This window comes from Desulfopila sp. IMCC35008 (genome assembly GCF_010646885.2).
In the GTDB taxonomy this organism is placed as follows: domain Bacteria; phylum Desulfobacterota; class Desulfobulbia; order Desulfobulbales; family Desulfocapsaceae; genus Desulfopila.
In genome coordinates this window covers 2,569,899-3,031,271 of record NZ_CP050700.1, presented here as the reverse complement: position 1 = coordinate 3,031,271, position 461,373 = coordinate 2,569,899, and the positions used below count along the sequence as shown (strand labels likewise).

At 46.5% G+C, this 461,373-nt stretch carries 405 protein-coding genes, 7 pseudogenes and 1 riboswitch (2 of these 413 running past the window's edge); of the genes and pseudogenes, 194 read left to right on the top strand and 218 right to left on the bottom strand.

What is annotated here, in order from left to right; all coding sequences use genetic code 11:
- From GA520_RS13340 to GA520_RS13305, 8 genes are all read left to right on the top strand, one after another.
- Positions 1-196: the 3' portion of a dihydropteroate synthase gene (locus tag GA520_RS13340; RefSeq protein ID WP_163338415.1), read on the top strand. It extends 695 nt beyond the left edge of the window; only the last 196 of its 891 coding nucleotides appear in the window; its start codon lies off the left edge, out of view; the stop codon is at positions 194-196.
- A gap of 176 nt (positions 197-372) precedes the next feature.
- Complete coding sequence (locus GA520_RS13335) at positions 373-657, top strand: hypothetical protein (protein WP_163338416.1); 285 nt, start codon at positions 373-375, stop codon at positions 655-657.
- A gap of 53 nt (positions 658-710) precedes the next feature.
- Positions 711-1,490: an AAA family ATPase gene (locus GA520_RS13330; RefSeq protein ID WP_167528817.1), complete on the top strand. Its 780-nt coding sequence runs from the start codon at positions 711-713 to the stop codon at positions 1,488-1,490.
- A gap of 922 nt (positions 1,491-2,412) precedes the next feature.
- The gene (gene cooS / locus GA520_RS13325) at positions 2,413-4,362 is read left to right on the top strand and encodes an anaerobic carbon-monoxide dehydrogenase catalytic subunit (RefSeq protein ID WP_163338418.1); all 1,950 of its coding nucleotides are present in this window, start codon (positions 2,413-2,415) and stop codon (positions 4,360-4,362) included.
- An 86-nt stretch (positions 4,363-4,448) separates the two neighbouring features.
- Positions 4,449-4,877 (top strand): hypothetical protein, encoded by a 429-nt coding sequence (locus tag GA520_RS13320; protein WP_163338419.1) that lies wholly within the window; start codon positions 4,449-4,451, stop codon positions 4,875-4,877.
- A gap of 23 nt (positions 4,878-4,900) precedes the next feature.
- Positions 4,901-5,071, top strand: a complete 171-nt coding sequence (locus GA520_RS13315) for a histidine kinase (protein WP_163338420.1) — start codon at positions 4,901-4,903, stop codon at positions 5,069-5,071.
- Positions 5,072-5,269: 198 nt separating this feature from the next.
- Entirely contained in the window at positions 5,270-5,440 is a 171-nt protein-coding gene (locus GA520_RS13310; RefSeq protein WP_163338421.1) for a hydrogenase maturation nickel metallochaperone HypA, read from the top strand.
- Between the two features lie 122 nt (positions 5,441-5,562).
- On the top strand, positions 5,563-6,549 hold the full coding sequence (locus GA520_RS13305) for an MDR family oxidoreductase (protein WP_163338474.1): 987 nt from the start codon (positions 5,563-5,565) through the stop codon (positions 6,547-6,549).
- Between the two features lie 22 nt (positions 6,550-6,571).
- Here the strand turns inward: GA520_RS13305 and GA520_RS13300 are convergent, their stop codons facing one another.
- Positions 6,572-8,110: a sensor domain-containing diguanylate cyclase gene (locus GA520_RS13300; protein WP_163338422.1), complete on the bottom strand. Its 1,539-nt coding sequence runs from the start codon at positions 8,108-8,110 to the stop codon at positions 6,572-6,574.
- Between the two features lie 359 nt (positions 8,111-8,469).
- Between GA520_RS13300 and GA520_RS13295 the strand changes: the two genes are divergently transcribed.
- Both GA520_RS13295 and GA520_RS13290 read left to right on the top strand, forming a co-directional pair.
- Complete coding sequence (locus tag GA520_RS13295; RefSeq protein WP_163338423.1) at positions 8,470-9,570, top strand: cache and HAMP domain-containing protein; 1,101 nt, start codon at positions 8,470-8,472, stop codon at positions 9,568-9,570.
- A complete protein-coding gene (locus GA520_RS13290; RefSeq protein WP_163338424.1) occupies positions 9,567-10,154 on the top strand; it encodes a DUF4388 domain-containing protein in 588 nt (195 codons plus the stop codon). Before GA520_RS13295 ends, GA520_RS13290 begins: the two co-directional genes overlap by 4 nt.
- 22 nt (positions 10,155-10,176) lie before the next feature.
- Here GA520_RS13290 and GA520_RS13285 read toward each other — a convergent pair whose 3' ends face one another.
- The 15 genes from GA520_RS13285 to GA520_RS13215 form a co-directional block, all read right to left on the bottom strand.
- Positions 10,177-10,905 (bottom strand): phosphohydrolase, encoded by a 729-nt coding sequence (locus GA520_RS13285; RefSeq protein ID WP_163338425.1) that lies wholly within the window; start codon positions 10,903-10,905, stop codon positions 10,177-10,179.
- 175 nt (positions 10,906-11,080) lie between these two features.
- Positions 11,081-11,839, bottom strand: a complete 759-nt coding sequence (locus GA520_RS13280; RefSeq protein ID WP_163338426.1) for an AAA family ATPase — start codon at positions 11,837-11,839, stop codon at positions 11,081-11,083.
- Positions 11,840-12,014: 175 nt separating this feature from the next.
- Positions 12,015-12,950, bottom strand: a complete 936-nt coding sequence (locus GA520_RS13275) for a CoB--CoM heterodisulfide reductase iron-sulfur subunit B family protein (protein WP_163338427.1) — start codon at positions 12,948-12,950, stop codon at positions 12,015-12,017.
- Positions 12,947-14,668: a 4Fe-4S dicluster domain-containing protein gene (locus tag GA520_RS13270; protein ID WP_163338428.1), complete on the bottom strand. Its 1,722-nt coding sequence runs from the start codon at positions 14,666-14,668 to the stop codon at positions 12,947-12,949. The genes GA520_RS13275 and GA520_RS13270 overlap by 4 nt, the downstream gene beginning before the upstream one ends.
- 277 nt (positions 14,669-14,945) lie before the next feature.
- A complete protein-coding gene (locus GA520_RS13265; protein WP_163338429.1) occupies positions 14,946-16,472 on the bottom strand; it encodes a PAS domain S-box protein in 1,527 nt (508 codons plus the stop codon).
- A gap of 64 nt (positions 16,473-16,536) precedes the next feature.
- Positions 16,537-17,034, bottom strand: a complete 498-nt coding sequence (locus tag GA520_RS13260) for a hypothetical protein (protein WP_163338430.1) — start codon at positions 17,032-17,034, stop codon at positions 16,537-16,539.
- Positions 17,035-17,071: 37 nt separating this feature from the next.
- Complete coding sequence (locus GA520_RS13255; RefSeq protein ID WP_163338431.1) at positions 17,072-17,599, bottom strand: hypothetical protein; 528 nt, start codon at positions 17,597-17,599, stop codon at positions 17,072-17,074.
- A 220-nt stretch (positions 17,600-17,819) separates the two neighbouring features.
- Complete coding sequence (locus GA520_RS13250) at positions 17,820-18,203, bottom strand: PleD family two-component system response regulator (protein ID WP_163338432.1); 384 nt, start codon at positions 18,201-18,203, stop codon at positions 17,820-17,822.
- A 168-nt stretch (positions 18,204-18,371) separates the two neighbouring features.
- Positions 18,372-19,298, bottom strand: coding sequence for a methylenetetrahydrofolate reductase (locus GA520_RS13245; protein ID WP_163338433.1), 927 nt, complete (start codon positions 19,296-19,298; stop codon positions 18,372-18,374).
- Complete coding sequence (locus GA520_RS13240; RefSeq protein ID WP_163338434.1) at positions 19,295-19,963, bottom strand: methylenetetrahydrofolate reductase C-terminal domain-containing protein; 669 nt, start codon at positions 19,961-19,963, stop codon at positions 19,295-19,297. Before GA520_RS13240 ends, GA520_RS13245 begins: the two co-directional genes overlap by 4 nt.
- A 34-nt stretch (positions 19,964-19,997) precedes the next feature.
- Positions 19,998-20,438 carry a hydrogenase iron-sulfur subunit gene (locus tag GA520_RS13235; RefSeq protein ID WP_163338435.1) on the bottom strand — a complete coding sequence of 147 codons (441 nt, stop codon included), beginning with the start codon at positions 20,436-20,438 and terminating at the stop codon, positions 19,998-20,000.
- On the bottom strand, positions 20,438-23,497 hold the full coding sequence (locus GA520_RS13230; protein WP_163338436.1) for an FAD-dependent oxidoreductase: 3,060 nt from the start codon (positions 23,495-23,497) through the stop codon (positions 20,438-20,440). Before GA520_RS13230 ends, GA520_RS13235 begins: the two co-directional genes overlap by 1 nt.
- A gap of 84 nt (positions 23,498-23,581) precedes the next feature.
- Positions 23,582-24,454, bottom strand: a complete 873-nt coding sequence (locus GA520_RS13225) for a methylenetetrahydrofolate reductase (protein WP_163338437.1) — start codon at positions 24,452-24,454, stop codon at positions 23,582-23,584.
- Positions 24,455-24,523: 69 nt separating this feature from the next.
- Entirely contained in the window at positions 24,524-25,843 is a 1,320-nt protein-coding gene (locus tag GA520_RS13220; RefSeq protein WP_163338438.1) for a (Fe-S)-binding protein, read from the bottom strand.
- A gap of 904 nt (positions 25,844-26,747) precedes the next feature.
- Positions 26,748-26,930, bottom strand: coding sequence for a hypothetical protein (locus GA520_RS13215; protein ID WP_163338439.1), 183 nt, complete (start codon positions 26,928-26,930; stop codon positions 26,748-26,750).
- A 321-nt stretch (positions 26,931-27,251) separates the two neighbouring features.
- On the opposite strand from GA520_RS13215, the gene GA520_RS13210 reads away from it, so the two are divergent.
- Positions 27,252-28,319, top strand: coding sequence for a hypothetical protein (locus tag GA520_RS13210; protein WP_163338440.1), 1,068 nt, complete (start codon positions 27,252-27,254; stop codon positions 28,317-28,319).
- Positions 28,320-28,331: 12 nt separating this feature from the next.
- Here the strand turns inward: GA520_RS13210 and GA520_RS13205 are convergent, their stop codons facing one another.
- Together GA520_RS13205 and GA520_RS13200 are read right to left on the bottom strand one after the other, a co-directional pair.
- Entirely contained in the window at positions 28,332-28,793 is a 462-nt protein-coding gene (locus GA520_RS13205; protein WP_163338441.1) for a MarR family winged helix-turn-helix transcriptional regulator, read from the bottom strand.
- Positions 28,793-29,236 (bottom strand): hotdog fold domain-containing protein, encoded by a 444-nt coding sequence (locus GA520_RS13200; protein WP_163338442.1) that lies wholly within the window; start codon positions 29,234-29,236, stop codon positions 28,793-28,795. Before GA520_RS13200 ends, GA520_RS13205 begins: the two co-directional genes overlap by 1 nt.
- Before the next feature lie 513 nt (positions 29,237-29,749).
- Here GA520_RS13200 and GA520_RS13195 point away from each other — a divergent pair.
- From GA520_RS13195 to GA520_RS13170, 6 genes are all read left to right on the top strand, one after another.
- Positions 29,750-30,586 carry a sulfide/dihydroorotate dehydrogenase-like FAD/NAD-binding protein gene (locus GA520_RS13195; protein WP_163338443.1) on the top strand — a complete coding sequence of 279 codons (837 nt, stop codon included), beginning with the start codon at positions 29,750-29,752 and terminating at the stop codon, positions 30,584-30,586.
- Positions 30,587-30,719: 133 nt separating this feature from the next.
- Entirely contained in the window at positions 30,720-32,129 is a 1,410-nt protein-coding gene (gene gltA / locus GA520_RS13190) for an NADPH-dependent glutamate synthase (RefSeq protein ID WP_163338444.1), read from the top strand.
- A gap of 607 nt (positions 32,130-32,736) precedes the next feature.
- Complete coding sequence (locus GA520_RS13185) at positions 32,737-33,246, top strand: DsrE family protein (protein ID WP_163338445.1); 510 nt, start codon at positions 32,737-32,739, stop codon at positions 33,244-33,246.
- A 17-nt stretch (positions 33,247-33,263) separates the two neighbouring features.
- Positions 33,264-33,734: a DUF1566 domain-containing protein gene (locus GA520_RS13180; RefSeq protein ID WP_163338446.1), complete on the top strand. Its 471-nt coding sequence runs from the start codon at positions 33,264-33,266 to the stop codon at positions 33,732-33,734.
- Between the two features lie 165 nt (positions 33,735-33,899).
- The gene (locus tag GA520_RS13175) at positions 33,900-34,148 is read left to right on the top strand and encodes a zinc ribbon domain-containing protein (protein ID WP_163338447.1); all 249 of its coding nucleotides are present in this window, start codon (positions 33,900-33,902) and stop codon (positions 34,146-34,148) included.
- A gap of 95 nt (positions 34,149-34,243) precedes the next feature.
- Complete coding sequence (locus GA520_RS13170; protein WP_163338448.1) at positions 34,244-34,444, top strand: YwbE family protein; 201 nt, start codon at positions 34,244-34,246, stop codon at positions 34,442-34,444.
- 76 nt (positions 34,445-34,520) lie between these two features.
- Here GA520_RS13170 and GA520_RS13165 read toward each other — a convergent pair whose 3' ends face one another.
- The 12 genes from GA520_RS13165 to GA520_RS13110 all read right to left on the bottom strand — a co-directional run bounded on the left by GA520_RS13165 (position 34,521) and on the right by GA520_RS13110 (position 42,881).
- Positions 34,521-35,054, bottom strand: coding sequence for a hypothetical protein (locus GA520_RS13165; protein ID WP_163338449.1), 534 nt, complete (start codon positions 35,052-35,054; stop codon positions 34,521-34,523).
- A 158-nt stretch (positions 35,055-35,212) separates the two neighbouring features.
- The gene (locus tag GA520_RS13160; protein WP_163338450.1) at positions 35,213-35,632 is read right to left on the bottom strand and encodes a hypothetical protein; all 420 of its coding nucleotides are present in this window, start codon (positions 35,630-35,632) and stop codon (positions 35,213-35,215) included.
- A gap of 44 nt (positions 35,633-35,676) precedes the next feature.
- Complete coding sequence (locus GA520_RS13155) at positions 35,677-36,198, bottom strand: (Fe-S)-binding protein (RefSeq protein ID WP_163338451.1); 522 nt, start codon at positions 36,196-36,198, stop codon at positions 35,677-35,679.
- A 50-nt stretch (positions 36,199-36,248) separates the two neighbouring features.
- On the bottom strand, positions 36,249-36,479 hold the full coding sequence (locus tag GA520_RS13150; RefSeq protein ID WP_163338452.1) for a thioredoxin family protein: 231 nt from the start codon (positions 36,477-36,479) through the stop codon (positions 36,249-36,251).
- A 24-nt stretch (positions 36,480-36,503) separates the two neighbouring features.
- The gene (locus GA520_RS13145; protein ID WP_163338453.1) at positions 36,504-37,802 is read right to left on the bottom strand and encodes a permease; all 1,299 of its coding nucleotides are present in this window, start codon (positions 37,800-37,802) and stop codon (positions 36,504-36,506) included.
- A 57-nt stretch (positions 37,803-37,859) separates the two neighbouring features.
- On the bottom strand, positions 37,860-38,180 hold the full coding sequence (locus tag GA520_RS13140; RefSeq protein ID WP_163338454.1) for a metalloregulator ArsR/SmtB family transcription factor: 321 nt from the start codon (positions 38,178-38,180) through the stop codon (positions 37,860-37,862).
- Between the two features lie 336 nt (positions 38,181-38,516).
- A complete protein-coding gene (istB, locus tag GA520_RS13135) occupies positions 38,517-39,263 on the bottom strand; it encodes an IS21-like element helper ATPase IstB (protein ID WP_163341158.1) in 747 nt (248 codons plus the stop codon).
- Positions 39,256-40,719, bottom strand: a complete 1,464-nt coding sequence (gene istA, locus GA520_RS13130; RefSeq protein ID WP_163341155.1) for an IS21 family transposase — start codon at positions 40,717-40,719, stop codon at positions 39,256-39,258. The genes istB and istA overlap by 8 nt, the downstream gene beginning before the upstream one ends.
- A complete protein-coding gene (locus GA520_RS13125) occupies positions 40,716-41,102 on the bottom strand; it encodes a hypothetical protein (protein WP_163341153.1) in 387 nt (128 codons plus the stop codon). The genes istA and GA520_RS13125 overlap by 4 nt, the downstream gene beginning before the upstream one ends.
- The gene (locus tag GA520_RS13120) at positions 41,014-41,586 is read right to left on the bottom strand and encodes a hypothetical protein (RefSeq protein ID WP_205749431.1); all 573 of its coding nucleotides are present in this window, start codon (positions 41,584-41,586) and stop codon (positions 41,014-41,016) included. The genes GA520_RS13125 and GA520_RS13120 overlap by 89 nt, the downstream gene beginning before the upstream one ends.
- A 424-nt stretch (positions 41,587-42,010) precedes the next feature.
- Positions 42,011-42,394 carry an Hsp20/alpha crystallin family protein gene (locus GA520_RS13115; RefSeq protein ID WP_163340798.1) on the bottom strand — a complete coding sequence of 128 codons (384 nt, stop codon included), beginning with the start codon at positions 42,392-42,394 and terminating at the stop codon, positions 42,011-42,013.
- Between the two features lie 40 nt (positions 42,395-42,434).
- Positions 42,435-42,881, bottom strand: a complete 447-nt coding sequence (locus GA520_RS13110; RefSeq protein ID WP_163340796.1) for an Hsp20/alpha crystallin family protein — start codon at positions 42,879-42,881, stop codon at positions 42,435-42,437.
- A gap of 277 nt (positions 42,882-43,158) precedes the next feature.
- On the opposite strand from GA520_RS13110, the gene GA520_RS13105 reads away from it, so the two are divergent.
- The 3 genes from GA520_RS13105 (at position 43,159) to GA520_RS13095 (ending at position 45,575) form a co-directional block, all read left to right on the top strand.
- Complete coding sequence (locus tag GA520_RS13105; RefSeq protein WP_163340794.1) at positions 43,159-43,740, top strand: hypothetical protein; 582 nt, start codon at positions 43,159-43,161, stop codon at positions 43,738-43,740.
- A gap of 98 nt (positions 43,741-43,838) precedes the next feature.
- Positions 43,839-44,720, top strand: a complete 882-nt coding sequence (locus GA520_RS13100; protein WP_163340792.1) for a zinc metalloprotease HtpX — start codon at positions 43,839-43,841, stop codon at positions 44,718-44,720.
- Positions 44,721-44,873: 153 nt separating this feature from the next.
- A complete protein-coding gene (locus GA520_RS13095; RefSeq protein ID WP_163340790.1) occupies positions 44,874-45,575 on the top strand; it encodes a DnaJ domain-containing protein in 702 nt (233 codons plus the stop codon).
- 265 nt (positions 45,576-45,840) lie between these two features.
- Here GA520_RS13095 and GA520_RS13090 read toward each other — a convergent pair whose 3' ends face one another.
- Positions 45,841-47,256 carry a dihydrolipoyl dehydrogenase gene (locus GA520_RS13090; protein WP_163340788.1) on the bottom strand — a complete coding sequence of 472 codons (1,416 nt, stop codon included), beginning with the start codon at positions 47,254-47,256 and terminating at the stop codon, positions 45,841-45,843.
- A gap of 71 nt (positions 47,257-47,327) precedes the next feature.
- On the opposite strand from GA520_RS13090, the gene GA520_RS13085 reads away from it, so the two are divergent.
- Complete coding sequence (locus tag GA520_RS13085) at positions 47,328-47,504, top strand: hypothetical protein (RefSeq protein ID WP_163340786.1); 177 nt, start codon at positions 47,328-47,330, stop codon at positions 47,502-47,504.
- 94 nt (positions 47,505-47,598) lie between these two features.
- Here the strand turns inward: GA520_RS13085 and GA520_RS13080 are convergent, their stop codons facing one another.
- Positions 47,599-48,723 carry an NADH:flavin oxidoreductase gene (locus tag GA520_RS13080; RefSeq protein ID WP_163340784.1) on the bottom strand — a complete coding sequence of 375 codons (1,125 nt, stop codon included), beginning with the start codon at positions 48,721-48,723 and terminating at the stop codon, positions 47,599-47,601.
- Between the two features lie 474 nt (positions 48,724-49,197).
- Between GA520_RS13080 and GA520_RS13075 the strand changes: the two genes are divergently transcribed.
- The 5 genes from GA520_RS13075 (at position 49,198) to GA520_RS13055 (ending at position 57,990) form a co-directional block, all read left to right on the top strand.
- The gene (locus GA520_RS13075) at positions 49,198-51,162 is read left to right on the top strand and encodes an ABC transporter substrate-binding protein (protein ID WP_163340782.1); all 1,965 of its coding nucleotides are present in this window, start codon (positions 49,198-49,200) and stop codon (positions 51,160-51,162) included.
- Between the two features lie 37 nt (positions 51,163-51,199).
- Entirely contained in the window at positions 51,200-53,506 is a 2,307-nt protein-coding gene (locus GA520_RS13070; RefSeq protein ID WP_163340780.1) for an ATP-binding protein, read from the top strand.
- A gap of 1,090 nt (positions 53,507-54,596) precedes the next feature.
- Positions 54,597-56,714, top strand: a complete 2,118-nt coding sequence (locus tag GA520_RS13065; protein ID WP_163340778.1) for a PAS domain-containing sensor histidine kinase — start codon at positions 54,597-54,599, stop codon at positions 56,712-56,714.
- A gap of 3 nt (positions 56,715-56,717) precedes the next feature.
- Positions 56,718-57,134 (top strand): hypothetical protein, encoded by a 417-nt coding sequence (locus GA520_RS13060; RefSeq protein WP_163340776.1) that lies wholly within the window; start codon positions 56,718-56,720, stop codon positions 57,132-57,134.
- A 244-nt stretch (positions 57,135-57,378) separates the two neighbouring features.
- Positions 57,379-57,990, top strand: a complete 612-nt coding sequence (locus tag GA520_RS13055) for a hypothetical protein (RefSeq protein ID WP_163340774.1) — start codon at positions 57,379-57,381, stop codon at positions 57,988-57,990.
- Between the two features lie 457 nt (positions 57,991-58,447).
- Here GA520_RS13055 and GA520_RS13050 read toward each other — a convergent pair whose 3' ends face one another.
- A complete protein-coding gene (locus GA520_RS13050) occupies positions 58,448-59,824 on the bottom strand; it encodes a sigma-54 dependent transcriptional regulator (RefSeq protein ID WP_163340772.1) in 1,377 nt (458 codons plus the stop codon).
- Positions 59,825-60,459: 635 nt separating this feature from the next.
- On the opposite strand from GA520_RS13050, the gene GA520_RS13045 reads away from it, so the two are divergent.
- The 13 genes from GA520_RS13045 to feoB all read left to right on the top strand — a co-directional run bounded on the left by GA520_RS13045 (position 60,460) and on the right by feoB (position 75,599).
- The gene (locus tag GA520_RS13045; protein WP_163340770.1) at positions 60,460-61,452 is read left to right on the top strand and encodes an adenosine kinase; all 993 of its coding nucleotides are present in this window, start codon (positions 60,460-60,462) and stop codon (positions 61,450-61,452) included.
- A gap of 205 nt (positions 61,453-61,657) precedes the next feature.
- Positions 61,658-63,085 carry an adenosylhomocysteinase gene (ahcY, locus tag GA520_RS13040; protein WP_163340802.1) on the top strand — a complete coding sequence of 476 codons (1,428 nt, stop codon included), beginning with the start codon at positions 61,658-61,660 and terminating at the stop codon, positions 63,083-63,085.
- Between the two features lie 151 nt (positions 63,086-63,236).
- Complete coding sequence (locus tag GA520_RS13035) at positions 63,237-63,878, top strand: class I SAM-dependent methyltransferase (protein ID WP_163340768.1); 642 nt, start codon at positions 63,237-63,239, stop codon at positions 63,876-63,878.
- Positions 63,879-64,014: 136 nt separating this feature from the next.
- Positions 64,015-65,220: a methionine adenosyltransferase gene (gene metK, locus GA520_RS13030; RefSeq protein WP_163340766.1), complete on the top strand. Its 1,206-nt coding sequence runs from the start codon at positions 64,015-64,017 to the stop codon at positions 65,218-65,220.
- A gap of 152 nt (positions 65,221-65,372) precedes the next feature.
- A complete protein-coding gene (locus GA520_RS13025; protein ID WP_163340764.1) occupies positions 65,373-66,596 on the top strand; it encodes a diaminopimelate decarboxylase in 1,224 nt (407 codons plus the stop codon).
- A 56-nt stretch (positions 66,597-66,652) separates the two neighbouring features.
- Positions 66,653-67,168, top strand: coding sequence for an SET domain-containing protein (locus GA520_RS13020; RefSeq protein ID WP_163340762.1), 516 nt, complete (start codon positions 66,653-66,655; stop codon positions 67,166-67,168).
- Positions 67,169-67,182: 14 nt separating this feature from the next.
- A complete protein-coding gene (locus GA520_RS13015; RefSeq protein ID WP_163340760.1) occupies positions 67,183-68,580 on the top strand; it encodes an aminotransferase in 1,398 nt (465 codons plus the stop codon).
- 38 nt (positions 68,581-68,618) lie between these two features.
- On the top strand, positions 68,619-70,046 hold the full coding sequence (locus tag GA520_RS13010) for a gamma-aminobutyraldehyde dehydrogenase (protein WP_163340759.1): 1,428 nt from the start codon (positions 68,619-68,621) through the stop codon (positions 70,044-70,046).
- 331 nt (positions 70,047-70,377) lie between these two features.
- Positions 70,378-71,568 carry a homocysteine biosynthesis protein gene (locus GA520_RS13005; protein WP_163340757.1) on the top strand — a complete coding sequence of 397 codons (1,191 nt, stop codon included), beginning with the start codon at positions 70,378-70,380 and terminating at the stop codon, positions 71,566-71,568.
- Entirely contained in the window at positions 71,568-71,978 is a 411-nt protein-coding gene (locus GA520_RS13000; RefSeq protein WP_163340755.1) for an NIL domain-containing protein, read from the top strand. The genes GA520_RS13005 and GA520_RS13000 overlap by 1 nt, the downstream gene beginning before the upstream one ends.
- Positions 71,979-72,075: 97 nt before the next feature.
- Positions 72,076-72,816 carry a UPF0280 family protein gene (locus tag GA520_RS12995; protein WP_163340753.1) on the top strand — a complete coding sequence of 247 codons (741 nt, stop codon included), beginning with the start codon at positions 72,076-72,078 and terminating at the stop codon, positions 72,814-72,816.
- 415 nt (positions 72,817-73,231) lie between these two features.
- On the top strand, positions 73,232-73,474 hold the full coding sequence (locus tag GA520_RS12990; RefSeq protein ID WP_240910266.1) for a FeoA family protein: 243 nt from the start codon (positions 73,232-73,234) through the stop codon (positions 73,472-73,474).
- Positions 73,467-75,599 (top strand): ferrous iron transport protein B, encoded by a 2,133-nt coding sequence (gene feoB, locus GA520_RS12985; protein ID WP_163340749.1) that lies wholly within the window; start codon positions 73,467-73,469, stop codon positions 75,597-75,599. The genes GA520_RS12990 and feoB overlap by 8 nt, the downstream gene beginning before the upstream one ends.
- 281 nt (positions 75,600-75,880) lie before the next feature.
- Here feoB and GA520_RS12980 read toward each other — a convergent pair whose 3' ends face one another.
- From GA520_RS12980 to GA520_RS27185, 5 genes are all read right to left on the bottom strand, one after another.
- Positions 75,881-76,261: a hypothetical protein gene (locus GA520_RS12980; protein ID WP_163340747.1), complete on the bottom strand. Its 381-nt coding sequence runs from the start codon at positions 76,259-76,261 to the stop codon at positions 75,881-75,883.
- Positions 76,262-76,641: 380 nt separating this feature from the next.
- Complete coding sequence (locus GA520_RS12975) at positions 76,642-78,000, bottom strand: IS1182 family transposase (protein ID WP_163340745.1); 1,359 nt, start codon at positions 77,998-78,000, stop codon at positions 76,642-76,644.
- A 266-nt stretch (positions 78,001-78,266) separates the two neighbouring features.
- Positions 78,267-79,952, bottom strand: a complete 1,686-nt coding sequence (locus tag GA520_RS12970) for an amidohydrolase family protein (RefSeq protein WP_163340744.1) — start codon at positions 79,950-79,952, stop codon at positions 78,267-78,269.
- A gap of 338 nt (positions 79,953-80,290) precedes the next feature.
- Positions 80,291-81,553, bottom strand: coding sequence for a carbohydrate porin (locus tag GA520_RS12965; RefSeq protein ID WP_163340742.1), 1,263 nt, complete (start codon positions 81,551-81,553; stop codon positions 80,291-80,293).
- 151 nt (positions 81,554-81,704) lie between these two features.
- On the bottom strand, positions 81,705-81,914 hold the full coding sequence (locus tag GA520_RS27185; RefSeq protein WP_163340740.1) for a CoA transferase: 210 nt from the start codon (positions 81,912-81,914) through the stop codon (positions 81,705-81,707).
- An 821-nt stretch (positions 81,915-82,735) separates the two neighbouring features.
- On the opposite strand from GA520_RS27185, the gene GA520_RS12960 reads away from it, so the two are divergent.
- The 7 genes from GA520_RS12960 to GA520_RS12930 all read left to right on the top strand — a co-directional run bounded on the left by GA520_RS12960 (position 82,736) and on the right by GA520_RS12930 (position 94,862).
- Positions 82,736-84,898: a cation:dicarboxylate symporter family transporter gene (locus tag GA520_RS12960; RefSeq protein WP_163340738.1), complete on the top strand. Its 2,163-nt coding sequence runs from the start codon at positions 82,736-82,738 to the stop codon at positions 84,896-84,898.
- Between the two features lie 696 nt (positions 84,899-85,594).
- A complete protein-coding gene (locus GA520_RS12955; protein WP_163340737.1) occupies positions 85,595-88,636 on the top strand; it encodes a PEP/pyruvate-binding domain-containing protein in 3,042 nt (1,013 codons plus the stop codon).
- 23 nt (positions 88,637-88,659) lie between these two features.
- A complete protein-coding gene (locus tag GA520_RS12950) occupies positions 88,660-89,631 on the top strand; it encodes a serine hydrolase (RefSeq protein ID WP_163340735.1) in 972 nt (323 codons plus the stop codon).
- A 93-nt stretch (positions 89,632-89,724) separates the two neighbouring features.
- Positions 89,725-91,350 (top strand): hypothetical protein, encoded by a 1,626-nt coding sequence (locus GA520_RS12945; RefSeq protein WP_163340733.1) that lies wholly within the window; start codon positions 89,725-89,727, stop codon positions 91,348-91,350.
- A gap of 439 nt (positions 91,351-91,789) precedes the next feature.
- Complete coding sequence (locus GA520_RS12940; RefSeq protein ID WP_163340731.1) at positions 91,790-92,728, top strand: EipA family protein; 939 nt, start codon at positions 91,790-91,792, stop codon at positions 92,726-92,728.
- Positions 92,729-93,575: 847 nt separating this feature from the next.
- Positions 93,576-94,160: an AI-2E family transporter gene (locus GA520_RS12935; RefSeq protein ID WP_163340800.1), complete on the top strand. Its 585-nt coding sequence runs from the start codon at positions 93,576-93,578 to the stop codon at positions 94,158-94,160.
- Positions 94,161-94,319: 159 nt separating this feature from the next.
- Positions 94,320-94,862, top strand: a complete 543-nt coding sequence (locus GA520_RS12930) for a phage holin family protein (RefSeq protein WP_163340729.1) — start codon at positions 94,320-94,322, stop codon at positions 94,860-94,862.
- Positions 94,863-94,942: 80 nt separating this feature from the next.
- Here the strand turns inward: GA520_RS12930 and GA520_RS12925 are convergent, their stop codons facing one another.
- The 14 genes from GA520_RS12925 to GA520_RS12860 all read right to left on the bottom strand — a co-directional run bounded on the left by GA520_RS12925 (position 94,943) and on the right by GA520_RS12860 (position 108,242).
- Entirely contained in the window at positions 94,943-95,470 is a 528-nt protein-coding gene (locus GA520_RS12925; RefSeq protein WP_163340727.1) for an acyloxyacyl hydrolase, read from the bottom strand.
- Between the two features lie 150 nt (positions 95,471-95,620).
- Positions 95,621-96,703 carry a UDP-3-O-(3-hydroxymyristoyl)glucosamine N-acyltransferase gene (gene lpxD / locus GA520_RS12920; protein WP_163341251.1) on the bottom strand — a complete coding sequence of 361 codons (1,083 nt, stop codon included), beginning with the start codon at positions 96,701-96,703 and terminating at the stop codon, positions 95,621-95,623.
- A 106-nt stretch (positions 96,704-96,809) separates the two neighbouring features.
- Complete coding sequence (locus tag GA520_RS12915; protein ID WP_163341044.1) at positions 96,810-96,998, bottom strand: hypothetical protein; 189 nt, start codon at positions 96,996-96,998, stop codon at positions 96,810-96,812.
- Positions 96,999-97,082: 84 nt separating this feature from the next.
- Positions 97,083-97,706: a membrane integrity-associated transporter subunit PqiC gene (locus GA520_RS12910; protein WP_163341042.1), complete on the bottom strand. Its 624-nt coding sequence runs from the start codon at positions 97,704-97,706 to the stop codon at positions 97,083-97,085.
- A gap of 9 nt (positions 97,707-97,715) precedes the next feature.
- Positions 97,716-98,744 (bottom strand): MlaD family protein, encoded by a 1,029-nt coding sequence (locus GA520_RS12905; protein ID WP_163341040.1) that lies wholly within the window; start codon positions 98,742-98,744, stop codon positions 97,716-97,718.
- Between the two features lie 12 nt (positions 98,745-98,756).
- Positions 98,757-99,521, bottom strand: a complete 765-nt coding sequence (locus GA520_RS12900) for an ABC transporter ATP-binding protein (protein ID WP_163341038.1) — start codon at positions 99,519-99,521, stop codon at positions 98,757-98,759.
- A gap of 3 nt (positions 99,522-99,524) precedes the next feature.
- The gene (locus GA520_RS12895) at positions 99,525-100,664 is read right to left on the bottom strand and encodes an ABC transporter permease (protein WP_163341036.1); all 1,140 of its coding nucleotides are present in this window, start codon (positions 100,662-100,664) and stop codon (positions 99,525-99,527) included.
- A gap of 38 nt (positions 100,665-100,702) precedes the next feature.
- Entirely contained in the window at positions 100,703-101,404 is a 702-nt protein-coding gene (locus tag GA520_RS12890) for a PDZ domain-containing protein (protein ID WP_163341035.1), read from the bottom strand.
- On the bottom strand, positions 101,370-101,867 hold the full coding sequence (locus GA520_RS12885; RefSeq protein WP_163341033.1) for a hypothetical protein: 498 nt from the start codon (positions 101,865-101,867) through the stop codon (positions 101,370-101,372). The genes GA520_RS12890 and GA520_RS12885 overlap by 35 nt, the downstream gene beginning before the upstream one ends.
- Positions 101,868-102,001: 134 nt before the next feature.
- On the bottom strand, positions 102,002-104,422 hold the full coding sequence (locus tag GA520_RS12880) for a mechanosensitive ion channel family protein (RefSeq protein ID WP_205749425.1): 2,421 nt from the start codon (positions 104,420-104,422) through the stop codon (positions 102,002-102,004).
- A gap of 59 nt (positions 104,423-104,481) precedes the next feature.
- Positions 104,482-105,483, bottom strand: coding sequence for a phospholipase A (locus GA520_RS12875; protein ID WP_163341031.1), 1,002 nt, complete (start codon positions 105,481-105,483; stop codon positions 104,482-104,484).
- Positions 105,484-105,983: 500 nt separating this feature from the next.
- A complete protein-coding gene (locus tag GA520_RS12870; RefSeq protein ID WP_163341029.1) occupies positions 105,984-106,331 on the bottom strand; it encodes a hypothetical protein in 348 nt (115 codons plus the stop codon).
- Positions 106,332-106,349: 18 nt separating this feature from the next.
- Entirely contained in the window at positions 106,350-106,664 is a 315-nt protein-coding gene (locus GA520_RS12865; protein WP_163341022.1) for an HdeA/HdeB family chaperone, read from the bottom strand.
- Positions 106,665-107,678: 1,014 nt separating this feature from the next.
- Entirely contained in the window at positions 107,679-108,242 is a 564-nt protein-coding gene (locus tag GA520_RS12860; protein ID WP_240910281.1) for an alpha/beta hydrolase, read from the bottom strand.
- A gap of 71 nt (positions 108,243-108,313) precedes the next feature.
- Between GA520_RS12860 and GA520_RS12855 the strand changes: the two genes are divergently transcribed.
- A complete protein-coding gene (locus GA520_RS12855) occupies positions 108,314-109,369 on the top strand; it encodes an IS630 family transposase (RefSeq protein WP_304511286.1) in 1,056 nt (351 codons plus the stop codon).
- Here the strand turns inward: GA520_RS12855 and GA520_RS12850 are convergent.
- The 21 genes from GA520_RS12850 to GA520_RS12750 all read right to left on the bottom strand — a co-directional run bounded on the left by GA520_RS12850 (position 109,359) and on the right by GA520_RS12750 (position 137,475).
- Positions 109,359-110,138 carry an alpha/beta hydrolase gene (locus GA520_RS12850; RefSeq protein WP_163340571.1) on the bottom strand — a complete coding sequence of 260 codons (780 nt, stop codon included), beginning with the start codon at positions 110,136-110,138 and terminating at the stop codon, positions 109,359-109,361. The genes GA520_RS12855 and GA520_RS12850 overlap by 11 nt on opposite strands.
- A gap of 201 nt (positions 110,139-110,339) precedes the next feature.
- The gene (locus tag GA520_RS12845; RefSeq protein WP_163340569.1) at positions 110,340-112,703 is read right to left on the bottom strand and encodes a fatty acid cis/trans isomerase; all 2,364 of its coding nucleotides are present in this window, start codon (positions 112,701-112,703) and stop codon (positions 110,340-110,342) included.
- Between the two features lie 169 nt (positions 112,704-112,872).
- Complete coding sequence (locus GA520_RS12840; RefSeq protein ID WP_163340568.1) at positions 112,873-113,769, bottom strand: hypothetical protein; 897 nt, start codon at positions 113,767-113,769, stop codon at positions 112,873-112,875.
- A gap of 64 nt (positions 113,770-113,833) precedes the next feature.
- The gene (locus GA520_RS12835; protein ID WP_163340566.1) at positions 113,834-114,082 is read right to left on the bottom strand and encodes a hypothetical protein; all 249 of its coding nucleotides are present in this window, start codon (positions 114,080-114,082) and stop codon (positions 113,834-113,836) included.
- A gap of 288 nt (positions 114,083-114,370) precedes the next feature.
- Complete coding sequence (locus GA520_RS12830) at positions 114,371-115,327, bottom strand: hypothetical protein (protein ID WP_163340564.1); 957 nt, start codon at positions 115,325-115,327, stop codon at positions 114,371-114,373.
- A 197-nt stretch (positions 115,328-115,524) separates the two neighbouring features.
- Entirely contained in the window at positions 115,525-116,997 is a 1,473-nt protein-coding gene (locus GA520_RS12825) for an amidohydrolase family protein (protein WP_163340563.1), read from the bottom strand.
- Between the two features lie 182 nt (positions 116,998-117,179).
- Entirely contained in the window at positions 117,180-118,472 is a 1,293-nt protein-coding gene (locus GA520_RS12820) for a carbohydrate porin (protein ID WP_304511332.1), read from the bottom strand.
- A gap of 189 nt (positions 118,473-118,661) precedes the next feature.
- Positions 118,662-119,177, bottom strand: a complete 516-nt coding sequence (locus GA520_RS12815) for an acyl-CoA thioesterase (protein ID WP_163340559.1) — start codon at positions 119,175-119,177, stop codon at positions 118,662-118,664.
- 35 nt (positions 119,178-119,212) lie between these two features.
- Positions 119,213-119,968 (bottom strand): enoyl-CoA hydratase/isomerase family protein, encoded by a 756-nt coding sequence (locus GA520_RS12810; protein WP_163340557.1) that lies wholly within the window; start codon positions 119,966-119,968, stop codon positions 119,213-119,215.
- A 38-nt stretch (positions 119,969-120,006) separates the two neighbouring features.
- Complete coding sequence (locus tag GA520_RS12805) at positions 120,007-121,338, bottom strand: serine hydrolase (protein WP_163340555.1); 1,332 nt, start codon at positions 121,336-121,338, stop codon at positions 120,007-120,009.
- A 114-nt stretch (positions 121,339-121,452) separates the two neighbouring features.
- Complete coding sequence (locus GA520_RS12800) at positions 121,453-122,229, bottom strand: enoyl-CoA hydratase-related protein (RefSeq protein ID WP_163340553.1); 777 nt, start codon at positions 122,227-122,229, stop codon at positions 121,453-121,455.
- 67 nt (positions 122,230-122,296) lie between these two features.
- Positions 122,297-122,929, bottom strand: a complete 633-nt coding sequence (locus tag GA520_RS12795) for a MarC family protein (RefSeq protein WP_163340551.1) — start codon at positions 122,927-122,929, stop codon at positions 122,297-122,299.
- A gap of 62 nt (positions 122,930-122,991) precedes the next feature.
- On the bottom strand, positions 122,992-124,584 hold the full coding sequence (locus GA520_RS12790) for an AMP-binding protein (protein WP_163340550.1): 1,593 nt from the start codon (positions 124,582-124,584) through the stop codon (positions 122,992-122,994).
- A 40-nt stretch (positions 124,585-124,624) separates the two neighbouring features.
- A complete protein-coding gene (locus tag GA520_RS12785; protein ID WP_163340549.1) occupies positions 124,625-125,098 on the bottom strand; it encodes a MaoC/PaaZ C-terminal domain-containing protein in 474 nt (157 codons plus the stop codon).
- A 113-nt stretch (positions 125,099-125,211) separates the two neighbouring features.
- Positions 125,212-125,673 carry a MaoC/PaaZ C-terminal domain-containing protein gene (locus GA520_RS12780; protein WP_163340548.1) on the bottom strand — a complete coding sequence of 154 codons (462 nt, stop codon included), beginning with the start codon at positions 125,671-125,673 and terminating at the stop codon, positions 125,212-125,214.
- Positions 125,674-125,789: 116 nt separating this feature from the next.
- Positions 125,790-127,004: a CaiB/BaiF CoA-transferase family protein gene (locus tag GA520_RS12775; RefSeq protein WP_163340547.1), complete on the bottom strand. Its 1,215-nt coding sequence runs from the start codon at positions 127,002-127,004 to the stop codon at positions 125,790-125,792.
- A 263-nt stretch (positions 127,005-127,267) separates the two neighbouring features.
- On the bottom strand, positions 127,268-128,737 hold the full coding sequence (locus tag GA520_RS12770) for an amidohydrolase family protein (RefSeq protein ID WP_163340546.1): 1,470 nt from the start codon (positions 128,735-128,737) through the stop codon (positions 127,268-127,270).
- A gap of 141 nt (positions 128,738-128,878) precedes the next feature.
- Positions 128,879-129,250 carry a response regulator transcription factor gene (locus GA520_RS12765; RefSeq protein ID WP_163340545.1) on the bottom strand — a complete coding sequence of 124 codons (372 nt, stop codon included), beginning with the start codon at positions 129,248-129,250 and terminating at the stop codon, positions 128,879-128,881.
- Between the two features lie 251 nt (positions 129,251-129,501).
- Positions 129,502-130,125, bottom strand: a complete 624-nt coding sequence (locus GA520_RS12760) for a response regulator transcription factor (RefSeq protein WP_163340544.1) — start codon at positions 130,123-130,125, stop codon at positions 129,502-129,504.
- Complete coding sequence (locus GA520_RS12755) at positions 130,122-134,552, bottom strand: transporter substrate-binding domain-containing protein (RefSeq protein WP_163340543.1); 4,431 nt, start codon at positions 134,550-134,552, stop codon at positions 130,122-130,124. Before GA520_RS12755 ends, GA520_RS12760 begins: the two co-directional genes overlap by 4 nt.
- A 679-nt stretch (positions 134,553-135,231) precedes the next feature.
- Entirely contained in the window at positions 135,232-137,475 is a 2,244-nt protein-coding gene (locus tag GA520_RS12750) for a LuxR C-terminal-related transcriptional regulator (RefSeq protein ID WP_304511331.1), read from the bottom strand.
- A gap of 950 nt (positions 137,476-138,425) precedes the next feature.
- Between GA520_RS12750 and GA520_RS12745 the strand changes: the two are divergent.
- Positions 138,426-138,598: pseudogene (locus GA520_RS12745) on the top strand (recombinase family protein); the annotation flags it as partial.
- Between the two features lie 25 nt (positions 138,599-138,623).
- On the opposite strand, the gene GA520_RS12740 reads toward GA520_RS12745, so the two are convergent.
- From GA520_RS12740 to GA520_RS12730, 3 genes are all read right to left on the bottom strand, one after another.
- A complete protein-coding gene (locus GA520_RS12740) occupies positions 138,624-138,872 on the bottom strand; it encodes a DUF3820 family protein (RefSeq protein ID WP_163340541.1) in 249 nt (82 codons plus the stop codon).
- Complete coding sequence (locus GA520_RS12735; protein ID WP_163340540.1) at positions 138,869-139,762, bottom strand: DMT family transporter; 894 nt, start codon at positions 139,760-139,762, stop codon at positions 138,869-138,871. The genes GA520_RS12740 and GA520_RS12735 overlap by 4 nt, the downstream gene beginning before the upstream one ends.
- A gap of 89 nt (positions 139,763-139,851) precedes the next feature.
- Entirely contained in the window at positions 139,852-141,909 is a 2,058-nt protein-coding gene (locus GA520_RS12730) for a methyl-accepting chemotaxis protein (RefSeq protein ID WP_163340539.1), read from the bottom strand.
- 335 nt (positions 141,910-142,244) lie between these two features.
- Between GA520_RS12730 and GA520_RS12725 the strand changes: the two genes are divergently transcribed.
- Both GA520_RS12725 and GA520_RS12720 read left to right on the top strand, forming a co-directional pair.
- Positions 142,245-143,390 carry a potassium channel family protein gene (locus tag GA520_RS12725; protein ID WP_304511330.1) on the top strand — a complete coding sequence of 382 codons (1,146 nt, stop codon included), beginning with the start codon at positions 142,245-142,247 and terminating at the stop codon, positions 143,388-143,390.
- Entirely contained in the window at positions 143,380-143,814 is a 435-nt protein-coding gene (locus GA520_RS12720) for a DUF2007 domain-containing protein (protein ID WP_163340537.1), read from the top strand. Before GA520_RS12725 ends, GA520_RS12720 begins: the two co-directional genes overlap by 11 nt.
- 46 nt (positions 143,815-143,860) lie before the next feature.
- On the opposite strand, the gene GA520_RS12715 is transcribed toward GA520_RS12720, so the two are convergent.
- The 4 genes from GA520_RS12715 to GA520_RS12700 form a co-directional block, all read right to left on the bottom strand.
- Positions 143,861-144,694 carry an META domain-containing protein gene (locus GA520_RS12715; RefSeq protein WP_163340536.1) on the bottom strand — a complete coding sequence of 278 codons (834 nt, stop codon included), beginning with the start codon at positions 144,692-144,694 and terminating at the stop codon, positions 143,861-143,863.
- Positions 144,695-144,806: 112 nt separating this feature from the next.
- A complete protein-coding gene (locus GA520_RS12710; protein WP_163340535.1) occupies positions 144,807-145,742 on the bottom strand; it encodes a DMT family transporter in 936 nt (311 codons plus the stop codon).
- 119 nt (positions 145,743-145,861) lie between these two features.
- Positions 145,862-146,431 carry an RNA methyltransferase gene (locus tag GA520_RS12705; protein ID WP_163340534.1) on the bottom strand — a complete coding sequence of 190 codons (570 nt, stop codon included), beginning with the start codon at positions 146,429-146,431 and terminating at the stop codon, positions 145,862-145,864.
- A 64-nt stretch (positions 146,432-146,495) separates the two neighbouring features.
- Positions 146,496-147,371 carry a radical SAM protein gene (locus tag GA520_RS12700; RefSeq protein WP_163340533.1) on the bottom strand — a complete coding sequence of 292 codons (876 nt, stop codon included), beginning with the start codon at positions 147,369-147,371 and terminating at the stop codon, positions 146,496-146,498.
- Positions 147,372-147,718: 347 nt separating this feature from the next.
- Between GA520_RS12700 and sthA the strand changes: the two genes are divergently transcribed.
- From sthA to GA520_RS12665, 7 genes are all read left to right on the top strand, one after another.
- Positions 147,719-149,131, top strand: a complete 1,413-nt coding sequence (gene sthA / locus GA520_RS12695) for a Si-specific NAD(P)(+) transhydrogenase (RefSeq protein ID WP_163340532.1) — start codon at positions 147,719-147,721, stop codon at positions 149,129-149,131.
- 744 nt (positions 149,132-149,875) lie between these two features.
- Complete coding sequence (locus tag GA520_RS12690; protein ID WP_163340531.1) at positions 149,876-150,931, top strand: cytochrome c3 family protein; 1,056 nt, start codon at positions 149,876-149,878, stop codon at positions 150,929-150,931.
- A 453-nt stretch (positions 150,932-151,384) separates the two neighbouring features.
- Entirely contained in the window at positions 151,385-152,716 is a 1,332-nt protein-coding gene (locus tag GA520_RS12685; protein WP_163340530.1) for an ABC transporter substrate-binding protein, read from the top strand.
- 24 nt (positions 152,717-152,740) lie between these two features.
- Positions 152,741-155,395: a PAS domain S-box protein gene (locus GA520_RS12680; RefSeq protein ID WP_163340529.1), complete on the top strand. Its 2,655-nt coding sequence runs from the start codon at positions 152,741-152,743 to the stop codon at positions 155,393-155,395.
- 457 nt (positions 155,396-155,852) lie between these two features.
- Positions 155,853-156,776 (top strand): DMT family transporter, encoded by a 924-nt coding sequence (locus GA520_RS12675; RefSeq protein ID WP_163340528.1) that lies wholly within the window; start codon positions 155,853-155,855, stop codon positions 156,774-156,776.
- Complete coding sequence (locus GA520_RS12670) at positions 156,754-157,434, top strand: LysE family translocator (RefSeq protein WP_205749410.1); 681 nt, start codon at positions 156,754-156,756, stop codon at positions 157,432-157,434. Before GA520_RS12675 ends, GA520_RS12670 begins: the two co-directional genes overlap by 23 nt.
- Positions 157,435-157,454: 20 nt before the next feature.
- Positions 157,455-158,030: a MerR family transcriptional regulator gene (locus GA520_RS12665; protein WP_163340527.1), complete on the top strand. Its 576-nt coding sequence runs from the start codon at positions 157,455-157,457 to the stop codon at positions 158,028-158,030.
- Between the two features lie 40 nt (positions 158,031-158,070).
- Here GA520_RS12665 and GA520_RS12660 read toward each other — a convergent pair whose 3' ends face one another.
- Positions 158,071-158,343 carry a hypothetical protein gene (locus GA520_RS12660; RefSeq protein ID WP_163340526.1) on the bottom strand — a complete coding sequence of 91 codons (273 nt, stop codon included), beginning with the start codon at positions 158,341-158,343 and terminating at the stop codon, positions 158,071-158,073.
- Between the two features lie 338 nt (positions 158,344-158,681).
- Between GA520_RS12660 and GA520_RS12655 the strand changes: the two genes are divergently transcribed.
- Positions 158,682-158,924 carry a hypothetical protein gene (locus GA520_RS12655; protein ID WP_163340525.1) on the top strand — a complete coding sequence of 81 codons (243 nt, stop codon included), beginning with the start codon at positions 158,682-158,684 and terminating at the stop codon, positions 158,922-158,924.
- 65 nt (positions 158,925-158,989) lie between these two features.
- Here the strand turns inward: GA520_RS12655 and GA520_RS12650 are convergent, their stop codons facing one another.
- Together GA520_RS12650 and GA520_RS12645 are read right to left on the bottom strand one after the other, a co-directional pair.
- Complete coding sequence (locus tag GA520_RS12650; RefSeq protein WP_163340524.1) at positions 158,990-159,349, bottom strand: translation initiation factor Sui1; 360 nt, start codon at positions 159,347-159,349, stop codon at positions 158,990-158,992.
- Between the two features lie 55 nt (positions 159,350-159,404).
- Positions 159,405-159,887 carry a GNAT family N-acetyltransferase gene (locus tag GA520_RS12645; protein WP_163340523.1) on the bottom strand — a complete coding sequence of 161 codons (483 nt, stop codon included), beginning with the start codon at positions 159,885-159,887 and terminating at the stop codon, positions 159,405-159,407.
- A 630-nt stretch (positions 159,888-160,517) separates the two neighbouring features.
- Here GA520_RS12645 and GA520_RS12640 point away from each other — a divergent pair.
- The 4 genes from GA520_RS12640 (at position 160,518) to hcp (ending at position 164,566) form a co-directional block, all read left to right on the top strand.
- Complete coding sequence (locus tag GA520_RS12640) at positions 160,518-160,889, top strand: response regulator (protein WP_163340522.1); 372 nt, start codon at positions 160,518-160,520, stop codon at positions 160,887-160,889.
- On the top strand, positions 160,886-161,476 hold the full coding sequence (locus tag GA520_RS12635) for a chemotaxis protein CheX (RefSeq protein WP_163340521.1): 591 nt from the start codon (positions 160,886-160,888) through the stop codon (positions 161,474-161,476). Before GA520_RS12640 ends, GA520_RS12635 begins: the two co-directional genes overlap by 4 nt.
- Complete coding sequence (locus tag GA520_RS12630; protein ID WP_163340520.1) at positions 161,476-162,402, top strand: GGDEF domain-containing protein; 927 nt, start codon at positions 161,476-161,478, stop codon at positions 162,400-162,402. Before GA520_RS12635 ends, GA520_RS12630 begins: the two co-directional genes overlap by 1 nt.
- Before the next feature lie 448 nt (positions 162,403-162,850).
- Positions 162,851-164,566, top strand: coding sequence for a hydroxylamine reductase (gene hcp, locus GA520_RS12625; protein ID WP_163340519.1), 1,716 nt, complete (start codon positions 162,851-162,853; stop codon positions 164,564-164,566).
- An 81-nt stretch (positions 164,567-164,647) separates the two neighbouring features.
- Here the strand turns inward: hcp and GA520_RS12620 are convergent, their stop codons facing one another.
- Positions 164,648-164,935 (bottom strand): hypothetical protein, encoded by a 288-nt coding sequence (locus GA520_RS12620; RefSeq protein ID WP_163340518.1) that lies wholly within the window; start codon positions 164,933-164,935, stop codon positions 164,648-164,650.
- A gap of 195 nt (positions 164,936-165,130) precedes the next feature.
- Between GA520_RS12620 and GA520_RS12615 the strand changes: the two genes are divergently transcribed.
- Together GA520_RS12615 and GA520_RS12610 are read left to right on the top strand one after the other, a co-directional pair.
- On the top strand, positions 165,131-167,587 hold the full coding sequence (locus GA520_RS12615; RefSeq protein ID WP_163340517.1) for a Lon protease family protein: 2,457 nt from the start codon (positions 165,131-165,133) through the stop codon (positions 167,585-167,587).
- A gap of 147 nt (positions 167,588-167,734) precedes the next feature.
- Entirely contained in the window at positions 167,735-168,697 is a 963-nt protein-coding gene (locus GA520_RS12610; protein ID WP_163340516.1) for a putative transporter, read from the top strand.
- Between the two features lie 14 nt (positions 168,698-168,711).
- On the opposite strand, the gene GA520_RS12605 is transcribed toward GA520_RS12610, so the two are convergent.
- Positions 168,712-169,374, bottom strand: a complete 663-nt coding sequence (locus tag GA520_RS12605; RefSeq protein WP_163340515.1) for an HAD family hydrolase — start codon at positions 169,372-169,374, stop codon at positions 168,712-168,714.
- Positions 169,375-169,527: 153 nt separating this feature from the next.
- Between GA520_RS12605 and GA520_RS12600 the strand changes: the two genes are divergently transcribed.
- The 8 genes from GA520_RS12600 to GA520_RS12570 all read left to right on the top strand — a co-directional run bounded on the left by GA520_RS12600 (position 169,528) and on the right by GA520_RS12570 (position 176,005).
- Positions 169,528-170,781 (top strand): EAL and HDOD domain-containing protein, encoded by a 1,254-nt coding sequence (locus GA520_RS12600; RefSeq protein WP_163340514.1) that lies wholly within the window; start codon positions 169,528-169,530, stop codon positions 170,779-170,781.
- 63 nt (positions 170,782-170,844) lie between these two features.
- Entirely contained in the window at positions 170,845-171,225 is a 381-nt protein-coding gene (locus tag GA520_RS12595) for a hypothetical protein (protein ID WP_163340513.1), read from the top strand.
- A gap of 132 nt (positions 171,226-171,357) precedes the next feature.
- Positions 171,358-172,551 carry a hypothetical protein gene (locus tag GA520_RS12590; RefSeq protein WP_163340512.1) on the top strand — a complete coding sequence of 398 codons (1,194 nt, stop codon included), beginning with the start codon at positions 171,358-171,360 and terminating at the stop codon, positions 172,549-172,551.
- The gene (locus GA520_RS27180; protein WP_370362776.1) at positions 172,526-172,714 is read left to right on the top strand and encodes a GGDEF domain-containing protein; all 189 of its coding nucleotides are present in this window, start codon (positions 172,526-172,528) and stop codon (positions 172,712-172,714) included. Before GA520_RS12590 ends, GA520_RS27180 begins: the two co-directional genes overlap by 26 nt.
- Before the next feature lie 185 nt (positions 172,715-172,899).
- Positions 172,900-173,430: a glycine cleavage system protein R gene (locus GA520_RS12585; protein ID WP_163340511.1), complete on the top strand. Its 531-nt coding sequence runs from the start codon at positions 172,900-172,902 to the stop codon at positions 173,428-173,430.
- Between the two features lie 140 nt (positions 173,431-173,570).
- Positions 173,571-174,812 carry an aminotransferase class I/II-fold pyridoxal phosphate-dependent enzyme gene (locus GA520_RS12580; protein ID WP_163340510.1) on the top strand — a complete coding sequence of 414 codons (1,242 nt, stop codon included), beginning with the start codon at positions 173,571-173,573 and terminating at the stop codon, positions 174,810-174,812.
- A 241-nt stretch (positions 174,813-175,053) separates the two neighbouring features.
- Entirely contained in the window at positions 175,054-175,242 is a 189-nt protein-coding gene (locus GA520_RS12575) for a hypothetical protein (RefSeq protein WP_163340509.1), read from the top strand.
- 268 nt (positions 175,243-175,510) lie between these two features.
- The gene (locus tag GA520_RS12570; RefSeq protein WP_163340508.1) at positions 175,511-176,005 is read left to right on the top strand and encodes a hypothetical protein; all 495 of its coding nucleotides are present in this window, start codon (positions 175,511-175,513) and stop codon (positions 176,003-176,005) included.
- Between the two features lie 34 nt (positions 176,006-176,039).
- Here GA520_RS12570 and GA520_RS12565 read toward each other — a convergent pair whose 3' ends face one another.
- Genes GA520_RS12565 through GA520_RS12550 form a run of 4 tightly spaced genes read right to left on the bottom strand, consistent with a single transcriptional unit; the run spans position 176,040 to position 179,383 of the window.
- Entirely contained in the window at positions 176,040-176,894 is an 855-nt protein-coding gene (locus GA520_RS12565) for a HesA/MoeB/ThiF family protein (RefSeq protein WP_163340507.1), read from the bottom strand.
- A gap of 22 nt (positions 176,895-176,916) precedes the next feature.
- Positions 176,917-177,543 (bottom strand): YajG family lipoprotein, encoded by a 627-nt coding sequence (locus GA520_RS12560; RefSeq protein ID WP_163340506.1) that lies wholly within the window; start codon positions 177,541-177,543, stop codon positions 176,917-176,919.
- Positions 177,544-177,573: 30 nt separating this feature from the next.
- A complete protein-coding gene (locus GA520_RS12555; protein WP_163340505.1) occupies positions 177,574-178,158 on the bottom strand; it encodes a 5-formyltetrahydrofolate cyclo-ligase in 585 nt (194 codons plus the stop codon).
- A gap of 28 nt (positions 178,159-178,186) precedes the next feature.
- Positions 178,187-179,383: a radical SAM protein gene (locus GA520_RS12550; protein ID WP_240910261.1), complete on the bottom strand. Its 1,197-nt coding sequence runs from the start codon at positions 179,381-179,383 to the stop codon at positions 178,187-178,189.
- A gap of 278 nt (positions 179,384-179,661) precedes the next feature.
- Between GA520_RS12550 and GA520_RS12545 the strand changes: the two genes are divergently transcribed.
- The 3 genes from GA520_RS12545 (at position 179,662) to GA520_RS12535 (ending at position 181,764) form a co-directional block, all read left to right on the top strand.
- Positions 179,662-179,868, top strand: coding sequence for a hypothetical protein (locus tag GA520_RS12545; RefSeq protein ID WP_163340504.1), 207 nt, complete (start codon positions 179,662-179,664; stop codon positions 179,866-179,868).
- Complete coding sequence (nfi, locus tag GA520_RS12540) at positions 179,861-180,556, top strand: deoxyribonuclease V (RefSeq protein WP_163340503.1); 696 nt, start codon at positions 179,861-179,863, stop codon at positions 180,554-180,556. Before GA520_RS12545 ends, nfi begins: the two co-directional genes overlap by 8 nt.
- A 302-nt stretch (positions 180,557-180,858) precedes the next feature.
- The gene (locus tag GA520_RS12535) at positions 180,859-181,764 is read left to right on the top strand and encodes a hypothetical protein (RefSeq protein WP_304511329.1); all 906 of its coding nucleotides are present in this window, start codon (positions 180,859-180,861) and stop codon (positions 181,762-181,764) included.
- Between the two features lie 290 nt (positions 181,765-182,054).
- Here GA520_RS12535 and GA520_RS12530 read toward each other — a convergent pair whose 3' ends face one another.
- Positions 182,055-182,924, bottom strand: a complete 870-nt coding sequence (locus tag GA520_RS12530) for a LuxR C-terminal-related transcriptional regulator (protein ID WP_163340501.1) — start codon at positions 182,922-182,924, stop codon at positions 182,055-182,057.
- A gap of 153 nt (positions 182,925-183,077) precedes the next feature.
- Here GA520_RS12530 and GA520_RS12525 point away from each other — a divergent pair, with 153 nt between their 5' ends.
- A complete protein-coding gene (locus GA520_RS12525; protein ID WP_167528834.1) occupies positions 183,078-183,245 on the top strand; it encodes a hypothetical protein in 168 nt (55 codons plus the stop codon).
- Positions 183,246-183,294: 49 nt separating this feature from the next.
- On the opposite strand, the gene GA520_RS12520 is transcribed toward GA520_RS12525, so the two are convergent.
- Together GA520_RS12520 and GA520_RS12515 are read right to left on the bottom strand one after the other, a co-directional pair.
- A complete protein-coding gene (locus GA520_RS12520; RefSeq protein ID WP_163340500.1) occupies positions 183,295-184,746 on the bottom strand; it encodes an SDR family oxidoreductase in 1,452 nt (483 codons plus the stop codon).
- On the bottom strand, positions 184,739-185,698 hold the full coding sequence (locus GA520_RS12515) for a DUF523 and DUF1722 domain-containing protein (RefSeq protein WP_163340499.1): 960 nt from the start codon (positions 185,696-185,698) through the stop codon (positions 184,739-184,741). Before GA520_RS12515 ends, GA520_RS12520 begins: the two co-directional genes overlap by 8 nt.
- A gap of 185 nt (positions 185,699-185,883) precedes the next feature.
- Here GA520_RS12515 and GA520_RS12510 point away from each other — a divergent pair, with 185 nt between their 5' ends.
- From GA520_RS12510 to GA520_RS12460, 11 genes are all read left to right on the top strand, one after another.
- Positions 185,884-187,194, top strand: coding sequence for a deoxyribodipyrimidine photo-lyase (locus GA520_RS12510; protein ID WP_240910260.1), 1,311 nt, complete (start codon positions 185,884-185,886; stop codon positions 187,192-187,194).
- Positions 187,195-187,380: 186 nt separating this feature from the next.
- Positions 187,381-187,902: a DUF3833 domain-containing protein gene (locus GA520_RS12505; protein ID WP_163340497.1), complete on the top strand. Its 522-nt coding sequence runs from the start codon at positions 187,381-187,383 to the stop codon at positions 187,900-187,902.
- A 20-nt stretch (positions 187,903-187,922) separates the two neighbouring features.
- Entirely contained in the window at positions 187,923-188,468 is a 546-nt protein-coding gene (locus tag GA520_RS12500) for a chalcone isomerase family protein (protein ID WP_163340496.1), read from the top strand.
- A gap of 14 nt (positions 188,469-188,482) precedes the next feature.
- Positions 188,483-188,899, top strand: coding sequence for a nuclear transport factor 2 family protein (locus GA520_RS12495; RefSeq protein ID WP_163340495.1), 417 nt, complete (start codon positions 188,483-188,485; stop codon positions 188,897-188,899).
- Complete coding sequence (locus tag GA520_RS12490; RefSeq protein ID WP_163340494.1) at positions 188,896-189,612, top strand: SDR family NAD(P)-dependent oxidoreductase; 717 nt, start codon at positions 188,896-188,898, stop codon at positions 189,610-189,612. The genes GA520_RS12495 and GA520_RS12490 overlap by 4 nt, the downstream gene beginning before the upstream one ends.
- A complete protein-coding gene (locus GA520_RS12485) occupies positions 189,579-190,850 on the top strand; it encodes an NAD(P)/FAD-dependent oxidoreductase (protein WP_240910259.1) in 1,272 nt (423 codons plus the stop codon). The genes GA520_RS12490 and GA520_RS12485 overlap by 34 nt, the downstream gene beginning before the upstream one ends.
- Positions 190,847-191,584, top strand: a complete 738-nt coding sequence (locus GA520_RS12480) for a DUF1365 domain-containing protein (protein WP_163340493.1) — start codon at positions 190,847-190,849, stop codon at positions 191,582-191,584. The genes GA520_RS12485 and GA520_RS12480 overlap by 4 nt, the downstream gene beginning before the upstream one ends.
- Entirely contained in the window at positions 191,581-192,822 is a 1,242-nt protein-coding gene (locus GA520_RS12475; protein ID WP_163340492.1) for a cyclopropane-fatty-acyl-phospholipid synthase family protein, read from the top strand. Before GA520_RS12480 ends, GA520_RS12475 begins: the two co-directional genes overlap by 4 nt.
- Positions 192,823-192,832: 10 nt before the next feature.
- Complete coding sequence (locus GA520_RS12470) at positions 192,833-193,354, top strand: DUF2878 domain-containing protein (RefSeq protein WP_163340491.1); 522 nt, start codon at positions 192,833-192,835, stop codon at positions 193,352-193,354.
- 20 nt (positions 193,355-193,374) lie between these two features.
- Positions 193,375-193,761, top strand: a complete 387-nt coding sequence (locus GA520_RS12465) for a pyridoxamine 5'-phosphate oxidase family protein (RefSeq protein ID WP_163340490.1) — start codon at positions 193,375-193,377, stop codon at positions 193,759-193,761.
- A gap of 386 nt (positions 193,762-194,147) precedes the next feature.
- Positions 194,148-195,629 (top strand): IS5 family transposase, encoded by a 1,482-nt coding sequence (locus tag GA520_RS12460; protein ID WP_370362722.1) that lies wholly within the window; start codon positions 194,148-194,150, stop codon positions 195,627-195,629.
- Positions 195,630-195,874: 245 nt separating this feature from the next.
- On the opposite strand, the gene GA520_RS12455 is transcribed toward GA520_RS12460, so the two are convergent.
- Together GA520_RS12455 and GA520_RS12450 are read right to left on the bottom strand one after the other, a co-directional pair.
- Positions 195,875-196,795, bottom strand: a complete 921-nt coding sequence (locus tag GA520_RS12455; RefSeq protein WP_163339778.1) for an HDOD domain-containing protein — start codon at positions 196,793-196,795, stop codon at positions 195,875-195,877.
- Positions 196,796-196,860: 65 nt separating this feature from the next.
- The gene (locus GA520_RS12450) at positions 196,861-197,187 is read right to left on the bottom strand and encodes a hypothetical protein (protein ID WP_163339779.1); all 327 of its coding nucleotides are present in this window, start codon (positions 197,185-197,187) and stop codon (positions 196,861-196,863) included.
- Between the two features lie 106 nt (positions 197,188-197,293).
- Positions 197,294-197,370, bottom strand: a riboswitch (cyclic di-GMP riboswitch).
- A gap of 207 nt (positions 197,371-197,577) precedes the next feature.
- On the opposite strand from GA520_RS12450, the gene GA520_RS12445 reads away from it, so the two are divergent.
- Complete coding sequence (locus tag GA520_RS12445) at positions 197,578-197,793, top strand: hypothetical protein (RefSeq protein ID WP_163339780.1); 216 nt, start codon at positions 197,578-197,580, stop codon at positions 197,791-197,793.
- A 66-nt stretch (positions 197,794-197,859) separates the two neighbouring features.
- Here GA520_RS12445 and GA520_RS12440 read toward each other — a convergent pair whose 3' ends face one another.
- The 3 genes from GA520_RS12440 to GA520_RS12430 all read right to left on the bottom strand — a co-directional run bounded on the left by GA520_RS12440 (position 197,860) and on the right by GA520_RS12430 (position 199,651).
- A complete protein-coding gene (locus GA520_RS12440; RefSeq protein ID WP_163339781.1) occupies positions 197,860-198,444 on the bottom strand; it encodes a hypothetical protein in 585 nt (194 codons plus the stop codon).
- A 13-nt stretch (positions 198,445-198,457) separates the two neighbouring features.
- Complete coding sequence (locus GA520_RS12435) at positions 198,458-198,724, bottom strand: DUF211 domain-containing protein (protein ID WP_163339782.1); 267 nt, start codon at positions 198,722-198,724, stop codon at positions 198,458-198,460.
- Positions 198,725-199,060: 336 nt separating this feature from the next.
- A complete protein-coding gene (locus GA520_RS12430) occupies positions 199,061-199,651 on the bottom strand; it encodes a ferredoxin-thioredoxin reductase catalytic domain-containing protein (RefSeq protein ID WP_163339783.1) in 591 nt (196 codons plus the stop codon).
- Positions 199,652-200,606: 955 nt separating this feature from the next.
- Here GA520_RS12430 and GA520_RS12425 point away from each other — a divergent pair.
- The 3 genes from GA520_RS12425 (at position 200,607) to GA520_RS12415 (ending at position 205,712) form a co-directional block, all read left to right on the top strand.
- On the top strand, positions 200,607-203,420 hold the full coding sequence (locus GA520_RS12425; protein WP_163339784.1) for a PAS domain S-box protein: 2,814 nt from the start codon (positions 200,607-200,609) through the stop codon (positions 203,418-203,420).
- Between the two features lie 215 nt (positions 203,421-203,635).
- On the top strand, positions 203,636-204,961 hold the full coding sequence (locus GA520_RS12420) for a PAS domain S-box protein (protein WP_163339785.1): 1,326 nt from the start codon (positions 203,636-203,638) through the stop codon (positions 204,959-204,961).
- 520 nt (positions 204,962-205,481) lie between these two features.
- Positions 205,482-205,712: a hypothetical protein gene (locus GA520_RS12415; protein WP_163339786.1), complete on the top strand. Its 231-nt coding sequence runs from the start codon at positions 205,482-205,484 to the stop codon at positions 205,710-205,712.
- A gap of 522 nt (positions 205,713-206,234) precedes the next feature.
- Here GA520_RS12415 and GA520_RS12410 read toward each other — a convergent pair.
- Positions 206,235-206,945, bottom strand: coding sequence for a bifunctional 2-polyprenyl-6-hydroxyphenol methylase/3-demethylubiquinol 3-O-methyltransferase UbiG (locus tag GA520_RS12410; protein WP_163339787.1), 711 nt, complete (start codon positions 206,943-206,945; stop codon positions 206,235-206,237).
- Positions 206,946-208,125: 1,180 nt separating this feature from the next.
- On the opposite strand from GA520_RS12410, the gene GA520_RS12405 reads away from it, so the two are divergent.
- Positions 208,126-210,048 carry a TIGR03768 family metallophosphoesterase gene (locus GA520_RS12405; protein WP_163339788.1) on the top strand — a complete coding sequence of 641 codons (1,923 nt, stop codon included), beginning with the start codon at positions 208,126-208,128 and terminating at the stop codon, positions 210,046-210,048.
- Between the two features lie 94 nt (positions 210,049-210,142).
- On the opposite strand, the pseudogene GA520_RS12400 reads toward GA520_RS12405, so the two are convergent.
- A pseudogene (locus GA520_RS12400) lies at positions 210,143-210,280 on the bottom strand (IS1595 family transposase); the annotation flags it as partial.
- Positions 210,281-211,090: 810 nt separating this feature from the next.
- Between GA520_RS12400 and GA520_RS12395 the strand changes: the two are divergent.
- The 3 genes from GA520_RS12395 (at position 211,091) to GA520_RS12385 (ending at position 214,938) form a co-directional block, all read left to right on the top strand.
- A complete protein-coding gene (locus GA520_RS12395) occupies positions 211,091-211,702 on the top strand; it encodes a PAS domain S-box protein (protein WP_163339789.1) in 612 nt (203 codons plus the stop codon).
- A gap of 62 nt (positions 211,703-211,764) precedes the next feature.
- A complete protein-coding gene (locus GA520_RS12390; RefSeq protein ID WP_163339790.1) occupies positions 211,765-212,358 on the top strand; it encodes a hypothetical protein in 594 nt (197 codons plus the stop codon).
- Positions 212,359-212,706: 348 nt separating this feature from the next.
- On the top strand, positions 212,707-214,938 hold the full coding sequence (locus tag GA520_RS12385; RefSeq protein ID WP_163339791.1) for a PocR ligand-binding domain-containing protein: 2,232 nt from the start codon (positions 212,707-212,709) through the stop codon (positions 214,936-214,938).
- A 536-nt stretch (positions 214,939-215,474) separates the two neighbouring features.
- On the opposite strand, the gene GA520_RS27175 is transcribed toward GA520_RS12385, so the two are convergent.
- The 3 genes from GA520_RS27175 to GA520_RS12375 form a co-directional block, all read right to left on the bottom strand.
- The gene (locus GA520_RS27175) at positions 215,475-215,582 is read right to left on the bottom strand and encodes a hypothetical protein (RefSeq protein ID WP_370362797.1); all 108 of its coding nucleotides are present in this window, start codon (positions 215,580-215,582) and stop codon (positions 215,475-215,477) included.
- 66 nt (positions 215,583-215,648) lie between these two features.
- Positions 215,649-217,403: a PAS domain-containing sensor histidine kinase gene (locus GA520_RS12380; RefSeq protein WP_163339792.1), complete on the bottom strand. Its 1,755-nt coding sequence runs from the start codon at positions 217,401-217,403 to the stop codon at positions 215,649-215,651.
- 26 nt (positions 217,404-217,429) lie between these two features.
- Positions 217,430-220,492 (bottom strand): chemotaxis protein CheB, encoded by a 3,063-nt coding sequence (locus tag GA520_RS12375; protein ID WP_163339793.1) that lies wholly within the window; start codon positions 220,490-220,492, stop codon positions 217,430-217,432.
- A 284-nt stretch (positions 220,493-220,776) separates the two neighbouring features.
- On the opposite strand from GA520_RS12375, the gene GA520_RS12370 reads away from it, so the two are divergent.
- Both GA520_RS12370 and GA520_RS12365 read left to right on the top strand, forming a co-directional pair.
- Positions 220,777-220,944, top strand: coding sequence for a hypothetical protein (locus GA520_RS12370; protein WP_163339794.1), 168 nt, complete (start codon positions 220,777-220,779; stop codon positions 220,942-220,944).
- Positions 220,945-222,161: 1,217 nt separating this feature from the next.
- Complete coding sequence (locus GA520_RS12365; protein ID WP_163339795.1) at positions 222,162-227,363, top strand: AAA family ATPase; 5,202 nt, start codon at positions 222,162-222,164, stop codon at positions 227,361-227,363.
- A 623-nt stretch (positions 227,364-227,986) separates the two neighbouring features.
- Here GA520_RS12365 and GA520_RS12360 read toward each other — a convergent pair.
- On the bottom strand, positions 227,987-228,202 hold the full coding sequence (locus GA520_RS12360; protein WP_163339796.1) for a hypothetical protein: 216 nt from the start codon (positions 228,200-228,202) through the stop codon (positions 227,987-227,989).
- On the opposite strand from GA520_RS12360, the gene GA520_RS12355 reads away from it, so the two are divergent.
- Positions 228,203-229,066, top strand: coding sequence for a GGDEF domain-containing protein (locus GA520_RS12355; RefSeq protein WP_163339797.1), 864 nt, complete (start codon positions 228,203-228,205; stop codon positions 229,064-229,066). It begins immediately after the preceding gene.
- Positions 229,067-229,306: 240 nt separating this feature from the next.
- Positions 229,307-230,788 carry a sigma-54-dependent Fis family transcriptional regulator gene (locus GA520_RS12350; RefSeq protein WP_163339798.1) on the top strand — a complete coding sequence of 494 codons (1,482 nt, stop codon included), beginning with the start codon at positions 229,307-229,309 and terminating at the stop codon, positions 230,786-230,788.
- 115 nt (positions 230,789-230,903) lie between these two features.
- Here the strand turns inward: GA520_RS12350 and GA520_RS12345 are convergent, their stop codons facing one another.
- The 6 genes from GA520_RS12345 to GA520_RS12320 form a co-directional block, all read right to left on the bottom strand.
- Positions 230,904-233,591 (bottom strand): GNAT family N-acetyltransferase, encoded by a 2,688-nt coding sequence (locus tag GA520_RS12345; protein WP_163339799.1) that lies wholly within the window; start codon positions 233,589-233,591, stop codon positions 230,904-230,906.
- A gap of 32 nt (positions 233,592-233,623) precedes the next feature.
- Positions 233,624-233,914, bottom strand: coding sequence for an aminoacyltransferase (locus GA520_RS12340; protein ID WP_163339800.1), 291 nt, complete (start codon positions 233,912-233,914; stop codon positions 233,624-233,626).
- 85 nt (positions 233,915-233,999) lie between these two features.
- Positions 234,000-234,656: a hemolysin III family protein gene (locus tag GA520_RS12335; RefSeq protein ID WP_163339920.1), complete on the bottom strand. Its 657-nt coding sequence runs from the start codon at positions 234,654-234,656 to the stop codon at positions 234,000-234,002.
- 30 nt (positions 234,657-234,686) lie between these two features.
- Positions 234,687-234,908, bottom strand: a complete 222-nt coding sequence (locus tag GA520_RS12330; protein WP_163339801.1) for a DUF3185 domain-containing protein — start codon at positions 234,906-234,908, stop codon at positions 234,687-234,689.
- A gap of 82 nt (positions 234,909-234,990) precedes the next feature.
- Complete coding sequence (locus GA520_RS12325) at positions 234,991-235,140, bottom strand: lmo0937 family membrane protein (RefSeq protein ID WP_163339802.1); 150 nt, start codon at positions 235,138-235,140, stop codon at positions 234,991-234,993.
- A 345-nt stretch (positions 235,141-235,485) separates the two neighbouring features.
- Positions 235,486-235,815: a BON domain-containing protein gene (locus GA520_RS12320; RefSeq protein WP_163339803.1), complete on the bottom strand. Its 330-nt coding sequence runs from the start codon at positions 235,813-235,815 to the stop codon at positions 235,486-235,488.
- A 52-nt stretch (positions 235,816-235,867) separates the two neighbouring features.
- On the opposite strand from GA520_RS12320, the gene GA520_RS12315 reads away from it, so the two are divergent.
- Positions 235,868-236,116, top strand: a complete 249-nt coding sequence (locus GA520_RS12315) for a hypothetical protein (RefSeq protein ID WP_163339804.1) — start codon at positions 235,868-235,870, stop codon at positions 236,114-236,116.
- 153 nt (positions 236,117-236,269) lie between these two features.
- On the opposite strand, the gene GA520_RS12310 is transcribed toward GA520_RS12315, so the two are convergent.
- From GA520_RS12310 to GA520_RS12255, 12 genes are all read right to left on the bottom strand, one after another.
- Complete coding sequence (locus tag GA520_RS12310; protein ID WP_163339805.1) at positions 236,270-237,532, bottom strand: AI-2E family transporter; 1,263 nt, start codon at positions 237,530-237,532, stop codon at positions 236,270-236,272.
- Positions 237,533-237,648: 116 nt separating this feature from the next.
- Positions 237,649-237,855, bottom strand: coding sequence for a hypothetical protein (locus tag GA520_RS12305; RefSeq protein WP_163339806.1), 207 nt, complete (start codon positions 237,853-237,855; stop codon positions 237,649-237,651).
- A complete protein-coding gene (locus GA520_RS12300) occupies positions 237,834-238,223 on the bottom strand; it encodes a phage holin family protein (RefSeq protein ID WP_163339807.1) in 390 nt (129 codons plus the stop codon). The genes GA520_RS12305 and GA520_RS12300 overlap by 22 nt, the downstream gene beginning before the upstream one ends.
- A 1-nt stretch (position 238,224) precedes the next feature.
- Entirely contained in the window at positions 238,225-238,521 is a 297-nt protein-coding gene (locus GA520_RS12295; protein WP_163339808.1) for a YqjD family protein, read from the bottom strand.
- A gap of 149 nt (positions 238,522-238,670) precedes the next feature.
- Positions 238,671-238,805, bottom strand: a complete 135-nt coding sequence (locus tag GA520_RS12290; protein WP_255494418.1) for a hypothetical protein — start codon at positions 238,803-238,805, stop codon at positions 238,671-238,673.
- Positions 238,806-238,820: 15 nt separating this feature from the next.
- The gene (locus tag GA520_RS12285; RefSeq protein WP_163339809.1) at positions 238,821-239,201 is read right to left on the bottom strand and encodes a hypothetical protein; all 381 of its coding nucleotides are present in this window, start codon (positions 239,199-239,201) and stop codon (positions 238,821-238,823) included.
- A gap of 431 nt (positions 239,202-239,632) precedes the next feature.
- Positions 239,633-239,911 carry a hypothetical protein gene (locus GA520_RS12280; protein ID WP_163339810.1) on the bottom strand — a complete coding sequence of 93 codons (279 nt, stop codon included), beginning with the start codon at positions 239,909-239,911 and terminating at the stop codon, positions 239,633-239,635.
- 197 nt (positions 239,912-240,108) lie between these two features.
- Positions 240,109-240,240, bottom strand: coding sequence for a hypothetical protein (locus GA520_RS12275; protein WP_255494419.1), 132 nt, complete (start codon positions 240,238-240,240; stop codon positions 240,109-240,111).
- A 354-nt stretch (positions 240,241-240,594) separates the two neighbouring features.
- Positions 240,595-240,750, bottom strand: coding sequence for a DUF3096 domain-containing protein (locus GA520_RS12270; protein ID WP_163339811.1), 156 nt, complete (start codon positions 240,748-240,750; stop codon positions 240,595-240,597).
- A 65-nt stretch (positions 240,751-240,815) separates the two neighbouring features.
- Positions 240,816-241,058 carry a dissimilatory sulfite reductase D family protein gene (locus GA520_RS12265; RefSeq protein WP_163339921.1) on the bottom strand — a complete coding sequence of 81 codons (243 nt, stop codon included), beginning with the start codon at positions 241,056-241,058 and terminating at the stop codon, positions 240,816-240,818.
- Between the two features lie 331 nt (positions 241,059-241,389).
- Complete coding sequence (locus tag GA520_RS12260; RefSeq protein WP_163339812.1) at positions 241,390-244,107, bottom strand: chemotaxis protein CheB; 2,718 nt, start codon at positions 244,105-244,107, stop codon at positions 241,390-241,392.
- Positions 244,108-244,361: 254 nt separating this feature from the next.
- Positions 244,362-246,476, bottom strand: a complete 2,115-nt coding sequence (locus GA520_RS12255; RefSeq protein WP_163339813.1) for a sigma 54-interacting transcriptional regulator — start codon at positions 246,474-246,476, stop codon at positions 244,362-244,364.
- Positions 246,477-247,057: 581 nt separating this feature from the next.
- Between GA520_RS12255 and GA520_RS12250 the strand changes: the two genes are divergently transcribed.
- From GA520_RS12250 to GA520_RS12240, 3 genes are all read left to right on the top strand, one after another.
- Positions 247,058-247,204: a lmo0937 family membrane protein gene (locus GA520_RS12250; RefSeq protein ID WP_163339814.1), complete on the top strand. Its 147-nt coding sequence runs from the start codon at positions 247,058-247,060 to the stop codon at positions 247,202-247,204.
- 273 nt (positions 247,205-247,477) lie between these two features.
- The gene (locus tag GA520_RS12245) at positions 247,478-247,864 is read left to right on the top strand and encodes a DUF302 domain-containing protein (protein WP_163339815.1); all 387 of its coding nucleotides are present in this window, start codon (positions 247,478-247,480) and stop codon (positions 247,862-247,864) included.
- A gap of 11 nt (positions 247,865-247,875) precedes the next feature.
- Complete coding sequence (locus tag GA520_RS12240) at positions 247,876-248,022, top strand: hypothetical protein (protein WP_163339816.1); 147 nt, start codon at positions 247,876-247,878, stop codon at positions 248,020-248,022.
- A 106-nt stretch (positions 248,023-248,128) separates the two neighbouring features.
- Here GA520_RS12240 and GA520_RS12235 read toward each other — a convergent pair whose 3' ends face one another.
- Positions 248,129-248,728 (bottom strand): PEP-CTERM sorting domain-containing protein, encoded by a 600-nt coding sequence (locus GA520_RS12235; protein ID WP_240910232.1) that lies wholly within the window; start codon positions 248,726-248,728, stop codon positions 248,129-248,131.
- A gap of 765 nt (positions 248,729-249,493) precedes the next feature.
- Here GA520_RS12235 and GA520_RS12230 point away from each other — a divergent pair.
- Together GA520_RS12230 and GA520_RS12225 are read left to right on the top strand one after the other, a co-directional pair.
- A complete protein-coding gene (locus tag GA520_RS12230) occupies positions 249,494-250,360 on the top strand; it encodes a sodium:proton antiporter (protein WP_205749365.1) in 867 nt (288 codons plus the stop codon).
- Positions 250,255-250,812, top strand: a complete 558-nt coding sequence (locus GA520_RS12225; RefSeq protein ID WP_304511343.1) for a cation:proton antiporter — start codon at positions 250,255-250,257, stop codon at positions 250,810-250,812. Before GA520_RS12230 ends, GA520_RS12225 begins: the two co-directional genes overlap by 106 nt.
- A 369-nt stretch (positions 250,813-251,181) precedes the next feature.
- Here the strand turns inward: GA520_RS12225 and GA520_RS12220 are convergent, their stop codons facing one another.
- Positions 251,182-253,014, bottom strand: coding sequence for an SLC13 family permease (locus tag GA520_RS12220; RefSeq protein ID WP_163339817.1), 1,833 nt, complete (start codon positions 253,012-253,014; stop codon positions 251,182-251,184).
- Positions 253,015-254,007: 993 nt separating this feature from the next.
- Between GA520_RS12220 and GA520_RS12215 the strand changes: the two genes are divergently transcribed.
- A complete protein-coding gene (locus tag GA520_RS12215) occupies positions 254,008-254,262 on the top strand; it encodes a hypothetical protein (RefSeq protein ID WP_163339818.1) in 255 nt (84 codons plus the stop codon).
- Positions 254,263-254,314: 52 nt separating this feature from the next.
- Entirely contained in the window at positions 254,315-254,602 is a 288-nt protein-coding gene (locus GA520_RS12210) for a hypothetical protein (protein ID WP_163339819.1), read from the top strand.
- Between the two features lie 47 nt (positions 254,603-254,649).
- Here the strand turns inward: GA520_RS12210 and GA520_RS12205 are convergent, their stop codons facing one another.
- Entirely contained in the window at positions 254,650-254,964 is a 315-nt protein-coding gene (locus GA520_RS12205; protein ID WP_163339820.1) for a hypothetical protein, read from the bottom strand.
- Between the two features lie 15 nt (positions 254,965-254,979).
- Between GA520_RS12205 and GA520_RS12200 the strand changes: the two genes are divergently transcribed.
- The 5 genes and pseudogenes from GA520_RS12200 to GA520_RS27170 all read left to right on the top strand — a co-directional run bounded on the left by GA520_RS12200 (position 254,980) and on the right by GA520_RS27170 (position 258,703).
- Positions 254,980-255,468, top strand: a complete 489-nt coding sequence (locus tag GA520_RS12200) for a hypothetical protein (RefSeq protein ID WP_163339776.1) — start codon at positions 254,980-254,982, stop codon at positions 255,466-255,468.
- A 137-nt stretch (positions 255,469-255,605) separates the two neighbouring features.
- Positions 255,606-256,916 carry an HAD-IC family P-type ATPase gene (locus GA520_RS12195; RefSeq protein ID WP_205749366.1) on the top strand — a complete coding sequence of 437 codons (1,311 nt, stop codon included), beginning with the start codon at positions 255,606-255,608 and terminating at the stop codon, positions 256,914-256,916.
- A 64-nt stretch (positions 256,917-256,980) separates the two neighbouring features.
- A complete protein-coding gene (locus GA520_RS12190; protein WP_205749367.1) occupies positions 256,981-257,550 on the top strand; it encodes an HAD-IC family P-type ATPase in 570 nt (189 codons plus the stop codon).
- Positions 257,477-258,223 (top strand): annotated as a pseudogene (locus tag GA520_RS12185) (FAD-dependent oxidoreductase); the annotation flags it as partial. The gene GA520_RS12190 and the pseudogene GA520_RS12185, both read left to right, overlap by 74 nt.
- Positions 258,200-258,703 carry an NAD(P)/FAD-dependent oxidoreductase gene (locus GA520_RS27170; protein ID WP_163339822.1) on the top strand — a complete coding sequence of 168 codons (504 nt, stop codon included), beginning with the start codon at positions 258,200-258,202 and terminating at the stop codon, positions 258,701-258,703. The pseudogene GA520_RS12185 and the gene GA520_RS27170, both read left to right, overlap by 24 nt.
- A 339-nt stretch (positions 258,704-259,042) precedes the next feature.
- Here the strand turns inward: GA520_RS27170 and GA520_RS12175 are convergent, their stop codons facing one another.
- The 4 genes from GA520_RS12175 to GA520_RS12160 all read right to left on the bottom strand — a co-directional run bounded on the left by GA520_RS12175 (position 259,043) and on the right by GA520_RS12160 (position 263,635).
- Positions 259,043-261,217, bottom strand: coding sequence for a PAS domain-containing sensor histidine kinase (locus tag GA520_RS12175; protein WP_163339823.1), 2,175 nt, complete (start codon positions 261,215-261,217; stop codon positions 259,043-259,045).
- 349 nt (positions 261,218-261,566) lie between these two features.
- Positions 261,567-261,998 carry a hypothetical protein gene (locus tag GA520_RS12170; RefSeq protein ID WP_163339824.1) on the bottom strand — a complete coding sequence of 144 codons (432 nt, stop codon included), beginning with the start codon at positions 261,996-261,998 and terminating at the stop codon, positions 261,567-261,569.
- A gap of 35 nt (positions 261,999-262,033) precedes the next feature.
- Positions 262,034-263,353, bottom strand: coding sequence for a DUF2254 domain-containing protein (locus GA520_RS12165; RefSeq protein WP_163339825.1), 1,320 nt, complete (start codon positions 263,351-263,353; stop codon positions 262,034-262,036).
- A 6-nt stretch (positions 263,354-263,359) separates the two neighbouring features.
- Positions 263,360-263,635 carry a GlsB/YeaQ/YmgE family stress response membrane protein gene (locus tag GA520_RS12160; RefSeq protein ID WP_163339826.1) on the bottom strand — a complete coding sequence of 92 codons (276 nt, stop codon included), beginning with the start codon at positions 263,633-263,635 and terminating at the stop codon, positions 263,360-263,362.
- A 450-nt stretch (positions 263,636-264,085) separates the two neighbouring features.
- Between GA520_RS12160 and GA520_RS12155 the strand changes: the two genes are divergently transcribed.
- The 9 genes from GA520_RS12155 (at position 264,086) to GA520_RS12115 (ending at position 278,718) form a co-directional block, all read left to right on the top strand.
- Complete coding sequence (locus GA520_RS12155; protein ID WP_163339827.1) at positions 264,086-264,382, top strand: hypothetical protein; 297 nt, start codon at positions 264,086-264,088, stop codon at positions 264,380-264,382.
- A 51-nt stretch (positions 264,383-264,433) separates the two neighbouring features.
- Positions 264,434-264,763: a putative quinol monooxygenase gene (locus GA520_RS12150; RefSeq protein WP_163339828.1), complete on the top strand. Its 330-nt coding sequence runs from the start codon at positions 264,434-264,436 to the stop codon at positions 264,761-264,763.
- 37 nt (positions 264,764-264,800) lie between these two features.
- Positions 264,801-266,312: a B12-binding domain-containing radical SAM protein gene (locus GA520_RS12145; protein ID WP_163339829.1), complete on the top strand. Its 1,512-nt coding sequence runs from the start codon at positions 264,801-264,803 to the stop codon at positions 266,310-266,312.
- A 128-nt stretch (positions 266,313-266,440) separates the two neighbouring features.
- Positions 266,441-267,487, top strand: coding sequence for an FtsH protease activity modulator HflK (gene hflK, locus GA520_RS12140; protein WP_205749368.1), 1,047 nt, complete (start codon positions 266,441-266,443; stop codon positions 267,485-267,487).
- The gene (gene hflC, locus GA520_RS12135; protein WP_163339830.1) at positions 267,484-268,446 is read left to right on the top strand and encodes a protease modulator HflC; all 963 of its coding nucleotides are present in this window, start codon (positions 267,484-267,486) and stop codon (positions 268,444-268,446) included. Before hflK ends, hflC begins: the two co-directional genes overlap by 4 nt.
- Positions 268,447-268,521: 75 nt before the next feature.
- Positions 268,522-277,743 (top strand): GH36-type glycosyl hydrolase domain-containing protein, encoded by a 9,222-nt coding sequence (locus GA520_RS12130; RefSeq protein WP_163339831.1) that lies wholly within the window; start codon positions 268,522-268,524, stop codon positions 277,741-277,743.
- A gap of 42 nt (positions 277,744-277,785) precedes the next feature.
- Positions 277,786-278,226 (top strand): hypothetical protein, encoded by a 441-nt coding sequence (locus GA520_RS12125; protein WP_163339832.1) that lies wholly within the window; start codon positions 277,786-277,788, stop codon positions 278,224-278,226.
- On the top strand, positions 278,165-278,539 hold the full coding sequence (locus tag GA520_RS12120; RefSeq protein ID WP_370362772.1) for a DUF3417 domain-containing protein: 375 nt from the start codon (positions 278,165-278,167) through the stop codon (positions 278,537-278,539). The genes GA520_RS12125 and GA520_RS12120 overlap by 62 nt, the downstream gene beginning before the upstream one ends.
- Positions 278,540-278,541: 2 nt before the next feature.
- Positions 278,542-278,718: a site-specific integrase gene (locus GA520_RS12115; RefSeq protein ID WP_163339833.1), complete on the top strand. Its 177-nt coding sequence runs from the start codon at positions 278,542-278,544 to the stop codon at positions 278,716-278,718.
- A gap of 180 nt (positions 278,719-278,898) precedes the next feature.
- On the opposite strand, the gene GA520_RS12110 is transcribed toward GA520_RS12115, so the two are convergent.
- The 5 genes from GA520_RS12110 to GA520_RS27165 form a co-directional block, all read right to left on the bottom strand.
- Complete coding sequence (locus GA520_RS12110) at positions 278,899-280,305, bottom strand: GGDEF domain-containing protein (protein WP_163339834.1); 1,407 nt, start codon at positions 280,303-280,305, stop codon at positions 278,899-278,901.
- Positions 280,306-280,308: 3 nt separating this feature from the next.
- Positions 280,309-280,815 carry a hypothetical protein gene (locus GA520_RS12105; RefSeq protein ID WP_163339835.1) on the bottom strand — a complete coding sequence of 169 codons (507 nt, stop codon included), beginning with the start codon at positions 280,813-280,815 and terminating at the stop codon, positions 280,309-280,311.
- A 411-nt stretch (positions 280,816-281,226) separates the two neighbouring features.
- Complete coding sequence (locus GA520_RS12100; protein ID WP_255494420.1) at positions 281,227-281,358, bottom strand: hypothetical protein; 132 nt, start codon at positions 281,356-281,358, stop codon at positions 281,227-281,229.
- Entirely contained in the window at positions 281,348-281,635 is a 288-nt protein-coding gene (locus GA520_RS12095; protein WP_163339836.1) for an integration host factor subunit alpha, read from the bottom strand. The genes GA520_RS12100 and GA520_RS12095 overlap by 11 nt, the downstream gene beginning before the upstream one ends.
- 42 nt (positions 281,636-281,677) lie before the next feature.
- Entirely contained in the window at positions 281,678-282,151 is a 474-nt protein-coding gene (locus tag GA520_RS27165) for a PilZ domain-containing protein (protein WP_163339837.1), read from the bottom strand.
- Between the two features lie 969 nt (positions 282,152-283,120).
- On the opposite strand from GA520_RS27165, the gene GA520_RS12090 reads away from it, so the two are divergent.
- Positions 283,121-283,360, top strand: coding sequence for a hypothetical protein (locus GA520_RS12090; protein ID WP_163339838.1), 240 nt, complete (start codon positions 283,121-283,123; stop codon positions 283,358-283,360).
- A 291-nt stretch (positions 283,361-283,651) separates the two neighbouring features.
- Here GA520_RS12090 and GA520_RS12085 read toward each other — a convergent pair whose 3' ends face one another.
- The 4 genes from GA520_RS12085 to GA520_RS12070 form a co-directional block, all read right to left on the bottom strand.
- Positions 283,652-286,828, bottom strand: coding sequence for an efflux RND transporter permease subunit (locus GA520_RS12085; RefSeq protein ID WP_163339839.1), 3,177 nt, complete (start codon positions 286,826-286,828; stop codon positions 283,652-283,654).
- Entirely contained in the window at positions 286,829-287,743 is a 915-nt protein-coding gene (locus tag GA520_RS12080; RefSeq protein WP_163339840.1) for an efflux RND transporter periplasmic adaptor subunit, read from the bottom strand.
- A 482-nt stretch (positions 287,744-288,225) separates the two neighbouring features.
- A complete protein-coding gene (locus GA520_RS12075; RefSeq protein WP_263657637.1) occupies positions 288,226-288,774 on the bottom strand; it encodes a peroxiredoxin-like family protein in 549 nt (182 codons plus the stop codon).
- 166 nt (positions 288,775-288,940) lie between these two features.
- Positions 288,941-289,492 (bottom strand): class I SAM-dependent methyltransferase, encoded by a 552-nt coding sequence (locus tag GA520_RS12070; RefSeq protein WP_163339842.1) that lies wholly within the window; start codon positions 289,490-289,492, stop codon positions 288,941-288,943.
- A gap of 279 nt (positions 289,493-289,771) precedes the next feature.
- On the opposite strand from GA520_RS12070, the gene GA520_RS12065 reads away from it, so the two are divergent.
- Positions 289,772-290,164: a c-type cytochrome gene (locus GA520_RS12065; protein ID WP_163339843.1), complete on the top strand. Its 393-nt coding sequence runs from the start codon at positions 289,772-289,774 to the stop codon at positions 290,162-290,164.
- 202 nt (positions 290,165-290,366) lie between these two features.
- Here GA520_RS12065 and GA520_RS12060 read toward each other — a convergent pair whose 3' ends face one another.
- Complete coding sequence (locus GA520_RS12060; protein ID WP_163339844.1) at positions 290,367-291,407, bottom strand: ATP-binding protein; 1,041 nt, start codon at positions 291,405-291,407, stop codon at positions 290,367-290,369.
- A 247-nt stretch (positions 291,408-291,654) separates the two neighbouring features.
- Positions 291,655-291,909 carry a hypothetical protein gene (locus tag GA520_RS12055; RefSeq protein ID WP_163339845.1) on the bottom strand — a complete coding sequence of 85 codons (255 nt, stop codon included), beginning with the start codon at positions 291,907-291,909 and terminating at the stop codon, positions 291,655-291,657.
- A 590-nt stretch (positions 291,910-292,499) separates the two neighbouring features.
- Between GA520_RS12055 and GA520_RS12050 the strand changes: the two genes are divergently transcribed.
- Together GA520_RS12050 and GA520_RS12045 are read left to right on the top strand one after the other, a co-directional pair.
- Positions 292,500-293,477 carry a tetratricopeptide repeat protein gene (locus tag GA520_RS12050; RefSeq protein ID WP_163339846.1) on the top strand — a complete coding sequence of 326 codons (978 nt, stop codon included), beginning with the start codon at positions 292,500-292,502 and terminating at the stop codon, positions 293,475-293,477.
- Between the two features lie 55 nt (positions 293,478-293,532).
- Positions 293,533-294,399: a hypothetical protein gene (locus tag GA520_RS12045; protein WP_205749369.1), complete on the top strand. Its 867-nt coding sequence runs from the start codon at positions 293,533-293,535 to the stop codon at positions 294,397-294,399.
- 496 nt (positions 294,400-294,895) lie between these two features.
- Here GA520_RS12045 and GA520_RS27160 read toward each other — a convergent pair.
- From GA520_RS27160 to GA520_RS12020, 5 genes and pseudogenes are all read right to left on the bottom strand, one after another.
- Positions 294,896-295,506, bottom strand: a pseudogene (locus tag GA520_RS27160) (cation:proton antiporter).
- Between the two features lie 31 nt (positions 295,507-295,537).
- Positions 295,538-296,074: pseudogene (locus GA520_RS12035) on the bottom strand (cation:proton antiporter).
- Between the two features lie 41 nt (positions 296,075-296,115).
- Positions 296,116-297,483, bottom strand: coding sequence for a sigma-54 dependent transcriptional regulator (locus GA520_RS12030; RefSeq protein WP_163339850.1), 1,368 nt, complete (start codon positions 297,481-297,483; stop codon positions 296,116-296,118).
- A gap of 2 nt (positions 297,484-297,485) precedes the next feature.
- Positions 297,486-299,225: a nitrogen regulation protein NR(II) gene (locus GA520_RS12025; RefSeq protein ID WP_163339851.1), complete on the bottom strand. Its 1,740-nt coding sequence runs from the start codon at positions 299,223-299,225 to the stop codon at positions 297,486-297,488.
- A 32-nt stretch (positions 299,226-299,257) separates the two neighbouring features.
- Positions 299,258-301,078: a SpoIIE family protein phosphatase gene (locus tag GA520_RS12020; protein WP_163339852.1), complete on the bottom strand. Its 1,821-nt coding sequence runs from the start codon at positions 301,076-301,078 to the stop codon at positions 299,258-299,260.
- 509 nt (positions 301,079-301,587) lie between these two features.
- Between GA520_RS12020 and GA520_RS12015 the strand changes: the two genes are divergently transcribed.
- From GA520_RS12015 to GA520_RS11975, 9 genes are all read left to right on the top strand, one after another.
- The gene (locus GA520_RS12015) at positions 301,588-302,025 is read left to right on the top strand and encodes a hypothetical protein (RefSeq protein WP_163339853.1); all 438 of its coding nucleotides are present in this window, start codon (positions 301,588-301,590) and stop codon (positions 302,023-302,025) included.
- A 143-nt stretch (positions 302,026-302,168) separates the two neighbouring features.
- A complete protein-coding gene (locus GA520_RS12010) occupies positions 302,169-302,435 on the top strand; it encodes a hypothetical protein (RefSeq protein ID WP_163339854.1) in 267 nt (88 codons plus the stop codon).
- A gap of 121 nt (positions 302,436-302,556) precedes the next feature.
- Positions 302,557-302,721 (top strand): hypothetical protein, encoded by a 165-nt coding sequence (locus GA520_RS12005; RefSeq protein WP_163339855.1) that lies wholly within the window; start codon positions 302,557-302,559, stop codon positions 302,719-302,721.
- Positions 302,722-303,060: 339 nt separating this feature from the next.
- Positions 303,061-304,497 (top strand): TolC family protein, encoded by a 1,437-nt coding sequence (locus GA520_RS12000; RefSeq protein ID WP_163339856.1) that lies wholly within the window; start codon positions 303,061-303,063, stop codon positions 304,495-304,497.
- Entirely contained in the window at positions 304,494-306,059 is a 1,566-nt protein-coding gene (locus GA520_RS11995) for an efflux RND transporter periplasmic adaptor subunit (RefSeq protein WP_163339857.1), read from the top strand. The genes GA520_RS12000 and GA520_RS11995 overlap by 4 nt, the downstream gene beginning before the upstream one ends.
- Positions 306,060-306,087: 28 nt before the next feature.
- The gene (locus GA520_RS11990) at positions 306,088-309,204 is read left to right on the top strand and encodes an efflux RND transporter permease subunit (RefSeq protein ID WP_163339858.1); all 3,117 of its coding nucleotides are present in this window, start codon (positions 306,088-306,090) and stop codon (positions 309,202-309,204) included.
- A 271-nt stretch (positions 309,205-309,475) separates the two neighbouring features.
- The gene (locus GA520_RS11985; RefSeq protein ID WP_163339859.1) at positions 309,476-310,015 is read left to right on the top strand and encodes a DUF1573 domain-containing protein; all 540 of its coding nucleotides are present in this window, start codon (positions 309,476-309,478) and stop codon (positions 310,013-310,015) included.
- Entirely contained in the window at positions 310,008-310,790 is a 783-nt protein-coding gene (locus GA520_RS11980; protein ID WP_163339860.1) for a DUF1573 domain-containing protein, read from the top strand. Before GA520_RS11985 ends, GA520_RS11980 begins: the two co-directional genes overlap by 8 nt.
- 351 nt (positions 310,791-311,141) lie before the next feature.
- Entirely contained in the window at positions 311,142-311,528 is a 387-nt protein-coding gene (locus GA520_RS11975) for a hypothetical protein (protein ID WP_163339861.1), read from the top strand.
- 202 nt (positions 311,529-311,730) lie between these two features.
- On the opposite strand, the gene GA520_RS11970 is transcribed toward GA520_RS11975, so the two are convergent.
- The 4 genes from GA520_RS11970 to GA520_RS11955 all read right to left on the bottom strand — a co-directional run bounded on the left by GA520_RS11970 (position 311,731) and on the right by GA520_RS11955 (position 315,002).
- A complete protein-coding gene (locus GA520_RS11970) occupies positions 311,731-311,979 on the bottom strand; it encodes a hypothetical protein (RefSeq protein ID WP_163339862.1) in 249 nt (82 codons plus the stop codon).
- 592 nt (positions 311,980-312,571) lie between these two features.
- A complete protein-coding gene (locus GA520_RS11965; protein WP_163339863.1) occupies positions 312,572-313,021 on the bottom strand; it encodes a phosphate-starvation-inducible PsiE family protein in 450 nt (149 codons plus the stop codon).
- Between the two features lie 47 nt (positions 313,022-313,068).
- Complete coding sequence (locus tag GA520_RS11960) at positions 313,069-314,007, bottom strand: universal stress protein (RefSeq protein ID WP_163339864.1); 939 nt, start codon at positions 314,005-314,007, stop codon at positions 313,069-313,071.
- Positions 314,008-314,198: 191 nt separating this feature from the next.
- A complete protein-coding gene (locus GA520_RS11955; RefSeq protein ID WP_163339865.1) occupies positions 314,199-315,002 on the bottom strand; it encodes a class III extradiol ring-cleavage dioxygenase in 804 nt (267 codons plus the stop codon).
- 408 nt (positions 315,003-315,410) lie between these two features.
- Between GA520_RS11955 and GA520_RS11950 the strand changes: the two genes are divergently transcribed.
- The 9 genes from GA520_RS11950 to GA520_RS11910 all read left to right on the top strand — a co-directional run bounded on the left by GA520_RS11950 (position 315,411) and on the right by GA520_RS11910 (position 320,975).
- Positions 315,411-315,590: a hypothetical protein gene (locus GA520_RS11950; RefSeq protein WP_163339866.1), complete on the top strand. Its 180-nt coding sequence runs from the start codon at positions 315,411-315,413 to the stop codon at positions 315,588-315,590.
- A gap of 104 nt (positions 315,591-315,694) precedes the next feature.
- Positions 315,695-315,874, top strand: coding sequence for a hypothetical protein (locus GA520_RS11945; protein WP_163339867.1), 180 nt, complete (start codon positions 315,695-315,697; stop codon positions 315,872-315,874).
- Positions 315,875-315,985: 111 nt separating this feature from the next.
- A complete protein-coding gene (locus GA520_RS11940; RefSeq protein WP_163339868.1) occupies positions 315,986-316,522 on the top strand; it encodes an NUDIX hydrolase in 537 nt (178 codons plus the stop codon).
- A gap of 142 nt (positions 316,523-316,664) precedes the next feature.
- Positions 316,665-317,606: a DUF6268 family outer membrane beta-barrel protein gene (locus tag GA520_RS11935; protein WP_163339869.1), complete on the top strand. Its 942-nt coding sequence runs from the start codon at positions 316,665-316,667 to the stop codon at positions 317,604-317,606.
- 79 nt (positions 317,607-317,685) lie between these two features.
- A complete protein-coding gene (locus GA520_RS11930) occupies positions 317,686-318,198 on the top strand; it encodes a lipocalin family protein (RefSeq protein WP_163339870.1) in 513 nt (170 codons plus the stop codon).
- A 179-nt stretch (positions 318,199-318,377) separates the two neighbouring features.
- Positions 318,378-318,812, top strand: coding sequence for a MarR family winged helix-turn-helix transcriptional regulator (locus tag GA520_RS11925; RefSeq protein ID WP_163339871.1), 435 nt, complete (start codon positions 318,378-318,380; stop codon positions 318,810-318,812).
- A gap of 93 nt (positions 318,813-318,905) precedes the next feature.
- Complete coding sequence (locus GA520_RS11920; RefSeq protein ID WP_163339872.1) at positions 318,906-319,616, top strand: pirin family protein; 711 nt, start codon at positions 318,906-318,908, stop codon at positions 319,614-319,616.
- A gap of 33 nt (positions 319,617-319,649) precedes the next feature.
- A complete protein-coding gene (locus GA520_RS11915) occupies positions 319,650-320,198 on the top strand; it encodes an NADPH-dependent FMN reductase (protein WP_163339873.1) in 549 nt (182 codons plus the stop codon).
- Between the two features lie 93 nt (positions 320,199-320,291).
- A complete protein-coding gene (locus tag GA520_RS11910; protein ID WP_163339874.1) occupies positions 320,292-320,975 on the top strand; it encodes a potassium transporter in 684 nt (227 codons plus the stop codon).
- A gap of 75 nt (positions 320,976-321,050) precedes the next feature.
- Here the strand turns inward: GA520_RS11910 and pheT are convergent, their stop codons facing one another.
- Together pheT and pheS are read right to left on the bottom strand one after the other, a co-directional pair.
- The gene (gene pheT, locus GA520_RS11905; protein ID WP_163339875.1) at positions 321,051-323,474 is read right to left on the bottom strand and encodes a phenylalanine--tRNA ligase subunit beta; all 2,424 of its coding nucleotides are present in this window, start codon (positions 323,472-323,474) and stop codon (positions 321,051-321,053) included.
- A gap of 13 nt (positions 323,475-323,487) precedes the next feature.
- Positions 323,488-324,531: a phenylalanine--tRNA ligase subunit alpha gene (gene pheS, locus GA520_RS11900; RefSeq protein WP_163339876.1), complete on the bottom strand. Its 1,044-nt coding sequence runs from the start codon at positions 324,529-324,531 to the stop codon at positions 323,488-323,490.
- Between the two features lie 671 nt (positions 324,532-325,202).
- Here pheS and map point away from each other — a divergent pair.
- Entirely contained in the window at positions 325,203-325,967 is a 765-nt protein-coding gene (gene map, locus GA520_RS11895) for a type I methionyl aminopeptidase (protein WP_163339877.1), read from the top strand.
- A gap of 74 nt (positions 325,968-326,041) precedes the next feature.
- Here the strand turns inward: map and GA520_RS11890 are convergent, their stop codons facing one another.
- Complete coding sequence (locus GA520_RS11890; protein ID WP_163339777.1) at positions 326,042-326,395, bottom strand: hypothetical protein; 354 nt, start codon at positions 326,393-326,395, stop codon at positions 326,042-326,044.
- 149 nt (positions 326,396-326,544) lie between these two features.
- Here GA520_RS11890 and GA520_RS11885 point away from each other — a divergent pair, with 149 nt between their 5' ends.
- Positions 326,545-326,736, top strand: coding sequence for a hypothetical protein (locus GA520_RS11885; protein WP_163339878.1), 192 nt, complete (start codon positions 326,545-326,547; stop codon positions 326,734-326,736).
- Positions 326,737-326,745: 9 nt separating this feature from the next.
- On the opposite strand, the gene GA520_RS11880 is transcribed toward GA520_RS11885, so the two are convergent.
- The 3 genes from GA520_RS11880 to GA520_RS11870 all read right to left on the bottom strand — a co-directional run bounded on the left by GA520_RS11880 (position 326,746) and on the right by GA520_RS11870 (position 330,710).
- Complete coding sequence (locus GA520_RS11880; RefSeq protein WP_163339879.1) at positions 326,746-328,035, bottom strand: alginate export family protein; 1,290 nt, start codon at positions 328,033-328,035, stop codon at positions 326,746-326,748.
- Between the two features lie 822 nt (positions 328,036-328,857).
- A complete protein-coding gene (locus GA520_RS11875; protein ID WP_163339880.1) occupies positions 328,858-329,010 on the bottom strand; it encodes a hypothetical protein in 153 nt (50 codons plus the stop codon).
- Positions 329,011-329,663: 653 nt separating this feature from the next.
- Positions 329,664-330,710 (bottom strand): sulfurtransferase, encoded by a 1,047-nt coding sequence (locus GA520_RS11870; protein ID WP_163339881.1) that lies wholly within the window; start codon positions 330,708-330,710, stop codon positions 329,664-329,666.
- Positions 330,711-331,416: 706 nt separating this feature from the next.
- Here GA520_RS11870 and amt point away from each other — a divergent pair.
- Positions 331,417-335,175, top strand: coding sequence for an ammonium transporter (amt, locus tag GA520_RS11865; RefSeq protein WP_205749370.1), 3,759 nt, complete (start codon positions 331,417-331,419; stop codon positions 335,173-335,175).
- A gap of 113 nt (positions 335,176-335,288) precedes the next feature.
- Here the strand turns inward: amt and GA520_RS11860 are convergent, their stop codons facing one another.
- The 7 genes from GA520_RS11860 to GA520_RS11830 form a co-directional block, all read right to left on the bottom strand.
- Positions 335,289-335,561, bottom strand: coding sequence for a hypothetical protein (locus GA520_RS11860; protein ID WP_163339882.1), 273 nt, complete (start codon positions 335,559-335,561; stop codon positions 335,289-335,291).
- A gap of 443 nt (positions 335,562-336,004) precedes the next feature.
- Positions 336,005-338,284, bottom strand: a complete 2,280-nt coding sequence (locus tag GA520_RS11855; RefSeq protein WP_163339883.1) for a PAS domain-containing sensor histidine kinase — start codon at positions 338,282-338,284, stop codon at positions 336,005-336,007.
- A 189-nt stretch (positions 338,285-338,473) separates the two neighbouring features.
- Positions 338,474-339,802, bottom strand: a complete 1,329-nt coding sequence (locus GA520_RS11850; protein ID WP_163339884.1) for an MFS transporter — start codon at positions 339,800-339,802, stop codon at positions 338,474-338,476.
- An 88-nt stretch (positions 339,803-339,890) separates the two neighbouring features.
- Positions 339,891-342,041: an ATP-grasp domain-containing protein gene (locus tag GA520_RS11845; protein ID WP_163339885.1), complete on the bottom strand. Its 2,151-nt coding sequence runs from the start codon at positions 342,039-342,041 to the stop codon at positions 339,891-339,893.
- A gap of 22 nt (positions 342,042-342,063) precedes the next feature.
- Complete coding sequence (locus GA520_RS11840; RefSeq protein WP_163339886.1) at positions 342,064-342,639, bottom strand: gamma-glutamyl-gamma-aminobutyrate hydrolase family protein; 576 nt, start codon at positions 342,637-342,639, stop codon at positions 342,064-342,066.
- 198 nt (positions 342,640-342,837) lie between these two features.
- Positions 342,838-343,068 (bottom strand): hypothetical protein, encoded by a 231-nt coding sequence (locus GA520_RS11835; protein ID WP_163339887.1) that lies wholly within the window; start codon positions 343,066-343,068, stop codon positions 342,838-342,840.
- Between the two features lie 242 nt (positions 343,069-343,310).
- Positions 343,311-344,708, bottom strand: coding sequence for a sigma-54-dependent Fis family transcriptional regulator (locus GA520_RS11830; RefSeq protein WP_163339888.1), 1,398 nt, complete (start codon positions 344,706-344,708; stop codon positions 343,311-343,313).
- 220 nt (positions 344,709-344,928) lie between these two features.
- Here GA520_RS11830 and GA520_RS11825 point away from each other — a divergent pair, with 220 nt between their 5' ends.
- The 4 genes and pseudogenes from GA520_RS11825 (at position 344,929) to GA520_RS11805 (ending at position 349,589) form a co-directional block, all read left to right on the top strand.
- Positions 344,929-345,090 (top strand): hypothetical protein, encoded by a 162-nt coding sequence (locus GA520_RS11825; protein ID WP_163339889.1) that lies wholly within the window; start codon positions 344,929-344,931, stop codon positions 345,088-345,090.
- Positions 345,091-345,127: 37 nt separating this feature from the next.
- Positions 345,128-346,405 (top strand): annotated as a pseudogene (locus tag GA520_RS27155) (TRAP transporter large permease subunit).
- A gap of 75 nt (positions 346,406-346,480) precedes the next feature.
- Positions 346,481-347,791, top strand: a complete 1,311-nt coding sequence (gene gabT, locus GA520_RS11810; protein WP_163339890.1) for a 4-aminobutyrate--2-oxoglutarate transaminase — start codon at positions 346,481-346,483, stop codon at positions 347,789-347,791.
- 31 nt (positions 347,792-347,822) lie between these two features.
- Positions 347,823-349,589: an aldehyde ferredoxin oxidoreductase family protein gene (locus tag GA520_RS11805; RefSeq protein ID WP_163339891.1), complete on the top strand. Its 1,767-nt coding sequence runs from the start codon at positions 347,823-347,825 to the stop codon at positions 349,587-349,589.
- Between the two features lie 110 nt (positions 349,590-349,699).
- Here the strand turns inward: GA520_RS11805 and GA520_RS11800 are convergent, their stop codons facing one another.
- The 10 genes from GA520_RS11800 to GA520_RS11755 form a co-directional block, all read right to left on the bottom strand.
- On the bottom strand, positions 349,700-351,214 hold the full coding sequence (locus GA520_RS11800; protein WP_163339892.1) for an ATP-binding protein: 1,515 nt from the start codon (positions 351,212-351,214) through the stop codon (positions 349,700-349,702).
- Positions 351,215-351,306: 92 nt separating this feature from the next.
- Entirely contained in the window at positions 351,307-351,693 is a 387-nt protein-coding gene (locus GA520_RS11795) for a PleD family two-component system response regulator (protein WP_163339893.1), read from the bottom strand.
- A 117-nt stretch (positions 351,694-351,810) separates the two neighbouring features.
- Positions 351,811-352,737 (bottom strand): methylenetetrahydrofolate reductase, encoded by a 927-nt coding sequence (locus GA520_RS11790; RefSeq protein ID WP_163339894.1) that lies wholly within the window; start codon positions 352,735-352,737, stop codon positions 351,811-351,813.
- On the bottom strand, positions 352,737-353,402 hold the full coding sequence (locus GA520_RS11785; RefSeq protein ID WP_163339895.1) for a methylenetetrahydrofolate reductase C-terminal domain-containing protein: 666 nt from the start codon (positions 353,400-353,402) through the stop codon (positions 352,737-352,739). Before GA520_RS11785 ends, GA520_RS11790 begins: the two co-directional genes overlap by 1 nt.
- Positions 353,403-353,406: 4 nt before the next feature.
- Positions 353,407-353,859, bottom strand: coding sequence for a hydrogenase iron-sulfur subunit (locus tag GA520_RS11780; protein ID WP_163339896.1), 453 nt, complete (start codon positions 353,857-353,859; stop codon positions 353,407-353,409).
- Positions 353,856-357,515 carry a 4Fe-4S binding protein gene (locus GA520_RS11775; protein WP_163339897.1) on the bottom strand — a complete coding sequence of 1,220 codons (3,660 nt, stop codon included), beginning with the start codon at positions 357,513-357,515 and terminating at the stop codon, positions 353,856-353,858. The genes GA520_RS11780 and GA520_RS11775 overlap by 4 nt, the downstream gene beginning before the upstream one ends.
- Positions 357,512-358,372: a CoB--CoM heterodisulfide reductase iron-sulfur subunit B family protein gene (locus GA520_RS11770; RefSeq protein WP_163339898.1), complete on the bottom strand. Its 861-nt coding sequence runs from the start codon at positions 358,370-358,372 to the stop codon at positions 357,512-357,514. Before GA520_RS11770 ends, GA520_RS11775 begins: the two co-directional genes overlap by 4 nt.
- Positions 358,369-358,932 carry a 4Fe-4S dicluster domain-containing protein gene (locus GA520_RS11765; RefSeq protein WP_163339899.1) on the bottom strand — a complete coding sequence of 188 codons (564 nt, stop codon included), beginning with the start codon at positions 358,930-358,932 and terminating at the stop codon, positions 358,369-358,371. Before GA520_RS11765 ends, GA520_RS11770 begins: the two co-directional genes overlap by 4 nt.
- Positions 358,925-360,466, bottom strand: coding sequence for a PAS domain S-box protein (locus tag GA520_RS11760; RefSeq protein ID WP_163339900.1), 1,542 nt, complete (start codon positions 360,464-360,466; stop codon positions 358,925-358,927). The genes GA520_RS11765 and GA520_RS11760 overlap by 8 nt, the downstream gene beginning before the upstream one ends.
- A gap of 9 nt (positions 360,467-360,475) precedes the next feature.
- Entirely contained in the window at positions 360,476-361,363 is an 888-nt protein-coding gene (locus tag GA520_RS11755) for a methylenetetrahydrofolate reductase (protein WP_163339901.1), read from the bottom strand.
- Between the two features lie 786 nt (positions 361,364-362,149).
- Between GA520_RS11755 and GA520_RS11750 the strand changes: the two genes are divergently transcribed.
- A complete protein-coding gene (locus GA520_RS11750) occupies positions 362,150-362,632 on the top strand; it encodes a ferritin family protein (RefSeq protein WP_163339902.1) in 483 nt (160 codons plus the stop codon).
- 126 nt (positions 362,633-362,758) lie between these two features.
- Here GA520_RS11750 and GA520_RS11745 read toward each other — a convergent pair whose 3' ends face one another.
- Genes GA520_RS11745 through GA520_RS11715 form a run of 7 tightly spaced genes read right to left on the bottom strand, consistent with a single transcriptional unit; the run spans position 362,759 to position 370,974 of the window.
- Positions 362,759-363,910: an ABC transporter substrate-binding protein gene (locus GA520_RS11745; RefSeq protein WP_163339903.1), complete on the bottom strand. Its 1,152-nt coding sequence runs from the start codon at positions 363,908-363,910 to the stop codon at positions 362,759-362,761.
- A gap of 22 nt (positions 363,911-363,932) precedes the next feature.
- Positions 363,933-366,020 carry an ATP-binding cassette domain-containing protein gene (locus GA520_RS11740; RefSeq protein ID WP_163339904.1) on the bottom strand — a complete coding sequence of 696 codons (2,088 nt, stop codon included), beginning with the start codon at positions 366,018-366,020 and terminating at the stop codon, positions 363,933-363,935.
- Complete coding sequence (locus GA520_RS11735; protein ID WP_163339905.1) at positions 366,020-366,784, bottom strand: ABC transporter ATP-binding protein; 765 nt, start codon at positions 366,782-366,784, stop codon at positions 366,020-366,022. Before GA520_RS11735 ends, GA520_RS11740 begins: the two co-directional genes overlap by 1 nt.
- Positions 366,771-367,772, bottom strand: a complete 1,002-nt coding sequence (locus GA520_RS11730) for a branched-chain amino acid ABC transporter permease (protein WP_205749374.1) — start codon at positions 367,770-367,772, stop codon at positions 366,771-366,773. The genes GA520_RS11735 and GA520_RS11730 overlap by 14 nt, the downstream gene beginning before the upstream one ends.
- Position 367,773: 1 nt before the next feature.
- On the bottom strand, positions 367,774-368,271 hold the full coding sequence (locus tag GA520_RS11725; protein ID WP_163339906.1) for a 2-oxoacid:acceptor oxidoreductase family protein: 498 nt from the start codon (positions 368,269-368,271) through the stop codon (positions 367,774-367,776).
- A complete protein-coding gene (locus tag GA520_RS11720; protein WP_163339907.1) occupies positions 368,271-370,088 on the bottom strand; it encodes a thiamine pyrophosphate-dependent enzyme in 1,818 nt (605 codons plus the stop codon). The genes GA520_RS11725 and GA520_RS11720 overlap by 1 nt, the downstream gene beginning before the upstream one ends.
- A gap of 25 nt (positions 370,089-370,113) precedes the next feature.
- Positions 370,114-370,974: a branched-chain amino acid ABC transporter permease gene (locus tag GA520_RS11715; RefSeq protein WP_163339908.1), complete on the bottom strand. Its 861-nt coding sequence runs from the start codon at positions 370,972-370,974 to the stop codon at positions 370,114-370,116.
- 183 nt (positions 370,975-371,157) lie between these two features.
- Between GA520_RS11715 and GA520_RS11710 the strand changes: the two genes are divergently transcribed.
- Positions 371,158-371,343 (top strand): Trp family transcriptional regulator, encoded by a 186-nt coding sequence (locus GA520_RS11710; RefSeq protein ID WP_240910236.1) that lies wholly within the window; start codon positions 371,158-371,160, stop codon positions 371,341-371,343.
- 6 nt (positions 371,344-371,349) lie between these two features.
- Here the strand turns inward: GA520_RS11710 and GA520_RS11705 are convergent, their stop codons facing one another.
- Positions 371,350-372,024, bottom strand: coding sequence for a VOC family protein (locus GA520_RS11705; RefSeq protein ID WP_163339910.1), 675 nt, complete (start codon positions 372,022-372,024; stop codon positions 371,350-371,352).
- Between the two features lie 838 nt (positions 372,025-372,862).
- Here GA520_RS11705 and GA520_RS11700 point away from each other — a divergent pair.
- From GA520_RS11700 to GA520_RS11680, 5 genes are all read left to right on the top strand, one after another.
- Positions 372,863-373,198, top strand: a complete 336-nt coding sequence (locus GA520_RS11700) for a hypothetical protein (protein WP_163339911.1) — start codon at positions 372,863-372,865, stop codon at positions 373,196-373,198.
- Between the two features lie 231 nt (positions 373,199-373,429).
- The gene (locus GA520_RS11695) at positions 373,430-373,693 is read left to right on the top strand and encodes a DUF3781 domain-containing protein (protein ID WP_163339912.1); all 264 of its coding nucleotides are present in this window, start codon (positions 373,430-373,432) and stop codon (positions 373,691-373,693) included.
- Positions 373,690-374,970: a glycosyltransferase gene (locus GA520_RS11690; protein ID WP_163339913.1), complete on the top strand. Its 1,281-nt coding sequence runs from the start codon at positions 373,690-373,692 to the stop codon at positions 374,968-374,970. The genes GA520_RS11695 and GA520_RS11690 overlap by 4 nt, the downstream gene beginning before the upstream one ends.
- 225 nt (positions 374,971-375,195) lie before the next feature.
- Positions 375,196-375,681: a GNAT family N-acetyltransferase gene (locus GA520_RS11685; protein WP_163339914.1), complete on the top strand. Its 486-nt coding sequence runs from the start codon at positions 375,196-375,198 to the stop codon at positions 375,679-375,681.
- A 166-nt stretch (positions 375,682-375,847) separates the two neighbouring features.
- Complete coding sequence (locus GA520_RS11680; protein WP_163339915.1) at positions 375,848-376,438, top strand: hypothetical protein; 591 nt, start codon at positions 375,848-375,850, stop codon at positions 376,436-376,438.
- Positions 376,439-376,521: 83 nt separating this feature from the next.
- On the opposite strand, the gene GA520_RS11675 is transcribed toward GA520_RS11680, so the two are convergent.
- Positions 376,522-376,986 (bottom strand): C-GCAxxG-C-C family protein, encoded by a 465-nt coding sequence (locus GA520_RS11675; protein ID WP_163339916.1) that lies wholly within the window; start codon positions 376,984-376,986, stop codon positions 376,522-376,524.
- A gap of 99 nt (positions 376,987-377,085) precedes the next feature.
- Between GA520_RS11675 and GA520_RS11670 the strand changes: the two are divergent.
- A pseudogene (locus tag GA520_RS11670) lies at positions 377,086-377,970 on the top strand (LysR family transcriptional regulator).
- A gap of 184 nt (positions 377,971-378,154) precedes the next feature.
- Here the strand turns inward: GA520_RS11670 and GA520_RS11665 are convergent.
- Positions 378,155-378,934, bottom strand: coding sequence for an SAM-dependent methyltransferase (locus GA520_RS11665; RefSeq protein ID WP_163339919.1), 780 nt, complete (start codon positions 378,932-378,934; stop codon positions 378,155-378,157).
- 515 nt (positions 378,935-379,449) lie between these two features.
- On the opposite strand from GA520_RS11665, the gene GA520_RS11660 reads away from it, so the two are divergent.
- The 7 genes from GA520_RS11660 to GA520_RS11630 all read left to right on the top strand — a co-directional run bounded on the left by GA520_RS11660 (position 379,450) and on the right by GA520_RS11630 (position 385,509).
- Positions 379,450-379,758: a transposase gene (locus GA520_RS11660; RefSeq protein WP_163341234.1), complete on the top strand. Its 309-nt coding sequence runs from the start codon at positions 379,450-379,452 to the stop codon at positions 379,756-379,758.
- A gap of 11 nt (positions 379,759-379,769) precedes the next feature.
- Positions 379,770-380,825 (top strand): IS3 family transposase, encoded by a 1,056-nt coding sequence (locus tag GA520_RS11655; RefSeq protein ID WP_240910286.1) that lies wholly within the window; start codon positions 379,770-379,772, stop codon positions 380,823-380,825.
- 170 nt (positions 380,826-380,995) lie between these two features.
- Positions 380,996-381,811: an arylamine N-acetyltransferase gene (locus GA520_RS11650; RefSeq protein ID WP_304511327.1), complete on the top strand. Its 816-nt coding sequence runs from the start codon at positions 380,996-380,998 to the stop codon at positions 381,809-381,811.
- A gap of 248 nt (positions 381,812-382,059) precedes the next feature.
- Positions 382,060-383,208 carry a pyridoxal phosphate-dependent aminotransferase gene (locus GA520_RS11645; protein WP_163340136.1) on the top strand — a complete coding sequence of 383 codons (1,149 nt, stop codon included), beginning with the start codon at positions 382,060-382,062 and terminating at the stop codon, positions 383,206-383,208.
- 90 nt (positions 383,209-383,298) lie between these two features.
- Positions 383,299-383,613, top strand: a complete 315-nt coding sequence (locus tag GA520_RS11640) for a hypothetical protein (protein ID WP_163340135.1) — start codon at positions 383,299-383,301, stop codon at positions 383,611-383,613.
- Between the two features lie 238 nt (positions 383,614-383,851).
- Positions 383,852-384,244, top strand: a complete 393-nt coding sequence (locus GA520_RS11635) for a PaaI family thioesterase (protein WP_163340134.1) — start codon at positions 383,852-383,854, stop codon at positions 384,242-384,244.
- Positions 384,245-384,555: 311 nt separating this feature from the next.
- The gene (locus GA520_RS11630) at positions 384,556-385,509 is read left to right on the top strand and encodes a D-2-hydroxyacid dehydrogenase (RefSeq protein ID WP_163340133.1); all 954 of its coding nucleotides are present in this window, start codon (positions 384,556-384,558) and stop codon (positions 385,507-385,509) included.
- A gap of 12 nt (positions 385,510-385,521) precedes the next feature.
- Here GA520_RS11630 and GA520_RS11625 read toward each other — a convergent pair whose 3' ends face one another.
- The gene (locus GA520_RS11625; RefSeq protein ID WP_163340132.1) at positions 385,522-385,971 is read right to left on the bottom strand and encodes a hypothetical protein; all 450 of its coding nucleotides are present in this window, start codon (positions 385,969-385,971) and stop codon (positions 385,522-385,524) included.
- 323 nt (positions 385,972-386,294) lie between these two features.
- Between GA520_RS11625 and GA520_RS11620 the strand changes: the two genes are divergently transcribed.
- Positions 386,295-387,281, top strand: coding sequence for a DUF3616 domain-containing protein (locus tag GA520_RS11620; protein WP_163340131.1), 987 nt, complete (start codon positions 386,295-386,297; stop codon positions 387,279-387,281).
- Between the two features lie 176 nt (positions 387,282-387,457).
- On the opposite strand, the gene GA520_RS11615 is transcribed toward GA520_RS11620, so the two are convergent.
- On the bottom strand, positions 387,458-388,099 hold the full coding sequence (locus GA520_RS11615) for a DNA-3-methyladenine glycosylase I (protein WP_163340130.1): 642 nt from the start codon (positions 388,097-388,099) through the stop codon (positions 387,458-387,460).
- Between the two features lie 387 nt (positions 388,100-388,486).
- On the opposite strand from GA520_RS11615, the gene GA520_RS11610 reads away from it, so the two are divergent.
- A complete protein-coding gene (locus GA520_RS11610; RefSeq protein ID WP_163340129.1) occupies positions 388,487-389,170 on the top strand; it encodes a DUF6639 family protein in 684 nt (227 codons plus the stop codon).
- A gap of 63 nt (positions 389,171-389,233) precedes the next feature.
- On the opposite strand, the gene GA520_RS11605 is transcribed toward GA520_RS11610, so the two are convergent.
- On the bottom strand, positions 389,234-390,169 hold the full coding sequence (locus GA520_RS11605) for a multidrug resistance efflux transporter family protein (protein WP_163340128.1): 936 nt from the start codon (positions 390,167-390,169) through the stop codon (positions 389,234-389,236).
- 371 nt (positions 390,170-390,540) lie between these two features.
- On the opposite strand from GA520_RS11605, the gene larA reads away from it, so the two are divergent.
- Positions 390,541-391,779 carry a nickel-dependent lactate racemase gene (larA, locus tag GA520_RS11600; protein WP_163340127.1) on the top strand — a complete coding sequence of 413 codons (1,239 nt, stop codon included), beginning with the start codon at positions 390,541-390,543 and terminating at the stop codon, positions 391,777-391,779.
- Positions 391,780-391,788: 9 nt separating this feature from the next.
- Here larA and GA520_RS11595 read toward each other — a convergent pair whose 3' ends face one another.
- A complete protein-coding gene (locus tag GA520_RS11595; RefSeq protein ID WP_163340126.1) occupies positions 391,789-392,316 on the bottom strand; it encodes a hypothetical protein in 528 nt (175 codons plus the stop codon).
- 296 nt (positions 392,317-392,612) lie between these two features.
- Positions 392,613-392,747, bottom strand: a complete 135-nt coding sequence (locus tag GA520_RS11590; protein ID WP_255494432.1) for a hypothetical protein — start codon at positions 392,745-392,747, stop codon at positions 392,613-392,615.
- Positions 392,748-393,348: 601 nt separating this feature from the next.
- Here GA520_RS11590 and GA520_RS11585 point away from each other — a divergent pair.
- The 7 genes from GA520_RS11585 to GA520_RS11555 all read left to right on the top strand — a co-directional run bounded on the left by GA520_RS11585 (position 393,349) and on the right by GA520_RS11555 (position 400,104).
- Entirely contained in the window at positions 393,349-394,977 is a 1,629-nt protein-coding gene (locus GA520_RS11585) for a YeiH family protein (RefSeq protein WP_163340125.1), read from the top strand.
- 13 nt (positions 394,978-394,990) lie between these two features.
- Positions 394,991-395,149, top strand: a complete 159-nt coding sequence (locus GA520_RS11580; protein WP_167528832.1) for a hypothetical protein — start codon at positions 394,991-394,993, stop codon at positions 395,147-395,149.
- 132 nt (positions 395,150-395,281) lie between these two features.
- The gene (locus GA520_RS11575) at positions 395,282-395,761 is read left to right on the top strand and encodes a universal stress protein (protein WP_163340124.1); all 480 of its coding nucleotides are present in this window, start codon (positions 395,282-395,284) and stop codon (positions 395,759-395,761) included.
- A 3-nt stretch (positions 395,762-395,764) separates the two neighbouring features.
- Positions 395,765-396,334, top strand: coding sequence for a hypothetical protein (locus GA520_RS11570; RefSeq protein ID WP_163340123.1), 570 nt, complete (start codon positions 395,765-395,767; stop codon positions 396,332-396,334).
- A gap of 108 nt (positions 396,335-396,442) precedes the next feature.
- Positions 396,443-398,401: a DUF3365 domain-containing protein gene (locus tag GA520_RS11565; protein WP_163340122.1), complete on the top strand. Its 1,959-nt coding sequence runs from the start codon at positions 396,443-396,445 to the stop codon at positions 398,399-398,401.
- A complete protein-coding gene (locus GA520_RS11560) occupies positions 398,394-399,809 on the top strand; it encodes a sigma-54 dependent transcriptional regulator (protein ID WP_163340121.1) in 1,416 nt (471 codons plus the stop codon). Before GA520_RS11565 ends, GA520_RS11560 begins: the two co-directional genes overlap by 8 nt.
- 25 nt (positions 399,810-399,834) lie before the next feature.
- The gene (locus GA520_RS11555; protein ID WP_163340120.1) at positions 399,835-400,104 is read left to right on the top strand and encodes a hypothetical protein; all 270 of its coding nucleotides are present in this window, start codon (positions 399,835-399,837) and stop codon (positions 400,102-400,104) included.
- A gap of 58 nt (positions 400,105-400,162) precedes the next feature.
- Here the strand turns inward: GA520_RS11555 and GA520_RS11550 are convergent, their stop codons facing one another.
- The 11 genes from GA520_RS11550 to GA520_RS11495 all read right to left on the bottom strand — a co-directional run bounded on the left by GA520_RS11550 (position 400,163) and on the right by GA520_RS11495 (position 413,523).
- Positions 400,163-400,576, bottom strand: coding sequence for a flavodoxin family protein (locus tag GA520_RS11550; protein ID WP_205749389.1), 414 nt, complete (start codon positions 400,574-400,576; stop codon positions 400,163-400,165).
- A 161-nt stretch (positions 400,577-400,737) separates the two neighbouring features.
- A complete protein-coding gene (gene fdhF, locus GA520_RS11545) occupies positions 400,738-402,777 on the bottom strand; it encodes a formate dehydrogenase subunit alpha (protein WP_163340118.1) in 2,040 nt (679 codons plus the stop codon).
- A 55-nt stretch (positions 402,778-402,832) separates the two neighbouring features.
- Entirely contained in the window at positions 402,833-403,624 is a 792-nt protein-coding gene (locus GA520_RS11540) for a 4Fe-4S binding protein (protein ID WP_163340117.1), read from the bottom strand.
- 4 nt (positions 403,625-403,628) lie between these two features.
- Positions 403,629-404,084: a hydrogenase iron-sulfur subunit gene (locus tag GA520_RS11535; protein WP_205749388.1), complete on the bottom strand. Its 456-nt coding sequence runs from the start codon at positions 404,082-404,084 to the stop codon at positions 403,629-403,631.
- Positions 404,085-404,152: 68 nt separating this feature from the next.
- The gene (locus tag GA520_RS11530) at positions 404,153-405,826 is read right to left on the bottom strand and encodes a CoB--CoM heterodisulfide reductase iron-sulfur subunit A family protein (RefSeq protein WP_205749387.1); all 1,674 of its coding nucleotides are present in this window, start codon (positions 405,824-405,826) and stop codon (positions 404,153-404,155) included.
- A 17-nt stretch (positions 405,827-405,843) separates the two neighbouring features.
- Positions 405,844-407,157 (bottom strand): 4Fe-4S binding protein, encoded by a 1,314-nt coding sequence (locus GA520_RS11525; protein WP_304511326.1) that lies wholly within the window; start codon positions 407,155-407,157, stop codon positions 405,844-405,846.
- Between the two features lie 51 nt (positions 407,158-407,208).
- Positions 407,209-407,376 (bottom strand): FAD-dependent oxidoreductase, encoded by a 168-nt coding sequence (locus GA520_RS11520; RefSeq protein ID WP_045707864.1) that lies wholly within the window; start codon positions 407,374-407,376, stop codon positions 407,209-407,211.
- Between the two features lie 77 nt (positions 407,377-407,453).
- Positions 407,454-407,873, bottom strand: a complete 420-nt coding sequence (locus GA520_RS11515) for a hydrogenase iron-sulfur subunit (RefSeq protein WP_205749386.1) — start codon at positions 407,871-407,873, stop codon at positions 407,454-407,456.
- 22 nt (positions 407,874-407,895) lie between these two features.
- Positions 407,896-410,949 carry a CoB--CoM heterodisulfide reductase iron-sulfur subunit A family protein gene (locus GA520_RS11510; protein ID WP_163340113.1) on the bottom strand — a complete coding sequence of 1,018 codons (3,054 nt, stop codon included), beginning with the start codon at positions 410,947-410,949 and terminating at the stop codon, positions 407,896-407,898.
- 15 nt (positions 410,950-410,964) lie between these two features.
- Positions 410,965-412,074, bottom strand: coding sequence for a (Fe-S)-binding protein (locus tag GA520_RS11500; protein WP_163340112.1), 1,110 nt, complete (start codon positions 412,072-412,074; stop codon positions 410,965-410,967).
- A 129-nt stretch (positions 412,075-412,203) separates the two neighbouring features.
- Entirely contained in the window at positions 412,204-413,523 is a 1,320-nt protein-coding gene (locus tag GA520_RS11495) for a (Fe-S)-binding protein (RefSeq protein ID WP_163340111.1), read from the bottom strand.
- Between the two features lie 418 nt (positions 413,524-413,941).
- On the opposite strand from GA520_RS11495, the gene GA520_RS11490 reads away from it, so the two are divergent.
- The 7 genes from GA520_RS11490 (at position 413,942) to GA520_RS11460 (ending at position 422,541) form a co-directional block, all read left to right on the top strand.
- Positions 413,942-414,415: an NAD(P)H-dependent oxidoreductase subunit E gene (locus GA520_RS11490; protein ID WP_163340110.1), complete on the top strand. Its 474-nt coding sequence runs from the start codon at positions 413,942-413,944 to the stop codon at positions 414,413-414,415.
- Positions 414,416-414,425: 10 nt separating this feature from the next.
- The gene (locus GA520_RS11485; protein ID WP_240910248.1) at positions 414,426-416,207 is read left to right on the top strand and encodes an NADH-quinone oxidoreductase subunit NuoF; all 1,782 of its coding nucleotides are present in this window, start codon (positions 414,426-414,428) and stop codon (positions 416,205-416,207) included.
- An 8-nt stretch (positions 416,208-416,215) separates the two neighbouring features.
- On the top strand, positions 416,216-418,894 hold the full coding sequence (fdhF, locus tag GA520_RS11480) for a formate dehydrogenase subunit alpha (RefSeq protein ID WP_163340109.1): 2,679 nt from the start codon (positions 416,216-416,218) through the stop codon (positions 418,892-418,894).
- A 104-nt stretch (positions 418,895-418,998) separates the two neighbouring features.
- On the top strand, positions 418,999-419,436 hold the full coding sequence (locus GA520_RS11475) for a hypothetical protein (protein ID WP_163340108.1): 438 nt from the start codon (positions 418,999-419,001) through the stop codon (positions 419,434-419,436).
- A gap of 12 nt (positions 419,437-419,448) precedes the next feature.
- Entirely contained in the window at positions 419,449-420,111 is a 663-nt protein-coding gene (dfsP, locus tag GA520_RS11470; RefSeq protein ID WP_304511323.1) for a DUF166 family (seleno)protein DfsP, read from the top strand.
- 227 nt (positions 420,112-420,338) lie between these two features.
- Positions 420,339-421,625, top strand: a complete 1,287-nt coding sequence (locus tag GA520_RS11465; RefSeq protein ID WP_163340107.1) for a citrate synthase — start codon at positions 420,339-420,341, stop codon at positions 421,623-421,625.
- A gap of 103 nt (positions 421,626-421,728) precedes the next feature.
- Positions 421,729-422,541, top strand: a complete 813-nt coding sequence (locus GA520_RS11460; RefSeq protein WP_240910247.1) for a DUF3786 domain-containing protein — start codon at positions 421,729-421,731, stop codon at positions 422,539-422,541.
- Positions 422,542-422,570: 29 nt separating this feature from the next.
- Here GA520_RS11460 and GA520_RS11455 read toward each other — a convergent pair whose 3' ends face one another.
- Together GA520_RS11455 and GA520_RS11450 are read right to left on the bottom strand one after the other, a co-directional pair.
- Positions 422,571-424,280 carry a DUF389 domain-containing protein gene (locus GA520_RS11455; RefSeq protein ID WP_163340106.1) on the bottom strand — a complete coding sequence of 570 codons (1,710 nt, stop codon included), beginning with the start codon at positions 424,278-424,280 and terminating at the stop codon, positions 422,571-422,573.
- 19 nt (positions 424,281-424,299) lie between these two features.
- Positions 424,300-425,778, bottom strand: a complete 1,479-nt coding sequence (locus GA520_RS11450) for an ATP-binding protein (RefSeq protein WP_163340105.1) — start codon at positions 425,776-425,778, stop codon at positions 424,300-424,302.
- Between the two features lie 400 nt (positions 425,779-426,178).
- Here GA520_RS11450 and GA520_RS11445 point away from each other — a divergent pair, with 400 nt between their 5' ends.
- The 4 genes from GA520_RS11445 to GA520_RS11430 all read left to right on the top strand — a co-directional run bounded on the left by GA520_RS11445 (position 426,179) and on the right by GA520_RS11430 (position 431,440).
- Entirely contained in the window at positions 426,179-429,211 is a 3,033-nt protein-coding gene (locus GA520_RS11445; protein ID WP_240910246.1) for an FAD-dependent oxidoreductase, read from the top strand.
- A gap of 115 nt (positions 429,212-429,326) precedes the next feature.
- Complete coding sequence (locus GA520_RS11440; RefSeq protein ID WP_255494433.1) at positions 429,327-429,791, top strand: hydrogenase iron-sulfur subunit; 465 nt, start codon at positions 429,327-429,329, stop codon at positions 429,789-429,791.
- Between the two features lie 51 nt (positions 429,792-429,842).
- Positions 429,843-430,505 carry a methylenetetrahydrofolate reductase C-terminal domain-containing protein gene (locus tag GA520_RS11435; protein WP_163340103.1) on the top strand — a complete coding sequence of 221 codons (663 nt, stop codon included), beginning with the start codon at positions 429,843-429,845 and terminating at the stop codon, positions 430,503-430,505.
- 2 nt (positions 430,506-430,507) lie between these two features.
- Complete coding sequence (locus GA520_RS11430; protein WP_163340102.1) at positions 430,508-431,440, top strand: methylenetetrahydrofolate reductase; 933 nt, start codon at positions 430,508-430,510, stop codon at positions 431,438-431,440.
- A 73-nt stretch (positions 431,441-431,513) separates the two neighbouring features.
- Here GA520_RS11430 and GA520_RS11425 read toward each other — a convergent pair whose 3' ends face one another.
- Entirely contained in the window at positions 431,514-431,768 is a 255-nt protein-coding gene (locus GA520_RS11425) for a hypothetical protein (RefSeq protein ID WP_163340101.1), read from the bottom strand.
- Positions 431,769-431,825: 57 nt separating this feature from the next.
- A complete protein-coding gene (locus GA520_RS11420) occupies positions 431,826-432,020 on the bottom strand; it encodes a CooT family nickel-binding protein (protein ID WP_163340100.1) in 195 nt (64 codons plus the stop codon).
- Positions 432,021-432,584: 564 nt separating this feature from the next.
- Here GA520_RS11420 and GA520_RS11415 point away from each other — a divergent pair.
- Together GA520_RS11415 and folD are read left to right on the top strand one after the other, a co-directional pair.
- Positions 432,585-434,360 (top strand): formate--tetrahydrofolate ligase, encoded by a 1,776-nt coding sequence (locus GA520_RS11415; protein WP_163340099.1) that lies wholly within the window; start codon positions 432,585-432,587, stop codon positions 434,358-434,360.
- Positions 434,361-434,453: 93 nt separating this feature from the next.
- Positions 434,454-435,347: a bifunctional methylenetetrahydrofolate dehydrogenase/methenyltetrahydrofolate cyclohydrolase FolD gene (folD, locus tag GA520_RS11410; RefSeq protein ID WP_163340098.1), complete on the top strand. Its 894-nt coding sequence runs from the start codon at positions 434,454-434,456 to the stop codon at positions 435,345-435,347.
- Between the two features lie 57 nt (positions 435,348-435,404).
- On the opposite strand, the gene GA520_RS11405 is transcribed toward folD, so the two are convergent.
- The 8 genes from GA520_RS11405 to GA520_RS11370 all read right to left on the bottom strand — a co-directional run bounded on the left by GA520_RS11405 (position 435,405) and on the right by GA520_RS11370 (position 442,334).
- The gene (locus tag GA520_RS11405; RefSeq protein WP_163340097.1) at positions 435,405-436,346 is read right to left on the bottom strand and encodes a cation diffusion facilitator family transporter; all 942 of its coding nucleotides are present in this window, start codon (positions 436,344-436,346) and stop codon (positions 435,405-435,407) included.
- A gap of 144 nt (positions 436,347-436,490) precedes the next feature.
- Entirely contained in the window at positions 436,491-437,192 is a 702-nt protein-coding gene (locus GA520_RS11400; RefSeq protein WP_163340096.1) for an ABC transporter ATP-binding protein, read from the bottom strand.
- Position 437,193: 1 nt separating this feature from the next.
- Entirely contained in the window at positions 437,194-437,934 is a 741-nt protein-coding gene (locus GA520_RS11395) for an ABC transporter ATP-binding protein (RefSeq protein ID WP_163340095.1), read from the bottom strand.
- Positions 437,931-438,914, bottom strand: a complete 984-nt coding sequence (locus tag GA520_RS11390) for a branched-chain amino acid ABC transporter permease (protein ID WP_163340094.1) — start codon at positions 438,912-438,914, stop codon at positions 437,931-437,933. The genes GA520_RS11395 and GA520_RS11390 overlap by 4 nt, the downstream gene beginning before the upstream one ends.
- Positions 438,911-439,828, bottom strand: a complete 918-nt coding sequence (locus tag GA520_RS11385; RefSeq protein ID WP_163340093.1) for a branched-chain amino acid ABC transporter permease — start codon at positions 439,826-439,828, stop codon at positions 438,911-438,913. The genes GA520_RS11390 and GA520_RS11385 overlap by 4 nt, the downstream gene beginning before the upstream one ends.
- Positions 439,829-439,888: 60 nt before the next feature.
- Positions 439,889-441,052, bottom strand: coding sequence for an ABC transporter substrate-binding protein (locus tag GA520_RS11380; RefSeq protein WP_163340092.1), 1,164 nt, complete (start codon positions 441,050-441,052; stop codon positions 439,889-439,891).
- A 630-nt stretch (positions 441,053-441,682) separates the two neighbouring features.
- The gene (locus tag GA520_RS11375; protein WP_163340091.1) at positions 441,683-442,159 is read right to left on the bottom strand and encodes a signal peptidase II; all 477 of its coding nucleotides are present in this window, start codon (positions 442,157-442,159) and stop codon (positions 441,683-441,685) included.
- A 4-nt stretch (positions 442,160-442,163) separates the two neighbouring features.
- Positions 442,164-442,334, bottom strand: a complete 171-nt coding sequence (locus GA520_RS11370; protein ID WP_163340090.1) for a hypothetical protein — start codon at positions 442,332-442,334, stop codon at positions 442,164-442,166.
- Positions 442,335-442,661: 327 nt separating this feature from the next.
- On the opposite strand from GA520_RS11370, the gene GA520_RS11365 reads away from it, so the two are divergent.
- From GA520_RS11365 to ftsH, 5 genes are all read left to right on the top strand, one after another.
- Positions 442,662-444,098 (top strand): TolC family protein, encoded by a 1,437-nt coding sequence (locus GA520_RS11365; protein ID WP_163340089.1) that lies wholly within the window; start codon positions 442,662-442,664, stop codon positions 444,096-444,098.
- A complete protein-coding gene (locus GA520_RS11360) occupies positions 444,095-445,078 on the top strand; it encodes an HlyD family secretion protein (protein WP_163340088.1) in 984 nt (327 codons plus the stop codon). The genes GA520_RS11365 and GA520_RS11360 overlap by 4 nt, the downstream gene beginning before the upstream one ends.
- Entirely contained in the window at positions 445,075-446,250 is a 1,176-nt protein-coding gene (locus GA520_RS11355; RefSeq protein ID WP_163340087.1) for an ABC transporter permease, read from the top strand. Before GA520_RS11360 ends, GA520_RS11355 begins: the two co-directional genes overlap by 4 nt.
- Entirely contained in the window at positions 446,247-447,395 is a 1,149-nt protein-coding gene (locus tag GA520_RS11350; protein WP_163340086.1) for an ABC transporter permease, read from the top strand. The genes GA520_RS11355 and GA520_RS11350 overlap by 4 nt, the downstream gene beginning before the upstream one ends.
- A gap of 127 nt (positions 447,396-447,522) precedes the next feature.
- A complete protein-coding gene (ftsH, locus tag GA520_RS11345) occupies positions 447,523-449,340 on the top strand; it encodes an ATP-dependent zinc metalloprotease FtsH (protein WP_163340085.1) in 1,818 nt (605 codons plus the stop codon).
- A gap of 152 nt (positions 449,341-449,492) precedes the next feature.
- Here ftsH and GA520_RS11340 read toward each other — a convergent pair whose 3' ends face one another.
- Entirely contained in the window at positions 449,493-450,806 is a 1,314-nt protein-coding gene (locus GA520_RS11340; protein ID WP_163340084.1) for a hypothetical protein, read from the bottom strand.
- A 241-nt stretch (positions 450,807-451,047) separates the two neighbouring features.
- Between GA520_RS11340 and GA520_RS11335 the strand changes: the two genes are divergently transcribed.
- Entirely contained in the window at positions 451,048-452,115 is a 1,068-nt protein-coding gene (locus tag GA520_RS11335; RefSeq protein WP_163340083.1) for an iron-containing alcohol dehydrogenase family protein, read from the top strand.
- Positions 452,116-452,218: 103 nt separating this feature from the next.
- Here GA520_RS11335 and GA520_RS11330 read toward each other — a convergent pair whose 3' ends face one another.
- From GA520_RS11330 to GA520_RS11295, 8 genes are all read right to left on the bottom strand, one after another.
- Entirely contained in the window at positions 452,219-452,584 is a 366-nt protein-coding gene (locus GA520_RS11330; protein ID WP_163340082.1) for a PleD family two-component system response regulator, read from the bottom strand.
- A gap of 13 nt (positions 452,585-452,597) precedes the next feature.
- A complete protein-coding gene (locus GA520_RS11325; RefSeq protein WP_167528830.1) occupies positions 452,598-452,753 on the bottom strand; it encodes a hypothetical protein in 156 nt (51 codons plus the stop codon).
- A gap of 94 nt (positions 452,754-452,847) precedes the next feature.
- On the bottom strand, positions 452,848-453,312 hold the full coding sequence (locus GA520_RS11320) for a hypothetical protein (protein WP_163340081.1): 465 nt from the start codon (positions 453,310-453,312) through the stop codon (positions 452,848-452,850).
- 25 nt (positions 453,313-453,337) lie between these two features.
- On the bottom strand, positions 453,338-456,784 hold the full coding sequence (locus tag GA520_RS11315) for an Hpt domain-containing protein (RefSeq protein WP_163340080.1): 3,447 nt from the start codon (positions 456,782-456,784) through the stop codon (positions 453,338-453,340).
- Positions 456,785-456,880: 96 nt separating this feature from the next.
- Positions 456,881-457,438 (bottom strand): chemotaxis protein CheW, encoded by a 558-nt coding sequence (locus GA520_RS11310; RefSeq protein WP_163340079.1) that lies wholly within the window; start codon positions 457,436-457,438, stop codon positions 456,881-456,883.
- A gap of 38 nt (positions 457,439-457,476) precedes the next feature.
- Positions 457,477-459,321 carry a response regulator gene (locus tag GA520_RS11305; protein WP_163340078.1) on the bottom strand — a complete coding sequence of 615 codons (1,845 nt, stop codon included), beginning with the start codon at positions 459,319-459,321 and terminating at the stop codon, positions 457,477-457,479.
- A gap of 176 nt (positions 459,322-459,497) precedes the next feature.
- Positions 459,498-460,667 carry an ABC transporter substrate-binding protein gene (locus GA520_RS11300; protein WP_163340077.1) on the bottom strand — a complete coding sequence of 390 codons (1,170 nt, stop codon included), beginning with the start codon at positions 460,665-460,667 and terminating at the stop codon, positions 459,498-459,500.
- Between the two features lie 67 nt (positions 460,668-460,734).
- Positions 460,735-461,373, bottom strand: partial view of a methyl-accepting chemotaxis protein gene (locus tag GA520_RS11295; protein WP_163340076.1) — the 3' end only. 1,527 nt of this gene lie beyond the right edge of the window; 639 of the gene's 2,166 nt are visible here — the last part of the coding sequence; its start codon lies off the right edge, out of view; it ends in the stop codon at positions 460,735-460,737.

The window sequence follows — 461,373 nt, the reverse complement described above, 5'->3', positions numbered from 1 at the left end:
TTCCGATCCGTTGGATAAGGGACTTACAGCTGTAGCCAAAGGAGAGCGACAGGATATCGTTGATGTTATTTATAAAACCATGGATGGTGAAGCACCCGATATCTCCACCCTCGATAAGGAGCTTGGTGATTACGTGAAAACCGTAAAGGTCATTACCGGTGAGAATCTCTTCTCAGATTCATATCTCGATATCTGATCTTTTTGTTTTTCAGATAAAAAGCTCCATCCATTTATGGATGGAGCTTTTTTTATTGGTTGTGATGGTTGAGCAGTTATAGTTCAATGATTATTAACTAGTAACTGTACTTCACGTTCGGTAGAAGTGAGTAAGTGGCACTACCGGATTGCAGATAAAATTCGAGTGGACTGATTATGGAAGACAAAAAAGCGTCGGAGAGTTGGGTGTATGTTTTCGTGAACGGATCGGCAGGACAGGAAAATTTCCTTGGCTTGTATAACAAGGAGAAGGATGTAAATTTTATTCCTGCTTTTAGAACCAAGGAGGAAGCCAACGATTGTTATCTTGATATCCCCAGGGAAAAAGGCGTAAAGCATGAATTGCAAGCTGTTCATATTGAGGAACTGTATGAGATTGCAGTGAAGAATAACTTCGAGGTGGCTATCGTCGATCAGGACGGAAAGATAGTAGCTGATTGATACCTTTGTAACTGTTTTAATAAATATTCTACAGGAGCACGTAAAGAGTGAGTTTGAAAATTGCCATTGGCGGAAAAGGCGGTGTTGGCAAGACAACTGTAACGGCTTTGCTGGCCCGTTGCCTTGCGGCAGGAGAGAAGAACAGAGTTATTGCAATAGATGCTGATCCCGTTGCTAATCTTGCAGCAGGACTTGGAATACCTGAAGACCAACCCATAACCCCTATTGCTGAATTACGTGACCTGATAGCAGAAAGGACCGGAGCGGAACCCGGGAAAATGGGAGGCTTTTTTACCCTTAATCCTAAAGTGGATGATATCCCCGAACGCTTTTCAAAGGAAAAAGACGGTGTCAAGCTGTTGGTTATGGGAACTGTGCAGAGCGGTGGGTCTGGTTGTATTTGTCCCGAAAGTACTATCCTCAAGGCCTTGATGACCCATCTCGTACTGTACCGTGAAGAAGTGGTCCTGATGGATATGGAAGCGGGAGTTGAACATTTGGGCCGTGCGACCTCGGGTTCAGTTGATGCCTTGGTCGTAGTTGTAAACCCAGGTGCCCGGTCACGACATGCAGCTCATAAAATACGTCAACTTGGACAGGATATAGGCATTAAAAAGATTCTGATTCTCGGAAACCGTGTTCGCGGGCCGGAAGATGAACAGCTGATACGGGAGTCCCTACCTGGTTTTGAAATTCTGGGATTTATTCCGGAGCACGATGAAATAGTAGCTTCGGACAGAAATGGTCAACGGCCTTTTGACGATACTATCGACAAGGCTCCGAAAGAACTGTTTTCTATTGCTGAATCACTTACGAACCTGTCATCACAATAAAACCAATGCCGGGGTGTTCACCTCTTATGAATCGAGAACGCTCCGGACAGTTGTTGCCAACTGGTCAGCCTTCACCGGCTTCATCAGATAGCCCCTGATCCCGTTTTCTTTCGATTTCGTTTCATTTATAAGGCCACTGTATCCTGTACAGAGGAGTATGGACAGGTTCGGTCGAATTTTCAGGATTATTTCAGATAATCAGGCATCTGTCATTACCGGGATGGTCATGTCGGTGGTCATGAGGTCGAACTGCAAGGGCTTCCTGTGGAAATGTCCAACGCTTCGGTGCTATCATGAAAGCATGTGGTGTGCTCTCTACCCCTATATGCCCGTTGTGCCCCTCTGAGTATCTCATCCAGGTCCATCTGCAACGCGCTCTGTTCACGATGAATGGTGTTCCTCTGCCAACTTTGGGTACCTGTGAATGGCGGAAATTATGTTATTAATGTCATGGACAACTCCGCCGACAAGGGCCCTGATTGCCCTTACCTCTTTCATCTTATCGATCGTAACAAAATCAAATTTTGCGATAAGGGAAATTTCATAACTACCTATTATAGATGCTGCACGAAATGAGTTTTGAATTTTAAAAGTCTTCTAGGCGGCTGTATGACTCTAGCATTCTATGACACTATCAGGTGTTATCTTCAGTTATAATTATTCCTGTTTCCAAGCTGTTGATAATGATGAGCTGAAGAATGCATCATTACTCTTAATTTTTAATTCAGACCAACTTTCCAACATTTATAAATATTTTTGGTAGTACCATGTATTGACATTCCCACTTTGTGGTAGTAAGAAATAGTATTAGATGGGATATATTCCCAGATAATGTAATTGATAGGACGAATACCGATGATAAAGGGTGATCATCGGTTTCATTCCAGGCATTCTGTAAACCCAATCGATAGGTGGAGGTTGTATGGCTAAGCTTAAGGAACTTATTCGACCGGAGGATATTACGACCTGTGATTCAACGCGGCAGATGATTCATAAGGCTCGAAAGGATGGTGTTGAACTCTTTTTTGACAGGGCTGAAAATATGCGCCCCTGCCCCATAGGCAATGATTCTGCCTGTTGTAAGCATTGCTCAATGGGGCCGTGCAGGATGAACACAAAAGATCCCTATGCCAGGGTGGGTGTTTGCGGAGCAACCATAGATACTATTGTGGCCAGGAATTTTGGTCGTATGGTTGCAGCCGGAACCGCAGCTCATACTGATCATGGCATGGCAATGCTGGACTTGTTCCGGGGGGTTATCGACGGAACAGTCAAAGATTTCGCAATAAAGGATACCGTCAAACTCGTTGAGGTCGCATCTTCCCTGGATATTGAAACTGAAGGGCGGAGCGTTCAGGATATTGCCACCGATCTTTATAAGGAACTCGAATTAACCTATACACAGGTTGATGGCGAAATACCCCTGGTTAAAAGGGTACCTGAAAAAACTCTTGAATCCTGGAGGCAGGAAGGCATCGTCCCTCGCGGGGCCATGAGGGAAATTATGGAGATGATGCACCGTTCGGCGATGGGTGTCGATCAGGATTATGAAAATATCACCAAGCAGATTTCTCGTACGGCACTGGCAGACGGATGGGGCGGCTCCATGGTTTCCACCGATATTTCTGATATTCTTTTTGGCACCCCTTCACCTGTGGAGGTGGAAGTGGATATGGGTGTTTTAAAGGAGGATCAAGTCAATATCATCGTTCACGGACATGAACCGATCCTTCTCGAAGCAATGTTGGTTTCAGCTGCCTCGCCGTCTATCCTCAAGATGGCTACGGATGCTGGGGCGAAGGGTATCAACCTTGTTGGTATGTGCTGCTCAGGTCTTGATGTATTGTCACGTCATGGGTTGCCGCACGCAGGGAACTTTTCATCAACGGAGGCTGTGCTTGTGAGTGGTGCGGTCGATGCCATGACGGTTGATATCCAGTGCATTAAGCAGGACTTAGTCAAGGTGTCTGAGTGCTACGATACAGCTTTTATAACCACGAACTACCGCGCCAAGATCGAAGGTGCTACCCATATTGAACTTGATGAACACGATCCTCTGGAATGCACCGACAACGTCATTATAAAGGCCATAGGACGTTTTAAAAACAGAAGTAAATCAATTGTTATCCCGTCACATACTGCCAAAGGCATACATGGGTTCTCTCATGAATATATCAAGTATATGCTGGGGGGCTCATTCAGGAGTGGTTATGAGCCTCTAAATGATAATATTGTCAACGGGCGGATACGTGGGGCTGCAGGTGTTGTCGGTTGCACCAATCCTCGATCAAAGCAGGATTTTTCCCATGTGGAGTTGGTGAAAGAGCTTATTAAAAACGATGTCCTCGTCGTTCAGACCGGTTGCTCCCAAATGGCACTTGCCAAGGCTGGTTTGACAACACCAGGGGCAGCGGCATTGGCGGGTTCAGGTCTTGCGGAAGTGTGCGAAACCGTCGGTATCCCACCAGTTCTCGGACTTGGATCCTGCGTCGATAACAGCCGTATACTTATGATCCTTTCTGAAATGGTGAAAACGGGTGGGCTAGGAGATTCTATTGCTGATTTGCCTGTGGCCGGTTGTGCACCTGAGTGGATGAGTGAAAAGGCAATCGCTATTGGTCAGTATTTTGTCGCTTCAGGTGTTTTTACAGTGTTTGGTCATACCTTTCCCATTACCGAGGGAACCAAATTCGAAAAGCACCTGTTTGAAGAGCTTGAAGGGAAAGGATTCGGAAAGTGGGGTTTTGCTGCAGATCCGATCGAAATGGCTCACCTGATGATCGCTCATATTGATAAGAAACGTCGTGATCTTGGTATCGATCAGGCTCGAGAGCGTGTTCTTGTAGATATGGCTGACAGGCGTGCATTATAGGATCTGTATATGATACACTGGAAAAGAGCTAACAGTATTGCACACTCTTTTCCAGTGTCGCCAGGGACAGTTGAGGTCACGCCAATATGATAATTTATGCGGACATCTATAGTTGGGATGGGAAGAAAACAGACGATCAGGAACCAGTTGCCTGGTTTCCAGGTTCGTATCATCTGAAAATATTTGATGTCCGTGATAATGTATCGGGGGTGGAGCCTCTCAAGCCATATATCTGCATTTATGCTGAAACAGGTCTGGGAATGTCTATTTCAGCTAAACCTGAAAAGTTTGTAAAAAGAATCTGTAGCGACTTCAATCTTGAGATGGAGAAAGTGCTTTGGGTGGAGGAACTTGGAGCCTCTTCAGGTGAATTTGAGATTGTTGTGTTTACCCGCAGCGGCAAACTTGGGGAAGTCGTTCTCTACTCAATATCAAGACGGGCTCCCATGCCTGGTGAACTGAAAAGTATTGAAAAAGAACTGGCGGCGCTCGAAAAAACTGAGCACATGAGTTGAGTACATCTCGATATTTGATTTTCATGACCCGACAGGAAATAAAAGAAAGAATTGAAAAACTCGAAGAAGAGATCCTGGACGTGAAAGGCCGTATGCCTGCTCATTCAGTTAAACCGCACATCATGAGAGAACTATTTGAACGAGAAGATGAAAAAGCGGAACTTGAAGTCGAGTTGAAACGCTTATCCGGATAAAATCGTTCTATCCCCCAACTCTGGCTATTTAGCCCTGTTTTTACTCCAAACCCTCGGAATTATATCCAACATCTGGCATTTTTTTAACTGATCCTTATAATAGAAGATGATGTTGAGTCATTGATAGGGAAGATGAAGGTGTTCCAGATGGATCCGATTGCTCTATACGAAGTATTAACTCAAGTGGAGGAGTGAGTCATGACAAACGAACATTGTCCCGGTTTTGAAAGTAACAAGTCTCTTGCTGAAGTGAAATTGAAGTGCCCGGCCTGCGGTACCGAGTTTGGAATTTTTTCCGATGAAACGGAGAAAACCGCTAAATGCCCTGATTGCGGAGTCGCTGTTGATCCCAAAACAGCAAAGGCGTAATACGTGAACCTGATTATTCAGGTAGTTACTGATTGATACCCTGTACAGCCGTAATAATTTCTGGCTGGCAGGGTATTTTTTTGGGTGATTTTTTTTATTTCTATAGCAAATGGAGAGAAATGATGTCCGAGACGTTTCGTGGTTTCCAGGTTAATAAAACGGAAGATGGACAAAAGGTTGAACTGAAGGATTTGACCGATGACGATCTCATGGAAGGAGATGTAACAGTCCGTGTTGAGTATTCCGCTTTGAATTATAAGGATGGCCTGGCCATGACCGGTAAGGTTCCTGTGGTTCGGCGTTTTCCTCTCACACCGGGAATTGATTTTGCCGGTACGGTGACTGAGTCGACTCATGCATCGTTTTCCTCCGGAGATAAGGTTGTACTGAACGGGTTTGGTGTTGGCGAGGTGCATAGCGGCGGGTTTGCAGAAAAAGCGAGAGTTAGAGGTGACTGGTTGGTGGGTTTGCCTGAGGGGTTATCGACCTGGCATGCAATGGCAGTCGGTACTGCCGGCTACACTTCTATGCTCTGTGTTATGGCCCTGGAAAAACAAGGTATTACGCCGGATAGCGGTGATATCCTGGTCACAGGAGCTGCTGGTGGAGTGGGTTCGGTTGCAGTTCTCATTTTATCAAAGCTCGGCTACCGCGTGGTTGCACTCACAGGCAGGATGGCTGAAGCAGACTATCTGAAAGATCTTGGGGCGGCTGATGTTATAGAGAGGCAACCATACAGTGAGAAAGCGCGTCCTTTAGGTAAGGAGTTATGGGCGGGTGCTATCGATGTGGCTGGGGGGAATACTCTTGCAAACGTCATCAGCCAGATGAAATACGGAGCGGCCGTTGCAGCTTGCGGACTTGCTGAGTCGATGTCGTTGCCTACCTCGGTTGCGCCATTTATTTTAAGAGGCGTCACGTTATGTGGGGTCGACTCGGTTATGGCGTCACTCGCCAAGCGTGAAGAGGCATACAAACGGATCGTATCAGACCTGGATTTTGAAAGACTAGCTGGCCTTACCCGTGAGATAGGTTTGGAGGATGTGCCAGCAGAAGCTGCAGCTATCCTGGAAGGAAGGGTGCGTGGCCGCACCGTTGTAAAGGTTTAACAGCGCCGAAGGGGATACCGGATTACAAAATAAACTGTTCGCTGATCTCTACCCGGTTTCTGCCATTCTGTTTTGCTTGATACAGTGCTTTATCAGCCATGGCGATGAGATCGTCCGGTATGCCTTGTTTAAATGGAACAGTAGAGCTGACTCCAAAACTCATGGTCACGTAGGGTCCGACGATTGAGCCATTATGGGGGATGCGTAGTTCAACAATTCTCTTTCGCATCTCCTCGGCTTTTCCTACACCTCCCTCGATAGTTGTATTGGGAAGAAGGATAACAAATTCCTCTCCCCCGAATCGGGCAGCGAGATCGGCTGGTCTTTGGAGCGTTGAATCAAGAATGCTGGCAATGGTGATCAGGCAGGTGTCACCTTCCTGGTGACCATATAAGTCATTGTACTGCTTAAAATAGTCTATGTCTGAGATGATAAGTGTGAGGGGTTGATCTTCCCGCAACAGACGTTTCCATTCGCGTTGTAACCGAAGATCAAAACGTCGCCGGTTTGCTATCTGGGTGAGACCATCGATATTGGCAATTCGTTCCAACTCAAGGTTTGCTTTCTCAAGCGCAATTTCGGCCGTCTTTCGTTTTGAAATATCACGGCAGACAAGAAGAATTGTATTCTCCCCAATTTTGTTACCGCTTATTTCAAAAAACCTATAACTTCCTTCGGCTGTTCTCAGTTGTCGTTCAATGACAATGATGTGGCCTGCGATCATAAAAGGAATTTGTGATGGTTGATTCTTAAGATCGTCGGGATGGATAAGGTTGAGGATGTTCTGGCCTGGAAGAGCTGAGGGGGGCATACCCAATGAGTTTTCCATCTGCTGGTTTGATTCAAGTATGTGGCCGTCTGGGTCTATCACCATGATGCCCTCTGCGGCCTGGCTGAATACAGTTTTGTACTGCTCTTCACTTTTTTTCAGTGCCTTTTCATATTCTTTTCGTCCCCTTATTTCCCGTTCGAGCATCCTGTTTTTCTTTTCTATTTCCAATCGATAAGTGTGTCTGAAATATTCGAATGAATAGGTGATGACGGAGATAGAGATATAGGCGAGGTTGAACCTGATGGCAAAAGAGTTCGAGTAGGGATGAGGCAGGGGAAGACCAAAAGGGTTCCAGAATATCAATTGGCATAACAGTATGGTTATGGTGCACCAGATTGCTCCCTCTATTGTGCCGAGAAGAAAAAAAGCAGCCAGGGGGGCCGTAAAGACCCAGAGACTTTTAGAGCCCTCTTCGCCTCCGATATATACCAGAAAAATGACGAGTGCGAAAAACAGAAGAGAATTGAAGCGGAAAACTCCATTGCCGCTGATGCACTTATATAGCAAGAACCAACCGGTAAAAAGCCCTATGAAGCAAGTTACTATAACCGCCGCCAGGAAAAAGTTTTCTTTCATCAGGCTGCTAAAACCGAAAATGAGCATGATCGGCATACCGGCCATACAAAAAGCGGTATAATGGCGAAACCTGTTTTCTATCTCTTTATCCAGGAAGTTCTGATCTCGGTTGATGATCAGTCTGGTGAATATCCGGCCCGGGAGGTTCAGCATAGACTCTAAATTATGATATATCGATTGGGATTTATGGATGGCTATTCTAGTATTTGAGGTCCTTAGAAGGGGAAAGTCAATAAAAACTTGAAGAGAAGACCACTTGTTAAAAGCTGCCTTGTGAGATGAAATCGAGTCAAGTGATGAATCAAGGTATTTAAAGTAAAGTTTATGTTGAAAATCGTTGATGTTGTAGAGTTTTTTGGCTAATCTTTGAAGGAAATGGTGTGATATCCTGCACTCCAGGTAATGGCGGGAAGCTAGACCGGGTACTATTTGGAAACAAGGTTTCAACATTGGCTTGAAGGAAGACCTTGGCCACCCTTATAACTAACAGGAAACAGAGGGAGTAATAAAAAATGGCAGATAAGGCAGGTAAGGACGACGGAACAAAAGGTTTTACTATCCTTTACCAGATATTGTTCGGTATGTTGATAATATCCATTATCCCGCTTGGTGGTCTCTGGTATATCAGTATTGAGAAGGCCAGGGTGGATTGGGAAGAATCCATTTACAATTCCATGGTCAGGGATACCCAAAGTCTTGCAGGGAAAGTCGATGACTGGACTTCGATGAACCTGAGATTGTTAAAACAAAATGCGCAACTTCCCGGCATGCAATCCATGTCTTCCGATTCCCAGAACCCGATCCTTAAAGCAGTAGCGAACACCTATGAATGGGTCTACCTTGCCTTTACTGTAAGACCAGACGGTGAGAATGTTGGCCGCAGTGATGGAAAACCTTTAACATATTACGGAGACAGGCAATATTTCAAACAGGTCATGGGGGGGCGGGATATCGGCCAGCAACTCCTTATGGGTAAGACCTCCGGCAAACCCGCCTATATCCTCTCACATCCGGTTCATTCGTCGAGTAACAAACTGGGCGGAGTTCTGGCTATTGCAATGACTCTTGAGGAATTATCGGCAACCATAACAAAAACTAAAATTGGTTCTACAGGGTTTGCTATTCTGGTGGACGACCAGAACCGATTGGTAGCGCATGGGGAGGGTAAAGTTGCCAATGAACTCCAGGATATGTCGGAGCATCCTGTGCTCAAGTTCAGAGATAAAATTGTTCCGAGCAATTTTATTTTTGAAAATGAAGGCAGGCCGATAATTGGCTATAAATATAAGACCTTACTTGGCTGGACTATGATCGTTCAGCAGGATGTGTCTGAAGCCTTCAAAGCGGCAGATAGGGCCCGTCAATATGCGTTGACCTTACTTGGGCTGACCTTGGTTGTGGTTTTGGTTGTTGGCTATATTCTTGCGAACCGGCTTTCCAAACCTATTCGGAACCTTACGGCTATTGCAGATAGTATCAGTAAGGGTGAGCTTGGTGCCGAGATCAATGAAACCAGTCGAGGAGATGAGATCGGCGCCCTTGCACGGGCTATTGAACGAATGGGCGTGAGTTTACAAATGGCGTTTGACAGACTTCGGAAGAGAAGAGCATGAGCGAAGAAACCTATATACCGTTCAGGGACCTTGTCAATGAGTTGGAGCAGTTGTGTAGTGCACAAAAGACAGGTGTTTTTTTCATAGCTACCAAGGCGAACCGTTCCGCCCAGTTGATGATGGAAGACGGTAAGATTGTTTTCATCTACTTTTTTAATAAGAGGGGACGGGATGGTCTGAAATTGATGACGCAGATCAAGGCAGGGCGTTTTCGATTTCAGGAGGGCCCTATAAATGCCAAGCCAATGGATCTTCCCCCCACACCTGAGATTATTGATTTTCTCCGCTCGGCGGCTTCGGGCACGGAGGCGGAGGGAATAGCAGATACTGTCGAGGCACCATCTCTTAAGAAAACTGATGAACCGACAGCTTCAAGCGCCGGTGCTGGATTAACACCGGATCAAAAAGACAAACTTGAGGATCTGCTGGCCGTTTATATTGGTCCGATGGCAGCTATTATCTGTGAAGATCATCTCGACACGGCCCCGGATCTTAACACCGCCATTGAGGCATTGGCATCAGAAGTTCCTTCAGCGGATCAGGCTGCCAGTTTTAGAAATGAGGCCCAAAAAAAGCTAGGCTGATAGCCAATTCAGATGGGGGTGCCTATTGAGGCACTCCCATCTTTTTCAAAAGATCTTTCATCAACTCCTTTCCACTCTTTGTTAACAGCACATCAGGAGTCTCAACACATGCCAGTTCTTTTTCATTGGAGTCGCCTTTCAGTGATTCCTCCAGCCTGGCAAGAGTCCGTGAGTCGTGCAGGATAGCCTGCTCTGTATTTGCAGAAGGGATTGTATCTTTGCCCGCCTGTTCAAGCATGGCACAAACAGCATCTATCATCGGTTCACTGGCTTTGAGTCGTGTAAGTACCTCGTTGGCAAGTTCGATGGATGCTTGATAATCCTGCTTTGTTACGTCCTGTACGGAATCAGCCATTTCATGGATATAGGCGCTGCAGAGAAGAACCGCAGTGTTGCCGTCTTCGTCTTTGGAAAGTTGTTCTACATATCGTGCGACACGCACTACCTGAGCGATTCGCCTGAAATCTGTCTTGAAAAAGCGTTTTGCTTCGACTGCCACTTTATCTTTTAACAGACTTTCCTGGCCGGCCACGAACTCTTCCGGCAAGTCCCCAATGCACTGCTCCGCAAACTGGCAATATGCTGCGCAGCCGAAATCCATTTTGGGATTCACAAAACGATGTTGACAATGATTGCATTTGCGGGTGGTGTCGTCTTTATAAAACTCAACTGACTTTCCACATTTGGGGCAATCTACCTCATAGATTGCGTCATCTTTCCAATATTGTGAATCCTGTCCTGGGCATTGCATTCTATTCTCCTCCTGCAAATATTAGGTAGTATGAATAAAGAGTAATACCTCTTTAACGGATGTGCTTTGACTTGGGTCAATTCTGGACAGGTTATATTCAGAAAAAGGAAAAAGGCGACACCATATTAGCGGTATCGCCTTATTTTTCACGCAGAGGTTTTTCAGGGAAGTACTCTCAGGCCGGTACTTTCTCTGTCAAAATTTTCTCTACGGCGGTAACTGCGAGAGAATCGTCCGGCAGGTCAATAAGGGATTTTGCTTCCATATCGAACTCGAGCAGGGCGGGATCGTGGGGGATGGTACCAAGAATTGGCAGTCCAATCTCCTGCACTTCCTTCATAAATGCGTCTCCCAGTGTTTCCGGAGCGCGGGTCACAATAATTCCAATTTCTTTGACATCAAGCTTGAGGGAGCTGAGCATATCATTGATTCTGCGAACAGCTCGTAGTCCCCTGAGGGCGTAGTCGGTAACGAGGTAGAGCGTGTCAACCTTGCCTGAGGTTCGGCGACTGAGATGCTCCATCCCTGCTTCGTTGTCAACAACCAGATATTTATAGTTGGCTGATAACCGATCTGTAAAATTATTCAGGATATTGTTGACCATACAGTAACATCCCTGACCTTCCTGGCGTCCCATCACCAGCAGGTCGAAATCTTTTTGTTCGATCAGTGTCTGCTCAACAAGGGTCTCCAGGTAGTTAATCTTGTCCATTCCAGATGGTACACCTTGCGGATCCCGCATATAATTCTCACGAATATCACCAATAGTCGTGGGAACCTCGATACCCATGGTTTCGCCCAGATTACTGTTAGGGTCAGCATCAACTGCAAGTATTGGTGTCTTGCCACTCTTGGCAAGTTGACGAATGACAAGTGTTGCTACCGTGGTTTTACCAACACCACCCTTTCCTGCAAACGCAATAACTTTGCCCATATCTTCTCCATGTTCGTAATTAGCCGCAACCGGATATGCATTGCGGAAGGATATTAAAGGTATCCTGGTTTTTTATCACGTTAACATATAACCACTCTAGAATATTTTGAAAGAAAAAAGCCGCTTCAGCAGAACTGTAAGCGGCTTTGATGTGATGTTGGTGTGAGTACAGCTATCAGGCGGCTGCTTTGGTCTTTGCTTTTCTTCGTTTTTTCTTCTCTTCTACCGGAGGGCCAAGCAGGGATTGCAGGGACGATATATTCTCTTCGGCTATAGTCTGGTTGCTGGCTAAGCCGAGTTGATCGGGTGATATTCCGAGGCACAATCCTAAGAGCTGGGGCAACAGTAGCACGGGGAGACTGTTCATGTCAGGATTTTCACTCTTAATGTTGAGTTGCGCCGTATCAAACTGCAGATGGCAATATGAACAGATTGGAGTGATATAATCGGCGTTTGCCCCCACGGCACCATCTATTTTTTCCATGAGCAGCCTGTTGGAAAGCTCATCGTTGATACCGGCCAGTGCTGCTCCGCAACATTCCATCTTGCCTGGCCAGTCAAGGCTGTTGGCTCCGACAACCTGCATAAGGTTTTCGGTAATTTTAGGAACAAATGAGTCGTCGAAGCCCGTTACCTCACGGGGCCGCAGAAGATGACAGCCATGCAGTACAGAAATATTAAGTTCGGTGTATCTGTTGGTCAGCTTCTCTTTGATGGTATCGGTGCCTATATCATCATGCAGGACTGTGAGATAGTGTTTTACTGTACATTTCCCACTATAGTTAAGTCCCTCCTTGGCAAGGACTACATTCAATTCAGCGGCGAGTTCCGGGTTTTTGGTAAGGACGTTTTTTGCCTTCTGCAGACTCTGGAAACAGCAGTTGCAGATAACCATGATATCAAGGCCGGCTTGTTCTGCCACGGCAAGATTCCTGACTGAGGGGAGGATATACGCCTTCTCGTCTACATTGCGTACCGGGTATCCGCAACAGTTGAAGTCCCTCATCTCTTTTAGTTCGACTCCAAAGAGTGCCATTACGGCCTCAGTGGACTGTGCATATTGCTCAATTCTGGCTGGGATATTACAACCTTGGAAAAATGCGTATCTCATGAACGGTCTCCTGAATCGATCTTTTTCAGTGCTTCATTTTTCAGGCCATAAAAAATGTCGGTCAGTTCCACCTGGTTCGGACAATGTTCCTGGCAAAGATAGCAGGTCGAACAGCTCCAGATCATCTGGGAGCCCATAGCCAATTTTGAGTTGCCGATGCCAAGCATAAAAATGAGCTGATGGGGGAGTAAATCGAGTTTTGCAACTGGATCGTCGTAACTCCTGACAACAGGGCATATGTTGGTGCAGCGTTGACAGGAGTAGCAACTCTGGTAACTGACATTGGCAAGTTTTTTCTCCGTAGCCAGACTTATAGGCTGGACAATGTCGGTGAGTTTCTGGAAGGTCTTTTTAAAAAGATCTTCGACGGCTTTCAGTGCAGCGAGGTGGTTGTTGCCATTATATCTTGCCAGGGCCAACGGAAAGGAGAAGTGGCTGAGCAACGCTTTTTCAGGTGAACCACCTTCGAGAAGGGCATACCTGGATTGAATGAATATTTCACGTAAGTTTATGCCGGATGGGCAGATGTCGGTACACCTGTCGCAACTGGTACATACGTAAAGTCCTTCCTGAAGTTTCTTTCTGGTTGCCGGGCCGATCTGCTCACCGGCGGCGATATTTTTCAGAAACTGGATCTTCTCAGAAGGCAGAATGAAATCGTTGTTGAAAGACTCATAAAACATGGAGGATGAGCATTCTACTGAGCATGAACCACAATGGGTACATGCCGAAAGTCCTACCATCTGCCGGTTGAGTGCATTAAGGGTCTCATCGCTCTCTTTCCCCATGATTGATCGAATAAAGAGGTTGATCGGGGCAGCGATGATATGAAACATCTTGGAGAACGGCAGCCAGGCGAGAAGAGTCAGGCAAAAGCCTATGTGCAGCAGCCAGAAGAAGCCTAGTGCGCCTCTGTCGCCAATCACCCCGGAAACGATCCTGGTTACAGGGCGTAACGTAAAGCTGGCAAAGGCAGAACCGTTTGCGGTATGACATTCTATACAGCTCATGGAGTTGGCTTCCCGTCCAAGTTCAACCATCTCAGCAGCAACAGGGGTCTTAACATTTGGAGATACAAGACCGTTCGCCGCGACCCAGTATGATTCGAGTTGGACGAGTTCTTCATCCTCGAATGCACCGTATTCGTCTACCATTTCCATAAATACGGAGTATGAGGTGATCCGGGTACCTTCATAGAGCATACCAGAGAGAGCGACGCCTCCAACGAGGATCAGGGCGATCCAGTCGCTGGGGTAACTCTTAAGTCTTTTGGAAGAGAACAGGATACGGCGATAAACAGCCAGCCCAACTCCTACCAGAACCATCAGCCCGAAGAGGTTACGGAGAAAGAGATATGGGTTCAAGGTCGGCATGTAATCAGAGAAAATTTTCTCACTGAAAATTGATTCCATGCCGTGCATAAGGAGAAGGGAGATAAATCCGAAAAAGATCAAGGTGTGTGCGGTCCAGCGAAGCGAGGATTTATCGAACACCCGTTGCTGGAATAACAAATCTTTAAAAAAGGAGCTGATGATGGTCAGGAGCTTATTGCTTAAAAGGGTAGAGATCACACCTTTAAAAGCAGCGGATGCTCTTTCTCCAGGCGGTGCCGGTTGCGCAGATGGGAATATTGTCTGGGTAAACCATCCCTTACAGCGGATAAACACACCTGCCAGACAGATAAGTACAGACAAGACCAGAAGTACATTGAAAGTCATAATGATTCTCTCTACTCTCTAATTAATGGATTTGCCAGACTGCTGTTTCTTTGATTGTGGACGAACGATCGAAATGCGATCGACTGTAGAACTTACCTCCTTCCTGCTTTACTGGTGATGGAATATATTTTTCTCAATATCCCCTCAATTCAACCTACATTTATAACTGGTATTGTCTATTTAATCCACAACTCTCATAAATTTTTTTTATTATTTGTTTATGCAAAAATTGCGTTTTAAGGAGAGGAAAACCTTATCGTCCTGATTTTATTTTGAATCAACCTATTGATACGAAATGGAATTCGTCAGTTACAGGTTCTTCCGGTAATTCAAGGAGGATGGTTGTACCTTCTGGTCCGGTCTTTTTTATGGAAATATTGCCGTCATTTTCCTGCATTATGCCATAGGCCATGCTCAAACCAAGACCTGTCCCCTTACCAAGAGGCTTGGTGGTAAAAAACGGTTCGAATACTTTCAACTGGTCTTCGGCGGAAATCCCGGTGCCGGTGTCGCTGATTTCTATAAATGCACGATTTGTTTTCGTATTCCTGTACGTTGTCAGTGTTAGAGTGCCGGTTCCGTCCATGGCGTCAAAGGCGTTCATCAACAGGTTGATAATGACCTGGCAGAGCTGATTCTTATCCGCAAAGACCAGGATCTGGTGTTCATCAAAATTTTTGATGACTTCCACGTTCATGAATAGTTTCTGGTCACGGATCAGACCGAGACTCTCGTTGACCAGGTTATTAAGGTAGAAAACGGCGCGTGAAGGGCTTTGCTGGCGACTATAGGCGAGCAGGTTTTTCACTATTTCGGTACATCGTCCTGTGTCTTCCAAAATATATTTGAGGTTTTCAGCCAGGGGGTGTTCGGGATCAAGTTGTTCGCTGAGCATGGAGCCGTACATCAGGATGGAGGTGAGGGGATTATTGATCTCATGGGCAACACCTGCAGCCAGCCGACCGATTGAGGCCAGTTTTTCCGATTGAACAAGCTGAACCTCAGCGTCTTCCAGTTTTTTTGCAAAGGCTTGTTTTTCGCGCAGATCATTGAAGATAGCTGCGGTAGCTGCCTCTTTATTGCCTTCATAGATAATGGCAGCCGTCATTTCAACAGGCACCTGTTCACCGGCAGAGGTAACGATAGTGAATTTGCTGTTTGGCAACTTACCTCTTTCGCCAATATTTTCGTCGCGAAGCAGCCGCATGATCTCCCTGGCCACTCCAGGTGGGTAAAAGTCCTCTATATTTATGTGGTTGGCATCGAAAATGGTGTAACCAAACAGTTTTTCGGCTGCTTCATTCATCAGTATGATATTGCCCTTTCTGTCAGCAGCTATGATGCCACTCACTGAACTTTGCACGACCTTATCAATCAGTTCGCGCATCTCACTGTACTTCTTCTCCAGCTTTTTTACCTTGGTGATATCACGGATACTCTCGATTACGTACTCAACACTGTTGTCTTTGCCTATAATCGGAGAAAAAACTCGTTCTTCCCAGACAGTCTTACCTTCCTCGTTTGTTCGCTGGACCTGTATGGAATGCGGTTTACCGGTGGAAAGGGCTGTATGGTGAGGGCACCGTTCAGAGTCACATTCCTTGATATGAAAATTTATAAAGCCGAGTTCCTCATCCTGGCAGGAGCGACCAATAATCATCTCCTTGCTGGTCCCGAAACGTTTAAGAAAAACAGTGTTTGCAGCGATGACTTTTCTTTCGCGGCTGAGAACGAGTGTCGGGAATGAAAGTGAATCGAATACCCGGATTCGCCAGTCTATCTGGTCAATTAAGGACTGTTCCATATCATCTGTTGTAGAGTGAGTAAATCACTGGTTGCATAATCAAGCAATTGTGTTCTGATTCGTTTTACAATGGTACAGCAAAAGCCTCTGTGAGCATTCCGCGTGCTTTTTCCGCCTGACCGCCTGCAGTGACGATGTAAATCGAGGTGCCGGTACAGCCAATTGTATGCACCGTAATATCAAGGGGATCCAGGGTCTTGAAAACGTTATTGGCAATCCCGAAGCGGTCCTGAAAATGGGGACCGTGGAAGAACAGCAGGTCGACTGGTGAGTAGGCTGTGAGCATAAGGTCATTTCTCATGCCTTTAGCTTCGAGTCCTTTTCGGTAGTCGGAGATATGATCATGATAAGCGGCGAGGTATAGATGGGCCATATCCGGTGCGTGAAGCTGGAGCTGACAAAATAGAAATGTGGGAGACGTTTCTGCCTGTTGCTCAATATCGCTGAGAAAGGTATCGATACTGTATGTCGGGCATTTCAGGTGCAGGAGGGATATGTCGGCCTTGATGTCAAAACCGTAGACACGGACAATGGGTTCCCAATAGACGGCAATTGTTTCCAAATCTATCTCCTGAGTCTGTCATCCTTTTACGGATGCGCTAAAAACACACTTGCCGGATGGTGAATTCCTGGCGCAAAGGAGCATGATTCTCCGGTAAATGGACTATGTCTTCAAGCACGGCAACACTCCTGTCCAGATCTATGTAATTCATAACCAGCGTAAGGGCAGAAATAGAAGTACATAAGCCGTACACCGTTAGATCGTTATGCTTAAAAAGTTTCAAAACATTGAGCATCAATCGAATACTGCTACGGTGAGGGAACAAGGTAAGTGTTCCCGTTTGCTGGATGTGTTGTATCCTGTTCTGGCCAAATGAACGTAAGAGGTATTTCACTTCCTGACTGTTTTCGGTGGCGACACAGAGAGTTGAAACATCTGTGTCAGAGTTTGACGAGTGACAAAGATAGTGAATATTGATCTGCTGGGAAGCAATCGTGTCCAGCAGCCGTGAAAAAAGATCTTGCTGTGCATGATCATAGCGGCATGTAAAAAGTGCCAACTCTTCGCTCAGCTTTATGCCGCCCAGTCGAAAACGGCTGAAATTTTCTGTTGTCTCTTGTCCCATAAATTTTGTAGAAAATGATAAACCGATTATCCCGAAATCAGGATAATCGGTTTATTACGATTACAGCTGGATTATAATTAGTCTTCTTTCATGTCTCGTCCGCAGCATTATAGGTGTCTCTAATAACTCCTTTAGTTTCATTGTGCTACAAGGCTTCATTATGTTGCCGAGGCAGAAAGGGAAACTCACTGTCTGGCAACATTTGAGACATGATTCAGCCCTAAATACTGTCTTTTACAATTTCAACCAGCTTATCGAGATCAATGGGTTTGGGGATAAAGTCGTCAGCAAGAGTCGTTTTACCACCCATATGGGTATAATTTGTAGTTCCGATGGCCTCGGTGATGGCAGTCAAAAGAATGATGACGATGTCTTTGTATTCATCTGAAGCCTTCAGTTCATCACAAAGGGTGTAGCCATCTTTTCTTGGCATCATGACATCGAGGACGATCAGGGCCGGACGTTCTTCCTTAATCCTGTCCATTGCCTCGAGTCCGTCATATGCCTTGGCAATTCTGAAATTTTCGCTTTCCAGCTTCATGGAGACCATTTCCACGAGATCCGTATCGTCATCTACGACCAGTATCAGTTGCTTATCGCTCACGTGTACTTCCTCCTAGCACAAGGGTTAATTAACTTCTATGCACCTTATCATAAAAAATTGATTTTTCGTCCAATAAATTTGATGCTTGCTTGATTTTTATCGGAACCTTGCAACCGGTTCCGATAAAAAAAACACATATTCGGGTTAATGACACAAACGGTTCTTACCCTAAACCTGAGGACGTGGCAGCAGGCCTGCACGTTCGCAGATTTCTTCGACCTTTTCCTCCCAGTCGATGGCCATGATATGGAAGCCTGCAACACCCTCAACCTGTTTAAGCCTTTCAATCGCCTCAATACAGATTTTAACACCTTCTTCCGGTTGTTCTTCCTTAGGTACAGAGCCCATACGGTCAACCAGTTCCTGAGGTACATCCATACCGGGAACCTTGGTGGCCATATAGCGGGCAGCACCAACAGATTTCATAGGGGTGATACCTGCCATGATGTAGGTCTTCTTGTGCAGGCCCATCTCACGAACGCCTTCCATCCATTTTTCGAATTTGGGGATATTGAAAATACACTGGGTTTGGATAAAATCGGCCCCGGCGTTAATTTTCTTAGCAAGTCGCATGACACGGAGTTCAAAAGGGTCGGCAAACGGGTTGGCCGCTGCACCAATGAACATCTTAGGTACACCGCCTTTTATTTCGGCGCCGCCCTGAAATGTTCCTTCATCTCGCATTTTCTTGACCATCTGAATTAGCTGGATTGAGTCAATGTCATGCACGTTTGCTGCCATCGGGTGGTCGCCAAACTTGGTATGGTCACCGGAGAGGCAGAGCATGGTGTCAATGCCCATGGAGTAGGCACCGAGTATATCCGCCTGCATGGCAAGACGATTCCGGTCGCGGGTAACCATTTGCAGCAGCGGATTAAGTCCCATATCCTTGACAATTACGGAGGCCCCGAAACTGGACATACGCACCATGGCGGTCTGGTTGTCGGTGATATTAACAGCATCGACGATGCCTTCTAAATATTTTGCCTTCTCGCGCACTTTGTCGCCATTGGCTCCCCTTGGAGGGCCACACTCACCGGTTACTGCGAGATGGCCTGCGGCTAGTATCTTTTCTAACTTGCTGTCGGTTTTCATTCTGCCAAATCCTCTCTGATAATCTTACGGGGTCCACCACCGGTTCCTGTACGCCAGTCTTTCGCCTCATTTATCTGCAGGTACTTATCCGTCTGGCCGAGATCTTTTAACCTGTCCCAGATGAGTTGCCATGCGCAATCGACATTTTCATCAATCTCGCATTTACCCGTTGTGGAGCCGCCGCAGGGACCGTTCATGATACGCTTGGCACAGCGGGCGATAGGGCAGATTCCTCCGGTCTCGCCGAGTACGCAGTTACCGCAACCGTGGCATCTTTCACCCCAGACACCCTGTTTTTCAGAGGCGCCCATGAACTTGGTGTTAACAGCAGGGAAGACAGGCATATCCCTGTATCTGGATGCGAGTGTCTGGACGCCACAGCCACAGGCCATGGACAGGACCGCATCTGCACCGCCGATCATGGAGACGATTTCTTCGACATATTCCGGGTCACATTGACGCTCAAGGGTATGTTCCTTGATCTCAATTGATTTACCCTGTTTTAACATCGCCATTTGCAGTCCGGAAGCGAGCAGGCCGACTTCCTTTCGGCCACCGGCTGCACAGACGGTGACGCACTCGTTACAGCCGAGAAGAAGAATCCGGTTGTATGGTGCGATATATTCCATTATTTCTTCTAGGGGTTTTCGTTCAGCAGTGATCATTGTAATTCACTCTCCTTCTTGGTTTTTACCCATATCACGCTGCCTTTCCCTTGGCTTGGGAAATGGCAATATTTATCGGACTCGGGCCGAGTTCGCGAATCTTCTCGGTCATGTCCTTAGCGGTTTGGGCAAACTGGAAGCCCATTCCTGCGGACATTCTGAACATCTCAAGCCTCTCGCTTTCAATGCCTATTTCTTCAAGGTACTTTTTAACAAACTTGACCCGTTTAGCGGCCTTGTCGTTTCCTTCCTTGAAGTGACAGTCACCTTTTAAGCAACCGGCGACATAGGCACCGTCGGCTCCCTTTTCAAAGGCTTTAACTAGATGCAGGGCGTCGACCTTGCAGGAGCAGGGGACACGAATGATCTTCACGTTAGATGGATAGGCAATTCTCTGGGAGCCTGCCATATCCGCTGCGGTATATGCGCAGTAGTGGCAGCAAAAGGCCACGATTACCGGTTCAAAATTTTCCATTATGCCTCCACCTTGTCAAAAAGTTCCTCGAGTTTGGCGAGTATCCTGTCATCTTCAAATTCCATGAGCTGGATTGCCTTTGCAGGACATTCGGAGACACAGGCGCCGCATCCGTGGCACTTGGCCGGGTCGATTTCTGAGTATCTGTCTGCGTTGATAAAAGGGATATCGAAAGGACATGCCCTGACACATATGAGACAGGTAGCACATTTGTTCTTATCGACTCGTGCCACGCGTGCACCGAGGTTTATTTCGTCACGTGCCAGCATAGTGGCTGCTCTGGAGGCAACGGCCCTTGCCTGTGACAAACTCTCACGGATAAGCTTGGGTGAATGAGCAGCACCGGCCACATAAACACCAGGAACCGGCATGTCGACCGGTCTCAGCTTAATGTGATCTTCCATGAAGTAGCCGTCGTGGGTGAGAGGCAGTTTGAAGATTTTTGCAAGTTCCTCGGTTCCGTCATGATCGGCAATGAGGCCGGTGGAAAGTGCGAGATAATCAGAGCTTATTGTGACCCGCGCGCCAATGATAGGATCATCATAGCTGACATCGATCAAACCGTTGACCTCTTCGACAGTGGGTGGATTATCCGTCGTATACCTGACGAAGATAACACCTTTACTTCGTGCTTCCTGATAGTACTCTTCCTGGCGTCCGTATGTTCGCATGTCACGATACAGAATAAAGACGCGTGCTTCCGGGGTCACCTTAAGCAGGGCCAGGGCATTCTTGACTGCAGCCTGGCAGCAGATACGTGAACAGTTGGGATTATCCTCAACCCTGGAACCGACACACTGGATCATGACGACGTTGTCCCACTTCTTTACGTCATCACTTTTCTCGGCAATGGCTCGGGCAAGATCAAGCTGGTTGCCGACTTTATCACTTTGGCCAAGCAGATAGGAATCAGGGCGGTTCGCCTTGGCGCCTGTCGCCAGGATGGTGACACCATGCTCTATCTGACGATACATGAGTTGTTTACCAACCTGCATGCCAGTCTTGAACATGCCCGGCATACCGGAGTGATCAACGATAATGCCGCCGGTGATGACCTCGATGTTCTCACTCTCTTTTACTTGTTCAACCAGAGAGGCAAGAAAGGTCGGGACGTCATCTCCTTCAATGGTTTTGAGCAGGTTTCGGGCATTACCGCCAAGTTCGGCAGTTTGTTCGACCAGATACACTTTAGATCCCTGGCGGGCGAGCTCAAGGGCGGATGTCATACCAGTAACGCCACCACCAATAACCAGGACGTCCTTGTTCATCGGCAGGCTGTGATCGATAAGCGGTTGGGCCTGTAAGACAGCACCGACGCTCATTTTGATCAATTCCTTGGCCTTGGTGGTCGCCTTTTCCGGCTCGTTAGGGTGGACCCAGGTAGCCTGTTCACGAATGTTGGCAATCTCCAGCAGATACTTGTTCAGGCCTGCTTCTTTCAGCATATCCTGAAATTTTTCCTGGTGGGTACGAGGTGAGCAGCCACCAATAACTATCCGGTTCAACTGCTCTTCTACGATCGCTTCTTTCATGAATTTCATCGATTCACGGGCACAACCGTGACCAAGCGCCTTGGCAACAGCAACATTGCCAAGTGTCAAGGTATATTCGGCGAGAGCTTCAACATCGACAGCGTTACCGATATTTTCGCCACAGTCACAGATAAAGACACCCACCTTGGGTTCTTCACCGGAGACATCGCGCTCCCTGACAGGTTCCTCCAAAATGGCTTCTTCATCATCATCGCTGTGCTCTATCTCGATGGGCACAATGTCCGCTCCTGCAAGACAGGCGGCCGCGCTGGCCTGGACCATGGTTTCGGGAATATCTTTCGGACTCTCGAAGAGGCCGCTGACATAAACACCTGGAACCGAGGTCGCCTGGGCATTAAAACCATCCGTGACAGGGAAGCTGTCTGCGTGCATCTCAAGGCCAAGTTCGGCAGCAAGCTTTTTGGTGTCTTCCGCCACCTTGAAGCCGGTGGAGAGCACGACCATGTCAAATTTTTCAATAATCTGCTTGACGGTGCCGTCGTTGGTATAGGTCAGCTCAAGCTGGGTTTCACCTTCGGGCTGAGTGATACTATGAGGACGTGCATGGATCAGGTTGACACCGAATTCCTTTTGGGCGCGCTGCAGATACATTTCGTAATCTTTCCCGAATGTCCGCATGTCCATATAAAAGATGGTTGTCTCGATATCATCACCGAAACGTTCACGGGTGACCATGGCCTCTTTCAAGGCGAACATACAGCAGGCGCTTGAACAGTATGGTCCGGCACCTTTTTGCAACCCTCTGGAGCCAATACATTGCAGCCAGGCAACCTTTTTGGGCTGTTCGCCGTTTGAGGGACGAACCAACTTTCCCATGGTTGGTCCGGAAGCGGAAAGGATCCGTTCATATTCCAGTGATGTCACCACGTCGGGCATGGTGTCGTAGCCCAGATAGTCCAGACCGCTCGGGTCAAAGACCTGGGCTCCTGGGGACAGTACGATGGAGCTGCACTTGACCTCTCTGTCAAAGCCCATATCGTCAGGGTTGATAGCACCTGCCGGACAGATCTTCATAAGCGCTTCCACGTCCTTACATTTGTCAAGGTCGATGGAAAATGCCTGAGGGGTTGCCTGAGGATAACGCATACAGGTAGGCGCCCGATGATCAAGTCCGGGGTTAAACCGGACACATTCGGGAAACGCCTTGTGGCATTCACCGCAGGCCGTACATTTATCGAGGTTTATATAACGGGGGACTGTTTTGAGACGGGCTGTAAAATTACCCTTGTCCCCATTTACGCCTAGTACTTCAGTCATAGCCAGTAACTGGATATGCTGCTGGCGTCCACTCTCTGAGAGATTGGGCGCGAGCGTACACAGATCGCAGTTATTGGTTGGGAAGGTACGGTCGAGCTGTGTCATCAAGCCGCCAATCGCGGGTGCCTTGTCGACCAGGATGACGTCTTTTTCTGCTTCTGCCAGATCTAGAGCCGTCCTTATACCCCCGAGACCTCCGCCTATAACAAGTACCTTGTCGTTGGTTTGGAGTCTTTTTGTATTCTGCATTTCTACCCTTTATTTACGCAGGTTCAGCAGGGTCAAACGATACAATCGGTTGTTCCTTACTGATTATTGCTATCATTAAATCGTCTAACATCCCGCCGCATCGAGGATTTCCGGCAATTTATATTCCCAGCCGAGTGTCTGGACCAGAACACCTTGTGCGATGTCCTTTAAAGACGCGATGGTTTCGCCGGCAATTTTGATACCTTCCAGCTCGCGGTTTGAGGATTTACGGATCCTGCTGATCATTTCATCAGAAATCTTTGCACTGGAATCCGTGTTGGCGATATACTGGGCAATGGCCAGTGATTTAATGAGGAATACCGTGGGTATAACCGGCACACCTAGTTCCTTGATCTTCGCATATACTTCATTAAAGTAGGCGACATCAAAGACAGGTGGGGTGATGATATATTTAGCACCGGCCTCGATTTTGGCTTTTGCCAGTTCGAGTTGCTCCTGCAGTTCTTTATCATCACTAAATGGGGCGATGGTGCAACCGGTGTTGAAGGTCGGGATTCCATCAAGTTCAAATCCCTCCATATCCTTTCCATTCTGGAGCGTGGTGATGGCTTTGACAAGAGTAGTTTCATCGATATCATTCACTGGAGAAGCTTCCCTGTGGTCGCCCTCGGTAATATCAATAGAATGCGCTACAACGATATTCTGAATGCCGAGTACATGGGCGGCAAGAAGATCTCCCTGCAGGGCCATGCGGTTGCGGTCGCGGCAATATACATGGATTATGGATTCGATTCCCTGCTGCTGCATCAAAACGCCGCCGGCAATTGAACTCATCCGCATAATACCATTGTCCATACCGGGGATCACAATGGCATCTACCCTGCCCTTGATTCGGCGTGCGTCATTGACCAGCCTGGAAATATTGACACCCTTGGGCGTGTGCATCTCGGCCAGGACTACAAACTCGTTTGCTGTTAATCGCTTTTGAAAACTCATACGTTTTTTGATTCCTCCATATCAGTTCCTGTCGGATTGATTTTATTCCTCACGTTTTCCCTGAACTTATTAGAACAAGGAGCTTTCAGGATGGAATACATCAACTTCCTTCAGGTCGTCTCCTAAATAGGCTCTTTCGTTTGGTCCGAGAATCCCTAAAGAGAGACAGATGAGTGTCCACAGATGCACAGTGTTGTATGTGCCGCCATAATGGTGGCCGATATCATGAACCTGGGCGTGACAGTTGTGACAGCCTGTTATACAGTAATCTGCTCCGGTGGCTTGGATCTGGTCGAATTTGACCTTGCCGTATTCCCGGCGTTCATCGGTAAAACCGGATTGTAGAAAGCCTCCACCTCCGCCGCAACAGAAGTTGTTAGATTTGTTGGGTGTCATTTCAACGACATTTTCTTCTCCGACAACAGATTTGACTACATATCGGAGATCGTCGGCTGCAGCATCGCCAAAACCTTTGCGAATAATTTGACATGGATCCTGGACGGTGAACTTGATCTTCCTGTCCTTATTCCAGTCAGAGTTTACCTTCAGACGTCCCTCACGTATCCACTTGGCGTAGTAGGTGTATATGGATGCAACTTCAAAGTTGTGGTCAATACCGAATTTTTTCAGTCCGGCCCGGACTGAGAATGTGATGTGTCCTCATTCCGTATTGAGAAAGACCTTACACCCTAAATCATCAGCCTGTTTGGCCGAGACCCTTGTTACGTGTTCCCAGCACTTGTTGTCGGCAAGGAACAGACAGTAGTTCTCTGCAGCCCATCCCTTGGAACCGTACGTCCAATCCACACCTGCTAGATGCAGGATTTTCCAGAGAGGAACCATCTCGTCGGGTTCAGTTACCGGTTCCCGGGAGTTCTGGTTAAGGAAGAAGTGGGTACCCTCTTTGTCAATAGGGGCGACCATGTCCTTGAACTCGGGTTGTGACTCCTTGTACTCTTCAAGGACGTCCTCAACCACAAAGATGAAGTCGTCAGGAGCTGTTCCCATGGCGCTGTTGGAAGGGTTTCTGAGAGCCATGTCACAGGAATCCCGGATTCCTTTGGGGCGCTCATCCCTCGGCCAGGTGGCTCGGGCATTGAAAACCAACTGGGGAATGTCAATTTTCATGGGACACACGTAGATACATCTCTGGCACATGGTACACATCCAGACCCACGGTGACTTTGTAACATCCTCAATACCCATGGCACACATGCGCAGGAATTTCCTGGGATCCATATCTGCCAGGCCGGTGGCCGGGCAGCCGGACGCGCAAGCGCCGCAGGTGAGACAGAGGTTCAGGTTTCCCCCTTCCGGGAGAAGTTCCTTCACCTGGTCTATGAAGAAGTTTTCTTTCTTTCCTTTGATTTTGATACTGCTTTCTGCCATAAACTCAATCCTCGTTCTACCCCGTCATCAGTAATGTGACAGGAAAATTCGATTGTCAGTCAGAACAAACAACATCTCTGGCCGGACAGTTCTGTAACTGCCACTTACCTTTGGAATGCACCTCCGTTTGTTGGAAATTTGGTGTTGTTGCCATGTTCTTAGTTACAAGGCGTACAATGTTTGTGAAAAAGACAGCAAGAAATCCCTGAGTTTCAGCATGAAAGAACGGTCCCGATACACAAATTACTTTATGTTTTCGGTTCGTTCGGGTGCATGCGAATCTTTTTGGGGAAAAGGGAACAATACGACCTTGCTGCCGAGGGTGGCAACCGGGGTGAGGCAGGGTTTGTAATGGCGATTTTTGTACCATACCACTGCTGTGTTTCAGGTCGTCCGTTTCAGGAACAATGAAACCGAATTTTCCGGTGTGCAGATTGGAAAAGGGAAACGTTTCAGAGCTCCTCTTCTTACCATTCAGTCTGTATCTTTCTACAGACCGGGTTGGTAAAAGTCAAATGATTAGTCGTTGCTTAGAAACGGCGTCAACGTCTTGAATATGTTGCGAGAACGATGGGATGTAACGTGCACGTAAGCTTAATCCTTGGAGTTCAGAGGGTTTGCGGATGTAAGGGGGGGCTAATAATTGTCAAGAGAGGCTTTGGGATGTGGGTATATCAAAAAAAATGAAACAATAACTAAGTGTTAGTGAATACCTCGATGCAGGTAGAGCGCATCTTTTGGAACTACTTGTTATCGTGTGGGAAACGATAGGTGGAAATACGAAAACCAAAGAGAGTGTTACATTGTAGTCATCTGCCTTTTGGGAGGCAGTTCTTAATTATTTGAGCGGATATAAAAGCGGCCGTAAAACAGAGACGGCCGCTTGGTGTTGGGGCCTATGATGTTACTCTTCGATTGCAAAGCGAGCAAGTTCAGTTTTGCCCGGTACAAATTCGCCAATCGGTACCAGTTTTTTGTTGGATGCCATGCAGTCAACGACAACTTTCCAAAGACTATCAAGCTGTTCCGTTTCCTGACTGCTTTCAGGTGTGATTTCAACAACGTTCTTATCAATTGCAATTTTCATCGGTGTCTCCTCTTTGTGGGTGCTTTCTTTATGGCTAGATAAATCCATACCATCTTGGAGCAATATCTTACATTCATGCAAATTCGATGGAATACCCGTGTATTAAAGCAATATCTGTAAAATAAGCACCAGGATCCGTTTAGCCAGCAAAAAATGCCACATTCCGGTAGAAGACGTTAAAAACATCTGAAATCGCCAATCGTCAGGATCGAAAAGTAATTAAATACGTGACAAACACCAGAGCTGTACTATTCTTTATTTCTTTTAACATTGTACCCGGTCGTAACCGTAAAGAATCATTTTAACATTAAGGTTTTTCATATGTCTGATTTTACACCTAACTCGCTCCCGCTCCTTATTGGCAGTGTTCCTCTTAAAGATCATGGCCAGGCCGCTCGGATGATTTTCGATCATACCCCGGAAATTCCCATATGGCCGCAACTCCCTCACTACAGGGAGGAGGGGATGATTCCTCAGTTTATCCCGGGTTTTCCAGGTGTAACAGTGGAGGATGAAAAATTGTTTATTGATTCGGAGGGTGATAATTTCGATATGGAATTCCTCGCCTTTTTCGAAGAGTACCTACTGGTTACCGAAGGTGGCGGTGATATCGAAGAATCACGGTTTGCCCTGAAGGAAGATGTAGCTCGTGGATTTTTTGAGTTTTTGTCTGTTGCCCATGAGAGACGCGACGGACTGAAGGCCCTTAAAGGCCAGCTGACCGGGCCGATAACTTTCTGCACCGGGGTAGTTGACCGTGCTGGACGTGCCATTTTTTATAACGATCAGTTGCGAGATGCGGCCGTCAAGATGATAAACCTGAAGGGGCAATACCAGGCCCGAAAAATGGCTGAAATCTGCCCACGCCCGATAGTCTTTTTTGATGAACCCGGTCTTGCCGGTTTTGGGTCTTCTGCCTTTATTACTATTACTGCAGACGATATAGTTTCCTGCCTGACGGAATCTTTTGCCGGGGTCAAGGCTGAAGGCGGATTAACAGGGGTACATGTCTGTGCCAATACAGAATGGTCGCTTTTGTTTGAAGCGGGTGTGGATATTGTGAGCTATGATGCGTATTCCTTTTTTGATAAATTTGTCCTGTATCCAGAACAGTTAAAGGCATTTATTGATCGTGGCGGAATTTTGGCCACAGGTATTGTCCCCACCGATGGTGAGCTTATCGATACGGTGACAACCAAGGAACTTGTCACAAAATGGTTTGATCAGTGTGAGGCGCTGCAACAGATCGGAATCAAAAAAGAAACCATCTTCAGACAAAGCTTTGTAACTCCAAGCTGCGGCACGGGTACCGTGACCCCGGACCAGGCCAGAAAAGTGATGGAGCTGACCCGGGACGTGTCTGCTGAAGTGCGGCGGACATTCGTATAGGGTGACTGGGCGCTATAACTTTTTCTTGAAATAGTTGTCTATCGGTATGCCAAACCTGTTCATGACCTTATCGAAGAAACTATGCAGGGTTTCGAGCTCGTCAGGAGAAAATCCTTCTGCCAGCTGTCTGTTGTAATCAGCCACATGGGGGAGGGCAGCCTCACCTGTTGTTTTTCCTTTTGCCGTGAGGTACAGCCGATAAGCCCTGCCGTCCCTGGTGCAGGGCTTTTTGCTGAGTAGACCGTTTTTTATCATCCTTTCAACAAGGGTGGTAATGGCTGATTTGTTTTGCAGCAACTCCCTGCTGAGATCAACCAGCTGACAACCATCATTTTCAAGCAGATAAAATATAGCTGCTATCTGAGTAGAAGTAGCGCCGACCTGGTTGGCCATTTCCCTGTCCACGTTTTTTATAAGAATCCGGTGCACCAGGTTCAGTTTAAAAAAGAGCTGGTAATCGGATAAGCCTTCCATTATTTAATCTCGCTAATCTTGACGGTAATAGTGGCACTACAGACATCCGTTCCTGCCTGATCTCTTATGGAGACTGGAATATCCTTATCTCCGGCTTCTCCCCAATTAATATTTGACCCATCCGCAATGACGGTGATATCGGTGGTTGCCTTGGCCAGGTATTTGACGGACATTCCAATGGGTATCCACCTGAAACCTGCTGGTATTGATGCTTCGGTCATAAGCCCTGCGGCAGCTTCAGCGCCATTGCACATGGCAATGGCGTGAACGGTCCCGAGGTGATTATGAATCTCTTTCCGGTTTTTGACCGTGACCTCTGCATGTCCCGGACGTAATTCCTTAAAGAAAGGCTCGATTGTTGAAAAGTAAGGTGCTATCTTCGAAACCTCTTGACTGAAGACCTCGTTCCCTGCGGTCTGGAAGAGTTTATAAAGTTTACTCATGGTAGTTTTCCTCTGATAAGCGAATTACGGTTTATTCACATGCTTCTATCTGTTAGTATATGTTGTGCGTAAATCAGGTGCACATGTGAACTATATGATACACATATGTACTATGGGTCAAGCATTATCTACACGAATTTCGATGTGGCACCAAGAAGAGGCTAGGCAAAAAGAGAGGACGGTGCCCAAGATGATTAACTTGCACAAGGGCGAGCGGCGAGGTTCCGAGCAGGTTAAAAATCTTTAAGTAATTTATGTAAAAGAACTTTTCTGGCTTGACGAGATGCCGGGAAATAAGCTAAGCGTTGGCTCAGGCTTTTTATAAAAGAAATTTGGTGAGAATAACTCATTGGGTTCCGGAGTTCCGGTTCCCAATGTTTGTTGTTAGGCAATTGAGGGTGTAGTTGGTGTCACAATTGTGGTTCGAAATATCGAATATGTGCAGCGAAGAATACTCGTTACGCTGGCACGATTCGTCTGTTCGATCCTGCATATCTTAACCCGGAGGACAGTATGTTCAAGATTGTAAGACGCGAGGAAATGGCGGAAGGAACGGTGATACTCAATGAGATTGAGGCGCCAAACATCGCCAGTAAGGCAAAACCCGGTCAGTTTGTTATTCTGAAAGCTAATGAAGAAGGGGAACGTATTCCGCTTACCATGGCCGAGACGAATCCTGAAGCAGGGACTGTCACCATCATTTATATGGTTGTCGGTAAATCTACTGCTTTATTCAGGGACCTCAAGGTTGGCGACAGCTACCAGGATGTTATCGGGCCTCTGGGTAAGGCCACTCATCTGGAGAAGGTGGGCAAGGTTATCTGCGTAGGTGGTGGTACCGGTGTGGCTGTTCTTCATCCAATCACTCGTGCTTTAAAGGATGTCGGTAATGAGGTTACCTGTATTATTGGCGCCCGGACAAAAGATCTCCTCATCCTTGAAGATCAAATGAGGTCGGCTTCCCACGATCTCAGGTTGTGTACGGATGATGGTTCCTACGGACACCATGGGTTTGTTACTGATGTCATGAAAGAAGTGCTCGACCAGGGTGACGTGAAGCAGGTCGTTGCCATTGGTCCCGTGCCCATGATGCGTGCTGTCAGTAATATCACCAAAGAGTATGGTGTTGATCTGCTGGTCAGCCTGAACCCTATTATGGTTGATGGCACCGGCATGTGCGGTGGTTGCAGGGTTACCGTTGGTGGCGAAACCAAATTTGCATGTGTAGACGGACCTGAGTTCGACGGCCACGAGGTGGATTATGACGAGTTGATGCTGCGCCTGAGAGCATACGAAGCCGACGAAAAGAAATGTCATAGTGATTACTGCACGATTCGTGATGCCAAGTAATTAAGAGAAGAGATGTGTCCGGATCGGAAGTGCCATCCTGAAATAGTATTTCAACTATGGATACATCATAGACACTATATGTAGTAAGCGTTAGTCATACTTATTCAATCGTTTTACGTATATGGAGGAAGTAATGGCGGAAAGTGCAGCGAAGAAAAAGAATCCAAGAGTCCCCATGCCCGAACAGGAAGCTCAGGTCCGGGCCCGAAATTTCCTTGAAGTTCCCACTGGCTATACCGTGAAAATGGCCCAGGAAGAGGCCGCTAGATGTCTTCAGTGTAAAAAGCCGGCATGTGTTCAGGGATGTCCTGTCGGGGTTGATATTCCGGGTTTTATCGATCTCCTCAGCCAGGGCGACATGACGGGAGCCATCCGGCATCTTTGGACGAAGAACGCATTGCCTGCAGTGTGTGGACGCGTCTGTCCACAGGAGAGTCAGTGTGAAGGACTCTGTATTGTCGGCCGAAAAGGTGAGCCTGTTGCTATTGGCAACCTTGAGCGGTTCTGTGCAGATTATGAAAGAGAGAATGGTACTGGTGAATTGCCTCCCACCGCAGAATCAACCGGTAAGAAAGTTGCTGTCGTCGGCTCCGGCCCTTCCGGCCTGACCGTTGCGGGAGATCTGATTGTAAAAGGGCATGACGTCACTATCTTTGAGGCATTTCATAAGCCGGGTGGTGTTCTAGTATATGGAATTCCTGAATTTCGTCTGCCTAAGGCCATTGTTGCCCAGGAAGTGAATTTTCTTGAAAGACTTGGTGTAAAGGTAGAGTGTAATGTTGTTGTCGGCAAGTCTGTCACTGTTGATGAGTTGTTCGAGCAGGGTTTTGATGCGGTCTATGTCGGCGTTGGTGCCGGTTTGCCACGCTTCATGAACATTCCTGGTGAAAATCTTGTTGGTATTCTCTCCGCAAATGAATACCTGACCCGAGCCAACCTGATGAAAGCGTACGAGTATCCCAAGGTCGATACGCCGATTCCGATCGGAAAAAACGTCGTGGTACTTGGTGCCGGTAACGTGGCTATGGATGCTGCCCGTACCGCGATGCGTCTTGGTGCTGAAAATGTACGTGTTGTTTACCGCCGTTCACGTGATGAGATGCCCGCCAGAGGTGCTGAGATCCATCATGCTGTTGAAGAGGGAATTGAGCTGTATCTCCTGACAAACCCGACGAAATATATTGGCGACGAAAACGGCCGTCTTACCTCCATGGAGTGTTTGAAAATGGAACTGGGTGAACCGGATGATTCCGGTCGTCGGCGTCCTGTGGCTATTGAAGGTTCTGAATTCATTCTTGATTGTGATCTCTGTATCGTAGCAGTCGGATCCGGGGCCAACCCGCTGTTGACTGCAGAAACGCCCGATATGGAACTGAACCGATGGGGTAATGTAGTCGCCGATCCGAAAACAGGCAAAACAACCAAGAGAGGTGTCTGGGCCGGAGGTGATATCGTTACCGGTGCTGCCACCGTTATTCTTGCCATGGGAGCAGGTCGTGAGGCTGCAGATTCCATCCATGACTTTTTAACATATGGTTGGTAGGACAATAGTCTGAGGCTGATGTGTCCCCAAGGGCCTGCCGATATATCGGCAGGCCCTTTCTGTATCCAGCCCGCAAATTGCCAACTTCGTTACTTCCTCCCCGGGTGTGCCTCACAACGTAGAAATATATCTCAAATAAGTACCTGAATATGGGTGGATACCACGTACAGCTACCCCTTCATAGACTCTTCACATAACTGTTTTGAACTGTGTAATTGGAAAGAAATTCCAAGCGAATCAAGAGTGAGTGATTATCATTCTCAAATGACTTTTTGCAAATCATGTTGAGAAAGAGAATTGTTCAGCTCCTAACCCTTTGATCTCACGAGTCGAGATGGCCTGTGATGCAAGGTGCATCAAAAAGCAGCTTTCCTCGGATAGGTCGTTCCCTGTTGCAACGAAGGGGAACCTGCCATGTCCGCAGGCCCGAAGGGTGAAAAGTTAAAGTGAAAGACCTCAAAATCCTTGGTTGCAACGTGTACCCGGAAGGGGAACCGCAGAACGCTCAAAAACAGACTGATATGCTCTACTATTCAAGGAATAGCGGGAGCCTTTCATGAAGTTTCTGGGCTAATATTTCCTGAAATATCAAAAGAGGAGGGTTGTAATGTTTCGATATGTTGATCGTAAATCCCTTGTGCTCATTAGTTTGATTACTCTGTTACTTGCATATCTGCCGTCTCTTGCCCGTAGCGAAGTAAATGATCAGTATGCGCTTACCGGAGTCAGTGATGCTAAGGCCGTTTTTGATATACAGTTGAGTAAACCTGAAAAATTTGCGTTTTACCTGGAGGTAATAAGCAAAACGCATAAGGGGATTGTCGACCAAGGTGGGCACCCGGAGTTTGTGGTAGCTGTTAGGGGGCCTTCTATTCGATATATTTCAAAAGAGACATGGTCTTTTTCTGAAGAGGATCTGCAGTATCTCGAAACCTCTGCAAGATTGATTAAGGACCTAAAAAGCCGGGGAGTCAGATTTGAGGCATGCTCAATTGCTGCCGGTCTGTTCAAGGTCGATCATCAAACGTACCTTGCGGCAGTTGATCCTGTCGGTAATACCCTTATTTCATTGATTGGCTACCAGGCTCAAGGGTACGGACTCGTACCGATATACTAAAAGATGGGTATCTGAGGATGAAAAGCACACCTGGATTGAAAACAACTGTCCATCTTGTACTGCTGTTGATGGTAGCAACACATTTTCTCTACAATTTACCGACCACGGCGAGAGCGGACAGTCGAAAGTCTCTGCTGTCACTTGCCGGTGATTCCTACTTTGTTGACCACCTGAAAGGGACCATGTGGACGAAGATGAGAAGTAAGGAGTTCAGTTCTCCCGGAGATGTTCAACAGCATCTTTCGAGGCTTAACGAAGGGGAATTCAGTGACTGGAGGCTGCCAACCAAGCAGGAACTTTATGACCTTTTCGGGATTTTTGATATGAAGAATAATGGGAATGTAAAGATTAGAATTGAGGGTCGGTATTGGCTGGTGAATGATAAAGGGGATGTTGTTACAGGGGCCTGGGAGGTTGGAAACGGATGTGGACCTGAGCGAATTTTTTATACTGGCAAGAAGGGACACATAATGGCTATACGGCCCTGATAAAAAATGATTTGGGATGTGTGCTGCACAAAGTCTTCTTTGCCGCTGCTGGTCAGCATTGATGATTGAACAAAATATTGATGTCAACTGCAGGACATAGTATATCCCAGGATGTTTGTGTGTATGCAGGGGGATAATCCACCATACATTTCTAGAAGTTAACAAATGGCCGAAAAGCAAGTGGAGCCAGTAAGGGAATTTATGCCGGTATACCGATTTTATTGCAGCGCGTGTGGGAAGGAATTTGATAAAATTCTCAAGACCAAAGACACCACCTCAGTTACCTGCACCTTCTGTGGGAGTATGGAGATAGAGAGGACAACATCAGCGGTCAGTTTTCTGCAAAAAAGTGGAACGGGTATTGTGCCGGCGGGAGCACTTTCCGGCGGGAGTTGCAGGTCGGGTTTCTCTTGAAACTAGTCAGGCACTCCGTGTGAGTTGCCCAGGAGGTTACACCGTCTCCAGCTCAAGCAAGTAAAAAATGTAACAAATGCAATGCAGGTATCAATATGAGTGGAACACAACGGTCAAATATACAGAAAGGTCAGCAGGTAAAAATCGTACTGAAAAAGGATCAGAGAACTGGCCTGTTAACGGAAGGAGTTGTGCAGGATATTCTGACAAAATCGCCAACCCATCCCCACGGTATTAAGGTGAGGCTCACCAGCGGTGATGTTGGCAGGGTCAAGGAGGTTTGCAAGAGTCAGTAAGTCTCTGTGTAACATCTTTATTGTACCTGTATTTCCGTGTCTTTGAATTGAGTCATACCGGGCAGTGTCATTCGGGCTAGTCTGCAACGCTGAGCACATCACGACTGATTGCTTCAAATCCTGCAACCTGCAGACGGGCCGCAAGGCTTTTCAGGATTGCCCGTATAACGTTTGTGGATGGTCTGGCAGAGAGGGTTTGAACCTCAACAGTCTTGATGTCGAGGATAATCTCTTCCAGCAGGTCATATGATATGCCAGGTGAAGAGAGGGCTTCCTTTACCTTGGTGAGCAGCAAGTGGAGTGTTTTGAGCCCGCCATCGTTCAGGAATGGCGCATCGTTTAATCTTCCCAGCCCATTGCCGCCTCCTGCAACGCCGGCAAGTTGGAGTGCTTCAAGCCCTTTTGGGGTGATGCCGATGCCACCCGAGAGGGTTTTAAGTTCGATAAACTCATCAATGATGAGGTCTTCCGCAATGGCCGAGGAGTTATCCCGGTCCAACCCCAATGATTCTCCTACGTCGTGCATGGACACCTGTGTATCAGTATTTCCCTCAGTCATTGAATACAGCTCGAGCATGAAACTCCTGGATTCTGCGTCGGTTATGTCCATTAACGGGTCCTCTCCGGAATTGAAGGTCGTGTTCCTGTTGTCTTATGACTGGTTTATCTTATAGCTTTTCCCTGAAAAACACCCACTTTTTATGGGCAGGATTCGACCGTGCAGACTGTCAGTTACAGTTGTAGTCGTGCTATTCGTTTGGTTCTTGTCTATTGGCAACAGCATCCGGGTAATCGGGGAACTCTTTCCGATAATCTTGTGCTGAAGGCGATAATTGCATCTTTGACCAGGTCGAGATCTTCATTGGTGCAGGGAGAATCGCCCAAATCTTCAATCCCAAGATCTGTAAGGGCCAACTTGAATTCTGGCTGAAGTTGTAATTCGGCAAGCTGTAAGCTGAGCGATCCTGTTTCTGAATCATCAACGGCGATGCATCTGTCGGCATGTTCCATCAGCTGTTTGAGTTTGTTTACGGTGTCAGTATTCTTGAGATCAAATAAGTCCGTCGATATCGCTTTGCCCTCATCTTCGAGTTCTTGTGTACACTCCCTGATCAATCGTCCAAAATAGGTGTTGTCCGCACTGGGAATGATTAAAAGCATATTCATAAGGGGAGGCGTGGGGTTCACATTTGACTCCAGTAGATTGAAATGGTATCTGTCGTATCGGGCTCTCACTCAAAGGTAAATCCCGAGAGGTATTCCCTCAGTTTCTTTTTGTTCTCTGGATCTATCGGCGGACAATCATCCTGGTCTTTCACTCCCTCCACAACGAGCGATGCGAAAACGAGGCATGTCGGCTGATCGCATTCCTTACAGTTGGTGTGCGGGAGGAGTTTGAAAATCTCCATGAGTACAGGTTGCTTTCTGCTTTTGGTGCTCGGCTCTATTTCATCCCGTCGCTCCCAGGTTTCGTTAATTTCACGTTGTAACCAGTTCGCAATCTTGTCCGCCTCCTGGTCATCCATCAGAGCATTGATGGCAATTTTACGAGAGTGAATGGTGATGAGTTTGCCATAGACTTTCAGGGTCAAGGTCGGAGGGTCTTCGGTATAGATAAAGCCTCCGAGTTCAGTGTTGAGGTACGGTAAAACCTTGCTAATATCATTATCCAGATGGGCGTAACAGTGTACGCCCCTCGCACCCGGATCACAATGGGACTTGAAAATTTCAAGAGTGTAGTTTTCCAGTAACATGATCGCGTCCTCAGTGAATTTGATCTGTTGTTTTCCGTACCTCTAGGCGATCAGGCCAACATAGCCTTAATTTCGTCGACAGTTGGTACCTTGCCAACACATTTGACCTCGCCGTCAATAGCCAGTCCGGGAGTCATCATAACGCCGAACTTGATGATATCATTAAAATCGGTAACTTTTTCTATTTCGTAATCAAGACCTACTGCCTGTGCGGCCTCTATTGCATTTTTTGCAACTTCGTTACATTTCGGACAACCTGGTCCAAGAACCTGAATCTTCATGTTATACCTCTTACGGTGAAGGTGTTAAAAGAATGTTCCAAAGATCACGCCACTTACCGTGGCCATAACAATAACCAGACAAACAAAGACAATTGTTTTTTTGGTGCCAAGTACGGATCGAATAACCAGCATGTTGGGTAAACTCAGCGCCGGGCCAGCCAGGAGCAGGGCCAGAGCAGGTCCCTGGCCCATGCCACTGCCGATCAGCCCTTGCAGGATCGGTACCTCCGTCAGTGTGGCAAAGTACATAAAGGCACCGGCAAAAGAGGCAAAGAAATTTGCTCGTAACGAGTTGCCGCCGACCGCCATGGCTACCCATTCTGAAGGTATAAGTCCTTCGTGCCCGACACGACCCAGTAGAGCTCCTGCGATAAATACACCTATAAGCAGGAGAGGTAATATCTGCTTGGCAAAATCCCAGGATGAGGAGAACCATCTTCCTCCCTCACCCTTATCGAGACTGGTGATAACAGCGAGGCCAATAAAACCAAGGGTAAAGGCGATGATCGGCTGTGCCGGAAATGCCCATGCTGAAATGGCAACAACGAAACCGGTTGTGATGACTTTCCAGGCTTTCAGGTTGAACCAAAGAACCAGGATGAGAGCAAAGGCGATGGCGAAACCGGAGGTAAGCAGCCATTTCGAGGCATGGATCACAGCCCAGGTCCCATTGGGGTCCTGGGGTTTCCCCCAGTTCGCAAAAACCAGGATACCTACCATGGAAAAAAAGTAGAGTCCGTTCTGCCACAAAGGTCTGATGACTTCATCCTCTGGCATGACCATGGGAATAGCGGCTTTCGCCTGGTCATCTTTCCTGAAGATAAATGCCATTAAGATACCGATTACAATACTGAAAATAACTGCACCAACACCTCGGGCGATACCCATCTTGGGGCCAAGCACACTTGCTGTGAGCACAATAGCCAGGACATTTATCGCAGGACCTGAATAGAGAAAAGCGGTAGCAGGTCCCAACCCTGCTCCCATCCTGTATATTCCTGCAAAAAGAGGAAGAATGGTACAGGAGCATACAGCCAGGATGGTGCCAGAGACCGACGCAACTCCATAGGCAAGGAACTTATTGGCACCTGCACCAAGATATTTCATGACTGATGCCTGACTGACAAAAACCCCAATTGCTCCGGCAATAAAGAAGGCGGGGACAAGGCAAAGCAGGACGTGTTCCTGCGCATACCATTTTACCAGGTGAAAGGCTTCCAGCATTGCATTGTCAAAACGCTGATACCCAACCGGCAGGTAAAAGCAGCCTATAAAAATTAAGACAATCCAAAGGAGGTTTTTCCATTCAGTTTTCCAGTTCATAACCTTAAATCCATGTTGTTACATTTGGCGAATTAACCAACCAAGGTTTAAAAAAAGCTAGCGTATCAGTTGCAGCTGGTCATCAATTTTAGCTCGAATCACTTTTTCAATACAGGGCATATAGTCGAGGATGCACGGCACCCGTAGCCGGTAATAAACCATCTTCCCGCGTTTTTCATCTTCAACCACTCCGGCCTGCTTGAGGACCGAAAGATGTTTTGAAATGGTAGAAAAGTCGGCGTCGATAAACTCGGCAAGTTCACAGACACACTTTTCACCATCAGCAAGCTGTTCAGCCATCCACAGCCGGGTTGGGTGGCCAAGGGCTTTCAGGACGTTTGCCTTTGCTTCTATAAGTGCTTTTTGTTTTTCATTCATATCATCACCTCTAGTGAACGTATGGTAAAACGACCAAATGACCATGTCAAGTGCTAAATTTCTGCGAGAATGATGGAGTAAAAGGTTTGATTGGCAAATGACTAACATTAATGACATAACTGAATAGATCAAAGGTCGATACTTTACAGATAGATCAAATCATCACACAAGTTCTTTCTTCTGAGAGTATTATCAATATTATTAATCTTTCTTATGTTGAATATTGTTAGCGGCGGCGTCGAAGTACCAAGAAACGGCGGTTTGAAAGTGCAGCCGTTAAACACGACTTAACCGCCGCCGTAAGTCGACCACCGGCGACGGTTGGTTCTTTCCTTTTTACATTTCTACCTGCGCCTTCATTCTGTAACTTTTCCCCTCAATAACAACCGTATCCGCATGATGCAGGAGTCTGTCCAGCATTGCCGATGTCAGTGTCGCATCATCATTGAAGATAGCCGGCCAGTCCTTGTAAGCCCGATTTGATGTAATGAGTATCGCTCCATTCTCATACCGTTTACTGATCACCTGGAAGAGCAGATCGGCTCCTCGTTTATCTATTGGCAGGTACCCAAGTTCGTCGAGTATCAGCAAGGAAGGTTTGAGATATTTTTTTAGACATGTTTTCAGTTGTCCGCCTGTTTGAGCAGCGGACAAAGTGTTGATCACATCAACCGCCGTAGTAAACAGTACGGAGTAACCACGCAGGCAAGCTTCATAGCCGATAGCGGTTGCAAGATGGGTTTTACCCAGGCCGACGCCGCCAAGGAGGATGGCATTGGCTTTATCGGCAATAAAGTTGTGCCGGAAGAGGTGCTTCACTTGCATTTCGTTGATTTGCTCCGGCCAGTTCCACTCGAACTGATCGAGGGTTTTAATGACGGGGAAGCGAGCCATTCTGATCCGGCGCTGAATGGCATTGTCCCAGCGCAGATCTGTCTCCCCGCGGATAAGTTGCTCAAAGTATTCCTGGTGGCTCCAACCGTTTCCGGCCGCCGTCGCTGCAAGTTCTTCGTGATTGTTTTCCATAAATCTCAGCTTGAGATAGTCGAGTTGCTCTGTGAGGTGTTGCGGTTTGCTATTCATCCTTTTTCCCCTTTGCGTACACGTCCATATTTGGCTCTTTGAGTTCAAGATCCAGGAGGTCGGAAGATCTGGTCAGGTGCAGGGCACCCTGTGGTTCTGTGAAGTATTTTCTCTGCTCAAGGAGATTGGCGATATAGTCACAGGAGAAAGCCCGGAACTCCAAGGCATCCGCCATGGCTCGTGCCACCCGCTCTTTCGAGTAGATTTCCGATAACCCGACGATTTTCCTGATATGATGCATTGTGTTGAGGTTTTTCTCGACAAGCCCCTGGTGGTACTGTTCCGAGAGTGAAGACAGGGCCAGAAAGCGCATAAGGACCTTCTGATCCTTAGCCTTACGGCGCTGTTGCAGCAGTGCTTTCGGGTGATCAGGATCCTCTATGTCCTGATGCCTGTCGTAACTTCTGGTGTGCCTGGCGATAAGTTTGTTGTCATGATAGATGCAGAGTCGGTCCGGGTAGGTCTTCATCGTCAGCCGGATTCCGGCATATTCCGCCGGGACGGAATAACGGTTGGTGTCGAGGGTTATGCGGAACTGGCTGGTTGCTCGTATCTGGGAGACCGTACCGATATCGTAGGGTTCGGACGGCAACCCGGACAGCTGCTCCTCTGCGAACATATCCTTCGGTCTTTTCCGTGTTTCCCCATGGTTTCTGACGTTGGCAATGTTGGCGAGCCAGTGGGCAGCGGCCGGATTTACGGTCTTGAAGTCACCGGGATCGAGTCCCGCCAGGAAGTTCTTCTTGATGTAACCGACAGCATTCTCTACGATGCCTTTCTCGTTACCTTTACCGACACCACAGGGAACAATGGTGAAGCCGTAGTAGTTTGCAAAATCCAGATACTTTGGGTTGAATACCGGGGCTTGTCCGGTGACCCTTCTCAGCACCGCCGACTTGAGGTTATCGACCATGATTTTGTCGGGTACGCCGCCGAAGTACTGCAGGGCACGCTGATGGCAACCGAGAAAGTGCTCCATGGTCTGGGAGACGGTAAACTCCGCATACATCATGCGGCTGTGACAGAGCACCATGACAAAAAAGCTTAACCGCCTCCGGGTGCTTCCAACGCGAATGGAGCCATAAGAGCCCCAGTCCACCTGTGCACACTCACCTGGGCCAAAGCTCAGCTTCAGATAAGGCTTATGCCGTTTCGGCCGGACTTTCCGGACATACTCTTTGACGATGGTATAGCCTCCGTCAAAACCTTGATCCTTGATCTTTTGGAAAACCTGGGCGGCGGTAAAAGGGTGTCGCTCCAGCATGGACAGGATGTCGCATTTATAGGGGTCGAGTTTACTTGTCCGATGGCCCGGTAACCTTGGCTGGTAGCCATTTCGTTCCATCCACTTGGAGACGGTACGGGGGTTAAGCGCAAGCTTTTCTGCGATCTGACCCGCTTTCAACCCTTCTTCCCTGTAGGATTTTATCCGGCAGTACTGCTCGTACGTTATCATCGTACCCCTCCCGCCAGTTGCTGCAGGATCTGTCCGAGTGAAGTTGCCTCGGAATCCGTCTGCGCCAGTTCTCTGGGCTGTTCCAGGGCCAGCACTTGGTATAACGGCTTCCGGTACGCGACCAGGCGGTGCTGCACCAGAATACTCCTGGCTTCCGCCAGGCTGAGAGTGTCCATGTTGAGCCGCTTGCTCAGGGTTTTCTCACTGTAATAACTCAGTCCCTGATTGTCTGAGACCGTAACCAGGAACAAGTACAGCGCCGATGCCTGGTGGCTGAGCTGATCGATGTACTTCTCACGGACCAGGCGGTGATCCAGCCAGCTGAACTGTTCCGGCACCCTGCGGATCATGTGCGGAAGTATGGGTTGTTTTTCTACTGTCATGACGACCTCCTTTATCTATTGATGGTTCGGTAAGAATATCCCGCCCCAATTGTTGCAGACGAAGGCCGGTATGGACAATGTCATCTTGTAACAGTGAACCGCTAAAATGTGCCAATAGGCCCACAAGTACGATGGGATAGCTCGTCAAGAGATCTTGTAACGGCTCTTTCGTTAACTTTGGCTTATCCTCTTGTTTTCTTTTGTTATTTCCAGACGAGTGATCTTGTAACGCATTTCGTCTTAATCGCTGCTTTTGCCGGTACCCTGGATTGTGCTCTCTCCATGCCTGTACACGACGGACATTATCCGGTCCCCGAAAGTAGTTTTTGTTTTCCTCTTTTTGCAGCCACTTCTCCTGGGCGGCAGCTTTGCTTGCCACCCTGCATTCCGGTTTGGAGCAGTAGCGCTGCTTATTTCTGTTACGATGATCCGGGATGAATAACTCCCGGCAATGCTTACATTTCCGTCGTCGTGACCGTGCCATATCCCTGTGTCCTCCTGAGGGATATGTTTACTGATTTTGAACTGTAACAGGTAAGAAAAAAGGAAGAAAAAGAAGCAGGAAGAAGAGAGTGTTACACACTTGGTGAGAAGTAAAACGAAGAAGACGGATTACGTATTTTCAAGCCGCCCGGTTAGGGGTAGTTCCAGAACGCCGCTGACAAATATTGCCGTATCTGGATTTGCTCAACCTGTTGAGCATAAAAAAGTGCTCGTTTTGCATCCATGCCACGAGGGGTTAACGTAGACTGATTCTATTCAGGAAGGGATAATGGAAGAATTGGAATAGACAAAAAAAGGGTGAACCATGAAAGGTCACCCTCTTTTTGTAGAGGTCTATTGTTGGTTGTAGCCCCACTTTTTCAAGGGAGCCTTAAATCAAAGGTTGTTCTGCTTATACCCGGTTACTATGATCGAATCTCTATCCTGCGGGGTTTAGCGGCTTCCGCTTTAGGTAAAGACAGCTTCAGAACACCATCTGTGAGATCCGCATTAACTTTGTCGACATCAATGGACTGCGGGACTGAAAATATCCTTTGGTATTCTACCTCGCCAAACTCCTCCCATCCTGTCGCGCCGGATGATTGCAAAGATCGCATCCCGGTTATCTCGAGCTTGCCATTATCAATGTTTATAGTAATGTCGTCTTTTTTGACACCTGGCATATCTGCGTGCAGTAGGATTTCGTCATCATTTTCATAGATATCAACCAGTGGTGCGATGGTCGGGATTTCACTGCTGCGTTCAGGCATTGACTCTTGCCGGGTGGTAATGTCTCTTTTATCGCTCATGACAGTTCCTCCATTTTGGATCACGCGTTCATGAAAATTATTAACCGACAGTGATTTGCTTGGGTTTTGCCGCCTCGGATTTAGGCAGGTTCATGGTGAGTATGCCGTTTTTCAGCACAGCTTCAACACGTTCTGCATTCACATCCGCAGGGAGGGTGAAGCTGCGGGTGAAAGAGCTTGAACCGCGCTCAATCCGGTGTGCCTTGTATCCTTCAGGCGCATCCGACTTGCGTGAACCGCTGAGTTCAAGGTAATTTCCCTGGATACGTATATCCAGGTCTTCCTTCGCAACACCTGGGATCTCAGCAATAATCTGTAATCTGTCACCAAGATCATACATGTTGGTTTTAGGAGCTCCCTCCGCTATTTTCCAACCTGGATCTGTACTGAATGATCTGTCGAAATCCGGAAACAACCTGTTTATCCTGGAGTGCAACAGATTCATGGTACTAAACATACGATCAATATCATTTGCTCTTGTCCACATAATCTTTTCCTCCTGTTTTAGAGTTCTCACTCCGAATCCCCAATGGATTCAAGCTGCACGAATCAACTTTGAAAGCTTTGTAAATACGTGCTTATTACGCAGTGTGTTTGCTTGTCAGTAGTTGATTATCACCTTGTGTCGCAGAAAATAATACTGACACGACATCTGTCAATATCGATGGGTTACTTTTTTAACAAAAAACTACATCATTACTTTATCAACAACTGTTGACATAGTAATGCAAAGTTCATAAAGTCAGATCATGGAGGAATAATCAGTGAATGAGAATACTAAAAATTATGCAGCTGGCGACCTGACTATAAACGATCTACTGTATAAACAGTCGGTCAGGGCCACTTTTAGGCTACCTAAAGAACTTATTGAATTACTTGGCGTAATTTCCGGACAGCTCGGAATCCAACAGAAATCTCTGCTTGATCAGCTGACAGAAGACACGGGGGAGCTGAAGCGGCTGGCAGGGAGTGCCCGGAGAAACAACACCAGCCGGGGCAAGGTTAAACAAAAAACTTTTGTACTGAGCAGGTACTCTCTAAATGCCATAAACAGCATCGCCAAACAATTAAGTATACCAAGAGATATCATAGTCGAGGTATCCATCAGGCGACTTCTGCCGCTTATCGAGACAGAACTCGAGAAACATCACAAACGAAAACTCATCCGTAATGAGATGAGAGAGTATCTACGGGCCGGAGAGAGACTGAAAAAAAGAACCCGAGATCTTCTCGGAGCCAATGACCAGCTTCTCGATATGATAGAAGAGCAGCTCCTGCTAACTGAAAAGAATATTGAAGAGATTGATCAAATAATAGAAAAAGGCATGGCCATGGAAGAGTGGTAGCATTTGTATAAAGAGGACGAGGTAAGAACATGAAAAGAGACCTTGTGTTTCATAATAGGATCAAAAACTTGTTTCACACTGTGGGCTTGCTGGTGATAATGGCGTCTGTGACAGGGCTTGTCGCGTATATGGTCATGGGGCCTGACGGCATCTGGATAGCCTTGTTAAGTAGTGCAGCATCTCTACTTCTCTCAAGGAATATTGGCCTGGAGCGACTGCTCCGCACAAGAGGGGCGCAACCGCTCTCTCCTGAGACACATCAGGGTTTGTATAGAATCGCAGCAACAATTGCAGCACGCGCCGGGCTATCGCGTGTTCCGATGCTTTATTACGAAAAGTCCGGAGTCATGAATGCTTATGCCAGCGGCAACAAAGCGAAGCCTGTTATTGTCCTTACTGACACCTTGCTTCGGACTCTGAACCTACGTGAAATTGCAGGAATACTGGGGCATGAAACAGCGCATATCAAAAACAACGATCTGAGGGTTATGGCCATTGCTCATCATGTTCAGAGAATAACCGGTTTCATGTCCCTGTTTGGTCAGGTCATTTTGATTCTTGCCTTACCCTTGATAATTTTGGGAAATGTCAGGTTTTCCTTGGCTCCCCTGCTCTTTATTATTTTTGCACCGACCCTTGTCATGATGCTCCAGATGGCACTTTCCAGAACGCGTGAGTTTGAAGCGGACGTGGTTGCCAGTGAACTGACGGGGGACCCTGCCGGATTGGCTCAGGCACTATACAGACTTGAAAAGTATCATCGTTACTATTGGCGAAATTTCTTTATTATGCCCTGGAGCTACAAGGCACCAGCCTGGTTGCAGACCCACCCGCCAACAGCTCAGCGGATTAACCGTATTATGGAACTCACTGGCACCGAAGCCTCCCGGATGAACTCCATGCGGTACAGTCAATCATGTGTACAGCGGCCTTTGCACTCCTCAATAGCCTTAAGGCATATACATTGTATCAATTACTGAGACGGAACCTGAGGAGAGCTAAAATGGCGGCAAGGCAAGGGTCTCATTCAAAAAGTAAATAGATCTTTGCTCATATAGTTTATGGAAGGGCTTATTGCTCTGGATATTTCTGAACAATTTCAGAAGGTATGTTCTTTTTCAGGAGGATCTGCAATGCCAAAAAACTATTACATTATTTTAGGTATTCCATTCAGTTCAACACAGGATGATATAAAGGCCGCCTATCGCAGACTTGCCAAAGAGTATCATCCGGATCATTACGGGAAAAATCATATGCCGTTCCAGGCAATTCATGAGGCCTACTCGGTCTTAGGTGATCCGGCGCAGCGGAAAAGCTATGACAGCCACCTCCAGGACAGAATTACTGTACAACATCATGAACCGGATGCGGTCGATTTGCCATCGCATGGCCGGGTTGAACCTCTTATTCCAAGAGAGGAAACAAAACCTACCCGAATAAGGTCTCTGGATCGTTCAATTCACAGCTATAACGATCTCTTTGACGGCTTTTTTGACAGACTGTTATCGACTTTTGAAGAAGACCGGCACCCAAGGTATACTCACAACAGTACCATAGAGGTCCAGCTTACCAGTGCGCAGGCGCTGAAGGGTGGCAATGTCAGGCTCAAAATACCGGTGCAGATTCGCTGTCCCAACTGCAATAGTTCAGGGAGCCGTGGTGTTCAGGGATGCTGGCGCTGCAACGGTTCGGGGTATCTTGCGGGGGAGCAGCAACTGCTGTTGAGCTACCCGCCTGGTGTTAAATCCGGTCATACGATTCAGCTTCCGATTAAACGGGTTGATGACCGGGATATCCAGCTTACAGCTATTATCCACATATATGAGAAGAGATAATGTCAGACCTGGTTATAAGGATCAGTATGCGACATATTGAAAGGACATGAGAAGTTCGGAATAAAAAAGAATGCTCCAATAGCGCACGGCAGCTCCAGAAAGGTATCTCTCTGTATCGCAGATAGCTTTGAGAGTTATAAGTGCCGTTTCTTATCGCAAAAAAAACGTCTGCATATAAAACTGCAACTTTCTACTGCTGTTACTCGTGAACAAGAAACGGTCCTTATTTATAGCAGTATACCGGGATCTGACCATAAGGAGTCTGTTATCGTATTGGACTGTCTTCACAGCGGAAGACTTCCAGCAGGCTGGGCGGCTCTTCTACCTGTCTGGCTGCGTCGCGAATGGCGGTGCGCAACCCTTCCTCAATAACGGGATGATAGAAGGGCAATGCCAGCGTCTCATGGACCGTGAGATTGCAGCTGATTGCCCAGGATATAAGATGGGCAAGGTGTTCGCCGTCGGGAGCAAATATTTCAGCGCCGAGCAGCTTGCCTGACGATCGCTCGGCATATATGTGCAGAACTCCGATCTCCTCAAGTTTTATAATTGACCTGCCCTGGCCTTCAAAACTAACCTTGCCGGTTACAAAGTCGATACCTTTATGGATTAACTCCTCGTATCGTCTGCCGACGAAAGCAATGTTCGGTTCACAGAAAGCTATAGAGAGAGGAACTCGCTCCTTGAAACATTGAGGATCATTAACGGCGTTAAACCCGGCAATACGTCCCTGGTCTGCGGCTTCATGCAAGAGGGGACGCCTTAGATTTGTATCACCAACCAGGTAAAGATTGGTACCGGGTATATTAAAATTTTCTTCCTGATAATAGGGGATGCCGTGTTTATCTAATGGTAGATCAAGGATATCCAGATTTAGCCGGTCAAGATTTGGACGTCGGCCCAGGGCTGTCAAAAGAAGGTCTGCCTCAATTTCTCGCTTACCAGTTATGAGCTTGAGGCTGCCATTGTCTGAAATACCTTTTATCAGATAATCATTAAGTGATACATCGAACTGTTCTGCAAATTTTCGGGCGATATAGTCGTTGATCTCAGGATCACTGAGCCCACCAAACCTCGCTCGTCTGCCAATTATTGTGGTCTTTATGTCAAGCCGGGACAACGCCTGACCCAGCTCGAGACCAATAACGCCAATACCCAGCACTGCAATCTTTGCCGGTAGCCTTTCGAGTTCGAAAAAACCGTTGGTGTCAATGATGAAAGAGGCATATTTTTTCAAGGGTTCAGGGACAATCGGTCTTGTTCCCACCGCTATAATAATAGTATCTGCATGAATTTGTTCATCTCCCAGGTCAAGGGTATACCGGTCGATAAAGCGGGCAGTTTTACGGATCAGTTTTGTATCCCTCCAATGAGCCATACCGGAGAGTACTCCGCCGACAAAACGGTCTCTTAGCTTGCGAACATGCCGCATCACTTCAGTTGTATCCACTGCCAGTTGTAACCCGTTATGAATACCCTGCTCCTGCAAATGGTGACGTCGGGCGAAATCGTTCGCCACCTGGATAAGTACTTTTGAGGGCATACAGCCGACACGGGCACAGGTGGTCCCCAATGGCCCATCATCGATGACAACATAATTTTGTGTTCTTTTCTCAACTTCACGGCGAGCAGTAAGGCCCGCTGTTCCTGCTCCGATGATGGCCACATCAACACGTCTCATAGCTCGGCACCTGTTATTTTTTCAATTCTCAAAACTGTATTTCGAAGTAGTAGCCTGGAAATATCCGTCATATGGCTGAGGTTAAATTCCAGATATGGTTCGGTCTTGATAAAAACCTCTGGTTTGAAGATGGCAACGACTTCATAAAGCCAGGTGACAGAAGCAGTTGGGAACCAACAAGTTTCTCAGGAACATTGCTTCAATTTGGTTGGAATCCGCCTATGGCGATGTTGGGGCAGCAAACATAGCCTGACTATGATTTGCTACCCAACACTTTGAATAAGGCAACGTTTGGCCTAATCAGAAATCCGGGTTGATGCTACTCTGTCAATTGATTCTTTTTTACATGGAAACATGGCTGCCCATAATCGGCTCACGGATCAGGATGCAGATGTTCCCATTTTTATCCCAGCATTTATTGCATGACAGACAGCGTGGTTTAGCCGTTTTGTCTTTTTGCCAGCGGTTGATAATATCAGGTTCGGAATGGAGCACCCTGGAGAGGGAAAAGCATTCTATCTTTGTGCTGTTAAGTATTCCCTCCAGTTTATCTGGAGTCCTGTGGCCGCCTACGGATATGACAGGAACCTTGAGTTGTTCTGCGATCCGTGCTGTTGCTTCAGCGAAGTACGATTGTTTTTCTACCTTGAGAATACCCTTTCGCCCTGGCCCCATATTTGGATATTCTTCATCATCAAGGTTCCCACCGCTGAATTCAATAGCGGCTATACCTCTCTTTTCGAGCTCTTGCGCGACATACAGACTCTCGTCTTCCGTCAACCCTTTGTCGGCCCAGTCATCTGTGCAATGCATCTTTATAAAAACGGGATAATCGGCTCCAACTTCCTTACGAACTGCATCCAGGACTTCAATAACAATACGAGCCCTGTTCTCGATGGGGCCGCCGTATTGATCGGTACGCTGGTTGTAATAAGGTGAAAGGAACTGGCTTAACAGGTAGGAGTGGGCTGCATGAAGTTCCACTCCGTCAAACCCGGATGCTTTCACGCGAGCAGAAGCAAGAGCGAATGCTGAAATGAGCGTGTTGATGTTGTCCTGGCTCATTTCGGTGGGAATAACCTTGGTTAAGGGGTGGGGGACAGGCGATGGTCCCCATATCTCACGGGAGTCCGGCTGAAAGGCTGTGAAGGAACCGCCATAGGCGATCTGCATGACGATGTTCGCGCCTTCTGCTTTTATTTTTTTTGTGAAATCGAGATATTCAGCGATAAAAGAATCATTGTAGATTCCTAGCATTCGTGGATTAGGTTGCTCTTCTTCCAACACATTTGCGTACCCCGTAATGATGGTACCGACACCTCCTTTTGCAAGATCGAGATAAACCTTTTCAAGCCGTGCGGTCAGGTGACCTTTATCATCGGCCATATTGAGCCAGGTGGCAGCTCGCCACAACCTGTTTCTGGCGACTAAGGAACCAATCCGAATTTCATCAAACAGTGTTTTCATGCCATCCTATCATGTTGAATAACCAGCCTAGCCATTGAGGATATTATATCCTCTAATAGCGCCTCCACCAATAAAATGTTTCATCGTAGAAAATGGGCAATTGTGGCCTGTTTTCTGTTTCCGATTGAATAATCGGTTAGGTATGCCTGGATTGTAATCGAATATAGAAACCCTTGGTCTTCTATCAAGGTCAGGGTTCACTCATGGGTTAAGCCGTGTGTATGAGTCATTGCTGCAACTTTATCAATAATGTTGCCTCTACCATAAGGAAGAAGCGTGAGACAATGAGTCACTTTAAAAAACTATCACAAACATTTTGGAACTACCATTACTAAGTCGAATTTTTTGCACATATTAAACAAAAACTACAGGTCTGTGGGGGACTTGATGAAATTATTGGGGTATGGTTGAATTTCATTACCTGGTAATTCAATAATATGCCAGTCGCATCAATACTATGAAAGTGAAGTGATTATGACAACGGAGCACACCATATTTCGAAAGTTTATTGTCTTTTTGAACGTACTATTACTTTTGGGATTATCTGTGGTGCACGCATCTTCTTCCAAAAAAGATGTGAATATAACGGGTAAAAAGATCCTCTGGGTCGATTCATATCACAAAGGGTATCCCTGGAGTGATGGTATTGAGACAGGGATAAAGAAGGCACTCCATCATGCCGGAGCACAATTGTACATCTTTCGGATGAATACGAAGCTCAATGATTCTGAAGATTTTGGTGTCGATGCAGGTTTGAAGGCATTGAAGGAGGTTCAACGAATACAGCCTGACCTTGTCATCGCGACAGATGATAATGCCCAAAAGTATCTCGTTGTTCCTTATTTAAAAGATACCGCTCTTCCGGTTGTTTTCAGCGGTGTCAACGGGGATGTTTCTACGTACGGATATCCGACCGGGAATGTGACCGGCATGATTGAAATCGACAGGGTTGATTTGCTTGTCTCACATATGCAGAAAGATGCCAAAGGTACAAAGGTCGGTTTCCTGAGTGTCGATGTCGAAACCGCCCGAAAAATGAGTGAAATTATCAATGAGAGGTTTTTTAATGGTGACATGGTTAGCTACCTGGTGAAGACCTTTCAGGAGTTCAAAGATCAGTTTCTTCGTGCTCAGGATGATGTCGACATGTTGATTGTTTATAACTATGTGGGGTTGCAGGGATGGGACGATATCGAGGCGGAAAACTTTATCGCCAATAACACCAGGATTCCGACGGGTGCTTTGCTGCAATTTCTTAAACACCTCACTGTTTATACTCTTGGGAAACTCTCGGAGGAACATGGGGAATATGCCGCGAATACTGTTTTGCAGATCCTGGCTGGGAAGGAAATTGTTGATATACCTCTGGCCACAAGCAAGAAGATCCAGTTAACAGTTAACCTGAGAATGGCCAAGAGCGCTGACATCACCTTCCCCCTGTCTCTACTCAAAACAGCTGAGGTCATTGGACGCGATGCGTATACAGAGTTCGCAGCAAGTGGGATAAAAAAGGAACAGGTCTATAACGACAAAAAGATCATGTGGATAGATTCCTACCATCAGGGATACGAATGGAGTGATGGAGTTGAAAAGGGGGTCCGTGAGGTTCTCGTTGACAAAGGGGTCGAGTTGCAGGTTCTTCGTCTGGACACGAAGCGTAATCAGGCCCCTGTCTTTGGAGAAAATGCAGCCAGGGAGGCTTTCCGGCAGATCAGCACCTTTCAGCCGGATGTCATTATTGCTTCAGATGATAATGCCCAAAAATATCTCGTTGTGCCCTATCTTTTGGCTGAGGAAATACCGGTGGTATTCTGCGGTGTCAACTGGGACGCGTCCATGTATGGTTACCCTGCAACCAATGTTACCGGAATGATAGAAGTTGAGCCCATTGAAGAACTTGTCCGGCTAATGAAAAAATATGCCAAAGGCGAGAAAATTGGGTATCTTGGCGGTGATGTTGAGACAGAACACAAAATTGTCTCTATTTACAACCAGAGAATTTTTAATAACAGTCTTGTGCCTTATTATGTTGATTCAATGAAGGAGTTCAAACGTCAATTCCTCAAAGCTCAGGATGAGGTTCATATCCTTATTATTCCAAATCATGCCGGTATATCAGACTGGGACGCTGATGTTGCAGAACAATTCATAGCAAATAACATTCGTATTCCCACTGGCGGCGTGTTTGATTTTATGAGCAGGTTTGTCATTTTTACCCTTGCCAAATCACCTGGTGAACAGGGAAATTACGCGGCGAAAACTGCACTTGATATTCTTAGCGGCAAAAATCCAGCGGAACTACCATTACAAAAAAACCGGCTCAACCGCTCAACTATCAATCTGAAAATGGCAAAAGCAGCTGATATAGTTATCCCGATCTCGATTTTGAGAGACAGCGATGTGGTAATTGGCCAGGAAACGCTTCTTCAGGAACAATAACCAGTAACCTGGTTCTCTCCTGTTTGCACCATATGCAATGAAATTACATTATAAAATTAATCTCACTTCACTGGGGATCCTGCTTCTTGTCTCACTTGCTATTGTCATTGCTGGCGGTACCGCAATTACAAAAATAAGTTATGAGTTGAACCGCAAGTTGATGATGAAGGAAATCAATACACTGCAGGCGGATATGCGGACTGCGGTAAATGTATTGAAACAGAGTGGCGTTTTTGGTGTCGAGAGTTATCGCCTGGCGGCCCAGAGAGACCTGCTGAATGAACTTAGAGAAAAATACAACTCCGAAGAGGATAGCGGTACACTGATTATTGTACAAAAGGATAATGGTGCTCCGCTTTTGAATGGCCCTGTAGGTATTGATGACCTGACTTTCTTAAAACGATTAACGGCAAATACTTCAGGTACACTCAGCCGCATTTACCAGGGTAAGTCACGCTTTTTCTGTTATGGAAGTTATGATGAGTGGGGCTGGTTGCTCATCCTTTATGAGGATAATGAGAAGCTGTTGGAAATGAGGAGGACTTTTCTCAAAAGCGTTCTGGTAATTATGGGCATCAGTCTCGCGGCTGGCACATCTTATCTGATTTGGTCTACTAACAGGATCATCCGGCCAATTCGTCAGTTGGCAATGACTGCCGATGAAATCAGTCATGGTAACTGGGATGCTGCCCTGCCATCCTTGAAAAGCAGTGATGAAATATCGCATCTTACAGAGTCTTTTCGGGAGATGTCGGTAAATCTCTCTTCAACATATACGAATCTCAATGAGAACCTGATTAAAATCAAGAAATCCCAGGAGGAGCTCTTCACTGAAAAGGAAAGGTTGGCTGTTACTCTTCGCTCTATTGGTGATGGCGTTATATGTACTGATACTGAAGGACGTATCACACTTCTTAACAAGGTGGCAGAGGAGTTGACCGGCTGGAGCCAGGAAGATGCTCTCGGGCAGCCGTTTTACAAAATTTTTTCAATCGTTGGCGAAGTGATTGGTGAACACCGCTATGATTACAATGATATTCTTGTGCGACTTCAAACGGGGAGTACTAATGGCTTTGCCGATCAGACTCGACTCCTGTCACGGCATCAGAATATTGAGCGTGTCATCTCAACCAGTGGTGCTCCGATTTTTGATGTCAAAGGTATTGCCCTGGGAGCCATTCTGGTTTTTCGCGATATCAGTGAGAGTGTGAAGTTGCAGGAAGAATTGATAAAAGCCCACAAGCTTGAGTCCGTGGGTATTCTTGCCGGAGGTATCGCCCATGATTTTAACAACCTTCTCACTGGGATACTCGGCAATATCTCTCTGGCGAAGCTTGTAACTAATGAAAATGAAGAGGTATTGACGAAGCTTGATACGGCAGAAAAAGCCTCTCTGAGAGCAAAAGATTTAACCGCGCAACTCCTGACCTTTTCCAAAGGAGGCGAGCCTGTCAGAAAGCTTACCTCACTCATCAAGATCATTGAGGAATCGGCCATGTTCGCCATGGCCGGTTCGAATTGCCGGTGTGAGCAATTTACTGAGGAAAATCTCTGGTCGGTGGAGGCCGATGAGGGGCAGATTAGTCAGGTCCTGCACAATCTGGTCATCAATGCCAGTCAGGCCATGCCGGGCGGGGGAACAATTGAGGTGGTCTCTGAAAATGTCATCGTGAGAGAGAGTGATGGCCTGCTCCTTGAACCCGGCAAATATATTTGTATTTCTGTTAAGGACAGTGGGTCAGGCATAGACAGGACTTCTCTCGCCAAAATTTTTGACCCCTATTTTACAACCAAAACAGGTGGGAGTGGTCTGGGGCTGGCCTCTGCCTATTCCATCGTCAAAAAGCATAACGGGCAGATTCAGGTCAACTCCGAACAAGGAAAAGGCTCGACCTTCAGTGTCTATCTTCCTGCCTCGAATCGCGAAGCTGAAACAGCCGGACACTACAATCAATGCATCACAAAGGGATCTGGTACGGTTCTTGTTGTCGATGATGAGGATCTTGTCAAAGATGTTACCGGGAAAATGCTCATATCACTTGGATACAATGTGGAATTCGCGAGTGAAGGTGAAACAGCGGTAAAAATGTACGAAGAACGCCTAACTGAAGAAAGCAGGTATGACTTGGTTATTATGGACCTGACCATACCCGGTGGGATAGGAGGTAAAGATGCCATTCAGCAGCTTAAACAGTTGGATCCCGAAATATTGGTTGTCGTATCTAGCGGTTATGCAAATGATCCTATAATGGCGAACTACCGTGACTATGGCTTTTCAGCGGTACTCTCAAAACCATTCAATATTGAGGACCTCTCAAGAACACTGTCTGAACTAAGATGTTAGTTCATGGGAACCCGTATCTTTCATTAGTCCCTGGTAAGGTTTACCGAGTACCGGTCGATATGCGGTAGTGACAGAATTCTGAATTTCCAAATCCTGTATGATGTAAACCATTTACTCTGGAAACATTACTATTATAAACACAGACATTTACGCTGCTTTTATTTGTCAGCAGGTCTGAGATTTTGGGCTCCCCTCTTGCTCGATAAGGGGGAGCATAATCGTGCTCTATCTTGTTCTCGATCTGTTTGACGGCATATGGGATCCGCTGGCGAACGCCCGCTTCCACTCACTTATCCTCTCTTCAATTTCATCACTCCAACTGTAGCCGGTGTGATACGGGTTGATTAGCAGTATGTGAGGTGTCTCGGCTGTTTCATCAGTAAAGTTTTGATTGCTCATGGCAGAGGTGAGGATGAGGCTCAACAGGATCGGCAGAACTATGAGTAATCGCACTTTGAGGTGCTTGTAAGGATACTGCGACAGTAATTCACTATTTATTGCACAGGCATGATTGCGTTAATTGGTGAAAAAAAAGTAGTATCAGTGAGTTGCATGGTGTTGATCGGGCTCAGTAGCAACCATTTGTCGCTCTCGCATGGGTTCTCCAATATGGAGACATATATAGTGGCAGCGCTGGTGCGTGAAAGTTTACAACAGATTTACCTTTTTCTTGAGAGGAGCAGGTGGTAGTATTCTGCAAAAAGATGCTCTATTTCATGGTCAGTCAACAGGTCTGCATAGTTTAATTGGCTGCGAGGATTCAACATGATAAGTGATTCTCGCATAAAATTGGCCAGAATTCAGTAAGGGAAGATTATACAGACAAATGATATCAAAACATCATTTGCTCTCGCAGGTTGATAAGATGGCTGCATCGAACATGAGCTCGATTTTCTCTCTGACATGTCAATGAAGGAACCGTACTCATGACGGGTATTCGTGCCGTGGGGGCTTGCCGATATTATATATAAATTTATCCTACGAATAAGACTTCTCTTTCTGTATCCAACTGACATGTAGTAGTGAAAATCGCCTTGAATAATTAAGATAGTGGGTTTGTCGAAATTTAGATAATCTGGAGTAGTTGGCAATGACCTCAAGTAATCACCTGGAAATATTTAAAATAGTTTTCCTGTATGCAATTTTTGGCTGCATCTGGATTTATTTCTCTGATTCAATTGTGCATTGGTTTGTCCAGGATCCTGATGTCATAACCTGGATAGCAATTTTTAAGGGGATCTTGTTTATTTGCTGCACATCGCTTCTGCTCTATGTCTTAATAATCCGGTTCAACCGCAAGATTCATCAATCTACAGTTGCCCTGCATAAAAGTGAAAATCAGCTCAATACATTGGTACAAACCATTCCTGACCTGGTGTGGTTAAAAGATGAACATGGCGTGTACTTGTCATGTAACCTCAAGTTTGAGAGATTTTTTGGGGCTAAACAGACTGAGATCATAGGCAAAACTGATTATGATTTTGTAGACACGGAACTAGCGGATTTCTTTCGTGAGCATGATCATAAGGCGATGGAGGCAGGCGGACCGAGTACAAACGAAGAGTGGATCACCTATGCGGATGATGGGCGGCACGCCCTGTTGGAGACGATTAAGACCCCTATGTATGATAGTGACGGGAAGCTGATTGGAGTCCTTGGCATCGGTCGAGACATCACTGATCGTAAGCGAATGGAAGATCAGCAGCGGGAAAGTGAGGATAAATTTCGTCTGACTTTCAGCTCCAGCCCGGATGCAATCAATATAAACCGTCTCAAGGATGGGCTCTATGTAGATATTAATGACGGGTTTACGCGAATCATGGGATATACGAGTGAAGACGTCATAGGTAAGACATCTTTAGAACTCAATATTTGGGATGATATAACTGACCGTGACAGGCTGGTGGAGATTCTGCGTACAGATGGCTACTGCGAAAACCTGGAAGCGGTTTTTCGACGAAAGGATGGTAAGTCCATTACCGGCCTGATGTCCGCACGGATTATCCCCATCAATAGTGAACCTCACATTATATCCATCTCACGTGACGTTTCACAGCGCAAACAATACGAAAAAGAAATGTTGAAAATTGAGAAACTGGAATCCCTTGGTGTTCTTGCGGGGGGAATAGCGCATGATTTCAACAATATTCTCACTGGCATCATAGGCAACACTTCCATGGCAAAAGTACATCTTGAAGACGGACACGCATCTCTTCAATCGATTACCGCTGCAGAAAAAGCAGCAGTTCGTGCCGGAGAACTTGCTCACCAACTGCTGACATTTGCCAAGGGGGGCGAGCCGATAAAAAGGATTGTTTCGCCCCACGCTCTCATTGAGGATTCCCTATCCATCGTCCTCAGCGGCTCAAGTGTTAAAGCTGTAGTCAACATACCGGATACGGTCCATGCCTTTGAAGCGGATGAAGGGCAAATGAGTCAGGTATTTAGAAATGTGCTTCTCAATGCTGTACAAGCCATGCCAGGAGGCGGTACATTAACCGTAGCCGCCAGGAACACCACGCTCTCAGAAGGTAATAGGCTATCCCTGCCGGTCGGGGAATATGTGCGCTTTACATTTGAAGATGAAGGTTTTGGAATTCCGCAAAGTATCATCTCGAAGGTTTTTGATCCGTATTTCACTACGAAACCGTCAGGGAATGGTTTGGGTCTTGCTTCTGCCTTTTCCATCGTAACCAAGCATGGAGGGCATATCGACATCTCTTCTGCGGAAGCCGAAGGCACGCTTATTACCGTTTTTCTGCCATCAACTGCCCATGTCTATTCAAATGAAAAGGATCAAGACTTCCCCGTGGAGTACGGAGGTCAAAACGATGGCGCGGTTCTCGTAATGGATGACGAAGCTGTAGTTTTGGAAATTGCTGAGTCGATCCTCAAGCATTTGGGCTACTCGGTAACAACATGCGATGAAGGGGAAAAAGCTGTTGAACTCTACAGGCAGGCATTTAAGTCGAAGAATCCATTCTTCATTGTAATCCTTGATCTCACTATTCCTGGTGGTATGGGTGGTAAGGAGACAGCTAAAAAAATTCTCACTGAGTTTCCGGAGGCTCGCCTGATTGTATCAAGTGGATACTCCAACGATCCTATTCTATCGCAGTATGGAGATCACGGTTTTATCGGTGCGATCAAAAAGCCATACAGCCTCAATGAATTTGCAGCATCCTTACGTCAAATCGAAATCAACTGATTTGTGAATCGAAGAATCCACTTATTCTTCGATATACTGTTGGCTCAACTCGTCTGTAATATTACCCTGATTTACGGCAATATAGCCTCTAGTCTAAAGCGGCGACCCCAAGACTTCTTTTTTAAGTGGGCAACTTCGGACAACCAGATCGGCGAGCTGAGTCCTTTTAACCATCTTGCTGATATTCTAAAGCAAACATTGTTACAGGCAGGAAGTCATCAGAAACGTAAATTGTCTGTGGTAGTCCTGGCCCTCCAATATTGTTATTTCAAAAAAATCTACGATAAAGTTACTGTATTTCAGGCGATCCGGATGGTCGATACTCTATTCATTCCGATCAAGCGCTGTTGCTGTTATAATACTACAATCATGGAAGAAGGTGTTGATTACAAATTCTTCATTTTGATAGTTACCATCTAAAAACGGCTCTTTTGGCAATATCTTCGTTATGTTCAAAATTTTGTCCTCCGGTAAGTGAGGTACGAGACTCCGAGATATCATTTATATGCCTGCGGAAAAAAATTTCACATGCCTCGATCTGGATCAGATAAGCGTAGACTTTGAAAAACCTGGTTTTGGTCTGGAAACTGGATAGTTAACTCAATCATGAAACCTGAGTGGTTAAGCTTTTTCTAATTTTTCATAAGAAAAGGGGAGTTTTAAAATGGTGCAACTAGGAAAGATTCAAAAACCTGATGCAGCGGAGTTTGCCGGAAAAAGAAAACTATATTGTATTGCGAATATTTATTCTTTTGAAGATGCGTCGGATGATTTTAACAACCTTATTGAACACTACTGGTATGAGGTGATTCAGCATATAGAAAAGATTGAAGTAGCAGGGAAGATAGAGAAGATTTTTTGCGAAATGATTTATCAGCATGGAGATGAGGCCCTGAGTGTATTGTCGAAAATAGATAGACACCTTTCAATAATTATTGAGAAGAAGATGAAAGAAGGTGCCGCACTGTTACCTTTGGAAAGTAAGGAAATACTGGGACCATATACTGACTGGGGGAGCTGCTTAAGTGTTGTTTTTACAAACGAGGTCTTCAATAAAGTCTTAGAATTCTACAAAGAGTATTCAGAAAAGAGACTTCAACATTTTCTGGATATTATTGAGAAAAACCTCTCTGAAGCAGAATCAGGGCTGCTAATAATGAAAGATGAAGAAAGGGTTGAACTTGAATTTCCGAAAGATATTGAAGTGTTTCTAATCACTCCGCCATCATATGATGATATCATGACATGGTTGAGAAAAACTCACGCAGAAACCTGATGTATCAATGAAGAAGAAAGAAGGTGATAAGTAATCGCTTTACAGGAAGGTGAACGATAGGAGCGATGTCCTTTTCTTTGCGAAGTTAATTGATTGTAAGCAGTTACACAATTTTATTTACAGACTTCATCCCCCGGCATCTCATTCCTGATGGCCGGCTCTCCGCAGAAGTAATTCAGTAGCATCCCAAACCAGGTTGACCTTATAGTTCCTCCATCACTCCAATGGGGGAGCTGGAATAATGTAAAGTAACCTTCCCTGATGATAGGTTTGCATTGCCATTTCCCTTCTTGCTCATATTCAGATGTAATTCAAACAACGAAATCGTTTCTGTCCGCGGGCTGTGTATGCCCTGATAATCAAAGATTTCCTCTGACAGGCATTACTCAGTGTGATGCCAATCACCTTTACACTTCTGCTATGAGGATGTTCGTAAGTAGAGTAAAATTTTAACAACTCAGAAATTGCCTGCGTTGAGTTTCTGGATTTTATTATACAGGGCGCGGCGGGAGATACCCAGGATTTCTGCTGCACTGGTACGGTTATACCTAGTGTATTCCAGAGTTCTGGTAATGACTTCTTTTTCCACTTCAGAAAGGCGCATTCCGACGCGAATGGGTATGGTGATATCATCATACTGACTGTTCATTAAACGTTTAGGGAGATGGATAATATCTAAAATTTCCTCCTGACAGTTGATGACAGCCCGCTGGATGACATTTTTAAGCTCACGCACGTTGCCTGGCCAGTTATAGGACTCTATACAGCTGAAAAAGTTGGAGCTGATACCGCGAATAACCTTTTGAAACTCTTCACATGACTGCTTGATAAAATGGTCCACTAGCAGGTGGAGATCCCCGTGACGTTCACTCAGCGGCGGCATGATAATGTGTAGTACATCGAGCCGATAATAGAGGTCTTCACGAAACCTGCCCCTGCGAATTTCACTCATGAGATCTGCATTGGAAGCGGCAATAACCCGCACATCGACATCGATATCGGTCTGACTGCCGAGGCGGTGGAACGATTTTGTTTCGAGAAGCCTCAATAGACTTACCTGCATTTTCTGGTCAATTGTAGCAATCTCATCAAGAAATATGGTGCCTCCAACAGCCAGTTCAAAACAGCCTTTGCGTATTTCGTTTGCGCCGGTAAACGCTCCCGCCTCATGGCCAAAGAGTTCGCTGGCAACAAGGTCGGAGGGTAGGCTGCCGATGTGTACAGGAATACACGGTTCATTTGCACGATCGCTTAATTCATGGATTGCCTGTGCTGCCAGTTCTTTCCCCGTTCCTGTCTCGCCAGAAATGAGGACAGGGATGTCCGTTGCCGCCGCCTGTCGGATCTGGCGGTATACCTGGTGCATGGAAGTCGAACGGCCAACCATTTGTTCAAAGGTCGTTTTTTCAACCTCGGATCGGAGTAGCAGGTTCAGGCCAAGCTGAGGCTTCTTTTCCATCGCTGTTTCAATGAGAAGCTTCAGCTCTTCTTCACTGACAGGCAGCAGGGAGTAGTGAAATGCACCAGCTCGAAGGGCCTGATTAGCAATTTTGAGGCGCCCGGGATGGGCGAAAAACAGGATTTGTGTCTCCGGGCATTTGGCTGTGATTATCTCAAGTATCTCAAGCGCCGATGACGGTTGCTGGTGGGTTACAGAACTTGAGAAAAGCATAATGTCAAAAGATTCATGCTCAAAACGATCAACCACTTCCTCAATGGATCGTTCATACGCCAGATGTAATTGGGATTCCAGATAAATTCTTCTAACCTGCTGTGCAAGTCCCCTCCCTTCATCAACACAGATAATTTTTATTTTTTGGGGGTCATTTTCCATATGAAGTGTGATGTTGTATGAAGTTTAGGAGTTTTAGTTGAGGTTATGAATTGATGTGTTTTGTGTTAGTTTGAGCAAAAAGTTTACATAACATATTCCCAGTACATTACAAGGGGGAATGCCTGATAAGTGAACTGTAAAAATCTATAATATGCAATAAAAACAATATTATTAGGTGTTTTTATGGGGGCATTTATTAATGTGGAAAATTACTGTTAATTGTTTCGGTCAGTTTTGAGAAAATGTACTGAATGGGAACTATGTGCTCATATTATTCTGTATACTGTTAAAAGGTGGCATTTATTGCCCACTGCTTCTCTTTCCTTGTTTTGGAAGATTTGTAATTTCAATATTTTAAGAATAATCTATTAGGGCGTATTCCCATGTTATGAGAGGCTATCCTGCCTTTCTTGCCTTCAAAAGTAGTTGTTGATACTGATACTGGCCTGTCTATTGCAAATGAGCCGTCGTGCATCGCTGAGCAGTTGTTGCTTCAATAGGACCGATATAGCGGACCTTTCATAACAACACAAAGCGCATAACAATACAATCGCAAGCATATAGCTCAAGTTAACTTTAGCTGCAAACTGCACTATAACGGCGTTAACATAGGTAATGTTTGAAATGGAGAAAGCATGAAAGAGAGTAATACCAAGAAACCTGTCATATGTGTCGGATCACCTGTTGTAGACCAGGTTATACAGGTGCAGGAAGGGTTTCTAGAAAAAGTAGGTGGCGAAAAAGGCGGCATGGAGCTTGTCGATTCAGCCACGTTAATTAATATCACAGAAAAACTTCCCACCCAGCCAGACTACACTCCGGGTGGTAGCGCAGGTAATACCAGTTTTGCCCTGGCCCGTTTGGGAATGCCCAGCCGTTTCTTAGGCACTCTTGGTGATGATTCTGCCGGTAATTTCTTCCGAGACCAATTGCTGAAAGCTGGAGGCGACGACACGGCTATCCGGGTTATACCCGATCTGCCAACGGCACAGTGTCTGAGTCTGGTTACGCCGGATGCCGAACGGACCATGCGAACCCATCTTGGTGCTGCCATGACCTTTGCACCGGAACATGTGGGCAAGGAAGACTTTGTTGGTTGCGGCCATGCGCATATTGAGGGCTATGTTCTCTTCAATCCCGATCTCATGCTGGCAACACTCAAAGCCGCTAAGGCCGCAGGCTGCACCATCAGTGTTGATCTGGCTTCTTTTGAGGTCGTCCATGCCAGTCGGACCATTCTCAACGAGCTTTTGGCGGAATATGTCGACATTGTTTTTGCCAATGAGGAAGAGGCGGAAGCGTTTGCTGGCAGCAGTAATCCGCAAACAGGGCTCGAGTCCCTGGCTGAACTCTGCGAGACGGTTGCCGTGAAGGTTGGAGATAAAGGAGCCTTGCTCTGCCACGCAGGAGAGTGTTGTCATGTACCTGCAACGATTGTCGAACAGGTTATTGATACGACCGGTGCCGGAGACTTCTGGGCCGCAGGATTCCTCTATGGTCTGCTTTCCGGTAAGTCCATGCAGGAGAGCGGCACCATCGGAGCATTGCTTGGTGGCGCCGTTGTAGCCTGTGAAGGTACAACCCTTCCCGAGAATCAGTGGCAGGAGTTACGCATCTCTGCCAGTTAAAAACAGATATAAACAAAGAATCGTTAATAGGTGGAACCCGCTCTTTGGGCCTGCAGCTATAGTATATAGCTGCAAAGGTTTGCTCACTGCAAGGCTCATCCGTGAGGGGGATACTGTAAACTTACAAAGAGGAAGAAGAATGTCTTTTGATGCTGATGGACCAGCTGCACCAGGAACTAAAAGTACCAACGACTTTAAGACCATTATGACTGAAGCTATTGGCGACGATGCTTCTGATTACAAAGTTGCTGACCTCGATCTTGCCGAATGGGGACGACGGGAAATTGAAATAGCAGAGCAGGAGATGCCCGGTCTGATGGCAACAAGGGAAAAATATGGACCGCAGAAGCCGCTTCAGGGTGTAAGGATTATGGGTAGTCTGCATATGACTATTCAGACCGCAGTCCTTATCGAGACACTGGTTGCCCTGGGTGCCGATGTACGTTGGGCAAGCTGTAATATCTTTTCAACACAGGATCATGCCGCGGCAGCGATTGCGGCGGAAGGAATTCCTGTTTTTGCCTGGAAAGGTGAAACCCTTGAAGAGTACTGGTGGTGTACGTTTAGAGCCATGACCTGGCCTGATGGAAAAACCCCGCAACTGATCGTGGACGACGGCGGGGATGCAACCCTGTTGATTCACAAGGGTGTAGATGTTGAAAAGAACCCTGAGTTACTGAAAGAAGACACCGGCAACCATGAACTCAATATTGTTATGGCCCTTCTGGGCGGTGTCCATGCAGGAGATCCTGAATTCTGGCACCGTGCTGCCAAGAGCTGGAAGGGTGTTTCAGAGGAGACCACCACTGGAGTACATCGGTTGTACCAGATGCAGAAAGAAGGTGCTCTGCTCGTTCCGGCAATTAATGTGAATGATTCTGTTACCAAATCCAAGTTTGATAATGTATTTGGCTGCCGTCACTCCCTCGTTGACGGTCTGTGTCGTGCTATGGACGTGATGCTTGCCGGTAAAACTGCAATGATTTGCGGTTTTGGCGATGTTGGTAAGGGGTCTGCCGAGTCACTTGCCGGGCAGAAATGTAGAATCCTTGTCTCAGAGGTGGATCCCATCTGTGCCCTGCAGGGATGTATGGCGGGCTACACCGTATGCACTGTTGAGCAGGCCTTGCCGACTGTTGACATTTATGTGACCACCACCGGTAACAAAGACATTATTACCGCTGAGCATATGAGCAAGATGAAGGATCAGGCAATCGTCTGTAACATTGGCCACTTCGATAACGAAATTCAGGTGGATGCACTCAATAACTGGCCGGGTGTACAACGCACAACCATCAAACCGCAGGTTGATAAGTATACCTTCGAAGATGGGCACTCCATCTATCTGTTGGCAGAAGGTCGGCTGGTGAACCTCGGATGTGCAACCGGTCATCCAAGCTTTGTTATGTCAAACAGCTTCACCAACCAGGTGCTTGCCCAGATTGATCTCTGGCTCAACAGGGAGAGTAAAGCGGCTGGTGTCTACATTCTCGACAAAAAGCTCGATGAGGAAGTAGCACAGCTGCACCTGGATAAACTTGGTGCAACCCTTACCCGAATGACCGCAGACCAGGCCGATTATATCGGTGTCTCCGTCGATGGACCGTACAAGCCGGACCATTATCGGTATTAAGCGGTTCGTTTTTTCAGAACTGTTTCCGCCTGGCAATATATGCCGGCGGAAACAGCAGGTGTATATGAAAAAATAGATTACACAGGCGTTAATAAGTTATTCAAGCGGAAGAGTTCAAATTAGCGCTGGGAAGTAAAGCTAGGGAAATGAGATGGGCAAGGAAAAAATCAGCGATAATGAGACACTGGACAGGGTTTACACAGCCACAAACCATCAGGAACTCATGAGTGCGTACGGCGACTGGGCCAAGCAGTATGAAAACGATACTGTCGGTGCCTTCGGTTACGTCGCTCATATTGCCACGGCAAAAGCTCTTGCCGATGTGGTTGACGATAGAAACAGCCTGATTCTTGATGCCGGATGCGGTACCGGACTCGTTGGTGAGCAGCTTGTTGAGCATGGTTATACTCAAATCGAGGCTCTCGACTATTCAGCAGAAATGTTGAAAGAAGCTGAGGCCAAAAATATATATGCGCGCCATATGCAGGCCGATTTAAGTAAGCCTCTTGATATCCAGGATAATACATACGATGCCATAGTCTGCACCGGAACGTTCACCTATGGACATGTGACACCCGACGGTTTTGATGAACTCGTTCGAATCACAAAACCAGGCGGAACAATTTGCTTTACCGTACGGGAAGGCGCATATGAAGACCACGGCTATGCCGAGCGGCTGCAAAAACTTGAGTCAGAAGGTAGGTGGAAGTTGTTGAACAGGTTCGATACAGACTATCTGAAAGAGGAAAATGTCCAATGTAAATTGTGCGTGTATCGTGTTTACGCAGAATAGTCCGCGTTACATAAAGGCTACCTTGAAAAATTGTCAATTTGCCAACTGTATGATGTGAGGACATTACAAACGTCAAAAGCTGTATCCCGGTTAATCTCTATCGAGAGAACACAAACGTACTATAGAAAGGAACATTATGAGTAAACTGCAGAGTAATCATGTTTTTACGTCAGAATCAGTTAGTGAAGGACATCCCGATAAAGTTTGCGATCAGATCTCAGACGCTATTCTTGATGCCTGTCTTGAACAAGACAGCAAAAGCAAGGTGGCTTGTGAGACTGCAGTCACCACTGACTTTGTCGTTAACCTAGGAGAAATAACCTGCAATGGCTGGTCAAATATCGATCCTGAAAAAATCGCCAGAGACGTTGTAAAGGACATCGGCTATGACCGTGCTGAACTTCTTTTCTCCTGCGACACATTTAAGTATCTTTGCCATATCCATCCGCAGTCAGCAGACATTGCCCAGGGTGTGCTGGAAGGTGCAGGGCTCTTTTCTGAACAGGGTGCCGGTGATCAGGGGATGATGTTCGGTTATGCCACAAGCTCAACCCCGTCTCTGATGCCAGCTCCAATTCACTACAGCCATCTGCTGCTGGAAGCCCTGCAGAATATTCGAAAGAATGGGCATATTGGATATCTTCGTCCGGATGCAAAAACCCAGGTGTCCGTTGAACATGTTGACGGTACGCCAACCAGAATCACCTCCATTGTTATCTCACACCAGACTGCTGATATAGACCTTGAGATAATCCGCAAGGACTTGATCGAAGTCGCCAAAACTGTACTCACGCCAACGGGACTCATTACCAAGGATACCCAGTTCTTTATTAATCCCACCGGGAAATTTGTCATTGGCGGTCCCCACGGGGATGCTGGTTTGACAGGAAGAAAAATAATCGTCGACACCTATGGTGGTGTCGGTTGCCACGGTGGTGGAGCATTCTCCGGAAAAGATCCATCCAAAGTGGATCGCTCCGCTGCTTACTATGCGCGATATGCAGCAAAAAATGTTGTTGCGGCAGGGCTTGCAGAGAAATGCGAAATCCAGGTCGCCTATGCGATTGGCGTTGCCAGGCCTCTCAGTATTAATATCGATACCTTTGGTACGGCCAAGGTTGAGGAAGAGAAGATACAAGAGGTTCTTGAAGCTGGAGAAATCTTCGATTTCCGTCCTGCATCCATCGCCCGTGACCTGGAATTGACAACTCCTCGCGGCTGGAGCTACAGGCAGACCGCTGTGGCTGGTCATTTCGGCAGAGATATCTTTCCTTGGGAACAGACCAACAGGGTCAGCCAGCTGCAGGAAGCTCTCGACATTTCTGCAATGGCCGTTGCCTAATAAAAAGTTCCAATAGCATAGAGTAATACCGTCAGGAAAATTCTGGCGGTTCTCTACTGTGGTAAGAGGGCAAGCATGCGGTGAATGACCTCGCTCTGTTCGCCTCTATAAGGTTCAGATAAAACTACAAAAAATTTTGGAGTGATGTGTCCATGGAATTATGGTGGGAGAGAAAAGGGTTAGCCTATAACGAGAATAATCAGGTAACCTTTGCGGGCAAAAATGTACAAAAACTCGGTGAGCAGCTCGGAACACCGCTTTTTTTGTATAGTGCTGACAGAATTCTCGAAAACATAGAGCGGGTGCACCGGGCTCTTGAAAATACTGGGTTGCCGAGCCGAATTTACTATGCGCTGAAGGCCAACCGATTTGGACCGTTGCTCACACTTATTAAGTCATCCACAGCATGCGGGGTGGATGTCTGCTCGCCGGCAGAAGTGCGGCATGCAATGAGCTGTGGATTTTATCCTTCAGACATATCCTACACCGCAACGTCTGTATCCAATACAGATCTTGATTTCCTCACAAAATTTCCCGATTTGAAACTCAATGCCGACGGCTGCAGCATGATTAGACGTATTGGCGAGCGTACTCCCGGCAGGTCAATTGGCATCCGTATCAACCCTGCCATGGGCACAGGATACGCTTCGAACGAGCTGCTCCGATACAGTGGGGAGAAACCAACCAAATTCGGGATATACATTTCTGAACTGGAACAGGCTATCCAGCTCGCAGAGAAATATGATCTGCGTATTGACAGGGTGCATTTTCATACTGGTTGCGGGTACCTGAATGATCAGCTCCCGGCTTGGGAGAAAATCCTCCGGGAATGTCTGGCAATGATTGAAACGATCCCAACCGTAGAGGCGATTAATCTCGGAGGAGGCCTCGGTGTACCGCTTACAGCAGAGGATGAATACCTGGATCTCTCAGAATGGGCTTCTGTAATAAAGCGGGTTTTCGGAGATACATCGTATGAAATCAACGTCGAGCCGGGAACCTACATTGTGAAAGATGCAGGAGTGCTGGTGCTGGAGGTCAATACTGTAGAAACAAAGGCTGGAAAACGTTTTGTCGGCGTAAACGGCGGCTTTAATCTAACGATGGAGCCGGTGCACTACAAACTACCGTGTGAACCGGTTTTATGTAGGCTGCCCAATCCAAAAGAGGAGTGTTTTGCGCCTGCTGCTCTAGCCCCGGTAACCTTTGCCGGTAATATAAACGAAGCCCTCGATGTACTCATTGAAGATCTTATGGCACCACCAATAGAAGAAGGGGATCTGCTGGCGTTCCTTAACGCCGGCGCATATACCTCTTCCATGAGTTCGAATCATTGTATGCGAGGAGAATTTTCAGAATATCTTTTGCTCAGTTAGATGAGGGTAAAAGAGTAAATGTTTGAATAAATAAATCAACAAAAAGGAGGATCACAGTGCTGATATACCCTCATGAATTTGGTCTGGACACGAATCACGGTTACCCGAAAAAAGAAGATTTTACGGTCTGTCGACGTGAAGACGGTAAAGGTGCCGGCGTCTACACCAGAAAAGATTTAAAGCGCGGAGAAATGGTTGCCAGGATTACGGGAAACATCGTTCCCACTGTAATGCAGCACACCTTGCAGGTAACTCCTACAACCCATATGTTCGATCCCTACTTCACCGGTTACCTTCTTCATTCCTGTGCACCGAATATCTATCTTGATATGACCGAGTTTGAGCTGTGGGCATTACGTGATATTGATACCGGACAAGCGTTGACCATGGACTATGCACAGACTGAAGATATACTTTTTAGACAGTTCCCATGTTTGTGTGGAACCCCAAATTGCCGTTTCTGGATCACTGGTCGTAAAGAAGAGGTGAGTCCAGAAGGGCTCGCCTACATTGAACAGCAACTGCAGCAGCATGACCGTGAATCAAGTGAAATTGTGACGCTGGCATGCTGATTGAGAAAGGGTATATGAATACCTCACGTGTGAACACCGAAGAGTTAAGTACCAAAGATAAACGCCATACGATTCACCCATGGGCCGACCTCGCTACAGCTTCCACCAAGGGAGATCACATAATCACGAGAGGTGAGGGATGCCATGTGTATGACAGTGACGGCAAAAGGTATCTTGACGGTATTGCCGGCATGTGGTGTGTCAATATCGGATACGGTAACCAGGAGATGGCGGAAGTTATAGCCAAACAGGCTGAAGAGCTTGTCTACTATACGCCATTTGGCGCGATGACAAATAATCTTTCTGCCGAACTGGGAGAAGTGCTGGCAGGGCTTGCTCCTGGAGATTTGAACCGCGTCCATTTTACCACCAGCGGTTCCGGTGCGGTTGATTCTGCGGTCCGTTTTAGCCACTATTATTTCAGTGCTCTCGGCAGGCCCGAGAAAAAACATATCATCTCAAGAACTGAAAGCTACCACGGCAGTTCGTACCTGACGGCGTCTCTGTCCGGCAAAGCTGTGGACAGGACATATTTTCATTATATGTCTGATATAGTTCATCACGTAACCGGGCCGAACCCATACCGCCGTGACGAGGGGCTGTCCCTTACTGAGTACTGTGATCAGCTTGTCGATGAATTTGAGAAAAAGATTCTTGAAATCGGACCTGAAAAGGTTGCCTGCTTCATCGCTGAGCCGATTATGGGCTCAGGTGGTGTACTGGTGCCGCCCCCCGGCTATCATAAGGCGATGAAAAAAGTCTGTGAGAAATATGAAATTCTTTATATCCTCGATGAGGTTGTCACGGGTTTCGGCAGGCTTGGGCATTTTTTCTCGGCAGAACCTGTGTGGGGGATCGTTCCCGATATCATCACAACGGCCAAGGGGATAACCAGCGGCTATCAACCCATGGGCGCGGTGATTATCTCCGATCGTTTGTATGATCGCATATCGGGCAGCAATGCACCTGAAACAGCCTATTTTACCAACGGATACACCTACTCCGGCCATCCGGTTGCCTGCGCTGCAGCGCTCAAGAATGTTGAGATGATGCAAAGGGACAACATCTGTGAACATGTGCAGGATGTCGGCCCGTATTTTATCCGGCAACTCAAAACTCTCGAACGCCACGAAATTGTCGGGGAGATTCGGGGGAATCACCTGATGGCCTGTGTTGAATGCAATATCAGTGGTAATAAGACAGCAGCCGAGAAAAAGGATATGACAGCGGCGCAAGCTGTAGACCAGTTCTGTGATCAGCAGGGTCTTATAGTTCGTCCTTATGAGGCGCTTTTAATTTTGTCCCCCCCTCTTATCATCGATAAGGCCGGGATTGATGAGATGGTATCGATACTCGATTCCAGTATTGAAAAAGCAACCGAGGCGTTACGGTCCGATGGGCTGATTCGGTAAACTTTTCTTACAAATTGCATCACATTATGGAGAAACCCATGCAGCAAAAAATTTTGATTAACGGCGCCCTTGTTGAAGGAGAAGGACGTGTCGAAAATATACTAAATCCACAAAACGGTGAAAAGATAGCGGAGATAAAGGGAGCAAGCGCTGCCCAGGTCAATGAGGCCGTGATGGCTGCGGAAAATGCTTTTGGAGCGTGGTCTTCCGTAGTTCCTGCAGAACGCAGTGCTCTTCTTATGAAGATAGCGGATGAAATTGAAAACCGATCTGAAGAACTGGTGCGTCTGGAGTCCCTCGATACCGGTAAGCCTTACGCACGAATGCTAGAAGATGAGATTCCCGCTATCATCGATTGTTTTCGTTTTTATGCCTCTGCCTGCCGTCTGCTTACGGGATCAGCTGCCGGAGAATATTTTGAGGGCATGACAAGTATGATCCGTCGCGATCCGGTTGGCGTTGTTGCCCAGATCGCACCCTGGAACTATCCATTGCTGATGGCAGCATGGAAAATTGCACCTTCTCTTGCGGCGGGAAACTGTGTTGTTTTTAAACCTTCCGAAAACACGCCCCTTACGATGCTTGAGTTGGCACCGCTTTTCCAGGAAATATTACCTTCAGGAGTTCTGAATATTCTAGCTGGTAACGGCCCTGAGGTTGGTGCTGAGTTGGCAAAACATCCGCGGGTTCGCATGATTTCCGTCACCGGTTCTGTGGGTACCGGTAAAGAAGTGCTTCGTCTTGCTGCGGGCAACCTCAAGCGGACACATTTTGAGCTTGGCGGTAAGGCCCCTGTGATTATTTTTGATGACGCTGATATTGCCAATGCGGTCGACACAATCCGCACTTATGGATATTACAATGCCGGTCAGGACTGTGTCGCTGCGTGCAGGGTCTATGCCGCTGATAAGATCTATGATGAGTTCGCGGAAAAACTTGCAGGAGCTGTCCGGACCATTAAGTATGGTGATATCAGCGATCCAGATGCTGAGATTCCGCCGCTTATTACAGCAAAACATCGGGAGAGGGTGGATGGCTTTGTACGGCGTGCTGTGGCCACGGGGCATATTGAAGTTTTGTGTGGGGGGAAGAAGGTGGACGGCCCTGGTTTCTTTTATGAGCCGACAGTGCTCAAGGGCGCCCTTCAGGATGACGAGATAGTCCAGCAGGAGGCGTTTGGACCAGTGGTCTCAATTACCCGTTTTGATAATTCGGTTGAGCAGGCCATAGCTCTTGGCAATGATTCGGAATATGGCCTGGCATCATCGGTGTGGACCAACGATGTTGGCAAGGCCCATGCCGTTGCAGCAAAACTGCAGTACGGTGCCACCTGGGTAAACACCCACTTTATGCTGCCCAATGAAATGCCCCACGGTGGTATGAAGCAGACAGGCTATGGAAAGGACCTTTCCATGTACGGCCTCGAAGACTATACCGTGGTACGGCATGTGCTTGTTGCACACTAACAGTCAGTATTGGACAAACTGGAATGCCTGTCTCCTTATTATGCAGAAAGAGACAGGCTGCCATGGGGTACAGATCTGTCAACTGTCTTCTGATTTTTTTGAGTCGCCTTTTGCTGTCGGCCCTTTCGTCTCTATACTTTCATATTCATAAAAAATGAACTCCGCCATTGAGGTGCACAATTTTTCACACGAATCTGCCGTTTGAGGCAATGTCAAAAAAACACAGCCCCCACAATATCTGTTTTTCAATACCCCCTTGGTGCTATTTAGAGTTGTACACAAAAACAGATGCACGAAAGAAACCGGAGATGAAAGTTTGAGGAAAGATACGATGTCAAAAAGTTATGCTGAAATAAACGAAAAAATAGCTTCTGGTAAAGCGGTTGTTCTTACCGCCGAGGAGGTTATTGGATATGTAGACAAGAAAGGGCTGGAGACAGCCGCAAAAGAAGTAGATGTTGTAACGACTGCAACATTCGGCCCCATGTGCTCCTCCGGTTGCGTTCTCAACTTTGGCCACTCCAAACCCAAAATACGTATTTCCGAGGCGTGGATTGAGGATGTCCAGGTGTATTGCGGCATTGCAGCGGTAGATGTATATCTTGGTGCGACCCAGCTTCGTCATAACGATCCGGCCAACATGTATTTTCCCGGAGAATTTCTCTATGGTGGCGGCCACGTTATCGAGGATCTTGTTGCCGGTAAGAAACTGCAGCTTTTTGGCCTCTCTTACGGCACTAACGACTATCCGAGAAGAGAAATTCGAACCATGTTCGATATCAATGATCTCAACCAGGCGATCATGACAAACCCAAGAAATTGCTACCAGAATTATAATATCGCCACCAATACTTCAGATAAGACGATTTATACCTATTTAGGCATCCTAAAACCCAACATGCGCAACATGACCTATTCGTCGGCCGGGCAGCTTTCTCCCCTGCTTAATGACCCGTTCTATGAGACCATAGGTGTGGGCACAAAGGTGTGGCTGGCCGGAGCCCATGGCATAGTCTATTCCCAGGGGACTCAGCATTGCGGCGATGTTGAGCGGGGAGAAAACGGCGTCCCCGTTGAAGGTGCTGGGACTCTTGCACTTTCAGGTAATATGAAAGATATGGATTCGGAATTTGTGAGAGGTGTCAGCTTTAAAGGCTACGGTGCTTCCCTTGCGCTCGGAGTTGGCATCCCCATTCCAATTCTCAACGCGGAGATCCTGAAAAGAACAACCGTAAGGGACAGCGAACTCTTTGGTTGCGTCATCGACTACTCGGAGGACTACCCACAGAAAACTGGTAAGATCCTTAACCGCTATTCTTACGAAGAGCTTCGCTCGGGCCAGGTCGAATTCGACGGAAAAAAAGTCAAAGTAGCTTCAATTTCCTCATATAACAAAGCCCAAAAAATTGCCGGTATTCTCAAAGCAGAAGTTGAAGATGGGAAATTCTTGTTAGCCGAGCCAAGTCAGAAGCTACCACTGAACCAGGGAATGCAGGGGCTCGAAGTAAAGGGGGTAAAATAATGATTACCCAAAAAGTTTTTCTCTACTTTCCCAAAAGTGAAACCGAAAAACCCATCGTTTACCAGTTGGTCAAGGAGTACAACCTTGTTGTGAACATTTATCGGGCGAAGGTTACTCCGGAAGAAGAAGGGTATCTCTCCCTTGAAATTACTGGTACAGAAGAAGATATGGAGCGCGCGTATTCCTATCTTAATAAGTTTGAAGTAAATATCCAAGCCGGAAATGTCGGCTTACACTGGGATCCAGAGAAGTGCGCCCACTGCGGTAATTGTATCGTCCATTGCCCCACCGGAGCTCTGCATTATGTTGACAAAGACAGTAGAACTGTCGATTTTAATGAAGATAAATGTGTGGAGTGCCTGGCTTGCCTACCCAACTGTCCCTTCGCTGCATGCAGTTCTGCCTTTTAAGGGTTTTACTTAATCTTGGCCACAAAGGAAGTTACTTTCATGCTGTACATCTAACTTTTACATAACCCAGAACTACCTTTCACATTCCGATACCAGTATGCGCAGTTTTCGAACATTTTCCTGGAAAGATACCCACCTGAAGGTGTATAGCAACGAGTTTCAGCTGATTACGGCAAGTATTGTCCATGAGCGCAAAAAAATTGAAAAGTACATTAAGCAGCATCCTGCATTCGCAAGTGCCCTCAAACCGATCAATCTTTTACCAGAAGCGCCACCGGTAGTGCAGAAAATGGCCGAAGCTTCTGGCAAAACCGGCCTAGGCCCTATGGCGTCTGTTGCCGGCACGCTTGCTCAATATGGCGTGGAGGCAGCACTTGAGGCCGGCTGTACTGATGCCCTCGTTGAAAATGGAGGTGATATGTATATAGCCTCCTCCGCGCCTGTTACCATTGGAATCTATGCGGGCAAAAATGCTATTGGGACGCAACTTGCCTTTCATATCTTTTCCGAAGACCTGCCACTTTCAATATGTTCTTCTTCAAGTAAAATGGGGCATTCGCTCAGCTTTGGCAATTGTGAACTGGCGACGGTCATAGCAAAAGATGCGGCACTCGCAGACTCAGCGGCAACCCTTGTCTGCAACAGCATTTCCAAACAAGAGGATGTGGAGCAGGTGCTTGATAATGTCGGCAGCATCGAAGGAATCCAGGGAATCCTGGTCATCAAGGATAACAATGTTGGTCTCTGGGGAAAGCTGCCGCAAATCGTTCGCAATCAGGATGATGAAACAGTTGCGAAGATAACCAGGGATCCACAGTCAGAGCTGGAATCTGATTGATTATCTATGAGCGTTCAGACATTCTTTTCACTATTGAGCCTTTGCTGCATTAGTCAGGATAACTTTTGTTATAACGTATAACTCCAGCCAGTGGTAGAAGAATGGGAGACACTTCCCAACCGGAACTCCATAATTAAGCTCCTTCTGTTCACTTTGAAGCGCCTAAGGAATGGCAAACAGAACCTTTGGTATTTTGCCAATCACTTCGACATTACATTGTCCTGAGTAAGGTGATTATCAATCGTGGATATTTTCAAAGATCACACAATTTCAGTGTGATAGAGTCTCATTGAATATCTAGAGTTAGGGTTGTCTAAGAAAAGTATTGACTCTTATATGTGAGCTATGTATGTTGCCGTGCGAATCAAGTTAGGCGAACCTTACATAGTTATTAATTGCAAAAGGAGTGATGGGAATGAAAAGAATGAGCCTTGCTGACTTACAAAGAGGCAAAAAGTACTTGATAACAGGATACAGAGAGACTGTCTCTGGGTATGGTGACAAGCTGTTTAAGATGGGTTTTGTAGAGGGAACACCAGTACAGCTTGCACCTGTAGCCTTGAAGGACCCGGTAGTTGTAGAAGTCAGGGGGAGCCGGATTGCCCTGAGGAAGAATGAAGCGCAGCTGGTATACGTAAAGGAGGTGAGTGATGCATAAGATTGAGAAAATAGCAATAGCCGGTGTTCCTAACTGTGGGAAAACCACACTGTTCAATAGCTTGACAGGTGCACGGCAGAAAGTTGGAAACTGGCCGGGAGTTACTGTAGAAAAGATTGAGGGATCCTTCACACTCACCGGAACCCGTGTTGAGCTGGTCGATCTTCCTGGAACATATAATCTCAGCCCAGACACTGAGGATCAAAGAGTAGCAGAACGAGTAATTGCTGATGCCGAATATGACCTTATCCTTAACGTCGTCGATGCGACGAATCTCTCCCGGAATCTCTTTCTTACCATGGAGCTCAAAGAAAGAACCAACCAGATTATCGTCCTGCTCAATATGCTTGATGTTGCAGAGCAGGAGGGTGTCGAGATTGATATCGATGCCCTGAGCGAGAATCTCGGACTGCCGGTTATTCCTGTGGTAGCCGTCGACAAAGTAACGGTGAAAAAGGCGATCCGGGAAGTGGAGGAAGCTGTTAAGCATCTTCCTTCACATGATTCCCATGTAACCGCTAAGGAAGTTATGGGCACGGTAAAGAAGTATGCATATATCGATTCAATCTGTGCCCGCGCTCAAGCTGAAAGGAAAGATCGGAGCGAGAGTTTCACAAATAGGGTGGACAGTATAGTCATGAATCGGTTTGTGGCGATTCCCATCTTCCTGGCCTCTATGTTCGTCACTTTTTGGTTTGCCATCGGGCTTGGCTCAGTGTTTATAGATTTTTTCGATATCATAGGTGGGTTGCTGTTTGTCGACATACCGTCTGAGGTATTGGCATCTATATCTGCACCTTCATGGCTTCTGGCACTGGTCGGGGGGATTGGCGCGGGGTGCCAGACTGTTGCAACCTTTGTCCCTGTGGTCTTCTTTATGTTCCTTGCCCTCGCGATTCTGGAAGATCTCGGATATATGGCTCGTGTCGGAGTTGTGGCCGATCGGTTTATGCGTAAAATAGGCTTGCCGGGCTCTGCTTTTATTCCCATGATTGTTGGTTTTGGTTGTACGGTTCCCGCAGTTATGGCTGCTCGGACTCTCAGCAGCAGGCGGGATCGGTTTATGACCATCTTTATGGCACCGTTTATGTCCTGTGGAGCACGTCTGCCGGTTTATGCTCTTTTTTGTGCTGCACTGTTCGGAGCGTATTCCGGTCTCGCTGTTTTTCTGATTTATCTTGTTGGCTTATTCATGGCGATTTTTACCGGTTACCTTCTCAAAAATACCTTGTTTAAGGGGACCCCTTCTCATTTTGTCATGGATCTCCCCCTCTACCATGTTCCCAGGGGCGGTGCAGTCTTCAAGAGTGCCTGGCTGCGGATGAAAAATTTTGTCAAGAGGGCTGGAACTATCGTGGTAGCAGCGGTGTTCGTCCTCAGTGTCCTTAACTCCATCGGTATTGAGAATGGAGAGGTTTCTTTTGGTAATGAGGATTCCCAATCTTCTGTGCTGGCGTATGCCGGAAAAAAAATCAGTCCCATTTTCGAGCCCATGGGGATTGCACCTGATAACTGGCCCGCCTCCGTTGCTCTGTTCACCGGTCTCTTTGCCAAGGAAGCAATTGTCGGTACTGTAAATTCCCTTTATTCAGCCATGGAAGTGAATGAGCCTAATGCGGAAATTGAGACTGAAAGGGGAGGCCTGGATGTGGCCGGTTCTATCGTCGAAGCATTTACGACTGTTGGTGAAGGACTCGTGGCTATTGTCAGTTCTGTCGATCTTTTGGGAATTGGCCTGGTCACCGAGGATTCCACAGTCATCAGTGAAGAGATAGGAGCGGATGCTTCAGTTTACAGGCATATCGCTGCACACTTTACTGTTTTCTCGGCATTTGCCTATCTTCTTTTTGTCTTGATGTATTTCCCTTGCCTGGCTGTTATCGGTGCCGCACGTCAGGAGATGGGTGGTTATTATGCCGGTGTAATGGCTGTTTATTCGACCGTTCTTGCCTGGGCAGTGGCAACACTGTTTTACCAAGTGACAGAGGGTCACAACTTCCTCTACATCATCCTCTCTATCGCCATTCTGTTCATTCTATATGGGTGGCTCTACCTGCTTGGGAAGAGAGAAAAAGATGAAGCCATACCTGTTTTTGCACCTCCAATCCGCAGGGATTGTTGCTAAGTATTCACGTGTCTATAACCCATAAATAAAAGAATGGTTATGAGAGCATCAGGCTTCACAGGCACAAGGCTGTGAAGCCTGATGTCTTTCGCTAAATAGACAGGGGAGCGTCGAGGGATGTCCCATTCCAAAGTTTGTCATGATGAACCTTGGGTGAACATTTTTATTTAGCCGAAATATAATTGACACTATAGAGAAAAATTGGTGCAATCTTGTACCCGAAAAAAAGGGTGGCTGGCCGAGTAGGTTATGCCATGCAGATTGTTCAATCCGACAGCTTCCTAGTCGTGAATATACAGCTCATCAATCTCATCCCATTCTTCGGCATCTCCAGCCCGTAATCGCGATAGCTTTTTATAGTGGAATATCAATGTCGCGATAAATTGCAGCCGCAGCTCACGACATTTTCCAGGGCTATCTGGTGCTAGTGCACAGGCTTTTTCATCTGGCATTGCCAGCAGCTTGTCTATTTCTGCCAAGAGGGTTTTCTTATCAGATCTCAAGAATTCTGATATAGGGAGTACAACAGGAGGAGCAAAATTGACACCCTCCAGACGTTTCGCCGTTTCTTCAATAGTCTTTCTATCCACTACCTCATCTAACTCTTTAACAGTAGTTTTAAGAGCTTCAACTTTACTGTTAAAATCGTATTCATCATCCATGGCTATCCCTTTCAATAATCTTGTTGCATATCTGCTTCATTTAATACACTACTACACTTTAACCTCCCCCCCCATGTTCAGCAAGTTTTCCATTCTCCAGGAAAACCTGGATTGATCGAGCACGTATATTGAGGTTCGGTCATTCCTCAAACGATCATGCAGATCGACACTGAATCGGACTGCTGGATCATATTCATTAAGGATACTATACTAGGAGTCTGTCGGATTGATGAAATACCTATCTTAGTTTCAACCCGGGATTTTCCCTCATTAACTTATCGAATTTCTAGCAACCGAGGAGCCTGGGTTGCACATGCAGCCAAAATCCTACCTATGTGGACAGATATAAGTAAAACGGACGCATATTCCTTATTTTGAGATTACTTTGTAAGTACATGCATACGTTTTAAATTCCAGGCCAGGGAAACAAGATCCCACTCACCTGTAACATGTTCAAGTCCCCTTAAACTGAATTGCCGAAAACCGAGTACATGCTTGATGATCCCAAATACCGGCTCAACCGTACTCTTTCGAGCTGCGTATAAAACCTTGCCGACTTTTGTGTGAAGTCGATGTCGCATCGTAGCCTTACGGTCTGGATTTTTTACAAGAGATGGACTATCTGAACAACGATTCGCCAATGTCTGGTTGTGTTGTTCCTGGCCCACTGCAATATATGCTGTGATACCAGCTTTTTCTGCTAAGGCACAGTTGGCGTTACTGAAATACCCGTTATCTGCCAGGATACCCGTGAGTTCACCAAAGTCAGAACTATAACCTTGCAACTCTGCAAGCGCAGGTTCCATTTCCTGCTTATCGTTGGGCTTCTGACTCAAATGGCTGCACACTATCAATTGACTGGCTGTGTCTACACCCGCCTGGGCATTGCAACACTGGTCGAAGCCACCACCCGAGATGGGCATGATACGTGATTCATCATCTGTCAGGTTCACCTGTTCCTTGCTTGAAGGGCCTACTTTTGGCGGCTTGGGTGGCCTGCCCGGCGGTTTCTTACCAGTCTTCTTTTGTTTTGCTTTACGCTTTGCTATTTTTTCTTTGTAAGCCTTGTTTTCTTCGGTGTATCGTTCAGCTGCACGGGATTCGATTTCTGCCTTTGCATTTCTGATTGCTTCGAGTCGTTCTTCACGTCTTGATATCTCCTCAGGAACACTCATTCCATCAGGAAGATCTGCACAATCAGTCTGTTCAGCCTTTCTTAACAGGGTGACTATTTCTTCTTTGAGCTGTTGTTCCAGCTTACATGCGTGCCCATGACTCAACGCTCTATGTTTCGAAGCAGAAGCTTTTACTTTGGTACTATCAAGGCTTACTGCACCAAGCCTGAGGATGCTCATCTCATGAGCAATTCGAAGAATCTGAACGAAAATCTCTTTCAGGTGCGGGAGAAATCGTCGACGGAAAGTAGCGATTGTATCATGGTCTGGGTGCGTATTTCCTGCAATATAGCGAAAAGCGACTGAATCATGGGTACTTCTTTCTATTTTCCTACTGGAAAAAACACCTGTTGCATATCCATAGAATAACAAGGCAATCATCATTGCAGGATCATAAGCGGTACTGCCACGCCCGCCATATTCATTTCGGCTTGATGATATGTCGAGTTGATCGACTATCTCCACAACAAATCTGGCAAGGTGATCTTCAGGGAGCCAATCGTCTACACTCGGCGGAAATAAGAATAGCTGCTTTCTATTCCCACCTTTGAAATTTACACTCATATGTCTCTTAATAGGTTGATGTTATATGGTTTCTTGACAATATAACATATAGTGACCAAAAGTCCGACAGACTCCTAGTTCCAAATTGTCTTCAGAGTTGCTATTTGATGTGCGATCCAATTCTGGTTTTACATCCAGACTCTGATGCCTCGATAACGGCAGGATCCCACTAAGGTGCTACAACCATGGGTTCTGTGATGCGACCGTCCTGATTGCTATGCAAGAGCACGGGACGATCGCAAGGTCTGGCCCTATGTGAGACCTGACTACTCGGGACTATTGGCTTGCGTCGCGTCCGAATTGGCGCCTGAGTCAGGCTGGCCAAGCGCACCGGCGTCGATGGTGAAGCCGGCAATCGTATGTTGCCGGTCCCAATCCTCAATCTTAATGGGCTTGAATCGACTCTTGGGCTCCACCGGGAAACGGATCGATTTACCCGGCCGGACATCGAGCTGGAACTTATTTTCGCTCACGACAGGCACGCCGCTCACTATGACATAGGGAATGCCGGTGGTGGGCAGGCCCTGCTCGCTTGCCTTGTAGGTTGCGTGGTCCGTCACGGTCTCGGGATCGAAGATCGTGATGTCAGCGACCATGCCCTCCTGGAGGCGGCCTCGCTTCTGCATCCCTTCGATCCCGGTCAGGCCCAGGTGATACGCCGGCCAATAAGCCATCTGTGCGATCGTGAACATCAGCGGCACGCCGTTTTCACGAGCCGCGCGCAGTGTCTTGCCGCGGGACCCTGCCGTGCGCGGATGGCCAACGTAATCTTCCGGCGGCAGATCCCAGGAATCGATCCCTTTACCGGACCACATCGCATCGGAGGCGACGATCATGTGCGGCGTGCGCAGCCAGTAGGGCAGCCATTCATCCCGTTTGGGGTTGAAGGCAAAGATCGTGCGCCCGGGATCTGCCTTGGAGGTTTTTTCCCACTCTTCCTGGGTCAGGAACTTGTCCTGGATTGGATCATAGATGGTCTCTTCATACGCTCTGCCACCGGCGAGGATTTTGAATTTTTCAGGCGAAAAGAAATCAGCCGAAATCGCCGTCGAAGCTGCGGAATAGGGATAGTATTCCGACCAGACATTGTACCCCTCGGCACGTGCTTTCTGCAGTTTTTCCTCGTTCTCCCACCAGCCGTATTCGTTGTTATGGTTGACCGAAAATGGCGCGTCGAGCACCATAGCGTTGGCGAGGAGTTCGCTGGTGCCAAGCGTTCCCTCAGGGTTGCTGGGATTGCCGTGAAAGCGAACATGCGCACCCAGCGCGCGGCCATAATTTGCAGCGACCTCCTGTGTCTTGTACATCTCGAAAGTTGTCACGCCCTCACTCATGTAGCCAATGGTCGAAGCAAGGCTGAGAGCGCCCTGACGCAATTCCTCATCCATGTAGGAGAGTATCTGATTGAGCTGATCGAGATCGCTGCGTGTGACCGACCAGCCGGGCACGCCGTCCTCCTTAACAGCTTGAGCGCGCAGTTCGAAAACGGAGGTGGCGTCATGCCATCCGCTGGTGTCGACTTCCGGATCGTGAACCCGAGTCCGTGTCATTTCCTGGCTCACACCGGTGCCGTAGTTCAGCGGCCAGCCGGAGTTGTCCTTTTCGGCATACCATTCGGCAACGTGGATTGCGCCGGCCTCGAGGTCCATTCCTGTGGTTACACCATCGCGCGCCGCGAGCTTAAGTGACAGTCCGTCAAGTGCATGGAAGTGCAGGTCGATGAAGCCCGGCGCCACTACATGGCCAGCGGCGTCAATGGTCTCAGTACCGGCGATTTCGCCGGGGGTGATGATCTCGATCCGACCGTCCGTGATGCCCACATTTAGTTGGCCATCCAGCATTGTCTCTGGGTCCATGACCCGACCGTTCAGGATTACGAGGTCGTAGTCCTTCGCATGGGCCACCGACCAGGTCAGTGAGGCTATGATCGCCATTGCAAATAGTTTTCTCATTTCAAGCTCCCGGTTTCGAGTTTGGTCTTGTTTATCGGTTTTTGGTTGCTGTTATGATTATGTTTCATCCCAGTCATTTAGCTACTTGAGTCGGTCTTTCCCAAACGACTATCTATGTTGTGAACGATGTCGTATTGAGCACTCCGCTTGAGACTAATTTTGGCCCGGGGCTACCTCCTCGATCCCTCAGATCGCGTGATAGCAGCGGGCGGGGTCGAGTCTGAAGTAGTTAGCGTTTTTAAACCCTGCTCAAATGCGTCTTGGCCTTGTGCGTGAGCGTCGTGAATCCCAGTATCACCAGCAATCCGGGTGCGTCGAACTTGAGACCGGATATAGCATCAAAATGCGACCCTTGCCCTGAGACCGAACACCGCGATGACATTTTCATCCGGGTTGAGCGCAGGATCGACAAGGAGCTGGATGCTTGGAGTCAGGGCGAACTTGTCGATTACCTGTAATCTATAGAAAACCTCTCCTGTGAATTGGTCTTCCAGATTGGTCCCAAGGGTGCTCTCGTTGGGGCGTGACCAATGGAGTCCCACGCCCAGCAAGTCGTTGCTGTCTTTTGGCTGGTATCCGAACCCCAAAGCGAGAGCGGCTTCGTAAAAACTGCCTCCGTCTTCAGCCCAACCACCTCGGATAAAGGGCATCCATTGGTCTCCAACAACACCAGAGGCTGAGAAGACAACACCCCACCCGTCCAGCGTTTCAGCCGATTCGTGTTCATCGATTTGCCACAAGCTGACGTGGACATTATTCACCAGATAAAGTGCGGGCTGCGAGGAGGTCCAGCCGATTTCCAACGATTTGAAAGTTTCGAAATCATTAAAAAAGGTATCGAACCCGCCTCCGATATCATTCGACTCGGCGTTGGCATCGGCAATGCTGGCAGCGGCATATATTTTGTCTGAAACGAAGCCGCCGACCATAATGCCAAGGGCACCGTCCGGTAATCCACCGATCGTACCGGAGCCGGTCTCAAAAGCAAGGTTGCTGAACCCTGTCCATGGGCTAGCCAATACATACGCGTCAACATAGTCGGTTGTATCCAGAAACCCGGCATAGGCAAAACCACGCCCGTTATTAAAAACTTGCCGCCAATGAAGATGCGTTGTGCGCCATCCCTGGTCACTGAAAACGACGTTGAGAAGACCGGCGTACCCTAGTTGCGTCCCAAATTCGTTAGGCGCAAAATCAGTATAAGCATGCCGGTTCTCGAATTTGAAAACAATACCGCCGGTATTGTTCGTTCCACGTCCAATTAAATTCCACGTACCGAAGACGCGGAAAACCCCGCTGGCCGAAGTGTCTTCACCTAGACTTTCCGTCGCCGCAAAACCGAGTGCGTTGTAGTCGATACCAAAAGACAGGCCTGTGCGATCTGCAATCTTACCCTTCCATTCATCCCAGACTTTCAAAAGATTTGCATCGAAAAAACCTGGTTTGACTTCTTGATCAGAGTTAAGTTGATTATCAACAGCGTCAGGCCCAGTGATTGCTGTCACGGCCGACTGAGTCTCTGCTGCTTGTGCCTTAATAGACGGCGAAAAAAGGACTAGTATCGCCATGATCGCTGAGATTTTGCCAGTTATTTTGTTCATTTCGAATGTCCCTTTTAGTCGAGAGTAACCTGGCCAACAGCAACCTGCCACGAAAACGGAAAGCCGATGAATAACAGCAGACCAAGAACAACGGTCACGGTGTCATCGTAGGTATGATTGAAAGCTTCCTCCACCTTACCCGGCGAGTTCGTTAGGAAAATATCGGCGGTTGCACCAGCTTGTTCAGTGCTACCGACTTTTGAGTTCGGTTCCGAATGTATGTTGAGCAGGGGATTTTAGTGCACGGCAAACCCGAGGTCATTTGTCCGTATCTCCACATATTCCCGCTTGGCTTCTCGATCTTGATGACTTCAGCACCAAGATCAGGGAGAATAACGGTCGCGGAAGGGACTACTGCCATGGATGCAACTTCAATGACGTTGTTTCCTTCGAGAACATAAGTTATTTTTACGGCCTTCCTCTCTTAGATCTCTAAAACACTCACAGTTACCAGTATCAAAGCTCTTATTAATTCGGTAGTATCTTTTTCGCAGTACGCCCAGAACCGGACGATCCATTCAGACCAGCTTCCATACAAGCCTAATTTCGCAAAAAAAACAATCCTCCTAAATGGATGAAAAAAGGAGGAGGCTCTATATGGCTCAACATTGGTGGTAAAACGATTATAAGGATAAATTGTGAACTACTCCCCCCACAATACTTAACTGTTTCTTTGCACTAAAGTATAAGTGCAGTTGACAAACAAAGGGAAAGAACTGTTTTCGCCAATACCATCCGGGTTGGAGTTGTCACCGTCTAGTCTGAAGCGAAATTTTTTATAACGCCCCCCCCGATACTGAAATTCCACTGTCTGTTGAAAGAGGCAGAATCGGGGCATGTTTAAGGTGGAGTCTGCTATGTTTGTCATGCCGCTTTTTTAAAGAATTGATCTGCAACTTTGGAAGAGTGATGATCATCATACACTTCCATAGGCCGTTTCCCATCAAAAAAGGAATGGGGTCTCTGTAAATATCCTTAAAAAATAGACAATGCCTATTAGACTTATGTCCAATGTGCACCATGTCAGATGAGTGCTATGATTGTTGATTATCAGGAGATGATGAGAGAGGTATGTTTGATTGGCCTCCTTCCCCCTATGTGCTGAGTTTGATAAGGCTTTTGTAGATAATCCTTGATCGCCTATTTACATACAGACATTACACAGATTCCGTTTCCCCAACTATGAAATTGAAAAAACATACCAAATTAAGCCTTTCCACTAAAATATTCATAGCCTTAGTTTGTGGTATTATTACTGGTTTGTTTTTTGGTGAAATGACTGCTTTTCTTGAAATAATCGGTGAGATTTATATCAAGTTGTTGCAGATGACAGTACTTCCATATGTAATCCTGTCACTGATTGTTGGCCTTGGCAGCCTTGAGTACAAACAAGCTATTCTGCTTGCCAAGAAGGGGGGATTGCTACTCCTGGTGATATGGGCTATTACCATTGGAGTTGTTTTCTTATTTCCTCTGGCATTCCCTGACTGGCAATTTTCTTCTTTTTTTTCAGGCGTCCTCATCGAGCCCAAAGAGCCCGTCGATTTTGTCAAACTTTATATTCCTGCAAACCCATTTAATTCGATTGCTAATAACCTCGTCCCTGCGGTTGTCATTTTCTGTATTTCCATTGGTGTCGCTCTCATAGGCATTAAAGAAAAAGCCAGTCTGATTGAAGATATGAACGTGCTTATGGATGCGCTGACCAAAGTGACGAATTTCATTGTCAGGCTAACACCTATTGGTGTATTCGCTATAACGGCCAGTGCTTCGGGTACCATGGGGATCGGCGAGCTGCGGCGGATGGAAGTGTACCTGTTTACCTATGTGTTTTTCTCCCTTGCCATGTCATTATGGATTCTTCCAGCCCTTGTGACAACACTCACGCCGCTGAAATACAGGCAGGTCGTCTGGTTAACAAAAGATGCCTTGGTCACCGCTTTTGCCACTTCCAGCCTCTTTGTCGTATTGCCAATTCTCGCTGAAAAATCTAAGGAAATGGTCAGCCAAAGTGATATTGATCAGAATAGTGCCGAATCTGCAATTGCTGTCATCATTCCAACCTCTTTCAACTTTCCTCATGCCGGCAAGCTATTCACCATCAGTTTTATTCTCTTTGCTGGATGGTTTTCAGGATTTGATGTCGAACCAGCTGATTATCCGCTGTTACTTGGCAGCGGCCTCATGAGTTTGTTTGCCAACGTGAACATTGCCGTACCCTTTCTACTTGACACTCTGCAGATCCCCAGCGATACCTTCCACTTTTTTGTTGCTACTTCGGTAATCAATGCACGTTTCGCCACTCTTCTTGCAGCCGTGCACGTATTAAGTCTGACTTTGCTGACTGCTTTTTCAATGAATGACCAGCTAAAGATTCACTGGTTTAAGCTGTTCAGGTACATCGTTGTTTCCTGCTGTCTGCTGTTTACTGTCGTAACAGGGACACGGCTCATTTTGACGGCAACAATTGAATACAGTTATGATAAGGACACCCTGCTCGCTTCAATGCCTTTATCCCGTCAAAGAGTAGTGGGAAAGGTGCATACCGAGCCACCGGAGCCATTGGATATTAATCACAGTGAAAACAGACTGAAGACAATTATCGAGCGAGGTGTTTTACGAGTGTGTTATCCGGAAGACAACAACATGCCGTTTACCTATTTTAACAGTAAAAACCAGCTTGTAGGTTTTGAAATAGAGCTTTTTCAGGTGCTCAGTGCAGATCTCAATGTCAAGCTTGAATTCGTTCCAGCATCAGGGGACGACTTAAGCTCCTACTTTAATGAAGGGTATTGTGATATGGGAACAGGCCAGAGCTTGACACCGCTGCTCTCAACAAGACAGGGTTATACAACTCCTCATATTGATTACACTGTCGCTTTTCTCGTCAAGGACCACAGACGCCACCAATTCAATAATTACGACACGCTTCGGCAACAGGATCTTGAGATTGCAACAGTCGGCACATTATACTATCGAAGAATGCTTCATGATATGTTACCCAAGGCCGAATTACTCTTTGTTGATTCTCTATCCAGCTATATAGAGCATTACAGTGACAAAGCCGACGCTTTTGCCACATTTGCTGAAAAAGCATCTGCCTGGAGTATTCTTCATCCAGAGTATGCTGTTGCTACACCGCTTGGCAACAGCATAAAAATTCCAGTAGCTTATCCCATCCCACTTGGCGAAGAATCCATGGCTGACCTACTTAACAATTGGCTCAATCTTAAACAAAAAGACGGTACCATATCCAGTCTCTATAACTACTGGATATTAGGAGAAACAGAGAAAAAACATTCACCGCGGTGGTCTATCATTCGTGACGTTTTGCACTGGATATAGGTATCCGACCATTTATCGGTGCAAGCAGAAGTCGTCCCGGAGGGCGGTTGATACTGGGAAAACGATCTTTGAGGGGCGCTCAATTCCTTCGAGTCATTGTCTCTCATGTGCATTTTTTTGATACATAACAGATTGATCAAGAAGCATTTTATAGAATGCCAGCCAATATTTCATGATCTCCCGGTTATTATGCCTGTCAGCTTGTTTAATCGATATTTTGTGTTTCCTTCGTTCTCCACGATCATCGACAAGGTATATTTCCAGTTACAGCAGTAGCACATTCCCCTATTTCTCCCTCAATTTATCAATGTACCTTGATAGAGGTTAGAGCTGTTGATACAGGCACAAGAGTGCTGCGCTTCTCATAGTACTGGCTTTGATCTCTACACAGCCGGTTGCTCCAGAATTAAATCCGCGAAAACTCCCAGCATGATTACTGATTATGCAGGACAGCCATGAGTTGCAGCTATGTGATGTTGGCCTAATGTCCAATAGACAATAAACAATCCTCTATTATATATAAAAATCATAAGCAGTTTTCTTCTTTATTATTCTGTAGCTTGAACTAACGAAGGTACGCTCAAAGAGTGAAAATCAGACTTATCTACGATCATTGTCACATTTGTCTAATATAAATTTTTCGGGATAAAGGAATTCCTCATCAGATCATAATTTACGCAGACGAGAACGTACTCCATGAAAAAAACAATTTTATCTGTCGTGGCAGGAGCCTTTCTTTTCCTGACAGTTGCCCATCCACACACAACACTGGCGGCTGCAAGTCAGCAACTGAACGTTGCTCAGGAAGAGATGCTTAAAAAGAATTGGCAAGCCATCCAGGAATTGCCCAAAGGCCCTTACAGCGTAAACTACTGCGTTTGTACGGACGGCAAGAAGCTACCTGTACAAGCTGAAGACGGCACCATTTCCAACCGCTGCGAGAGTACCAACTTCTGCGGTGCGTTCCGTGCCCCAGTAGGTGAGGCTCTGGCAAGCACCGGTATGTATGTGGGTAATATATTCTCCAGTGATCTGTTTGAATGGGACAAGATATCTGACCACCATAATCTTGTTCGCGGTTATATCCTTGAAAACTATTATATTACAACGCATCCGAAATCAAAATTGGCTGAGATGCAGACTTACGGCGGACTTAAGGGGGCTGAATACGAAGCCAGGGATATGCCAATATTTCAGGAAAAATACCTGCTCGAACCAACGTTTAACGACTATCGACATTTTATTCTGTCTTTTGAGCTTGAGCGACGTTTTTTCACCCGTAATGATCAAAGCAATATTCAGGAAATTCGTGACCTGTCTATCAATATTCAGCAGGATGATAGTAAATTTAAGCCGTTGCGAGATGCTGTTCACGGCAGAATCTCTGCTTCCCTGATTCCTCTTCTATCAGATTATCGGGAGAAATTGCCTGCATCCAGAGAAAAAGAAAGGAATGATATTGCCAAACTCGTTGCCGACATAAAAGAACTCACCTCTCTTGATGAGTCTATTCTCATTCCTCAGATCAACAGCCTTTCGAGTAGCGAGACAAAAAAGCTGTTAAAGGATCTTATAAGCCGAGAAGGCGATGTTCCTGTTCAAAAGATAAACAATATGGCGGAACTCATGGTCCAGGCGCGACTTACGGTTGCAGGTAAAGAGGTTCCCGATTCCGATCGTCGCAAACTCGTTGGGATCAACGTTACTGGAGCTGCTGTAATCCACAGTCTTGGAAGTGAATTGATGGACAACGGTGGGCCCGAAACCGTTAGAGAATATCTGCAACTCCTCCGTGCCCTGGCTAATGCAACATATGGTACCGGCCTGATCTCCGATCGCGAGAGAAGGGCCATAGCCCAAGATTTTGACAGCTTATTGGCTCAAAACAGCTGGAACCGAGAGGATTTTGCCGCTCTTCTCGTGCAGGTACAACGGGTTATTGAATGGGCTCATGCTGGTGCAGTGTTGGCTTTTGGTGAGGTTTGGCCGTCATGGACGTACCTCATCCCTGATATCACAAGGATTACCGATGACATTGTCCGCAGCTCGCCCATGCTCCTTTTTGGCATGGCCTACAGTAATCTCGAAAATTATGTCTCCGGTCAGGAAAAAATAAGCCATCTCTTTTTCGATCGTGAATTTACGGAAGGTATACGGGCGCTGAACTCAGGCCTTGCTTACGGGAAACTGGCTGTAATCAAGCTTGATCAGTCCTATAACCGCGACCGGATTATTGCCTTGCCCGATACACCGTCCGATCTTGAACCTGCTGCCGGAATAATCACCCGCGGTGAGGGAAATGTCGTTTCACATGTGCAGCTGCTTGCCCGCGCTCTTGGTATTCCTAATATTGTTATTGCAAATCATCCTTACGACATTCTGAAACAACACAATGCAGAAGAGATACTATTTGTCGTTACCCCTGGCGGGCGTGTTTATCTCAAGACCGCCACCAATATGACTGCTGAAGATAAAGCCATACTGAAAGAATACACCCGCAGCGAGAAACGCACCGGGGATGGCAAAGTTTCCGGGAACAAGGCCAGGCTTCATATTGATCCTAATATGCTCGATCTCAAGCACTGGCAACCAATCCCCCTCGATAAATTGCGCCGGGCAGACTCGGGCGTTAAAACAGGCCCCAAGGCAGCATACCTTGGGGAGCTCAAACACATATTTCCTGAGCATGTTGCCAGGGGACTAGCGGTTCCTTTTGGTGCGTACTATCAATTCTATAAAAACGCCAAAGTGCTGGTTCCTAAAAGACTTGCCGGAAAAACTATTGCTAAACCGGGACAATCCCTTGATGACTTTGCCAAGCAAACCTATGCAACCTTTTTTAACAAGATGGTTCCTGCCGGAACATCCGATAGCGATCTGGCCGCCTGGATCAAACCACGGCTGGAGATAATTCGCTATTCCATCGAGAACAACAGATTATCTCCTGCGTTAAAAAAAGCCATTCGAGATGATCTGGGCAAACTCGGGCTGCTGAAAAAGGAAGATCCGGAACAGACCGTTGGGCTTTTTGTACGTAGTGATACCAATGTGGAAGATCAACCCAGCTTCAACGGAGCTGGTCTTAATCTGACCATTTTCAATCTTGGTTCACTGGAAGATCTATATAATGGGTTGAAAAAAGTGTGGGCATCACCATTTACTTTCCGCTCCTTTTCCTGGCGGCAGACCCTGATAGATGAACCGCTGTGGGTGCTGCCTTCGGTTGTGCTGCTGGAGACTATCCCAAATGAAGCTTCCGGTGTTTTGATCACTGCTGATATCAATACTGGTGACCAGACAAAAATGCTTCTTGGGACCTCGGAAGGTGTTGGCGGTGCAGTGGATGGTACTCCCGCGGAAACGCTGCTTTGGTCGCCGAATAATGTGAGGCTGATCACCGCTTTTAAATCTCCGTGGCGCCGCTTGATCATTCCAGGACAGGGGATAAAAACAGTACCCTCCACCGGCCGCGAATATGTCCTCAGCCCTGAGGAAGTGCAGGCGGTTGCCAAAGTAGGGAAGAAAATCAGAAAAACCTTGAAACCTTCTTTGGATACAAATGGTCAGCCAATGGCCTGGGATATAGAATATGGTTTTGCAGATGGCAAGTTGTGGCTCTTCCAGGTTCGTCCCTTTATCGGTAATGAGGACTTCAGTAATGTTCCGGCTCTTGCCAGCCTGGACAAAGAAATAACGAAAAACACCAAGAAGATTTCTCTGAAAGAAAAGATTCGATGATCGATCGTAAAGGAGCTCGGCAAATGGGAAAAACCAGTTTTTGCGTAATTATGAGTGTGATCCTTGTGACCGCAGTTTCCCTGCAATCTCTGTGGGCTGCAGACGATAATATACTAACTGATGAGGAATTTTTTACGTTGTCAGACGGAACCAATCTCTGGGAATTAGGCGGCCAGGAAGTTCGGGGACTTTTAGTGCGTAGACGTGGGGGAGGAGCTACGTTTACTGAAACCCAGGAAAAGCAGTATTGCCTGCTTAAGAAAAGCAGTCAGGTGCAATGGATGCTGACAGACCTGGACTCAGGAGATACCATCTCCCGCAGCTCTAATGCGGAGCAGGTTTTCTTCGGGGCATCAGCATCAAAAATATTTGTTGCTGCGGCCCTGCTCGACAAGCACGAGGGAATGATAACTAAAAACCAGCTAATTCTGATAAGCAGGATGATTGTCCGGTCCAGCAATGAGGCTTGGAAAGAGGTGCAGAGACAGGTCGGTCAAGACGGTAGTGATGATTCCGGTAGATTGAGCGTACAGGCCTTTAGCGAAAAAATGGGATATAAAAATCTGCGACCCTTTCAAGGGTGGATGACACACCCGGACGGTAAAAGAGTACATGGAAACGAACTAAACTCCCAGGCTGTGGCCAGATTTCTTTACGATACCTACCATAACAAATACCCAGGTGCTGAGATACTCTGGAAAATCATGCATGCCACTCGCACCGGTTCGAAGAAGATTGACAAGTATACTCCCAAATCAATCTACATCGCCGGAAAGACAGGTACATATCATGGAGCCAATGAGAGTAAAGAGACCGTTGATCTTGCAGTTATAATGGCACGTAATCATGCAGTTGTCTTCAGTGTTAACGGCAAACAATACAGTCTTACCATTCTCTGCAATACCGGAAAAGACGAGGATGTTGCGGTGCTGGGCGGTGGCTTGATGAGAGAGTACCTGGGAGTTGAAAAAGCAGTGCGATGTCCAGATAATTAAGAGACTTCACGTGAGCATACCCAATAGGACGGGAAGCAGATAATTCATTAATTGTCGTGGCGTTCGTGCGAATTCAAGATGAGGAGGATGGGAATGAAGAAAATAAAATATCTCGGTTTCATGGTTGTCCTGATATTGGTAACCACCGCAGACCTCTATGGCGCACCTTTCAGTGAGCGCTGGGCCAACCCTAAGCTTTATGGGGTGTTGTTCAACAATTATGATCCAAATTTTTATACAGGCTTTGTTCCCAGGGTTCAAAACAAAAATAATGTTACCATTCATCTCGGACGCGGTAATCAGGTACGTATACGGATGGTGCTCACCGATGAGGGCATAAATTCCTATATTGAGGATCAGGTAGCCCGTCACGCTCTTTACAAAGAGGTTATTGACAAAAAGTTAATTACCCTGACAACAAACAGATCTTGGGAGAGTTATGATGCAAAGGTTCAAAAAGAGCAGCTTGCTGAACTTGCAGACCGTAAACCGGGTCTCGCTCCTGACAAGTGGCGGCAGCTCAATCTCGATGCTATTGATCGGCTCAATCCCGGACGCCTCCATCATATAACGCGCGACTTCAACCGCATGGCTGCTGATTTTGCCTCATCACTCAGAACGGCCGAACCAACAGCAGACCTTAGGGAAAAGCTGGTACTCATTAATAGTTTCTTTCCTCATCGCATTTACCTCACAGACCTGACAACAGAACAGGATAGCGCATTCGGAGAACTACTTTCGCTTGCAAAGGCTGATGATACGGAAGCTTTTACCACAAAAGCTCAAGTGTTTTTCACTGATATTACCTCAAATTTGTATGCTATCAATGGCGGCAAATTAGATTTTTACGAGTTCACCACCATTTATCCTGCCGGGACCTACGATAAAATCACCACATACAAGGGGCATACAATGCCGCTTTTTACCACCACCGGAGTGTGGAATCTTATTCCGCGCGAACATGGATCCGGTGACACCGGCATGGTCGACTATATTTCCGATAAAGGATATTACGGTCTTATGCCGATGCTGCCTTACCAGTACGCAGGTGGCACTGCCTATAACGCTTTTCATAATCCCGGGATCAGCAACTGGATGGCCGGGCATCCCCTTATCCCCGAAGCGTGGAAAAAATCTACAGAAAACAGTAGGAATGGTAAACCATATCTCCGCGCTTCAGTTACCAGCAGGGGGCCCGTGTCTCATGGTTGTACCCGGATGAATCCTGGTCATCTGACGGAATTCCGTGAAATGCTCCCCTCGACTTCCGATGCAATGCAAGGTATTCGTGCGTTCATGAATAAGTCCCAATGTTATGACATCATCGATGTAGATGGAGATGGTACCGAAGAAGCCATGGGTGTTCAGTATTATATCGCTTTCCAGGGGAAATCCCGCGTCGCCAGCCTGATTTGGGCGCAGAATAATCGTCGGGATTTCTATGACTGGCTTTACGGTGATGAGATTGTTTATGGTGAACCAGGTGAAGTGACGGTTAAAGAGGCGGTATCGTGTGATTTTGTTGGCAAAAAGGCGGTTGAAGGACGGGTTTATGACAACATTGGTTTATATGAGGCGCCTTATGAACCTGAATTTCTGCAGTTTTACACCATAAATGGGATTAAAAACACGTCTTCCGAAGGCTATGAAATCAACAGGGAATTGCGGCGAGTCGGTTACGGGTATGAAATTGATCGAAAATTGTTAAAACTCGACTGAACGCATCACATAAACACTATAAGGCTGCCACCGGCAGCCTCATAAAAAATAAATCCTAACTATACCAACCAAAGCCGACGTGCCGTCAGTTCCCTCGGGCCCAAAAGAGTGCAGTGGCATAGTCAGTCAACATCAAGAGAAAGGTTGGGACACAAGAGTAATGAGGGACTCACCTATACAGGATTCATTCTCGGCGAGTATCCCGGAAATCAAATACCTCTATAACGTTGTTTGACAGTCAGCGGTGTTCTAACAGCAGATCCTTTCACAAGGATGTCGCAGACTGCATAATGATCGTCATTGTCGTCGGCAGTGAAGAAAGGTACGCGGCAGGGCTTGCCATGAAGCGCTGTTCGGAGTGCAGCGACGTCATAGAAGTTTCTAGAAATACATGTTTTTTTCAGCAGCATTCCACTTGACAAAAATAAGGAGATTCAAAATGATGGGAAAAAGAAAGTTAAAGCAAATTCTGTTAAAGACTTTAATTGTTTTCACTCTTGCGGTGCCGTTCGCCAGTCTTTCGTTTGCTGCAAAACAAGCTGAAGGAGAAATCGCCGATACGGCAGTAGCTGTTGATGTTGTTGTCGGTATCGATAAGGATACCAGAGTCATTACTTTGAAAAATGAGGCGGGCGAGAGCTATGAGTTCATTGCCGGGCATGAGGTAATGAATTTTGACCAGATCAAGCGTGGAGACATGGTGATCATGGAGTATTACTCGGGGTTTGCCTTCGCCTTGGAGCCTAAGGGAAGCGGACTGAAAGAGAAGGCTTCTGTTCTCACTATTCAAGTTGCGAAATCCGGGGAAAAGCCAGGAATGAAGATAACTGGAGCCAGGTATGTGGCTGCCGAGATTGTCAGTATCGACAAGGAGCACGGTGTTGTGATTCTTGAAGGAACAGATCATGTCCTCGCCTTGAAGGTAAGCGACAGTATAAATCTTGCCGACCTTCAGGAAGGACAGAAAATCGAAGCACTTTACACCGAGTCCTATGCGGTTTCCGTAATAGCTGCTCCCAAAGTGTCAGGAACCGTTAAGATAAATACCAAGGCTGTAGCAGTGGGTATTGGTATGTCATGGGGAAAAGGTACCCTTACTATGTATGATGGCTCTCTACATGATTTTTCCATACAAGGTTTGTCCCTGGTTGATGTGGGAGTTACAAGTGTTGAAGCTATCGGGGAAGTATACAATCTAGTCGAGGCAAAAGATATGGAAGGTATATTCGTCGCCGGAGAGGCTGGGGCTGCCCTTGTTGGCGGAGGTTCGGTTCTGGCCTTGAAAAATGGCAACCATGTGGTGATGAAATTGAAAACCACGCAAAAAGGTCTCAGGCTCTCTCTTGCAGGCCAGGGGTTGAAGGTGAAGCTCAAGTAACAAGCAAAGGCAGCCGATGAGCGCCCGGAGATGTTACTGACAGATCCCGGACATGATGTATTGTACAGCGCCAAATGCAACCTGTCACACCGTGTTATTAAGGCGGCAGGCAGCAGGGGAGGCGCTTTGTTCGGCGCGCTTATTTAGGGAGGTGAAGGTGCTGGGTGAGATTCCGTGATCGCAGGCGGGGAAGGGGTAGAAAAATGACGGTGGAATTAACTGGGTTACTTCCCATATACTGATAAAGATTCACCCCACTGAGTATTCCTATAGGATCAGTGTCCTCTTCGGGGATGGTTGAAACCCCTCGCCTTTAGGCGAAGTTAACTTAAACAAAATGGTCGAAGACCATGAAGTTCATCAAAACCTACTTTGCGAAGCAAACTAACTTGGCTTAAGTCGGCTTTAGCCGAATAACGAACCCATCTACTTCGAAGTGGATGAGTCATGAGTTCCTTGGAAAACCGTCTTCTGAGAAGGAGGACAAGGATGAACCTGCGGCTTTATGCCATTGAGAATGCCGATGACAATACAATATTAAGTTAGAATTCTGGCGGCAGCATAACAGGTTGCAACGATTTTCCAACCGCAATCCTTGCATTTTATACTGGACCTGTTAGTTTTAAACAACTACTCGATATTATGGTCTTTGTTGTGTTATCTTAAAATGAGAAAGCACATCAGGAAAAGAAGACCACGATTCGTGAAGTATGTTGTCGTCGGTGGAAATCGAACGGTGAAAGCAATCGTTGATGCTTTGGTAGGCACCGATCGGAACATCCGTCATGATTGACTATAATGTCTCCTGGAACCGCGAATGATCGTTTAAGGCCATACGTATCTTTTTCTGCTGGCTGCATGTCAGGCAGCATCGGCTATTGTTGTTCCTTTCCTGCTTTCCCTGTTTTTCGCCATCATCGCTATTACTCCTGTAAAATGGATGATCGACAGGAATGTTCCCTCTTTGGTTGCTATTGGGCTGGTATTGCTGGCTGCAGTTACTCTGGTTGTCCTGACCTCGATGATGATCGGTGCCAGTATCAGTCAATTCAATGAGTCGCTACCGGAGTACCAGCAGCGATTGTCTGACATGAAAGACAGTCTTATCCAATTCCTGTTGGTAAAAGGCATCGACATCAGGGATGCAGGAGTGTTGCATGCCATCAATCCCGGCGTTGTTCTCAAATATGCCAACAATACCTTTCTCCAGATAACAGACATCCTGAAAAATACTTTACTGATCATGTTGACGGTAATGTTCATTCTTTTTGATGCTGTTGAAATGCCGAAAAAAACAGCCGCCTTGCCAAACGGTGCCCATGAAAAAACGGTTAATCTTATCATAGAGATAATCCAAAGTACTAATAATTATATGGTGCTGAAGGCATTTGTCAGCCTGTTGACAGGAGTGCAGGCCTGTACTCCTCTATAACGGATGGAGGTGGAAGTGAACATGATGTCGTTTCCAGGCTTGAAGAGCTGGTTGAGGCGATGGAGCAGGAACTGGATGCAATGAGTCCTCTGACGGTGCTGATCGTTTTCACCCTTGGTGTGCTGATCGGCCGCCTGCTCTCCAAATGAGGAGAACGCCATGAACGATACGGTTTTGAAACTCAAGCTGTTAGCGAAAACCGAGGTGACGCTGGCCCGTATCCAGGCTCGGCGTACCGCTGGGCAAGCCATTTACATAGCAGTAGCCTTGTTTTTTGTACTTCTCGGCTTAGGGATGTTGAATTATGCCAGCTACCAGATACTGGTAACACTCTGGAGCCCGGCACTTGCAGCCCTGACTGTTGCGGTTATAGATATGGCCTTGGGTGCGCTTATCCTGCGGATTGCTTTCATATCAGGGCAGACAGGCGAGGAAGAGAAAATGGCGCAAGAAATTCGAGATATGATTCTTGTAGAGATAAGTGCCGATGTCGACACGGTCAAAAAGGAGTTTTCTAAAATAACCGACGATGTATCGCGAATACGATCTAGATTCAGCTCATTTGGCGGGAACAATAGAGGCACTATAGCGGAACTCATTCCACTGCTGGAGTTGCTCATAAAGGCCATACGGAGACAGAAGAAAACGCGAGAGCTGCCAAGAGGAAAGGAGATGTCAGATTCTTCCGGAAAGGAGGAATGAAGACTCGGCATCATCAACAAGTCACTTCCAAGCATAAAAGATCGCTTCAGATAATAATTTCACTCTATAAAAAAGCTCTTTCAAAATTCCCAAACAAGTTCGATCTGGTTCATATTGAGGCTATCGTTGTTATCATAAATTCCGGCATTAGATTGATGCAAGTATCTAAAACCTAATAAAATATGTTCTTTTAGATTGATCCTGAAACCAAGCGTCCCAAGAAAGAAGAAAGAACCTCCCAAATCGTATTCACCAAAAGTGTCCTCACTCATCAGGCCAGCACCTAAGCCAGCCAGTAGATGAATTTTCTTGTCAGGCGAGATAGATTCTGCATATCCTAAAACTGAAGGCTTGAATGCAGTTTCCCCTTCGCCATCAAGAGCACTTAACGTAACCTCACAGCCTGATTCCAATTTCCACCCTGATGCAAAATCATACGACCAAGGCAAATCGAACGATACATATGCATCGTATTGAGCTAGATCCGCCCCCGTGAAAGTGTGTCCATAGCGAATACCGATATCTCTCACATCGGCAAAACAAATATCGCTGGAAACTAACATCAGGCATATGGCAACACAAACAGATATTAGTCTATTACAAATCATTGTCCTAACCCTCTTTTCCTGAACGTAATACATGGTCATAATTAATAGTTACTGATTTATGCGCCCTATCTCCTCCACCCGAAGGAAGAGGCGTTACGGCGCCTGATAATATTATATAATTGGCCTATTACAATAATTCTTATTTAAAGGTTACAGGTTATCAAGTTTCTGAGATTCATACTTTCCAGGCTCCGGGGCATTTAAATTGGCGAGCAGTTTCTTGACTTCCGTGACCTCTTTCTCCAGCTTACGCAATTTTTTCATCGCTTCCGGCAGCTTTTGCAACGCAGCTTTTTCCTTGAGATCCCGTTTCAGTGGTTTGGCAGGTACTCCCCAGTACTGCCCGGGTTTGGTAATATTTTTGGAAACACCGCCCTTTGCACCTACGACAACATTGTCACCAATTTTTATATGCCCGACAACACCAACCTTTCCTGCAAGGATAACATTTTTGCCAATTTCAGTACTGCCAGAAATTCCCACCTGGGCAACGATAATGCTGTTCTCACCTATTATTACGTTATGCGCAATTTGGACAAGATTGTCGATAATTGTACCTTTTTTTATAATAGTTTTATCAAAACGAGCTCTATCGATCGAGACATTGGAGCCAATCTCAACATCTTCTTCGATAAGCACAGTACCTAATTGTGGAATCTTTCGGTGTTTGCCATCTACAGTTACAAAGCCGAATCCGTCAGCCCCGATGACCGTGCCGGAATGAATGATCACCCGATCACCAATCTCACAACGATCACGTATGGTAACATTAGGATAAATAAGCACATCGTCACCAATAATGGTGTCGTGCCCGATATATGCCCCGCCATAGATAATTGCGTTATCACCGATAACGACGTTTTCTTCAATTATTGCACAGGCACCTATTGCAACATTTTTCCCAAGCCTGGCACTATCAGCTATCACAGCCCTGTTATGAATTCCGTTTGGATGTCTAAACAGGCCTGGATTCAGATTTTCCATAATCACCGAAAAAGCATAGGAGGGATCCTTTGTCTTGATGAGAGTTTTTTCTGAATCGATATCAAAATCATTGGGCACCAGCACAATTGGTGCTTGGGTTCGTTGAAACAAAGGCAGATATTTTATGCTTGTACAGAAAGTAATCTGGTCGGAAGTGGCATTTTTGATATCAGCACCTCCCGATATTGTCGTCGCTGGGTCGCCGACAATAACGCCTTCAACAAACTCCGCTATTTCTTTTGCATTCATGTCGTTAGTCAATTGGGTGTAATTTGATAAAAAACAATTAATTCAGTGCAATAATGTGAATTACACAATAAAAACGCACCGTGGAGGGTGAAAGAAGTATTATGAGTTATCCAGTCCTAAGCCTGTCTGGATTGGTCTCTTGTTCAACATCCTGGATACTGTCAGCTGTCTCTGAACCTTCCTTATAATTTTTCCCTCCACACCCAGCAATGAACATTACCGCCACGATCAGTATTGCTCTCAGTACCAGCATGCCGGTCTTCATATTTTCGCTCCTTTCATTTTCTTGTTGCATCTGACAATCATGTTTCTGGCTGGCAACAAACATTTTGGCATACCTGGTTACGCTCGACAAAGTGTTAATGAACGAGAGACATTACTATTCCATAGAGTGTTGAGTGATTGATTGAGATATTTCTGCACTTAGCCGACCTAAGGCCTTACTCTGGGCACTGACGATTCCAGCAACGCCAGCAGGTACGTTGATATTCTCCTGAATTGAGATCCGGTTCATATCAACAATTGATTTATCCCTATCTCTTAAGATTACCCAGCTTGCCACGAGTGTAACATTATCATCCGATTTTCCATCAAAACGAACAATCTCCAGCGTCACCTTGTAGTCAATTGGAATAAACGATCGCCAGGGATGAAGTACAATTTTTTTTGTGCCAAGTAGAGCACTCACGTTCTCCGACAAGACATTGGCTATATTATCTTGGAGAGACCCTGACCACTGATCAAACTCAGCTCGCTTGATAACATTGTCATCAATCCTTGTTACGATCCTTGACTGGGTCAGGTAATCAGCAACTTTCACAGGTCCTATGCCAATTACGAGATTATTTGTGCTGCTGTTTTTTAGTTGAATAGATTCAGAAGAATCAACTGCAGGTGTTAATGTGTAAAATCGTGTTGGTTTAGTTTGCATCGTACAACCGCTAAACAAGACAACAGACACGAGAGTTGCCAATACCAGTGCAAAGTATTTTTTAGTCAACATAATATCTCCTCAATAGCTTCCTTTACCTCTAATGAGAGCTTCAGGATGTTGTTCCAGATAATCCGCCAATTGCCTGATCGAATCCGCCATATCAGAAATATTAACGAGTGTTTCTTCCAACTGGATGACAACAGGGGCATCTTCAGATACAACACCATGAATCCCTGTTAAACTTTCGTTCAGGTTGTCAGCTAAACTACCAACTCGTTTATTTACATCCTGAACCAACAGGTCAAAATGTTCCAGTATTAACCTTGTGTCATTGGAGAGTGGTTGGACCTGCTGATTTACGTTGGCAACTAACATCCTGGTATCAAGTATTGTACCTTCAAATCCATCAATAACTGTATCAATTCGCTGATCAAGTTTAGTGACAAGCTGCTGAGATGCATCAGCCGTTTCCCTCATAGATTTCAAACCATCAGATATGTCTGGATTATTGACCAGTTCATCTATTCCGGCCATAGTGCTTTTAAGGTGTTCAGCTAAACCGATGAAATCAATTTTCTGCAGTGTTTTGTACAACTTCTCAGTTGTTGAAGGTATCGTCGGAATTTCAGGGTGCGGAGATTTGATTCTTTTCATGTCAACTGGAGAATCCGGGTAATACTCAAGCTCAATCATGAGTTGACCTGTTATAAGGCTCTGCGTGCCCAGCACAGCCCGTAATCCTTGTTCGACGAGTTTTCCTATTGTTTCTTCAGAGGTTCTCTGGGAATATGAATTCTCGTCAACATGTAGACTGTCTACAACATGAAACTTGTCAGCATCAACCTCAATAATGACTGGAATATTCACGGTTAAATCCTGAGGATTTGCGTTAATTACAATGCTGGAGACCGAACCGATTCGTACTCCCTTGAACAGTACGGGTGCACCGACGCTAAGTCCGTTTATTGAATTGTCGAAATAGAGGACAAAATTAGTCGTTCTTTGAAAGAGCTTACCTGAGCCCAAAACAACAATGCTCGCAGCGAGTAAAAAAAACGCGATAACCACAAATCCACCGATCATCATCGTATTAGCTTGCTTTGCCATCCTACCTCCTTGTTAGCTCTTCAACGTTTCGCCACGGGTTAAAAACATATGTAGCGTCGGGTCTTGAGTTTCTTTCAATAGCTCGTTTGGGTTACCTGTCGCGGTCATGGTGCGCTTTGATACATCGAGAAAAACCGAATTGCTGCCTATCGCAAAAATGCTGGCAAGCTCATGTGTGACAACGATCATGGTTGTACCCAGGCTGTCCCGCAACTCGATTATCATATCATCAAGCCGACGGGCACTGACCGGATCAAGTCCTGCTGACGGTTCATCGAAGAACAAAATTTCCGGATCAAGAGCCATAGCACGAGCTATACCGGCTCGTTTCTGCATCCCTCCACTAATTTCAGATGGGTAAAAATCCTTAAAACCAGCCAGACCGACTAACTCAAGTTTAAACTCAACAACATCTGAAATCTCAGCCTCACCTAATTGCGTGTAGATTTGCAATGGTAACGCAATGTTTTCACCCAGTGTCATTGAACTCCACAAGGCACCGCTTTGGTACATGACTCCAGCTCTGCGAATAATAGTCTCTCGAGTTCGGCTATCCGCTCCCCAGAAATCAGTTTGATCATAGTACACATAACCTTTGCCAGGACGTTTAAGACCAATGAGGATCGTCATCATTGTACTCTTCCCACAGCCACTGCCACCCATGATAATGAAAATATCTCCATGATATATTTCAAAATTCAGATCACGCATCAGGATAAAATCATCGTATGCCATAGTAAGATCTTTGACAGTTATGTGCGCTTTTCGTCTGACCATGTCTTAAATACCTAATATATCACATATAATTGTAATAATTGCCGTCGTGATGATTATCCCGACTATAGCGGTTACAACAGCAGATGTCGCAGCCTCACCTACTGCTGATGCACTCCGCCCGCACTCCATCCCCCTCATGCAACCTGACAGTGCAACAATCACCCCAAAGAGCAACCCGCTGAAAAGGCCAATACCCAGATCCCAAAATCTTACTGCTGTAATAGTTTCACTGACATATTGTGTAAGCCCTATATCAAGCATAAAAACACCAACAACCATTCCTCCAAAGATCCCCATGATATTTGCATAAAGACACAGAAGTGGCATCATGATCGCGAGTGCCAGCATCCTAGGCAAAACGAGAAATTCCATAGGTGAGATCCCCATAGTACGTAAAGCGTCAATCTCTTGGTTCACCTGCATGGTGCCCAACTGGGCAGCGAAGGCCCCACCGGTCCTGCCAGCCATGACAATGCCGGTCATAATAGCCGCCATTAATCGTACCATCGCTATCCCGACCAAATCTGCAACGTATATCTGGGCGCCAAACAACTCGAGTTGAATTGCCCCGACAAAAGCCAGAATAAGACCCACTAGAAAACTTATCAGTGAGACAATGGGAAGAGCTTGACCACCGCACGTTTCCAGCATCAGAAAGAAATCCGTACGCCGAAAGGTCGCCTTTCCCTTCATGAATTTCATTAGTGCTAACGATACGGAACCAATAAAAGCAAAAAGTCTCCCGGTGGACTGATAAAGTTCAAGAGTCTCTTCCCCAACAATACGTATGAAAGAACGTGAGTTCTCTGCTGTTCGAGCATCTTTTTTCTCAGGAACAGCTGCAGCGAGAGCCAAGAGCTTTTGAGCTCCTTTGGGCAAACCGCTTATATCAATTGTTATTGAGTTATCTTCTGTAAATTTCTGGAGTCGTTTGATGAATGTTAGTAAGCCAGTATCCCATGCTGTTATATTTTTTGATTCAAATATAATTTTATTGGCATCAGTAGACATGAGTTTTTCATATACTTCTGCTGTGGAAGGTAGGTCATGACCTAGATTCCAGTCACCGCAAAGAACTATCAACAGGACAGTATCATTACATGGTGTATAAATTATTTTTGCCGGATTTTTCACATCTCGCATATCATATTTTTTTACTTGGCTTCGTATAATTTAAATTATCAGGTTTTATTGCGGTTAAAATCCTCTTCCAGATAGAAATAAAAATGAAGTTCATTATTATTTCTTAATAAAGTTAAATCAATTTTTTCACCGATTTTACCTTCTAGCATACTTCTAACTTGCCATAGATCTTTTCCTGTAACCGAATTCCCATTAATTGAAATGATAACATCATTACGCAGTATGCCTACACGGGCGGCTGGACCTCGATCATCTAAGCAGGCTATGAGCAAATTCTCATTATTTTTTATTAGATAAACCCCACTTTTATCGATATTGTCAGGAGAATTATATTTCTTTCCTTTTTTCAAGAAAACCTTTCGACCAGGAAAATCAATGGCAACTTCGTTCCGTTTTAGGAATCCAAGTCCTATTGAATTCTCATCCGATTCTCCCATCAGCAAATCTCGATATATTAATCCACCTATTTTTAGTTCTTTTACCCGAACTAATCTTTGTCCGGAAAATTTATTATTATTGACATTTACACCAAAATAAACATCGCTGATGTCACCAGTATCAATCAAGTTATCAATTGTTGCTTTTGTAAGTCTGCCCGAGAGAACGTCTAATGTATTAATAAGAAATGGGATCTTTTTTTTCCCAATGCTCATTTCCACAACAGGTAGTTCATTTTCATTCTCAACTATTTCAACCGCTGAAAATTCATTTTGATTTATAAGATTGCTGATATCTCTCATTGAGAGCAAATTCACTTTTATCAAAATTTATATAAAATGAATAATCGCTTAAAGCAGAAACGCCTAATGTTCCTTGCATATTTTTACCAAGGTATTTTGCGTAAAAGAATAAATGTGCCGCTATAATAGGTTGTTTAGAACGTAACTCATATGGCCCAAGTTTATAAATAAGAGGTTCAACGTGTTTTTTTTCAGAAGAGATAATTGGAAGATCCTTGTTGCGCGAATCAGTTATTGAATTTAGTTTGAAATTCAACGATACATCCATGAAATTTGATTTTTGACTGGAGTCCAATAATATATTATACTTTTCCTCTTGAATGATAAGTGGCAATACCAAGCCATGTTGGGGGTCATCAATATTTAACAATAATTGTGGTTGAGCACTCAAATTATTACAATCGAACACTATTAAAAATAACGAAAAGCCAACTATGATTTTTATTATATTAACACGATACATGTTTTTTCATTTTATTATATCTATAATTTAGATTAGTAAATATTTTTTCAGTAAAAATTACTACATATATGTAAAACCATATACTCTGAGTTTTTTTAATAAGTTTTTGTTCACGATATTCAACATTATATAATTCAAGTCGTTACAATTTTGATATTATCAGCACTACGAATATGGATGTCTCTTTGAGGGAAAGATATTTCAATATTTGCTTCATTAAATCTCTCATTTATTTCTTTGCGTATATCACTTGCCAACCTCAAACGATCTATGGCATCATTCGTCCAAACTCGAAGTTCAAAATCCAATGAACTTTCCCCGAAATCTGCAAATATAACTTCAGGGACCGGTTTACTTGATACAAGTTCATGTGTCTGCCCACTCTGTATTAATGTATCAATTACCATCGAAACATCCGATCCATAAGCTACTCCTACTCGAATGGAAACACGAACCAGGTGCTTTCCTAAAGTCCAGTTAGTCACCGCTTGCGATATCAGATCAGCATTGGGAATGATCACATCTGCTTTGTCATAGGTCTGGACATTAGTGGCACGGAGCCCTATATTTTTAATTTCAACCCACTTTTCCCCTAATTCAATACAGTCGCCGACCCGGACAGGTCGTTCAAAAAGCAGTACCAGGCCGCTAATAAAATTATTTACGAGTCCCTGCAGGCCAAAACCAATACCTACTCCAAGGGCGCTCAAAATGATGGTAATCTTTGTAAAATCAAGGCCAAACATTGTAAGTGCCAGAATAAGACCAACCAAGACGATGAAATACTGGATAAGGTGGGCAATCGATATGCGCACACCGCGTTCCAAATTGGCCCCGGCAATCTTTTCATCGAGGATCACTTTTGGCATTATCCAGGAGAGAATAAACGCACCGTAAAGGATCCCAATCACAGTCAGCAATAGTCCGACACTGATCTTTTCAGAACCGATATTGAAACCAAGTCCCAGCACCTCTCTTGTTGCTTCTGCCGGACTTCCATAAACTCCCCAAGCAGTGAGTAGAATTGGGAACAGCGCAAACCAGAAGATAAGAGCCTCAACCAAGTATCCAGAGCGGCGGGTAAGAAGTTCAGCTTCACTTCGCAGTTGTTTTATATTCCATACTATGGAAGAAAAAAATATCCACCGCAGACCTCCACGAATCATGTACATGAAGAGATAAAAGGCAAGAATTATGGCCAGGGTCACCAAAGTGGAGTTAAACAGGTAAGCAGCCAGACCTTCTTTACCCAGCAATTGTGCCAATACGATTACTCCGAGCAGAAGGTATCCAAGACGCAGGCCCCAGGTATACAATACCGAATTCGGCTGATTGTCGGCACCAACTGCCCAGCAAACCAAAAAAGAAATCGCCAGGAGAGAAGCCAGGAATATGTACAACCGAGATAAAGGCAGGGGCAGACTGATTGCATTTACAAGTTGTGATACAACGTAGAGGGTAATCACTCCAAGTATCCCTCGCCTTTGCCATGAGTCCTCAACCAGTAACATCAAGATACGAACAAAGGCAATGCCACCAATAGCCCCTGAAAGCAGACGCACCATCATCGGAACGTATTGATTTTCCGGAATCAGCAACTGTGTGAGGATAACAACGAAAATACCGGTTGCAAAAGGTCGTCTCGCAAGAAACCACCAACGTTCGGAAACACTCAAATTCTCTCGATTCCTATAAATAGAAAAAAGAATACCAAAGAAAAGAAGAAACTGAGCAATAAAGGCCCCCCTATGCTGGACAACATAAAGCCGGTCCGGCAGAGACAGTGTTTTCGCGTTGTCCAGTACCTTTTGCCACAAATTACCGCGAAACTGACTAAAGTACTCGTAAGAATACATGGGTGGGGACGCAGTAAGCAGGTAGTCGCGCCTCTCTTCTGTTATGAGGCTGTTGATCTCGACATTTAAGACAGCTATTTTTGTCATGACTGCTTTGTTCCTGGCCTGAAGCTCCAACGTCTTATCCAGCTTCTGTGATACGAGCTTCAGGGCCGTATCGATTATTTCACTCGCACTACTGAATGCAACTTTTAGTGGAGGGGAATCTTGTTCCATGAGCAGATCCGACTCCCAAGCCAGCCATTTATTTTTCTCGGTAAGCCACTCTGTTTTCCAACCTGCAAGGCGATTTATTTTACGGCCCAACGGGTTTCTTACATCTCCAAACAATGCCTGAACATCCCGAAGTTCCTGGCTGAGATCCATTAAAATAGACAATCTACCAGTCGTCGAATATTTTACCGTTTGCAGCCGAGCGCCTATTCTGTCAACCTTCACCTTTGATTCTGCATAATCTTTTTCGGCCGGGGCAACATCTAACATCTGTTGTAAATCATACTCAAGCTGCGCCAGGCTGCCTGCCAGATCCCCAGCCAAGGGGATAATGTCTGCCAGGTCTGGTAAAGGAAATGAAATTGATTGCTCGGCAGTGGAAGTCGTATTATCACCGGCCCACCCATGGAGTAAACCTGTAGTAGCAACAAAGATTATGCCCAGCAATATTATCCGCAGAACTTTAGCTGCAGCAAACCTCATCATTCACCTTTTCCTGAAATAAAGGCAACGCTCGTCAAATTCCCCTATCAGCAACCTTGTGTTTACAACCAGTCAGACAGGGAAATGCCAATGCCGATTTTATTCACATACTGGTTATAGTCGATCATGCTTTCTCCATAACCACTGAAGTACTGGACATATCCCTTCAGGTAAGGATAATCCCAGAGCGGGAAGCTCCATGACAGCTCTACCGCACCTTTCGAGAAACCTGACTCCAGGTTGTTGCGCGACATCACGCTGAAAACATGCTCTTTCCATTTGTAAGCCGCGCGGAGCTCACCATGGCCAAGGTAGTCGGTGATGTCCGGGTTATCGTCATCATCGCTATCCTCAGGCAAACGGTACCAGGGTTTGATCTCGAAGGCAAAATTCCCGCGTTCGAAAATAAGCGTAGCAAACAGCCGGTTCCAGCTCCGGGAAAGAACACCGCCTTGCCCGTTTGACTGATGATCGATACCAAAGTAGTTTTTTGTATTAGTAAAACCGAAGAGCTCCCAATTTGGACTGAACTGCGCCCAGAGTTCAGGTTCATGATTGGTTTCCCTGAATGGCCTGGAGACATCGCCATTATATAACTGCCAGAAAGAGCGGTTGGTGTAGGCACCATACACATCAACCGTATCAAACAGGTTCACCAGGAGCGGCACCTTGATACTCACCTGGAATTGCGCTTCGGTATCATCTATCTCGATAGCTGAGCTACCGTATTGCTCCCGGTAGGGATCGGAATTGTAGCCGACCGAGTTATAGGCCCCGAATAGGAGATAATTAGGTCTGTGAGCCATAATGGTAAATGGCTCCAGGACATTCTCCTTGTCTTTTCGGAAGCGCTCGGAAGCAACCCCAGACTCTTTCCCCTCAACCTGGTAGGTGCCGGCATTGATCTGCTCCTGGCATCTAAGACGCAGATCGCCGATCGTCATGGTGTCACTCACCTGATCCATCATGTCTGACATGCACTCCTTGAGATCATTCGCCATGCATGGTGCAGTGACAATCGGAGTCAAAACTATCAGACCGAACATCGTAAAAAACTTTTTCATTTTGTCTCTCCCGCTTTCCCGTGATTTGATTTCACCTGTTTGAGCAAGCGCTATAACGATCAAAACCTTCATTTATTCTTATCAGGAAACACTGCCTCCAAACAGGTCAACAGCTTCGAAATATTGGAAGTATTTTATACCACTGTGGAGCCACTAGCAGTCTTATCTTATCGGTTACGTTTTCTTAAGCCGCTCACCAACCTGACCAACTCCCCATCAGTCTGATGATGTAAAACACCAGACCTGTGGTACTCTCCGATGTAGGAGGGAACATTCTGTCTTGTCAGATAGTAGATGTTGAAAAATAAGTTGTTTTCAACCTGTTCTGTATCAGCATATGTGTTCCAACTGATCAGATTGTGGGAACAATGTGCTATTATTCAAAAATGAATGGAGGCTGTGGAGTTTTGGAAGGGATGCCACAAGATTATCTCCTGCAATAACATCATGACCAACAATAAAAGCAGGATACATCGCGTATGGTATTCCCTTATTTTTATCTACATTTTTCCCCGCATACAAGATTCGTAGTAGTATCGATAGTTAGACTCACGATCCTGGCTGCCTCTCATGGAACCACTAAGCAACCCCAAACCACCGGCGATTGCTGCCCCTCGCCCAGCACCTTTCCCTCCATCAATAAGAGCGCCGAACAAAGCGCCTCCTGCCGCACCACGCACACCACTCCCCAATGTGCTTCGTCCAGGTTCACTTGTAGATTCGGCCTGGTTGCGGGCATACGTACTACAGCTTGCCGCCCTGTCTGCGTCAGACTCAGCAATTACCGATGCCACTCCCCCCACCTGCAGACCGATCAAAACGATAAAAACTGGAATCATTTTTTTCATCGATTTCTCCTTACTCAATTATTTCAAAGATTTGGTAAATGCATCCATTACCGTCGCAGTGGGATTGGAAAGGCAGTAATCTTTAACACTGTCAGTCAATAGAAATGCTGCGTGAAGATCTAGTGTCTGATTGTTCTTCTTGCCAGCCAGGAAGCCGTGGTAAAATGCTAATCCGATCTCTCGGTCACTGTCATTTCCTCTCATTAATTCCTTACATGTCAGTTCAGTAATATCGATCTTGTTCTCAACTGTCGGCTCATTTGCCCAAACTGGCAGAACCATGAACATTGATGCACCAAGAACCAAAAGCGATACCATTTTTTTTGCTTTCATTTTCGTTTTCCTCCTGAAATAGTGTTGATTCACTCTTCTTCCACTTCCTTTCGAAAGATTCATAGGAATGTAAATACGCTATTGACTGACCGTTCTGTTTTTTTATGAATGCTAATAGTTGCCACCAAATCACATTCAATCTTTTTCGCCTAAAAACGTACAGATAGCACTGCTGACACATCAATGCCCTCTCTAATCATAACAACAAATATAGTACAAATTTGGAATGGTGTACATTGGCTATATGTCCAATAAACAATGCTTTTTTACTGCAATTTAAGATCGATTCTTACCTCGTTGAAATGAACAATGATGTTGAAGGAATTTGCTGGACTTTCTTAAGAGCGGTCATTCATGAGAAAATGCCCCTCTGCACATGCTCATTTCCTTGGAGGAAGAATTGAGTGGCTTCATCAAGTGCCCACCGCAGATGGGCATTACCAATTATCTTGCCAGAATAACACTTCTTTTAACTATTCGAATCCTTGTAACATTTTACCAGTCGGCAAGAGAAAGCAAACCCCTGAACTCTGAAGGAGCTGCGTATACCCTGGAACTTATACAGTAGATTCAGAGCCAGTATCCGCCCGACTCCGGGGATTGTTCTGAGTAGAACGTAGGAGACTGGATCGTGTGTATTGGCATTGTTAATGAAATCGGGCTCCAGCTCAGCATGATGGAGTTTACCCGTTCTGACAAATCAAATGGGCTGCGTACTATCTGATGTCCAAGTTTATGGTTTTTAAGATAGTTCCAGACATGCTCGTCGAGGTTGAGCCCTCTAACATTAACACCCTCAATATTTGTAACCGTTGCAAACAGGGGCATTCATCGCCTAATTGATGACAACAAAGAAATTCAAACTAATCACTCTCTATCGAGTTTATTGTATCAATTCAGGACCTTGTTTATGCCTCATTTCATGTAGTTGATGCTATGCTATTTAGGAGATCTTTATCTTAGTGGCTTCCTTTCTAGAATAAGGGTTGTATGGACAAGCACCTTTATTGTGGCTTATGGATTTTCATTCTCATTATTCGTTGACGTTTCGGGTTGCAAGTCCTTTATTTTTCTTTCCTGATCTGCCTGTTCAAACGATAATTTTAGACGAGATATATAATCTTTGGGAAACTCCCAGACTGGTCCGTCACTTCTCACGAGTCCACGTTTTTCAGGCGGCAAGTCATACATCAGGGTCATTAAAATATCACTCGAAACCCATGGGCTACTCCTGAAATACTGGTGACCTTTTCCTGAATCAACGCCGACGGCTTTACTGGCATCAATAACTCTGATTCGCTTTTCTTGAATCAGAGCCTCTCGAACTATCATCGATGATTTCTTCATATATTCAGTAGTCATCTGACCAAGGCGCCTTCTGCCAAATATCCAATTCGAGGCTCCCAATACGGAATCTTCTTCTGAAGAATAGATCGTCAAACAATTTACGGTATTCAACAAACCATCAAGGATATAATTCGCCAAAAGTGAAGTCGACTGGTCCCCACTAAGCAAAATGACGTTGCCAAGACGCAAACTCTGACGAACTGTCTCATTGTTCTGTTCATGATATATCATGCTTAGGTCGTGAAGGGCCTGGGTTGTTACCCGAGTACCCATGCTATTAATCCGTTCATTAATCAGTAGACATGTGTTATACTCCATCCATGAATATTGAAGATGGAAGGAAAATTAACCGAGAAGCCCTTGAAGCTATAAGAATAAGGGCTGTAAAGCGTGTAGAGGCAGGAGAGAGCCCTGAAGTAGTTATAAAGGCCCTTGGATTTACTAGAACCGTTATCTATGAATGGCTTGCGAAATATCGAGAAGGTGGTCTTGATGCTCTTCGCAGTAAGAAAGCCCCTGGAAAACAGCCAAAACTTAACGGAAAGCAGCTTCAAAAACTGTATCGAATTATTGTTGGGGTAGATCCTCGCCAACTCAAATTTGAATTTGCGCTTTGGACACGTGGCATGGTGCAGGAACTCATAAAACGAAGATTTCGAGTCAGCATGAGTGAGGTTTCTGTAGGTCGTTTGTTGAGAAAACTTGGGCTGAGCCCCCAACGGCCACAAAGAAAGTCGTATCAGCAGGATGAATACCTTGTTCTGAAATGGATGGCGGAAGACTTTAAGGAAATCAAGAAGCTTGCAAAGAAGGAGAAGGCTGAAATATTCTTTGGTGATGAGTCGACAGTCCGTTCTGATTACCATTCCGGTACGACTTGGGCCCCAAAGGGGAAAACGCCTGTGGTTAAAACCACAGGATCTAGGCATAAAGTTAATTTGATCTCTGCAATCAACCCTCGTGGTGCAATGAAGTTTATGGCCACGGAAGACAGTGTAAATTCTTCCGTTTTTATTGAATTCCTGAAGCGCCTTATTATCGGGGTGAAAAGGCCGGTTTTTCTGATTCTCGACAACAGCTCTGTTCATCGTTCGAATGAGGTTCGTAAATTTGTAGAGAGCACCAATGGGAAGTTGAAAATCTTCTTTCTGCCACCCTACGCACCAGAGTTGAATCCTGATGAGCACGTTTGGAATTATCTTAAGAACCATAAAATTGGTCGTCAAACCACCACCAATGCATGGGATCTGTATAAAAGAGTCATGAAGGTCATGCGCTCGCTCCAACGCAGACCAGAGACAGTAAAATCATTCTTTCAGCATCCGTGGACAAAGTATACGATTGTGTCTACTGATTAACGTTCGGATTAATATAAGCAATAACATGAATGTTCTCAGCATCAGTAGTATCTGAGAGATATCGAAGAAAGGTTCGCAAATGCCTGCCTGCCCAATGAGCTTTTTCGGTATCACCGAAGTATGCAGTTCCTTTATTTGTTGCAGGCCAGGAATAAGCTATAAACACCCCGTCATAATCCAGGTAGTGCCAGAGTTCAGTCGCTACAAGGACGGGGTCTTCAAAGTTTGTATTGTAGCCATGGACATAAATATACACGCCTTTATTTTTAGAGACTGAGAGCTTTGCATTTATTTTCCCGGCGAATTCTTTTCCCACTTTCTCAGGGTCGTCTGCCACCAGGCTTGGGTCCATATAGCGATAATAACTTCTATCAAGTATCCCATATTCCTCGATTGATTCAACAACGAGGGGATAGTCTTCTTTTCTGTTCTTCAATATCGATATTCGATGTAACTCATCCCAGAGGATATCTTTTTTACCGGAGATCCCAATATGGCTGATTCCAAGTCTGAGTAGGTTTGCAGGCTCGTCAGAATAAAAATCGCTAAGATTCTCTCCTTCATTTGGCACCCTATCAGTTACATAAAGAAGTCCATGCCATGGAGCGACATCAATTGGATTGGTGTCTGAAAAGGGGTTAACCACTCCAGTAGCATAAGCTTCTGGCGAAGGCATCATATTTATTGAATAAGGTGCGTCCGCACAGCCAGTAATGGTAACAAGAGAGAGTAGGATAATGTACCGATACCAATGCGATAAAAAAATCATGAACGACCTCTTCCTAGTCTCCGCTGACGGAAGGAGTTGATGTTAGAAATCCTGGCAGTCCAACTCTTGCACAAGAAGTACGCCTGTTGTAATTTCCTTAACTTTAGATTCCTTTCTAAGAAAGTATCCTGCTGTAAACACTACAAGTATCGAAGTGAGCACCTCACGCTATTCTTCTAAAATGTTAGTTTACAGCATTTATTACTGTTCAATGGCCAGATAATAATATCTGTTGAGATCAATCAATCCTGCATTTTCTCTTTCTGACACGTTAAATGCGTTCTGAAACCAGTCGTATACCTCCCAGAAATTATCGTCAGCCCGGTTAATACCATATTTCTTAAACCTCTCTATTGACTCAGCACCACCGTCATATACGTCTAGAAGATCGAGAAAATCAGGCAGGTCATTATAATCAACAACCATGAAATAATTGGGGTACGAACCTACAAAGCCCGGGATAAAATCAGCCCTGTCTTTTTCAGGGTTTAGAAAATATTTCTCCAGGAATAAAAACTTGACATTATCATGCCACCTATCGACAATCGACGAGATAACAATATCATCATGATTTGGTATATTCGTAATTTTTATCCATGCAACATTGGCATTAGTATTCGCCTCATGTCTGAAAAAAGAAACTCCGGGTGCTGAAGAGGCAATAAATCCAGTAACGATATCTTCAATCGAGTTGTAATACTGGGGAAGTGCTGGGTATGATTCACCCGTCTTGAGATAATTCGTATCAAAAGCGATATCATCGACAATGATATGATCGTTTACAATGCTTTCAATCAACTCCCGCTTCGGCTCCTCTGTTGTAAACGAGCTTCCTGCTGGTACAGGAGAGGGATGGTAATGTATCTTATCAAGTGTGATGCCGGTATACCACGATGACATCATTGAACTTCGTATGGCCTCCGGCATAAAATCAAGAAAATAGCTCTCTCCCTCTACTCGAAGTGCATCCATGTATAACCTGGTGGCAAGTTGGTGGCCAGCTGTCCCGTATACATCAAAACCAGCTACAAGGGCATAATAGATCCTCTCAAATAGTGGGAAATCGACAACCCACATCGTATCTGGCAAATTTCCCCAAACCCCCCGGTGAACTGAGGCACTGTCAAAATGCCTGAATACTGTCAGAAGTGGGTCGTCATCAGGTTTATTGCCTTTCCAGATCGCATCAACCCCTAAACCATCCGGGTAGATAATGGCGTAAAACTCCTGCCTCGCCTTGTAATAGTTGATTGCCCACTGATAGTGCACATTATCCGTGAGTGTTTTATACAGCTTATACTCACTCCCCTGTTCTCCCGGCATTCTCAGATTGTTTAACTGAAACTTAATAAGACCTGGATATTTAACCGATAAATCATAATCTGGATCAAGGAACATGATCCAGAAATGATCATTGATAACATTCAAGGCAACTTGCCCTTTGCAGACTGGGCCGCGTATAAATGTCATGATTGTATAATGGGCATTGTCGAGCAGCCATTGATATCTTGAACGAGCAGGAATTTGCGCGTACGTTTTGAATGGGTTGGCACTTTCAATTGCATCATACGATACGAAATGGGGTGATTCCATCCAATCAGGTGAGATAAACAACTCGTTGATTCGGTTTAACTGTTTTTTTCCAAGTGGGAAAACCATGTGGGTTTTGTGAACAATCGTCGAATAAATTTTCCGGAATCGATAATAAAACGTTTCTGTTCCGGGCGCATCGTAGGGCCGTACCGTAGCGATGATGTCAATTGGCTCCCCCGGCCCTGTTTTTGAACGGACCAATTCGAAAAAGTCATTCCCTCCGGTTTCAAAGGTAATATGTGCTAAAAACAGATGGTCGTAGAGATATCGCGCCGTCATGCCATACTTGGGATCTGGGTTGTTGAGAAATTTTTCCCAGATATCAATCATCTTCTGGTCTTCAATGGAGATCTCTTTGAGGGTCGCCTGTTGCTCGGCTGTTGGCCCATAGGCGCCCTGCATCAGCCAACCGGCAACGGTATTGAATTCTTCCTGCTTAAGTGGAGGAAAACCAAAAGGCATACCTCGATTTGGATGCTTATTCAGATAATCTTTCAGCTCAGTGGTATTTTTAGCACACGTCAGATCCTTGTCCTCCGGGTAATAATCTCCCTTGACACTGGGTGAAACTCTTTTGTGATCAAGGAGCATAAAGAAAGCAGATTCGTCATAAGATTGTTCGCCCTTTTGCAACACACTAAAAAAACCTTTCTCCCGCCACTGCTGTTCAGAATGTGCGTCGACCAGCAATCTACTCGGGTCCATGGTCTTTAATCGACCACCATTATAAATTTTTTCTTTGCTCGCTCCACGTTCCAAGCCATCCCATGAGCTCAGTTTGAGTTGGCAAGGAGAGTTGTAGCATGAGTGGCATACGACACATCGCTTGACGAGGATTGGCTCTACATCTGCAAGATAATCAAGTTTACGGGTGGGCGGCTTAAACTGGTAGGCAGGATTTTGTGGAGTAGGTGCGGCACATCCAGCAAGAATTAAGTAGAATAAAATACCTATGTATAACAAGATTTGCATTATCTCACCTTTACTGGAGTTTAGGGTTCTACCACACTACTGCAGAGACGAGTTGACATGCGAATAATACAAAAACCCAGGCAAAACTATTTTGCAAGGCTCATGCAAGGTTCAGCCTGTCAAGTATAGGATCGTCAGAACCCTTTAGAACGCTGAGAGAAAAAATGCTTTACTTCAGATATCCTGGAGCGTTAATCAATCCACGGACGTGATAATCATCACAGCGTTGTTTTATCCGCACTTCAATATCCTGGACTTTCCCATCATTGTCTGTCACATTTATCCGAATCAGGAACTCCCCACGTACATGGATAAATGATCGTGCATCGTACAAATTATAACCCTTCCCCTTGATTACCATGGTTGAATTGCCATCGAGAACTACTTCGTCCACTGTATAATAGGTAACTACCACTCTTTTATTATTATAGGTTCCATACCCTTTCACGATCTCAGGCTGATCAACTTTCGAAGACATCTCAGCTCCAAGAAATTGCTGTAGCCGCTCTTTACTCAAAATGGTGGGTCTTATCTCATACCCTGTCGTAATTTTCGTTCCCAACTCGTCCAAATGATATTCCTGGGTAATCCACTGAGGCTGGACCTTTTTTACCATTTCAATAATAATAGGCGAAAACAGAGATTCAAACTCTTTGAGATCTAAGTGATAGCCGATAACTTTACCATCTTTATTACTGAGCAACTCTTCATCAACATCGAACTTGTAGTCGCGTTCTCCTGGCTTGGATACACTCGTGATAGTATGTAATTTTGTCGATATTTGTTCGTGTTGAGAGTCAATCTCCCAGTAAGTTGTTGTCTTTAAAGTGCTAATCCGATTTTCACCATTCTCAGAATTGACTCTATGTTCCACCACCTTTTTCGTTGTGCCGTTACCAATGGGAACAACAACCTCAACTTGTTTATCAATGGGTTGATCGACCTTGTACGAAGGAAACTCTTCCGATATTATCACATTGCTGCTCGGCCGATTCGTAACTGCAGTTTCACAACCAACAACTAGCAATAGAATACAGGCAGTCATGCCCATTTTAATTATGTTCATCTTTAATAGCCTCTATTATAGATCTTGGTACTTGGCTCACTGGCAAGGCTCTGATAGTACCAACTTATAGGTCGGCAACTATGTGCATGACAGAACCGCCACCGCTTTTATAGAAATTGCCACCGGGAAACACAACGTCCCAATAGTAAAGGCTCACCAGCGCCTTGATGTCGAGAAATGAACTCTGTAACTCCTTCCCCACGAAGTCACCCAAATTAATTCCCGGTTTGCCACCATGCTGTATCGAATCGATGAGTGTGGAAGGAATGATTTGCTCCTTGCTGACCCTGTTCCAACTTTGGGTGAAAATCATGGCGCAGTGCCCTCTATAGTTAGCAGGATTGCAGCAGACAAAGCCAGAACCTTGGGTAGCCCTGGAAGATTAACTTCCGATGTGAAGTATTCTATAAAGTTTAGATATCTTATCTCCAATACTCATCTGTTGTATGAAGAAAACACTGGAGCAAGCTTCACTCACTTAGTTTTTTTATAGATCTTGTCATCCTTGATGATAATCTTAAGGTTCTTCTAGGTTGTGGGAAAGCAAGTGCAGTAATATCGGTTTGGATATTGCATATAACCAATCATGAACATCTATGCTTTAGTTACCTTTGATCCACCTTTCAATTACGTTAGGGACAACCGGTGTAATATTGAAACCAATCATCCACTCAGGACCGAAAAGATCAGGTTGTTCAACATAGTAATCAGCTTCAAGTTCGAATTTGATGGGGAGTTTACCAAAAATGATCGTTTTACTGACATTAAGGTTTAACGGAATGGTCCACTCATCAGAGGTCCAGTCGTAGTTCATTATAGGCGAAGTGCCCACAGCCCAGCCGCCGCCGGGAATCCATTTGATAACAGCCTGCAGCTGAGAAGTATTGAACTCGCTATCATCCCACCCGGTAACATTCCACTGATGGCTTGGAAATAAACCCCATACACCCCACTTATGGAATTTGGCTATCAGGCCCTCTGGACCGAGTCGCAGCTGCTTGCCTGCCACATCATCGTCGGTGGCAGTTGGCAAGGTGCCGACCATACCATATGCCCAGAGCCAGCCACTTTTTTCAGTTACCCCATAACCAATGTCAAAACCGATATCGCCCAGAGCACTGGTATCATCCCAACCAAGTTGGCCATTCTCCAAAACTGGTATTGGCTGGTCAAAAAGGTAGGGTATTCCTGGACGTATAAAAAGATTAGCTTTTCCACCACTGGCAGTGGGGTCCATTGAAAAGGGAAATACAGGCTGGAACAAAAGGGTATAGTTGTTCTGGTCGTCAGCACCAGGAAGATCCCCGGTGTACCATCGAAACTGATTTTTGAAAGTCAGGCTGGCCAAAGAGTTATTTGGGTTTGCCAGTTCTCTGGCTACTGCTTCGGCTGATTTGTGCTGCCGCTCCTGAGCTGGTTGAAGGTTTTTGCTTTTAGATAGAGGAAGGGCTTCATTCCTCTTTTCTTTTCCAGGAACACCTTCTGAATTGTCCTGTGCCATCCCCTGTGTTGTAATTCCAAACAACAATACAGTAAGGAGTAAAAATATCTTCATCATAATTCCTTTCCTTGAGGTCTTCTTTATCTGGAACACTCGCGAACCTCTTCTGGCCTCACTTCAGGGATGTGAACCTTCAGAATTGCTAGTTATCAAATGAGCAGCCTCCGCCTGCCAGATTCCCTTGGAACACAAAAACCGGATTGTGGTACCCAAGCTGGCAGACGGCTCGTTAAAAGTTACCGATTAGCAATCAATTACTTTTCTAAGGTATTTTTGTAGATCCTGCCGTCCTTCATAATGAGAACAAAGTTTTTACCTGGATCTCCAACCAGTTCGAGGTTCTCAAGTGGGTTTCCGTCCACGATGATCAAGTCGGCATAGGCGCCTTCCCTTACCACACCAAGCGGACCTTCCTGGTAGGGGTGGCGGGGACCACTCATTTCCAGTAACCTGGCATTTTCTGATGTAGCTATTTTCAGTGCTTCGTAAGGCGAAAACCATTTCCCTAATCGTACCAGGTAGTCGCTTTGCTGATGAGCCTTGGATGCATCGAGGAGTTGGTCTGTTCCAAACGCAATATTCACACCTACTTCTTTGGCCAGCGGATACAATCTGTCCACAGCGTCAACAACTTCTCTAAACTTCGCTGCACTAACTGGCTCGGACCATGCCATGTCTTCCCAAGCGACGGGTTGTGGACTCAGCCAGACGCCTTTTTCTTTCATCAACTCGAGGGTTTCCTTTGAAGCGAAGAACCCATGTTCAATGCACATGACCCCTGCTTCAACAGTCTTGCGAACCCCTTTGTCGTTCATCACGTGTGAATGTACATAGGTGTTATAGTTAGTGGCTTCTTCAACAATGGCCTTGATTTCATCCATCGAATACTCAAACACATCCAATGGGTCATACAGAGAAGACACTCCACCGCCGGTGCAGATCTTGATCTGCGTCGCACCAAATTTAAGAATGTCCCTGGTCCTCAGTCGAACTTCATCAACACCATCGGACGTCATGGACATCATATTGCGTTCCCAATAGTTGGTCGTTGATTTATCTCTCGGAGTCTCATTTAGACCATAATGATCTGCATGCCCAGCGGTTGGACTCATAAAAGGACCGGAGGGGAGAATCCGGTGACCGGGATATTCCCCAGTATCGATTAATTTCTTGATGGAAAAGGGGTTGCCTCCTGGATCCCGCACCGTGGTGAACCCCCTTAAAAGCGTTTCTTTCGCCGCTGTCATACTGCGAATGGCAACTTCGGCCATATCCCCTTTATCCATTAAGAGAACTGTAGCAGGTGTGGAGGCATAGGTCGTATGCCAGTGCGCATCGATGAGGCCTGGCATCAACGTGCGGCCTTCTCCTTCAATAACGTTTACCTTGACTTCTTTCTTGATCATTTTTTCAGGTTCGTACACCGTTACGACCTGATCTCCATATCCTGGAAGATCATTTGGGAGGATGCCGGAAACTTCTTTATACCCACCAGTTTTCACATCAACTTCATAAGTATTTGCTAATTTGATTGCTTTATCGATCTTCTTGATCAGGTTTTTGACAACAAGCACATCATAACCCATCAAAAGTTTCTTGTTCTTGCCGTCAAAAATATTTACATTTTTGATCAGCGTCACCTCCGACGGGATCTCGACTGCAGCAGCAGATAGGGAGAATCCCAATACCAGTGTAAAAATACTCAAAGTGATCATCAGCTTTTTCATAATAATAAACTCCATCTTCCCAGTTAACTGGTGTTTTTTAATATTTTTTTTCGAAGAAACAACAGGGGCAGGATCACAGAAGTACTCAAGCACTTTCGTGCTCCTGCTTCCCTCACACCCATGAAGTATGACCATTTTTAAGAGACCCATGCAGTGCCGCCACAGGATATCCGATCATTGCCTCAAAATTGAAAGCGAGCACGCAAACCAAACAGGGCAATAAAGTCTTCGTCCTGATTGAGAGCAGGGTCAGCATAAAGTTGAACACTCGGGGTTATTTGAAAATTTTCAGTAAGCTGCAATCTGCAGAAAATCTCACTTGTCCATTGATCATCGAGATCTGCAGAAAAAGTATCAGAGTTGGGTCGTCCCCAGTTGAGGCCTACGCCAAGAAGATTCCCCCCTGGCTTGTTCATGTAGCCGAAACCGGCGCTGACAGAGGCTTCATATGCACCACCACCTTCGTGGGCCCAACCGCCACGCAGGAAAGGTAGCCACTTGCCGCCTATGAGCTTGGATGCGGACGCATTCACTCCCCATCCACCTTGCGCACCCGTTTCTTCACTGTCATCCATCTGCCAGAACGCAATATGGACATTATCAACGAAGAGACTCTTGCCTCCGCTGGTGATACCAATATCAAAAGACTTGAATGTGTCGAAATCGTTAAAAAACGTATCGAATCCATCAAATACGCTGGTCGGGTCCGCACTTGCGTCAGCTATACCGGCAACAGCATAAATATTGTCTGTCAAGTAACCACCAATCATCGCACCGAATGCACCGTCCGGAAGAACGGCCTGTGTGTTTGAACCGGTTGAAAAAGCAAGATTGTGAAAACCCGACCAAGGACTCGCCAGTGCATATACGTCAAAATATGTCTTGACGTCCACGAACCCGAGACGGATAACGGCTCGGTCTTCAAAAAAATACTCTTTCCAGTTGAGTTCGGTCGTTCGGTAACCATCGTCATTGAAGACCGGTTCAGGTGCTCCGGCATAGCCGACCTCAAAACCGAATGCCTGGGGCGGAACATCTGTGTATTTATGCCGATGCTCGATCTTGTACACAATGCTGCCGGTGTTCTTGGCGCCGTGGTTCAACAAGTCCCAAGCGCCATAAATTCGGGCAATCCCCGAGGCCGACGTGTCGTCACCAGGACTGCTAGTGGCAGCAAACCCGACCGCGGTGTAATCACCACCGAAACTAAACCCCGTTTTCTCTGTGATACCGGACTTCCATGCCCCCCACCTCTCAAGGACGTTCGTATTAAACAAGTCCGCTTTTTCTTCTTGAAAGTCCTTCTCCAGTGTCTTCGGGGAGTCAGGGCCTGACAGTGGGTTTCCTTTGAGTGCGGCTGTTTCAGCAACAGAAGGGGACACGGTCGCTGCGCCCGCAGTGCCGTCCGCCGCAAAAACGAATGCGAGCAACATCAATATTGAAAACGAGATGCTCCAAAAATTCTTTTTTGCCATGATCTGATTTCCTGCAATACTGAACGACGTTATCGGTTGTTTTTTTGATCCATTAACTTTTTTTGATACCGAGACGTAACTCTGTATCAGCCTCCATTCTTTCCAAAGCATCAATGATTGCATCTGACATCTCTCCTCTTAGCGATTTGCCACTGGGTCGTATCAATTTGGCCTGCCACAGCCGAGGTTTCAGTCGTCAACAGCAGGCGTACCAGCAATGTGGAGATTGCACCTATTATTTTGTGTTTCTGCGCGATCGCCGCGCACTGCCTTACCGATCTTCCAGGCGTCCCGAGCCTTGCCAGAGGCCACAGCCAACTCGGGCACGGGCACCGACTTACTCTCTGCATCCATGGCCACAAAGATGAGGTGAGCACTGGTGCAGAGATCCTCCTCCTGCTGCCCTCGCGCATACCGATAGGCATCCACGCGAATGACCATGGATGTGCGTCCCGCATACACCACTTGGCTGTCGAATTTCAGGATGTCACCAACGTGGACGGGCAAACGAAATTGAACGGTTTCGACTGTGGCCGTCACACAATGGTGGGCATCTGAGGCAAAGCGATCGGCCGTTATGCCTGCGCAAGAGTCCATGATCTCCATGATGCGACCACCAAACATGTTGCCGACATGATTGGCATCGTTCGGAAACACCCTAACCTGGCAACTCATTATTTCAGCAACTTTCGCTTCGTCAACCATTTGCTGTGCCGTTGCTTCCAGTGGAAGACCAATGACTATTTCGCCTTCCAGTTTGGCGCCCGCTTTTCAGCAAAGGCGAGGGCACCTTCTTTTGAATCTTCGGTCCGCATGAGAAAATCAAAGCACTCTTTTTCAAGCCTGACGGCCTGGGGCAGTGGCATATCCAGCCCCTGCATCACCGCGATCTTCATCTTCTGCACGGCCAGGGGCGCGCTCTTGAGGATTTCACTGGCGATTTGAGTGCACTTGTCCATCAACTGATCCTCCGGAACCAGATAATTGACCAACCCCAGACGGTAGGCGTCTTGCGCGTTAATACGGCCGCCTGTGTAAAGTAACTCAAGCGCTGTCCCCAACGGGATCACACGGGGCAGCCGCTGGGTTCCGTAGCCGCCCGGTATCCAGCCGAGCCGGACCTCGCCGGAACCGAAATGGGCATCTTCCGTACAAACACGAATATCGCAGGCCAATGCCTGTTCCAAGCCGCCACCATTGCAGTGACCATGGATAGCCGCGATGACGGGCTTGGTCAGGGTCAACATTCGTGGATAAAGGCGATCAACGAAATCGTCTGCGTCTGGAGACTTGACCCATTTGATATCTGTTCCGACACAAAAGGCGCGACCCTCGCCGGAGACGATTCCCACCCTGAGATCGGGATCATTTTCAAGCTCTTCCCACGCATCAGCGATCGCGTTATACGTCTCACCATCACAGGCATTCAGAACATCCGGACGATTGATCTTGACGTGGACGATGCCACCTGATTTTTCAACGATAACTTTTTTCATAATTTCATCTCCTGGTTGCTTTTCATAGAATTAAGAATCTATTTGTCGAACAAGCCCGAGGTTGCTATCGGACGCGCGAAGCGATGAGCGGAGAGATCCTCATTGTTGACGTTAAAGTAAACAATCACAAGATCCCGCGCCGGTGACACGTAAAGGCCCTGTCCCATCAGGCCAAACTTCATCAAGTCTCCATCTGGCCATACAAGATCCCACTGGCGGCTGTTGGCGATAAAGTCATCCACGCCAACACGGTTGGCAAACACAGGACCGTCAAACCCGGCCATGATGAATTCGTGAGTTCGCACCTTTTTGTGAATGCGATCGAGGATCTCGTCAGTCACGACCTGTTCTACGGCGATTTCTTTCCAGCTCGGTGTATACAGCATACCAAAGCGGGCAAAGTCCCTCAGGTCACTCGAAACCAAGCCATGTGCTGCCGCGATACCATCAGGCGTCAGGTGTATTTGCAACACGCCCTCCGCGCCGACCTTCGACCAGACACGGCGGTCAAAGATTTGCGCCCAGCGATCGCCCTCAACAGCCTCGGCGAGGAGCACCAGCATCTGCGTAAGCCCCGAGGCATACTCGAATGCCAGACCAGGTTCGTCCTTTTTGGGCGTGCTTCTGAGCACATCCCGCAGCAACTCAACACCCCTGGTTTCATTCTTGAAGCCGAATTCGGATTCATACACCCGACGCGCGATGTTGTCGGGGTCGAAGCGGGATTCGGTGGTGTCCTCGAGATCCATGCCACTGGCCATATCCATGACATCACGTGTTGTGACCCCGTCCCAGTCGGTGCCCTTGAAATCGGTAATATACTTCGTGATTGGCGCGTTCTCGTCGATCTTTCCTTCGCTGACCAATTGATCGATAACGAGGCTGGCCATGGGTTTGGCACAGGACATCCAAAGATGGTGATCTTCGGGGCGTAACCGTGGATACTTCTCGTAGACGATGTCACCCTTGTGAACTACAAGAAACGCTTGGGCAAAATCGGCTTGCTCAAGGAACTCATCCAGGGTTAACGGCCCATCCAACTTGCTGACTTCCATCATCTTGGCTTTCACCGAGCCGATTTTCGGCATCTGCCGGGTTCCCAGCGGCATTACGGGCTGGTGCGAAGGGAGGATGGCTGTCGGCAGGAACTCGGACACGCGCACGTTAAAATAGGCGGAAACGTCGCCGCCGCTGAACAGTTCATTGTAACCTGCATTGCGCGTCTCTTTTTCGAGTTCCATCGGGAATCCGTCTATAAACTCAATTAAAGGCGTCGGTTCTTTCGCGACAACCGGCATGGCAGTTAACAAAATAAAGACCAGCAAAAGTGGCTTGTACGCCCTATTGATCAGGTTGAATTTAATATTCATTATTGACTCCACCTCTTGAGTTAAAACCTTTCTTTCAGTACATCACCAGGGCAACGTGAAGTTTCAGAAACTGCAGCAACCCGGGCCCTTGCCGGCAATCAGGACATCATTCACCTAGTATTTCGTGTAGTTCGGTTTACGTTTTTCAGCAAAGGCGGTCATACCTTCTTTCTGATCCGGTGTACTGAAAAGTCCGTGAAACAGACGGCGTGCGTGTTTTAATCCGGGTATCAACGGTGTTTCAGCCTGCTGGTTCACCGATTCCTTGCCCGCAAGCACAGCTAGTCGCGGATTGTTCGCAATTACAGTTGCAATCTTCATCGCTTCATCCAGATGTTTACCGTCTTCGACGGCCTTGGTGATCATACCGATCCGCTCAGCTTCTTCAGCACCAAACGGTTTTCCGGTCAGCACGTAGTACATCGCTTTGGCCTTGCCCACGGCGCTCGATAATCGGGCAGGGCCGCCACCGCCGGGGATAACCCCCAGGGTCACCTCGGTCAGCCCAAACTTCGTCGTTGCATCGGCAATGATGATATCGCACATCAGCGATATTTCGGTGCCGCCTCCAAACGCATAGCCTCTCACCGCGGCGATAACAGGCTTGCGCAATTCAGCAACCTTGTCCATGTAGGCGGCCAGGTCTGTGCGATAGGAACTCTCGAAATCCTGCGAAGCAATCCACTTGAGGTCGGCGCCAGCACAGAAAGCCTTGTCGCCCCCCGCAAGTATCATGCAACCAATGCTGTCGTCGGCGTCAAATTCCATCAAGGCATTGGTGACTTCCATTTCCACCTGCTCGTTCAGCGCATTCATTGCCTCAGGACGATTGAAAGTGACAATTCCAACGTTTCCCTTACGCTCGGTTTTCATAAATTTGTAATCGGTCATTCTGACTTCTCCTGTATTGAGCAGAGTATTATTTCATAAGCTATTTTAGCTAGATATAGTGTTCAACCTAAGGGTTCGGAATCAACCCCAGGCCGTCAAATCCCGTAATCATTAACTGCACTGCCAGTGCACAGAGCAGCAAGCCAACAATGCGCATTACAACCTTGAGAAAAGCTGGCGAAATCTTTGCAAAGATGCGTTCTGCCCCCAACAGAATTCCGAGGTTAAGGGCCATGATTATCAGTATGATCCCGACGAGTATCCCGACCTCGTAGATCGCAGCCATCGTCACACCCTGATGGAGAGTCGCCTCAATGGCCACAATGGCGACAAGGCCTTGTGGCGAGGCCATCAGCGGCACCGCCAGCGGGAAGGCAGCAATATCTAATGATGGCACAGGTGGCGGTTCGTCCGCGGATGTCTCTTTCTCTTCTGCGATGACCATGTTGAGTGCAAACACGAACAAGATGGCGCCGCCGGCGAGCAACAAGGCTTCGACACTGATCTTCAAACCCGACAGAATAGCGGCCCCGGCCAGCGCAAATAAGAGGCAAACCACTGTCGAGATCGTTACCGTCCGAAAGGCGATGGCACGTTTTAAGGCGGCATCAGCATTCTTGGTCATAGCCAAACTGACAATCGCGGCCTTCATTCCATTTGTAGTCGCCAACAGAAGAACAAATATTTCAAGCCAACCCATGACAGAAACTCCTTACTTAATGATAACGATGAATAGTTTTCGGCTTTTATTACCAAATTGGGCTATTCAGATTCAATCGAGGGTAGTCGCTCTCTCAATTGATTCTTTGCAATTCGATCAAGCGTTGAACGGGGGAATTCGTCGATAATGTGCACTGATCTTGGCACCTTGAAGTCGGCAAGTTGCTCACGGCAATGCGCGATAATCCGGCTACTCAATTCCTCTTCCGTAAGCTCTCTGCCGGCGTCACTAAGGGTCACGAACGCGGCGGGTACATCGCCCAGCATATAGTGTTTCTGCGCCACCACCGCGCATTCCATTACCAGCCCGGTTTCGCCGATTGCGGTTTCAATCTCCAGGGCTGCCACATTTTCCCCGCCGACACGGAGCATGTCCTTGTCGCGGGTCACGTAAAACATCCAGCCGTCCTCATCAATACGGACAACATCTCCGGTATCGAGTGCGCCGCTCGCATCAAATGCCCCTTCGGTCGCCTCGGCGTTCTGATAGTATTCCTTAAAAAGCGAAATACCTCTCTCTCCACGGATGAACAGTAGCCCCTCCTCGCCAGGTCCAGCCTGGGTTCCATCCTGCTTGCGGACCTCGACCCCATAGAAAGGCGACGGTCGCCCCATCGTGCCGGCGGGCCCGGGATTATCAGCATCTGTAACGATGCAGGACGACAGCGTCTCTGTCATCCCCCAGAGCGCCATAGTCTGGACACCGAACTCCTTCTCGGCATCCGGCAGACGCTCCAGTCCCATCAGCACGCGAACCTTATGATCCGGCACGGGGCGCCCTTTCAACGCCTTGAAAGCAAAGGGGATCATCGACACCCAAGTGACCCCGTGGGCGGCACACGCACCCCATAACCGCGACGCCGAGAACTTCGGGTGCACGACAACGGTTCCTCCCGACCACAATGCGGTGAGCAGGGAGATCTGTGCATTGGCATGGAACAGCGGCATGTAGATCAAAGTGACATCCTCACGCCGCAGACGCAAATTCATTGACATAGTTTTGCCTCCCCACAGGGCATTGGCATTCGTCCAGACCGTGGGCTTAGGGCGGGATGTGGTGCCGGATGTAAATTGGACCGCAAAGTTCCGCTCTGGGTCCCGAGGCAGTGACGGGAGAGGGGCATCGGTAAAGACCGCTGCAAAGGGTTCAGCCCTGAGTGCTTCAGTATCGCCATCCGTGGTCGGATCGCCGGCGACAACCATATTCGTTGCCTCGCCGCAGGCATCGCGTACCATCTTTGCAAAGGATGATTGCGTGATGGCACAGAGGGGTTTCATCACTTCGGCAAAATACTTGACATTCTCGGGTACCGAACGGGTGTTGGTCGTCACGGGAACTGCGCCAAGATAGGCACAGCCAAACCAGGCTGTCAGGAATTCCGGGGAATTGTCGAGGTGTATGAGAACGAAATCGCCAAGGCCAACTCCACGTGCATGCAAACCGGCGGCAAAACGCTTTGCATCAGACGCGAGTTCAGCATAACTCCACCGGCGTTCTTCGCCCTCGAAAGGCACCCAGACCACGAAGGTTTTGTCAGGCTGGCGCTCGACCCACTGGTCGAGCAGCCAGGTTACGTCCATTCCGTGAAACGCGCGTAGTTTTGCGGTATAGGATTCTTTATTTGTAGTATTCATTAAAACTTGTATCTACTCGCTTCCCTGGTGTGCATTTTTGTTAAGGGTTGCGCTTTTCCACAAAAAGCACATGCTCGGCGTAACAGACAACTTCGCCTTTTTGATTGTATGTGGTTTTCGCTTCCGTTATGAGCCCATGGGTCGGCGTTTTGGGATGATCCTCTTTGTGTGTTACCTTTACTTCGACGGTGATCGTATCCCCTGCGAAGACATTGTTCGGGTAGCGGATCTTATTGTAACCGTAGGACATGCCGTGCGGGTTCAGCGGTTCGCCCTGAAGGGCCAGCCCGGTGCTGATGCTGAAGGTCGCGTTGCCGTGCGCGATCGGCTCTTTGAAAGGCTGGGTCTTGCACCACTCCGCGTCCGTATGATGAGGCATCCAGTCACCGGAATGCATGGCATGCATGATGATATCAGCTTCGGTAATTGTCCTGCCAGCCGTCGTCCGGGTTTCCCCGATTTCGAAATCCTCAAAAAATTTTGCCACTTCTTTGTATTTTGTAGCTTCGGCCATTATGTTCTCCTTTATTTTCTCGCATGCGTCCCGTTTCCAGGATGCCGCCTATGTTCATGCTTTTCACTGCAGCCTGATGGCTACCAACATCCCTTCCCTCAAGAATCAACAGGTTAGGCAGATGGATTCCTTTTTGTTGCGTAGAGAATATGCTCGACGAACGCAACGGTTTCGCCCCTTTGATTGGTCGTCGTCTCTGTTTGTGTCAACAGACCATGGGTTTTGTGCTTGGGGTGATCCTGTTTGTCGGTGATTTTGACTTCGACCTTGATCGTATCACCCGCATAGACTGGGGCAGGATAGCGGATTTTATTGTAGCCATACGCCATGATGTTCGGGTTTTCCGATGAAGACTGGAAGATCAACCCCGTGCTTACGCAAAATGTCAGATTACCGTGTGCAATCCGGTGCTTGATCGGTTGTGTTTTGGCAAATTCCTCATTCGTGTGGTGGGGTTGCCAGTCACCGGAATGCATTGCGTGTGTCACTATATCCATTTCGGTAATAGTCCTGGCATTGGTCACGAACGACTCACCAATTTCGAAGTCCTCGAAAAACTTTGATTCTTCTGTCATGTCATTCCCTCACTTTTGAGGTGTAACTGCTATCGTTTCAGGCCGCTGAGATCAAAGTGCGAACTGGCAACACCGTCTCTCAGGGGCCCGATTTATCCGGGTTCAATCGCTGGCGCCTACCGAGGCAAGCCTACGGCGTGAGCCTCTGCCATCTTCTTGATATCGCCTTCACTGTAGCCCAGCTCATTCAGCACGCTCATGGTGTGCTCTCCGACCTTGGGTGGGTTCTGCGGCTTGACCTTTTCGAGGCCTTCACCCTCGACGTAGATCGGGCTGTCGATTGTCCTGATTCCGTCCGTTCCTTCAACTTCCGGGAAGCAGCCGTTGGCGATCATGTGCTCGTCCGTGGTGCACTCTGTGGTGCTTTGAACGGGACTGAAGTTCACCCCGAACTCCTTCAGCCGGGCCTTCACGGTCGCGAGGTCGTGCGCTCCGATAATCTTGTCCATCGCCGCAAAGAGCTCCGCGGCGTTCTGGTCGCGCGCCTGGGGCGTCGTGAAGCGGGGGTCGTCCTTCGCTTCGCTGGCGCCGAAGGCGTCGCACAGGTTGGCGAAGTTCTTGGGGTTGAGTTCAACGATCTGAATATATCGATCGTCTTTGGTCTTGTAGACGCCCCCGTTGACCGGGTTGGGCCATTCAGTGCGATGGAACTTCTGCATCGGCGGGGCACCGACGAGCGCCGCCTGCATCATGCTCGAATTCGCCCAGATGCCGCAGTTCATCAGCGACGTCGCCACGAACGAGCCTTTGCCCGTTCGCTGCTTGTGAAACAGGCCCGTCATGACTGCGCTGAAAAGGGCGATGGCGGTATTCAGATCACCGCCGCCCACCGGCAGTGGTACCGGATCGCCGCCCTTGGGCCGAAGTTCTTCCATCATGCCGGTCCGGGAGTACCACGCAGTCATGTCAAAGCCCGGCGCGTCGGTGTCCGGTCCCTTCATTCCGAAGCCGTTGACCCAGGCGTATACGATATCTGATTTGATAGCCTTGATCTCGTCGTAGGTGTGCGCGCACGCCTTCTGCACCTTGCGCGGCGAGTTCGTCAGGAAGACATCCGCGCCAGCTGCCAGCTTGTGCAGTGCTTCCTGTGCTTCCGGCGCCTTCAGGTTCAGCGCCACGGACTTCTTGGTGCGGTTCTGGATGTAGGTGGTGTAGGGGATGTCACTAGGCGGCATACCCTGGACCTTATTACCATAGCGCCATAGATCCCCGCTCGGCGGCTCGATTTTGATGACCTCCGCACCAAGATCGGCAAGGATCACGGTTGCAGAAGGAGCTGCTGCCATAGAGGCGACCTCAATTACCTTGATTCCTTCGAGAATTTTCGTCATTTTCATTATCTCCTTTTTTTATGCATTAAGGGACACGTGCGGCTATCTGCATGGCTGGTAACTTTCTAAAACTATTTAACATTTTATTAATCAGGCTACCGTCAACCAGCACATTGACGCTCTTGGCCAGATTCTCACTGACACCTTAAATACGTTCATTTGATGAACAGAATTACACTTTTATCCTTTCTAGTCTCATGTACGAGCACTGTCGGGAAGAGGCAGATACTCGCTTTCACAGCCAAATGGTTAAAATTTTTAGATTACAGGGTGTTTTTATAAATTTTGCCGTCCTTCATGATCAAAACGAAATTCGTTTCAGGGTCGGCAACTAAATCCAATTCCTCCAACGGATTTCCATCGACTAGGACCATATCGGCATAGGCGCCCTCCTTGATAACTCCCAGTTCTCCATCGCGATATGGGTTCCGCGGCCCGCATAATTTCAGTAATTCAGCGTTCGTGGAGGTAGCCATTTTCAGCGCTTCGTAAGGAGTAAAGTAGTTCCCTAGTTTCGTTAACATCTTTCCTTGCTTTGCAGGGGCAGCAGGATCAAATGCCAGATCGGTTCCAAAAGCCATTTTTACTCCGATTTCCTTGGCTTTTTTATAGACATAATCCGTTCCTTTGGTCACTCGTTTGAATTTCTCATTACTGTATGCGTTTTCAAATTCCGCATAGTCTCCATCATCAAAAATAGGCTGAGCACTTAACCAGACATCCTTCTCTTTCATCATTTTCAATGTTTCATCGCTCACCAGGTTACCGTGTTCAATGGATTTCACTCCTGCTTTAATGGCGGTTTGAATAGCTTCATCGGTGAATATGTGAGCAGCAACATAGGTGTTCCAGGTTTCAGCCACATCGACAGCCGCTTTAATTTCCTCGAAGATAAATTCCTGAACGTCCAGGTCATCATAGGAAGACGCCACACCGCCGCCTGCAGCAATTTTTATCTGCGTAGCACCCATACGGAGATTTTCACGCACACGGAGAATGACTTCCGGCACCCCATCTGCGGTCATGATCACCGAGTTTCGTTCCCAGTAGCTGATCGGATCGGTCATATTCTGCGGATGGTCATTTTTCATGCTATAGTCGAAGTGACCTGATGTCTGGCTGATGGGCGGGCCTGATGGGAATATCCTGGGACCAGGATGTGCCCCGCTATCTGTCAGTTTTTTAATAGCAAACGGATTCCCCCCCATATCTCTTACCGTAGTAAAACCTCGCAGTAAGGTCTCTTCTGCTTCTAGAAAACCGATGATAGCCATTTCACTCATATCACCAGTCAGTAAAATGCTCGCAGGTACAGCAGCGTAGTTCATGTGCCAGTGGACATCGATGAGTCCGGGGATCAAAGTACGCCCTTTTCCATCGATAATATTGACCTTGACTTCTTTCTTGATCATTTCTTCAGGTTCGTACACCGTTACAACCCGGTTTCCATGTCGAGGAAGATCAGTGAGGACCCCAACGGACATTTCTTTATAGCCGCCTGTTTTTAAATCAATTTCGTAAGTGCTTGCCAGTTCGATGTTTTTATCGATTTTATGAATCAGATTTTTGACCACGAGTACGTCGTAGCCCATCAAGCGCTTCTCACTCTTGCCGTCAAAAATATTGACATTTTTTATCAACGTTACCTCTGATGGAATGTCAACAGCCGCAGCGGTCAGGGAAAATCCCAATACGATTGAGAAAAGACCTAACGTGGCAACCAATTTTTTCATACTATCCACCTCCATTTTTTCGGCCCAGATCATCTTGTTTTATGTTTTTATATCTACGTTAAAAACACTGAGTTCGTAATGTCCGGTATATCTTTGGCAAAACAGCACAACCCCATCAGATTTTGTACTAAAGTGGTGCTATTAACGCCTTTCCAGTGATTCGATAATTGCCATGAGCGACCCTTCGAGAAATGGCTTTTGCAGGAACCCCAATGCTCCATGTGCAATGGCCATATCTCTTGTATCCGGCCCAGTTGTTCCCGTGGTCAGAATCACCGGCATGGTATAGCCCAGCACCTTCATTTGATCCAGCAATGAGAAACCGTCGAATAAAGACATTTGGATATCCACAATAGCAATGCCTTTCTGGCCAGATGGAACCGAATCAAGGAAAGCATGGGCGGACTCGAACCAGTCAACCCTCATACCTCTGCAGCTCAACATGAACTGTAGTGAACTGCCAAAAGACTGGTCATCATCGACAATAAATATCGGTATTGTTTTCTTTTTCACGCCAGGGCCCTTCTTCTATTGAAAAACGGTGAGGCAGCATGACAATACTTGGGATCTACCTTGCAATTATAGATACGCCAATGCGGATATGTAAATTGGACAATTGTCCAATACCTGTCAGGAAGGGACCTTGTGCACTATCAGTTCAGCGTATTTCTAATGAAACGCTATGCAACGGCACTCTGAGGTTTGCTGAAAATGAAGGTTATGGTCTTTCATTGGGGTTGAATATGGCAGGATAAGATAAATAATCAGACCGCTGGCGAAATACCTGCTTTTTGTGCCAGTCGCACAAGCTCTGCCACAGATGATGCCTTGAGCTTTTGCATCATTCGGCTCCTGTGAACCCTGATTGTTTTCTCTTTTGTTCCCAACTCATAAGCAATCTGCTTGTTGAGCTGGCCGGTAATTACCCAAGTCAAGACCTCCTTTTCCCTTGGAGTCAAGGTTTTGATCAATTCGTTAATCTGATCTTTTTCTCTTAGTTGGTGCATGTCAGCACAATTGCGCTCAATGGCTTCGTCAACGGCTTGCAACAGTTCTTCTGGTTTAAAAGGTTTGGCTAAAAAATCGATGGCTCCTTTTTTTATAGCCTTAACCCCCATGGGAATGCTGCCATGGCCGGTCATGAAAACGATGGGAAGGATAGACCCTTTATTTCTCAGGCACTGCTGAAGATGAAGACCGTCAATATCAGGAAGCTTAACATCCAGCAGCAGGCACCCGGGGTAGCTGATTTCGGCATCCGTCAAAAACGTAAAGCCGCAGGCAAATGTCTCGACTTCAAATCCGGAGATGCTGAGCAAGGTCTCCATGCTGTCACTAAAAGATGCATCATCTTCGACAATATAGACTTTTGCTTTGGAAGTACTCATTCAATATCCACCCGGTTCGTTTCTAAAGTAAATCGAAAGATCGTTCCACCTTCCGGATTTACATCTATCCATATCCGTCCGCCATGCTCCTCAATGATGGACCGGCAGATACGAAGCCCTACCCCCAAACCACTATTTTTGGTGGTGAAAAAGGGGGAGAACACTTTATCTTTCAGGTCGTCAGGGATACCGGAACCTGAATCACCGATGCTTATGGCAACCCATTCAGGTAGCTGCAAGGATGATTGGACTGTCAGAATCTTTGGATCGCTGTCTCGCATGGCATCTAAGGCATTGCTTATAAGATTCATGACAACCTGCTGAAGACGAATGCGGTCCCCGATCACCTGCGGAATGTTCTGATATTTTTCTATACGAAGAACGATGCTATCCAGATTTAAGGTGTTGCGAAATAACTCTAGAGTATCATCCAGTAGTTCATTGACATCCAGCAGTTCATTTTTGCTTTCCTCTTTTTTCACAACACCGCGAATTCTGCGTATAATCTGTCCGGCTCGATAAGCATCCCCGGCAATCCTTTCCAGGATGTCTTGAATTTTTCCACTGTGCTCTGGCAACTCTGAATGCAAAATTTGAACGGAGGTGACGTTATTCAGGATAGCCCCCAATGGCTGGTTGATTTCGTGGGCCAGAGAGGAAGACAACTCATTAATAGTCATGAGCCGATTAATATGGGCAAGCTCATTCTGAAGCGCCATCCTTTCTTTTCTCGCCCTTTCACGTTCAGTTATGTCTCGGGAGAAGAGAACAAGCTTACGCTTTTCCCCGGCTGACGACTCTATCGGATAGATGGTGCTTTCATAAATAGTTTCCGGGACTCTCTTATCAGTAAAACAGAGCGGTTTCCAGGTACGGATTACTTCTTGCAAGAATCCTTTTCTTGCTGCTTTGAGCTCATCCGTAAAATAGTCGAAGATACAGGTGTTGATCAGTTCCCGTTTTGTGCTTCCGAGGACTTTCGCTTTGGCTGTATTGAGATCCAGGATTATTCCGTCCTCATCGATGAGCAGGATTAGATCCGAAGGAGCATTCAGGAGCAGACGCGCCAGTTGCTCGCTCTTTTGCAGCTTTTCATGCGATACACCGAGGTCTGCGGTACGTTTACGAACGCGTTCGGTGAGGCTCCTGTTCCAAAAGAGGACCAGCAGGATCACTCCACCGGCCAATCCTCCAACGCCTGCCATCCAAATGATCATCTCACGAGAAGAAATACCGTGCTCATATCGCATGGTCACGTATTTGTTTTGAATCGCTAAGCGCTCTTGGTCAGAAATGCTGCCCAATCCTTTTTCTATGATACTACGAAGTTCAGGCAAGTCTTCGCGGATACCGAAAAAGTACCATAGATCAGCCAGTCCCGACGGACCTGCTACCTTAAGATTGGTCCATCCCTTTTGAGATATCATTTTGGACGCCATGGTAAGAGCGCCGACGTAGGCCGTTGCTCTACCCAAATGAACTGACTTCAAGGCCTCCAAATCCGATTCAAAAACGAGAAGTTTGAGTTGGGGATACTCGCGCGAGAACAATCGATGCAGGTGGGAACCATGTTTTACACTGACGGTTTTACCGGACAAATCCCTGATGTCTAAAACAGGTTGCTCGCTCTGGTCTGTGAAAACGACTTGAGGGCTCCGCATATATCCCGATGAATTGAGCATGACATCATCGAATCCCACCGAGATTCCTGTTCGTTGAATCAAGTCCGGTTCTATAGGATTCTCTATTATTTCAAGGCTCTCATCCCACAAGTTGAAGTAATCGTCATAGCGAAAATGAAGTCCCGTGCGCTGGGCAATCAAATCGAGAATATCAATAGTTATCCCGACTGTTCTTCTGTCATTCCCACTAAACATAAACGGTGGCATGTCGGTTATACCCACTCTCATCGTTTGATTTTTTTTAATCCATTCGGTTTCCTCTTCTGTGAATCCAATAAAGGGTACGTCTTTCCAGGGAATGTTCTCTGCGTACTTTTGAAAGATTTGTAATTTTTCCGCCTCGGTTATCGCTTTCAACCCCTTATTCAGAATCCCCACCAACTCGGGCCAATCTTTGCGGATGGAATAGACCAGCCGAAGAGGACGCTCATGAACCACATGCTGGATCTTGATTGCGGCAATCTTATTGGCCAGCGAGTTGTAATATACACTTGGGCCGGCCAGCATGGCGTCAACTTCACCACGGATTAACTTGTCTACTGCATCATTATGATCTTTTGTCTGAATAACTTTCACATTTGAAATATTTCCAAGAATTTTTTTCTCGAAAATATTTCCCTTTTGGACAGCCACTCTCCGGCCAATGAGATCCTGCAAATGTTGAATACCGAAGTCTTGGTCTGCGCGTGTATATATATATTTGAAAAGGGGGGCATATGTATTGCTGAAGAGAAAGTGTTCGCGGCGCTCTTTTACCGATGCGGATGAGGCCAAACCATCGATCCGGCGGGCCTTGGCCTGGTCCACCAAGTCAGTCCACTTTCCTGCTTTCAAAATGATGTTGGTTCCAAGCTTTTGATTAAGGAGTGAAATAAATTCGGCATCAATACCTTGAACGCTGCCATTCTCGTCAACCATCACAAGCGGTGTCCAGGCTGCATTCGTGCCCAGAATGATCCTGGGATGCTTCTTCAGCCAACCCCGTTCTTCGGCGGAAAGGGCCACCTGTGGGGAAGTAACGTTTGGGCCCCCATTCCATTTGGCATAAATGGCGTTGCGTTCAGCACTGGAAATGGCTGCCAGGCCCTTGTTTATAATGGCGACCAACTGTGGCCAATCACTGCGAACACCCATAACGGCGTTTATCGGGCGGTCCGCCATGACCAAAACAGGGCGCAAGCCGGTAAATTGGTTGGCGTTAATGACATAGGTATGTTGTGACAGGCCGAAAAAGAAATCGACTTTGCCTTCAAAAAGCATTTTCAGACCATCGAATACCGTTTTGACCCGTGTAACGGCGATGCGATCTTCATACGGCTCCACCAGCTCAGCAAAAGTGGTCATTGGGCCCACAATTGCTAATCTATATCCCTGTAAATTTTCGATACGCTTGATCTCAGAAGGCCCACCTGAGCGACCGAAAATAGTCAAATATGTCCTTATGGGTGAGTCTGTGGCAATGAGGCCTAATCGTTTTGCCGCTGCATGGCTCGTGGCAAGCCAACCGCTGACAGCCCTTTCCTGGACCATTTGACGACCGGAGTCCAGGTCAGTGACGACAATGCCGAAATCGGTTCCCAGTTTCTCATTCAGAAGGTCGAGTATGTCCTTCATGCTGCCAGTTACACTGCCATCTTCATGAGCAATCAGTGTGGGTTGGTAATCATTCGAATAGACAAACCTGATATCGGGATGGGCATTCAGCCAATCTTTTTCTTCGGGAGTCAGTCGGACATGGGAATCAGGCTTTTGGTTGAAAAAAAATCCCTCTGAAATATCGGGGGATCGGCTCAGACCTGTCTGGTATAAAATTTCGGCCATTCGTGCAAATCGCCTGGTATCAAATTTCCCGATATCCACCAGGTCGGGTAAAATCATCTGGTCGGCTATTTCTGCCTCAAAACGCAGTTGTTCCCGGCTGATCCCCGAGTTATAGCGCTTCAAAATTAAATCAATGACTGCTTCTTTGTTTTTCAGGGCGTACTCCCAGCCCTTAATGGTGGCGCGCCGAACCTTTTCCACACGTTCGGGGTGCATCAGGATTTCTTTCTCGGTTGTATAAAAATTATCACCGTAAAAATCGATACCGTAGTCTCGGGGATCAACAATTCTGATTGCAATTCCTTGCTGTTTCAGCAGAAATTGGTCTCTGGTGAGAGAGCCGGTCACAGCATCCGCATGGTCGAATGACAGAGTAGTATCGCGATACACCCTTGGCACAACATTTATACGCTCCATACTACCGAGTGTCTCAAGAAGCATTGCCCGGACTGCAAGAGCCGAATTACTGCGAGAGTTTTCAGGCAGCACAATGCTTCTATCCAGCAATTCGTAAGGGCTGAAAATGTTGCTGGATTTTTTGGTGATTAGAACATTCGGTGTATGCTGGAAAATCTGGGCCAGTAAGACAACAGGGTGGCCTTCGGCACGCAGCATCAAAAGTCCTGCATCACCCACTCCATATTGGGCGCGCCCTCTTAATACAGGCTCGTACCGTTCTGATGAAGGAGCATTCCCTGTAAGGGTAACGGTGAGTCCTTCTTCTGCATAAAAGCCTTTATCAATTGCGGCATAATATCCAGCATATTGAAATTGGTGCGACCGGGGCAGCAGAATTGTGACGTTCTCTTTTATGGAGACTTCTGCAAAAGCAAGATCGCAACTTATTCCGAAAAGAAGTATCAGAGTTCCCGCAAGGTAAATCGTCAAGTAATGAGATATCACTTGATAAGCCTTCTCTAACATTTCCGTAAATTCCTCTCCATATGCCATCAATCCAGCAACCATCGTTCTCAGGCAGATATTTCAAGAAAACGTATTTTTTTCTAAGTATTACCCCATCCATCAGCATGAGTTTTTAGTCACTTTTTTTCAGTCAGCTAATAACAAATGTCATGACCAGATGGAATATTCTCGTGACCTTCTTCATTTTTATAGTCTGGAAACCGTCTAGCAAAGCGAAGCCTCCCTCACCAAGCTCCATGTCGAAGCTTTTTTAGCCAACCGCAAGCCTAGAAAGAGCAACTACTTAAAAGGGTTAGGTCATAAACCAGGAATTTATTCTTATTGATTGGTCTGATAATCACTCAAGTTGGCAGATATTATCGCTTGATGGCAGTTTTATGCAAAAAGCCTCTTTCGATTATTTTACAATGCTATTTTGATAGATTTTGCAGCCTTTTATGATCATCACGAAATATTTATTCGTCGAAGCAACGAGATCAAAGTCTTCCAGAGGATTACCATCAACTCGTATCAGGTCAGCCGAGGCACCTTGTCCTCCAATGTAGTATTGCGTCGAAATTCAAGATTATATCAACACTACTACAAAAAGACAATCCTCCCAAATGGAGGAAAAAAGGAGGAGGCGGGTCTGTATGACTCTACATAGGTGACAACATGGTGATGAGGATGCAATTATAAGTTAGTCTTTTGGAAGCAGACCAAGTTGCATCGCTTTCCAAACAGCCAGACGGCGGTTAGGAACTTTGAGTTTGCGATAGATGCTTTTAGTATGAGATTTAACAGTGGTAACGGATATAAAAAGCTTCTCAGCAATTTCTTTATCGGTCAGCCGATCATGCAGTAGCCGCAGAACATCAAGTTCGCGGTTGGTCAATACACTTGAATCAGAGGTTGTAGCAATCTGCGCGCTCAAAATGGAAAAGTGCGCTGCAGGAGCGGCTGAATCAGCTGAAGGCGTCTGGTTCTCGAACGAATCCAGCAAGGATTTCGCATACAGATTCCCTGGCCGCGTTGCCGATAAAAGGCTGAGTAACTCGGCCATGAGCGGGCCCCGGTCAAGAAAAGATCGTACCAATCCGAACGGTTCTGCCATATTCAACGTCTTTTCCAATAATTCAAGCGCCGCGTTGTGCCCTCCGGTGTATTTCAGAGCCAATGCTTTGATTGTCAAAAACTGGATCTCCAGCCGTAAATTGTGGTGCTTCCTGGCCATTTCCAACCCATTTTCGATGCAATCCAAAGCTTCGTTCAAAGCACACTCATCACCTTTATGAACCAGGTATTCGGCCTGCGTCACCGACACATATAATAACCAGTACCGGGTGCTGTCGTCTGTGAATTTGTAAGGCACAGGATCTGACAGTATTTTTCCGATGGAAATCGAGTGTTTGACTTTAAATAAATCAGACATCTGCTTTGAGAAAGGGTCCTTTGTTTCAATTGCAAATGAATAAGCCGCAGCACTGTATTTTTTTACCTGCTCCGCATCTGCTTTGGCTATGCCGACGAGTGCCTTGCCAAGCAGTGCCTCGTGGTACACTCTTGTGGTGACCCGGTAGCGCATTTTCTCAACTTCACTAAAGTACTCTGAAGCACTCTCAAGCTGGTTGCACTCGTAGGCTGCAATGCCCAGAAAATAATATGCATACCCTAACCAGTAATCCGCCTGATTTATCGTTTTATGGAGCGTCAGGATAGACTTTACACTCGCCTCCACCGCATCCCAATTCGCGCCATAGGAAAAGATTGCGGCTTTGGTCACAAGGATATGACCCGAATTGATACTGCCTGCAGCGCAATCTTCTGTCAGCGCTTTGTTCAGCATGAGCAGAGCATCATCCTTCTCCCCACAGAAAAACATGCAGGCAGCGGTATAAACTAATGCAGAAGTATGTAAATAGTTATGATCCTTAGGAACAAGTTGCAGACCCTGACGGGCATAATGAAGACCCTTTTGGACATCTGGTTTAAAAGTTTGGCAAATTGCGCGCTGTGCCGCAATATCACCCAGAAGGCTTTGAGTACGGTCTTCAGGAGTGGTACAGTTCGGCTCTTTCAGTAGCGATTCGGCCTTGTCAAGCAAGGAGATCATACCAGCAAGATCCCAGCTGAACAATTTTTGGAATGACTTGGCCACCAGAAGCGCTGGCCTCTTATTCTCAACTCCACGTGGGAACAATTTCAGCCAACGGGTTAGCTCCCTACGGGAAGGATCCCGGTCGATAACCGCATGCATCTGGCTTTCGACCAGCTCAGTAGCCGTATCGAAATCTTCGGCGATGATCAGGTGCCTAAGAGCATCCTCGATATACCCCTGTCTGGCAAACCACTCTCCAGCACGGCGGTGAATCAGAACTTGTTGGTTCTGGGAAAACTGTTTCCTCATTTGTTGGATCAACATCTCCTGAAACAGATGGTGGTAGCGATACCAAAAACTATTTCCGTCGAGGGAAATCAGAAACAGGTTTTCCTTTTTCAAACAATCAATGAGTCGTCCACTTTCCGGAATGATGCTATCATTGGCCATCAGATGGTCGCATAAGGGTGCACAAAAACGCTCCAGTATAGCAGTCATTGAAAGAAAATATTTTATCTCTTCCGTCTGTCTGGTAACGACTTCTCCAACCAGATAATCGACGATTCTCCCACTTCGACCTATAAAGTTCCTGGCCAATACTTCAGGATTTTCAACTTCGGCCAGAGAAAGCTGGGCCATTTGAAGACCGGTAATCCATCCCTCTGTGCGGACGACAATCTGATTGATGACATCACTGGATAGATTTCCTCTCATATTATTTGTGAAGAAAGTTTGAGCCTCTCCATCCAAAAAACGCAAATCGGTTGCGTGTAACTCCGTAAGCCAGTGCTGGATACGCCACCGAGCCAACGGTAAAGGTGGTTCCAGCCTGCTGACGATGATCATGCGCAGACTATCCGGCAAATACTCGACCAGTCGAGCGATCATATCATGCACTGGTTTGGAGTTGATGGTGTGGTAGTCATCAAGAGCGAGAAACAGTTTTTTGTTCAACAGAGTCAGGTCAGATATCAGAACATCGGCAAGGTATTCAGGGGGTGGCAATTCCGGGGATGCTAACAAGGCCTCAGTTTGCATGCCAAAATGCGGGAATATTTTGCGAATTGAGGCGAGCAAATACTTGTTAAAACGATCCGGATCACTGTCGTGTTCGTCTAGAGAGAGCCACGCCGACGGCCGGGCAATATGATTCAGCCATTGCACGGCGAGTGTAGATTTACCGTAACCAGCAGGAGCTGAAATAAGTGTCAGTTTCTTGCTTCGTCCGTTATCCAGGAATGTTTGTAGGCGCGAGCGCTCAACCCACCTGCTGTCTACCTCTGGCAGATTGATTTTAGTGAGCACTATGTGGCAACAATTACTATTCTTTGTCACAATTTCTCTCAAAAGAATTTTTTCATACAATTATAAATCTTTAATCTACTTTCTCTACTTCTTTTGCATGATAGATGCAACAACTCGAAGGTCAATTCGGCCAACTTGACTTAACTATTCTAGAGGTGACAGGAAACCACCTCAAAAAATTTGAATAGGCTTCTAATTGTAATGTTATCAATTTGAGTAAATCTGCGAGCTGACCTTCTTGCATCTTCTCATCGAACAGATCCTACAATCCAGTTCCGAGGATGTTAGGTGTCTGACAAGATAGCACGGTATGATTGGTGAAAATTGTAATAATAAGATAGTTATACGATAAATCAAATTGTCAAGAGTATACCCTTTGCTGGCGTCAGGGTAATTTAACAATACACGTCAGTATAGAACCGTTTTCATATTTTTTACACATGCTACCTGGAGTCATAGACTCCAACCTGACATCTTAACCAAGAGGTAACATGGTGGGGCATAGAATAGGTTATATCCGAGTAGTACCCTTGATCAGAATCCGGAACGATAACTTAAACATGTTCACGTTGATAAGGTCTTCACCGACAAAGCATCAGGTAAAAATGTTCAATGCCCCCAACTAGATCTGCTTCTTTCTTTTGTCCATGAAGGCGATACAGTGGATCAGGGAGGATGAATGAAGAATTTTACCTATCACGAAAAGGTTCGAAAAGATATTCGAGACCGTTTACCTTTATTTCGTAAACTGTTCGCAGCATGTCGCCTAACTTCCCTTTCGGGAAACCTTTCCCGGCGAACCAGACGACATAAGGTTCGGGTAGGTCTATAAGCAACCTGTCTTTGTATTTTCCAAATGGCATGCGGGTGCGGGAAAGTTCGAGAAGGGCTTGTGCAGAACCCGGGCGGGGAGGTTCATTACTGGAATTCCTACTCATTTTTTTTCACTCTGCGGTACTGGTCTGTTCGTGAGGTAGACACCGGACAACAGGATAATACCTCCTGTAAGGACCGTCACCTTGATTGATTCACCCAGGAGAAGCCATGACAGCAGAATGGAAAAAAGAGGCACGAGGTTGATAAAAACAGATGAGCGTGAAGCCCCAATTTTCCTGATAGCCATATAGTAGAGGGAAAAACCTATGGCTGTCCCGAATATTCCCAAAAACAGAACAGAGCTCCACTCGGTTTTGGAGAAGGTGAAAATTTCACCGAGGGCACGTTGGGAGAGGGCAAGGGGAAAGAGCAGGATTGTGCCAATTAATGAGGAGTAAAATACGGAGGTGAGTGGTGGTAATGTCGCAAGTACCGAGCGCCCGATAAGTGAATAAGCGGTCCAGCTTAAAACACAGCCGAGGATAGCCGCTTCTCCTTTTCCGAAGCCCCCCTTGAACAACAGGGACGGATGGCCGTTGGTAATCACAAAGAGGGCACCGACCAGGGAGATGATGATTCCCAGAAACTGGAGCGGACGTAGCTTCTCTTGAAGAAACAGAACTGCGGCGATGGTGATCATCAGAGGGTTAAGCGCTATAATCAGGGATGCGCGCCCCGCCTCAATATGTTGTAAACCGAGAAAGAAGAAAATGTTGTAACTGAACACCCCGGTCAATCCAAGCAGGAGCAGTTTGAGCCGGACCTGCCGGGGAGGCATCATAATTTTCCCGTCTATAAACCGAGTAAGAACTGCCAGGACGAGGGTGGCGACAGCAAAGCGCAGAAATGCCGAGTTCGATGGAGTTACGGATGCGCCGAGGATCCTGCCGGCAATAAAGGTGCCGCCCCAGAAGAGTGTGGTAAATACCAGTGAGATATAAGTGGCAAACACGATAGGTCGATATCCTGTATCCTGCAATGAAATCAGCCGGAAACGATCAGTGATCGGTCCCGGCTGCAGAACTGATAATCATCACGATATCAGATTTTGAAACGTGATACAAGCCCTGTCAGGGTGTCAGAGAGACCGGAAAGGTCGTCTGCAGATTTTTGCAGATACTCACTTTTGGCTTTCACCTCAACCGCCTTCTCTTTTACCTGGTCGACGCCATCAGAGACCATGGTGGTCATCTGGTTGCTTTCGGCAACATTCTGGTTGATTTCGGTAATTCCCTGCGAGGCCTGGCCAACGTTCTTGACTATTTCATTCGTGGTGATGGACTGTTCCTCAACTGCTGTAACAATGCTGTTGACCACGTCATTAACGTCCTGAATGACTGTTGTGATAGACTCGATATCAACAACAGTAGTACTGGTCTGGTTCTGGATTTCATGAATGGCCTGCTTGATCTGGCCGGTAGCGTTTGCCGTTTCCCTGGCCAGCTCTTTTATCTCGTTGGCAACAACGGCAAACCCTTTGCCCGCCTCGCCTGCCCGTGCAGCCTCGATTGTCGCATTAAGTGCCAGCAGGTTGGTCTGCTCGGAAATTTCGGTAATGGTTTCTGTAACAGTACCGATCGATTTTGCCGCATCCCCCAATCCCTGGACACCTTCATGGGAAACCTTAGCCATGGCAACGGCCTCCTCTGTGGTTATTCTGGCGCGGGAGCTGTTGTCGGCAATCTCCTTGATGGTGTTACCCATCTCTTCCGAGGCAGCGGCAATCATGTCGAGATTGGTGGTTGACTGTTCCATGGCTGCAGAGACAGAGTTCATATTGTCTGACACATCGCTGGCGTGACCGGAGGCTTCATCTGCAATTTTTGCCGTAGAGTCTGCGTTACCAACCATCTGGTCGGATATATCGGCAAGTTCGCTTGAGGCCTGTGAGAGTGACTGGGAAGAACGCACGATATCCTGGAGCATCTCTTTTGATTTTCCTACCATTAATTCAAGAGATTCTGCCAATTTACCAATAGCATCGTCACTCTTGGACTCAAATTGAATGGTGTAGTCGCCTTCACCGACTTTGGCACTTTTTTCAGCTAGTTCCTGTAGTGGCCTGTTAATGGTCCGAACCAGTAAAATGGTTACGATAATACCACCGGTAATGACCATCAGGCCGACAAGAAGGTTGTTTTTCATCATGGTGATGTCGAGCCCTTTTATTATGTCTTCGTGTGACATGCTGAGCCCAAGGTAAGTTCCCCATTTGTCGATAAACGTAACGTATGTGGTCCTGGTAGTACCTTCAAAGTCATACTCGATAAATCCCTTCTGGTGACCCTGGAGTTGCGGGATCATTTTGAATAGATTGTCACCTGTCTGTATGGTCGGGTGGGTAAGGATGTCCCCTTTATTGTTGTAGGTAAAGAAGTAACCGTTGTTTAACTTTGTTTCGTTTAAGAAGTTTGCAATCTCATCAGAAATCATGAGCTGCCCGCAATAGACAGCACCGACAACCTTACCGCCACTGCCTATAAGAGGAGCGTATTCGGTAATGTACCAATCGTTGACTACATAAGCTTTGCCCTTGAACACCTCACCGGACATTATAGTTTTGTAAACGGGACTGTCTGAAGGAATGTAGGTCCCTATAGCCCTTTCCCCATCTTGTTTCATGACGGTTGTCGAGATGCGTAACAGTTTATTATCCACAAGTTGAAAAATGGTAGCGGAGCTGCCGGTATGTTTTAATACCGAGTCAACAATGTCGTTTTTACCAGTAATATAACTTCCTCCCGCCATCATTTTAGGAAGTTCGACTTTTTCACTTTGTTTGGTAATCTGGTGAGTAATGGTAGTTTCGATAGCGTTGTAATTATCCAGAATTATGCTGCCACGTGATTTTAGTTCTTTTTCAAACATCCCGATGTCACTGTCAAGCTTCTTGCGTATGGTTTCATCATAGGTAAGCAGGGAGTTCATGACCGCTTTATGCATATGCTCCATGGCGTCCTTGCCCAGAGTCAGAAGGCCATTATCGGCCATCCTGATTGCGTTACCCGATGTGATTAAGATTGATATGACGCATATCAGGCAGACAGAGACAAATAGTTTTGTGGTAAAACGGAATGTTCGGAATTTCTTTTTTGCCATGGTGGTGGACCTTTTAGTGGGTTGAAAATGGAGTGACGCTCACTGGTATGAGTGTGCTAATATCATGTATTTGTTGATTATACAGATGAATAGCGAAAAGGGAGACTAAATTTTTGGTAAAGTTCTATCCGTAGCAGGAGATACAAAAGTCGTGGCGAGGATAGGTTTTTAATTGGCTGGAATCAATTAGAATGCATTGAAGGTGACAACGGCTTCACATGATACTCTGTGGAGTAAATGTACCGCCATCCTTGTTACTTGCCCAATCATTAAAAAAGAACGGGACGTTTTGACAGCTTTTCTGTAAAGTTTCCAAATGATTAATTAACGGATTTGTGAAGAAGGCAAAAAAATCCCGGACCGATAATTTAAGAATGTATCAACTCCTTCTCTCAAAAATTAGACATCTCTATCGCAAGTATGACTGGTTTACTCTCATTGTCGTCTTGCTGAGCCTGCACATACTCTCGGCAGTGCTTCTGCTTTATTTCGATTACGAGACATTTGCCCAGGAGACGCTGGCAAGAACTTTGTGGAAGGGTACATGGTGGTTCTTTGTTACGGCTACAACGGTGGGGTATGGTGATATAGTACCTACAACTGTGCCTGGACAGGTTGTGGCAATTTTCGATATGATATTCGGAATTGGTTTGATGGCCACTATTATCGGGGCCGGGACTGACAGGTTTCTTGAACGGAGGAAGTTACGGGTGAGAGGATTGAAACAACTTCAACTCAGCAATCATATAGTTGTGTTGGGTGGTGGCGCCAAGAAGAAAGTCGACAAGCTGATCGGTGAGATTCGTAATGACCATCTTTATTGCAAGACAGATATCGTTATCTGTTCAGACGCCTATGAAGAAAACCCGTTCAGCGATGATATTGAATTTGTTCGGGGGCCTATTGGCTCAGATGATGTATTGGAAAGGGCTTGTGTGAAGGATGCAGGTTTTGTCATTATCTACGGCTATACCGACGATGAAACGATTCTCACAACCCTGACAGTTGATGAGATGAACAGGCCGGCATTTACCTCTGTTTATATCAGGGACCGCAGTAACATCCGACATATCGACAGGATCAACAAGGCCCGGGTTGCCCATCGTTTTATTGATGGGAGGCACTATCCGCGTATCCGGGTTATCACGCGCCTCAATGACCTGATGCTGGCCCGGGAGATAGCCAATCCCGATCTCTCTGCAGCACTGTTGCTCCTTATGGATACCACATCCGGGTCAACTTTTTATTCGATCCAGGCCTGGCCTGGCCTGGATAAACAGATCCCGATTCCGCGGGTGCGTCAGATGTTGAGAGTAAATGATGCCCATGCGCTGCTTGTAGGCTTAAAGAGGGACGAGGATGGTTCGATTATTATGAACCCGGAAGAGGCCCTGAATGTTTATCCAAACGATCTTCTCTTTGTGATAGCTCAGCACAGGCCCGATGTAGACTGGGTGTCGATGATACAGGATGTACAATAGTGTTGATATGCCACAATTTACCACAATAGCGAGCTATAGAGATATCCCTATTGCTGAGCTTGCAAGGGCAAAACTGGAATCCGAAGGTATTCCTTGTCATTTGCTCAATAAACACCATATCGGAGTGAACTGGCTTTACTCCCAGGCGTTGGGAGGTGTCCAGTTGCAAGTGCTCTCTGAGGATGCACAACAGGCTCGCCAGATTCTTGATGCCGACGAATCAGCCAGCCTTGAGTCGGAGGACCTTGATTTTCCCGAGCTGGATGATACGGACTATTGTGAGCGCTGTGGTTCTGCCAACCTTGAACTTGTTGATTACAAGAGATTGTCCGGGGCATTGATATTGTTGACCCAGTTCTGGCTACTGTTCTGGGGCAGGAAGTATAAGTGTAAAGAATGCGGTCATAAAATGAAGAAGGGATAATAAGATTCTGCTGCTGCCCAGAAGGAAATGTTCGTGAACAAGTTTACTACTGCAGATATCGTGCGGTAAACCGTATGACAGGCTCCCCGCTGCTATTATAAATCAGCAACTCATCGGCTGTTATCTTGAAATAATCAGCAGTGGAGAGTGTCTGGAGAAAAGAAAATTCCTGTTCCATTCCCTCCATACAGGCCATTTGTGTTGAGATTATCTGGCCAAAATGCAGACTTTTGTCCTCCAGCTTAAAGGAGCCTGAAAAATTGTTACACCCCGAGAACCCCCGTACCCTGTTATTTTCAGATTCAAGTACCATGTAGAGTTCTTTTCCATCGGCGCCCAATTCCATAGTTTTTCCCAGCAGCATGTCCAGTTTCCAATAGGTATTGGTGAGGGTTGAATCTGGTTTTGCTGGTGTTTTTGAACCGGCACTCTTCTGTAACATAATTGTTATGTGATCATTACCCTGCGGTTTGAAAGGGTCGATTCTTTCGGTGGAAGAAAAAAGAAGTTGTTCGCCATTATATATTTGTGCCCTGAGGTTATAACTCTTTTTCTCCTTGATAGCTGCAGGGTCGTAATTGATCGCGACCTGATATGGTGGTCCACCGGTCGCCTCAACTGCAACCTTGCTGAGCATCTCTGATGTTGTATCCATGCGGGAAACATCTTCGAGGGTGACGGAGACGATGGAGCCGGGAGGGAGCATCATACGTTCTCGATAGAATACGGATGTCTTGAGCGTTTTCATGTCCGGATTGGTCTGGGAGGTGCCGGACCCGCTGCCTGCGCATGCCGATAATGTCGTCAAAACAGCAATCAGTATAGTGTACAACAGGCCTGTAAAGGGAGGGAATGTTGGTCCATTATATAAAACGTTCACGAGGATATCTCTATGTTAAATTGGGGGGGAGAGTGAGCAGCATGCGTTTGAATCAAGGGTAGTATACCCTGATTTTATGTATCCGTCGGAAAATGGCCAGTGGTTTTTGGGGTTAGGGGTGGATTTTTGAAATTTTCCTGAATGGTTTCCGGTTGATGACCAGGAGCCCCATGGTTACCAAAATGATCGATCCAAGCAGCGATGAAGTAACAGGGTCCCCCAGCAGCATGATGCCCAAAAAGACACCTGAGACAGGCATAATGAAAATAAAGGAATGCAAGGTGGTGGCTCCATATTTGCTGATAAGGCCGTTCCAGATAATGAAGCCGAACGTGGCTGTGACCACAGTCTGGTAGAGCATGGCAAGGATGACCCTGGGAGACAGCGAGATAATCATTGGTTCATCGAACAATAGGGCACAGACCATATAGATCGGTGTTCCTATCAGCATTGGGTAGAGTGTTATCTGCAGCGGATTGTAATCGGCTATGATTCTTTTGACGAAGGTGGCATTACACCCCCAGAATATGACACCGCAGACAATGAGCAGATCTCCATGCAGTGAGTGATGGGTGGAGACCTTTAAACTGTCACTGAACAGCAGGACCACACCTGTAAAGCCGAGCAGAAGACCTACCACTTTGCGTGTATTGATCCGGTCGTTCGGAAGGAGGAAGTGAGCCAGGATCATGATGACAAATGGTAGAAGGTTGGCGATTAATACACCGTGTGAGGCGGATGTCCGGCTTTGTCCTGAATAGAAAAAGGATATCTGAAAAAAGAATATCAGGGTCAGGAAGAGAAGTTGGCTAAACTGTTTACGGTTAATACGTATATTTTTATGGGTCAGGCGGGAAAAGGTATAAAGCAGCAGGGCCGCGCCGCCAAAGCGAAGTGCCGCCGTGGTATAAATGCCTATACCGGTAAGGGAGATCTTCACGGCTACCGCATTAGCACCGAACAACATACAGAGAAAGGTTGTAAGGAGAATCGTTTTAAGGGGAAGTGCCCCGTTTGCATTACCTGAATCGATAATAGTCTTTTCCATGCGATGTGGGGTTGAGGAAACGGCTATTTGCCGCTATCCGGTAAGTGAAAATCAGAAAATAATGAAAATGTTAAGACATCATCATCGCTTTACGCGAATTCAGACGGGATGTAAAGAAGTTATGTGTGGGGGGCGAGAAGGATTTCCATCTGCCGAACGTACTCATACATCACGATGGAGGCTGCAACAGATACATTGAGGCTTTCAACCTTGCCGGACTGCGGGATGCGTATAGGACTTACTCCTTCGTACTTGTCAGCATCAAAGCTGATACCGAACTCTTCGTGGCCGAACACAAAGGCACTGTTAGCCGGAAAGGAGATCTCATTGAGGGATTGTTTGGCATCCGGCTCAAGGATAAAAAATGAATACCCCTCGGGGTGCAATTGCCTGTAGCACTCATCAAACGAGTTGTTGAATACTGCAGGCACCCATTTGAAAGAACCTTTTGCAGATTTTACTTCAAAGAAGTTGGTGCCAATCAGGTGAACAGATCTGGCGCCGAAGGCATCTCCACTGCGAAATATCTTACCGATATTAAAGGAGGGTTTGAGGTTGTCCAGGACAACAACAAACTGATAGGCACCGGGTTGGGCATAAACGAGGTTATGCCTGCGGTGTCGCTCGTATCGCTTTTCTGCATACTTCTGTGCCTGCCGCCTTTTTGTACGGGTTGCCCTGGATACCATTTTTGTACCTGATAGGTGCCCGGGCTCGCCGTCTTATATCTGGCTAGGAGACAGTTGCTGCCGCTTAGAGTGATGCCCGGTCAAAAGTTCGCTGAAGGGATTTTTCACCTAAATAATCAATACCCATATCGATGGTTTCAAGCATTCGGTTGCTGTCCCTTGTCACCAATCCCGAAACCGGGATGGTATTGGTGATATGGGTGCCGTAAAAAGGAACATTTTGCAAGTTGATATTGCGAATCAGTTCTTTTTCCTCTTCAAGCACTTCCAATTCGGAGGCCTGATTAAAAAGTCCTTTCTCTACATCGTCGTGCAGTTGTGTTCCCTCAAAAACACCAAGGGTTGAGGCCCATATCATCTTTGGAGAGGTGCTGTTGATAAGCTCAGCGGTCATCCGGGCGTTATTGACACCTTTGTCTTTCCCCCCGATACCGAGCATGATAAGGGAAATATGATCTATTCCTGCACTATTGAGTCTGTTAAGTTGTTCCCTGGCCTGGATAACGGTAATACCCTTATTGACGTTTTTGATAATATCTTCGGAACCGGACTCGATCCCGATATAAAAATCGTTAAAACCAGCGGCTTCAAGTAAAGAGAGATCTTCATCGCTTTTTTCTGCCAGAGATCGAACCGAACCGTAGGTCGAGAGTGTTTTACATTCCGGGAAGTAATGGTGCGTCAATGCCCATATCTCAAGAAGTCGATCCGTTGGCAAAGACAAGGGGTCCCCGTCAACCAGGAATATCCTTTCAGCCTTAGAATACATACTCCTGGAATACTGTAATTCCTGGGCAATTCTTTCCATTTCAACTGCGCAGTACGGAAGTTCCTTATACATATTGCAATAGGAACATTTATTGTGCTTGCAACCGACTGTTACCTGCAGCAGCATGGTGTCAGTTTCAACCGGTGGGGTGTAAGTTGTGCCGTGATACATTGTTGTTCTCCCTTGTCAGGCGCCTAACCTAATAGAGCGATATTGCATGCGAATTTGTCGGTGGGCTTGGGAAGTATTTGTAGCAGTTTTTTGTAGAAAAACCAACTTATCTTACAAAGAATTGTCCACTGAAGGACTGAATTCCCCCATTCCTGACAGGGAGATGGATAGATATAGGGACTCGTGAAATGGAGCAGGTGCCGGGTATTCATATGAAAATGAGTCGAAAGGGTGTGAACATCAGATTTTTCCTATTAATGTGCATCTGGAGTTGCTGAATCAGTCAGGAAATCTTACTCTTATGAAAGTGCTTTATAGAGATTGAGAAAATTCATCTGGAGAGAATTATGACGCCGGAACAGTATGACTTTATAATCATTGGAACCGGCCCTGCCGGCTTATCCGCAGCCATGACAGCAGCCAAATGCCGAAACAAGGTGCTGGTGCTTGAGAAAGAGGATTCCCTGGGTGGCGTCTGTGTAAATACCGGAACGTTTCCCAGCAAGACTCTGCGCGAGGCGGTTCTCCATCTCACTGGTCATCTAAAGAAACATGTGTTTGATGAACGGGACTGCATTCCTGGTGGTCAAGACATTTCCATGGACAAACTCAAGTCAAGACTTCAGCGTGTCCGGGTGCAGGAGCACTCCATTATCGATCATCAATTGCGTCGTAATGGGGTGGATCTGGTGCGTGGTACAGTATCTTTCATTGATGGTCATACCGTTCAGGTACAACAGATAAGCAGAAGTGAACCTCTGGTTTTTTCCGGTCGTTTTATCGTAGTTGCAACCGGTTCCCAACCTCGCAATCCACCGGAGATACCGTTTGACGGTAAACGTATTGTCGATTCACGGAGCATCCTCGATATGGAGCAACTGCCAGCCAGCATGATTATTCTGGGTGGTGGAGTTATCGGTTCCGAATATGCCACAATTTTTGCCGCAGTCGGGGTGAAGACCATTTTACTTGATCGGGGGCCGAGACTCCTCAAGTTTCTTGATGGCGAGATAAGTCGTCAGCTCCTGAATAATTTCCCGAATGGTAATGTCGAATATATCAATGATTGCGGCGATTATGAGATCGCAATAGAAGGGGAGAGTGCTATTGTCAAGCTTGATAATGGTACTGTGTATAAAGCAGATACTCTGTTTTTTGCTTTAGGCCGCGAGGCGAATACTGCTGAATTGGCCATTGAAAAAGCCGGGCTCGCCTTAAACGAGTATCACTACATCAAAGTGAACGACCTGTACCAGACCTCTGTACCTCACATCTATGCGGTAGGAGATGTAATTGGCTGGCCTAGTCTCGCTGCAACCTCAATCTCCCAGGGGCGGTTGGCAGCACTCAACGCGCTGCAGAAAAGAGTCGATGGCTTTCCCCGTATCTTCCCTGTTGGCATCTACACAATACCTGAAATATCCTATGTCGGGATGACCGAGGAAGAGGCTCAGGAAAAGGGTTTCAGGTATGTGATCGGGCGCTGCTTTTATGAAGAATTACCGAGAGGACAGATTTCCGGTGAAGCTGATGGTATGCTGAAGATGGTGGTTCATCGTGATACCAGGGAAATTCTCGGGGTGCATATTATCGGTGGCGGGGCAACGGAGATTATTCATATCGCGCTGATGGCACTCTGCCACAATGCCAAGATAGATCTCTTTGTGGAGAATATTTTCAATTATCCCACGTATTCAGAGGCTCTGAAAATAGCCGCTCTTTCCGCCCTTAACCAGATTGAGCATGTTGAATGCCCTTAGTCTCTCTAAGAGAGTTTGTTGTGTTGCTATTTAAAAAAGGTTATCAGAAAACTTTTCATTGCCTTTATTGTCATTAGTATCATGCTGTTGCAGCTTATGTCCTGTGCGCCACGCCACCTATTTTAGAAAAAATACAGGCATATTTTGATATTCCGAGCATTATTTCTATAAATAATGAAGAGCTGGGGAGGAAGGGCATTCTCGGACAGCCTCCTGGTGCTTTTACTCGCTTGCTGGCAGATCAATACTGCTTGATTATGCCGTGTAGTTGGACGGGAACTAACTCATATAGTCGTGTCGCCTGTGTGCTTTGATAAAATAGTGCCGGAAACGGAGTTGCTGGAAGCTCGAGCAACTTATTCAGCTCTATTCAGAATAATACGTTTGGGGTTTCCTAACAAACTTATTCATACTTTCTCTACGGTCCGGAAACGTGACCATTTGGAGGGGGGACACAGGAACAATCTCCAACTTATACCTTGCTTTAGTGGATAAGATTGCCAGTAAATTCCTAATCTTCCTCATGAGTATTGTAATATTTGAATGGAAGCCCTTTTTATGTGAGGATGCGGTTTTATCGCATTTATTCTGTTAAATTATCAATCAGTCTGATACAATTGAGTATGCATTGTTCTGTCGCAACAATTTGCACAACAGTTTTATTCCACCTTACTAATTTATATCGCCAACATACAGTGTCCTTAATGAGCTGTTAAACATAATCCCCACCAAAGGGAGGGCTATATGAAAACGAAACTGATCATTTCTATTCTTTCAAGCTTTTGTATCTTCTCGTTCTCTACGGCATTTGCAAGTGACTATGTGGGCTCAGAGAAATGTTTTGACTGTCATGCAGAACAGTATAATAAATGGCAGGCATCGGGGCATCCATGGAAGCTCCGCAAGGTTGAAAAAGCGAGATATGCAAAGCTGCCTCTGCCACCGGGGTATAGCTGGGACGATATCTCATACGTTATTGGAGGAGCTGTTAAAAAGGCCCGGTTTATAGACAACGATGGATACATCATTACGACAGCCAAGGATGGCTCTGAGGCAAAAACACAGTATAATCTCGAGGATGGGAGCTGGTCGTTTTATCACAAGGGAGAAAAGAAACCCTATAAGTGTGGGCCTTGCCATATGACGGCCTATTCGAAAGAAGGGCATCAAGACAATCTGGAAGGGATGATTGGGACGTGGGCAGAAGATGGTATTACGTGTGAGGAATGCCATGGGCCCGGCATGGATCATCTGCGCAATCCTGTCAAAGAAACAATCAAGAAAGTTGCAGAAGTGGATTTATGCGGTAAGTGCCACCAGCGAGGTGGAACCGGCCCAGAACCACCGGCAAAAGGGGGATTTATCCGTCACCATGAGCAAATTAATGAACTCAAAGCAGGTGCTCACGGAGACCTTTCCTGTGTTGAATGTCATAATCCTCACGAGCGTGCGATTTTAGTCAAAAAGAACTTGTGCACTGATTGCCATGAGGCAGTCGCTGCAAGCTATGCTGAGACCTTACACGGCAGACAGGATACTGAATGTATTGAGTGCCATATGCCAAAGGCCAGCAAGTCGGCAATAAGTGTTGCCAGTTACACTGGTGATGTGCGTACACACATTGTCAAGATCAATACGGCAGCTGATGCCAACATGTTCAAAGAAGTTGAGAAAGATGGCAAAAAAGAAATTTACGCAAAGGGTTTTGTTACGGTGGAATATACCTGCCTAAGCTGTCATGGTAGTAGAGACAAAGCATGGGCATCTAAGTACGCAACTAATTTCCACAAAAGCAAATAGTAGTTTTTCCTGATACTGGTAACATAGAAACAACCGCAAGAGCCTCAGCGTTTTTGCGGTTGTTTCTGTTTGATAATGCGAAAAAAATGATTCCAGGATTATGGTTATGGTAAGTAGTCAGATCAAGTCGCAAAAGGAGTGTTGATGACTCGTGTCAAATTTATTCCTGTGTACCTCATACAAAGCTACAGAATGTTGAGTGTTCCTCAAGATGTAGGTCATATTAGTAGTTTCCCCGTTTCCTGTTTAAAAACTCAGGACCACCACTGTTATATACAATCTCTCCCTGCTGAATGGATTTTCGATTTTTCGTAACATATAGTATATAGAAAGCGGGAAAACGAACTGGTGATGACAACTCCTGCTGCTAATGGTTACGTTCCTCCCCTTACCAGGGATATCTGCAGTTATAGTTGCTTCTACCTGTATGTTCCATTAAAAGTGGGTTGGTGGATGGGGAAAAAAATATTTTATGTTTTGGCAGTGCTGGGAATTTTCATATTGCTCGGTTTCATGGCTGTTTACTTTTCCACAGGCAACAAAGATATCACGCTGGATGCAGAGCATTCTGATACCCGGGAAGCAACCTTATACCATTACTTCTCAGGCTCCTTAAGTGGCGGCATCAACGAGATGCTGGAAAAAATTAATCAGCAGCAGGGGACGACCCAGGTTGTGGCCCATGCCCTTGATCATGAAGCATTCAAATCGATGATCACAGAATCCATGACCCAGGAAATGGCTCCGGACTTGTTCACCTACTGGGCAGGAGCAAAGACTCAGACAATGGTTGACCAGCAGCTGCTCGAACCGATTGACGACCTCTGGGAAGATCTGTCCCTGGACGACCGGTTCCCCACACCTATTATCGAGGCTGCCAGCACATATAATAATCAGAAATACCTGCTGCCGATTACACAGCATATCGTAGTTTTCTTTTACAACAAACAAATTTTCAAAAACGCTGATATAGACCCACCCGTCAACTGGGAACAGTTTATCGAGGCCTGTGACACGCTCAAACAGGAGGGGATCACTCCTATCGCCCTTGGCGCACGAGAGCGCTGGCCGGCACAATTCTGGTTCGACTATCTCCTGTTACGAACTGCAGGACCAAAATATCGTGCAGCCCTGATGCGCGGTGAGAGGTCTTATCTCGATCCTGAAGTGGTCAGTGTATACGCGACCTGGAGTTCGATGATCCAGGCAGGTTATTTCAACACGGATGCTAATGAAAAAGACTGGGCACAAGCAACTGAAAAGGTCTGCAAAGGAGAGGCTGCAGCAACTCTGATGGGAACCTGGGCTATCCAGCTGTTTACTGGGAACAACTGTCGAATGGAGGCTGAACGCGATTTCGATTACTTCGTTTTTCCGACGATTAGCCCCAATGTACCCGGTGTTTCAGTCGGTCCAATAGACGGTATCGTCATGACCAGAGAGACTCGACATCGTGTCATTGCCGCCAAGGTGATGGCCTACGCATCCGAGGAGGCCCCGCAAAAACTCATGAGTACAGGATCGGGAGCGCTCGCCCCGAGCCGTGAGGTTCCGGGAAGCTTCTACTCTACCTTCAAACAGCGCCTTCTTCAAGAAATACAAACTACAGAATATTGGGCATTTAATTATGACCTTGCTACACCTCCGGAAGTTGCTGAAAGAGGGTTGGACAGTTTTAATGAACTGATCGCCTTTCCTGGAGAATATCAGGAAATCCTCAAATACCTGCAGGAAACATTGCATGAGCTTTTTGTCTATAGAAAAACAGAGGAGAGCATTGATTAACTTTTCGAAATACCAGAGAAGTCAATGAGATTTAAAACTAAACTTGCACTTGCTTTTTCGAGCGTACTCGCTCTCACCGTTGTCGTTGCAGTTACCAATTGGTGGGGGCTCGGGGCGGTTATCGACAAACAGCGCAAAATTACTCACCTGACCTCCACAGTTGAGCAGCATTTCCTGGAAATCACTGATATTGAGCAACATTATCGAGCCACCAGGGACTCGGTAGATACTCAGTCAATGAAAGACAGGGTCGAACAACTGCGCCATCTTCTCAAGGTCCTTCCTAAGCCGGGAAACAGAACAGGTAGCGAAACCCATCAAGGTCTATTTACGGAACTTGATCGTTACGAATCAAGTTTTCTTCGTTCCAGTAATTCAGTACTTGCCATGCGGACGATGAAAAGCAGAATGTTGAAGGAATCCGGAAGGTTGCTTGAAAACGCGCAGAATCTCGTGGACAGGACTATGTCAAGCAAAGAGCGAGTACCCGCTTCACATCTCGCCTATCGCGTCAGCCTTATCCTGATAAACGGCAACAGATATCTTCTGGAGCCAACTCCTGCCAGCCTCGTTGGTTTAATGAGTGCGATTGAAAGCCTTTTTCAGTTCACCAGAAGTACCATCCCGCTGATGCCGGAGGATATTCAGAAACTCGAAATCTACAGGATCGAGAAGGCAGCAGCAATCTATCGGGAGACCGTTACCTCTTTCTTAGAGGAAAAACAACGATTGGACGACGCGGAAGTTTCCATGAAGGACGCTCATGATTCCTTCTCCCAAATATTAAGGGCATACCTGGCGGAACAGCATAGAAAAAACGAGGAACATATCAAGGCACTGCAGTCAATTTCAATCCTGATTTCTTTCGCCGCCGTCGGCATCGGCATGGCAGCTGTCCTGTTTCTCTCAGATATGATAACCCGCCCGCTCAATGAACTGAAAAAATCGGCCAGAAATATCGTAGAAGGCAATCTCGATACCTTTGTTACCAAGACAGGTAATGACGATATCGGCGAACTCGGTTTCGTCTTTAACGAAATGACCGCTCGTCTGAAGAAAAGCTTCGCCGAAATTGAGGAGTATCGAGAGCACCTCGAATCCCTGGTCAACAAACGAACGGAAAAGCTTGAGGCTGAGATTCAACAGAGGGTGCGGACAGAGGAGGAACTGAGAAAGAGCAACGAGAGACTGAATAATATTTTTGAACAATCCTCGATGGGTATTGTTATTTTTGACAATAAATTCAACATCGTCGAGTGGAACCCCGGCTGCGAAAAGATCTTCGGCCATACCCGCGATGAAATTGTCGGCAGGCCTGCATCCACCATCGTTCCTGAAGAGCTTCACGATCGTGTGACTCAATTGTTCGACTCTCTGCTGAGTGGCAATCAATCTACCAAAAACCAAAATGAGAATTTCACCCGCGACGGTCGCAGGATTCTCTGCGACTGGTATAATACACCTCTCACGGATTCCGCCAACAATGCCATGGGCATGCTGTCACTTGTGGAAGATGTTACGGAACGGATGCATGCAGAGCAGGAACTGCTAAAGGTGAAAAAACTGGAATCCACCGGAGTGCTTGCCGGAGGGATTGCCCATGACTTCAACAACCTGCTTACAGCAATTCTCGGCAGTATCAATCTTGTCATGCTAGACGACACCCTTTCCGCCCGTTCGAAACAGCTCATAATGAGTGCCGAGAAAGCATCAGAAAGGGCTCAGGCCCTGACTCAGCAACTTCTGACCTTTGCTAAGGGTGGAGCTCCGCTCAGGGAACAGACATCCATTGCAGATGTTATCGTGGATTCGGCAGGTTTTGTACTCAGGGGCAGCTCCACCTCAGTGACCTACGAACTGCCCGATAATCTCTGGTTCGTAGAGGCCGATAAAGGACAGATCAGCCAGGTCATTCAGAATATCGTACTGAATGCCTCACAGGCAATGCCAAATGGAGGCCATATTCGCATTTCCTGTAAAAATCTTTCCAGAGAGCACGCGGTGAATGAGCCACTTCTCAATGGAATTGACTATGTAACGCTGACTATCGCTGATAATGGTGCCGGCATGCCCCAGCAGGTTTTGGAGCGTATATTCGATCCGTATTTTTCGACCAAAGCCGGAGGCAGCGGGCTGGGTTTGGCGATCACGCTGTCGGTAATCCGTAAGCATAACGGACATATAATGGCAGAATCCACCCCGGATGCCGGTACGACATTCACCATCTTCCTCCCGGCATCCCTGGAGCAGGCAGCGCAGGCATCCTTGGAAAAAAGCGAAATCACCACCGGCCAATCGGCAACCATCCTGCTCATGGATGACGAACAGATAATCCTCGATGTAGCAGGGGAGATGATCCGTACACTCGGTCATACAGTTTATTTCTCGAAAAACGGAGATGAATGCCTGCAGGTATACAAACAACTGTTGGATAATGGTACCCCTCCCGACATGGTGATCATTGACCTGACAATACCCGGAGGTAAGGGCGGAGAGGAAACGTTTCGCGAACTGCGGATGATCGATCCCAAAATCAAGGCAATTGTTTCCAGCGGTTATTCGAACAATCCGCTGATGTCCACATACAGGAAATCCGGTTTTTATGGTGCAATATCTAAACCTTATGTCGTGAAAGAGCTCAGCCGGGTCATTCAAACAACTCTGCAGTCAGCAGAATAGTTCTGAAGTTTCATTTTCATTCAAGGCCATAAGCCCAGTACGTGCGGCATCATCTTCTTCAGTATTTTGGCAATGGACATAGCCAACTATTTTCACTGCAAAAATACTTGTCAGGGGAAAGATAATAGTGAAACATAACAGGTGTGACATTAAATGTGCAACGGTTTAGTTTCTGTAATCACAGGTATTTATACCACGTATGGTGCTGTCCAGTGTTTATCAATTCCTGCTTGTTAATCTGTTGACCTGACTATTGGTTTATAGTTTACAGTTCCTTCTTTTAGAGTACCTGGGAGAATTGCAAATTCGCTCAACTTCATTGTTGCCTTCAAGATTTCATCCTCGACATATCAATACATGATTGCGGTAAAATCCTTGATGCGCCTCGAATTTGAGCAAATATTTTGATTTTTCAAGGTCTTTAATCGCTAAAGCATGGAACCGAGAGGAAGTGAAAATGACCTTCATAACACGATTTGTGAATTCAGCATTGCCGGATACAACGAAAGGAATTGCACTGGCTCTTGTGTCCAATGCGCTCTTTGTTGTAGTTGGAGTATGTGTGCGTTATCTCAACGAGACGATTGATGTTTTTCAGATACTTTTTTTCAGGCAGTTGGTTTTTATGACCGTCCTGATACCAGCGATCTGGAAAAATCTTGATGTCCTGATGAAGCCTCGTTTGATCCAACTTCACTCACTTCGTATTATCGCAGCATTTTTTGCACTTCAGTTGGGTTTCGTTACGGTGAGTAATATGCCACTTGCCGAGGCAACCGCTCTAGGTTTTACCACCGTGCTGTTTGTTGCTCTGATATCAGGTGTATTCCTCAAGGAATCGATCGGTAAATCACGTCAGTTCACCTTAATTGCTGGTTTCACAGGAGTCATACTGGTAGTACAACCTTCTTTTGAAAAGATGACGTTTGTTTACATCCTCACAGGATTGGGCGCTGCAATGGCAGCAGCAGTTGCCATATTTTGTGTGAGAAAAATTGCCAGTACTGAATCAACCATTACCCTGCTGGTATACCAGGCCTTGTTTGTAGGGTTGCTTGCTTTTGTTCCCAGTTTACTCAATTGGCAATGGCCTACAGCGGACGAGCTGACACTTCTTATGCTGGTCGGATCTCTATCATCCATAGCACAGTGGTTTGGAGTTACAGCATATAAGTATGGTGCAGCAAACGTGGTCTCAAATGTTGAATACACCAAAATGATTTATTCGCTTCTACTGGGATACCTGTTGTTTTCTGAAATCCCTGATATGATATCCTTAGTGGGAGCTGCGGTTATAATTACAAGTGTACTTCTACCATATTTTCTTGCAAAAATAATTGGGTGGCAGCAAAGGATGGGTGAGATTCAGGCCGGACGGTAATAGTCTTCCTGATAAAATTCCGGTCTTTGAAACGGAGGAATTCCTGGTGGAATTTGAGACAGCTTTATTGTTTTTTCTTACGGTCTTTCCATTAATCTGTACCCCCGGTCCTGATATTCTTTTTACCGCATCACAAGGTGTAACCAGGGGGAGGGGGGCCGCCATACGTGCTGTTATCGGCGTTTTGCTTGGCTATACGGCGCATGCAATCCTTTCTGCTTGCGGTATTGCTGCTCTCGTCTCTGCCTCACCGTTTCTTTTTAGTGTGCTCAAATGGGCAGGGGTGATGTATCTCTTCTTTCTGACTGCCCAAATCCTTTATTCAGCCTGTCAACGAAAAGATCGTCTGGAACTTCCGGATACGGGAAAGATTTCTTTATGGCGCGGCTTTCTCACGAGTTTTCTCAACCCTAAAGGACTGCTTATGTATCTTGCAATCCTGCCACAGTTCATCTCGCCTGAGAGTAACACCGCCACACAAGCTTTAATCTTATCAGCCATATTTATTGCAGGCTGTGGGGTTGTGTACCTGGTTGTTGGTCTATTGGCAGCTCAGGCACGTGGCCTGAATATCTCCGGCCATGGCCGACGAAGACTGGAAACTGTCGCTGGGGTAATGCTCGCCTGGGCAACGATCAAAATGGCAACTCAGGTATAATAACAGGAGTATGAGATACTATGGCAAATAAAGAAACGGCCACTCTTAAAAAGGAAATGACCTTCACAATCAGTAAACTTGCCGGGAAATTTGGTCTGTCCCGATCAACGTTACTCTATTACGATGCACAGGGACTGCTTTCCCCGGCAGGACATCAACAGGGGGAGTATCGAATATACGGGGAGTATGAGTTCAAGAGGCTGGAGAGAATATGCATGTACAGAGATGCAGGGATTTCACTCAAAGCGATCAAAAAGATTCTTGATATCCCTGATACTGATTTTACCGAAATTTTAAGTAAACGATTTGAAGAACTGAATAAGGAGATGAGAAAACTTCAGGACCAGCAGAAAATTATTGCCGATCTTCTCCAAAATCAGAAATTACTGAAGAAACCAAAAAAGATGAACAAGCAAATGTGGAGTTCGATTCTGAAGGCCTCGGGGCTGTCTGAAGAGGGAATGCGAAACTGGCATATCACATTTGAAAAGGAAGCTCCGGAGCAACATAAAGTTTTTTTGCAGTATCTCCAGATTTCTGATGATGAAATAGAACTCATCAAAAGTTGGGCTGTGGACCCTTCAACGAACCCTTAACCAAATAATTTTACAACAATATTCACCAGCCGCCTCTCCCTCAGGTTGTATCGACTATAAAACAGTCTTCAAACTCTTTATTGCTCAATCGACAGAATTTCACTCTTGCCTGATGCCTGTTTGGCAGATGATTATCTGTCGCTACCTGTGGCTTGAAGATGACAGGATTGGGCAGGAACGTGACCTCCTTAAAAAGGATGTCGTACTCGTTAAAAAATGAATTGGGACGACTGATTCTGGTGTTGAGGTGTTTTTTTCGGAACTGATCATTTTTCCGGGTATGAACGAGTTGCAACTGTTTCTTCAAATCCATAATGCGTGTTCCTCCTTGTTGCCACAATAGAGACCCGTGCGTGAAAGATATAGATCACTTTACTCTAACGTAAAATGTGAGTGATTGAAAGTTCTAATGTCCTGTTTTTCCCTTTTTAATACTACAACGTAGGGGGACAGCTCGTTGATTTTGGATAAATGCTCAGAACCTATGTCGTTGTGGTATACAATTGTCAGGAAGGCCTGAAGATACAACATGGTTCGGAGTATAGTTGATCTTCACCGTACCGTAGAAAACCATTTTCCAGGTAGCTTGACGGTAGTAAGGAGAAGAAGCCGGGTAGTGTACTGAACTGTGCTCGAAAAGAGGAGAGAATCGTGAATATCGGGACCTTGCTGCTCCACCATAGAGTGCCCCATGATAAATGGGGAGAAGTACCGGTTGCGGCTGTTATTCTCCAGGCGCAGACCACCGTATCAGATGGCGATATCCTGCAGTGGACCAACAAAAGGGTTGATGCAAAATTCCAGCGGCTTCATAAAGTTGTAATTATGGATTCATTTCCCGCGAGTGTGGCTGGGAAAACACTGAAGAGGAAAATCAGGGACTCTTTGTTGTAGCTGTGGGGGTATAAATAACTTTTCAAGCAAAGATGTATAAGCTGGGATGCTGGCAGATAGCATCCTCAGCCACCGGCCAGTCTGGCATTGTACCCCAACTGCAAAAGTGATTGAACCAGGAGTTCCCGATGATCTCCCTGAATCTCTATAACCCCATTTTTAATGGTGCCGCCTGAACCGCACTTTTTCTTTAATTCTTTGCCAAGTTTTTTCAGCTCAGTCTCTTGCAGTGGCAGTCCTTCAATTAAACTGACTCCACTGCCTTTTCGTCCCTTGGTCTGTCTTTTTACCCGAACCACGCCATCGGAGGCCGGACGGGGCTTGGCGGTGCTGCAGCAACACTTTTTGACCGGGTGTCCACAGCCAGGACACATACGGCCCGTATCGGTGGAATAAACGATGCCCTGCTTTCTGTTTTTCTTCATCGTATCGTATCTTCAATTATATGGCATTTTATTCTAACGATAACTGGTATTGCGGTTAGTGGCCGGTTGTGAATTCCTTTTCATATCCAATCGTGAAATGTTGTTGGGTGGTGTTACGGATGGCAAGGAAATGCTTATTGTTTATGTCAAATGGGCAGACTGGCTGAGAGCAGTGTTCAAAACCAAATCGTTTGTAAAACCTGGGATCTCCAAGAACAAAGAGTGTTTCTCTTTTAATCTCTTCCTGACGCAGGGAGAAGTTGAGTAGTTCTGTACCAATCCCCTGATTTTGCATCTGTGGTGATACTGCCAAAGGAGCAAGATGCAGGCCGCACACCTCTGTCCCATGAAAGGCCCTTGAGTAGGCAATGTAGGCTATGGCCTTATTCCTGTGAATGCATATCCACTCATGCAGAGGCTTCCCGTTTCTATGGAGATTCTCAACCAAACGGACTTCATAATCACCTTCAGGAAAGGTCTGCTTGAGTAAAGCCGAGACTTTTGGGTAATCATCTGGTGAAAGTGCGCGTATTTTCATGAACTGATATCATTTTTACTCTATTGGTCTTTATGACGTTTTTCTGTGAAGCATATCGTTTCATAACCGGAAACGTTACCTGGGATAAACCACATTCGTGTTTGTACTCAGGCAGTATCTTCTATCCCAGCAGCCGATGATACCCGAACTCGTCAGATGCCGATAGCTAAATTGTTGTGAATATGTTGCCGCAACATTCAGGCCTATATCGTTCCCATCCTGAAGCTACCCGTTCGGAGTCTTTTGCTTAGCAGGTCATCATATTCACTATGCTCAAAATCTTATCCTTGGAATATTGATTGGATGCCTGTGGTAAGATTTTCACATGTCTTGATGCGGACCAGATGATCGTAGACTTCGTAACACCAAGTTTTAGGATGGTAACTATACAGAAATGTGTTGATTTCATGGTGTGAGGATTTGATTTACGCCTCGACTTTGAACAAAAAACTAAGTAATATGAAACAGAGCATCTTATTGATAAGCCATGCATCTTCAATGGAAGCATATACATCATCAGGGGGCAGTATTTTTTTATGATTTACGGAAGTAATCTGGTATGCTTATTTGGAAATTGTTACTGTCAATCTCTGAAGGCACTAGAAGCGCAATGCTTTTTAAGGATAGAAAATGAAAATACTGATTGTAGACGATACCAAACTTTCGCGTATGATGATTCTGAAACGCATGCCTCCGCAAATTAAGGAGTCATCGACTATTTTACAGGGGGAAAATGGTCAGGAGGCCGTCGACCTGTATAAGGAGCATTCTCCAGATATCCTTTTTCTCGATCTGACTATGCCTGTAATGGATGGTTTTGAAGCTCTCAATCATATTATGGAATATAATCCGAAAGCACTAGTTTATGTTATTACAGCTGATATTCAAGCAAAGGCTGTTGAAAGAGTTACGGCTGCCGGTGCCCGGTCCCTGGAGGCAAAGCCAATTAGTGAAGAACGGCTGGCCGAAATTTTTTCGTCTCATAAGGATTTGTCGATATGATTAGTAGCGACCAGAAAGAAATTCTTGGTGAGTTGATTAATATTGCCTTTGGGGCCGCTACTTCGTTGATAGCTGATCTTTTTGATAACTTTGCTACGCTGAGAATTCCACTGATTGATGTGATTTCTATAGATGAAGTAAATCAGGTGGCAAAAGAAGGTGTTGACAGTGATAAATTTTATACCACAACTCAGCAGATTAAAGGCAGCTTTCAGGGTGAAATCGTTCTTGTTGTAGGCGAAAAAAGTGCCAGGAATATGCAGTTGGTTATTGGAGAAGACGAGAACAGTGATGAAACGAGCCTTTTGCAGAATATACTTGAAATAGCCAATATTCTAGGATCTTCCTGTATGGGGAAACTTGTTGAGCTTCTGGACTCAGAAATAGGTTTTTCTCCTCCTTCCATCAGGCACACTGATCTTGTTGTCCAAAACATATCTGAATCCCCATATACCCAGGTTATTATCATTAGCACGGTGCTGGAATTCAAAGAGCTGAATATCAAAGCAAACATGGTCATCATGTTTGGTGACGAAATGTACATCAAGCTTTGTGAAGCGCTGGATAATTTCCTGGAAAATATTTGATGGTTGATGAAGCAAAAATCCTGGATACCGCCGAGAATGGAATTTTGGTCGTTGACAGCAATCTCACCATTCTTTTCTGGAATAACTGGTTAGCTGTGAACACCAACATACTAAAAGAGCATGCCCAGGGACGGACCCTGGAAGAAGTGTTTCCGGAGACTTCTTTCAAAATACTGAATCGGAAGATAAGGATTGCCTTTAGACTGAAGTCGTCAGCATATGTCAACTCAACGGTAGACAAATATGTTATCCCGATCAGACTGGAAAAAATCACCTCGTCGCGGTTTAAGTATATGCGACAGGATGCTGTCATTACTGCAATAAACGAAAGTGAGGCCAGTGTTATCATCTATGATACGACATCACTGGTTGAGGCGAAGGCGATAATTGACGAGCATCTGGAAGTCGTAGAAAGGCAGGCATCGACGGACCAGCTTACAGGGTGCTATAACAGGAAGATGTTTCATGAGCGGTTAGTCTCTGAAACCGTTCGGGCAATGAGGCATAACTGCTTTTTTTCAATTATTATATTTGATGTCGATGATTTCAAGTCGGTAAACGATACTTATGGTCATCTGGTCGGTGATGAGGTGTTGAAGGTCATTGCATCTGCTGGTTGTAGAGGGATCAGGAGAAGTGATACTTTTGCCAGGTGGGGAGGGGAGGAGTTCATTATTCTATTACCGGAAACCCGTCTCGATCAGGCAACTGTTGTTGCAGAGAAAGTTCGCCGGGCCATTGCGGAATACGACTGCGGCGAAGCCGGACCACAAACTTGCAGTTTCGGTGTCGCTGAGTTTATGAGCACTGAGGGTGTCGATAGTAATCTTATAATATATCAGGCGGATAAGGCTTTGTATTTTGCCAAGGAAAATGGGAAAAACATGGTGGCGGTATTTGCCGATGGTGAAGTTCGTCAGGTGTGACAGGCTATCCACCTGAGCTTTTTTGTTGTGTTCTCTCTTTTTGTCGAGCATAGAGCAGTTCCAGGTGAAGTTGCTATGCTCTACTGATTGAGTTCGAAGGTGTCCGAAAAGGACGCTATCTATTTTGTTTATGGCAGGTGTTCTTCGCTCTGATAAATGATCCGGTTTTTCAGAAGTGCCTCAAAAGAAAACTGCCAGTCAAAAATTCCCCAGGGATAGAAAAAATTTAAATAATTCCCCTCCATCCTAAATCCTTGACCCAGGTCAAGGATACCCCAGACCAGACCGGTTATAACTAAGGCATAAATCAGGTCATCAACCCAAGATGGCTCTGTCGGAACCATTTTTTTAATGTTTATCCGCCTTCAGGCCACATACGGTATATCCGTCAATTTGTGGACCCTGAATCAGGGATGAAATAATCAGATAATCCAGAAAAGGAGTAGCCATGTTCTGTTTTCAATGCCAAGAAGCTGCAAAAGGAACCGGTTGTACAATCCAGGGTGTTTGCGGAAAAAAAGAGACCACCGCAAATCTTCAGGACCTGTTGATCTTTGACCTCAAGGGTATTGCCGTACTCGCCAAGGGACTCAAAGAGGCCGGAGTAGCCGTCGATAATGGTACAGGGTTATTCCTGGCCCAAGGTCTGTTCACCACTATTACTAATGCCAACTTTGATGATGCCAGCCTTGAGAACTGGGTCAAACGTTCCCAGGCTGTTAAACAAGGCTTGAAATCACAACTGGATGCACTTGCCTCTCCGGTAGAAAAAGTTGGCATCATTTCGAAATTGAAGGGATTTTTAGGTCTTGGCCAGGAAAGCACGGAAGAAAACCTGCTGGACGCCTCAGCGCTTTGGTTTTCCTCCGATCCTGCTACTTTTCAGGAAAAAGCAAAAACCGTTGGGGTACTGGCCACTGAAAATGAAGACATACGCTCGCTGCGTGAGCTTCTGATCCTCGGTTTGAAAGGCATTGGTGCCTATGCGGAGCATGCAGCGGTACTCGGTGTCGAGAAGACCGAGATTTATGAATTTATGATTGAAGGTCTTGCCTCAACCACTGAGGAACGTTCGGTAGATGAGATGGTCGGTCTCGTCTTAAAAGCAGGGGAGTGCGCGGTTACCACCATGGCAGCTTTGGATGGAGCTAATACCAGTGCCTATGGCAACCCTGAGATCAGTGAGGTGAATATCGGCGTAGGCGACAAACCCGGTATCCTGGTCAGCGGTCACGATTTGAAGGATCTGGAAGAACTGCTGATTCAGAGTGAAGGCGCTGGTGTGGATGTATACACCCATGGTGAAATGTTACCCGCCAACTACTATCCCGCATTCAAGAAATACGAACATCTAAAAGGCAACTATGGTGGTTCCTGGTGGCATCAGAATAAAGAGTTTGAGTCGTTTAACGGACCTATCCTGATGACCACAAACTGTATTATCCCCATTAAGGATGACCACTCCTACAAGAACCGAATTTATACCACCGGTATGGCCGGATACCCGGGAGTTACTCATATCGCCGACAGAGTAGGTACAGCGGCCAAGGATTTTTCCGCTATTATCGAGCAGGCCAGGAGTTGTGCGTCACCGCAGGAGATTGAGACCGGGACCATCGTTGGTGGCTTTGCCCATGATCAGGTACTGGCTCTGGCTGACAAGGTTGTCGATGCCGTGAAGTCCGGCGCTATAAAACGCTTTGTGGTTATGGCGGGTTGTGATGGACGCCAGAAAGGTCGTAACTACTTCACCGAGGTGGCAGAACAGCTACCGGCTGATACCGTTATTCTTACTGCAGGTTGTGCGAAGTATAGATATAACAAGCTCAATCTGGGTGATATTGGTGGCATTCCAAGGGTGCTAGATGCCGGTCAGTGCAACGATAGTTACTCCCTGGCGGTTATCGCCCTCAAGTTGAAAGAAGTCTTTGAGTTGGATGACATCAACGAGCTGCCGATCTCTTTTGACATCGGCTGGTACGAGCAGAAAGCTGTAGCGGTGCTCCTGGCGTTGTTGCACCTCGGGGTAAAAGGGATTCGTCTCGGACCCAGTCTGCCCGCCTTTGTTTCCCCGACTGTACTTAATGTACTGGTGGAAAACTTTGATATCAAACCAATCACCACCCCCCAGGAGGATATTGCCGCAATGATGGAAGGCAGGTAATATTCAGGGTGTTTCATCCCTGAGATGAAAAAAGGGGGCAATCTGTTCGATTGGCCCCTTTTTTCTGTATTGTCCACTGTGCTATAATGCGTTTTCTGTCTCGATAATGTACCCGCTTGAGCTGCAACTTGTACTGTCTCCTGTCTTAAAACCAATCGTGATAGTTTTACAGAACTCTATGAGATTGCGGTCGACGATTATGGAGAACTGTTCTTTATTAAAGATGACGTCGTTTTCCTGCGGGTCGTCAACAACCAGTCCCAGTCCCGAATTCCCCATAACAGCGACTCGTATTGCCGATCCTGTATTTGCTTCCTGATTCAGTAGTTCTTTCATATAGCCGAGGGCTTCTTCGCTTGCGTTCAACATAGTTGCTCCTTGTTTTTCTCTTCGTTCAGCTCGCTGAGCCCGTACAATACGGCATCGGTTTTTCATTTCAAGGTGTTTGTATGAGGTGTGTGAATTATCCTCTACAGTTTGAGTTAAAGTACTTGGCCATGATATACTGATGGTATCTTCAGGATCATTTCGTCTTTGAATTATTCAAAATGGGTTCCAGGCATTATGGATGACGAGGAACCGACGAACAAGAGAGGTGACGATATGGCTATAGCTGTGATCAAGCCGGAAGAAGCATGCCTGAAATGTCCCCCTGAGTCCTTAGGTTTTACCACCACCCTTGAAGTCGAAAAAGTGATTCATATCGCAGGGCAGGACCGTGCAATGGACTCTGTCGAATTTGGTATTGGTATTGAAAAGAAGGGCTTTAATCTTTTTGTTATCGGTCCGCAGGGGAGTGGTCGGCACACGGTGATTCGCTCCTTTATTGACCAGAAAGCTATGACGGGGCAGCCACCAAGGGATTGGTGTTACGTCAACAATTTTCAACACCCTCATAAACCACTGGCCCTTGATTTCGAAAGAGGAGCGGCGGTTATTTTCAAAAAAGAGGTTCAGGATCTTGTGGATTTGTTGAAGGTCACCCTCGGATCCGTATTCGAAGGGGAGGACTATAAGGCAAAGATCAAGAATATTAACCAGGATTTTCAGAACAAAGTCGATACCCTCTATCACGATATTGAGGCAAATGCAAAACGGGAATCGATTGGTGTGGTCAAGAGTGAGCAGGGGATTATGGTTGCACCTATAGACGGCAATGGAGAAGTCCTTGATTCAGGGTCCTACCTCAAACTTCCTGATGATACGAGAAAACGAATAGATAAGCTGGTTGAAAAATACCAGAATGCTATTCAGGATGGGGTGCAGCAGATCACCCTTTTTAAACGTGAGGCTGAGGCCGCAAAGAAAAAGCTGAAAACAGATCTGGCCCGGCAGGTGGTTTCAGGGTTTACCAATACCCTCAAGCAGAAATACCAGAATCGTGAGAAGTTGCAGAATTACTTTCAGGATGTGGAAGACGACATTGTCGAGCACGTCGATGATTTCCTCTATCGGGCAGAAGACGGCAAAGAACAGATAATGGTACTCATGAATTTGCAGGCCCCGTCTTTTGAGAGATATGAGGTGAACCTCCTGGTTGCCAACGGAAACGATTCCGCACCGGTCGTATACGAGGATCTTCCCAATTACCAGAACCTTCATGGAAGGATAGAGCATCTTGCCAAAATGGGTATGCTCTCAACCCATTTCACTCTGATTAAGCCTGGCTCTCTGCACATGGCCAACGGCGGCTATATTATTATTGATGCCAGAAGGTTGTTAACAATGCCGTACGGTTATGAAGGGTTAAAACGTACGCTGCGATCAGGCCAGATACGAATTGAACCTCTTGAACGGATCTTGGGGTTGATGAGTACGGTTACTCTTGAGCCAGAGCCAATTCCATTGCGAGCAAAAGTTGTGCTAATTGGTGATGCCTGGCTTTACTACCTGCTCAAACAGTATGATCCTGAATTTGATTCTCTTTTCAAGGTGCAGGTCGATTTTGAACACGCTATGGACCGAACCCCGGAGAACCTGAAGCTATTTGCGTCGCTTGTCACGGGCATGATCCAGAATGATGAGTTACGCCAGATGGATGCCTCCGGAGTTGCCCGCCTGGTGGAATACAGCTCACGGAAGGCTGAGGACTCCGGCAAAATATCCCTTTTTCTTGAACATCTTGACAATGTGATAAAGGAGGCAGACTACATTGCACAGAACGACGGATGCGACAGAATTGGGGGGGAACAGGTCCAGAAGGCTCTTGATGCAGCGGAGTATCGAAGTTGTAGGCTGCGAGACAGGATGTTTGAGATGACTGAGCAGAACATCCGCTATATCAGTACCAAGGGGGAGGTTGTCGGTCAGGTGAACGGCCTGTCAGTGCTGACTCTTGCCTCGTACTGTTTCGGTTTGCCCTGCAGGATCACCGCCCTTACAAGGCCGGGGAAGGAGGGAGAGCTTATTGATATTGAAAAAAAAGTGGAGTTAGGTGGGCCGATTCACTCAAAAGGAGTGCTTATTCTTGAATCGTTTATGCGCTCCAGGTATTTGCGGTCCATGCCGATCGGGTTCCGTGCTTCCCTTGTTTTTGAACAATCGTATGGTGGAGTGGATGGTGACAGCGCATCATGTGCCGAGCTTTGTGCGCTGCTCTCTTCACTGGCCGACGTACCTATTAAGCAATCTATAGCTATTACCGGTTCGGTGAGTCAGAAGGGGGAGGTTCAGGCCATAGGCGGTGTGAACGAAAAGATCGAGGGATTTTACGATCTCTGTAAATCGAGAGGGCTTGATGGCAGCCACGGGGTTATTATTCCTGCTGCAAACAGGCGTCATATGATGGTTAAGCAGGAAGTCATCAAGGCAATGGAGGACAAACAGTTCTTCATCTGGTCAGTGGAGCATGTGGACGACGCAGTCGAATTGCTCACGGGGCTTGCTGCCGGAGAGAGAGATGGAAAAGGCAATTATCCTGACGATTGTATAAATGGCAGGGTCGAGGAGACCCTCAAGAGGTTTGTCACAGACATGCGAGACTTCACACGTCCACCTAAAACATGGAAAAAACGATCATAGTTCTCCTCATTTCCAGAAGGGGACCCTGAAGTGTGGCACAGTAGAGATGAACGTGCTACTATAGCCATCCTTGATTACGAATGACAGGGATGGCTTCCCCCCCCCCTGCTTTATAAATAATTTCCATTTTTTCACATAGGACCATTTATGTTTCGCGCTTTTTTTAAGACCAGGGAGTGGTTTGTCTGGGCCTGGGGCGGAGGCTTGTTTCTGATGTTTTCCCTCTTTTTCCAGGTACAGTTAACGGTAAAGATAAACAGCTGGTATGGCGGTTTTTATAACATCCTCCAGAAGGCAACCGAGCATACGGTAGCAGACTTCTGGGCTGAAATGATCAAGTTTGCCTACATCGCTTTTCCCTATGTCCTGATTGCCACTATCACCGCTTATTTCACCAGAATCTATGCCTTCAAGTGGCGGGAGGCCATGACCTTTTCATATATAGAGAAATGGCAGAAGGTAGAAGAAGAGATTGAGGGTTCAAGTCAGCGTTTACAGGAAGATATTTACCGGTTTGCCCGGATATTTGAGAGCCTGGGACTGCAGGTTATCAGGGCCCTGATGACTCTGGTAGCATTTTTACCCATCCTTTGGGAGTTGAGTAGTGGTGTTGATCTGCCGCATATAAAAGATATACCGGGTAGCCTTGTCTGGGTTGCCCTGGTTGTCTCTTTAGGTGGCTTACTGATTTCCTGGGTTGTAGGTATAAAACTACCGGGACTTGAATACAATAACCAGAAGGTGGAAGCAGCATTTCGTAAAGAGCTGGTCTACGCAGAGGATGACAAAGACAATTTCGGCAAGACTGAGACGCTGGTCGAACTGTTTACCGGGCTGAAGATCAACTATAACAGGTTATTCCTCCATTACGGTTACTTTGACATCTGGGTGAATTCCTTTGAACAATTGATGATAATTGTACCATACATCATTATGGGCCCCGGGCTATTTACAGGACTGATCACTCTTGGTGTTTTGGTTCAGGTGTCCAATGCTTTCAGCAAAGTACGGGAGTCTTTCTCGATTTTTATTTCCAATTGGACGACGATTACTGAACTTCGTTCCATCCACAAACGTCTGAGGGAGTTTGAGGCAAACATTGGTTATTGATGAGGGTAGAATAGTTATGATGGTAAGGAGACTGGCGGAAGTGACAACGCCTCTGCCAACTCTGTACAATCCTGCAACACGACTGTTCCCCTGGTGAATTGCACACTACCCTGTATGCCGACAAAATGGAGGCCGGTTTCAATTGCCGCATCGTAGTCGGTCAGCGCATCACCAATAAAAACGCATTGTTGGGGCACAAGATTGTACTTGGCCAGCAGATTCCTGACATGGACCGGTTTTTTGACGGGTGATCCGAGTACCTCACTGAAATAATGATCCATGTTTCTCCTGTTCAACACCAGTTTCAGTTCGTCTTCCGGGGTGCCCGAAATAACAAAGATCTGTAATGCAGTATAATACTTTTCGAGGAAGCCCTGAGCTCCCGGTATCCAGTCGGCACAAACGACCTTGTCGAGAACCATTTTTGAATAATGTTGAGATAATCGAGTGTGCTCTTCGGCTGATAATGGTACCTTCATTATCTCTTCAAAGGCGTACCGGATTTTCTCAACCCTGCTTATCCCGCCATGCAGACGGTGGTACTCGATAATTTCACGCACCACCTCGTCACCATATTTTCGGAACAAGTCCCTGAATGCGTCTGTCTTTATACTGACAGAGTCTGCCAGGACGCCGTCGAAATCGAAGAAAAGTGCTTTTGGAAATTGATGATTCATCTATTTCAGGATATAAAGAATGTTGGTGCCGAGGAAAGGGTTGCGACTGTGAAAAATCATAGCATACTTCCCTCCCGGTGACCACTGCATACATGATTTGAAGCCCAGAATAATTGGTCATAAAGGAATTATGATACGTTGTAAGGCAAACGCATGAAACCAAGCATTGAAGAAGCAGAAATTGATTTTTTTTATGTTGCCAGACAACCTATTTTTGATCAGCGCGGGAAAACATTCGGCTATGAACTTTTGTTCAGAGGCAGCAGTGAAACTGATACGGCCGACATAGACGACCATGATTATGCAACCATGAATGTTGCAACCTCCGGTTTCATCAAGTCTCAGGATATTTCCAATAGTTCCAAGAGGATCTTTATAAATTTTACCAGTCCTCTTGTCTCCAGTGGTTCCCCGCGTGCCTTGCCACCACTTATAACCGTCATCGAACTCCAGAATGATGTCCAGGATACTACTCAGTTCATCGAAAAGGTTAAAAAGCTCCAACAGGAAGGGTACCGTGTCGCGCTGGATAACTTTACCACCGGTAATGATTATGCTGGCTTTGTCGATCTTGCAGATATTGTTAAGGTCGATGTGCTTGGCAAGGATGAAGATGAAATTCGTCTGATCCTGGCGGAGCTCCCTCGTAAGAAAGTGTTAAAACTTGCCTACCGTGTCGATTCAAAGCCAGTCTATGAATTGATGAAAAAACTCGGTTTCGATCTTTTTCAGGGCTACTTTTTTGCCCGGCCTGAGAATCTTACCGGCAGATCTATAAAGAGTTTTCAGGTAACAAAGTTAAAGATCCTGGCGGCAATTGACGAGCCTGATATTGAGACGGACACCCTGGTAAACCTGGTTGCAAGCGACCCGGCTATTACCTATCGCCTGCTCAGACTGCTGAACTCGGTTGCTTTTGGATTTGTAACAAAGATTGAATCTGTTCGGCATTCGATTACCCTGCTTGGGGTAGATCGTATCAAACAGTGGCTGCGTATGGCCGTTTTATCTGATCTTCTGTCGACCGATAAGCCACAGGAGCTGTTTGTTTTGTCACTTAACAGGGCAAAACTGCTGGAGGAACTCGTTACAGTGGGTGAAATCACCAGGCACAAGGCAGAGTCGCTTTTCTTGTTCGGTATGTTGTCCCTGCTTGATGTGATGCTCGATATTGAGTTCAGGGAAGTCCTGAAAAAATTACCGCTGCCGGAGAGCTTTCAGCAGGGGTACCTGAATCCTGAGTCGGAGATGGGACGTTATCTGGAGTTGATGAAAGGGCTGGAGGTGGCCGATATCAGGATTTTACTGGATTTGTGCAAGGAACTTGGAATTAGACCGCAGCACTTTGCCGACGCGGCTGTTCGGGCAAACAAGTGGACGGACAGTATTGTGACGGAGATGTTGTAACTCGTCGAACACCCCCGAGAGGGCGTGTAACTGGTATAAAACTACAGCATGATGAGGTGAGAAATGAGCGGGCACGAGAAGATGTCACCCAGGATACTTTCCTCAAGTTGGGGTAAACTTGATGTGGAAAACCTTGGCCGCGGCAAAGACTACAAGCTCTGGCCCGGCGGTGGCCGGAACTGGGACTGGTCTGAACACGGGACCGGACATGCCCGCGGCATCCAGATCGGGGATGTGGAGGAGGTGATAGCAAATGGTGCAAAGGTTGTTATCCTTACCAGAGGCGTTCTCTCCCGTCTGCGAATTCCAAGAGCTACAAGATTTCATGTTGAAAAACAGGGTGTTGAGCTCATTATTGCCTCTACCCGGAAAGGTATCGGTCTCTATAACGAGTATGTGGATAAAGGCGTCCCCGTTGGAGGTCTATTCCATTCGACCTGCTGACCAGTGAGTCCTTGATTCCGAACACTTTGATATTGTCATCAGCAGTTCTCGTTATCGGCTGGAAACTGGTAGCCGATGATGCCATAACAGAATGAACTCAGTGAACCCTCTCAAAGAATACTCGGAGACAGCATGAGTAGTCCTTATCCCAGAAAGGTTATCACTCCTCATCGGCCCATTCCCATAGAGATCCCTAAAGGTGTTACGCCAACAGAATTTTATAACAGCCCTTGCAATCTGAGGCATCTTGCCCGGGAGAACGGCCTGTTGAGAACCGATGAAGGCTTTCTCCTTTACAGAAAGGCGTTCGGCCATTCCAACCTTTTTGATACCTCGATAATATTTGATACCTCAGCGAAAGTGCTGGACCCGATGGGCCGCCCTGTCAGGCGGGATCAGCTTAGCCGTAAAGAAAATCTCACCTTTAGCAGGATGACAGGCGTGGTCTTTCAATACATGCTTGAAAAGTATCCTGATCCAGAGGAGCACCTGGTATTTTGTGGTGAAGCCAGCCTGGATGCAACGTGGCCTATAAATAAACCGGGCGTGCCAAGCATTCGAATGATTCATAACCATTTCATGGTGTTTGAAAAGGCGCTGATAGCCTCATCTTCCGCGGCGGCGGAGGATGACCCCAACCTGACCGACAGTGGGCACAATGGCATCTTCTTAAGCTATCTCAGTGATATCTACCTGCGTTTTCTCGAGATCCTTGACCTCAAGGTTTTACGGCCCATATCACAGGATGACGGCAGGTTGTCTCTAACTGGATATCCGCAGGGGTTACCCAGTTGGGAAGTTGTAGGTGGGACAGCAGAGCTTGGCAAGGGACAATTCTGGAAAGAATATGATATGGTGCTTAGCGGGTTCCTTGAGTTTTACCGTGCATTCTTCAATCTCGTCGCCTCCGGCGATACGAAGATTCCGGCCGGGTCTGCTTATGCCGACCAGATCGAAGATATCCTGCTTTACAGTGATCAATTTCATCAAGCGGCACGTATACTCAGGCTACAGGTTATTGAAGACCCCATGTTCGCAAATGAGATACGTTGGCAACCTGCATACAAACAGCTCCTGTACAGGGATGACAGGGGACGCCTTATTGTTACTATTAGCCAGAATTCTGTAGGTAATGCTATTACCGAGCTTCTTGGAATTGTCGTGAAACGTATATCAGATGCCGGTGCTTATGCAAGAGTTGAGAAGAACCTGGTGGACCAGTTGCTTGAGCTGAGAAATCGTTTAATCAGCTACAATCTGGGTTCCGCTTTATCTACGCCATCATGGCCAAACGGTCGTTTTGTGCCGTTTGAGACTACTGGCTAACCGTTGTCATAGCGATACTGAAAGTGCAGGTGAGATCTGCTCTATCGGAGTTGCTTCAAGGCATGATCAAGCACCTGGAAATCCCGACAGGTTGCTCATCATGGCGGATAAGGCTCTTTATCGCGCTAAAGAAAATGGGCGAAACAAGGTCGAAATATACTAGATCCGTAGCGAGCCCTCACCGTAATTAACAGCTTCAATCATTTTTCACTTTTTTTCATCTGCAGGTAGCGGTTTTTCCTTGTTCCGGCTACATTTTAGCATCCCGTAAATTTGTAATTGGGTGGTGTCTGCCACCCTTTTTTCAGGTGATCTGTTGTGGATTATCTACATGGAACAGGAGATGCTATGAGTTCGCGATTTATTATGACCGCCTTTGGCAGGGACCGGGTTGGGATTGTTGCTGACGTTACCCGGCTGCTTTATGAAAATGACTGTAATCTAGAAGATACTAATATGACTATCCTGGCCGATGAGTTCTCACTCAATCTGTTGTTCTCGTCCAGGCAGGGAAATATTGAGGATGTCCTCTCCGGCGAATGCAGAAGACTTGAATTGGAAAAGGGGATATCCGCTTTTGTTCGACCAATCGGACCCAGGGCTTCGGCAGCCTCCAACGGATTTACTTCACACACCCTTCATATCGAAGGGCTTGACCAGGCCGGTATTGTTTATAAGACAAGCAGGTTTCTTGCCGAAAAGGACATCAATATCATGCACCTCAACAGTTCGGCGAAGCCATCGCCCGAGAGTGGTGCTCCTCTCTACAATATGGATATCCATGTTCAGGTTCCATCAGACCTCGGTAGGGAGCAGATGGAAGAGAAGCTGAATGCCGTTGCCGATGAACTGCAGGTTGATATCACCGTCGTTCAATAGTATTCTAAAAGAAAGTATAATTAAAATCATTGCTTGCCGGAAGAGATCCGGTCAGTGGGGGAGTGGGAGGTATTACTTCCCCACTGATGGATGAGTGCGCTTATAATTCCTGTAAAAATACCCCACCAAGAGGAACAGATATGGACCAGCCGTTTACTATTCGCTATGCGGAGCGGATGAATCAACTCCCGCCATACCTTTTCGGTATGATTAATAAGATGAAAATGGAAAAGCGATGGAGGGGCGACGATGTGATTGATCTCGGCATGGGCAACCCTGTGGACCCTGCTCCGGGGCCCGTGACAGAGAAGTTGTGTGAGGTTGCCGTCGATCCTAAAAGTCATCGATACCCGGTTGCCGGTGGTATGAAAAACCTCAAGCGTGAAATTGCCCTGTATTACAATCGGAGTTACGATGTGGATCTTGGCGGTGAGGAGGATGTGATCTGCACCATCGGTTCCAAGGAGGGTATTTCCCACCTGAGCCTTGCCTTGTTGGGCCCGGGTGATACCGTACTGGTTCCGGCACCGGCATTTCCGATTCATGTATATGCGGCGGTGATCGCAGGTGCCAACGTCCTGCGCATCCAACTCAGTGATGAAGACACCTTTCTCGCCCAGATTGAGGGCATGTGTAAATCGTTGTATCCTGCACCCAAACTGGTAATGCTCAACTTCCCCCACAACCCTACAGGGATGCTGGCCTCGAAGGAGTTGTTTGCCGGGGTTGTTAAACTGGCCAAGAAATACAACTTCATGGTCATCAACGACTTTGCTTACGCCAAAATCACCTTTGACGGCTATGTCGCACCAAGTTTTCTTGAAGTGCCGGGGGCTATTGACGTGGGTGTGGAATTTGGCTCCTTTTCCAAGTCCTACAACATGGCCGGCTGGCGATTAGGTTATTGTGTGGGGAATAAGGAAATTATTGGGGGGCTGGCAAAGATCAAGGGGTATTACGACTATGGTATTTTTTCTGCCATCCAGGTGGCAGGCATCGTTGCCATGCGTGATTGTGACGATACCATCTCAGAGCAGGCAGCAGTCTACCAGAAGAGGCGTGATGTACTCTGTGAAGGGTTGACCCGGATGGGGTGGGACGTAGAACCTCCCAAGGCTGGTATGTTTGCCTGGGTCAAAATTCCAGCTCCCTATGATCGTATGGGGTCTGTCAAGTTTTCTATTGAAATGATGGACAGAGCCAACGTGGCGGTTTCTCCAGGTGCCGGTTTTGGGGAGGAGGGTGATGGGTATCTGCGCCTTGCCCTGGTTGAGAACGAGCACCGGATTAGTCAGGCATTGAAACAGATGCGCAGAGCCCTCAAAGAGATTGATGAGGAGGTTGAGAAAGGGACATTCGACCTCGATGACAGGGGTGAGTAAATTGATTGAAGGGTGTTCTTTTGTGTTACCGATTTGTGATACTAACTGTACAAAAAGAGTTCTCTTTTCGGTAACATATTCTGTCTGGAGCAAATGATCCGCCAACCTGTTCCCTGGCAATCAAAGTTCAGGCTTTAATATGATTGCCAGGGTGGCCTCGTAAAAGTGCTGAAAATATAATCAAAGCTGAGCGCATGCTGTAACCCAGTGGAACTGACGTGCGTTGAACAAGAATACTACAATGCACTTGAATAGAATACAAATTCAGATTTTCGAAAAACTAAGTAGTGAACTCAACCTGGAAATGGAAGACTATCTGTTCCGCTTCTCAAAGGAAAATATTTCCAGGACCATAAAAAAACTGGACGACCTCACAGAAAAAGAGGCGGACACCTGGATTACAAAAGCCTACTTGAAATCACTTGGCTAGCCTGAATTTCTTTTCAGTTCAGGCGGTACTCTTCCTCAATATCTTCTCACTATCAAACGTTATCACACCTGTAGTAATTCATATAGCTGCAGACAAATCAAGCTGAATTATCAGATGCTGAAATGTGCAGGGTGAGGTGGGTATAATAGTAAAATCGGATGATAAATTTTTTATAATAGAGAATAACGATTTGACGAATAGGTTAAGTATATTTTATTCTGTATTACAACGACATATTTATACTCACTTCTATACTATGAGGGATACAATGATCAAATATATCCACTGTTCCCGTTCTATTCCCGGTAAACTTTCTCTTCTTCGACGGTCAGGAAAACAAGGTGAATTCGCAGCGGATCAATTCAACTACCTCATACATGCCCTGCGCCAAGGCTGTATGTTGGAGTCAAGAGTATATTGCAGACGAACCAAAAACGGTGAGAAACGAATACGGAACTGTATAAAGTATGATCTCGGTAATGGGTACCGTCTGGTTACCGTGTTGAAAGGGAATCGCCTGTTTATTCCATTTATTGGTGGTCATGACGAAACAGGGACGTGGATTGATCGACACAAACACGATATTTTTTCTAAAGACGATCCATCCTATGACTGCGAACAGGTTGTCTGTTTAGAGGAAGAGAATAGTGATCAAGAAGAACTATATCCCCTTGAAGAGGAAAGGGATATATATGAGGAACACATTCGTGCCTTGCTCGATGAATCGACCTTGAAAGAGATATTTCAAGGTTTATATCGATAATATGTTGGAGTGACTTGGCAGGCGAAACCATTACTCAGCCGAATTGCACGATCTCCATTGATGGGAATGTGTAATCTGCCAACAACAACTTATTGATGAGCTGTGGTGTTTTCCCTGTTGCCAGAGCTACAATTTCAGAGCATTGAAGGGCGGCGATTGAAACGGCACTGTACACCAAGGTTCCGAGATGTGCCTCGACCCCGCGCTTGGGGCTGTCGCCCCTTGACCCGTATATCATCTCCAACCCGATGGAATCCGGGGTGATTGTAGTGACCTGCCCGGCTGTCCCGCCAATAGCTCCTGATATAAATGGAATGGATAAAGCTTTACAGGCATCTTCCAGGGTGAAGCGGCCATCGATGGTGTCGAGACAGTCGACGGCTATTTGGGCGTTTTGCAAGATGTCAGCCCCATTTTGTGCAGAGAGAAAATCCATTACCGGGTGGGTAATGACTGCAGGGTTGACTTGCTGCACCCGGGTTGCGGCGGCATCTGCCTTTGGTACCCCAAGGTTTTTCACAGAACTGAGAAGCTGTCTGTTCAGGTTGGATTCGTCAAAGACATCTCCATCCACGAGTGTGAGAGTTCCGATTCCAAGCCTGCAGAGAATTTCTGCTACTGCACCACCCAGGCCGCCGAGACCAATAACGGCTACGTGGCTTGTAAGAAGATGGACCTGGTCGTCAAGGGAGAGATAGTTTTGGTTTCGGCAGTAACGTTGCGGCGTGATTCCGTTTTCCAGGGCCAGGATCTGGATCTCTTTTCGGCTTATACTGAATTTTGCAGTCAACTTACTCTCATCGCTATGAGACAGGGCCAGGTAATCGGAATTATCAGGACGCTGTCTTTTCACCGCACAACTACGAATGGTATCAGTTATAGTTTTCACAAGATGTTTTGGTCCCTTTCTCTTAACTCTGCTGTTTGATGGTGGTTTGGATTTCGCGATCAATCAGGATCAGGTTTACGATTTCCTGCAACTGGTCACGAATCATTTCTTCAACATCCTGCAAAAGGGGTTTGGATATGCTTTTCCTGTCTGCGTCGCGGTTGTAGGTTTTCGTCAGCTTCTTATGAGTTGTCTCGACAGTTAATCGCAGGCTGGTTGTGACTTCTGCTAGATACAGACCTTTATCTCGAGCAATATCAGCATGGAGTGAAACAATTTCAATCATGATGTAGGCTCCCGGCTCTTCCCTGGTGAGTATCAAACCCTGATCAGCAAAACCTTTGGCAAGCTGGTCGGTGAGGATACTGTTAATCGAAGGGTCTGCCAGAATCTTAAGTTGTTGCTTCGTTCCAGGGTGGTAGGTTATGACCTCGTTTTCTTTTCTTTTGTCCCGTGCGGTTATCAAGGCAGATTCCCTGTCAACATAGACACCAGCCTGTTGCGGAATGATGCCGAAATCGAGATACGCATTTTTGTGAACCGGTGTACCGCACCCGGCCATAAAGAGTGTGAAGGCAAGCAGCACCGGGAGCAGGAACTTGAACAGTTGAGCCTGTTTTGTGATGACTTCGTTTGAGTGGATTTTCATAAATGAGATGTTGGTTCTGGTTGTGTAAATTTACTTACGCTTTCCACGGATTACCCTGGTTTCGGTAATAACAAGGTCCAGGATTTCATCGTGTGGTTGTAAGGGAGCTCGCTCGACGATCTGCAGGTCGTAGGCGAGGGCTATCCTGTGTGCCTTTGGAATTGCCGACACAAATCGATCGTAAAACCCGCCTCCGTATCCGAATCGGCCGCATCTCCGGTCGAAAACAGAGCCGGGAAGTATAACTGTATCTATAGATTCGGGTGGCACCAGGTTGGTCGTAAGAATTTCCGGTGCCGGCTCGGGGATATTGCAATATCCCGGTACAAACTGTTTATCCGGATCTGTGATGTGAATAGCATCCAGTCTTTTTTCCTTTACATAAGTTATGGGAACACAGACTTTTTTGCCGTTTTGGATGAGCGTATTTAAAAGTTCAATCGTTTGAACCTCCGATCGAAAGCTTACATAGAGGAAAATAGTAGAGCTGTCCTGAATTTCGTCAAGAGTCATCAGAGTTGCACAGATAGCGGAACTTTTTGTCGACCTGTCGGCGGCCGTCATACTGTCCCTTTTGGCTAAAATCCTGCTACGCATCTGCTTGCCGTCTTCCATGGTGTTTTTCCTTATTGGCGTAATGTTTTTAAAGCCTTTGAATGATGTAGAGAAAAGTTGGTACGCGGCTCAGCACCTTGAGCCTATTAAAGACAAAAGTCTGTGCCCTTGAGGGACTGCCGAACTTGAGGGGTGAAAGGTAGATACACCCTTTAGGCTTGTTCCTGTCGAGACTGTCTCGTACGAGATGTAAAAACGAAGGGACATGGTTGTCAGGCAGCCCTTCGTCGAAAACAAAATTGGCCGTGATCTCGGTTGTGCTGTATGTGTCGTTGATGGCCTGTATCCGTTGAAAGCAGTCTGTTACGAGCTTGGAGCTTATCGGTTTTCCCAGCATATCAAGTGTTTGCTGATCCGCAGATTCAAGTCCGATATTGATATACACAGTATACGGTAACTGTTCAAGCTCCTTGAAAAAGGATTCAGGTGTGTTCAGCAGTGACGAAGCGGATCCGAATAGAAAGGCGTTGCAACCCGACATATAATTCGTGGAAAAACCGAATTCTTGGTAACAACTGTCAAGTGTTTCCAAAAGAGTTGGCGAACCCCTGTGCAGTGCATCATGTTCACCGAGAAATATGGAGTTGTAATTGGTGAGGTCGCGGCCGTATAACTTCTTGAGTTTCTGTATCTGGGATTGTATCGCTTCAGTACTTTTCGGCGAAAACGGTTTTTTATTTTTTACTTCACAGAAACTGCATTTGTAAAGACAACCGTTTGCCACTGTAAGGGGGATGACATTATAATCGACATGGCGTGTATCAGGAGGAAGTACAGTCGAACGACCGCCGCAAATCGAGAAGAGGTCTGCAGCCTTTGCAGCAAGTGATTGCAGGTTATTCTTCGCTACATTCTGCAGGAAATGACGAAAATCGTCCGGCGGTGATGTTGCTGTCTCAGCGATATCTGTGATACGTTCAGGCCATGTTTCAATAACTGTATTAACTTCATCCAGCTGAAATGGTTTGCCGCCCAGAAGTCCATTGGTGGTATAGGGCATATTGGGCAGATAATATTCACCGGTGGTTTCATATACCCCTGTATATCCTCCGGTTGAGTAGTAGATCCAGTCGTTGCCCATTGTACGTTTCAGCCATTCATGGGGGTGCGTCCAGCCGCTTCCTTTGCCTTTCGCCCGGATAATTTCGCCGTTGAGGTTGAAATGGAGTTGCAGGTCCTGCGTTTCTACTTCAGTAAAGACGCCAGCATGAACGGGAAAACTCATGCGGGTATATTTCCTGCCCCCGCGTTTGTTAAGTGTGATCCTTATGTCGTTTGAGGAATAGAATTGTGTTGGAGGGATGGCAACTGGAGCAGCAGGGGTGCTCCCTGGTATTGTTATGTCCCGATATGCGTTCACTGATAACTGGTATCCAGACTGTTGCGGTTTAGTTATGCTATGAATGGGAAGGTGTGTATTCAATGTTCCCGCTTCATTTCTTGTTGTGGTATAACAGTACGCAGAACTATACCAGATACTTTCAGGCATCGCAGGAATTCTTTATGGGAAAATGTACCAACCATCCGGATCGGGAAACAAACTATCGCTGCCAGAAGCAGGACTATTATCTTTGTGACGACTGTCTTCATTGCAAAGATCCGGAGTTGTATTGCAAGTTCCGGACTGCGTGTCCCATATGGTTTTTCTATAAGGAACGGCTGAGGGAATCGAGACAGAAGAACGATAAGGACCCGAAAAACGATGACTGATTGTGCGATCAGCCAGGAATCTTTGAAACGTATTCACAGCCATGATTGGGATATTACCCCCGGAGAAGCCGTAAACCTGCAAAAGCAGCTTTGTCCTAAGGTGCGTATCTGTGATGAGTTTTCTGATATACAGACCATCGCAGGTGTCGACGTCGGTTTTGACAAAATGAGCAATACCGGCAAAGCAGCGATTGCTGTTCTTGGATTTGGTGATTTGAAGATTCGTGAAAAGGCAACTGCAGAAGGAGTGCTGCGGTTTCCTTACGTACCGGGACTGCTCTCTTTCAGGGAAATGCCGCTGATTCTTGAAGCGCTCCGGAACCTGTCAAGCCTGCCCGATATGATCATTTGCGACGGCCAGGGTACAGCCCACCCCCGACGATTCGGTATCGCCTGTCATCTTGGCGTTGTCACTGGGATTCCATGCATCGGCTCTGCCAAAAGCCGGCTGTGTGGTTCTCATGGTGATATCCCCGAGACGAAAGGAGAGTGGACCCCTCTATATCATCGTAATGAGGTGATTGGCGCGGTAGTACGAAGCCGCAGAAACGTCAAACCCATCTATGTATCTGCCGGGCATAAAGTTTCCCTTGAGTCCGCGGTTACCATCGTAATGCATTGCATCACCCGTTATAAGCTGCCTGAGACAACCAGGCAGGCTCATAAGCTGTCACTGTTTAATCGATAATCTTTTCCTCGAAGCCAATGATCAAGGAGGGGGGAGGGCTTGTTGTCATGAGAGCTGTAACCTGGTACCCCTTTTGCCACTTTTTCATTTCGCCATTTGCAAATATCTGCTAGAAGAGCATGTCTTTAACCATTTCAGGCATTTCGTGCTGTAAATATCTGTGCATTTCTAGCGACGACCAAATATGCAAACAGACGAGGTAGATATGACACCAGAAATGAAAATTGGACTTCTCGGGTCATTTTATTCCACGTATCCTTGAGACGACCTTTTCTCATTTTAGTATAAATTCAGCCTCTATCATGAATACGATTACAGCCATTCTTGTTATTATTTCAGCGATTATGCACTCCAGCTGGAATGTATTATCCAAAAGTGCATCACCTACGATTGGTTTTTTCCAACTGACTACCTTGGGAACTATTCTTTGGTTTTCACCTGTTTTATACTTTACCGCAGACCTTATGTCAGGGATGTCCCTGACCCTCTGGGCAATCCTGCTCATAGCCGGGTTGTTTCAGGCCATTTACTACATTGGCCTAGCCTGTGCTTATGCGCGTGGGGCACTCTCTATTGCTTATCCTCTGGCACGCTCGTTTCCCCTTCTGATTGTTACGGCGCTGACATTTATGGTCGGTCGCGGAAGCGAAATCTCTTACCTGGCACTTGCCGGCATCTCGGTCATTATTGTCGGTGCTTTGATTCTTCCCATGAAAACTATTCGGGACCTCAGGTTTGAGAATTATCTCAATGCATCCTGTGCCTTTGCTCTTATTGCCGCTCTTGGTACTGCCGGTTATTCATTTGTTGACGATATCGGGATGAATCTGCTGAAACGTGTCCCTGATGAGGCATCGGGCTGGATGCGTGCCTTGCTGTACCTTGTACTGGAATGTGTTTTCACCGCATTTTGGCTGCAACTGCTTATGATGACTTCCAGGACATCTATGGACCATTTTCGGACAAACTGGCGTTCTTTGCTCAAACCAGCTCTTTTGGCCGGACTGGCAATCGGTGCGACCTACGGGATTATCCTGCTGGCAATGACACACGCCCAAAATATCAGTTATGTTGTCGGACTACGTCAGCTGTCCATTCCCCTGGGAGCAATTATGGGTGTGTTTATCCTGAAGGAAAAGGCTTCCTATCCACGTTTTATTGGGATAACCATTCTTTTTATAGGGCTTATATTGGTTTCACTAGGATAGGAACCAGGTCAACGCCTGGTGAACCAATATCCCTGATCTTCAAGAGTCGTGTGCAGTTTTTTCTCTTTATCTTTAGTGAGTGAAGTCTGTATATTGATAACAACTATGACATCTCCCATCTCTATTGGCTCTTCTTTTTACATCTTGACGAGCTCAGCACGCATGGAAAAGGCGGTAGACTCATCATCAAAATCAACTACAATAAGATTGTTCATGGGGCTCTCCTTTATTAGGTGAAGTGATCGACGAAGGTTGATCCAATGGTAAAGGGATGTCGGAATTGTTGTGCGTTAACCGTCGTTCTCCAATGAAAGCAGGTAGGATCTCAGGTTTTTTGCGCTGTTTGTCAGTCCCAGTTTCTGGCGTAACTTTTTACGATGAAAATCTACACCACTTACCGATATACCAAGCACCTCGGCAATTTCCTTACTTGATCGACCGCTACGTACCATATTGGCCACCTCAATCTCCTGGGGCGTCAACATGGTGTGAACTGTAGTTAAACTACGCAGGAATGGTGAGACAATATCTCGAAGATTCGTGTCGATAACCTCGGTCAATGTCTGTTGTTTCTCAGACAGGCGTCCCTGAAGAAGCTGCTCTACATAGGGGAGGACGAGTCTGTCAACATTGATATAAATTGTCTCCTCAATGCGCTTCTTATCCTCATCCCGCTGCCGCAGGAGTACCCTTAAGGCGATATTGGTCTCTTCCAGCCGTTCTCGCTCACTGCGCAGTTCACTCTCTTTTTTCTCCAGTGCTTCCTGGATTTCCATTATCTGGGTTATGTTTTCATGGGTAACGATAACCTTGTTTCCCTTACCTTCCCTGAAGGGGACAACCCGTACAGCATACCAGCGCCTCTCATGAGGTGCATGACAAGGATAATGGGTCAGAAACTCCGGTAAATCACCAGCCAGGACTTTTCGTATTCCTTCTGCGACATTTTCTGCTTCATTGTCGTCTGAGTCAGTGGTAGACTCTTCACAGACCTTGAGATAATTGACGCCAATACCGTCAACATCCTGCTTCATCCCATTTTCCCTGGCGAACTCCTGCCATGCCCTGTTGGTGTCTATAATCACTCCATTCTCATCAAGAATTGCCACATGAGCAGACAGGGAGTCGACAACAGTTTGATATAAACTGGGGTCTAACATGATATTCTCCTGATAGTAGTTTTAACTACCATTAAACTATAAATCAGAACCCATTGTGTCAATAGGGTTTCAGATTATTGTTACTGTAACAGAATGCAGAAAAGACGTAATAACTGCACCTGAACAATAAAATGAAACCACAGAGGTAATGATATGAAAAGCGGATATGAATCACTCGCATGGCTTAATGATAAAGACGGCAAAGAATATGTGTGTTCACTTGATAATCAAAAGGATAAAAGATCCTTTGATCAGCTGAGCGATGAGGAAAAAGCCAAATGCGCTGACGTTAACCAGATTGTAGGAACAGAAAGGTGGTAACAGCATAAGGAAAAGATCGGATCCCGGGTTGCTTTCGCGACCTGGGATTCTATCCGTTGCCATTACCCTTAACTACGGTACGGGCAAGATCTGTAAACACAAGGTAGTGGAGAGGCAGAACAGAATACCAGTAGAGCCTCCCGAGAAGACCGCGGGGGAGAAAATGAGCGGTCTGAACGAGTTGATTTGGTTGGATGTCAAACTCCAACCATGCCTGGCCGGGAACTTTCATCTGGGCGTAGAGTAAAACCCTTTTTCCCGGTATGAGGTCAACTACTTTCCAGAAATCCAGGGCATCACCTATTCTTAGCTCATCACTCGATCGCCTGCCTCGGTTGAGCCCGTATCCACCTGTAACCTTATCCAGTATACCGCGAATTCTCCACAACACATTGTATTTAAACCAACCGTTCGGACCGCCAAGTGAACAGACCGAGCGATAGATGTCATCCTGTGTTCTGTCCGGACCAAAGGGTACAATCCTTACATCCCGTAATATCGCACCCTCTGGATTGTCAAAGTCCTTAATATCGCAGGCTATTTCAGCACTGCTGTCGCACCAGCGGCTGAGCACCTGGTTTTGCTCAAGTTCAGCCATGGCATCCGAAACAGTCTCTTTAAAAAGTGCCGGTTTTATGTCCGGGTACATTTTTTTGGCATTGTTATTTTGCAGTACCGTTTCGCTTTTTAATCCTTCAACAAGGGCTGAGGCGAGTTTAAATGGGATCGGGGTAAAGAGAATCAGCCAGTATGAAGAGAGGCGAGGTGACAGGACGGGAACCGGGAATAGATATCTTTTGAGTCCCATCATTGCTGCTGCCTGCTGCATCATTTCCTGAAAGCTGAGTTCTTCGCAGCCGATATCAACAATAAGATCACCATCAACAGACAGCTCAATCGATTTTTCCAGGTAGGACAAAACGTCGTTAATGCCAATGGGCTGGGTACGGCTGCGCACCCAGCGAGGGGTTATCATGACCGGCAGTTTTTGGCAGAGATTACGTATAATTTCAAAGCTGGCACTCCCCGAACCTATTATGACTCCTGCTCGGAGCCATATAGTCTGAATCTGATCCGCCTTGGCAGACAATACTTCACCGGTCTCAATACGACTCAAGAGGTGTTCACTTGCACTTTCTTTGACCCCCAGGCCGCCGAGATAGATGATTCGTTTGACCCCGCAAGCGATACACGCTTCCCTGAAATTTTCTGCACTGTCGCGGTCAAGATTCCTATAGTCGGCAGTCGTACCCATGGAGTGGATAAGATAAAAAGCTGTATCAACACCATGAAGAGCCATTTTTAAAGAGGTAATGTCAAAGGTTGAGCCCTCCCTAATGTCGACACGTTCCCTAATCGATGCCTGTAACTTGTTTTGATTTCGCACAAACAACCGGATGTCTACATGAGCACTCTCCAGAAGCCTTTGGGTGAGGCGCCTGCCGATATAACCTGTAGCACCGGTGATCAATACTTTTTGTTTGGGGGGACTCTCAGGCATGGTTTCGTAACCTCAACTCGGTTGGGTGGGGTTGCAGGTAATACTGCTTCTCCAGATACGAGTCATTATATTTCCTCACATAATGATTCAAGAGCGTTACGGGCACAATAAGGGGGACGTGATGTTTACTGTAGCGTTCGATAACTTCCAGCAGTTCCTGCTTCTCATCACTTGATATTTGCTTTTTAAAATATCCCATCATGTGCATCAAAACATTTACATGTTTTTTCACTGTCGGTTTCAAACGCATTGCCGCCATAAGATTCTCCTGGTAGACGGCAAGGAGTGCCTCGCCTTCCATAACTCCTGCTTTTGCGACAATGCGACCAAGTTCCCTGTAGTGCTTTTCACTGTGGGAGCGCAGCAGCATTTTATGTTCGGTGTGGAAGTGCACCAGTTTGTCAGGCGTAAAACCACGTACTATTTCACGCCATCTTCGATAGACAAAGACTGATTCAATAAAATTCTCCCGCAGAACCATATCGTGTAACCTCCCTTCCTCTTCAACCGGGATAAGTGGGAAGCGCTCCTTGAATATCCGTGCAAAAATGCCAACTCCTACAGATCTTGGGACATTGTTGGCATCGTAGACTTTCACGCGCTCCATCCCGGAAGATGGAGACTTACTCTTAAAGATGAAACCACAGAGGTCATTCTCCGCAAGTTTTTCAACACGTGCAGCCGCCCATTCCTGCATTTTTTGTGTGTGATCTATACCTGTTTTACCAGTTATGAGCCGCGGGTTTTCCGGATCACCGACAAGTCGCATGGATTCTCTAGGGATGGGAAGACCGCATTCGACTTCGGGGCAGACCGGGACAAATTCAAAGAACTGCCCCAATGTACCCGTAATGTATCGATCGTGTTTATGGCCACCGTCAAAGCGAACCTCATTGCCAAGCAGACAGGAGCTGACTCCAATGGTTATTTTGCTGATTTCGCCGGTTTTCATGGGTCTCTCTTTTTTTAGGTTATTTATTTTGTAGTATAATGATTAGTATAGCACTGTAGGGAGGCAACACAAGAATACTTGGAATTTAAATTCAGCCTTACCGGAAGATTAGATTAATCCATATGTATCGACGCAATACAGATATCTACAGGAGAGGACGACAGCTGCGATCAGGGAAGTCTGGCATGGGGCCGGTAGTATATTGGATGTCAAGAGACCAGCGGGTGAGTGACAACTGGGCTCTGCTTTACGCGCAGCAGGAAGCAATAGTTCATAAAAGAACGCTTTTGGTCGTATATTGTTGCCCCCCTGATTTTGTTGGAATTACGAGTCAACAGCTCCACTTCATGGTAGAGGGGCTACGTTCGGTCGCGACGCATCTACATAAAATTGGGATAGGCTGGATCTTTGTACAGGAGTTGCCTGACATTTTTTTGCCGAACTTGGTCCGTGAGGTCGATGCCCACAGTCTGGTGTGCGACTTCACTCCTCTTCGAATCCATAAGGAATGGAATACGAGCATTATACAACAACTTACTGTTCCTTTTAGAGAGGTGGACAGTCATAATATTATCCCCGCCTGGGTTACATCCGCCAAAAAAGAGTATGCTGCCTATACAATACGGCCCAAAATAAAAAGATTGCTTGGCGAGTACCTGACAGATATTCCTGCAGTATCTGCTCATCCGTTCCCATGCACAGACCCCTTTTTCGGAGGGCACGAGATGTGGACGGTTCCTGATTTTCCGGGGTTTCATAGCCCGGCAATTCTCCCCTTTACTTCCGGGCCAGACCAGGCACTTGCTGCTGCCCGGAACTTTGTTGACTATAGGCTTCAAAACTACGGGACAAACAGAAATGACCCCTGCCAGAATGGGCAATCCGGTCTGTCGCCTTATCTTCACTTTGGTCAACTCTCTGCCCAGCGATTAGCCAGTATGGTGCTGACAGCAGGTTGGCCGGAAGAAACTACCGAACCTTTTCTGGAAGAATTAATAGTCAGGCGGGAACTCTCAGATAATTTCTGTTTCTATGAAGATAAATACGATGGTGTAGAGGGGTTCTCGAACTGGGCCCAGAAAACCCTCAGGGAACACTGGCACGATACAAGGGAATTTATCTATACACTTGCTCAGTTTGAAGCGGGTGAAACTCATGAAGAGCTATGGAATAGCTGTCAGCGCGATCTCGTCTATAGTGGCAAACTGCACGGATTCCTCCGTATGTACTGGGCAAAGAAGATACTTGAGTGGAGTCCGGATCCGGAAACTGCCCTTTCTTTTGCCATAGCGCTTAATGACAAATACTCGCTGGACGGTCACGATCCAAACGGATACACAGGTGTTGCCTGGTCCATAGGGGGAGTGCATGACAGGGCCTGGGGGGAGCGACCAGTTTTCGGTAAAATCAGATATATGAATGAAGCGGGGTGTCGCAGGAAGTTTGATGTCGATTCGTATATTACCAAGGTAGCTCAACTGACTGGCATTAAATAATTGTCATTTTACAATAAGCATTCAGTTCAATATTGAGGCGTACCTCTTCTCCAACCAAAGTCAAAAGCGGCATTATGGTAGTTGTCGCTACCAATATCCTACTCATTCGTTCTTGTTGCTCGATGGGGCATGGTCCTTATTTTCTTAATTATGGAGAGAAGTACTACACAAAAGGAGAGGATTGTGATGAAATACATACTCATATCTATTTTGTTTATCTTTATTAATGGTTGCTCAGCAGTAGACATCCAACAATACCGGGAAAACAACCCTCAACTCAGCCTGTTTGACTATTTTAAAGGGCAGACCAATGGGTACGGAATTGTTCAGGATAGAAAGGGCAGGCTGACACGTCAATTTACGGTGGATATAACAGGAACTCTAGAGGCTGATGGCACTCTTCAACTTCTTGAGAAGTTTGACTGGAGCGATGGAGAGAAAACAACCAGGACCTGGAAAATCAGTAAAAACGGCGAACACTTTTTTACGGGAACAGCAGGAGATGCTGTCAAACCCGCTACCGGAACAGCATATGGGAATGTGTTGAATTGGCAGTATCAGCTGAATCTGGAAGTGGATGACAGGACCTGGAAGATTACCTTTGATGACTGGATGTTTCTGGTGACGGAACAGGTACTCATCAACAGGGCAAAAATGAAAAAGTTTGGTTTGACGGTTGGAGAAGTGACAATTGTTTTTAATAAATAGCCAGGTAAACGGTGCATAGTATGCGACTCAAAAAGATCATCTTTATACTACTCTTTATTCTATTTTCTGCGACAGCTCATAGTGAACCAGTAGAGAGCATGACACTGCATGGAGCAGGGGAAGCCTATTACCTCAAATTCATAAAGGTCTATGATGCGGCACTTTATACTCGACATCCTGCAAGTGCAGAGCAGATTCAGAGAGGTGAGGTCTCAAAGTGCCTCCTGCTGCAATATGATGTCTCCCTGAAACAGCAGGATTTTGTCAAGGCGGCAAATACTGTTCTCGGTCGCCAGTTTGCGACAGAACAGCTGGAAATGGTTCGCACCGAACTCAGGCAACTGCACGATAGCTATATCGATGTACAAGATGGGGATCAATATAGTCTCTGTTACGACAGCCAGGAAAAACGTACCACTCTTTCGCACAATAATAAGGAACTTGTCAGGATATATTCTGAAAAATTCGCTGAAATCTATTTTAGTATCTGGCTTGGGGAGAACTCTCCTCTGGACGACACCTTAAGGGACAATCTCCTTGCCCGTAATGAAGGTACCGGTAGGTAAAGGAAGGAGTTTCAATGGAACAATTCCTAAAAGTATACCAGGAGCTTACTGCTGAGAACCTTCATTTGCTGAAGGATATATACAGTACTGACGTACGTTTTATCGATCCTGCTCATGAGATTAATGGCCTCAGCCAGCTTACCGAATACTTTGCGGAGCTCTATCAGAACGTGGAAAGTATAGAATTTACCTTCCACGATGTCCTGCAGCACGATGAGTCCTGCTATCTGCAATGGGTAATGAGCTTTCGCCATAAAAGTCTTGCGGGAGGAAAAACTATTCATGTGCCGGGAACAACCTATCTCCGGTTAAACACTGACCGGAAAATATGCCATCATCGGGACTACTTTGATCTGGGAATGATGCTCTATGAACACCTGCCGCTCCTCGGGCGGTTGCTTATCCGTATTAAAAGGAGGCTTGGAAAATGAACATTCTCATTACCGGAGCAACCTCAGGAATTGGTCAACAGCTGGCGCTTGATTATCAGGCACAGGGGCAGCAGGTATGGGCCGTAGGGCGGAATCCGGAGGCGCTTCAGGAACTGCAGATTAAGGGACTGCATACAGGTCAGCTTGACTTGACGCAGAGAGAGCAGAGCCTTGAGTGGTTTGCAACTTTACCCCAACTGGATCTGGCAATACTCAATGCCGGAAACTGTGAATACATAAATCTCCCGGAGTTTGACAGCAGTTCGGTTCAGAGGGTTATGCGGGCAAACGTCGAGTCCCTGGCGATATCTATTGAAGGGGTTCTGCCGCCTTTGAGAAATAGTGAGAACAGGCAGCTGGCCATTGTGGGTAGTTCAGCAGCCTACCTTCCCTTACCGAGAGCTGAAGCCTACGGCGCGTCAAAAGCAGCGGTGGCCTACCTGGCAAAAACTCTCAGGATTGACCTTATGAAAGAGGGTATCGATGTAAGCCTTATCTGCCCTGGTTTTGTCAAAACCCCACTTACTGACCTCAATGATTTCGATATGCCGTTTAGAATTACTGCCGAAGAGGCGAGCAAAGCTATTCAGGATGGAATCAGAAAAAGAAAGGCAGAGATTCATTTCCCTAAAAAGTTCACGCTGATGTTGAAGCTTTTCTCATGGCTGCCTGACCCGTTATGGACGCGACTCGCTCAAAAAATGGTGAGATGATGGAACGACAAAAAATTGCCATAATCGGCAGCGGTATATCTGGACTCACCTGTGCCCACCACCTTGCGCCAAACCATGATCTGATAGTATTTGAAGCCGAAGATTATGTCGGTGGACATACCCATACAGTGCAGGTGGAAAAAGAAGGTGAGATATCTGATATCGATACTGGGTTTATCGTCTTCAACGATCGGACGTATCCGGAATTCATGAAAATGATGGAAAGCCTGGGCGTTCAGTACCAACCCACAGAAATGAGCTTTTCTGTTCGCAATGATGCCATTGATCTCGAATATAACGGGAATACCCTCAATACCCTTTTTGCTCAGAGACGTAACATAATTCGTCCTGATTTTCTTGTCATGGTGCGGGACATCGTTCGTTTTAATAGAGAGGTGAGGCGTGCGGCTGATAATGAATCACTGACCATAGGGGATTTTCTTCAAGGTAGTAAATACGGTTCTCTCTTCAAGGAAAACTATCTGTTGCCGATGATTTCTGCGATCTGGTCCATGGGGCTTGATAGTTGTAAAGACTTTCCGTTACAGTTCTTCGTTCGATTTTTTGACAACCACGGTTTGCTCAATATTGTCAACAGGCCTCAATGGTTTACTATTATCGGCGGTTCGTCCAGTTATATAGATCCTCTTACTGCTCCGTTCAGAAACAGTATACACTGCAGTACGCCGGTTGTCCGTGTCGAAAGACATGATGATTCGGTGGATGTCGTTACCGGGGCCGGTATTCAGAGTTTTGATCAGGTCGTGTTTGCCTGTCACGGGAACCAGGCGCTAGCCTTGCTGGCCGACCCGACAAATGGTGAAAAAGACATATTAGGTAAATTTAGCACCTCCAGCAACTCTGTCGTTCTCCACACGGATACCTCTTGCCTGCCCCGCAGATCGCTTGGCTGGGCAAGCTGGAACTACAACATGGTAGATAGCGCCAAAGAGCAGACGACACTCACCTACAACATGAATATTCTCCAGCGATTAACAAAAAAGCATACGTACCTGGTAACCCTGAACCAGGAGATCGCCAAAGAATATGTTCTTCAGGAGTTTACCTATCATCATCCCATCTTTTCTCTTGATGCGATTAACGCCCAGGCCAACTGGGAGAAAATATCCGGTAAGAACAGGAGCCACTACTGCGGGGCCTATTGGTTTAACGGCTTTCATGAGGACGGCGTGAAAAGCGGTCTGCGGGTTAAAAAGGCCATAGAGGAGGTGTCATGAAACCTGCACTCTATATAGGCACCATCGCTCATAGAAGAAGAATACCAGTGGACCATACGTTCCAATATCCTTTTTTCATGTGGTTTCTCAACCTGGATGAACTCGATCAGGTACCTGAGCTTGGTAAATGGTTCTCCCAAAAACGTTGGGCGCTGAGCCGATTTAACCGGTCTGACTATTATGGGGATCCGAGTGTTCCACTCGCTGATGCGATAAGGACGCGAATGGAAGAGCTCACCGGGGAACCCGTGAAGGGCCAGGTGTGCGGTCTTATGAATATGCGAACACTTGGGGTCTACTTTAGTCCGGTAAACTTTTATTACGGCTATGACGAAAGGGGTACCTTTAGCCATTTCCTAGCAGAAGTGTCTAATATACCCTGGAACGAACGTCATCAGTACAGCAGCTATGTTGGTAACGGTGAACTGTCACCTCATCACCCGAAAGAATTCCACGTTTCCCCATTCAATTCGCAAGACCAGCATTACAGCTGGCAACTGAGGGAGCCCGGCCCTGAAGTCTCTGTGCAACTTCAAGTGAGCGATGAAAGGGGACACATCTTTACAGCCATGCTCGGTCTTACCAGGCATCCGTTCAGCCTTGAGGTGGTGCGAGCAAGACTCATGAGAAAACCGGCCATGACTTTGTCCATTGTAGCAGGTATCTACTGGCAGGCATTTAATCTGTTTAGAAAAGGTGTTCCTTACGTCCCCTATAAGAAGGAGATGATATGAATGGCATAACCAACACTTCCACTTGTGACGCCAGATCCACTAAAAGAAGTTTTTCTACCAGTTGGCTGACACGGCTATTGTATAACATGCTCGAAAATCTCTCCTATGGTCAGCTGATCATTCAGGACGGGGAAAATGTACGGACTTTTGGGAATAACAGCTCGCTTCGAGCCCACGTTACCATTAACGACAGTCGGGCGTACCGTAAGATTCTCCTTGGCGGGTCGATCGGTGCAGGAGAGGCGTATATCAACAAGCTGTGGGATGTGGACAATCTCACCGGCCTCGTCCGTATCATGGTTCTCAACATGTCGCTTCTTGACCGAATGGAAAAAGGGCTTGCCTGGGTGAACCGTCCTTTTGACCTTATCAGGCACCTGCTTAACTTCAACGACAAGAATGGCTCAAAGCGTAACATTCTGGCGCACTACGATTTAGGTAATGATATGTACAGGGCTTTTCTTGATCCTTCCATGATGTATTCCTCCGGAATTTATCCAAGCAAAGAGAGTACCCTTGGTGAGGCTCAACACAACAAACTTGATGTCATCTGTAAAAAACTCAACCTTAAACCGACGGATAAGGTGGTGGAGATTGGTTCTGGCTGGGGTGGGTTTGCCATACATGCTGCTCAAAATTATGGCTGCCAGGTGACGACAACAACAATATCGGATGCACAATATGCAGAAGCACGGCAGCGTATTGATGCGCATGGCCTTACAGATAAGATAACGCTCCTGCAAAAAGATTACAGGGAGCTGACCGGGAAGTATGACAAGCTTGTCAGCATCGAAATGATTGAGGCTGTAGGGCATAAGTATTTACCGGATTTTTTCAGGAAATGTGAAAAGTTGCTCAAACCGGAAGGGAAAATGCTTATTCAGGCAATAACAATTGCAGATCAAAAGTACGCACAATATGCGCGTTCTGTTGACTTCATCCAGCGCTATATCTTTCCTGGAGGCTGCATACCATCAAATGCCAGAATGGTGCAGCTGATCGCTGATAAAACGGACATGGTCGTTCGTCAGATCAATGACTTCGGGCCGGATTATGCCCGTACCATACAAGATTGGCGTCATCGTTTTAACAACAGCTATGAGTACCTTTCGAAAAAGGGATACGATGAAACCTTTAAAAGGCTCTGGGAGTTCTACCTCTGCTATTGCGAGGGGGGCTTTATTGAACGATCCATCAGCGTTGTCCATTTGGTGGCAACACGGCCCGGTTATCGTTAAGGATACGAAAATGAAACTTGTGATAAATGCCCTTGTATATCAGGCTGTATGGTTTCTTGCTATTCTCTGGGGAAATACAGGGGCTCTGTTTGGCTGTATACTTATATTGATTCTTCTCGCGACTTCTGAGCAGAAAATCGCTGATATCAGAATGATTGGCTTTTTGATATTTCTGGGCCTGCTTGTGGATGGTACTTTGCAGCAGGTAGGATTCTTCTCGTTCAGCAACCCTGGTTTGCCCATTCCATTCTGGCTACTTGTTATCTGGGTAGGGTTGGCAATGACAATACACCATAGCCTTTCATGGCTTAAGCATAACCTGCCGCTGGCAGCTATTTTTGGAGGTCTGGGCGGTCCGGCGGCATACTGGGCAGGAACACGTTTGGGAGCTGCCTCGTTTAACTGGTCACTATCTGTCTCTTTATGTATTCTTGCCGTGATTTGGGCTCTCCTGTTTCCAATAATAGTTTTTTACGGTAGAAAGGTGCATCCTGTTAAGATGTATGATGAAACACCCCTAATTAAAACCTGATATTTCGAAAAGGAGTTAAGATGAACTTACACGATTATTTTACAGATAAATCCGGATTTGGTGTTATTTCAACATCCAACAAAGAGGGAGAAGTAAACAGCGCTGTATATGCCAAACCCCACGTTATAGACAGTAAAACTGTTGCTTTTATCATGCGTGACAGGCTCACCCATAAAAACGTGCTCGAAAATCCTCATGCGAATTATATGTTTATCGAACATGATCATGGTTTTCATGGGGTTCGGTTGAGCTTGACTCTGCTGGAAGAGAGCCAGGATCAGGAACGGATCAATTCCTTGTCAAGACGCCCTTCCAGTAATGACAGCGGGGAGGGAGAAAGATTTCTTGTAACTTTTACCGTGAATAAAGTGTTGATGCTTGTCGGTGGAGAAGAAGTGCCGTTCTAGTAGTTTTTGCTATTATTTTACCTCTATTTGGCCCTTATTGAAATCGAGATGGACATCCTTATATTGTAAGGTAAGAAAGCAATGAAGCAGCAGAGAAAAACGTTAAATGATGAAATCTTGCTGTGAAATAGCTGATTGCAACGAAATGTTCTACTCACTATAGATGGAGGATGTTATGAAGGGTCAAGTTATCTCGAAAGAATTTAATAGAATGGTATGGGTACGCGATAATCAGGGTGCAGAATATGCCTGCTCTATCGATCAAGACCGAAAGGTAAATAGATTCTCCTTAGAAATAGATAACCGACTGTAATTGCAAGCATACCTTCCTTGTATCTGGTATAATATGTAGAAGTTCAACGACATATACCTCAAAAGGCTTGCACATGATTCGATATACGAGCAGTAAGCAACTCAGTTTGGATGGATTCAGCCTCCCCTTTGGTGGTTCGCTGAATCCGCAAAACCGGTGGGTGAAATGGAGCGAAGTTATCCCATGGGATGACCTGGCTACATGCTATTACAAGACTATGAATCCGGGAAAGGGGCGACCTGGTAAAGATGCGCGACTGGTGATAGGGGCAATGATCATCAAACATAAGCTGACTCTGAGTGACGAGGAGACGGTTATGCAGATCCAGGAAAACCCGTACCTCCAGTACTTTGTAGGCTTCAGCAGTTATGTGGATAAGCCACCGTTTGCGGCCAGCTTGTTTGTAGATATCCGAAAACGGATGGGGTCTGAAGTGTTTGCCGGATTTGAACAAGTTATCCTCGAAAAGATAGGTAAGCCCCGTCGTACAGGAAAAGCGAAAGAGGAAAATCGAGGGAAACTGCTTCTCGATGCCACAGTTGCGGAGCAGGCGATTCGTTACCCGACCGATCTGAGCTTACTCAATGAGGCTCGCGAGATTTCCGAGAAGCTGATCGATGAACTGTATGCTCTGAGTGACTACACTAAGAAGCCGAGGACCTATCGCCGTAAAGCGAGAAAACAGTATCTGAAGATTGCCAAAAACAAAAAGCCAAGCGTGAAGGTTCGCCGTCGCGCGCTGCGTGAGCAATTGCAGTACCTGAGGCGAAACTTAAAGCACATATCGTCCCTGCTTGACTCTTTGGGAAGCGCTCCTTTTCCCTTACCGCATGGCCTGCAACGGCAATACTGGATCATTCAGCATTTGTATTCGCAGCAGGACGGAATGTACAGAAACCGGCAAAACAGGTGTGATGACAGAATCGTATCCATATCTCAACCCCATGTTCGTCCGATAGTGCGCGGCAAGGCAAGCAAGAAAACTGAATTCGGCGCCAAGATCAGTGTCAGTATGAAAGACGGCCTGGCGTTTGTTGACCATATCGGTTGGGATGCGTTCAATGAGAGTAAGGATTTGAAAAAGCAGGTGGAGGATTATCGACAGCGGTTTGGTCATTACCCAGAGGTTGTTCTGGCTGATCAGTTATATGGCTCGCGAGATAACCGAAAGTACCTCAAGGAAAAAGGAATTCGCTTTGGCGGTAAAGCACTTGGCCGTCCCCCAAAGCAATCGGCAGAGAATACAGAAAAGATTCGAAAAATGAAGCAACAGCGAATCCAGGACAGTCGGGAACGAATCCCGATTGAAGGTAAGTTCGGGCAAGGTAAAAACGGCTACCGACTCAACTATATCCGAGCCAAGCTGCAAAAGACCTCAGAAGCATGGATCAACTGTATCTTCTTGGTGATGAACCTCATGGTTCTGCTCAAGAAGTTGAGTAAAAATCTTGCGCTATCGTTGTTGGCTCTACTTTTCAGACTCTGTACCAAGGTTTTAGCTGTTGCTTTCGGCAATTTCTCCATGCGGATCACTGCCGGGCTCGTTGCCGCGTAATATGGACGGTGTTTTTCTGAGGAGGCTCTAAATAACAAAGAAGATCTCTCAAAAAATGAACAAAAAAGCTGCATGAACCTTAATGTTGTTCTGGGTGACAGCTGGTAGCAGGTTGTTTTTGATATTGAAACTGAGAACAGCAAAACCCCCTGCCGAAAGGCAGGGGGTTTTGCCATTTTATAATGGTCCACATAAGACAAGGCGGCTTTTTTTGATGAAATATACTGGCTAAGTGTGTTTCCCACTCAGCCAGTATAAGTGTAGCAATCACTGGTTTGAATCGCTAACATTTCGCCATGTTCATGCCAACTATTGACTATCGCTTGAAAGGTCTCCGTAAAGAGACCCATATCGATTTTATATTTTTCAGCTGTATCGACAACTACCTCGAGAATTTCAAATAATGGTTCATTACTTTGACACATTTTTGCTATATTACTGGCAATATTCAGTAAGACTGCAAGTCGTTGTGTTTGCCCGCTTCCCAGGGCCAGGTTATCATAATCTTCATGAAAACCTGCAGCGAGGGCATAATTGGCAGGCATGCCCCAACTCAAAAACAGTTCGGTGGTGAGTTCGGCACTGTCAATACCAAACATTTTCAACTCCTCCGAGTTCATCGGAGTATTAGGAGGTTGGTCAATAAGTATACGCCCATACTCTTTGGGGAAGATAGTTGCCAATGATAACTTGCCGATATGAGAGAGAAGACCGCAGACATAGAGTTCGTCAGGATTAAACTCTTTGTTGAGTTTCGCAATTTCAAAAGCGGCCAAAGCCTGAGCTAGGCTGGTTTTCCAAAAAAGGGGATAATCAAAGTTTTTACAGGAACCTGCCTTGTTATTGGTTAGCATAGAAAATCCCAATAACAGGTTTACCACGTTTTTTATGCCCAACCTTACAGTCGCATTATGGACTGATGCAACCTGTACACCTGTTGACATCAATGAGGAGTTCGCATATTTAATAAGTTCCGCTGAGAGAGCAGGGTCAGCTTGAATCAGATCTGCAATGTCATTTAAAGAAGAGCTGTCACTGTTGCATAGTTTCATTAACTCAAGGACAGTGCTTGACGGTGATGGAAGTGTAAAGTCAGAGCTTAGTTGAATAAATGCTTCTTTTCGTGCTAATTCGCGTTTTTCCAGTTCTTCACTTTTAACGTTCAATTTTTATCTCCACAAACTGGTATTAAATAGTTGAGTCAACATATGGACACAATGAGGAATAAGCTTTAGGGGTTGAAACGAACAATTTGATTCTCATAATGTGCTCCAAAGTCGATAATATCCTTTTTTCCTTTATAGCAATTGCAGAAATACCCGTCTGTAATGGGTGAGGCAAGTCTGTTTCTGGTACTGATAATCAGACAAAGACTTCCACCATCTGTGTTTGGTAGTAGGAAATCGGTAAAAATGTTACCAGGAAGGTTATACTCAAGGGTCTTTGCTGCCGGTAAACCGGCTCGGGCAGTATGAAGCTGCAAACCTCTGGATTGCATCGTGTGAGGTGAAAATTTGAGAATTTCCCCGTTATTATCTTCAACCAGCGCCTTTTTCATCAGCCATCCTCCCCAATAAGAACATAGAGGGTGTCTGAGCAAATGTAAAAGGCCTTCCTCGATATGAAAAGACGGGCGACAATTAATGATCAAACAACCCTACCTTATCTGCAACCCGGCTACCTGTTTTGCAGGTCCGTGGCTTTGCGTCCTCAAGTCACCTTGAGTTTGCCTTTGCAAGATAGTTTATGTATTTAAGATTACCATCTACAGGTATCGTTGTCAAAAAGTGATGGACCAGAAGCGCTCAGGAACTAAAATTCCCAAAGATTTATGACTCGTTGATACATAAAAGAGGCCGTAACGTCATACCGCCCTGGTTGATGGTGCAAGTCGTTTGCAAATTTACTGGTCCTATTGTCTTGCCACGTTCCAGACCGCATCACAGTTATGAAGGGCGGGGTTATCCAGCAGGTTGACAGACCGATGAATCTTTACCGTTATCCCCGGAATCGATTCATAGCAACCTTTATTGGTTCTCCGGCTATGAATATGTTGCCGGTAAAAGTATTTGAAAAGCCAGGGGTGCTTGTCCTGAAATGCGAAAACGGCCTGAAGTTAAGGCTTTCTCCGAAAGAGGCTGAGACAATCAGTGTCTTACGATAGAGGCCAGGATTCTGCTCGTTGTTGGGACCGATAACTTGGTAGGGCGTACAATTGCTGCTGTTGCCTTTACCAGGTGAAGAGGTATGAGGCAGATAGGATTAAGCCGACGGTAACTACCATGATGAGCAAGGTATACCCACCGGATATTAGCCAGAAAGTGTCACTAATTTTCCCAAGAAAAATGCCAAGGGTGAACATGCACAGGCCACCGGTGAAGATAGCCACCAGAAAAGGGGAAATGGGCAGGGCATATCCTGCCTTGGCGAGTAAGAGTGGTGATATGATCACAATTGAGATAAGTAAAGGAGAAAGACCGTTAACGAGTGCTACGAGCATTGGAAGGTACCTGCTGGCACGGCCATAATCACTGCCATGAAGGTCTGTCAACAGCGCCTGTTCGAGGTCGTGCAGCTCTTTTTCCCGCTCAGCCTTCTCACTGAGATAAGCGCTGGTGACACCGCTCATGAACAAGGCGATGGCCGCTCCCATACAAGCTCCTAGGGCAATAGACAGGTCCTGCATGCCGGTTGCATAGAAGCATGTCAGCATTCCCAGTGTGGTTAGAGCACCATCAAAGCCATTGGTGATGGAATAGCGGCGAAAAATATTTCTGGCACGCATGATATGTAGAAGAAAGCGATCTTTATGCATGAGAGGACATTGCTCATTTTGGAGACGATCCGTGCACTTCGACCTCATCGATACTGTGAATGGATGCTCCCAACTGCTCGATGGTGCTTTTGATATCATCAAAGCAGAGGTTGTTGCCTTCTATTGTGACGATTGTGCTTTCCGTAACTCTATCCACTTCGGTGACCGTTGTTGTAACCCGGTAGTCATCTCCAAGAGCGGCAAGTGCAGTTGAGAAGTCAAGTGCATTTGGTTTGTGCGGCTTGAGTACATCAAGAATAAGCTTTCGGGTCGTGGGCATCGGCTCTTTGAGTTACATTGTTCGATATCTATACAAGATATACCTGGTCTGGGAGACGATAGAGAAAATCATCTGCATTGTATCCGTCACTGTTCCAAGGTGAATGGTGACGTGACGGGTGTACTGTAACGCAATACCTGTTACTTAGAGCTTGTTTTTGTTGCTCTCGTTACATGATAGGTTAAAAAGGTTACCGAGTGCAAGGTCAAGTACTACAAAACCCATCGCTCACACCGGTCCGGGTGATGTGCCGAGTTTTCCCTTATTTATAGTTATTCCGGTTCCATAGGTTGAAATATCCACGGGTGTATGAGAGTCCTGCATTGATTTTACATTTCATTCATCGTCGTAAAGATTAGCAGGTCGTCTTTCAGGCACCTCCCGGCGTTCAATCTTGCCGGTGTACCATTCTGCCGAAACATAAAGCGAACAGAAGCAGCTGCCATATTCTATAATATCGGGTTTACGATAAACACAGGGACAGATGATGTCGCGGTCATCATCCCGTGTTCCGGAGGCGAGTCGACAGGGACAAGCCATATAGCCGTAACGTTTTTTATTTATAAGAAGACTGCGAAGCAGCTCGTAGGTCTTTTCTTTATTACCGTTTAAGTAATATCCTTTGGGTTCATTACTTTTCTTGAGCATGTCGAAAAGGTCGTCGACTTCTGTCCGGATGCCAATTGTTTCTTTTATCTCCTGCACTTTATAACCGACGATGACCTCATCATCGACTACGACAGTAGGGAAGGAGCATTTCGGGTTAACCTTTTTCAACTCTTTTATGGCCTTTTTCTTCTCCTCTTTCGAGAGCTCATCAGCCTGGATGCATTGGAAGGAGATTTCCAGGTCGTCAAACATTTTTTTGATAGCCTGGCAAAAAATGCATGTGCTTAAACTATAGAGGGTGATGTTTTTGTGAATCATGGTGCACTCTACCGCCGGTTGGGAGGTTATGATGGTTGTTTAAATTCACGATGGGCAGGATCAGTCCGTTATTAGAATTAAAAATCATAACTGTTTTTTCCGCAAGCTGTTTAAGGGAAAACCTATATTCATATTATTGTGAGAAAATAATGTCATTTTGTAATCAGCTGGAGAATCTTGCAGGGATCATAGATGAAGATACAAGCTGTAGAAACCCACACTTAATCTGAAATATTATGATTCAAACGATAAACTTAACCGGACAACCCTAACTAAAGATTGTTATGGAAGAAGGTCAGGTTTCAGGATTCTAGATTAATGTTAGGTTTTGAGAAAGGTCGAATTTCTTAGATACAAGAAGCACCTAAAGCTAGAGGGAAAGGCTGAACTGCTCACCTTCGCTTTGGCAATGTTAAGTTCAAGGCTCTGTTGCTCAAATTACCTTGTCTTTGGTAAGGTACAGTCTGCAGTTGCTCTATTTTTGAACTATTCCAGATGAATAGGCATGTCTGCCTTCACAGTAGATCTTTAAATAATGAGTAACTATCGAGAATCAAAAGCTACATCCAGGCAATGTTAAATCAGGGGGCATCAATGACTGATTTGAAAGTACTATAAACGCCGACGATGGTCAGAAATGGAGCAATCGCTTCGGTTGATTGTCTGTGAAACATCAGCAATTTAGAATGCTCCATTTCAGACATGTTTTTTCGGTACGATAACAAGCAAACTATCAGGAATAAGGTCCAATTTCGAGGAATACCTACAAGTTAGAATTTTCAAAGTATATCCTCATCGAAATGATCATCGAGATGAATCGATGGGACATGTCTTCGAAAAAAATGTTACATTGTAGTATTGAAAAATCGAAACCAATGGCTCTCTGTTGGAATGAAATAGTGCTTTTCGGATAATGAGAACGAAGCGATTCTCTAAACTCTATGGAAATGCCCCCATGATTACACTTATCTACCGACTATTATTTATCCTCTGTCTAACTCTGAACGTCTTGCCCGCTCAGGCTGTAGACAGAGGACCACAAGGCGTTGTCCGAGTAGGCATTTTCCCGTTCGAACCATTCAACTTCATGGATGCAAATGAAGTGGCACAAGGCTTATACCCAGACCTTCTCAGAGAAATTGTTAAAAATGAAAATTGGTCAGTCAAATTTGTTCCGGGAAGCTGGGCAGAAGGATTGAAACGTCTGCAGAAGGGAGAAATTGACCTTATTCTCTCTGTCGCTTACTCACCCGAAAGAGCCGAGGTCATGGATTTCAACTTTGAGTCGGTGGCTGAACTCTGGGGGCAGGTTTTTTTCAAACCGAATAGCAAATTTAAAAATATCAACAACCTCGAAGGGCATCGAGTTGCAATCATGCGTAAGGACATCAGCGGCAGCAACTTCATTGCTACAACTGAAAAGTTAGATGTTCATTGTGAAATAGTCGAATTTCCCACACACGCCAAAGTGTTCGCTGCAGTTCAGGAGGGGAATGTGGATGCTGGAGTCGCCCCACAGCATTTTGGACTACGCCATGCCAGGGAATTCAACCTTGTTGGCAGCTCAATCATGTTCAGCCCCTTTTCTATTTACTTCGCCAGCAAGAAAGGAACACAGCATGAATTGCTAAGCCTCATTGATGCCCACCTCTCCCGCTGGGAAAAAGAGCAAAATTCATTTTACTACGAGCGTCTTGATTACTGGTTAGGGAATCGGAGTCCCAAAACAATAATCCCAACCTGGCTTATCTATGCATCCATTTTCGGCACTGTTTCAATCCTGGCCTTTGCCGGTTTTTCACTGATATTAAAGAGGACAGTGAACCGTCGAACCAGAGAATTACAGGAGAGCGAGGAAAGGATGCGCCTTTTTTTCGAGCGCCAAATTGTAGGAATGGCTATCACCACTGCAGAGAAAGGTTGGGTGAAAGTGAACGATAGGTTACTTCAGATGCTTGGTTATTCACGTGACGAACTGGCTTGTCGAACCTGGGAACAACTGACTCACCCCGAAGACATTGCAACGGATTTGGCTCAGTTCAATCGACTATTGTCTGGTGAGATTGAGGAATACTCCCTTGAAAAACGGTTTATCAGGAAAAATGGGTCCGCAATACTGACTAACCTCTCTGTTGGATGTGTTCGTCATACGGATAGTTCAGTGAATTTTATTGTGGCCTTAGTAGATGACATTACTGAGCGGAAGCAGGCCGAGGAAGAACTCTCAAAACAAAAGAAGTTGTTTGAAACAATGTTCAATACCATCCCAAGTGGAGTTATTATTACCAACACAAATCGTGAAATACAACTTGCCAACAAGGGGATGGAATCCACCTTCGGGTATAACCCAAATGAACTATTGGGGAAAACTACTGAGATGTTTTATGCAAATCAGGATCATTATCAGCATACTGGAGTTGTTGTTTTTGGAAAAAAAGCTCAGAAGCAAGGCGATCAATATATCACATATTATAGGAATAAAAAAGGATTAGTTTTTCCTGGTGAAACATTCGGGGCCAAACTATTCGACGAAGATGGGCGATGGCTGGGAAACCTTGGGATAATGCGCGACATCACTGAACGTATACGACAGGAAGATGAAAGGATAATGCTACAGAAGCAGCTTTCCCATGCTCAAAAAATGGAATCAATCGGCGCTCTGGCCGGTGGCATTGCTCACGATTTCAACAATATCCTTGGGGCAGTTCTTGGCTACGCAGAAATGGTGCAGGACGATTGTCCGGCAGGATCAACGATGAGAGGTCATATCGATCAGGTCATCAAAGCGAGCCACAGGGCTAAAGAGCTAGTCAAGCAGATCCTCGCTTTTAGCCGCCAAACAGAGACCGAAGAAAAGACTCTGCAACCAGCTTTAATAATAAAAGAAGCAATGAAAATGTTTCGCGCCTCACTACCTGCGACCATTGATATACAGCAAAATATCGATCCGGAGGTGGGGCAGATTCTCGCCGATCCGACCCAGATACATCAGATAGTTACCAACCTTTGTACCAATGCCTTCCACGCCATGGAAGAAACAGGAGGCACTCTCACCATTTCCCTGAAAAATCAAGAACTCACCCACACCGATTTATTCAGCGAACCCGAGGTGCAGCCTGGGCTTTTCGTACATATGTCTGTCAGTGATACCGGCTCTGGAATAGCGCCCGAAGTCATGAAGAAAATATTCGATCCCTATTTCACGACCAAGGAAGTCGGTAAAGGGACAGGGATGGGGCTTGCCATCATCCACGGAATAGTAAAGAGATCTGGTGGTTTTGTCTCCTGTCAAAGTTCACCCGAGGAGGGGACCACTTTTCATGTATATCTGCCTATCAATGCAAACACGGTCTCAGGCGAAACTGCAACTGAACCTGTTGACCTCATCCAACCCGGAAATGAACGTATTCTCTTTATTGATGATGAGGAGATGCTGGCTGAAATGGCTAAGAGTATGTTGGAGCGACTCGGATATAATGTAACCATTAAGACAAACAGCATCGAGGCCCTCAAAACCTTACAAAATCAGCCTGACCAGTTCGACCTGGTCATCACCGATCAGACAATGCCCGGCATGACAGGAAGTGATCTGGCGAGCCGCATACTGCAGATACGAGCTGGAATGCCAATCATTCTATGCACAGGCTTCAGCAATCAGATTTCAGAAGAGAAGGCAAGAATTTGCGGAATCAAAGGGTTTGCGATGAAACCTCTGGCTAAAATAGATCTTGCCGCTCTTATAAGGAAAGTGCTGGATCAACAAAAATGATTAACATAACACCATCGCCAGGATCAAGTTCTGTAACTATCTGGACAGACCAAATTATATTGCAACTACATCTAACTATCCCATGGCTTATGGGTTGAAAATGTGCTTTCGTCTTTCATAACTAAAGGGTAAAATCGAATTCATTCAGGTAAATAATAATTCTTAGGCATGAAAAAACGTGTTGACGGTACTATAACTCAGTTTGGGGGTACTAAATGACATCAAAGCCATCATACGAAGAGCTTGAACAAAGGGTACAGACTCTTGAAAATGAACTTGACAGCCACAAAATCCGTAAAGATTCTGATCGAATCAATCAGCAGTACCTAGAAGCAATCCTCAACAACACAAACATGCCAATCTATCTGAAGAATGCTGACTACAAATACATCTTCATGAACCGTCAGTTGGGGTACCTTGCCCATGTGGCCCATGACCAGGTGCAGGGCAAGGATGATTTTGCTATCTTCCATGAGTCAACTGCACAGCTTTTTCGTTCACAAGATGAAGAGGTTGTTGAGCGTCGAGCTTTGATAGAATTCGAAGAGACCATTCTATTGCCCGATGGAATACAAACATTTATGACAGCCAAATTTCCACTATTTGACAATGAAGGCAAGGTGTCTGCTGTCGGCGGTGTTTGCACAGATATTACCGACCGTAAGAAAGCAGAATGCGAGTTAAGAGAAGCTGAGGAAAAATATCGTAGTATCTTTGAACATTCTCCTCTGGGGATTATGCATATAGATAAAGAAGGTATCATTACAGCAAGTAACGAGAAATTAGCAGAAATTCTTGGTTCCAGCACAGAGAACCTTGCCGGCTTTGATGTGCGCCAATCTTTACAAGAGAAACAAGCGCAGGCTGCTATAATCTCAGTACTTTCTGGTCAAATATCTCATTGTGAAGGGTATTACAAGTCTGACACTGGTTGTGAAATCCCATATGTTCGTTGTGTTTTTGCGCCAATATCTACAAGTGACGGATCAATAGTCGCTGCTATTGGTATCATTGAAGATGTTACCAGTCGAAGGAGAGCAGAAGAAGCACTTCAGACAGCACATAACGAATTAGAACAGCGCGTTGCTGATCGTACGGCTGAACTTGACCGAAAAACAGAAAGACTTGTGGAGACCAATGTCGCTCTCAAAGTTTTGCTGGAAAAGCGAGATGAGGATATAAAAGAACATGAAGAGAAGGTAATGTTTAATATTGAAAGATTAATCAACCCATACCTGGAAAAATTAAGAATTAGATGTAACCACGCTTCTCAAGAGGCTCTCCTCAAAATCATACAAGTAAACCTTGATGAAATTACATCTTCCTTTACGCATAATCATAAAAGCATCCTTTCAAACCTCACCCCTGCCCAGATTCAAATTGCTGATTTAATCAAACAGGGACAGACAACAAAGGAAATAGCATCGCTTCTAAATCTCTCCCCATCAACTATTGCCTGCCATCGACAAGATATTAGGAAAAGACTTTCCTTGACAAACCAAAAAACAAACCTCCAAGCGGCTCTCACAACCAATCCATAATGACTATACCCCCTAGTTGTTTTCTAGTTGTTTTTCACTCATTGTCAATGCCGGTAAAGTAACCGTATAATTCAAGCACGGGATCAGAATATGAAGGGTCTTTTACCTGATTTCATTCGCCTGCTATTTTTTTATTGCTTGTGGACTCTCGCTCTTTGTTAAACGGCCCTCTGCAGTTGGAAATTTGTGAGACAACTAAGTTACTGTTTACGGAATGATTGTTTTTCTCTGCCATTAGGCAAACTTTAATGGAGGTACACCATGTCATTACTTCAAGAAACCATCTTCTACATTTGGTTGCTACCTGTTGTTGCTCAAATTGTTCTTCCTCTTGGTATGTTTCTGATATGGTCAATCAAGCAAGTGTCGATTATCCAATTTAGAAAGTCCACAGTCTCAAAGTCGATTGCTGCAAATGAACTGCATCGTTCTGGGAGCGCAACCTAGTCACAGCATTAAGTATTTCATTCTATCTCACAGCCGTGCCCATTTGGTCCAGAAAACGACTAAACATATTATTATGCAAACCAGAGATGTAGCAATCTGTGGATCATTTACAGTGGAAACTGAAGACCATCAAGTCAAACGAGTGATTATCTGTCAGGATATTGTTACTCATTACGATAAAGAAAAAAGCTACGCCAAATATTTTCGTTTAGAATCTCCTAGCGGAATTGCTGTTTATAGAACTGATAATCCATCTCTTTTTCAGCTTGGGAACGGCACTTTACTGAAAAGAACGAGACGTTAAAAGTTCTATCCGTCCCTTCTTGCAGTTTTTGTTATTGATAATTCACAGAGAATCAACCGAGACCCTTGCTCCATTTCTGCCCATCATCGGCGTTGATAGTACTTTCCTATCAAGTGTTGATATTGGCAGTGCGAATCTCTTAAGATTCCATTTTTACCTGCTGTTCACCTTATTCTGTTCTCTCAGGTGTCCGGTCAGAAATTCGCCCAGACCCTATCAGTCGTTACCCTCACAGGAACAAGCTCAAGTAGGAGTATGAAACCAAATCCAGCACCTTCGATATGGCAATGTTAACTGCAAAATGCTGTCGCTGAAATCGCTTTAAGCAACAAAAAATCAGCTACGCTTCAACACCACAGAGTTAGATGCTCTTTGGATATCTCTTGGTTGCAGTCGCTCCATTTCCGTGCAGTTTCAGACTGTCTGCCAAATTTACCATATCAAGCAACATCTTCACTCAAGAGTGAGCTTCAAAATCCAGTAGAGTCAGTTGAAATCTTCCAAGACGTGAACAGGCGGCGATCAGTCTTTTGTCAGCCTTGCGAGAAACCTATCTTCCTTAGCGTCTAACAGCTTATAGCACTGCCATCCGTGCAATGTGCTGACACTTTTGAGCAGATCAAAATCAATATAGAGCCAGCTGAATGGATCGGACCGCATGACCTTATAAATCATCACGAACTCCGTTTCTCCTGGGTATCGTTCATCATCTTCGGGTGGCTTCCCGCAGTCTGCTGTAAGATCTGTTGAATCAACGAGGACTTGTCCACCCGGTGCAAGCAGATCGCCTGCGTGCTCTAAAAAGAGATTCAAGCCATCAAGGGTGCCGCACAACCCAGCCCCGTTCATAAGCATCAGGACGGTATTGTAGGAGCCGGTTTCAAGCTCGTGTAAATCCAGATGACGAACACTCTTTACCCCCCGCTCCTCCATGACAGCAACGCATCCCGGAGAAATATCGATGGCGTCAACCTCAAGCCCCAATATCTGTAAGGCAAGACTGTGACAACCGCTGCCTCCTCCAACATCTAGAACTCGCCCCCTGCATTCAGCGAGTGCCAGCTTATCAAGCTCTTCCATTTCTAAAAAGTGACGAAACATGAAATCACCGCGCATGGGAGACATCTCCTGCGAGTCGGACCAGGCTGTTAAGAACGCGTTCGAATCTCCCCTGTGATACTCCAGCAGCATCTTTCCCAAGGGATCCTTCATTTTGTCAAATATTCGCGCCATTGTTGTTCGACTCTCTCCTGATTCGTTTTAATGGATGCTTGGCAGTTCCTACCTGCCAAGAATCGGACTCTCTGCTTATATCTGAACAGCTGTGGCGGATATAACAAAAAACATCGATCAAAGCACCGATAGACTCGTTGTAATAGAAATAATAAGTCTGATGTGGCGTGCATAAAATAAACGATTGTTATCCTCCTGCGAACTCGTTGAGTATGTAGTAAATTCCACCATTAAAATTGCCACGTTGAAGGTGTGAAAATTTAATTCAGTACCAAACTAAAAGTGCTTCCTGTAACTAAAGAAACAGATCGACCCGAAAACTTAACAGCAAAGAAGGAGCATGGAGGATGGCCTTATCCATGAGATGTTACAGGATTATACGACATCACGGCCTCAGAGACTAGAATTGGCAAGGTTAACCATTTAAGCAAACCTGTAATTTAGGACTATTCCTGTGAAGGTGGCGGTGCGCCTGTCCGGTAAAAAGAGCTTGCTGGTTGTAAGAGGATTCTGGAGGAAACAGGAAGCACCTAAAGCTAGAGGGAAAGGCTGAACTGCTCACCTTCGCTTTTGGCAATGTTAAGTTCAAGACTCTGTTGCTCAAATTACCTTGTCTTTGGTAAGGTTAAGTCAGCAGTTACTCCATCTTTTTTATAGTGTCGCCGATTGCATAAAGAAAAAGAGGTGAGTCGATGATTTAGTGGAAGAATTTTGCGGAAAGGTTAGGTGTTATTTGCAAAACAGTTGCTAATCACCCGAATACCATGCTGTACCATTAAGTACAATTTTGAATTCTGACGTACATGCTCCCTGGGAGTCCCATTTTCTCGACAGCTTGTCCAATCAAAAGAATAGAACGATAACACAGCAATATAGCAACAAACGCTAGCGGATTGAATATTCTCAAGATCCATGGAGTGGTTTTTGCTAGTGGTATTTATCCCTGCGGAAAAAAAGATAAAACAATATCTTTTCTGTAAATTCCCTATCCTTTCATTCTTTCTACAAACCAGGGCAGAATAAATTTGCAAAGAGGGAGGGGAATTAAATAGGATCAATGTAGTATTAGATGAAATTTGAGGAAAAGTTAGGATGTGCTAACTGCGCGATGGTTTATAACTAACACCTGGCAACAGGCTTACTAACGCGATTTAATAACCATGGGCAAAGGATGAAGAAGATGGGTGATGATAATTTAAAAAAGAGCAATGGTTTAACCCGGCGAGAGTTTGTAAAATACTCCGCGGGAACAACTGCATACATGTCTTTATCGGCGTTTGGTTTGTCCGGCCCGGCGTTTGGTATGACCGGCCCGATTTTTCTCCTGACCAAGACAGATGGCTACCCTATTGATTCCTTAGTGTATACGACACTCCAGAAGACGGTCAAGCTCACTCAGGACTTCTCGTCGATCATTGCTCCTAAGGATCTGCAAAATATTTCAGAATATGACGGATACGGATATGGAGTCTGGGAAGATGGCGGGCCGCTCCCCTCTGTCCCGCGTGCTGATATCATGGCGGGTGGGATCTATACACCGCCGGCCACTTCCCCCGAAACGCTCCTGAGATTTTTCACCATAAGCGATATCCATATCACCGACAAAGAGTCTCCTTCCCAGTTGATTTATTTGCAACCACTGAACGAAAAAGGGTTTGAGGCCGGTGTCACATCGGTCTATTCGCCAACCATGCTGTATACAACCCATGTCCTTGATGCCGCCGTGCAGACAGTTAATGGCCTGCATAAAAAAGATCCTGTCGATTTTGTCATCTCCCTCGGAGATACCTGCAACAGCACCCAGTACAATGAACTGAGGTGGTATATTGACGTCCTTGACGGCAAGATTATTAACCCCAGTTCAGGTGCCCATGCGGGAGCCGGTAACATTGATTATCAGCAACCGTACAAGGCAGCCGGGCTCAATCCGGCGATTCCCTGGTACCAGGCCATCGGCAACCATGATCATTTCTGGCTCGGCTCAATCCCTCCGGATGCCGGAGATCTGCGCAAAACGTGCACCAGCGACGAAGTCATTGCCATGGGCAATGTACTCTACAAAGCTTCCGACATATATAATACAGACCCACCGCAATACTATATGGGCGTCATTGATGGCTCAACCGAGACCGGTACGATTATCAAAGCCGGTGAGGTCGGGGACTTCACCAGTCCGCCCACGGTGGTCGCCGACCCGGACCGGCGTTCGCTTAGCAAGGCAGAGTGGAGAGAGGAATTTTTTACAACCTCTACACATCCGGTCGGCCACGGCTTTAATCTGGTTCCCCCAGACCAGGATGAGGGTTTTGCCTGCTATAGCTTTGTGCCGAAATCAGATATCCCGATCAAGGTGATTGTCCTCGACGATACCCAACGGGAAGATGACGGCGACACCGGTATTCATGGCCGCGGATTTCTCGATGATGCACGCTGGACCTGGCTTCAAAATGAGCTTGACGCCGGTGACGCCGCCGGACAGCTCATGATTATTGCGGCGCACGTACCGATCGGTATCAGTCCCCATGCCAGTGTCATTGGACAAGATACCTATATGGATTGGTTTGATAATTCCGCCAAACCCGGGAATATGCAAAATGCTGTCGACCTGGCCGGGTTCATTGCAGAACTGCACAGCCATCCGAACCTTCTCATGTGGATTGCCGGTCATCGCCATGTCAATACCGTCAAGGCCTTTCTAACCGATGATGTCGACCAGCCGGAACGAGGCTTCTGGCATGTTGAAACCTCGTCGCTCCATGATTTTCCCCAGCAGCTGCGTATGTTTGAGATCAACCTTAACAGCGATTATACCATTTCAATCAAGACCACCAACGTTGATCCTGCCGTCAAGGAGGGGACACCTGCCTGGACGGCACGCAAGTATGCCGTCGCCGCACAGCAGATAGTGAATACGAACCTCCGGCCATCATTGCCCAGCGCCGATCCCACCCTTCCAGGATATCCAGCTCCAACGGCTTTTGATCCTTCGGTAACGTTGACCAACGACGGGATAGATCCCAATATCGGCTCCTACAACGCCGAACTGTTCAAAAAGTTGAGTCCGGTAATGGAGGCAAAGATGGCCGAATTGTTCCCCGCCTAAACCGGAACGGAGCGCAAAACGCGAAGTTGGTTTTACTGAGAGGCCATCGCCCAGAGTTTTTTATCAGTTGGCGTGGAAATATTAATTTACCTTATTACCAATGAAACTCAGCCAGTTTCAATTTCCGCGACGTAACCGGCTGAGTTCTAACGGCTACGTCGCCAAAGCGTGAAATCATCTGCCGAAGGTCGAAGCGCCTGTTGAACCTGTAGCAAAATTCGGCAAGGTATCGGTAGAAGGTGTTTATTGTATCTAGGAAGTTACGCTCTTCATAAAACCTAACAAAAAGCAAGTAATCTAGAAGTTAAAGCTTCTCCATGAGATGTTACTAGAACGCACAATATCACATTGGCAGAGACTCGCATTGGCAAGGTCAACCATTTAAGCAAATCTGCAATTTAGGGATATTCCTGTGAAGGTGGCGGTGCGCCTGTCCGGTAAAAAGAGCTTGCTGGTTGTAAGAGGATTCTGGAGGAAACAGGAAGCACCTAAAGCTAGAGGGAAAGGCTGAACTGCTCACCTTCGCTTTTGGCAATGTTAAGTTCAAGACTCTGTTGCTCAAATTACCTTGTCTTTGGATATCTTCGGTTTGGAGTTACTCCATTTCTGACCAGTTCTTTGCGGTTAACAGGTCCTACATTCTCAGGAGCAAGTTCAACTTGCAGGTGAGTTAAAATTTTTGAGATCGATATCAGAAACTTATCTTTATTTATTATACAATAAAATGCAATATAATAACGGAAATACATTTGTTTAACCTGGAATTTATGTTATTGTAGCATCTCCAAATCGTGAAATGCTCTTTCGATTCTCTGATAATTGAAAGCCTTTTATCACTCACCCTTTGTGCTTTGCGCTGCCTTTCAGTTTTTTGTGCCTAAGTTATTTTAATCGGCACGAATAAAAGCAATACTTTTTCATACTTGGCCTCCCTATATGACACCATATTGTACTGTATGGTCACATCTAGCTAGTTTAATTCATGGTTCAGGTAGCGAGATATTATTTTTGTATTCCTAATAGCACAAAAATGGAAATAAACGTGCAAAACAAACCAAGTTACGAGGAGCTAGAGATCAGGGTTCAAAAGCTGGAAAAAACACTAGTTGAACAGGAAACTGTCAGTAACGAATTGGAAAAAGATCGGACATGGTTTAAATTTTTCTATGAAAAAGCTCCTCTAGGCTATCAGTCACTTGACAGGAATGGGAATTTCCTTGAGGTCAACAAGGCATGGTTGGACCTTCTGGGCTATTCACGGGAGGAGGTGATCGGAAAATCTTTTGGTGATTTCCTCCACCCCGAATGGAGAGATCACTTTAAAAAGAATTTTCCACGATTTAAGGCTGTTGGAGAGGTACTCGGTGTCGAATTCGAAATAGCAAGAAAGAATGGCACCTATATACTTGTGTCTTTCAACGGTAAGATAGGGAAAAACGCAGAAGGCGACTTTCTCCAGACCCACTGTATTTTTCGTAACATCACCGAAGAAAAAAAGATTGAGGAACAGCTAAAACGTAGTGAAGAGCGTTATCGCTTGCTGTTTGATGAATCAATAAATCCCATAGTGATATACAATCACCGCTCGATACTGTTCTGGCCTCAAAACTTATTCAACAGCATCTTTTACTGTAGATTGATTCCAATTACGTGACATGAAAGTCGGCATTAAATAATGTTGTTTTAGTTAAAGCCTCCACAAGGTAAGAAATTATAATGTATGAAATTAACAAATTAAATCAGATAATTCTTGATAGTTTACCGCACTGGGCAATGCTGATTGATGTGAAAACAAGGACCGTCTTATCTGCCAATAAATTTGCTATGGAAGGGGGAGCGCAAATTGATTGTCAATGTTGGGATGACTTTGCACACCGAAGTTTTATTCCTGAAGAACATATACAACTCATAGGAAATAATCCAGAGCGAAAAAGGGACAACAAAATCAAATGTGATTTTTGTCTGGCAGATGAAGCAATGGAGTCTGGTAAACCCGAACGCAAAGAGGTGGAAATTGATGGAACCATTTGGGACACTTGGTGGGTGCCAGTAGAGAAAAACATATATCTACATTACGCAATTGACATAACAGAAATCCGACAAACTCAAAAGGAATTGAAGGAGGCAACAAATGAAATTAAAACATTACAAGGAATAATTCCAATTTGTATGCATTGTAAAGGTATTCGCGATGACAAGGGGTATTGGAACCAACTTGAGAAATATATTACTGAACATTCAGAAGCTCAATTCAGCCATGGTATTTGTGAAACGTGTTTGGAGAAACATTATCCGGATAAAGAGGATTGAAATCCAAGGTATTTGTCCAACCAATAGCTTCACATTGTTCTCAAAGGGCACAAGCTTCATTCTTGTTGCAAAAGTTGATTCTCTGTTCGGCAATGATCTTATCGTTAATATTGCAATCTCGAAGGTATTAATATTCTACTAATGTTTCAGCTTTACCTTCTTCCTGTTAAGGTCCCGATCTGTAGGAGTAAAAAAAAACTCCATTTCCGAGATGTAGGGGTTCAAACCTTATAGAAAATGGTTGCAAACCTCACGACGCGCTACATAATGTGTGTATCACAATGGGAAAAATTATGATACCAGTGTGATACGCAAAAATTAGCATTTTTTTATTAGGGACCAATTCTAATGGCTGATAGACCAACCTATGAAGAATTACTACAAAGAGTTAAAGAGCTGGAAGCCGAAAAGATTCAAGCCCATGTAGAAAAAGTTTCCTCAACTAAAAACAGTGAAGGGTCGGCAGGAATAATTCACTCAAATACAATTCGCCAAGATCCTTTACAAGTAATTGATCTTGGTTCTTTGATTGGTGTTGATGAAATACAGTCAATCATGGATGATTTTTGCTCTCTGACGGGTATGGCGACAGCCATCCTTGATCTCAATGGCAAAGTAATCGAAGCGACCGGATGGCAGGATATCTGTACCAAATTTCATAGAAAGAATCCTCAAACAAGCCACAATTGTACTGAAAGTGATCTCTTCTTAGCAAAGAATCTCAAAGCAGGAGAATATAGAGACTACAAATGTAAAAATGGTCTAAATGATGTTGTTACTCCTCTCTATGTCGGGACCAAACACCTTGGGAATATATTTACCGGACAATTTTTTTATGATGATGAGCATATTGATGAAAAACAATTTGTAAAACAGGCTGAAAAATATGGATTTGACAAGAAAGCCTATTTAGAGGCATTTAAAAAAATACCGCAGTACAGCCGTGAAACTATAAATCATTTGATGAGTTTTTTAACTAAACTTGCCACCTATATTTCTAGAATCAGTCTTGCCAATATCCAACTTGAGCAGGAAATTAAAGAACGTCAGAGGACAGAAAAAAATCTTTCAGAGAGTGAAGAAAAATATCGCCTTTTGGTTGAAACTGCAAATGAGATGATATTTATAGCCCAGGATGAAACCATTAAATTCCCAAATCCTAAAACGTATGCAATCTTGGGATACACTGAGGAGGAATTGGCAACGTTTCCGTTTACTAATTTAATTCATCCTGAAGATAGAAAAATGGTTGTCCAGAGACACCGGCAGAGACTCAATGGAGAAAACCCTCCGGGAAATTATGAGTTTAGGATCATTAATAAATCGGGTTACGAATTGTGGGTCCAGATCAGTGCTGCCCTGACGATATGGGAGGGTCGACCTGCGACAATCAACCTTTTACGGGACATTTCTGAACAGAGACGATTGGAAGAACAGCTGCGACAGTCTCAAAAAATGGAGTCCATTGGCACACTTGCTGGTGGAATCGCCCATGATTTTAATAACATTCTTGGTGCAATCCTTGGATACGCAGAAATGGTTCAGGAGGGTTGCCCAGCAGGATCGGCGATGAGAAACGATATCGATCGAGTCGTCGAAGCGAGCCACAGGGCAAAAGAGCTGGTCAAGCAAATTCTAGCCTTTAGTCGCCAAGCAGAGTCCGAAGAAAGAGTTGTGCAGCCAGCTTTAATTGTAAAAGAAGCAATGAAAATGCTTCGTGCATCACTACCCAGGACTATTGACATCCAGCAAGAAATCGCCCCTGAGGTGGGACTGGTTCTCGCAGATCCAATTCAGATTCATCAAGTAATAACTAATCTTGGCACCAATGCTTTTCACGCCATGGAAGAAACAGGTGGCACTCTCAACATTTCTCTTAAAAACAGAGAATTCACCCCGGTCGACTTGGTCAGTGAACCGTACGTGCAGCCTGGACATTTTGTTGAAATCTCTGTCGGAGATTCAGGCCCAGGAATAGCACCTGAAATCATGGATAAAATTTTTGATCCATTCTTCACTACAAAAGAGGTAGGCCAAGGAACAGGGATGGGTCTCGCCATTATCCATGGCATAGCAAAGAAATCTGGTGGCTTTGTTTCCTGTAAAAGTTCACCGGGTGAAGGGACAATTTTTAATGTATATCTACCTGTCCATGCAGTTGCGGCGCCATCAATCGCTGAAAGAACATCTTTTGAGTTAATCCAAACTGGTGTTGAACGTATTCTCTTTATTGATGATGAGGAAATGCTGGCCGAAATGGGAAAAACTATGCTTGAGCGACTCGGTTATAGAGTAACCGTGGAGACAAACAGCATCGAGGCCCTAAAAACCATACAAGATCAGCCGGACCGCTTTGATTTGGTCATCACCGACCAGACAATGCCTGGTATGACTGGAAGTGACCTGGCACGACGCATATTGCAGATACGCCCAGATCTGCCGATCATTCTCTGCACAGGTTTCAGCAATCAGGTTTCGGAAGAAAAGGCGAGAATATATGGAATAAAAGGGTTTGCGATGAAGCCTCTGGCTAAAAAGGATCTTGCCGTTCTTGTAAGGAAAGTGCTGGATGAAGGATAAGAATCCGCATGACACCTTCGCCAACGGCAAGCTTTTCAACTCTGGGCCAGCGCATTAATATAGCCACATCGAAGATAAGTATTTTGAAGTTGTGTTTCTAGTTAACACTACTACTGTCCAGGAAGTTATGCTTTCATAAATGCCTAACAACAAAAAACAATTTCATATTTGACCTTGTCCATGAGAGGTTACAGGGACGCATGATATCACAATGGCAGAGGCTAGTATTGTTAACCTCAATGAAAACTTTTTGTAATTACCCTGTCTTTGGATAAGCTACAGTCTTCATTAGCTCCATTCATGAACTATTCCAGTGACAAACGCTATTCCATCCTTTCAGGAGAAGGTCAAGTTTAATGTCGCAAACAATGGATTAGGTTGGTCGAGCATATCTTTGGTGAGCGAAACGCATCACAATACCGAATAAGGCAATTCTTGGTTATCGGGAATACCACACCTCCCTTTAATTTGAGTAGTCACTAATTAAATCGCAACTTTCACATCACCAACTGCTGTTTGCTGACGATTGGTTGTGACTAGTTGTCGTGCTGAATAAGTGAATTGAAAATGATACACGATCGACAGTTTTCTATCTTCTCAGTGTAGGTAGAGTCGCAAGTGCCATTGTAAAGGGTACCATACATAAACCAGCACATATTTCCGCTCTGAAACTCCCTGCTCCAGATCAAGTCGAAACAATCTCATGTGAGTTAACTTTTAAGCGCCCGGCGGACCTTACTGTCCAACTCATTTCTCGTGAAGGGTTTCTGCATAAAGTGAATATTTGGTTCAATTTTGCCTTGCTGAGAAAGATGAGTTGACGAGTATCCGGACATAAACAGAAATTTGAGCTGTGGAGAAAAAGAGAGAATCCTCTCCGCAAGATCCCTTCCATTCATCTCGGGCATGATCATATCTGTCATGATCAGATTGATTCTTCCACTGAAATCTCGTGCTATATTAATAGCCTCGGATGGACTGTTTGCAGTGAGAACGACAAACCCTAAGCTTTGGAGCATCTTCGCGATCATTTGCAGGATTTTCTCCTCGTCTTCCACCAGTAATATGGTCCCGCAACCTTGTTGTGTCCGCTCCAGGAGGCTTCCTTCCTGTATTTCCGACACTGTTTCCCCGTGCCTCGGGAGGAAAATCTTGATGGATGTTCCCGACTCCAGTCCATCACTTTCGGCATAAACAAAACCATTATTCTGCTTGACCACCCCATAGACAGTGGCGAGACCAAGCCCTGTACCTAGATCAACCTCTTTGGTAGTGAAGAAAGGTTCGAAAATTTTCTCTAGAGTCTCCTTGTTCATTCCACAGCCGTTGTCGCTGACAGTCATCAGAACATATTCGCCGGGGATACTTCCCGGTAAAGAGTCACAATATGCATCGTCCATGACAACATTCTCTGATGTAATTGTGATTTTGCCAACGCTTGCAATAGCGTCACGTGCATTCACACAAAGATTAACAAGGATCTGCTCGAGTTGTGATGGGTCTATTTTCACAGGCCAGAGACCAGTTTGAGGCAACCAGGAGAGATTGATATTTTCACCGATCAGCCGTACAAGCATGTTCAGCATTCCCGTCACGGTATCATTTAAATCAAGGACCTTGGGCACCGCCATTTGCTTACGGGCAAAGGCGAGGAGCTGTCTGGTCAGAATTGCAGAGTGTTGGGCCGCATCGTGAATTTCTTTCATGTCAGCGTAGATTGAATCAGACTGGTCGATTTTCTCCATGACGATTTCAGCAAATCCGAGAATGATTGTCAGCTTGTTATTGAAATCATGTGCCACACCACCTGCCAGTCTGCCAATTGACTCCATCTTCTGGGCCTGTTGAAACTGGGCATCAACCTTGGCTTTCTCTTCCTCTACCTCCTTTCGTTCAGTGATATCGCTCAGCACGACTCGGCATGCCGGTGCACCAGTCTCATCCTCGGCTAAGTTGGTATTTAATCGAACCCAGCATGGAACTCCGGAAGTGTTCACGATCCGCAGTTCACACATTTGTGGCGCACCGGTCTCAAAGAGCTGCTTACGGTGAAGATAGTAGATGTCCTGATCTTCTGGAAGGATATAGCGACTGATTGGCTGTTTCTGCAAGGTACCTTTGCTCACCCCTAAGAGAGCGGCAACAGACAGATTAGCCTCCAGAATCAATCCGGCCTCACTCAGTGTGCAATAACCGACCGGAGCCAGATCATAGAGTTCGAAATAGCGGTTTCGCGCAGCATTTAATTCAGCCTGTGCTCGTCGGAGTTCAACGTTCTGCATTTCAAGCTCTAGCTGATGAACCTGTAAATCGTGAAGCTTCCGCTGGATTTCTTCGGGTGTCATCCTCTCTAGCTGTTTGGGTGAAACGTCTGCGTTTTTCCGGAGAGCCTCTTCAGCTCTTTGGCGCAACTGGGCATTAGCTTGTTCTGGATCTGTTGGGAGCTTCGTATCTTGAGTCGTCAAGGTCAGACCTCTTAATCATATCCTGCTTATTTAGCGAGTCGCTCTGTTGTCGCAATCGCATAGATCTGGCCGGTCGTATCTATTAAAGCAGTCGAAATTATCGAGACTGCAGCGATTTCACCATTTTTACAGACCCGTTCTGTACGGTACGGTTCCAGAATGGCAGCTCTGCTCAGCTGTCTCACTCTGGCAATCGCTTCTTCTCGCAGTTCTTCGGGAATAAAGTCTCGAGCATTCATCGTCATGGCTTCGGCCTCACTCCAGCCGTACATCCGTTCCGCCGAAGGATTCCAGGCAAGGATGGCACCATCGAGATCCTGTACTGTCATGGCGTCGCTGGTATCGTTTACTACTGCAGCCAGGCGGCTCAGGGTATTCACCTTGGCAATTGCATCCTGATTATTTTTGCTCTCCGTGATATCGACAAAGGTGATGACTGCTCCTTCGATGACATTATAGAGCGTCCGGTACGGCTGGATACGCACCCTGTACCACTTGCCTTCGCCGGTCTGGGCATCAAGCTCTATTGGGATGAGAGTATCCAGCACGGTTTGAATGTCATTGACAAGGTTATTGTAGTCCACGAGTTTGGAGACAATATGCCCCACTGGCCGCCCCACATCACTTTTGATAAAATTAATGATTTTCGTCGTGAACGGCGTGAAGCGAAGAACACGTTGCTGAAGATCAACAAAGACCGTCGCGATACCGGTACCAGCCAGCAGATTGTTCATATCGTTGTTCGCCTGGGAGAGATCTGCAACCTTGGTCTGCAATTCTGCATTGACCGTTGCCAACTCCTCATTGACCGATTGCAATTCTTCTTTTGATGTCTCAAGCTCCTCATTTGTTGATTGCAGCTCCTCGTTAACCGACTGCATCTCTTCATTTGAGGATTTGAGTTCTTCATTGGAAGTGTCCAATTCCTCAATAGTACTCTGCAGGTATTCATCCTTGATGCGAAGCTCCTGACTGAGTTTCTGGATGTCAGTTGCAGTTTTCGGGCACCCCCCTGTAGAGGCGTGAGGCGAATCTGAGCTCTCGGCAGCAGTAGACGCCGAACCTGGGCCTGTTTGTTTTTGCTCAAAGAGAGAGGCTTCTTCCAAAATGACAAGGAAGAGTGCTGGTTCGTTCTCTGTCATTGATTCTTGCAATACCGGGTGGACAGTGAGATTGACGCTGGTAAAATCACCGTTTGTCTTCACCTGAAGTCCGGAATGTCGCACGGCGCTTTTGTTCACGGCGGCTTTTTGCAAGGCTGAGATCAATGAGGGACCGAGTCCCTTGCGGGCCATTTTCAGAATATTTGTACCAATCTCACCGGGGGGCAACTCGAGATACATGCCTGTGCGTCCATGCAGATAGGCTATGTCACCCTTTATATTGACGAGGATAGCGACCGGTGCAACCTGTTGCAGGATTGTCTGTTCGGTAAGGTGGCGCAGGGGGAATCTTTCTGGGCTGGCGGATTTCGCAACACCTTGAGGGACCATCTCCCTCACTGTTGTCGTTGGGGGAAAAAAGGTTGCCGTCCTTGTATGGTGGTATCTCCCAAGGTCATCATTACGCTTGTAGAGCTTTGCTTTCCTGTCGATGGTGGAGAACAACCCGTCAAAGTCTCCAATGGTCTCAGAGGTGCCGAGAAAGAGCACTCCATTTGGCTTTAGTGCATAATGGAACAAAGGGATGAGCTTCTTCTGCAGGTCGCCATTAATATAGATCAGGAAATTTCTGCAGCTGAGCAGATCGAGTTTGGAAAATGGTGGATCTTGAATCACATTCTGTTCAGAAAAGACCAGCATGTCCCGGATAGCTTTGTTGATCCGGTACCCACTGCCGTCCGGTTCGGCAGTAAAAAAACGATTGAGTCGTTCCGGTGATACATCTGCGGCAATACTTGCCGGATAGATACCTGCACGGGCAAAAGCAATAGCATGGCTGTCGATGTCGGTGGCAAATAGTTGCACGGGATAGCTCTGTTTCAACGATTCAAGGTGCTCCTGGATGAGAATAGCCAGAGAATAGGCCTCCTCGCCGGTAGAACAACCTGGCGCCCATACACGGATCGTCGAACCTTCAGGCTTATCCGCAAAAAGACCTGGAATGACGTGTTCTTCAAGCGAGTGAAACGCTTCCGGGTCGCGGAAGAAGTTTGTCACACCAATCAACAGATCACGAAAAAGTGCCTCAACCTCCGTTGGTGTTTGCCGAAGAAAGAGAATGTAATGATCAATGGTCTCAATTTGCTGGACGGCCATACGTCGTTCTATACGACGATTAACCGTATTCGTTTTGTATTGGGAGAAATCATGGCCGGTCCCGGCCCGCAGGAGGATAAAAATTTTCTTGAGAGCTTTGTCAGCCTTGGCTGTCGAGATCTGGCCAAAGGGCGAGCTCATGCCGAAGGATTGCTCGACGTAGGCAATGAGTTGGGCGGCCATCGCTTTTGGCTGCAGTTCGTAATCCACCAGACCAGTATCAATTGCGCTACGCGGCATGCCATCAAACTCAGTGGAAGCAGGAGATTGGACCATGACCATTCCCCCTTCGCCCTTTATTGCACGAACCCCCAGGGTGCCGTCACTGCCGGTGCCTGAGAGAATAATGCCGATAGCGTGCTCACGCTGATCCAGAGCGAGTGAGCGAAAAAAGAAATCAATGGGCAAGCGCTGGCCTCGCGGTGCTGAAGGTTCCAATAATTGCAGTGTTCCTCCCATAAAGGCCATATCGCGACCAGGGGGTATGATGTAGGCGCAGTTCGGCTTTACCATCACCCCATCCTCGACATCGAAGACGTTCATACGGGTGTAGCGCCTTATGAGATCGGAAAGAATGGACTTATGGTCCGGAGCAAGATGCTGGACCAGAACAAAGGCCATACCGGGATCACGATCGGCCGGCATTCCTGAAAAAAAGGCTTCGAAGGCCGCCAGCCCTCCTGCCGATGCGCCTATTCCCACTATGGGAAAGTTGACGGGGCTTTTCCCAGGCTTTTCTACTTTTTCCTCAGGTGATTTGTTGTTGTCAACCTGCCTATGATTTGGCCTCTTGTTCTGGGGTTTGGGAGTTTGTTTTTTCTTCGTGGCCACGGCACTTTTACCTCGACATCGTTGACATGCTATCAGGAAAGGAATCAAAGATTAATTTTAACATAAACTTGAACCAATAAACAGAATATTCAAAAAGATATCTGTGTTCATGCTTGGCCAAAATAAGAGGCCAGGTTCTGAAATAATCATACCCTGCGGCCCCGTGGACTTCTCTCATTGACTATGAAATGACTGGAGGTATGTTTATCAATTCTGCTACAATGATTCTGGCGAAAACGAGGAGTTGAATACGGCAGGTAAATACAATTACACTGGTAAATTGCATGAAATGGTCAAATGAGTATCGCATCGGTATTCCGGCGATTGATGCCCAGCACAAGCGTCTTTTAGAACTGATTCAGGAGTTGACCACGGCGTTGCACTCCGGTTTGCGCGGCAGTGATGTAGCGAGAACTATTTCAATGGAATTGTTCATAACTAGAGCATTTTAAGAATCGATATTACCAAAGAACACCTCTCGCAATTGCAGCAGGACTCGAAGTTGAGGGCCAACTGAATCCGGGAAGTTCTGCTTTTTCAAATCCCTAACAGGAAAAATGCAGTCTATGACTTTAGATAATCCATGAGATGTTACAGGATTACACGACATCACGGCCTCAGAGAGTAGAATTGGCAAGGTTAACCATTTAAGCAAATCTGCAATTTAGGGATATTCCTGTGAAGGTGGCGGTGCGCCTGTCCGGTAAAAAGAGCTTGCTGGTTGTAAGAGGATTCTGGAGGAAACAGGAAGCACCTAAAGCTAGAGGGAAAGGCTGAACTGCTCACCTTCGCTTTTGGCAATGTTAAGTTCAAGACTCTGTTGCTCAAATTACCTTGTCTTTGGTAAGCTACATTCTGCAGTTACTCCATTTCTGAACAATTTCAAGGGAGTAGGCAAATCTACCTTATCAGAAAGTATTAATTTTTGAGTTAAACTCTCAACCGTTCTTGCCAGGGGGGGGAATCTCTTGCGAATGGAAAGCCCTGTATAGAGGAAATTAGGAGGGGGTAGCTGACTTGACTGTCAAGTTCGATATTAAGTACGTATTCAATAGATTAGGTCTATATCTATATTTTTAAGTACCAAATAATTACCGAAATACATTTATTCAACCTATTTTTAGTGTTATGCTAACTTTGTCGGATTGTGAAGTGGCCTTTCGATTTTTTGATAATTGAAAGCCTTTTATCCTCACCTTTTTGTCTTTGCGCAAACTATCAGTTTTTTGTGCCCTTCAGCTATATCGCCTGAGCCAATCGACAGAAATCAAAACCACTTTTTTAAACTGGGCGTCCTAATATGGCACTATTCAGTGCTGTATGGTCGCATCTTGCTAGTTTAATTCATGGTTCAGTTATTTTGATACCAACTTCGCCATTAAACCAGCTAGGACAGCTCTGTTGCTTGCCGCTGGTACCGGAGTAGGCTCGTACTTTAACCAGGCAGGACTGCAAATAAGCTTACGAAAAATAATTTATTCACAACTATCTATCCACGATGCAATTCTTCATAAGAAGTCATGATCAAGCACATGGTCATGTTGATTCAATAAGAAGCTACTAACCCCGGTAAATGGGAAAAAAGCCGGGATAAGTTCCTTCAAGAAATTCTTTTCCAAGAAGCAAGAAAAGAATTTCTAAGTCACTAATACGCTAAGGATAAATGCCATTGATTGATTCAGCTAGTTTGACAAAAAAACACTTGAGCCCCCATCAATTAAACATACCGCATAAGCTGTTTGGCCGTAATAGTTCAAAGCAGTTGTTGCTATCGGCTTTTGACAGGTCAAGCTGCGGCTCTGGAGAAATACTTCTGGTTCCTGGGCAATCAGGAATAGGCAAGACCTCTCTGGTTCAATCACTTCAACTCCCAATAGAGGCAAAGAACGGCTGGTTTGTCCAAGGTAAATTCGACCAGTATCAACAGAATACTCCATATTATGCAGTCAGGCAGGCTTTGTTGCAGTTGTGGCAAAAAATGCATCCCGATACTGACGGTGAAGTTAAATTGCTGCATGGAAGAATCAGGCAGGAAGTCGGTGATCTTGGCTCACTTCTGGTGACGCTTATTCCTGAAATTGGTCAAGCTTTTGACAAACAGACACAGATAGAGGAAATTGGTCTTTTTGAGGCTCGCCACCGTTTTGCCAGTGTAATCAAAAAATTTCTTCAGGCTGTCTGCCTGCCTGACCATCCAACTGTCATGTTTATTGATGACTGGCAGTGGGCCGATTCTGCATCTCTGGAGCTGCTTAAACAACTTCACCTTGAGACTCCCTTACGGTATTTCCTTCTGATTGCTTCATATCGTGATGACGTAATTGGCAAAAATCACCCCCTTGCTTCTGTATTTACAGGTTTACAAAGTCATCACACCCCTCCCGAAATGATTGAAATTAGGGAACTTACGAAAACAGATATTAAGGATTTAATCTTTGATGCACTCAAAGGTCCAATAAATGGTTTTGATGAGTTGACAGACTTTATCCTCAATCACACCAAAGGGAACCCCTTTTATATACGAACCATGCTCGAATATTTTCATGAGAATTCAATCCTCTGTTATGATCCTTCAGGAAACATCTGGAACTGGACTGATGACAGTGACTCCTTACCAGAAAGTGTTGTCGGTATGTTCGTAGAACGCCTCAAGCATTTTAACCAAACGACTCAAAAGCTTCTGTCTCTCGCTGCTTGTCTTGGGAATCGCTTCAGTCTTTTAGATTTGAGCATGATTAGTGGAGAATCTATAGAATCGTGCAGGTCAACCCTCTCGCTTGTCGCAGATTTGAATTTGCTCTTGCCGGAAGACGCTGTTGGCAGTGAAAAAGCATCGCATCCGGACTCTTACAGGTTTATACACGACAGAGTGCAGCAGGCGGCTTTTCTTTTGATAGAAAAAGAAAAACTTTGTGAGACCCATTTAATTATCGGTCGTCAACTCCTATCAAGTCTTTCGGAAGCAAAACTTGATGAGCATATCTATAAAGTTCTTGAGCACCTCAATTCTGCCAGTTCTCTCATAAATACTAAAGATGAAATAAATCGGATGATACAGTTGAATATGGCTGCTGCGCGTAAAGCGAGATTGGCGACTGCTTTCGGCGCTATGTTAAAATTCAACCGTGCAGCGCTTAGTTTTGCGGAAAAAATTGAGGGAGGTATTAACGAATTCTGGAAAAACCATTATGAGCGTGCCTTGAATCTGTTCAGGAATCTTGCTGAAAGTGAATTTATAGAAGGAGATAAAGAACAGGCTGAAAGTATCATTCAGAAATCACTGAAGTTTACAAAAACCTCTGTTGAAAAAGCAGAGACACTCAATATTCTTATTGTCCACTACACGTTGCTCGCTAAATATGTCGAAGCGATAGAGGCCGGCCGTCAAGCTTTGCTGGAACTTGATATTGTCCTACCTGAAAATGATTTTGAACAATTTCGAGACGAAGAGATTTCGCTGTTTCAAAAACTTCTTGGAGACCGGACAGTTATGTCACTGGCTCAGTCACCAGTCATGGAAGACCTCGAGAAGCGAACCGCCGCTAAACTTCTTATCACTTTAGGCCCTCCCTGCTACAGAACTCACCAACGGTTATGGAGTGTCATTGTTCCGAAGGTTGTGAACCTCACCATCACCCATGGTCTTATACCGCAAATCGGCTACTCACACACTGCTTTTGGAGGGCTTTTAGGCTGGGTACATAATGATTATAAAACAGCCAGAGAGCTTGGTGAGCTGGCTGAACAGGTCATGGTGTCTACAGTTGAATCTCCATCTGATCAAAGTGTTTTTTATCTTATGATCGGCAGTTCGATACGGCACTGGTTCAAACATTTAAGGGATGCCAGTCAGGACTATCTCAAGGCCTATCAAATAGGTTCGCAGGGAGGAAACCTGCAATATGCTGCATACGCTTTTGGTCATAATATGTATTGCCGGTTTTATCAGGCGATTCCAATCTCTGAGTTGATTTATGAAACACAGCAGTCACTTGTCTTCAGCAAATCGCGGCGTAACCAGTGGGCCATTGATATGCTTGAAGGTGGACTGTTAATTTTTAATCAATTGTCTGCTGAAACCAAAAACAACTCTGACAATCGGCTTGAAGAAGAATATCTTGACCAAGTAGAGAATCATCACAACATCCAGGTTTTGTGTATTTATCGAATAGTAAAAACATTTTCCCTTCTTCTGTTGTGCGAACACAAAAAGGCTTTGGCACTGTCAGATGAAGCCGAGCTATTGATGTACACGGTAGGCACACAAGGATTGCTGCCATGGCCGGAGCATGTTTTTACACGCTTTTTAATCCTTTCCGGACTCTATCGAAATGCAGATAGAGAATCACAATGTAAGTGGCGTTCTGAATTAAATCGGATTTTCGAACAATTGCAACTTTGGTCAGATTCTTGTCCGGAAAATTACAACCACAAACTTTTGTTGGCTTCTGCAGAATTAAAACGGCTTGATGGCCATGTTACTGATGCCTTGGTGTTCTATGACCAGGCAATCAACTCAGCAAAAGCGGGTGATTTCCTTCAGTGGGAGGGAATAGCCAATGAACGGATGAGTCTTTGTTGTCAGGAATTTGGCAATGATACGTTGGCACAAATTTATTGGCAGCAGGCATATAGTATTTTTCATCGCTGGGGTGCCTCTTTAAAAGTCCACTTAATGGAAATGGAATTTTCTAACCGTATTCTGTCTTGGCAGCAACATGCTTTACCAGAGAAAATTGATACCATTGAAGCTGATTTGAACATAAAGATTTTTCTTGAAAAGCAGGTCGAAAACCTCAGAAGTCGTGCTTTGGAAAAAGCGGAAGTATTGCAAAGCAGAGAAATCAGCAAAGAAGCTGCTGACCTGGCGAAGGCAACTGAACGTTTACGTCTGGAAGTTGTTCAACGCAAACGGGTAGAAGATGCGCTTCGGATGAGTGAGAACCGCCTCAAAAACCTCATTCAAAATTTACACGCAGGTGTTGTTGTTCATGCACCCGACACCAGCATACTGCTTGCCAACGAACAAGCGTCAATGCTGCTTGGATTGTCAATTGAACAAATGATGGACAAGACCGCCATTAACCCAGTCTTGCGTTTTCTTTACGAAGACGGTTCCGAGATGCCGATTGAGAAATATCCTGTGCGGGTGGTTATTGCGACGTTAAAGCCGTTACTGGGCAAAGTACTCAGCATCAACAGGCCGGGCACCGACGACCTCATATGGGTCTTGGTGAATGCCTTTCCTGAACTAGACAATACCGGGCAATTGCTGCAGGTAATCGTGACTTTCGTGGACGTCACTGAGCTCAGGCAAGCTTTGGAAGCATTGCGCAAAAGCGAGGCCCTGCTAAATGAAACCGGACGGAGCGGAAAGATCGGCGGATGGGAAATCAATCTCAACAATCAGGTGTTGGCCTGGACTGAGGAAACCTTTCGCATCCACGAACTGCCGCCTTCCCGTCAACCCGATATTGCAGAAGCCATTAACTACTATCATTCGGACGATCGGAGCATGATCTCCTCGGCGGTACAATATACGATTGATACCGGCACCCCATTTGAATTAGAGGCACGTTTGATCACGGCGAAGAGCAACCAATTGTGGGTTCGGGCTACCGGGCAAATCATCACACAGGATGGGCTGAATATCGGAATCTGTGGAAGTCTTCAGGATATCACCGAACGCAAGCAGGCCGAAGATGAAAACCAAAAGTTGAACATACAACTCCGACATGCCCAGAAGATGGAGGCTATCGGTACCCTGGCCGGGGGGATTGCCCACGAATTTAACAATATGCTAACCATCATCATGGGTAACAATGAACTTATCATGGAAGAATTACCCCAATACAGCTTGGCCAAAGAGAGTGCTGAAGAGATCCAAATTGCAGGATTACGCGCCAGGGATGTGGTGAAACAGCTATTGACCTTCAGTAAACAGGATGATTCTGTTAAAAAGGTAATGGATGTTAAACTTGTAGTACAGGAATCCATGAAACTTATTCGCTCAACAACCCCCGCAAATATAAAGATAGAGCAAAATTTGTCAGCAGATACATATCTGGTCAAGGGCAATGACTCTCAAATAAGCCAACTCCTAATAAATTTATGCTACAATGCTGTTGACGCTATGCTGGAAAAGGTAGGTAAACTCACTGTTAAACTATCAAATGAAACCATTGAAAAACAACAAACCAAGTATCATTCAAAGTTAAATCCCGGGCAATATACTAAGCTAATGGTCAATGATAATGGTATCGGAATGAATACTGAGACTCTTGAGAGAGTATTTGAACCCTTCTTTACAACCAAAGATGTTGGAAAGGGTTCAGGTCTTGGGCTGGCTATCGTTCACGGTATCGTAGAGAGGCATGACGGTGTGATAATTGTCGACAGTCATCCTGGACAGGGAACTGCTTTTACGATACTTTTGCCAACTTATGAAGGCCCGTTCAAGCAGGAAATAGACAACCAAAATGATCTACCAACCGGAGATGAATACATTCTGTATGTTGACGACGAAAAAGCGATAGCGCATCTTGGCAAACGCCGTTTGGAAAGTCTTGGTTACAGAACTGAATCAACCACCGATCCGTTAAAAGCACTAGAAATGGTGAAAGCAGATCCACATAGATTCGACTTAGTGATCACAGACATGGCTATGCCAAATTTGACAGGTGATCAACTGATTGTTGAAATCTTGAAAGTTCGGCAGGATATGCCGACAATCATATGTACCGGTTATAGTGCTAAAATGTCCGATAAAAAGGCAAAGGAAATGGGTGTCAGTTCATTTGCCATGAAGCCTTTGGCTAAATCCGATCTGGCAATAAAAGTACGGAAAGTATTGGATGAAGCGAAGAATTAGATTTAAGAATCGCTCACCAATTCATGACCAGGAAAAAGGCCACACCCTGGTCTCTTGCTCTTCCACATTGAAGATCGTGTTTAACTCTATAATGCATGAAAGATTGTAAGGCTAAATCTAGAACAAATTGATGTTAGCTCCAGATTGACATTCCTATATACGCAATTATGCTCCTCCAAAATCCTTCTAAGTAACTAAAAATTATTTTCTCTTAATTTTAGTTACTTAGAAAGTTTGGTTCAGTCTCGGCTGAATGGGGCGCTAACAACAAAGAAGCAAATTCAGATTAGAGCTTGTCCTTGAATCTCCCCGAAATGACAAGCAATTCGAGTAACTGACATTGCCTCTAACGCTCATAAGACCTTGTCTTTGGTAATCTTTATTCTAAAGATACTCCATTTCTGAATAATTCCATTGAAATGCCGAGTTCTACCCTGTCAGAAATAAGCTCAAATCGGACGTTGAATTCACAGCAATGTATTGCCAGGATATACAGTATGATATACAGTATGGTGCCTCTATCGCATTCAAGGAATGGCTCAGAGGTAGTAAGTAAGAAAGGATGATACTCTCCTAAGCCGACGGACTCAATTTTTTTGAGCAGGGGATCTGAATTACTTTTTTTACTTTGCATCTACTTCAACCGGGTTCAGTTCGGCACCGCTGACCCGCAATTTACTTAAAGTCCAGAAATCATTATTTGCCTGGAGAACAAAATAATGATGCGATACAATGGAAAATACATACGTTACCATTGTAAACGGTTCAAAAGGTAGCTGGAAAAGACAATACTCCATATACATCAGTTCTGGTGCACGACGCAGTCGTGGTTGACACATATGACTACACATTTCTCGGATGCAGGTAAGGATACGACACGCAGGCTCGTTGAAATTGAATCAAAAAATCGGATCACCTCAAGATCCATCGGAGAGATGGGCGATCGGCCAGAACTTCTCAAGCAATATCTTGAGTCTTCGATTGCGAATACTTTTTCAGAGCTGCTTTTCCGACTGACACACGAAATTTATACAGAAGATAAAGCTACTGAATTATGGCGAGGCATACTTGCTCACAGGAATATTCTCAAGGAGCAATTAGCACGTGATGTGGGTATGCTTGTAGCTGCCCTGGATTATCTCACAAATATTTCCGGTGATATTTTAAACCCCAAGATTATAGACGATCTGCAGCTTGAAGCCGCCGCAGGTGTAGCCACACGCGATTCCTTAACGGGACTCTATGTTCGGGGGGTGTTTGATTACTCCCTGAACCACATGGTGCAAGAGCATCACAGGCACCATCGAGCCCTGTCATTGCTCCTTCTTGATATTGATGATTTCAAGAAAGTAAATGATTTGTACGGGCACCAGGCAGGGGATGATGTACTTCGAGTTATAGGAAAAACCATTCTCGATAATCTCCGCAAGACTGATTTCCCTGCCCGCTATGGAGGTGAGGAGATTGCTGTAATCTTACCACAGACCTCACTTCTTCAGGCTATCGAAAAGGCCAATGCACTTTGTGATGTTGTGCGACACTGCTATATCCAAGGCTGTCCTTCAATTACCGTGAGTATAGGAGTTGCCTGCATTCTGGAGCCGGAATTACTCACAGATGCCAATCAACTGGTAAGGCAGGCTGACAAGGCGTTATACATTGCAAAATGTAATGGAAAAAACAAGGTGGCGAGTGTTGCCTGACATCTTCGTACATTCACTTATGGAGTGTCTTTGAAAGGGTGCCTTATTACTCTATGTAGAGGACGCAAAGGGCATGTAAACTGTAATTAAAAATATTTCAAAACAATGTGTTGCGTGGCTCAATTGTCGGTTTTTGCTGCTTGCGACAGAACCAAAAATCTCTACGTTTTTCTTGAGTTGAATAATGAGTGAAATGTGTGAAGTCAGTCAGCTCGAACAAACGGGTGAGTAGAGATGCAAATGCGGAAAAACTTTCTACTCTTTTTTGATGAAATTCTGGGGGCAGTCAGAGAGCCACTGCTTCTCCTCGATGATGAGCTGCGGGTGGTAAGGGCCAACAGGGCATTCTACCAGTTCTTTGGGGTCGATCCTGGCGAAACAGAAGGAGAGGTCATTTACCATCTCGGTAATCATCAATGGGATATTCCCCGACTCAGAGAACTCTTCGAGACCATCCTGCCCGAGAATACCGAATTCAATGACTTTGAAGTTGAACATACCTTTGAGGCCATCGACTTCAAGATTATGCATCTCAATGCTCGGCGTATCTGCAGTAAGACTGAAGAAAACCAGTTGATTCTCCTGGCAATTGAGGATGTGACCGAGCGCGAATATAGTAGGCGGAATCTTGATGAAATTGTGAAGCAGCGAACAGTCGAACTCCGGAAATCACGGAAAAATGCAGAAGACAGCAGAGAAATTGCCGAAACCGCTCTTGAAGAGATTAAAAAGTTAAAGGATCAGCTTGAAGTTGAGCGAGCGTATCTGCTGGAAGAGATCAAACTTGAGTTCAACTATGACAATATTATTGGTCAAAGCAACGAAATCAAATACGTTTTCTATAAGATTGAACAGATTGCTGCAACTGACACAACTGTCCTGGTACTGGGAGAAACAGGGACAGGCAAAGAGCTGGTTGCTCGAGCTATACACGATTTGAGTCAGCGTAGAGATCGTGCCATGGTCAAGATGAACTGTGCCGCTCTGCCTGCAAACCTGATTGAGAGTGAGCTGTTCGGGCATGAGAGAGGCGCCTTCACGGGGGCCAACACCAAAAGGATAGGACGGTTTGAACTTGCCAACGGCACGACCCTTTTTCTTGATGAAATTGGTGAGTTACCCTTGGAGCTGCAGCCAAAGCTGCTACAGGTAATAGAAAGCGGCAAATTCGAGCGGTTGGGTAGCTCGCATACGCAAAATGTCGATGTGCGCATTATTGCCGCTACCAATCGTAATCTTGAACGAGAGGTACATGAGGGGCGATTCAGGAAGGATCTCTGGTATCGGTTGAATATTTTCCCTATTACCTTGCCAGCGTTGCGCGACCGTCTGGATGATATTCCGCTCCTGGTAAAATACTTCGTCCGAAAGATAGCCAAGCGGTTAGGCAAGAAGATCGACATCATACCCGCAAGTGCAATGACAACCTTGCAGAATTATGGTTGGCCTGGAAACGTACGTGAACTTGAAAATGTCCTTGAACGGGCGGTTATCAATTCGTCCGGGCCTAAACTCAATCTCTTTGATGAATTGAAACAATCACCCAGAAGTGCCACGCCAAATGTCCAAACGCTTGAAGCGGTTGAACGAGAACATATTACCCGGGTGCTTGAGCAGACCAATTGGAAAGTGAGCGGAAAAAACAGTGCGGCCGAAATCCTTGGTATAGAACGCAGTACCTTACGCGCCCGGATGCGTAAGTTAAATATCCGTAAGGTGTAACTTCTGTTTCACCCGAAAATTCTTACTGCTAAAGTGAGGCAAGGATTCCCTCTCGATTTTCAACCAGCGTTCAGTTGTCTATCGGGCGCTATTGGTTCTTTCGGGGAAATGTCTGTTAATCGTTGGAGACAGTTTGGTTGCCTCCCAGTTGAATAGTCAGTTCATATTCTCCTGCGTTGGAACTGTGCTGAATCTCAAACCCCAATTTCCTGCCTAAGGCCGACATGCCTCGGTTTTCTTGTAAGGCGATACCGAAAACTGTTTTGAATCCTTGTTTTTCTGCAACTTTCAGGCAGTTTCCAAGCAGTTTTGCACCGATTCCTTCACCTTGCCAGGCATCTCCCACCAGGACAGCAAACTCACCGGTTTTGCCATCTGCATCTCCTATGATTCGGGCAACACCCAGGATGGTGTCGGTATCTGCATCTTCATCCATGGCCACCAGTGCAACCTCCCGATCATAATCGATCTGGGTAAAGCGGACCAGCATCTCAGGCTGTAATTCTTTGATATGCCCAAAGAAGCGGTGGTAGATAGTTTTCGGGGAGAGGACGTTGAATAAATCTACAATAAGATGAGCATCCTCAGGTTTAACCGGGCGAACAAGAATGCGGCGTCCACCGGTACTGATAATATGGGATTCGTCCTCATCCGGGTAGGGGGCGATCACCAGGTGCAGGGGTGAGGCCACTCTAACCGGTGAAATGAGAATTCGTGAATTCGCGACGATGGCGTTACCATCTTTAATCAGAACTGGGTTCATGTCCAGTTCTGCGATCTCAGGGAAATCGATCAGGAGTTGAGAGAGCCGTGTTATCATCTCTTCGAGCTGCTCCAGGTCTGCATTAGGACGGTTGCGATATCCCTGTAACAGGGTGAATGCTTTGGTCTCCTGCATGAGACGACGGGCAAGCAGCCGATTCATAGGTGGCAAGCCCAGTGCTCTGTCATGCAGCACTTCCGTGTAAATGCCGCCCATACCAAAGAGGATAATCGGGCCGAAATTTGCATCTCTCCTGGCCCCGAGGAGAATCTCATAATCCGGCCTGGCAACGTACGGCTGAATCATTACTCCGGCGAGCCGGGCATCGGGCTGATGTCGATTTGCCGAGGCCATGATGTGGCTGTAGGCCTCACTGACATCTGTATCGCAACGCAAATCCAGTTGTACTCCACCGACATCGGTTTTATAGGTGATGTCCGGCGACGACAATTTCATGACCAGTGGATAACCCAATTCCCGTGCGATATCTATGGCCTTGGCCTCAGTTGTGGCGACCTTGGTGCTCATGACCGGAAAACCATAGGCCGCAAGTATGGCATTGGAATCCATTTCCGAAGCGACTCCTCCGGTTGGTATAGCGGTAATGAGCTTTTGTGCCTTTGCCTGATCGAATGCCATAAACGGAATACGCTTGGGCGGAATCTCCAAAAGCAACTCAAGGCCTCGCGAATATTCGACCATATAGAGAAAGGCTCGAACGGCTCGTTCCGGTGTCTCATAGGTTGGGATTCCGGCACTGTTGAGTATTTGCAGAGATTGCCAGATTGCTTTTCCACCCATCCAGCAGGCAAAGATGGGATGGCGATGTCCCTTGATGGCTGTGACGACCATTTTGGCCACGGCAATCGGCTTTGTCATAACCTGAGGGGTCAGGATAACCAGTATTCCGTCAATATTTTTTGAACCCAGGCATATCTCAAGAGCTTTGCCAAAACGCTCCGGCGTGGCATCGCCAAGGATGTCGATGGGGTTGCTCCGGCTCCAGAAGGATGGCAGGAATGTATCGAGGTCATGAATGGTTGCAGTGTCAAGGATTGCCGGCTCGTGCCCGAAATGGGCGAGGGTATCGGTAGCCATCACACCCGGTCCTCCGCTATTGGTGAGGATCGCCAGTCTTGAACCTCGCGGCAGCGGTTGTTTGGCCATCAGCTCTGCACAATCAAAAAGCTCCTCGATGGTATCGACGCGCACAATACCGGCGCGTTTAAAGGCGGCGTCATATACCGCATCTTCTCCGGCCATGGCACCGGTATGAGAGCTCGAGGCCCTGGCACCGGCGGCACTTCTTCCTGACTTGAGGACAATAATGGGCTTGATCCGTGATACTGAACGGGCTGCACTCATGAATTTCCGGAAATTTGATAGGCTTTCCATATAGAGCAGAATGCTTTTCACCTGCGGATCGTTACCAAGGAAATCGATCATGTCGCCCATATTGACGTCAAGCATGGAACCGATGCTGACAAAATGGCTGAAGCCGATGTGCTCTTTTAACGCCAGATCAAGAATAGCTGAACAGATGGCACCGCTCTGGGAGACAAATGCCATGTTCCCTAATTCCGGCATTTCGGTGGCAAAGCTTGCATTCAGATGTACTCCTGGCCGGATAATGCCCATGCAATTAGGTCCAACAATACGAAGGTGGCCCCTGCGGGCGACCTGTAGAATTGTATTTTCTATTTCCCGTCCCTCTTCACCAACTTCCTTGCCACCTGTAGAGACGATAATGGCACTGCCAACCTTTCGTTCCACGCATTCACTGACAATATCGACAACGCTGTTAATCGGTGTCGCAATGATAGCAAGGTCCACTCCCATCTCAAGATCAGAAACAGATGGCAGGCATGTGAGGCCGTTGATGGTCGAATACTTTGGATTCACCGGCAGCAACGTGCCGGAAAATCCAGCGGCCGCAAGATTTTTCAGCAGGGTATTGCCGATCTTCCCTGGTTGAGCACTGGCACCTATCACGGCTATGTGACGCGGGTTAAATAGGCGATGCAGATTCTTCTGGCTCATGGTTTTCCTCTCACACTCTCTCTCAATATGGATCAATCCTTAAAGGTGGTGACAGCATCTTCAAGAGTCGATTGCAGGACTTTCCAGGTGTTTTCTACGCCGTCTACCAGCTGTTCCCACCCCTCATCATGCGCACTCTCCAATTCAAGTAGTCTCTTTTTCGTGCTGGCGACATGCTGCTCAATCTCATCCACATGTTTGGCATGTCTGGCACGAGCATCAGTATCCAACCTTTTCGCCTGATCCTTAAATTCAGATAACCGGGCCTGAATTTTTTCCAACTCGGCATCGATCTTCTCTTTGTAGGCATCTTTTTTCTTCATGACGTTACTCCTCTGTGGAAGGTGAACGATCTGTGCAGGCTTCTAAATTTCATGGGTGTTAACTCATCAGTTCCAGTAGGCAGTATCAGGTCGCATACCAGAGCACAGCGAAATAATGGCACAGGGTTCCGGCCATAACAAAGAGGTGCCAAATAAAATGGCCATATTTCAGCCTGGAATCGGTTGCGAAAAAGGCTACACCGATTGTGTAAAACAGCCCCCCGGCAAAGAGCAGCCACAAGCCTGTTCTGGGGACTTCGGCCAGAAATGGCTTAACCGCGATAACGGCAACCCATCCCATCAACAGGTAGAGAGAGGTGAAAAGTAGCGGGCGGGAGGCGAGATAGAACATTTTCAGCGTTATGCCGATGAGTGCCAGACCCCAGATCACACCGAATAACCACCAGCCCCATGGTCCGTGTAATGCTCCAAGTGCAAACGGGGTGTAGGTGCCGGCGATAAGTAGAAAAATGGCAGAGTGCTCAATGACTCGAAAGACACGTTTGGCCTTTCCCGTGGGTAGCGCGTGATAGAGCGTTGAAAAGAGATAGAGGGTTATGATTGTCGCGCAAAAGATAGTTGTCGCAACGATGAATCCTCCGTTTTCATATCGTGCTGCCTGGGTTATGAGATATGGTGCTCCGACAAGGGCGGCGATGAGCCCTATCCCATGACTGATGCTATTGGCAATTTCTTCTGCGAGTGACTGCTGACGAGGTTTCTCTACAACAGAGATACACATGTCGAGTCCAGATCCATTTGACTGCACTGTTCATCCCTTTCTTTTACCAGTGACCAGCAAAACAATACCGCCCACTAGACAAATTCCGCCGACGATTGGTGGAAGCGGCAGTGTCCTGGTTTTTTTTGCCGTCATTTGGATGGGACCGAGATCTACGACTTTCTCGGTTGCCGTGTAGCTGATACCTTGATAGGCAAAGACTGCAATCCCCAAAGCTATAAGAATGACAGCTATAACTGTATATGATTTCATATCGTCCTCTCTGTTGACATCATGATAGACCAAGAGTTTGAATGTGATGTTGTCTAGAGTTTTCAAACTCTATTTTTTCAGGCTACAAAAGCCTTCGACCTTTGATGATGTTCAGTAGAACAACAATAACGGCAAGTATCAGCAGGACATGAATAAACCCGCCCATGGTGTAACTGCTGACCAAACCGAGTACCCACAGAACTAAAAGTATTACAGTAATCGTCCACAACATACTATTCTCCTTGTAAAAATATAAATAATGACCTGAAACTCGTATAAACCCTGATGAGATTCGAACATGTTTAGTTGTCGTTCAAATCCAGAAGTGCGTCAACAACCATACCGGTTCCGATGGTGATCAACAGAATATCGCTTGCCACACGTACGTAACGATGATGTGATGGCAATGATCCCGGTAAAGAGAAGTGTCGTGAGAAAATTCTTTCGCATAATTATGTCCTGTTTAAAAATATGGGTTATCCCGGTTTTATTGATGTGCTGGGGCGTGACCTGTCAGCCAATCACGATAACTTGCTGGGCATAACCCATCTGCTAACCGATCCTGCTAACTGCGGCTTTATTTCACCCGCATATCATTTCGGACTCCGCTCACCCCTTTGACATTACGGGTAATCTCTACCGCTCTGTTGATATCGGCCTGGGAATTGACGAAGCCGCTGAGTTGGACAACCCCCTTGAACGTTTCGACATTGATCTCACTTGATTTCAGCGTATCGTCATTAAAGATTTCGGCTTTGACTTTGGTTGTGATAACCGAATCGTCAATATACTCTCCGGTTCCCTCATGTTTTGCTGTCGATGCACAACCCAGGAAGGAGAGCATGAAAAGAATGAGGAGAAAGTTTGCGGGCAATTGTAGCGGTTTTAAAAGTGATAGTGACTTCATAATGATCCTCTTTAACTGTGAATGTTTTTGATCGTTGTTTTCGTCGTCGCTTATGCGACGTATCCTATTTGTCCCCTTCACCGAGGATGAAGCCGGTGATTGCACCAACGCCTCCACCTACAACAGCATTTGTGACCGGGCTCCCTCCGGTGATGGCACCGAGTACTGCGTCGCCACCAGCACCATTGTCAGCAAGTCGGGCTTTGTCATCTCATGGGTGGTTGCAGGTCCGTCGTTACCCTCCTTTTCTCCCTATCCTGCCAGTAGTATGATGATCCATCTCGGATCGTTTTACTTATAGAATTGCAAGTGCTATGCCCAGAATGTGACAAATTGTATAGTGGTGATTAGGTACTCGATATTAAATAAAAATATAGAGAGGTGGCTGTGGTGGAAAGGGCGTTGGCAATGGTATCAGAATGGTGATATAGAACCAGTGGTCATATTTGGCCGATTACACCTCTTCACCTTGCTGATGAGGTGTAATGTCTGCAGGTATGGAGCCTCTACTCAAATCCTGTTTTTCGTGCAAAGCGATACCTGCCAGGTGATCCAGTTCGGCCTCTGTTGTCGAGGGAAGAAAGCGCTTTCGATACAGTTCGTCGTGGAGGATAGTCACAACTGCAACCAAGGGGGCCGCGACAAGAACACCCAGTACGCCGAAAGCGGCAATACTCAGGAGCATAGAAAAGATCACTGCCAGCGGATGTAATTTCATCCGCTTCGCCATTATGTAAGGAATGATCACATTATTCTCGAAGGCTTGAACAGCAATATAGACAAGTACGACCCAAAGCGGAGTCAATCCTCCTTTACCGAGAGCCAGTAAAAGTGCCAGTACAGCACTGAGCATCGGACCCAGAAACGGAATTGCTTCCAGGACACAGGCGACCAGTCCCAGGACCAACGCGTCCATGAAACCGAAGATTGGCCACATCATAATGAAAACCAGCGTACCGATGGTAACCATCGCCAGCAGTGTCGCGCCGGCCCAAATGGGGACAAATTTGCTAATACGTTGCAGGATAGTCACCGCCTGGTCGTGGTGGCGCTCAGGGAAAATCGCAAGTATAGCACCAAAAATCGGGCGGGGATTCATAAGCATAAAGACCACCCCGAAAAAGACCGTTACCATGACAACGAGTATCTGCGCTCCGTTGAAGGCCACTGCGGTGAAACTGCCAAGTGCATCTTTTATCATTCGGCTGAGACTGGCGCGAAGCGTGTCAGCCTCTTTGGGAGAAGCCGCGGGAGCCGATTTTTTATGTGGTGAAGCTGCCTTGGGCTTTCCTGGTAGAGAATTATCCTCAGCTAATTCAGTACTGACTTCCTCCTGGAGTTTTTCTTCGAAAATGACGGATTGTTGCTCAAATTTAATCAGGGGTTTCTGAAGACGCTCCCAGTAATCTGGTAAGGTGTCCGAGATGGTACTTACCGAGGCTTTCATTGGGCCGAAAAATGCCCAGCATGTCAAACCAATCACCACTATCGATCCGACAGCGAGGAGTCCGGTTGGTAATTTCCTACCACCTCGTCTGGCCCTCATCCAGGTGATCACTGGATTAACTGCAAGAGAGATCAGCAACACAAGCATAAATGACAGCAGAATGGGAGAGAGGAGAGAGAACGTCTGGATGAAGGCAAAAAGCGCTGCTCCGAGTATTATATAGAACGAAATCGAATATGGTTGTGGTTCTGCTGTGCGTTTCATTGGCATGGCGCTTTCCATTGAGACTTGTGGAAAAGTCTCATCTATTTGAATGGGAAATTTCCGGACACCTCCCTCGTCGTGAACTGTTTTGTTTGTCCCAGCAGCAGACTGCCGATCCGACACTAACTGCGATTGCCCTTGCCTTCGCGCAGAATTCCAAGAATCTGCTCAATAATGGCCAGTGACAGGCCAAGATTTGAAGCCGTATTAAACATGGTGCCCCAAATGGTATGAACCTCGACATGAACCAGTTGACGGCGCAGGTTACAACATATAGCAAGGTGGTTTTTCTCTTTCTGGATCTTTTTCAGTTCTTGGTTGAGAAACATGTCAGGTCCTTTTTCAGTTCTGCAAGACTCTGTTCGAAGGCCAGCGGCTTTTGTCCCAGGTGCCGGCTGAGGGCGATGAAGGTGATAACTCCTGCAAGCAGGCTGGTTGCTGCTGCGGTGACAAGTCCGTAAATTTTCCACTCGGGTGGTAAGATGTACACACCGGCCAGAACCAGCAGCAGAAGGCCAAGCATGGAAAAGACCACCCCAATACAGGCCAGAAGCCATGCCTGGACCAATCTGATCTTGGCTTCACGTAACTCCAAAGCCAGCAGCTCCAACCGATCTTCGAGGATCTGGCCGGCCAACCCACTAACGCGACCGGCAGCCCCGGTCATTCTGGAAATGATCATTGGCAGTCTGGACATGCTATTTCCTCGACATGAACCAACCCAGCAGCAGGCCACCGATAAATGTCCCTCCGATGGCATAATAGGGTTTTACATGAATGAACTCATCAGCGATCATAACTTTGCCGAGAAGCTGCTTTTCAAGATCGCCGTATTCGCTTTTGCCGGAATCCAACCGCTCCTTCAAGGCCTCTCTGGCTGATTTGATCCGTTCGTCCAGTTCGCCGGATGTGGCATCCACCAGGGCGCGGGAATGATCAATGATGTGCTGCATTTCTTCACTCATTTTTTGTGAATTATCTTGTGTGGTTGCCATTTTTGATACTTCTCCTTGGTGGTAGTACTTCGATTAGTGTTTCACTGAGGCAGACCAGTGACATGCGCGAACCAGCCACATTGTCCTTCTTTCATGAAAACAAGAGATTGGGTAATCCCTGCATGAACAAACCTCAGGGCCAAAATTCGCTATTGATTTGGCAAAACCGGTACTGGCTTATCCTTGTTTTGCTTCTCCAACTTGATCTTTTGCTTTTGATCCTGCTTTTTGCTGTTCTGTTGATTGTTTTTTCGTTTGTCTTTTCTTCCACCTTTGTCGCCCATGATCATTCTCCTTTTTTATTTCATTTTTTCAGCTAAACGCTGTTTCAATTTTTTTATGCTGGGAAAATCTTCCTTGTCCGACCCATGTAAACCGTCTGGGGGGAGCTCTGCCTTAAAATTTTCGACGGCTTCCTGAAGAGCTGAATGCAATGTGCTCCAGGTATTCTCCACACTGTCCTTAAGACTTTCCCATACGTCTTCGTTTGCATCGGTTACGTCTCTCAGCCTCGCTTTTGTGGCATCAAGCTGTTGCTCAAGTTCAGCAACATGCTCATCGTGTCTATCTTTCGCTTCGGCAGTGAATCCCATGCCCATGGCCCGAAATCTGGCTAACTCTGTTTGGGCACGAGCGACCTCTGCTTCCATTTTCTGTTTGAAAATTTTCCTGCTACTCATGGTTTCTCCTTTGCTAAAAGCCGATTACGACTGTAATTCGGACATTTGGTTATTGGGATCGTATACCAAACCTCAATTCCTTGGTAGCGGCCGATTCTGTCTTTATATCGCAAGCATCGTGCCGGATTGAACTATCTGAAAAACACTTCTTTTAACATTTAGTTATCATAGAAGAAGTTTGCTGGAACACTGATACGCGATACATCCGCATGGTCATCCATCGCAGGTCATATATGACCATATGGTTGGATATGACCCGGGATGAGGAGACCTGATGCTTCTGGTGGGGAGGGCTGACGGTTGAATTTTTTCTAATTCCCGATATTCAGGTGGTAGATGCAATCGTACGAGGTTCTGCGATGAATACCACCGAGTTCAAATCCACGGGTGCTTCCGTGCATTTTCTATCATGGCAGTATCAAAGAATGTGCCTACATATCCAACTTTTGTGGAGTTGATCGACGAGTTGTCATGTTCTTCCGGGGTTGAGGATATACCGTCTGCTTCTGCCTGAACAGTTCGAACCAGTTCGATGGCGGCTGGATGTATACGGCGACTGAGTTGATCTGCCGCTTGATCAAGGAACCATCTGCCAGTTTGATTATTACACCGCCTGATTTTGTCATTTCCTGAACGATACCGTACGATCGAACAAACTCCCTCGACCCACTTTCAGGGTGGTTAGCTATGACGCTGTCACCTTTTTTCATGTTTTTTCCTTTCGTAAAAGATGTAAGGGCATTCGTTTGTTTTCATGTTCAGACGAAAAGTGCCGGTAAGGAGGCACGTTCCGTTGAGCCCTAATCATTCCGACCAGGTAAAATATATCCTTGCCCGTTGTTGGCTCGTAATGGAAACAGTGCGCTCCTCGCTCTTCAAGGCCGATGCTTCCGGAAGTGTAGGTGATTCACCCCATCTGCAATACATCGGGGAGGTATTCTTCCATGTTTTTTTCATTGTTTTGGGCCAGAACCTGGGAGATCATCCTCGCCAAAAATCCGACCACGAAAACGGCTTGCCATCTTCTGAAAATTTTCATCTTTCCCCTTTATGAAATATTATCAGACGTCCTGTAATCAATGTCATTACAAAAAACTGTAGCCACTTCATCTTTTGCCTATTTACCGTAATATCTCGAAAAGAAGCTAGGTTCAGGCCTGTCGGCACAGTTCATGAGCTGTGTGTGTAGTCGAGATTTTTCACACCGGTCGGTACCGGAAATGGTCGATCGTCACGCCTGCGGGGCATAAACATGCGGGTTATTGCGGGTTATATAGGGTATAGCATCCCACAATTCCCGTACGAAGTATTGGGCACCTAATTCTATCAGGCTACTTTGCTGCTGGTAGGCAATGTATTCATCGTGAGCCTGCTCGATGTTTTCGAGAAATCATTACCTCATATGAAAACCACTTCCGCCGAATAGGCCTATCAAGCCAACAATAATGAGATAACCTGCAACGATGTAATTGAGCAGGCGGGGAACAACCAAAATGAGTACGCCAGCAATGAGCGAGACCAACGGGGCAAGACTTATATTCATATTCATCTGTATCTCCTTGAATTCCATCGTATGTCAGGCAGCATTGTGAATGCCCTTTTATATAGAAATTATCAAATGCCTCCGGCACCCTCTTCGTTTTTGATCCGGTTTTTCAGGGCATACATAGTTGTTGATCCGGAAGACCAAAACATCAGCTTCCCTTCTTTCACCAGGTCATTGGCCACATTTTTTAATTCTCTCGGCTTTGTATCAGGATCACAGGCGTAGAAATCTTTAATGTACAGCTGTGGTTTTGGCGATTTTGCCGCTTTTTCGAGAATTGCGATTTTGAGCTCTTCGTGTGTTAGTTTCATTACAGAACCTCGTATAGGATTCGTCAGCAGCCAATCTGCCAAACATGAGTGGAAATTTTCAAAAACAACAATATCCATTAACTAAAAGCAATATCTATGCCGTTTCTGTTTTGTGCAGATGGTCGCTTGCATCCCGTTGGTATGTCGTCAAAAATGTGCGTACATGCATTCATGGCACAATCACCGTTAGACATGCCAAAACGGTTAAATGTAACCAATGGTCAGATCTGACCACTACTTGGAGGTAGAGGAGGGCGGTTGCGGTTTAAAAGGAGGTGCAAGATCAGTCGTTTTCTTTTATGTGAAACTGGAGAGGTGAAAATTTATCCAATCACTTCCTCGCTGTTTTTTTTGCATCTTCAACAGCCACGCTCTGCTGGAGCTTTTGTTTTTCCAGCTCTGCATTTAAGACATTGAGTGTTGCCTCTGTTTTTTTGAGCGTGGTGATATCCTCAAAGGTGATCACCACCCCGTCAATCACATTGTTGGTTGTGCGATAGGGACGAACGCGCATACGGTAGAAGGTGCCATTCTTGCTCTCGACTTCTTTTTCTCGCATACCGAGTTTTTCTATGACATCATTGGCGTAGTCCGCCAGATCTGTATCGAGGAGAGTTGTGGCAAAATGTTTGATGGAGCGACCGAGGTCGATGGCCGAAAGTGGAATCAGCTCAACCGTTTTCGGCGTGAACCTTCTGACACCAAGATCGAGGTCGAGAAAGATCGTGGCGATCTGGGTGCTGTCGAGCAGGTTTTTCATGTCATCATTGGTCGTCGACAGTTCATCTATACGGCTCTGCAATTCGGCGTTGACTGTGGTAGCTTCTTCGTTCAAAGACTGCAGCTCTTCCTTTGAGGTCTCCAGCTCTTCATTGGTGCTTTGCAGTTCTTCGTTGGTGGATTGCAACTCCTCATTGGAAGTTGCCAGTTCGTCGATAGTGGCTTGCAGGTTTTCCCTTGTATGCCATAATTCCTGTTCAAGCATTTTCACATCCGGGCTTTGGGCTGGTTCCCCTGCGAGTGGTGGCTTCTCTTGATTATTTGAAATCTTGGCGGTTTCCCTGAAGACGACCATCATCAGGCCACGAAGGGCGGCGTGTCCGAGGAGAGGCTCGACCGTCAGATCGACAGGTATATAACCGCTGTAATGTTCAATGGAGAGCCCTTCGCGGACAACTTTTTGGCTGTTGCCTGCAACTGCGCGGATTGCTTCAGTCAGCTCCTGCTTGAGCCCAGGACGCGCCATGTTCAGGATATTGACGTTGATTTTGCCGATGGGCGGCTCGAGGTACCTGCTGGTACGACCATGGAGATAGATGATGTTGCAGGCCTCATCGATAATGACGCAGGGCGGAGCGTCGCTTTGTTGCAGTATCGTTTCTACAAGCTGAAAGGCACTCAGCTCTTCCACCCTTTTGATAGGTTCCGCCAGTTGTGGTGCCGCATTCTCGGCGATGAATGGAGAGGTTCGAAGGTCCACCATATTATTGCCTGCAGTCGAGATATTTTTACGGCGGTATATTTTCCACTTCCTGTCCAGGATAGTGAAGAGGTCATGGGCCTGGCCGATGGCTTCCGATGAACCGAGAAAAAGGATGCCAGCCGGCTTCAGACTATAGTGAAAAAGGGGGATGAGCCTCTTCTGCAATTCAGCACCGAAGTAAATCATAAGATTACGGCAGGAAAGCAGGTCAAGCTTGGTAAATGGAGGATCTTTAATGACATTCTGCTCTGCAAAAACCAGCATCTCACGGATCGATTTTTTTATGCGGTACTGATTGTCCTCTCTGGTAAACCAACGGTTCAGACGTGCTTCACTCACGTCTGCAGCGATGCTTGACGGGTAAAGCCCGCTTCGTGCACTATTGACTGCGTGCTCATCGATGTCGGTACCAAATATCTGGACATTGATGCGACGATTGAGATCTTCCATGACCTCCTGCAGAAGGATGGCAATGGAATAGGCCTCTTCACCGCTGCTGCAGCCGGTAACCCAGACGCGCAAGGTATAGCCGTTCGGCTTATCCGTCAGCAGTTCGGGCAGGATTTTTTCCCGGAGCACGGAAAAGGCCTTGGCGTCCCGAAAAAAGCTGGTGACCCCAACCAACAGTTCCCGAAACAGAATGTTCCTTTCAATCTCACTTTTCTGGAGATAGGCAACGTAGTCTTTGATTGCATCGATCTGGCTTATGTGCATCCTTCGCTCGATGCGGCGCAGAAGGGTATTCTTTTTGTAGAGAGAAAAGTCGTGTCCACTTTGAGAACGCAATATGATACAGATTTTTTGCAGGGCGTCAGGTAAAATCACGTCATCGGTGAGGGGCGGTGATTGTGTTTCGATACGGGCAGCATGTTGAAGGTATCTGACGAGTTGTTCAGGCATTTCTGCAGGCGGCAGGACATAGTCGGCAAGCCCTGTAGCAATGGCGCTTCGCGGCATACCGTCATATTTTGCAGATTGCTCGTCCTGGGCCATCACCATGCCGCCTTCGGCTTTTATTGCCCTTACTCCCAGGGTTCCATCGCTGCCGGTCCCGGAAAGGATGATGCCAGTTGCGTTTGGCCCCTGGTCCTGGGCCAGGGACTGGAGAAAGCTGTCAATCGGCAGGTTGACACCGCGCGGACGGCTCATTTTCATGAGTTGCAGAGAACCGTTAAGGATGGAGAGCGTGTGATTGGGTGGTACAACGTAGACCGTGTCCGGTTCGACCCGCATTCCGTCCTTGATCTGTAAGACCGGCATTTTGGTGTGCTTCTGGATCAGGTCAGGCATGATGCTGCCGTGGGTTGGATCGAGATGAGGGATCAGGATAAAGGCTGCCCCAGCATCAGCTGGCATGGCGGCAAAGAACGTTTCAAATGCTTCCAGGCCACCAGCGGAGGCGCCTATGCCTACAATGGGCAGCTGAGCACGCGGTGCGGAAAAGGTTCCGGGCTCTGTCAGAGAGGGGTGGGCACCGGTTGATTTTTTCCTGGGCGCAGTTTTTTTCTCACCGCTGGTTGTTTTGTCTGAACGCAGTAAATTTTTTTTCACTTTTCCAGCGGGCATGGTTCAACTCCGTTACTACTCTGTAAGGTGTAGTGTGCAGCCGTACATGAAGGTTATTCGATGCGTACCAACCTGTTCGACCATCTGAAAATCTATCTCGTTCAGCATGGATATAAGGAATCCATTTTTGCTGCAACCCAAATTTTAGTAATATTTTTCATCTGATATGTTTGGTGGTTCGAGAACTGGTGGCAGTAATCGGCAGACCTCAGCATATGGTGAGGAGCCCTCCATATGCTGAGGTCTGCCGACGACTAATCAGACTCTATCTGCTCAGGGCGTGAAATGCCAAGCTTTTGCATTCGTGCTCGCAGGGTGCTTGGATGAATATCAAGGAGCATGGCGGCTCCGCCTGTTCCTTCAATACGCCATTGGGTTTCAGTGAGTACTTTCAGAATCTGGTTGTACTCTATCTCTTTCATGGTTTTTCCTGAGGCGGTTTCAGCAAACGGCGAAAAATCCGGTCTATCCTCAAGGAGGAGAACAGCCCCAGGGCTCAGGATCACGGCCCGCTGGATAATACTCTCCAACTCCCTGATGTTGCCAGGCCATGGATAGTCCTGTAACCGCTTCATTGTTTCTTTGGGGATCGAGGTGATTTGTTTCCCCATCTTTTTGGCAAATTTTTCCACAAAGGCTTGAACCAGGAGAGGGATGTCGTCTTTTCTCTGCCTGAGCGGTGGAACGGTAATAGGGAATATATTCAGCCGATAATAGAGATCCTGTCGGAAACTGCCATCATGTATAGCCTCCTCAAGGTTGCGATTGGTCATGGCCAGCAGCCGCACATCGACGTTAATGGTCTTTGATGATCCTAAACGCTCGAACTCCCCGTGCTGAACGACATGAAGCAGTTTGGCCTGTAGTTCGGGTGCCAGTTCGCCTATCTCATCAAGACAAAGCGTTGAACCATCGGCGGTCTCGAAGCGTCCGGTCTGTCTCGTGTCTGCCCCGGTAAAAGCGCCTTTCTCACGGCCGAACAGTTCACTTTCAATAAGGCTGGGTGGGAGGGCAGCGCAGTTGACGGCGATCATTGGCCGGTTCCGGCGGGAACTTAAGCTGTGGATAGCGGCGGCGATGAGCGCCTTTCCAGTACCGGTCTCACCGAGTATCAGGACTGTTGTGTCTATCGGCGCTACCTGCTCCACTCGATATAGCACCTGTTTCAGGCGCTTACTCTGACCAATGATATTGGTAAATGTGTGTTTGGTTGTTGTTTTGGGCTGAAAATAGATGTTCTCACTCACTAACCGCTCTTGCAGGGTCTTGATTTCTGCCGTAGCCTTTACCAAGGCTTCCTCTGTCTGCCGATGACGAATTCTCTCTTCTGCTATCTGCTCAACGTTTTTACGCAGGTCATCCCTCCGTTCCCACATACGTCGTTCTGTGCCATCATGAGCATAGGATGAAGAATCTGAATCCAGCGGCGGTGAGCTGGTATTTCTGATGCGGCATTGCATCACTTGTTGCTCATTGACGGTAAAAACACTGCTGGTAAATTCCACCACAATGTGCCTGCCGCTCCTGGTAGTAAGTGGAATATTGATATAGTGCACAGAGCCTTTGCTTTGCAGTTCCGATATCGTGTTTTTCCATGCTTTGATATTCTGCAGTATCCCGATTTCCCATATTTTCTTGTCGGATATGTCTTCACGGCTATAGCCCAGCATCTCCATCAGGAATGGATTGATATCCGATATTTGCCCGGTCTCGACATCAACAATGAGAATGCCCTCTCTAGCTTCTTCAAAGAGACTGCGGAATAAGGTCTCTGACGCCTGCAGGGTCTCTTCCAGTCGTTTTCGTTCTGTGATATCGGTTACAGAAGTCTGACAGCATAAGTGTTCTTTCGTGCAGTCAATGGAAGGGATACTGTCAAGTTGGACATGAAATTGCCTGTCTTGATTTTCAAAAGGGGTGAGAGTGCAGGTTTGTCGGCTTTGAGTGGAAAATACTTTTTTGAGATGCAGGTAAAATACATCGCTGTCATCCTGGGATAAGCAAAATGAAAATGGCTTATTGAGTAAGTCCTCCGTGTTGAGACCCAACTGTTCGCTTCCCGTATGGTTCACTTCAAGTATTCGGCCTTTGTCGTCAAAAGTGAAATAGCCGACTGGTGCGTGATCGTAGAGATACACATACCGGGCCCACGATTCTTCGAGTTGAAGTCGGGCTGTCTGTAATTCCTCATTCTGAAGCGTGAGTTCGAATTGATGGATCTGCAGTTCTTGAAGAAGATCTGGGATATCAGCAAGTTTGATATCCTGAATGCTGATCGGCTGCGCGCGAAACAGGTCTTCTGCGCGCTTGCGCATTGCAAGAGAATCTTTATCAATGGTTTTCTTTTTATCGAAAAGATTCTGGGGCATAGATCCTCGTGGGTTGATTGTTTTCAACAAGAGGTTGTCTGAGAAAGCCAATTCGCTTCATCTTGTTGACAGGATGTGAGGCTAAATCCATTAATATTAGGTTTATGACTATGGAATGTTTTTCCTTCATATCTATTTCTGAGGCGAAATTTTAATCTATGATAACTTCCAGGGAAACCGGAACTGAATGTAAGACTCTCAATTTCAGTCTACAGTTCAATGAGGGTAAAAACAAGTTAGGTTGTTATTTCAGTGAACGAGCCATTCACTTCAGAGAGTTCCTGAACGATCATCAGAAAAATCAGAAAAGTTGCATATGGCTAGCGGTTACATATGACCATTCGAGCGAAATTCTAAAGTATAGCCAATGTCGGTATAAACAATAATATCAGTATATTAAATTATTTCCCTGTTGTGCCTTTGGTTGGCACAATAATTGAAGTGTAAAAAGTAGGGAAGCAATACCGCTTTACCTGCTGGTGGTCTCATCGGCTCTTACAAAGATCATTTGAAGTGAGCCTGGTGTCGGCCTTCTCGGAGTTTCAACCAGTATTTACTTCAATTTCAAAAGGAGAACGCAGATGTTTGAAACAATCGCCATTATCCTCATCGTCCTTTGGCTTCTGGGGCTGGTCTCATCGTACACTATGGGAGGATTCATTCATATCCTGCTGGTCCTTGCAGTCATTGTGGTTCTGGTTCGACTGGTCCAGGGCCGCAGAATTTAGTGTGCTCCCCCTGAGGAAAGCTCATCAACTCAGCTGCTAAAGCGAGAGATTGATGATCGCTGGTTTACCCTGCTGGCTCACTGAGTACCCATAGGAGCGTACTAATATGATGAATTACGTAAACGGATGGATGGCGGAATGATGGGCGGAAATACTTGGATTTTCCTCGGCATCTGCATGTTGGTGGTAGTCCTGCTGGTTGTATTGATCAACAAGGTGTCGCGAAAATAGTGCCCGTTTGGAAGTCGTTTCATTTTACCAAAAAGGAAAACCATGCTGATTAAATTCTCCACCGAAAAATCCCTTACAGCGGTTTCAGCTGCCCTGCAGCTTGCCGTCGCCGCCAATCATTTTGTGATTATCCAGGTGCACGACCTCCATGAAACCATGGATCCCAATGGTAAGGAAATCGTCCGTCAATGTTTGGTCTTTGAGGTCGGTCAATCGAAAGAAGAGGAAGCTCTCGAACGGAACACGAGCATTTTCTCCGTATTACCCAGTCGAATTTTCATGTACGAGGAGGACAACTGCACCGTTCTGGCTACATTGAAACCAACCGCCCTCCTTGCGGAAATGTTTCATATGCATCAACTGCCGGAGGCGGATCAGGAAGTGGAAAATACCCTCATAGCCATCATGAAACAAGCGACGGGCGGCTGATGAGACTAAGGATGATTGAGCTAAATTACCCGATTTTTCGGGGTAGGATAGATTTTGACGATGCTGTCACCGCAAGTGGTTATTATCATGAAGGGTTCGTCGAGGTGGCAGGTCGACTGCAGCAAAAGTTTATACGAGGACCTGTTGTTGTGCTATAACGGAGTGTATCCGCCATTTTACTTTGGCCATACATATTGATAACCAAAGAAAAATATTGGCAGAGTCATTTTTGACTCTGCCAATATTTTACCGATTAGATCAGTGTTAATTTTTTTTTCGTCTCGCTAATCCAGCGAGGCCAGCTAAGCCGGTACCAAAGAGAAGCATGGTGGCCGGTTCAGGCACGGGTGAAGCTGCAACAGATGCTGACCATGAAAAGTTTGCTTCATCAGCTCCTTGTCCGGTGAAATTCCAAACCCCCGGGGTATCGTCATACCCGACTCTATTCATCACACCCAATCCATAAACATGAATATCATTGGAGTCGCCATCCGAACCTTTGTCCCAGGTGAGTGAACTCATTTCAAAAGATAAGTTACCAGCAGACCAGAGGCTTACGTCTTCGACATATGTGTAACCAACAAACTGGAAATCTGTAATATTTCCAATCGTTCCGATGAGACTTGTAAAACTACCATTTGCTCCTGATACGACGAATGTGTTGTCAGCGTTGTTAAGCCAAGCCCCAAAATCAATTCCCGTCGCTAGTTCTATGCTAACTTCCGAACCTCCGGCATTAACAGGAGTATATAAACCTGTCATGCTTAGTCCACCTTCCAGCATTGGAAGAGCATTGGCCGCCCCAACCACACACAGCGACCCAACAATTGCCAGAGCTAACGTCTTCAAAAATGATTTTTTCATTTTTCTCCTTGCCTTGAAAAGGCGATTTAATTGCAGGATCCAGATTCGGAATTGAACCTGCGATCCTTCAAAAGAAAAATCCATTCTGAGGTTTGGGCAAAATTCCTCTTGCAGGAAGATTCTTCTGTCACCTCTCTTGAGCAATTTGCATGCCACGCTGTGAAGTGAGTAATTGCATCACATAGCATATTGTTTTGATATGATAAAAGAAGGTTTGGGCGCTTTTGTGGGAATCGGTAATATTCTCCAAAAGAAGGTCATATCTAACCAATGGTGGCATTGAACCATTTCCTCAGCCTTGCTAGCGTAACTCTTCAAAACTGGATTGCTGTGTTTAGTGAACAGTCTCTGGATCCCTGTTTAGTCCTGAGTATGAAGAGGCCTTGGTATTTGATGAAAACAGCATAAGTTGCGCACCATCCACGTGGTTATATATGACCACAGCTCAAATATAACCCTTGCTCTATGATTACCTGAATGGGCCAAATACACCAAAATATGACAAAATATATCAATAGACGGATGAGATTGCGTGATCTGGGTCGCTAGATCCTGGCATAGTGATTGCTTCATTTATTAAAATACTCATTTAGGACCCTTGATCGAACTGTTTCGGGAAACCTAACGAAAGCATGAAATAGTAGGGCTAAAATAATTATGCAGGAAGAGATCTTTTAGATGGAAGCGGGAACCATATTAATTCTGCTCTTTATTGTAGCCACTGCAGTGGCGATTGCCGTGTAACGCCTGGCCATTCCGTATACGGTGGCTCTGGTCATCACCGGCCTCGGCCTGGGTTTTGTACATGCCATTGAAGCCCCGCACCTGACCAAGGCACTTATGTTTAATGTCTTCCTGCCGGGACTGCTCTTTGAGGCTTCTTTCTACCTCGAGTTCAAGCAGTTCTGGCGCAACCGAATCACCATCCATTCGCTGGCTATCCCCGGCGTGGTGGTGGCAATTGCGCTGACGGCCATGATCTTGACACCGGTTGCAGGAACATTGCACTTTGTCCAGGACTTCAACTGGAAACACGCACTGGTCTTCAGCATGATTATTTCAGCCACCGATCCCATCGCCGTTGTGGCGATCTTTAAGAACCTTGGAGTCCCGAAGCGTCTGTCTGTACTGCTTGAAGGGGAGAGTTTATTGAACGACGGTACCGCGATTGTCTTCTTTACACTCAGTGTCGCGCTGGTGACCGGCAAAATGGTGACACCCGGTGGTCTGGCCTTCGATTTTATTAAGATCGTTGGTCTGGGCGCACTCATAGGAGTCGGCGTCGGCCTAGCCGTTTCTCAAGTCATCAAACAGGTGGACGACCCGATGATCGAGATCACGCTGACGACCATCGTCGCCTACGGTTCGTTCCTGGCCGCCGAACACTTCCACTATTCCGGCGTTATTGCCACCGTTGCGGCGGGTATGCTTTGCGGCAACTACGGCGCCCGTGTCGCGGTATGTCGCCATCAAGCAGGATTGCGGTGGAGTCGTTCTGGCAATACCTGGCTTTTGCTCTCAACTCCATCGTTTTCCTGCTTATCGGTCTTGAGGTGCAATTCGAGGCATTGCTCGCCTCTTGGCAGGCTATTATGGTTGCCTATCTCGTGGTCACCGGAGGCCGGGCGTTGATCATTTTCAGTGCCTCGGCATTGCTGCGCCGGACGAGGGAACAGATCCCCTGGGCCTGGAGTACAGTCCTTACCTGGGGTGGTTTGCGCGGCGGGCTCTCAATGGTGCTGGTTCTCAGCCTATCTAAGGATTTCCCCCACCGAGAATTGCTGGTGTCTATGACTTTCGGTGTCGTTATCCTGTCAATCCTGGTCCACGGGCTGACGATGTCGCCACTGCTGCAATGGTTGGGTGTTGTGCGTGAACATCATGAACACGATCAGTACAAGTTGACCCGCGGCAAATTGCAGGCAGCCTATGCGGCCCTGGAAGAGCTTGATCGAATGTTACACGTCCATTTCACCAATCCGGAGGTGCTTGATGACCTCCGCGCTGAATATAAACAGAGAGTCGAGCGGGTAAGGACCTCCCTTCTCGACCTGCATCTCGAAAGCAAGCAGCTTCAGGCATAGGAGCTCCAGTGGGCGCGTCGGCACCTGCTACTTGTTGAAAAGGGCCAGGTTATTGATGCCTTCCGTACCGGATCCCTTAGTCAGCGTATCCAGGAGCGATTGCTTGCCGATATAGATGCCGAGGTATTACGTCTTGAGTCGGAACAGTTTGAAGAACCGGATAAGAAAAAAACGTGATGATCTTGCGCGCCTCCTGATTGAAAAGGAAACCATTCAGGATGAGGGGCTGAGAAATAGCGAACCCTTTGTCCTGATATCGGTAATTGTGATATCGACATCACTGTTGAATGTGATTCGAAGAAAGATAGCAATATCAGGGATGGGTTGACTTGATGAAAGACGATTGATTCTCATATCCGATCATTGAATCTACAGATAAAGCAATGGCAATAGGAATGAAAACATGCCCCACATTATAAGGACAAGGGGGATGCCTACCTTGAGGAATTCGGAAAACGTATATTCTCCGGCGTTCATGACTAAGAGATTGGTTTTATATGCCATAGGGGTGGCATAGCTCATATTCGCTCCGAACAGGACTGCCAATACAAAAGGTTCAGGTGTTAATCCCATCTGACCTGCAATGGAAATAGCTATGGGGGTACCGATAACAGATGTTGCATTGTTGGATATAATATTCGTAAATATGGCCATCATCAGTATCAATCCACTGATGACGAAAGCAGGTGAGGCGTTACCAGCCAGGGCTACAAAAACCGAGGCAAGGTATTCTGCACCTCCGGTTTTAATCATTGCCGTTCCAAGTGCCAGACTGGCAACCACTATCAGGATAACCTGAGCGCTCAATGCCCTGGTGGCATCACGCCAACTCAAACAGCCGGTAATAATCATCAGTAAGGCCCCCATAGGGGCGCTGATGGCAATGGGCAACAAACCGAACGCAGCAGTGAGAATTATGCCCTTCATTATAAACATGGCGAGTGGTGCCTTCTTCGAAAAAGGCAAGTCTACTATGGCATCAAGGATCAGCACCTCTGAGCGTTTCTTGAGTTCTGATATCTGCTCACGGGGCCCCTGTACGAGCAGAATGTCACCAACCTTCAAACGAATATCGCTGATTTCATCGTGCGTCTGCTTGATTTGTCTGCCTGTACGATGAAGTGCCAGCGTAATCAGGCCGTACCGCTCAGCAAATCGGTGGTTGCTGAGAGTACTGCCATCGAGTCGAGAGCCCTCTATAATGACAACTTCGGCTAACTGTTGATCCGGCGCCTGCAGAGGATGATCTTCATCAATAGCAACATCTTCGGTATCAGCAGGATAGAGGGTACCCTTGAGAATTTTTTCATATTCTTTAAGGTGAACCGGGGTGTCCCTCAATACCAGGTGATCACCGGCCTGTAACACAAGGTTGGGCCGGGTAAACAGTTTTTGTTCACCTCGCTCTACAGCTGTCACTTTCATCTTCCCATCTGTCAGTTCCACAGCTTTCGACAGAGCAATTCCGACAAGCGGACTATCCTTTAAAATGGCTAAATGAGCAGCAAAAATTCTCGGGGCACTATCTGTAATAGCAAGGTCACGCTTGGCAATCAAGCGAGGTGCAACAAGCCAAAGATAGGCAATCCCAACAGTTCCGGCAATTACAGCAGGCACCAGGAAATCAAACATTTCGAATTTTTTAAGTCCCATCTCGGCGGCCACCGAAACTACAAGCAGATTTGTTGACGTGCCAATCGTTGTGCAGGTTCCACCCAGCAGGGTTGAGAATCCCATAGGCATAAGAACTGACGACGCTGGAGACTGAGTTTTCAAAGAAACACTAATAAGAACAGGGAGTAACAGTACTACAACTGGAACATTGTTGATGAAGGCACTGATAAACGCACCTAGCAATAATGTGAGCAATAAAGAGATGCTCGGATTGGTTTTCCAAAGTTTGGCCAGGACCCGTCCCACAGGTTCCAGCGCACCCGTACGCAAAATCCCTTGCCCCGCAATCATAAGAGCACAGACAGCGATAAGAGCCTCATTGCCGAAACCGGAAAAGAAACTCATCGCATGAAGGACTGTATCACCTTCATGGTATGGAAAAAGCTCGAATCCCACACTTAAGGCAACAAGGATAAATAGGCTCGATGATTCAAGTGGTATTTTTTCGCGACTAAATAAAAAAAGTGCGATCACGATCAATATCAGTACAAAAATGGTATGGGGGTTGGGAGGCAAGGGAAGGTTCATCTATCACCAGCTTTTTCTGAGAGAAATAGCTAAATTCGTTTTTAACTTTTCGTAAAACCGGCAGGTATCTGCCGGTAAAAAACCGAAAAGGGGAGACTGCCAACGGAGAAAGCCAAGGAAAAGTACTGATATTTACGCCTGGCTCAGAAAAACCCTTGTTGTACTCACGAGTACTTATAGCGGTCGGGGCACAACAAACATCACTCAGGTGAATCAAACGACAAGGCCCAACATTTTGAATCAGCTCAACCGCCGGCTTCGCTCTAACTGTTATTTGCAGTGTTCATTTTGCCATCTCAAATCAAGGAAGACTCTGCCACTACTTCAAGTTGAGGTGACAGAGATTTTTTTCGAGATGAAGTATTGAACGTCATTCTCACTAAATGTGGGCCCAGATTGATCATTATTGCGGTCCGCTCCATCTGTCGGGGCCTTGAAAATCTCGAAATATTCCAGGTGTTATCCGCCTCCGTATAGAGAGTAGAGGTTTGAAATCTGAGATGTAAAACATGGAAAGGGGAGCCTTCAAACATCCAGAGGGAAAGGCAAAACCCTTAATTTCAGTCTAGTGTGTAAACACAAAGAAAACAAGTCAGGGCATCTCTCTTCATATGCTCGCACAGCTTCTGTGTTTGTGGCTAGAATGTTTGTTTTTTTGGCGATCTCATTCACCAGACCCTATAGGCAAAAGGTTATATATGACCTTTTGGTACAATATGGCCTTGGGTCGTTGTGTATTAATGTAATCAGAAGAGAGCCTTTATGGTATTTGATGTAATGATATCAGTGTGATGTCTGATGGATCCGCCAATGATTCATGGCTGGCGCAAATATTGCATAATTTTGAGTATACCGGTTATTCTTGCTCCCTTGCATCCCGAGGCTGGCACACAACCACAGGGAAACTCTCGGTGGCTTGATGCAGTGGTCATTACGGCGATTTTAGGGGCAGGCATAATCGATGGAATAAAATGAAATAACAGGAGATATCTCATGTACTCAAGAGAAGAATTGTGCAAGAAAATTACTGATCTCTATCCCGACATCGGCAAATGCGGCATCGATATTACGGTAGAATATGATACGGAACAGAAGGTGTGGCTGGTTGATTTGAAAAAAGGCAGCCATGAGCTGAAACATCATCTGGAAATACAGGATGCCGATGCTTGCATGGCAGATGCTCAATGCGTCTCTCTTGGCCTTGATATTGATCAGCTGAAAAAAAATATCGCCGGGCAGCAGTATTAACGGTGAAGAGTATTTCAAGTAGCAGTGTTCACACTGTAAGGAAGGTGATGAAATGACCGACAATGATAATTTCGTCAAAAGCATAGAGCATCAAATGCAAAAAAGACATGAAGAAGTTGTTAAATTCCGTGTCATTGCCGAGGTTGCAGATCCTGATGATCAGATTGAATACTATCAGATTATCGAAGATATCATGGCAAAAGATACTGCGGTTCGGGAAAAACTCATTACCTATACTGAAAGTGATGATGTTGATCGGAGCAGCTTGAAAAATGAAATTGAAGCTCTTCATCAACTGTTAAGAGGTGCCATCGAATCTGCGCAAATCAGGATCAACTGATAGTGTGAGATTCTTGCTCTAGAGGCCGATAAGGAGCTTGGATGAGATTAATCCAATTCTGCAAAAGAAAATTTCAGAGATAGAGAGTATCGTGACATAACAAAAATATACATGACATGATCAGAATGTCTGTTATCTCCCGTAATGATTGTATTGCTGAGCGTGGTGCGGATTTTCATGTTTTCTTCTTGACCGCCTTTTAAACACCTGCCTTGTTCGTTTCCATTAGAAATATTTTTGATGGGCCTGAGTAATCCTGCCATGAGGCAGGCAATAAAAATAACTTGTGGCAATCGGTCTGTTTTTCTAACTGTGCCAAGGTCTAAAAATAAACGAACGCTCTTATAAGGGCGTCGCAACATTCAAAGATAATTATTATGAAGAACAGTATTCTCGCTTCAGTATTGGCTATAGGAATTGCAACTGCAGGTCTCTCTTATGCATATGGAGGAGAGGGCTGCGGTTGGGGGGATAGCTATGATATGATGGATAGAGGTGAAGGATGGGGGATGATGAGTGACGACTATGGCGGAATGGGACCAGGAATGATGGGTGGTGGCCGTAGCGGGATGGGGCCTGGAATGATGGATGATCAAAGGGCGTATAATAATAGCCTAGGCGGAGTCCGTTTTGGTCCAAACGGCTCACAAACCGGCTGGACGAGTGAAAACTATCAAAAATTCATGAACGATACTGTTCAATTGCGCAAGGAAATGCATGATAAGCGTTTCGACTATCAGGAGGCTCGGAGAGACCCCAAAACCACCAAAGCACAACTTGCCGAATTTGAGAAGGCAGTGATTGATCTTCGCTACAAAATCGCAGAAAAGGCTGATCAGTATTGTCAAACCCCTCCGGCGAAGTAATCTTTTATCTTGAGGCCTGAAAAGAAATACATATCGGGCAGATAGGAAGAGTATAATTTTTTCTCCGAAGAGAACAAGCGGGTTATGGAACAAAATAATGGAGAAAAAATTGTAAGAAGTATCAAAGGAGGTGGCCTATGGCAAGCAAGGGTAATGGAACATCCCTTGACCCCATCTGCGGCATGAAGGTGGATAACGAGTCCGCACTCTCTGCAGAACGTGACGGAAGGACATCCTATTTCTGCAGCGACCACTGTCGGCAGGAATTTCTGGCAGCATCAGATACATCCGAAAAACCCAAGAATGAACCATCGGGTAAGGCCATCTATACCAGTCCGATGCACCCCGAAGTAGAACAGGATAAACCCGGAGAATGCCCGAAGTGTGGTATGGCATTGGAAGCAAAGACAGCGACGGTCGTCACGGATGAAGGAGAAAATGCCGAACTGCGTGACATGACCAACCGTTTCTGGATCGGCGCTGCGCTGGCATTACCAGTGTTTATTCTGGCGATGACGCACATGATCCCGGCGCTGGATAGTCTACCCTGGATGAAAAGCAACGCCTCGCGCTGGCTGCAATTTGCACTCACCACCCCCATAGTCCTGTGGGCTGGCTGGCCGTTTTTTCAACGGGGCTACCGCTCGGTCATCAGCCGTCACTTGAACATGTTCACGCTCATCAGTATCGGTGTTGGAGCTGCTTTTATTTTCAGCGTTGTGGCGATGCTCATACCTGGCTTGTTCCCACCTGCGATGCTCCATGAAGGTAAGGTTGCCATCTACTTTGAGGCCGCCGGCATGGTCACCGTACTGGTGCTTCTCGGCCAGGTGCTCGAACTGCGGGCTCGCTGTCGGACCGGCAGTGCCATTAAAGCCTTGCTCAACCCCGCCCCACCCACGGCGCGACAAGTCGTGTCAGGAGGCGATAAGGAGATCCCGCTTGAGCAGGTGAAGGTCGGCGACAGGTTGCGGGTGGTTCCTGGTGATAAAATCCCCGTCGATGGCGAGGTGGTGGAAGGCCACTCCAGCGTCGAGGAGTCTATGGTCACCGGTGAGCCGCTACCTGTGGAAAAGGATGTCGGTGATAAAGTTACCGGCGGCACCGTCAATGGCTCAGGCAGTTTTGTCATGACGGCTGAACGTGTGGGAAACGACACCCTGCTCGGCCAGATCGTCAATATGGTTGCCGAGGTCCAGCGTAGTCGTGCACCCATTCAGGGGCTGGTCGACAAGGTCGCGGCTATCTTTGTGCCGGTGGTGCTGGCGACCGCGGTGCTCACCTTTGTTGTCTGGATGTGGCTGGGGCCGGAACCTAAGCTCGCCCATGCTGTCGTAAACGCCGTTGCTGTCCTGATCATCGCGCCTGCCCCTGTGCCCTTGGACTGGCAACGCCTATGTCCATCATGGTGGGTGTTGGAAGGGGTGCGCAGGAGGGAGTACTGGTAAAAAATGCTGAGGCTCTGGAACAATTGGAAAAGTCACTACCCTCGTCGTCGACAAGACGGGCACCTTGACGGAGGGCAAACCCGAACTCATCGACGTCCTGCCGAGTGATGGCTTTACGCCTGAGGAGAGGCTGGAGTTGGGCGCCTCTCTCGAACAGAATAGTGAACATCCGCTTGCGGCTGCGATTGTACGGGGCGCCAAGGAAAAAGACATCGTTCTTGCAGACGTCAAGGACTTTCGCTCGGTGACGGCTGGAGGGGTTGCCGGCACCGTCACTGGTCGTTTGGTGATGGTCGGCAAACCGGATTTCCTCAGAGACGAAAAGATCTCCGGCCTGGAGCATTTGGAGGCCTCTGCCGAAAAACTACAAACAGAGGGGAAGACTGCGATGTTTGTCGCCATTGATGGCAAGCCCGCAGGAATCCTCACCGTCGCCGACCCGATAAAGGCCACTACTACAGAAGCTGTCCACGAGCTCCATGCACTTGGTCTGGAACTGGTCATGCTTACCGGCGACAATTACCACACCGCAGCAGCTGTGGCCAGTAAACTTGACATCGATGTGGTCGAAGCGGAGATCGAACCAGCCGGTAAATGCTCGCTGCAGCCACCTGCAAAGCATTGGAGTTACTGATCTTCCACAGGTTGATTGGCAACAGATTTTGAAAGAGAAAAACACCTTCACCTCAGATATACCTGAAAACACAATAAAGAATATTCGAGGCAACGGAATTACTTTTATTCCAGGGAAAGCAACATTTATTGATCAGAATACGATTTCTGTAAATAAATCTGCATTCTCAGCCTTTTCTTTTGTTGTTGCCACCGGTGCACGTCCAAAGGCTCTACCTTTTGAAGGAAATGAGCACACAATAACAAGTAATGACTTTCTTGAACTACAATCGCTGCCAAGAAGTATAGCGTTTATTGGTGGAGGATTCATATCGTTTGAATTATCTCATTTTGCGGCTCGTCTAGGTAGTGAGGCAGGAGCTATCCATATTCTTCAAGCTGGCGAAAGAGTACTCTCACGTTTTGACGGAGACATGGTTGAACAGCTTGTTGAAGCGTCAGAAGCAGAAGGAATTCACATTCACACAAATGTCTCTGTCATGTCAGTTCAGAAAGATGATTCCGGTTATTCTGTAGTATTTGAATCTGGTGATAACCTGAAGGTTGATCTGATTGTCAATGCTACCGGTCGTGTTCCCAACATAGACGCATTAAATCTGTAGACTGCAGGTGTAGATTTTTCAAAAAAGGGCATTGCTGTCGATCAGAATATGAAAACTTCAAACAACAATATCTATGCTGTTGGTGATTGTGTCCACACAATCCAGCTCGCTCGGGTGGCCGACATGGAAGCACATGTCGCAGCGAGAACAATCATATCAGCAAAGGAAGGTGTGGTAGCGTCTGGTATTGATTACACAGCAGTTCCTACAGTCCTTTTCACCTACCCTCAACTTGGGATGTTGGGAAAAACAGAGGAGCAACTCAAAGAGCAAAACATAAAATACTGGAAAAGCTATGATACAAATCTGAGCTGGCCAACATACCGTCGGGTTGGTTTGAGGTTCGCGGCATATAAAATGCTGGTTGATGAACAAGGCCTGATACTGGGAGTTCATATTTTGTCAGATAACACTACAGGCTTGCTCAACACCTTTAAACACGCAATGATCAACAAAACCCCAGTAAAAGAAATCCATGAAAACAGTATTATGACGCCGTATCCATCGCGTGAAAGTGATATTCTTTATATGCTAAACCCTCCTATTGAGTAAACAGGATCAGTATTTCTTCTTGAATTTGCAGGGACTGTGATCCTGGGGATATGGCTTTGAACCTCAATTGGACGGAAAAGTGCTTTGAGCTCACATCATAATAAACGCCGGGGTTGATGTCGGGAGCCGAAATCCATGGCGAATTCGGTTTCCAGTTGAGCCCAGTGGCCTGTAGTCGCTGGCTAAGATGAAGTAACCAGTAACCATAGAATTTGAAAAAAAGTACACTAGGGGAGTATGGACTGAATGTTTCAAAAAAAAACCATACCCTTGCCTTCGGCAACGAGAGGTGGCTGAAAGGCTGAAAAGTGTTCCATGCGTCATTAAATGAAGCTATCATCATCTTGAGACGATTTTTTCGATCCGGGAAATGTTCTTGCTGCTTATTTTTTTTTCTGCCGAAAGTATATGCTGAACTGTGTCCTTCAGTTCCTGAAAACTATACGGTTTACCCAGAAAGGCCTGAGGGCGCTCAGCGTGTTTGACTCCTTCCATTACCTGCTCCTTACTGTAACCACTAGCCAGGATCACCGGAACAGCGGGCATGATTTGCCGCAGGGCGAGTAACAACTCCCAGCCGTTCATGCGTGGCATGAGCACATCGCTGAGCACAAAACGGATTTCATCTTTGTGCTCAAGAAATATTTCTACAGCTTCGACGCCGCTTGCGGCTTTGAGGACACGAAAACCGATGATGGACAGCATTTCGTCGGTGATCTCCAGAACAATCCTGTCGTCATCAACCAGCAGAATTGTACCGCCAGCTTGAATTTTTTCAGAATTCAAGTTGTAGTTTGGCTGGTGAACAATTTTTTCAGCAAAGATCGGCAGAAAGATCTGGAAGATACTCCCCTTTCCTTGAACGCTCTCTACTGTGATGGCACCGTCATGTGCTTTTACTAGCCCAAGTGCAACCGATAAGCCAAGACCTCGACCAGTGAATTTGGTGGTAAAAAAGGGCGAAAATATTTCTTCGATGTCATGAGTTGCAACTCCACATCCTTGGTCAGCTATTTCCAGGCAAGCATAACGGGTGTTATCAGGCTGCCAGTCAGCGGGAAAACGGCTTGAAGAGGGAGGAATATTAACTGATGATACGGTCTTGACGCTCAGGTGAATTGAACCGGGTTTATCGCCGGCTGCCTCTGCTGCATTTTCTAAAAGATTGGTCACGATCTGTCGAATATCATCCGCATTTCCCTTTATAACCGGGCTGGGTAACAGCAAATCGGTCTTCAAGACCACGTTTCTTGGCAGGGTAACTTCAATCAATGGCAGGATTTCCCTGCAAACTTTGGAAAGCTCTAACGGTTCCTTTTTGCCAGTGACATGGCCAAGGTAAGTGAGCATGAGTTTGCTCACTTCACTTGCTTGAGTTGCCTCTTGTCTGGCCATGGTGAGCAAGGGGATAGCTTCGTTCCCAGAGGGTAGACTGTCAGAGGACAGTTCGAGGAACCCCATAACGGCGTGAAGTTTGTTGTTGAAGTGGTGCGCGATGGCTGCGGCCATACGTCCCAGGCTTTCAGCCTTCTGTAGTTGCCGATTTACCGATTCCTGCTTCATCTTTTCATCTTCAATTATTTTCTGATCAGTAATTACTTGAAAATACACTGTTGTTACATTGTGGCCAGGGTAAATGCGGACATCATACCAGTTTTTGTAAGGACTCGTTGCAACCTCGACCTGAAAGGAAATTGCCGATTGTGTGCGAATGGCCTCGGTGTACTTTTCTTCAATTAACGAGCCTTGTATAGTAGGAAAAGAAGTAAACAGGTTCTGTCCGATGACGTCGGTGCGTTTTTCCCCCAATATCCGCTCCGCCGCGGTGTTGAAGTAACTGACGACCATGTCATCCGTAAAAGATATGAACCCATCGGTAATGCTGTTGAGAATTTCCTGGTTCTGGCGATGCATTTCTTTAAGCTCATCTGCGTCCCGTTTTCGCTTGCTGATATCGCTCAATACAACCCGACTTTCGGCTTTACCGTGTTCATCAAGTGAAATGGTAGCTTCCAGTTCAGCCCAGAACGAGGTTCCGTCCTGACAAATGAGACGAACCTCACATGTCTGTGCTTTGCTGGTCTCGAAAAGTCGTTTTTTGAACAGATAGTAAATATCCTGGTCGTCATTCTGAATAAATCGGAAAAATGATTGCTTGATGAGATTACTGGGATTGACTCCTAAGAGGTTCGCTGCTGTGAAGTTAGCCTCCTGGATCAACCCCTTTTCGCCAACGGTGCAATAACCTACGGGAGCCAGATTGTAGAGATCAAAATATCGAGCCTGCAGTTCGTCAAGTTCGAGGTATGTGCGCTGCAGTTCCTCATTCTGCATCTCCAGCTCGATCTGGTGCACATTGAGTTCGTGAATGAGGCGTCTGGTTTCGGCAGAGTCAAGGGTTTTGGATTGCTGGAGAGTTTCAAGGTGGAGGAGCCGTTCCTCGGCCTGCTTACGCAAAGTAGGTATTGAACTCAAAATTGGACGGGAATTGGACTTGGTCTTATCCCTAGTCATAGCATCTCACCACTGTAATTCGGAAATGAATTTCCACGTTGAAGGTCAGGTGGAAAATAGTTGTACTACCTTGTGGAGCAAGTCATGTTCAATATATTAGAGGAATATAGGTATATAAGGTAGGGTTCTTAATCTGGCTGCAAATGTCAATGAGGGCCAAGAGGCGAATTCTGGCGGCCAGGGTTCTCTTCCTCCAGATACGCGTCTTCAATGTCGCGACGATGCCGAAAGTTATCCCGTATCAGAAATGTGGCATCCATACTGCGACCGGCTCCTGCTAAAGGGACGTTGTAGTCAACGTTGCTGCTGACGGTATCAGGTGTAGGAATCCAGGTTAGCCGTGTCGATACTATGGCACTGAAAAAAAAGATTTCACCTTGGCAACTATCTGGTTTTCAGTCAGGCTGTCACAGGGTTCAACTGCCGCAATGCGCACGTGTTCGCCTTTTATTTTCTCAATCTCTTTTGACAGTTCAATTTTCGCCTCCCCTGGGCCCAGAATGTAGAGTGTGTCTACTTTACCAGTCTTTTCGATTACCTCTTGATAGAAATTATGAAACTGGTGCTTACGGCGCTCGTCCGCTGTTTGTTCTTTTGATACTGACTGAGCCACGTTTGTGCCAGAGGCCTTCCAGCCACCTGATGGACGAAAGTGGCTTTCGGCGTTCGACTCGATCCGCTCAATCGTTGTTTGGGCGTCGTGTAAAGAGACTAGAATTGCCTCTTTGTGATCGATCCAGATCCCCATCTTTTGTATCATGGTGCGATCAGATTTTGTCATATTGCATCCTGTGTTGTGTCATTGTTTTTTTTCTGTCAGCATCTCACAAACGACTCGCGTACCTGTGTAAGTCTGCTCTGAAATTTTTCCCGGTCGTGGGGGAACTCGATGCTGCTTTCGGCCAGATCAGCCAGGCATTGCACTTTATTCTCGACGTGCCTGCACCGACCAGAGTTGGTTGTTTGACCTGCAATGGTTTGTAGTGCACCGAGCATCCGCAGCATGATCGCGACGTTACTTGCACCGTGCTGTCGTACCTGGTCGAAAGACTCCGACAGCAGGCTCTCGAAGCTCGGGCCACGAGCAATGACTCGCAGCTCTCCATTCTCCAAGAATTGTGGGGGCTCAATCCTACGTGTTGCAAGTTGAACCATTATCGCCGCCAGGTAATCAACACACATAATTGCGGTGGTTGTGTCGTTAATGCCTGGTGAAAGAGCCTTCATTGCGATGTCCACGATCTGCCGAATGCCAAAGGAGGCATCCTGGTCTACAGTGCGCTGGTTGCTGATGATATAAATAGAGTTCAACCTGGCTGTCATCTCATCGCTTGGATTGATCAGGTTCATTACCGAGACGAGTGGTGTCCCCTGTATGATAAATTCTCCTACTCCGCGGTCCATCCGCAAAATGACTCGCTGTTCCTGAGCTATCGCAAACAATGTGCTCATGTTGACGCTCTCGATGTAACCGGTTTTCCAGGCGGAAATGGCAGTCCAGGGGCGATGGACTAGAGACGTCAATAAAGCATCGGTTCTGTTTTCGTCATCATTGTCATCCAGTCGTTCTGGAAACAGCTTATCCACAGTCAGCATTGTCTCCTGGGCGGCACCGGCTATAATGCTCGACGCCTGGATAGACATCGAGATGTGGTGGATGAAGAAGATCAGAACACCGATCCCAACAAAGGCGAAGAGCAAACCGACCAGCACTGCCAGGGCAGGGACAAACATCCCCTCATCCCCACCCCGGATGGTCCGGAGTACAACCAGGCAGTAGGCGAAGATACCAACAAAGACGCCGAGCACACTCTGGTTGACACGATTACGCATAAAATTACGAATGACTCGCGAGGTGTATTGACTGGAAGTCTGAGAGAGAGCGAGGATGGTAATGGAGAAGACTAATCCGGCTACGGTGATCATTGAGCTGGCAACGGTGGTAAGCAGGCCACGGGCTCCGGCCGCACCTGATCCGAAGAGCAGCGGCCATCGTTCGACAATCTCCTGGTCGAGGTTCGTATCCATAACTATCAGGATTGTGGCGAGCACTACGGCGTCCAGGACCATCACTGTGGGGACGAACCAAAAACTCGACCGCTTTTCCTGCCACCAATATCTGAGTTTCGTCAGCATTCGTGGTTACTCCTCTGTGTCTGGGCCGTTTTTTCTTTTTCTGGCGAATTCGATCACATAAATCAACACGATGGCTCCTGCAGCAGCAGTGACCATTGAACCTATCAGACCGCCTGCAAAAATTGCCAACAGCCTGAACAAGAAGCCGCCTATAACGCCGCCGATAATGCCCACAAAAATATTACCTGGGAGACCAAAGCCTCCACCGGGCACTAACCGTCCCCCAAGCCAACCGGTAATTGCTCCAATTACCAGAAAAATCACCAAGCTTTCCATGTTCATTGTATTCCTCCTGAAGTGACAATTCCGTGTACCAGCAAATATCCCTCATCTGCCTCTATTGGGAAAAAACCTTTCGTTTCTGAATGGACACAACCTGACAATATTCTTGCAATCTTTGTGCCAGGGGCTCCGTGCAAAATTTGGTGTCAACGATCGTTCTGGTATACGACAATATTTAGTGAAATGTTGGGCCTGGGCGTAGCTTCGAAAGTGAGGGATCGAAGGTCATATATGACCATTTGGCCATATACGACCTCAAGTGTGTCGGTGGCTCAGTACACACAGCTCCGGTTACATTCGAAAATTTCTCTCAGAAAACAAAGGGGCTGGGCGTGGTCAATGAATGTGGATGAACTCTGGCATGATGATTGCTTTATTGTGATTGTGGGTACACTTCTGCAAAAGTTCATTACGTGTGGAAGATATGAAGAGAAAACTGAGGAGAATACGATGAGTAATAAAAAATTACTATTGGAGAAAATAGAAAAAGACCTTGAGCAGGCCCAAAAGAAACTCATTGATTTCAAGGCACAGATGAAAAGCGGAACAGCCGCAGTGCGTGCCGAAAACACTGAACGCATACATATTTTGCAGCAGCGAATAGAGGAGGCGAAAACCCGGTTGTCTGAATTGAATCACCTCCCGGAGAGCGTGCCTGAGCAAATCATCGACGGGGCAGAGGATGCCTGGCGCGCGTTACAAGATTCGCTTCGGGATGCCGTATCAACCTTTGAAGGACACCATTAATCTGTTTGAACGACTTTCCAGGATCCGGTTGGAATGAGAGGTGCCGCAGCTATGATTATTGTCAGAACAATTCTGAACACCCTGCCGGAGAAGCAGAAAGAGGTTATACAAACGCTTCTGTCAATGGTTTCACCACCTGCAGACGGCACTGGACTTCTTCATTGGGGAATCTACACTGATATCGAAGACTGCAATGTTTTCCATTTGATTTCGGAGTGGGAGAACCGCAGGCATCTCAATCGTCACCTGAATTCTGATACCTTCAGCGTATTGCTCGGTACCAAGAGTCTCCTCTCGAAACCGATAGAAATTTATATTCACCAGGTTGCTGCTGTTGAGAACATCGATGTCGTTTATGCAGTGCGGAAGGAGAGCAGCTGATACATCGCACACTGCTTATAAGGAGGATATTGCTGAAATGAATGTTTTGCTCGTGAATCCCAAATTTCCTGAGACGTTTTGGTCTTTTACCTACGCCTTAAGTTTTATCGGCAAGAAATCGGCTTTTCCGCCTCTTGGCCTGCTAACTGTTGCCGCCATGCTGCCTGATGAATGGAATAAGCGCCTTGTTGATCTCAATACCCAAAGTCTCTCAAACGAGTCACTGCTGTGGGCGGATATGGTGTTGCTGACCGGCATGGCCGTGCAGCGTGCCTCTGCCCGAAACATAATACACCGATGCAGATTGATGCAGGTGAAAGTTGTTGCCGGTGGCCCTCTGTTTTCCTCTGAACCCGAAGCATTTCCAGAGGTCGATCATCTCGTGCTCGACGAGGCGGAAATGACGTTGCCTGCATTCCTTTCGGATCTTATGGCAGGCAAGGCAAAAAAAACCTATCGGGCGCTGGACTTCTGCAATCTCAACACCATTCCGGTTCCCTTGTGGGAGCTGATACAGACCAGGCAATATGCTTCCATGAACATCCAGTTTTCCAGGGGATGCCCTTATAACTGCGAATTCTGTAATGTCACAGCACTGTTCGGTAGACGGTCGCGGACAAAGACACCGCAGCAGATAACCACTGAACTCGATCATATCTATGCGACGGGCTGGCGCGGCTCAATATTTTTTGTTGATGATAATTTTATCGGTAATAAGGGCTTTTTAAAAACCCGCTTGCTGCCGTCTCTGATCGAATGGCGTAAAGGGAAAAAGGGATGTGTATTCTTCACAGAATCCTCAATCAATCTCGCCGATGACCCTGAGTTAATGGAATTGATGGTCCAGGCCGGGTTTGATTCTGTCTTCATAGGTATCGAGTCACCTGATGAGACGAGTCTTACTGAATGCCAGAAGCACCAGAATACCAACCGTAATCTTCTCGAAAGTGTCAAGAGAATCCATCGTTCGGGCCTACAGGTGATGGGAGGCTTCATTGTCGGATTTGACAGTGATCTGCCATCAATCTTTCAACGGCAGATCGATTTTATCCAGAACAGTGGCATCGTCATCGCCATGGTCGGTATGCTCCAGGCCCCGCCGGGAACCCGCCTTTTCGAACGACTCAAAGAGGAGAGCCGCATCGTGCTGCTCTTTTCCGGAGATAATGTTGACGGTACGACAAACATCATTCCCCAAATGGGCTTAGAGAATCTTCTGGGAGGCTATACGTCGATCATGAAGCATATATACTCCCCGAGAAACTATTATCGGCGGGTCAGGACATTACTCCGTGAGCTGAAGGCGCCCAAAAGTACCATGCCCCTGAACATGCAGCGATTCCTGTCATTTTTTCGAGCCGGCTTTCGCCTGGGTGTTCTCGGCAAGGAGCGTTTCTACTACTGGCATCTACTGCTCTGGACCCTGACCCGCAGGCCCAGCCAGATAGCCTTGGCTATCACGCTTTCAATATACGGCTATCACTATAGAAAAATATGTGAACTCTATATTGATACAGACAGGTGTGGATACCAAGAGCAGGGAAACTGATGTTTTGGGCTCACAAAGGCATTGCGATCAGTTGATAATGAAGGACCAGGCTCAAAGTAACGAGTCGATATGTATACTGTCTCCATAAATATTCACCTGAATATACACGGGGACAAAGGAGGCTCGCCATGTCTGAATGGAACGAATCCCTTGGGAAATCACTCAAGCAGTTTCTCGAAATGGTGGAAACCCACGGTCTGAAGAGAAGTGATTTCAACCCCCGACAGGTTCTATTGCTTATCGTTTTTCTGGTTGCCGCGGCACTGTTGGGAACTTCCTGGTACACCGTACAGCCGGAAGAAACCGGAATCGTGCAACGATTCGGTAAGGTTATGCGCTCGGCCGGCCCAGGGCTGCATTTCAAATTGCCGCTTGGTATCGAAACAGTTCGGCTGTTGCCGACTGCCCGGGTTTTAAAAGAGGAGTTCGGTTTCAGGACAATGTCCTCACTGCCGGGCGAGAAGACCCGTTATGAGCCGAGCGGCTCGTATAAGGATGAGTCACTGATGCTCACCGGCGATCTCAACGTGATCGATGTGCAGTGGATTATCCAGTACCGCATTGAAGATCCGATTCTCTATCTGTTCCAGGTACGTAATACACCCAAGACCATTCGCGACACCGCCGAGGCGATCATGCGCAGGGCTGTAGGCAATCGCCTTGGCAGTGATGTTCTGACAACCGGTCGGGTTGCCGTTGCCAGTGAAGCAAAAGTCGAGATTCAAAAGGTCCTGACAAATTATCAGACTGGTGTGCGCCTGGTTACCGTCGAGCTACAGGATGTAACACCTCCGGACAGCGTGAAGCCTGCCTTCAACGAAGTGAACGAATCACGGCAGGATAAAGAACGGACCATCAATATAGCCCAGGAACGGGCCAACCGCGAGATCCCGAAAGCACGCGGCGTTGCAACCCAGAGCATCAGCGAGGCCGAAGGTTATGCCCTTGAGCGGATTAACAGGGCCGAAGGCGAGGCAACCCGCTTTTCAGCGATACTGGCTGAATATCAGAAAGCGCCGCAGGTTACGCGCAGACGACTCTACCTCGAGACAATGACCGACTTTTTGGCTGAGATGAAGGGGCTTTATATCGTCGATAAGGATCAGAAGGCGATGGTTCCCTGGCTCCCGCTGGAGTCTGCCGAGGGTGCTTCAGCCGGAGGAGGAAAACCATGAACAAACAATTAAAAGTAATCGGTATCGTGGTCGTGGTGCTGGCTTTTTTAGGCGTGTCCGGAGTCTTCTATACCCTGGAAGAGGGCCAGCAGGCAATTGTCGTCCAGTTTGGCCGACCGGTGGGTGAGCCGATAACCGAGGCTGGTCTGCATATGAAACTGCCGTTTGTCCAGGAGGTCCGACGCTTTGAAAAACGGTTGCTTATTTGGGACGGTGATCCAAACCAGATCCCTACCAAGGGGCGGGAATTCATCTGGGTAGACACCACAGCGCGCTGGCGGATTGCAGATGCCAGGAAGTTCCTGGAGAACGTTGCCAGTGAGGAGGGCGCCCAGTCTCGTTTGAATGATATCCTCGATTCCGTAGTGCGGGATCAGGTGTCGAGCAGCGAACTCGTTGAGCTTGTCCGCTCCGCATCGTGGGAGCTCCCCGAGCAGGAGGCGCTACAGGATATCCCCAAAGAGAGAGAAGAGGAGTTAAAGCGAGCAATAGCCCGGGGCCGCGAGGAGATAACCCGAACGATACTGACCGAAGCGCAAAGGATCATTCCGCAATATGGTATCGAGCTGGTCGATGTGCGTATTAAGCGTCTCGATTATGTGGAGAGTGTCCGGGAAAAAGTCTACGAACGGATGATCTCGGAGCGCAAGCGCATCGCTGCCCAGTTCCGCTCGGAAGGCGAAGGACGCAGTGCCGAGATTCTCGGTGAGATGGAAAAGGAGCTGCGTCAGATTCGCTCAACAGCCTATCGCCGGGCACAGGAAATCCAGGGTGCTGCAGATGCACGGGCCACAGGGATATATGGTTCCGCCTATAATAACAATCCGAATTTTTATGCCTTTCTGCAGACCCTTGAGAGTTACAAAGAGAAGCCGAACCAGAACTCCGTGCTCATCCTCACCACAGAGAGTGATTTTTATCAATACATCAAAAAGGCGAATCCTGATGGAATGCAGTAGGCACCGGTGGGTACATCTTGGAGGGTGGGCGTTGAACAACGCGAGCCGACCCGAAGTCGCGCAGGGAGGCAATATATGGGCCTGACCACACTTATCGGGTATTTTACGGAGAAGACAGAAGCTCAACTGGCTTTTAAGGGGCTAGCAGGCAAAGGCTGCCGGAGGCTTGTGCTGCTCAGCAAAAATGCTGACAGTGAGGTTCAGCAGACAGCTCCTTTTCTCTCTCGCTACGCTTACTTTCTTATCGTCGCCGCGATTTTCTGTGGTGTGCTTGCATGGAGCACCCCTCCTCTTTTCAGATGGTATAACCTGATTGAAAGACAGGAATTTTATGGGTTGCCGTTTCATCTGGGCGGGTCCGCCTTTGCTCTTCTTGCGATTCTTATCTGGCTCCAACGTTTCAGTAATTGCGTGGAAAAAACCATCTTGCAGGAGCATGCACGGTGGCTGATTCCCGGAGAATCAGTTGTTATTCTGCAGGCGTCACCAGAATCTCTCAAACGTCTGGTGATATTTCTTCGTGAAAGCAACACGATTCCTCCACAACTCTTTATCCAGCATCCGAGTTACGAGCGACGTTCAGCCACACGAACACCAGGAGTTCGATTTACTCTTACACAGCTTACCAGGCATGCTTTCCGTTATGCCCGCAGGCAAACGACAGCTCCAAAGTTGCGAAGCGGTGTTGAATTGCTCCGACGCCTGAAACAGTCGGGCAAGTGGGTTGAGCGTGCCTGCAGTGACCTCTCTGCGGCAAAGCGCCTTGAGCAGAAAGCTACTCCTGCGGCCGATTGGATTCTTGATAATGAGTATATCCTTGAGCGGAATGTCCGCGATGTCTTACGAAACCTGCCAAAGCGATTTTTTCTAAAACTGCCTGTACTAGCCGCAGACCCCTATCGGGGCATGCCATATATTTATGGGTTGGCTAAAGACTTTGTTGCCCATACTGACCAGTATTTAGACAGAGATAATATTCTGGTGTTTCTCGATGCATGTCAGGATGAGCGCGTACTGTCGATTGGAGAATTGTGGGCAATTCCCCAAATGATCCGTATTGCCCTGATTGAAAGTATCCATAATATGGTAATCATCGCCCTGGGTGACCTGCGCGAACGTCAGCTTGCTGATTTCTGGGCAAACCGGCTTATTACTGCCAATCAACAGGATTCCAATACCCTTTTCGCAGTACTGGCTGAGCTTTCAAAAAAAGAGTTTCTACCCAGTCCGTATTTCAGTTCGCAGCTGGTTGGCCTCCTGTACGATGAACCCTCTGTCTTATCACCGGTTCGAGACTGGCTTGAGCGTGTACATAAAAAACCGCTGCATGATCTCAATATTCGTGAGCAGAAACGGCAGACTTGCGAGCAGGTGTCCTGCGGAAACGCCTTTACCAGCTTGCGTCAGCTCACAATGCTTGACTGGCGTGAGATGTTTGAGAAGCTCAGTCGGGTGGAACAGATCCTGCGAAATGAGCCACGTGGCGTCTACAGCATGATGGATTTTGCTACCCGTGACCGTTGTCGGCAAGCAGTTGAAGAACTCGCCTACAATTCCGCTCAGGCTGAGGAACATATTGCCGAGCGTGTCGTAGAACTGGCTGCCCGGTCACTGCAAGAATCGGCAGATGATGACCTGCGCAACTATGTCAGTAGCTGGCTGATCGGTGAGGGACGCAGGGAACTCGCAGGGTTGATCTCCTGCCGTGAAAGTCTGCGTCACAGAATACTTGCCTGGACCTACCGGCATCACACTTCGGTCTACTTCGCCTTTGTGGGCTCAACCCTGACCGCATTGGTAACGGCAATCGTCGGTTTTTCTCTGCATTCAGGTTTCATGGTGACCTCTTGGTCGCAAACCATGATTGGTCTGGGATGTATCGTTCTGGCCCTTGTTGTTCCGGTCAGTCAGTTGGCGATTGAAGTGGTCAACTATGTCGTTACACGTTTTTTACCTCCCCGCTCCTTAGCAAAAATGGATTTCAAAAAAACCGGAATTCCTGACGAATTCCGGACCCTGGTCGTTGTGCCGGTTATGTTGGCGGATGCCGGGACAGTTGATGCTGAGGTCGAAAAACTGGAAATCCGATATCTGGCCAATAAGGAAACCAACCTCTTTTTTAGTTTGTTTTCCGATTACACCGATGCGGATACGGCAACACGACCTGCAGATGCCTCCTTGCTGGCTCGGGCTATTGAGGCTGTTGCAACACTCAACCAGCGGTATGGGGATGAACGTTTTTTTCTGTTTCACCGGGAGCGAACGTGGAGCGAATCAGAACAGAAATATATTGGCTGGGAGCGTAAGCGCGGCAAACTGGAAGAACTCAACAACCTCATCGACGGCTCGAGGCCGGAGAATGCACCATCTCTCGTCTATATCGGTAACGAGCAGCAATTGGCCGACATTCGCTTTGTTATTACCTTGGACAGCGATACCCGTCTTCCGCACTCCACAGCCAGGAAAATGGTGGAAACGCTCGCTCATCCGCTGAATCAGCCGCGCTTTGATAGTGAGGGCAGGATTGCCGCCGGCTCCTATACCATTATTCAGCCTCGGGTGAGCCCGACCTTAGAGAGCTCAAGCGCATCACTCTTTAGCAGGCTGTTCAGTGATCCAGTTGGCATCGACCCCTATACTGCGGCCGTTTCCGATGTGTATCAGGATCTCAGTGGAGAAGGCAGCTATCAGGGGAAAGGAATCTATGATGTGCGCGCTTTTGCCCGCGCACTCTCAGGACGTTTTCCGGCGGAACGCATCCTCAGTCATGACCTGATCGAGGGCGCGTATGTCCGGGTAGGGCTCGCCAGCGATATTGAGCTCTATGACGATTTCCCAGCACATTACCAGGTGTACAGTAATCGTTCGCACCGTTGGATTCGTGGCGATTGGCAGATTGCGACCTGGATGTTGCCTCGTGTTCCGCTGGCAGGAGGAGACCACGCCCGAAACCCTTTGTCAGCTCTTAATCGGTGGAAGATATTTGACAACCTGCGAAGAAGCCTGGTTCCCTTTGCCAATATTGTTTTCCTTGTACTGGCCTGGTCTGTTTCTCCACAAATGGCTGGGCTTGCTGCTCTGGTAGTTTGTTCGCAGCTGATCTTTCATGCTGTGTCACACAACTTTACCATGGCAACCAGTGGCAAGAGTTTACGGCTTTTTTCGCTCTCCAAATTGATTCATGATCTCTTACGGGCTTTTGCCGATGCAGCCTTTCTGCCCGGCCAGGCAGCTGTCTCTTTAGATGCAGCGATTCGGGCAACATTCCGTACGAAAATTTCAGGCCGCCACATGCTTGAGTGGACAACCGGGGCAACGGTCTGCAGTGTGTCTTCATGGAAATCACTCTTTGCTCTGACCCTTTCACTGGGAAGTATTGCGAGTGTGGTGCTGGGGGTGGCTGTATGGCAGGTGGCTCCAGGAAGTCTTGCCCCGTCAGTACCATGGCTTGTTCTCTGGTTTTTCGCACCTGTGCTCGGCTGGCTTTTGAACAGAAAGGTTGTCGATAAGCAGAAATCTTTTCGCGTATCTGAGAGGGATATTCGTTTCTTAAGAATGGTTTCCAGGCGTACCTGGCGTTACTTTTCCTCATTTGTCAACACGGACACCAACTGGCTCCCACCCGATAATTATCAGGTCGCTCATCAGGATCAGTTGGCTATGCGGACCAGTCCCACCAATATCGGACTCTATATGACCAGCGTTCTTGGGGCGTATGATTCGGGTTATCTGACCATTAATCAGGTAGTAGACAAGCTGACCAGTACCATGGCAACCATCAGGCAATTGCAGCGCTATCGAGGCCATTTGCTCAACTGGTACGATATAAGCACACTGCAGCCACTTGAGCCCCGTTATGTTTCGACGGTGGACAGCGGTAACCTGCTTGGCTGCCTCTGGGCTCTGGGGCATGGTCTTGAAGAGATTGTGCAGTTTCCTCTTCTGGAATCACGAGCTCTCGCAGGTATTGCTGATACCATCGGGATAGTCCAGGCGGATTCGGTAAAACCTGCGATGTACAGTGATCTTGAAAATATACTGACACAATTTCTCGTTAAAGAGCAGGCAGCGCCAGCGGATATCCTGGCGATACTCGGTATGCAGCGGGCCATCGAGGCAAAGATAAGTTCTGTTGCTGGCATTTCAGCAACTTCGGGTTGGGAATATGAGCTGCAGCAGCAGATAGAAGCCTGGGCTGTGGGCAGCAGTCGTTATCTTTCATGGCTCGAAATCCTCTCGGAAAAAACTGAAGAGGAGCTTGCCGTACTGGGCTCCGAAGCATTGTCTGCCATTCGTCATGATCTGCAAACGGCGCCCTCACTTGCTGCGCTTGCCGGCGGCAAGATCGGTTCTATCAACATTGTTAACAAACTTCGCGCATCCACTGTTGAACTTTCCGCAGAACTTGCCGGTTGGCTTGACCGGGTTGCTGAAGCGTTTGCCACCTCGCAGTGGCTGGCCGGTGAGACATTAGCGCAGATTGAACGCCTGATAACTGAGATCCGGGAATTGTCTGAAGAAATGCAGATGGGTTTCTTATATGATTCCGGACATAAACTTTTCTCTATTGGTTATAATGTTTCCACCAGCTGTCTCGATGGTTCACGGTATGATTTGTTGGCCAGCGAGGCGCGTTTTGGCAGTTTTGTCGCCATTGCCCGGGGTGATGTGTCACTTGAGCATTGGTTTGCCCTTGGCCGCCTCTATGGCGCTGTCGGGGGAAAACGTGTTCTGCTCAGCTGGACCGGGACCATGTTTGAGTATCTGATGCCGCTGCTGTTCCAGCGTACATATGTCAATTCGCTGCTGGATAAGGCTGCCCGGGAGGCTGTTGGGATACAGGTCGCTTATGGACGAAAACATCGCGTCCCCTGGGGTATTTCCGAATCGGCCTTTGCTAATCTCGATCTCAATAAAACCTATCAGTACAAGGCGTTTGGGGTTTCAGCGCTTGGTTTAAAACAGGGCTCAGAGGAACAACTTGTGGTTTCTCCCTATGCAACGCTGCTGGCCTTGAATGTGGTGCCGACAGAGGCAGTGAAGAATCTTCAACGCATGTCAGCCATTGGTTTGCTTGGTGATTACGGGTACTACGAATCCATTGACTATAGTCGAAAAACAGAGCGGGAGGGTGGTCGCGGGGTCGTCATCGAGGCGTATATGGCTCACCATCAGGGCATGGCCTTTCTGGCACTGACGAATTTTCTCTATAACCAGCCATTTTCCCGCCGCTTTCATAGTGATTCTCGGGTGCAGGCTTTTGAAGCTTTGCTCCAGGAGCGTATTCCTTCACTGCCACCGTTACATCTGGCGGAGGCCATACACCGTGAGCCTGTATTGCTGCTCGAAGATCTGACATCTCCGGCAGGCACCATCTTTACCTCCCCCCATACACCATGGCCCAGAAGTCTGCTGCTCAGCAATGGCCGTTACGGTCTGATGGTAACCAACAACGGTGGTGGATACAGCCAGTTGGGAGATCAGGAACTGACACGCTGGCGAGCTTATCAGACCTCTGATTCGATGGGGATTTTCTGTTATATACACGAGGTCGATCGCGATCGTCTCTGGTCGGCCACCTATCATCCAGTTGGTGGCGAAGTTGAAGGATATTCAGCAGAGTTTACCCTCGATCGTGCTGTCTTCCGGCGCGTCAATGAGGATCTCCACACCGAGGTTGAGGTAATTGTCTCCCAGGAGGATGATGCTGAACTGCGGCGGATTACCTTTATTAACCACTCGTCTCGTGAACGGATACTTGATCTTACCAGCTATGTGGAGCTTTCCATGGCACCACATAATGCTGACCTACAACACCCGGCCTTCAACAAACTCTTCATCCAGACGGAGGCTCTCCCAGAACAACAGGTGCTTCTTGCCTACCGGCGACTTCGGAGTGAACATGATCACCCCCTGGTTGTCGCCCATCGCCTATTGGTCCATCACAACGGTGATGAATTTTCGTATCAACCCAACTGGCAGTTTGAGACTGATCGGGGACAATTTGTCGGTCGCGGCCATACCCTTGCCAATCCCATGGGAGCAAGACGGGATTTAGGAGAAAATCAGGGATTTGTTCTTGATCCGGTCATGAGTGTCCGCCAGTCTCTCACCTTAAAACCGGAAGAGCGCGCTCAGGTTACGCTGATACTTGTTGCCGGCAGTACCAGGGAAGAGGTACTGCTGCTGATTGATAAGTATAGTGATAGTCATGCAATAGAGCGTGCCATGAATTTTGCCTGGCGTGCAGCCCAACAGCAGTTGCAGGTTCTGCAAATTCAACCCGATGAGGCGCGGCGGTTTCAGCAGCTGGCAGGCCACTTGCTGTTCCCTCGTCAGCGCCTGCGTGCGCCGGCCAAGCGTCTTGCGGAAAACCGTAAGGGTCAATCGGGTTTGTGGCCGTATGGGATTTCGGGAGATCTGCCGCTGGTGCTTGTCATGATAGGAGATGTGCGGGACCTCAGCCTGATTCGCCAGATGCTGCAGGCTCACACTTATTGGCGGATGCAGGGTTTCGCTACCGATCTACTGATTGTCAACGAGGAGTCCGGCGGGTATCAGCGACCGCTTCAGGAACGGTTGGAACAGATGATTCAGGTGTATGCTCTTGCCGCAGCTGCGGATCGAGGCGGGAACGTCTATCTGCAGCACGCACCTCAGGTGCCTGAGAGTGACCTGAAGCTTTTCACAGCTACGGCCAGTGTGGTACTGCTGGCTGCCCGCGGTACCCTGCCGCAACAGTTAGGGCGACCAATCGAAGTTGCCGTTCAGTTGATGAAGTTGCCGAGAAAATCAGCACTTCAGGAGCCTTCTGCACCACTTCCATTCCTGGAGTTGCACTATTTCAACAGCCTTGGCGGTTTTACTCAGGATGGTAGCGAGTACGCAATATACCTCGGTCCGAATATCAATACCCCCGCGCCATGGGTAAACGTTATTGCCAACCCGATGTTCGGTACGCTGGTCAGCGAAACCGGTTCAGGTTTTACCTGGTTTGGTAACAGCCAGCGCAATCGCCTGACAGGCTGGTCCAATGACCCGGTAATCGACCCGCCATCCGAAGCCGTCTATATCCGGGACGAAGAAACTGGAGAGTTCTGGTCGCCTACTGCTGCCCCGATCCGTCAGGAAAGTGCCTATCGGGCCAGGCATGGGGCGGGATATACGGTGTTTGAACATAACAGCAGCTCTATTGAGCAGGAACTGACTGTTTTCGTACCGGTGAATGATGACGGAGGGGAACCGGTCAAGATGCAGCGGCTCAAACTGACGAACAGCTCATCGAGGCCTCGCAAGTTGTCGGTAACGTATTATGTGGAGCTGACCCTTGGTGAAAACCGGGAAACGTCCTGGATGCACACCGTAACCGAATGGGACGAAGATACTCACGCTGTGCTTGCCAGAAATTATTACCATCCCGAGTATCCGGAGCGCATTACCTTTGCCTCTATTTCTCCAAGGGCAGAGAGCTATGGTTGTGATCGCCATCACTTTGTTGGCCGTAATCGCTCACTTGCCAACCCAGCAGCAATGGAACAGGTGCAGTTGTCAGAGCGAAGTGGTGCGGGATTGGACCCCTGTGCTGCGCTCCGTGTCACGGTAGAGATACGACCTGGTGAGGTGCGTTATATCAGCTGTCTGCTTGGCCAGGCTGGGACAATAGAACAGGCGAGGGAACTGCTGGAGCGTTTTCAAAATGATGATGCTTTTACAGTGGCTTTTAATGAGACGAGATCCTGGTGGAACAGGCTACTAGGCACAATTGCAGTGCAGACACCCGAGCTTGGCGTTAACCTTCTGGTGAATCGATGGCTCCAGTACCAGACCTTAAGCTGCAGGATCTGGGGCCGTTCAGGTTTTTACCAGTCAGGTGGTGCCTTTGGTTTTCGTGATCAGCTGCAGGATGTCATGGCCTTTCTCGCTGTTCGTCCTGAAATAGCCCGTGAGCAGATTCTGCTGTCGGCGAGCCGGCAGTTCCAAGAAGGGGATGTCCAGCACTGGTGGCATGAGCCGTCCGGCGCTGGTATTCGTTCCCGAATTTCTGATGATCTGCTCTGGCTCCCATATGTTGTCGCAGAGTATGTGCGGGCAACCGGTGACAGTGATATCCTGGCTGTCGAGGTGCCTTTTATCCATGCACCTGAGCTTGAAGACGATCAGTATGAACTCTTTATAGTACCTGAGGTCACTTCTGAACGGGCCTCGATCTTTGAACACTGTAGGCGGGCCGTCAGTCGCGGCTTGACTGTAAGTTCCCTCCATGGCCTGCCTTTGATCGGCACAGGAGACTGGAACGACGGAATGAATCTGGTGGGTGCCAAAGGGAAAGGAGAAAGCGTATGGCTGGCCTGGTTCCTGTGTGATGTGTTGGAAAGAATGGCAGAGCTGTCAATATCTGTAGAGAGGATCGAACTCCGCGAGGACTATCTCACCAAACGGGAGAAGCTCATTCATCTCATCGAAAAGGAGGCATGGGATGGCCAGTGGTATTTGCGTGGCACATTCGATGATGGCAGCCTGCTCGGTTCCGCCACAAACAGCGAAGCGAAAATCGACTCCTTGCCCCAATCCTGGGCCTGGCTTTCCGGGGCAGCTGATCCGACACGAGCCAATGAGGCGATCGAGTCTGCCTGGGAGCATCTCGTTCATGAGGATGAACGGGTTGTGCAGCTTTTTAAACCACCATTTGAGAGTGCAGATCCCTCTCCAGGATATATTAAAGGGTATCCGCCAGGAGTGCGGGAGAACGGTGGTCAGTACACCCATGCAGCCCTCTGGATGGCAATGGCGATGGCCCGCAAAGGTGATGGCGAGAGGGCGGCAAAGCTGTTGCGCCTTCAGAATCCGATTGAACATGCCCGTGATGCAGAGGCAGTCTGGCGTTATAGGGTAGAGCCCTATGTTGTGGCCGCTGATGTCTACCGGTTACCAGGAAAAATCGGTCAGGGGGGATGGTCCTGGTATACCGGTTCAGCATCGTGGATGTATCGAGCCTGGATCGAAGAGGTCCTCGGTGTGCAGATAAGAAATGGTGAATTGCGGATACATCCTGTTTTTCCTGATAGCTGGGATGGGTTCAGTGTCCGGTTGAGGTACGGAGAGGCCATATACGACATCAAAGTGGAAAATTCCCATGGCTGCGGATGTGGCGTAGAATCTTTAGAGATAGATGGCAAAGTGCAGACTGAAGCAACACTTTGCCTTGAGAAAGATCCCATCAAGCACCGGATAATCGTCAAGATGGCAGATCATCAACAATCACATCTGCACGCAGGAAAACTTGCTGAGGTTCTGTGAGGGGTTTCTTGAAAACGATCGTACTCAAGGAGACTGCGACACATGAGAAAACGGCAGAAAGAAGCACTGTTGGTTGCCTTTTTACATGAAAAAATACGCTACGAAAGACTTGGGGAATATATTACACGTCTCATCAAAGATGACCCTCTGGCTCCGAAGCACAATTTTCACACAATCACGTATCGCGTCAAAGATGAAAGAAGATTTATAGAGAAAATAGACAAAGAGAATACAAGTCCTGAGGGGATTAATTCACCGATCACCGTAAAAAACTTCCAGGAACGGATTGGCGATTTACTGGGGATTCGGCTCATCTGTCTGCGTCTTGCCGATATTAAAATTGTTGAGGCATATTTTCAGTATCTGGTCACCATAGACATCACCATCCGGAGCTCTCTCTTCACTCAAAGGACTGACGGACTTGGCGTTGGATCTGCGTTGGAATTGGAATCATTGCGCAGATGTGCTCTGGCGGGCAATTGATCTGGAGATTTGGGAAGGTACGGAGGATCCGTGGCTGATTCTTGAGAGTGTCTCGAGAACGCGGTTGGAAACGTTGGTGCTCGATACGGCCTTCATGGAAGAATTGCAGAGCCAGCTGGCATATCGCAAAGCATATCTCAGCCAAACAAAGTGGTATGACGAAAGGTATGGAAGGGATATGCTGGGATCTGTGGCCTACTTCAGCATGGAATTCGGCTTGAGTGATGCCCTGCCCATCTATTCCGGCGGCCTGGGCGTACTCGCAGGTGATTTTCTCAAGACTGCAAGTGACCTGGGCATCTTGTTGGTGTAGAATTGAAACCTCACGATCTCAGGCGTCATGCTGCGACGTATGCTTCACGGTCAGGAACACCAATAGAGATCGTCAGCAAGGTCATTCTGCGCCATGCTGACCTCACCACGACCCAGAGGTACCTTGGAAAGGTCAATGATACTGAAGCAATCAGGTGGATAGAAACACTGTATGGGTAGGTGATCGTATCAGGGCGGGGACGGCTCCTCGCCCTTGAGAGCAACAGGATAGTGTAAATATCAGGTGGAAATGGATTCTCAAGAGCTTCCCCTTACAAATCTCAACGCCCGATACGAAAGTAATCAATCATCCGATGGTAAGAGAATGGAGCAGACTTCTCGCCTCTTAATCTAGAAGAATCAGGAAGAGAGAAACGCTATTCGGTTTCTACCATTTTGTTTTGCTTCGTAAAGTGCTTTATCTGCGTTATCAAGCATTGAGAGAGCATCTACATTATCATCCTCTGTCACTTTCATGCATGCCCCAATGGAAATTGTCACAACACCATAATTGCTATTGTCAAAATGCTCTATTTGCAAACTTTCCACATTGGCTCTAATTCTTTCTGCAATTGACATAATTTGCTCTCTATCCTCAACAGACAAAACAACAGAAAACTCTTCCCCGCCTAACCGAAATGCATAATCACCTTTTCTTTGTAGAGAATTATTAATGGATTGCGCAACCTTCTGTAAGGTCAGGTCTCCGGCATTATGCCCATATTTGTCATTGTATTTTTTGAAATTATCTATATCCAAATATAGAACACCGATCTTCTTTTCAATAGGCCTAGTCAGCAAATGAGAAAATATCTCATCGAAAGCCCGCCTGTTTAAAAGCCCTGTAAGTGGGTCATTTTTACTCAGTTGTTCTAGTCGATTAACGTAATTTTTCATTTGCGCCAGCAAATTTACGAATGATCGAGAGAGAGTGCCAATTTCATCGGAGCGGTCTGCACCAGGAACGTTGTTAACTTGAAGAGAATCAAAATCATTAGCAATATAATTAGACAATTTATCAAGTGGATTTGTTATCTTATATGATAAGAAGCCTAGCAATACAACTGAGAGTAGTATAGTCAAAACAGATTCGAGCAGAACAGATCTTAAAATACCTTTTTGAATTTCTGAAATTTCAGAAATATCATAAACAAATGATATTTCACCACCATTACGATTCGTTGTAGGGAGTGAAATGAATAATATTTGTCTTTCAGAATCTATAAATGTCTGAGACTTTGCAAATAGATTTTCAAATTTCTCTTTAAATTGCTGGTTGAATTCGTGGTGAAGGAAATACTCCTCTTTTGCATCAATAGCTCGCTGAATAAGAAATTCAACTTTTACGTTATCTTTCTTTGGTTTCAACAGTATCTTTTTTAGTTTGTCTATCTGCTGTGTAAGTTGATCTTCAAACCCCTCTGGGTAGAATGCTCGCCAGACTTCTCCTATCTCACTATCATACCTTGCAATATATTTTGTTGAACTATAATCGCTTATTCCTTCGGCTTGTATACAAAGTAATTTGTCATTTCTCCTGAGTTCATCCTTAAACTCAGGAAGTTGTACGTTTGCATAGTTCTCGCCAGAGATGGCTAAGGAGAAAGTACTGACAATTGAGTGAGATGATGCAACATGGAATGCCTGAACAGTCCCTTTGTAATGCTCCATTTCATTGTTGAAATGATGGTAAGACAAACCTCCAATTAAAATTACAATCAAAGCGAAATGAGAAATGAATATCTTTGCTTTAATAGAGAGTTTCATAAATTACTTAAAAATCTCTATAATTGGAGTCGCACAGGTTCCATTTTTACATATATCGGCATAACCTTCATGACACTGATAACATGCTTTTATTTTTAAAGATGGATGTGTATCACTGATATCTACACCGTCTCTGTTGTAAGTTCCGTAAAGAGGTTGACCGGCCATATGCTCAGTAACAAAGACAATATCTTGATCTTCATAGATAGCAACGGCCGTAATGCCGTCAGGATAAGGCCCATGAGATTTATACAATTCAAGTTTATCCTCAGGAACAAAAATATTGAGTTTTGTCCCTTTTCCATTATTAATCCAGTTGTATTTTTTTACAGTTTCCTGCAAAAAAAGAGGCGTCTCTTCTGGCAACACTACATCTTTGCCAGGAATTACACTTTGCTTTACTAGGATCATTGAATCAATATTTTCAGGAAAAGAAGCAATTGATTCAGCACAGGTGAGCGATGGGAATAAAAGCAGTAAACAAATCAACAACGATAATTTTTTTCTCATAATATTCCTTGAAGTTAAGTTCATCTCAGTCAAAATTTCCATGCCCACAATTAGTGGTTACGTAACTCTATAAGTGTCGTATTAAAAGACTAAAGTCCAGGTTGCCTCCATTATGACAGTACTTTCCTCCTCTCCGCTACCCTCACATGACCAAGTACCAGAAACCATCAAGTCAGTTTTTTTTTGAAACACATGTTGTTGCAATGGTAGAGGGTGTTATTGACAATGTTAACCGTTTAAGCAAAACCGCAAATTAGGACTATTCCTGTTTCTCTTGAGCCACGTCTTTGCAAGAAGTTGCTCCATTTCGACCAACACCTTTGGAAGATACTACTCTCTAACCACCCAAAGTGTAACTATTGGCAAGTCAAAGAGTGGGGTTGTTCAGGATGATCTTTAAGAAACCTGCACTCACATCGTTCCGGCCCACCAGGGTTTCAGGGTCCAGACGATAATGGTGACCACCACGATTGCCAGGGTTACTCCAAAAATCATTAACTCTCTATTCGCTTTCATACCACGATGGGTGATATTAGCTTTCATTCACTTTGGCTCTTAATAAGCCAGAAGGATGAAAAGTAACAACTTGCCGGGCATCCAATATGAGATCTTCACCGGTCTGCGGATTCCTGCCCTTTCGAGGTTTTTTGTTCTTCACGTTGAATTTCCCAAAGCCACTAATAAGCAGATCATCACCTGCAATGAGTATGTTTTTTGATAAGCGAAGAAATGACTCAACGGCCCTAACCGCATCCCTCTTGGTTATCGTTTCATGTTCTTTGTAAACGGCTTCTGCAAGATCAGCTTTTGTCAGTGTCATGATGTTTTCTCAAGTACTTATATTGATAAATTCAGAATCGGCCTATTTCCTTAAGTAAAAGCCTAATTCCTTCTGGTATTCTATATCTTTGAAGAACTCACAATGTACCCGGTTCCCGATAGTCGATTTGACAACATATTTCTTTATTACTTCAGTTTTATGGCGATCATCAAGGGTGAACATTGCAATTCCTCGAACGCCTTCTGTGAAGAACTCTGCACAACCCACTTGAATACACATTCCACCCATTGAAAGGTCGGTCAATATGACCTTTTTACTCTCACCGTCTCCGGGTATAATCGTACATTCACCAGCAAGGTTGACATCTTTTCGAAAGAACCTTCTGAATTCAAGAAAGAGATTAAACTGAGTATTACACTTGCATCGAATCTTTATTTGGTGCTTTTTATGGCGATATCTATTGATAGGGATACTTTTCTGAAAACCACATTCAGGACATACCCAAAGTGAGGTATTGTCGGGTTGGACATACGTTTTTGTGACAGTTGTTTTCATTATTAATATATCCGCAGTTATCAACCTCCTACAATGTGATATATGTACACTCTGTGATCTGAAAACTCTAGTAAAGAAATGGTAAGTCGGACCAAGATCGATAATTATGAGGCAATGGCAACCATTATCTCTTGTGGGTTTTAAATACTACTTTCCAGTCAGTCAGAAAAGCCACATAGTTTGCACGACCACAAGGATTCAGCATGATGGTTAATAATCGTATAGAATTATTCACTGGACAATAATTTACGGTTGGTCAACTCCACTGTTGTATCGTGCAGTGTGGATCGAAGATATTTCCTGCCAGGATCAATAGCTTGGCAGGATCGTCATGTTAACCTCGTTCCCGTGCAGGTCGTCCCTGCACTCAATTGTACTCTCAGCAAAAACACCTGAACAAGTTGCTCCATTTCTGGAACTATAGGCGAACTCACATTCGTGTTTATAGCATAAAAGTAAGTGCTGAGGCTCTCTGCCCGGCATAACTGACGTATCGACAAGTTAAAAAGAAAAAAAATTGGGGGCTGTCCCTTCTAACACCTGAAAATGAGCATGAACATAGAAGTGCAGAAGCAGTTTAATTTTCTTCAGAAGTTGCTGGTAATGTTAAACTATCCGTCAAAATGCTTATCTACGGCGGTTTTCAGTGACTCTCGAGAGATCAAATTGCCAATTCCTCGTGTAATTCGCTAGACGAGCCAAGAAATATATCAAGTTGAAGTTGTATCCAGATTTTAAGAGGTATTACCTGCCAATCCCAGTAATTCATCAATGACAAGATCCTAGAGTATTATTTTCAATTGTAACACCTGCCACCATTCCTTTTCAAAGGTGGTGTAAGTCAATTGCTTACCGATAAACCAATATATACCACAGTTGTCCATCGCTAATAACTACTGTATCTTCCATGTCTTTGGGGAAATGTGTAAAACTATTTTAATCATTTGCTTCTGACTGGATACAGTTAAAATGAAACAAGTACTAGGAAGATTTGAAGTTGTCGATAAGAACAGACTTTCTCGATCTGTTACAGTCAGTCAGGAGAGCTTTATCGACGTAAATGGCGTAGTGGTCAACCATAGAAAGATTTATACAATCGGTGATCAGGACGGAGAGGAGTTGGTCCCTGCTGAAGATCCCACAATATACTTGCAACAAGATGGCTCCTGGCTTAAAAAAGTTGGGCCAATTGAAACCGGAAACTTGTAATCGTATAGGATTAACCAGTTTCAAGTTGAAGATTAGTCGTGCCAATGAGAAGATTTCAGGCTATTGGTAAGGTTTACCTTCTTCCTGGCAGATAGACCAGACTAATTCATTGAAACTAATCAGAGATGGAGCAACTGCAAAGAAGAGCTTCCAAAGATAAGTTACAATAGAATTGTCATATGAGACTACGATTTGAGGCTATAAACTGTCAGATCAAATTTTGATTTCTAAAGATAAATATAGTGAAAGACACTACAGGCGGGGGTCTATCAATACGTATGTTAACCATAATTACTCCCTGTGTATCAATGTGTCTGTATGTAAGGAGTTTCTGCCGACCAGGATGTACCAGAGGACCGGAACGATAATAATCGTTAGGAGCGTTGCCGTACAGAGCCCTGTGACAAAGGTCATGGCCATGCTGCCCCAGATTGTTGAGTATTCCGGTATGCCGAGCGCCATAGGGAGCAGTCCAAGGGTTGTCGTAACAGTGGTCAGCAGAATTGGCCGTAGCCTGATAGCTGTTGCCTCCTGTATCGCCCTGCGACGTGATTGTTCCTGCTGGTAACATTGGTTGAGAAAGGCGACCAGAACGAGCGAATCGTTTACGACGACTCCTGTCACACCGACCACCGCGACAAAACTGTTAATGGTAAAGAGCGTACGGCTAGCAAATGTGCCATATATCACACCTATAATTGCAAAGACTACTGCTGATATAATGATAATCGGCTGGAGATATGATCTGAACTGAGTTGCCAGAATGAGGTAAATGAGCAAAAGGGCTATCACAAAAGCAAACATCAGGGATCTGAATGACTCCTGGGTTGATTCATGCTCACCTGCAAAACTCATTACAGTACCTGGAAATCGATCTTTTATTTCCTTATAATATGCGCGGGTCTTTTTGATCACCATAGCTGTAGAGATGGGTGCACCGGCGCTGATGTTTGCCGTCAGGGTAATTGTCCTCTGATTCTGAAAGCGATTCAGGTATCCTGGTTCCAGAGAAAATGACGGGTAACAGATATCACTGAGTCTGATTGTCGATTCGGCCCTGTCGATAATTGGAACCTCCAGCGCATCTACCAGCTGGCTGTTCTCCGGCAGATCAGATTTGAGCTTGATATCAATTGATTCGTCTGCCAGGTGCATTTTGCCAACATATGCACCATCGAAGGCAGTAGCCGCGAGACGAGCAACATCCTCAACCAGCAGGCCGTATTCTGCTGCCTTCTCCTTATCAATCTTTACCCTGAGTATCCGACTGCTGGTCCCGAGGTCGTTTTGCAATTCCTGTAGCCACGGATGAAGTGTCTGATCCTTCTTGAGGAAGTCTTCAATTAGTGTTGCCAGGGCTTTAATATTGTCCTCATCGGTGCCAAGGACCCGAATGGTAATGTCTGATCCGGAAGGGGGGCCGTCCTTTTCCGGGCGAATAGAAATTTTGGTGTGTTCCGGGATAAGCGGAGTTAGCTTTTTCCTTACATAATCAAGGTGAGCGATGACATCATTGGTCGGATAGTCGGTAAACTTCCTTCTGTTTGAATCCGGGAGGGTGACAGCAACGTGACCGAGATGATTGCCGTATTGCGGGGAAAAATCCTCGTTTATGTAAAAACCTGCAAATCCAAGGGCCGACTCATGAACCGAAGGTCCTTCTTCCATAATCTCCCTGGCAACCTGTTCTACCAGCTTATTGGTGGTTTTAAGAGGGGTTCCTGACGGTCCGGTAAGCTCAACATAGAAAAGGGCGTAATTATCAGGGAAGAACTGAATCCTCATGAGGTTGGTATACCCAAGCAGTGAACTCAGGAAGATAAACAGTGCTCCTCCCAAGCCCAGCATCAAGAGAGTCAATGTTGTGTACTTCAGGCGCATGGTCAATTCGATCAGGGGCATGACCGATCTTCGAACGATACGCATTATCGGGCCTTCCTTTGCCTCATGATCCGGGTCTGTGACTGAAACAGTTATTCCAGGCCCGAATTCCAGGTAATGGATGGGGAGGATCAATAAACATTCAAGGAGTGAGGCAGCCAGGGCAAAGGTAATAGTTTTAGGCAGGATGGCAAAAAAATCCCCAACCATGCCGGTCATGATGAGCATGGGTAAAAAGGCAACGGCTGTGGTCAGCGTCGCTGAAACAACCGGCAGGAACACTTCAGAGGTTCCGGTAATGATGGCATTTCTGACAGAAACTCCGGATTGAACGTGTCTATATATATTTTCGACGACAACAATGGCATCATCAACAATAATTCCGGAGACCAGGACAAAGGCGAATAACGAGACTTCATTAATCGAGTTGCCGGAGAGATACATGAATATGATGGTCACCAGAAACGCAAAGGGGATACCGATGGTGGTTAGGCATGCATTGCGCAATCCCATGAATTTCCAGATAATGAGGCAGACCAGAATCGTGCCAAGCAAGAGATTGACGCCGAGCACCCGTATTGAGTCGTGAATTTTCCTGCTGGAATCCTGTGTTACTGTCAATATAAAGCCCTGTCCCTCATAGGAGGGGGTGAGCTCCCCGATAAGGTTGCGAACATCGCGGGCTATGGCAAGTGCATTACCCGTCGAGCTTTTCAGGACTTGCAGTGTTACGCAGTCGGACCCGTTGACTGATGCCATAATTGAAGGGGACCTGTAGCTGAAATAACCGGCCTCAAGTAGTTCACCAAGCAGCAAATAGGATCCGTCATTGTTCGCACGTATAACGGTATCATTAATGGTGGCCTGGTCGCGAAATTGCTCGTCGACCTTTACCACGAACTCTCCATAAGGCGTCTCTGTATGCCCGGCCGGGATTGAGATGTTGGTTGCCTGAAGAGCATCGATAACCTGGCCTATAGTAGCGCCATGACTCCTCATTTTCTCAGGTGAAATGAGTAAATGGTATTCCCTGGCGAAGTCTCCGGTCAGCCTGACTTCCTTAACTCCCTCTATCTGGCGTAACGGGATTCTCAGTTCCTCGGCAACAAGCGTGAGACTCCTGTTGGACACATCTCCGGAAATGTTGACGCTGATTGTTGGAAACCAGTCATTTACGTCAAGAAAATTGAAAACAGGTGGTTCGGGGAGATTCGGCAGTCTGTCCAAAATGGAGAGAACCTGTAACCGGACTTCGTTGAAACGTTCTCTATAATTACTGTTATCGTTGAACTTGATCACAATATTCGATCGTTCTCGATAGCTTACAGATCGAACGAAATCGAGCTCTTCCACCTCATCTATTGCTTTCTCAATTTCCTTGGTTACCAGTGTTTCGACATCCTCAGGGGAGGCGCCCGGCAAATAGGTGTTAATGTACATCTTGCCGAATTCGATATTCGGGTACCGTTCAACAGGCAGATGGAAGAGGGTGAAAGTGCCAACCAGAATCAGGATAACGAAGAGTAAATTAAACGCAACTCGTTGATAGAGGGTAAATGATATGAACCTCTCTATCGGCTTCTGCATCTATTCCCCAGAGGGCGTTGTCGGGGCGGGTGAGTTACGATAACGCTGGCCCTCTTCAAGCTGTTTACCGGAAATAATCGTTGAGTTGCCATCTTCTGTGATACCGAGCACTATTACCGGGATGAGATCGCCTGTCGATTTTTCTAACCAGTGTGTATCATAGCGGCGGAGAAGGGCACTTGCCGGTACGAGGAACGTTTGTGTGACAGTCTGACTCTCTATTACCAGTTCTGCCCGCATGCCACCTCTAAGTTGATGACCTGCCAGATCAGAATGTGAGGCATCAACCTGAATTTTCACCTCAATCTTTCTTGTCTTCGGATCGAATACCGGGGAGCTAGTGTATATTATACCCGGAACATACTTCTCAATATCCGGGAGATAAAGTTTGAGTTCAGTGGCGCGTAAGAGCGACTGCAGTTCTCGAAAGGTTACCGAGAGAGGTATGAGAAGTCTGCCGAAGTCACCAAGCCGGGCAATAGGCTGGCCCGACTGAACCAGCTCTCCAGCATCGATAAATTTCTCTATCACAACCCAACCCGGCGGAGCCGTTATTGTGTGACGGTTAAGTTTCTCTTCCAGTCTTTCCTTTTCGTTATCAAGCTTTTTCTGGGCGATTCTATGAAGATCCGCAGCAAGGCGAACTTCATCAAGGCGAGCTTGTGGTGTTGACTTTTGAGCAATGAGGCTCATATACCTGGCGAGCGTTTTCTCTTCCTCGATGAGCTGGCGTTCAGCTTCTTCTCTTGCCAGCAGGTTTGCCGTCAGGTCGAGTTCGATAAACGTTGAGTCAATTCGGGCTACAAGCCGATTATCTTGTATTCTATCACCTGTATCGGCAAGCATAGATATGCATTTACCGGTAATTTCGCTTGATACTGTTATCTGTTTGAATGGCTGGGTATAGCCGGTCAATGTGACACTTCTATTGTAAGGACGTAAAGTTACTTGTCCCGTGTCGGTCGCGAATGCGGAGCAAGAGAGAATAACAACGGAGAAAAATATAGAGAAGGCCAGGCCCCCTGATCGCAACAGGTAAGTCTTCCTTTGATGTATCCTGTTTACACGTAAGGATTCTAATTCGTCAGCAATGCCTGGATGGTTTGTTGAGGTTTGCTTGAAAGAGGTATACCCTTTTCTGCAATGGTGAAACAATAAAAGACAATGGTGCTGGATAGTCCTGTACATAATGTCAGTTTTTATCTATTTGCCTGTTTCAGTATGCATAGATTTCGAACACCCTCTTCGGTACGTTGAAAATTACCACTACACCTTCTTGGAACAAACCGCGTTTTTATTTTTGGAAACAATCTTTTAGGCCCATGCAGTCATCATACAATACCAGTGTCGCCTGGGTCAAATTTCACAGAGGTAAAACGTATATATCTCTGTGAAATTCAGTGCACAGTATCCAGGAGCTGGGAAAGTGGTGGATGGTCACCGGCAATCTTCTCTTTAAAATGATAGAGTATTAGTCCTTTAGTGTTGATGGTTACGGCCCCGCCTAACTGCATCGCATCTCCTTGCAATGAACCCGGTAGTGTACCGGAAAATAAGAGTTTCGTCGCATCTGTGAGAGATTTCAAACCTATCACTTTCGTGATACCGGAGTCGAAATCAAGAAGTTTGTAGGCTTTACGTTCCGGATCAGTGTAAAGTTCCCCGGTGTATCCCGTCTTTTCCCTCAGCTTCCTGAAGTGTTGTGTGCCACCATTACCGATAACCACCAATCGAAAACCTCGCTCCCTGAAAGCATGCTCATTTTCTGCCAGTTCAGCGACCTGCTGACGACAGAATATTCACCCGAAATGTCTCACAAATACCAGCAAGGAAGTCTGTTTTTCCCAGAATGACTGAATCTGAATACGAGACTCATCTTCTGCCAGAATAAAGTGTTCCGCAAACATTTTTGTAACTTGTGTACCCGTAAGATTTTGGTCTGTCATGGTTGTTCTCCTCACTGTCAATTCAGTTCCCACACTACATCCACCCTTCCTTCCCATCTCAGTGTTGCGACTTTCATTTTATCCTTATAATATCATATTATTTGCTTGCGGTAAAAATGACAGTCGCCTCGATTTTGCCCAGAATGGTGTGTTTCAGGATCGATGACTATTTAGTCATGCCCCATATGAAAAAGAGGGGATCAGACAGTTGTGTCGTTCGATAGTGCTTATCATCAATGGGTCTGGAGAGACCCCTGATTGATTCGGTTTGCAGGTTTTTAAATAACCCACTTCGTATTAAGAAACCAAGTACCATACCTTGTCGTTCAAATGGGTGAAGATGACTCCAGGGTTGTATCTGCTTTCCTGGAAACCAACGGTTTGAGACTGCTATAGCGCAAAGCCCACCTGGCCTCAACACTCGCGCGACCTGGATCATGATTTCGTATGGTTGAGTGAGGTACTCGATGGACACGGTGCAGATAACTGCATCGAAACAATTATCATCAAACGGCAACAGGGGGGATGAATTAAGATCATGAACCACATGGTCAGTTAGCATTGCATTAGCTGCAAGCTCTGTTTTATTCAGTCCCAGACCGGTTATTTCACTATCCACAAAATCCGGAGGGAGATGGGAGTCATGGCTACTCATCAGGTCGAGAATGGCTGCACCAGGTTTAAGGATGCGGGAATAAAACGTACGAACCTGTTCCACTTCACAGAAAACTTAACTGATGCTCTTTGGGCAGGCTGCATAGAAGATCTCCAATGGGTATTTCAGCCCTGTCTTCCTGGACTGTGAAAAAATAATCTGTACAGTATAAGATTAAGGCTGGGTGCAGAGTTTGCTATAGGGGTATTTAGGTGGCAAGTTGACAGCTAACAGTGACATGTTTAATGCTGTACTCGTTATGGTGATAAGTGTTTATACTTTTTCTATATGAAGCTTAACCAACATATTACAAATATTCCGTGACCAATATCGGAGGGAGCTATGATCTCACCCAAAATACAGGTGGTAGTATTGGGAATAATTGCCACAGTAGCCATTGCAGGACTTACTGGAGCCCATGAATGGATGGCCCCCCAAAAAGCCGGAAAAATAGAAAATCCAGTTCCATATGGAAATGAATCGGTTAATAGGGGCAAAGAACTATATTTGGACAACTGTGCAGCCTGTCACGGTGAAAATGCCACAGGACAAAAAGCAAAAGAGATTGCTCTCAGTAAAGACGCTCCGGATTTAAGGAAACGGTTGGCTACACATTCTGGCGGAGATTTTTTCTGGAAAATTCAAGAAGGAAGAGGAGAAATGCCATCGTTTAAAGATGATCTTGAACCTACAGAGGTATGGGACATTATCAACTTTCTCAAGACTAAGAACTAGCTGCATACAGTAATAGTCTTAGCCCTGCGATCGCTTATGCTATTGGGCGAATGCCACATCAGGTTATTGTAACGTCGTCTTCGGTGATGAAGTATGTAATAGGGCCAGCATAAAAATTTTAGTTGCAGGAGGAACATCTGGAATTGGCCTCCTTACTGTTATTTTGATAATTCTAACGATCCTATATGTAACTATGATTTTATTATGTTGAACCCAACTGCTTCATCCTCGCAAATTCGTCAATGTTATTCTGCTCACTCTCTCGTGGTACAATTATTTTGAAAATTGCGCCTGAAGGTGACCCAGAAGCATAAACAAGATCTCCACCATGATCTCGTAACACTTTTCTACCGGCAGCCAGCGCAAGGCCACTCCCATGTTTTTTGGTTGTAAAAAAAGGGGTAAACAACTTGTCCAGATCTTTTTCAGAAACTCCTTTACCTTCATCAGCTACTTCCAGCTGACAGGTATCTCCCCCCCTTCGGGAACGAAGGAATACCTTCTTTCCACGTTCAGAAACTTCAAGGGCATTATCAACAAGACTGTGGATGGTACGTTCCAGCGAATCACTGACTATCATCGTTGGACAACCCACAGGATCCATTTGCAAAACCAATTCAATTCCTTCTTTTCTGGCCTTTTGCTTATAGTGATTATAGCTGGCCTCAAGCAAAGTATTGAGGTCAGTTGAGAGAGCCTGCTGCTCTTCTTCCGGTATATAGCGTGAGAGTATTTCAACAAGGTGATGGAGTCTTTTTATTTCCTGTTTGAAATTTCCCTCTTCACTAGCATCCTTTAGACCTGAAGCCCGAACATGAATCGTATCCAGACTGTTTACAACATCCTTGATCTCAAAACTGAGTGTGGCTGCGGCTCTTGCCAATGCTGTTACTCGCTCTCCTGCAACGAGTTTTTCATGCTGGCCTTGCTGTCTGTCTCTCAACCAACCAATAAGAAATGAAACGAGTAAATACATAGCAAGCTGTGCCATGATAATCGGGGTCATTGATGGGGTGTGCTGCCCTTCATGATTCAGAACAAGGGGAGCATATATAATACAGACAACAAAAGCCACGACCAGACCAGGCCGTAAACCAAACCAAAAGCTAGCCAGGATAATTGGAATAAAAAACAACTCACGGTGCAAAATATGCAGCCCATACTCCGATTGAACGGTTTGCATATGCAGGAATGAAATGGCAAGGATAAGTACGAAAACTATAGTGCCTTTGAAATATGTCATATATCATCTCCAGGGTATCACTCATGTGTTTGAGTATGACTTGCACAAATCGAGCCAGAGCACAAAAAACAACGCTATAATACTGTTTGTATTTACTTTTTACCTGTATCCATTTCTTCCGCTCCAGGAAAAGACTCAAACACTGTCCAAAACTGTCTAATATTTGTACAGCCATGTTTGTTTCTGGCTATCATGTTGAACCAAGCTGTAATTTGTTCAATTCTCCATACGTTAGGATGAGGACTTTTCAGCGAGGGGCAAACTCAAACATTTCTCTTACGTTCACATATTTTGGTGCAGTCAGATCGAGTTTCCACAGGTTGTGGGAAACCAATCTGCCCATAGACTGCTGACCGTAATTCTCGCTTGGATATTCTCCCAGGATGGCTTTACCTGCCTCTTGGTTTATGTTCGCACGCCGCAGCCATTGGGCAAAAGCTACGCACAAACTTAGCAGGAACGGCCTTGCCACAAATATGAGTGCTGATTTAATTCTATTCATGACTTTCCGCCGCAGTGAACTTGTCCACCCCTATTTGAGCTGACGGCCTTCTAAAGTGTTTGACGTTGCCCTATTCTCACACATTATTTTGGGTGGACAAGTTTTACAACCCCACGACCACCAGTTACCAATTGAACCCAGCCTGTGCATGATATCTCTAATTACTATTCGCAGGACATAACAGTTTGATTTCGCGAAGGGATTTATAAAATCGTTGTAGATGTGTTCATCTGGAATGCAACGGAAATACATCAGGCAATTCACAACTCTCAATCCTCGTAAGGCTATTGAGATGTTCTCAATTTCATTCAGAGTCTGAGCAGATGGGGGAAGATTTGGACAATGAGGTTTCAGATGCCCTTTATTTGGACAGTAGTTTTCAACCAGTAAACTTTTTAATGCCTATATATTGGACAGGTTAATCATGTCTATCTGGAGACAGAAATGTGACTCTAAAGATAATGTAAATAATTATCAACGTGATAGGTAGTTTCAGCCTCTCACTGTTAACCCTGGCACACGTATTGCTGATTTTACTAAGTGATTAGTAATTCCAGGCTATGAATTTATAGATAAAGAGAGGTAATGAAATGAAACAGAAAAGCATCATGCTTGCACTAGCGGCCAGCTTACTACTATCCGGTTGCAATATGGCCTCGATCAGTAACTCTTTAAAAAGCCAACATTATATGGCTACGGGTGATTACCAGCAGGGAGTTAAGACATTCGCGAAGTCGGTTCGGGAAACCCCAGACAACGCGTCAGGGCACTATTATCTCGGACGCTTCCTGCTGGCCCAACATAAATATGACCAGGCCCTTCCGCACCTCAAGACAGCTGCTCGCCTTAATCCTGATGAAGACTATTACTTCTGGCAAGGTCTTGCCTATGGTCAGTTGGGAGATAATGCAAATGAAAAAAAAAGTTACATCCTGGCTCTAAAACTGGATAGTGATCACTCACAGTCGCGTCTATATCTTGGTCATCTTAAACTCAAGGAGAACCAATATAAAGAAGCGCTGCAGCTTTATGATTCTGTGTTAAAGCAATACCCATCCAATCCGTCAGCCCTGTACAACCGGGGACTTACCTTGCAATTTTTGGCAAAGAATGTTGACGAAAAAAATGCCTGGTTAAAATATCTCGACTTATATCCTGCCGGTTATCTGGCCAATCGGGCGGCAGATCATCTGAACAGTCTTGGTGATTTCTCCTATCGCAATTATTACCTCGGCAAACGTACAGTCACCCTGAAAGAAATCCGTTATTCGTCCAGGTCATCAAACCAACTCAGCAGCACATCATATCCATCCCTTAAGCTTATTGGTGCAATACTGGTGAACCGACCTGAAGAGATTCTTCAGGTTGTTGTTTATGAAAACGGTAATCCGAGTCTCGCACGTAAGAGGGCTAACAGCATCAAAACACATCTTCTGGACAGGTTTTCTGAGATAGAAGAGCACCAAATTCAAGTCAGTTGGTTCCAAGGTCCTGAAAAATTAAAAATCGGCAAGAAAACATTCAAAATACAAAGCTCAGTACGATTCTTTGGAACCGGAAAAGCTTAACGAGCAGAAAAACTACAACGTAACTCAAAGAGTTTATAGATTCAGGAGCAAAGCTATGAAGAAAAAGTATTTACGCACTGTATTGATCGCCCTGGCAGCCGTTGCCCCTCTGGCCTCAAATGTCATGGCTGACCCAGAAGGTGGCCCTGCTTACACTTCGCCTGCCGATGTTGATTCAGATTTTTATGCAGCGCAGGAGCATGCATATTCACAAGATTCGACTCTGATGAATGCCATTAGCAATGCAGATCAGGCTCAGGATCACCTGCTGGACATGCAGGCAACTGGTTCGGCCGGCCAAATAATGAAAGCCGAACAAATCCTGCATAACGCAGAATCGATGGCAAGCACAATGTTATCAGGAAACTCTGGAGTGAACACCGGTGATATAGAAGTAATGCATGAGGGTGGTCTTACCTGGTCTCAGGTTGGCCGTGAACTTGGCCTAGGATCAGGTTTTGGCATGACTGGTGGGCTTGATCAGGCAGCTTATGGTTCTGGAATGGCAACTGGGTCCGCTGGTGGGCAGTACGGTTCGCAAATGGGAATAAGTAGCGATGAAATGCAGGCCGCAACGTCGAGAAGTTCCCTTTCTGGTTGGTCTGAAGGTCACGGATACGGATTGAATACAGGTGTCCACAGCGGCTCAGGTGGTCAGATGATTGGTGGTGCCGGTGGTCTTAGTAACGGTTATGGAGATGGTGGCATGAACGATGGGGTTGATATGGGTGGTGGAGGCGGCATGAGCAGCGGTAGCAGCTCTGGCGGCTCTGGTATGGGCGGAGGAAGTGGCTCATCCAGTGGCAGCAGCTCAGGCAGTGCCGGCGGCATGGGTGGTGGAGGAGGCGGCATGGGTGGTGGAGGAGGCGGTATGGGTGGTGGAGGAGGCGGTATGGGTGGTGGAGGAGGCGGTATGCGTTAGTGTTAAATACTTTGCTTATTCAATAGCAGGCAGGGCTGGTTTTAAAGACAAATCGAGTGCCAGCCCCACTCTTTCTCTATTGCTACCACTGTTCAATGACAAAAACTACACCTGACAAATGACCCCTGATATAAATGCCTTGATGGACATTGAGTAAATCTGAAAGAACTAGAGTTACAAATTCAATAACTTGAATTCTATCCCGCATATTTCATAAAAAAACTCCGTGCCGCAGAAGTATGGCGTCTATATTCAATCACTTACTGCTTCTATTTTCTCTTGCTGCCACAGTTTTCCACCCTTCGGGTGAGCTGGTATGGCAAGCTATCCTGTGTTGCAACTGGAAATTGCCTACTCAAGTAGCGCAATTTCCAGTGCGCCTTGACTAGCAGGACATCTCGACTCATGACCTATGCGGGTAGGGAAATTTTATAAGTTTACACAGTGTTTATGAAATTTCCGGGTTAATTGGAAAGCTTCATCGTAATGATTTGCTTCAGCATTTACTCTTTTGGGTCCAGAAATGTTTCAACAGTCTGGGCCCCAGATATGTGGTTACTATCAGGAGAACAACAAGAAGAGAGAAAAAGGATTCGGTTATCAATCCTGCGACTAATCCAATTTGAGCAAAAATGAGACCGACCTCTCCCCGTGGCAACATACCGCATCCGACAACCCAACGATCGGCAGCTCCCTTTCGCAGTAGGGCTCCGCTAAAAAATTTCCCCACAAAAGCAACCACAAGAAGGGTGAGAAAAAGGGCGAGCTCTAAAAGGCTTTGATAATTATTAAGCGATATTTCCGGAAAACGTACGGAGGCACCGATCAGAACAAAAAAGAGAGGTGAAAAAGATCTGTGATTGGCTTCAAACCCGATTCTATTTGCTCTCGTTCTTCCACCGCACTGAATGCTACTCCGGCGGCATATGCCCCGATAATCATATCAAGACCAACTTCATGAGTTATTTGAGCCAGTACCAGCAGATAGCCAAATGCAGAAATTACAATAAAGTGTATACAATTCAGCCAGTGCAGAAAACGTAAACCCCAACGAACGAGAATCGGGCCAAGCGTAAATCCCGCAAGAATAAAGCTCACCCCGGACATGACTGTCAGCAGGCCGCTACCCGATTGCCCATCAGGTTTGCACTACGGCAAGGATGGTAGAAAGAAGAATGAGTCCCAATACGTCATCAAGAATAGCGGCACCGGTTATGACCAACCCTTCTTCGCTCTCTAAACAGTTTAACTCTTTCAAAACAGGTACTGTCACACCGATACTGGTGGCAGTTAAGGTGGCCCCAATAAAAAAACCGGTAATTGGCTGGTAACCAATAAGAACCGCTACCAGAAAACCTAATCCTAATGGCAATAGCATACCAGTGAAAGCAACCGTTACCGCCTGTCCCTAAACCTTTTGCAGCTGATCAAGCCGGCCCTCAGTTCCGATTCGAAAGAGCAGTACGCAAAGACCAATTTGAGCAAACTCGTTGAGAGGGGATGAATTGTCATGTTGTTCGAAAAAAAGACCCGGTGTAACATTGAGTCCAATAGGGCCAAGTATCACTCCAGCCAGGATAGCCCCGAGAATAGCAGGTGTGCCAGTACGACGAGTTACCTCTTCAAAAATCTTAACCACCAGTATAGTAAGGGGCAGGAGAAAATGAATACTCATCGGGCCACCTCCATGCCGTAGTACAAAAATATCAGCTGGTGCTATTCAAGCTTGTATTCCTTGATTTTGTTAAGTAGCGTCTGCCGGGCAATTCCAAGCTTTTTGGCTGTCAGGCTTTTGTTGTGTCCGGTTTTGTCGAGAGTTACCCTGATAACTTCTCGTTCCATATCACGTAAAGTGAATTCATCATGAACTGCCGGCTTTGCTGTTCCTCCAGCCCTGATCTCTTCAGAAAAGAACTGCGGTGGCAGTTCATGTGGAGTGATCTGTTCTCCCGTACAGAGAATAACGGCTCGTTCTACGGTGTTTTCAAGTTCACGAATATTCCCGGGCCAATGATATTGAATCAAAAGGTTCAAGGTTTCCGGGTGAACTCCTTTGATATCTTTTCTGTTCTTTTCTGCATATCGATGCAGAAAAAAAGTCGTAAGCTCAGGAATGTCAATACTTCGCTCTCGAAGAGCTGGCAAATGGATTGGCACCACCGATAGACGAAAAAAGAGATCTTGCCTGAAGGTCCCTTCTTCTACCATCGCCTCAAGATTCCTGTGTGTTGCTGCCAGCAGACGAACATCAACTCCAACTGTTTCGGATCCACCCACCCGCTCAAATTCCCCCTCCTGGAGAACGCGTAAAATTTTGGCCTGGGTTGCCAAGCTCATGTCACCAATTTCATCCAAAAAGAGGGTTCCGGTATGGGCCAGCTCAAAGCGTCCTTTTCGCCTCGAATCAGCTCCTGTAAAAGAACCAGCTTCATGGCCGAATAGTTCGCTTTCCAAAAGATTTTCGTGCAATGCTGCACAATTCAGTTTAACAAACGGCCCGGAGGCTCGATGGCTGTTATGGTGCAAAGCATGGGCTATGAGTTCTTTTCCCGTACCCGACTCACCTGTGATCAACACGGTCGCATCAGTAGGTGAAACCATATTCAGTGTTTCAAACATTTCCCGCATAGCAGGACTCTTCCCAATGATGTTGTCGAACCCGTATTCCGTATCAAGTTGTTTTTTTAACGTCTTATTTTCATCTGAAAGGGTCTTGAAATTGAGTGCCCGGGAAATGGTCAACCTGAGTTCATCAATATCTACCGGCTTGGTGACATAATCAAATGCCCCCTTCTTCATGGCCTCCACTGCACTTTCCACTGAAGAAAAAGCTGTGATCACAATTACCGGGATTGAGATATTTTCACGGAGCAAAGCTGTCAGGGTGGCGAGCCCGTCAAGCCTTTTCATTTTCAGGTCAAGCAGGATGAGGTCCACCTGTTTTTTAGCAAGAGCCGGCAGGACTTCATCTCCATCCGTAGCCTCAAACACCTTGAAATCAGGTCCGTTCAGATTGACCTTCAGCATGGTTCTGTGACCATCATCGTCATCAACCAAAAGAATATTTTTACGTAGTTTATCCATTGCTAGGTCCCCATTCCTTTAGGTAACAACAGAGTAATTGTTGTACCTATACCTTTTTCTGTTACTACTTCAAACCTGCCATGATGCTGCTCCGCTATCTGATGACTTACAGCCAAGCCGAGACCGATACCAGTTTTTGTTGTGGTATAAAACGGATCGAACATTTTTTCCCGTTCACTCTCCGACATACCGCATCCATCATCTTCGACAATGATACCAACCTCATGCTCATATTCCACACAGCGAAGAGATATTCCAGCTCCTTCCTCGGTGGCGTTTATGCTGTTTTTCAGTAGATTCAACAACACCTGCAGGATTAGATCAGGGTCAAGGGAAAGCATAATGCCTGTATTGGATTGCCAACTAAACTTCACATTGTGATTACGCATATCCGCCTCCATAAGAGTGGCCGTCTTCCTGAATAAGGCATCAGCTAAAACAGGTTTTATTTCCGGCTCCCGTGGTCTGGAGAACTGCAGCAACCCTGAGACTGTCTGGTTCAATCGGTCTATCTCACTGATCATCAGTTCAGAGTACATCTTGCCATCATCTCCAACTTCGGGTTGTTTTCCAAAAAACTGCGCAAATCCCCGAAGGGTGCCTAGCGGATTTCTGATCTCATGGGCGATACCGGCAGCCATTTTTCCCAGCGCGGCCATCCTTCGGGATCTCTCCAGCTGAATTTCCATGTTTCGAATGGAGCTCATGTCCCGAATTATCAAGACCTTACCTATTCTTTCATCTTCGCAGTTCACTAATGGCGAACAACTGATACGAAGAGGGACTTCCTTGCCATCTCTGCTTTTTATTTTGGCAGGGTGTTCATGATTTTTACTGCATGATTCTACAATGGCATTGGAACAGGTTGGAAAAGCATCATTAATATTCCGGGATACCAGGTCCTTCAGAGGGTGACTGAACAACTCTTCTGTATTTCCGTTACAGGAGACTATCTGATCGTCAGCATCCAAAGTTATCAGGCTTACCGGAATAGACTCTATGACACTGTCTGTATACAGCTTCATATTGGCAAGAGTTGCACTTGTCGTCCGCATTTTTTGATAGAGATAGAGAACATACAACCCTGCAGATCCAACCAGAAACAGAATTGCTCCCATAAATAGCGCATGCCGTGCATCCTGCTTTCTCGCAAAATCAAATTCTTCGGTTAAAAGTCCAACGGAAATGATCTTTCGACTCTCTTCCAATTGTTTAAGCCACTGTTTGCGTAACTCGGGAGGCATATGCATGCGACGCATGTGGTCTCCAAGAACAAAAGCTTTGGAATATGTAAAAATCCCTTTTTTCGCATTTAAATGCGTTACAACATTATCGGATTCAAGCATTGATTGCAGTTCTACCCGCGAGAATGTATTAGGTTCGGGATAACCAGCCTTATCGATGAGGGACCCATCGGTATCATAGACAGCAATAAAAAGGATATCCTCCTCTTTACTGTTTTCTATCAATAATATGTGCACAGGGTCTGTACCACCCATATGATGCATCATGACCATTGATGCTCTGCTTCCCGCCTCAATGGAGCGGATAATTGTTTCTCCCTTGTCCTGAAGAAACTTCTCCATGAGAAACTCAGCCCGGTTTATATTCTTCAACGTCGAGAATGTCAGGATTACAGCAAGAGTCAAGGTCGCACACAACAATCCCACCGCTGTGCGTGATATACGCAATGGCTTCGATGATTGCGGTATCGCAGTTTTAATCAGTTTTGATTCGGCCATTAGACTTTCTTTATCCTTATCTATTGAATTCTTTACCAGGTTTTGATGATCGCGAGAGTTATATCATCATTTTGCGGATAGTCCCCTCGAAACCTGGCAATTTGGCCGGTTATTTTTTCTATGAGCTTTTCTGCTGGCAAATCATAGTATGTTTTCATCAGTGATTTTACTCTCTCCTGACCAAACCGCTCACCATGTTTGTTCTCCACATCCCATACACCATCACTGCCAACCAGGATAACCTGCTGCAATTCAGGGAATGTCATAACATTATCTGAATATGAACTTTCCTGATCAAAACCAAGAACAAGGCCATCTCCTCGTAATTCTTGAAAGGTATCATTTTCCGGGCAATACAGGAGCGCCGGCTCATGACCGCACCGCACCCAGTTGAAGAATCGATTTTCCCTATCAATCTCAAGGTAGAACATTGTCACAAAATTACCGGAATGTGAAGTATCCCTGCACAGCAATTTGTTCACATCGGTGGCAACCTCACCGTGGCCGCCAGAGCAACATGCTCTTCCTCTCAGCAGTGCACGAACTGTCGCCATCAGAAGAGCGGCACCTATACCATGGCCAACCACATCTCCAACAACCACAGTTGCTCTACGTTCCTGGTGAGAAGAGAATAAGAGGTCTATGTAATCCCCTCCTGTTTCATCGCAATACAGCGTTACTCCAGCAATCTCCAAACCGTCAGTAACGAAACTTTCATGGAAGAGAAGATTCTGCTGCACCTCGCGGGCAATATCCATAGCCTCCTGTAGCTGTAGTCTTTCCTGAAGTTGATCTGCCATCAGGTTGAAGTTTGTCGTCAATACGCCAACTTCATCTCGGCTATCGACAATCAATGGTTCTTTGAACGTACCCTGTGCCAGATCCTCGGCTGCTTTGGAGAGCTTGTTAATAGATCGCGTTGTTTTCCCTGTAATAACTAATACATAAGCAAGAACACCCAGGATACCTATCCAGAGAATAAGATAATAATATTTCTTAAACTCGAGGATTGGTTTTAAGACCTGCTTACCAGGTGCGATAATGACAAGCGTCCAAGGCGCCTGGGTAAGACGGTAAAATCCACTTACCTCTTCAGGAGGACTACCTTTGCTGAAGGCGGTTCCGGAATTCTTATTCTGGAGAGCCTGCCAGGTATCGTTTTCCAATCCTTTATCGGTACCGAATTTTTGGACAGCCACATCTCCCTCTGCTTCAATAAACAGGGATGTGCTGGTGAGGATATTTCTGTCATCATCAACAATGAACGCGTGATTACTTTTCCACCAGGGCGATTTGACGATCTGGTCAATGAGATCATAAAAAGATAATACCACCTCGATATGTCCGCTATTCTCGCCTTTGGCATCTTGAAGAACTGCAATAAGCGAAACAGTTTCACTGAGAAATTCTGTATTATATTGAGGAGGTGATATGGAAATATTGGTTATCCTTTGTCCATCACCTTGCCTCAACTTCCCAGATCTACTCATGGGGGTGGCATGCGGCAACCCTTTGTCATTCCACTCATGATTGACCTGAACTACTCCATCCAATGAATGCAACTGATCAAGGAGCAGCTTTATCTCATTCCATTGAAGGTTTTTCTGTTCCTTATTTTGTAGAAAGCGCAGGATCTCCTTGGGTCGCATCAGCCTCATATCAACATAATGGGCTGATCGTTGAAGCTTTGTTATTGCTGTTTCCTGCCACTGTTCAAGCAACACCTGGCGAACCAGGCGTTGCCCGATACCGCCAATGCTAGCCATAATCAAAAACGTTGGCAGCAATATAAAAAGAGCTGTCTTCTGTTTTAAGCTGTTAGGTCTTAAGGCCAGCAATTTCTTCAGCAACATGAATAGATTTCTCACAGGTAATATTTGCCTACAGTTTGAACTCAATCATTGTATATGGGAAAATACTTTTTTTTTGACAAACCATCCTGGTCCATCTTTAACAACTTTATGTTTGCAATGTTTACGCCAGAAATATAGTAGAGGATAATGGATGTCATAACACCTCTGAACAACGTAATAAATACGCAAAGCGATCTGCCAGGCACTTCTCCGCTGTATCATTTCTAGACACCTCCCCTTGTAAGAGGTGTCTAGAAATTAGGCACAATGCTTCTTTGAATCAGTCTCAATGCAATTCGACGCACAAAATATGTATTAGGTATCAATACATTAAATCAAAACGATCCATTATTTGAAGGAGTGGCACAACCTTTGCTTCAATCAATATACAACACAATTTGTATCCTGGATCAAACTGTGCTTATACTCAATCATAATCTGAGTATCCAAACAAGGAATGATACAGCAGGTTTAGAGGATACTGAAAACGCTCAACTCAGGAGAATACAATGAAAAAAATCGGTCTACTTGTTGCTTTACTCTGTCTCGTTCTCTCAGGAAATTCCATGGCAATGAAAGGAATGCAGCACGGCAGTGACAGCAAAGACGGAGATTTTACGCACTCTGAAATGGTTGGTGGCATGCACACCGAATTTAAAGTCATGGACCTGGCCAGCATGAATATGAAAGATCCGGATGGGAAAACTCATCACGTGATGGCAACGTTCATGCGCGGTGACAATAAAGTCACCAAAGCAGTTGGCAAAATTAAACTCATTTCTCCATCAGGAAAAGAACAGCTTGCTCCTTTAAAAGATTATGGAAGTGGTGTTTTCGCTGCAAATTTCACAATCGATGAACCGGGTAAGTGGGGAATAATCTGCCTCTTTAAAGAAGAAGGCGGAAAGCACACGGTAAAATTTTGGTATAATCACATGCCTATGTAGTTTCCTGTAAACCACCTATCCTGGCCCTCTCTCCTTCTTTGCCGGGGATAGGTGGTTGTTGCTGCCCCCTACCTTTTGTAGCAGCATTTGAAAGGCTGTAGTTCTATCTAGTATCCGGTCACACAATAGAAACACAAGGATGTGTGATCAAGCAAACGGCAACTTACAAAAAATCTATTTATAAGCTCATTGCAAAACGACTCTCCTGGGCGTCACTCCTGATCGCCGCCCTGTTTTCACTGGGCTCCTTTTACCATTCCAGACAAATGATATATAATGCTGTTGTGCATGTATCAAGCGCTCAACTTACCTTTATAAAAGGCGAATTGCTTGAATCTATGAAAACTCAACCGGAAACGGACATAATCTCTGCACTGCAGGCAGCAATCAGCTACCCCCCCGGCAACTGAATTACATATCAAAGAAGGGGAGTTTTCTCCATGATGTAGGAAAAATAGGTATCAAAGACAATATCTTGCGTCCCGACGGCCATATAAAGAACCCTTAAACTATGCTGAGGCGATTTCATGTATGAAAGAAAAATTCGCCGGTCACTTTGACCCTGAAATATTCAATAAATTTCAAAATATAGCAGAGTGTCTTTACACAGAATATGCTGGACGAGAGGATGAACGACTTAAAGAGCAATTTGAAGAGATAACAACAAAATATTTCCATTGCGACTGTTGTTCATGATCGACCCAAAATCAATCTCATTGCTCATAAATCGATAGCTAGATGTATACATTGTATGGACGAAAAACATCACTGTCTAAAATTTGGGCACTTGATAGTGGTTATTGCCAAAGTACTTCCTACCAGTCAGGAGAAATTCGACACAATATCAATATGATCAAAAAAAATACCAGCCCACCTGTATCAAATGGTACATAAAATGCATTGAGTCACCAAGAGTTTCAGAATAAATGATAGATCCCCGAGCCTAACATTTGGGGTACCAGCTTAATTTGATACTCAGTGATCTGCTGATGCACTAGTCTAACCAAATAGCACGTATTCCCAAGGAGAGGAACAATGCAAAAATCGCTAGAACAAAATACCCGAAAGCACAGCCTGCGTTTGGCATTTCTGCAGGGAATTGTCTGTTTCAGTGTTCTTTCTTCTGTTGCGGTGAAAGCGGAACCTGCTATCACCTCTAATGTTTTGAGTATCGAGGCAGCAGTAGAGTTGGCTCAAAAAAATGATCCATGGCTAGTCAAGAACAAACACACGCAGAATGCTGTTGAATCAATGAGTGTTGCTGTAGGTACCTTGCCTGATCCCAAAATGACCGTAGCCCTTGCCAATCTGCCAACAGACACATTTGACTTCGATCAGGAACCTATGACGCAGTTTAAGGTTGGCGTTACCCAGATGTTCCCGCGAGGCGATACCCTCGAACTGAAACAACAACAACTTGAAATATCCGGAACACAGTTTCCTTTTCAGCGCGGAGATCGTCGGGCCAAACTCGCCGTGATGGTAAGTGGTCTATGGCTTGAGGCTTACAGGGCACAGGAGAGTATCGCTCTCATTGAAAAAGACAGACCTCTCTTTGAGCAACTCGCAGACGTGGCGGAAGCAAGTTATGCATCAGCCTTAGGCAGGACTCGTCAACAAGATATCATTCGAGCTCAACTTGAAATAACCAGACTTGACGATAGACTCACAAAGCTCAGGCAAAAGCAGGAAATGGCAGTTGAACAGCTTTCACAGTGGCTCAGCGAAAGTTTTCGTGATCGTTACCTCGATACAACCGGTCCCGCCGCGCTTGTCTCCTGGTCAAGCCTTGAGCTCAAACGGAATATTCCCGATGTACCGATGCTCAATAAGGACCTCTATACCAGTAGATTGGAAGCCAACCCGCAAACCCTCTATGAGTATTTTTCAAATCACCCGGCAGTTAGCGCACTCGATAAAAAAATTGAAGTCAGCGATGCAGGTGTTGAATTAGCCAGGCAAAGCTACAAGCCCGAGTGGGCTATAAATGCAAGCTATGCGTATAGAGATGATGCCCAGAACGGCAGCGACAGAGCTGATTTTGTCTCTGTTGGTGTTACATTTGACCTTCCATTTTTTACCGAGAAAAGGCAGGACAAACAGGTTGAATCCGCCATGTCCCGTTCACTTTCAGTTAAGACAGAGAAATGGATGTTGATACGAAAAATGATTGCTGATTTTGAAAAATCCAGAACGCAGTTAAAACGCTTGAATGAGCGTCAGAAACTTTACGCGAACGAGCTGCTGCCTCAGATGAATGAGCAAGCCGAAGCTTCGCTTACGGCCTATACAAACGACGACGGGGATTTTGCCGAAGTTGTCAGAGCCAGAATTGCCGTATTAAACGCACAAATCAATGCACTCAATATCGACGTAGACATGCAAAAAACAATCATACAACTCAACTACTACTTTATGAAAAACGCCGAGGAGATAATTGCCGGCAATCGTGATGCAGGAGAATTGAAATGAGCAAAGGTGCACAAGTATTTGTAGCCATAATTGCCGGTGCTGTCATAGGAGCTGCCGCGACCTATGTTTTTTACCCGAAAATCAGCGGGTATCTTGGACATGCTAACGAACAGGCAGTCACTGCAGAGAGTGGCAGTAAAGAGAAAGAACCGCTCTACTGGGTAGCTCCGATGGATCCAAACTACAGGAGAGACAAGCCCGGTCAATCACCGATGGGAATGGATTTGATTCCAGTCTACGAGGAGGATGCAGGAGGTGACGATGCTGGCCCCGGAACCATAAAAATATCTCCGGACGTAGTCAACAACCTCGGCGTTCGAACAGCCAATGCTGAACGTAAATCGCTGAACTCTGCTATACAGACAGTGGGATATGTTACCTATGATGAGGATCAGCTTGTCCACATTCACCCACGAGTCGAAGGCTGGGTTGAAAAGCTCTATATCAAGGCTTCCGGTGATCCGGTGAAAAAGGGGCAGCCCCTCTATGATATTTACTCTCCCGCCCTTGTAAATGCCCAGGAAGAGCTCATCCTTGCTCTGGACAGAAAGGCAACCAGGTTAATCTCAGCAGCGGAAGATCGCCTTAAATCACTACGCGTTCCACAATCGCTTATCAGGGAACTGAAGAAAAACAGAAAGGTCCGGCATACGGTTACCTTCTTCGCGCCCCAAAGCGGCGTGGTAGACAATCTGAAAATACGCCAGGGATTTTTCGTCAAGCCCGGGTTAACCATTATGTCCATAGGAACACTCGATCAGATCTGGGTTGAAGCGGAAGTCTTTGAGCGTCAGGCATCTCTAGTTGCTTCCAACCTCCCAGTTACCATGAGTCTGGATTATCTCCCTGGCAGGGAATGGCGCGGAACTGTCGATTATGTCTACCCTACACTAGACCCCAAGACAAGAACCGTCCGAGTACGATTACGTTTTGATAACCAAGACCATGCCTTAAAACCTAATATGTTTGCTCAGGTTGTAATCCATGCAGAAAGCCCTAAGCAATCACTGCTAGTGCCAAAGGAAGCAGTGATCAGATCTGGACTCTCAAATCGCGTTGTACTCGCACTTGGTGAAGGTCGGTTCAAATCGATCAACGTCAAGGTTGGCCGATTTGATGAAACATATGCTGAGATCCTCTCAGGACTCTCCGAAGGTGAAAAGGTCGTTGCTTCAGCGCAGTTCATGCTTGATTCCGAATCAAGTAAGACTTCCGATTTCAAACGCATGAATCATGGTGAAGAGTCAGTACCCGGCAATGTCTGGGTAAGTGCAACAATTAACAGCCTGAAGAAGGATCACAGGATGGTCAACGCCACACACAAGGAAATCAAAGCATGGGACTGGCCGGAAATGACAATGGATTTCAAGGTAGCTGAGTCTGTTGATTTCAGCACCCTGCAAAGTGAAATGGAGTTGCATGTAGAGATAACCAGAATTCAGGAAAATCAGTACGAAATCACAAATATTCATATCCCCGGTTCCGATAAGAGTAAAAGCCTGGATGATCTGAGCTTTGATGATATGGATCTTGACGACATGAGCCTCGATGGTGAGGAATAGAATGACCCCAAATAACAGGTGAATTGAAATGATTGAATCAATTATACGCTGGTCAGTCACGAACCGTTTTTTTGTTCTGCTGGCAACCGCAATCCTGGTTGGAGTCGGGCTCTATTCTCTCAAGAATACACCGGTCGATGCTATCCCAGACCTCTCGGATGTCCAGGTTATTATAAAAACCACCTATCCGGGGCAGGCTCCCCAGGTGGTGGAAGATCAGGTGACCTACCCGCTTACAACTGCGATGCTGTCTGTGCCGGGTGCCGTAACAGTTCGTGGCTACTCCTTTTTCGGCGACTCGTATGTCTACGTTATTTTCGACGAAAAGACAGACCTCTACTGGGCACGAAGTCGTGTTCTTGAATATTTGAGCCAGGTTGCCCCATCACTCCCGCCCAATGCACGGCCACAGTTAGGGCCTGACGCTACCGGTGTCGGGTGGGTATATCTTTACGCCCTGATTGATAAAACAGGGAAAAATGATATCAGCCAGCTCCGTTCACTGCAGGACTGGTTTTTAAAGTATGAATTGCAGACAGTACCAGGGGTGTCCGAAGTTACCGCCGTCGGTGGTATGGTCAAGCAGTACCAGGTAAAAGTAAACCCTGATAAACTGCGAGCTTTTGGCATCACTCTTGCCAAAATCAAAATGGCCATCAAAATGGGCAACCAGGAGATAGGTGCATCTGTTGTAGAGATAGCTGAAGCCGAATATATGGTCCGCGCTACCGGTTATCTCCAAAATGAGAAAAATCTCGGAAACATTCCACTGGGAGTCAATCAAAACGGCACACCATTATTGTTGAAAGATGTCGCTGATATTGGGGTAGGCCCACAGATGCGGCGTGGAATAGCCGAACTCAATGGTGAAGGCGAAACGGTGGGTGGCATTATCGTCATGCGGTTTGGCGAAAATGCCCAGAAAACCATCGATGGCGTGAAGGCGAAACTTGAAGAGCTTAAAAGCGGGCTACCGGAGGGCGTTGAAATTGTCCCGGTCTATGACAGGAGTGCTCTCATTGAGAGGGCTGTAAATAACCTCTGGCATAAGCTTCTGGAAGAATTCGGCGTTGTAGCACTCGTCTGTGTGGTTTTCCTCTTCCATGTTCGATCATCGCTGGTTGCCATCATCAGTTTACCTGTTGGCATTCTCACAGCTTTCATCGTAATGCACTTCCAGGGATTGAATGCCAATATCATGTCGCTTGGTGGTATCGCCATTGCAATCGGGGCGATGATCGACGGGGCAATCGTCATGATCGAGAATATGCACAAGCATATGGAGAAGACTCCGCTTACCAATGAAAACCGCTGGAAGGTTGTGGCTGAGTCTGCAAGTGAGGTTGGCCCTGCCCTGTTCTTCAGCCTATTGATCATTACCGTAAGCTTTGTGCCTGTCTTCACCCTTGAAGCCCAGGAAGGACGAATGTTTTCTCCGCTCGCCTTCACTAAGACCTATGCCATGGCCGCATCCGCTGCTCTGGCCATTACTCTGGTGCCGGTGCTGATGGGATATTTTATTCGCGGCAAGGTGCTGCCAGAGCACAAAAACCCTTTAAACAGACTACTTACGGCGATCTATATGCCGGTCTTACAAGGTGTATTACGCTTCCCAAAGACCGTATTGTTAGCTTCGCTCCTGATTCTTTATATTGGAATCTGGCCTCTTGATAAAATCGGCAGCGAGTTCATCCCACCACTGGATGAGGGCGATCTGATGTACATGCCGACAACCTACCCCGGCATCAGTATAGGTAAGGCAAGAGAACTTCTGCAGCAGACAGATAAGCTTATTGCGACCGTTCCCGAAGTAGTATCCGTGTTCGGAAAAGTTGGACGTGCTGAAACGGCAACAGATCCGGCCCCTCTTACCATGATTGAATCATTCATCCAGCTTAAACCGCAGGATCAATGGCGACCTGGGGTTACCACAGAAAGCCTGAAAAAAGAGTTGGACAAGCTCGTAAAGCTCCCAGGCCTTACTAATGCTTGGGTTATGCCGATTAAAACCCGTATCGATATGCTTGCCACTGGAATCAAAACACCAGTGGGTATCAAGGTCGCCGGACCGGACCTCAAGGTTATTCAAGGAATTGGCCAACAACTGGAAAAGGTGCTGATCGATGTGCCGGGCACAGCCTCGGTCTACTCAGAGCGTGTTGCAGGCGGCCGTTATATCAAAGTGGATATCCAGCGTGAAAAAGCGGCCCGTTATGGCTTAAACATCGCCGATGTTCAGCAGATTGTTGCCACCGCTGTAGGTGGAATGAACGTAACCCAGACAGTAGAAGGGCTGGAGCGTTACCCAGTCAATATCCGATATCCACACGATTACCGTAACTCACCTGAGCAACTTTCAATGCTGCCTATCGTTACCATGAGCGGCCAGCGAATCACCCTTGGTGATGTGGCCAATGTTTTCATCGAAGACGGACCACCAGCTATCAAAAGTGAGAATGCCAGGTTAAACGGCTGGTCATTTATTGATATCGAGGGCGTAGATGTCGGCAGTTACGTTGTTGAGGCCCAGAAAGTCGTGGCAGATACAATCGAACTGCCAGCCGGCTACTCCCTTACATGGTCCGGTCAGTATGAATACATGCTGCGTGCCAAGGAAAAGCTCACCTATGTGGTACCGCTGACGCTTGCGATCATCATCATTCTGCTCTATATGAATTTTCGTAATATGATCGAGGTGATGATCATCATGGGGACACTCCCTCTGGCGATGGTAGGGTCAATCTGGTTGATGTACCTCGAAGGGTATAACTTCTCAGTTGCTGTCGGTGTTGGCTTTATCGCACTAGCCGGTGTTGCTGTTGAAATTGGGGTTATCATGCTCGTTTATCTCAACCAGTCCTATCACAAGATGATTAATGACTGCAAAGCAGAAAATACCTCGCCAACCCTGCAGCAATTAACTGACGCTGTCCTTCATGGTGCAGGAATGCGTGTTCGCCCGGTTATGATGACCGCTGCGGCTATTGTCGTTGGTCTTCTCCCGATTCTTTATGGTACCGGAACTGGATCTGAAGTTATGAGCCGTATTGCGGCACCCATGGTTGGTGGAATGGTCAGTTCCGTCATTTTAACCTTGCTGGTAGTACCTGCAGTTTTTTACCTATGGAGGAAACGATCTATTTAGTTTCCATACGAAAAGTAGGGATTTCGTTCAAGATCAAGGCGCGACTGGAATTTTTACCGCAGGCATATAGCCGATATCGGAGTCTTCGCTACCTCCGAGGATAAAAATTTCAGACGTTACGCTGAGGTTAAGCGAAAGAACAGTTTTCGGACAGGAACTATTTAGTTATCTACAGCATATGATGTACGGAGAGGCTCTCACCTCAACAGGTAATGCAGGCGAACCTCTCCAGCCTGCAAAGCTCAAAGGAATGTAAACTCAAGGTGAATGTATGACCTATAAGCCTCAAATTAAAAAAGACACCAAAAAGGTTAAGAACTGGTCTGTTATCATTATAGTAATGAGCATCATAGTGATTGCGGTAGCTATGTTATTGTTAACACAAGAGGTAAAAACCACTCCCCAGCAAACGATTAGTGGTGGTGGAATACTGGCCACTCCCATTAATTACCATGACTTTGGTGAGGTATCACTTCGAGGTGGTGTAATCTCCACTGAAGTTCCATTGGTCAATATAGGTGAAGGTGTTTTGACAATTACTTTTATGAATACCTCTTGCGGTTGTACTTCCGCACAGATCATAAATAAAGGAAAAATAGGGCCGATCTTTGGTATGGCCTCACATGGCAAATCTCCGGCTGATTGGCGAACAACAATTGAGCCCGGAGAGAAAGCTTCTCTGAGAGTTTACTATGATCCAGGAGTCCACCCTAATTTTAAAGGTACAGCTACACGGGAAATAACTATCATCTCAGACAGTAAAAACAATGGTATTCAGACCATACGTATAAAGGTGAATCAAGTTGACTAGAAATGATACAATTCGTTTAATCGGTGTACTGTTTACAACTGTCTTGATAATTTTGACCCTTCGCCCGGCTTTTGGACATGGAACCAAAGACAAATCGCTTATCAGTCCTGCCGAACTGGCTAGCAATATCGAGAGTTATCATATTCTGGATATACGAAGCAAAGAAGATTTTTCTATCGGACATGTACCAAGAGCAGGCTCTTTGCCACTTGTAGAATTGTCTTTACAAAATCTTCAGAAAATGGGCGTTGATAATAGTAAAACTATTGTTATTTACGGCAGCTCTGAGAAATCGGCCCAGAAGGGCAAACTTCTTCTTGAGGTGCTTGGCTTAACAAATACTCGCATCCTTGCTGGAGGATTTACTCACTACGAGGAAGATCGACAACCTATCCAAAAAGGGGAACCTGAGCAGCACCAACACTTCAGCTCAGAATCTCAAAGAATTTCCACCCTCACGGTCAATCCCAAAGACTATGATTTTGGAATTATTACCGGAGCAAATGGAATTGTAACAACTACATTCAAGGTCGCTAACAACGGAAATAGAAAGGTTCAAATCACTGAAATCACAACATCTTGTGGCTGTACCTCAGCAAAAATCGCCAATACTGTCATTGGCCCTGGAAAATCATCTTTACTCACGGTGTTCTTTGATCCCAATTTCCACAAGGAACCAGAGGGGAAATTTTCCAGAACTGTCTTCCTGCAAACGTCAGGAGGTCTCGAAATTCAGGCAAAAATCAATGTTGAGATAGCAGGTCAGGAGCTTTGACAACATCCTGTTGGCTTGAAATCAATAATCTCTTTCATTGTTTGCCGTTTACCCTACCTTTTTGGCCACCAAAGCCAACATGTATAAAAAGTACGCGTTCCCCCATATATAATTTAAATATGATTGTCTAAAATTTAGACACCATCCCCAATGTATCGCTATTGAGAATGGTTATGCTGACAATATATTTATATTAATAACAAAACGTTGTGACAAATCGAGAATTTCCTGACGGAGATGGCATAGCAACTGCAATGTAATAAGCAAGATCGAAAGCAGGTGGTTAATCATTAATGAAATCCATTCGGAGCTGGTTTTCCGCCATATACGAATCACAACAAGGAGTACACAATGAAAAAAATAGTTATAGGCTCTCTTCTCGCAGTTGGTCTTGCTTCTGGTATTGCATATGCACATGGCAACAACGGGAATGGCCACATGATGGGATATGGAAATAGTGGTTATGGTATGATGGGTGGTGGCATGATGGGCGGTAGAACCTTTGATTGCCCTGGTGCTGCATGGTCTGGTCAAACTGGAGCAAATGCTGAAGCAAACCAGAAATACCTTGAGCAAACCTCAGAGCTCAGGAAAAAAATGCACGATCTCCGCTTTGATTATATGGAAGCGTATCGTAACCCAACTACCACTCAGGAAAGCCTGGCAAACATGCAGCAGGAGATGGATGATCTTCGTAAACAAATGTTCGAGATCTCCAAGGGACTCCGGACCGAATAACGTCTCCTGGTCTATATTCGAAGCAACCTCCCTCTCAAGTGACCCATTAGCCGGTGTTGCTCTATGCAGCACCGGCTTTTTGGTACTATGAATCGGTAATGCTAAGTATGGATTTATAGTTTCATTCTCTATTTAAGACAAAAACAGCCCCTATCCAGATCAAAAATGGATAGGGGCTAATTCGCAATTATAAACCTAAAGATCAATCCTTTAGACCAGAGTATCCTTTATGTTTACTTCCTGGGTTATGGTCTCCGGAGAAATGATCATTCATATCCTTCACATGCTGCCCGAAATCTCGCCCTGAATCGATGTTATCGTGATGCCCTGAACCTTGTGAAGTAGTACCTTTACCACCTTTGTCTCCACCTCCTTTTGCCATCCCCGGCTGAATTGAGGTGAAAGTAAGGGTTAATGCTGCAATTGCAATAAACACTATATTTCTTTTCATAATCTGCTCCTTGTTGTGAAATATTCTCATGCAGTAGCTTTCTCAGTAGGAAATCTACTACACAGCTTTTAACTCACCTTTCTAAGTTGCAATAGGGATGCCGATTGGCTATTTCATTTTGGTATAACACAAATACACTTATGTTTTCAGCCAGGTACGCATAACACTCCTAACATTGTAAAGAGGTAATGATATCCAGGCATCCAATTTCTAGGCACCTGAACGTTGGTTTAAGAATGAGATTTGTCTCGATTTTATGCACAGAAGAAAAATTGATCTCTTGCAATAGCAAAAACTATCAGCAGGTGGGCTGCCAAAAACTATCTATGATACCGTTACCGTAGAAAGCAAATGACCAACTGTTGAAGAATGAGTGGTTAACAGAGCTGAATGGCAAAATTGGGGATGAGCTTTGTGATAAATATGTTGAGTATATGTCGGAGGTGTCCGGAAACTGACGGACTGTCCTATTTCAAAAGCACGGGTTGACTATCTCTCCATGGCGGCCAGTTAAAATTCTGATAAGTACTTGTATATGGAAAATTCTGTACACCTCTCTACGTTACATGCATTTTTTATTACTCAAGGCTTACTAATGGGTATTCTGTTCCTTTTCCGGTATTTTGTGAACCAAGTAATAGACCAGGCCAGTTGCCAGCAAGACTACGCCTGTTGCAAACACATATAAGGAGTGCATATCACTGTAATCAAGGATGATAACCTTTCTGGCGACTGCCATAAGAGCAGTAGCCAGAACGATTTTTACATGAATTACATCATCTCGAAGGTACAAAATAATATTCTGAAAAATTTCAATGGCGATGAGCACCACCATAAAAGCTCCAAACGTTGCTAGGACATCTCCCATTGTCAATATGAAATAGGGAGGCACCTTTAATCTCTCGTAAAGTGTCCAGCCAACGTCAATAACCCCGAAAATAATGACCAGAATCATCAATGCTGCAAGCATCTTGAGGCTGTAATGGATGATTCTTTTTAAAAAATACAGAAAAGGATCATTTTCTTTTTGTACCTGTTGCATATGATTATCAAATGATGAATGAAGGAGATTTATGTTCCCCCCTGTCCTTACAGGGTGACCGGGGAGACAAATCCATCAGGTTTTACGGCCAATAAAGAACAGGAAATATCACTGATAATTGACTCGGCGGTGTTTCCTATTAACAGACCGGGAATCCCGGTTCGTCCAATAGTACCAAGTATCAAGACGTCTATCTCTAATCTCTCAATTGCCCGTTTTATTACTTCTGCTGTATCACCTTCCTGAACATGCACATGCTCAGGGAGAGGGGTGATTTGGGCATCTTCAAATAGTTTCGAAAATTCTTCTTCACTATCCTTTTGAATTCCGTCTTTAATTTTTTGTATTTCGTCTACAGATACTTTCAGTCGGGGACTTGTCAGCATAGACTCCGCTCTCAGGTACCAGGCATGTAAGTAGTGAGCTTCGCCTTTTTCTCTTTGTGCCATAGAGTGGCAAAGTTCGATGATTTTTCGATTGAGATGGTCGGACTCCTCCTGATCTGTTGTCACATCTACCGCTGCCAATACGCGCTGATACTCTGCAGAGGAATGAGGTTGAATGAGCCATATGGGGCATGGGCATTTCCTCAGCAATCGCATAGCTAAATTGTCAGTTCCCGTGCCCGCCATCCTGAGGTTTTGTTTGACGACAAGGTCATTATCATGTCGCATGACATGTTGGATTATTGAAATAAATCCTTTCCCCTGTAACACTTCAGATGTTACCGGAATTCCCTGCCATCTGTTGTGTTCTGTAAATGCGGAGGTTTCAGACTCGAGCTGCTCTCGTATGATTTGCTCGTAGCTGTCTTTTGGGTCAAAAAATTTGCGGGCAAAAGAGTTGAAATAGCTTCCATCAAGTATACGAACAATCTTTACAGTTGCATTATTAAGTCTGGCAAGTGATTCAACCTTTTTTGAAACGTGATCTTCCTCACTGATCTCTCCATCAATAACGTAAAGAATATTCTTAAATCGTTTCATGAATGTATCTCCTCGTATAACCTTAATGATTCGTCGGGTGTAAAGAATCTGTGCTGTTACATACAATCAATTGTAATTCCTATCAAGTAAACCACAAGGTCTATTGTCTGGAGGCTTTTGCGCAGTCAGCTTTTATGTGAGAACTTCATGTTGGACTTAAAATTGTATGGGGATACGAGACACCACCCATTTCACCAAAGATAAAAGCTGGCTCTTTTTCTTAAAATTTTAACTGGGTAGAACATGCTGCTGGCGCAGTTGTTTATCCCATAGCAGACATGGAGTGGCAGCAGGTGTTCTTCACGGGGATGGCAGTACCTGGCATGAGGTGCTTTTTCCCAATTTATAAGGGCTTCCCTTCGGGCAGACTCCATAATCTCTCTGCTGGTGCATGTTTCTATGAGCCATTCTTCAAAAGCGTTGTTCATGTTCTCTTCCTGAAGAGAAGTGGATGAAAAGAAAGCACGCATATTGTGGAATGAAAATCCTGAACCGATTACAAGCAACCCTTCTTGCTGGATATCGGCCAGAACTTCTCCTATCTCGATGTGTAAAGATGGATCCAGGTTGTTCACAAGAGAAAGTTGTACACAGGGAATGTCTGCCTCCGGGTACATAATCTTTAAGGGGATAAACATTCCATGATCAAACCCCCTCGAATTGTCGATAGCTGGTTCAAATCCTTTGTTTTTCAGAAGGGAATATACTTCCTTGGCGAGGTGGGGATGACCTGGTGCAGGATATTTAATACGGTAGGTTTCTTCAGGGAAACCTGAATAATCATACAGTAATTCTGGGTTTGCATTACCGGTAATTGTCGGCTGTTGCTGTTCCCAATGAGCACTGATTAAAAGAATGACCGATGGTTTTGGCAGGTCTATTCGTATTTGGAGCAGGAGATCTATCATTTCCTGATGACTCTCGTCTCCCATCAAGGGGAGTGGCCCGCCTCCATGAGAGATGAAGAGCGATCTGTGTTTTATTCTTTTCTCCATACCGATTCATCTTGTGTTTGTTGTTTAATCTCTTGGTGATGGCCTTAGCACTACTTTTCCGGACACAATGAGTAACTTTCCTTGCTCCCAAAAGGATATCATATTTATTTCATATCTTTGGTGTATTTATAGTCGTCCAGAGGATGATTTGGAGTTTGCTTTCTCACGAGCAAGCCGGTGTATCTTGGTTAATAGGGTGTAATGGTAGTTCCAACTACCGTTTAAGCCTTATTGTGCTCTTATTGATTATGAGTCTACGACGCTTACATTATAGGCACAGCTAAAGGAGTAAAGTTCTTTACGAGGGAAATGAATCACAAATTATTTCTTGTTGTAGAACTAAAGCTGAACAACGAAAAGACAGATGAAGACGCTGTCATGATACATGATAAATAACTGGAGGTCGTCATGAGAGGACAAATAATTTCTAGTGAATTCAATAAAATGGTATGGGTTAAGGATGAAAAAGGTGCACAGTATGCCTGCTACGCTGAGAATCATGAAGACGTATCGAGAAAAGAGGATCTTTCTGATGAAGAGCAGAATAAGTGCATGAACCTGAATGCAGTTATTGGTGACAGCTGGTAAGCATGAGATGTGAAAGCACTGTTGTAAATAACTATGACCAGCAAATAAAATATCAGGGCATATAAAATACTGCCTATTTATCAAAAAGAGATATGGAGGCGATCATGAGAGGGCAAATAATTTCTGAGCAATATAATCATATAGTATGGGTAAAAGATAAAGACGGCGCACAATATGCCTGCTATGGAAATGGAGATGATAAAGTGAGGAGAAAAGAAGATCTTACCTATGCAGACCAGCAAAAATGCCTCAACTTAAATGTGGTCCTGGGCGACACCTGGTAGGCAAACTGCAGTTCTAATTAATAAACCCCTGTTGGATATTTTTCCTGCAGGGGTTTATTATTTGTAAATAATAGAAAATCATAATAGATTTTGAATACAGGGGAGCTTCATGTGAAGTACTGCTCAAATTGTGGGAATAGAGTATCAAGTCTGGTTCCGGATGGAGACAACAGGCCCAGGATGGTCTGCCTCAAATGCCATACTGTATTTTACCACAACCCTAAAATGGTTGTGGGCGCAATTCCTGTATGGGAGGGGAAAATTCTGTTATGCAGGAGAGCTATTGACCCTTCAAGAGGGAAATGGACACTTCCTGCAGGTTACCTTGAGAATGGTGAAACCTTAGCCGAATGCGCAATACGTGAGACAGAAGAAGAGGCCGGAGCGACCATAGTAAACCTGATTCCTTATGCAGTTGTGAACCTTCCACACATCAATCAGGTCTATTTTATGTTCCGGTCCAATCTCTTGGACGGTACCTACCAAGCAGGAGATGAGAGTCTTGAAGTCAGCCTTGTCCGGCCCGATGAAGTCCCTTGGGACGATCTTGCATTTACCTCAATTCAGCAGGTATTGAGGATGTATTGCCGGGATCTCAGTTCTGAGCGGTGGACTTTTCACATGCATGATATCGATTCACACAGATGAATTTGATGCGCAGTGGAGATGACGGGAATGATTTGATGTTTCGATATTGCTATGTCATCCATGCCAGGAATATCAAGACGTTGGCTATTGTAACGGCCATCGTTTTTTTTTGGTTAAACTTATTAAATCTACTGAGGTCGATATGCGTTATCCCTTTTTAACTGCTGCATTTGTGTTTTTCAGTATGCTGTTGCCGATGTCTATTATGGCTGGAAATCCAACGGCTAATACGGAACGTAAAGGTCCGCCGACGGGATGGTCAACCTTTACCCGGGGTGGAGCGGTATACCAGTTCGATAGTGATCTTGATGAAGGCGGCAGTTATGAAGTCAGCAGGTTTAATATTCAGGCTGGTATGGGTTATACGTGGGATCCAAGAACATCTCTATCACTGGGGCTAGGTTATAGCGCTGACGGGTACTCCTTTTCTCAAAGTGAAAGAAACGGTATTGCCGGGATGAATCCATGGGATACCGTGCATTCCCTCTCGCTGAGCCTGCCACTGAGATATGGGTTGTCTGATGAATGGTCAGCGTTTTTTATGCCCTCCCTGAGATCAACTGGAGAGTCTGGTGCATCATTCGGTGATACCCTGACCGGAGGGGTGCTTGCCGGTGTGGCGTACAGATTTGGTGATAGATTGACAATTGGGCCTGGGCTGGGTGTAATCAGCCAACTTGAAGAAAGTGCTTCGGTGTTTCCCATCCTGATTATTAACTGGAAGATCACGGACCGTCTAAGTCTTGAAACTGGACGTGGATTGGCAGCAACACTTGGCCCTGGATTAAGCCTGAACTATCGGGCCAGCCAGCAATGGAAATTTGCGGTTGGCGGACGTTATGAAAAATTGCGGTTCAGACTCGATGAGAACGGTAAGGTTGCGGGGGGTATAGGAGAGGATACCGCCATTCCGCTTTTCGTAAACTGCACATATAGTTTTAATCCGAAAGCGACAATAAGCCTGGTAGGAGGTGTTGAGCTGGAAGGCGAGCTGCAGGTAGAAGATAGTGATGGCAATCAGATTGCAAAAGAGTCCGGCGACCCGGCTCTTTTTGGCGGTATTACTTTCAGCTTGAGACTCTAATCGTTTAAGACTCTGGGCGGGAGTCCCTATGCAAGGGGCCGTTTTCCGGTTACCAATAGATGACAGCAGGAGGCTCACGATGCGTAACATACTATTTTCTTTTGTGTCATTCATTCTCGCAGGTTGCCATGGATATCCTGCTGCTGTGACACCTGTCAGTGGTTTCGAATTAGAGAGATATCTGGGAAAATGGTATGAAATCGCCCGACTGGATCATTCTTTTGAGCGGGGACTGGAACGGGTAACGGCTGAATATTCCCTGGGGGGTAATGGCAAGGTTAAGGTAGTTAACAGGGGCTTTGCAATGAGTACAAACGAGTGGAAAGAAGCGATTGGCAAGGCCTACCTTGTTCGCGAGGCGGACGAGGGCTATCTCAAAGTTTCGTTTTTCGGCCCGTTCTATAGTTCGTACGTGATTTTCGGTATGGATCATGAAAAATACCAATATGCCTTCATCTCCGGACCAAGTGAGTCATACCTGTGGTTGCTGTCACGGACACCGAGTGTTGATAAGGGTGTTCTGGATCTCTTTATAAAATCAGCAGAACGAGCTGGGTTCGATACCGACAAGTTGATTTATGTCCCTCAGTAATCGCACCTTAGTGGAAGGGAGATGTTAGGCGCAAATTGTAACAAGCGTCATGACGATAAGTGAGGTGCACCTCTTTTCAACAATTCATAGCGGCATATCTCCATGTTCAGGGTTGACTGTTGTTAAAAGGCAAATACTTTCAAGTCATAATATTCGATGTCGAAATAAATGGGGCCGTTATGAAATACAATCAACTTACCAAAGAGCAACGACATGGCTTGAATGTTTATGTCAAACTGATGGGTGCCGCCAATCATGCTACCAGTCGAATTCATCGGCACCTTAAGGACGACAACTTAACAGTGAGTCAGTTTGCAGTTCTTGAAGCACTCTATCATCTGGGTCCACTTTCCCTGGGCGAGCTGGTCCGGAAAATATTGAAGAGCAATGCCAATCTTACGACGGTTGTTGATAGTCTTGAGAGAAAAGATTTAGTTCGGCGCGATCGGTCCGGTACTGATCGGAGAAAAATTATTGTTCACTTAACAGATTCCGGTGAGGAATTAATTGTTCGGGTTTTTCCCAGACATGCCGAGGTTGTTGCAAAAGAATTTCACTTTCTGGGTGGCGAAGAAAAAGCTGATCTAATTAAAATTCTTAAGAAATTCCAATAAGGTCATTTTCAGGATTAGATGATTCGATGTCGAAATAAATAGTTGAGGAGCCTGAGTTTTAATAAGATCTCAAGTTTTGAGGGGGGACAAAATATGAACCCGATACTTCACAAAAATACATCTCGTGGCTTGGCGGACCATGGCTGGCTTGTGAGTCGGCATACCTTCAGCTTTGCGAACTATTACGATCCCCAGAGAACCAACTTCGGTCTTTTGAGGGTTATCAATGATGACATTGTCAAACCAACAATGGGTTTTGGCACACACCCTCATGAAAACATGGAGATTGTTTCGATTCCATTATCTGGTTCCTTACGGCACCAGGACAGCATGGGGAACAAGCACATTATAGCTGCCGGTGAGGTTCAGATTATGTCGGCAGGAAGCGGATTGACCCATTCGGAATATAACAACTCTGATCAGGAGGATGTAAATTTCCTGCAAATCTGGGTGTTTCCGAAGAAAAAAGACATTGAGCCCCGTTATGGTCAGTTACGTTTTGAAAGTGTTGACCGGATAAACAGGTTCCAGACCCTGGTCTCTCCTATACGCTCCGATAATACAATCTGGATCAATCAGGATGCATGGTTTGCGATGGCAGATATTCAAGCTGGAAAAGAGATTCGGTATGAAAAGCAAATGAAAGGCAATGGTGTTTATTTATTTTTAATTGAAGGTGATGTGGCAGTTAATGATTTTTTTCTCAAAAGACGGGATGGACTTGGGATTGAAAAGGGTGATACCATAAAGGTGCTGGCTGAAACCGATGCACAATTGCTGGTGATAGAAGTACCGATGACGTAGGGGAAAAGCCTTTAATTCTAGGGAGGGCATGTGATGGAACAGTTACATATACTAGGGATTTGCGGAAGTTTACGTAGACAATCAACCAATCGTGGATTGTTGCAATATGCCAGGGACAATGCACCGGCAGGACTTGAAATTCAAGTCGCCGATCTTGCTGATGTACCTTTTTATAATGCAGACCTTCAGGAAATACCCGAACCTGTAAAGAAATTACTTGATGGTATAGGGCAGGCTGATGCATTGCTTCTTGCATGTCCGGAATATAACTATTCGATAGCACCTCCGCTTAAAAATGCCCTTGACTGGGCATCCCGCGCCCAGGATAATCACCTGCTTGCCGGCAAACCAGTAGCGATCGTGGGTTCCGGCGGAGGGATGGGAACCGCCAGAGCTCAGTACCATCTGCGACAGGTCTGTGTGTTTTTGGATTTACACCCTTTGAACAAACCTGAAGTATTCAGCAATGCATTCAGCCCGAGTTTTGATGAAGAAGGAAATTTGGTTGATGAGAAAATTCAGGAACTGGTCATTGAACAACTGAAAGCTTTGCAGAATTGGACGAAGATTCTGCAGCCATAGTTTTCAGTGCAATGTGATGAGCTAAAAAAAACGGTTTATGGAAGGGCGATCAGACTTGGAAGATGCAGATATCCATCAGGAGATAATCATTGTATGACTTTCTGGTCAGCGGGAGGTAGCTCATCATCTCAAACATGCTGGGTGCTTGGTGGCGGGCAGTTTGGCCGACGTGCTATTGAACAATTGAGAACAATTGATCCAGCTTGCGAGATCGTGGTGGTAGACAATCGGCAGATCCTCGATTTGCCAAAAGAAATAAAGGTAGTTTGTGCTGACGGAGTTGCCTGGTTTACCGAGAATTTCACCTCGGCAGCGAGGGTTGATGCAATTGTTCCGGCACTGCCAATACACCTGGCAGCAGATTGGCTCACAAGAAGGTTCAAAAGTGAGTTAGGATATGTGCTGCCAGTTCCAATACCGGATGCTCATCTGCACCACTTCCCACATCCTCTTCGTCTGAGTTCCAGCCGTTTGGTAACCTCGCATGCTGACTTTATCTGTCCTGACAATTGTCCGGAACCTGCTGACATTTGTACTTACACCAAAAAGCAGCGGCCACTTTCATTGGATCGTCTTCTTGCCACACTGGTCATTGGGGATTTTATCCCATTGATCCTGACAAGTCGTCAGTTCGCACCGGGAGTAGGGGGCTTTTTCCCTGAAGATCTATGGCGCCTTCTTGAGAAGTTCAGGGCGATACCCGGCACGCCAGCCCTGATTGGTACCGCTTGCAAATGTCATGGGATTGTTGACGGTCTCTGCTATAACGTGGAATAGGTCTACTTTGGAAATACACTAACATCATGTCCGGCCTGACGCATCAAACCGGACATGATTTATACCATCAAGAAATTAAACTTTAAGGGGAAAACCGCCTGCGGCCAGGGTCGCAACCACTTTCTCTTCAGCTGCCTTTATAACTTCCGGAGTTAAAGTTTTCTCCCTGTCGAGGAATCTGGTTCGTAAGGTAACCGCTTTTTCTTCGTCATTCATTTTGAAGACATCCACTACGGTAACGTTTTCAAATTGCTTAACCTTCAGCCTTTTCATGACAAGCAGTATCTCGCTTACAGGAACCTGGGAACCGGCGACCACGGTACAGTCGAAATCGGAACCAGGGAATTTAGGTAGAGCCTGGTATTTGGTCTTGTCTTTTATTAAAAGATCCATGAAATCGGTGATATCAAAAATCGCCAGAGACAGGTTCCCCTTAATCTTTAACTGCCGCGAAATAACGGGGTGGAGCGTATTCAAAAAGCCGCAGGTTTTCCCCATGACCTTGATGTCCACGTACTCATTCGGGTGCAGTCCGGGCCAGTCAGGCTGGACCAGGGGGTTTGGGAATTTCTCATTTATTGGCTCAAACCTGGTGTTGAGATTGAGATAATTCATGAGTGGTTCCATTACATTCATGAGATCCATGAAAGGAGATCTGTCCTTATCAAAGAATACCACGCCGAGTTGGTAACGATCCCTGCTGTAACTTTCTCCTTCCAGCTCCTCATAGGAGCGGCCAACCTCAAAAAGCCTGAAAGATGGGAAACTTTTCTGATTCTGGGCGGCCTTCTCCAGCAAAGAGGGGACCATGCTGGGGCGCATTCGGCTGAGTTCAGGTGACAAGGCATTAACCAGGGTCAACTTCTCATTTTTGACCGGCCAGGATACCTGGTCCAGGAGCTTTTTCCCGACCATGGGGTAGGTCATGACCTCAAGGGCACGGCCGTTAAAAACCATGAAGTCCTGGATACGCCGCTGCATAAGTTTTGCTTCTGAAAGACGGGTTGTTTCAGTCAGGTTAACCGGGGAGACGGGTGTGATGTTGTCATAACCGATAATGCGACCAATCTCCTCTATGATATCATCTTCGAATTCGATATCCTTGGTGGCCCGATAACTTGGTACTGTTACCTTCAGGGAGTCCTGATTTTTTTCAACCATGAAGTCCAGGCTTTCCAGAATGGCAACAACCCTTTCTTCGGAGACCTCTGTACCAAGCACCCGGCTGATTTTATCAACAGAGACAATGATTTTCAGTTCCGGGGTCGGTTGGATGCCATCTTCCTGCATCCCTCCCACAACCTTTGCCTCAGGACAACTCTCTTTCATGAGTTCAACCAGGCGCAGGATGGTCTGTTCAAGTTGATTGGTGTCCAGACACTTCTCATATCGTTGAGAGGCGTCGGTCCTGAGACCAAGACGAACACTGGTCTTTCGAACTTCAGAATCTTTCCAGTTCGCGGATTCCAGAAAAATCCTGGTGGTAGTATCACTGATTGAGGAATCAAGGCCACCCATGATGCCACCAATTCCGGAAACTCTTTCCGCATCGTAAACCATGGTGTCACTGGCGATCATTTTTCGATCCTGTTCATCCAGGGTGACGAAAACACTATCTTCTCCCATGCGCCGGACATGGATCTCACCTCCCTTGATGGTATCCCGGTCATAAATATGATTGGGCATACCTGTCTCGAGCATGACGTAGTTGGAGATGTCCACAATATTATTTATGGGTCTCATGCCGCAAGCGTTCAGCCGGTCCTGCATCCATTGGGGACTGGGTTTTACGGTAACATTATCCATGCTGAGTCCCTTGAATCCAAGACAGCAGGATTCGGGATCAACATGAATCGTCACGGGCGGTTTTTCATCAGTATATTGGCCACGCAGATTTTCTTTCCAGGTTTCGGAAAAGACATCCTTGAGCGGTGTGTCAAAGATGGCTGCAAACTCACGGGCCATGCCGTAATGCCCCCAAAGATCAGGGCGGTGGGTAATCGACTTGTTGTCGATATCAAAAATGATATCACTCTCGGCGGCCAGATGTTCGGCCAGTGAAATGCCAACAGCTGCATCATCGGCTAAGATCATCAACCCATCATGATTGCCGCTCAGGTTCAGTTCATCTTCGGAACAGAGCATTCCTTCGCTCTCAACCCCCCGAATTTTTTTCGGGACGAGGGTAAAACCACCGGGCAGAGTTACTCCAACAGCTGCAAAGGGAACTTTTTTACCAACTTCTACGTTGGGGGCACCGCATACTACCCGTTTTTCACCTGTACCGGTTTCAAAGGTTACAAGACGCAACTTGTCTGCGTCGGGATGGGGTTCTATGCTGGTGACCTGGACGACCTTTACCTCGTTTAGATGGGCACCCGTGGTTTCCACATCCTCCACTTCACAGGTGGCAAGGGTGAATTTTACGCCCAGCTCCCGTGGTGTGATATCTTCGGGAAGAGCCACATAATCCTTAATCCAGTTTATACTAATATTCATACCAACTCTCTCCCTAATACGCCTTGAACTGTTCTATAAAACGCAGATCCCCACCGTGAAGGTGGCGAATGTCATCAATGTGGTAACGCATCATAACCAGCCTGTCTAACCCCAGGCCAAAGGCAAAGCCATTCCATTGGGTCGGATCGATGCCTCCCGCCTTCAAAACGTTGGGATGCGTCATGCCGCAGGGGAGTAGTTCTACCCAGCCTGTATGTTTACAGACCCTGCATCCCTTTCCAGCGCAGATAAGGCACTCAATATCCAGCTCAAATCCTGGTTCCACAAAAGGAAAAAAACCGGGGCGTAAGCGTACATTGACCTGCTGACGAAAAATCTCTGCCAGCAGTGTCTTCATGAAATAGATGAGGTTGGCAACAGAGATATCTCTTCCAACCATCATGCCTTCCAGCTGGTGGAAGGCCATCTCGTGGCTTGCGTCGGTAGCTTCACAGCGGAAAACCTTACCGGGGCCGACAAACTTGAAAGGGGGCTCATTCGCTTCCATGCCCCTCACCTGTATTGTGGAAGTGTGGGTACGCAGGAGATGTTTCATGTCGGCGAACCAAAAGGTGTCCTGCATGTCCCGGGCGGGGTGGGTGTCGGGGATATTCAGGGCCTCGAAGTTATGAAAATCATCCTCAATATGAGGGCCGTCGAGAATGTCGAATCCCATGGAAATGAAAATATCTTCAATTTCACGTTGGATAAGGGTTACAGGATGAAAACCTGCAGCCTTGAGTCCCTTGGCCCGGACTGAATCGGTGAGAGTAATATCCTGCCAGTTTTTATTGAGCGCGGCATCGATCTCTGTGGTCTCAATTTTTTGCAACTGCTTATCCAGACTCTTTTGCATTTCCTGTTTAAGCTCGTTGGCGGTGCCTCCAACCTGTTTTCTCACATCCGTGTCGGCATCTCGCATTCCTTTCAGAATGTCGTTGAGCCGGCCTTTCTTGCCGAGATAGGTGGACTTGAACTCGGCAAGACTATTCCTGTCTTGCAATCCAGCCACTGATTCTCGAAATTCATTCTTTAATTCTTCCAGTTTCTCCAACATGGTCCGCTCCTAACTGTCTATTCCACAAGACATAAAAAAAGGCTCCCCGAAGGGAGCCTCGATTACCACCCAAAATGGTCGGGACTCCCTTTTATCCATCACCGATAAAGAAAAACAAAAATATAAAATTATAAAAGAAATATCCTTTTTCACACGACATATTTTCTGTCGCCGAGAGAGGCTTGATCTTCTGGTAAGTCAAAGTTGATTTTGACATATGCTGCATCTATCTCATAGTGTTATTACGAGTCGGCTGACAATGTGTATGTTATTGCCATATATTCACCATTTTTAATGAGTGCCCACATGGGTACCATAAAATTACCAAAAAAACAGTGGTGAAATTGAATAATTGTGCAAAAGAGGAGGGGGTTCTCCCGCTTAAATTGTCTCGTTAAGTATATATTTGTGGCAAACAGGTGAAATATTCATTCGGACGATCAGGGGGGAGGCAGTTGTTGTTGCCGTGAGAATGTGCTCCGTTTTTCATATTCAGTCGTTGCCGTTAGTTCCTTAATTATTTGTAATATTTAGTGGATAACGTTAAAAGTCCCCTTTTCTTAAGATCTGTAAAATTATGCAGGAGCGGTGTAGGGCATGTTGTGCTCTATTGAAAACAGGAAATGCAAAAATATAGAATTTATATAAAGGTCTCAGGAAGGATTTAATATATGACTATTCTCATCAAATCAAAAAAGCAAATCGAAGGTATCAAAAAAAGCTCAAGATTGGCGGCTGCGACTCTAGATTTCATCTCCGATCACGTTCAAGCCGGTATAGATACTGAGTACCTTGATGACTTGATCCATAAATACATACAGGAAAATGAAGGCATACCGGCACCACTGGGGTATCGTGGTTTTCCAAAATCATCCTGTATTTCACTTAATAATGTAATCTGTCACGGAATACCTTCGAAAGACTTGGTTTTAAAGGATGGTGATATTCTCAACATTGATGTGACCACCATCGTGGATGGCTACTTCGGTGACACCAGTCGTATGTACACGGTTGGGGAGGTCTCGGATGAAGCGAAAAAGCTCATCCGGGTAACCCGGGAGTGCCTTGAGCTTGGAATTCAGCAAGTGCGGCCCAAAAAACGATTTGGCAATATCGGTTTTGTAATTGGTAAGCATGCAAAGGCTAATGGGTTCAGTGTTGTTCATCAATATTGCGGGCATGGTGTTGGAGTGGAATTTCATGAAGAACCACAGGTCCTTCATATATCGACCAAAAAAAGTGGTATGCGAATGAAACCCGGAATGATTTTTACCATTGAGCCAATGATTAATGTCGGGAAAGCGGATGCATCTGTTGATGACACAGACGGCTGGACTGCACGAACAGTGGACGGGGAACTATCTGCTCAATTTGAACATACTGTTTTAGTGACTGATTCAGGAGTTGAGGTATTAACGGCCGGAAGCACAGTATAGCGCTACATCATCCATTTTACTCCGCAATGAAAGGCAAATCCTAAGACGAAACGGGGACTTTAGCTGACAGTATATCATTGAAGGAGAGAATGGTCGTTTAAAAAGACCCAGATGCGTTGAAATATCGGTAAATACGCTGAGATATAAGCATGTGATCGCCTTTGCATCAGTTTCTGCAACCTGCCCGTCATTAGACGGTGCACTACCTTTAAGAGGCGATAAGTAGTAGTTTTATTTGACATCCTCCACGCCCTGAAGGGCGTGGAGGCCAACTGAGATACGCCGCTTGGCGAATATTTTTGAGCAAGACGCAGATAAGCACCCCAATAACCAAGGCCCACAAAAACAACACCACCTACCGGATCAATATCAACAGGGGCCGCTATAATGAACACCGGTTCGTTGTTTTGGCAACCCTGCAGCATCATCTAGGTAATGAATCCTGCTATCCTCCTTCCTTGCAATACTCTGTTTTGACATCCAGCAAACCGCAACACTGAAATACAAAACGATCACACTTGTTTTTACTTGGATTTATCACTCTTTTTTTAATAAAATACCAACCGAGGATAGTAACATGAAAAAACTGGTAGCTCTCATCTTTTTCTGCACATACCTGATCGGCATTGCCTATGCAGAAGCCGGAGATGTCTTCCATCTCGGCTATTCGGAATACCGGCCTTCATCTGGAATGAAAACGGGAAACCAAAAGGAATCTATGTATACGTGCTCAGGGAGTTATTTGAACATCGCCTGGGGCGCCGGATAAGTTTAGTCTTTAAAACGCCACAATGAACTGGAGCCAGAATTTCTGTGTATCCGACTTGTACTCATCGGCGTTATAGTCTGCATAAGCGGCCTGAAGTGTATAGTTTTTGCCGAATATTTTAGTCAGCATGACATTAAATTCTGTTCCATAGTCGCTACCACCTTCATCGGCCTGGAAATCGTGGTAGATCAGATCGACCTTGACCCCGGCGATTGTACTGCTGAGGATCCCGTACAGGTCACGCAATCCGTTAGGAGGTACTGTCAGAAATAGGTCAGCCCAGCCATTAAATCCATGGTTGGTGCCCAGGGGTGTCTTAAAAGAGACACCATTGTCTGCGCCCAAGACCTCGTAAGCAATTTTTCCACTGATGTTTGTCAGCATGGAACCGCTATTTGGTGCCAGGAGGCCACCGATAATGTGATAATAATCGGCAGTATAGTCTTTAGGGTTATCCTGGTAATTTGACTGGCTGGCATATTCCGCCGTATAGAGCAGCTTAAGGCTGTCCTCCGCCACCGCAGCTTTGCCGTCAAAGCGTAGACCAAAGGTCTGGGTAGAAAAGGCATATTCAAAAGGGCCGGAGTTGTCCGGATCGTCATAGTCCAGCCAATAACCATACCCGGTGAGTGAGCCGAAATTCCGGAAGGTATATTGCAAGTTAAGCAGGGGTGATTTAATATTCACATCCTTGCTGGTAATGGTACGGATATTCCAGATATAGGTCACATTGGCAGAGAAGTCCCCAAGGTGGGTGTTGAGCAGGTTGACCGCATCAAAGGTCTGCTCCATCTGCCGCCAACCGACAGCGCCGACAAACCTCTCGTTATCCAACAGTATTCTCTGGCGGCCACCCTTGATTACTGTACCTGGAATAGTATCAAAGGAGAGCCACCCCTGATTCAGTTCACTCTCGGACGGATCGGCAATGACCGCATATTCTGTTTTGCCGTTTGTTGTATCATTGTAGTCGTCTTCAAATATCGGGGTATTGCCTTCGAACTCGGCAAAGGCTTGAAAACCTGCAAAACTCGGTGTCAGATATCCGAGGCGCAGGCGAAAGGGGTCACCTTGGGTTGTTTTAAGACCATCCTGGTCCACATACTCAAAACGATAGCGCAGGTTGAAAGTAACCTGTCCCCAGTCACCTTTCAGAGAATCCTGAATCGAATCATTGATAGCAATGTCTGCAGCAGGAGCAACTTCGACTCCTATGAGTAAGGCGAGTGTTGTCCCCAAAATTACGATCCTTGTCGCCACCCCTGATGTCCTTGCACTTCTTGTTAGACTCCTTTTCATCTCTCTTCTCCCATGTATGAATTGAATAAAATAACGGGAATAAGACTGACTTGTTTTTACATTTATCCCAATGAGTATCGAACAATACAAAAGAACAATAATTATATGTACATGATGTAGGCTCTCGGATTTTAGCGAAGATGTTCCTTTTTTAGTATCTTTGACATTCAACTCGCATTTTGACTATGTGACCAAGCTTTGAGTAGCCTGGCAAAAAAGGACACTATCTGATTATCTAAAATGTGATGTATATTTGCAACCTCTCCTTTATTGATCCTGGTTTAACCAGAATTTCCGTAGGTAAAGATTTTCCCTGGCAAACCTTTGATGGAAAGAATACCTCATGTTCACCTTCCTGTCTTCGATAAGGACGGGCCGAACCTGTTTTCATCTTTAACAAGAATTGAATATATCAAGGTTGTGCCACTGGTTCCAGATAGTCCGCTGAAATTCAGTTCGATTACCATCGAAAGCCGAAGGGGCTGGTCACCTTTACTATTGCACGGTAGGATAAAAAACAACCGCAGGGGACAGCTGTTTCGATTATTCAGCGGACACTAATTATGACGAGGAGATCAATACGGTATTGCAACGGGATGCAATGGCAATTGGATTGTTTGGCCACTGTGATCTTGTATTTCATGAGACCGAATTCGATAATACCGACAGTGTCAATAGTTCCAAAATCAGGAAAGGAAAACATATCAAAGGAGCAGTATTAACCCACTGTCAAGCTCGGGCAGGGGCAAAAAAAAATATAAAGCCCGCCCTTGCTCTGCGTCAATTACAGACAGCGGGCTTTGCCGATAGGGGAGGAGTCTGCTACTTGGTGAATATCCTTACAATCCCGTTTTGCTCAACGGTATAAGCAGTGCTCACCTTCAGACCTTTACCAAGGGTGTTCAGGGTGCGCTGGCCGAATTTCTTGATATTGGCCGTCAGCCGATTGCGGTTGTGTGAGTGTACAGAAATCATTTTTTTCTCCTTTGTGAGTGGGGTAGATAATTGGGCCGTTATTTTTGATTTGGGCTTTATCTTAATCGAATTTCCACAGAATGAGGTAGTGCTGAATAAGCAACAACGTCATCGTGAAAATATAACACCCTGTTGTGGTAGCGATATCAAATAGGTCCCCTGTGTTATCCAGAAAAACGCTGGATCAAGCAGGTGAAATATGACGGGTTATGTGAGATTTCAAGATGTCAAACGTCTCAAGGAAATTGAGCGAGAGAGTACCCCGAATACTATATATTTTTATTTTTAATATCATGGGCTGGCAGGATGAAACTGAAATTGTGAAAATTCTGCCTATCATCATTTGTGAGGGTAGGGGTTAGGTAGTTTTTTGGAGTGTTGTGGAAAGATAAACATTACTAGAGGGGGGAACTGTGTTTGCCAGATGAACTAAATACTTATTAATACTAAATTTAGGGCAATGGAAATGATAAGACCCATTCGACTATACGGTCAGTGCATAACAAGAAACGAAATATGGGAAGATTCTTTCTATTATGACTAAATAAAGAAGTAATCCACCCGTAAGAAAGGTGGAATACTTCTTTATTTAACTATCAGATATTATTTCATATATAGAGAGTTGTGGATCTGTCATGAAATATTGGAGCTAGCTATTCAACTGGATTTCGATCCTTTTCTTGTCCCATGGACCACTCATACCAGGAACTGTCGAAATTTGAGACCTTGGGCCAGCCGAGTTCGCGTCCGTAGAGGAAAGCAAGGCTTGATCGCCAGGCAGTACCGCAGTAGAAAGCGACATGCTTATCGCCAACAATGCCGTTTGCCGCCCACATCCTTTGGATTTCTTCGGGAGCTTTGTAGGTTCCGTCTTTATTTATGTATTCCGCCATATCCCAAGGTGTTTTGCCTGCTTTGGCCCAGAGTGCGCCCTTGATTCTGCCCCTGGTGGGAATGTAGGGGTAGGGTGCTGATTCACCAGAGTATTCTTTTTCTCCCCTGGTATCTCCAAGAATGAAGCCCGTGTTACCCTCTGCTATCGCCTTGCGAACAAAAGCGATATCAACCAGGTATTCTGGATGCAGAGGGGTATCGGTGCCGAAAGATTTCACCGGCGTTCTGTAGGTCGGGTCCGTTATCACGTCATAGCCCGCTTTCTCCCAGGCATTCAGACCACCGCTTAAAAGTGATACTTTTTGTACACCTGCGTACAGCAATGCCCAGGCAACACGGGCGGCGGCGAGACCGTCATTGTCGTAGAGGACGACCTGTGTATCAGTGGAGATACCCATATAGGCGAATGCCGGGAGCAGGTACTCATCAGGATAAAGGTTCCACCAGTTTTTGGGCAACTCTGCGCTGCTGCTAAGGCCTTTGGCAAGGTCCTGGTCGGCGGTTGTGCTCCTGCCGAGATCAGTTGGCGGAGTGGTCGCTCTCGGTTTGAAGTCGTCGTACTCTATTTCATCTGTGTTGATGTGCATTGCCCCGGGAATATGGCCCTTGTTATAGATTTTATCCGGCCCGCCCCAACTGACTTCGAAAATAAGTGGTTTCGCCTGGTCTTTCCCGGTCATAAAGGAATGAAGTTTATCAGCCGAAATGAAAATGCTCTGCTGCCCCTCAGCGGCATTGCTACCCGGCGCGAAGCACAGCAGGAAAGGGATGATGTACATTACGGTTTTATATAACATTTTTTTCATTTGTGTTTCTCCTTGTGAATATATGGTTGCATTTCAACGCTTCTTGCCATGTATTCAGGCGAAAGACAAATATGAAGTCCCGATTGGAAGTCATCTGTTTATAGGTCTGTATTATACTTAGTTCTCATCCTGAAACTGCCCTTTGGGTCAATATCTTCGTTATGCTCTGATCTTTATCCTCAGGAAAGTGAGGAACGAGACTCCGAAATATCAACGATATGTCTACGGTTGGATTCAATACCTGCCTTGGGCTTGAACAAAATGCTTCGTTTTTTGATAAAAACTAATAAGTAAAATTCAATCTGAACTTTTGAGTTTGCCATATGTACGCTCAGCCTTGTTGGATAGTTCCTGGAACGCTCTTTATTGTATTAAGAGAAGCACGGAAATGTAAGGATCATTTCTCTAGTGTTACATAATTGAAATGTTTGACACAGGCTGACGTCACATCCATTACAATCAAAGTCATAAATTCTCATGTCAATATTCTCCTCTTTGGGCAAGAGAAAAGTAGAATAATAGAGAGTTGCATCCTTCAATTTTGTTTATCACGTTTCATAGTTCGCTACCCCTGTGTGGGAAAATTCAAAATTGTGACATCGTGGCATTTTGCTTGCATTATTGTTCCACACCTGTGTTGCGGATGAACGTGTATGTAGATTCTGTGTATCGGATTGGTATGAACCTAAAATGATCTGGTTATAAAATGAATGATTTATCGATGTTGAATTCTTTATGGGTGGTTATTGCTGCGACTCTCGTTTTCCTTATGCAGCCGGGTTTCATGTGTTTAGAGTCGGGTCTTACCAGGTCTAAAAACTCCATAAATGTTGCAGTAAAGAACCTCACCGATTTCATTGTTTCTGTCCTGACGTTTTGGTGTTTTGGGTACGGAGTGATGTTCGGCCTCTCCCATGCAGGCGTTCTTGGTACTTCGCAGTTCCTTATCAACTTTGAAAATGGTGAAACATCGGCAACCTTCTTTTTTTTCCAGGCAATGTTTTGTGGGACGGCAACTACCATATTTTCCGGTGCTGTGGCCGAACGGATGAAATTTTCTTCATATCTTGTGATAGTCGTACTTCTTTCAACTCTTGTGTATCCAATCTTTGGTCACTGGGCCTGGAACGGGTTAGATAGCGGCTCTCTCACTGGCTGGCTTGGAAAAGCTGGATTTGTTGACTTTGCAGGGTCTACCGTTGTGCACAGTGTTGGCGGTTGGGTTGCCCTTGCTACTCTTATCATAATTGGTCCCAGAACGAACAGGTTCAGCGAGGAAAATTCATTTTTCGGATTCAATGGTAGCAATCTGCCTCTTTCAGTTCTTGGCACTTGTCTTCTTTGGATAGGTTGGATCGGTTTTAACGGTGGATCAACTCTGCTCATGGATGAGAATGTTCCCAGAATCATCGTCTTCACTATACTTGCCGGGGCTGCCGGTGCGCTGAGCAATCTTCTTGTAGGGTATATTTTCACCAAGGTCCCCAGAGTGACCTTTCTTATCAATGGATCGTTGGGGGGGCTGGTTGCCATTACTGCCTGCTGCCATTGCGTCGGATCGATAAGTGCCGTATTTATTGGAGGCATGGGGGGGCTTATTTGTTTTGTAGTGGAAATAACGCTTATTCGACTGAAAATCGACGATGCAGTGGGTGCCGTTCCCGTTCATCTGGGCTGTGGGATCTGGGGAACGATAGCAGTGGCAATTTTCGGGGAACCCGAGCTCATCGGCACCGGCCTTGGATTCTGGGATCAGTTATCAGTTCAGTTGCTGGGGATTGTCACAGCGTTTGTTCTGGCCTTCGTAATACCACTTTTTTTGATTGGTAGAATTAACAAAATCTTTCCTTTGCGCGTATCAAAGGAAGATGAACATAATGGGCTCAACTATTCTGAACACGGCGCTACCACGGAACTTGTGGACTTATGTCGTGCCATGGATGATCAGGCGCAGACAAGAGATATTTCAATAAGGATGCCTGTCGAACCTTTTACCGAAGTAGGAATGATCGCAGCCAGGCATAATCAGGTAATGGATTCCCTTGAGGCAGCACTGTCGCACACAGATGCGGTAGTGTCCCTGGCTAAGGATGCAATAGTTACCTTTGTCAGGGATAGCCTTGAGATAATAAATATCAATCCAAGTGGCAGGGTGATGTTTGGCTTGAATGACGGCCTGTTGCTGGAATTTCCTCACCTCAATGACCTCTTTGAGAGTTCAGATTTTGTCAGCATAAAACCTTCCCTGTGGCGGGGTAAAACAATTGAAACCGTAGGCAAGAGGAAGTGCGGCACTCTTTTTCCTATGCAGGCTGTAATTACAGCGGCGGGCCAGGGGGATAACAGTTTTTACATTGGTACCTTCAGGGATATTACAGAACTCAAGGAGCGGGAACAATCTCTCAAACAGTCTGAGCTTCGATACCGCGAACTGTTCGAGAATATCGGAGTTGCAACACTGATGATAAACTCTGATACAACACTGGCAATGGCGAACAGGGAGGCCGAGGAGCTTTTCGGGTATACCAGGGAGGTGATGGAAAAGAGCAGCATGAGTTTTTTGGAGCTGCTTCCTGCAAGTGAGAAAGAACGTCTTCTTCAGTATCACACCAAGCGCAGATCCGATCCGGATCAGACTCCTTCTGCTTATGACGGCAAGGTGATGGACAGGTACGGCAATACCAAGCCTGTATATATTAATGTCTCTCGTATTGCAGGCTCCGATCATACAGTTGCGACTGTTATGGACCTGTCTGAATTGCGTCAGGCGCAGGATGGACTCAACAAGCAAAAAGCCTATTTTCATCAACTTTTTGAAGGTACGGCCCAGGCAATTGTTGCCCTTGATTCGAGGCAGCGGGTGGTCAGCTTGAACCAAGGGTTTGAGAAACTTTTTGGGTATTCAGAAAACCAACTCAAAGGGTGCTCTCTGGCTGAATTCATAGTTCCCAAAGATTACCATGATGAATTTTTCATCATAGAAAAAGCTGTGCGGAGTGGTGAGCTGGTTAAAAAGGAGACAGTGAGAAAAACGAGTAATGGCAAGATGATTCCAGTTTCCATCTTGAGCTTTTCTATCAAGGTTGATGAATCCCTTGAGGGCTTTTTCTATATTTATGAGGACATTACGGAACGAAAAGAGTTTGAAAACCAACTCTTCAAGCAGGCGTTTTATGATGGTTTGACCAAGATTCCAAACCGTATTCTTTTTTTTGAGCGGGTAGAACGAGCCCTTGAAAGGAGAAAACGGAAAAGTGATTACAATTACGCAGTGATGCTCATGGATCTGGACAGGTTTAAGTGGGTTAATGACAGCTTTGGACACCTCACTGGCGATGAACTTTTGCAGCGTGTTGCAAAACGTTTCCTGTCCTGCGTCCGGAATGGAGATACGATTGCACGTCTAGGAGGGGATGAGTTTGCTGTCCTCTTGGAAGATTTTGGTAAATCATCAAAAGTTATCGAGGTCGCAAATCGGCTGCAGCGGGAAGCCCAGCGACCTTTTCTCATTGGCAATACTGATGTACATGTCAGCGCAAGCATAGGAATTGTTCTTAACACTAGTAGCTATCTAACCACAGAAGCGATTTTAAGAGATGCAGATATTGCCATGTATAGGGCCAAAGAGCTTGGTAAGGCGAGGCTTCAGGTCTTTAACCGTACACTTCATGAACTAGCTTCCCAGGCACTCCAGCTGGAGAATGAGCTACGTGACGGAATCAATTCTAATGAACTGCTCCTCTATTATCAGCCAATAATCGATATAAACAGCAGGTCACTGGTAGGGCTTGAAGCCCTCGTCAGGTGGAACCATCCCAGACTTGGAATCGTTTCCCCTGACACTTTTATTCCTATCGCTGAGGAAACAGGCCTTATTCTCAGCCTGGGGGAGTGGGTCCTGCAGGAGGCATGCAGGCAGATGCAAGAGTGGCAGGCAACACTCCCGAAAGCCGGTGGTATTAAGATGAGCGTTAACCTTTCTGCGAAACAATTTTTGCAAAAGGATCTGATTCAGTTTGTGCAGGGAATCCTAGTAGAAACAGGGCTCGAGCCCTGTCTTCTCAAATTGGAAATCACCGAAAGTGCCATAATGGAAGGAGGGCACAAAACTGTTGAACTATTGGGTGGTCTGCAGACACTTGGGATAAAGCTGGCTATTGATGATTTTGGTACCGGCTACTCCTCGCTTTCCTCCCTGCAGCGTTTTCCCATCAATGATCTCAAAATTGATCGTTCTTTCATTCGAGAGTTGGGCGCCCGGGAAGAGTCAAAGGAAATAGTAAGAACAATTATTGCACTTGCTCATACCTTGAAACTAGGACTGGTAGCGGAAGGAGTGGAAACTGAAGAACAGTTTAGCATATTAGAAGGGCTTCAATGTGATTGTGTACAGGGGTATCTTTTCTCTGAGCCGCTTCCTGCTGGCCAGGTTAAAGGTGTCATAGAAAAATATATACCATCATAGTGCTCTGTCGGCACTTTAACAGGGAAGAACGTGCTGATCATCATTTGCAGTAATGGCCGGGGCTGAATATCTGGAAGCGCCTTAAAATAATGGGGAAGTAGTGATGGTTTACTTTACTTGTATCTGACATGAGAATTTGGGACATTCGGTAAAGTACCTGTATTGACAGGGCCTATCTTTTTGAGTTGAGACCCATCTTGCCTGAGGAGAATGTTAGGATCTCTGGTAGGAATTAATTCTTCACCTGTTTCGTCATCAATATTGAAAACTTTTTTATGGCTAACTACTACGCCATTAACATCAATGTGACTTTCTTGACTTAGGGTTACTTGCATGGTGATCCTGTTTTGGTCAATTACCTTAAAACTACCAAGTACCTGTCTCATTGATTGATGTCCTGACGTTTAATTGCACTATGTGCGCGCCAATAGTTGTTGACATGATTATCGTACAGCTTCCAGCGAATATTGCATTTATCCTTTTAAATTTACTATCGTTCACCAGTTTAGACAACTGTAGTACTTACCTGTTTTATTGTAAGCCTTTCCCTTACAGGTGACTATCTCTCGCGAACAAGAAAAAATTATGTAAAAAAATTTGGAGATGTTCTCGGATTATACCTGAATCGTATTCATTCATCGGGCACAAAGGAAACAACCTCAATATATGACAATGGGTATGAAAGATATTAAGTGTCAATAATGACAAAACATATCAAACATATTCGTGTGATGATAAACCCTGTTCCCATAATGAGGAGTGTATATCTTTTTCACGATAACCTTGTAATAATTGCATGATCCGGTTTGAAACTCCGAAAAGCAACATGTCAGATTGGGGCATTATTTTTACGTCTTAACTCTCTCTGGATGGCCAAGCCGATCTTTTCAAATGTATAGGGCTTCTTCACAAATTCTCCTGCGCCCAATCGTTGAGCCTCTTTGACAGAGTCTGTTTCTGAAAAACCACTGACGATGACGGCCTTCTGGTCAGGGCTGATTCGTAATATTTGGTTATATGTCTCGAGTCCGCTTATACCAGGCTCCATTATCATATCGAGTAACAACAGGTCAACGGGGTGCTTCTTTACATATTCTATCGCCTCTTCACCACTGGCAACCTCCTTGGTGACATAGCCTAATTTTTTTAAAAAATTGCACGCAATCTCCCTTTGGCTGGTGACATCATCGATGACCAGGATGGTCTCCCCATGTCCAATATAGGATGTAATCGGTATCGATGAGGTTTTCTCACTGACTTCTTCTCTGGAGATTGGAAAAAACAACCGAAACGTGGTGCAGTTATCGTCACTTCTAACATCGATATAGCCTTCATGATCCTGGATCACATTCCATACTACTGCCAAACCCAATCCAGTCCCGCTTCGCCCCATTGTCTTCTTGGTATAAAATGGTTCGAATATTCTTTCAATCTCATTGGCAGGAATCCCTGCGCCGTCATCGGTTACGCTTAAAACGGCGTATTCATCAATGTTAACGTCTTCATAGCCCTTTAAAGGTTTATCTATATAGATGTTCCGTGTCGACAGGGAGACTGTGCCGCTGCTTTGGATGGCTTCTGAAGCATTTGAAACCAAATTCATTATCACCTTACGAATATGGGAGTGAGAGCCTTTGATGTTGAGCAGGTTGGCATCAAGATCAGTGTGGACCGTGACGGACGGATGAAACTGGATTAGCTTATGAAACTCCGGCGATTTAAGATAGTCGTTTACCAGCCCGTTGATATTCAGGATCTCTTTGCTGATTGCCACCCCTCGGGCAATTGTTAACAAGTCTTCGACAATTGCTGCTGCACGATTTCCTGCTTCCTGCATTGTTTCGATTGGCTTGCGGAGATTGCTGTCACTGGGCAAATCCATTAGAATTAATTCAGGGTAGCTGACGATGCCGGATAAGATATTATTGAGGTCATGGGCAACACCACCAGCCAAAAGACCCAGGGATTCCATTTTTTGAGAGCGTTGGATTTGAGCTTCCAGGCGTTGACGTTCGGTGATGTCACGGATTGCAGCAATGTGAACATCCCGGCCCTTATAGTTAAAAAGGCTGGCTGAAATTTCTGTTGGGAATACAGTCCCATCTTTCTTTTTATGATACCGGACCGGAATATATGTATCGCGAGTTTGGGTGGCTTTGCGTGTCTCATTTGGTTCGGCAGAAAAATCTGTATTTCTCATCCGCAGGACTTCTTCACGACTATACCCATAGAGCTCGAGGAAAGATTTATTAACCTCCAGCATTTTACCCGTATTGATTTCAATCACAGCCAGTGCGTCTGATTCCATTTCGAACAATGTTCGATACTTATCTTCGTTCTCCTTTAAGGCCTCCTCTGCTCGCTTGCTCTCACTGATATCCCGCAATGCAGTTATGCGAACATCTACCCCCTTTAAAGACGTCATACGGGCCTGGATCTCAGCTGGGAATGTGGAACCATCCTTGCGGAGTGCGTTTACCTCATAGGGCTTTTCATATCCAGAGAGAATATTTGATTTAACCCTTTCCCGATCACCGGGTGCGATCCAATCCGTCCCGTGTCTGCCGATTGCTTCATCACGTGAATAACCAAACATCCGTTCTGCTGTTTCATTTTGGTCAATGCAAATACCTTGCCCGGATATAAAGATAGCCTCGAAAGTGGCATCCGACAACGCCTTGAACCGCTCCTGGGAATTTTGTAGAGCTTCCTCAGCATTTTTCTTGTTAGTGATGTCATGAACGACTGAAAATGAGTATTCCTTACCGCGGATCGATATTGGATTTGCGTACACCTCAACATCGCGTAATTCGCCATTGGCCAATTGGTGTTTATAAACGTAATAGGACCGATCCTCCTCCAATGCGCGCTCAATTTCTGCCCGGATTTCCAGCTCTGGTGTGATATTGAGATCCGGAATACGTTTGGTTAACATGGTGGCGTAATCATAACCGTAAAAATCAAGGGCAGCTTGATTTGCGTCGATGATAGCAAATGTCGACAAGTCAACGATATACATCACGGCACTGTGCCCCCTGAACATCCTTCTGAATGTCTCAGAATCCACAGTCAATTTTCCATCATCAGTAGATGTTAGCATTTTGTCCATGGCAATTGTCTTTCGGATATGTTCGGTGAACGAGGAAGGTCATGGGGAATTATAAGAAAAATCCTCCTGTATCGGAGCATCACTACATGATGTCCATGAGCAGTGTATATACATAAATGCTATCGAAACGAAAAGGAATAAGCAATCAAGAAGTTCAGCGCCAGGTTGAGAACTGTGGCTTGAATCTGATTACTGATCGTGGCTTGACGTGCCAGCATTTTCAAGATCATTTACCAGTTCGACAAAACTGGACTGAATGTCGTCAGCATTTTCTTCTGCCGCTGCCTCTATGTCCACCAGCTCAACGTCAGGGTTCAAGGCTGCAGTAAATGGGCTTGTTGTTGCCATTACAACAAAATCACCCTGTTCCTCTATACCGATATCCACTCGTTGAGTTGACCGCCAGACAGCAAAACAAGCAACAGAGCTTAACATGATGCCGATACTTCCATAAAACGCCTGTGGACCAACAATATCCATGGCAAAGGCGGTTAAAGGAGCCCCAATTGCAGCCCCTATTGCACTGAGCAACACAAGCGTACCGCTGGCAGCAACCATTTGGGTTGGTGTGAGGTAATCGTTAGTATGTACGCAACAGAGAGAATATAACGGCATAGCCAAGCCACCAACAGTGGCCACCAGGCCATAGAAAAATATATTCTGACTAGTGAATTGCATCGCAATAAATGAAAAAAACGCTCCAGCGGTACAACTCATAATAATCACCTGTATCGGGCCAAGGCGGTCTGACAACCAGCCCAGTGGGTATTGAAATAAAAAACCACCGAGAATCAGCGTACCCATAAAAAGGGACACATCTCTAACTGACAAACCAATTTCGGTTGCGTAAACAGCTCCCATTCCAAAAAATGCACCTATCGACATTCCGGCCACGAACATACCAAACACACCGAGAGGAGAAACCCGGTAAAGGTTTAAAACACTGACATTTTCCATTACCTCGAATTGCGGCGCCCTGGCGGTTGATAAAAGTATCGGGATCACAGCCAGGCTGATGAGAAAGGAAACAAGTACAAACAACTCATAACTGGAAGGGTTGGCAATGTTGAGTAGCATCTGGCCACCCGCCATCCCCCCAAGAGAAACCAGCATATATATGCTTAATAATTTGCCTCGCGTGCCATTTTCCGAAGCAGCGTTAATCCAGCTTTCTGAAACGATATATATTCCTGCATAGGCAAAACCGGTAACAAACCGCATCGACCACCAGACCAGCGGGCTAACAAAAATTGCCTGTACAAGGATTGAGGTAGATGCAAGTGATGCCAAGGCACCAAAAGTGCGGACATGACCAACTCTGCCGACCAGCTTGGGCACTATATTGCAGCCGGCAATAAGACCAATGAAGTAACCGGACATGACCAGACCGGTAATAGTTTTTCCAAAATCTTCAATTGACGCACGAACTCCAAGAAGTGTTGCTTGCAGACCGTTACTTAGCATGAGCAGGCCAATACCAAGGAACAAGGCCCAGCAGTTTGAGATAATATTCAGCATATTTGATCAAAAGGGACGCACTGTAAAGTATCGTTAGAGAATAGCAATATCCGAGAAAGAGTATAAAATGAAATTTTTCCCCAACTGTTTAATTCCCTTTTAACAGTAATGCTAACAATAATGCCCTGTCTATAATACTTTGTCTTAGAATGAATTCAGACTTCTGCTTATCAAAACCTCCCATGGGGCCGAGCCCATCTACTTTGCCTATAGCCATGGGAATGTTGCAGATATCTGCCGAACTCCATCGGTGCTCTTCGGTAATAGAGCTATCTACACTTTTAGCAATTTTGCAAAGACGCCTGAACAATTCATTATTCTGAGGAGTTGCAGGTAAAGGTTGACGAGTTACCCCGCCGTCAAGTTGACTCTGTAGAACTTTTGAGAGTTTTCGAGGTAACGTTGTAATTTTGCGTATGCGCTGATCAATTTTTTCGAAATCCTCAATGGCGTTAAACCTGACACTGATTTTGGCTGAACCGTATGCCGACATCTTGAATATGTTTGATTGAAAGTCCGTACTGTAAGGCGCAATAACGTTCTCTTCATCGTTCTTTCCGATATCAAGTACAGAGGCTATAGCCTTAAAGAAGTGTGAAGAGGCAATAGCAACATTCTCAGAGCAGCTTGAGTCTATGAGCTTCAAGCTATAGTTGTAGGATGCCGAGCCAGACCGGGAGGTTATCACACTCCCTTCCGTGTTGCCGCCATGAAGGCTGACTACGTGCTTCGCTTTTAAAGCTTTTTGGGATATGAGAGTTTTAGAAAACTTGCCTGAAACCGATGAGTCGGTAATTACAAAGATCCCAATCTTGATTTTTTTTAACAGTTTGGCAAAACGAAGAGCCTGCAGGGCGGAGAGGCATGTAACAACACCACCTTTGTTTTCCCATATACCCGTACCGTAGAGTCTATGCTCAGTAGCCTGGTAGCTCTCATGACGGGACATTTTTACGGAATCATCAACAGGCATGAGCAGTAGGTAGTCGAGCTCATCTTCCATGGTATTTGTCAAAAACATAAGGTTCCCAACCTCAAATTGCGGGTATATCTCGTTTGTGAAGTTGAGTTGGGTGAGATGTGTCTTTATTAGATCTGTACAACTGTTTACGCCTTCTATATTACGCAGGTGGGTATCTATATTCACAAACTTCTCAAGCATCGCCTCAGTGTTTTGCTGGCGGCCTCGTAAGAAGGTGCGAAGGCGGTTTGAGGTGGGTAATGTCCTGTTCTTTTCACTTGGCAGGGAGGAGAGGTGAGTTTCAGAAAAGTAGCGTACCGCTGCCACGTCGAGCATTTTATTTACTAAAACGCAATAATCGTAACCTGCAACCTTGGCAGCTGCAACATAGGAGCCTGTCTGCCCAAGACTCGCCATTGAATTGATCTCAAGAAGGTAGATATTATTGTTGGCGTCTACTCGAATATCTACACGTGCAAAATCCCGAAGTTCCAGAGCCTGGAATGCACGACGGCTGAAGTCTGTGAGTTTGTCTGCAAAATCATGTGGTATATCGGCTGGACAAATTTTCTGCCTGGGTTTTTTCTTCTTATCCTCTTCCGTCTGGATGGCGTCCGGATCGCCTTCAAGATCAAACTCAAGAACTGGAAATGCTTCTACAGGTGAATTACCGAGTAAACCCACGGCAAATTCTCTACCGGGTATAAACTGTTCTACGAGTGCCTGTTGTTTAAATTCCGTGATGATAAAATGAATGGATTCTCGTAACGCATCTTCGTCATAAACGACTTTTAAGCCAAAGGAGACACTTTCCATCTTGGGTTTTACAATTACAGGGAACCTGACGTCGGAGAAATCCTCATGGGGAGAACTGAAAACCCAAAAATCGGGTGTGGGGAGCCCTTTATTCTGCCAAACCACCTTGGTCATTACCTTGTCAAGAGCAAGAGCATGACCTGAGGGCGTCGAGCCAACGTATGGTATGCCCAGCATCTCGAGCATTGAAGGCAGATGAGTGTATCGGCTTTCACCTTGAATACCGTATGCCATATTGAAAACCATGCCCATCTGTTCTCCGTCAATAGTTCGTGGCATAAAATTCTGCAGTCGCTCTATAACGTACATGTTGCCGTCTATGATGGTTGTATTGTGTCCGGCTTGCTCCAGGCAACGGGAAACCTTCTTGACATTTTTCTCGGAATAAAACTCTTTGTTCTGCATTCCGAATTTATTGAGAACACCGCTGAGGTCTTTGTTGTAAATAATCGCAACTTTCAATGTGTTATCTCCAGAACCATAGTTAACCAACTACTCCGCACATATTTAGAAAATTTTCAACCATTATAAGGCCTTGAGGGCCAGAGACCTCAGGGTGGGATTGAAAACCGTATATTGGTTTTTCCTTATGTCGGATTATTTCATTCGGGGTTGTGTCTGACTCTGCCAGGGAAATAAAATCCGGCGAAATTTCAGAGACATGGTATGAATGTTTTTTCACAAGGGAGACCTCTTTTGTGGCCAGTCCCTCAAAAATCTTGTCATCCTGGGTGATGCGGATAATCTCTTTTTTCTGGTGATACTTTTCGAGTTTTTTGATACGTCCACGATATGCCGCAGCAATGATTTCATGGCCCAGGCAGAACCCTATTGTCGGCACATCAAAATTCATGAGGGCGACAAAGTTTGTAGTGAGGTTTAATGGTTCATATGGGTTGCCTCTGCCACCTGAAAGAATAATTCCACTCACCTCCGATTTTGCAGAAAGAGTTATTGGCTGATTATGGTCAAAAACCACATAATCAAAGTCCTGCTCTGCAAGGTATTGCCGCTTAAATTTTTTAATGAAACTTGATTGGTTGTCTATAATGAGGATCATTTTAATCTATCCTGGTAACTGAGAATACATAAATAAAATGGATTTTCTGTTTTGAAATGCAGATGTAATCTTTCTTACACCTTATCCTATCATATAGGATATGATAAAAAAGGCCGGGTTACGAATTGTACCCGGCCTTTTTGTGGCAATTTTGTGTGGGTGGTCTTTAACCACCTTGATTATTAAGAAAACATATTTTTAATTATCATCAAATAGCAATTCCCCAAAGTAGTCATCGTCGCCATAATGATCATCTGCCATTGTTAGTTTCACAGGGTTTTTGGATTCGATGATATAAACAGTTCCGCACTCGTAACAGTTGATCTCATCACCTATTCCGAAATAATATTCTATCGGAATGTACCCCAGGCATATCTGGCATTTGCCGAAACGGTCTCTGTCACTCTGGTGTTTATTAAATTTTCCCATCCCAACCTCCACTCGGTTATTATTTGTTAAGGGAATATCCTTAAAGCTAGCCTATCAAAGACTATGCCAACTTTGAATTTGAATGTAAGGTGCTGGAATTACGTTTAATGCATGCAAGAGAGAGATGCCGCAGAGATACTTGATGAGTGATGTCAATGTTCCGAAAAACTAAATGTGTAGATATATGCATGTGGTTATGTTGCTGTTATTCCATGCATATGCTACAGTTTTCCGAATTGCGTTCAATTTTCCGATTTCTTGAAGTCTTCCTTCTTTAACCCATGTATTTTCATTTTATTATATAATGCCCTCGGTGTTAATCCGGCAAGTTGGGCTGCCTCTCCAATCCTGCCATTAACATATTCAAGCAGTTCGACCAGATATTTCCTCTCTGCAGATTGGGACAATAAGTTCTTGTAAGACTTCAAAGTAGTACCTGGGCGAAAGGCGATGTCAGTCAGATTTGCGACATCCACAGATGTATCTGCGACAGGGATACCCAGGATTTGTATCAGGTCTGAAGTGATTGTAGGACTCACAGCCAACATTACCGCGCGCTCAATGACGTTTTGCAACTCTCTAACGTTTCCGAACCATGGGGCTGAAAGCAATAGGTTCATGGCTTGACCGTCTAATCCTTTTACATATTCTCTTCCATTTCTTTTTTTTCGATTAACAAAGTGCTGTACAAGAATGGGAATATCTTCAACCCTGTCTCTAAGAGGTGGGATGTGTACTTGAAAGACGGCGAGTCGATAATAGAGATCTGACCGTAGTGTACCGGCGTTGATCAGTTCCGTTGGATCCGTATTGGTAGCGGCAATAACTCTAAAGTCAGTGTAGATATCAGTACTGCTGCCAAGTCGATGCAAGGTTCGCTCTTGAAGTACACGAAGAAGTCGAATCTGCATTGCCGGTGACATGGCTTCTACTTCATCAAGAAAAAGGGTTCCGCCGGCAGCGTTTTCAATTTTCCCGATTTGCCGACTTTCTGCCCCGGTGAAGGCACCTTTTTCATATCCGAAAAGTTCTGACTCAAGAAGTGTATCGGGGAGAGCACCGCAATTTACGGCCATGAAAGGACCCGTGCGTCTGCGTGATTCATTATGGAAGATATTGGCTAATAACTCCTTTCCGGTACCTGTCTCTCCAACAAGGAATACAGGTGATTCTATTGGTGCAACATCTTTCACAAGATCAACCAGTTTGTCCATTATTGGACTCTTCGTAACAATTGTTTCCAGCCCCGGTTGCTGGTTCAGATATCCGGCTAGATACCTCTCTTTGTTTTGCTCCTTTTTGTTGTGCATCATTTTCAAAAATGCTGAATAGCAGTTTTTGATATCTTTTCTATTTAAAACGTCACTTTTCCCCGGCCAGGAAGATGCCGCTTCTTCACCATCTTCAGCCATAACAAATTGAAATGGAACAACATGTGAATTGACCAGCTCATCAATTGTTAATTCATTTAAATCTTTATGAGATGCATCAATTATCCAGCAATCAAAAACCCTGGAGAAAGCTATAGAATAGAAATCCGTGGTGGTATTAATAGTAATTACCCGGCATGTCGAGGCATCGAAGGTTTGTTGGAGCTCTTCATGAAGATCTGGGAAGCCAAACGCAAGTATGTTGTACATAACAGGTTAATATTTTTATGTTATTATTGTGTCATAATTTCACTTACAATGATTGTACATAAATAATCAAACATGTCACTGGAATTGTTTAGTAAGAAGGTTTCCTGATACTCTAATCAGGCGGAACGATAACGTATAATTAATTTCGCACATTTCGTCGAAGAACCTCTTTTTTTTAGTCCTCATTCTTTTCTTATGCTTTGACAAGCTTCAGGATGCGTTGAAATTCGGTATTCGCAGACAAAGCGAGTGGGCACCATATATGCACCACTTCTGGATAATGGCGATGTTTGCCTGCACTCTTTTTATTCTCCAGTTTGGCAAAGATATCATTTCAAATCTCTATTACCTGAAAACCGGTAAGGAATTAATTCGCAAATAAAAAGCCGAGATGAGCTACAGGGTCAAAGAGGGGAGAGATGGGAATTGAAGCGCTGACTGGGATGCTGCTCGTCTGTATTTTGATCATTTTCGCACTAGGGGCTCCGGTTGGTCTGGCCTTAGGCGGCATTGCCATGATGGTAGGATATTTCACCTGGGGAGATGCTGTGTTTAACGTAATCCCTACTACAATAGAATCGACCTATTTTTGTTTTATTCTGTTGGCTATCCCATTGTACATTTATATGGGTCAGTTCTTTACCAAATCAGGTATTGGGGACGCCATGTTCGATGCGAGCCAGATGGTTATCGGGAAGGTTCGAGGCTCTATTGCGATAAGCGTCATTGTTGTCTGCTCAATGATTGGGGCCATGGTCGGTATTATTGGCGCAGGTATCATGACTTCCGGCAGTATCGCCTTACGCCCGATGCTTGATCGCGGTTATAATGAACAGTTGGCTCTAGGGGTGATAATGGCGGGGGGGGGGCGCTGGGAATCCTGATCCCTCCTTCCATTCCAATGATTATGTTTGCTGCAGCAACCCATAACTCTATCGGTAAAATGTTTATCGGAGCAATGATGCCTGCACTGCTGACTGTTACCCTGTTGATTACGTATGTCGTGATAAGCTGCAAATTTAATCCTAAGAAAGCCCCAATCTCGGCCGCCGATTCAGAGAATAGGCAACGTCCATGGATAGAGAAACTTGGGGTCACCCGTGATGGTGCCCTGGCGATGATGCTTATTGTTGCAGTTCTTGGTTCCATTATCACAGGTATTGCAACTCCTACTGAATCAGGGAGGGACCATAGGAGTTGTTGGTGCAATTGTTCTCTCTATACTTTTCAAACACTTTAAAACCGAAATGTTCCTGAACGTAGGGTTGCAGACCGCGACGCTCGTCAGTGTCGCGATGTGGATCATTTTCGGAGCCTCTGTGTTCAGTAATTTTCATCTGCTGATGGGTGTTCAGTCGATAGTTTCCGACTTCGCACTCAACCTTGACCTGCCTCCGATATGTGTTATCATCGTGCTGATGTGTGCACCACTCATCACACCAATAACGGTATCACTTGGCTACGACCCGGTCTGGGTCGGGGTTCTGATGATTTTAAACATCCTTATCGCAGTGCAGACACCACCCTATGGATTTGCCCTTTTCTACCTGAAGGGGATTGCACCACCAGGGGTGGGGATAGCAACGATTTACAGGTCAGTTGTTCCATTTGTCATGGTGAATCTGACCGTCCTCATCCTCTGTATGCTGTTTCCGCAGATCGCCTTATGGGGCCTACCCAATAAGGTTCTTGGATAAGGGATATACAGCTGCCAGTGGGTATACAAACATTATAACAACAACATATGAAAACGAACTAATTAAGGGGATACCATGAGTTCAGCAACGAGTAACAGCGATCTCCATGATCGACGAGAGAAAGTCATTGCCAAAGGCAATATCAGCGGCACTACTTCCTATGTAGCAAAAGCCAGCGGCGCAATAATAGAGGATATCGAAGGGAGGGAAATTATCGATTTCGGTGGTGGTATTGCGGTAATGAACGTCGGCCACTCTCATCCTAAAGTCGTTAAGGCGATCCAGGACCAAGCCGCAAAATTCACCCATACATGTTTTATGGTTTCACCATATGAATCGGCAGTAAAATTGGCAGAGAAACTCTGTGATGCCGTGCCAGGTGACTCTCCCAAGGCAGCGATGTTCGCGAATAGTGGTGCTGAGGCTGTTGAAAATGCAGTTAAAATCGCAAGATATTATACAAAAAAACCTGCAATAATTTCTTTTGACAGTGGTTTTCACGGTCGAACCCTGTTGGGCATGTCCCTGACCTCCAAGATAAAACCATATAAATATGCGTTAGGGCCCTTTGCACCTGAAGTGTATAAAATGCCTTTTGCAAATTGCTACCGGTGTCAGTTCAATCAGGAATATCCGGGTTGTGATCTCGAATGTGCAAATCATCTGGAGCATGTCTTCACTAACGTTGTTGCCCCCGAGCAGACTGCAGCCATCATCGTTGAGCCGGTACAGGGGGAGGGGGGATTTATTGCACCACCAAAAGATTATTTCCAGCGGCTGAAATCGATATGCGAGAAATATGATGTCCTCTTTATTGCTGATGAGATTCAGACCGGAATAGGACGTACAGGTCATATGTTCGCAATGGAATATTATGGTGTTGAACCGGACATCACAACCAGTGCCAAAAGTCTTGCCGCCGGGATGCCATTAAGTGCAGTTATCGGTAAAAAAGAGATCATGGACTCTGTCCATCCTTCAGGAATAGGAGGGACCTATGGCGGCAACCCGTTATGCTGTGAAGCTGCCTTGGCAGTTTTTGATATAATTGAAAGCGAAAACCTCCTGCAAAGATCCGTTGAGCTCGGAGAAACCTTAGGCCGCAGGTTTAAGACTTTTCAGGAATCGTTCGATATTATCGGAGATGTACGTGGCCTGGGGCCGATGATTGCTCTTGAACTCGTAAAAGACAGGACGAAAAAAACACCGGCTGCAGACGAAACCAAGGCCCTTGTGAAATATTGTTTTGACCGCGGGCTGCTTATTCTCAGTTGCGGAACCTATGGGAATATCATAAGGTTTCTCATGCCACTTGTGATAACTGATGCACAACTCGAGAAAGGTTTGGCTATTGTAGAAGGTGGTTTGGCGGCTATCAGCAAGTAAGTCGTGTCAGTCAATTTATTGGGAGATGAAGATGTACGGATTCTATAATCGCATTTTGACGATTCAATTAACAACTCAGGAATATGTAATTGAAACTGTTAGCGATGATGTACTGGAGAAATGTCTGGGTGGTAAAGGTCTTGCCACTCATCTTCTCCTGGAGCGTAACCCGGCAGGAGTTGATCCTTTTGCCCAGGAGAATAACCTTATTGTTGCCACCGGGCCCTTTTGCGGTGGACGACTCTGGGGTGGCAGTCGCTACGGTGTGTACACTAAATCTCCCTTGACCGGCTATTACAGTGAATCTTATTCGGGCGGGAGAGTGCCCGAAGCAATCGATGCAACCGGTTTTGACGCCATCATTTTTACCGGTAAATCCGAGAAGCCGGTGGTACCGGTAATTACCCCCGAAGGTGTTGAGTTTAAGGATGGCTCTGCACTTTGGGGTATGGATACCTTTACCGCAGAGGCAGAAGCGATGAGCCGATTCGCATGCGATACTGCCACCTTTAGTAAGCGTGGTGCTATCGCCATAGGGCCTGCCGGGGAAAATCTTGTAAAATATGCAATTATTGCCAACGATAAATGGCGTTGCGCAGGCAGGACAGGCGTAGGGGCTGTACTTGGTTCGAAGCTGGTAAAAGCAGTGGTGTTCCAGGGTGACCGGAAAAGGGAGTACGCTGATATGGAGGGTGTTGCAAACTATGCTAAAAAGTTTGCCTCAGACAATCGTGAACACCCCGGGGTTAAGGCCTATAAAAAGATGGGCACCACCATGATGGTATCCCTGATGAATACAGTAGGAGCATTTCCGGCGAAATACTGGTCTCAGGGGTCTTGTGAGCATTGGGAGGACATCAGTGGGGAAAAGTTTCATGCTGAACACGATGTCAAGCCCCATGCATGTGCGAAATGCTTTATGGCCTGTGGCCGAATGGCCACCCTGAAAAAAGGAAGACATAAAGGGCTGAAACTCGAAGGGCCGGAATATGAAACAATCTATTCCTTCGGCGGCCTTTGCATGGTGGAGGATATGGGCGAGGTTGCCTGGCTCAATGACATCTGCGACCGGTTGGGCATGGATACGATTACTGCCGGGAACCTTTGTGGCCTGGTCATTGAAGCCGTATCACAGGGCCGTATAGAGTATGATATTGAGTATGGTAACGCCGACCAGATTGCTCAGTTGCTGCAAATGATTAACGATCGTGAAGGAATCGGTGAGGTGTTGGCTGATGGAATCCTCTCCGCCGCAAAGGAATGGGAGCTGGAAGATCTTGCCGTCCATGTAAAAGGGCTGGAACCTGCCGGATATGATCCACGCAAGTTGAAGGGGATGGGGTTGACCTTTGGAACATCACCTCGGGGGGCATGTCATCTGCGGACTACTTTTTATAAGCCTGAATTGTCAGGGCTGATACCCCCGGAGCGGGTAAACGAAAAGGCCGTGATGCTGATAGATTATGAAGACCGTTTGAATATCTTTGACACCCTGACCCTTTGTCGCTTCTACAGAGACCTCTACAGTTGGGAAGAACTCGTTGAATCGCTCAGGTTGGTTACGGGCCAGCCCATTACCAAGGAGGGGTTGCAGGAAATTGCCCGGCATATCCTGCATATGACACGTATGTTCAATATCGGTGAAGGCTTGACGGTGGAGCAGGATAGATTGCCGAAACGCCTGTATAAAGAGGTCCTCCCGGAGGGCGGCTCTTTACCGGAAGACGAAATGGAATATATGCTGCAAGACTATTACCTTTTGAGAGGGTGGAGCAAGGAGGGTATTCCAGTAAGCTGAAATGCCCTGTACGCGGCCTGTTGATTGTCTCAATCTTCTGTGCACTGATCAGGTTTATGCACCAGGAGTGTAAAACTGTTTCCTGCCCGGATGGCAAAAGATGAGAGACGTTACGTTTTCACAGCCGCACTATCCAATGCTTCAGGGGAATCGGTCGTATTCATGAGTATTGGGAAACTCAAGGTGAATGTTGTTCCTTTTTCCAGTTCAGATTGCACATCGATATATCCCTGATGGGCCTCGACAACTTCCTTAACCAGGGAAAGACCGAGACCGGAACCGGTTATGTGACGAGTGGCTTTTCCCTTCACCCTGAAAAATCGATCGAAAATGTGTGGGAGATCATCCTGACTGATGCCGATCCCGGAGTCCTTGACAACAAGGTTAACAAAACCTCCTTTTACGTTGGTGGAAATAGTAACCTTACCGCCATCGGGGGTGTATTTAACGGCATTGGAAATGATATTCATGAAGGCGGTTCGTATGTGGTCGTAATCGACGTTAAAGATCCAGTCCTCCTCACATGGTTCGTAGCTGAGTTCTATTTGCCTGCTCTCTGTCTGGTGGCTTATGATATCCAGGATGGTATCAAGGATCTCATGCCCCCTGACCGGTTCAAGTTGAAATTCAACCGTGCCGCTTTCCATCTTCGAGAGGTTCAGGAGGTTGTCTATCATCTGTAACAGGTCCTTGGTGCGGATCGTCATTCGTGTATGCATTTTGTTGCAGGCCTGTTCTGCTTCGTATTTACAACCCACCTGGAGTGCATAGATCATCTGCTCGATGGAGGCGAGGGGAGACTTGAGTTCGTGGGCAACCATGGCCACGAAATCAGACTTCATTCTGTCAATTTCCTTATGGGTGCTGATATCCTCAAAAACAGTTACAGAACCGATCACCTTCCCGTTCTCTGCTGTAACAGGAGCACAATGAGCGCGCAGGTATTTGCGTGAGATGGCTCCTGGTGGAAAATCACGGGTGACAACAACTGATTTCTCCATGGCCTGTTGAACCATGGATGAGGCGGAGTCATCGAGTATCGAATGTGAGAAGAGCTTGCCGATAAATGGGTCCGTCTGGATCTCGAGTATTTTTATGGCCGCGGGATTATGATGAACAACGATGCTTTGCTTGTCGGTGATGACAACTGCTTCAACCATACAGCCGAATACCGTTTTTAACCGGCTTTGCTCGTTCTCGATGGCGGTCAGGCTTAAGGAGTGTTCTTCACGTAAGCGCTTGGCCTCTTCTTCTAGCTGAATACGTTCTGTTGCCCGTCCTACTACTATACGAATATAATCAGGTGTAAACGGTTTGCCTACAAAGTCGAATGCCCCCTGTTTCATTGCGGAGACAGCTTTAGAAACTGTGGCAAAACCGGTGATGACAACCACCTCGATGGCGGGACGGTTTTCCTTTATCCATTCCAGTACTCCGAATCCGTCTATACCCGGCATCATAAGATCGAGGAGAACGATTTTGTAGTCATCCTCCTGAAGCATCTCGATACCTTTTTCGCCGTTCTCAGCTTTGGCTACATTATAACCACGACCTCTAAGAGCTCTTTGGACACCCTCACGAATTACTTCCTCATCATCAATTATGAGTACACGAATGTCTTTCATAGTTCTCTCACGTTAAAAAATCATGGCTACAGTGGTTCCCCTTTCACGCAGTCGAAACTGCGAGAAAGGAGGAGTCTCGGGGCAACTATCTCTTATTTCAGCCAGCTTTTGATAAGTCCCAGTAATTCCTGAGGATCGACCGGTTTGGGCATATAATCCTCTGCCTCACTCTCCAGCATATCCCGGTGGGAATATTTACTGGTCGTCACCCTGTCGGCGACTGCCGTCAATAAAATAATCGGGATTTCCCTGGTTGCCGGATCGGTCTTTAATTTTGCGCAGGCTGCATGGCCGTCCATATTCGGCATCATGACGTCAAGAACGATCAGGTCAGGTTTCTCTTCGGCGACGGCATCAAGACCCTCCTGCCCATCGTAAGCGACACGAACGTTGTAGCCGCCATTCTCAACAATAACCCTGACAGCTTCAACAAAATCAGGATCATCGTCTACAAGCAGAATGTTCTTTTTCTCTTCCATGTTATTCCTCCTGGTTATCACATCGTGTTAATGTGTTTTTGCCTCTTTGAGCATCCTAAATTGGTTTCTCGTTTATTGTGCTACGTGTCAGTATTGGCATTTAGATACATGGTTGGGTCAGTCGACTTGCGGTCTGGGCAGTAGCCCGGCTCCACCGATAATTTCTTCGAGTTTTTCTTCCCATTCGATGGCCATGACATGGGCTCCGGCTATGCCTTCCATCTCTTTGAGTTCATGGATCTGTTCAATGCACATCTCAATACCTTTTGCAGCCTGTTTTTCTTTGGGCTCATCGGCGATACGTTTAATGACATCGTCAGGGATATCCATGCCTGCCACAAACTTTTTCATGAACTTGGCCATACCGGCGGACTTGAGCGGGGTGACTCCTGCCAGGATTTTTACTCGCTCGTGCAGCCCTTCCTTTTTGGCATCTTCCATATATTGCTTGAATTTATCCATATTGTAGATGCACTGAGTCTGCACAAAATCGGCACCAGCATCCGCCTTGAGTTTAAACCGGGGGACACGTATTTCATAGGGGTCGGCAAACGGATTAACCGCACAACCGATATAGAATTTAGGCGCTCCCTGCAGCTTTTCACCTGATGGGAAGAGACCTTCATCCCTCATAACCTTGACCATGTGAATCAGTTGCATTGAGTCGATATCAAATACATTTTTCGCCTGCGGGTCATCCCCGAATTTCTGGTGATCGCCGGAAAGACAGAGGAGGTTTCTTACACCCATTGCAGAAGCTCCGAGAAGGTCCGATTGCAGGGCGATCCTGTTGCGGTCCCTTACCACCATCTGGATGAGCGGTTCTGTCCCCGATTCCTTCACCAGCAGGCACCCGGCTAACGAGCTCATTCGTACAACCGAGGTCTGGTTGTCAGTAATATTGCACGCGTCAACATTGCCCTTCACAAAAGCCGCCTTCTCCCTGACGATATCAGGATCTGCGCCGCGCGGTGGACCACATTCAGCCGTTACCGCAAAATGACCTGCTTCCAGAACTTTTTCCAGATTGCTTCCTGATTTCATCAGACCATGTCCTCCCTGATTATGCGGCGCGGGCCGCCGTCCCTGGATGTTGACCATCCTTTATAGGGTTTTAATTTGCCGTAATTGTCCATCTGGTCAAGTGATTTGAGTCGGTCGACGATCAGTTGCCAGCCGCAGGGAACATCTTGTGCTACTTCACATTTTCCTTTTACTGAACCGCCGCAGGGGCCGTGAAAGAGTGACTTGGCACAGCGGCTCACCGGACAGATTCCCCCGGTCAGGTGCAGTACGCAGTCACCACATCCCTGGCAACGCTCTGCCCACTCACCCTGCCGTTCGGTAACGCCGAGAAAGCCGGTGTTAATACCTGGCAGGATGGGGGTCTTGTCATAGGTTTCGGCCAGGAACTGGATACCGGCGCCGCAGGCGATAGAAAGCACCGCATCGTAATCTTCGACATAAGGGCGCATCAGTTCAAGGTATTCAGGATCGCACTGCCGTTCCAGGCAGACTTCTTTTATTTCCAGATTCTTGCCGTCAGCCTCACGGGCCAGTCGAAGTGTAGATGAGAGTACCTGAACTTCCTTTTGCCCACCAACCCTGCAGACGGTGACACAACCAAAACAACCGGCGACCACAATCCGGTCGTAGGGCTCCACCATTTCCAGTATTTCTTCTGTCGGTTTCGGTGTTCCGGTGATCATTGCGTTATGCCTCCTGAGGAACGGGTTTTGTTTGCGGGTTGCGTATCTGGTTAATCCTGCTCGGGCCGAGTTCATCGATATGATCGGCGAACTCGTTGGCATAGGCGGCAAATTTAGCACCTTCTCCGGCGCTGAGGTTATACATACGTAACCGCTCGCCACCCATGTTTATATCATCAAGAATTTTTATAACTCTCTCTACTCTCGCCTTGGCGCGGAGGTTGCCGTTTATATAGTGGCAATCCCCTTCAAGGCAGCCGATGACCATTACACCGTCTGCGCCCCCCTCAAAAGCTTGCAGAATCACTGCTTCCTCGATCCTGCCTGTACAGGGCAGCATGACAATAGAGATGGATGGAGGGTATGGTCGTCGTTCCGAACCTGCCAGGTCCGCAGCTGAATACGCTCAATGACGGCAGGCGAAGGCGACGATCTTGTTGTCAACTGTTTCTGTCATTGCACTTCCTCCTTCATGTCAGCCTGTTGTGTGTCTTCCGGGTGAATTTTGGCAAACAGGTTGGCGTCGTTATATCTACCGAGGTAAATTGTCTTAGCGGGGCATTCTGCAACGCAGATGCCGCACCCCTGGCAGAGGGCCGGGTTGATTTCGGCGGTGTGTTCCTCATTAATAAATGGAACACCATACGGACAGGCTCGGACACAGGTCAGGCAGACCGCACAATTTTGAGGCTCGACCCTGGACACCACCGCCGACATGGTGAGCTTGGCCTGGGTAAGGATGGTCATGGCCCTGGCAACAGAGGCCTGGGCCTGTGAGATGGTTTCAGGTATGTTTTTCGGGCCGTGTGCCGTACCTGCCATAAAAAGTCCTTCTCCTGGCAGATCGACGGGGCGCAGCTTGGCATGGGCCTCGATAAAGAAACCGTGTCGGTTTCGGGTGCAACGCAGCATGGATGAGAGCTCATCCGTTTCCCTCGGTTTCAGTCCTGTGGAAAGCACCAGCAGGTCGGTTGAGAGGTTGATATCCATGCGGATTGAAGGGTCGTACAGACTGATGTCGATACATTCATCTTCAAAACTGCATTGAGGCATGTTGTTTTCTAAATCGTAGCGGATGAAATTGACACCGCTCTGCCGTGCCCTGCGATAATCGAGTTCAGAGAGCCCATAGCAACGCATGTCGCGGTACAATATGTCTATCCTGCATTCGGGGTTAAGAGCTTTTAGGGTGAGGCTGTTTTTCACCGCCTGGTTGCAGCAGACGCGTGAGCAGTAATCCTGATAATCCGGGTCCCTGGAGCCGACACACTGGATCATCGTGATACTCCGGAACCTGGATACAAGTTCAGGATCGTCGGCCATCATCCGTTCGAATTCGGATTGGGTCATGACATTTTCTGCAGTACCGAGATTATAGAGGTCTGGTCTGTTCTCCTCAGCACCGGTGGTCAGGATGACTGCTCCGTGCTTGAGGGTTCGGGGAGCGCCCGCAGGAGTGATAATTTCTGTTTCAAAACAGCCGACAAAACCGGAATGTTCCACTACTGCGGAACTGGTGTAAACCTTTATCCTCTCGTGCTGTTCAACCTCGCGAATCAGTTGACCAATATAGTTTTGGACAGGCTCACCGGCGGTCGTTCGGCGGAGAGTGTTAAGATTACCGCCCAGTATCGGCTCCCGTTCTATCAGGAAAACGTTGCAGCCCTGGAAGGCTGCTTCAAGCGCTGCTGTCATTCCGGCGATACCGCCGCCGATAACGAGCAGCCTTGTATCCACATCAAATTCCATTTCATGCAGCGGTTCTGCTTTGCTTGCATTGGCAATAGCCATTTTGGTCAGCCGTTTGGCCTTTTCTGTGGCCTTGTCCGGATCGTTTGGATGGACCCAACTGCATTGATCCCGGATATTGGCCATGTCGAAAAAGTACTTATTCAAACCTGCCTGCCTGAGTGTTGACATGAAAAGTGGTTCATGGGTCGTGGGCGAACAGGCGGAAACGATGATGCGGTTAAGCCTGTTTTCTTTAATGATCTCCCGCATCCTCTCCTGAGCATCCTGCGAGCAGGTGTAGAGAGGTTTATCTACATAAACCACATTGGGCAGGGTGCTGGCGTATTGCATAACCGCCTCGACATCGACAACGGAGGCGATATTGGTACCGCAGTGACAGATAAATACACCAATACGCAACCCATCTTCGGCTGGTGGTACCAGTTCTTCGGGTAGTACTTCCTGGGTAATGAGACTGTTGCGTACCGTGGCCAGGGAAGCGGAAGCGGCCTCGGCCGCACCGGATGCCTCGCTGACTGTTTCCGGAATATCCTTAGGCCCATTAAAGGCACCACTCACGAATATTCCGGATCTTGAGGCAGCCAGTGGCTTGAAGGTATCGGTGACTGCAAATCCGTAGCTGTCGGTCTGTATTTGGAGCAGCCCTGCCATCTTTTTGCTCGATTCACTTATCTGGATACCAACCGAGAGCACCACCATGTCAAAAAGTTCCTGCTGCCTGTTGCCCTCTTCGTCAAGATAGCGTAATTCGAGGTTGCCGGTCTGCGGGTCTTCGAACACCCGGCTGATCATGCCGCGAATATAGCGTACGTTGTTTTCCTTGGCGCGGGTGACATAATCATCGAAATTCTTGCCGAACGAACGCATATCGATATAGAAAATGGTTGGCTCGATCTCTTTATCATGCTCACGTGCGATGTACGCCTCTTTGGTGGCGTACATGCAACAGACGGAAGAACAGTATTCCCGGGAACAGGAGTGATCCCGGGAACCGACACACTGTATCCAGGCAATTTTTTTGGGGTGACCTCCGTCACCAGGTCTTTGGACTGTGCCAGATGTAGGACCGGAGGCGGAAAGTAAACGCTCGAATTCAATACTGGTAACAACGTTGGCGTAATCGCCGTAACCGAATTCACGCCGCAGTTTCGGATCCGACACCTCGAATCCCGGAGAATATATCACCGATCCGACCGCGATAGTTTTTTCAATGACCCTGTCTTCATAGTCGATGGCGCCGACTCCGCAGATGGAGGCGCAGAGACCGCAGTTGCCGGTATTGAGGTGGATGCAGCTCTTCGCATCTATTGTCGGCACGCGGGGTACAGCCTGGGGATAGTGGATGTTGACAGGTTTGCGTCCGCCTAGTCCTTCGTTGAATTCATCAAGCAGGGGAGTTGCCTGCCTGTTGCTTACTGCATCGATAGACAGATAATCAACGGGACATACTGAGATACAGGAGCCACAGACCTGGCAGATATCGACACCCGCTTCAATCCCGTTTTCGTGAATCTTCAGCGCGTTAATGCCCATGACCTCCTTGCACATAAGGGTACAGAGACCGCACCGGATACAACTGTCGTGGCGAGTATCACCTCGATCCTTGCGTATGGCTTCTGACCGGGCTACCAGTGCGGCACCCATCGATTTGTCAAGGTCCGGGGCATTGGTAATAGTAATCGCGGAAAATTTGGCAGGGCAGGCACTGAAGCAGGCGCTGCAACTGGTGCATTTTTCCTGATCAATGACCGCAACGGCTTTTTTTTCCCAGGTTATAGCATTCTGGAGACAAGCCTTATAACAGAGTCCACACTTGCCGCAGGCCTCCTGATCTACCGTAAAGGTCCAGCCGCAAGTATTGAGTGGGGTTGGGGGAGAGTTGCCGGTGATTACGGATTTTATCTTGGCCTTTGGAAATTTCCCCTTCTTCTCTTCGTTTTCGATTTCAGGGAAAAATGACTGGAAGGTTACCGGGCAGTTCAGCTCGCACAAACCGCAGCCTGTACATTTCGCAATATCGACATAGCGGGCACGACAACTGATTCTGGCGGTGAAGTTGCCTTCCGTACCGCTGAATCCGACCAACTCGGAATGGGTTAAGAGCTCAATATTCTTGTGTCGACCAACCTCTACCAGTTTGGGTGATACGATACACATGGAGCAGTCGTTGGTCGGAAAGGTCTTATCCAACTGGGCCATCTTGCCCCCGATGGCCGGTGAACTCTCCACCAGATAGACCTTGAAACCGCTTTCTGCGAGATCAAGTGCCGACTGCATGCCGCTGATACCACCGCCGATGACAAGCACACCGCCTGTCGGTTGTTTCGATTTGTTATCGACAATGTGTTCGGTAAGACTCATGAACCGTCCTCCCTGATAATTTTGGCTTCGGAAAGATGCTGTTCAAGTATACTGGCCGGAACCAGGTGCAGGTTTTGCTGTTTGCTCGGATATTCGCCACGCAAGGCTGCAATAATAAGTTCGGTAGCGTAATAGACCGGCAGGTAGCTGTCCGATACTCCGAGTTGCCTGCTCTCAACATTGGCCTGGCACATGGGGCAATCTGTCACCATGGCTGTAGCATTACCGCGTTTGGCGGCTTCCACGATGTCACCAACAAGTTTTTCGGCGATATCGGGTCGTGTCATGGTCAGGCTTCCGGAGCAACATTCAGTCCTGTGCGACCAATTGACCGGGGAGGCCCCTACGGCCGTGACGATATCCTCAAGGGTGGTCGGCATCTCGTGATCGGGGGCATCGGTAATATGTGGCGGACGAAGGGAGAGACAACCGTAATAACAGGCCACGTTAAGGTCTTCAACTGTCTTTTTTACATTGCTGCGGATACGTTCCAGCACCTCAGGGCGGGACAGGAACGAAGAGATATGGAGAAGCTCGAATTTCGGTTCGTAGTGGTTGACATCCCAATAATAGCAATCTTCCTTTAACGCCTTGTCCGCAGCTTTTAATCGCTGGTAACAGGCGGGACAGGGTACCAGGATATCCTCCTCCCTGTCACCGACCAGTTCGAGATTACGCATGGGAAGCCGCATGGCTACTTCCTGGTTGGTCATGTGGGCTGACGAGGCTCCACAGCAATTCCAGTCAGCTATTTCGATCAGTTCAATATCGAGGAAGGTGCAAATTTCAACAATCGTTTCATTATAGTCACGGGCGCTGCTGGAAAGCGAGCAACCGGGGTAGTATGCCATTTTCATCGTTCATACTCCTTTCCTTTGCCTTCGAATATCTCCTTGATATCGGATTTTCCATCGATCGAGTGCGGGAAGAGGCTGAGCTTACCTTTCGAAAACATCGACATGCCAAGCTTCATGTCGCCCATCAGATCGCCGGAACGTATCTTATATGCACCCAGCATACCTATCTCGTATGTGCGGCCCCAACGTTTCACTGACTCCAGAAAGGAGAGATGAAACTGCGGGATTCGCGGCTGGGCAGGAACCACTCCTTTGCGCAGGGCAAGCTCACGCAGGATGTCCATCAACCTGGTTATGTTGATATCATTGGGGCACCTCGTGGCGCAAGTGTCGCAGGCCGCACACAACCAGATGGTATTGCTGGCAAGCAGGGGCTCCTCCATGCCGTATGCTGCGAGCCGAACAACCTCCATGGTCTTCAGGTCGAAAAACTCCGCTACCGGGCAGCCTGATGAGCAGCGGCCGCATTGGTAGCAGGACTGCACATCGACCTTTTGTTCCTCAAGTTTACGAAGGAGTTTCCTGTTGCCCTTGACCGGTGAAATTGCGGTGCTATTCATGTTCTTCTCCAGCGGGAATTTCCGGAACTGCAGGAAAACGGAGCGCGAAAGTTGTTCCGGAGGCGGATGATTCCGCAACGCGAATGGTTCCCTTATGTTCCTTTACAATTGCATACGATACGGAGAGGCCGAGTCCTGTGCCTTCTCCCGGCTTTTTGGTTGTGTAGAACGGATCGAAAATCTTCTCTTTGTTATCGGCCTGGATCCCCGGACCGGTATCCGTTATAAGTATCTCAGCAAGCTCGTTATTGGCCCTGTTTCGGCTGGTGATAGTAAGTGTCCCCCCCTTATCCATCACCTGGACACCATTAACGATGATGTTCATCATGACCTGATTGAGACGGATGGCATTGCCGAAAATGAGGGCCAGTTGGTTGTCGAGTTGAAGCCGCACGTCGATATTGTGAAATATCGGCTGATTCTTGAGGACTCCCAACGTTTTCTGGATGATGTCGTTGAGGTTTATCAGCTCCATCTCGTAGCTGGTCTGGTGCGAGAATTCAAGCAGGTCGGCGACAATGACCTTACATCTTTCCGCTTCCCTGATGATAGTTCGTAAGTCTTCCTGTATCGGGTGATCTTCACCGAGGTCCTCAAGGGCCATATTGGCATAAAGCATTATGCCGGACATCGGGTTGTTAATCTCGTGGGCGACACCGGCGGCGAGCCTGCCCAGTCCGGCCATTTTTTCAGATTGCATCAGCATCTGGTGGGTCTGCTCCAGGTCTTCTTCGATTTTCTGCATGGCCCGAAGATCGGTGAAAATGCCGTATGTTGCGATTTCCTGCTCTCTGTCGTAGATGATGCCACCTGAGAAACTGACTGGTATTAACTGCCCGGTCTTATGAATGACGGACAGTTCCTGGTGTCGCAGCTTACCTTTTCCCCCATAGTTGTCACTTCGCATGCGTTTGATAACTTCGTAGGCGATGCCTTCCTTGTACAGCCGGGTCACATGAAAGCCGGAAAGTGTCTCCTGTTCGGTATAGCCGAGCAACGATTGGGCTCCCTGATTGAAGAGGATGAGGTTCCCCTTCATGTCTGCTGCGATAATGCCGTCGACCGAAGAGTCAATAAGGTTGTGGAAGAAGACGTTTCTTCTGCGCAGTTCCTGCTCAAGCAATTTCAGGTGGGTTATGTCTATCAGGTAGAGGATGTAGTAGTCCGGCCGGGAGGCGGGGTAAACAAAGGCGACATCTAGTATTCGTTTATCATTATTGCCTGATTTACGGTCTATTTCCTGACGAAAGCGTGACTGGGTTTTTTCCTGGGCAGATTGAAGGGAGTCGTCAATGAGGTCGAACAATGTCTCATGTCTTGGCGAGAGCAGTTCCTTAATTGAGCTCGAAACCAGTTTCTCGTAAGGATAATCGAGAAACGTTCCGGCAGCAGGGTTGGCAAATACAATTTCGTGATTGAGGTTCACGACCATGACACCGTTGGGGGTCTCTTCTAATATCTGGTAGAGATACCCTGTGATCTTACGGTTATCAGGTATGCCCTGGTCTTTATGGTTATTGGTCACGGTCGGCATATTGAAGTATTACTGGTCGATCATTTTAAGAAATTCAGCGAGCCTGTCTCCCCAGCCAATGGCGAGCAAAACGGTACCGTCACCGATTTCTTTCAGGTCACTGAAAAGGTCAGCCGCGAGTTGCATCCCACCGTCCTTCTTGACTGGATAAGTCATCATTTTTTTGAGGAATTCCTGTGGTATTGCCGGTGTGCCAGGCAAGTTATTGAGGTAACGGATCATGGCTACCGATTTCAGGTAGATAATCGAGGTGTAGAGTTTGAGTCCGGTGCGCTCGGCAGCAGGTAGAAATGTTTCGAGTATATTGAGGTCGTAAGTTGGGCCAAGCGAAACAGAACTTACCCCCATATCCGCCATCTCATCAAAAGAATCAGCAAGTCTCCTGTTCTCGGTCGCATCGTCGGTAAGGTCCAGGGAGACACCGTAGCGGAAATCAGTCTTGCCTTCCAGTGGTTCGCCTGCCAGGTCGCTGCCATCGTTAAGTGCTGCCAGGCATTTGAACATGGTCATGAGATTAAGGTCTCCGCTGGTACCGACTACCGGTTGGTCCCCTACCGCCGGATCATGACCTTCTTTCAGTAGAATATCCGTAATGCCGAGCGATGCGGCTCCAAGCAGATCGGCCTGAAAGGAGATCTTGTTTCTGTCCCTGCCGTTGATTACCATGACAGGGTCGATTTTGTTTTCCTTTAAGGCGAGACAGGGAGCCAGCGGTGACATCCGCATAATGGCGTGTTCACTGTCCGTTACCCGAATGGAATGGACCATACCCCGTATTTGCCGGGCGGATGTAATAAATGAATCGAGATTGGCTCCCTTGGGGGGGTCGATCTCGGCTATGACGCTGTATCCGTTAGCGGATGGAGTGGTAGTTGTGGTTTCTTGAACGTCTTCCATGTCTTCTCCTGGATGAATGAATCGTTTGCTCGACTAGCCGAATATCGTGACCGAAAAACAACGTGTAGAGATGAATCGGGGTGCCAGGGGATAAAAAAACTCTGTATTGTCAGGTAAATAGGAGGGGTGAAGTAATAGCGCAGGCCCTGTTCAGGAGTGCGGTGAACCGCCGGGCGAGCCGGCTGAGCCCAAAGGAAGGTGTGCCAAGATGCGCTGGAGTGATGCTGAAGGTCCATTACTCGCCCTTTGTCTGCTGCAGTAGCCTCGGTGAGGAAGAGACCACCCGCATGTTCAGTGTATTGGGAAAGGATTGTTCGTAATAAGTCCTTATTTCATCGCGCGTTACGGTATCAATTTACCGGGTCTGAAATTTAAAGTCAAATCAGTTTGATTGTCTATATCAGAAATAATGATAACCGTTTTCGATGTTTGCTGATTGGCTCAAGTTTCTGATATTGTATGATATAAGTGATTTTTTATTGGGTTGGGCCTGTTGGGTAGTCTTGGAATCGTGATTTGAAGAGAAACGGATTGCATAACCATTTGTTTTGTATGTTCAATTGGTTAGTATCAATTTTATTTATTATTCATTTTTGTAAAAACATGTATCACAATGTGGTGGTGGAACCGATGTCGGAAGAGAAGTTTTATGATGGGAGGGACCATCTGCAACTTTATGATGGATTCCGACTCGTAAATAGGATAGGCTGAGTGTAATATTGCAGAAATAATTAATCACTAACGGGTTGTAATAACTTTGTTGCGGACATATCAGGAGGTGGTTGGATGAACTTGCAAAAGATTTACGAGTATGCCCTCCAGCGGGAAAAAGAAGGGTACCAGTTTTTTAAGAGTAATGCTGATAAGTCAGGCCACGCCGCGGTAAAGGGTGTCTTCCAGAGGCTTGCGGATGAAGAGCTCAAACATATAGAATACATTAATGGTCTGCTTAATGACCTCGACGACCAGGTGAACAAGGTAAGTGAGGCTCTCGAGGAAGACGACTGGTTTGAGGGAAAGGCCAAGGAAGAACTTCTCGACCAGACCTTGATTGAATCAATGATCCCGGATGTTGCCGTCCTGCGGACAGCGTACCTGATAGAGAAAGATCTCTCGGAGTTTTACGAGAGAGCTGCCGGGCAGGCTGAAGGTAAAGGTAAGGAGGCACTCAACAAGCTCGCCAAATGGGAAAGGGGACACGAGTCCTTTTTTAAGGAGCTTCACGACAAAGTCTACCAGGAATACACGGAGATGCCATGGGGTGGGTGATCCCATCGGGCTTTGTTTTTTAAAGAAAAAAGTCCCTGACCGATTCGTATCGGTCAGGGACTTTTTTGTATTTGATTGCAATCGGGGGTCAGGCTTAAGCCTGACCCCTTCGGCAGATGGTACATGTCACTCAGCCATGGTGAACCTGCCATCCTTTACCTGCACCATGACCATGGAATCCACATCGAGCCCATTATGGTCTTCCGGGGTGATGTTATAGGTTCCGGAGATACCGACATAGTTTTTAGTGGCTTCGATCTCGTTTCGTAAGGCATCCTTGTCGGTCCCAACTTTTTCAATGGCACCTGCAACCATCATGATGGCATCCCAGGCATAACCGGAATGGGTGTTGATCGGGAATTTCTTGTCGTATCCTTTCTCTTTATAGAGCTTGATAAACTCCAGGATAACGGGTTTCTGTGGGTCATCGTCCGCCAGTTCGTCGGCTACCATCAACTTTGTTGCAGGCATGCGGTCGCCTTCGCTGGCTGCGCCTGCGAGCTCAATATATTTGGGATCGGGCAGACCATGGCACTGAAACAGCGGCAGGTCAATACCGAGCTGTGCCTTGTTCTTGGCGATGATAGACCCTGCGGGTCCGATGGTCCAGGCGATGATAGCCTGGGGAGAGGCGTTCTTGACCTTGGTGAGCTGGGCGGTCATATCGGTATCACGGGTACCGAACGATTCCCGGGCAATGATCTCGATACCATATTCCGGTGCAAGTTTTTCCATCCAGCGTCCACCGTCTTTACCAAAACCGTCGGCTGCTGAAAGCAGAGCTACCTTGGAAATCCCTTTTTCCTGCAGATAAATAAAGAGTCTTTTAACAGCAATACTTGAACGCTGCGGCGATTTAAAGACATACTTGAACGGTCCGAACTTGCCGCCCATAATAACGGGGTCGCCGCCAACGGTCATAAAGGTGGGGGTCTGCCCCTTGTCGACGACCTTTTTGACATTCATGCCGGTGTCCGTCAAGGTCGGTCCGATTATGGCCACAACGCCATCCTTATGGATGAATTTCTTGGCGATGGAAGCGGTTTTTGCAGGGTTGGCTTCAGTGTCGGCAATGACCAGTTCAATCTTCTTGCCGTTGATGCCGCCTTCGCTGTTAATCTTCTCAACAACCATTTCCGCAACAAGTTTGGTTGGTGTGCCGATAAAAGCAGCACGGCCGGACAGGTCGAAGAAGGCTCCCAGCTTGATGGTATCTGAAGCGTAGGCTGCCGGTGCGAGCATTGCGGTGAGTATCAATGCGGTGAGTAGCTTTTTCATGCTTTTTTCTCCTCCTTTAGGTTTAAACGATTTCGTCTTGAATCCTGTTATCAAAAACACGCTGGCTTTTCCTTTCGGAGCGCGGAAGTGAACCATAATCGACGAGTTCCGTTTGCACGGAGACCAGGAGTTGTTTCTTGACCTGGTGGCTGACCTCGTGAATGAGTTCGGGGGACCTGGACCCGTCAACACCTTCTGCCCGTTCGACCACAAGTTTCATATGATCCCGCTCCGCTTCGTCCCTGTTGAGATGAATCTGGTATTCAGAACCAAGACCGGGAACGGCTGAAAGTATGGTGTCTATACCTGAAGGATAGATATTTACACCCCTGAACTTGATAGTATCGTCCGAGCGTCCTCTGATACGTGAATGTCGTGGTAGAATTGAACCGCAGGTACATGGACCGGGAATAATCCTCGTGATATCACGGGTGCGGTAGCGAATCAGAGGTGCACCTTCCTTGCAGAGGGTGGTGACCACCATCTCTCCCCATTCTCCGTCCGGTACTGGCTGCAGTGTCTCGGGATCAAGTATTTCGAGGATGTAATAATCACCCCAGTAATGGATGCAATCGTGGTCGGAACATTCTATGCCTGTGCCGGGACCATACAGCTCGGTCAGCCCGGTGATATCAAAGAGCTCGGCACCGCCAAAAAGATCGGATATTTTTTGACGCATGGAGCGGCTGGAACGTTCTGAGCCGTAGATAATCTTCTGAACATTGATTTTATCGGCTATACCCCTCTGGTGGATTTCCTCAGCCATCAGCAAGGCCATGGAGGCGGTGGAGCAGAACACGGTGGATTGAAAATCAAGCAGGAACTGTATCTGCATATCGATATTGCCGGGCCCAATGGGCACAGCCAGGGCCCCTATTTTTTCACACCCGAGCTGGAAGCCCATACCTGCTGTCCAGACACCATACCCAACCGCGACCTGAACACGATCAAGTTGTGTGATGCCGGCCATCTGGTAGCAACGGGCAAAAAAGCCGGTCCAGTCGTCAAGGTCTTTCTGGGTATAACAGAGCACCTTGCGCTTGCCTGTTGTCCCGGAGCTGGCGTGTACCCGAACTATCTGTTCATAAGGAACAGAGCGAAGCGGAAAAGGGTACCCGGTTCGAAGATCTTCAGCGGTGGTAAAGGGGAGCTTTTGAATATCTTCAAGAGAGTTGATCGAATGGGGTTTGATACCGGTTTGGTCAAATTTTTCGCGGTAATGGGCCGACCCTTCGTAGGCGTGGGCAACCGTCCATTTCAGCCCCTCAAGCTGGTGGAGTTTCAGTTCCCCTTCGTCCTTGAAGGATGGCATAAAATCGTGTGTGTGCATCAATGGTTTCTCCAGACGTATATTGGTAAGACCCGCCGCACCAAGTCGGCTGGCTGCAGGATTTTCGTCACTTGCGGCACCAAGGAATGCCGCACGAAGAACAGGGTCGTTGAGCAGGCGCGAGCTTTTTCCCTGTTCTATTATTTTGCCGTTTGCAAGAAGGTAGGCCTTGTCGGAAGCGGAAAGAGCCCTGGCCGCATTCTGCTCGACAAGCAGGATGGTTGTGCCGCTTCTGGCGAGTTGGCGGATAATGGCAAAGATGTCGTCCATGATGAGCGGGGCAAGTCCGAGGCTTGGTTCATCAAGCAGTAACAAGCTTGGTTTTGCCATCAAAGCGCGGCCCATGGCCAGCATCTGCTGTTCACCGCCGGAGAGGGTTCCTGCCTGCTGGTCTTTTCGCTCCGATAGTTTTGGGAACCTCTCGTATACCTCTTCTATTCGTTTTGTCTCCTCAATCGTTGAGAGATTAAGGGGGATGGCCCCTAACTGAAGATTTTCGTACACCGAGAGGTCGCTGAACACTTCCCGGCCTTCCGGTGAGAGAGAGACACCAAGTCGCACCATGCGGGCCGGAGTGCCTCGGGTTATATCTTTTCCATTCAGGGTGATAGTACCGCCTGAAGGAGTTTCGAGGCCCATGATGCATTTAAGAAGGGTTGATTTTCCTGCGCCATTTGCACCGACAAGTGCCACAGTCTGTCCCCCTTCTATGTTCAGGTCTATGCCGAAAAGGGCTTGGGCCGCGCCATAATGGGCCGTGAGATTTTTGATGTCCAGCATCAGGCAGTGGCCTCCATCCGTCCAAGGTAGGCTTCTAAAACCAATGGATTTCGCCGTACGTCATCGGGGGTGCCGGTGGCTATGCAACGGCCGCTGTCGAGTACCACCACCTTGTCGGCAATCTCCATAACCAGCTCCATATCGTGTTCGACCAGCAGGATGGTGTGACCGGCACGCCTGAGAAGTTTCAACTGTTCTCCCACAGCGCCCGTCTCCTCGCTGTTGAGACCGGCAACCGGTTCATCAAGGAGGAGCAGGTTTGGTTTCCCAACTGTAGCCCTGGCGAGTTCAACACGTTTTTTATCTCCATAGGCAAGGATCTCGGCAGGCCAGCTTTTTTTACTTTCAAGGCCGAACCTGTCGAGTGCTTCAAGGGATTGCAGCCTGAGCTGTCGTTCTCGATGACGAAGGTACGGGAGGCGAAGCATAGCCATGACCATGGAGCTGCCTGCCTTACAGGTAAGTCCTGTCATCACGTTATCAAGTACATTGAGCCGGTCGAACAGGCGCAGGTTCTGGAACGTCCGGCTGATGCCCAGGCGACTGATTTCATGGGCTTGCAGTCCTGATATTTCCTGACTGTTAAAGAGGATAGAACCGCTGGTGGCAGGTAATACACCGGTAATGCAGTTTATCAGTGTCGACTTGCCTGCACCGTTCGGTCCGATCAGGGCAGTAAGTTGGCCTTTCGGGACATGAAAGCTCACCTCGCTTAAGGCCGGCAAGCCGCCAAAGTTTTTACAGACCGATTCAAGCAGTAACATCGTTGCGCCTCCGCAATGCCCAACGGACCTTTATGATGTCGATAATGCCGGAGACCAGTCCCTGTGGCAGGAACATCAAAACCAATACCAGAATACCTCCATGGACAAAGTCCTTGTAGGTCTCGAACAGATCCATCCATTCGGGGAGCAGGGTTATGAGGCCAGCTCCGAAGAGGGAGCCCCAGATAGAGCCCATTCCGCCGATTACAACCATGATAACCAGGTCAGCAGAGACAAAAATGCCAAATGAATCCGGACTGATAAATGAGTAGCAGTGGGCAAAGAGGCTGCCGGCCAGCGAAGCCATGACGGCGGAGAGCACAAACACCTTTACCTTGGCATTTTTGGTATTCACACCGAGGGATGCAGCGGCGGTTTCGTCTTCGGCAAGAGCAGATAGTCCACGGCCGACCCCGCTTCGCACCAGATTGAGGCAGAGCAGCAGGCAGGCCATGGTTATGCCCCAGAGCAGGTAATGTAAACGTACTTCATCGTCGAAGTAGAACCCGCCGAAACCAAGAGAAGGAATACCGGAAAACCCGCTGGGACCACCGGTAACCGTATCCCACTCCAGGAGGATGCTGTGGACAACAAAGTTAAAACCGAGGGTGGCCATGGCCAGGTAATGACCGGTGAGTCGCAGGACGGGAATGCCAATAATGAGGGCGATACTGCCAACCGCAAAGGCAACCAGTATCATGGATGGCCAGGGTGACAGCTCATAGGTTCCTGTCGTTATAGCTGAGCCATAGGCACCAAGAGCAAAAAATGCGGCGTGGCCAAGTGAGATTTGGCCGGCGTAGCCGATAAAGAGATTGAGCCCAAGTACCACAATGGTGTTGATCGCGATAAGGTTTGTTATTCCAAGGGTGTAAGGATTGTCCTCAAAAAGTGGGAAGAGCACCAGCAGGGAGGTCAACAGGGTTACGGTGAGACCTGTCCGGTGCAGGAAGATGAAATAGAGGAACTTATCGCGTGCGGACATCATATTATTTTAGTCCGCTTTCAAAAGCTGCAAGGTTCTGCCCAATAAATTTGGGCGGTGCCAGTTTGGTAATGGCGTTTATGCACTCTTCCCTGGTACAAAAGAGTGCTTCTTTATGAACCGCCCTTCCAAGCAGAACAAGGTTGGCGAGAACGGCCTTGCCGATGCCCCTGGCAATTTCGGATCCGTCTATGCGTTCTCCCTCTCCGGCAGTTGCGGAATTAATAATGAGTGTGCCATCCTTTTTGACCAGAGATCTGTGCACCTTAAGGTTAGCATCCCACAGTACTAGAGCTACATCCGCCTGGCCTGTTCTGATAAGGGGTGCCGCAAAGTTTCCGATTTTCAGAGTTGACAGGACTGTGCCTCCACGTTGAGCCATGCCATGACTCTCAGATGTGAGAACTGGTATTCCACGATCAACTGCAACCTGGGCTATGACACGGGTAAGAAACAGCACACCCTGTCCACCAATACCACTGACGACTATCTGCTGTTTCATTACTTGTCCTCCTCAATAATTGCCTCTACCGGGCAGATGGCGATGCAGGTGCCGCAGCCGTGGCAGCGATCGGTGTCGACTCTCGCAATGTCATTGCCTTCATCCATGGAAAGAGCAGGGCATTCAAACTCTTCAACGCACTGGCCGCAGCCGATACATTCATCACTGATGGTTACGGCCGGTCTATCCTGGCTCTTGCGCACGGCGGGATCCATCAGGCACCCGTGGCGGGAGATCAGCACAGCAACACCGCCGTCTTCTTTGCGGGTATGGGCGTCTGCATTTTTCAGCAGATTTTCAAAACGATCCTGATCATAAGGATCGCAGCTCTCAATAAAATCAACACCGCAGGCCTGAACCAGGGGTTCAATGGCGATGGCTTTTGTTTCTCTGCCACCCGCAGCTATGCCCATGTGGGGTACTGGTTGCCCCCCGGTCATGGCGGTAGTGGCGTTATCGAGAATAACGACGATGATCCGGGCATCCTGGAAAACGGCGTTAATGAGTGCAGGGATGCCAGCATGGAAAAAGGTTGAGTCTCCAATAGTGACAACCACGGTGGGAATTTCACCGCCGTCCTGCTTATACGACTGGTAAAAGCCGGCACCCTGACTGATGCAGGCTCCCATGCAATGTACGGTATGCACCGCGGCCAGATTCATACCCAGGGTGTAACAGCCGATATCCGAAGGGAAAATGCCATCCGGGAAACATTTCTTGATGGAGTAAAAAGCTGTTCGGTGTGGGCATCCGGGACAAAGGGAAGGGCGTTGCCCCTTCCCTGCAGGGGGTGCGATTTCCTCTGCTTCCAGACCAAGGAAGTTGGTGAGGGCAGTGTATAACCTGTCCGGAGACAATTCACCCTCTTTGGGAAGGGCACCTGACTGTTTACCGTGAGCTCCCGGATGGGCGAGTTGCATCTCCAGGACAGGATAGGTCTCTTCGAGAATGAGTATGCTCTCGTAGGTATCGCGCAGGTGGTTAATAAAATCGGGATTGAGCGGATACACCAGAACCACCTGGTACAGGTCGATGGTCCCTGTAAGTCCCAATTCGTCGAGAAGATCCACCAGGTTTGCATAGGCTATTCCAGAGGCGATGAGCGCTGTTTTCGGGCGTCTGCCGTCTCCTTTGGCAAATCGTGGTTGCCAGTCAGCTTCTTTGGCAATCTGTTCAAGCTTGGCATTCAGGTTTTTGTGAATCGCCGGTAAAAAGGCAGGGGTTGCACACCAGCGCCCGGTATCCGGCTCGAAGGTGGATTTACGATCAAGCGTTACGGGTGCTTCCAGTTCAACGCTTTGACGTGAGTGACAGACCCTTGTCGTTGGGCGAAGCACGATATTCATCTCATATTGTTCCGACAATTGATAAGCCGGTTCAATCAGGGCCTTTGCCTCAGCAGGGCTGGCAGGATCAATAACTGGTACTCTCCCCTGCAGGCAGAATAGCCTGGTATCCTGTTCATTCTGTGAGCTGTGGGGGCCAGGGTCGTCTGCTACTACTGTGAGCATACCGCCTTTCACACCAAGATAGGCCGTACGCATAAAAGGATCTGCAGCGACGTTGAGTCCAACCTGTTTCATAACGGCGACAGATCGTTTACCGGTATAACTTGCGGCAAGGGCAACCTCGAAGGCGATTTTTTCATTGACCGACCATTCGACATGAAGCGGGCTTTTTGCCTGGTCTTTCCGGTTTATAATACTCTGCAGAATTTCTGTGGATGGGGTTCCTGGATAGGCTGCGGCAACCTGGCAACCGGCTTCGATAAGACCGCGGCCAATTGCATCGTTACCCATCATAAGTTCTTTGGTCATGTTGTCCTTAGGGGTAGGTAGTGTATTATTTTCCTAATATGCCTTTGGGGCGAATAAAAAGTACGAGTAAAAGTATGACAAAAGCAACTACATCCTTATAGGCGCTGGATATATATCCTGCCGATAATGATTCGAGTAACCCCAGTCCTAATCCGCCGATGACAGCGCCGGGAAATGAGCCGAAACCACCAAGAATGGCAGCAGCGAAACCTTTTAAGCCAAGGAGTACGCCAACATCGTAATTGAGTGTTGTGATCGGGGTCACAAGTACACCTGCAAGCCCACCGAGTGCACCTGCTATACCGTAACTGGTTAAGCGGATACGGCCTGCAGGGATGCCGACCACAGCAGCGGCTGTAGGGTTAGAGGCTACGGCACGCATGGAGAGCCCCAGTGATGTCCGGTAGAAAAACCAGATGAGCAGGACGATGGCGACAAGGGTCAGCAACAGTATCCACAGGGCCTGAGGTAAGACGCTTGCACCGAAGATGTTGATTGGCCGGTCCGGCGTCAGGGGTGGGAGGGCCATTCTGTTGGTCCCCCAGATGAGTTTTATGACTCCACGCAATATGATCGACAAACCGACGGTAAGAAAGATAAGCACTAGATGGTGATTAGAGCGGGCGGGGCGCAACCCGAAACGTTCGACGATCATGGCCACGATGGCGACACCGGCAATGGCGAGGAGCAGGCCGGGAACCATGGGTAACCCGGCTGCAAAGAGGCAGGAGAACATCAGCATGCCGCCCAGGGTCACAAAATCGACCTGAACGAAATTTACAATGCCCATGGTGTTGTTCACCACGCAGAACCCGAGGGCGATCAGCGCATAGATGGCACCGCTCGTCAGGCCGGAAAAAATGTATTGCAGTAAATCCTGAAACATCGGGATGGGTGGGCCTCCACGACGACTGTTGACGTCGTGGACGCAGCCGGTAGCGAACAGGGCACGACGAGAAAAATGTTGATAAAAATAAATATCGTACTAGTGTACTAGTACATGGATGCAAAGGTAAATTACATTTCAGAATTAGTCAATCATTTGCTTGCGCAGAAGAGTGAGAAAGATATGGAAAAAGCGCTGCGTGAGCTTCTCACTTCAAGTGAACTGGTTGATGTTGCGAACCGGTTGCAGATCTTCCAGATGCTGGAGCAAGGGGTGCCGCAACGTCAGATTGCCGAGAAACTAGGTGTTGGCATCGCTACGGTTACCCGGGGATCGAATACACTTAAGGCCCGAAAGGAGCAAATGTAGAAAATCCTATTGTTCTAATGAATGCAGGGTAACTTCCCCCGATGGCGTTTTGAATTGAGCAGACAATGTAGAACTTTTTGAGCAGGAAGCTTGTTTTATCCGGATCAATCCATCAGCGCCAATAGAAGAGAGCATCGATTTCAGCCACGCAGGGTTGGTATGGTGACAGGTGAGTGACTTGAGATGCAGACCGACATCATACATGTCTGCTGCCGGGTGTGTCTTTGACGGCCACTGGATAAGATAAGGGAGAAAACCACCGGCCAGAAGTCGGCCGTCGGCGGGCAGGCCAAATTGCCAGGAAAGGTGGTCCCTTTGTAGTGTTTCCGGTGTACCGAAGGAACACCTGCTGTGTGCCAGAACTTCTTTGATATTGTTCGTATTTGCCACCCAGCCTATCAGCCGGGGACTTCTCTGAAGGCTCTTAATCATCAACGGGTTATCAAGGTCGAACCACCTGGGACGTCGTGGCGGTTCAGCGTTTGGGTTGATTGCAATGATTTCCAGGAAACTATCCGTGCCTAATGAAGCAAGATGGTTATGGGTTCCCATTTGCGGATGTATACCACCGAAAGGAATGGTAACTCCAAGTGTTTCTTCTACATACGCAACACCTTGTTCAAGCGACTTTGCTGCAATTACAAGATGATCCAGTTTGTTGATGATAGCTTCCTTATTCATTGTCACTCATGTCTTTTAAGAAATGTCATTTGCAGGTGATCCCGGTCCCTCACTGAAAAAACTTAGGCAGGCCCCATCATGACACTTTGGTTTTACAATCAGGTGAACCTTCGATGATTATCAGGTATGAACGTATTTGCGAGAAAGTATTGACATATCTGGCTGTATATCCATCACTAATAGGTTGGGGTAGTCGTTGCCTATGTCTAATGACACTGCGGTATAACCAGACTGTAACCGGATAATGCATCATTTCTCACCGCTGAATTACCGATCCTAAAGATATACTATGTGCTGTTTGTCACTTTTTGTAAAAGAGTATATTGCACTAGCATAAAGTGACCCTATGGGTAAAATCATGCTGCCATTTCCCCCATGGAATGTGTGCTTGTGGGAGAAGCCAGTAGGAATTATGATTGATTTAATTTATACTTATCAAACACCTGTGATGAATGTATTCTGGTTTCCTGTACATTGGCCGTCACAATTAGTACAATCATAATTATGATCAGAATAACAACTACAAGGAGTTGAATTTCCAGATACCGACACCACTATTTTTTAAACATCATGCACATAAGAGAAAATGATGAACAAGGTTAAATGTAAAAGGCTGGTAACCTGTACAGCATAGTGTGTTCCAGTGTCGGTTACTCGACTGTTACAGTTGCACACCCTGGAATGCTATATAATTGAGGTTGGATAATGCCTGGAGGTCGGCATTAAATTTTAGATGAAACCAGGTGTTCAATAGTGCTTTAATTCGTTTTGCTTGATTTCGCTGAAATTCGTCGGTTATTTAAACATTATGAGAATCAATAAGTAGACTGAGGTACAAATGAAAAAGATACTAGCTGTTTTAATTATATTATTCTTGTGCTCTCCGGCTGTTGCAAAAAATGAAAAGAAAGACAAGAAAATACCACCAGGTTTGCAGAAAAAATATGAAAGAACTGGAGAGTTGCCTCCGGGATGGCAAAAAAAGTTGGTCAAAGGTGAAGTTATAGATGACAGGATATATATAATTGGAAAGAAGAGTGAAATAAATATTGAGGAGTATCAAATTGAACCAAAAGTAGGGACAGAAGTATTAAGAATTGAAGATAGAATAATCAGAATTAAAAAAGACACCAAAGAAATATTAGAGGTGTTTGGTATCAAAGCAAAATGGTGAAAATAACACCCGATTGTCCCTGTTTCCCGGCAACATATCCGACGCAGGACTACTCGTTTCAACTGGCCCCATGGACTCATTTATGGTGCAGAGACCAGTGAAAGGAGCCACCCGGAACCTTCTTTGAAGAAGCAGCAGAGTAAAAGGGGATGATCCAACAATAAGACAAACCAAATCACAGCAAAACAGTAATGGTGGATAATCGTTGGTTAGCTCAGTGCTAGAAATAAAATGAATGAAGATACCAGGGCATTGATAGCAAATAAATTCAGGAATACACCTTTGGGGTTTTCACGAATAAAGAAAAATTTGGGAATTCTAAATTATTCTAATGAGGAAACTAAAAAATATTTAAGAAATATAATTTTATCAACCCCTCTGGGTGATATTGAGGGAAAAGGTAAAAACTATTATTTTAAGTGCACAATAAATGATGTTGTCTTGACCGTGAATTCTCAGACTTTCACTGTTATAACGGCCAAGAGAGTTAGATGAAAATCCTCATAGCAACAATTGGTACCCGAGGTGATGTGCAACCTTATGTCGCCTTAGGCCGTGAACTGAAGAAGTCAGGCCATGGAATCACCATTTGCACCTGTGCACACTTCGAGCCCTTCATAAGGGAACACGGTCTCGACTATTCCTACGTGAACAATGATTTCATAAATTTCATGCACTCACCCGAGGGGAAGACCATCCTTGGGAATGCTAGAAGCATATGGAAGACCCTGGCAACGCTTGGTTCCGTGATCCCGAAGCTTGGTAAACTCCAGGAGCGGCAGATGTCAGATGTCTGGGTTGCGATCAAGGAATACGCTCCGGACCTGGTTCTTTACCATCCCAAAGCAATCGGAGTGCCGGACTTCGCTGAGAGACTCGGAGTTCCATGCATGTTGGCCTTTTGGCTCCCGATGTATGTGCCGACAGCTAGTTTTCCGGCGATGGGATTCCCAGAGCTCCCTTTAGGATCCGGGTATCGTCTGCTGACGTATCATCTCATAAGAAGGATTTTGACGATTATGAGTAAAAGAGTCAGGACGTGGCGCACACAGAACGGGCTGTCACCGCGCAGCCCTGGTCTTATGATGCAGCTTCCGGATGGTCGTCCGATCCCGACGCTGCATGGATTCAGCCGACACATAATCCCTCCTCCGAAAGATTGGCCCGAGACTGCAGTAGTGACAGGATACTGGTTTCTTAACCAGGCTGAACACTGGAACCCTCCACAATCGTTGACCGGGTTTCTTGCAAAGGGTGAACCGCCAGTCTACTTTGGGTTTGGCAGTATTTTCGGACGTGATCCGAAACGGGTTACTCAGGTTATCCTGGAAGCAGTACGGCGCACCGGCGTTCGAGCAATTCTTGCCACGGGTTGGGGAGGTCTTGAATCAGTTGTTTCAGCACCATCAGGATCCGTCATGTATATCGAAGATGCACCACATGAATGGCTCTTTCCGCAGGTTAGTGTTATCGTGCACCATGGTGGCTGTGGCACGACTGCAGCTGGACTGCTGGCAGGGAAACCGAACATTATCTGTCCTTTTTTTGGGGACCAACCCTTCTGGGGACGGCACGTTGAGAGGATGGGAGTCGGGCCATCTCCTCTACCACAAAGTAAATTGACTGTTGATCGTCTCTGCTGCGCTATTGATACGGCAATGAATGACTCGGCCATGCGCGAAAATGCTGCACGTCTGGGGCGCAGTCTCCGTGAAGAGAACGGCACATCGAATGCGGCTGCTTTCATAACTCGGTGGATGGGAAACAACTGACTCAACGAGACCTGAAGAATATCCGGAGACGATTATGGTAATCTTGTCGTTTCACCCGGCTTGTTCGTACGTAACACTTTTTACAATATTAACATGGCATATAGCCTTCTTTTTGAAACTTTAATCCCCTTCACTGCAAAAAACAAATCAAAGCCGATACCGTCTGAATTGATCAGAAGCCAAGGGCAACCAGGTACATAATAAAGTTCATTTCATGTGATTGTTATGGAAATACTACAAGCTGAAAGAAAAGATTGTGAACTCCTAGCGTCAATAGTCAGTAAAAGTAATAAAGATGTTGCAGAGCTGTTTGGGTTAAACGTAAATAATGCTCCAAAACATCCTTCTTTCTGTACATCTGAGTGGATAGTATCTGAACTGGATAGAGGTCAAAAATATTTCCTCTCAACAGAAAACGGTATGCCGTGCGGTTGTGTGGCATTTGAACAACCAGATAAAGACACAGCCTATTTGAATAGATTATCTGTTGTACCGGAGTTCAGGAATAAAGGGATAGGAGGTGCCCTCGTTCAGCATATCATCGATTACTCGTACAATAGCAAGGTCAGGGATCTGAGTATAGGGATAATAGCAGAACATACTCATCTGAAAGAATGGTATGAAAAACAGGGGTTCAGGGAAGGTGCATTGAGACAATTTGCTCATCTTCCTTTCAATGTCCTTTATATGCACTATGAAATAGTCAAATGATAATCAGTCGTATACTGCTGCTCGCTATGCTCATTATAAATCGATGAAGCGCGTCGTTTGTTTAAACGTTCCTCAAGTTTGGCGGCAATAGTCGCAACCTCAATTTGCAGCGATAAGAAAGTGCCTGAATCTTCGAAGAGACAATGTTAATGAAGAAAGACAGTCGATGAAAATTAATACTAGCAGATTTTCCTCTCATGGATGCATCATTTTGATATTCTACGTTATTATGTGTGTATCTGGCGGTGATGTATCTGCTGGTGAGTATCAAACCAGATCAGGTAAATCTTTAATTATTAAGGAAAGTCATCCTCTTGGGCAAAGTCTTAGTGATATACACCTGAGATCGTCAGGATTTGAGTTCGAACTCAATGAAAATATAATTAACAGTGATCCAATCCAGGCTGTTCATGTAGCAGATCTTGACGGTAACGGTTTTGACGAATTTTACATTGTCACCGTATCCAGTGGGTCTGGCAGTTATGGAAATATAGTAGCCTTTGCCTCGAATAAAGACAAAAGCTTATCTTCGATACATTTTCCGGAAATTGAGGGCGATGAGGAAATTTTTCATGGTTATATGGGGCATGATACATTCCGCCTTTCCGCTCACCGGCTCATAAGGACTTTTCCAATTTATGTGTCGGTAGATAAAAATGCGGCACCGAATGGTGGATTACGGAACGTGCTATACGGGCTATTCAAAGGAGAAGCTTCATGGCAGCTCAGAATTATAGACACTGGTGATGAAACCTGACGAATGCCAGAGAAGCACCTATGATTAAGGCATTAAGCCTAGAAAGTTAAAGCAACATGGCAGGAATAATACAGATTTCAGCTTCATCTCCTTCCGTTTTTTTGCTCTTCATGCTCTTTGATGAGCTGTAGAAGCTCTGCAGTTCCTTCACATACCAGTTTTTGGCATTCGATCATCTGGTTTTCATCACCAAATCTCTCCCGAAGTTGGCCGCAATGTGTCGTTTTGTGTTTCCTTAGAAATGCTTCACGAAACAGTGCAGTCAAGTCGGCCGGTGTATCCCAACTTTTCCCCTGTTTCGACCTCCCGTATAACAGGCCGAGAACGATTAATGCTCCGGAAATAACGCCACAGGCCTCATCAAACGATTTCCCGAAGCCTCCTCCAAAGCAGGTTGAGCATGTCAGTGCCGTTTCTCTCTTATGGGTATCGATCTGTGGAAGCACATCGCATGCCGCCGCTACGACAGATTCTGCGCAATGATACCCGTTAAAAAAATACTCGCCGGCTTTTTCCGCAATAGTCGTATATGGATTGTTCCTTGTCATGTGTGACCTCTTTCATATATATTGATCGTCATGAACTATTAGCAGGCAAAATAGATCGTGTAAAACGATTTATTTTGGTTGTTACAATCGTTTTTTTCGATGGAGGCCACAATGGAAATAAGGCAGTTGCGAACATTCAGGGTTGTTGCCGAGGCACTTAATTTTACCAGAGCAGCAGAAAGCCTGCATCTGGCACAGTCTTCTGTCTCTGCCCAGATAAAGGGACTGGAAGAAGACCTTGGAGTAAAGCTTTTCGACCGTATCGGGAAGAGTGTCACACTAACAGAGGCTGGCTTGAAACTGCTCGATTATGCGGGAAGAATTGAAGGGATGACAGAGGAAATCAGAGGGGTACTCCGGCAGGATCAGCAACTTTCTGGTGAACTGGTGGTAAGGGTGCCGGAAACGGTCGCATCCGTGTACCTTCCAGAAGTTACAGCTAGATATCATCAACTCAATCCGCATGTCAAGATAACCTATATCAATTGTTCAGACCTGCAGCTGGCAAAGGAATTACGATCTGGCTGTGTCGACCTGGCTTTCCTCATGACGGATGAGTTGAGTATGAAAGATGCAGATGTCGAATTTATAAAAGAAGAGACATTAGCTGTAATAGCTCCTGAAAGCCATCATCTCTGTGACCGGGGCGAGGTGCTGTTGCCAGATCTGGCAGGAGAAACACTGCTTATGCCTCAAACTGATTGAAGCTACCGCAGGGCGTTTGGGAGGTCTCTCAAAGAAAAAAACATCCGGTGCAAATTCATGGAATTCTCAAGCATTGCATCATTAATGCGTTGTGTCGAGCTGGGAATAGGGCTTTCTATCTGTCCTGTGGTGCGGTTGGCCTCTCAAAAACAAGGGATTAGAGAGCTTGCCATGGCCCCATTTCGAACCTCTATCGTGATGATAAAACATGTTGATAAATGGAGTTCCCCGTTGCTAAGCCAGTATATGGATATTGTCAGAGCAGTGATGAAAGAGTAAGGCGTAGGAGTAAACTGGCATCGATCAGGTTACTTTCTCCTTAACCAGTAAAATTTTTCGGAAGTGTGTAGAGAAAACGACCGCTTCATTCACCGGTTCGTCCGTAAGTCAGCCACTGTCAAGGGCAACCTGAAAACACTGATCTCCCTTTTTTCGTCACCTTCCAGCTCCTTATTCTTCTCTGTCATTTCATGGCGACACCGAAACGCTCTACGCCATACTTTGAGTTGGTCTCCGGGTAATCAGGTGCGTTTATCCATCCCAGCTCTTTCAGAAACGAGGTGAGTTCCTCAGGCCTTATACTCCATAGCCATGGTTCTCCTCTCATCTTGAGGCTCCACAACATGAAACCGGTGCAGCGGCCGGCGTCAGGTCTCCCGTCAACTCCTGTTGGTATGTAGGTGAATGCGATGCGAGAATTTGGGCCAGTAACAGTCTCACATCGGCGGAAGAGTTCCTTGACGGCCGCTGAAGGAAGATACATGAGCAGGCCTTCGGCAATCACAACTGTCTGGGTCGACTGGGCCCAAACCGTGTCGGACTGCATGATCTCCACAAGATTCCGCTCGCCAAGATCTTCTGATATCAGCGTGAGATTGTCTGGCTGTCCGATCTCGGCTACTCCCTTCGCCTTAAGGCCAGCCGTGGCAGGATGATCGATTTCAAAGAACTCCACATCGGGAAACTCGGACGCGAGCCTCCAGGCCATCATGTCGTAACCTGCGCCCAGGACAAGGACCTGACCGGCACCTGCCGCAATCGCCATCCTTGCCTGCCCCTCACAGAAAGCCTTCCTGTAGGCGAATGCCTCGAATTGTCCGGGCAGCAGCCAGTCGAACCATTCGTAAAGCGCGACCATTCTCGGAGAGTGCGACCACCGTATAACGCGTTTGCTGGCTACCCCGGAAGCAAGTAGTACCTTCTCGGTCGCTTCCACGAATCCGGTGGGCAGAATATGATCCATTCCTGGTTTTGATCCCAGTGTGACAATGTTGAGTGCAACCTTGTAAGCAGTACTACTTGGCTTACCTCTACGCATGTATCGTCTATGCCTCGTGAGAAGAACCTGTAATAGGCAACTTTCACTATTTTTCGGTGCATGCTTTTTGGTGGAAAATAGCACCTGTTATACTGCTGAGTGGTAACAGAGAATTATTATAGATAGTATTCTAAAAACGATGTGATACCAAATCTTTAATAGTATATGTTTGGGTAATCTGTTAACGGTGATACGGAGTTTATAACTAAAATCAAATGGTTGGTAATCATAAGCTCGATGTAAGAACATTACATCAACCTTAGTTTCTGTTCAGGTAAGGCTTAGCAAGATAGATTAATGGGAGCATGTCGAGTTTGAGGCGACTCCGAAGCAGAACAGGAAACATATTTACGGGATACGACTGATGATAGTGTATTGGTTCAGCGGGAATTGGAGTTTTCTATTGTTTGAGTTAACATACTCAACCAAAGGAGAACTCAATGAAGAGGAAAAGAAAAAATCGTTCAGGGGAAGAAAAAGTAACCATCTTGAAACGGCACCTTGTTGATCATGTCCCTGTTTCAGATCTGTGTGACGAATACAATCTTCACCCGACCGTCTTTTATAGGTGGCAGAAAGAGTTTTTTGAACACGGTGCCGCCGCTTTTGATCGGAATAAGACAACCGAGAAAAAGCAGGATGAGGCCAAAATTCAAGCTCTGGAGCAAAAACTTCAGCGTAAGAACGAAGTGCTCTCTGAATTGATGGAGGAGCACGTCAAGCTAAAAAAAGATCTTGGGGAGATCTGAAAGGAGCCTGGGTGCCTCACGATACTCGGGACAGTATAATAGATTTCGTGAGGTACTGGTCAGAGGTAACAGGTCTCCCCGCAGTGAAATATATCGGTTGGCTGCAAATTCAATCAAGCAAATATTACAACTGGAAGGACAGGTACGGCAAGGCCAACGAGCACAATGGCCTTATACCACGAGACTTCTGGCTCGAAGCCTGGGAAAGGCAGGCAATAATCGATTATCATCACAAGTTCCCGGCTGAAGGTTATAGACGGCTCACCTTCATGATGCTGGATAACAATATTGTCGCCGTCAGCCCGAGTTCTACCTACCGGGTATTGAGCGGTGCAGGTCTACTGCAGAGGTGGAGTAAGGGCAAGTCGAAGAAGGGTAATGGTTTCACTCAACCCCTTGGGATACATGAGCACTGGCATATTGACATGTCCTACATCAATATCTGTGGGACTTTTTACTACCTGTGCACCATTCTAGATGGGTGCAGCCGATATATCGTCCACTGGGAGTTACGGGAATCGATGACCGAGCAGGACATTGAGATTGTGTTACAAAGAGCCAGGGAACAATTCCCTAAAGAGAAACCAAGGATCATATCGGATAACGGTCCACAGTTTGTCTCAAAAGACTTTAAGGAGTATATCAGGTTTGTTGGGATGACCCATGTTAGAACATCTCCCTATTATCCGCAGAGTAATGGCAAAATAGAGAGATGGCACGGCACCTTGAAAAGGGAATGCATCAGGCCGGGAGTACTGCTGAGCCTTGAAGATGCGAGAAGAGTGGTCGGTGATTATATACATCATTACAACAATGTTCGCCTCAACAGTGCCATTGGATATATTGCTCCGATCGATAAACTAAATGGACGATCCCAGGAAATCTTCCGGGAACGAGATGAGAAGCTTGAATTGGCTCGGCAAGCGAGAAAGAAAAAACGTTCAGGGGGCATCCGGGGAAATAATCCACCCCACCAAGTCCCAATATCCTCTGCCGGGCATTCAGTTGGGGCCCTTTATCGGAATCGGGCCTTGACGGGGTTCCCTGCGGCGGTAGAGGGCAGTTGAAAAGCGTTGAAAGAGAAGAAACAACCAACTAACTCAACGAGGGGGATTCTCCAATTCCAAGAGAAGCATTACAATAGTATGGTATAGACAGTTCCATTCCATTGTCCAGTGATGCTGCCTTACATGGTGTGAAAGTAATATGTCCGATACAGAAGAAAGTGACTGAAAATATGAAAAAACGCTCTGACATGGTCCAGACATATCTGCGATCTCTTGGGTTGACAGGCAGGGAATTGGATTTTTCATTTTTGAATGATGTTGTTGTCCGGCATGTAGGTAAATTTGCCTTCAGCAGTGTTGGATGCCAACTTGGTGAAGATTTACCGCTTGATTTCGAATCCCTGTTTCAAAGAATTTTTATCCGACGACGCGGTGGTTATTGTTTTGAACAAAATGGCTTTTTATATGAAGTTTTGGAGGAGCTTGGATTTTCGCCAAAAATTTACCTGGCGCGAGTAATTTACAATCAAAATATTCATCCAGGGCTAACTCATCGAATCACTATGGTTGAGCATAAAGGGCAACAATATGTGCTGGACGTAGGTTTTGGTCCACTGGGACCAGGGATCCCGGTTCCCATGTCAGGAATCGAATCGAATGATCGTGGCAATGTTTTTCGCGTGGCTGAAACTCAACCTGGTGAGTATCACATGCAGGTTATGAAAGACGGAGAATATTTTTCTCTGTATCGATTTGAACTTTCTCGCTATGGTCAGGCAGACTGCGAGTTAGGGCATTTCTATTCACATCGACACCCCGATGCTGTTTTTGTTAATCATTTAGTAGTATCAGTTATACATGATAGTAAAACCATGTCCTTACGCGATTTGGAGTATTGGATAATTTCTAAAACCAGTACACAAAACACAAAAATTAACGATTCTGAACATCTTTATGAAATACTTGTCGGTGAACTTGGGGTTCAGATAACCGAGGACGAAAGTTGTCAGTTGTACGAGAAACTGAGCGCAAGGCAAGGGCGTTGATGCTGCCGACTTCAAGATTTCACTTTCGCACTACCCACACTGGTTATGGCTATTTCTGCTGCTCTAAAGTGATGGATTAGATGAAAAGAATACTTGGGTTTTATGGCTGTAATAGATTGAAAATAAAAGAAAAACTGTCAGTGCGGGCTGGATATGATATACCGTTTGTATAATACGCAGCATGTTTGACTCTGTATATGCATGTTAACTGGAAGCCATAGCGTAAACTTAACCGAAAGAATTTGATTATGAATATCAGTAAAAGGGCACAACAGATAACGCAATCTGAAATCAGGGCAATGACCATTCTCTGTAACAAGGTGAACGGTATCAATATGGCGCAGGGGCTTTGTGACCTCAAGGTACCTGATGTTGTTCAAACCGGAGCAAAAGAAGCTATTGAGATGGGCAAGAATGTATATACATCAGCTTTAGGTGAGCCGTATCTTCGCGCTGCAATTGGTGAAACGCTTACCAGGAATTATGGCAGAAAGATTGAAGCCGGGAACGTTCTTGTAAGTAATGGTGCTACAGGTGCACTGTATTGCCTGGCAACGACCCTCTTTGATGAGGGGGACGAAATCATTCTCTTTGAACCGTATTATGGCTATCACGTGTCCACCCTGGAGTCATTGGGATGCAAAATCAAATACCTTAAAACCTTGCCCCCAAATTATGAAATAGACTTCGATAAACTTGAAGATGCGATAAGCGAGAAAACACGGGCAATTCTAATTTGTAATCCTTCAAACCCTAGCGGTAAGGTTTTCAGCAAAGAAGAAATGTCGAGGCTAGCTGAGATTGTTGGGAAAAATGATATCTATCTTATTAGTGATGAGATTTATGAGCATTTTGTTTATGACGGGCTTGCCTTTACTTCAGCACTCAGCTTGCAAGCCATTAAGGAGAGAGTCATTGCTATATCAGGATTTTCTAAAATTTTCTCAGTTACCGGATGGCGTATTGGCTATGCAATCTGTGATGAATCAATAATAAGTGCCGCCTCGGAGGTGAACGACCTTGTATATGTGTGTCCGGCATCACCTCTTCAATATGGGGTGAATCAAGGGATTAAGTACCTCCCAAAGCAATATTACACCGACGTTGCACGCGACCATCAGCAGAAGCGGGATACATTTATTTCTACACTCAATGAAGTTGGGCTTGCAGCAGACTATGTAAAAGGTGCGTATTATGTCCTGGCTGATCTTTCGTCATTACCTGGTGATGATGACAAAGAAAAGGTACTTTATCTCCTCAAGAAAACATCAATAGCTTCTGTTCCTGCCAGGGCCTTTTTCAGTGACCCAAATGGAATTAATCTCGCCCGATTCTGTTTCTCTAAAAAAGAAGAAGAACTTGAAGAAGCATGCCGGCGGTTAAGGAAGAACCTTTGAGCCTCTTTACCATGCTCCGCTAATGCTTCCCTGCCGAGACCTGGAATCTAACCCCTGAAGCAACAGAGATATCAAATCACGAGAACAGTCATGACCGAAAAAAATACATGTGAAAAACACGGAGAGGTTTCCATCTGGGTCGTCTGCAAACATGTGGGTACCGGAAGTGCTGAAACAATCATATTCAGCGAAAACCAGAGTGCCCTTTGCTTTGATTGTGCACATGATTTCAAGAATCTTACAGAGAGGAGTGTGGTAGGAATGTGCGAAGAATGCCTTAAGGATTTCACCGCAAAACTGATGATAGACACTCAAACATTTGCAAATCTTAAGGCGAGGGTCCTTGGCGTCGAACACCTCAAGGGAAAGAGCTGGCACCCAGCAGGGAATACCGAAACGTCTTGAAAAAAAAGGGTGGGCAAAATAATTCACTATCTCAAATAGTTGAAGTCAAAATATCTATATTGGAGATTCACCGAAGCCATAGTCAAAATCTCTCTTATAACCAGAGAAAATGTTGCTGTATTATCCAGACGCTGTAGACAGCTCAATATAGCAGCGAACAGGTTTATGGCCTTCTTACTGATTTGCGCAGGTTTTTGGGATTTTCTCCAACAAAAATAGAAAAGTCATCACAAAAGATATGAACGATACATTTCAACAAATAAGCCTTACTGGTTTTATGAAACATAATGGCGGTTTAGAATTCAAAAACATTTCTGAGTCTGATTACCAATTCAGGGCCAGAGTACAAGACATTCATTTAAATCCTGGTGGTATTACCCATGGAGGCTTCATCATGAGCCTGATGGATTCAGGAATGGGGACAGCTGCTCACCGGGCTCTCGATAAGAACGCAAAAGCTGCAACAATTTCCTTCGATGTCAAATTCATCTCCGCCTCTAAAACCGGGGATCAGCTGCTGGGCACCGCAAGGGTTCTTAGAAAAACACGGTCCTTGGTGTTCATGCAGGGCGAAATACGATGTGGCGAATTGCTCATTGCAACTGCTGAAGGAATTTGGAAGGTGTTATAACACTCTGTAGAGCCAAGATATCTATTATAAACTTAATTGTATTATAGTATTTGCCTTGGCAGTTTTGACCCTATCCCCAGAGCTGGAGGCTGAGGCTGTATCCTTAGGGAGAGTAGTCAGAATATTCTATTTGGTTAACTTTGGCCGTAATATCAGGTGAAACCTCACGTGTCATTGATCATGTCTTTAAGCGTAATTTCCTGCAATTGTGTTGGTAGATCGGGTATAGAAGAACAGCGTATGTCTAGAATAGTCTTTGGCTGAAAATCAATATATATATCTAGATTTTGACTGATTCCTGGGAGAACAATATGACAGAACAGAAAAACAATAGACTGCTTATACTATCGCATAATGCGCACAAGTATGCGAAGCTCATTGCAGATGCAGGCTTACCCGATTTACAGATTACTCCTGCTGTAACAGTTGAAAAAGCGCGCATTGTGGCTAACCAACAGAACATACTGCTGGCCCCTCCTGACTTGGCTTATGAAATTCTCCCTGCGATGACAAACCTCCAGTGGCTGCAATCCACCTGGGCTGGAGTCAACAAACTTTTAGGAGAGGGTTGCAGACAGGACTATCTGCTGACAGGGGTTAAGGGGGTGTTTGGACCGATTATGTCAGAATATGTGTTCTGTTATATACTTATGCATGAACGAAAAGCGCTCCAGTGTTATGAACTCCAGAAAGCCAGAACGTGGGAAATGCCTAGACCCGGTCTGCTTCGGGGCAGGACAATAGGAATTATGGGCGTTGGATCTATAGGACTTGCTATAGCGCAGACCGCAAAACATTTTAATATGACGACGTATGGTTATTCCAGAAGTGCAATCTCAAAACCAGAAATTGACAGAATGTTCCAACCTGACAAGATTCTCGATTTTGTCAGCGACCTTGATTACCTGGTGTCGGTATTGCCACAGACCCTCAACACAAATCACCTTATTAACAGTACCGTATTAAAAGCCATGAAAACGGATGCATTGTTGATCAATGTAGGTCGAGGGAATGTGCTTGACGAAAAAGCTTTAATAAGAGCTTTAAACTCACAGGATATTGCAGGAGCGGTGTTAGATGTTTTTCAACAGGAACCGCTGCCACAATCGCACCCGTTATGGAATACAAAGGGAGCGATCATAACATCACACAAGTCGGCTTTAACATATCCGGAGGATATCACACCAATATTCATTAATAACTACAATCGTTTCATCGCGAGACAAGACCTGCAGTTCTGTATTGATTTTGAAAAGGGGTACTGACCTTCATCTGTATTACTCAAGAACAGCAATTCTCTCCGTTATGATAGCTCTCCTTCCCTTAATTTCGATAGCTTCTATGTTGATCAATTCTCCTTCAATCTCGAGCCACATCCCGTTGAGTTTGGTGAGCTTGTCCTGGTCAGCTGATTGTAAAATAAGCTCGTAAGAGTCACCTTCAGAAGTCTTGATCGAGAAACCAGTAGTTTCTCCACCAATAGCAACAATCCCAGCTGTAATAGCTCCCTGGACCGTAACCTGCTGGATATCATCGCCTTGAAGGCACAGACCGGATCGCTCATCATAGATGATTCCGGAATCGCAAGAGCATTGGCTCGCATGCCCCCAAAGGTTCAAATCATTCGTACATATCCCTACTACTCTTTGTCCAACCCGTGGTGAAGCCATTGCAGGGGAAAAGGTGAATAATACAACACAAATTGCCATGGTTGGTGTTATCTTCATTTCATGCTCCCTGGTATAAAACGATCAAAAACGTTAATCTGGCAGTCAAGACACTACTTGAAGGACGGTTACGTAATGACAGTGGTTTCAGGCGGTCAGGTAAATTTCAATATTCAACTGTGAGTCAGGGTGTAAGATACACAGAATACTATCATGATATCAATATCGGATTACCAAAAAAAAATCCAATACCGATGATATTGTGGAGCCTAGGTTTTTCGTACGTTGAGAAGACTCTTTGAAAAAGCTGCCCCGTGACTTTACAATATGACAGATGGCAGAAGAAGATCTGGTGTCAATTATAAAAATTTGAAAGGATCGTCATGAAAAATAAGCTTCTCATGCAATCAAGAACTCTAACGTTTCCTGTTGTTTTCGCCCTCCTTCATCTCTTTTGCACAGTGGTTGTAGAAGCTGGTGATGTAGCGATAGAAATATCTACATTTGATTCGCTTTATGAACCATCCGGGGTTGTTCAGGTGAAAACAGGGGCGGTAATAGTTATTGAAGATGAAAGGGGAACCCCTCTCTATTTTGTTCGACCTCAACAACGCTCCGAACGGGGTGTTCTGGCACGAGGTAAATCTCTTTCCGTCGGGGTAGAGGTTGATGACCTTGAAGGAATTACTGCTTCCGGTGATTCCACTCTTTTTGCAATTACCTCACATTCAGTTACCCGAAAGGGTAAAAGAAAAGAAGATCGAGAGCAACTCTTGAAGCTGAAGGTACAAAACAATTCGGTAACTTTGACAGGTGAAGCTCATTCGATACAACCCTATGTGATTAAACAACTTCAGCAATTACAGGAATTTGATGAAATATTGATGGATGCAATTAATATTGAAGGATTGAGTTTTGATAAATCCGGGAAGAAACTTCTTGTCGGTCTCCGTGAACCACTATTTAACGGAAAGGCGATTGTTCTTGAAATTCTAAATCCATTCTCGCTTTTTGAAGACAATGAGCCTCCTCTGTTCAGCGATCAGTTGATTCTGTTAGATGTCGGAGGAAGTGGTATTCGTGCGATGGAATACTTTCCTCAATTGAAAAGGTATCTTGTCGCGAGTGAAGTAACCAATAAAAACGGGAAGAAACGTTCGAGGGTCTGGGCGTGGGACGGCACGAAACACAACTCTCCAACGAAAGTTGTGTTGCCAAAATTAAAAGGAATCAGGAATATTGAGGGATTGGCTCCATTGGTATATGAGAACAAACACTTTCTGCTCATCGTTTGTGATGATGGTAAGCGAGGTGAAGAAAAGGGGGCACACTATGTGTTAATACGTAACACTGAGTTCTCTGTTAACTGAGTAAACCCTGGATTATGAGGGGAAATGAAGCAAAATTAGCAGCTTTGGCTGAATAACTTTGACGGTCGTACTATGCAGCACCAGTCTTCTGTTGTTTTGAATAGAGAGAGATCTGTCATGTGGCAACGTTAACCTCTCCAATCAAAAAGGTATCCAGGCAGATAAGATGTAATGCTTTACTGAGGCGGGATAAATTCACGACGTGCCTGTGCCGCTCTTTCGCGTATCGCACACCCCTCTAAATGGTCATTCACAAGTCCCATGGCTTGCATGAAGGCGTAAGCGGTTGTTGGGCCAAAAAACTTCCAGCCGCGTTTTTTAAGATCTTTGCTGAGTAGTTGTGATGTCCTTGTTATAGTTGGAGCGGGGGCGTTGTTGTCATTTTTCCCGATTCCGGGTTCGCGGGTATCAGGTTCCCAAGACCATACGTACTTCGCGAGGCTACCGAATTCATCAACGATTTCAAGTGCCCGTTGAGCATTATTAATGGTCGCCTCGATTTTTCCACGATGGCGGATGATGCCCGCATTTTGCAAGAGGATGGCAACATCTTTATCATCGAATGCAGCAACTCTGTTAAAGTCGAAACCTGCAAACGCATCTCTGAAATTATCACGCTTGCGCAGAATGGTTAGCCATGAGAGTCCTGACTGAAAACCTTCTAAGCATATTTTTTCAAAGAGTCTGATGTCGTCTGCAACTGGAAACCCCCATTCTTTATCATGATATCTACGATAGTCCGGTGGTTCATGTCCCCACCAACAGCGAATGAGATCATCTTCAGCTCTGCATAAAACCTTATTGTTTAATTCGGACATCTTTTTCCTGTTTTTATATTTATAACAAATTGTTTTTTTGAATGGAGAGTGATTTTTTAACCACCTCGATCAGTTCCTAAGGGCTCACGGGATATCTTCCGGTGCATCGAGAAATGATCTCATTGTGGGGGACGCGTCAAGTGGTGCTGATGTACGTAATATATACTTATATATCAATCTGTCATCAACCACATTACAACGTCATCTTGTCGAGGACGAGTACCAATACCCCGCAAATACGAGACACTGTAATTGCCGGTAAAACATGAAGCAGCCCTTCCTGGAGCGCATAGTTGATTGGCTACATAATACTGACAATCAGATAAAAAGAATTATTGTTACTAATCTGCTTCTACTTTTTACTTTCCCAGTACGAGTGAGGTGCAAATGCGTCACGCAAGCGTTGTTTTCTTAACTATTGCATACCTTTTCATTTTTGCCTCTGAATCCTTGGCAAAAAAATGTCCCAACCAATCCATGGTGGATGTTCTTGCTGGAGATGGTGAAATCGAAGCCATGATCTGCGATGCATCCGACCATGCCCTTCATCTGCTCAAACAGTACGATCTATTGCCGAAGAGACAAATATTCATTGAGGTAATTGAACAGGGGATTGACCATCTTGGTTATAAGGCGTTTGGCAGCTATGATATCCGAAAGGATAAGATACAAGTCATGTCATTTCGATCAATTATTGAGAATAACAATAACCCAACCATGTATGATGAACCATTTGATCGTATTCATTATTTTGGTACTATTGTGCATGAAATTACCCATGCGGTTTTCCACCATCATTCAACAGCAGATGCGCCTGGGCCGGCACCCCAGGAATATCTGGCCCATGCCATTCAACTCTCTTCGCTTCCGGAAAACAGAAGGAATCAAGTAATCCTGGCAAACAATGAAATTGCCTGGGTGTCTGGGGATGCGATCAGTGATATTTATATGGCTTTACAACCAGGGCGATTTGCGGTGAAGTCCTATAAACATCTTACCTCGATGAATGACCCTCAAAGCTTTATCAAAATCCTTTTAAATGCCAAATGGTTTTATGTCTATATCCCATAAATAGAAGAACAACCGCCGGTACTTAAGCTTTTAATATTGTCTCGAATATTGCTGGATAACTTCTCAACCATCCTGAAATCTTATGAAGAGGATGAGTCCTGCCATTATCAAAATGAGACCAGTTATTGAGGTAACTGTTGGAGTGCTTCCTCCAAGAAATAGAATTCCTCCCAAGAGCGCAAATATGACTTCGCTGGCCTGGGTAGCATCAACTCCGGCAAGTTCCCCCGGTGTTGATGCCAAATTCCTGGCAAAAAGAAATAGAGACGTAGCAAACACCCCGGAGAGAAGTGCCACCAATAAGGTGTTTGCTATCTGGTCTGCACTGGGGGCAGGGGGGTGTGATGTGAGGATGAGCACGGCCCAGAGAGGGAGAGACCCTGCAGTCATAAGGAGCACCTTATTAAAGACGTTCTCAAGCAATGGGGAGGCAATGTCAGGGATCCTGGTATTGCCTCCATGGCTTGCTTCCCATACCAGTTGATTTCCGAGGGGGTAACAGAATGCAGCCAAAAGTACGGGGGCACCTCCGTATAAAAGGGCTTTCAGGCTAAACTCCTCAATGTGGGATACATTAACGAGGAGGACCCCTATAAAAATGAGCAACGAAAAGAGCCAGACACGATTTTTAAACGAATGCCCGAACAGCATAAACACAAATAGGCTTGCCACAACAGTGAATTGCCAGGTCGCTGCTATGACCCAGCCTGGTGAAAAGTCGGCACTGAAACAGATGAGTGAGTAGAATCCGCCGAAGCCTATACTGCCGGTAAGAACCCAGAATTTCCAGTATGAGTTGAAGAGACGGGTAAGAGCCGAAAGTTGTTGTATGCCGCCATTAAAGAGTGCAATGCCTGTCAGCAGCAGAAACATAAAGAGGTAGCGAAGTGAAGCAGACCAGACCCAATGCCCTCCTTTCAGGCTCATGAGTTCATTGAGTATAAATGTTGAGCTGAAAAATGCACCGGATAAGACACCCAACAACAGTAATTTCGCCATTTATCTGACTCCTCTCTGGACCCTGATTACTGCAGAATTGATTGAAAAAGGTAGTATGGTGGTGTTAACCTGGTGGATGAAGTCCTTACCACTTATAAGCAAAACCTGAAGGCATTAGACTGCCACTTCAGCCTCCCTGGATGCTGAAAACTAGAAGAGAATATATTATCTGTCAATGGGTTGATTGCGACCAGATAACAATAGGCACTCAAAATAATTAAACGCTCATTATATGGCTATGGCCTGCAGTAGAAAGATGGTGGCCTGGTCTGGTAAGTGTTGTGTCGTTGAGTGTCCTTGAGTAGGTTGGGTAGAGGTTTTTCGTTCAGTATGCAAAATTCGAGTCTGGTAACAATTGCAGGGAGATTATTATGGCTGTGGCTCAACTCAAATATGGGATAGGAACCATTCAATTCTCGTTGTCCGGACAGGTTAAGGAGTTAAAGGTTGGCGATCCAGAAGTTGATATAAATAAAGAAAACTTTATCGACAAGTTCACAACTCTCTTGAGTGAAAAAGCTGAGGTTAAAAATGCTGCCATCGTTGTAGCCGATAAGACAAGACTCTGCGGGTATGAAACTATTCTGCCATGGATTGTGCAGGCTTTGCATGCTAAAGGGCTGGGGCCGGAGCAGATATGTTTCTATATCGCCTATGGAACCCATCCTCCGCAATCAGATGAGGAGAGCCGGGCAGCGTATGGAGAGATTTTCGATCGCTACACCTTTGTCCATCATGACTGTCACGATGAGGATACTTTTATACAACGAGGTGAAACAGTAAGAGGAACTGCCGCAAAAGTAAGGAGGGATGTGATAGAGTCGGACCTCATCCTGACCGTTGGTGCAATCTCCCACCACTATTTTGCAGGATATGGGGGAGGCAGGAAACTCCTTTTCCCCGGGGTTGCTGAAAGAAGTGCGATCTACGCAAACCATAGCCTCTTCCTGGATACAGAAGAGAAGAGCCTCTCAACAGGCTGTTGGCCAGGTAACCTGGAGGGGAATCCCCTGGCAGCTGATCTTGAAGAAATCCATGACATGCTACCTGAATATTTATCGATCCACGCTTTACTGAACAGTAAGGGAAAACCTGCACAATATTTTTTTGGCAGGAGTTATGACAACTTCCTGGACGTTTGCAGAGAACTTGATCGCTATTACCGGGTTGATGTGGATGAACAATTTGGTATGGTTCTCGCCTCAGCAGGAGGGTACCCGAAAGACATCAATATGATTCAGGTTCATAAATCGGTCCATAATGCTGCAAACCTTGTTAAAGACGGTGGTACACTCATAATTCTTGCAGAATGCAGAGATGGGGTTGGGTCAACGACATTTTTGCCCTATTTCCGGATGGGCGGTAGAGAAAACACCTTTGCGGAACTGGTGAATGCGTATGCCGGCAATGGTGGGACGGCCCTTGCGATGATGGAAAAAACAAGCCGGATAAACATTGTGATGATGACTCGGTTAGAAGAAGAGCTTTGTCGGGAAATAGGAGTACAACCAGCTTCACAGGAGGAGGTTCAGGCTTTGATTGATAAACACACCGGGTCTTTTGCCTTCATATCCAATGCCTCCCTTTTTACTTCCAGGCGAATGACCTGAGTGTGCTGATCATAACTGGTAATGACCTGATTCGTCCTTTTTAGGACCAAGAACCCTGAGGTTGGGAAACATCTTGCGGCCTATTAGGAAAGAAAGGGTCACGATCAAGAACAGGGTGAGCAGTTTCAAAACTGAGAGTCCATCCGGTGCCCCTTTCAACAGTGCGGTCTCAAAAATATCGACGAGAAACCATAATCCCATAATCCGGTATATTCCCCCGTGAAACCTGAAGGTAAAATAACAGAAAACGAGAGGTACTCCGGCTGTCAGTACCAGAAATATTGTGGGTTCACCCTGTGGTATCGGGAGTCCGCTAATGATACTTAAAACTGAGTAGACGATAAGCAACAGGCAGAGCAATGCGTTATGACGCAAATATCGGGTACGCAGGCTGTCCTCCGGTATGGAAGCAATACAGTAGGCAATTTTGCCAGTATCAGCTGGGTTCGCAGCAGACATACTTGTAAAAATATCTCTTCGTGAGCTGCCGTGCTGCAGTTGTGCGAGAGCACTTTCCGTTATCTCCTTAATTCCCATTGTCCCAATCCGTTTTTTTTAATTAATAAGTGAACCTTGTGAGGCTTAAAAACAAAGAAAGTTTTGCTTTCTGAACCCACCTTGAAGCAATGGGGTCGTAATGGTAAAATAGATAATAATAAGCATAAAAGCGTCAGGAGGCTATAAGATGATTATCTGGCTCCCCACTCCCCTGTACCATTTCTTTCCGATGCTCTGTGTTATTATCGGGTTCTTGGTCATTATGTTTATGCAAAATTTGTTCGGGGTTTTGATTGCTGCCTGCCTCTATATATACTCCTACAGGATATTGTGGCTCAGGTTGCCAACAGAGGGAACTCAGGAAAACTGAAGAATTCTTTTGGCGCCTTTTGCATATCCACGATTTGTCTCAAAAGGATTGCAACTTCGTAGTGCATCATTTGTGCGCTGTCATTTACCATTTCCTGCATCGTATTCCTGCTATGCGAAAAGTTGGTTTTCTTTACACCCCACGTTCGTAGTATAAACACGAGTTCATACATTTAGCCCTAATTTCTCACCAGCTCAGGCGACACCAGCTCGACACGATGTTCCTGGGGGCATGAAAAATCCAGGTTAACCTGGATTTTTCGTGAGTCGAAGTGGCCATCTCTTCTCGCCCGATAGGTGAAAAATAAGAGTGAAAGTTCTCATAATATTTGGGTACAAAATGTACCCGGAGTTGCACCTGTAGTCGCTTATTTAACACCCGGCCCTCCAAAGTAATCAAAATATAGAGAGCGTTTTTACGAAATGTTCGCGTTGATGCTAACTCCGGGCAACAGTGTTGCCCGGAGGTGTCACATTTTAGGAGGTTTCAGGTTGTTAGTCAATTAATCTCCAGGCTCTACTGTATTTAATATGATGTAAAAGTAGTTGTTTATCTTGTGTGTCATTGAAATGTCACAAGGTGGTATAGATTCTGCTATAACCTCTCTGTTACAAGAAAACGTGCTGTATGACGTATCGACTGAGGGGCCGAACAAGGAAATTCATACAGCACAGAACTATTCACCTAACGGGAGGACATTCATGTCTAACGCACAACGGAACATGCCGGTTTTTATAATGTCCGGCATACTTCTCATTTACGGGCTTATCGCTTCCTCTGGAGCGCTGCTGCCTGTCATGAAATACCTGAGCACCCATAAAACAATGGATCTTCAGGTTACACTCAGTCTGATCATTGCCGGGGTCGGAATTTTGGGGGCTGTAATCAATACAGTCCGGGAACCCCAGGACACCATTCTGGATCGCTTTTTTTTGCGTCCGATTGGTGGCATTATTCTGCTGCTTGCGCTGGCCATGTTCATTCGCTGGTACGCCGAGCCAATGGTTAAAATCTGGAGTAAGGCGCTGGAGCCTGTACTCGGATTTGCAATCTACAAGATCATGAACCTCAACTACGTTGTTCTTGGTCTTCTCACCGGTGTTGTTATTACCAATACAGTCGGGATTCCCAAGTTTGCCGGTGAAGGTGTGAAGTGCGCCCGTTTTGTTCTGAAAATGGGTGTTATCATGCTGGGTGCACGGTACAGTTTTGCCGAGCTCGCAAAACTTGGTGTATATTCTGTATGGTTGATCGGTTTCTTTGTTCTCGGAACCGTTTTCCTGGTTCTCTGGCTTGGCAGCGTCTTCAAGCAGCCCAAGACCATGACCGGCGTCTTATCTGCCGGTATGGGTGTCTGTGGTGTTTCTGCCACTGTTGCTGTTGCACCTGTCGTCAAAGCCAAGAGTGAGGAGATGGCATACACAATCGGTACCATCCTCTCGTTCGGTATTCTTTGCATGTTTATCTTCCCGACCGTGGGTAAGATGGTTGGCATGAATCCGGTGCAGTTCGGAGCATGGGCAGGTACCGGAATCCTCAACTCTGCTCAGGTTGCCGCTGCAGCCCTTGCGTTCAATGCTGTTGATATCAAGACCCTGAAAGTTGCTGAAATTTTCAATATTACCCGTGTACTTTTTCTGCCTATTATTGTTTTGGTACTCGCTACCTGGTTTGGCAAGGAGTCCGGCCAGAAGCTCAGTTTCAAATCTGTTGTTATTGATAAATTCCCAATTTTTATTCTTGGTTTTCTGTTGCTGTTTGTCATGTCTTCCATGGGGCTTTTTTCGCCGCCGAACCATTATAAAGGGAAATTCATCGATGTAAGCTATAACGAACGTACACAGATCACAGATGAGGAATGGAATACTCTTGATGGGGCGCTGAAGGCAGGGACCATTACCGGGCTCACCGAGGTGCAGATGAAAGCTGTGCAGGATCTTCATAAACAGCACCAGATTGCAGGTAACTTTGAAGAACGTGACAACAAGAAACAGTTTGACCTGGTGGGCCGTGAACGTATGACCGAGCTTCAGGGTGTTCTTGCTGCTGCAAAGGCAAAAGAGATTAAGCTTGATAGTGAAGTTAAAGGTGTTATCAAGCACGCAGTCAAGCAGGTTCACAAGAAATCGAAGACGGTCACCGTTCTCACCGATTTCATGATCTGGTTTTTTGCCTTCGGCCTCATTGGCCTTGGCATGCAGATCACCAAGAAAGCAATTTTCCAGGCAGGCGGCTGGCCACTTGTTATTGGTGGCATCTCGGGTATTGCCAAGGCAACATTATCCTTTTTTGTTGTTCTCTGGCTGGTTAAGGATGTTGTTTTACATTGATAGGAGATAGAATATGAGTGAAAATAATAAAGACCAAAACGAGAACGGTAAAAAGCTGGAAGAAAGAGCACTCTCCGTATTTTCCAGTGAACGAAGTGAAGACATAACGGCCCTGGTGTTTTGCCTGATTACCACTTTTGGGGTGCTCCTTTTTACCAAGTGGCTCGTATAATCGGTCATTAACCGTTCAAACTCCCTGGCAGGAAAAAGAGGGGAGAGATTGACAAACTCGACCCGTGATTGCAATAATATATTGTGATCACGGGTTTTTCAGTTCAAAAATAGTTGTATTTGCGAGTATCTCATGTTTACCAATATTCTGTTGTGCACACATGGTTCAGAAGGGGCGAAACAGGCTGAAAAATATGTTTTCGAAACCATGCTTCCCGGGGTGTCGGATGTTCAGCTGACTATACTTACCATCGTTGACAAGGACTGGTCCGTTATGACTGGGGATGATTGGCTGAACAGCTCTGGAACCAGGAACAGGTTTATCGACTATGTCGATGAACAGCTTGGCCGTGAAATTACTGAAGACTGGGAAAGGATTCGTGTCACTTATTCAGTATCTGAGAATGTCCGGTTCATGAAAGTTGCTGGCGATATTGAGGAGACCATCGCCGAGGTCGCCGAAGAGTTGAATTCTGAGGTTGTGGTACTGGGCGGCTTTATGAAAAAACCATTTCGGCTCACCTCTGTAAAAATGTCCCCTGGTCTTGCGGCACGTATATCAAATGAGAAACTACATCCTCTTCTTCCATGTCCCTTGTTGACAGTCACCTGAAATATGAAGAAAGAATACGAGTTAAAACTGCAGATCACCGATAAAACCCTGGAGATATTCCCAGGAAAACTGATTGATGCCGAAAAGCTCATTCGCCTCAATCCACTCTGGACGGTTCTTTCGTTCAAGCAGGATGGTGATACTTTTCAGGCTGAGTTGAAAGACTACAGCTCTGAGAGAGAATTTATCCTGAATGGCAGTTTTGTGAGCGGCACGCCTGCGATGCTCAATGTGGAATTTACTGAAGGGGATTATAATTTTCTTTCCATCACGCCGGTTAAAGACAACTATCTTGCGACGGTGGTTTATACGGATCCTGAATTTGAGGAGGAATCTGAACTGGAGCGCCATACTGTCATGTGGCTCAGGGGGATTCAGGAGTATCTGCGGCTCTATCAGAAAAAAACGATAAACACCGTTTTGTTTCGATACATAATGAACCGTATTGTCCTGACAATGACACCGTCACAACGGAAGATTTGTCTGATGCTTTTGCGACTGACAGTTGTTGAAGTTGTGGTGATTCTCATTATTGTAATCGGCTATGTGTTTTTTGTGCTAAACCGCAACTAGAGAATATATCACCTGGTCATTGTTTAAGTAATAACAGGTTGTGGCGTACTGCTTGGTAGTTTAGCCCCAAGGTAATGGAGAGGAAACGTGTCAGAAGATAGACGCATAATGAAACAGACTCGTGTGCAGACCAAGTTTTTGCTGGGACTGGCAGCTATTCTTCTCTTTTTTGTCGGATTGAGTTCCGTAACCGTCTACCATAACGCCAAAAAAACGCTGGAAGAGGAGGCCTACGAAAAGACCGAGCTGGTTATGACTGCCATGGCGGCAAACCGGAAATATGTTCGTGAAATACTTCGGCCTAAGATGTACGAGACGCTTGAAGATGAAACATTTATCCTCGAGGCAATGTCCTCGTCATTCGTGAGTCGTTCCGTTATGGAGAGGGTAAATGAAACCCTCAAGGATTTCTCGTATCGCAGGGTCGCGGTCAATGCTCGAAACCCTCATTACGAGGCCAACTCCATCGAAGCTGAAATGATTGACAAATTCAGGGAAAACCCTGAAATGGATGAGTGGCACGGTATTGTTGATTTCGAGTCCAGGCGATATTATATGCGTTTTCAACCTGAATACCTTGCAAGCTCCTGTACCTATTGTCACGGGGATCCGGCAGATGCACCCCGGAAAATAATTGATCTGTATGGCGATAGCAGGGGGTTTTATCGAACCCCCGGAGAGGTGGTCGGACTTATCAGTGTTGGCCTTCCCGTTGATCTCAGTCTTGCCAAGATCAAGGAGTCAGCTATTGCAGCTTTTATGGTCGGCATTCCACTTATCCTCGCTCTTTATACAATTATCAGCGTATTTTTTAATCGTTTTATTGTCCAGAATCTCCACAACCTGCTCGATATCTTTAAAGAAGCATTAAAAGATGAGAGGGACGTTAGCGATGAGACATACTCACGGAACATAGATGAGATTGATGAACTGAATCAAGCGGCAAAAGTGATTGCAAGTGAATTGAAGAAGAACAGACAGCAACTTGAGAACTATACCGAGCAGTTGCTGCAGGGGAAGGAGTTACTGCAGTCGGTGTTCGATGGTATTTCGGATCCTGTCATCTTGCTTGACCATTGTGCACGTATTAAAATAGTAAACCAGGAATTTCTTAAAAGACACGGACTTATACTCGAAAAAATACTTGATCTGACTCCTCTTGAGTTGCAGCTGCAAAATCAGTGTCCGCTTACACTTTGTGAAGATGTGTTCCGGGAGATGCCGGATGCACCGGTAACAAAAGAAGTCAGGCTTCCGAATGGAGAGATTTTTCTTATCTACTTTTACCCGATTCAATCAACAATAGGGGTTGTGGATAACCTGGTTTGTTATGTTAGGGATATTACCGAGCAAAAGAAGCTTGAAACCAAAATACAACAGACCGAAAAGCTTGTTTCAATGGGGCAGCTTGCCGCGGGTATTGCTCACGAGATCAATAATCCACTTGGGGTCATTCTGTGCCATATTGACCTGTTAAAAGATGAACCAGAGTTGTCTGATGAAGCTAAAGGTGACTTGAAAATTATAGAGAAACATGCAGGAAACTGCCGTAACATTATTGCCGATCTGTTAAAATTTGCACACCAGCAGAGGACTGTAAAAGCGCCTGCTTCGATAAATCCCATTATCTCTGAGGTGGTTTCGATGGTTGCATCGCAGTTTCAGAAAAATAGAATTGATATGGTGATGGAACTCCAGGAAGATCTGCCGGAGTTACTTCTGGATGTTGATAAAATCAAACAGGTGATCCTCAACCTGCTGATAAACAGCTCACATGCGATCAATAAAGACGGGACGATAACTATACGCAGCTCGTTAAATAGAGCTACTGATAGTTGTACCGTCGTGGTTGAAGACACCGGCGTAGGTATAGCTGAGGAGAAAATTGCGAAAATATTCGATCCGTTCTTTACCACCAAGCCACCGGGCAAGGGTACGGGGCTTGGGCTGTCCGTCAGTTATGGCATTATCAAAGATCACAATGGTGACATCAGGGTAGAGAGCAAGACTGGACAACCTACCAAATTTATAATTTCCCTGCCGGTAGTGGAGACAGGACATGAATAAACACCACTTGCTGATCGTTGACGATGAGGTGGATATGTTGAATGGCCTCAAAAGAATGATTGCCAAAGAGTTTCCCGGTATCTCGGTGGCCACCGCAGCAGGCGCCAAAGAGGCCCTTTATTATCTGGAAGATAATGATGCAGAGCTAGCGCTGTTGGATATTCAAATGCCGGGAATGAGTGGCCTGGAATTGCTTGAGGAACTTACTAACCATGATCCATGGATTACCGTGGTGATGATGACAGGTTTTGGCACCATTGAAACTGCTGTTGAGGCTATTAAGCTCGGAGCTTATGATTTCATAACCAAACCTTTTGACCGGGAACTGTTGACCAGGACCATGAGCAAGGCGCTCGAACGTTCTAGGCTGCTGCGAGAGAATTATAATCTCAAGCAACAGGTATGTGATAAGCAGATTGCCACAGAATTTGTTGGGGAATCCGAGCCGATGAAACGATTTCAATCCAACCTGCAGACGGTGGCACGATCAAATTATACAGCGCTTATCCGTGGTGAATCAGGTACCGGGAAAGAACTGGCTGCGCGAGCCATTCACACCCTCAGTAAACGATCAGACAAGCCACTTGTCATGGTTAACTGTCCGGCTATACCGGAACACCTTCTGGAATCGGAACTGTTTGGTCATACCCGTGGCTCTTTTACAGGGGCGACCCATGACCAGAACGGACTTTTTGCAGATGCTGATGGCGGTACGATATGCCTTGACGAGGTGGGTGATATACCAATTGGATTACAGGCCAAACTACTTCGTGTCCTGCAGGAGCAGGAGATTAAACCGCTCGGTGCCTCACGAACCAGGAAAATAGACGTACGAGTCATTGCCCTTACCAACCTGGACCTGGAAAGTATGATTGCCGACAGGCAGTTCAGGGAGGATCTTTTTTACCGATTGAATGTCGTTACCCTCACGACCCCGAGTCTACAGGAGATCAAGGAGGATATCCCTGCATTGGTAGCACATTTCAGTAAGAAGGTGGCATGTGAGCTAGACCTCCCTCTCAAAAGATTCGATGAGCGCGCATTGGCCGCTCTTTGTCATCGGAAGTGGCCGGGGAATGTACGAGAACTCCAGAATGTCATTCGCAGGACTGTTATGTTCTGCCCTGAGGAGGTTATCACTCTAGAGTATCTGCGGGGTGTTGAACCACCGCAGCCGCAGGGTGACAAAAATTCCGATATGATCATGATCGATGGAGAGCTCGAGCCATATAAAGAGGCCAAAGAACGGTTGGTTGATTCGTTTACTACGGAATACATACGAACCCTGCTGGAGAAAACCGGGGGGAATGTAAGCCACGCCGCTGAAATTTCGCAACTCTCAAGAGTTGCACTGCAAAAAATCATCAAACGTCACGAGATAAACGCCAATGACTTCCGGAAGTCGTAGAAATGAGGAAGTCTTTTACTTTGATATGACAGTTCAAATGAAAAAACGCTCTATACTCACACCAATTTTAGTCGGTTTAGCCATTGTTGCACTGATGGTTATCATGGCAGTGACGAATGTGTTTCAGCCACTTATCCAGTTTATCCATACTGGTGAGATAACGCCAATAGAGGCAATTTGGTGTTTCCTGGCTACCGTTCTGGCTTTTGGCCTTACCCTGAAGTTTCTCATTATGCTGGGTGGATATTTTTTGCCGAAAGCAGAAGAGAGACGGGGGCGGGATGATCGCAAGTGAGCTTTATAAAAAATTTATCCTTACCTGTAGCCATGGCTGTACTGTGTAGTGACGGGTGTTAAAATATCCCGAACTCAACCCCGGCAGCAAGGGTGTGCCCAAGTTCTTCAATTTTCGCTAAATCCTGTTTGGAGGGTGGTCCTGTAATACGAAGGGGAGGCTGTACTTTTTCCCATTTGTAGCCGGCTGCAATTCTCTCGATTTGAGTAATTGCCCCCCTGCCGTCATTACCTGCACACACGAACACTACGTAAGACAGCCCAATAGTTTTTTCCCGGGCAACATTATAAGTACGATCAAAAAAGTCCTTAATCATGCCGGCCATGGTTCCGAAATACTCGGGTGAGCCTATCGCAAGACCGTCGCAGTGGAGCAAATCGGAGAGAGTCGCATCACCCGCCCTTTTGCAGACAATGTCGACACTCTCTTCCTTTGAAGCTCCTTTAGCAAAATGGCGGGCCATGGTTTCCATGGTGCCACCTTGTGAGTGGTATATAATAAGAATGTTTTTTCTTTTTCCTGTCATGGTAATGTTTTGGTCAGCTGAAAAAATAAGACCGCTGAATAAGGGTGAAATGTATCACAATTATTCAGCGGTCTTAGCGTGAAAAGCCAGGAAGAGACTGGTCTTTATCAGGCAGCCTTTTTAATGTTGACGGCGCACACTTTAAGCTCCGGGATCTTACAGATTGGATCGTGAGCTGGATTGGTCAGGATATTGGCGCAGCTTTCAATAAAGTGAAAAGGCATAAATACCGAACCATCTTCAACGCGTTTGGTGATTTCAGCTTTTATATCAACACTTCCTCGTCGTGACGAGACTGTCACAATATCACCATGCTTAATTTGCATGCGTGCAGCATCATTTTGGCTGATTTCAAGAAAACCTTCCTTAATCTCAGCATCAAGGGTCGGCGAATTCCTGGTCATGGTACCGGTATGGTAGTGGGCGAAAACCCTGCCTGTTGAGAACCAGAAAGGATATTCATCGTCAACAATCTCGGCAGGCGGTTTGAATTCGATTCCATGGAACAACCCTTTACCGCGGGCAATTTTCCCTTTGTGCAGGTAGCGGGTACCTGGATGGTCCTCAGTGGGACAGGGCCATTGTATTCCTACACCTTCAAGTCTCTCATAGGTGATACCGCCGTAAGACGGGGTGAGGGATGCCATTTCAGAAAATATTTCTTCAGGGCTGTCATAGGACATCGGGTAACCGAAACGGGTTGAGATATCCTGAATTATCTGCCAATCCTGACGGCCTTCGCCGAGCGGCTCCACTGCTTTGCGAACTCGGGTTACACGCCGTTCGGTATTTGAGAAGGTACCGTCCTTTTCGGCAAAGGAAACGCCAGGCAGGACCACATCGGCCAGCTCAGCAGTGGCGGTAAGAAAGATATCCTGGACGATCAACAGCTCTGTTTTTGCCAGTGCCTTTTTGACATGTGTCACATCCGGGTCACTGACCACGGGATTTTCACCCATGATATAGAGCGCCTTAACAGTACCTGTATCAATTCCTTCCAGCATTGCAGGAATGGTCAGGCCAACTTCAGTTGAGACCTCATCAACCCCCCACGCCTTGGCGAATTTTTCGGCAGCAGCCGGGTTGGTGACCGGCTGGTAGGCGGTATAAACGTTTGGCAGTCCGCCCATATCACAGGCACCTTGTACGTTGTTCTGGCCTCGAAGAGGGTTGACCCCGCATGACTCTTTGCCAAGGTTACCGGTAAGCATGGCAAGATTTGCTACCGACTTCACATTATCAACACCAGTAGTATGCTGGGTTATACCCATACAATAGACCAGAGAAGATTTCTCAGCGGTGGCATAGTATTTGGCGATCTGGCGAATGGTGTCTGCTTCGACGCCACAGACATCGGCCGCCATCTCCTCGGTAAATCCTTCAATAACTTTTTTACAAGCTTCAAATTCTTCTGTTTGGTCATCAATAAAAGCCTGGTCATGCCAACCATTTTTGAGGATGACATGCATGATACCGTTTAAAAGGGCTACATCGGTCCCCATCTTATGGCTGGCATAGATGTCGGCAACTTCTGAGATATGCACCTTGCGGGGATCGATAACTATCACCTTGGCCCCGTTTTTCTTGGCCTTAAATATACGGGTAGCTACCAGTGGGTGGGCCACAGTCGTGTTGGATCCGATAATAAGAATGCAGTCGGCTTCCTCCAATTCGCTGATGGAATTGGTCATCGCTCCACTTCCGAATGATGCGGCAAGACCTGCCACAGTTGGAGAGTGTCAAAGCCGGGCGCAATGGTCAACATTGTTGGTGCCGACCCCCGCGCGGGCAAATTTCTGATAGAGATAGTTTTCTTCGTTGGTCACCCGGGCAGAGGTCAGAAAACCTATGGAATCAGGTCCGTTTGCCTCCTTGATTTCACGAAGTCGGGTGGCTGTGTAGTCAATCGCCTCTTCCCACTCGACTTCAACCAACTCGCCGTCCTTTTTGACCAGCGGCTTTTTCAAACGGTTCTTGTTGCGGATAAACTCATGTACATTCCATCCCTTAATGCAGAGTTTCCCCTGATTCACGGGACTCGTTTTACATGGAATGGTGCCGATCGGCTCACCGTCGAGCACTTCCAGGTAGAGATTGCAGCCACAACCACAGTATGTACAAGTCGTGAGTACTGTCCTGTAATCCATAGTTACTCCTTACACTTCATATCTTTCAACGCGGCAGCAAGCCGGTTGGTTGAAGCTATTTGTCTATCTTGTTGAGTGGTGAACGCTGTCCACGCTTGATTCCGGTTTGGAAGTCAAACTTGTCGCCCATAATACTGTTAACTTTCTTATAAAGTGTTCTGAGCGGGATATCGGAAGGACAGGCTTCTTCACAAAGACCGCAATCAATGCATCTGCCTACCATGTGCATGGCCCTGGTGTGATGAAATACCGGAATCTCGGGTGGTAACTCACCGCTTTTTACCAGTTCGTCACACTTCAGACTGCAGTCGTTACAGAAACACATCGGGCAGACATTTGAACAACCGTAACACTTGATGCATTTGACAAACTCATTCATCCAAAAATCAAATCTGTCAGCAAGAACCATGTTGTCCACTTCAGCAACAGAAGAAGATTCTCGGCCTTCGGCAACTTCCCCGGCAACAATGTCCTGGGGGAAAGGCTGCGCACATTCGCAGGCATCAGCCAGTTCCTGCGGACAGGCTATACCTACGGTTACTACCTTTTCAGGATTAAGCTGGTTCCAGGTATAAAGCGTGGTTAAAGCTCTGTCATCACACCCTCTGGTTAGTATTCCAAAGGTGTCTTCCGGATACGCCTTATAAATATTGGTCAGATATTTGGTGAGCGGATAACGGGCATCTCCTGCCTTATCCTGGTCTCCCAAAACCATGATGTCGAGTTCGTCCACGCTTTGGTACAAATGCGGGGCAACATGTCCATTTTTCTGAGCCAGTCCGAGAAAACCTTTAATTTCCCCGGAGTCCAGCAACTCTTTGACTTTGTCCTTAATTGCTTCAATCATTTCGTTACTCTGCCTCGATGGGTTCTACCACATCACCACGATAATCCTTCTTTAGCGGCGAAGGTCCTAATTCGCGCAACTCCTTAATAAAAGTATTGAATTCGTGGACAAGCTCGGGTGCTTCTGCCGAAGATACCCAACTGGCCTTCAGGCGGCGATCATCTATGCCGCTGAACTTGAGCATTTCCTGCAGTACGGTCACTCGTTTTTCTGTAGAATAATTACCATACAGGTAATTGCATTCGCTGAGGTGTCATCCACCGACAAAGACACCGTCTACCCCCTTCTGGAAGGCGAGGAGTATATGGTGTGGAGACACGCTCCCACTGCACATAACCCGGACAGTACGAACATTCGCCGGGTACTGCAATCGACTGACCCCAGCCAGGTCAGCAGCGGCGTATGCTCACCAGGTACACAAAAAGCATACAATTTTCGGTTCGAAAATGTCGTTACTCATCTGTTAGTTCCTTTTATTTGGGTTCTTAGTGCAAAATCGCGTATCAACATCAAGTTATCGGATGACAGTTATATGGCCCGGATCTGGGCCAGGATCTGCTCCGGTTTATATCCTCGTAATATGGCACTGTGCGAAGGACAGGTGGAGGCGCAATTGCCACATCCTTTACAGAGAATGTCTTTCACCTCGCAGACACCTGTATCGCGGTTGTATGTTATTGCATCGTATGGGCAGACGTTGAGACAACCCATACAGCCAACGCAGGTCTCCTCAAGGATTTCGGCAACAATTGCGCTTTTTACCAGCTTGTCCTTAAACAGGATTGCACCGATACGTGACGCGACGCCAAGTCCCTGCGTTCGTGCTTCAATGGAGGTTGCAGGATAACGGGCGCTGCCGCAGATGAATATTCCGTCGGCGGCGAAATCGAGCGGACGAAGCTTGGCATGAGCCTCCAGGAAAAAACCGTTTTTATCGGTCGGTACCCGCATGAGGCCGGCGACATCTGCAGCATCCTCACGCGCAACGAGTGGTGTAGAGAGCACCACCAGATCGCTCTTGAGTTCCTTCTTGGTTCCGATCACAGCCTGTTCAAAGGTGACCTTACCGTTACCGACCTCGGGTGTGGTCTCTCCGTCATAGACATGGAAATGTATTCCCATACCACGAGCATCCCACAAGAGCTGTTCTTTCTCGTCTCCGTACATTTGCATATCGCGGTAAATAACATTCACCTGGGCCAGCGGAAACCGGCTCTTAATATACATTGCGTTCTTTACGGCAGTGAGGCAACAGATTCTGGAGCAATATTCACGTTCATCATTACGGGCACCGGCACATTGGATCATGGTAACGGAGGTGCCTTTGAAGGAGCCGGTTCTAAACTGCTGCTCAAGCTCCATCTGGGTGATAACGTTATCACCGTTATGACCCAGTAACCCGTTCTCAATGAGTGGTACCGCACCGGTTGCTACAACGATACAACCTACAGTTTCGTTAATCTTGCCGTTTTCTGTTTCGATGGTAACGGCAAAGTTGCCGATATAACCGGTAATCTCCGTGACCTTGGAACTTGTAAACGGGGTGACGCCCGGAATGGATGCAACCTTGCCTGCGAGATCTGAAATATAATCTTCAGCAGACTGCCCGTTTTCCAGTTGATGCAGATTTCTGAGTAATCCGCCAAACTGGGCTGCTTTTTCAACCAGCAGTACTTCAAGTCCCATACCGGTGAGTGCCTCAGCTGCAGACAGACCTGCTATACCGCCGCCGATTATGAGAATTTTCCTCGTAAGGGAAGATTCAATATCATCCTGCGGTTCAAGAGTTGTACTCTTGGCAACACCCATCCTGACCAGATCCTTGGCTTTGGAGGTAGCTATGTCTCTTTGCCCCATATGAACCCATGAGCACTGATCACGGATATTGACCATCTCGAAGAGATAAGGATTAAGTCCTGCTTCGGCACAGGATGAGGCAAACAGGGGATGGTGCGTTCGAGGGGAACAGGAAGCGACAACAACTCTGTTAAGATTATTATCCTCTATCGCTTTTTTTATCTCGACAATTCCAGATTCCGAACAGGTGTAGAGGTTTTCCTTGGTAAAAACAACACCTGGGAGAGTGCCTGCATACTCGGTTACGGATGAGCAGTCGAGATGACCGGCGATATTGGATCCACAATCGCAGATGAAAACACCGACACGTAGATTCTCTTTTGTATTTTTGCTCTTCTTATCCATGTCCATTCACACCTTTGTCAGGAAACCTTGAGAAGATTTTCGTGCGTTACGGCCTGCACTGCCCTTGATGCGGCGCTGGATGCCTGGGCAACGGATTCCGGGATGTCCATGGGGGAGTGGGCACAGCCACAGACAAAGATACCTTCCTTGCTGGTGTCCAGTGGTTTTTCCCGGCTGGTTGTAAAGAAGCCGAACCGGTTAATCTCGATGCCAAGTATTTCGCTGAGATCATGCATCCCCGCAGTAGGTGCACAAGCCGTTGCAAGCACTACCATATCGAATTCTTCACGCTTGACCACCTGTTCCTGGGTATCTTCGTACACCAGCACAGGGTTGTCATTGGGGCCGCCGACTATCTCAGCGACGCGGCTGCGTTTGTAAGTGATATTAGAGTTGTTGTTGCCCCGTACTTTATACTCATCGAAACCTTTACCAACCGCACGTATATCCATACCGAAAATGGTAGAGGTTGTTTCGGTGTCATGTTCGTGCGCGATGATGGCTTCCTTGATGGAGTGCATACAGCAGAAACCGGAGCAGAAGGGATAAAAACGCAAATCCCTGGAACCAACACACTGGATAAAGGCGAGCTTCTTGGCGGTGGTAAAGTTTGCCGCACGCTCTTTTAAAGCTGTTAACTCCTTATCAAGTGCCAGGTGGTCTTTGTATTTTGCGGCCCATTGCTCAAGATTATCGTCGCCCCCGGACCCTTTTGCCTCATACTCCTTAAAAAAATCAACAGAACTCTTACCGTTTTTGTCTTCAAAGCGGGCGAGTGTCCTGAGTGAACGTGTTTCCTGTTTTTCGAGTTCCTTGATTCTCTTGGTAACCGTTATATCAGACGGACGATCCATATGGCCGTGGGTTGGACCGCTCGCGCTCAGGAATCTTTCAAATTCGATAGCTGTTACAACATTGGGCAAATCGCGATAGCGATATTCCGGAATCTTGACCGGATCGAAAACATCGTACCCTACAGCAGTGATTATGGCCCCGATATCAAGATTCAGAACTTCATCTTTTTGTTCGAAATCGATAGCATTAGCCTCGCATTTCTTCTGGCAGATACCGCATTTTTTTCCGTTAAACACCCGGCAATGATCCGTATCAATGGCATGTGTTGACGGTATACCCTGCGCAAACCAGCTGTAGATAGCTTTGCGGGTGGAGTGCTTTTCGTTATAGAGATCGAGGACGTCAGTTGGGCATTTCTCGGTACAGGCACCGCAGCCGGTACATTTATCCGCATCTACATAACGGGCCTTCTTGCGGACTTTTACCTTGAAACAACCGACACTTCCTGAAACCTCTTCAACTTCACTGTATGCCAATAACTCTACATTGGGATGTCGACCGACATCCAGCATCTTCGGCGAGAGTATTCAGATGGCACAGTCATTGGTGGGAAAGGTTTTGTCGAGCTGGGCCATCTTACCACCGATACTTGGCAATCGCTCTACCAGGTGTACCTTGAAGCCCATCTCGGCAAGATCCAGTGAAGACTGGATACCTGCAATACCTCCACCTATAACAAGCATGTCCTTGTTCACTATCTACCTCCTGTTAAGGCAGTTAAAAGGGTAGCCTAAAAACGTGTTTTAAAAGGTACCCATTAAAAAAAAATATCCTAGGCGGCCTCTTCGAGTGCTAGAGGGCCTAGTTTAGTTATCTCTTCAGAAAAGCTTGTGGCTACCTCGGCGAATTTCGTTCCTTCTGCAGAAGAAATCCACTCGAGACGAACCCGATGAGGATCGATACCAAGTATCTCGACGAGTTCCTTGGCAGATCCGAAAACTTTTTCAGCCTTTACATTACCTTCCAGGTAATGGCAGTCGCCGATGTGTCAACCGGCGACAAGGATACCGTCGGCCCCGCTCTTGAACCCTTCCAGGATAAAGTTGGGGTTAATCCGGCCGGAGCACATGACTCTCACAATGCGCAGGGTCGGCGGGTACTGAAACCTGCTGACGCCAGCCAGATCCGCTGCTGAATAGGCGCACCAGTTACAGGCAAAGACTAGAATATTTGGTGTAAATTCCACGGACATTTCATCATTCCTATAAATATATTTATCTGTCAAACGCCGTTTCAACCATTGTTAACACTTCTTCATCGCCAAAATGTCGGATTGAGGCAGCACCTGTCGGGCAGGCTACTGCACACATGCCACATCCCTTGCATAATGCTTCCTGCACGGCGGCGATTTTTACGTCATCTTCGTTTGTCACAACACTAATGGCGTTGAATGGGCATACCGATTCACATTCGCCACATCCTCGGCACATAAAATCTTGCACGAAGGAGACTACACCCTCAACCGTTATCCTGTCTTTAGAGAGTGTTACCGCAGCTCTTGAGGCAGCAGCAGCAGCCTGGGCTATGGATTCCTCTATCGGTTTCGGGTAGTGGGCCATACCGGCCAGGAAGATTCCAGCTGTTGCAAACTCAACGGGCCGCAGTTTAGCGTGTGCCTCGTTAAAAAAGCTATCACTGTTGCATGATAATTTGAACATCTGGGCAAGCGGTTCATTGTTTCGTGGTACGATGGCAGCAGCAAGGACCAGCAGATCGATTTCGATCTCGATATCCATGTCGAGAATATGATCTTTTACTTTTAGCAGTAATCCATCATCAGAGCTTGTTACGACCGGCTTATTATCGACATCGTAGCGAATGAAAATGACCCCTTTTTCACGTGCTTCTTTATAGAGCGATTCGCGACGACCATACGTACGGATGTCCCGATACACGACAAACACATTTGTATCAGGATTGGCATCCTTGAAGTTGATCGCAGATTTTATGGAGTGGGTACAACAAACTTTAGAGCAGTAAGGGCGCTCCGGTTCACGCGAGCCGACACACTGGATAAAGGCGACGGAGTCAACCTGGGTGATTGTCTTATTGCCTTCACCCCAGGCTTTATCGAGTTCAAGATGAGTCATGACCCGGTCATTCTGCCCGTATAGGTATTCGCCAGGTACGCTTTCTACCGCCCCTGTGGCGACGATAACAGCACCATGTTTGAATTCAAGGTCTTTGCCCCCCTGATCCACGGTAGTTTCAAAATTACCGATAAAACCTGACGAACTCTTCACCGTTGATTCAGGATAAACCGTTATTGCCGAATGGTTTTGAACATTTTCAACCATCTGGGACAGGTTGTCGCTGATTGACTCGCCCTGCCATGTTTTGGCGAGCACACGGGCATTTCCACCAAGCTCTTTTTCCTGTTCGACGAGGTGGACGGCGAAACCCTGATCAGCAAGACCAAGAGCAGAAGTCATACCGGCAATACCACCACCGATAACAAGTGCACTCCGGTCAACGCCAATCGATGGTTGGCTGAGGGAGGTGATAAGACGGGTTCGGGCTACCGACATACGGACAAGGTCTTTTGCCTTGATGGTTGCCGCTTCCTTATCATTACTATGTACCCAGGAACACTGGTTGCGGATATTAGCCATTTCAAAGAGGTACTTGTTCAGCCCGGCATCACGCATGGTTTCCTGGAAGAGTTCCTCATGTGTTCGTGGTGTACAGGCGGCTACAACAACCCTGTTGAGTCCCTCTTTTTCTATAACCTCCTTCATCTTCATCTGGCTATCCTGGCTACAGGTAAAGAGGTTCTCTTCAACATAGGTAACCCCAGGCAACCCTTTAGCCATCTCGGCAACAGCAGGGACATCGACAGTTCCACCTATGTTCGTCCCACAGTTACAGACGAAAACACCTATCTTGGGCTCTTCGGTTGCTATGTCTTTTTCATCCGGATAGGTTTTCGTTTTAGTCAGCTCACCGCGAGCCTTAGCCAGATCGGTTTCGGCCCAGCAGGCAGCGGCGCTGGCTTCCATTACTGAGTAAGGGATGTCTTTTGGTTCCTGAAAAGCACCACAGACATAAATACCCTCACGGGAGGTCTTGACCGGCGAAAAACAGTCCGTATTGGCAAAATTGTCACTGTTTAATTCGATTTCGAGGGTGCCCGCCAGGTCGATGACCTCTTTGGGCGTCTCCATACCGACGGAAAGGACTACCAGATCAAACTGTTCTTCCTGGGTTACGCCTTTATCATCGACGAACCTGAGATTGAGGCTTTTTGTTTCGGTGTCTTCGACAATGGAGTGGATTCGGGTGCGGATAAAACGAACGCCCTGTTCATCACGAGCCCGGTCGTAATAGGATTCGAATTCCTTGCCGTAGGTTCGCATATCCATATAAAATATGGCGGTGTCGAGATCGGTATGTGCATGTTCTTTGGCAATGACCGCCTCCTTGACCGCATACATACAGCAGACAGAGGAACAATACCCGTGGGCGCAGCGATTAATGTCACGCGAGCCTACACATTGCAGCCAAGCGATTTTCTTCGGTTCTTCGCCATCCGAAGGTCGCACAAGATGTCCCTGGTAGGGGCCCGTGGCACTGAGGATACGTTCCATCTCCATGGAGGTGACAACGTTCGCATAATTGCTGTATTGGTAGTTATCCAGGTCTTTGGGTTCGTATGGTTTAAAACCAGGTGCCAGAATAACGGAACCGACATTCAGTGTGACGATCTCTTCTTTCTGGTCGAAATCGATGGCATCGGCCGGACAGATTTTCTTACAAAAGCCGCACTTGCCATTTTTATTGAAGTAGATACAACTGTCAGCGTCGATAGCATACTTGAGTGGAACGGCCTGCGGATTGTCGACGTAGATCGATTTTCTTTTGGCAAGATCAGCGTTAAAGGGGTCGCTGACTTTCTTGGGGCATTTTTCAGCACATTCCCCACAGGCGATACATTTATCCATATCGACGTATCGGGGATGTTGAACCAGTTCAACATCAAAATTGCCAGCGTCACCGCTGACAGATTTGATTTCTGATAACGTTTTAAGCTCGATGTTCAGGTGCCGGCCGACCTCGACCAGTTTAGGTGAGATTACTCACATCGCACAGTCGTTGGTGGGGAACGTCTTGTCCAGTTGGGCCATCACCCCACCGATCGAAGCCGACTTCTCCACCAGGTAGACATAAAAACCCGAATCCGCAAGGTCGAGTGCGGTCTGCATTCCTGCAATACCACTGCCTACGACGACGACCGAGCCTTGAACGTTTTGAGGATTTACTGAGCTCATCTCATTTCTCCGATACTAAATATTCTCTGAAAGGTAGGCGTAAAGGTCCTTGACCTCAACATCAATATCCGTATTTGACTTCGCACACGACAGATGGATCTGGCATTTGGGACAGGCGGTGATGATCGTTGTTGCACCGACCCGTTCGGCCTCCTGCAGTCGCTTTATCTGCATGGTCTTGGAACAGGAGGAACATTCCATCCAGGCTGTGGTCCCACAGCAAACGGCGTTCTCCCTATTGTTTTCCATTTCCCTGAAATCGCTGTCCGGTACAAGGCCGAGCAATTGCCGTGGTTCTTCATATATACCTGTCCTTCGGCCCAGGCGGCAGGGGTCGTGATAGGTAACCTTACCGTTTCCGGATTGGCCAAAGGTAATATCAGATTCCGGCAGTTTCTGGGCGAGAAATTCTGATATGTGCAGTATCTCAAAGGGGAGTTTACCGACGATATCGGGATAACTTTCTCGAAAGATCGAATACCCTTCAGGGCAGGAGAAAATGACTGTTTTGGCTCCCGACTGTTTTATCATCTCGACGTTGTGTCTGGCGAGTGTGGCAAAAAGTTCTTTGTTGCCACTCCAGAAGGCGTCGTGACCGCAACATTTCTCATCGTTGCTCACGACGGGTTCGATGCCGAGTTTGTTCAGGAGGGTCAGAATTGACTTGGCAGTATCGATCATCTGCAGATCAAGGTAACGAAAGACAACGTCCTGATAGGGCAGGCAGCCGACAAAGAAGAAGTACTCTCCTTCTTCCTGGATCTTCATGCCCTCGGTCCAGCCAATGCGATTCTGGTTCAGGTTGGTAGCCTGCAGGGATGTGAGGGTCTGGAAAACCCCGTGATGACTTTCACGGGGAAGGTTGGCGGCAGCGGTGGCCTTTTCCCTGTAGGTTCTGATGAACTCGGGGAAGTCTATACCAACAGGACAACGGTCACTGCACCGTGAACAACTCAGGCAGGCCCAGATATCACTGGATTGCAGGATATCTCCATCAGGTTCTACCAGGGTTCTCTTAATCATTTGCCGTGGTGAAAAACCGGGGCGGTCATAGCTTATGGGACAGCTACCAGTGCATACCCCGCACTCCATGCAATAGTCGATCTGCTGTTTTGTGAGCTGCATAGTGAAACCTAATTATAGTATGAAAGTTCAACGGTTAGCTGCTACAAACTTCAGGAGTCTGCCTGACAACGGCACTATGGTTAATTCTGTGTTCTGACTACCTCCTGATTGGGTGTTTGCTGCACAACCTTAGTACAATGCTGATTCCGGGTGAAAAACTGCGACATCTTTTAACTCATCGCCGAGATACGTTCTTTCGTTTGGACCGAGTATGCCCAGGGAGAGAGCAAGTATGGTCCAGAAGTGAACAACGTTGTAGTTGCCACCGAAATGATGCGACAATTCATGTATTTGGGCGTGACAGTTATGGCAACCGGCGATGCAGTAGGTAGCGCCTGTGGTCTGAATCTGGTCATCCTTAATTTTGCCATAAGCCAGGCGTTGTTCCTTAAACCCTGACTGGAGGAAACCACCGCCACCGCCACAACAGTAGTTGTTGGATTTATTTGGTGACATCTCGATGATATTTTCCTCACCGACTGCAGCTGCTATCGCATACCTGAATTCGTTCGCTATATGGTCCCCGAAACTTTTGCGGACAATCTGGCAGGGGTCCTGGATGGTAAACTTGATTTTGAGATCTTTATTCCAGTCGGAACTAGGTTTAAGTTTACCTTCACGAATCCACTTAGCGTAGTATTCGTAAATGTTTTTGGTTTCGAAGTTGTGCGCTACGTTGAATTTTTTCAGTCCGGCCCGGACTGCAAATGTGATGTGGCCTCATTCTGTGTTGAGGTACGTCTTGACCCCCAACCTGTCGGCCTGGGCTGCCTTTGCACGAACAAGATGTTCCCAGTTCTCGTTGTCAGCAAGGAAGAGGCAATAGTTTTCAGCGGCCCATGCTTTACTGCTGTAGGTCCAGTCGACCCCGGCGAGGTGGAGTATTTTCCAGAGGGGGACCATCTCATCCGGCTCGGTCATCGGCTCGCGCGAGTTCTGGTTGATGAAGAATTCAGCTCCTTGCTTGTCGATGGGGGCTTGCATGTCAGCAAATTCCGGCTGAGCCTCCCTGTATTCCTCAAGGACATCGTTTACAACAAAAATGAAATCCTCAACAGGTGTACCCATAGCGCTGCATGATTCACTTGCGACGGCAACATCACAGGAATCACGAATACCCTTGGGACGCTCATCCCGGGGGCGGGCAGCCCGGATGTTGAAGATCATCTGGGGAATGTCAATCTTCATAGGGCAGACATAGACACAGCGCTGACACATCGTGCACATCCAGGGCCAGTCTGATTTGAGGACTTCTTCGTCCATGCCGAGAACCAGCATGCGTAAGAACTTCCTGGGGTCCATATCCTCAAGTCCTGTGGCGGGACAACCTGAAGAACAGAGTCCGCAGGTCAGACAAAGACTGAGGTTGCCCTCTGGAAGCAGGGCTTTGATGTCATCCAGAAAAGATCTTTCGGCTTTTCCTTTAATTTTTATTGCCGTTTCAGCCATGTTCAAAATTCCTTCTAAATAAATATTTATAAGGGTGACAAGCCGGTATTTGGTAATAATCAGGCGCCAAATATTAGGTGCGTCTAAACAAAACGTCGTCACCTCTGGTGCTATTTGGATCGTCCAACAGACTATCTTATTTTGTTGCGGTAATCAACTTTTTTCAAAGCATTTAAGATAAATGGTAGATGCCATAATTCATTGGAATTCGGATGATGCTTTCTGGATAGAAAATTTCAATTAGTCTGAAATGGCAATGCCGTGATATAATCACACTGATACAGTGATTTGGTCAAGTTAAGGAAAGATATAATTTTTGGCCTTTTATGAGATTAGTAATTATATGTATAAAAGTACTACGGTGTGGTATTATTGGGGTCGTGGTAAACGAATAATTACAATTTCAGTGGGGTCGAGAATGACACGTATGATAGATCAGGTTGAAGAAATATTGGAATCAATTTACAGCAAAAATTCTTCTGGTGGAGATAATATAATAGCAATACTGCAGGATATTCAGAATGAGCTTGGTTATATCCAGGAAGACGCAGTGGATTGGTTCGCCAGGAGAACAGGGATACCTGCTTCCCGGTTTTACGGCGTGGTTACGTTCTATTCACAGTTTCATCTGACCCCGCGTGGGAAAAACATCGTGACAGTCTGCTCGGGAACAGTCTGTCATGTGAAAGGTGCCCCGCGAATCGTCTCACGCCTTCAGCAGGATCTTCATCTTAAGGATGATAACGGAACCACGAAGGATATGCAGTTTACAGTCGAAAACGTAAACTGTGTCGGGGCCTGCAGTATTGCACCTGTGGTTCTGGTCAATGAGAAAGTGTTTGGCAAACAAACACCCGAGAAGATGATCAGGAACCTCAAACCTTACAAATAATGTGGCTCTCGTGAAGAAAAACGTCGTTATAAATATATGTATGGGCACCGGTGGTATTGCTGCCGGCGGGGACCAGGTAATGAATGCCTTTGATGAGGAACTTACAAGGGCCGGTGTGACCGATGCTGTACTTAAGGAACATTGCAAATTGCATAAAGTGGGGTGTCGTGGGTTTTGTGCCCGGGATGTGCTCGTGGATATATCTATAGGCGAAGAAGGCTCGACATATCAATATATTGAACCCTCCATGGTTAAAAGACTTGTCGATGAGCATATAATTGGCGGTCAGCCTGTAAAAGAGTGGCTGGTAGGTGAGGATTATCATGTCTTTCATGATAATCAGACCAAGATAGTGTTACAGGATCTGGGTCGGGTAGATCCTGAATCGATTGACGATTATCAGTTGGCAGGTGGGTATTCCGGTTCGCGAAAGGCACTTGGGACAATGAGCCCGGCAGAAGTCATTGAAACCGTAAAGGGTTCAGGTTTGCGAGGTCGTGGTGGTGGAGGATTTCCTGCCGGGTTAAAATGGGAATTTTGTGCAGCTAACGAGGCGGATGAGCGGTTTATCATATGTAATGCGGATGAGGGCGACCCAGGCGCTTTCATGGATCGATCCATCATCGAAGGTAATCCCCACGCAATTATCGAAGGGATGATAATCGGGGCCTATGGTATCGGTGCGCAAACCGGCTACATCTATATCAGGGCTGAATATCCTCTGGCGGTTGAAAGATTAGGCATCGCTTTGGCCCAGGCCAGGAAGGAAGGGCACCTTGGGGAAAAAATATACGGAACCGGTTTCAATTTCGATATCAAGGTAAAACTAGGTGCGGGTGCCTTTGTCTGTGGTGAAGAAACTGCTCTTATTGCCTCCATCGAGGGGGAGCGGGGGATGCCGAGGTCGAAACCTCCTTTTCCAGCCAATAAGGGATTATGGGGAAAACCAACCATAATCAATAATGTTGAGACATTCGCCAATGTTCCACCGATAATTTGTAACGGTGCGGAATGGTTTTCTTCTATCGGTTCAGAGACGAGTAAGGGGACAAAAGTTATTGCGCTCACTGGGAAAATCCGGAACACCGGCCTCATTGAGATCCCCATGGGGATGCCTTTAAAAAAAATAATCTATGATATCGGTGGCGGTATTGAGGATGATAGGCTGTTTAAGGCAGTCCAGACAGGTGGCCCGTCCGGCGGGTGTATTCCTCAACAGCATATCGACCTGCCCGTTGATTATGAGGGCTTAAGATCAGTCGGTTCGATGATGGGTTCAGGTGGGATGGTGGTGCTTGATGAGACCGATTGCATGGTGAATATCGCTAAATTCTTCCTGACCTTTACTCAGGAGGAGTCGTGCGGGAAATGTGCACCGTGTCGAATCGGCACCAAGAGGCTCCTGGAAATATTGACCCGCATAACAGAAGGGCACGGAAGAGATGGAGATATTGAGCTGTTGCAGGAACTTGCTGAGGATGTACGCGATTCAAGCCTGTGCGGTCTCGGAATGTCTGCCCCTAACCCAATTCTCAGCACTATTAAATACTTTCGGCATGAATATGAAGCGCATATCAGGGAAAAGAAATGTCCTGCAAAGGTGTGTAATGACCTTTTGACTTTTCTTATCAGGCCGGATCAATGTGTTGGCTGCGGCTTGTGTAAACGTGCATGTGGGGTAGGTGCCGTTGCCGGAGAGCAGAAGCTGGTTCATGTCATTGATCAGGATAGCTGTATCCGATGTGGGGCCTGTTATGATGCCTGTAAGTTCAATGCGGTAATAAAAGGGTAGATTGAGTAATGAAAACACTGTTAATTGATGGACAAAAAGTTACGGTCCCCCCAAACACTACACTGCTTGAGGCCGCTCAGCAGCTGCAAATAGATATTCCAACACTGTGTCATGATCCACGTCTGGCACCCCACGGAGGGTGCCGTTTATGTATTGTTGAGATAGAAGGTGCAGGGCGTCCCGTTACATCCTGTACTACTCCTGCCGAGGAAGGTATGGTTGTCCTTACTCAGAATGACAGGCTCAACAGGTTGCGTAAAACAACAGTTGAACTGTTACTATCCGATCATCCAAATGATTGTATGGTTTGTGTCCGGGCAGGAAACTGTACTCTTCAAGAGCTGGCATACAGGTATGGGATCCGCACAAACCGCTTTGAAGGTTCTGTTCGCGACCATGATCGCATTGATGAAAACCCTTTCATCATGAGAGAGCAGAATAAGTGTGTTTTATGTGGATTGTGTGTGCGGGTTTGTGATGAAGTACAGGGTGTGAATGCTATCGGATTTGCAGGACGGGGCTTTGAGACAAAGGTTTGCTCACCATTTGAGCATGATCTGGATTGTGAATTCTGTGGCCAGTGTGTGTCTGTATGCCCCACGGGCGCCCTCTCGGCAAAGATGTGGGCGGGACACCCACGGCATGAAGGGGTGGAAAAGACAGAGACGACCTGTGGATATTGTGGTTGTGGATGCAATATCACACTCCATAGCCACGGCAATGAAATAACAAGAATTTCTTCACGGAGTGACAACCATAATCGTGGCTGGCTATGTGTTAAAGGGCGATTTGGTTACGAATTTATCAATAGTCGGGATAGGTTGACGACACCGCTGATTCGCAGACAGAAGGGAGGAGTGCTTGAGCCGGCAGGTTGGGACGAGGCTCTTGATCTGGTAGTGTCAAAATTTAATGAAATTAAAACTGAATATGGGAGTGACGCCATAGGTGGGTTGGCTTCTGCACGCTGTACCAATGAAGAGAACTACATGTTCCAGAAGCTGCTTCGGAGTGGTGTTGGTACCAATAATATAGATCACTGTGCCAGATATTGACACAGCGCGACTGTGGCCGGTCTGGCCGCAAAATTCGGTTCCGGGGCAATGTCAAATTCGGTTGATGAAATTGAAAATGCCGGGGCACTGCTCGTTATAGGTTCAAACACCAGCGAGAATCATCCGATAATTGCCCTCAGAATGAAGGCTGCAGTGCGCAAGGGCGCTCAACTTATCGTTGCAGACCCCAGAAAGATACCCATCACCAAATTTGCAACGCTGTGGTTGCGGCAGAAACCTGGCACTGACTCGGTCCTGCTTAACGCCATTATGCATGTGATCCTGAAAGAAGGTCTTCAGGACGACGTGTTTATTCGGGAACGCACCGAAGGGTTTGTGGATTTCAGTACCTCGCTTGAAGAGTTCACCCCTCAACTTGGCGAACAGATTACTGGTGTACCTGCAGAGGATATCATAAAAGCGGCATTTATTTTTGCCGGTGCTGAGAGTGCGGGAATTTATTATGCCATGGGGATAACCCAGCATGTAATGGGAACCAATAATGTTCATGCAGTCGGTAATCTCGCGATGGTGACAGGTAATATTGGTAAAGCCTCGTGCGGAGTTAATCCTCTCAGGGGGCAGAATAACGTGCAGGGTTGCTGTGATATGGGCTGCCTGCCAAATTATTTCCCAGGTTACCAGAAAGTCGATGATCCTCTGGTTCGGGAGAAATTTATGAATGCCTGGGGGGGGGAGCTTTCCGGTAATATCGGTCTGCCGGCTTCTGAGATGACGTCCGCCATGATCGAGAAAAAGATACGAGGTCTCTATATATTCGGCGAGAATCCTGCCTTATCAGATCCTAACACGAACCATGCTGTTAAAGGTTTCTCCAGTCTCGACTTCCTGGTGGTTCAGGATATTTTTGAGACCGAAACGACACAACTGGCTGATGTGGTCCTGCCGGGAACATCCTTTGCTGAAAAGTCCGGTACATTTACCTGCTCAGAACGTCGTGTACAGTTTGTTCGGCCAGCGATATCCCTTCCCGGGGAGGCCCGTAAAGATCTTGATATTATAAGTGATATTTTCAGCAGAATGAAAGGTGTGGAGTTTGTCCCTGCCAATCCAGAGGTGATTTTCAGTGAAATCTCAGGATTGTGGGCCGGCATGGCAGGAATGAGTTATTCCCGACTGGGTCGTAGTGGTTTACAGTGGCCATGCCCCACTGAAGATCACCCCGGAACACCCTACCTGTTTAAAGAAGAGTTCTCCCGTCCGGGGGGGAAGGCTCTGTTCACGGTCGTTCCCTATGTTTCATCGAATGAATTGCCGAATGAAGAGTATCCATTCCTGCTTACCACCGGCCGGGAATTATTTCACTACCACACCGGCACTATGACCCGGCGGTCAACCGGGCTCGATGCAATAGCACCAAAACCTTATATCCAGCTTAACCCGGTAGATGCAGCAGCACTTGGCGTTGACGATGGCGAAAAGATTAACGTGCGTTCCAGGAGAGGGGCAATTTTTCTGGCTGCCAGGGTGACGGAAATAGTACCCCAGGGTGTTGTGTTCATACCTTTTCATTACAAGGAGGCGTCTGCCAACATTCTCACCAATGATGCTATGGACCCCATCTGTAAGATAATGGAGGCGAAGGTCTGTGCCGTGTCTCTTGAGAAATAACCTTGCTTCAAAGGGATAATATAATATAAAGATACTACAAGGATACTGTTCGTCTTATTTGTCCGGTTCGTGTAAAATATATGGAATCCTGTCAGGGGAATTGGGTGGTGAACTCGATTCCCCGATTTTTTGTAAACGTTAAAATGGGGATGTCTGTGGAGCAACGGATCGTAATAAAACACAGTGGTATCGAAATACAAGGATGTGTCAGCGTCATACTCGTTCCTGACATTGCCCTGAACGAGCCTGGCTATATCAAAACATTTACAGCTCAGTCAGGGTCGCACTCCAAGCACGAATTTCAGGCCATGGCCCAGATGGCATACTATCAGTATCAGGATGACGAACTTGATCTTGTAACTGCTGACGGAGAAATACAGGTATTTTATCAGGAAACTGTTGAGGAAATTGCATCTGGTATGGTTATCTACCGGGATAAAGAGGGAGAGTTTCATGTTGTGATTCATGATTCGCTCAATAAAAAGAAAATGCTTGAGGCTACAAACAGGTACTGTACCCGTTGGGTGCGCCTCGATATCTAAAGGACGTGGAACGTGCAGCAACATAACTCTTCCGGAACCATTCAAAAAGTTACCGTTTTTCAGCAGCAGGGGAGTGGGGAACGTAAAATCAAGGGAATAAGGAGTTACGGCGCAGGCTCCATTGAGCTCGAGGTGGTATCTATTGAAGAGGTATTGCCGCCGGTGATTGATGACGGAATGGAGTTTCTACCTGAGACAATCGAGGCGGATCTGGTTCTCGATTTTCTTAAACACCAGGATCTTTCACATGACCTGGTTGCTCTCTGCCATCGATTGCAGATCCCGATAATCTCATCAGGAAAAAAAATTCCGAGTAAGTGGGTGCATACGCCGCCGACGTGATGTGGCTTATCCAGGCAGGTCGGCCTGGGACACTATGGTGAACTTTTTGGAGCCCCTGAATATGAGGTGGATGTAGAAGACGGTATTATTACAGACGTACGTGTAGTCCGAGGTGCTTCCTGTGAAGCGACCTGGGAGGCCGGGCGCAAACTGATAGGCAAGACGGCGGCAGATGGGCCCCGGCAGATGGGGTTGGAGGCGCAGTTCTTTTGTTCTGCCGATCCGGCAGGATGGGACCCCATTTATGGGAAAAGCCCTGTCCACTTTGCCGGCAAAGTTCATAGTAAGGCTTTGGCGTCGGCCATTGAAGATGCTCTAGGCAAAAAAAAATGACAGGTACTGTTTGTGAATCGTTTTGGTTTAATGTTGCCTTTTGTCCAGTCGTAATTATCAAATAATAAAAAGAATGATCACGACAGATTATATTTGTCACTATGCAGCGATCACGTAGCCTGCAGGAATTGTCAATCGACAGGAGCCCGGCTTTGTTATAACAACCAGGCATAGTGATTTACCCGTACGAGATTGCTGATAAATATTCATTTCTGGAGAACCTACATATGACGGAAAAAGCTACCCTCAGTATCGATGGCAAGCAGTTCGAGCTGGATGTTTATACCGGAACTGAAAATGAACGAAGCATAGATATCACAAATCTGCGCTCTGAAACAGGTTGCATCACCATGGATCCGGGTTTTGGCAATACCGGATCCTGCTTCTCATCCATAACGTATGTCGACGGCGCCAAGGGGATCTTGAGATATCGAGGGTATCCTATTGAGGAGGTAGCTGAAAAAGCATCATTTGTTGAGATAGCCTATCTCGTTCTTTACGGAGAACTGCCCAATGCAGAGCAGTTGACTAAATTCTCCAGTGCGTTGCGAGAGCATGCGCCGCTTCACTCGAATCTGCGCACTCATTTTTCAGGATTTCCGGAATCGGCACCTCCCATGGCAATTTTGTCTGCCATGCTGAATTTGGTGTCCTGCTTTCATCCTGAAGTGTTGAAAGTTAATGTCCAGGGTGAAGCGTTTGACAGGACTGCGGCACTTCTTCTCTCAAAAGTCAGGACCATAGCGGCATGGGCGTACCGCATTGCAAATGGTAAGCCGATTAACCACCCAAACCCAAATCTCAGTTATTGCAGTAATTTTCTGCATATGATGTTTTCGGAACCTTATCAGGAATATGTCGTATCACCGGTTATAGAGAAGGCTCTTAACCTGTTCCTGGTCCTTCACGCAGATCATGAGCAGAACTGTTCAACTTCCACGGTGCGGGTTGTGAGCAGCTCGCGGGCCAACCTTTTCAGCTCAGTATCTGCCGGTGTCTGCGCTTTATGGGGGCCGCTTCATGGTGGCGCGAATGCGGCGGTGATTGAAATGCTGGAGGAGATTCAGCAATCAGGCCGGCCTGTTACAGATTACATTAACATGGCCAAGGCCAAGAACAATAGTTTCCGACTCATGGGTTTTGGACATAGGGTTTATAAAAACTTCGATCCGCGTTCGAAAATTCTCAAAAAGCAGGTACATGACGTATTAAAGGAGCTGAACAAGGAAGATTCCTTACTGGATATCGCCCAGGAGCTTGAGGAGAAAACCCTCCAGGACGATTACTTCGTAAGCCGAAATCTGTACCCGAATGTGGATTTTTACAGCGGCATCCTCATGAGGGCAATCGGTATCCCATTGAATATGTATACTGTGATGTTTGCCATCGGCCGCATGCCCGGGTGGATTTCCAACTGGCGCGAACTCCATGAGCACAAACAGAGGATCTCCAGGCCACGCCAGATCTATACCGGTGAAACAACAAGGGCCTACGTACCGCTTGAAGAGAGGTAGCTCGATAAAGAGTAGGTTTGAGATGAGACGAAAAAGGGGCATTTACAGTGCCCCTTTTTCTTTTTTGGAACGAGAATATTATAGAGGTTGGGAGGGGTGAGAAGTGGCTTTCCAAAACGCAATGGAGATTTTTGCACTGCTTGATAAATCAAATTGCAGGAAGTGTGGAGAGAAAACCTGTCTTGCCTTTTCCGGAGCAGTCTATACCGGGAGAAAGAAAGTACACGAGTGCCCGATATTAATTGATGAATATATAAACGTTTCTACCCGGAAAGGCAGTGTGGCCGCTGGTCAGGACTCCGCTTTAGATGAGAATGGGCTTGATCAACTTAAGACACAGCTTGCGGACCTCGATTTCAAGGAGGCTGCCCAACGCTGTGGTGGCAGGGTAGAGGGAAACATTCTTAAGTTAAAAATTCTCGGTAAGGATTTCGGTGTGGATGCCACGGGAGCTTTTTATACCAATATCCACGTAATTACATGGGTGACCATGCCATTTTTGCTGTATGTGCTGCATGGCGCTGGCAAGAGTGTGTCCGGGGACTGGATATCGCTTCGCGAGATGAAGGGCGGTCGTGAGAGGTATGCCTTGTTCCAGAAGAGGACAGAGGATGATTTATGTGCTGTCGCTGACACCTATCCCGACTTTTTCAGTGATATTGTGCAGATGTTTGATGGTTCGGAGGTGGAAAGCCGGTTTGCCTCTGATATATCTGTAGTCCTCTACCCGCTGCCAAAAGTCCCGATAATGATCTGCTACTGGAAACCTGAAGATGGGATTGGCTCGAGTCTCAATCTCTATTTTGATGCAACCGCCGATGACAATATCGGTATCGACGGAATCTATTCCCTCGGAACAGGGTTGGTGAATATGCTCAATAAACTTGCATTACAGCATGGATTTACAGTTAATTGACATTTTTTGCTATCTCCGTTCGTGCAGACCTATAATTCTGATTCAATAATTATTTTTTTCAATTCCTCTTGAACTTTAGGTCCCATGGTCTTGTGAACCTTTTTGGCAAAATCCAAATATGGTTCATGCCCGTCAGCTGAGGTAAGGACTTCGGGTTTTGAGAGAACGTGGAGTCTGATATGTTCGCCAGTCTCCTTTTTTATGAGTTGTTCAAGTTTTCTCACACGATCGACTTCAAAGGTCATAAGACTTGAAATCTCTACAAGAAAATGTATCTGGGCATCTAAAACTGTGTGATTCAGGGCGATGAGCGAAGCTTCCGGGAGTTCTGCAAACCAGTCTGCCAGGATGCTTTTGGCTTTATTTATAGCATTTTTTTGTGGTGGAGTGAGGTCTTTAAATCCGGTCATGGCGAAATGATATAGCCCTTCGCTGTCGTAGAGGGTTGACTGCTGATATCGCACGACAAGGTCGAGATCGGGTTCTTCAAGGATCTGGCGGAGCAGTTCTTCAGCCTCCTTAAGGTTGCCAAGATCGAGTGGCGATAAGCCGTCGATTGATGCGACAACGACAAGGCGTTCATTGTGTTTGAAAATGCGGACGTATTTCAGCTGAACAGCTGGTAATGCGGTCAGATAGTTTCTGATTGTGCTGTTTGCCAGCTGCGTCTGGATAATCATTTTGCTGGGAGCTTCACTTACAAACTCACCATCGAGGTTGAGTTGCATTATTTGGGCCAAATTGCCGGGTGCCAAAACCGTTTCGGTAAGTGTGCCACGAATGGCGAGCTTGGTCGGTTTGCCTAAAGCAACTTCTAGCTTTTCCTGAAGGGCGTTGACGAGTATTGGGGAAATCTGACGGCTTGAATAAACATCGGCAAATACATAAATGATGTCTTTATCCTCGTTGTATATAGATTTTTCATAGGAAAGGGTAGGGTGGTCTTTTAGTGCCTGTGAGAGTGTGGTCCGGATTGTGTTTTTTACTGCCCTGTCGTGGCCAATTTTAGCAAGAGAATGGCTGAGCAGAACGGCAATTATAAAGAAACTTATAATCGGCAAACCAAATTTTTTAACGACTACTTTTTTATCCAGGCCGTCATATTCCCTGGACATTTTGAAAGCCCAGAAGACAATGGAACCGACCAGGAGGATAGAAAGAAAATTGCTGAAGAAAAGTAGAAAAGAGCCAATGCCGCCACTGTAGGCCCCTAAAGAAAAACAGAGGCCGGTGTTGGCAAGAGGGGGGACTATGGCCGTGGCAATGGCGACACCTGGAAGTGCCGGACTTATCTTTTCATCCACCAGGGCATAGGCACCTGCAAAGCCAGAGAAAACAGCAACCAGGAGGTCGAACAGGTGAGGATTCGTCCTGGAAATCATCTCCGGCGTAGGCTCAAGTCCGGGATAAATAAGCCCCAGTACATAGCCCATGCCAACTGCAGCAACAACACCTACAACCTCTGCCTGTATAGCATAACCCAACAAGCGTGCATCATTGCGAATGAGGGCAAGTGAGATGCCAAATATCGGGGTCATGAGAGGGGCGACAAGCATTGCCCCGATGATAACCGCTGTACTGTTGGTGATGAGTCCCAACCCGGCAATCATGGTGGATATCACAACCATGAGGTAAAAGCGTAATCCGGGTTCGGACCCTTCTGCGATATCGGCATGAACCTTACGCAGGCGTTGAGGGCTTGCTGATAAACTTCCTGTAAAGAAGTTGCTGTCGGACATTTCTTTTATATAAATATGGTTAATTTTCTGCAGGAGGCAACAACAAGGAAAAGGTCGTTCCTTTACCTACCTCACTGCTGACGGTGATCGAGCCGTGGAGAGAGTCGACAATGGATTTTACGATAGCAAGGCCGAGCCCGGTACCATGGATTTGCCGGGTGTTGCTGTCCTTTACTCGATAAAAACGGGTGAAGATCTTGTCGAGATCTTCCTGGGAGATCCCAAAACCGGTATCGCTAAAGTCAAGGCTCAGGTAATCATCTCTCGTTGTGGCGGCAATTTTTATTGCACCGCCTCTGGGAGAATATTTGATACTGTTGGTAATAAGGTTGGAGCAGATTTCTTCAAGATGGGTGGGGCTGGCCATGAGATCAGGCAGGTTTTCTTCTGTCTCCACCACGATATTGATGTCGTTTTCTAAGGCGTAGGGTTGATGGAAGTTTTGTTGTTCCTTGAGGAAGTCGATAACGTTGATTCTTTCGCTCTCGTGAGCGACGAGGCCGGATTCAATTCGTGAGAGATCAAGGAGCTCTGTCACGAGATTGTTAAGGTTCAGCATCTTGTCAGAAGCCCGCTCAAGTATTTCACGCTGTTTATCTGTCACCTCTCCTGCGAGTCCGTCCAGTATGATTTTCAACTGCATCAACAGTGAGTTGATCGGGCTGCGGATCTCGTGGGATACCATTGACACGAAATCGGATTTCATCTGGTCCATGCGTGTGGCAGCAGTTATGTCATGAAGCACATTGATTGTTCCCAGTGTCGTCTCGGATCGACCGCGGAATGGTGCACAGCGAACACTGTATATGCGGTCATTGTTATCCGAGCTGTCCGGCCGAGTATATTCATGGGTCAGTTCTGCGAAGGTGTCGGCAGGCATGGCCAGCGCTTCATCGATGGATTTCAGGAGTTCCGGGTCAGAAATCACCTCATCCACTTTCATGCCGACGGCACTGGTTCCCGTGTAACCAATCATGTGTCGAAAGGCGGGATTGGCCAGTACAATCCGTTTCTCCGGGTCTGTAATGAGCACACCATCCCTTAGCTTGTGAACTATCACTCGCAGTCTCGACCGTGTCGTCGCTATATCCTGTAAGGCATGGGTGTAGCGTAACGATTTGCTGACCACGGCGCGCAGCTGGTCCGGCGTGAAGGGTTTTGGGATAAAGTCAAAGGCCCCTTTTTTCATGGCCTCAATTGAATGTTCGAGAGTTGCGTAACCGGTGATAACGATAACAACCGTATCTGGGTCTATATCACGTACGCGCTCAAGAACCTCGAATCCCGACATATTCGGCATCATCAGGTCAAGCAGGAGGATATCGTAATGATTGTCTTCGATCATTTTCAACCCGGTAAGACCATCCGGGGCTGTATCTACGGTAAAGCGCATCATGCTGTTAAGGACCATCTTACAGGCGTCTCTGATGCGCGGTTCATCGTCTATGACGAGAATATGTGGAGTTGCCAGGCCATTAGGTGAAGCGTCTTGATCCATTTCCCTCTCCAGAAGGTACTAACAGGTGGAATGCAAATAATAAACGGAGTTTCTGGCATGGTAATACAGGCAACACTGATTTTAAACATATTTCTGCAGAGAGGATGTTGGCTTGAAATTGATAATTTGATCCTAGGCGATAGGAGTCAGACATATTAATTCAATTGATGAAACAAGCGATAAATCGCTGTTTTTTGCCCTACAATACATCTAAACCATATAATTCATAAAAAACATTTATCATAACCAGCATTATGTATTATAATGGCCGAGGCTTATAAACATGCGCGATTGTTGTCTAACTGTTGTCATCAGAAAAATGCCCGTAAGAGGTGCTGGATCCAACAGGAAGTAGACCAGCATCCTGAAACTGCCTGGACTTACAGAAGGAGGTCTTGTTTTGACAAGGATTACCCCCGGACAGGAAGGAAAACAGAAGATTGGTTCTGTTGTAGTTGTGGGATCTGGAATAGGCGGCATGCAGGCCGCTCTTGATCTTGCCAACAGTGGTCTTCTGGTACACATGGTAAATGAGGAACCGTCTATTGGCGGTACCATGTCGCGACTGGATAAGACATTTCCTACCGGCGACTGTGCCATGTGTATGATTTCTCCAAGGATGGTAGAGAGCAGTCGTCATCCGAATATCAAGCTCCATACCCTGGCCAGGGTGACAAAGGTCGATGGCGAGGAGGGAAATTTCACCGTCACCGTCAGTGAAAAGGCCCGCTATGTAGACGCCGATCGGTGTACGGGTTGCGGTGCCTGTGAAGAGAAGTGTCCATCACGCGTTCCTGATCTTTTCAACCAGGGGCTTAATAATCGTAGGGCAATTTATGCCCTCTTTCCCCAGGCTGTGCCTAATACCCGCGCTATAGATAATGAATACTGCCTGTATCTGAATAAAGGTGTCTGCAAGAAGTGTGAAAAAGTTTGTGACGCCGACGCTATCAATTTTGAGGATACGGATAAGGAGTTTGAGCTTAATGTCGGTTCCATTGTTCTCACTCCAGGACTTCAAACCTATAATCCAGCGATACGTGAGGAGTTCGGATACGGTCGCAATGAGAACATGGTGACCGCCCTCCAGTTTGAGCGGCTTCTTTCTGCTTCCGGACCGTGCGGGGGACATGTCGAACGACCGTCTGATGGGAAGCCACCGAAGAAAATTGCCTGGATACAGTGCGTCGGTTCCAGGAATGAGCATAATGCCAACCCGTGGTGTTCTTCCGTCTGTTGTATGTATGCAGCGAAGCAGTGTGTCATCGCCAAGGAACATGACTCGGATGTTGAGCAAACTGTTTTTTACATGGAGTTGAGGGCCTTTGGCAAGGATTTCGATAAGTTTATTGATAAGGCCAAGGCGGAGGCGGGAGTTCATTATAAAAGGGCTATGGTCTCCCAGGTTGTCGAAGATCCTGAGACCAAAAACCTGTTAATTCATCATGTAGGCGATGACGGAAAAACAGTTCGGGATGAATTTGACATGGTGGTGCTTTCCATCGGTTTTGAACCCAGACCGGATAGCGGAGGTTTTGCCGATATTTTCGGAATTGACACCACTGAATACGGTTTTGCCAAAACATCACGCTTAAATCCGGTTGAGACGAGTCGCAAAGGGGTCTTTGTGGCCGGTATTTACCAGGGGCCAAAGGATATTCCTGAAACTGTCGTACAGGGAAGTGGGGCGGCCGCCCAGGCCATGGCTTTACTTGGTGAAAAGCGGGGCACCGAAGTAGAGGAAGTGGTGTTGCCGCCGGAGGTCGACATTACCGGGGATGAACCAAGAGTCGGGGTTTTCGTCTGTCACTGCGGGATCAATATTGCCGGCACTGTTGATGTGCAGAAGGTTGCTGATGAGGCGGCAAAAGAAGCCAATGTTGCCCATGCCGAGACAATCATTTATGCTTGCGCTCCGGATGGACAGGAGAAGGTGAAGGATCTCATAAAAGAAAAGAAACTGAACCGTGTGGTGATTGCATCGTGTACACCGAGGACACATTCCCCGCTTTTTATGGATACCATCCGTGAGGTGGGTTTGAACAAATTTCTGTTCGAGCTGGCAGACATCCGGGAACAATGTTCCTGGTGTCATATGAACGATAAAGAGCATGCAACCGAGAAAGCGATAGATATTGTAAATATGAATATCGCCAAGGCCCGGCTGCTTGACCCGGTCAGTCAGAATTCTGTTGGCGTGAATCACACCGCTCTCGTTATAGGAGGTGGGGTTGCCGGGATGACCTCAGCTCTGTCTCTGGCCGGGCAGGGATATGGAGTGCATCTGGTCGAAAGGGAGAAGGAGCTGGGCGGTCTGGCTAAGAGGGTGCGCAAGACCCTGGAGGGGGATGATGTTCAGCAATATCTCAGCAGTTTGGTTGCAGATGTCCAGGCGGCTGAGAACATTCAGGTGCACTTTGGCACCATCGTGGAGGAGACCGATGGGTTTGTAGGTAATTTCTCAACCAAGCTCTCTGATAATACGGTCATCGATCATGGCGCAATACTGATTGCGACGGGCGGAACAGAATACCAGCCGACCCAATACGAATATGAGGGGGCAGACAGGGTTATTACTCAGCGTGAATTCGAGGACCTGCTGGCAGATAAAGGGTCTTCCAATGAGCAGACCTATGTGATGATCCAGTGTGTTGGCTCCCGTGAAGAACCAGACAACTACTGTTCAAGGATCTGCTGCCAGGATGCTTTGAAGAATGCCATAGCCGTCAAAGAACAGACGCCCGATGCTCAGGTTGCTGTTCTGTACCGCGACATGCGGGCCTATGGGCTCAAAGAGGACTTTTACAAAAAAGCCCGCGATCTCGGTGTCCTGTTTTTCCTTTACACCCCTGATAACAAGCCGGTCGTCGAGCCGGGTGCAGATAGCTGTAAGGTGAGCTTTGATGGTAAGGTGCTCGGTCGTGAGATGGTGATAGATGCTGACTATGTTATTCTTTCCACCGGGCTTCGGCCGCAACCTGATATTGAGGAATTTTCAAAGAAATATAAGCTTACCTGTAATCTGGACAAATTCTTTCTCGAAGCCCACGTAAAACTGCGGCCTGTAGATTTCCCAAGTGAGGGGTTTTTTCTGGCCGGGCTTGCCCATGCACCGAAAAACCTTGAAGAGACAATAGCGCAGTCGTTGGCTGCGGCGGGTCGGGTAGGGGCTCTGCTGTCGAAAGAGAAGCTCTCTGTTTCCGGCGTTGTTTCAAAACATAATCGAGATATATGTATGTCGTGCCTGGCCTGTTTCAGGGCCTGTCCGTTTGGTTCTCCATATATTGACGAGGATGGCATGGTGAGTCATAACGAAGTGAAATGTACCGGTTGTGGTATCTGTGCCGGTGTTTGTCCCGCCAAGGCCTTCCAGGTTAACTTTTTCCGGGATGACCAGATCAAGGCAATGATAGATGCGGCAACAGAGATCTGATAACTATACCGACATGAAAAATTTTCAATGATGCCTTCAATCAAGAGGAGAATTCATGGCACCTGAAGAGGAAGTGAAAGAAGTCCGCGAAAGTCCGGAGGCAAAGGTGCACGATGTGCCCGCAGACTGGCAGGCGAATATAATCGCCTTCGCGTGTCATTACTGTGCTTTTGCTGCAGCAGACCTTGCCGGGGTTATGCGGTTATCTTATCCGTATAATGTGAAGGTGGTACGACTCCCCTGTACGGGAAAGCTTGACCACTCCTATGTGTTACGGGCATTTGAAAGGGGGGTCGACGGTGTATTCGTCGCGGGATGACTTGAGGGTCAATGTCATTTCCTGGAAGGAAATCTTAACGCAAAAAAACGAGTATTCCGGTTGCATAAATTGCTTGAGTCCGTAGGCATCGATTCAGAGAGGTTGCACTTCTTCAACCTGTCGGCAGCGATGGGGCCGAGGTGGGCCGAAATCTGTACCGAGTTTACAGAAAAGATTCAGCAACTCGGCCCGTCTCCGGTCTGGCTCGCTCTGAGAAAGAAGAAAAGTCAGGAAGTTCAAGAGGAAAAGCAGACGGCCTGATACTATACATGATGTTTTGGAATGCGGTAATGAGAAAGGAGCCCAAATACAATGATAGTAGGTGAACAGAAACCGTTGGATGAAATATGGGAGATGGTTCGTGAACATGCAAATGTTACGGTGTTTGGCTGTAACACATGTGTAGCCGTCTGCCACCAGGGGGGAAACAAGGAAGCCGAAGTTCTCGCCTCGCTGCTCAATATGAAAGCCACCCAGGAGGAGGTGAATGTCAAGTTCATTGATAGTGGCATCGAGCGACAATGTGAGCATGAGTTTTTTGAGAAGACTCAGGAGCTGATCGAGAAATCTGAGGCAGTGCTGAGCCTGGCCTGTGGGATTGGGGTTCAATTCATGGCTTCAAAATATCCAAGTACACCGATATATCCTGGCCTCAATACGACATTCCTGGGAGATGTACCGGAAACGGCCCTGTTCGAGGAAAAATGTCAGGCATGTGGCGATTGTGTTCTCGGGAAAACGGCAGGAGTTTGTCCTGTCAGCAGATGTGCCAAAAGGGTACTTAACGGACCTTGTGGAGGCTCGACAACCGGTAAATGTGAAATCTCAAAAGATGTCGATTGTGCCTGGCAGCTCATTATCAACCGTCTTGAGGCACTCGGGAAGCTCGATGACTACGAGAAGCTGAGTTCTATCAAGGACTGGTCCAAAGATCGGTCCGGTGGACCCCGATCCTTTACCCTGGAGGACTTCTAATCGTGGAACTGAAAACAGAAAGTACACTCGAGAAGGTTTTCAAAAGCGGACAGATCGCCGTTACCAGTGAGTGTGGTCCGCCAAGATCGAGCGATCCGGCACATATCATCGAGAAGGCAGACCTGATAAAAGACCATGTTGACGCTATCAACATCACAGACAACCAGACGTCGGTAGCCAGGATATGCAGCCTTGCAGCCTGTGTGCACCTGAAGAGCAAGGGGCTGGAGCCAGTGCTGCAGATGGTGACAAGAGACAGGAACCGGATCGCATTGCAGAGCGATCTGCTTGGAGCTGCATCTTTTGGCATCAACAATGTACTTTGTCTCTCAGGTGATCACCAGAGTTTTGGCGATCACCGACAGGCTCAGAATGTCTTTGATCTGGACTCCATGCAACTGATTCAGACAGTTCGGCATATGCGGGACGAAGGCAAATTTCTGAGTGGAGATGAAATCAAGGTGCCGCCATCCATGTACGTTGGTGCTGCCGCCAACCCGTTTGGCGATCCTTTTAAGATAAGGGTTCCGAGGTTGGCGAAAAAGGTTGCGGCTGGTGCTGAATTTATCCAGACCCAGTGTATTTACAACATGGAGCGCTTTGAAGAATGGATGCAGGGTGTTCGTGACCGTGGACTGCATGAGAAGGTATATATCATGGCAGGTATCACCCCTATGCGCTCAGTTGGTATGGCCAAATATATGAAACGTGCCGTGCCCGGCATGGATGTACCTGATGAATTGATTGACCGCCTCGCAGGTGTTGAAAAGAAGCAGCAGTCACAGGAAGGTATCAAGATAGCGATTGAGCAGATTCAGCGCCTCAAAGAGGTGGAAGGTGTAGCCGGTTTCCACATCATGGCCATTGAGTGGGAAGAAAAAGTGCCTGAGATGGTCGAAGAGGCTGGATTGTATCCTCGACCAAAATTTGATTAGCGGTTCGGGGAGGGTATTAGAGGGTGGGGCGATTGAATACTGCCCCACCCTCTAACTTTATAGGGGCGATTTATTAATGATGATGGTGGTGGTGATGGTGATGATGTCCATCGCCATGATCTGCTTTACCACCGGCACTCTTCAGCGCTTTTTCAAGGGCTACGTTGGCTTCCTTCATTTTTGTAATGGCTTCGTTTATGGCAGATGCTATGTCGGCCTCGCCGTCATGTTCTGCTGTATGGCGCCATTTTTCGAATTCAGCGGCATGGCCTTCGTTATGTTCGATCCAGTGTTGAAGAAGAACGCGTAGCTTTTCTTTGTTTTCCATGGTGTCTCCAGAATATTTATTTAGGCAACGACTTGTAACAAACGAAATGTTTTGAGGTTATTGCTGCGGCTGAAGAAAGACCGTGCCGGCCAGGAAGTCAATATTGCGGACAGTGACCCCGGGGATTTCCTTGACCCCTTCAAAAAGGGAAGTGATGGCAACGGCATTGTCAAGAATATCGAGTTTTGTGACATTTTCCATAACCGGTTCTTCGATGCCGTCTTTATCCATTACGACTTTAATTTCACACATGGGTGTCTCCGTGATAAGTGTAGTAGTGAGAAGGCAGATAAAAAAAGGTGCCAATAATATTATTATACAACGACGTCCAGTAATAACGTAAACACTTAGGGAGCGTCAATAATCAAATACGATATCGTCCAATATCGGTGTTTGGATACGTTAGATGGGGTAATTGGGCGTTTTGGACAAGGTACCTTTCTGGTTGCACTCAATAGCGAGTGATTGGGCCTGTGCGGGCAGAATGTATAACAAATTGCTTCAGCGGGTGTGCATGTTGTGCCGGGCTGCTTGCGATTGGGGTCCTTAAGTGCCTTACTGATAAATGAAAAATTGCAGAATAAATGAAGGTTTAATTTTGATTTCAAGAAGATAGTTAATAATATTTTTGGACCCTGCAGGAAAATGTGAAGTTCCCCCTGATTTGTGTGAAAATCACTTGCAAGAGGGGAATATTTTAGGGTAGGGTGCCGATAATATTGAGGGAAAGATAGGCCGGTAACCAACAGTCTTTGGGAACCATTATCAACGGTGGCGATTTCACCTACCACCTTCACCTGAATCAAAGGAATCGTTATGTCATTAGATCCAACCAAACACGCGGACTGGGAAATTGCCGAAGAGGCAGAAACAAGGATGTTGACGATCTATCAGATTGGTGAAAAACTGGGGCTCACGAAGGAAGAGCTGTTACCCCAGGGTCACTATATCGGGAAAATTGACTTTCAGAAGGTTCTTGCACGCCTGAAAGACAAACCAGACGGGAAGTACATTGATGTGACAGCAATATCTCCGACACCTCTAGGTGAAGGAAAATCCACTTCATCCATGGGGCTTGTTCAAGGTCTTGGCAAACGTGGAAAGAACGTATGTGCTGCTATTCGCCAGCCCTCGGGCGGACCGACCATGAATATCAAGGGTTCAGCTGCGGGCGGTGGTCTGGCACAGTGTATTCCACTGACTCCGTTCTCACTTGGTTTTACCGGTGACATCAACGCTATCATGAATGCACATAACCTGGCGATGGTCGCTCTGACCTCCAGGCTGCAGCACGAAAGAAACTATACGGACGAGCAGCTTGAGCGCCTTTCCGGTATGAAGCGTATCGACATCGACCCGACTAAAATCGAAATGGGTTGGGTTATGGATTACTGTTGTCAGGCACTTCGTAACATCATTATCGGTATTGACGGCGTGAATGGCAAGTCAGACGGATTCATGATGAAGTCCAAGTTCGGTATTGCCGTTTCCTCAGAAGTTATGGCAATCCTGTCTGTTTCCAAAGATCTGAAAGATATGCGTGAGCGTATGGGTAAGATCGTTGTGGCATACACCAAGAAAGGTAAGCCGGTTACCACCGGCGATCTTGAAGTTGCAGGCGCGATGACAGCATGGATGGTCGATGCCCTGAACCCAAGTCTGATGCAGACACTTGAAGGCCAGCCGGTAATCGTTCATGCCGGACCGTTTGCCAATATCGCTATCGGTCAGTCTTCAATTATTGCAGACCGCGTTGGTCTGAAATTAGCAGACTATCACGTAACCGAGTCTGGTTTTGGCGCTGATATTGGATTTGAGAAATTCTGGAACCTCAAGTGTCGTTACTCCGGCCTTGTGCCTGACTGTGCTGTTATTGTTGCAACCATTCGCGCTCTTAAGTGTCATGGTGGCGCGCCGGTACCGGTACCGGGCAAGCCGATGCCTGAAGAGTATGCCTCCGAGAATGTAGAATGGGTAGCCAAGGGTTGCGATAACCTTATCCACCACATTAATACTGTTCGTAAAGCAGGAATTTCACCGGTTGTGTGTATTAATGCGTTCTACACCGATACCGATGCTGAGATTGCCAAAGTTCGTGAACTCTCTGAAGCGGCTGGTGCTAAGGTTGCTCTCTCCCGTCATTGGGAACAGGGTGGTGACGGTGCGCTGGAATTTGCCGATGCTGTTATTGAGGCATGTGAAGAGAAAACTGAATTCAAGTTCCTCTACGAGCTTGACGAGCCTGTTAAACAGCGTATAGAAAAAGTTGCTACAACTGTATATGGTGCTGATGGTGTTGATTATTCAGCAGCCGCAGAAGAGGCACTTAAGCGCATCCAGGGCGACCCTGATCTTGCTGGTCTCGGTCTCTGTATGGTCAAAACCCATCTCTCCCTTTCCGATAATCCTGCATTGAAAGGCACTCCAAAAGGATGGCGCCTGCAGATCCGTGAGGTTCTCACCTACGGTGGTGCAGGATTCATCGTTCCTGTTGCCGGTGCTATCAGTCTGATGCCTGGAACTGGTTCCAATCCTGCATTCAGAAGGGTTGATGTCGATGTTGAAACAGGTAAGGTTCAGGGTGTCTTCTAACATCATCTGAATATCTATCAGAGAGACCCGCCGGTAAAGGTGGGTCTCTCTGTTTTTTTCGCAGTGTCAGCAACTCAAAGGGAGAATGCATTCATGACAGCAGAAATTATCAGTGGTACAGAGATACGCAAAGAGATCCTTGCAGAACTGGAAGTTGAAGTAAAGGAAATAAAAGAGAAGTATGGGAAACCACCAGGACTTGTTACCATCCTTGTTGGCTCCAGCCCCGCTTCAATCAGTTATGTTACCTTAAAGGTCAAAACAGCGATAAGCCTGGGTTTTCATGAAATTCAGGACGATCAGCCAGAAGATATATCAGAAGCAGATCTGTTGGCTTTGATTGAAAAATATAACAATGATGACGATATCCACGGCATCCTTGTTCAGCTTCCTTTACCCAAGCATATTGATGATAAGAAGATACTGAACGCCATTAATCCTGATAAGGATGTTGATGCCTTCCATCCTGTTAATGTCGGTCGCTTGATGATCGGTGGTGAGGAAGCAATCTTTGCCCCATGTACTCCTGCAGGAATTCAGGAAATGATTGTTCGTTCCGGTACTGAAACATCAGGAGCTGAGGTCGTTGTTGTTGGCCGTTCAAATATTGTTGGTAAGCCGATCGCAATCATGATGGCCCAGAAAGGTGTGGGAGCGAACTCCACCGTAACAATCGTTCACACCCGTACCAAGGATCTCGCCGCCCATTGTAAGCGTGCCGACATCCTGATCGTTGCGGCCGGTGTACCGAACCTGGTAAAGCCGGAGTGGATCAAGCCGGGATCAACTGTAATAGATGTTGGTGTGAACCGTGTTGGTATGAACGAGAAAACCGGAAAAGCTATCCTGCGAGGCGACGTCGATTACGACGAGGCCTGTAAGATCGCTGGTAAGATTACCCCGGTACCTGGTGGTGTCGGACCGATGACCATCACCATGTTGATGAAAAATACCGTGAAGTCTGCCAGGATGCATTTATCGAAATAGTACCTGTCAGCAAATTGAGAATAAAAAAGGCCGTGCGAATTTTCGTACGGCCTTTTTTTATTCTGCCTTGCAGACCTCATCACCTGATTTGGGTCTGTGGGTACACTCTTCGGGGACGCCCTGACAATCCTCATGGGAGCAGGGTTCAATATGAATAATAATGTCTGAATTCGGCAGCTCATCCTCTATCTTCTCTTCCAGCATCTCGGTTATGCCATGGGAGGAATCGACAGTAAGGTTCTTGCAAACCGTGAGGTGAAAATCAATAATTCTGTGGGAGCCGGATTTCCGGGTGCGCAGATCGTGACAATTCCACTGATCGCACCCCTGATTCCGGATTATATTCTCAATGCTGTTACGCTCAGCTTTCGGAATTTGCTCGTCGAGAACATCTTTCATTGCCTGTCGGATAAGTTTGTACGATTCCGACATGATATAACAGGAAACCAGGATGGAGAGTAGTCCGTCAAGCCAGGGAATATCGAAAAAATACATAAGGACCAGGCCGCCGGCAAGGGCAAGGTTGGTATACACATCCATCGCGAAATGGAGGGAGTCTGCCTGTAATGCTGGTGAGTCTGTTTCTAATGCGACTTTGACGAGATATCTGCTGATCAGCCAGGAGGCAACAACGGACACCGCCAGAACGACGATCCCGTTACCAAGCTTTTGAGGTTCTGATCCGGTTATCAGTCGGTTGATCGACTCGATTAAAATCCAGACACCGGAACCTCCTATAATAAGAGCCTGTACCAGGGCTGCCATGGTTTCAAATTTTCCATGGCCATAGGCATGGGAGTCGTCTGCCGGTTGTTCGGCATGCCTGATTGCCAGAAAGTTCACCGCTGACATCAGAATATCAAGTACTGAATCGATGGCCGAGGAAAGAACAGCCATGGAACCGGTCATGATTCCCGTGATGAATTTGAGTATTGCAAGGCTGAGAGCTGTGGTGATAGAAAGCTTAGCCGCGAAGAGTTTTTTTGATGAATTATTCATGAAAGTGCATTTGATATGTAAACTTCAGTGTCCACCCAGCAGGTGTGAAAAGGATGCCCTTTTGTTTAATCACCAAAAGACACAAGGTCTATAAAAAACTGAAGGTGGTGATGTTTTCTTCTTGTGCTGCTCTTAAGGGTGAGGCTATACGCCGAGGTATCTAGTCTGCACCTCTTTGTTGACGCGAAAGGTTTCAGTGGTGCCAGACCAGGTAACCCTGCCTTTTTCCATTATGTAGTGACGTTCCGCGATATCCATCAGTGCCTCGATATTTTTATCAATTATCATGATTGCCAACCCCTTTTTTTTGAGAATGCCAAGTCCACGCCATATTTCTGTCCGGACCAGTGGGGCCAGTCCTTCTGTTGCTTCATCGAGGATAAGGAGAGAAGGGTTGGTCATCAGGGCACGACCGATAGCCAGCATCTGTTGTTCACCGCCGGAGAGTTGGTTGCCGAAATTTTTCAGCCTTTCCTTGAGCCGTGGAAAGATGACGAAGATATCGTCGGGTGTATAAGGGGTTTTATTCTTAGAGTGATTAGCTGATGTCCCGATAAGGTTTTCGTAAACAGTAAGGTTGGGAAAGATTTGACGGCCTTCAGGGACAAGTCCGATTCCCAGTCTGGCAATTTTATAACTGGGTAATGTCTCGATACGTTTGCCTTGAAAAGAGATCGCGCCGGAGAAGGGAGCTGTTAAACCCATTATGGAGCGAACCGTGGTTGATTTGCCCATTCCGTTCCTGCCGAGCAGGGTGACAACCTCCGCCTCAGCAATAGAAAGGGACACACCAAAAAGGGCCTGACTGGAACCATAACGGGTTTCAACATTTTCAAGTGTGAGCATCTTACTCTCCAAGATATGCAGAGCGGACAAGAGGGTTCGCCCTGATCTCGTCAGGAGTGCCGGTCGCAACATTATGACCGTTGACCAGAACGGATACCCGGTCCGCGAGAGAAAAGACGACATTCATGTCGTGTTCGACAAGAAGTATGGTTAATTTGCCCTTCAGATTTTCAATCCGTTTAGACAACTCTACAGTTCCTCCTGGGCCCATTCCAGCCATTGGTTCATCGAGGATCAGCAGTTTTGGTTTGCCGACGAGTGTCATCCCGACTTCCAGTTGACGTTTTTCTCCATGAGAGAGATGACTCGCCGTCTCATCTTTTCGTTCAAGGAGACCGACATAGTCAAGGCTTGCCGCCAGGTTACGGCGTACAACCGCTGCGCTCATACTGCGGCGCCAGAACATGAAGTTATGACTGGTGTGGGCGAGAATGGCCAGCGCCATATTTTCGCCCACAGTGAGTTCTTCAAACAGTGAGGTGATCTGGTAGGAGCGGGCCAACCCAAGACCGGAACGGCTGTAGGATGGCAGTCTTGTAATATCGTGACCGTCAAATATGATGGAACCGTCATCGGCTATTAAATCACCACTCAATTGGTTAACAAAGGTGGTTTTGCCCGCGCCGTTAGGACCGATAAGGGCGTGAAGAGATCCCTGTTCAACTGAGAGGGATAGATTCCGTGTTGCCTCGAGTGCCCCAAAACTCTTCATGAGATTTATAACTTCAAGAAGCGGTTTCATTTTTTCGCTCCTGTTAGAAGACCGTAAATGCCACTTTTTGCAAAGATGACAACAAGAATAAGTATCGGTCCCATAAAAACCATCCAATGTTCCGTATACATGGCAAGTACTTCTTCAAGAAGCAGGAACAGTGTGGCTCCGATAACGGGTCCGTAAAAGGTGTTTAATCCACCGAGGAGGACCATGACCATCAGCTCACCGGAAAGTGTCCAGTGTAACAGGCCGGGACTGACATACTCAGTCTGGTTAGCAAGTAAGGCTCCGGCAAGTCCTGCTCCTGCTCCACCAATTACGAAACAGGTGAGTTTATACCAATATGAGTTGATGCCAAGTGTCTGGATTCTGCGATCGTTGTTTTTCGCTCCCTGTAGCACCAACCCGAAACGGGATCGTGATAAACGTATGGTAAAAACGAGGAAAAGCACCAAAAAGAAAAAACAAAGATAGTAGAAGGTTGTATCATTACCAAGGTCGAGATTGCCCAGGCTGTTCCTGGAGTAGAGAGAAAGGCCGTCGTCGCCACCGTATTTTTCTAAAGAGACGAAAAAATAATAGAGCATCTGGGCAAAGGCGAGGGTAATCATAATAAAATGCATCCCCCTGGTTCGCAGACTGAGAGCACCAAAAAGAAGAGCGGCCAATGCAGAGATACAAACAGCAATAGGGAATACGACCACCAGGTTTTCACTGCCTGTTACTGTTACCGGCCAGGTGAGCAAAGGTTCAGCTTCGTATCCGTGATGGTAGAATATACCGACGACATAGCCGCCGATGCCGACATAGGCAGCATGTCCAAGGCTCACAAGACCACCACAGCCTAGTAACAGGTCCAGACTGACAGCAGCGAGTGCATAAATTAGAATACGGCTGAAGAGGGATATAAGATACGGCTGGTCTGTTGCGTGAGCCGCTAGCGGGAAAAATGCGAAGAAGAAAGCTCCCGCAAAGATAACAGCAATATGCCTGTATGATTCTTTCATGTACTCTGGACGGGAAAGAGACCGTGGGGCCTGAAAATAAGGATTCCAGCCATGAGGATGTAAATTGCCATGGACGAGAGGGAAGCAGCCACTGTATCGGCGGTTGAGCTGTTGAATATAAGACGGAAGAGGGTCGGTAGAAAGGCTCTGCCGAGAGTATCTACCATGCCGACCAGAAGTGCACCAGTAACTGCTCCCCGTATAGACCCGATACCGCCGATCACGATAACAACAAAGGTAAGGATGAGTATTGATTCCCCCATGCCGGATTCTACTGCCAGGATCGGGCCCGCCATAACGCCGGCAAGACCGGCAAGCATGGCTCCAAGTCCGAAGACCAGGGTGTAAAGTAAGGATATGTTGACACCAAGGGCTGCAACCATTTCCCGGTTTGAGGCCCCGGCCCGGATCTTCATGCCGAGCCGGGTATGGGTAAAAAGGTACCAGAGAAAAATGGCAACCAGAAGCCCCAAAACGATTACAGCGAGTCTGTAAATCGGGTAGTAAAGACCCGGAAAGAGTTCTAAACTGCCGGCGAGCCAGGGAGGGATATCCATGAACAAGGGCTGCCTGCCCCAGATGATCCGGGCCAGTTCATTAAAAAACATGATTAGCCCGAAGGTGGCAAGTACCTGATCGAGGTGTTCTCGTCTGTAGAGATGTCTGAGTACCAGGAACTCCACTAACATGCCTGCAACGGCGGCAGCTGAGAGGGCTGACACGACCCCGAGCAGGAAGGAGCCGGTCTGGGCCGCCACGGTTGCACCGACATATGCACCTATCATATAGAATGATCCGTGGGCGAGATTGATGACCTGCATGATCCCAAATACCAGGGTCAATCCGGCGGACATCAAAAAGAGGGTGATACCGAGTTGGAGTCCGTTCAGGAACTGCTCAAAGACTAGAAGCATGATAATAGAGAAACAAGACCCTCGCAGCGAGGGTCTTTGAAAAAACGTAACAACGGATGATTACATGGAGCATTCGGCGGCGTAAGCGTCCTGGTGGTTACTGAAAACCTTTTTGACGGTTTTATTAGTAAATCCTTCGTTAGTTTTAATAACTTCACGTATGTACAGATCCTGTACCGGGTGCTGATTGGAACCGAAAGTGAACGAGCCGCGGACGGAATCAAACTCAGCTATTTTCAGTGCTGCCCTGAAGGCAGAAAGATCAGCGAGATTCCCGTTAACGCTTTTCAGGGCGCTGCCGATGAGCCGTGCGGTATCATACCCCTGGCTGGCGTAAAGGGTAGGCATCCTCTTGTATTTTTCTCTATATGCCTGAACAAACTGCTTGTTTGCCTCATTATCCAGGTCGTGGGTCCATTGGGAGCCATTCTTGACACCCAGGGCCGCACTACCAACAGCGTTTAATATGCGTTCGTCAAAGGAAAAGGCAGGACCGTATACCGGGATTGTGTCACGTAACCCGGCCTGGGAGTATTGTTTCAGAAAGTTAATTCCCATACCACCCGGTAAAAAGAAGAAAACCGCATCCGGTTTGGCTGCGCGGAGCGTTGCAATCTCAGCGGCATAATCCGACTGGCCTAACTTCGTATAGACTTCTCCCGCTATACTTCCTTTATAATAGCGTTTAAATCCGGCAAGGTGATCTTTACCGGCAGGGTAATTTGGGGCGAGGAGATAGACGTTGGAATGACCTGCCTCAGTGACATATTGACCGACAACTTCGTCGAGGTTATCGTTCTGGTATGAGACGCTGAAATAGTTTTCATTACAGCCTTTTCCAGCGAGTTTTGATGGTCCCGCGTTGGCGCTTAAATAGACAACATCCTGGCGAACGACTTTGGGCACAACGGCCATAGCCACATTGGAGAAGACAATACCGGTAAGGATCTTGACTCCGTCCTTTTTTATAAACCTCTCGGCGATCTGTTTGCCTTTTTCCGGTTTACGGGTATCATCTTCAACCATGAGCTCGACCGGGATGGATCCCAGCTTGCCGCCTTCCTGGTCAATGGCCAGTTGAAAACCGTCCCGGATATCTTCACCAAGGTACCCGGCTTTGGTTGAAAGGGTTGTTACCATACCTATCTTCACAGGTTCGAGTGCCATAGCCGGGACTGCGCAAACCAATGCAACAGCCACTGCGGTCGTCAGTAGTCTTTTCATTTTGATACCTTTTCCTGAGTCGTATTGAAAAATCCTGCAATTTCATACACTGCAATTGAAGCTTTAGCAGTTGAAACTAGAAAAACCAATCAAAAGTTGCAAGCAGTATTTTAATAAAATTAGGTGGAATTGCTGAAATGCTTAATAAAAGATAGGCTAGTCGCGACTGGATATGAATATATGAAAGTCATGTAGAGGCCAACACATAACGAAAGAGTGAACAACTAAACCGTGAGTACCGGAACTTATTCCCTGAAGAGCCGTACCTGTTATGAATTCTGTAAAGTTCAATCAGGACGATACATACCAACTGTCTTGTAAAAGTCATCAGGGTTCAGCAGGGTGTTGAAATCTGCAACTTTATCGGCCATTAGTAAATTAAGACAAGGTACTTGGTCGAGTATACTCGTAGTGATCAATGAGCGGACCTCAAACTGGTAATACCGCTCTCGACTTAGTTCCCGTCCTGAAACTGCCCTTTCGGATTCTGCGCAACCTTGCCGATATCTTCGTTGTGCTCAAAATTCTGTTTTCAGAATATTAACTGTTTGTCTGTGGTAAATTGTGTCACATGTCTCGACGTGGATCAGATAAATGCAGACTTCGAAATACCTGAATGAAGGATGGCAACTACTTATCTGTCGAAGCAAAGCAATAGCCCAGGTAGGCAGAGCCAGATAGAATAAAAACATCGGCTAAATTGAATATTCCCGTTTGGACGGGGCCTAAAGCCAGAACGATAAAATCTATAACACCACCCTCGTTTATAAAGCGATCAGTGAGGTTTCCAGTGGCACCGGCCATGATGAGAGCAATAGAGGACTGTCGATATTGGTTCAGACCTTTCTTGTTTATAAGATAGAGCAGCATCAGAAGGATTAGAGTGCCAGTACCCCAGATGAGGAGGGCATCTTTAACAACCTCCGGCAGGAGTCCGTAGTACCCAAGAAAGCCGCTGTGATTCTCAACAAGGTGAAGTCGCAGGGTGCCGAATAAATAAGAGACTGGTTCACCCGGACTGAGGTGACTGGCAGCCATTGTCTTAGTCAGCCTGTCACCGCCAAGTGCAGCAACGAAATAGAAGAGTGTAGCAACCCTGGCAGTCAAAATACTATTTTTCGTCTTTTACGATTTCCCTGACTACAACGTTGTTGACTCCCTTGGGAGGTTGAACACATCGCGATCTGTAGAGCATATCGATGGAGTGAAGATCGTCGTCCAGCTTCGCTAGCTCTTCCTGGGTAAGTTCCTGTTGCTTTTTGTCAGTTGTTTTTTCGGACATGGTCAAATAGGAGTTTGTGGTGGATTAAAGTGTAATGATGTTTTACCAGAAGATAAGAAAAGAATTACTACTTGGCAATAGCCAGTCTTGCTGGTCATCGTATTTTGCAGATGCGTAATGAAAGATAAGGTAACAAAGGCTATATGAGTAAAGAAAAAATTCTGTCAATTTATAATTGGGGTAGCAAACGAGAATCATTAGATGTATATGAGTAAAAGATCTTGCCAGGGGCTGTTGATACCAAGCCCGGGAAGTGATTAGTTGCTGAATGCCTTGAATATTTCAAATTAAATCAATTTTAACATATACAGATAAAGGACTGAAACAGTGTTGCGTTTTATTAAGCGGTATGCCGCCTTATTTTTTGTGACTGCTGCTTTTCACTCTTTTTCAGTTGCAATCGCCTCAGAGAACATACCGATTACACTGAAAGAGGCATGGAGCATGGTTAATGCTAATAACGATGCTCTGAAAGCGGCCAGGGCCGGGGTGAAGCAGGCTGAATTTACCAAACTGGGGACCAAAAGTCTTAATCTTCCTGATATTTCCCTGGGAGCAAATTATCTCTACCTTGACGATGATGTTGAGTTATCACCCGATGAACTTTTTCAGAGCATGGAGGGGGGCATCATCGCAGCGCAGTTTGCAGCAGGTCTTGCGCAATCTTATGGATTAACCCCAACTCAACTTAATGGTGGGTTGACATCCACCATCTCCGAGCGAGAACTTCTCAGTAGTTCCATCCGTGGCTCCTGGCCGCTTTACACTGGTGGCAGGATAAGTGCAGCACAGGATATCGCGGTTAGTCAAGTACAAGAGGCACGGTATAATCTTCAGCAGAAGAACCTTCTTCAATTTCAGAAGCTGGTACATAATTATTTCGGAGCTGTGTTGGCCCAACAGGTCCTCAATACACGCCGGGATGTGGAATTGGGTCTGGGGCAGCATCGTGATCATGCCATCCTGCTTGAACAGCAGGGGCAGATCGCCCGGGTCGAGATGATGCAGTCAGAAGCGTCTTTTGATAAGGCGGTGGTTGACCGGAAAAAAGCAGAACGGGATCTTGAAATTGCTCGGCTGGCCCTGACGAGGATGTTGAAATCATCTCAGTCTGTAAGACCGAGCGAGGAACTGTTTATTGCTTCGTCGCTCCCTTCCGTCGATGAATTCATTGGTGACACACTCCGTAGTTATCCTGGCCTTGGTATCCTCGATGCCAAGATTGAACAAGCGGCAGGACTCGCCTCTATTGAAAAGGGTAAGTATCTCCCCAGCGTTGCCGTCGTAGGTAACTATAGCCTTTATGAGGAGGAGAGCCTTGCGACATCCCTGACACCCGACTGGTTTCTAGGTGTAGGGGTTTCTATTTCCTTGCTGGAGCGTTCCGGTCGGTCCGGCAAATTTCAAGCAGCCCGGAGTGCAATGCAGAGGTTAGAGCATCTGAGCCATCAGGCCCAAAGCGACCTGACACTGTTTGTGGAGAAAAATTACCGACATACAATGCAGGCCCTGGAGGAATTCTACGGCCTGGGTTCAAGTCAGAAATTAGCGGAAGAAAACGTTTCCTTGCGCATCAAAGCGTTCAATCAGGGATTGGGTACCTCGCTTGACGTAGTTGATGCAGAGCTTTTTCTGGCAGACGTAAAGACCCAGCGAGCTGTGGCCGCCTTTAATTATGTCGATGCACTCGGTCAATTGATGGGCGTCAGTTCCAGTCCCGAGACATTTTTCACTTACCAGAATAATCAAGGAATAGAGGAATGATAACGCGTTTTTTGCATATAATCCTGACAGTTTTGATGCCTGCCTCTCTTGTCGTCTGGCTCTGTTACACTTTTTGGTACGCCTACCAGCCCCAACCTGTACAATTGCAGGGGCAGATTGAAGCCCAGCAATACAATATCAGTTCGAAGGTTGCCGGACGTATTGATAACGTACTGGTCCGAAAAGGAGATCCTGTGACGAAGGGACAGCTGGTTTTCACCATTCTGAGTCCCGAGATCGATGCCAAATTGGCTCAGGCCATGGCAAGCAAAGATGCAGCAGAGGCAATGGCTGAGGAGGCTCACACCGGTGCCCGGAGACAACAGATAGAGGCTGCCCGTGACCAGTGGCAGCAGGCGAAGGCTGCTGAAGATCTCCTGGAGAAAACCTTCAAGCGGATAGATACCCTCTATCAGGACGGGGTTGTACCGGAACAAAGGAGGGATGAAGTCTACACCCAGTTACAGGCAGCACGTTATGCCAGCAATGCGGCCTACCAGATGTATCACCTTATCAAGGAAGGGACCCGAGATGAAACCATAAAGGCTGCGGAAGGGAAGGTGCGTGCGGCAGCCGGAGCGGTAGCGGAGGTCAGGGTATATGAAGAGGATACACGGGTGGAAAGCTGGCATGATGGGGAAGTGAGCCAGATACTTCTGCATAGTGGGGAGTTAGCCCCTCAAGGCTTCCCTGTTGTTACTATCATGGATATGAAGGATGCCTGGGCTGTATTTCATGTGCGTGAAGACCGGCTTGCCGAGTTTGAGAAAGGTCATGAGTTTGCAGCGCATATCCCAGCAATTGGGAACGATACCTATAATTTCAGGGTTGATCATGTGGCCGTAATGGGAGACTTTGCAACCTGGCGGGCTACTGATGGAGGTGCCGGCTTCGATATGCGAAGTTTTGAAGTTGAGGCGCGCCCTGTTCATCCAATCCAAGGATTGCGCGCCGGAATGTCAGTTCTGATACCGGAATGAAAAATTTGTCATTTATGACTTTACTTTACGGTGAGTTCAGTGATCTCGGGCGTGATCCGTGGCTGTTGGCTCTTGTTACCTGGGTACCGTTGTTGCTCTATGCAACCATATGGTGGATTTTTTCCCAGGGAATTCCCACCGAACTCCCGATCGGAGTGGTGGACCTTGATAAAGGGCGTGTCTCCAGAGGACTCATACGGCACTACGGAACCAGCCCATCGTTGAAGATTGAACAGTCATTTCCCTCTGTGAGTGATGGTGCTGCCGCCTTAAGGGCTGGTGAAATCTACGGGCTTATCGTACTGCCGGAAGGATTGGAAAAGCAATTGACCCGAGGAAATCCTCCGCAGGTGAGCGCCATTATCAACAGCCAGTTCCTGCTGGTCGGCAAACTCATAGGCAGTGCCCTGCAACAGGCTCACGGTACCTTCACAATCAAAGTAGAGATTCTGAGAAACATGACTGTTTCCACTCCGCTACCAGCTGTAGCCTTGTCATCGGCAATGCCCATCGGCAGCCAGATTACCCCGCTCTTCAACATGAGTAAAAATTACGCATGGTTTCTCGTTTCCGCCATCCTGCCTGCAATCTGGCAGATTATCATGGTCGCAGCTACGGTGCTCTCAATGGCCTTCGTACAAAGGCACTATGGTCTTCATGCCTGGCTTGAAGGTGCACCCATCACTCGTCTTCTTTGTAAATCCGCTTTTCTGGCACTGCTCTTCTGGGGACAGGGGGCGCTTTTTCTCTATTTTTTGTATGTCGTGCTCGGCTGGCCCATGCATGGAGACTGGTTCCTACTCCTGATCAGTCAATTGGTAACAGCGGTTGCCAGTATAGGTTGTGGTTACCTGATCTTTTTCCTGACCAAAGATGGTGGTCGGAGTCTTAGCCTGGCAGCAGCCTATGTCGCACCAGGACTTGCTTTCATGGGTGTGACCTTTCCGGTAACCGACATGACCCTGCCAGCGCGTATCTGGCGAAACCTGATTCCGGTGTGCCATTATATCGAAATTCAATTTGGGCAGGTGAATTATGGTATAGCTGCGTCTTCGGCTCTTCCGAAATTACTGAGCCTTTCCTTATTTCTACTCCTCTTTATTCCAGTTTTTGTCATGAGCAGCAGAATGGTTAAACGGAGTCAGGGGGCATTGCCGGGAGACTCACCATGACTATCCCTGAACTGCTGCGTCATGAACTACATGCTGTTTTTACTAATCCGGCTGTTTTACTGACTGTCTTCGGCGGTGTCTTTTTTTACTCCATTCTCTATCCGCTCCCTTATGCCTCGCAGGTACCAAGAGATCAGCGGGTTGTTGTTGTCAATCTCGATGGCAGTCAATTAAGCCGGAGTCTGGAACGAATGGTAGATGCAACACCCCAGGTACTGATTGCTGAGCATGCTTATACTTTAGAGGACGCACGTCAGCTCTTCATCAAAAAAGATATGGCTGGTATCCTCGTTATTCCAGAGCATTTTCACAGGGACCTCTTGCTGGGACGAAGCCCCACTCTCTCCTATGCAGGTGATGCAAGCTATTTTTTGGTTTACGGGACGGTGCTTGAAGGTATGGCACAGGCTGGTGGAACCCTGGCCGCTCAAGCCAAGGTTACCCGTATGGTTATGTCTGGTCAGAGCCAGGCTCTCGCTGCTGAACAACACAGCGCCATACACCTCAACATCCGCTCAGTTTTCAACCCCACTTCAGGTTATGTAAACTATGTCATACCAGCCATTTTCGTATTGATTCTCCATCATACACTGATTATGGGAGCAGGAATACTCGGAGGAACTCAGAAGGAGATGCAGGCTGCCGGTAACGGGGGCTACTGGCTTGAAGCACCACCATTGAAGTTAATAGTGGTTCGGGCAAGTCTGTTGGTGGCAATCTACTGGTTGCTGACAATGTTCTATTTCGGTGTCAGTTTTCAGTTTTATGACATTCCACGGCGGGCGAATCTGGCGGAGTTGAATCTTGCAATATTTCCATTTCTGCTCTCTTCCGCTTTGCTTGGGATCTGTCTGGGACAGATATTACCCCGCCGGGAGCATACCATCCTGGTTGTTCTCACAAGTTCAATGCCGCTCATCTTCGGATCAGGATTTGTCTGGCCCGTTGAGGCGATTCCAGCCCCCGTAACGGCAATCATTAGCTATATTCCAGTGGTGCCCGGTATCAAATTGTTTCTTGGTCTCAACCAGTTGGGTGGTACCTTTAAAGCACTCATCCCGTTGTGGCAGCAACTCTGGATTTGTGCCATAATTTACGGTCTTTTCGGTTGGGGCTTATTGCATCATCGGAGAAGATCGGGTTAAATTCCAGGAACAAGGTTAGCTTACAGGTTAGGCTATCGTCCTGCGGGAACTGAGATGTTCTTTGCGTATGGAACATGTCCTGTCGATGCAGCAGGACATGTTTGTCAAAAAATGTCTGGGAACAATTATGGAAAAAAATACAAAATTTAATATCTGGTATGTCGTAGCTGCTATTTGGGGAGTGCTGATTCTCCAAAATCTCATTTTTGATCAGTTTCGGCCACAAATTATACCCTACAGCGAATTTATTAAAGCTGTATTGGAAGATAAGGTGGTCGAAATAGCCGTGGGGCAGGACAAGATCAGCGGCAAAATGAAAAAAGATGACAGTGATGCCGAAATCCTGTTCACCACCATCCGGGTTGATACGGACCTTTCCCAGAAACTGTCTGAGCATAATGTCAGGTTTTCCGGTCGGGTTGAAAACACCTTTTTCACAACTCTTTTGTCGTGGGTTATCCCAATTTTCATCTTTTTCGGCATATGGTATTTGCTTATGAAAAAGATGCAGGGGGGGCAGGCTAGTATTATGAACCTTGGTAAAAACAAGGCAAAAATCATTGGAGAAAAAGATATTGAGACCCGTTTCCCCGACGTTGCTGGCGCTGACGAGGCCAAGGAGGAATTGCAAGAGATTGTCGATTATCTGGCCACACCCGAAATCTATTTAGAGGTAGGTGGACAGATGCCCAAGGGAGTGCTTCTGGTTGGTCCTCCAGGAACAGGGAAGACCCTGATAGCAAGGGCTGTTGCCGGTGAAGCAGGAGTACCGTTCTTTTCCTTGAGTGGGTCTGACTTCGTCGAGATGTTTGTCGGGATGGGGGCTGCCAGGGTACGTGATCTCTTTGTTCAGGCGCGGGACAAAGCTCCTTGTATTATTTTCATTGATGAGCTGGATGCGATCGGTAAGGCGCGAGGGGCCGGCGGTATGACGGGTGGCCATGATGAGCGTGAACAGACCCTGAACCAACTGCTGGTTGAAATGGATGGGTTTGATACCCAGAAAGGGATAGTCATTATGGCAGCAACCAATCGACCGGAAGTACTCGATCCTGCCTTGCTGCGCTCAGGCAGGTTTGACAGGCAGGTATTGATCGATCGCCCTGACGTTAGAGGCAGGCGTGCTATTCTCGACATTCATGTTCAGAAAATAAAACTCGACGAAAACGTCGAACTCGAGGTTATCGCCCAGAAAACTGCTGGTTTTTCCGGTGCTGATTTGGCCAACCTGATAAATGAGGCAGCCCTTCTTGCAGTAAGGAACAAAAGAAAAAAGGTTATCGCTGAGGATTTGGATGAAGCTGCAGACAGGATTATCGGCGGGTTAGAAAAGAAAAACAGGGTAATCAACCCAGAAGAGAAAAGAATTGTTGCGTATCATGAAGTAGGGCACGCGCTGGTAGCAACGCTTACACCCGGCAGTGAACCGGTTCATAAAATTTCAATCATTCCCAGAGGACTTGCCGCTCTTGGTTATACACAGCAACGTCCAACTGAAGACCGCTACCTGATGAGCAGGTCAGAACTTTTCGGTAAGATAGATGTGTTGCTTGGTGGCAGGGTTGCAGAAGAAATATCCTTTGGCAGTATTACGACGGGTGCAGGAAACGACCTGATGCGTGCCACCGATATTGCCAGAGCGATAATCGTCGAATACGGAATGGGGGAGAGCCTGGGGCTTGCCTCCTACCCTAAACAGCGGGGACCGGTATTCCTGCAGAATGAATATGGAGGTGGCGGAGGCATAGACTATAGCCACGAAACAGCAGCACAGATAGACAGAGAGACAAAAGAGATCCTGGACAGCCGGTATGAACATGTTAAAAAGCTGCTGAAAGAAAAACAGGAGACCCTCAATACTATTTCAGAAAGACTACTTGAAAAAGAAATATTGTTTGAACAGGAATTTGTCGAGATGGTAGGAACTGCCTCTGTAACGGAATAAGAAGACCGCAAAAAAGTAGATTACTCGTATCTCAAGTTACTGGGAAAAACTATAACCGAAATAGGTACTATCCTTCTCAGCAGAAAGTAATGAAGTACCATGATGGAAGTGAGGCTGAAATGAACATGAGGATTTGAAAAGTTGATTTGAACTCAGGTTTTTTCTATCTGGCGGCGGAATCTGACAAGCATGTCATTACGGATTTCCTTATGGTCAAGGTGAAAAATATCGGCTGGGAAAAGGAGTTCAGCAACCCCGCTATCAAAGATACGACGTACCTCATATTCATCATGTGCGACATCCTGCTGGTAAAGATAATTGAGCCAGCTTCGGTTGGTATGGATGATGAATTCGACTCGCATACCGCCTAGCCTGGCGAAAAATTTAAGCATAGGTGTTTTTGCGCTGGAACCGGTGGCTGTGGATTGGTATACAGCGTTGCCGGTGAGGGTGTCTGAGATATCTTCAAGGACCATAAATGAGTTGGCTTTTCCTGCAGATCTTGTGAGATGATTCTGGAATATTTTAACATCCGATACTGAATCCAGAACCGCCATGAGTCCCAGTTCATCATCAACGGCTACCGCCGGGTTTTTCTCATTTTTCCTTAGGAGTTTGAGTACTTTTGCTTCCGGAGGTTTTTTCCTGATTGAGACATATATAGGCCACTCCCGTCCGTCTGTAACAAATTTTCTTCTTTTAATCAGGGTCAATTTGGTACCGTTACCAGAGGGGATATTCTTTCTTTCATCCGGGGTGATTACCCGTACGGATGTGCAGTGAAAGTCCTCAGGATCATGCTGTGAAAGGAGATAAACGATGTCGTGTTCACCAATTTTTTGTTGTGGACTCCACACGTAATCATTAAGAAAGTGCAGAAAGGTTGAAAATTTCTCTTCAATAGCAGTCTCTCTTTCCCGTTGGTCGATACTGGCAGCAAGATTCATGAGCTGCAATTTCCTGCGTGCCTCAAACCGTGCCTTTCTATGGTACCTGTCGTTAAAAATTATCAACAGTAGTTCAATAGGGTCATTAGCAACTTCTATCTCATTGGTCGTTGCGATATGTGATGAGTATGGCTTTAAAATTTTGTTGCGTAAGCTGTTAACAACGGCGTCAGCAGTTCGTGCATAATCATGGATGCGAGCTTCGATCTCTTTTACTGTACCATCAATGCCAAACATGTTACCAAGTTTGACATAAGCGCGCCGACCACGAGCAGCCTGTTCTTTATGATTTATCAGGAGTTCACGGATTTCAATGAAATTGTTGATTTCGAGGAATTCAAAGACCTGGCTTCTGATGGCACGATATTTGGTAATATTATTCTGATCCTGCTTGAGATTTCGTACCCATTCTCTTGTAGTTGAAGAGAAAGGGGACGCGAGGGTTACTTTTTCCTCGACGGCAAGTGGGCCGTTTTGGAGCAGGGAGGTGAATACACTGTTTTTTTCAATAACTGACATGATCGTTTTTACGTATAATTGGACTGGTGAGACTGGCAAATTATCGTGTTCTACACTAATGTCAAGCGAATGTTCAGAACATCGTTGAGTGGAATTGAAAAACAGTTTGAACTGGACATTGCTGAGTAACTGATTATCTGTTAGAAGTCTTTTTTGGCTACCTTTTATAAGTGAAAATTGTTCGTTTGGGAATGAGTATCGGACGGGCAATGTTACATCCTCAATAAACATCGGTAAAACTATGTATCGTAATTTTGCTATTGTACCTAAAATTATTTTTGGTCGCGGGGCATTTAACCAGCTTGGAGATATTCTGCGGGAGAAGAGAACAACCCCTGATTCATATGTCGTTTTTATCATCGACGATGTGTTTGAGGGGGCTCCTCTTGAATCAAGGATACCTCTTGAGGATAAGGACTTTCTCCTGAGGGTAAATGTTGATGAAGAACCGAAAACCACCCTTATTGACAGTCTGGTCGGTCAAATTCGTGCATATCATCCTGTAAAACCGGATGGTGTGATCGGCATTGGCGGCGGTTCTGTATTGGATATAGCCAAGGCTGTGTCACTCATGCTGAATAACCCCGGTTCATCTGCCGATTACCAGGGGTGGGATCTGATAAAAAATCCTGCGGTGTATCACGTGGGCGTACCGACCCTGGCGGGTACCGGTGCCGAAATATCACGAACTACTATTTTAACAGGGCCTGAGAAAAAACTTGGTATAAACTCGGACTATACCATTTATGATCAGATTCTCCTTGATCCTGAATTAATTGCAGATGTTCCCAAAGACCAGTGGTTCTATACCGGTATGGATTGTTTCATCCACGATGTGGAATCATTGAATGGCACCTTTTTAAATGAATTCAGTAAGGCTTATGGGGAGAAATCACTTGAGTTGTGTCGTCAGGTGTTTTTAGAAGACCACTTGGATAAGGATGATAAATTGATGATGGCATCCTATTTCGGTGGAATGTCTATTGCCTACTCCCAGGTTGGTGCGTGTCATGCCCTCTCCTATGGGCTTTCTTTTGTCCTTGGAATTCATCACGGGATTGGCTGTTGTATTGCTTTTGATTATCTTGAGGATATTTATCCGGAAGGTGTTCGTGAATTCCGACAAATGATGGAGCATCACAATATCAGTCTGCCGCGAAACCTGACAACCGATATGTCCCCCGAAGATCTGGACAGAATGGTGACAACAGCACTTAATCTTGAGCCATTATGGGAAAACTGTCTCGGTTCTGACTGGCGGAACCTGATGACTCATGAGAGGGCTCTCGAAATTTACAAAAGGATGTAACTGCGGGTTTACAGGACCATGACAAAAAAGCCCCTTAATGCCGGACCAGTTTCGGTAGCAAGGGGCTTTTTTTTTACAAGCAGGTTTTTTGAAAAGATATGATTTACAGGAGTAGTTTGTCTATTGCATCCAGCAGATCGTCTTCGTTGTAGGGCTTGGGAATATATTCATCCGCTCCCTGTTTCATACCCCAGAATTTATCACTGGGTTGAGACTTGCTGGTAACCAAAATGACTTTAATGCCCGCTGTTTCAGGGTTTTTCTTTAGTTGACGGCAGATTTGGAAGCCGTTCTGCTTGGGGAGAATAACATCCAGCAGGATGAGATCCGGCTTTTTCTCTGCGGCTATTTCGAGGGCTTTCTCGCCTTCGTCGGTGGTAAGAACCTGATAACCGTTACTGGTGCATACAGACTCGGCAATATGCATATCGGTGGGGCTGTCTTCTACGATCAGAATTACTTTGCTCATTTCTTCAATTTACCTATTTTTTCAGATACGCATCAATCCCTTCTTCTTTCCATACTTGAAGGGTTTTTTTGTCGTTATCCTTAATTTTAATACCTATAGCGTTTACAGGTACTTTATGTTTTTTTTGGATTTCAATCCAGTTCTTTTTTACTCTTTCATCCAAACTCATCGTCTCCTCCGATTCATCTCCACGAGTAGTATGTGAGTAATGTATCTGGCAATGACCGGTTGCCAAATCTATTTACTATTACTATCTCTGACAGTTACATCTTCATAAATTTAACTATTGTCTGTAGATCCGGAACTACCAGAAGAGTCTCATTATCCTGGAAAAATGCACCGAGAATATGCTCTTCATTCTTTTTCAGGGCACTACCGGGTGCCGGGGTGGTTGCAAACGATAACTTTTTCATACGTAACGGATGCGCAGCCGGTATTATAATCTTGACGAGTTCACCTTTTGGGTCGGTGGTTTTCGTGACAATATACTTATCTGCAGGGGTCTGCCATTGACCTTCCAAACCAAAATGTGTTTCAAGGTCTATAAGGGGAAGTGCCTCATCTATATAGCGTGCCCTGTCTGGAACATTTTCGCCTGAAGTAGTCAGCGTCTCTATTTCAGTAAGGATAAATTCAATCTGGTTCCTGCTGAAAAGCCAGTATATATGTAACGTACCTAAAGGGGCCGTATTGGCGCCTACAACAGCAACTTCTCTTTCTTCTTGCATCGTTTATCCGGTCGTTCAAATTTGGTTACAGATGGCTGACTGCCATTGATTTCAGCAGTTCAACAAATTCATCTTCCTGATACGGTTTGGTGACATAGGAGTCAACACCAAGTTCTTCTGCCTTTTTCCGGTGTTTTTCGGATGCACGGGAGGTAAGCATAACTACGGGAATAGATGACAGCTTGTCATGGCCAACTCGTGCAGCAAGGAATTCGTATCCGTTCATCCGCGGCATTTCAATATCAAGTACGATGACATCGGGTGTCAGAGATTCAAGCTGTTCCATGGCATCAATTCCATCAACTGCCTGGTGGGCCTGCCATGATTGTCCTTCAACCATGCGGGCTATGCTGTAGCGTACACTGATGGAGTCATCGACGATAAGCACCTGCAGAGGAGTTTCCCGTACCGGAATGTCTTCCCGCTCGACAGTTTTGACAACAAGGCTTTCCTGGGCTGCGAGTTCAAGCAGGTTAAGGATAGGAATTACCGTACCGTCACCGGTGACGGTAACGCCGTTAATACCTCGTACGTAACGTAGATGACTGCCGAGATCCTTGATAACGATCTCACGCTGTTCAATTACCGAATCGATCTGCAACGCTTTATGAGTGCCGTCGGCTTCGATAATGAGCATCAGATTCTGGACAAATGTTTCATCATCTTCAAACGACTCTAGTTGAAGGCGGGGAGCCAGTTGGATCTTTTCAATTATGTTCTCGCCCCACTTAAGCTGATTGTCATTTCCTGCTGCGAGTTCTTCCTTGCTGGATTTATGTACCTCGACAATGTCCTGGATAGGTACAGCGAATTGCCTTCCGCCAACCGTAATAACAATAGCCCTGTTGATGGAGAGGGTAATTGGGATATTGAGTTCGAAAGCAACACCTTGGCCGGGACTGTTTTCAATCTTGACACTTCCCCTCAGCTCCTGGATGTTTCTCAGGACAACGTCAAGACCGACACCGCGACCTGAGATCTGGCTGATATCTTCCTTGGTTGAAAAACTAGGTCGGAAAAGATGACGCAAAAGCTCTTCATCAGGGTAGTTCACACCTTCTTGCAGAATGTTTTCGGCGGAAAGTTTGGCCTTCATCTTGTCGATATCGATTCCCCGGCCGTCATCAGTTATCCGGATAGCAACATAACGGTTTTTCTGTTCTGCATTGATGTGAATGCTGCCGGATTTTGGTTTTCCGGCTTCCAGACGGGAGAAACTGTCTTCGATGCCGTGATCGATACAATTCCGGAGAATGTGCATTAAGGGGTCTAGTGTTTTGGACCAGATAAATCGATCCATATAAACATCTTCACCGGTAATAGTGAGCTTGACATCTTTCTCGAGGTTGTTGGCCGTCTGGCGGACAGTACGGTACAGGATCCTGGAGATGGAGGAAAGCGGGGTCATGCGGATGCGCATCAGTTTTTCCTGCATCACCCCCATGGAAAGTTGCTGCTTACTTACCTGGCCCTTTATTTCATTGGCGACGGAATTCATCTCAGAATGGATCGCATTAACATCAATGGCGATTTCGTTCAACGAACGGATAATGAGGTTCAGCTGTGAGTACCTGTCGAGTTCTATTGGATCAAATTCGGAAAGCGTGGATGTCGGCTCTTCAGCAATTGATTGGGCGCCAGGTATGGGTGCAGGACCAAAACCATAAAGGGACTGGGCCTCGAAACCGACTTCGAGCTCTTGTGTCTTGCGGTTCAGGGCCTCACGGGTGCTGTTTAAATCGATCAGGGATTGATTCATCTGCTCCATTAATTTCTCAATAGAACCGCGCGCGACAACTAGTTCACCTTCAATACCTGCAAGCTCATCGAGATCGTCAAGTTTTACACGAACATTACCCGCGGTTCCAGGAAGTGCCGTGTCAGCTTCTGGTTGTGCAGCGGCTATTTGATGGCTTTCAACTGTAGCCGGTATTTCCGGTTGTTGAATGGTATTTGCAGGTACTGGTTGGGGAAGGGGCGACTCAGAAGCTGCATCTGCCGAAGCACTGCTCCTGGTATTGAGATAAGTTTCTATCTTTTCAGAATAGATTTCAGCTGACGTCCTGTCTTGCCCGGTAGTGTCTTCTGAAAGACGCTCAATAATGTCGATACCATCTGCAATAACAAGTACATCGTCTGGATTGATCTCATCTGAATCGTCATGCAACCAGTCAAGCAGATCCTCAAGACTGTGAGCACAGGAAGAGAGATAATCAAAACCTGTCATGCCGGCAGCACCTTTTAAGGTGTGAACGGAACGACGCATTTGCGACACGGTATTAAGCAGGTCAGGGGTAAACGTCATTGCGTCGACAACACTGCCTTCGAGACTGTTGAGGGTGGAGTTGATAACCTGCAGGTGTTCTTCGCATTCTGCCTGAAAGATGGCAAAGAGTTCCTTTTCCTCGTCAGACAGGACGCGTGCTTCCGCTTCAACGCTGGCTGGTGCCTCCTCAACATATAACTCTTCTTCAATAGAAGGGCCTGCATAACTTTCAGGGTCGGCTGTTTCTTCAAACAGAATCTCTTCCTGCTGGTTGAAGATTTCGTCGATTTCAGTTTCATCAATAAAATCATCATCAATGGAGACATCCTGGTCAGCGTCTCCACCTGAAATAAGAAGGTCAGAAAGGGCGGTAAACTTGTCCTGAATACGACCGACAACTGCTTCTCCTTCACGTGGATCAAGACTGAAGATAACATCGAGATAGGTGAGGAATTCTTTCAACAGTGCGGGTGTGTCAGCAGAAATAAGTGAAGGTGTACGACCGAGGGTCTCAAGCAGGGTGTGAAAGTTCGTCAATAAGCGATGTTGACCGTTCAAACCGGCAGTTTGAGAACATGTGGCCAGTGTGGATACAGCACGACTCATTGGCGAGATGAATTGGGGCACGAGTGCAGGTACGTTTTCGGATACTGAACAATCTGCAAGTTCCTGCAGAAGTGGAAGGACGGAGCGAAGTGCATTGAGACACTCAAGCCTGATGGTATCGAGTTCGGATACTGCATCTGCGTCTGGCTCGCTTGTAACGGAAGTCCAATCGGCCTCGAACATGTCGTCTTCATAAAAAGATGTCTGTTCGGGTGTATGTCTACCGTATCCGGAGGAAAGAATATCCTTGAAATGTTCTATCTCTGCGTCCTTGGATTTGTCGGTGGCGGAACAAAATTCATCAATAGAGTCATGGACCCCATAAAGAAAATTCAGCTCCACAGCGCTAAGCGATATATGTTCTTCGAGGTTTGCGGCCAGGAGGTTCTCTGAGCGTGCCGCAGCGGCACTTAATTCACTAAAGTCAACCTGCGATGCAGCCCCCTTAATGTTATGGAAAATCCGGAAAACTTCCTGCATGACCTCCCAGTCATCGCCAGATTTCTGGAGTGTGGATAATCCCTTGCCGATTCGAGGCAGATATCCCTCAACCTCTTCAAAAAGTATTGCGGCTAATTCTTCTCGTGGTAACTGCGACATCAAATAATCTCCTGGAGAGCAGGGCGAAAGATAATCCAGTACCTCAAATAGTACGGCGGATATGGATTCTTAAAGGAAAAGGTGCCATGCATCTTTCTATGCGTCGTAATAATTTAGTAACCTGTCGAAAGCAAAAAAGGATCTCGCCTCAAGTAGGTGAAAGACCTCATCATCAATAACAATACTCTCTTGGAAAACTTCAGGTGCAGCCTTGTGAAGCAGTGAGTTTGTGACAACGGTTCGATCGGAATCTGGGCGGGAAATGGTTGCGATGATTCTGTCAATGACAATGCCTACCTTCATCTGACCTTTTTGCAGGACCACGAGCCGGCTGCTCTTTTTTATATCTGTCTTCATACTGAAAAAGAGATTGTTCAGGTCAACTACCGAAATGATTTCTTCACGGAGACTGACAATGCCTAGAATCCACGCAGGGAGGTTCGGAAGAGTCGTGATACCTGGTAAGTGACCGACCTCGTACAGGTCGTCGATAGGTACCGCCAGGGAAAGACCTCCGGCTGTGACCTGGATATACCTCCTCAGTTGTTCCTGCACACCTGACAGGAAAGGAGAGTAGGAGGAATGATCCTTGCTGTCCCTGGCAGTTGCCAGCTGAGAGTCGATATTTTCAATAATGCTCGATAATGTGTTCATAAAGTCAGAGCGGTAAAAGTTTCCAAACCTTTTGTACCTTAGATGTAATTGTTGATCAATGCCAATAATTTCTCAGGGTTGAAGGGTTTTGTTATATATTCGTTTGAGCCAAGAAGCATGCCTTTCATCTTGTCCGAAGGAGCTCTTTTGCCAGTGAGAATAAATACGGGAGTCGTTGCATAGGCTGGCATTTTCTTGATTTTTGGTAAAATGTCATATCCTGTCATGTCAGGAAGCATAACATCAAGCAGTACAAGATCAGGTGCAATGGCTTCAGCGGTGGTCAGGGCTTCTTTACCCGTAGCGGCCTCAATAACGTTGAACTTTGACCGTTTTAGAATCATCTTCAACACTTTGCGGGACGTCGGGCTGTCCTCAACAACAAATATGGTTTTTGCATCGGGATCAAAATCGTCTTGTTTCTTTCCAACTTCCGGACCTGTTTTTATAGCGGGTTCAGGGGGAAGAATTTCTTTCTCAATTTCAACGGCTGGTGCAGCAGGAGTTTTTTGTGCAGGTGGGGCTGCTGTTTCTGAAACAATGGGTTGAGCGTTCGGCAGGTAAACAGAAACCAGGTTTGTTAGTTTTTCCGGGTTAAATGGTTTTGTGACATATTCATTTACACCAGCTGAAAGGCCGCGCATCTTATCTTCGGCAGCCTGCCTTCCGGTAAGCATGATAACCGGAAGGTTAGCGATATGAGTTATGGCACGTAACTGCGGTAGTAGCTCATGGCCGGTAGTGTCAGGGAGGATAACGTCAAGAATTATCAGGTCGGGATGGTTCTCCTGACATTTCTCTATCGCATCTTTTCCGTCTTCCGCTTCAATTACTTCATATCCTTTCCTCTTGAACAACATGGAGAGGACCTTTCGTGAAGTTTTACTATCCTCTACGAGAAGTACCCGGTTACCTGACCCGATGGTGGTAATCTTTTGCCTGTCAACTGTTGGTGCACCACCCGATTGGGTTTTTGCAACGGTTGTCAGAAGTGTCAAGCTCTTGGCATAGAGGTTTATTCTAGGTGACAGTTTCCTGGCTAACCGCATAAACTTCAGCGCCTGTTGATATTGCTTGAGGTTGAAGTACCCTACAGCAAGAGAATAGGCGACTCGACTGTTTGACGGTTCAAGCTTCATCGCTTCTTCCATCAGAGCGATTGTATACTTGAGATCATCACTTTTCAGGAGTTCAGACTGAGGTTGACTGCTGATAATGAGGAATGCATGGCAATGCGGGCACAGTCCACTTTGTTTAGAAACTAAGGACCAGCAGAAGAAGCACCTCTTTACAGTGGATTCCGAGCCGTCTAACTGGGGCCGAATCTTGCGCGCCTCTCGCCAGACTTCCTGATCGTGGTTACCCCACCGATATGCCTCATCAAGAGCTTTACCGATATAATCCTGCCTGCTGATAATGCGTGATTGCCACAGCCAGGCTGGGTAACAGAATCGGTTTGAGCGAAGAATCGTTATCAGTTTTTGTCCAGCCAGTTTTAGGTGAAACTGGGAAAACAACATTTTTGCTTCGTGTAAAAGCTGTTTTTCTTCTGCGTTAGTGAGTGGCGAAGTTGTTTTTTTCTGTCCAGAAACAATTTTATGGATTTGCGACAGGGTAAGGGAAATCGTTTTCTGTATTGAAGTGTCGTTTTCTGTGACTGTCAGTTCAGGGTCAGAAGCCTTCACAAGACTAAGTATAGCACCGTTACCGTGCAGGAAGTCAGCATTAGCCGAGATTACTTCACCTTTCCTCACATGGATGACACCATGCCGTTCTCGGCTTTGGACTACAAGATCAACATTTGCCTCCTGAGCGTGGAGATCTCTGAGGAAATAAATGAGGCTTTTGGGCTTTTCAGTTATGCCTGAAGTATTTTTTTCCATTCTTGTTCAGCTGCGTCCAATGTAAGGAATGAACGAAAGGATAACCCTGTCTAGCAGGTTCCGGAAGGGGGTGGGGATGAATAGTAACCAACCTAATCCCTTCTCTAAAATGAACTTCATTTGTTCAGATCCTGGTCCTGAAAACCCTTTAGCATTACAAAGGGTTTTTTTCTCTGCTACGGACAGACAGAATCGTGGAATGTAAACACGCCGTCTACAATCTTTACAACAATTGCACATTTCTCCGGGTTGCCACTGGCGTTAAAGTTGAGCATTCCGGTAGCACCTTCCATATTGCGAATTTTTACGATCTGGTCTTTTACAGCAACACGATCTTTTAACAGGTTGCCTGAAAGACCACCTGTGTTTTCGAGTGCCTGTAACAGGACACGGACGGAGTCCCAGGTGAGCGCTGAGGGCTCATCCGGTAGTTCGTTATAGGCTTTTTGGTAACTGTCGACATACTGCTTGTTAACACCTTTCGCTTCACCCGGTGCGTAGTTACCAGTAAAGTAAAGTCCATTGCAGTCTTCGCCGCAGGTCCCGGTCAAGTCGCCACCAGCCCAGGAGTTGCTGCCTATTATCGGTATAGTGAGTCCGATTTCCTTGGCTTGACGTACTATAAGAGGGATTTCGTCGTAATGTTGAGGAGTAAAGAGAACCTGTGCACCGGAGTCCTTGATTTTTTTCAGCTGTTTACGAAAATCGGTTGCACCGGTACGGAATTCCTCAAAAGCAACAACAGAGCCTTTACCATTTGTTTTTTCAAAGGCATCACGAAATGCTTTTGCCATGCCCCTGGGGTATGCGCTGATAATATCGTAGAGTACCGCTGCTTGTGTAGCATTAAACTCGCTGGCGACAAACTTAGTTAGAACAGGTCCCTGAATCGTAAATACAAAGCAGGTCCTGAACACAAACGGTCTGTCTTTAGTCGTTATAGGAGATGTTGACCAGGGGGAAATCATAGGGGTGGAAAAAGAGTTTGCCATTTGGCCGACAGGGATCGCCAGGGCACTGAAGTTCGGTGCAATGATGGCGATTACCTGTTGCTTTGTAACTTGCTGTATAGCAAGATTTGAGGCGTCCGTGGCGGTTGACTTATTATCTCCGTAAATAAATTCAAGATCATAAGTTTTATCACCGATCTTGAGACCACCCTTGGCCTCAACTTCCTTGCGAATGAGTTCTGCAGCATTTTTTGAATGACTCCCGACCAGTGCAAACATCCCTGATTGGGCTATATTAAAACCTACTCTAATCTTTCCGTCTGCTGCTGTTGCAGTATTACAAAGCATCATGAATGATGCCAGCAGGGCCAGCGGGAAGAAATGTAACCGTCTCATACTCACCTCCGGTGGTGAATGAATAGTGGAGGAGATTCCTGGCAGAAGTCTCCTCCGTAACATCGATTTAGACCGTCTCCTCGGATTCGTCGGCGATCTTAAACATCTCAACAGCAGCACGTAGTTCCTGGGCTGTTGTACGGAGTGCATCCATGGAGGTCGCGGTTTCCTGGGAGGAAATCGAGGATGCCTTACTGACGTCACCAACTTCCTGCATGGTGCCGGAAATCTGTTCAGAAACCCGTACCTGCTCGTTGGTTGCATCTGTAATAGCTTCAATGAGATCAGCCAGATGCTGAGATACATCTTCAATCTGCTGAAGTTTTTCATGCGCGCCGTCAGCAAGCTGTGAGCCCTGTACAACCTTACCAATACTTTCGTCCATACGGTTACTGACGTTCTTTATCTCTGTCTGGATATTGTTAACAAGTGTTTCTATCTGTTTGGTTGAACTACCTGAACTTTCAGCAAGTCGCTGAACCTCGTCTGCAACAACAGCAAAACCATGACCAGCGTCACCGGCCATTGCAGCCTGGATGGAGGCGTTCAGTGCAAGGATGGAGGTCCTGTCTGAAAGCTCATTAATAATTTGTACAACGTTACCAATCTCGAGCGAACTTTCACCAAGACGTTTAATGGATCTGGCGGTTTCGTTAATCTCTTCACGAATCTCGCTCATAGCAGTGTTCGTCTTCTGTACAGCTTC

Bases quoted from the DNA above. Each gene is read 5' to 3' on its own strand.
- GA520_RS13335 (WP_163338416.1), top strand. From the start codon at position 373: ATGGAAGACAAAAAAGCGTCGGAGAGTTGGGTGTATGTTTTCGTGAAC.
- cooS (WP_163338418.1), top strand. From the start codon at position 2,413: ATGGCTAAGCTTAAGGAACTTATTCGACCGGAGGATATTACGACCTGT.
- GA520_RS13320 (WP_163338419.1), top strand. From the start codon at position 4,449: ATGATAATTTATGCGGACATCTATAGTTGGGATGGGAAGAAAACAGAC.
- GA520_RS13315 (WP_163338420.1), top strand. From the start codon at position 4,901: ATGACCCGACAGGAAATAAAAGAAAGAATTGAAAAACTCGAAGAAGAG.
- GA520_RS13310 (WP_163338421.1), top strand. From the start codon at position 5,270: ATGACAAACGAACATTGTCCCGGTTTTGAAAGTAACAAGTCTCTTGCT.
- GA520_RS13305 (WP_163338474.1), top strand. From the start codon at position 5,563: ATGTCCGAGACGTTTCGTGGTTTCCAGGTTAATAAAACGGAAGATGGA.
- GA520_RS13300 (WP_163338422.1), bottom strand. From the start codon at position 8,110: ATGCTGAACCTCCCGGGCCGGATATTCACCAGACTGATCATCAACCGA.
- GA520_RS13295 (WP_163338423.1), top strand. From the start codon at position 8,470: ATGGCAGATAAGGCAGGTAAGGACGACGGAACAAAAGGTTTTACTATC.
- GA520_RS13290 (WP_163338424.1), top strand. From the start codon at position 9,567: ATGAGCGAAGAAACCTATATACCGTTCAGGGACCTTGTCAATGAGTTG.
- GA520_RS13285 (WP_163338425.1), bottom strand. From the start codon at position 10,905: ATGCAATGCCCAGGACAGGATTCACAATATTGGAAAGATGACGCAATC.
- GA520_RS13280 (WP_163338426.1), bottom strand. From the start codon at position 11,839: ATGGGCAAAGTTATTGCGTTTGCAGGAAAGGGTGGTGTTGGTAAAACC.
- GA520_RS13275 (WP_163338427.1), bottom strand. From the start codon at position 12,950: ATGAGATACGCATTTTTCCAAGGTTGTAATATCCCAGCCAGAATTGAG.
- GA520_RS13270 (WP_163338428.1), bottom strand. From the start codon at position 14,668: ATGACTTTCAATGTACTTCTGGTCTTGTCTGTACTTATCTGTCTGGCA.
- GA520_RS13265 (WP_163338429.1), bottom strand. From the start codon at position 16,472: ATGGAACAGTCCTTAATTGACCAGATAGACTGGCGAATCCGGGTATTC.
- GA520_RS13255 (WP_163338431.1), bottom strand. From the start codon at position 17,599: ATGGGACAAGAGACAACAGAAAATTTCAGCCGTTTTCGACTGGGCGGC.
- GA520_RS13245 (WP_163338433.1), bottom strand. From the start codon at position 19,298: ATGAAAACCGACAGCAAGTTAGAAAAGATACTAGCCGCAGGCCATCTC.
- GA520_RS13240 (WP_163338434.1), bottom strand. From the start codon at position 19,963: ATGATCACTGCTGAACGAAAACCCCTAGAAGAAATAATGGAATATATC.
- GA520_RS13235 (WP_163338435.1), bottom strand. From the start codon at position 20,438: ATGGAAAATTTTGAACCGGTAATCGTGGCCTTTTGCTGCCACTACTGC.
- GA520_RS13230 (WP_163338436.1), bottom strand. From the start codon at position 23,497: ATGCAGAATACAAAAAGACTCCAAACCAACGACAAGGTACTTGTTATA.
- GA520_RS13225 (WP_163338437.1), bottom strand. From the start codon at position 24,454: ATGAGTTTTCAAAAGCGATTAACAGCAAACGAGTTTGTAGTCCTGGCC.
- GA520_RS13215 (WP_163338439.1), bottom strand. From the start codon at position 26,930: ATGAAAATTGCAATTGATAAGAACGTTGTTGAAATCACACCTGAAAGC.
- GA520_RS13210 (WP_163338440.1), top strand. From the start codon at position 27,252: ATGTCTGATTTTACACCTAACTCGCTCCCGCTCCTTATTGGCAGTGTT.
- GA520_RS13205 (WP_163338441.1), bottom strand. From the start codon at position 28,793: ATGGAAGGCTTATCCGATTACCAGCTCTTTTTTAAACTGAACCTGGTG.
- GA520_RS13200 (WP_163338442.1), bottom strand. From the start codon at position 29,236: ATGAGTAAACTTTATAAACTCTTCCAGACCGCAGGGAACGAGGTCTTC.
- GA520_RS13195 (WP_163338443.1), top strand. From the start codon at position 29,750: ATGTTCAAGATTGTAAGACGCGAGGAAATGGCGGAAGGAACGGTGATA.
- gltA (WP_163338444.1), top strand. From the start codon at position 30,720: ATGGCGGAAAGTGCAGCGAAGAAAAAGAATCCAAGAGTCCCCATGCCC.
- GA520_RS13185 (WP_163338445.1), top strand. From the start codon at position 32,737: ATGTTTCGATATGTTGATCGTAAATCCCTTGTGCTCATTAGTTTGATT.
- GA520_RS13180 (WP_163338446.1), top strand. From the start codon at position 33,264: ATGAAAAGCACACCTGGATTGAAAACAACTGTCCATCTTGTACTGCTG.
- GA520_RS13175 (WP_163338447.1), top strand. From the start codon at position 33,900: ATGGCCGAAAAGCAAGTGGAGCCAGTAAGGGAATTTATGCCGGTATAC.
- GA520_RS13170 (WP_163338448.1), top strand. From the start codon at position 34,244: ATGAGTGGAACACAACGGTCAAATATACAGAAAGGTCAGCAGGTAAAA.
- GA520_RS13165 (WP_163338449.1), bottom strand. From the start codon at position 35,054: ATGGACATAACCGACGCAGAATCCAGGAGTTTCATGCTCGAGCTGTAT.
- GA520_RS13155 (WP_163338451.1), bottom strand. From the start codon at position 36,198: ATGTTACTGGAAAACTACACTCTTGAAATTTTCAAGTCCCATTGTGAT.
- GA520_RS13150 (WP_163338452.1), bottom strand. From the start codon at position 36,479: ATGAAGATTCAGGTTCTTGGACCAGGTTGTCCGAAATGTAACGAAGTT.
- GA520_RS13145 (WP_163338453.1), bottom strand. From the start codon at position 37,802: ATGAACTGGAAAACTGAATGGAAAAACCTCCTTTGGATTGTCTTAATT.
- GA520_RS13140 (WP_163338454.1), bottom strand. From the start codon at position 38,180: ATGAATGAAAAACAAAAAGCACTTATAGAAGCAAAGGCAAACGTCCTG.
- istB (WP_163341158.1), bottom strand. From the start codon at position 39,263: ATGAATAGCAAACCGCAACACCTCACAGAGCAACTCGACTATCTCAAG.
- istA (WP_163341155.1), bottom strand. From the start codon at position 40,719: ATGATAACGTACGAGCAGTACTGCCGGATAAAATCCTACAGGGAAGAA.
- GA520_RS13125 (WP_163341153.1), bottom strand. From the start codon at position 41,102: ATGACAGTAGAAAAACAACCCATACTTCCGCACATGATCCGCAGGGTG.
- GA520_RS13120 (WP_205749431.1), bottom strand. From the start codon at position 41,586: ATGGCACGGTCACGACGACGGAAATGTAAGCATTGCCGGGAGTTATTC.
- GA520_RS13115 (WP_163340798.1), bottom strand. From the start codon at position 42,394: ATGAGCGATAAAAGAGACATTACCACCCGGCAAGAGTCAATGCCTGAA.
- GA520_RS13110 (WP_163340796.1), bottom strand. From the start codon at position 42,881: ATGTGGACAAGAGCAAATGATATTGATCGTATGTTTAGTACCATGAAT.
- GA520_RS13100 (WP_163340792.1), top strand. From the start codon at position 43,839: ATGGCGTCTGTGACAGGGCTTGTCGCGTATATGGTCATGGGGCCTGAC.
- GA520_RS13095 (WP_163340790.1), top strand. From the start codon at position 44,874: ATGCCAAAAAACTATTACATTATTTTAGGTATTCCATTCAGTTCAACA.
- GA520_RS13090 (WP_163340788.1), bottom strand. From the start codon at position 47,256: ATGAGACGTGTTGATGTGGCCATCATCGGAGCAGGAACAGCGGGCCTT.
- GA520_RS13085 (WP_163340786.1), top strand. From the start codon at position 47,328: ATGGCTGAGGTTAAATTCCAGATATGGTTCGGTCTTGATAAAAACCTC.
- GA520_RS13080 (WP_163340784.1), bottom strand. From the start codon at position 48,723: ATGAAAACACTGTTTGATGAAATTCGGATTGGTTCCTTAGTCGCCAGA.
- GA520_RS13075 (WP_163340782.1), top strand. From the start codon at position 49,198: ATGACAACGGAGCACACCATATTTCGAAAGTTTATTGTCTTTTTGAAC.
- GA520_RS13070 (WP_163340780.1), top strand. From the start codon at position 51,200: ATGAAATTACATTATAAAATTAATCTCACTTCACTGGGGATCCTGCTT.
- GA520_RS13065 (WP_163340778.1), top strand. From the start codon at position 54,597: ATGACCTCAAGTAATCACCTGGAAATATTTAAAATAGTTTTCCTGTAT.
- GA520_RS13055 (WP_163340774.1), top strand. From the start codon at position 57,379: ATGGTGCAACTAGGAAAGATTCAAAAACCTGATGCAGCGGAGTTTGCC.
- GA520_RS13050 (WP_163340772.1), bottom strand. From the start codon at position 59,824: ATGGAAAATGACCCCCAAAAAATAAAAATTATCTGTGTTGATGAAGGG.
- GA520_RS13045 (WP_163340770.1), top strand. From the start codon at position 60,460: ATGAAAGAGAGTAATACCAAGAAACCTGTCATATGTGTCGGATCACCT.
- ahcY (WP_163340802.1), top strand. From the start codon at position 61,658: ATGACTGAAGCTATTGGCGACGATGCTTCTGATTACAAAGTTGCTGAC.
- GA520_RS13035 (WP_163340768.1), top strand. From the start codon at position 63,237: ATGGGCAAGGAAAAAATCAGCGATAATGAGACACTGGACAGGGTTTAC.
- metK (WP_163340766.1), top strand. From the start codon at position 64,015: ATGAGTAAACTGCAGAGTAATCATGTTTTTACGTCAGAATCAGTTAGT.
- GA520_RS13025 (WP_163340764.1), top strand. From the start codon at position 65,373: ATGGAATTATGGTGGGAGAGAAAAGGGTTAGCCTATAACGAGAATAAT.
- GA520_RS13015 (WP_163340760.1), top strand. From the start codon at position 67,183: ATGAATACCTCACGTGTGAACACCGAAGAGTTAAGTACCAAAGATAAA.
- GA520_RS13010 (WP_163340759.1), top strand. From the start codon at position 68,619: ATGCAGCAAAAAATTTTGATTAACGGCGCCCTTGTTGAAGGAGAAGGA.
- GA520_RS13005 (WP_163340757.1), top strand. From the start codon at position 70,378: ATGTCAAAAAGTTATGCTGAAATAAACGAAAAAATAGCTTCTGGTAAA.
- GA520_RS13000 (WP_163340755.1), top strand. From the start codon at position 71,568: ATGATTACCCAAAAAGTTTTTCTCTACTTTCCCAAAAGTGAAACCGAA.
- GA520_RS12995 (WP_163340753.1), top strand. From the start codon at position 72,076: ATGCGCAGTTTTCGAACATTTTCCTGGAAAGATACCCACCTGAAGGTG.
- GA520_RS12990 (WP_240910266.1), top strand. From the start codon at position 73,232: ATGAAAAGAATGAGCCTTGCTGACTTACAAAGAGGCAAAAAGTACTTG.
- feoB (WP_163340749.1), top strand. From the start codon at position 73,467: ATGCATAAGATTGAGAAAATAGCAATAGCCGGTGTTCCTAACTGTGGG.
- GA520_RS12980 (WP_163340747.1), bottom strand. From the start codon at position 76,261: ATGGATGATGAATACGATTTTAACAGTAAAGTTGAAGCTCTTAAAACT.
- GA520_RS12975 (WP_163340745.1), bottom strand. From the start codon at position 78,000: ATGAGTGTAAATTTCAAAGGTGGGAATAGAAAGCAGCTATTCTTATTT.
- GA520_RS12970 (WP_163340744.1), bottom strand. From the start codon at position 79,952: ATGAGAAAACTATTTGCAATGGCGATCATAGCCTCACTGACCTGGTCG.
- GA520_RS12965 (WP_163340742.1), bottom strand. From the start codon at position 81,553: ATGAACAAAATAACTGGCAAAATCTCAGCGATCATGGCGATACTAGTC.
- GA520_RS27185 (WP_163340740.1), bottom strand. From the start codon at position 81,914: ATGGCAGTAGTCCCTTCCGCGACCGTTATTCTCCCTGATCTTGGTGCT.
- GA520_RS12960 (WP_163340738.1), top strand. From the start codon at position 82,736: ATGAAATTGAAAAAACATACCAAATTAAGCCTTTCCACTAAAATATTC.
- GA520_RS12955 (WP_163340737.1), top strand. From the start codon at position 85,595: ATGAAAAAAACAATTTTATCTGTCGTGGCAGGAGCCTTTCTTTTCCTG.
- GA520_RS12950 (WP_163340735.1), top strand. From the start codon at position 88,660: ATGGGAAAAACCAGTTTTTGCGTAATTATGAGTGTGATCCTTGTGACC.
- GA520_RS12945 (WP_163340733.1), top strand. From the start codon at position 89,725: ATGAAGAAAATAAAATATCTCGGTTTCATGGTTGTCCTGATATTGGTA.
- GA520_RS12940 (WP_163340731.1), top strand. From the start codon at position 91,790: ATGATGGGAAAAAGAAAGTTAAAGCAAATTCTGTTAAAGACTTTAATT.
- GA520_RS12930 (WP_163340729.1), top strand. From the start codon at position 94,320: ATGAACGATACGGTTTTGAAACTCAAGCTGTTAGCGAAAACCGAGGTG.
- GA520_RS12925 (WP_163340727.1), bottom strand. From the start codon at position 95,470: ATGATTTGTAATAGACTAATATCTGTTTGTGTTGCCATATGCCTGATG.
- lpxD (WP_163341251.1), bottom strand. From the start codon at position 96,703: ATGAATGCAAAAGAAATAGCGGAGTTTGTTGAAGGCGTTATTGTCGGC.
- GA520_RS12915 (WP_163341044.1), bottom strand. From the start codon at position 96,998: ATGCAACAAGAAAATGAAAGGAGCGAAAATATGAAGACCGGCATGCTG.
- GA520_RS12910 (WP_163341042.1), bottom strand. From the start codon at position 97,706: ATGTTGACTAAAAAATACTTTGCACTGGTATTGGCAACTCTCGTGTCT.
- GA520_RS12905 (WP_163341040.1), bottom strand. From the start codon at position 98,744: ATGGCAAAGCAAGCTAATACGATGATGATCGGTGGATTTGTGGTTATC.
- GA520_RS12900 (WP_163341038.1), bottom strand. From the start codon at position 99,521: ATGGTCAGACGAAAAGCGCACATAACTGTCAAAGATCTTACTATGGCA.
- GA520_RS12895 (WP_163341036.1), bottom strand. From the start codon at position 100,664: ATGCGAGATGTGAAAAATCCGGCAAAAATAATTTATACACCATGTAAT.
- GA520_RS12890 (WP_163341035.1), bottom strand. From the start codon at position 101,404: ATGAGAGATATCAGCAATCTTATAAATCAAAATGAATTTTCAGCGGTT.
- GA520_RS12885 (WP_163341033.1), bottom strand. From the start codon at position 101,867: ATGTATCGTGTTAATATAATAAAAATCATAGTTGGCTTTTCGTTATTT.
- GA520_RS12880 (WP_205749425.1), bottom strand. From the start codon at position 104,422: ATGATGAGGTTTGCTGCAGCTAAAGTTCTGCGGATAATATTGCTGGGC.
- GA520_RS12875 (WP_163341031.1), bottom strand. From the start codon at position 105,483: ATGAAAAAGTTTTTTACGATGTTCGGTCTGATAGTTTTGACTCCGATT.
- GA520_RS12870 (WP_163341029.1), bottom strand. From the start codon at position 106,331: ATGAAAAAAATGATTCCAGTTTTTATCGTTTTGATCGGTCTGCAGGTG.
- GA520_RS12865 (WP_163341022.1), bottom strand. From the start codon at position 106,664: ATGAAAGCAAAAAAAATGGTATCGCTTTTGGTTCTTGGTGCATCAATG.
- GA520_RS12860 (WP_240910281.1), bottom strand. From the start codon at position 108,242: ATGATATATCATGAACAGAACAATGAGACAGTTCGTCAGAGTTTGCGT.
- GA520_RS12855 (WP_304511286.1), top strand. From the start codon at position 108,314: ATGTGTTATACTCCATCCATGAATATTGAAGATGGAAGGAAAATTAAC.
- GA520_RS12850 (WP_163340571.1), bottom strand. From the start codon at position 110,138: ATGATTTTTTTATCGCATTGGTATCGGTACATTATCCTACTCTCTCTT.
- GA520_RS12845 (WP_163340569.1), bottom strand. From the start codon at position 112,703: ATGCAAATCTTGTTATACATAGGTATTTTATTCTACTTAATTCTTGCT.
- GA520_RS12840 (WP_163340568.1), bottom strand. From the start codon at position 113,769: ATGAACATAATTAAAATGGGCATGACTGCCTGTATTCTATTGCTAGTT.
- GA520_RS12835 (WP_163340566.1), bottom strand. From the start codon at position 114,082: ATGATTTTCACCCAAAGTTGGAACAGGGTCAGCAAGGAGCAAATCATT.
- GA520_RS12830 (WP_163340564.1), bottom strand. From the start codon at position 115,327: ATGATGAAGATATTTTTACTCCTTACTGTATTGTTGTTTGGAATTACA.
- GA520_RS12825 (WP_163340563.1), bottom strand. From the start codon at position 116,997: ATGAAAAAGCTGATGATCACTTTGAGTATTTTTACACTGGTATTGGGA.
- GA520_RS12820 (WP_304511332.1), bottom strand. From the start codon at position 118,472: ATGGCAAAAAAGAATTTTTGGAGCATCTCGTTTTCAATATTGATGTTG.
- GA520_RS12815 (WP_163340559.1), bottom strand. From the start codon at position 119,177: ATGGTTGACGAAGCGAAAGTTGCTGAAATAATGAGTTGCCAGGTTAGG.
- GA520_RS12810 (WP_163340557.1), bottom strand. From the start codon at position 119,968: ATGAAAAAAGTTATCGTTGAAAAATCAGGTGGCATCGTCCACGTCAAG.
- GA520_RS12805 (WP_163340555.1), bottom strand. From the start codon at position 121,338: ATGAATATTAAATTCAACCTGATCAATAGGGCGTACAAGCCACTTTTG.
- GA520_RS12800 (WP_163340553.1), bottom strand. From the start codon at position 122,229: ATGACCGATTACAAATTTATGAAAACCGAGCGTAAGGGAAACGTTGGA.
- GA520_RS12795 (WP_163340551.1), bottom strand. From the start codon at position 122,929: ATGGGTTGGCTTGAAATATTTGTTCTTCTGTTGGCGACTACAAATGGA.
- GA520_RS12790 (WP_163340550.1), bottom strand. From the start codon at position 124,584: ATGAATACTACAAATAAAGAATCCTATACCGCAAAACTACGCGCGTTT.
- GA520_RS12785 (WP_163340549.1), bottom strand. From the start codon at position 125,098: ATGGCCGAAGCTACAAAATACAAAGAAGTGGCAAAATTTTTTGAGGAT.
- GA520_RS12780 (WP_163340548.1), bottom strand. From the start codon at position 125,673: ATGACAGAAGAATCAAAGTTTTTCGAGGACTTCGAAATTGGTGAGTCG.
- GA520_RS12775 (WP_163340547.1), bottom strand. From the start codon at position 127,004: ATGACGAAAATTCTCGAAGGAATCAAGGTAATTGAGGTCGCCTCTATG.
- GA520_RS12770 (WP_163340546.1), bottom strand. From the start codon at position 128,737: ATGAAAAAATTGGTTGCCACGTTAGGTCTTTTCTCAATCGTATTGGGA.
- GA520_RS12760 (WP_163340544.1), bottom strand. From the start codon at position 130,125: ATGAGTACTTCCAAAGCAAAAGTCTATATTGTCGAAGATGATGCATCT.
- GA520_RS12755 (WP_163340543.1), bottom strand. From the start codon at position 134,552: ATGTTAGAGAAGGCTTATCAAGTGATATCTCATTACTTGACGATTTAC.
- GA520_RS12750 (WP_304511331.1), bottom strand. From the start codon at position 137,475: ATGATCATCGTCAGCAGGCTGGAACCACCTTTACCGTTGGCTCGGTGG.
- GA520_RS12740 (WP_163340541.1), bottom strand. From the start codon at position 138,872: ATGAGTAGGAATTCCAGTAATGAACCTCCCCGCCCGGGTTCTGCACAA.
- GA520_RS12730 (WP_163340539.1), bottom strand. From the start codon at position 141,909: ATGGCAAAAAAGAAATTCCGAACATTCCGTTTTACCACAAAACTATTT.
- GA520_RS12720 (WP_163340537.1), top strand. From the start codon at position 143,380: ATGTACAATAGTGTTGATATGCCACAATTTACCACAATAGCGAGCTAT.
- GA520_RS12710 (WP_163340535.1), bottom strand. From the start codon at position 145,742: ATGGAAAAGACTATTATCGATTCAGGTAATGCAAACGGGGCACTTCCC.
- GA520_RS12705 (WP_163340534.1), bottom strand. From the start codon at position 146,431: ATGGTATCCAGGGCAACCCGTACAAAAAGGCGGCAGGCACAGAAGTAT.
- GA520_RS12700 (WP_163340533.1), bottom strand. From the start codon at position 147,371: ATGTATCACGGCACAACTTACACCCCACCGGTTGAAACTGACACCATG.
- sthA (WP_163340532.1), top strand. From the start codon at position 147,719: ATGACGCCGGAACAGTATGACTTTATAATCATTGGAACCGGCCCTGCC.
- GA520_RS12690 (WP_163340531.1), top strand. From the start codon at position 149,876: ATGAAAACGAAACTGATCATTTCTATTCTTTCAAGCTTTTGTATCTTC.
- GA520_RS12685 (WP_163340530.1), top strand. From the start codon at position 151,385: ATGGGGAAAAAAATATTTTATGTTTTGGCAGTGCTGGGAATTTTCATA.
- GA520_RS12680 (WP_163340529.1), top strand. From the start codon at position 152,741: ATGAGATTTAAAACTAAACTTGCACTTGCTTTTTCGAGCGTACTCGCT.
- GA520_RS12675 (WP_163340528.1), top strand. From the start codon at position 155,853: ATGACCTTCATAACACGATTTGTGAATTCAGCATTGCCGGATACAACG.
- GA520_RS12665 (WP_163340527.1), top strand. From the start codon at position 157,455: ATGGCAAATAAAGAAACGGCCACTCTTAAAAAGGAAATGACCTTCACA.
- GA520_RS12660 (WP_163340526.1), bottom strand. From the start codon at position 158,343: ATGGATTTGAAGAAACAGTTGCAACTCGTTCATACCCGGAAAAATGAT.
- GA520_RS12650 (WP_163340524.1), bottom strand. From the start codon at position 159,349: ATGAAGAAAAACAGAAAGCAGGGCATCGTTTATTCCACCGATACGGGC.
- GA520_RS12645 (WP_163340523.1), bottom strand. From the start codon at position 159,887: ATGAAAATACGCGCACTTTCACCAGATGATTACCCAAAAGTCTCGGCT.
- GA520_RS12640 (WP_163340522.1), top strand. From the start codon at position 160,518: ATGAAAATACTGATTGTAGACGATACCAAACTTTCGCGTATGATGATT.
- GA520_RS12635 (WP_163340521.1), top strand. From the start codon at position 160,886: ATGATTAGTAGCGACCAGAAAGAAATTCTTGGTGAGTTGATTAATATT.
- GA520_RS12630 (WP_163340520.1), top strand. From the start codon at position 161,476: ATGGTTGATGAAGCAAAAATCCTGGATACCGCCGAGAATGGAATTTTG.
- hcp (WP_163340519.1), top strand. From the start codon at position 162,851: ATGTTCTGTTTTCAATGCCAAGAAGCTGCAAAAGGAACCGGTTGTACA.
- GA520_RS12620 (WP_163340518.1), bottom strand. From the start codon at position 164,935: ATGTTGAACGCAAGCGAAGAAGCCCTCGGCTATATGAAAGAACTACTG.
- GA520_RS12615 (WP_163340517.1), top strand. From the start codon at position 165,131: ATGGATGACGAGGAACCGACGAACAAGAGAGGTGACGATATGGCTATA.
- GA520_RS12610 (WP_163340516.1), top strand. From the start codon at position 167,735: ATGTTTCGCGCTTTTTTTAAGACCAGGGAGTGGTTTGTCTGGGCCTGG.
- GA520_RS12605 (WP_163340515.1), bottom strand. From the start codon at position 169,374: ATGAATCATCAATTTCCAAAAGCACTTTTCTTCGATTTCGACGGCGTC.
- GA520_RS12600 (WP_163340514.1), top strand. From the start codon at position 169,528: ATGAAACCAAGCATTGAAGAAGCAGAAATTGATTTTTTTTATGTTGCC.
- GA520_RS12595 (WP_163340513.1), top strand. From the start codon at position 170,845: ATGAGCGGGCACGAGAAGATGTCACCCAGGATACTTTCCTCAAGTTGG.
- GA520_RS12590 (WP_163340512.1), top strand. From the start codon at position 171,358: ATGAGTAGTCCTTATCCCAGAAAGGTTATCACTCCTCATCGGCCCATT.
- GA520_RS12585 (WP_163340511.1), top strand. From the start codon at position 172,900: ATGAGTTCGCGATTTATTATGACCGCCTTTGGCAGGGACCGGGTTGGG.
- GA520_RS12580 (WP_163340510.1), top strand. From the start codon at position 173,571: ATGGACCAGCCGTTTACTATTCGCTATGCGGAGCGGATGAATCAACTC.
- GA520_RS12575 (WP_163340509.1), top strand. From the start codon at position 175,054: ATGCACTTGAATAGAATACAAATTCAGATTTTCGAAAAACTAAGTAGT.
- GA520_RS12570 (WP_163340508.1), top strand. From the start codon at position 175,511: ATGATCAAATATATCCACTGTTCCCGTTCTATTCCCGGTAAACTTTCT.
- GA520_RS12560 (WP_163340506.1), bottom strand. From the start codon at position 177,543: ATGAAAATCCACTCAAACGAAGTCATCACAAAACAGGCTCAACTGTTC.
- GA520_RS12555 (WP_163340505.1), bottom strand. From the start codon at position 178,158: ATGGAAGACGGCAAGCAGATGCGTAGCAGGATTTTAGCCAAAAGGGAC.
- GA520_RS12550 (WP_240910261.1), bottom strand. From the start codon at position 179,383: ATGAGTTTTCCCGTTCATGCTGGCGTCTTTACTGAAGTAGAAACGCAG.
- GA520_RS12545 (WP_163340504.1), top strand. From the start codon at position 179,662: ATGGGAAAATGTACCAACCATCCGGATCGGGAAACAAACTATCGCTGC.
- nfi (WP_163340503.1), top strand. From the start codon at position 179,861: ATGACTGATTGTGCGATCAGCCAGGAATCTTTGAAACGTATTCACAGC.
- GA520_RS12535 (WP_304511329.1), top strand. From the start codon at position 180,859: ATGAATACGATTACAGCCATTCTTGTTATTATTTCAGCGATTATGCAC.
- GA520_RS12530 (WP_163340501.1), bottom strand. From the start codon at position 182,924: ATGTTAGACCCCAGTTTATATCAAACTGTTGTCGACTCCCTGTCTGCT.
- GA520_RS12525 (WP_167528834.1), top strand. From the start codon at position 183,078: ATGAAAAGCGGATATGAATCACTCGCATGGCTTAATGATAAAGACGGC.
- GA520_RS12520 (WP_163340500.1), bottom strand. From the start codon at position 184,746: ATGCCTGAGAGTCCCCCCAAACAAAAAGTATTGATCACCGGTGCTACA.
- GA520_RS12515 (WP_163340499.1), bottom strand. From the start codon at position 185,698: ATGAAAACCGGCGAAATCAGCAAAATAACCATTGGAGTCAGCTCCTGT.
- GA520_RS12510 (WP_240910260.1), top strand. From the start codon at position 185,884: ATGGGGCCGGTAGTATATTGGATGTCAAGAGACCAGCGGGTGAGTGAC.
- GA520_RS12505 (WP_163340497.1), top strand. From the start codon at position 187,381: ATGAAATACATACTCATATCTATTTTGTTTATCTTTATTAATGGTTGC.
- GA520_RS12500 (WP_163340496.1), top strand. From the start codon at position 187,923: ATGCGACTCAAAAAGATCATCTTTATACTACTCTTTATTCTATTTTCT.
- GA520_RS12495 (WP_163340495.1), top strand. From the start codon at position 188,483: ATGGAACAATTCCTAAAAGTATACCAGGAGCTTACTGCTGAGAACCTT.
- GA520_RS12490 (WP_163340494.1), top strand. From the start codon at position 188,896: ATGAACATTCTCATTACCGGAGCAACCTCAGGAATTGGTCAACAGCTG.
- GA520_RS12485 (WP_240910259.1), top strand. From the start codon at position 189,579: ATGGACGCGACTCGCTCAAAAAATGGTGAGATGATGGAACGACAAAAA.
- GA520_RS12480 (WP_163340493.1), top strand. From the start codon at position 190,847: ATGAAACCTGCACTCTATATAGGCACCATCGCTCATAGAAGAAGAATA.
- GA520_RS12475 (WP_163340492.1), top strand. From the start codon at position 191,581: ATGAATGGCATAACCAACACTTCCACTTGTGACGCCAGATCCACTAAA.
- GA520_RS12470 (WP_163340491.1), top strand. From the start codon at position 192,833: ATGAAACTTGTGATAAATGCCCTTGTATATCAGGCTGTATGGTTTCTT.
- GA520_RS12465 (WP_163340490.1), top strand. From the start codon at position 193,375: ATGAACTTACACGATTATTTTACAGATAAATCCGGATTTGGTGTTATT.
- GA520_RS12460 (WP_370362722.1), top strand. From the start codon at position 194,148: ATGATTCGATATACGAGCAGTAAGCAACTCAGTTTGGATGGATTCAGC.
- GA520_RS12450 (WP_163339779.1), bottom strand. From the start codon at position 197,187: ATGAAAAAGGCGCTGGTTGAAGATAATAACGGGGAAATTCTCAAATTT.
- GA520_RS12445 (WP_163339780.1), top strand. From the start codon at position 197,578: ATGAAGGGCGGGGTTATCCAGCAGGTTGACAGACCGATGAATCTTTAC.
- GA520_RS12440 (WP_163339781.1), bottom strand. From the start codon at position 198,444: ATGCATAAAGATCGCTTTCTTCTACATATCATGCGTGCCAGAAATATT.
- GA520_RS12435 (WP_163339782.1), bottom strand. From the start codon at position 198,724: ATGCCCACGACCCGAAAGCTTATTCTTGATGTACTCAAGCCGCACAAA.
- GA520_RS12430 (WP_163339783.1), bottom strand. From the start codon at position 199,651: ATGATTCACAAAAACATCACCCTCTATAGTTTAAGCACATGCATTTTT.
- GA520_RS12425 (WP_163339784.1), top strand. From the start codon at position 200,607: ATGATTACACTTATCTACCGACTATTATTTATCCTCTGTCTAACTCTG.
- GA520_RS12420 (WP_163339785.1), top strand. From the start codon at position 203,636: ATGACATCAAAGCCATCATACGAAGAGCTTGAACAAAGGGTACAGACT.
- GA520_RS12415 (WP_163339786.1), top strand. From the start codon at position 205,482: ATGCAAACCAGAGATGTAGCAATCTGTGGATCATTTACAGTGGAAACT.
- GA520_RS12410 (WP_163339787.1), bottom strand. From the start codon at position 206,945: ATGGCGCGAATATTTGACAAAATGAAGGATCCCTTGGGAAAGATGCTG.
- GA520_RS12405 (WP_163339788.1), top strand. From the start codon at position 208,126: ATGGGTGATGATAATTTAAAAAAGAGCAATGGTTTAACCCGGCGAGAG.
- GA520_RS12390 (WP_163339790.1), top strand. From the start codon at position 211,765: ATGTATGAAATTAACAAATTAAATCAGATAATTCTTGATAGTTTACCG.
- GA520_RS12385 (WP_163339791.1), top strand. From the start codon at position 212,707: ATGGCTGATAGACCAACCTATGAAGAATTACTACAAAGAGTTAAAGAG.
- GA520_RS27175 (WP_370362797.1), bottom strand. From the start codon at position 215,582: ATGTATGGTACCCTTTACAATGGCACTTGCGACTCTACCTACACTGAG.
- GA520_RS12370 (WP_163339794.1), top strand. From the start codon at position 220,777: ATGAAATGGTCAAATGAGTATCGCATCGGTATTCCGGCGATTGATGCC.
- GA520_RS12360 (WP_163339796.1), bottom strand. From the start codon at position 228,202: ATGTGTCAACCACGACTGCGTCGTGCACCAGAACTGATGTATATGGAG.
- GA520_RS12355 (WP_163339797.1), top strand. From the start codon at position 228,203: ATGACTACACATTTCTCGGATGCAGGTAAGGATACGACACGCAGGCTC.
- GA520_RS12350 (WP_163339798.1), top strand. From the start codon at position 229,307: ATGCGGAAAAACTTTCTACTCTTTTTTGATGAAATTCTGGGGGCAGTC.
- GA520_RS12345 (WP_163339799.1), bottom strand. From the start codon at position 233,591: ATGAGCCAGAAGAATCTGCATCGCCTATTTAACCCGCGTCACATAGCC.
- GA520_RS12340 (WP_163339800.1), bottom strand. From the start codon at position 233,914: ATGAAGAAAAAAGATGCCTACAAAGAGAAGATCGATGCCGAGTTGGAA.
- GA520_RS12335 (WP_163339920.1), bottom strand. From the start codon at position 234,656: ATGTGTATCTCTGTTGTAGAGAAACCTCGTCAGCAGTCACTCGCAGAA.
- GA520_RS12330 (WP_163339801.1), bottom strand. From the start codon at position 234,908: ATGAAATCATATACAGTTATAGCTGTCATTCTTATAGCTTTGGGGATT.
- GA520_RS12325 (WP_163339802.1), bottom strand. From the start codon at position 235,140: ATGTTGTGGACGATTACTGTAATACTTTTAGTTCTGTGGGTACTCGGT.
- GA520_RS12320 (WP_163339803.1), bottom strand. From the start codon at position 235,815: ATGAAGTCACTATCACTTTTAAAACCGCTACAATTGCCCGCAAACTTT.
- GA520_RS12315 (WP_163339804.1), top strand. From the start codon at position 235,868: ATGCGACGTATCCTATTTGTCCCCTTCACCGAGGATGAAGCCGGTGAT.
- GA520_RS12310 (WP_163339805.1), bottom strand. From the start codon at position 237,532: ATGCCAATGAAACGCACAGCAGAACCACAACCATATTCGATTTCGTTC.
- GA520_RS12305 (WP_163339806.1), bottom strand. From the start codon at position 237,855: ATGTTTCTCAACCAAGAACTGAAAAAGATCCAGAAAGAGAAAAACCAC.
- GA520_RS12300 (WP_163339807.1), bottom strand. From the start codon at position 238,223: ATGTCCAGACTGCCAATGATCATTTCCAGAATGACCGGGGCTGCCGGT.
- GA520_RS12295 (WP_163339808.1), bottom strand. From the start codon at position 238,521: ATGGCAACCACACAAGATAATTCACAAAAAATGAGTGAAGAAATGCAG.
- GA520_RS12290 (WP_255494418.1), bottom strand. From the start codon at position 238,805: ATGGGCGACAAAGGTGGAAGAAAAGACAAACGAAAAAACAATCAACAG.
- GA520_RS12285 (WP_163339809.1), bottom strand. From the start codon at position 239,201: ATGAGTAGCAGGAAAATTTTCAAACAGAAAATGGAAGCAGAGGTCGCT.
- GA520_RS12280 (WP_163339810.1), bottom strand. From the start codon at position 239,911: ATGAAAAAAGGTGACAGCGTCATAGCTAACCACCCTGAAAGTGGGTCG.
- GA520_RS12275 (WP_255494419.1), bottom strand. From the start codon at position 240,240: ATGAAAATTTTCAGAAGATGGCAAGCCGTTTTCGTGGTCGGATTTTTG.
- GA520_RS12270 (WP_163339811.1), bottom strand. From the start codon at position 240,750: ATGAATATGAATATAAGTCTTGCCCCGTTGGTCTCGCTCATTGCTGGC.
- GA520_RS12265 (WP_163339921.1), bottom strand. From the start codon at position 241,058: ATGAAACTAACACACGAAGAGCTCAAAATCGCAATTCTCGAAAAAGCG.
- GA520_RS12260 (WP_163339812.1), bottom strand. From the start codon at position 244,107: ATGCCCGCTGGAAAAGTGAAAAAAAATTTACTGCGTTCAGACAAAACA.
- GA520_RS12255 (WP_163339813.1), bottom strand. From the start codon at position 246,476: ATGCCCCAGAATCTTTTCGATAAAAAGAAAACCATTGATAAAGATTCT.
- GA520_RS12250 (WP_163339814.1), top strand. From the start codon at position 247,058: ATGTTTGAAACAATCGCCATTATCCTCATCGTCCTTTGGCTTCTGGGG.
- GA520_RS12245 (WP_163339815.1), top strand. From the start codon at position 247,478: ATGCTGATTAAATTCTCCACCGAAAAATCCCTTACAGCGGTTTCAGCT.
- GA520_RS12240 (WP_163339816.1), top strand. From the start codon at position 247,876: ATGATTGAGCTAAATTACCCGATTTTTCGGGGTAGGATAGATTTTGAC.
- GA520_RS12235 (WP_240910232.1), bottom strand. From the start codon at position 248,728: ATGAAAAAATCATTTTTGAAGACGTTAGCTCTGGCAATTGTTGGGTCG.
- GA520_RS12220 (WP_163339817.1), bottom strand. From the start codon at position 253,014: ATGAACCTTCCCTTGCCTCCCAACCCCCATACCATTTTTGTACTGATA.
- GA520_RS12215 (WP_163339818.1), top strand. From the start codon at position 254,008: ATGTACTCAAGAGAAGAATTGTGCAAGAAAATTACTGATCTCTATCCC.
- GA520_RS12210 (WP_163339819.1), top strand. From the start codon at position 254,315: ATGACCGACAATGATAATTTCGTCAAAAGCATAGAGCATCAAATGCAA.
- GA520_RS12205 (WP_163339820.1), bottom strand. From the start codon at position 254,964: ATGTTGCGACGCCCTTATAAGAGCGTTCGTTTATTTTTAGACCTTGGC.
- GA520_RS12200 (WP_163339776.1), top strand. From the start codon at position 254,980: ATGAAGAACAGTATTCTCGCTTCAGTATTGGCTATAGGAATTGCAACT.
- GA520_RS12195 (WP_205749366.1), top strand. From the start codon at position 255,606: ATGGCAAGCAAGGGTAATGGAACATCCCTTGACCCCATCTGCGGCATG.
- GA520_RS27170 (WP_163339822.1), top strand. From the start codon at position 258,200: ATGAAAACTTCAAACAACAATATCTATGCTGTTGGTGATTGTGTCCAC.
- GA520_RS12175 (WP_163339823.1), bottom strand. From the start codon at position 261,217: ATGACTAGGGATAAGACCAAGTCCAATTCCCGTCCAATTTTGAGTTCA.
- GA520_RS12170 (WP_163339824.1), bottom strand. From the start codon at position 261,998: ATGACAAAATCTGATCGCACCATGATACAAAAGATGGGGATCTGGATC.
- GA520_RS12165 (WP_163339825.1), bottom strand. From the start codon at position 263,353: ATGCTGACGAAACTCAGATATTGGTGGCAGGAAAAGCGGTCGAGTTTT.
- GA520_RS12160 (WP_163339826.1), bottom strand. From the start codon at position 263,635: ATGAACATGGAAAGCTTGGTGATTTTTCTGGTAATTGGAGCAATTACC.
- GA520_RS12155 (WP_163339827.1), top strand. From the start codon at position 264,086: ATGAGTAATAAAAAATTACTATTGGAGAAAATAGAAAAAGACCTTGAG.
- GA520_RS12150 (WP_163339828.1), top strand. From the start codon at position 264,434: ATGATTATTGTCAGAACAATTCTGAACACCCTGCCGGAGAAGCAGAAA.
- GA520_RS12145 (WP_163339829.1), top strand. From the start codon at position 264,801: ATGAATGTTTTGCTCGTGAATCCCAAATTTCCTGAGACGTTTTGGTCT.
- hflK (WP_205749368.1), top strand. From the start codon at position 266,441: ATGTCTGAATGGAACGAATCCCTTGGGAAATCACTCAAGCAGTTTCTC.
- hflC (WP_163339830.1), top strand. From the start codon at position 267,484: ATGAACAAACAATTAAAAGTAATCGGTATCGTGGTCGTGGTGCTGGCT.
- GA520_RS12130 (WP_163339831.1), top strand. From the start codon at position 268,522: ATGGGCCTGACCACACTTATCGGGTATTTTACGGAGAAGACAGAAGCT.
- GA520_RS12125 (WP_163339832.1), top strand. From the start codon at position 277,786: ATGAGAAAACGGCAGAAAGAAGCACTGTTGGTTGCCTTTTTACATGAA.
- GA520_RS12110 (WP_163339834.1), bottom strand. From the start codon at position 280,305: ATGAAACTCTCTATTAAAGCAAAGATATTCATTTCTCATTTCGCTTTG.
- GA520_RS12105 (WP_163339835.1), bottom strand. From the start codon at position 280,815: ATGAGAAAAAAATTATCGTTGTTGATTTGTTTACTGCTTTTATTCCCA.
- GA520_RS12100 (WP_255494420.1), bottom strand. From the start codon at position 281,358: ATGAAAGCTAATATCACCCATCGTGGTATGAAAGCGAATAGAGAGTTA.
- GA520_RS12095 (WP_163339836.1), bottom strand. From the start codon at position 281,635: ATGACACTGACAAAAGCTGATCTTGCAGAAGCCGTTTACAAAGAACAT.
- GA520_RS27165 (WP_163339837.1), bottom strand. From the start codon at position 282,151: ATGAAAACAACTGTCACAAAAACGTATGTCCAACCCGACAATACCTCA.
- GA520_RS12090 (WP_163339838.1), top strand. From the start codon at position 283,121: ATGAAACAAGTACTAGGAAGATTTGAAGTTGTCGATAAGAACAGACTT.
- GA520_RS12085 (WP_163339839.1), bottom strand. From the start codon at position 286,828: ATGCAGAAGCCGATAGAGAGGTTCATATCATTTACCCTCTATCAACGA.
- GA520_RS12065 (WP_163339843.1), top strand. From the start codon at position 289,772: ATGATCTCACCCAAAATACAGGTGGTAGTATTGGGAATAATTGCCACA.
- GA520_RS12060 (WP_163339844.1), bottom strand. From the start codon at position 291,407: ATGACATATTTCAAAGGCACTATAGTTTTCGTACTTATCCTTGCCATT.
- GA520_RS12055 (WP_163339845.1), bottom strand. From the start codon at position 291,909: ATGAATAGAATTAAATCAGCACTCATATTTGTGGCAAGGCCGTTCCTG.
- GA520_RS12050 (WP_163339846.1), top strand. From the start codon at position 292,500: ATGAAACAGAAAAGCATCATGCTTGCACTAGCGGCCAGCTTACTACTA.
- GA520_RS12045 (WP_205749369.1), top strand. From the start codon at position 293,533: ATGAAGAAAAAGTATTTACGCACTGTATTGATCGCCCTGGCAGCCGTT.
- GA520_RS12030 (WP_163339850.1), bottom strand. From the start codon at position 297,483: ATGGATAAACTACGTAAAAATATTCTTTTGGTTGATGACGATGATGGT.
- GA520_RS12025 (WP_163339851.1), bottom strand. From the start codon at position 299,225: ATGGCCGAATCAAAACTGATTAAAACTGCGATACCGCAATCATCGAAG.
- GA520_RS12020 (WP_163339852.1), bottom strand. From the start codon at position 301,078: ATGTTGCTGAAGAAATTGCTGGCCTTAAGACCTAACAGCTTAAAACAG.
- GA520_RS12015 (WP_163339853.1), top strand. From the start codon at position 301,588: ATGAAAAAAATCGGTCTACTTGTTGCTTTACTCTGTCTCGTTCTCTCA.
- GA520_RS12005 (WP_163339855.1), top strand. From the start codon at position 302,557: ATGAAAGAAAAATTCGCCGGTCACTTTGACCCTGAAATATTCAATAAA.
- GA520_RS12000 (WP_163339856.1), top strand. From the start codon at position 303,061: ATGCAAAAATCGCTAGAACAAAATACCCGAAAGCACAGCCTGCGTTTG.
- GA520_RS11995 (WP_163339857.1), top strand. From the start codon at position 304,494: ATGAGCAAAGGTGCACAAGTATTTGTAGCCATAATTGCCGGTGCTGTC.
- GA520_RS11990 (WP_163339858.1), top strand. From the start codon at position 306,088: ATGATTGAATCAATTATACGCTGGTCAGTCACGAACCGTTTTTTTGTT.
- GA520_RS11985 (WP_163339859.1), top strand. From the start codon at position 309,476: ATGACCTATAAGCCTCAAATTAAAAAAGACACCAAAAAGGTTAAGAAC.
- GA520_RS11975 (WP_163339861.1), top strand. From the start codon at position 311,142: ATGAAAAAAATAGTTATAGGCTCTCTTCTCGCAGTTGGTCTTGCTTCT.
- GA520_RS11970 (WP_163339862.1), bottom strand. From the start codon at position 311,979: ATGAAAAGAAATATAGTGTTTATTGCAATTGCAGCATTAACCCTTACT.
- GA520_RS11965 (WP_163339863.1), bottom strand. From the start codon at position 313,021: ATGCAACAGGTACAAAAAGAAAATGATCCTTTTCTGTATTTTTTAAAA.
- GA520_RS11960 (WP_163339864.1), bottom strand. From the start codon at position 314,007: ATGAAACGATTTAAGAATATTCTTTACGTTATTGATGGAGAGATCAGT.
- GA520_RS11955 (WP_163339865.1), bottom strand. From the start codon at position 315,002: ATGGAGAAAAGAATAAAACACAGATCGCTCTTCATCTCTCATGGAGGC.
- GA520_RS11950 (WP_163339866.1), top strand. From the start codon at position 315,411: ATGAGAGGACAAATAATTTCTAGTGAATTCAATAAAATGGTATGGGTT.
- GA520_RS11945 (WP_163339867.1), top strand. From the start codon at position 315,695: ATGAGAGGGCAAATAATTTCTGAGCAATATAATCATATAGTATGGGTA.
- GA520_RS11935 (WP_163339869.1), top strand. From the start codon at position 316,665: ATGCGTTATCCCTTTTTAACTGCTGCATTTGTGTTTTTCAGTATGCTG.
- GA520_RS11930 (WP_163339870.1), top strand. From the start codon at position 317,686: ATGCGTAACATACTATTTTCTTTTGTGTCATTCATTCTCGCAGGTTGC.
- GA520_RS11925 (WP_163339871.1), top strand. From the start codon at position 318,378: ATGAAATACAATCAACTTACCAAAGAGCAACGACATGGCTTGAATGTT.
- GA520_RS11920 (WP_163339872.1), top strand. From the start codon at position 318,906: ATGAACCCGATACTTCACAAAAATACATCTCGTGGCTTGGCGGACCAT.
- GA520_RS11915 (WP_163339873.1), top strand. From the start codon at position 319,650: ATGGAACAGTTACATATACTAGGGATTTGCGGAAGTTTACGTAGACAA.
- GA520_RS11910 (WP_163339874.1), top strand. From the start codon at position 320,292: ATGACTTTCTGGTCAGCGGGAGGTAGCTCATCATCTCAAACATGCTGG.
- pheT (WP_163339875.1), bottom strand. From the start codon at position 323,474: ATGAATATTAGTATAAACTGGATTAAGGATTATGTGGCTCTTCCCGAA.
- pheS (WP_163339876.1), bottom strand. From the start codon at position 324,531: ATGTTGGAGAAACTGGAAGAATTAAAGAATGAATTTCGAGAATCAGTG.
- map (WP_163339877.1), top strand. From the start codon at position 325,203: ATGACTATTCTCATCAAATCAAAAAAGCAAATCGAAGGTATCAAAAAA.
- GA520_RS11890 (WP_163339777.1), bottom strand. From the start codon at position 326,395: ATGATGCTGCAGGGTTGCCAAAACAACGAACCGGTGTTCATTATAGCG.
- GA520_RS11885 (WP_163339878.1), top strand. From the start codon at position 326,545: ATGAAAAAACTGGTAGCTCTCATCTTTTTCTGCACATACCTGATCGGC.
- GA520_RS11880 (WP_163339879.1), bottom strand. From the start codon at position 328,035: ATGAAAAGGAGTCTAACAAGAAGTGCAAGGACATCAGGGGTGGCGACA.
- GA520_RS11875 (WP_163339880.1), bottom strand. From the start codon at position 329,010: ATGATTTCTGTACACTCACACAACCGCAATCGGCTGACGGCCAATATC.
- GA520_RS11870 (WP_163339881.1), bottom strand. From the start codon at position 330,710: ATGAAAAAAATGTTATATAAAACCGTAATGTACATCATCCCTTTCCTG.
- amt (WP_205749370.1), top strand. From the start codon at position 331,417: ATGAATGATTTATCGATGTTGAATTCTTTATGGGTGGTTATTGCTGCG.
- GA520_RS11860 (WP_163339882.1), bottom strand. From the start codon at position 335,561: ATGAGACAGGTACTTGGTAGTTTTAAGGTAATTGACCAAAACAGGATC.
- GA520_RS11855 (WP_163339883.1), bottom strand. From the start codon at position 338,284: ATGGACAAAATGCTAACATCTACTGATGATGGAAAATTGACTGTGGAT.
- GA520_RS11850 (WP_163339884.1), bottom strand. From the start codon at position 339,802: ATGCTGAATATTATCTCAAACTGCTGGGCCTTGTTCCTTGGTATTGGC.
- GA520_RS11840 (WP_163339886.1), bottom strand. From the start codon at position 342,639: ATGATCCTCATTATAGACAACCAATCAAGTTTCATTAAAAAATTTAAG.
- GA520_RS11835 (WP_163339887.1), bottom strand. From the start codon at position 343,068: ATGGGAAAATTTAATAAACACCAGAGTGACAGAGACCGTTTCGGCAAA.
- GA520_RS11830 (WP_163339888.1), bottom strand. From the start codon at position 344,708: ATGTACAACATACTTGCGTTTGGCTTCCCAGATCTTCATGAAGAGCTC.
- gabT (WP_163339890.1), top strand. From the start codon at position 346,481: ATGAGTTCAGCAACGAGTAACAGCGATCTCCATGATCGACGAGAGAAA.
- GA520_RS11805 (WP_163339891.1), top strand. From the start codon at position 347,823: ATGTACGGATTCTATAATCGCATTTTGACGATTCAATTAACAACTCAG.
- GA520_RS11800 (WP_163339892.1), bottom strand. From the start codon at position 351,214: ATGAAAGACATTCGTGTACTCATAATTGATGATGAGGAAGTAATTCGT.
- GA520_RS11795 (WP_163339893.1), bottom strand. From the start codon at position 351,693: ATGGAAGAGAAAAAGAACATTCTGCTTGTAGACGATGATCCTGATTTT.
- GA520_RS11790 (WP_163339894.1), bottom strand. From the start codon at position 352,737: ATGAAATCAGGAAGCAATCTGGAAAAAGTTCTGGAAGCAGGTCATTTT.
- GA520_RS11785 (WP_163339895.1), bottom strand. From the start codon at position 353,402: ATGATCACCGGAACACCGAAACCGACAGAAGAAATACTGGAAATGGTG.
- GA520_RS11775 (WP_163339897.1), bottom strand. From the start codon at position 357,515: ATGAGTCTTACCGAACACATTGTCGATAACAAATCGAAACAACCGACA.
- GA520_RS11770 (WP_163339898.1), bottom strand. From the start codon at position 358,372: ATGAAAATGGCATACTACCCCGGTTGCTCGCTTTCCAGCAGCGCCCGT.
- GA520_RS11765 (WP_163339899.1), bottom strand. From the start codon at position 358,932: ATGAATAGCACCGCAATTTCACCGGTCAAGGGCAACAGGAAACTCCTT.
- GA520_RS11760 (WP_163339900.1), bottom strand. From the start codon at position 360,466: ATGCCGACCGTGACCAATAACCATAAAGACCAGGGCATACCTGATAAC.
- GA520_RS11755 (WP_163339901.1), bottom strand. From the start codon at position 361,363: ATGGAAGACGTTCAAGAAACCACAACTACCACTCCATCCGCTAACGGA.
- GA520_RS11750 (WP_163339902.1), top strand. From the start codon at position 362,150: ATGAACTTGCAAAAGATTTACGAGTATGCCCTCCAGCGGGAAAAAGAA.
- GA520_RS11745 (WP_163339903.1), bottom strand. From the start codon at position 363,910: ATGAAAAAGCTACTCACCGCATTGATACTCACCGCAATGCTCGCACCG.
- GA520_RS11740 (WP_163339904.1), bottom strand. From the start codon at position 366,020: ATGCTGGACATCAAAAATCTCACGGCCCATTATGGCGCGGCCCAAGCC.
- GA520_RS11735 (WP_163339905.1), bottom strand. From the start codon at position 366,784: ATGTTACTGCTTGAATCGGTCTGTAAAAACTTTGGCGGCTTGCCGGCC.
- GA520_RS11730 (WP_205749374.1), bottom strand. From the start codon at position 367,772: ATGATGTCCGCACGCGATAAGTTCCTCTATTTCATCTTCCTGCACCGG.
- GA520_RS11725 (WP_163339906.1), bottom strand. From the start codon at position 368,271: ATGAAACAGCAGATAGTCGTCAGTGGTATTGGTGGACAGGGTGTGCTG.
- GA520_RS11720 (WP_163339907.1), bottom strand. From the start codon at position 370,088: ATGACCAAAGAACTTATGATGGGTAACGATGCAATTGGCCGCGGTCTT.
- GA520_RS11715 (WP_163339908.1), bottom strand. From the start codon at position 370,974: ATGTTTCAGGATTTACTGCAATACATTTTTTCCGGCCTGACGAGCGGT.
- GA520_RS11710 (WP_240910236.1), top strand. From the start codon at position 371,158: ATGGAAAAAGCGCTGCGTGAGCTTCTCACTTCAAGTGAACTGGTTGAT.
- GA520_RS11705 (WP_163339910.1), bottom strand. From the start codon at position 372,024: ATGAATAAGGAAGCTATCATCAACAAACTGGATCATCTTGTAATTGCA.
- GA520_RS11700 (WP_163339911.1), top strand. From the start codon at position 372,863: ATGAAAAAGATACTAGCTGTTTTAATTATATTATTCTTGTGCTCTCCG.
- GA520_RS11695 (WP_163339912.1), top strand. From the start codon at position 373,430: ATGAATGAAGATACCAGGGCATTGATAGCAAATAAATTCAGGAATACA.
- GA520_RS11690 (WP_163339913.1), top strand. From the start codon at position 373,690: ATGAAAATCCTCATAGCAACAATTGGTACCCGAGGTGATGTGCAACCT.
- GA520_RS11685 (WP_163339914.1), top strand. From the start codon at position 375,196: ATGGAAATACTACAAGCTGAAAGAAAAGATTGTGAACTCCTAGCGTCA.
- GA520_RS11680 (WP_163339915.1), top strand. From the start codon at position 375,848: ATGAAAATTAATACTAGCAGATTTTCCTCTCATGGATGCATCATTTTG.
- GA520_RS11675 (WP_163339916.1), bottom strand. From the start codon at position 376,986: ATGACAAGGAACAATCCATATACGACTATTGCGGAAAAAGCCGGCGAG.
- GA520_RS11665 (WP_163339919.1), bottom strand. From the start codon at position 378,934: ATGGATCATATTCTGCCCACCGGATTCGTGGAAGCGACCGAGAAGGTA.
- GA520_RS11660 (WP_163341234.1), top strand. From the start codon at position 379,450: ATGAAGAGGAAAAGAAAAAATCGTTCAGGGGAAGAAAAAGTAACCATC.
- GA520_RS11650 (WP_304511327.1), top strand. From the start codon at position 380,996: ATGAAAAAACGCTCTGACATGGTCCAGACATATCTGCGATCTCTTGGG.
- GA520_RS11645 (WP_163340136.1), top strand. From the start codon at position 382,060: ATGAATATCAGTAAAAGGGCACAACAGATAACGCAATCTGAAATCAGG.
- GA520_RS11640 (WP_163340135.1), top strand. From the start codon at position 383,299: ATGACCGAAAAAAATACATGTGAAAAACACGGAGAGGTTTCCATCTGG.
- GA520_RS11635 (WP_163340134.1), top strand. From the start codon at position 383,852: ATGAACGATACATTTCAACAAATAAGCCTTACTGGTTTTATGAAACAT.
- GA520_RS11630 (WP_163340133.1), top strand. From the start codon at position 384,556: ATGACAGAACAGAAAAACAATAGACTGCTTATACTATCGCATAATGCG.
- GA520_RS11625 (WP_163340132.1), bottom strand. From the start codon at position 385,971: ATGAAGATAACACCAACCATGGCAATTTGTGTTGTATTATTCACCTTT.
- GA520_RS11620 (WP_163340131.1), top strand. From the start codon at position 386,295: ATGAAAAATAAGCTTCTCATGCAATCAAGAACTCTAACGTTTCCTGTT.
- GA520_RS11615 (WP_163340130.1), bottom strand. From the start codon at position 388,099: ATGTCCGAATTAAACAATAAGGTTTTATGCAGAGCTGAAGATGATCTC.
- GA520_RS11610 (WP_163340129.1), top strand. From the start codon at position 388,487: ATGCGTCACGCAAGCGTTGTTTTCTTAACTATTGCATACCTTTTCATT.
- GA520_RS11605 (WP_163340128.1), bottom strand. From the start codon at position 390,169: ATGGCGAAATTACTGTTGTTGGGTGTCTTATCCGGTGCATTTTTCAGC.
- larA (WP_163340127.1), top strand. From the start codon at position 390,541: ATGGCTGTGGCTCAACTCAAATATGGGATAGGAACCATTCAATTCTCG.
- GA520_RS11595 (WP_163340126.1), bottom strand. From the start codon at position 392,316: ATGGGAATTAAGGAGATAACGGAAAGTGCTCTCGCACAACTGCAGCAC.
- GA520_RS11590 (WP_255494432.1), bottom strand. From the start codon at position 392,747: ATGCAGGAAATGGTAAATGACAGCGCACAAATGATGCACTACGAAGTT.
- GA520_RS11585 (WP_163340125.1), top strand. From the start codon at position 393,349: ATGTCTAACGCACAACGGAACATGCCGGTTTTTATAATGTCCGGCATA.
- GA520_RS11580 (WP_167528832.1), top strand. From the start codon at position 394,991: ATGAGTGAAAATAATAAAGACCAAAACGAGAACGGTAAAAAGCTGGAA.
- GA520_RS11575 (WP_163340124.1), top strand. From the start codon at position 395,282: ATGTTTACCAATATTCTGTTGTGCACACATGGTTCAGAAGGGGCGAAA.
- GA520_RS11570 (WP_163340123.1), top strand. From the start codon at position 395,765: ATGAAGAAAGAATACGAGTTAAAACTGCAGATCACCGATAAAACCCTG.
- GA520_RS11565 (WP_163340122.1), top strand. From the start codon at position 396,443: ATGAAACAGACTCGTGTGCAGACCAAGTTTTTGCTGGGACTGGCAGCT.
- GA520_RS11560 (WP_163340121.1), top strand. From the start codon at position 398,394: ATGAATAAACACCACTTGCTGATCGTTGACGATGAGGTGGATATGTTG.
- GA520_RS11555 (WP_163340120.1), top strand. From the start codon at position 399,835: ATGACAGTTCAAATGAAAAAACGCTCTATACTCACACCAATTTTAGTC.
- GA520_RS11550 (WP_205749389.1), bottom strand. From the start codon at position 400,576: ATGGAAACCATGGCCCGCCATTTTGCTAAAGGAGCTTCAAAGGAAGAG.
- GA520_RS11540 (WP_163340117.1), bottom strand. From the start codon at position 403,624: ATGATTGAAGCAATTAAGGACAAAGTCAAAGAGTTGCTGGACTCCGGG.
- GA520_RS11530 (WP_205749387.1), bottom strand. From the start codon at position 405,826: ATGGATAAGAAGAGCAAAAATACAAAAGAGAATCTACGTGTCGGTGTT.
- GA520_RS11500 (WP_163340112.1), bottom strand. From the start codon at position 412,074: ATGCAGCTCACAAAACAGCAGATCGACTATTGCATGGAGTGCGGGGTA.
- GA520_RS11490 (WP_163340110.1), top strand. From the start codon at position 413,942: ATGACACGTATGATAGATCAGGTTGAAGAAATATTGGAATCAATTTAC.
- GA520_RS11465 (WP_163340107.1), top strand. From the start codon at position 420,339: ATGACGGAAAAAGCTACCCTCAGTATCGATGGCAAGCAGTTCGAGCTG.
- GA520_RS11455 (WP_163340106.1), bottom strand. From the start codon at position 424,280: ATGTCCGACAGCAACTTCTTTACAGGAAGTTTATCAGCAAGCCCTCAA.
- GA520_RS11450 (WP_163340105.1), bottom strand. From the start codon at position 425,778: ATGGATCAAGACGCTTCACCTAATGGCCTGGCAACTCCACATATTCTC.
- GA520_RS11435 (WP_163340103.1), top strand. From the start codon at position 429,843: ATGATAGTAGGTGAACAGAAACCGTTGGATGAAATATGGGAGATGGTT.
- GA520_RS11425 (WP_163340101.1), bottom strand. From the start codon at position 431,768: ATGGAAAACAAAGAAAAGCTACGCGTTCTTCTTCAACACTGGATCGAA.
- GA520_RS11420 (WP_163340100.1), bottom strand. From the start codon at position 432,020: ATGTGTGAAATTAAAGTCGTAATGGATAAAGACGGCATCGAAGAACCG.
- GA520_RS11415 (WP_163340099.1), top strand. From the start codon at position 432,585: ATGTCATTAGATCCAACCAAACACGCGGACTGGGAAATTGCCGAAGAG.
- folD (WP_163340098.1), top strand. From the start codon at position 434,454: ATGACAGCAGAAATTATCAGTGGTACAGAGATACGCAAAGAGATCCTT.
- GA520_RS11405 (WP_163340097.1), bottom strand. From the start codon at position 436,346: ATGAATAATTCATCAAAAAAACTCTTCGCGGCTAAGCTTTCTATCACC.
- GA520_RS11400 (WP_163340096.1), bottom strand. From the start codon at position 437,192: ATGCTCACACTTGAAAATGTTGAAACCCGTTATGGTTCCAGTCAGGCC.
- GA520_RS11395 (WP_163340095.1), bottom strand. From the start codon at position 437,934: ATGAAACCGCTTCTTGAAGTTATAAATCTCATGAAGAGTTTTGGGGCA.
- GA520_RS11390 (WP_163340094.1), bottom strand. From the start codon at position 438,914: ATGAAAGAATCATACAGGCATATTGCTGTTATCTTTGCGGGAGCTTTC.
- GA520_RS11385 (WP_163340093.1), bottom strand. From the start codon at position 439,828: ATGCTTCTAGTCTTTGAGCAGTTCCTGAACGGACTCCAACTCGGTATC.
- GA520_RS11380 (WP_163340092.1), bottom strand. From the start codon at position 441,052: ATGAAAAGACTACTGACGACCGCAGTGGCTGTTGCATTGGTTTGCGCA.
- GA520_RS11370 (WP_163340090.1), bottom strand. From the start codon at position 442,334: ATGTCCGAAAAAACAACTGACAAAAAGCAACAGGAACTTACCCAGGAA.
- GA520_RS11360 (WP_163340088.1), top strand. From the start codon at position 444,095: ATGATAACGCGTTTTTTGCATATAATCCTGACAGTTTTGATGCCTGCC.
- GA520_RS11355 (WP_163340087.1), top strand. From the start codon at position 445,075: ATGAAAAATTTGTCATTTATGACTTTACTTTACGGTGAGTTCAGTGAT.
- GA520_RS11350 (WP_163340086.1), top strand. From the start codon at position 446,247: ATGACTATCCCTGAACTGCTGCGTCATGAACTACATGCTGTTTTTACT.
- ftsH (WP_163340085.1), top strand. From the start codon at position 447,523: ATGGAAAAAAATACAAAATTTAATATCTGGTATGTCGTAGCTGCTATT.
- GA520_RS11340 (WP_163340084.1), bottom strand. From the start codon at position 450,806: ATGTCAGTTATTGAAAAAAACAGTGTATTCACCTCCCTGCTCCAAAAC.
- GA520_RS11335 (WP_163340083.1), top strand. From the start codon at position 451,048: ATGTATCGTAATTTTGCTATTGTACCTAAAATTATTTTTGGTCGCGGG.
- GA520_RS11330 (WP_163340082.1), bottom strand. From the start codon at position 452,584: ATGAGCAAAGTAATTCTGATCGTAGAAGACAGCCCCACCGATATGCAT.
- GA520_RS11325 (WP_167528830.1), bottom strand. From the start codon at position 452,753: ATGAGTTTGGATGAAAGAGTAAAAAAGAACTGGATTGAAATCCAAAAA.
- GA520_RS11320 (WP_163340081.1), bottom strand. From the start codon at position 453,312: ATGCAAGAAGAAAGAGAAGTTGCTGTTGTAGGCGCCAATACGGCCCCT.
- GA520_RS11315 (WP_163340080.1), bottom strand. From the start codon at position 456,784: ATGTCGCAGTTACCACGAGAAGAATTAGCCGCAATACTTTTTGAAGAG.
- GA520_RS11310 (WP_163340079.1), bottom strand. From the start codon at position 457,438: ATGAACACATTATCGAGCATTATTGAAAATATCGACTCTCAGCTGGCA.
- GA520_RS11305 (WP_163340078.1), bottom strand. From the start codon at position 459,321: ATGGAAAAAAATACTTCAGGCATAACTGAAAAGCCCAAAAGCCTCATT.
- GA520_RS11300 (WP_163340077.1), bottom strand. From the start codon at position 460,667: ATGAGACGGTTACATTTCTTCCCGCTGGCCCTGCTGGCATCATTCATG.